Source organism: Romboutsia sedimentorum (assembly GCF_030131845.1).
Lineage (GTDB): Bacteria > Bacillota > Clostridia > Peptostreptococcales > Peptostreptococcaceae > Romboutsia_D > Romboutsia_D sedimentorum.
The window spans coordinates 460,047-921,419 of the sequence record NZ_JASKYM010000001.1; the positions used below are offsets into that span (position 1 = coordinate 460,047).

Sequence of the window (461,373 nt, forward strand, 5' to 3'; positions counted from 1 at the left end):
TTATTTTCAAAAAATATATATAAATTATTTACTTTTCTATTTATATCTACGTATATTCATAATAGATGAAACTGCAAACCCAGCTGAAACTCCTAATATTATTTTTCCAGTCATATATACATGATATTTATTCAATAAAATAAATGTAATTAATATAATACAAACTAACAATAATATAGAATACATTTTTTTCATATTAATAACAACCTTTCATATCTTAGTTTTCTATATATCCAATAATGCTTTTATAATATCATAAGTTTACGTTAATTTTACATAGTTGGACTAAGATGTATGAAAACTGGACTGAAATGTTATTATGCTTTAAATTTAATTTTGATCATTGTTAAAGGAATTTTAATTAGTAACACTCCTTTCCTATTATTGAAACTCTTCAAACGTATGTTTTGAGTATAGTAATTTGTTTACTTACATTTTTACTAAGGCTATAATTTAAGTACAGTTATATATTGTAAAATAACGAAAATGATTTTTATAATTTATATTAGGAGAGTAAAGATGAATAAAAAATCAGTGGTTTTATTGTTAATACTATCATTATTAACACTTTCAGGTTGTAGCAATAGTAACATAGATAATAGCGATAACAATATTGAAATTAAGGGATTAACTTTAAAAATTTCTTTGATTTCAGTTGCTTTTGATGTATACAGAGCTAATTTTAAAAATACTGCTGTATTTAATGAAGAACTTTATAAAAATAGTGGAGAATATGGATTACAATACTATGAATGGTTAAAAAATACTTATTCTACTATGGACTCTAATATGAAAAAGAGATTAATAAGAATATTTGATAATTATGGTGATTGGTCATATATTAACGAAACTATTTCTTTAGATGATAGTTGTAGTGTTGAACAAATAATTTCAAAACTTAATAGTCAATCAAATTTGGTATTAAGTGAAACTCTAAAAGAGGACATAAAAGTATTTTTTAATTATTTTTATAAAGAATACTTAAAAGATTTTATGCAAGAAAATAATCTTAAAATTGAACAATATATAAAAGAAATGAATTCATATTTAGCAAACAAAAACACAGATATCTTCAAGTTTATGGAAGCACACAGTGGAGTAAAGTTCAAACAAGATTACAAAGCTGTATTCTATTACGATTTACCACCTATAGGTGCTATGGGGTTTGAATATGATAATTACAAGATATCAACTATTCAGCCAGGTACAAATAAAGATAATTTATTAAGTTCACCATTTCACGAGTATTCGCATGAATTATTCGCCACATTTACAAGAAATAGTAAGTTTACTAAGCTAGCATATCAACTAAGAAAAAACAAAGATTTATCTGATGGCTATGAAAAAATAGGTAAGGATTCTTATGATTGGACTGGTTGGTGTGAGGAGAACTTGGTTGAAGGTTTTGCAAAATACTTAGAGCATAAGTACTATGATAACAAAAGAGATTATACGACTTATGTGTATGATTTGAAATTTTGTAATTATCTAATAGAAAATAATTTTAATCCAAAAGATACTAGCTTAAAAGACATAAGTATAGAGTTTTACAAACATATTTTGAATGAAAATTTATAAATAACTAATTATATATTGAGGATGCTTAACTTATTTAAAAATATTTTTATACACAACAAAAACACCTAATTTTACACTAGGTGTTTAATTTTTTATAATCTTTTATTATACATATAAATTTATCCCTATACTCTTTAGAATGTTCTATTTATGCATTAAATGTGTTTTTTTAGAATAGTCATATAAGTTACTATTAAAATTATAACGGGGGTATAAAATGCAAAATTACAAGAATTTATTAATGGGTATTGTAAGTGGACTCTCATTAATGATATTAAAAATATTAGGAACAGCAATAATATCTGATATTCAGTTTAGAATTTATCCTGAAGAAGTTACAAAGACTGGCTTAATTATATTTAAAACTTTATATGATACCATTACAGTTCTTTCTGTAATAGGTATAATAATTACTGCTATATTTTCTTTGATGTTACTAAAAACAGCTATTAAGTCAGTTTTGCAAAAATAGAATATTTTAGCGAACACAAAAAGCACTTAGATATTCTAAGTGCTTAGTATTTTCCTATATTTTTGCATTAACACAAAATAAATCAATTATTATTTATTTTAAATAAAGATATTATACCTATAAAAAATATCAATCCCATTTGTATCCAACTAACGCTATTCCATAGTTCTCCACCATATACAACAACAGGAGATGTATTAAAATTATCTGCATAAATTGCAACATTAATAAACAACTTAGCTGAAATCATTAAACAGATAAAACTTAATATAACTATTGTTATATATATTTTTTTGTTACTAATCTTAAATTTATTGTACATATTTGATTAATTCCTTTCATATTCTCTCATTTTATAATATTTTTACAATAATTACCATAAAAACAAACTTTCAATTTAATGCAAAGTTCGACAAATACTAATTAGAATTTAAAATAAATATCTATTAACTACGTCCTAAAAATACATTTAAAATTTTATCTATTACTATCCCAATCATTATACCTATACAGTAGCTTATTAAGTCCTCCCATAAAAAACCATGTCCAAGTACCAGACCTCCAAGAGTAGTATCACGTATAGTATTTATCCAATCAGATTGGTATAACTGACTTATCTCTATGATAAAAGTAAAAATAATTGCTATATTAAAACTTTTTAATAATTCTAACTTTGGAAATAAAAATCTAAAACCAAAGTAAACCATCATAGCCCAAAGCATATCTCCTACAAATGGAGCAATGCTATTTGGAAATATAAACATAAATTTTCTTGATAACAACCCCATAACTAAAACTACTGAGGTAATTATAAAATACCTAACTCTTATTCTCATAATGATTCAATCTCCATAATATCTTCCTCCTAAATTTAATCAATACTTTAATTATAAGCTCAGTATTAATTAAAGTAAATTAAACACGCTGCATTAAAAATACATTCAAAACATAAAACACCCTGTATGTTAATTATTTACAATAAAGTATACATAATGTTATACTAATTAGATATGAAAATATATTCAATCACATTAGGAGGCAGTTTAAATGACGTTTTTAATATTAATACTAGGATTTGTATTCCTTATAAAAGGTGCTGATTTGTTCGTCGAGGGAGCAGCATCTATAGCTAGAAAATTCAATGTCCCATCTATGATTATAGGTCTTACTATAGTAGCAATGGGTACTAGTGCCCCAGAAGCTGCGGTAAGTATTACCTCATCACTAGCAGGTCAAAACGATATGAGTGTTGCTAACATTGTCGGGTCTAATTTCTTTAATATACTTATAGTTCTTGGAGTTTCATCTATAATCGCAAAATTACCAGTTGAAAAAAATACTCTAAAAAAAGATTCTCCTTTTTTAATAATTGTAAGTGCAATGCTATTATTCTTTGCAATAGACTTTAATATAAGTAGAATAGAGGGAATTTTATTCTTAGTAGTATTTACTTATTTCTTAATATCTACTATAAAAAGTGCTAAAAAATCTACTAGCGAAGAACAAGTATCAGGTGGAGAAACAGCTGTAGCTATAGAAGCTACACCAGTTAAAGAAGTTCCTATGGCAACTACTATAATATTAAGTATAGTTGGAATCGTTGGTATAGTACTTGGTGGTGATATGGTTGTTAAATCAGCTACTACTATTGCTACTTCATTTGGTATGAGTCCTAACTTAGTTGGATTAACTATAGTTGCAGTAGGTACTTCACTACCTGAATTTGTAACATCAGTTATCGCTACTAAAAAAGGTGAAACTGAAATAGCAATTGGTAATGTTATAGGTTCAAATATATTTAATATACTTTTAATTTTAGGTCTAGCAAGTACTATAAGTCCTATAACTATAAGTGCATTCGCTATATTTGACATAATATTTATGTTAGCTATAACTATTCTTTTACATATATTTATGAGAAGAGATAGATCTCTTGTTAAAAGTGAAGGTATTATTTTAATAGTACTATATGTATTATATATGGCTTACACTATAATGAGATAAATTGTATAAATAAAAAGACCTAATTTATATTTTTAATTAGGTCTTTTTTTATTGCACAGGAAATTTTTTTTAATATAATATAAATCACTTTTTATTTATATTATATATTTTATATAGTTTATAAAATCATTGAAATCACTGCTTTTGATTAGTTTAGTTGTAGTTTGTATATCAACTATATTTCTATAAAGCTTTTCTAAGCTTAGCTTCCACTCTTTTTGTTCATGATTTGCCATACCTATTAATATTACAATTTGTACTTGTTTTTTATCCCACAAAATACTCTTTTTTAAAATCAAAACGCATATAAATGATTCTTTTATATCACTATGCATAGTATGAGGTATTGCAACTAAATCGCCGATTTCTGTACTCGATATTTCTTCTCTTTTGAAAAACTCTCTTTGAATTTCACTATTTATATATCCTCTATCCACAAGTTTATCAGTCATAAACTTTATAGCTTCTGATTTATTTGTTATGTTTGAATTCATAAAAAACAAATCTTCTTTAAATCTTTTATCAAGTGAAATTTCACTACTTTGTACATCATTAATTTTACTTTTTATATTTTGTATTTCTTCTTCGTCTAATAGATTTTTAACATAAACAATTCTATCCTTATTTATGCTGTCTAGCTTCATAGTACTTATAACAAAATCTAGTACACTTAATAATTTTTCATCAAATTCATACCAAGGAATAGTATCTACAATTATAAGTTGATTTCCAAATTGTTTTTGTAATTTTACTTTTAATAAAAGAGATGTTCCAGCTCCTGTTGAGCATATGATTATTACTTTTTTGACTTTCCTTTCTTTGTTTATTTCAAGCCTTCTCATAGATGCTTCAAGGTGTAGAGATAAAAATCCTACATCATCTTCGCATAATCTTATTCCTATATTTTTCTTTATAATATCATTTGCTAATATTCCCATTCCAAATGAAAATGGATAATTAGACTTTATATTGTTTAACATTTCATTTTCGACTTTTATATTGTATTTAGCTCTATTTATTGCACCTTTAATGTGAGATACTAAAAAATCCTTTAAGATATCATCACTATCTAAATTAACACCAAAATTTATATCTATAGCATTTATAATTTCTTCTACTAGCTTATAATTCATTAGGTCTTGTGTATTTAACATAGATAAAATTTCGTATTTGCTTTTAACAATCGTATTACTTGATAAAATATGTTTTGTAATAAAAACTATATCTGATTCTATCAATAAAATATCGAATCTATCTTTTATATCGCTACATATTTTTTCACTAATATATGAACTAGATTCGTTCTTTATTTTATCCATATATTCTCTTTGATATTGTATTTTTTTATTATATAATTTCCTTAATATACAGATTTGTATACAGTTCATTAGATTTTTATAAGAAACATCTGTTAATCTTAGTTTAAATTTTATAATATTTTCTCTTATTATTATAGATATATCATCTTTACTTATTGAGCTTACTTTGTTTTGGTATATACTATTAAATGTTTGCTTAAATAATTGAGATTTTTGTAATTGTTTATTTATATAATACCTGATATATTCTTCTTCTCCATCTAACATTATTCCTTTGTTAGAAACTTTAGCTATTGATAATTTGTATTTTTCAAGTTTTTCTTTTACGATTTTTAAATCATTTTTTAGAGATGATATGCTTATATACAAGCTATCTGCTAATTCTATTTGAGTTATATACTCTGTGTTTTCTAAATTATTTTTAAGAAGTATAAAAATTATAAAGTTGTATCTTTCCTCTTTAGTTAAATAGTCACTTTCAAGATTATTTACTTTCTTTTTTATAAGTTTATTAAAGAGTTCTATATCTTCTATGTTTAATCTGTATCCTTTTCCTTTTTGTGAAGATATATTTATTCCTTTATCTTTAAAGGTTTTATTAATTTCCTTAATATCATTTCTTACCGTCCGAGATGATACATTTATAGCAGAGCATAGTTTATCAGATGTAATAACATCTTTTTTGTTAAATAAAATCTCTAGTATCTCCTGTTGCCTATTATTGATGACCATAATTAATAACACCCACTTCTTCATTAGTTTATCTTTTTGAAATTTATTAATACACTTATTTTAAACTAATTTTAGGTATGTTAATACACTAATTCTTAACCAACTATTCTTTCTAAAAGTAGCTTTTCTGCTTCTTCATTAGTTTCTACTTTTAATAATTCTTCTTTAAAATCGTCGTCCATTAAAGAAATAGCTAACATTTTTAATATTTGTAAGTGGTCATTGTTTCCTCCATCTGGTACAGCTATTAAAAATATTAAGTTTGCAGGCTCATCATCTAAACTTTCCCAGTCTATTGGGTTAGACATTTTTGCAAATGCTACTGTTGGAACTCTTACTCCACTAGACTTTCCATGTGGAATAGCTACTCCTTCTCCTATACCTGTTGTAGACATTGCTTCTCTAGCCATTACTGCACTTATATATTCATCTTTATCATTTAAATTCTCTGTTATTAATGAAGCTAGATATTTTATTGTTTCCTCTTTTGTAGTTGTTTTTGCATCTAAATCTATAAATTTAGCATTAAATAATTGATTTGACATTTCTTTGCCTCCTGGTTTTTATATGTTAATTTTGAACTTTTTTCATTTTTCTAGCTTTTAAGAAGTTAACCATAAGTGCTGTTACTATTGACCCTGCTGCTATAGCAACCATAAACATTAACACACCATCTACAGCTCCCATTAATGCTACTATTGGTCCACAGTGAGGCACCATATTTGTAACTCCAGCAAACATTGCTATATTACCTGCTACTACTGCTCCTACCATTATTGAAGGTATAACTCTTAGTGGGTCAACTGATGCAAAAGGTATTGCACCTTCTCCTATCCCACAAAATCCCATAAGTAGTGCTGCTTTTCCTGCATCTATTTCATCTTGAGAATATAATTTTTTATTTATAAATGTTGCTAATGCCATCCCTAATGGAGGTATTACTCCTGAAGCTCCTATTGAACCCATTATCAAAGCATTACCTGATGTTAACATAGATACACCGAATAAAAATGCTACTTTATTTACAGGTCCACCCATATCAAATGCCATCATTGCACCTAATAAACTTGCTATTACTATTGTTTGAGACCCTGAAAGACTTGTTAATAAATCTGTTAATCCTGAGAATATTGAAGCTATAGGTTGTCCTAATACTAATATAAATGCTAATCCAACTATTAATGTTGATATTATTGGAATAACTATTATTGGCATTATTGGCTTAAACATTTGAGGTACTTTTAAGTTCTTTAACCATTTTGCTATATATCCTGCTAAAAATCCTGTTATAATTCCACCTAAGAAACCTGCATTAACTTCTGATCCATAAAAATGACCATTTGCTGCTATATATCCACCTATCATACCTGGTACTAATCCTGGTCTATCAGCTATTGAGTATGCGATATATCCTGATAGTATAGGTACCATAAACGTAAATCCTGCAGCTCCAATAGCTTCTATATGTTTCCAAAAGCTACCATCTGGTATTACTAATCCTGCATCAGTTGGCTTTCCACCAAGTGCTAGGGCTATTGCTATTAACAGACCTCCTACCACTACAAATGGTATCATAAACGATACTCCACCCATTAAGTGCTTGTAAAATCCTGGTTGTTTAGAATTCATTTTATTATCATTGCTTGATTTTATTGATTTGTTTACTGAAACCTTTTCATCTATAAACATTTGTATTAAATTTTCTGGTTCTTTTATTGCTTTACTTATTGGACATTCTAGAATTTTTTTACCTGCAAATCTGTCTAAGTTAACAGTTTTATCAGCTGCTATTATTATTCCATCAGCTTCTTGTATTTCTTTTTCTGTTAATTCATTTTCCACACCTGTTGACCCTTGTGTCTCTACTTTAATGTCTATACCCATTTTTTTTCCCATTTTCATAAGCTTCTCAGCTGCTATATAAGTATGGGCAATTCCAACAGGACAAGATGTTATTGCTAAAAGTTTCATAGTTTGCCTCCTGATTTAATGTAGTTTTTTTAAATGATTGCTTTGTTATATCTTTATTGTATAATTTTGCAAACGTTTTTCATAGTCAATCTTTTTCCTCTTTAAGGGGATTTATTAACCCCTTACATATGCCTTTAACGTTGCTATTTCTTTTCCTTTTGACTTTCCATAAGGTGTTATTGTATATTCATCTACACAAGCTGGTATTATAAAGGTTTCTGCATAATGTACTACAAACTCTTCAAACTTATTAGTTGGACTCTTAACTATTGCTTCTTCACCTTCTACTAAATTAAGCATGTTTACACTACCATGTGTTTTGTGTTTAACTTCTTTTGAGAACCAATGTCTTCTAGTTTCAATAAATTCTCTTTCGTGTAATCCTGTTTTTTCTTCTTTTAACCCTTCTATATCTTGTAATACAGTTATATCATTTACTAAGTTTTCCTCTACCCACTTTGTAGTTCTATCCCATTGAATGTTCTTTTCTCCATGGTTTAGATGTATTGGTCTAGGTAATCCGTCTAAACCTACTCTATCCCAGTCCCAAAGCTTAAAAGTAAATATATATGGTGTTGAACTTATCTCTAGTATCATAGTGTTTTTTCCTGAACAATGAACAGTTCCTGCTGGTATTAAGAAATGGTCGTGCTTTTTAGCTTTAAACTTGTTTATATATTTTTCATCAGGGAAAGTTATTTCACCACTTTCAGCTTTTCTTAAATCACAAATCATGTCTTCTTTTTCAATTCCCTCTTTTAACCCAAGATACACAACACCATCATCTAAACCATCTAATATATAGTAACTTTCATCTTGTGTATAGTGCATTCCAAATTTCTCTTGTATATATTCTGTAAGAGGATGTACTTGTAGAGATAAGTTTTGCCCTCCTATTGTATCTAAAAAGTCAAATCTAATAGGAAACTCTGCTCCAAATCTTGCATGTACTTTATCTCCTAAAAGGTTTCTTGGTTTAGTTAATACTAAGTCAATAGCTGGTATTTCAACGTTTATTCCTTCAAAATCAAGATATAAACTATTTTCCTCTGGCACTCCATCAAAGCTCCATGCAAAGTTTTCTTTTTCCTTATCTAACCCACATACTGACTTCATCCATTGTCCACCCCATACACCTGGGTCAAAGTATGGAACAACTCTAAATGGTTCTTTTGATATTTTTTCTAAAGCTCCTTTAAATGCATCCTTTGTTATCATCTTTGGGTCGTCTTTTTTGTTTGTATCTAATAAATAGTCCATTTTTTTAAACACACATTTTTTATGTCTATCCATAGCTCTCCACTCTAAGAAAAATCCTCTTTTATACTTTCTTAGTATGTCTTCACTACCGTTATTTGCTTTCCAATTTCCCATTCCCATTCTGTATCTGGTCTGAATTTCCCATCTTGCTAAATCTGCAAATAAAGTTATATCACCATCATAGATTAATGATGCTCCTACTCCATAAACTAAAACAATTCCAGAATTTATATTTTCTATTTCTAATTTTGCTTTTTCAATATTTTCTTCTTTGAAAAAGTCTGACAATACTTTAGTGTTCATTATTCCAAATACTCTATCATCTGTTAAAAAATCTTTTGCTATATTATCTATTTCTTCACTACTCATAGATATATCATCAGATTTTATTGTAAGAATTGGATTTAATTTAGAAAATGCATTATGTATCTCTTCTAAATCAACCCCCATATAGCAGTCAATTACTACTACCGACTTTTTATTATTCCTACATTTTAGCTTTACTTCTTCTAAAATATTTTCATATCCTTTGAATGATTGATCTTTATATCCTTTTATATGTTTAGTTGGGTACTTATCATAATTATTATATTTGTTAAACATAACTTAATCTCCCTCCATGTTATTTATTTGCTATCTTTTACAGCTTTATTATATATTTTTTTATGTATTTTATCATAGATAGACTTTCTCCTCTTTAACTGGAAATATTGTGTTTGCACAAAAAAAAGTAGAATCTAATGATCCTACTTTTTAAAATACAATTACAAAGTATTTTTACTTTCTAACAATATCTTAACTTTATCAAAATCTTCTATTTTAACTACCATCTTTCGGTCTGTAAATCCCTTGCCAAGAACTATAATCTTTTTATTTTTGTATAATAAAGATTCTTCGTATTTTATCTCCTCAATCTCATTAATTTTAAAAACTAAATTATCATAAAAGATAACTTTATCATCAGTTATTATATTATAGCTAAATAGTGATTGAGCTAATGGTAAAATAATAGAAATAAATAACATTATATAAGTAAAAATAAGCAACTTATCTAAATACTCAAATCCACTTATATAACTTATTATATCTGTAATACCTCTATGATTTTGCATTTCATATCTTCCAAACACAGATTTTACTCCTAGTGATGTAATAAAAGTTATAGCTACCATACTTATAATCTCTGATTTGCTATTTTCTTTCACTTTAATATAGGTCATATTTTTACTATTTATTTGTTTTATAAGCTTCTTTCTATAAATATAATCAGTAAGCTTTGTAAGAATAGTAAATATAAACATACCTGCTATTAATAAAGTCTGCATGCTTTGATTTTCTGTAAATGATCCGGTTACTCCTAATAGTATTATAATAATTAATAAAATAATATCCTTTTTTCTCATTGCTCCCCCTAATTTCTAAGTCAAGTAATTTTATTTAACGAAAAAAGATGTAGATTAGATTATCTACATCTTAATTTTTAGTATACTGAACCACTATTAACTATAGGCTGTGCATCTTTGTTTCCACAAAGTACAACTAACAAGTTACTAACCATAGCAGCTTTTCTCTCATCATCAAGAGTTACGATATTGTTTTCACTTAAATTAGTTAAAGCCATATCTACCATACTTACAGCACCTTCAACAATTTTCTTTCTTGCTGCTATTATAGCCTCTGCTTGTTGGCGTTGTAGCATAGCTGCTGCAATCTCTGGTGCATAAGATAGGTGAGTAATTCTAACTTCACTAACTTCAATCCCTGCAATATCAACTCTAGTTTGCAATTCTTCTTTTAACTTATCAGCTATTTCTTGACTACTTCCACGAAGAGATTTTTCTTCTCCATCTTCAGATGCATCATATGGATAAAGTCTTGAAATATTTCTAAGAGTTGAATCACATTGAATTGATAAAAATGTATTATAATTATCAACGTTAAATACAGCTTTAGTTGCATCTAATACTTTCCAAATTACAACTACTCCTATTATAATAGGATTTCCTAACTGGTCATTAACCTTTTGTTTTTCATTATTAAGAGTCATAGTTTTTAATGATACTTTTTTACCATTAGCATAAACTACTATCTCAGTTTTATCATTAGGCGAATGTTTTGAAACGTTTGAAGGAAGTGCTGTTGGATTTACTGCACTGCAAAATGGATTTACCCAATAAAATCCTTCTTTTTTTATAGTTCCATAATATTTACCAAATAAAACTAAAACTAATGCTTCCTTAGGATTAAGTACTTTAAGTCCAAATAAAGATATAAAGTTTCCAAGAATACCTAATATACCTAAAACTACTGCATATATATTCATCGGTCCAATTATAAGCCATACTGATACTATAAAAAGTAAAATGATTGATATTAAAGCCATAAAGCCATTAACTGACTTTGCGTCCTTTTCTTTATAAATGGTCTCTTCTTTAATCATATCTATCTACCCCCTAATTTATTATTGTTAAATTTATGTTTATATAATAGTACTGCTCTTTGGTAAATTTTACAAATGTATTTATTGTAACTATTTACTACATATAGGTTTTAGGCTAGCACCATACCCGTATATATCTTTATATTTTCTAATATATGCTATCGATATAGTCATAGTAATAAATTCTGCAACAGCTACTGATAACCATATACCATCTACCCCTAAAAACTTAGGCAATATAATTATTCCAAGTACTGTAAATACAAAAGTTCTTAAAAACGATATAGTAGCTGAAACTTTTCCATTTGAAAAAGCTGTAAACTTAGCTGATGCAAATATATTTATTCCCGTTACTAAAAAGCTTGTAGAAAATAACATAAATCCTTTGTAACCAATTTCAAAAACATTACTTCCTTTATCTGCAAATATCCCTACTATGCTACCTGCCCCTATTAAAGAAATAACAAATAAACTTATAGAACTAACTAATATAAAAATCAAACTGTACTTTATAATTTTTTTAAGTTCATCAATATTTTCATCTCCATAATTATAACTTATAATTGGAGCTACACCTGATGAGAATCCTATATACGCCGAAGTTATTAAAAACTGACCATATAATACTATAGTTATCGCAGCAACTCCATCTGAGCCTAAATACTCCATCATAGCAAGATTAAATAAAAGAGTAGTTACACCTGTTGATAAGTTTGTAACCATTTCAGACGAACCATTTGAGCAACTTTTAAGTATTACAGATAAATCAAACTTTGGCTTTACAAAATACAAGTTTCCTCTTTTTTTACAAAAATATATTATTCCTAATGTTGAGGGTATTAGCACACCTATTCCTGTTGCATAAGCTGCTCCACCTATTCCCATATTCATCAAAACTATAAATACATAATCAAGTATTATATTAGCAAATCCACCTACTAAAGTTAAAATTAAACCTACCTTTGGCTTACCTGCCGTAATTGTTAAAAATTGAAATATTAAGCTTACAATAAATGCTGGTATGAATATAAGAGATGCTAAAAAATAATCCATACAATATTGATATAAACTTTCATTCCCTCCCAATATACTTATTATATCTTTTGAGAAAATATAACCTAATAAAGCTATAGCTACTCCTAATAAAATTCCTACTAACACTACTAAAGTAAAGTTTTCTCTAGCTTCCTTGTCCCTACCTTCTCCAAGCTTTTTAGCGATAAGTGCACTACTCCCACTTCCTAACATTACACCGACTGCTATTACTATATTTATAAATGGGTAAACTATATTAACTGCTGATAGTGCATCCGTATTTACAAATCTCGATACAAAAACTCCATCAACTATTGTATATAAAGACATGAACACCATCATTATTATTGAGGGTATTGTAAACTTTATAAGTGATGAAAATGTAAAACTTTTAGATATTGAATTGTCCATTAATTTCCTCCTAATATAAACTGCTTCTTTTATAATAAACTATAGTATTGTACTAATGTCAATAAATAAAAATAAGACTACAACAAAGTCATAGTCTTATCTTTATAAAATTAAATATATTAAGCTATATCTTTTGAATAATCTAATGATTTATAGAAATTAGTTACAGTCATTTGCATATATGGAATAAACCATAATAATCCTATTACTGTAACTGTAGCTAATAATCCCCATCCAATAAAACTAAGTTGAAGTACAAAGAATTTCCATTTATTGCCCTTCATCATTTTTATACTAAGACCTATTGACTCAAATAATTTAAGTTCTTCCTTATCAACAAATATATATGGTGCTAAACCTACTGCCAAATTAAATACAACTAAGGCAACTGATATTAATGCTACTACGATAATAGCACCCCAAGTTAATCCACTTATACTTGCACTACTGAAAAGTGCAACTCCAATTGAACCAATTAATATAAAACTTATTATTCCTCCTGCTATAGCTCCTACTATAGAAACAATAACTGTAAATCCTAATGATTTTAAAATTGCACTCTTTGAAACCTTAAGGTCACTATATGTTGCTTCGCTAGATTTTTTTATAAATTCCAAATAAAATTTAGGTAATCCTACGCATGCCCATACTTCTAAACATAATATTACTGCTAAAGATATAAGCATAAAAAATGTTGAATCGCTTGGAATAAATTCAAACGGAAAAATTAAAGCACAATAAATTAAAGTTATTAGTACTGGTACTTTCCAATGACCTTTTAATTGTTGTTTTGATAAGTTTTTTAATCCTTTTCTATCCATAATATTGACCCCCTTTAAGCTATTTATTTATTGACCTTAATATAGTATATTCATGTAAAACGTATTTGTTCTATAATAATTTTAAAAGGAGCTATCTTAATTTAAAGATAACTCCTATTTATTACTTATCAGATGTTTTCTTTGCTGGTTTTTTTCTATTGTTAGATCCCCAGCTTTTATTATTGCTTCTAGAAGAACTACTTCTTTGATTGTTGCTATTTCCTCTATTGTTGCCCCTATTATTGCTTCTAGGATTTCTTTTTTCAACCACTTCAGCTACATCGTTAGAACTAGCTTCATAAGGGTGGTCTTTTATTACTGGTATTTTTTTGTTTATAAGCTTTTCTATTGACTTGTAATATCCTCTTTCTTCCATAGAACAAAACGACATAGCACAACCTGTATGTCCTGCTCTTCCTGTACGTCCAATTCTGTGAACATAAGTTTCTGCAACTTCTGGTAAGTCATAGTTTATTACATGAGATAACTCATCTACATCAATTCCTCTTGCAGCTATATCTGTTGCAACTAACACTCTTATTTTACCTTCTTTGAAGTTACTTAGTGCAAGTTGTCTAGCATTTTGAGATTTGTTTCCATGAATAGCACAAGCTTCTATTCCAACCTTTAAAAGGTCTGTAGTAATCTTGTTTGCTCCATGCTTAGTTCTTGAGAATACTAATACAGATTGTATAGATTTATCTTTTAAAAGATCTATAAGTAAAGCTCTCTTTTGCTTTTTACTAACAAAATACATACTTTGCTTTACAGTTTCAGTAGTAGATGATACCGGTGCAACTTCTACTTTTATAGGATCTTTAAATATAGAGTTTGCTAACTTTGATATTTCATTTGGCATAGTTGCTGAGAAGAATATGTTTTGACGAACTTGTGGAAGATGACTTATTATTCTTTTTACATCATGAATCATTCCCATATCTAACATACTATCCGCTTCATCAAGTACAAAGTATTTTACTTTGCTTAAGTTTATAAACTTTTGACTATATAAATCAAGCATTCTACCTGGAGTCGCTATTAAAATATCTACTCCTTCTCTTAATGCTCTTGTTTGAGAATTTTGAGATACTCCACCAAATATAACTAAACTTTTTATGTCCATATATTGTGAGTAAGCTGTAAAACTTTCTTCTATTTGTATAGCTAATTCTCTTGTAGGAGCTAGTACTACTGCTTTAATAGTTCTTGGCCCTCTTGAGTTTTTTTGTTCATTGTATACTCTTTGTAATATTGGAATAGCAAACGCTGCTGTTTTTCCAGTACCTGTTTGAGCACATCCAAGTAAGTCTTTTCCTTCTAATAAGTGAGGTATTGACTTTGCTTGTATTGGTGTAGGGTTTGAATAACCTTCATCTTGTAATGCCTTTTGTATAGGCTTTATTATATCTAAATTTTCAAATAACATGTTGTCTCCTTTTTATTGCTTCTAAATTCTAAAATTACTTTTTTCTATATATTAAGTGGTTCGTCCACACATAACCCAAATTACCTTTAAAAGTAATCTTATTAAAGCTCATTATTTAATTTCATAAAAAAAGAAACATGCTTCATGTCAAGTGACAAAACTTAACATAAAAAATGTCTCTTATCCACATTATACATCATTTTTTAGAAAATAGCATTATATTTTTTGCTTTAACATTAATAGTTCCAATGCCTTAGCCCTTATAGCTTTTAAATAACGTTATCATATCCTTCATTATTTTCCAAAACATCTAAAAATATCTAATCAAAATAATTTCAAATAATTTCCTAAAATTTATTTTTACCCCATTAATTATTATTTTATCAGAAAATTCAGCAAAATAAAAGACTGTTTTAATAAACGTTTTTCAACTATACTTAATTTATAAAATAAATACAAGCTTATTACTTCTATCCAAATGGATATATGGAGTTAATATAAAAAAATAATTGTAATAACTGGAGGAACTTGATATGAAAATGGCAATAGTTTCAAAGAAAACGATTATAACAGATGCGATTAAGGAAAAAATAGAAAGTACAATCCAACGATTAGAAAAATACATAAACGACGATACCGAGGTAAAAGTAAAAATAGATGTTAAAAAGAAAAACCAGAAAATAGAGGTTACGATATTTGCCAAAGATGGCGTAATAATAAGAGCTGAAGAATCAAGAGAAGATTTATATTCTGCAATTGATTTAGTATATGATAAATTATACAAACAACTAAGAAAATACAAAACACAACTAATAAAGAGAAATAAGAAAAATGAAAGTATTAGATTTGATAATATAGAAGAATATGTAGCTTGTGACAGCGATGAAAGTGTTATAAGGAAAAGAAAAGGATTTAAAATAGATCCACCTATGACTGAAGAAGAAGCAATAATGCAAATGGATTTACTTGGCCACAACTTCTTTATATTTAGGGATTTAAAAACTCAAGAAATAAACATTGTTTATAAAAGACATGACGGATATGGAATTATTGAACAAGTATAAATTTAACTTTTGATTATACTTAAATCATAAGAAAGGGTAGCGATGCTACCCTTTTTTTATATTATTTTATTTTTTTATGGAAATTATTGACAATTAATACATGTAGTCCTAAACTAAATTGTATACAATATAAATGTAAACAATTTAATTTTTACCAGTTAATTTAATATAAGGAGTCTTACCATTATGACAAATGATGAAAATTTAGGGTTAGAGAATCAACTTAGTTTTATAATGTATGCATGTTCAAAAGAAATGATAAAACACTATAAACCATATCTTAAAGAAATAGGATTAACTTATACTCAATATATTGCTATGCGTGTTTTATGGAGTGGTGATAATATTACTGTCAATGAATTAAGCAAAAGACTATATCTTGACTCAGGTACAACAACCCCACTACTAAAAAAACTTGAAATCAAAGGCTTATTAGAGCGTGTTCGTGATGTGAGTGATGAGCGAAATGTGTTTATAAAGTTAACTAAAAATGGACATGAGCTTAAAGATAATATGGAAAATACATCACAAAAAGTCTTAGATAACACAGGAGTTCCTATGTCTGAGGTAGATGATATACTAAAATCTTTAAAGTCTGTATTAGACAGAGTTAATAACAACTAGATAATTACTAAGGTCTATCTAAAAATAATCAAATAGATAGAATCTTAGAAATTAATATATTAAAAATAAGATGGGAGAGTTAAAAAATGTTTTTATTCGAATCAATACCTTGGTATTCTGCTTTAATGTGGTTTGCAGTTCTTGGTGGGTTAATGCTTGCTAATGAGCTCAGCCGTAGAAACAAATACATAGCTATTATATCTTTTATAGTATTACCAATAATATTGCCATTTACGATATGGCAAAAAACAACAGTTGCTGGTTCAAGTGTTGGAACTTGGTTTCACTGGGCTAAAGTATACTCTGCACTAGCAGGTTGTGTATGTTTTATGGCGCTACGTTACAGTAAAAAATTAAATCAAAATAAGTATGTCCTAGCGTTTCCTGCAATTATTTTAGCTATTAACATCATGGAAGCTGTTGTTCGTGATTTCCAATGTTATAAATTTAACGGTATAGTTGATGGAATGATGACTATAGGGGGATCATGGAATATAATGAATGGTATAGCAGGTATACTAAACATTATAACTATTTCAGGATTTGTAGGTATAATCATCAGTAAAGAAAAAAACAAAGATATGTTATGGCCAGACCAACTTTGGTTTTGGATTATAGCTTATGACCTTTGGAACTTTGCATATGTTTATAACTGTGTATCAGACCATGCATTCTACGCTGGAGCAGCTTTATTATTATCATGTACAATACCAGCATTCTTTATAAAAAAAGGAGCTTGGTTACAACATCGTGCACATACTCTAGCATTTTGGATGATGTTTGTAATGTCATTCCCAACATTTGTTGATACTTCTAAGTTTGCAGTTAAATCATCACACAATACAACTGCATTATTCATTGTTAGTGCATTAGCTTTAGCTTCTAACGTTTTAGTATTTGTATATCACTTCTACAAAATATTTAAACATAAACTCAACCCAATAACAGGTGAAGTTCATGCTGATTTGGATGCTTACAAAGAAATTGTTAATGAAGGTAGCGTAGCTAATACAAATAACTAAAAATCAATAATACAAACGAATTTATTATGTCACAATAAACATTGTCTATATTACAAATAAAATAGGGGGAGTTATAAAATGTTTTTATTTGAATCAATACCTTGGTATTGTGCTTTAATGTGGTTTGCAGTTCTTGGTGGCTTAATACTCTTTAATGAAGTAACCAGAAAAAACAAGTTCGTAGCTATTATATTCTTTGTAGTATTACCAATTATATTACCTTTTACATTATGGAGAAAAACAGCAGGTCCCAACTCATGTGTTGGAAGTTGGTTTCACTGGGCTAAGGTCTACTCTGCAGTAGCAGGTTGTTTATGTTTTATGGCTCTACGTTATAGTAAAAATTTAAGCAAAAACAAATATGTTCTAGCGTTTCCTGCAATTATTTTAGCTATTAATATCGTGGAAGCTGTTGTTCGTGATTTCCAATGTTATAATTTCAATGGTGTAGTTAACGGGGTAATGACTATAGGCGGTCCATGGAATATAATGAATGGTATAGCAGGTATACTAAACATCCTAACTATTTCAGGATTCGTTGGTATAGTTATTAGCAAAGACAAAGATAAAGATATGTTATGGCCAGACCAACTTTGGTTTTGGATTATAGCTTATGATATTTGGAACTTTGCATATGTCTACAACTGCGTATCAGACCACTCATTTTACGGTGGAACAGGTTTATTATTAGCATGTACAATATCAGCATTCTTCATAAAAAAAGGTGCTTGGTTACAACATCGTGCATATACGCTAGCTTTTTGGATGATGTTTGCAATGTCAGTTCCAACATTTGCTGACTCTTCTATATTTGCAGTCAAATCATCACATAATACAACTGCATTGTTTGTTGTTAGTGCATTGGCTTTAGCTGCTAATATTTTAGTATTTGTATATCACTTCTACAAAATATTTAAATATAAACGTAACCCAATAACAGGTGAAGTTCATTTTGACTTAGATGCTTATAAAGAAGTAGTTAAAGAAGATGAAGTAGTTGTCACAAATAACTAATATATTAAAAGGATGCAATAATTTATTGCATCCTTTTTTAGTTTCTGTATCAACTTATTTTAGTTTATATATTAACTTAAGTAAGTATCATTATTAATATAAAAAATATAACAATTAAAATATATTTAGCTATATTTAACTTTTTAGCTTTATACTTATAAATTTCATTTTCTTCAGATATAGCCAAATTTCCTAATCTTTTAACTTTGTTATTTAAAACATAAAAACACAACATTGCTATTAAATTTATAGTATTTCTAATATAGAAATTCTTATTTGATACACTTGAGTCTTCATACTCATATGTATTATACAATTTCTCATCTAAAAATAAATCATAAGTATAAGTAGTTTTCTTTTCACTATCGTATATTTCATAGAAATAGCCTGTAAATTTTAATTCTACATTATCTTTATACTCTATTTTTAAAGTTTTACTTTCTTGTGGTTTTAACTTATCTTCATTGATAATTATGTCTCCAATAGCATCATTTTTATATAATTGCTTGAAATTTAATCTAATATTTTTAAGTTCTTTATTTGATGAATTAAATATATCTACTTGTAGATATTGTTTATCATCTTTTTTTATAGTTCTAATATTTTTTATATCTACTTTATCTATATCATTAGTAATATCTAAGGCTTTATAATCCTTATATGAATCTACTGTTATTGTCTCTACACTATTATCTTCTTTTGATGAGGTAAACTTAGACTGCTTATCTACAGTAGTCGTACTACCTTCTTTATCAGTGTAGCTATAGCTTATTAGCTTTAGATTTTCTGATTTTTTAATATTGTTATGCTCACAAGTTAATATTGCACTTTCATTTGGCTTAATATTTTGTATACTATATGATGGCATAATTGCTTCTTCACTATTATTAGCTTCTTGAACTTCAAGATTTATATAAACATTATATAAATTTTGATTAGATATATTTTTTATTTTTATCTGTGAGTATAATGAGTCCTTATTTTCTCTTTCAAATTCATTTGTTTTTATATCTTTATATTCTACATATTTAGGCATTCCTATTTCTAGCTTATTTTCTGACTTTGTATTTGGTGTTATCTCCTTTGAATTGTATATATAAACGCTTACTACTGCTACACATATAAATAGAATTATTAAGCCAATCATTACTTTAATAAAATTCTTATTTGTGTTATTGTCCATACTATTCCCCCTTAACAATCCCCTCATTTGTTATTATATGCTGATTAAGTATTTAAATAAAAATGATATTTTTTTAACTATCAATTTATTAGTTTAGCTAAATATTATAATTTGAATTAAAAATATAAAAAGTAAAACGTATTTTATTATGTTTAATTTTTTAGCTTTATTTTTATAATCTTTGTTTTCTTTAGATATATCTAATTTTTTTAAGTTGCTAGCTTTTTTGTCTAATACAAAAAAACATACTCCCATTATTAAACTTATACAAATTGTAGTAAATATCCTCTTTGATACATCACCTTTATCTTCTTCTTCATAAATATGATATGTATTTTTATCTAAATCTAGAAAATAGTCTTTGGTAGTTTTATTTTTAATGTTAAATATTGAATAGCGATATCCTATAAGTTCTAGTTTTGTATCTTCTTTATAATCTACTTTTAAAGTTTTGCTTTCTTGAGGTTTTAATTTTCCCTTCTCAACATAAAGGTCTCCAATAGCATTATTTTTATATAACTCTTTAAAGTTTAGCCTAAAATTTTTAATCTCTAAATTAGAATTATTTTTTATATCCATTTCTAGATAATTCTTGTTATCTTTTTTTATAGTTTTAATATTTTTTATATCTATCTTATTTATATCCTTAGTAATGTCGAAGGATTTTAAATACCCATGTGAATCTACTGATATATTTTCACTAATATCTCTTTTTGGATATTTAAGCTTAGACTCCTTATTTATAATAGACATACGTCCATCTTTATAGTCAAATTCTAAATTTTCTAATTTAAGTTTTTCTGGTTTTTTTAGATTTTCATGCTGATACGTTAATATTGCAGTTTCATTTGGTTTGAGATTATCTAAAGTATAAACTGGTAGTATATCTTCATTATTTTGATCCTTTTGCATTTGAAGATGTATATAAACATAACTTAGTTTTTGATTAGATTTATTTTTTATTTTTATCTGTGAGTATAGTGAGTTATTGTTTTTTTTAATAAAATTATTTGATTTTATATCTTCAAAGTCTACATATTGAGGTGTACCTACTTGTATCTTATTTTCTTGTTTTATAGGTAACCTTTTATTTGAATTAGATTTATAAATACTTAGCATAAATATAAATAATGCGATTAAACCAATCATTATTTTTTTTAAAGTCTTATTTGTCATAATACTCCCCCTTGTATAATGCCGTCATTTGTTATTATATCCCAATTTAGTATTTAAATAAAATGATATTTTACTCATATTTAATAATAATCATTGATAAAACTATAATTTAAACAATAAAAAAACATATCTATAACCAATTGATTATAAATATGTTTTTTATTACTCTATATCTTTCCCATGACACCATTGTCCACAAAATTCAGCTTTTTTGCTACATATTACTCTTTGAGATCCACAATTAGGACAAGAATACTTATCTTGTTCATAATTGATATGATACATTGTTTCACAATCCATACATTTAAACTTACAATGATTTGTTGTGTAATGACCTCCACTTATATTTATTGCTTTTCCTTCTGTCAAAGCCATAGCAACTTTTTTTCTAGCTCCATCAATTATATTTTGAAAGGTTTGTCTTGATATTTTCATTCTCTTTGCACATTCTTCTTGATTTAATTCTTCTATATCTTTAAGCCTCATTGCTTCAAGTTCTTCTACCTTTAAAATTATCTCTTTAAGATCGCATTTAGACTTTCCTATTGGAACAAAATAATTATTTTCTGGAAAAAACTCTACTCTTCTGAATTTGGTTGGTCTTGACATATTCACTCTCCCTACATTTATTACAAATAATCTAATACTATGTATTTACTGTATATGTCTATTATACTATTACACTTATTTCATTTAAAGTGCTTATGTAGAGTGCTTAAACTACAAATATTTATTTTATCTGCCCTAATTCATTTAAAATATTTGTAACTATTGGACTAAATAGTTTGTCTAAATCTTCTCTTTGATTTTCATAGCTATTATTCGATAAATTACAAATTGAACTTACCATTGGTAATTCCCCAAGAAGTTTTAAATTGCTACTTCTTAAAAACTCATCTACACTTTCCCCATTAAATAAAGTTATTTTCTTGTCGCAATCTGGGCAAATTATATAACTCATATTTTCAACAATACCTAAGACTTTAATATTCATTCTATTTGCCATATTTATAGCCTTAGAAACAATCATTGAAACTAAATCTTGAGGTACAGATACCATTACAATCCCATTAATAGGAATAGATTGCATTACAGTTAATGCCACATCCCCTGTTCCTGGTGGCATATCTATTACTAAATAATCTAGTTCTTCCCAAAGCACATCAGTCCAAAATTGTTTAACAGCCCCCGAAACTACTGGTCCTCTCCATATTACAGGTTCATTCTCATCTTTTATTAAAAAGTTTAATGACATAACTTTTATTCCATCTTTTGTTACTACAGGGAATATACAATTCTCACTAGTTCTTGCTTTTTCATCTTTTAGTCCAAGTAATCTAGGAACACTAGGTCCTGTTATATCCGCATCTAAAATTCCAACTTTATAACCAGACTCTCTCAATTGTTTAGCAATCATTACTGATATACTAGATTTACCTACTCCACCTTTACCACTCATAACTCCTATAACATTTTTAATATTGTTCATTGGATTATTTTCTACCATACATTGTTGCTTATCTTTAGAGCATCCATCACTTGATGGACATGAATTACAGTTTGACATAATTTCCACCCCTTATATTATTGGCATTTGCTAATAATATAGTAGCACCACAAATAGTTATTGTCAAATGCCAATAATTATTTTATGCTAATTTTCGCTATTATTTATATATCTCATAACGTAAAACTCTCCCATACCTATACAAGTTTCTTGATGCTTAATTTCAATAATCTCAAATCCTTGCGCTTTATAACAATTTATTGCTCTATTATTCCAAGTCCTAACTTCTAATATAACAGGCTTATTAGGAAAATTTGTTTTACAATCAATCAATGCACACTGAGTAATAATTTTTCCTATACCTTGATTACAGTATTTAGGGTTTACCCCTATCCCAAAGAATACAGATTCACCTTCATCTAATAAATTTGTAAATCCTACCAATTCATTTTCTTCATTAGTATAAGCACTAAATCTTTTTCTTTTTAATTCATCACACAATGAATATCCTTCTTTAACCATAGTATCCCATTTAGGCAAATTATATATTTCGTATTCACCATCATATTTCCATTTAGATATTTCCTTAGCTTGTTTTTCTGTTAAACTTTCAGATTTTAAATTCATATATTTCCCCCATTTATTTAACTTATCTTAAAATATATTCTATTTTTTTAACCTAAATCCTGTTATTTAAAATCAATCTACTTCATATAAATATATTGGTTTAATATTATTTAAGTAGCAAATTTTGTAACGAGTAAAACAATATTTATGTGGAAATCTAATTCTGTGAAAGGATGTGTAAATATGAAAGATAATAGATTTTTAAAAATTCAATATGAAGACGCAGTAGAACTTGCAAAAGATTTATTAATGAATAATGTTGGTATGTCAGACATCGTAGCTAAAACTAATTTAAATGAAAAAGAAATCAGAGAAATAATAAGAAATAAAGATACTCAATTAAATGACAAACCAGCAAAATTATTTTAATTTTTATCTAAAAAGGAAACTACGCTCTATAAATAGATTGTAATTTCCTTTTTAAATATATATTTAGCTTTCCATTAAAACTTCAATTGTATTAGATTTTATATCTTTATCTTCTTCATTTTTTAACTTTAATAATTCATTAGTTTTATAAGCAAAATATGCTGTTAAAACAACAGTAAATAAATCCGATAATGCTTGAGTATATAACACTCCATTCATACCTAGTATCTTAGGAAGTATAAACACAAGTGGAATAAAGAAAATCCCTTGTCTAGCTGTCCCAACTATTAAAGCTTCTTTTGACATACCTAATGACTGATATAATGTAGCATACAATTGTGTAAATCCTAAGAATGGATACATTACAAGAGTTGCTCGTAGGGTCTTAGCTCCAACTTCTATAACACTGCTATCATTACTAAATAAATTTATAGCAGGCTCTGCAAATATCATAAGAACTATCGTTGCTAAACTTGCAAATATAGTAGTTCTCTTTATAGATATTTTTATAGATTTTCTTAATTTATCATAATTACCTGCACCATAATTATAACTAGCTATAGGCTGAAAACCTTGATTGTAACCCATAACTACAAAAATAACTAACGATGATAATTTTAGAGAAATCCCAAAAGAAGCTATTAGTGAATCTCCATATGGCTTAGATGCAATATTTAACAGACCCATAGAAATACTTATAAGGGCTTGAGTTAAAAAAGTAGCAGTTCCAACAGAAATTATTTCTCTATATATAGTCTTTGATAGTTTAAAATTTTTAATTTCTAATTTAAGATAACTTTTCTTTCTTAAAAAATATGATGCTAATAAACATACAGATATCACTTGGCTAATTACAGTTGCCCATGATGCTCCAACTACTCCCATATTAAGATTAAACATTAATATAGGGTCTAATACTATATTTATAACAGCTCCTAGTGCAACTGCAACTGCACTTAGTTTTGTATTACCTTCTGACCTTATAATATTTGCTAATGTAGGCATCATTATAGGTAAACTTGCTCCTATAGCGATAGGTTTTGCATAATCTATAGCGTAAGGCATTATAGTATCAGTTGCTCCTAATAACCTTAATATTGGTTCTAAAAATACTAATATTAACGTTGTAAATATAACTCCTAAAAATAAAGATGTAAATATAGCAGTAGTTGCTACAACATCAGCTTGCTCTTTATCTTTAGACCCAAGCAATCTAGCTATATAAGAAGATGCTCCAACACCTATCATCTGTCCTATAGCATTTATTAATATAAATAATGGAAATACAACTGATACGGCAGCCATAGCTAGTGTATTGTCTAGCATTCCAACGAAAGCTGTATCGACAATATTATAAACAGCACTTATAAGACTTGCTATTATACCTGGTATAGCAAATTTCCATATTACTCTTCCAATATTATCATCTTCCATTATTTTAACTTTATTTTCGCTTAAACTCACTTTTGATCACTCCCATTTTCTTTATATTATTATCTTATCAAAACTGGGAGTTTATCGTTAATATGTATATTTTATTACGCGTTATAAGTATTTTATATAACAGTTTTTTATTTTTTAATATGTTTTGATACTATTTCTAAAAACATTTTAGCTTCAGTTGATAGTTCTTCTCTTTTTCTTTTAATCCATCCAATACTAAAATCTATACTTTCATCAGCAAAAGGTATCGCCTTTATGCCATCTCTTTTATCTCCACTACTCCATCTTGAACCTAGCGAATACGCATCTGTCTTTGATATAAAGTTAGCTATAGTTTCTTTGTCATTTAGATATATAGCTCTATCTTTATTTAAGATATTAAGTGAATCTAGTTCTATACTATAAATAGATGATGTTACTTGATCCTCAACTAAATTTACACAAATAAAATCCTTTAAATCATCACTATATATTACATCTTTATCGTATAGTGGGTTATTTTTTCCTACATAAATATGCATCTTTTCTTTGGCTATTTCATTAAACTCTAACTTATTTATATCTAGTATATTTTTCCATAATTTTTCTTGAATGTTTGATAATATAAGTATACCTATCTCTGATTCCATATTAGATACATCTTTTATAACATTTTCTTTATGTGTTTCCTTTAGAGATATTTTGATATTTTTACAATCAACTTTATTATAAATTTCTACTAATACATTTGATAAATTAAATATTTTAGCACTAGATATTTGTAGTACAAATGCCTTTTCTTTAGATAAATCATTGTATATGTTTTCTACATTATTAACTTGATTTATAATAAATTTTGCATGTGCTAAAAAGTCTCTTCCATCTTTTGTAATTTCTACACCTCTATTTGTTCTATCAAACATTTTTATATTAAATTCTTCTTCTAAGCTCATTATAGCGTTACTTAAGTTTGGTTGTGATATGAATAAGTTTTGTGCTGCTTTATTCATAGATCCAGTTTCTGCTACTTCTATTAAGTATCTTAGCTGTTGAAGTTGCAAACAAATCACCTCCATTTAAACATTTATTCACATTTGCTCTTCCATTTATCAAGTTTTTTCTTGTATATAGCTTGTACTTCTTCTAAGTTTATATTATTGTCACAGCTTTGGCTTATCATTGAACTAGCTACTATTATTACATCAAGGCATTCTTCAATTACATCTTCTTTTGATTTATTTTTGTATCCACATCCACTAGAATTTGAATAGCTTAATACAGCTTCTGAAACTTCTCCTACTTCTTCTGATAATTTTAATGCTCTTTCTAATAATGATTTTTTATCTATCAAAGTTAATTTTTGTATTTCTTCAAAGTTAACTAATTTCGTATTTTTCATAATTTTACTCCTTTTGTATGATTCTATTTTTATTATACACTAATTGGATATTTACAACTAACCAATAATACACAACTTTTTCTACATAACATCATATATAATATAATTAAGATTATCTTGTTTAATAGGAGGATTAAATTTGAAAAAAATAATTTTTGCATTTTTAAGCTTTATAGTTATATTACTTACAAATTTATTTGCATCTAAAATTTTTAACCTACCATTTTTTGAGTTATCTTTTGTAACAGGTCTAATGTTTACTTTAATTATAGGCTTTTGTTCTAGTGAAGGAGGATTTACATCTGAAATATTAGATGTTAATATTAAACCTTTTTTGCAAAAAGAATGTCGCACAAATAGTCACTTTTTTAAATTTTATAACAGTATTCCATTTGTAGTTGCTTTAGTTTATACTGTTATTTCTGCTATTTTAAGTATTATAGTTTATTGGAAATACTTTTTTTAGATTAATATTTATAAGTTTATTGATATATTGTACAATTTTAACTAAACATAAAAATGAGTGTATAATTAAATACACTCATTTTTATGTTTAGTTGAAATATTTGCCATAAGGTCTGAAATTACGTGACTCTTCAATTAACTCATCTAATTGATTAGAAACTTTTTCAATAGGCTCATCAATACAACTCATTAAATAATCAAATAATTTTTGCCCATTACCTTCCATAACAAACCCAGATAAATTTATCTTATCTTTGCTTTCTAAAATTATAACTATTAATTTTCCTGTACTTATTTCATTCATATATAAAGAGCAATCCTCTTCTATATGATTGTTTTCATTTAAATGTTTCATAATAATTTCTATCTCTGATTTTTCATTTTCACTTAATAAACTTTGAATAATATTTTCATCTTCTATTTTATAAATAGCTGCAATATCTTCAATTTCACCTTCATAAATATCTTTGTTTCTTGCTAAGAATTCATCCCCTGCAACTTCTTTAGCACTAAGTTTTTCAATTAAATACTTTGAAATAGCTTCTATTTTAGAATTATTTTTAATATCCACTTATACCAACCACCTTTTTAGTGTTATATACTTAAAAATTATTTATTATTATCTATTATATACTATGTTGGCATAAGTTTGCATTCCTTCTTTTAAGCTTATAACAGAATACAAAATAGGCTGCCTCAGGCAACCTATTTCTAATTATTAGTTATGTACTATTTATATTATTTTTTATTAAATATTTCCTATTAATGACCAAGAATCATCGCTTCCTGGAGTTGTTTTTGTCCACCAGTTTGCTTTATATAATTTACTTTGGTAGCGAACTTTTTCTCCAGCTACATAAATAGATCCTTCTTCAAAATCAACACTTCCATCTTCATATGGGATAACTTCTTTTACCCATGCCTCAGATAAGTCAGGTGCCTCTCCTTGTACCCACCACTTTGCAGTATACTTATGTCCTTTGTATATAACTGTATCTCCATCGTTATATATTTTTTTAGAATCATAAGTATCCTCAAGTTCAGATACTTTTTTAACTGTTATATTACATTCTTTTACGTCTTTTAGACCTTCACTGTCTTGTACTGTATATGTTAATTTATATATTCCTTCTTTTGAAGTATCTACTTTTCCTTCTATAACTATTTTGTCAGTTATATCTCCGTCTTCCCTGTCAGTAGCAGTTATTCCTTTTTTAGCATCAAATACATCTCCAACAGCTATACTTTTATTCAAAACTCCATATATAGTAGGCTTTGAATTTGATGGTGGGTTAACTTCACCATTTTTACCAAATTCTTTAAATAAGTTAGTAAACTCATACTGATGCGATACGCCAGCGTTATCTTCTAGCATTGCATCTCTATTCATTGACCAGAAAGAAGTCATTCCTATACCTTTTTCTATAGCATGATCAACTACTAACTTAGATAATTCTTTAGTAAATGTTGGATGAGCAGAACTTTCAAATCCTATAGAAGATGTTGTTCCTACTTTTCTATAAGCTTCTTGATCAGATAACTCTATATTCAAATATTTCTTAAAGTAATCTTTAACTTGGTTTTTAGTAGAGTCAATAGCTCTTACAGAAGCAGTTCCATAGTTTTCGCCTGGATTTAATGTTGCACTTCCATAGCACATTGTCATAATATTTACTAATTCTATATCAACACCATTTGATAAATAAGCTTCTAAAACATCTAATTGCACCTGTGTTAATCCACTTGGCAATACTGGTAAAGTCAATACAATATCTACGCCAGTTTCATCTTGTACTTTTTTTATTGCTTTAGCGTTTGCTATATTATTAGCCTTACTTTGAGATGCTCCTCCTTCAATATCAAGGTCTAATCTTGTAATTCCATATCCTTTTATAATTTCTTCATATGTTTTAGTTAAAACATCAACATCTTGAGTTGCTTCCCAAAAAGTTACTCCATTTGCTCCCCCTAGTGAAAAAGTAACATCTCCACCTATTTCACGCAATTCTCTTATTGATTTCTTTATGCCCATATACTGATCATTATCTTTGTTTGCTTCGTTTAATACAGTGTATCCTCCCCATCCCCATTGAATTTTTCCATCTTTTATCTGATTTGATATAGATTGAATAAATCCAAGGTTAAAGAATTTAACTCCTGTATCCTGAGCTATTTTAACTAAATTGGTAGTACCATTATTAGTATAACCTGGTTTAGTTATCCAAGATAACATATCTACATACGGTGCATTCACTTGTTTTGGCCACTGTATCCCTTGTCCTACTCCAAAATCTGCTTCAGATACCTCTTGGTTTACTTCTTGGTTTTCGTTTGCAAAAGCTGTTATTCCTGGATATAAAGGTGTCAGTAATGTCCCAACCATCATTGAACTCATAACAGAAGCTACAATAACTTTCCTTAATTTTGGGTTTCCTCTCAATTTCATAGCGTTTAATCCTCCTATTAATAATTTTCAATAGGCAGCTAAAGTTCTCCCTAAGTCTTTTAAATCAAAAACTTAAAGATACACTTACAATTAATAAACATTAATTGGCAACTGGCTGGCATGGAATTTCTTCTTTAGCCCCTTTAGCTTTGCGACACTAGATTTCCCTAGCTTTGCCTAATAAATCTGAATATAAATACGCATGTATTTACTTATTTATTATTATGTCATATTTTGCATTATTTTCCAATATATATTATCTATTTCTGTAAATTTTTCACAAACTTAATTCCTAAAACACTTATTATATTATTTTAGGAATTAATCTAATGCTATTTTAAATTTTTAAATACTAATTTAAGTTTTTAATAAACTCATAGCAATCATCTATTCCATTTATATAGTTTTCATAAGTCTGTATTATCTTAACGTCTGGCTTAACTCCCCCAACATGACCGTCTTTACAAGTTACATCAGAATAAGGATATTTAATAATCAACTTAGAATTAGGCAAAGTTATAAACTCACCCTCAGTTCCAAACATATTTACATTTCCACCGCTTTCCTCACCAATTACAGTTGCATCTAATTTATTTTGCAATCTCCAAGATAAAATAGCACCTGCCGAAGCTGTTTCTTTTCCTTGTATAACTATTATGTCTTTGTCATTTAAATAAGTTCTATATTTAAGCTTACTTATAAGTGAATCCACAAGCGCAAACGCCCCACCACGATTATTTCTTAAATCTATGACAATCTTATCAAATTTATCGTTATTTATTTTATCTATAAGATTTCTTTCAAACTCATAATAATCTGGATAATTATGAGCATTTTCTTTATCAATATTTGGACCTTGCTTTGTAAGAATTCTATTGTATTTAAAATATAATATATTATCTTTTTCAAACTCTTTAAACCAATAAAAATCATTTTTCTGTTCTGATTTTTCACTAATCTCTGACTCTTTTTTTTCTAAATTCACATAGTTTACTTCCTTATTTTTTATAGCTTTCACTTTTATATTTGTTTTTTCTTTGTTTTCATTTTCAAATACATATTGAGTTTCATCACCATCAACTATTTGTAGGAATTTTAGAAATTCATATATAGACATACATTTTTTTGCTCTAAGCTTTGCAAATTGTTCATTATCATAACTATTAAGAGTTGAAACTTTTTTTATAACTTCATCTGTAGGTACATTATTTATAGATAATAATTTATAGCCTAATATATCTTTATATTGGCTATCACACTCTATAACCCTTAATCCATCTTTAAAGTATTCAAATTTAATTGGAAATTCAATTACTTCTTCAATTTCTATTTTTTCTTTTCCTATAGGTGTAAGTAAATTTAGTACATCTGTACTCGTGTGTGCGTCCTTTATCTGGGATATAATTTGGGCTATTCTTAAAGAAATGCTAACATCTGATAGCTTTACTACATCAGATTTGAGTTTTTTCAAGCTTATTTTCCATTCTTCTTCGGATATGTATCTAAATAAATCGGGGTGCTTTAACCTTATATTTTTATCTAAGTACTCTATATCTTGTATCCATTTTTTATTATCAAGTGACTTCTCACCATCAATAGTACTACTGCATCCTGATAAAACAATTGTTGAGAATATAAAAATCATAATAAATATTATTTTTTTCATAAATCTCCTCCATCTAAATTAATAAAACTATATACTAATGTGTATTAAATTTTTATTAAAGTAATGTATATAGTAAAAAAAAAAGAATAATAACATCAAGGTTATTATTCGCTTTATTTTTTTACTATAAAATTATCACTATAAATATTTTTAATTTATTTTTTTATATAATTAGCAATTTTACGCCATTCATCACCCGAAAAAATGCTCAATATTAAATCTGAAATAATTACACCTATATCTATTAATAATTCCATAAATATTCACAGCCTTTCTTTTAATTATAGCATTAACTTCTTAAACTAAAGTTATTACAAATCATATTAATAATCTAATTACATACTAGCAGTCCCACTACTATAACTGCAACTGGAAGCATAACTAAGGTGCTGCAAATAGTAACGAAGTTTTTAACTTTTATATTATCACTAAAAATCTTTTTAATCAGCATATAAATACCTATACCAATAATTCCACCTGTAGTATTAGTAATAATATCAGTTATATCACTAGCACCTATCCCAAATATATATTGACTAAATTCAAATATAAAACTTATCATAGCAATTATAAATATGCTCTTAGATATTTTTGTATCCTTAATTAATATATTTATATAAATTCCAAGTGGTACAAATAAAATTATATTTCCTACTATATCTAACTTATCAAAGTTCCCATTAAGTACCTCATTAAATGGAATTAGGTTAAGTGTTCGTGAAAATTCTCTATCACTACTAAATAGTTCTAGTGGAGATACATATTTAAATACAATAATCGATAAAATAAAAATTGTGTAAAAAACAAATCCCATAATAAATAAACTGTTAATTATTTTTTTCTTATTCATTTCAAAAATCCCCTCATTTTAAACATTTTAATTTTGTATTAATATACAAATTTTTCCAATTATATGATAGCATTAATAAAGTTCAAAGTAAAATGAGCGCTACTTCAAAATAATAGCTATAATGACCTAAAAAGTCACTATAGCTATTACAAGCATTATAATAAAATCCTATTTAGCATCAATAACTTCATGTGCCATTTTAACCAATTCATCCTTTGACAAATCAGAATCTGTTGCTAAAACATAATAGTATATTCCATTTTGTTCCCAACTTAAATATTGAACTTGAGATATTTCTACATTTCTACTTCCTACACTAAATTCATATTTGCCAGATGCTTCATCTTTTTTATCTTGTTCAGTCATTTTATAATCTGGTGGCACACATTTATTAGCATATGATGTATAATATAATTCTGTATCTTTATAATTATCAACTAAAATTTCTTTTTCTGATTTTCCACCTAACATTTTATTTTCCATTCCAAGCATTACTTTATCATTATCTTTTTCATAAGAAAAATTAAGTGATTTTGATTTACCTAAAGAATTCCCTTTTTCATCCAATGCTTCATTATTTGAAGTATATCCATTATCAAAAGTGTATCCGTTATTAAATTTTTCAACCAATTTAGGATTAAATCCAAAATCATCCTTCACTTGTTGTATTGTTGGTAGACTAGTATAGGTTGGTATATTACTAGAACTTCCCACTAATGAAAATACCTTTCCTGCTGCAAATGCAGTTGTTCCTAATACAAAAGTTGCTGCTAGTGTAACTATTACTCTCTTTTTAAATGACACCTTTTTAAATATTGTTTTATTTTCCATTTCACCATACTCCTTTTTATCAGGTAAGTTGTTTAATGTATCACTTACCTTATTTTTAAAACCTAGTGGTGTATCTGGAAAGTCATTTTTGAAATTATAATTATTCATAGGTTACCTCCATATGTTCTAATTTTATCTTTAATAATTTTCGTCCCTTTGCTAACCTACTTTTTACAGTCCCTGAAGGTATTTTTAAAATCTTTTTAACTTCTTCTACTGAATATCCCTCTACATAATAAAGAACAATTGTAATACGAATGCGTGGTGGTAGTTTATAAATAGCCAAATATAATTCACTATAATCTTTTTTATCATCAGCCTTAGTAAATGCAAAACATTCTTCATAAGGTACATTTGTAATTTTTTTGCGTTTTAAACTATAACATTCATTTATTAATATCCTGATTAACCAGGTTTTAAAGTATTGTTCTTCTTTTAGGGTTTCTAATTTATCATAAGCTTTTAAAATTGCCCCCTGAACTGCATCTTCGCAGTCTTGATCATGAAGTAAAATAGATTTAGCCACATGATATAAAGTTCTTTCAGCTTCAAGAACTTTTTCTATAAATATATTTTTGTTCAATTAACTGCCTACCTTTCCTAGCAAATTATAGCGCTACTTCTTTGCTTTACACTAATTAGATGTATGTATATGCTAAATGGTTCATTTTTTTGAATTAAATTAAAAAATGACCTATAAATGGTATGCACCCATAAATAAGTCATCTTGTATATAATACTACTTCATAATTATTAACTAATGCAAATTACTATCTAAAATACAAATAATTTAAAACTTATTTTCTTAAATATTAACAATTATAACAATTTCGTACTAAAATCAATCTATTATTTTATATGTATCTAACAACCAATTTCTCCAATTATTTTCAAATCCTCCTTTATCATCACTAATAAATCCTATTACATCATCACTTCCACAATTTCTAACAATATTAAGTACAACATCAAACCCATAAGTTTCATCTATGTACTTAACAATAGACCATCCCCAATCATAAGAAAGCATAATATCATTATTTATATCTTCAATTGTAGGTATTTTATTATCTAAAACGCCATCTATTACAGGTGTTTTAAATTCATCTTCATCTTCATTTTGCTTAGATAAATAAATAGCGATCCCCTCACTAAACCATCTTGCTATATTTTCCATATCTACGCTTAAATGTTCATGGAACATATGCACCATTTCATGTATTAAAAGTCTTTTATAATCATCAAAATTATACTTATATATTGAATCTGTACCATAGGCTGATGGGCATAAAAGAATTAAATCTGTTCTTTGAGGTTGTGCAATTCTCCCTTTATTAGTTGGCATTTTAATATTTATTTTCAAAATATTTAAGATAAGATACTCAAATTCATTTCTATTCGGTGCTAGATATATATTTATATTTTTTTTAAATATATCTTCTTTTACTACAAGTTTTTTACTTAATTCATATATGCACTCTTTAACTTCTTTCAAGGTATCTTTGGCATAGTTTTTATTTACATAGAAAACATTTATATTTTCATCTTGTATACTATTGTATTTTATATTATTTAAATTTTTAATGCTCCCCAGCCCCTTTTTTATTTAATTGTAGCAGAATACATAACTACTTTAAATCAATCTAAAGTCATGTTTAGCATAATTTTCTTCTTTAAACATACAAAATAAGATTAGATGCAACTCTAACCTTATTTTTGTATGTTTTCATATTATTCAAGGGCACACTTTTTAATAATCGTATTTCCATCTACTACCTGGATTATCTGAAAATTATACCCTAACCCAAGTTTTTTTAATTCTTGATTTGAAGTTCCAACACAATATAATGTATATATTTTATCTGCACTCATCTTAATATCTGTATTTAATATTTGCCCAATTCCCTCTGATGGAAGAACTCCTACTTGATAAGTTCCTGTAAGAATTTCCGTATATTTATTGCCACTGTTACTGTCTACTTTTCTAGCTAATTTATATCCCTCTGACGCCATAAGAAATATTAATGAATCTGGAGTTAAATTATAAAATCTAACAACTGATTTATTAGGTTTTGATTCTTGTTCAACATTATCTATTATCGGCACTAATTTCAAATTATTTAAATCTCCTGTAACTGCAAGGGTCATTAATTGACCTCCTATGATTTCTACATCATTAACCTCAAGAATGGGATTCTGTTTAGTGTTAGCTAGATAAACTTGAATACTATAGGTTCCTCCAGTTCCAGTTACATAAGAGCTAATTTGTACTGCTTTTAAATCTTTAGCTAATACAAAGTTCATTATTCATATATACGTCTAAAGCTCCTGGCTTAATTAAAGAATTAAATACTCTAATAAATGAATACTGAGAAGTTAAACAAGGAGGTAATGGAGCATCCACAAGTTCACGATGATTACGAAGCATAAAAACACATCCTTATTATTTAATATTAGTGTAGTAATAATAGTATTATATGAATATAACTAAAAATTGTTATGCTATACATTAATTAATGTTCCTTAATTTAAGGCTATTTCCAATAATTTAATGTAGATTTATCCCCCTAAATATACATTAAGGCCTAGTATGTGAATATACTAAAAACATATTTAAAATAAGAATAAATACCTTGATAATATTTATAGATTTATATGATTTTATGAGTGAAGTTAGCTTTATTGACATAATAAAAAAGGTATTATGGGTATTAATGTTGAATTTTTAATATCATTGGATAAATTTGTAAAATTATTTCTTATGAATACTTTCAATCTACAATACAAGGGAAGGAACATAAACGTTTATGGACAAAAAACTATTAGGGTGCATTATAGGGGTATGTACACTATTAATATCAGGATGCACATCTACAAAAACAACTGATATAAGTGTATTAGCAACTACAGATTTACATGGAGTAATACCATACGAGCTAAATAATTATGTAGCAAGCGAAAAAAAGAAAGATAAAAATCTAACTTTGGTAGATGCAGGAGATTTTTATGATAGAGAATTTGGGACATCGGAGGATATGCAAAAATTTTCAGAACAAATAAATCAGGATAGCAAAAATGAAGATGTTAAGCATAGAGAAATTCCTATTGCAAAGGAAATGAAAGAAGTTGGTTATGATACTATAACTCTTGGAAATCATGAGTTTATATGTAATGGTAAACTTAGTTTAGATAATATTATAGATGATTTTGAAAAACAAGGAATAAGTGTTTTATCAGCAAATACATACAAGAAAAATGGAGATAGTTATACAAAACCTTATGTTATAAAAGAAATTAAAACTTCAGAGGGAACTGTTAAGTTAGGTATATTGGGTCTTACTATTAAAGAAGTTGGAGAAAGTAAAGAATTTGTGGGTGATAAATTAGTCCCTACTAAATCATTAGAGCTAAAAGACCAAAAGCAGTACAATGGAGATTTATATATGAATGACTTAGTAGAAGATGCTAAAAAATGGGTTAAGGTTATGAATGAAAAAGAAGATGCTGATATTATAGTAGCAGTTGCACATACAGGAGAAAAACCTAAAAAGCCTAAAAATCCAGGAAATAGAATACAAGATTTGGCACAGCAAGTTGACGGTATTGATGCAATAGTTGCCGGGCATAATCATGTTCAAATCAAACAAAACAATTATAAAAATAAGTCTGGTGAAGATGTTATAGTTACAGAGCCTGGTAAACATGGAGAGTGTATTTCAAAAATTAATTTCAAGCTAGAAAAAACTAAAAAGGGCTGGGATATTGTTGATAAATCTAGTGATATAGCTCAGTTTGATGAAAGTAAAAAACACTTTAAAGAATTATTTGATAACGGGGTAAAACTTGATATGGGAATATTCGAGATGGGTGAAAAATTAGGCGAAGAAATAAGTCTATCAAAGGTAAGTTCTTTAAAATGGGATAAGGGATATGTATTTAAACCAGGAACTTCAAGAGAAAAAATATATGATACTGTAGGTTCTAAGTTCTATAGAATTACTGAAAGTGATGATGCTTATAGGGTTATACTTATGGATGGAGATAAAGTTGTTTATTTTTCAACTTGGAGTAATGATTTAATCCCATATAATTTTGAATTTGATAGTGCAGATTTTAAAGATGAAATTTTAACTTTAACTCCTGGGAAAAATGATTATTTTAAGGTTGAAAAAGGCAAGAAACATCCAATGACTAGTAGTCCTTCTATTAAACTAAATTATATTTCTAAATAGAATTTTAATAAAAAAGTTAATTTTAATTTGACAATGAAAAAGGCACATTATTTTATAATGTGCCAATTGTTATGCATTGCTAAATCACTATTTCTGATAGTTATTAAAAATTAGTTAATTACTTTGTTTTATATAATCTTCTTTAGTTAGAGCATATATTAAATGGAACACTCCTTTTCCGTTATGTTCTCTCATATAATCATCTATAACTTTCATACCTAATCTTTTAGCCACTTTGCTTGAACTAGTATTTTCAGGAATTACTTGTGCTATATACCTATCAGCACCAAGAGTATTAAATATATAATCTCCACATTCTTTAATTCCTTCTGTTGCATACCCCTTACCCCAAAATTTTTCTTTTAATATGTAAGCTACTTCAATATACTCAGTTGCTTTTATTGTTACTGGAAGTATGCCCATTATACCAACAACTTCATTTGTTGATTTTTCTACAGCTAAATAATAGCTATATCCAAAGACCTCATATTGTTCTATAATTTTATCTATCCATGCTTGAACTTCTTCATCTGAATAAGTTTTTCCCCATCCAACAGACATTAACTTTTTATCTTGTAAAATAATTTTCATCTCTTCGTAATCATCTTGGTTTATCTTTTTTAAGACTAGTCTTTCTGTTTTTATAATTTCCATGTATTTCTCCCATTTTTTTAATTCTGTTTAATATAATTTTGCCATACAAAACTCATCAACATATTTTCCATCAATAATCATAGAATTTTTCTTTATCCCCTCTACCATAAATCCATGTTTTTCATAAAGGTGCTTTGCTACTACATTAGAACATATTACACTCAACTCAAGCCTTTTAATGTTATTGTCTCTAGCCCATGAATCTAGCTTATCAAATAAGTTACTTCCAATACCTTTACCTCTAAAACTTTCACGAATTCCAACAACAATATATGCAGTATGTCTAATTCTTCTTTGAACACCTCTTTGCACAGAAATAAATCCTACTATACTATTTTCATGTGTTGCTACCAAAATCAAGTTGTCACCATTTATACCCCTATCTATTATACTCTTTGTTATATTAATATCTGTAGGACGTTCGTCAGGCTCAAACAGCATATATTTGGTTTCTTTATCCAAGTTTAAAAGCATATCTAGATAATTTTCAGCATCTTGCATTTGTATTTTACGAATCTCCATATTTTATCCCCTTAAAATTTTATATTTACAACAATTATAAACCATAAATTAAACACTATGCTAAGAAATTAATTGATTTACTTTGATTAACACTACTATTATAATTTAACTGTAGTTTATTAAGATTGAGAGGTGTTATAATGAAAATTGCAATACTTGGTTATAGCGGAAGTGGAAAATCAACACTCGCTAAAAATCTTGCACATTACTATGAGATACCAGTTTTATTTCTTGACACAGTAAATTTTTTACCTAATTGGGTTGAGCGAAGTAAGCAAGATGGGCGTTTAATCGTTTCTGATTTTATGCAAAACGATTCTTGGGTAATTGATGGTAACTATGGTGATTTTTTTCAAAGAGAAAGATTAGATCAATCTGATAAAATAATTTTCATGAATTTTCCTCGCAGAATTTGTATCTACAGAGCTTTCAAGCGATATCTTAAATATAAAAATACAACTCGTGAAGACATGGCTAATGGATGTATAGAGAAAATAGATTTAGAATTTATATGGTGGATTCTTCATGAAGGTCGTAATAAAGAAAGACGCAATAATTATAAACAAATAGAAAAAGACTTCAAAGATAAAATAGTAGTTTTGAAAAATCCCAAAGAGGTTGATTTATATTTACAAAATACAATAAATCCATAAAACACTAAAAATATATTTAAATTAAGAATGGATGACAACAGTCCTCCATTTTTATTATATTTAAGTTTTATTTAACCTTGAAGACCATTTGTTTGTCTTTGCATATTTTCTACAACGATATCATGAATTTCTCCCAAAGAAGCACAATACTCAAGCACTTTCCATGGAGTATTTGTGTGAAAATGTATTTTTATCAGTTCATCATCGCCAACTGCAAGTAAGCAATCACCTTCAATATTTTTTGTAATATACTCATTAATTTTCTCTTCTGAAAGTCCTTCTCCCTCAACTAATAACTGTGTATCAAACTTATATTCAAGCATAACTAATCTCCTTTTTATATATATATTTATTAAGCAAAAAATCTAACGTTGAAACCAAAGTGATTAAACAATATTTCCAAAAATACATTTGAAAACTTATAAAATTAATACGTCTAGTCTATATATAACCCCATAGTAACAGTATTATAATAAACACCATGCACGCATATATCTTTTTTCAACAATCCTTCTCTTTCAAACCCAAACTTCTCATATAATCTAATACCCCTATCGTTGTCTTCTCTAACTAAAAGACTTATCTTCTTTGTTATACCATTAGACTTACACCATTGTATTAGATAACTTATAACCTCATTACCAAGCCCCATCCCCCAGTATTTTTTTCTAAAACTTATTCCCAAAGTTGCATTATGCTTCATTCTTTCCTTTTGGATAGAATTTATAGATGCAATCCCTACTATTTCATCATTTATAATAGTAAGCACATTTTTACAATTCTTCATACTATTAGTTTTCTCTATATACTCTTGTTCTGCTTCTACACTTAATGTAAATTCATTCTCACCAAAAGTTATAAAGTCACTTTCTCCTCCTATTATATTTAAATAATCTATCATAGCTTTTGCATCTTCTTTTGTTGGTGTTCTTAAAATTGCAGTTTCTCCGTTTTTTAATTTAATTTCTTTCATCCTTTATCCTCCTTATATTTTAAGTTATATAATCGTATTTAACTTATTAAAATTCTTCATAAATTTTATTAATCCTCCTAAATGTCGTCCAATAGAAATATCCTATTAGAAGATACGTATAAAAATAATACTTAAAGACAATAATTAAAGATATATATTACAAGGGGGTGGAATTTTGAAAAAGTTATTTTTAATGTTACTACTAATCATTCTTCCAATATCATTTATGGGATGCAGCAGTGCTAATATGGAAGATAAAATAACAATAAACAAAGAAGATAGTCATTTAAGTATGGTTGGAATGGGTACAGACTACAACATTAGTCCCTTAGAAAGATCTAAATATGGTATTCAAATTTATGCTAAGGAATACAACTGTGGGGAACTCAAAGAAAAACATAATTTATTAAAAACTTCTATAAAGCTTGAAAATAATATTAATGATTTACATGTAGGTGTTTTCCAAAATGATAAAAATATAAGCGTTGGTTTAGATGGTTCTTATTTAGATTTCCCAGTAAATTTTTTCAATAAATCATACAATGGAACTGCTCTTTCAGTATTAGATGTTGAAAAAGAGATAAAACTAAACAAAGAAACACCTATTGCAATATATAGTATAGGAAAAGAAGATGATTCTACATATGCTATGAACATAGATGGAAATGATGATTTAGGTTTGGGTTTAAATGAAAATGATTTAATTATTTATCTTAAAATAAATAAAGTAGGGGATATGTAATATCTCCTACTTTATTTTTTATATTAACAAAGTATCCGTTATAGTGTTTTATGATTTTACTTTTATAATTTTTCGTCTCTTAAAAAATGACACTAATACTATTACTAAAGACATACTAATTATAGCAACTAAACTAATTATATACTTACTATAATCTGTATTACCTTTTTTAGACATCATATGTTCCCCTTGATTTTCGCGTTTTACATTTTGATCATTGGGTTTGAATTCACCATCTTGGTTAATATTTGGTTTTTCCATATCCATCCCTTGAGGTGGTTGTGGCATATTTTCCATACCTTGTGGTTTTTCCATATCTTGTGGCATTTGATCTTGCTCTTTATTATTTTGTGTTTCATTCTTATCTTTTGTGCTTGATACTACACCACTTAGTTGATCTTTTATTGTTTTACTCATAGTTTGCGACAAATCTAATATTCCTGGTAAATTTTTTCCCATTGGCATATTATCTTTAGCTTCTTTATTTTCCTTTTGATTATTATTTTCTTTATTTTGTAAATTATTTTGTTTATCTTGAATCTTTGTATTATTATCTTGAGTCTTTATGTTACTAGCTTGTTTATTACCCATACCTTCACTAGTATCAGCTATTTGAGATTTTATATTTGTTTCAAACTCTTTATAAGTATAAAATGCGGTTGGATCCTCTTTTACATATGTTGCTATTAAGCTATGCAATTGATTTGTCATAGTCGTTAAATAATCTGAGTCCAGATACTTTTCAACTATTTCATTTAAATACTTATGGTATTTTTCTTTATATTTTTCATTTGATAATAAATTTGATACAAGAGGCCTATCCTCTACGTTACCTGTAGTTGGCTCATCAATGTATATTAATTGACCTGAACCTTTGCCTCCATTAAATCCACCAAATGCCATATTTAAGTCCCATGGTATTACAGTAAACTTTCCGTTTTCCTCATATAAATAATAGTTATGTGCAAAGCTTCCTTGATAACTATCTAAATTTAAAAGAGCTGTATTTAATGCTATATATTTAAGTGCCGAGTCTACATCTAAATACTTTTCTATATCTTTACCACTCTCTAGTGCCTTTAACATATTTGTAAATTTAGTATAGTCAGCATTTTTCCTATCACTTTTTACTTCCATTGATGAATAATTTTTAAAATCATCTCCGTTATACTTTAAACTTCCGCCTTGTGCACCTGTTGATTTGTATAAATCTCCACTTATAGTTTCAAAATTATTTTCTATAAACGGTTCTAATATACTTTCAACTGCTAGATACAATCCATGATATTTACCATTTATAGATACTTTTGCATAAGCCATCTCTGGTGTTTTAAGTCCCATATCTTCACATATGCTATATGATATAAATTCTCTCATATATGAAGGGTCTGAATAGTTATTGTTAAGGTTTAACTGAGTTAATCCTTCCATAGTTTGTCCACTTACATATTCATCAAAATCTATTTTTAAACTAAATCTATCTTCACCCTTAGTTTGAGTGCTACTATTTTTACTCTCACTTGAGTTTTCTTTATTCTTTGTACTACTTGATGCTACTGATTTAAGACTTGAATTCCCTTTAGGTCTTACTGCAATGTTTTTATATGTATCGCCATCTATAGTGACACTTGCCATTTTAGATTCTTCACTTTGAGCATTTGCAAACATCTCTTCTAACTCTTTTTCATCTATTTCTATATTAACGTCCATTACTTTATCTCTATTAAGATATTTTTCAATATATTTATCACTATGTACATCCACACCTTTACTTCCTGATATGCTGTAGATATATATAACTCCTATTAAAAATGTAATCATAAGTAAAGTAAGTGCTATGAATTTTTTATTTTTCATAAGAGATTACTCCTCTCTATATTGCATAGTCCCCATTGTAGCTTACAAGTACTGAATTAGTAACTCCTTGTACTTCACTTAATTCATTTACAAACTTAGTTTCTCCATCTTTCATTCTAACTTCAAATACTAACTCGATTCCTCTATTTGGTATAACGCTCTTTGATTTAACTTGGTATTTTGAAAATGTTGATTTTATTTTTTCATTTACTCTTTGTTCACAGATTTCATCATTGCAATTTATCATTAATATATATGGAGTATCTGTAACAGTTTTATTAGCAAAGAATATTAATATTAATCCCATTAAAATTGATGCAAATATTGCCAGAGGAATAAGTCCTGCCCCTAAAACTATACCTGATGCTATTGACCAAAATAAAAACACTAAATCCATAGGATCTTTTATAGCTGTTCTAAAACGAACTATTGATAATGCCCCTACCATACCTAGTGATAACACTACATTTGACGTAACCGCTAATATAACAAATGTTGTAAGCATAGTTAACGCTACTAAAGACACATTAAATGGTCTAGAATACATAACTCCCATAAACGTCTTTTTATATATCATATATATAAATAAACCTACTAAAAATGCTGCACCTAACGCTAGTGCACTATCTATAACTGAAAACCCAGCCACCTTATCTACAAAACTTGATTTAAAAATATCATTAAATGTCATACTATATTTCCTACCTTTCTTATCTACATAACTTTATGTTTTGATTTCTATTTGCAATGTATTTACTATAAATAAACTCTACTACTTGCATATTTTGAAATTGCGGTTGAACTACATTTATTAATTTGAACTAAATCTAGTATAAAATCTGGTATAAACTCGTCATACTTAACTTCTAACACACTTGTATTATTTTCTATAATAGATATGCACTGAGCTTTTGTATCAAATATGTCGATAGTGTTTATTGGTGTTTTTATATCTCTATCTATTGTAACTCTTATATTTCCTACCCCATATGTATAAGCTTCTCTGTAATAATCAACTATTGATTTCGGTCTTAATCTATCGCACTTTAATTTAACGTAAAACTCTTGAAGCAATTTGTCATCAGATTCTTTTAAAAATTCTATATCATTTGCTATTATCTTTTTTACTTGTGTTTTAGTTAAAGTCGCACTTATTTTTGCAGTCATGTTATTGTGTTTTATTTTTTTCTCTAACCTTATAAAAGAAATATCATGATTATAAAGTCTTATTCTAAATTTCTCCCTTATAGAAAGCCCGTTTATTTTATCTAATAAAGCTTTATCTTCTGGAGTATCAAAATAAAGGCTTCTTATAAGATATTTCCCATCATTTGATGCATTCTTATCCAGCTTCATAATAGGAGAAATTCTAGACTTTATAGTTACTATATCCGCATTCATAATTTTGTGTTTCATTTCATGTCTATACTTTAATTTTTTCTTCATCTTTTCACCTCATTTCTCTGATTTATATTAATAGTATACAAGTTTTCTCTATCATAAATCTCCGTAAACCAGTGGCATATTTGTGGCACTTATGTGGCAATATTATTTTTTTATAACACAAAAGGGCTAGTCTAAATTTTAAGACAGCCCTTTTGTATTTTAATTATTATTTTATTTTTAGTTACTTTTTTCTTTACTAATACAAACAGTAAACTTAGCACCTAAATCAGTGTTTTGTGCATATACATTCCCATTATGTTTTTCTATAATAGACTTTACTATAGAAAGACCTATACCATTTTTGCCCTTATTACCCTTATAAAATCTATCAAATACATGGTTTAAATCTCCATCATTTATTCCTTCTCCATCATCTTCTATATATATAATTATATTTTCATCTAAGCTCTTGCATCCTATTATTATTTGACTATTAGCATATCTAAGAGCATTTTCTATAATATTTAAAAAAGCTCTGTGCATACTTTTCTCATCACAATTTAGCATTACTTCATCTTCATCAAAATCATATTTAAATTCAATACCCTTACTCATAGCCCTTGCTTTTTGTTTTAATGTGCAATTAGATAAAATTTCTCTCATATCACAATCTATTAGATTATAATCTTTAGTTATATTATCAATTTTTGATATGTATAATAACTCTTCAACCATATCACTTAACCTATTACTTTCTTCTAATATAATCTCACTTGCACTATCTTTATCTATTACATTGTATTTTATAGCCTCTGCGTACCCTTTTATAGACATAAGAGGAGTCCTAAGTTCGTGAGATGCATTTTGGAAAAATATCTTTTGTTCTTTATCATATTTATCTAGATACTGTACACTTTTGTTCATTATTTGACAAAGTTCATCAAGCTCTCTATCTGAAAAATCAAATTCAGACTTGCTAAAATCGCCTTTCCCAATATTTTTTGCAAAACCACAAAGTTGTTGTATCGGTTTTGCTATTTTATTTGAAAGTATTATAGCTGTTATAATTGCAAGTATACCTGCTATTGCCATAACTGCGATTAAGACTGTATTTATTTGATTTGCTAAGTTTAAAGTAGATGATATATCTATAAATAAGATTAAATAGTTTTCTTCTTTACTTTCTTTACTTTCTATACTTTCTATTTTTAATATAGATGCATAGTATTTTCCACTAGTTGTTGATATCTTAAAATTTTCATTACTATGTAAGTTGATTTTTTGATCTTTAATTTGATTTAATATATTTTCGTATTCATCAATATTTTTTAAAAAATCATCTTCTCTAGTTGGAAATTCTAAGTTATAGTTACTATCAATTACCATAGCTTCTGCATTTGAATTCATCTCTGCCATTCTTACTTTCTCTAAAACGCCTTTCATAAACTCCGGAAACTCATTTTTTTCATGTTCATAATTTTCAAATTCTTTTGGTATTGGTTTTTCTTTAAGAGGTTTTGCTGGGATTAGACTTTTATCAAAGTGTTCTACTAAACTTGTTGCCTTTCTTAATTCACTATTTGAGTTTTTTTCTATATATGTATTCACTAAATTATTAAAAGAAAATATTATCCCTAAAAATATAATTACTAATAACCCAAGTATACTTGCTAAAATCCTAGTCTTTATACTTACCTTCTTTTTAATTTTTTTCATTTATTAATTCTCCTTAAGCCTAAAACCAAATCCCCAAACAGTTTCTATTATTATATTAGTTTGAGATATTTTTTTACGAAGTCTTTTTACAGTATCATCAGCAGCTCTTGTTTCGATTTCACTATCATATCCCCATACTTTATTTAATAATTCTTCCCTTGATATTGCCCTATCCTTATTCTCAAATAAATATGTTAAAAGATTGTACTCATTAGGAGTTAAATCTATATTATTATTCAAATGACTTACTGTTTTTGTATCTGTGTTTATATTAATATCTCCAAATTTAAGAATAGGAGATTCATTTTTATTATTTTGTACTTTTTCAAAATCTATTCGTCTAAACATCGCCTTTACCCTCATAACAAGTGCCATAGGGCTAAATGGTTTTGTAAAGTAATCATCACTTCCTAATGTTATTCCTGTTATATAGTCTATATCGCTATCCCTTGCTGTTAACATTATAATTGGTACTGTACTTTTCTCTCTTATTTTAGTACATATTTCAAATCCATCAGAACCTGGCATCATAATATCTAAAATAACAAGGTCACATTCTTTATTATTAAATTCTTCTAATAGTAAATCCCCATTTTCAAAGTCTTTTACTATATGTCCATCATTTTCTAAAAATGTTTTTACCAATTTTCTTATGTTAGTTTCATCATCTGCAATATATATTAATTTTGACACAAAATACCTCCTTTTAAATATTTTACTGAACTGATGTATCTAAATTTGATTGTGTATTTTTATTAGTACTTTTTGATTTTTCATTTTGTGATGAGCTAGCTCCTTTTAGTGCATTATTTACTGCATTTATAATTCCAACACTACTATAAGTAGCTCCTGAGACTGTGTCTACTTTTGTACTTTGTAATTTGATTATTTCTGATGGTACTTGTTCAAATGCTTTTTCATAAAATCCTGGAGTTTCGTTGTGACTTGTTATTTGTATATCTGATATTTTTGAGTTAGAAACAACAACGTCTACCTTAATGTTGGGAGCATAACCAGATGCTTCTCCTTCATAAGTTCCATCACTATATTTCCCATTTAATACATCAACACTATTTTCAGCTTCTAACGAGCCTTGTCCTTCATTATGATGTCCTGGTCTTTTTCCACCTTTATCTATATCATTTTCACCATTTTTTATCATTTCTTCAAACTGTTCTTGAGTCATACCATCTGATATTTTTTCACCAGGTATTTCTTTATTTTCACTTGAGCTAGCAATGTTCATTTCTTGTTTAACTTGAAAATTTCCTACAAAACTAGTTCCTATTGAACCAATTATTATTCCACATATTGTTGCTGCTACTATTTTATTTTTACTATTTTTCATATTATGTTTTCTCCTTTTAATGTTAACTATTTTACCTCTAGACTTTCATCTAAATTTGTATTTTCTTCTAAGTCTTTAGAAGTAAAATATATTGTATTAGCTTTTGGGCATACTTTTTTATCTACACAATCTAAACATGAAATGCATCTTACGTCTCTAAGTGCTTGATTAGTTTGAATTTCAATTCCCATAGGACATTTTTTATTACATCTTTTGCAGTTTAAACATCTATCCTTGTCTCTAACAACTCTAAAAACTTTAAACTTATTAAATATTCCTAAAAATGCTCCATATGGACATAAATATTTACACCAAGGTCTTTGTATAAATAAAGAACCTAATATTATTAAGATTAAAATAAAAACTCCTATTAAACTTATAGAACTTCTATTAAATATCCCTAAAAACGCATGGTATGGATTAATTGCTTCTAATACCATAACACTAGAAGATGCAGTTAATATTACTGCTAAAACCAAACTTATATATCTTAAATACTCTAATTTATTATCTAATTTTTTACTTATAAAATTATTGTACTTACCTCTAAATATTTTTTTACCAACTCTAGCTACTAAATCTTGAATAACTCCAAATGGGCATATAAAACCACATATGACTGGTCCTAATATTATAGTTAAAATTATAGATAATCCTATAACTATCCCTAATATACTTTTGATTTTATCTACCCATAATGTAGATGATGTAATAAATTGATAAATACTAGTGACACCACATGTAGGGCATATATAGTGAAATATCGACTCTGATATCCAAGGTATTGGCTCATTTATACTAATTAAATAGTGGTTAAATGCTGATATAATAACTGTTATTAATACTGCTATTTGTATTAATAATCGTTTATTTACTTTTGTTATTTTTTTCAATTGTGCTTTCCTCCTGTTTACCTATTAATTTGTTTTTCTTATAAATAAATTATATATTTTAATACTATATAATTCTCCGTAAATTCTAGGCACATTTGTGGCAAACTTGGTGCAATAAAAAAGGGGCTTATATAAGCCCTGTTTTGTTATAATATTTTTATTTTTTACTTTAGTAGCGTCTGATCAAAAAACGGAATTTTATAAATCTCTAAAATATCATGCAATCCCTCTAATACTTCGTCTCTTGAGAAATTACATTGTTCTAATTTTTCATCATCTAGTTTATTGATTTCTTGATAAAAAGCCACAGCTAATTTTAAATACTCTACATTACTTGCCTCTAAATTTTTAAAAAGTATATTTTCACCTTCACAAATTTTATTTTGTTTAATAAGTAATTGAATCTCGTTATATAAAATATCAGTCTGTGAATAATTATCGTGATTTTTTATTTCATAAGCTATTGTATCTTTTTTAAATACTAATTTAGCTATATATCTTCCTATAGCTTCAATCTCTCTAATTAGGTAGTCTTGTGTATATCCCATTACTTTTCTCCATTCCTAATATACATCCGCATTTCGGACATATATTATATTCTATCACAATCTTGTCCCCCTAAAGTTATATTAAAATCTTAATTTATAGAAATTATAAACTTTAACTATATTATAACCTTAAAGTAATCTCTTTGACATACACATATTAGTTACTGTATATTCTAAATTTTCATATAAATTAATAGCTGTTTTGTTATGTCCAAAAACATGAAGTTCTATTTTCTTTAATCCTAAGTTCTTGGCTACTAATTCAATTTCTTTCATAGCATATTTACCATATCCCATACCTTGATATTTTTTTAAAATATTTATTTCACATATAAATCCTACTTCATCGTCCTCTTTGTTAAGCCAAATCATTCCAACAACTTCATTTTTATCAACTACAGAAAATAAATAATTATCTTGTGTTTTTACACCCTTAGGCAATAGTTCAGTATATTCTTTTCTTGATTTTAAAATTGCTTCTTCTTCACTCCAATTACCTGCCTTAACTCTTTCTTTTGCATAATTATCTATTGCCTTATCTATATATTGTTTAAACTCTGTATCATTCATAGCTCTCAAAGTACTCATATTATCTCCCCCCTAAATTCTTTTTAGTTATTATATATTCAAAAGCTTTTAGAAAAATCATCTTAAAACATAAATCTCTAACTATATCGTTTATTTTAAAAATTTATAAATTATAAAATAATACTTATTGATAATCTGTCTTATATATAATATAATGACTACAATAAAAATTTATAATATATAAAATAGTCAGGAGTTAAAATATGATACAATCAATCGCTTATATAGCTTTAGTTGTTAAAGACTATGACGAAGCTATAGAATTTTATACAAAAAAACTTAACTTTAAATTAGTTGAAGATACATATCAGCCAGAACAAAATAAACGATGGGTCGTTGTATCACCACCCGGGTCTAAAGGTACTTCAATTCTGCTTGCAAAAGCATCTAAGCCTGAGCAAGAACCCTTTATAGGTAACCAATCAGGTGGTAGAGTTTTTCTATTTTTAGGAACAAATGATTTTTGGAGAGACTACAACGAAATGATTTCAAAAGGTATAGAATTCGTAAGAGAACCTAAAGATCAATCATATGGTACAGTTGCAGTATTTAAAGATATATACGGTAATTTATGGGATTTAATACAGTTTGAAGAAAACCATCCTTTTGCAAAACAAGTAAAATAATATTTTTATTTAACAAAAAAGATATTAATAATCTCAAAGATTATTAATATCTTTTTTATAATAATTTTATTTACTAATTTTTTAGTTCCCATATAAGTCTTAAAAGATCTAAGAAAATATTTACAAAATCTAAATAAATATTAAGTACATGTATTGATAAATCTTCACGGTCCACTATATTCCCTTTGCTTATTTCCTCTTTTAGCAAACTTATATCATACAAAATAAATCCAGAGAAAATTATTATTCCTGCTATACTTAAAATTATATTAGTTAATTTAAAATCTATAAATATACTTATAATAGTAAATATCAACAACCCTATCAGACTGTATAATAATGTTTTTCCTAAATTTAAATAGTGCCCCGCTTCTTTTTTATTTGATACGATTGATAATATTGTTAGTATGATAACAGTTCCTATTAATGTATCCATTACAATCCCAGCACCTAAGTCTTTTATATACATTTGTAGTATAGGATACGTTAATATACCATCTATAAATGTAAATATATAAACGTAATTCATAGAAAATCGAGCTGGTAAAGCAGATTTTCTAGACATAATTGCTAATATTAGCAATCCAATTATTACAAATATTAATATAAAGTTAGCATAATACACTATACTTTCTGGTATAAATGCTTGCCCAAATGCAAATCCGATAAACATAAATAATATTGATAAAGCTAGATATTTAAAAACCGAAGCCATTGGGTTATCCATTGTTTTACTCATATTAAAATCTCCCCCCTTTAAATTGTTGTATTGTACAATTTTACCATATTTTAATATAAATTAAAATCTTTAGACATCTAGTGCTATAATTATATTGTTAATAATTAGATAAACTTATTGAAACTATATTTAATTATATTTTTTAAGATGGGGGATGCTTATGAACAGTTTTATTCTAATAGGAGTAATATTTATTCCATTTTTTATATTTTATAACTTGTGGTGTATAAATAATAAGAAAATATCAATATGGATAAATAGTAAATTCGAAGTTACTCAAGATGACTATTTTAAATTTCAATTTAAAAGCAGTATAATTACATGCTTACTTATGGCAATATTTATTATTATAGCTGTTAATTTAAACTTAGAGCAAAAATATATCTTTTTCATACTAGCTATATTCTATATCTCAATTTATGCAACAGAATCTATTGCAATAAAAAGAAACTATATAATAAAAATTCAGAATCTATAACACAATGGCAGTACTGTCACCTACTATGTGAATGACTTTTTTAATGTGAATTGATATAAAGGTGGTGAATATATAATGTCCGAAACTATATTTACACTCAGTTATATCAATTCCATATTATTTACCTTTTTGAATACCTTAATATAACAACACCGCTATCTGTTAAATATTCTTCTAAATGAAGGTTTATATGCGGGTTATTCCCTAAAAATAACGGTCTACCTTTTCCTAATATAGTAGGTATTATACCTATAATATACTCATCTATTACGTCAGCCTTGATGAAGCTATCAACAAGACCTCCACCTCCAAATAAGAATATATCTTTTCCTTCATTTTTTCTTTCTTCTTCTATGATTTTTACTATATTACCATTTATAAAATGTATATTACCATGATTTTGTATATCTTTTGAAGTTGCTACATATACTTTTTTATCTTTAAAGTCATTATGAAATTTTTGATCATAACAATTTTTACCCATTACTACAATATCTATTCCTTCTAAAAATTTACCATAGTCCCACTTATTTTTTGTGTCTAGCTTACTATCTCCATCTCCAACTATCCAATCAAACCCACCATCATCACATGCTATATATCCATCCAAACTAATCGCTAAATTTAATATTATTTTTCTGTTCATATTATTTTCCCTCGCTGATTTTTTTACTCCTTCTAATTCATTTTTACTATTCATAAAAAAACACCACTTTTATTTTTTTAAATTATATTTATATAATTTACCTTATTTTAATATTTAGTACAATTATTTAATTATGAACATTAAATAATTATCGTTTATTTTTTTATTACTATTATATCTAAATATTTAAAGCTAATATAATAAATAAACAACTTAAATATAGATTTATAAATGCATTTTTACAGTATAGTATTTAATTTACTTTAATTATCACGTGGTTTATAATATAATCAGTTGAGAATTTTGTAAATTTATATCTAGGAGGAGAAATGAAATATATTAATTTTAATACTTGGAAAAGAAAAGAACACTATGATTTTTTTAAGAGTGTAGATAATCCACAATTTAATATTTGCGTTAATATCGACGTAACAAATTTCAAAAAATTTGTAAAAAATAACAACCTATCTTTTTACTACAGCATGGTTTATGCTTGTACATATGTAATAAATCAAACAGAAGATTTCCGTTATAAAATTAGAAATAATGAACTCATTTTACATGATGAACTACATCCATCTTTTACAGATATAGGAGACAATAAAGATTTATTTAAGATTGTTACAGTACCTTTTAAAAATAACATTATAGAATTTTCAAACGCTGCAAAGGAAGCTTCTATTAATCAAAAAGAGTACTTCCCTAAAATTGATAAGAATCAAGATGAGTTAATATATTTTTCTTGTCTTCCCTGGGTTTCATTTACTAGTATTTCAAATGAAATGATAATGAATAAAGAAGATTCTATACCAAGAATATCCTTTGGAAAATATTTTAATGAAAACGATAAAATACTCCTTCCTTACTCGATACAAGTAAATCACATGCTTTTAGATGGAGTTCATGTAGGTAAATACATAGAAAACTTACAAAAATTACTTAATAAAATTAAATAAAAAAAATGCTGTAGTACTTGTTAGTCTACAGCATTTTAATTTATTTAATTTTTATGCCAAGTTAATACAGGCGTCTTTACTGCTCTTGCTTCATCCACTCTTTTTATAGTAGTGTTGTGTGGTGCAGTTTTTAAAATTTGTGGATTCTCTATAGCTTCTTTAGCTATTTTTTTCATTGCATCTATAAAATCATCTAATACTTCTAAACTTTCAGTCTCAGTCGGTTCTATCATAATTGCTTCACTTATTATAAGTGGGAAATAAATTGTAGGTGGATGATACCCATAGTCTAGCAATCTTTTAGCTATATCCATAGTCTTAACATCTATTCCTTGCTTTTTATCAATACCTAATACAAATTCATGTTTGCATACACGGTCTATAGGTAAATAATAATATTCTTTTAATTTTTCTTTTAAATAATTAGCATTTAAAACTGCCATAGAACTAGCTTCTTTTAATCCTTCTTTTCCCATAGATAATATATAAGCATAAGCTCTTACTATTACTGCAAAATTGCCATAGAAATTTTTAATTTTACCTATTGATTTAGGTTTATCATAGTTTAGCACATATTTATTATTTTCTTTTTCTATTATTGGTACTGGTAAAAATGGAATTAATTCTTTTTTTACGCCTACTGGACCACTTCCAGGTCCGCCTCCTCCATGTGGAGTTGAAAACGTCTTATGAAGATTTAAATGAACTACGTCAAACCCCATATCTCCAGGTCTTGTTATTCCCATAATTGCATTCATATTAGCCCCATCATAGTATAATAATCCACCAATATCATGAACAAGTTTTGCTATTTCTTCTATGTTCTCCTCAAATAATCCAAGTGTACTTGGATTTGTAAGCATAAGAGCAGCTACTTCATCATCTAACACGCTTTTTAGCTTCTCTAAGTCTACTCCTCCATCTTTATTGGATTGTATTTGAACTATCTTAAAACCAGCCATAGTTGCACTTGCTGGGTTAGTTCCATGTGCAGAATCTGGAACTATTACTTTATTTCTTTTAAAATCCCCTCTGCTTTCATGATATTTTTTTATCATCATAAGCCCTGTAAGCTCACCATGAGATCCCGCTGATGGTTGTAGGGTTACTTCATCCATTCCAGTTATTTCACCTAACATCTTTGATAAATCATACATTAATTTTAGTGAACCTTGAGCTGTACCTACAGGTTGATAAGGGTGCATTTCTGTAAAATCTGAAATAGCTGCCATATCCTCATTTATTTTAGGATTATACTTCATAGTACATGACCCTAATGGATAAAATCCTGTATCTACACCAAAATTTTTATTAGATAGTAATGTGTAGTGTCTAACTACATCTAACTCACTTACCTCTGGCAAATTTAGTTCTTCTTTTCTAAGCATATTCTCATCTATCATATCTTCTATCTTTATATCATCTATATCAAGTTTTGGAAGTGAATAGGCTTTTCTGCCTTTTTTAGATATTTCTATTAGCGTATTATTGTAATCTTTCATTATCTTCCCTCCATAATTTCAACTAACTTATCTATATCTTCTTTTCTTCTTTTTTCAGTTACGCAAAGTAATACACTGTTTTGTAGTTTTTCATAATCTTTTTCTAACTTATATCCTCCTAGGATACTATTTTGTAGAAGTCTTTTATTTACATCATCGATACTTTCTGTAGATAATATTGTAAATTCTTTAAAAAATGCTCCTTTAAATACTGGTTTATATTTACCACTTTGAATTAGCTTGTTGTAAGCATAATGAGCTTTTTTAATACACTGTCTAGAAACTTCCATAAAACCTTCTTTGCCCATTACAGACATGTATATAGATGCATTAAGAGCATTTAAAGCTTGATTTGAACATATATTAGATGTAGCTTTTTCTCTTCTTACATGCTGTTCTCTAGTTTGAAGTGTTAATACATATGCTCTATTTCCTTCGCTATCTATAGTTTCGCCTACTATTCTTCCTGGCATTTTTCTTGTATATTTAGACTTAGTTGCCATAAATCCTACATATGGGCCACCAAAGTTTAAACTATTCCCTAAACATTGAGCTTCTCCTACAACTATATCCGCTCCTATTTCTCCAGGAGTTTTTAATAATCCTAAAGATATTGGGTCTACACTCATAATAAGCATTGCTTTATTTTCATGAACTATTTTTTCTATTTCTTCCATCTCTTCAATTATTCCAAAGAAATTCGGGTTTTGTATAAGAACGCAAGCAGTATCTTTTCCTACGTTTTCTCTTAAACTATTTATATCTGTAATCCCGTATTCATTACAAAAATCTACTTCTACTATTTCACATTTATTAAATTTCATATAAGTTTCTAATATTTTTCTAGTTTCTGGATGAACAGTTTTAGACACTATTACTTTTTTCCTTTTAGTTTGACCTACTGCCATAATACAAGCTTCAACTGCTGCTGTTGCTCCATCATACATAGATGCATTTGCTATTTCCATTTTTGTTAATTCTGCTATCATTGATTGAAATTCAAATATTGATTGAAGAGTTCCTTGGCTTATTTCTGCTTGATATGGTGTGTATGCTGTGTAAAATTCGCTTCTTGAAGTTATGTGTTTAATAAGCGATGGTACATAATGGTCATATGCTCCTGCTCCTAGAAAACAAGTCAATTTTTCTAAATTTATATTTTGATTTGCTAAGTCTTTTATTTTTTTACTTACTTCTAATTCTGATTTATACGTATCTAAATTTAGTTCTCTATCTAGTCTTAAATTTTTCGGTATATCTGAAAACAAATCTTCTATATTATTTATTCCTATACGTTCAAACATTTTTTGTTTATCTTCATTTGTTGTTGGTATATAAGAAAATTCATTTATATTTTCTAATTTTATGTCTTTAGTATCGCTTTTTAAATCTTTTTTATATTGTTTTTTATAAAAAGGTCTTTTTATAATTTTAGCTTTTACTATTCTCTTTCTAATTGCTATATCTATTTCACCATCAATATTTGCATATTTAGAATCAACAATTGCTAATCCTATTATTTTATTTAATGTAGGTGAAGAACATCCAGTAGTTACAAATCCAATAACTTCATCATTTACCCCTATATCATATCCATGTCTAGCTATTCCCTTACTTATCATTTCAAATCCAACTAATTTTCTTTTTAATCCATCTTCTTTTTGTTTAACTAAAGCTTCTTTTCCTATAAAATTATCTTTATTAAGCTTTACAAAATAAGAAAGACCAGCTTCAAGTGGTGATATCTCTTCACTTATTTCATTTCCATAAAGAGGTAGGCAAGCCTCAAATCTCAAACTATCTCTAGCTCCTAAGCCTATTGGTTTTATATCTTCTTTTCCTGCTTTTAATATTTCATTCCATATGTCTTTTACATCTTCATTTTTACAATATATCTCAAATCCATCTTCACCTGTATATCCAGTTCTTGAAACTATACATGTTTTTTTACATACATTTAAATCTTTTTCAAAGTTAAAAAATTTAATTTCATTTAAATCTATATCTACAAGATTTTGAAGTATTTCTTGTGATTTAGGTCCCTGGATTGCTAGTTGTGACATTTCGCCTGATATGTTATTTATATTAACTTCGTAACCTTTGCTTTTTTCATTTATCCATGCTATATCTTTATCAGTATTCCCTGCATTTATTACTAGCAAGAAATCATCATTATTAAATTTATAAATTAATAAATCATCTACTACATTTCCATTTTCATAACACATAAGGGTATAAATAACTTCATTATTTTTTAAGATACTTATATCATTAGTAACTAAATTTTGTATAAATCTTTGAGAGTCTTCTCCCTGTATCAAAATTTCTCCCATATGAGACACATCAAACAATCCGGCGTTATTTCTAACACTTTCATGCTCTTTAATCATACCTTCATACTCTAGTGGCATTTCCCATCCGCCAAATTCAAAAATTTTAGCACCCATTTCCTTATGTATATCATTTAAAGTCGTTTTTCTTAATTCACTCACTTATACCCCTCCTCAATTCATATATATTTTTATACATTAAAAATAGGATATATGGGCAACTCGAATAAAAGTTGCCTATATATCCTCTGTTTGTATACCTGAAAGTTTCAATAATTTAAATTATTTTGCTTCTTCGGTGACTTATAAAAGCTATAAGTCTTTCCAGATTTCCATCAATTAACGATATTTTTGCCTGAAAGTTTCTTTAAAAATCGGCATTTTTAAATTGCGTCTTCGGCTCCTTTATAAAAAGGTATCTCTCGCTAATATCATTTGAATATTATTTTATTTTCAATGTAATAGTAGATAGTTTTTATTAATTTGTCAATATATATTTTTATATTTTCAATTTATGTTTTTTATGGTTAAATATCTATTGGCATAATGAATATTATTAATCATTTAAGCATAGAATTTTACTTTGATTTTATTTATAATAAGTATATAGTATTAGAGCTTTTTAGTTTAGGGGGTATTCAATTTGTTAGACTTAAAAAATTATATAAATATATTAGATAATATATTTATTATTAAAAGAATAGTTAATCCTCAGGATAAAACTATTATAGATTTTGATAGTGATTTACCTACAGCATCAAGCCATGCCTGTTTTGATTTTTGGGAGAGAGGCAATTCATGTCCTAACTGTATTTCCATGAGAGCGTTAAATGAAAATGCTTCTTTCTCAAAAGTAGAAAATATCGATGATAGACTTTATATGGTAATTGCTGCACCTATTAAACTAAATAATGATAAATATGTTGTTGAATTGCTAAGAGATATTACAGATGAAACATCAGCGTCTTTATACGTGGATAAAACATCTCAAGACCTACAAAATGAAATATATAAGTTAAACCAATTAGCTATAAAAGATCCTCTTACAAATACATTTAATAGAAGATATTTAAATGAACAACTTCCATGTAATCTTAAGAAATTTAATGATTGTAAATTTTCTTTAGCGATTATTATGGTAGACTTAGATAAATTTAAAGATATAAATGATTCATTAGGACATCTTTGTGGGGATTATATATTAAAAGAAGTTTCATTTATACTAAAATCCTATATTAAAAATTATAATGGATGGACTTGTCGATATGGAGGAGATGAATTTATTATATATGTAGAAAATATATCTAAAGAACAATCCTACATTATTGCTGAAAATTTAAGAGAAGGAATTAATAACTATAAATTTGTATATAATAATACTCCTGTACACACTACATGCAGTTTTGGCGTTTGCTTTTTAAACGAAAAAAATATTGATTTTAATGATGTCATAAATAATGCTGATATGAAATTATTAGAAGCAAAGAAAACTAGAAATACAGTTATTTAACAAAAAAGCTCTATTAAAAAAAATAGAGCTTTTTTGTTTCAATCTATTTTTCATCAAAGTCTACGTGTATTTTACCTTGTGCAGTATTAATATCTATATATGATAAATTAAAATTATCATCCATTACATCAATTTGGTATTCAAAGAAAACATCATCTTCTTTCTTTGACATAAATATATAACTTCCATTTTCTTTTTCTTCTATTTCATCACTAATCTCTTCATATATTTCTTGACCACTTACAGGTCCATTATAACCTGCAGCTACTATTTTTTCTTCTATAAATTTATATAATTCTTCCATAATTTTACCTTCTTTCATATCATTGATAAAATATAGTTTATTATTAATTCATCAATGTTGTCAACTATTTTTAATACTTAATTAATATAATTTTCAGTATAAAAAAAACTCTTAGATAAAATATCTAAGAGTTTAACTGGTGATCCATCCGCGACTCGAACGCGGGACACCCTGATTAAAAGTCAGGTGCTCTACCGACTGAGCTAATAGATCGCATTAAGTCATTTTGTTTTGCTGGTTTTTGTTTAGCATCTCTGCTACAAATATAATTATATTATATTTTATTTTTTTCGTCAATACTTTTTTTACTTTTTTTTACAATAAGCCTTATTTTTTTAGGATAAGGCTTTCATTCACTTTATTTTATATGTATTTTAGGATTAAATTTTTATCTCAATTTGACCTAAAGACTTTTCTCTACCATCATTTCCAACTCTAGTCATTATATATATTTCATAAAAATCCCCTTGTACTTTAATATTATTGTTTTTAATATAATCTATAACTTTTTTATAGTATTTATAAGCATTAATGTATTGATCATCAAAATACAAAGTTATATAATCTCCTTTTGGTAAAACAATGACTTTATTTTCTTCATAATCTATTTCTTCTTCTAAATGAATCATAACGTTATTATAAGTTACCTCATGAATATTATTTGCATTTTTATTAATATTATTTATATCATAATAAGATGTAGTAAAAACAATTTCAGCATTAGAATCTCCGTAAGTTCTCTCGATTTCTAACAACAACTCTCTTAAGTTTAATTCAAACTCATCAGTGTATCTAGATGTATATTGATATTTCAAAAATTTTCTTTCTTCATTATGTTTTATAAACACTTCATTAATTCCATTTTTCAAAGATAGCCTTATTTTATCTTCAAGAGAATTAATTTTATATTTTATACTTTCTAATTCTTTTATTTTATCATCTACAAGCCTTCTCTGATTGCTTAGTGTATCTAATATAGACTCTAATGACGTGTAGTTTTTAATTACTTCTTTAATCTCATCTAGTGCTAATCCCATAGACTTACATTGTTTTATTAAGTCCATTGTCAAAAAATCTCTTGTCGAATAATATCTATACCCAGTACTGCTATTAGTATAAGAAGGCTTTAGTAAATCCATTTTGTCATAATGTCTTAGTGTTTGTACCGAAATATTATGTAGTTTTGACATTTGCCCAATAGAAAAATGATTTTCCATACTCTTCACCTCTATTATAATTTTTAAAATTTAAAAGCTATGTTCAAGTTAACTTAAACATAGCTTTTACTTATTCTTATTATATTATATATTTACAACTTCTTGAAGAGTATCTTTTTCTTGTTCATCTACAGATTTATCTGTGTATGATTTTATATTAGCTATTAATGCCATAACAACAAATGTTATACTCTCTGATGTTAATACACTAAACCATATACCATTCATACCAAATAAGTTAGGTAATACCATTAAACATATTGGTAAAAATAACATTGATCTAAAGAAACAAATTAAATTTGAAAACTTAGGTATTTCTATAGCTTGGAAGTAAACTAAAGTGTTTAAGTTTATCCCCCCAACTATATAAGCTAAACAAGATATCTTTATACCTGTGTATCCTAATTCTACTATCTTAGGATCATTTGTAAATATTCCTACTACTTGTTTTCCAAATACAAAACAAATTAGAGCTGCTGAAATACTTACTATAAGTGATGCTTTGCAAGTTATATTATAAAACTTAAGCATTGTTTGTTTATCTTTTTTACCAAAGTTATAACTTATAAGTGGTTGTGCACCAAATGTTAATCCTAATAATACCATATAAATATTTGTAGTTATATAATTTATTATACTATATGTTGAAATTCCGATTTCTCCTACATACCTTACTAAAGCTATATTATGAAGTAATACTATAACTGAAAAACTTGCTTGTGCAAAGAATGACGGGAACCCTATTGATAAGAAGTTCTTTATAGTGCCCATATCTAAACTTACACTTCCAAAACTTAAATTTCCTTTTTTTCTTAGGAAATGAGGAAGTAATATACTTACTGTAACTATTTGACCAAGTCCAGTTGCAATAGCTGCACCTTTTATACCAAGTCCAAATATAAATATAAATACATAATCTAGTGCTATATTAGTTATAGCCCCTGCTATTGTTGATACCATTGCTAACTTAGGTTTATTATCATTTCTTACAAAACTATTTAATACTATTCCAACTAAATTAGGAATACAAAATATTGCATAATATCTAAGATAATCTACTGATAAAGGTTTAAGATTATCTGTTGCTCCTAACATTTTTACTATTGGCTCTGTAAATACTATACATACTATACTTGTAATAGCACTCACTATTAAAAGTAACTTAAATACTTGTCTAAAAATATTTACTGCCTTATCAGTATCCCCAGCTCCTACATTTTTAGAAACTAATGCTCCTCCTCCAACTGCAAGCATATTTGCTATACCAAATAATACTACAGTAAAAGGTAACACTATATTTATTGCGGCTAAGGCGCTATCTCCTACACCTTGTCCTACAAATATTCCATCTATAACTGTGTATAATGAAGATATAAACATTGCTAAAGCAGATGGAACAGCATATTTTAAAAATTGATTTACCATATTTTTCACCTCTTATTAAATTTTCCTACTGACCTATTATAAACTCTATAGTAAGTATAGAGTCAACATTTAATTATAAAATCTCAAATTTTCATAAAATTTAATTTTTTATTTCAACAAAAAAAATGAACCCCTTTAATAGAGTTCACTTTTAATGTGTAAATTTTTTAAATTTAAGCAAGTTCGATTACTATAGCATCATCTTTTAAATCCCAGTCTATAGTCTTATATTCATTATAAAGTAATCCTGTATCTAATTTTATAAACAGTCTTACCTTTAAATCTTTGTGCTTGTTGAAAAATTTAGCTCTGTATTCTTCACTATCTAAACAAACAAGTGCTTTATTGTTTTTCCATTGTACAAGATTTACTAATTCTTTTTTACTGTTTTTCTTTTCTTCACTTATGATTAACATGATTTCGTTATCTATAACCTTGTACCACTTAGAATACTTTTTAACTCCGACTATATTTTCTTTGCTTATACCTCTATTTAATACCTTCATAAAATTAACACACACCTTTGTTTTTTTTATCTCTATTTAACTCACTACTTTAATTTTAATATAAAACGGAGATAAAAACAAATAAAATCAAAATTTATTTATTTTATTTGCTTTTACTATATACTTTATGTCTTATTTGTGATTCGTTTTTGTATAAATATTTTGTATACTCACTAAAAAAGAGTAGTTAATTAATTACTCTTTTTTGATAAATATATTAAATTTTAGTTTTGGTTTAATTTAGCTAAAACTTCTTCTAAATTTAATCCATGTATTTCACAAGCTTGTTCTAATTTTTCCATTTGAGCTGATGGGCATCCTATACATCCCATTCCAAAACTCATAAGTATTTGAGGCGCATCCGGCTTCATTTTTATTATATCTGCTATTATAGTATCCTTAGTTATCATGTTATAAACACTCCTTTAAATTTGATATTTTAAGTACATCTGCTCTAAATATATCTATGCTTATTCTATCTATAAAATCACCAAGTTTTTCACCCATCTGACCATTTTCATTGTAATAATCTAATATTACTTTAACCAAATTATAAGCTTCATTTTCAGATAGACCTTTAGTTATTATATCTGCTGATCTTGGATAAAACCCTGCACTTCCTCCTGCACTTATAAAGAACTTTCCATCTACATCTACTAATACACCTACATCCTTACTGTAAATGCTTGTGCATGCATTTCTACATCCTGCTACACCTATTTTAGTTCTATTTGGTAGAAGCATTCCATGAAAATTTTTACTTATTTTCATACCTATCCCTATTGTTGGATGTTTTGAACGCTTACAAAAATTTGCTGGACATATTTCAACGTTCTTAACTGAGTTTTGATTTTTAACAGCCGGCTCCATATCTAACTCTTTCCATATAGATTTTAAATCTTCTTCTTTAAGGTTAGTTATAAGTATTCTCTGACCTGACGTTAATTTTAATACTCCATTATATTTTTTAGCTACTTGTGCTATTTTTATAAGAGTTTCTGGAAGTACAAATCCCCCTGGTATATGAGGGGTTATTCCAAAGGTCCTTTTTCCATCCATAATTTTTTGTAAGTTTGCATAATTGCTCATTTCAAACTATCCCCTTTTTATTGTATTGATAGTAATGTCTTTATTTTTTACCTTTTGATAAAAATATTTAATTGCTAGACTTTCTACAAATGTCTTTACCCATAAATCTCTAAGTTCATAAAGATATTGTAAATTGCCTTTTCCTAATTCATAATTAGCTTTGTGTATACATCCTTGTTGCTCATAAACTACACAATCATCGTTTCTTTGTGTTAAAGAGTTTGCTCTATCGCAAGGCATCCCTGATAATATATAGTTATTCAATGATATATAAACATTCTCTGGTGAATCTATTTTGTTACTCTCATTATTTGCACATTTTTTTGCTTGAGAAATATATGCATTCTCCGTTATACTTTTACTTTCCTCTTTGTATAGTTCATAGTATTTAGTTATTATATATGCACTTCTACTTTCTACTACTTTTATCTGTTCTTGTAACCAACCATGTATGTTTCCTACATCTATTAAATCTTCTAGTGGTTGATCTTTAATGTACTCTCCATATATATCAACTGCTTCTTTTTGTATTTTTAAAGCTTCTTCTTTATATTTTTCATGATGAAGTTTTACTATTTCTTTCTCTAAATCTTGAGCTAGCTTTATTTTTTCAAAAAGCCAAGTGTGTATTGGTGCTAAAAATGTACTCATAATTAAGGTCTCCTTTTACTTTCTACAAACTTAGTATTTCTTTTTTAAGTTTATTTATTAGTATTTATTATGAATTTATTATACACATTTTTACCAAATTATCCTGTAACATTCGTTACATATTTTATTATTTTGTTGAGGTGTATATGTCTGAAAATTCTATATCAATATTTTCTACGTATTTATTATATTTAGGAATTTTTCTAGAACATTCTTTTTCATCACATAAACTTATCGGTAACTTTATTATAAATTCACTTCCCCTACCTTTTTTACTATATACATTTATAGTTCCATCATGCAGATCAACTAAAGACTTTACTATTGATAATCCAATCCCACTACCTTCGCTCAATTTGGTCATTCTATTATTAATTTGCTTAAATAGTTTAAATACATCATCTAACTTATCTTTTGGTATTCCAACTCCATTGTCTTTCACTTTTATATACAAATATTCTTCTTCAAAATTTAAACTAACTTCTATTTGTCCTTTTTCTTTTGTATATTTAATAGCATTAGAAAGCATATTTAACATTATTCTCTCTACTTTTTCTAAATCAAAAGCCATAATTTTTTCTTCTACATTAGTATCAAATATTACTCTTATATTTTCTTCATTGGCATAATTTTGAACTGATTCACAAATATTTTCAATAAATTCGACTATATTATAGTTTTGTTTATTTAATTCTAAACAACCAGAGTTTAGTCTTGTGCTATCTATTAAATTATTTACCATTTTTAAAATTCTGTATCCATTTTGTTTAATTATATTAGTGTAAGTTATGTATTTACTAGAATCATATCCTCTATCTATCATAGACTCAATCAATTGTATAGAACTAAATATAAGGTTTAATGGTGTTTTAAATTCATGAGATAAATTAGCAAAAAATTCCATTCTAAGTCTTTCAAATTCAAGCTCTGCCTCTTTTCTATGAGATATATCTCTTGATATGCCTAATACCCCACCAACCATTTCATGTTCATCTAAAAAAGGAACTTTTACAGTTTCAAAATACTTAGTACTTCCATCCCTACATTTTTGCGAATGATTTGATATTATAGTTTGTTTTAATAATCTTATTTGTTCTTCTTCTTTTTTGTATTTTTTTATTTTGCTTTTAGATTTATTTATTTGTTCTTCTGATTTTCCTAATATATCTTCTTTTCTCAAATTCATACTTTGTGCAAAAACTTTATTGCAATGTCTAAATATACCACTATTATCTTTGAAGAATATACTATCTGGTATAGTATCGCTTATTAATTCTAGCATCTTAGTATCAGATATTTCTTCATTTATTAAATTTTTTCTTCTTAGGGTATCTATACACATACCTATTGTACCTACTATATCACCATCATTTTTAATAACATGGTTTAGTCCACAATAACAGTTTCCATTAAAAAATGTTAAAGACTCCATACTTTCTAATTCCCCTGCTAATAATTTTTCATCACCCTTTACAAAAACATTAGCTTCTTGTTCTGGAAACACCTCAAAATCAGTTTTTCCTACTATTTTATTTGGTGTAGCATTTGGGTATAGGTCTAAACTTTTATTTAAGTATACATAACGGCCATATTTATCTTTGCACCATATAGCAGTTCCTATTTTATTTAATAAAAGCTTTATATTTTCATCAAGTTCTATTTTCTTTGTAAACCATACTATATATTTATCATCATATATATGTCTTATGTCTATTTGATAAAAAGATCCTAGTATATCAACAAAATCAACTATACTAAGTTCTTTAATTTCATTTAATTTATCTGCCTTAGAAAATAAGTCACTGTATTTTCCGCTATTTATTTTGTATTTGTGTTTTTTTAAAATTTCTTTTTCAGCAATATTGTCTAATTCTTTATTGGTTCCTATGACTTCTATGTCACACGACTTTTCATTTTCATGTTTTATGAAGCTCGCCCACATACACGGTGTAGGGCTATCATAAATTACTTTTAGGTAATCCTCTCTATCTAACATAATCCCCCTCCTACTACATTTACTATATATTATGTCTATTATAATATATGTAAGTTTAAAATGGTATTTTTTATAGTATTATCAACTTACAATTTTTGGTATATGCTGCGAAAAAAAAGATATATTATAGTTATTTTTAACATTGCGTCAATAAACTATAATATATCTTTCTTATTTGTTAATTATTTAATAATCTGTACGCATTCATCTATAATTCTTTTATCCATTCCACCTACTTGAATAATCTTTGTAGCATTTTTAACTACAGATTTATCACTTCCAACATTAGCTAATACAACTGGATATTCCTTAGCTAAGGGTGATACTGTAAGTGCATCCACTAATACATCTCCTTTTGAAACATAAAATTCATTAGTATTTGGATAAAACTTCTCTACTACTAACTTGTTAGTAGCAAATCTATCTATTCCACCAAGTCTTATTGCATTAGTATTTTTAGCTATGTTATCATTCATTACATCACTTGATCCAATTACATAACTTTGCATATTTTTAGTAGAAAATTGTGTATCCCTACCATCGGTTAATATTATTGGAGACTTATCTCTACTTGCTACAGACGATACACTCATAGCGTCTGGTTCTCCCTTAATTCCATTTACTAAAAATACTTTATTTGTACTTGGATTTATTTTTTTTATTTCTTGTGCTACTTTATAACTAGTTTCAAATCTATCAGTTCCACCAAGTCTTACAACTTCTATTTTATTTGACTTTAATTCATTTTCTATTGAGTCAGAAACCACATCTGAACTCCCTATAATATAAACTTTAGTCACACCTTTAAGTCTATCTTTAGTCTCATCTGGAAGAGAATCTTTTTTAGCTAAAAGTATAGGTGAATTAGAAGCTCCTGACAATCCACTAGCACTAAGTCCATCTACTAAAGTTTTGTCTGCATTAACAAGTATAGCACTTGTATAACTTTGATTATCAGCTATCATAGCTGCTGTTTGATATCTATTTTCACCCACAATTTTATCTACAATCACTTTAGAACTTTGCTGATTTATAATTTTTATATTACCTTCATTTATATACCCTTTCATCCCCCAGTTATAACTTCCTGGTATCGGATTTGCTACATTTGAAGGAGTTATTCTGTCTGGATTTATCTCCACATTTGAGTTTCTATCATCTGAAATAACAACAGGTTGACCTTTAGATACATTGTATAAGCTATTTCCTTTTTTATCCTTTATATCTGATGTTTTATTAACTAAGCCTAATCTGTATCTATTATAATCACTGCCTCTTCCTTGAGAAGATAAATATACGTTCATTTCATCCATAAAGCTAGATGCTTTTTCTCCCCAGAAAGGATCTGATGCATATCTAACATTGCATCCTGAATCTTTGTTTCCTACATTGCCTCCAGAATATCTCCAGTCTTTTGGATTTAAATATCCATTACTCATCCATGTTTTAGCAAATTCGTCTATACAATCTTCTACGCTATTAAATTTCATAGCATCTTGTGGATTTGAATCATTTGCTTTTATCCCAAATAAATTATTTTTAGTTTTAGATAAAGTTGACATTCCTCTTCCTGATTCATTCATTGCAATTCCTATCATAAATGATGCGTTTACTCCATGCTTATCTTGAGCTTTTATGAAATATTTTCCACTTCCTCTTAATGCACTTCCTGATTGTGTTTTAGCTTCAAAATATTTATCAATATCATTGGCGTTATATACTGTTTTACTTCTTCCTGTTAAATATTGATAGTAATTATAATATGCATTGCCTGCATTTATAGAATTTTCATGATTATCAGCTTTTGCATCTGATACTAAAGTGTTTATGTCATTATAAAAATAATTCCCATCATAACTATAATATTTATTTCCGGATTTCATAAAAGAAGGTGCTCTACCTATAGTTCTTTTACTTCCATTATTTCCTTGTACATTAGAGCTTATATAGTGTACTAATTCTCCATTTACACTTTCATAATAACTTAAATTAGTAGCTTGATTGATAGGTAATAGCACTATATTAGTACCAGTTTTATCACTTTTTTCTATCCAGCCAGTAAAACCTGCCACTTCTATTTTTACCATAGTATCAGTTTCTTCTATAACTGGAACATCATCAATATATCCATGATTAATGTATGTATGAACTTTTGATTTATTAGAATCTTCATATAAATCTACTGTATAATTCATAGCACTTTCAGATATACCGTCTCCCACTTTAACAATACGACCTATAGAATTAGTTGTGTAAGCTATTACTCCCTTACTATCTATAACCGTTGGTATAATATTTCTTTGTTTGTACTCGTATTCTAATCCATCTGCTATACTTACTGCTTCTTCTATTGTTGAAGCTTCTTGTACAAATTTGTAATCTCCACTTTCATCAGCAAGTGCCACCTCATAATTTGAATCAGTTTTCATTTTAAAATATTTCATGTTTTCTAATTCAGATAGATCGTTTATAACTTCTTTTGGCATATCTTTTATTTGGCTAACTGCCCTTGGTGTTGATTTTGTGTAAGTTTCATATTCATCTGCTTCGTTTGCATAAGCTATTGGCACTATACTATTAATAGCCATAGCACTAATAACTACCCCCATGCATATACTTTTCTTTAGTTTCATAAAATCCCCCATTTATAATATATTTACCTTTATTATGTATAATTGTTAATTAATTTTTATAAGTTCATTTCATTTAATAAATCCTTAAGAGCCTTAAGGTCTTCATTTGTTAAAGTAATGCCCTTACCCATTTTTTCATGATTTGATGACCAATCTCTTAAATCAAATTTTGGAGCATTGTTGTTCCAACTAACTAAATTTAATTCTTTAGTCCATCCTTTACCAGAGTTTGATATAACACCTATTTCTTCTTGTATTTCAAATTTTATTTCTGCCATTTTGTCTCTCCTGATTTTTTTACTTTTTATTTTATTTTAACATATTTTTGCTACTTAATTGCTAGAATATACCATTTAAAAACAAAAAGGTATGACTTTTTTAAGTCATACCTTTTTATTTATATACTAAATCTATCTATTAAGTTCTTCACTATCTCTTCTAAGTCTCCAGATTCTTCAACTTCTGCTATTTTTGGAGATATTCCTTTTTCATAATTAACGATACTTATTACGTATTCTCCATCTTCTGAATCTATTAAAAGACCTATTAAGTTATCTAAATTAAGTTCTAAGTCACCTATATCTTTTATAAGATTTTTATCCATATACAAATCGTCTACGTAATGTTTCATACTGTATTTTGTACCATCTATAAATTCAAACTTTTCAGCACCTTCATGCGTTTTTCCTATTATAAATAATAATGCATATTCTTCATCTAATAAAACTTCTTTGTAATCATCTGCATCTTTTATATCTTCATAATCTTCATCAAAAGTTATTACATCCATATAATCTTTATCTATTAAATTTACCCTAGTAACTGAACTAGAATGTTCAAATAACATTTCTACTGCGTTATCTTCGTAGTAATTTATAAAATTATTTAATTTAAAATCTTCAATCTTAATTCTAACTGGTTCCATGATATGTTTCCTTTCATTACTTTTAAATTTATCCTTAAATATATAGTAACAAAATATAATATATCACAAAAGCCATTTATTTTAAATCTTTATTCTACATTTTTCTACATTTTTAGCCTTTATGCTAAATTATTACTTTAATTTTAGTTGTTGAGTATATTCTCTAATATTTTTGTCTTTATATAATTTATTAAATTTATTTATTTCTAATTTAAATGCATTTAAATCGTTCTCGTCTTTAATTGTCATACATCTATTTTCTTTAATTAGCTTTTGATTCCCACTACAATCAATATCTAAGCATGCTAGAACTTTTTTTTGATTTATAGCAAAATTAGCAGTATGCATAGTTCCACCTTTAATACTGCTCTCACATACTATAACTCCGCTACTTAATCCACTTTGAATTCTATCTCTTTCTATAAAATTATTTTTAAAAGCATGTGTTCCAATAGGGTATTCACTAACTAAGCATCCATTATTTTTTAATATATCATATGCTAGTTTTTCATTTATACTTGGATATGTATTATCTAGCCCACATGGTAATACAGCAACACTATTTCCATTTACATCTACACACCCTCTGTGAGCTTGTTCATCACACCCTATCGCTAAACCACTTACAACACTATAGTTTTGTCTTCCAAATATAGTCCCTAATTTATAAGCGCCTTTTAAGCCATCTAAATCAGCTTTCCTACTTCCTACAATTGCAATAGAACTATCATTTTTCAAACTATCGTAATTGCCTTTGTAAAAAAGCATTGTAGGTGGATTTTCTATACTTTTTAGTTTATTTGGAAAGTTATTATTTAATATATCTATATATTTTATATTTAATTTTTGAGAATCTCTAATTATTGTTTCGCTTTTATTTATTGATTCTTTTATCTGCTCTATCGTTGGAATTACTATACGTTTATTAACACTTTTCATTTCTATAAACATATCTAATAAATCACTTTCGTCTTTAGGGTTATCCATCATATTTTCTATAAAATATAATATAGTTTTTTTCCCGACTTTGGGTAAGCAAGATAAAGTTAATACTAGATTTTTCATATTAAAAACTCTCCTAATTCACATTGTAATTTTATACGACTTATCTTCCCCCTTAAATTTATGTATTATTACATAAACGCATATAATATACAATCAAATCAAAATGCTAAATATACTTTATATTTGTTTATATTTATTTTTTATTAAGGCAATTTTAACTTGTATAAACATAGTAAGTTGTAGTATATTAAAGGTTCATGGATTTATTAAAAACACCTAATATTATTTTTAATAAATCCATGTGTTTTTAATATTTTTGTGTAATTTAAAATGTTATAGACTATAATATTGTATATACACAATGAGGGTAAGGTGAAATTAATTGAACTTTAAAGAAATACAAGATTTAATAAAATCAAAAACGGAGCCAACTCGATGGATGAGAGGAATTAAATATTTCAATAAAAAGTTAGTCGATCATGTTACGTTTAATATAGATGAAGATAAAATTTGTTTTGAAGGAATTTGTGAATCGGAATATTACAATGAGGTTTATCCAAATTCTATAGCTGTAGATACTAAAGAATTAAAAATAGTTCATGCTAGATGCACTTGTGAGGACTTTAGATCAAGAACTAAAAATAACCGTCTCGTTATATGCAAGCACTTAGCTGCAACTTCTATATATGGACTACAGCTTGCAAAAAAAGATTATGCTAACGGCTTAGTTTCTCAAATTAAAGAAAAAAATCCTATTATAAAAGTCCCTATATTACCTAATAAACAACTACTATTTTACTTTGATGACACTAAAAGAGAATTAGTTAATCTAGAAGTGAACATATTAATTGAAAAGAATAAAATATATGCAGATTTTAAAATAGGTCAAGATAAAATGTATGTATTAAAGAACTTAAAAGATTTTGCATATGCAAAGTCTAAAAATATACCTTTAGAATATGGTAAAAACTTTAATTATAATCCAAACATTCATTATTTTTATCCAGATGATGAATATTTAATAGATATTATCGAAAATTACGGAAATAACTTAGCATCACATTTAAGTGTTTCTAGCCCTAAGCTGATGCGTATCGGAAGAAGCGAATTTAAATTATTTTTAGAAACTTTAAAAAATAAGCCTTTTACACTTAATTTTAACAATGAAATATACAGTCCTAAAATAATAAAGGATGTACTTCCGATTTCTTTTGATGTTAAAAATGACGATGGGAAAATACTTCTTACATCTAATGACGACTTACCTGTTCCAATAACTGATAAAGGTGATGTTTTATTATACAATGACAATTTATATTTACTTTATGGAGAACAAGTTCTAAATTACAATAGAATATATTCAATTATTAATGAAACTAAAGACATCGTTTTTGAAAAGGAAGATACTCAAGGAGTTTTAAGCAATTTAATTCCTAAAATATCTCAGTTTTCTAATAACGTAAAAATAGCTGATGATATAAAAGACAACATAATAAGTGATTTTAACACAGAGTTTTATTTTGATTTAAAGGGATCTAATATAATTTGCGATTTAAAGTTTGTTTATAATGATGAAAATGGTAAAAAGTTCATCTTAAAGGACTTAGAAAAAGAAAATAGTATGAAAAATAAACTTATTAATTTAAGTTTTATTTTAGATAATAAGACTTATGTATTTAAAGGTAATGACTTAGACCTATATGCTTTACTTAATGAAGAAATAATAAATCTTAAAAACTTTGGGGATGTTTTTTATTCAGATAAATTCAAAGCTAAAAAAATATATAATGCATCTTCTATTAAAGCATCTTTAAGAGATGGTGTTGAAGGTTATCTAGAGTTTTCTTTTGATATAGAAGATATCAATCAAGATGAGTATAAAGATATATTATTATCTTTTAAAAATAAAAGTAAGTTTTATAAACTTAAAAACGGAAACTTCTTAAACTTAGAAGAAAATCAAACTAAAGACTTTTTTGAACTTCTTGAAAATTTAGATTTAATTGGTGCTGATAATATATCTAAAATTCACAACAGCAAAATGTTATATCTAAATGATATGTTTGAACATAAAAGTTTAGATTTTATAACTGGAAGAGAATTAGTAAAAGATATTTCCAAGAAATTCGAAAATTTAAAGACATTAAAACTAGAAGTTCCAAAAGAACTTGATGCTACACTACGTGATTATCAAGTATCAGGTCTTAATTGGTTTAACACCCTAGACCACTATGAATTTGGCGGAATACTTGCTGATGAAATGGGTCTTGGTAAAACACTACAAGCTATTAGTTTTTTATTATCTAAAAAACCTAAAAATTGTAAGAGTTTAATAATTACTCCTACTTCACTTATATATAACTGGAAAAATGAATTTGAAACATTCTCTCCAACTATGAATGTTTTACTAATACATGGAAGCAAAAAAGAACGTGAAAAAGCATTTGAAGAAATGGAGAATTATGACGTAGTTATAACAACTTATGGCACTCTTAGAAATGACTTAGATAGCTACAAAAAAACAGTCTTTGACTACTGCATAATAGATGAGGCTCAAAACATAAAAAACCCAGTTGCACTAAGTACCGAGGCTGTAAAAAGTGTTAATGCTAAAGTTAGATTTGCATTAACTGGTACTCCTATTGAGAATAATTTAATGGAGCTTTGGTCAATCTTTGACTTTATAATGCCAGGATATTTATATAATAGAAGTAAATTCCAAAATTTATTTATATACAATGAAAACAATGGTTATAATTTAAAAAAATTAATAAAACCTTTTATATTAAGAAGAACTAAATGTGAAGTTATGAAAGAACTTCCTGATAAAATAGAAAGAAAGTTCTTCGTTGAGTTAAATAAGGACCAAAGAAAAATATATAGTGCTTATGTATCTGAACTTAGCGAAAAAATAAACAATAAAGACATAAAAAAAGACAGAATAGTAATTTTTTCTTATCTTATGAAGTTAAGACAACTTTGTTTAGACCCCAAGATACTTTTAGAGGATTATAACAAAAAAAGTTCAAAGATAGATACAGCAATAGAACTTTTAAATACATATATAGCTGACAATCACAAAATACTTTTATTCTCTCAATTTACATCAGTACTTAAAAGCTTAGGTGATGAACTTAATAAAAATAATATCTCTTATTCTTATATAGATGGTAAAACTCCTGCTAAAAAAAGACTAAGTTTAGTTAATGAATTTAATGAAGGAAATGAAAATAAAGTATTTTTAATTTCATTAAAAGCCGGTGGTACAGGGCTTAATTTAACTAGTGCAGATGTTGTTATACACTTTGACCCTTGGTGGAATCCATCAGTTGAAAATCAAGCAAGTGATAGAGCTCATAGATTTGGTCAAAAAAATTCTGTTGAAGTTATAAAACTTATTGCAAAAGGTACTATAGAAGAAAAAATAGTAAAACTCCAAGAAAGCAAAAATGAACTTATCAACGAATTTATCAATGGAGATCTTTCTAATCAAAACGTATTAAAAAGTCTTTCTGATAAAGATATAATCGAACTTTTTGCTTAAATAAACTCAAATTAAAAGGAAGTAGCTAGTTGCTACTTCCTTTTAAAATATAAAATATTTTATATTACTTTGCTTAAAAAGTCTTTAGTTCTTCCTTCTTTTGTATTATCAAATACTTCAGTAGGTGTTCCTTCTTCAACTATATATCCACCATCCATAAATACAACTTTAGTTGCAACTTCCTTTGCAAATCCGATTTCATGAGTTACTACTACCATTGTAGTTCCTTCTTTTGCAAGTTCTTTCATAACATCTAAAACTTCTTTTACCATTTCAGGGTCTAGTGCTGAAGTTGGTTCATCAAATAACATAACATCAGGTTGCATAGCAAGTGATCTTGCTATTGCTATTCTTTGCTTTTGTCCTCCAGATAATTGTGATGGATATGCATATTTTTTATCTATAAGTCCTACTCTTTGTAAAAGTTGTTCTCCGATTTTTATAGCATCTTCTTTATCCATTTTTTTGCCTTTAATTGGTGCGAAAGTTATATTATCGATAACAGACATATTCGGAAATAAATTAAAGTTTTGAAAAACCATTCCTATATTTTGTCTAGCTTTATTTATATCACAATTTTTATCTAATATATTTTTTCCTTCAAATATTACTTCTCCATCATTTGGAGTTTCTAATAAGTTCATACATCTTAAAAGAGTACTTTTCCCACTTCCGCTAGGTCCTAGTATTGCTACTATTTCTCCTTTTTTAACATTCATATCTATATTTTTTAAAACTTCTAATTTTCCAAATTTCTTTTTTAGATTTTTTATCTTTATCATATTTAAGCCTCCTCTATAACTTTTTTAGTGCTTACCTTACTATCAAATAAAACAAAGTTTTTAGACTCACTATTTCCTAACTTAGATTCAAATACTCCAACTAACTTTGATAAACTAAATGTAAGTACAAAGTATATTATAGATGCAACTATTAGTGGCTCAAATGCTAAGTATGTGCTTCCTTTAACTGTATCTGCGCTATACATTAAATCATGTATCCCAATTATTGATGCTATTGATGATTCCTTAACTAATACTATAAATTCATTTGCAAGTGCAGGTAATACATTTTTTAATGCCTGTGGTATTATTACATGTTTCATACTAGTTGAATAATCAAGACCTAAAGAACGACTAGCTTCCATTTGACCTTTATCTATTGATTGAATACCAGATCTTAAAATTTCAGCTATATATGCACTTGAGTTTATAGATAGTGCAATTACTGCTGCTATATAATCTGATGTTATTGGTCCTATGCTTGGAAATTGAATTCCAAGCGTAGGTAGACCAAAGTAAATTATATATAATTGAATAAGCAGTGGTGTTCCTCTTAAAAACTCTATATATGCACCAGATATAAATTTAATTATTTTAACTTTAGATAATCTTCCTAAACATACTATAGTACCTATCATAAATCCTAATATTAAAGTAGATAAAGATATCATTATAGTAATCTTTGTTCCATCTATGAAAAATTGCGAATATTCCTTTAAAAAACCGAAATCCATATTAACTTCCTCCTTGTATTATTGAGATAGCTTAGTTGCTTCATCAACAAATTTTTGTATTTTATTTTCTTTTTTTAATGAGCCTAAAATGTCATTAGTTTTTTTAATTAAAGAATAGTCCTCTGATTTTTTAGTTGCTATTGCTGAACCTTCTTCTTTATCTTGACCTAAATCTATATTTGCAAAAACTATTTCTGGATATTCTTTTAAGTAACCACCAACAGCATCTTTACTAACTACAACTGCATCAACATTTGAATTTTTAAGTTCTAATATTATATCAGGTATTTTTGAAAGAGACTTAATGTTTGTAGCTCCTATATTATCTTTTGCAAATCCTTCTTGTATCGAAGATTTTTGAACTCCTATTTTAATATTTTTTAAACTTTCTACAGTCTTATATTTTTCTAAATCATCTTTTTTAATTAATATAGCATTTTCTCCATTATAGTAAACATCTGTAAAGTTTACAGCTTTCTTTCTTTCCTCTGTTGGGCTCATTCCTGCAACTACCATGTCTATATTTTGAGATTGTAATGCTGGCAATAATCCGTCAAATTTCATATCTTTTATTTCTAATTCTACACCTATTTCCTTGGCAATTTCTTTTGCTATTTCCATCTCAAATCCTACCACAGTATCTTTTCCATCTATTTTTTTGTGAAACTCGTACGGTGGATAATCCGCACTTGTACCTATTACTAACTTTCCTTTTTCTTTTATTGATTCTAACTGACTACTTTCCTCTTTTTGAGAACATCCTACTAAACTAAAACTTAAAACACCTACTAAAATTCCTAACGCTGCCTTTTTCATAATATTACCTCCTATTTGTTATTGATTATTATTTGAGAATACAATTTTAATTGTATCCCGATTTTTAAGAATTCACTTTATTTGGGTATTAAAAAGTCCCTTAGCCTAAAAGGCTAAGAGACGAAATTATCCGTGGTACCACTCTTATTGATAAGTAACAATAATATAGATACGCGAATTAAACAAAAATAATATATTTCTGTATTAAAAAAGTCCCTTGGCTATAAAGCCAAGAGACGAAAATTTCCGCGTTACCACTCTTATTGATAAGTATACTTATCCTCTCAATCTCTTAAGGCGAGAACACCTATTGCCATACTATTATTTCAGGCAATCTCCTCCAAAGCTCTCTTCGTAATAAATTTCATTGTTAGGCTCACACCAATCCCCAACTCGCTGAAACTCCATTTAACACTACTCTCTTTTTCTAAGGATTTCTTTTTATTATTTTGTAATATAAATATAATTATAATCGATTTATAAAAAATGTCAACTACTTTTTAAAAACAAATTACATTCCATATATATCCGAAAATTCTATATTACACATTTCAATTTTATTGTTATCACATATATAATTATAATTTTTATTTATTTCATTTTCCTCACAATGTGTTGCTTTGTTTGGCAAAGAAAACTCAAAATTAGTTCCTACTCCTTTTGTACTATACACAGTTATTTTCCCACCATGCATCTCAACCAAAGACTTTACTAAGGATAGGCCTATTCCACTGCCCTCACATTTTTTTGTCAACTTCTTATCATCTTGTACAAATCTATTGAATATAATTGGAAGTTTATCCTTAGATATACCCTCTCCATCATCCCTTACAGATATAGTTATCTTTTCTTCATCAACCTGTAAATCAACATATATATTTCCATTTTTATTTGTATATTTAATAGAATTTGACAATAGATTAAGTAAAATTCTTTCTATTTTTTCTGGATCACAAGCTATAATTTTTTCTTCACAATTAGTATCAAATATAAGTTCTATCCCTTTTCCTTCAATATATTGAGCAACTGACAAAGTTATTTCTTCTACAATATTTACTATATCATGATTTGCAAGCTTAAGTTCATAATATCCATTATTGATTCTAGTCATATCTATAAGGTTGTTTACTAATCTCAAAAGCCTATATGAATTTTGTCTTATTAATTTCATATGCCTACTCAAGTTTGTATTTTCATTCCAGTATATATTTTCATCATTAATATTTCTATCTACTAATTGTACTGTTCCCAAAATTATATTAAGAGGTGTTTTGAATTCATGGGACATATTAGCAAAAAATTCATTCTTTATACTTTCTAAATGCACAGTTTCTTCTAGTTTTTTCCTTTGTTTCTCCTGCTCTTTTTCTTTAGTGATATCCCTAGTTGTAAATGCAAATACATTTTTTTCCTTTACTAATTTGAAATTCCACCTAAACCATTTATATTCATTATTTTTACATATTATTTTATTTTCAACAACAACTATATCTTCATTATCGCTATTTAATATTTTACATAATTTATCTTTGTGGCCCTCATGAACCAAGTGTAAAATATTAGATTCTAATATTTCTTGTTCACTCCACCCTAAATAACTTGTCCAATTTTGACCTACTGTTTTTAAATATCCATTATTATCCATCACACCTGCTATATCCGCTGATATTTGTAAGAGTAATTCAAAATCTTTTTTCATTAGTTCTATTTTATATATCTCACCAAGTATTTGTTCTATACATTGTTTTATATCTATATCTTTAAGTATTTCTTCAAGCGGCGTACCTTGTTCTACCTTTTTTAGTAAAGAAATTAAAGTTGATATTGATTTTTCACTTCCTTTAATTTCCTTTTTTATATTATCTTCCATTGTTTTATTTTTTAGGTTTTTTTTATAATCTATCATTTCAATATTATCACTTGAAACAAAAACTACATCTTTACTATAAAAGCATCCGTTTGTAATTTTACCTTTTAATTTGAATTCTCTATCTTCTATATATAATATTAAATCTAAGTTTAGTACTTCATCTTTTTTTATATCATTTATTTTGCAACTTATAGACTTATTATCTATTTTAGTATCACTACTTATTTGTACTTTGTCTATATCACTTTCACTACATTTCAGTTTATTTAAGAGTTTTTTATTGCAAAACATAATTTCAAGTTTTTTATTTAAAATAAATATATAGCTATCTATACTATCTAAAAATCGATTCATAATATACCTCCGTAAAGCATTCTCTTTCTATAATTCTACATTTTTAGATATATCCCTTGTTATTTTTTTATTTTATAAAAAAATACCTCTTAAATAAGATGTTTTATTTAAGAGGTATTGCTTTTTTGCTATATATTATCTCTCAATTCTTCAACTACACTTTGTTTATTTATTTTCTTATAACATACACAAGGAACAATTCCTGCCATTATTAATAGTATAAATATCGATACTATTATTGGCAATATTCTAAAGCTATAACTAAAGAAACTTATAGCGCCTGCCATTATATCCACTCCAAAATATGTTATTGGTGTTCCAACAATTAATATAACTCCTGCTGTAATTAAACAATAGTCTAGAGCTTCTAAAATAAGCATCTTTTTAATTTGTTTCTTAGTCATACCTATGCTATTTAACATAGCTAATTCTTTTTTTCGAGATAAAATACTTGTAGCTATAACATTTATAAAGTTAAGTACACCTATTATACCTACTATAAGACTAAGTCCGTATCCAACATTTTCATAGCTTTTAATCATATCATTAAATGCTCTCATATAAGTTGCTTTAGATCTGTAATCAAATGATGGATTGCTAGTGCTTAATCCTTTGAAGTAATCTTCTGTTTCTTTTACATTTTTATCATCTACATCAAACATAGCAGTCATTATAGTGTGCTCATCAGTTGTTTTTTTAAATTCTTCTGATGGTAAATACCCTGAAAATGCTGGAAATGAATCTCCTGAATATAAATACAGCGGTAAGTAATTTACTACAGCCATAACTTCATATTGTTTGGATTTCCCATTTTTGAACGGTATCTCTACTTTATCTCCTACATTTACAATATCTCCTAATTGATAACTAGTTAATGATATTATATACTTTCCAGTCTTAAACTTTTCATAATCAAATTTACCTTGAACTACAAACTTATCAAGAATTTTATATATACCTTCATCTACTCCATAATAATCTGCTAATATTTTTTTACTTTCTTTCATTCTATTAACTGAGTCCATATTATCTTTATCAATTGAATCAATGTTCTTATCTATATTTACTTCCATTGAATGAGTAAATGGTATTTTAAGTATATTTCCATCTATCTTATTTTCATCTACTCTATAATACATCTTATTTACAGTCTTAACACCTTTTTTGCTTTCTATTTCCTTACATAAATCTTCAGTAACTGCATCTAAATGTCCTTCAAAAGCTTTCGCTCTATAAAAACTTGTATCTCCTATTGTAAAATCAGTACCTATAAAATCTTTTAGATACTTATCACTGTCAAATCCAGATACTATTGTATATACAGTGTTTAAAACTATTATACTAAGTGATAAAGATGCTATAACTATTATTGCCTTACTTTTATTTCTAAATATATTAGAAATTGCCATTTTATAAATTTTTGCTCCGTTAGAAGATTTCTTAAATTTCTTTTTAGATACTGTGTTTACTCCACTATATCTTACAGCTTCTATTGGCAATGTTTTTGACGCTATTTTAGCTGGTTTGTAGGCACTTATAATAGCTGTTATCAATGAAAATATAGAAGAACCCACAAATATTATTGGACTTGCAGAAATTTTTATAAATTCTATTGTTGTATTGCCTATAACTAATGGAGCCAAAACCACCCCTACTATATATCCTAAAATCAAACCAATTGGTATACCTATAATAGATAATATTAATGCCTGTTTTATTACTATTTTTTTTATTTGTTTTTTGGTAGATCCTATCGTTCTTAGTAAACCATAAAATTTAGTATCTTTTACTACACTTATATAAAATATATTGTATATTATTAAATATCCTGCTAATCCTATAATTCCAAGTAGTGAAATAGCAGCTATTATAGGTTCTGTTTCCTTAGACATCTCAGTACTAGCATAAGCCCAGTTTATTCCTATATCTATATTTTTACTGTCGTATCCACTTTCTTTTATTATTTTTAATAATTTACCTTTTATATCAAATGAATTAGAAAAATTAACGTCTAAATTTATTAATCCCCATTGTTTCTTTTGTTTTTTAAGTTCATTTTCATTTATCCCTTTAAGACTATTATTTAAAAATCCTTTTGATATGTATACTCTACTTGCATTACTTACAGTATCACCTTTATATATCCCACTTACTATAAAGTCCTTATTATAAGTTTTTTCATTTATTTTGTAAGTTAAGTTTATTTTTTGATTTATTTCATGTGGTTTTTTCAACATATCAAGTACAAATGTATCAACCAATATTTCATTTTCTTTATCAGGCATATCTCCTTTTATTGGAGTTGAAAAACAAGCATCTACATGTTTTCTATCACCATAGTTAATTTCAATTGACCTTTTTGCAAATTCTTTATTTTCTGCAATTCCAAGAAATACACTTGATATATATTCTTTTACTAATTTGTGTTCTTTTATTTTTTCATATTCTGCCTTAGTTAAGTCCTTAAATGCACCATGATAAGTAGTTCCAACTGCTCTCATTTTGCTATATTCAGTTGACTTTAAATTACTCATACCTACAGTAAATAATGATGTGAAAAGTAATGTTGTAAGTGCTATTGAAATAATTGCAAATATATTTCTACTTTTATTTGATTTAAAAGATTTTTTAGATATTTTATTTATTATTTCTTTATTGGTATTTCCTATCATTACTTACTCACCGCCCCAGACACTATCTTTCCATCTTCAATTCTTATTATTCTATCACTCATCTGGGCGATTTCTTCATTGTGAGTAATAATAACTATGGTTTGGTCAAATCTTTCGCTCATAGTTTTTAAAAGTCCAACTACATCTTGACTTGTCTTACTGTCTAAGTTACCTGTTGGCTCATCAGCAAGTATTATACTTGGTTTAGTGGCTAAAGCTCTAGCTATTGCAACTCTTTGCTGTTGACCACCTGATAGATTGTTTGGTAAGTTATTTATTTTATCTTTTAACCCAAGTGTGTTTATAACAGTATCTACATATTCATTATCTATCTTATTTCCATCAAGTTCTATTGGAAGAACTATATTTTCATATACATTTAAGATTGGTATTAGATTAAATTGTTGAAACACAAACCCTATTTCTCTACGTCTAAAAATAGTAAGTTCATCATCATTTAGCTTGAATATATCATTCCCACTTATATTCACGCTTCCTTCACTAGCCATATCAAGCCCACCTATCATATGTAATAGTGTACTTTTACCACTTCCAGAAGTTCCAACAATCGAAACAAACTCGCCTTTTTGAACTTCAAAATCTATTCCGTCTAGCGCTTTTACAAGATTTTCATCTTTTCCATAATATTTTTTTAAGTTTTTAGCTTGTACCATTAACATCTTTTTTCCCCCTAAAGTTTCTGCATATCAAAAGTTTTATCAATTTTCTATGTTATAAATATATCAATAGATTCTAACAAACTACTGTCTCAAATATAACAGTTATGACATATTTATATTAGATTGATAAATACAATTAATATTTTCAACTAGGTAAATATATGGAGAAATTAGAACCTTGTCCAATTTGAGATTCTACCTTTATGTAACCACCTTGCTTAGAAATTATTGTCCTTGCAAGATATAGTCCCACTCCTACTCCTTCATGTTGTTTTGCATTTTTGCATCTATAAAACCGTTTAAAAATATTATTTATTTCGCTTTCTTCTATCCCAATCCCATTGTCTTTTATGTCTATTCTTTTAAACAATTCATAGCTTTTTGCACATATTTCAATTTTCGAGTTTTCCATACTGTACTTTATAGCATTTTCTAAAATATTTACAATAGCTTCTATAGTCCACTTGCTGTCATAGTTTGCACTTATATTTTTATCTGCATCTACTTTTATCTCTATATTTTTCTTATCTGCACTTAAATAAACTTCTTGTACGCTTTTATATATAGTTTTATATATTTTTGAATTACTTTTGCTTAGTTCAATTACTCCACTTTCTAACCTAGACATTTTTATTAAAGATTGAATTAAAAAATTAAGTCTTTCTGATTGTTTTTTTATGTCATAAGCCATCATCTTACTGTTTTCATCTATATTTTTATTTTCTAGTATAAGCTGACTGTACAAAAGTATATTTGATATAGGAGTTTTAGTTTGATGTGATATATCTCCCACTAAAGTTTTTATTTTATTTCTTTCTTTTTCTATGCTTTCTTTGCTTGCTTTATTTATTTTTACATACCTATGTATTTTATTTTCAAAAGATGACAATATATTATCAGCATATCCAGTAACCATGCTTTCTTCATTTATAGCACTGCTTACTATATTTTCTAGATTATTTATAACTTTAACTAATTGCTTTTTTATAGTATAAACAAACATAATTCCCATAATCATTACTAAAATAACAAAAATAAAACTTGCACTTATAGTTATACCTATCCCTCTCATTTGTGACAAAGTTATAAAAAACATAAAAATTATTGATATTAATGCTAACATACACAAAAAACTTAAATATATTTTATTAAAATAGCTATTATCAATCATTTTTTTCACCTCTAACAAAACTGTATCCTATTCCATACACAGTTTTTATGTACTTATGATTTAAGTTTTTATCTTCTATTTTTTGTCTCAATCTTTTTATACTAACTGTTAATGCATTCTCATCTACATACTCTCCGCAATCGCTCCATACACTATCTATTAACTGTTCCCTTGTTAGTACTTGACCCTTATTACTTACCAATATTTTAAGTAGTTTAACTTCTGTTTTGCTTAAAATTATTTGTTCGTTATCTTTAGTAAATTTCATTTTATCAAAATCAAATACCATGTTGTCTACAATGAATGCATTGCTGACAGTATTATCTAATCTCCTTAGTGCAACCATGACCCTAGCCCTTAAAATCATCAAGCTAAACGGCTTTGTTATATAGTCATCAGCTCCTAATTGCAGACCTGTCACTACATCTATTTCCATATCGCAAGCTGTTAAAAATATAATAGAAACATTAGAATTTTTCCTTATTTCTTTACACAAATCAAACCCCGATCCATCAGGTAAATTCACATCTAGTATTATCAAATCAATATTATTTTCATTAAATATTTTTCTTCCCTCGTTTATATCAAATGCTTGTTTTATGTCTATATCCTCTTGCTTAAGAGTAAGCATTATCCCTTTATTTAAGGTTATATCGTCTTCAATTATAAGTATTGTTTTTTTATTCATAAATATTTCCCCTCACGCCCCTTTTTATAACTTTTATTTTTTTATGGTATAAATTAACATAAATAAGTCATAAACATTTTAACATACAAAAAAAATAAAATATACAAATAAAGGTTTCTCTTAAAATAGGTTCTAAAATTTATCAAATAAAATCCTTTCCTTTTTCTACGCACTATTAATATTTTTGCATCAAAAAAGCTCTATCAATATACATTGATAGAGCTAATAAAATTAGCTATTCATTTATCTTCATTATAAACTTAACACTACCATCCATATCTTTGCTTATGCCTGAGAAGTTGTTATATTCTTTAGATAATCTTACAATTTCATCTTTTACATCTAGCAATCCTTCTATATCAGATAATTTTGTGTTTCCTTCTTTGTAAAGTTTATCTAAACCTTCACTTTTTAATTTATTAACTCCTTTATACAAGTCATTACTTCCTTTTGCTAAGTCATTAGTTCCTTTTAATAATTTACTTGAATTAGTATTTAATTGCTTAGTTCCACTTACTAACGTCTTTCCACCTTCAGTTAATTGATTTGCACCTTTATTTAATTCATCAGTTCCTGCTACTAGTTTTTGACTTCCATTTTCTAATGAACTAGTTGCTTGTGATAGTTTTTTAGAACTACTGCTAAGAGTTGAGCCTGCATCTACTAATGAATTAAAATTAGAATAGAAACTAGATGAACCTGAACTTAATTTTCCTAATCCAGCACTTAAACTGTTTGCTCCACTTACTGCACTACTCATTCCGCTTTTTAAGCTACTAAGACCATTTCTTTGCCCTTGTGATACTTGACTTAAAGATCCTGACATTGCTCTTAATTGTCCTGCAGCTTCAGGATTAGTTTCATCTAATGTACTTGCTACGTTGTTTAAGTTTCCTGCTACTTTATCTATACTTCCAGTAGATGCTATTAATGAATCAACTCCACCCGCTCCATTACTTAGCCCTGATTGAAGTGCATTTGCTCCTTCATTAGCACTTTCTATACCACTATGGATACCTGAATATGCTTGATAAAGTTTATTTGTACTACCTACAAAAGAGTCAACTCCATTTGAAAACTTACCTTGTGACTCATTTAATTGTCCAAGCCCACTACTAATGCTCTTTGCACCTTGGTTTAATGTTGGAGTAGCTTTGCTTAATTTACTTATCCCATTGTTTATGTCGTTTGAGCCTTTATCTAATGATTTAACCCCTTTATCAAATTTAGCAAAATTTGAGTTTAGCTCATTATTTCCATCTAATAATTTTTTAGAACCATTTAAAAGTTCATCTCCACCTTTTTTTAACTTATCTAGAGCTTGTGATAAATCGCTTAATGTTGAATTTTCATCAATTCCTTTAAGCTCTGGTAATTGTGGTGTAGCCATTATCATTATACTTGGCATTTCAAATTTTGTAGTTTTTCCTTCTATTACTAATTTATCTTCTAGTTTTAAATATTTTTCTACATCAGTACTTACATCTATTGATTCTTTTAATCCTGGGAAAGATGCAAAGGTCACACTACAATTTTTACCATCATCTTCTAATTCGCCACTATTAATTTTTATATTTTTAAAATTATCTCTTTGTAATAATACCTCTGTTGCTGTTAAAAAAGGAACATACATTTCTTTGTTTTTACCATCTATTTTGCACGTTCTTTTTTCTTTATTTTTTAAATCTACAGTTATTTTAAAGTTACCTGACTTTCCTTTCATATCTTTTGGTGTACTTTCTTTACCATTTAATTGATATTTTATATCTACGTCAATTGGAAGTTGTTTTTTACTGTCGCCCTTATAATATAAGTCTTCCTTGTTAACATTCCAATTTACATTGCTTCCATCTATTATAGGTTTTTCATCACCCTTTACATTAGTTATATTCTTTAAATTACTAACATCTTTAAATTTCCCTAGCTTTTCATCTGAGTTTATCCATGTTGAAACTATACGTTTTTCAACATCCCCATTATTCTTTAATACTACATATACACTTTCATCTTTTTTCATATCCGCAAATGCAAATCCTGTGTTTAAAAACAGCATTAGTGTAGTTAATGTAGCTATTGATTTTTTAGGTAAATTAATTCTTTTCATCTTATATTTCTCCCCCTGTTATATAAAATTAAACTTTACTTTCACAAACTTCAAATCCCTTACTTGTTTTTATAATAAATTTATGACAAACCAATAAAATTGCTGGTAACATAAATATTATTATAAACATACTTATTATAGCTCCCCTTGACATAAGACTGCACAACGCGCTTATCATTTCTAGTTTTGATATAAGCCCAACCCCTATAGTTGCTGAGAAAAATGACAATGCACTTGTTACTATTGATCTTGCACTACTTTGAATAGAAACTGTCATAGCTTCAAATTTATTACTATTTACAGCTAATTCTTCTTTATATCTAGATGTTAACAATATTGCATAGTCAACAGTTGCCCCAAGTTGTATAGTTCCTATTACTATTGATGCTATAAATGGTTCTACCGTACCTGTATAGTAAGGTATGCCCAAATTTATAAAAATAGCGGACTCTATTGCTAAAACCAATATTATTGGAAGTGATATTGATTTAAATACTACTGCTATAATTATAAATATAGCTAGTATTGATACTATATTTACCATTTTAAAGTCTTTATCTGCAATTTTTATTAAGTCATTTGTTAAAGGAGCTTCTCCTCCTATAAGTCCATTTTTATCATATTTATGAACTATTTTATTTAATGCTTCTATTTGTTCTCCACATTCATCAGTTGCCGCTCTATATTCTGAATTTACCATTAACTGCTCATATCCACCTGATTTTACTGCTTTTAATAATTCATCTGGTATTACATCTTGAACCACTCTCGGTCCAATTACTTTCTCAAGTGCCACCACTGAATTTATACCATCTAATTCTTCTATTTCTTTAACCATTTGTTCTACTTTATATGGTTGTAGTGTGTCCTTTACCAAAATAATATTTGTACTATTCATTTTATAATCATTTTTTAATTTATTTGTTGAAATAATAGATTGTAAATCATCAGGCAATGACTCATCTAAGTTATAATAAACCTTTGCATTACTGCTACCTATTATTGAAGGAATAAATAATATTAAAAATAATACTACTAATTTTTTATAATGCTTTACAACTATTTGAGATGTCTTATTAAATGTAGGTAAAATTGTTTTATGTTTGTATTTATGAATTGGTTTATCAAATATTAATATTAAAGATGGAAGTACTGTAACTGTACAAATAACACCCAATAAAACTCCTTTTGCCATTACAAGTCCCATATCCATACCAAGTGCTAAATCCATTACACAAAGTGCTAAAAATCCAGCTATTGTAGTTAATGAACTACCAAATACGGCTGTTACAGTATTGGCTATTGCATTTGCCATTGCTTCTACATGATTATCATACTTTTCTCTTTCCTCATCATACCTATGTAGCAAAAATATTGAGTAATCCATAGTAACGCCAAGCTGTAGGACTGCACTTAAAGCTTTTGTTATATACGAAATTTCACCAAACAGTATATTACTTCCAAAATTATAGATTATAGCAAATCCTATACTTGTTAAAAATATAAATGGTGTAACAAATGAGTCCATTGTAAAGCCTAAAACTATTAAAGTTAATATTACTGCAACTATTACATACAATGGAGTTTCTTTATCTGATATGTCTTTTGTGTCTTTTATTATACTTGCCATTCCACTTAGAAATGTTTGTTTTCCTGATATGTCTCTTATTTTTTCAACTGCATTTAATGTTTTAAGTGCTGCTGAGCCTTCTTCTAATTTTATAACCATCATAGTTGAATTTTTTGCATACAAAAGGTCTTTTATCTCCTTTGGTAACATTTCTTTTGGAACTGATAAATCTAAAAATTCATCCATCCATATAATCTCTTTTACGCCTTCAACATGTGTTAATTTTTCTTTTAACTTAGATACATCTTTGTCTTCCATGTTTTCAACTATAAGCATTGCTAATGAACCACAATCAAAATCTTCTTTTAAAATTTTTTCTGCTTGAGTTGTTGATAAGTTATCTGGCAAGTAACTCAAAATATCATAGTTTATATCGGTGTTTAAAAATCCTATTGCCGATGGTATTAATAATACTATTGCTATTGCTAATATTAATTTACTTTTTTCTGCTATTTTTTTGGATAGCCTCTTCATATAGTATCCCCCCTTAACTTATTAGGCACGCCCAAATAGTTTCATAAATAAATTGTAAATCTAGTACAAGCCTTATGTCAACTAAAACATTTATTTTTTAATATTTTTATTTAAACTACACATAATATATACAAAACAAAAGGTTGGTATATATTATGAAAGATAAAAAAATCAATATATTTAAAATACTACTTTATGCTATATATCTTTTTTCTGTAGTATTTTTTATGTTTAAAAGCGAGTATGGAAAAGTTGGACTAAGTTTACTTTGTTTAGTTATAGTATTCATATTAAGTAAGATTTATTCAAAAAATTTAGATATACTAGATAGAAGTTTATTTATAGCTAGTAATTTATTTATACTATTTTCATTTTTACTAGGTTCTTGTTATAACCTTTATGATAAAATTAAATATTATGACGATTTGCTTCACTTTATATCAGGCTTTATATCTGTTAAAATTGGATGGAATATGTTAAGTGTTGTAAAAAATACAGATATAAATAATAATAAACTATTAATTTTTATTATTATTTTATTCTTCAGTATGGGAATCTCTTCTATATGTGAATTATCTGAATATGCGTTAGATGTTTTATTTAAGATGGGTACACAGTCTGGTGGGTTAAAAGATACTATGCACGATATGATTGATGCTCTAGCTGGGAGTTGTATAATGATTTTATATTACACTAAAAGTAAATTCAAAAATAATATCAAATAAATAAAAGCTGTGATTTTAATGAAAAATCACAGCTTTTATTTATATTTCAACTATATGAACATTTTTTATTATTTTATCTATATCTATTATTTTTACTTCTGCTTTGCATTTAGATATTATTTTACTTACATCTTCATGGCTTATATTTAATAAAAGTAGTCTTGTTTTTATAGTACTTTCTATTATTTCCTCTAATTCTAATAATATATCTTTATTATAGAAACTTCGTAAAAGTTCATCTTCTCCCGCTGAACCTATTATTATGCTTAAATTTACATCTCTTTGATTAAAATTACAATTAAATGCTTTCAAATTTTCATTTAATATTGCTTTTATTGTTTTTATGTATTCTTTCCTAACTGTAGTAGTTTCTGATGCCTGTATATACATCCTAAACAAAGCTTTATTCGTTACTATTACTTTTATATAAACATATTGAATTATAGCATAACTTATCAGTGGGTCTATTGCTTCATTTTTGGTTTCCTTTATAAAGGAATGTATTTGTTGTATAAGGTTTTTATATAAATACAAGACAATGTCTTCTTTTTTCTTAAAATAATAATATAAATGTCCCCTACCTAAATCACATTCATCAGCTATTTGTCTGATAGTAGTCTTTGTATATCCTTGTTCTATAAAAAGTCTTGAAGATACTTTAATTATTTTATTTCTTATGTCTTCTTTATTATCTAGTTCCATTTTCTACCCCCATGTTTACTTTATTATAAAGCATTGAAAATATTAAGTTTTCAACACTATTTTTTCTACATAACTATGGTTAATATCTTTACCCAATAAACAATCATTGTGATAGTTGTAAGATACTCAACAAATTTTATATTAATTTCAAAATTAATCAAGTAATTTAATAACTTTGGTTTTATAAATTTTGCAAATACAGCAAATATTAATACCAATACCCCTATTATAACACCAAAACTATGCATACTTATTGGCTTGTTTATACTTTCTAATATACCAACTAAAATAATAAGTAAGAATATATTAATTATAGAATACAAAAAAAATCCATATGTTTCATATCTTAGTATATTCTTTTCAAAGAATTCTTTGTCTTGGAAGTTTAATATATCTGGTAACACTTTTTCTATTTTTATAAATTCAAATTCTTTATTATATACGCCAACCTCAACTAAATATAGCGTTAACTCTTCTTGTTTATGTAATAGTTTTTCATCATATATTTTTTTTATTTTGAATATATCTATATTTAAATTTTTACTTAATTCCTTTTTTATTATATTTTTAACATCATCTGACTTTTTTATTTTTATATAAAAACTACTTTCATATAGTAATATTTCATCCCATTGATTTTTAACGATGACACCTATATAGTCTTCCATAAAATCCCACCTATTGTTTTAATTTTATGTAAATTATATCAGATTAATATATGTTTGTAATTTATAATTTTAACAAAAAAATCTACATCATTTTATGATGTAGATTTTTTAAATTATATTTTATTTTTTTCTTTATTTTCTTTTATTTGTTCCTTATTTAATATTTTTTTTCTAGAAATTAGTGTTTTGCACTCCGTACAAAAATAACTAACAGAACCTCAGCTATTCATAACTTCTAATTTTGAACTACACTTTGGACAATAATAATCTTTAACCATGATGTCACCTCTAATTGTTTTTATTGACTGTGCTATTTCAAATATTTTTAATCACTTCAGCATATTATTTAGTAAATTTTATAACTATTTTAAATAAATCCCCATCAATACTTACATCAAACTCTCCACCTTGCAATTCAACAAAACTCTTAGCTATTGCAAGACCTAATCCACTTCCTTCTGTATTTCTTGACTTATCTCCTCTTACAAATCTTTCAACTAATTCATTTACATCAAAATTTATTTCATCTGCTGTCATATTTTTTAAAGATATTTCTACATAATCATCTTTATCAAATATATCAATATATACTCTAGAACCTTCCATAGCATACTTAGTTATATTCACTAAAAGATTTTCAAAAACTCTAAACATACGTTGACTATCTAATTTAAGTATAATTTTATCGCTTGGGAAGTTATTTCTTATATTTAATGATGAAGTTTTGATTTTATCATCTACTTCAAGTAAAGTTTGCTTCATAAGAGATACAATATCTACGTCTACAATATTTAAATTTACATTTCCACTATTAGCTTTGCTCACCTCAAATAAATCTTCTATTAGTTCTTGTAATCTTTGAGATTTTCTATCTAAAGTATCTAAATATTTTTCACGTTTTTCTTCACTTAAATTTTTATCTTTTAATAAGTCTACATAAGTTATTATTGATGTCAAAGGAGTTTTTAAATCGTGACTTACATTTGATATAAGTTCTGTCTTCATCTTTTGACTTTTAACTTCTTCATCTACTGCTTTTTTAAAACCTTTTTGTATGTTTCCTATTTCATCTTTTAATACATTAAAAGTACCTAAATCGTCATCTGTATTAACATCCAAGTTTCCATTACTTATTTCATTAGTTACCTTTAATAAATTTGTATAATCATTTGTAATTTTATTGTATTGTTTTTTTATTATTACAAACAATACTACACTGTAAGCCGTTGCAACTAATATACCAAAGAACCACATACTACACATTAAAGTTATAATCATAAAATTTATACATACTATAGTTATGATTTTTTTATTATCTTTTTTGTTGAGTTGTATATTGGTACACCATTTAAATATTATTTGTATTTTATTTAGTATATACGCAAAAGTTTTATAAACTAAACATTTTTCTTTTATATAAGTTTTAAGTCCACTTTTGTATATATATTTTAATATCATAATCCCTGCAAATACTACTGAAAATCCTACAAACCAATAAATAACATTTATTGAGTAAGTTAAAATATTTATAATATCTTTGCTAAATTGTAATTGTGCAAAGGTTAAGAGTTCTCCTTTTATAGATTTAATTATTAAAAGTTCTACACCTTGATATATGAAAGTAATACTTAAGGCTACCAATAATATTGCTATCTCTAAAGGTATATTCACTATTTTTCTAAATCCAACTAATTCTTTTATTTCTTTATACGGAATTAATACTCCTGCTAGTACTATAAATATCATTGCTATATTTGTATATACTCTAGATGCACTTGAATAAGCATAAATTTCTTCTTGATGCATGTAAGAAGTTATTCTATCAGATGTAGATATGTTTTTAGGCACTCCATATACAAACTTCATATTTGTTATAGGCTTAATATCAAATCCATCTTGTAGATATCCTCTATTTAAAGGATTTTCTCTTTGTATACTTTGTATCAAATTTAATACATATTCTTTATTTGCACCATATATTTTTTCTATATTTACATTACCTTTGTCATCATAGTCTAATACCATATAAAAACTATATTTTTCTTTTAGTCCACTCATCGTTTCACTAGAAATTTCTTTACTTGCTAAAGCATCTATTTTTCCTTTTGTTACTTGTTTTACTTCATTATTTTTTTTATTTACAGCATAATATTCTAAATTTTTAAAATTATAATTTAAATATTTATCAAAAGTATATATATCATCATCTAAATTTTCTAACTCATGCTTATAATCAGTAAATTGCTCATTAGTTTCTTTTGGAAGAGTCGATTCCAATATTACATCTGATGGTCTTAATTTTTTATCACCATCTTGTTCATACATTTTATAATATAAAGAATAATTTATTTTATTAATGTCACTTAAAAAATTATCTTCTTCTTCAAAGATATTATATCCAAATTTTTCGCTATTCTTTTGTATTTTAGGATATGATAAACACATTCCTATAGATGCTATTAATATTATCGCTAGTACTACTATATTTATTATGTAATTATTGCTTTTCAATTTTGTATCCAACACCCCACACCACCTTTAAATATTTAGGATTTTTAGGGTTCACTTCTATCTTTTCTCTTATATTTCTTACATGAACCATTATTGTATCCGTGTTTACTGCTCTTTCTTTCCAAACTCTTTCATATATTTCATCTGCACAAAATACTCTTCCTGGATTTTGCATAAGTAAATTTAATATTTTAAACTCTATTGGAGTAGTTTTTATTATAGTCCCATCTACACTTACTTCTTTAGTATTTATATCTAATTCTAATCCGCCTATAGTAAATGAATTTTTGTTTTCATCGCTTTTTTTAACCATATTTAAAAACTTACTATATCTTCTAAGTTGTGAATTTACTCTTGCTAAAAGCTCAAAAGGCTTAAATGGTTTACTTACATAATCGTCAGCCCCAATATTAAGCCCTGTTATTTTGTCTATTTCCTCTGACTTAGCTGACAGCATTATTATTGGAAAATCATAATTTTCTCTAACTTTCATAGTAAAAGTTATTCCATCCATCTTTGGCATCATTATATCTACTATTGCTAAATGTATATTTTCTTTTTCTAAAATTTCTAGCCCTTCAACACCGTTGTTACCAATAAAAACTTTATATCCTTGATTTAACAAGTATGCTTCTATTGCTATTGCTATATCCTGTTCATCTTCTACTACTAAAATATTATATTTGTTCATTTTCTCCCCCATTTTATTACATTTTTTCATAATTATATAATATCATAGGTTACTTTTTTATTATCAAGTTTCATACCTCCTTTATTTAGATTTTCTATATTTATATAATAAATTTAATTTTTAAAGATATATTGTATATAAATCTAAAGAGTTTCTAAAGAATTCAAAAAAAAAATATTACTAGAGTTTTTATTTCTAGTAATATTTTTATTCATATTATATTTTAACAAATCTATATGTTTTTTTATTAAGATTAGTTTTTAAATATGTTTACTAACTTATTAAATGCATCCTCACTAACATTTCCTCCAACTTGAGTTATCTTTTTAGTATTTTTAGATGATAGCGCACTTTCTTGTGTATTATCTAATTGATTTCCTACTATAACAATTGGAGAATCTTCTTTAGCTGCTAATACACCCACTGATAAAGCATCTATTAAATCGCTTTGATTTTTCATTCCATCTTTTGCAACAAATATATTATTTAATTCTTTATTTGTATAGAAAGTTTTTAAAATAACTAAATTTGTTTCACTTCTGTTTTCTCCACCTAATCTTTTTGCATTAGGTAACTTATTTTCGACTTCATTTGAAACAGCACCTTCTTTTCCTATAACATAAGAAGCTTTGATATTCTTACTTTTTATAAAAATGTCAGATACTTTTATTCCTTCATTCGGTGAAGATAATACTATTGGCATATTTTTATTAGCTGCAATTGGTGCTATTGAAACTGCATCAGGTAATCCAGTTACTCCATTTACTACTGCTATCTCAGATATATCTCCTAAATTTTTAGCTAGTTCTAATGAAGTTTCATATCTAGTTTCTCCACTTATTCTATCTACATTAATATTCATAGATTTTAATTGTGATACTATATTGTCTGATACCACACTACTTCCACCTATAACATAAACATTTTTAGCTTTTAATCTGCTTATTTCTTTTTTAGTTTCATCATTTAATTTATTTGACTCTGTTAAAAGTATTGGAGCATTTTTTGACTTTGCAAAAGGAGTTGCTGAAATAGCATCTGCCATAGCACTTGAATTTACAATCACTACATTATCAGAATTATTCCATCCTCTGTTGCTTATTTTTACTGCAGTTGAATATCTTGTATCCCCTATAAGCTTATTTTCAGTTAAAGGAGGGTTTAATTTTAACAATAATTGTGGTAAAAGAGTACAATATTTTTTTATTGTATTTTTACCATGATCTCCCCATTTATTTTCAATAAATGTCAAGTCATCTCTTTGTGGGTTATGCATTACTTCACCAGATTCAGTTTCATAAGCTCCAGAACTTCCATCCTCTGGGTGTTTTTGATCATCTAATACTTCCCAGTTTGCAGCTTCAAAGTATAAGTATGGTACAAAATTTTTAAAACTAGCATGATCACTCCAGTTTCCTGTTGAAGGTGATGGATAATCATAATTTAATTTTGTATCATTTAAGTGCATATCTAAATTTAAATCTTTTGCTATTTCCATAGCTTGTTGTACTGGCCATGTGTTTTCTACTTTATCAGTAACTTCATTATAATTTCCACTATACATATAGCTAAATGTTCCGGCTAAAATAGAATCCATATTCACCATATAAAGTGTATTATTTTTCTCTTCTTGTGTCATTTTTTCTACATAAGCCTTAGAACCATTAAGGCCTCCTTCTTCAGATCCAAAGAATACAAATTTAATTGTATAAGGAGTTTTTACATTAATCATTCTTATCGCTGTTTCTAAATTTACAACAGTACCAGAACCATTATCATCTACTCCTGCAGTTCCTACACTATCATAGTGAGCACCAACTACAACTTCTTTGTTAGAATCACCTGGCTTTGTTACAACAACATTTTGGCTGTTTCGTTTTTCCCCAGTTTTTGTAGTAAACTCAAATGGTTGAATACTAACTTCATATCCAGCCGCTTCAAGTTTTTCTTTTATGTAATTAGATGCTTCAAGTTCTACTTTACTTCCTGGTGTTCTCTGTCTAAGATTTTTATCAATATGCTTTAAAGTATCGTATGCATATTCACCATAATCCCCTAATTTTTCTTCTGCAAATACTGTCATTTTACTTGGAAATAAATTAAATGCTATTAGTAAAGCTACTAACATTGAAAATAATTTCTTTTTCATACTAATCCTCCTATTGTAATTTTTTATATTAATATATTTTTTTATTGAGATAAGTTAGTTGCTTCCTCAACTAGTTTTTGTATTTTGTTTCCTTTTTTTAATGAATCTAAAATTTCATTAGTTTTTTTAACTAAAGAATAATCATCTGATTTTTTAGTTGCTATTGCAGACTTATCATCTTTAGATTCGCCTAAATCTATATTTGAATAAACTATATCTGGATATTCTTTTAAATAACCAGTAACTGCATATTTACTAACTACAACTGCATCGATATTTGAATTTTTAAGTTCTAATACTACATCTGGTATTTTTGAAAGAGCCTTTATATTTGTAGCTTCTATAACATCCTTTGCAAATCCTTCTTGAGTTGAAGCTTTTTGAACTCCTATTCTAAGATTTTTTAAACTTTCTACAGTTTTATATTTTTCTAAATCATCTTTTTTAACTAAAACAACATTTTCTCCGTTATAATAAACATCTGTAAAGTTTACACTCTTTTTTCTTTCCTCTGTTGGGTTCATTCCTGCAACTATCATATCTATATTTTGAGATTTTAATGCTGGCAATAATCCATCAAATTTCATGTCTTTTATTTCTAAATCTACACCTATCTCCTTGGCAATCTCTTTTGCCATTTCCATTTCAAATCCTACAATGGTATCTTTTCCATCTATTTTTTTGTGGAATTCATATGGTGGGTAGTCTGCACTTGTACCTATTATTAGTTTACCTTTTTGTTTTATTTCTTCTAACTGACTACTTTCATCTTTTGAAGAACACCCTACTAAACTTAAACTTAAAACTCCTACTAAAATTCCTAATGCTGCTTTTTTCATAATATTACCTCCTATTTGTTATTGATTATTATTTGATAATACAATTTTAGTTGTATCCCACTTCCCAAGACCTAGCTTATTTAGATATAAAAAAAGCCCCTTAGCCTAAAGGCTAAGAGACGAATTTATCCGTGGTACCACTCTTATTGATAAGCAACAATAATTATAGCTACACGAATTAAACAAAAATAATATATTTCTGTATTAAAAAAGTCCCTTGGCTATAAAGCCAAGAGACGAAAATTTCCGCGTTACCACTCTTATTGATAAGTATACTTATCCTCTCAATCTCTTAAGGCGAGAACACCTATTGCCATACTATTATTTCAAGCAATCTCCTCCAAAGCTCTCTTCTCAATAAACTTCATTATTAGGCTCACACCAACCCCAACTCGCTGAAATTCCATTTAGTGTTACTCTCTTTTTCTTAGGATTTATTGTAATTATTTGTTAATTAATATAATTATAATTGATTTGCAAAAATTGTCAACTATTTTATATACAGTATATTAATTTTAATTTATTTTATATAATTATCCGTATACTCATACTAAAAACACCCTACAATATAAAGAGATATTTTTTAGTAGATTCTTTACATGGTGTGTTATAAATTAATATTTTTTATAATTTCATTTAATTTTTTTACATATTTTTTAGATATAAATATATTTTTTTTTACATAATCTATATTTTTAACATTCTCTTAACATAATTTATCAAATTTTCTGTTATTATGTTATTGTATGCAAAAAAACAAAATAAAATATACATAATAAAATCATTTTATTCTTAGGAGGCGTCAATATTGTCTATATTTATAAGCCTTATTGGAGGGCTTGGACTTTTTCTTTATGGTATGAACCTAATGGGAGAAGGACTTCAAAAATCAACAGGACCTAAACTCGAGAAAGCTATAGAACTTTTAACTAGCAATGTAGTTATGGGTGTTTTAGTAGGTGCTATTGTTACAGGTATTATACAAAGTAGTGGTGCTACAACTGTAATGGTTGTTGGATTTGTTAATGCTGGAATAATGACATTATTCCAAGCAATCGGAGTTATAATGGGTGCAAATATTGGTACTACTGTAACAGCTCAGTTAGTATCATTTGATGCTAGTATATTATCATCAATAGCACTTGGAGTAGGTATTGTTTTATACATGATTGGTTCAAAATCTAAACCAAACCTTAAAAATATATCGGAAATACTTATAGGATTCGCTATTTTATTTATAGGTATGGAATTTATGAAAGATGCTGTTGCCCCATTATCTGAATATGAAGGTTTTAGAAATATATTAACAGGACTTGCAGACCATCCATTACTGGCTTTACTTGCTGGATTTGCGATGACTACTTGTCTACAAAGTTCAAGCGCGTCTATGGGTATATTAATAGCTTTATCGTCTCAAGGTTTAATACCTTTAGCTGGAGCACTACCTATATTATATGGAGATAACATTGGTAGTTGTACTACATCACTTATCTCAAGTTTTGGTGCAAATAAAAATGCTAAAAGAGCAGCATTAATGCATTTATGCTTTAATGTAATTGGTACTATGTTATTTATGCTTATACTTAACAAGCCTATTACTATGATAGTTACACATTTAGATCCAACAGACACAGCTAGACAAATAGCAAACTCTCATTCATTATTTAACTTAGCAAATGTATGTATCTTATTACCATTTTCTAAATATATAGTTAAGTTAGCTCTATTCCTTATACCGGATAAAAATGATGAAGATGAATATGATAGCCGTATAACTAAATATCTAGATGAGAGAATGTTAGAAACTCCATCTATAGCTTTTGGTAATACAATAAGAGAAACTCTTAGAATGGGAAATAAAGCTAAAAAAAGTTTTACTTGTTCTATGAATGCTTTACTTGAAAAATCTGAAGAAGATGCAAATGAAACATTTGAAAAAGAAAAAATATTAGACCAGCAACAAAAAAAGGTATTAGATTATTTAATTAAATTATCTAATAAAACTTTAGATGATAAAATGAGATTTTCTCTAGATTTATTATTCCACACAGTAAATGATATAGAAAGAGTTGGAGATTTATCTGAAAACATAGCAGAATTAGCTCAATTATCTATTAAAACTAAAGCTGTCGTTTCAGATAATGCTACATCTGAAGTAGTTGATATGTATGAAAAAGTTTTAAAAGCATATACATTATCTCTTGATGCAATGAAACAAAATAATATTGCTCTTGCAAAAGATGTTTTAAAAATAGAAGATGAAGTAAATGCTTTAGACAAACTATACAGAAGCAATCACATGAACAGATTAAACAAACATTCATGTAGTATAGATTCAGGTATAATCTACTTAGATTTATTAACTAATCTTGAAAGAATATCTGACCACTCTGCTAGTATAGCTAAAAGAGTTTTAAAAGTTAATCAAGCACTTTAATATACAAAAAGAGCCTAGGAAACTAGGCTCTTTTAATTAATCTTCTTGCTTAGTCTTTGCTATAACTATTTCTCTTATACAAACATCTTGTGGTTGATTATATGCAAAGTCTATACAACTAGCTATTTGTTGTGGGTCTAATCCACTTTCAATACTTTTTTTCCACTCATTATAATTAGATTTTATGTTTTCATCACTTGTATGAGATAATAGTGGTGTTTCTACTACTCCAGGAGCTATAGTTATGACTCTAACATTGCTACTTGCTACTTCTTTTCTTATATTTTCAGTTATTGCATGAACTGCAAATTTTGTACCACAATATACTGCATGATTGTCAAAAGTTTTTCTTCCAGCTATAGAACTTATATTTATTATAGTTCCTTCATTTCTACTTACCATATCTTTTAAAACGATGTTAGTTCCTGTTAATATTCCTTTTATATTAACATCTATCATATCATTCCATTCATTAAAGCTTTGTTCTTTTGGGTCACCTAATAACATTATTCCTGCACAATTTATTAAACAATCAACCTTACCAAATTTAGATTCAGCTTCTTTTATAGCTTCTTGCATCTTTTCTAAATCTGTAACATCAACTGATTTACATAATGAATTTTGAAGTTCTAATTCTTCCATTTTATCTAATCTTCTAGATAATAATAATACAGGATGATTATTTTTAGAAAACTGTTTTGCTATTGTTTTTCCTATTCCTGAACTTGCTCCTGTTATAACTACTAATTTTTTCATAATTACCCTCCATTTATTAAAATGATTTTTATGGTATAATTATATCTAAACTAATGTTTTATTTTAAGTACGCACATAATAGTTACATAGTGAAATGAAAGTAACTATTGTATAATTTCAGTAGTTTTAATTTAGCTTTATGGAGGAATTTTATGAAAAAATGTAGTTTGACTTGTGAAATGGAAATTACTTTAAATGTTATAGGTGGCAAATGGAAGCCACTTATACTTTATTTTTTAATAGAAAATGGAACTAAAAGATTTGGAGAAATAAAATCTTTTATAAATCATACATCACACAAAACTTTAACTAATCAACTAAGAGAATTAGAACAAGATAATCTTATATCTAGAACTGTATATCCAACTGTACCCCCTAAAGTTGAATACAGTATGACACAAAAGGGTATGAGCTTATATCCTATATTAGAAGCTATGTGTGAGTGGGGAGAAAACAATCTTGATGATAAGTATGAACTTATAAACCCTCAATGCGTATAGTTAGTATTGTCTAAACACAAAAGGAAGTATTTCACAATGATTAATTTCATTTTAAAATACTTCCTTTTTTTAATTTTAATAAGCCTCTTGTTTTTGTGTAAACTCACTATAAACTAATTCTTTATGCACATACTTACTAGTGCAAGACGTTAATAATCCCCCGTACTCTACTAAAAACTCTACCTTATCCCCAACTTCATAGGACTGTTTACAATCACTTACATTAAGTATCATATGATCAGAACTTGCACCTAATATCTCAATATCACTATCTATTGGCACTATCCCTTCAATATCTATATCTTGTTTACCAATTGCTACTATTGCTCTTTTTAAAATACCTTTATCTTCATACTTAGGTACATTACCAAATGCATCCATTCCTATTTCACCAATTGGTAATGATGGTTTTTCTTTTATTTCTACAACTTCACAAATCATCTTGAATGTATCTTGATAAGTATTTTCTATAACTTTACCATAAGCGGTTTCACGACCGAGGATTACTGCCTCTCCTAATCTTAGATTAGTTATACCTTTTGGCATTTTGAGATTTTGCAATAAATCTATAGAACTAGAATTACCACCTGATACAAATTCTAAAGTTATATTGTATTTATTTTCAATTGCTTTAGCTAAACTTGCTAATCTACCTAAGTTTTTCTCTGAAGGTATTATAGCTCCATAGCAAGTTAGGTTAGTTGCTATTCCAAATAATTTTATATTTTCTAGTTTTAAAACTTCTTCTACTGCACTAAATAGTTCTTCTTCTTTAAAATAACCTTCTCTTAAATCACCTAAATCAAACATTAAAACTATTTTGTGAACCTTGTTTTGTTTTTTGCTTTCTTCATTTAATTTATATATAGTTTTAAGTTCTGAATTAAAACTAACATCTACATATTTTACTACATCAGCTATTTCACTAAGCATCGGTATTCTAAGTAAAACTTTAGGTATATTTATATTTTGTAAATTTTTTATATTTTCAACTCTAGAGTCAGCTAAATAATCTACTTTATCACCACTTATTTTCTCAACTACCTCTGGTATTGCACAATATGATTTAGTTACCATTATCATATCTATATTATGAGATTTACATATCTGACTAAGTGTATCTACATTGTGCTTTAATTTAGAAATATTTATTTCTAACCTTGGATACATTTAACATCCTCCTTGAGATTTAAACTTTTCAACATAAGTTTTAGAGATGCCTCTTCATATTTTTTAGATAAAACCCCTAAGGATGCCATTATATAATCATTATCTACTAATATTTCTGCTTTTGCTTTTGGAAATAGTACTTCATTATTTCTGTTGTACTCACAAATATACTTCATTATTTCAACTCGTTGAGGTAAACGTGTAAGTGCTCCACCCGTTCCAACTATATACTTTACTTCAGTTAAATCTTTTCCTTCTGCTATCTTACTTTTACCGCTTGCTCCATATACATTTCTTATTATTCCAGCATGCCTTTTTGTAGCTCGGATTACAGCTTCTTTAGTTAATCGCTCTACAAATTTCATCTGGTCTGAAGTTTTTGGAATAGGTAAATAGTTATTCATAATTTCTTCTATATCAATACCATCTAAATCTTTTTGTAATTCTTCTTTTCCTATTAGATTAACTATATTTTTCATATTTACATAAACACCTAAATCGCCTTCTACACTTCTTTTAGCAACTGGTTCTGGATTTACTAATATTCTACTAACACCTTCGCTACCTTCAGTTACAGAATGAAGGTCAGTTGTAGCGCCTCCTACATCTATAACAATCAAGTCTCCAATATGGCTTTTTAAAAGCTTTGCAGATTCCATTACAGCGCCTGGGGTTGGCGTTATATGCTCGTTAACTAATTCTTTAACATGTTCCATTCCTGGAGCGTTTGTTATATGTTCTTCAAATACATTTTGTATTACTTGTCTTGTTGGTTCTATATTTAATAAATCTATTTTAGGATATACATTATCAACTATATAAAGTTTATAATTTGTTTCTTCAAATATTAATTTAATTTCTTCTTTATTTTCAATATTTCCTGCATATATTACAGGAACTCCAAGATTAAGTCCTGCAATAAGTTCCGCATTATAAAGAGCAGTGTCTCGCTCTCCATAATCTACTCCCCCTGCTATTAATATAATGTTTGGTTTTATTTCTTTTATTTCTTTTATATCAGTTCTTCTTATTTTCCCTGCTGTTACCTTATGAATTACGGCTCCTGCTCCTAATGCTGCTTCTTTAGCTGCTTTGGCAGTCATATCATAAACTAAACCATGAACTGTCATTTTAAGCCCACCAGCTGCACTAGATGTAGCAAACATATCTTCATATTCTATACTTTCTACGCCTAAGCTTTTAGATAAGTCTTTTATTGCTCCGTTAAGCCCGTTTCTCACATCTCCGCCTTCAAATACAGTTGTTGGTGCTTGCCCTTGCCCAATAAACTCTGGATTATCTGTATGTATGCCTGAGAAGGCATTTACAACTGTTGTTGTAGAGCCTATCTCAGCAACTAATACATCTATTTTCATTATTTACTTTCTAACTCTCTTCTTTTTTCAACTAAGAAAGTGGCAACGTTTACCCCTCTGTCACTTCTACCAAATCCAGCATCCATTCCATTTTCAACTGCTATCTCAGGCGTAACTTGTGTTCCTCCAGCGGCTAATATAACTTTATCTCTTATTCCTTTTTCTATACAATATTCATGCATTTTTTTCATGTTTTTATAATGTATATCATCATGACTTATTATAGTTGAAGCAAGTATTGCATCTGCATTTAATTCTATTGCTGCATTTACTAATTTTTCAACTGGTACTGAAGTTCCAAGGTAATGACACTCTATGCCATATTTTTCTATACCACCATGTTTTATATCTATTACTTCTCTAAGCCCAACAGAGTGCTCATCTTCGCCTACTGTTGCACAAACTATTTTTAATGGTTTAGCTTCTATTTCAGCTCTTATTTCATCATCTGTCATAATCTTTTGTTCCTCTGGTATTACTAAATCATTTATATCTATACTAAATCCAACTTTTCCTTTTATCTCTATTCTAGTACCTTCAGCACTGTGCATTACTTCTCTACTTATTACTTCTGGATCTTCTAAGTTCATTTTTTTAGCAAATTCAAGCGCTGCAAACTCTGCAGTTCTTTTGTCTGTTGGCAACATCATAGTAAGCATAACTGTTCCATCAGCACACCATTCCATTTCAGGTTTTATCTTTGTAGAATTTCTAAATTCTTCATTTTCTTTAAGTCTTACATTTACGTTATCCATATCATCTAATTCATCTATATATATTATTTTATCTGGATTTTCAAATGTACATCCATCTATTAATTTAGAAGGATCCATTGCACAAGTTCCATCATATTGAGCTACATTGTTGTATCCAAAGTGAGCAGTTACTGGAGCTAAATAATCTTCATCTCTTTCATAAACACTTCCTGCTCCTACACCTTCTTTAATTTTTCTACTTATTCCATCACCATTTCTCTCTGGATAGTTTCCTGAGTCAACAAAGAACCCTTGTTCAACTGCTTCAAAATATCCACCAACTTCTAACATTTCCTCCATATATAATACTGCTCTTTCTTTTAATTCTCTACTTTGTTCTCTTAAAGCACCAGTTTGCTTAAGTTCTATCATATCCATTAAGCCGTCCATACCAACTAGCGCTTGTTTAGCAGTGTCACAAGCTTCTATGTTATACATATGCCAAGGAACGTTTCTTCCTTCATCTGGAGTTATTGTAGACTGTATATCAGCTCTTGTTAAAACGGATGTTAATAAGTTAAGAACATGAGTAACTGTTGCTTCTCTAGTTGATGAATCCATATACTTAGTATTCATTTGAGCTCTCATCTTGTAATCAGAGAATAATTCTCTTAGTGCTACTGCATAAGGTAAATCTAGAGTTAAACATGGAGCTGGTGGTGCAGTTGGAGGTACTGTTGATAAGCATATGTTATCACTTTTAATACCTACTTTTTCAGAAAATACTGAGTTTAAGGCATGTTGTACCATTAACTCTGGCATAACCTTCCAAGCTTCTCTTGCAGTTGCATTAGCATTATGAGCTCCATCTATTTGAGCCATATTAGCAAAAGCCATTATATTTTTAGCTTCACAAGCGTCAACAAATGATCTTATCATATTTATATTTCTATAAAGTACGTTATATTGTGGATCTTGATGAGCTCCATTTATTCCTTCTTCAGCAAACATTACAGCAACTTCAGGTCCTGCAACCCCACTTACATAAGAATGGTAATTTATTGGTCTCCCCACTTCTTCTTCTATAAAATCAAGAGCTTTTCTTTGTGCTCTTACTTGTTTTCTAGTTATTGGAACTCCACCTATACCTTGTGGTGTACCTTCTATAAGTCCATCAAAGTGAGATTGACCAGCTGTTCTTATAACCATTATATGATCTGCTCCATGATGAGCTGCCATTCTCATTCTTCTTATATCATCTTCAAATCTTCCAGAAGCTATTTCAGTAGTTATAACCGCTTTAGGTTGTGGGTCTATATTATTAAAATATTTTGCTGATGGAAGTGCTACACTCTCAGTTAAAGGAGCTGAACAATCTTTGTATTTAAAAGGTCCCATTACTAAATCTTTATCATTTTCTCTCCAAGTCCAGCCTTTTCTCTTTGGTCTGTAATTTTCTAAATCCTTAAGTATATATTCTATATCTAATTTTTTATTTTCTTTTAGCATGATGCACCCTCCTTAGCAAATAAATTAACTACTTCATCCCAACATTTTCCATTCACTAACATTAAACCAGCTTCACGCACATCTATATTTTTGCTTTTAGATAACTTATAAACAACATGGCCTGCACCTTTACTTATAAGATTGTTTTCCATAACTCCAGTTAATATTTCTTTAGCTTCAAGAGATGAAAATCCCATTCTTAAAAGAACTGATCTTTCTATTGATGGAGTAGTATTTTTCTTTCCTAATTCCAACATCGGGTCAATTAGTTCTCCCGCTAACGCCCAAAATCTTGCTTTTAATTCTTCGTCACTCAAATTTGCTAAATGAGCTCTTCTATCTTGAAAATCATCTAATCTCTTTTTCATGCTAATCCCCCTATTTATACTTTTTTATTTAGGTTTACTTATTATAAATATTTAACAAGACTTTATTGAAAGTATTTCCTCTGCTATATTTTTTACAAATTCTTCACTGCATTTGGCATCTTTAGCTAAGAATTTTATATCTTTTTCACTTAAAGAAGAAATATTGTTGTTTTCTATAGCATTTTTTATATAAGATTTTCTTATTTTTTCCATGTTTATATCATTAATTTTCATCAAATTTGGATGAGATGGTAATATTAAATTTACACCACAAATTTCATCTTGTGGATTTCCAAATTTAATTTCTACTCCATTCTCACGAGCAAATGTAAGTTGTGGATTTATATGTTTTCCAGCACCTGTATACTCTGTTTCTTGAACTAATACAACTTGGTCTTCATCTAACTCTTGTGCTAAACTAAATGCAGCCGTTAAAGAAGTATTTCCAGCTGGACCTCTCTCTAACCCTTCAAGTTGAGCAAGAAGTTCTGTCATATAAAAAACTTCACCTTGATTTACAGTTACATATCTATCCATATATCTAAGTGGTCTTGCTGCAGATCTTGGTACATCTGATCGGTCTGGCCAAGTAGTAAATGGTATTCCAAATCCGGTATGACCTGTAGTAAATGATTTCTTATTAAAATGATTGTCACTTGCCATATGTAGTCCTTTTAAATTTACACTCGCACTAACTATCTTAGTATCACTTGCACCAGCTTTTATAAGCCCCCTAGCTGTTCCTGTTAAGTTTCCACCACCTGCATTAGTGCAAACTACTATATCTGGGTCTTTTCCTAATCTTTCTCTGCACTGCATAGCTATTTCATAACCTAGAGTTTCAACTCCTGCTATTCCAAATGGAGAATATAGTGATGCATTAAAATATCCAGTTTCTTCTAGCATTAATAAAAATGTATAAAATAACTCTGGTCCTACTGTTAATTGAACAACTTCTGCACCATAAGCTTCACATTTTCTTGCTTTTTCTATTATCTCAGGTTGACCAATGCCTCTGCTATCATAACACTCTTGAACTATTATACATTTAAGACCTTGCATAGCAGCTTGTGATGCTACTGCTGCCCCGTAGTTTCCACTAGTTGCTGCTATTACTCCTTTATATCCCATTTTTTTAGCATGATATACAGCAGTTGCAGCACGTCTTGCTTTAAAACTACCAGATGCATTTGCTGCTTCATCCTTTATAAATATTCTTGCTCCTTTTCCTTTTGGTGCAACTTTTCTAGCTAATGCAGTTATATTTTTAAGTTCTATTATAGGTGTATTACCTACTGCAAAATTTGATTGAATCTTTTCTATTTCGTCTAAAGAGTATCCCGTTTCTCTCATCATTTTTTCATATTCAAAAGATACTCCATCATTTTCAAAAAGTGAATAATCTATTCCTATAGCGTTTTTCATTATTTCATTTTTTCTATTCATTACAGCTTGGTAGCTATTGTCCTTAATCATTTAATTCACCCCCAAATAGAATATCTCTTGCTTGAAGTCCTATTTGAAGTAACTCTGGTATACATTTACCATAATCATGAGTATAGTAAGGATTTACGTTTACTAAATTTCCTTCTACACATCTTCCTGTAATAGTTTTTACTTTAACTAAATCAGAAATATTTGCATCTCTATCTATAAATCCCTTAACCCATGTTTCTAGAGGATGTAACTTTGTATCCTCCGGAACCTGAGGTGCCCTTTGGCTTGAGTCAAGCACAGTATTATGGATTATCACCCAATCTCCACGTCTAGCATCCATTCTAATCAATCTCCTTTATATTAATTAAGCTAACTAAGACTTTAATTTTACCTATTTTTCATAAATTGCTTAATTAGCTTAAACTTTTGATTATATTTTTATTTTTTAAGCTTTTGCACTTTCTTTTAATAAAACTAACTCACGAACATCCCCCATCATAGCTCTAGGAACTGGTATATCAAGCATAGTCTTAAGCCCTGGAATTGCATTTATAACATGAGGTATAGAGTTTACACACATTGCTATAGTTCCTATTCCACCTGGTATTTCTGGAGTTATTTGTAAATCTATATTTGGTACTCCTTTTATACTTACATAATCTCCTGTTGATAAACCTTCTAATTGAGGTAGTATTTGTTGTGGATGTTCCATTTCTATTTTCATAACTCCATCAACATACCCATATCCACATTGCTTGCATCCTGCTACATTTCCAGCTTGGACCTCTGCATACTCACTTTTTCTATATACATTACTCATTATTGGTTCTCTAGTTTGGTCTATTTTTTCTAAATTCCATCCTATACCTTCAGTTATCATATTTATAGATTCTGGGAATCCTACATGACCTGCTATTGATCCATTTTCTACACCCTTTTTAAATGCTTCTTTAGTAGCACCAACACCTTGTTCTACCATAACTGCTGTTCCAAATGGTGATAGATCGTTAACTCTAGCTGCTTTTATGTAATCTACTTCTTCACAAGTTCCACTTAATGCAAGTATTAATAAATCAAGTACAAATCCTGGATTTATACCTGTCCCTAAAACTGACACCCCATTTGCTTTAGCTATTTCATCTAATTTTTTAGCTAATTTTGGTTCTTGAGCTTTTGGATATGCCATCTCTTCTGCTGTTGATATAACATTTATTTTCTTTTCTAATATAAGCTTTATTTTATCAAATGCACCTTTTGTAAAAGAGTCTGTAGCTAACAAAACAACATCTGCACATTCATCAGTAAATACTACATCTGCATCAGATTTTATTATAACTTCACGTCTTTCTTCTTTTTCACATCCTAATACATCATAAATACTTTTGTTTACTCTATCTGGATGCATATCACATACTCCAACTATTTCTATTCCTTTTTTCTTAAGAAGCATTTTAGCCATTCCACTTCCCATAGCTCCAAATCCCCAAATACCAACTCTAACATTTCTCATCTTTAAATTCCCCCTTATTATTTTTCCTATCTTTTATTAAAGCAATTCTTGTGCCATTATTTAGTAATTTTAATTTACAAAGTATTTTTAATTTTGATATTGTTTTATATTTAGTTTCAAACCTTATAAAATGAATCAATTATCAAATTTTTCTGACATTAATATTTTTTTCAATTTTATATAATTTAAAATAATTTCAAATCTTAGAATTTATTTAAATATAAAAAAAGAGCATTAAATTTTGCACATATGCAAGATTTTTTGCTCTTTTTTGTTATTTCCTCGTTATATTATATTTTTTCATTTTATATTGTAAGTTTTGTCTACAAAGTCCTAAGATGGCTGCAGCCTTAGTTACATTTTCATTGGCTTTATTTAATGCTTCATTAATATATCTTTCTTCAATATCTGCAACAACCCAGTCTAGAGGTCTAGCATCTATATCTACAACATACATATTCTCAGCCACATTAGTTTTGTATTCATTTATATTTATCATATCTTCAGTTAAAATTTCTTCATCATCCATCATGCTCATACTAGAATATATAGTATTTTCTAGTTCTCTAACATTACCTTGCCAATAATGATTTCTAAGTTTTTTAATCCCCATATCACATATAGATTTTATACTTTTACTTAGTTTCTTATTGTATTTTTCTATAAATTTGTTCGAAAGCAATATTATGTCATTCCCTCTTTCTCTAAGAGGTGGTATTTGTATATAAATTACATTCAATCTATAATACAAGTCTTTTCTAATTTTACCTTCGCTTAATATATCAATTGGATTTTCATTAGTTGTAGCTATAACTCTAACATCAACATATATATCTTTAGTTCCTCCAACACGCCTTACATATCCTTCTTGAAGCACTCTAAGTAACTTAGCTTGAAGTTGCAGTGGCATGGAGTTTATTTCATCTAATAATAAAGTTCCTTTATTAGCTTGTTCAAATAATCCTGGTCTATCAACTGCACCTGTAAATCCACCTTTTACCGTTCCAAATAATATTCCTTCTAATAAGCTTTCTGGAAGTGCTGCACAATTTTGTGCTATAAAGGGTTGGTCACACCTTTTACTGTCATAATGAATAGACTGACTTATTAGTTCTTTACCCGTTCCAGTTTCGCCATATATTAAAACTGTAGCATCACTCTTTGATGCTTTTTTCGATATTTTAATAGACTTTTGAATAGATTCACTTTCTCCAATTATATCATCAAAATTGTATCCTAATTTTTCAGGGTTATTTGATTTATTAAATTTAGATTCTTTAAGTTTTAAAATTTGTTCTGATAACATCTGAATTTGAGTCATATTCTTTGATACTTCTAAAGCGCCAATAAGTTTCTCTCCTACTACTATAGGTACTGTATTATTTATAGTAGTTATTTCCTTGCCATCTTTATTTAAATATTTTTGTACATTATCTTTTATATCTTTTTTATTTTTTAAAACTTTAAGTAAAGTGCTATTTTTTATTTCCATACTTTGCAATACGTCTACAAATGGTTTGTTTAATACATCCTTTTTATCCATTTGCTCTAATTTTGCCATAGAATTGTTATATATGATTGTATTGCCATCTTTGTCTATAAAGTGTATTCCCTCATCGATACTTTCGATTATTTTTTCAATCACTTCACTATATATTTCTTCTTTCAAAAATAATCCCTCCCTATGTTTAAAACAGCTTTATTTTTTATAACTGGGACCTAATAAAAAAGCATTATTATATTACTAATTTCACATAAAATATAATTATCCTTTTTATTAATATTTTTTTATTAAAATGAATTATATTTATATTTTTTTGCAAACTAGTATAAAGCAAATATAAAAAAATTTATATTTATAATCTTATTAATACAATAATTTGGTATAATTTAAGTTGTAAACTATATTCAACCAATAAGGATGTCTGACTATGAAAAAAAAACGTACACAATTTATTGCTTTAGTTATTTTTATTTTAATTTTTACTTATGTAATAGTTTCGATTAAAAATATGAACATTGTTATTCCCGCACTTTTTAATATATCTGGATTAGTATTAATTATTATTACAGTAGCTCTTCATCATAAGATGATATTAAAACATAAAGAAGAATTAAAAAAAGCTAAAAAAATCGTTGAAGACACAAACATTGCTAAAAATAATTTTATAGCTAATATAAGTCATGAACTTAGAACACCTGTAACAGTTATAAGTTCTGCTAATCAACTTTTAAACGTTTTATTATCTAAAGAAGATATTACTAATGAACAAAGCATTACTAATAACTTAAATATAATAGCTCAAAATTCTAATAGATTACTTAGATTAACAAATAACATTATAGATATTGCAAAAATTGATTCAGGCTGCGTTGACTTAAAGCTTAAAACTGTCAATATAATTAATTTAATAGAAGATACTGTTTTATCTGTTGTTCCATATGCAAATTCTAAGAACTTAAATGTAGTTTTTGATACAAATATAGAAGAATTATTTATGTGTGTTGACTGTGAAAAAATCGAAAGATTAACACTTAACTTACTTTCTAATGCTATCAAATTTTCTGAGGATAATAAAGATGTATTTGCAACTATTTTAGCTGATGAAGATAATCTAAACTTTATTGTTCAAGATAATGGCATAGGCATAGATGATTTAAATTTATCTAAAATATTCGATAAATTTATGCAAATAGATAAAGGATTTACTAGACAAAATGAAGGAAGTGGAATTGGATTATCAGTGGTTAAGTATTTTGTTAAGTTACACGACGGAAATATTACTGTAGATTCGAAGTTGGGTGAGGGTACTTCATTTATAGTACAATTGCCAATTAAGACTAATCTTTGTGAGAATAATAACAAGGATATTCCATCTACTACTCGTAAAACTAATATAGAATTGTCAGATATTTTCAAATAAAAAAGCTTAGGGAATTCTAAGCTTTTTTATTTTATATATTTTTTAATAATAACTTATTGGTTTTGATTATCTCTTTTTATTTTTACAGGTTTCTTTTTTATGTTTATCTCTTTGTATTTTTTTAATAATGCTTCTCCCTTATGATTTAATATATCTACATAAGAACATAAATCTTGGACTTCTATAACTCCTATATCTTTGCCTTCTATTCCATCTAAATTACTTATCGCTCCAACTATATCTAAATTTCTTATCTTTTTCCTTTTTCCACAGTTTAAGTATATCCTAGTAATTTCACTATGTACTTTTTTAGGAACACTTTTAACTCTTTTGTCTTTTAAAAGCTTTTTTTGCATTTCTTCAAATTTAATTTTTCCATCTTTAGCTTTTTCTTCTCTTATATCGCTTAGTTCTTTTATTTCATATCCAATATAATCTTGTATTTCATTTATATATTTTTCATCTTTATTATTTACCATAGTTATGGCTTTTCCAAACTTATCTTTTCTTCCTGTTCTACCTATCCTGTGTATATAGTTTTCTTTATCTCTTGGAACGTCATAGTTTATTACTAAAGAAATATCATCTATATGAATCCCTCTAGATGCCACATCACTACTAACTAATACATTAAACTTAAATTCTTTAAAATCTTTTATTGCATATATACGTTTTTCTTGCGACATATCTCCATGAATTTCTTTTACTAAAAATTTATCTTTTTTCATTTGATTGTAAAGCTTGTTAACTCTTTCTCTTGTATTTAAAAATATCATAAGTGATTTTGGACTCTCAGAGTATATTAACTTTTTTAACATCTCATACTTATCTTTTTCTTCAATTTTTACATAGCTTTCATCTATTTGCTTTTTATTTATTTCTTCATGATTTTCTATCTCTACCATGCTTGGATTGTTCATATATTTTTGACTTACATATTGTATATCTTTATCTATTGTAGCTGAAAAAAGCCCTATTGTTTTTTTACTTGGTGAGTTTTCAAATATTATATCTATTTGTTCTATAAATCCTTTGTTTAACATTTTATCTGCTTCATCTATTATCAAATAATTTATATTTTGTATATTAATAGTTTTCCTTTGTATATGGTCTATTATTCTACCTGGCGTTGCTACTACTACATGCACTCTTTGCTTTAAACTTGATATTTGTTCTTTTATTGGTTGTCTTCCAAATATAGCACTACATCTTATTTTTTTTAATCGTCCTATATTAGATATTTCATCTTTAACTTGAAGAGCTAGCTCTCTAGTCGGTACTACTATAAGTGCTTGTATATTTGTATTCTCTATATCTATATTTTCACATATTGGAATTGCAAAACTTGCAGTTTTACCACTTCCTGTTTTTGACTTAACTATTGTATCTTCTTTATTTATAAGCTTTGGTATTACTTTTTCTTGTACCTTTGAAGGATTTTTATATTCTAGGTTGTTTAATGCTTTTATTATATTTTTATTTAATTTAAAATCAGTAAATTTATTGTTCATCTTTTGCTCCTTATTTTTTCATATGTAACTATTCATTATAGCATAAAAATATATTTAATATTATTTTAACAAGTTTGCTAGATTATTTATCATATAATCACTACATTTCTTTTCATATTATTTTTATTATCTATTTCAAATCCATATTTTATATATAACTTTCTTAAGTTTTTTTCACTTATTACGTTTTTATTTGCTAGCATTTTGCCTTCTATTGTTTTAATTTCTTTTAAATTATAATTTCTAATTTTTTTATTTATCTCACTTATAATATAATCTAATTTTTTAAGCAAAAGACCTCCGTAACCCTTGTTAGGTTTTATCGATGTAAAATCATTTATGTACAATACTGAATTTTCTTTTCTTTCATAATATGTACAATACATATACGTATAGTTTGTATCTCCCGTTATTATATTTATTTTTATTGGTATTCCAACATTTATCTCTTGTATATCTATAGTTATGACTATATAGACTATCTTGTTTTCTTTATTTTCTACATCAAATATAGTTATTATATTTTCTTGGTTATTTATATATTTTTTAATTTTTTTTAATAACCTAACATAATAATTATATTCTTTAATCAAAATTTCATCTTTAAATTCTATTTTTTTTGTATTTTCATATTTTATTTTTTTTAATTTATTATTTCTTATAGCCTTTATATTTTTATCCATAAGATTGTTTTTTATCTCATTTATTTTTATATCTAGACTAATCATAATACCCCCATATAAGATTATAAAAAGTTTAATTTTGAAAATATCTACTTGAATACTTTTTTATAATTTTATATGGGGGGTTTTAGTTATTTATGATAATTATTTAATTTTAATTTATACTTTGAGCTTCATTATCTATCAATTGTAAATTATACTGTTGTATTAATTGTATTAGCTTTTTAGAATATATTTTTTCTCCATTATTATCCATTAATGTACTATATCCTGCTTCTTGCAATGCATTAGCTTGAACTTTATATGTGTTAGCCTCAAAAACACCATTTTCCTTATATCTCTTATTTTCATATAAAAACTTTGCATGGTCATAAATTGATTGATTTTTATCTTCATATTTTCTAAATTTATCATTTATTATTGTATTTGAGAATTCACTAGTTTCTAATGTTACATATTCTCCTGTCCAAGACTTATCTGCTTTTATTCCAAATAAGTTATTATATTTACCGGCTAAATCCGAATTTCCCCATCCTGTTTCAAGTATTGCTTGGGCTATTGTTATTGATGGTAAAATTTTATATTTTTTATAATTTTTTATAGCCCCTTCTTTTATACCATTTATAAATTTCATGTACTTAGTATCTGATTTTAACTTACTAGGTGTAATCCCATAATCTTTTAAATCTTCAACATAGTCATGTGCTCTTTTCTTTTCGCTCTTACTAAAATCTAATTCTTCAATTACATTGTCTAAAGAGTTTAATTTATAAGTTTTATTTTCTTTTTTTATAAACAAACTTGCTACTTCTTTTATTTGTGACTCACTTACATTTTTTAATTTATTCTTCTCAATTACACCAACTACAGATGCTACATATTTCCAATTCACTTGAGCCTTATTTGCACTTATTTGATCAGAATAGTTTATATAATCATCTACCTTCATTTCTACTTTATTTATCTCCTGTAATGAATTTAACTGCATTACATAATATCCACCTATTAAAGATATTGCGGCTACTATTATTAGTATTATTATAAGCTTTTTATTTTTCATATTTAAATTCTCCCTTTGATGTTTTCATCTATTCTATTATACAACAATAACATGTCAAATATTATTACAAAATAGATTTTTATGTCTTATTTTATATTTTTAACAATTATTTTTTTCTAATATACCTAAATTTTACTACTAATTTGTTACGTAAGTGTTACGTTTTTTATATTTAACCATTTTTAAAAGTAATAAAAGCATACTCTTATATTTTAGAGCATGCTTTCATTACTTTATGGTTTATACACTATTTTATTGCTTCCATCATATATTATAAGTGATTTTGCTTTTATTGTATCTTCTTTATATTTAAAATTATTATTTGAGAAATTAGCAACCACAGTTAATTTTTCCCCAAATGTACTACTTTGAACTAATCTATCTTGTGATAAAATTTTAAAGCTTGTCATTGGCTCTTTTATTGCTTTTTTGTTAAAATCTGACCATACCTTATTATGAGATATTATTTTGTCTTTATACTTATTCCACTGATTTTTATCAATATGGTACATAGGTGGTGTATTATATAAAATTTCACTCATCATTCTATTTTCAACTTCATCCTTTATTTTAAAAGTTCCCCATAGCCAGTGATATGAAGTTATAACTGAATCATTATATACTAATCTAAACAAAGGAATCGAATAAGTTTCATCTATAAATATTTTTTTATATAATTCTTTTACTGGAACTTCTTTAGAAAATACCTCTGGCACTCCACCAGTTGTTGAGTAGTATCTTCCTACATAATACTCACTGTCTTTATTTTTATTCATATCTTCATCTACCCAAGAGAATGCTGGCGTTTCTAATCCATGGGCAAATGCTATAGCTTTACTTGCAAAATCATTTCCTCCTTCTGAACCTATAACCATGTTTTCTTTTTCTCTAATGTAATCCATTCTTTCAAGTCTTGCATTTAAGTCTTGTTGTTGTGTTGTTATATGTTCTTTTGAATAATCATCATATATTTCTCCAGTGGCATCACAATCTATAAACCAAGAATTAAATTTATATCCATCTTTCATTATATTGCTTACTCTATTTTTAACACTTGGAAGAGATAATGTTGGATTTAATTTTCTGCCTGTGCCTTGGAATCCTTGTAGTTTTTCACCTTTTTCATTTTCTATTGTAGCATTTTCATATAAAGACTTATCTTCAAATTTAGCTGTACTCCACTTTTCTTTACCTGGCTTGTGTATAGAATGGTATGAGTCATATGGTCCTACTAAATATCCATCCTTCTGAGCATTATCAACAAGCGTTGGTGACACATATCCAGCTTCTATATCATCAAACCCTATCCATGCATTTTCTATACCTGATTTTTTTATATCATCTAATACATCTACAGTATTAGATTTCGCCCAATTTTCTGTTGGTATCGTCGAGTCTTTTAATTGTGACTTTAACAACATTTTATTTAATTCTATCAGTTCTACCTTATTTAAATTATCGATCCCTTTTTTTATTAATTTATCAATTTCTTTATCAGTATTTTTAAATACACTAGGATTGTAAAACTCTTTTAGTAGCATAACTTGGTTAAAAGATCTTACTATTTCTGACTTTTGAAATTTATCAACATAGTCTTGAGTCTTCATAGTATCAAATACTTTTGCAGCTTGTTTTCCATCTTCTATTTTTATATTTAACAATTCTTTTATCCAATTTTCTAAGTTACTTGGTATATTATTTTTCAATAAATTCCATTTAATATCATTCTCTGTAACTATTGATTTATCCCAAAAATATATATGAGGAGCACCATAAAGTTTTTCAATATTTTTATTTTCCTTAGCTTTTTCTTCTAAAGTTTTAAATTCATCTTTTTCAATAATATAATTTTTATAATTTTTAGCTACATCTACTACATTTTTAGGCGTTACATATACTCTAAATCCATATTCTTTATCTTTATTTATACTTGGATATTTATGTTTAAATTCAAAATTAATTTTATCTTTAGTATCAAATTTCATCTCATTATTAAATTTATTTTTTATAATATATGATATAGAAATATTGTCTTTATTTATAGCAAAGAATTGCATAGAAAATGATTCTATAACATTATATACTTGTTCATTTAAGTATTCTTTCCAATACTTATCATTACTTGGTATAAATTTACCTTCATTAATAGGAAGGTAATAACTTTCCCCACTTACATTAGGCCAAGTAAAGCTATTTTTTTCTTTATCATTTGATTTTATGTCTACATCCAAATAATCTTTTTCTTTCTTTATACTAATATCTATATTTTCTTTTGGATAACTCCATGAAACCTCTTTCTCAGATTTTTTTAAATTTGACACTTCTCTTTCTTGTATTTTATTAGACACAGTTTCTTTTTTACCGTTTACCATTACATTTACTTCAAAATTTTTAGGATTTACATCAAATGTAAAGTCTAAGTTGTTAACTTGATTTTCTTGTACTTCTTTATTTACTACAGTTTTGTTATTACACCCAGAAAGTACGCTTCCCATAATTATTAAACTCATAATTATCGATATTTTTTTTCTCATTTTCTTCACCTCTAAAACAACTTTAACTTATTAATGTTACATATGTGTTACATTAATAGGTTAAAATATATCTATACTTTTATAGTGACTATATGTTAAAATTAAATTATACGAAACATTATACAAACAAATCATTTTTTTAATGTATATTCTAAAGCACCATATCTAACTACAAAATTCAACATAAGGAGGTATTATTATTTGACTAGCTTAATGATTACATGTGCATTAGTTCTACTCATATGCATAACTTCAAGTAAAATTTTATACAAATTCGGAATTCCAATTCTTTTGATTTTTATAGTCTTAGGAATGTTATCTGGGTCTGATGGTATTATCGGAATATATTTTGACAACTACGAACTAACAAGTCAACTATGTTCTATTGGGTTAATTTTCATAATGTTTTATGGAGGATTCGGTACTAGCTGGGAAATGGCTAAACCCATTGCTATTCCATCTATACTTCTATCAACATTAGGTGTTGTGATCACCGCTGGCTTAACAGGTTTCTTTTGTTTTAAAGTATTTAACACAAGTTTATTAGAAGGGCTACTTATAGGGTCTATAGTTGCTTCTACAGATGCTGCATCAGTATTTGCTATACTACGTTCTCAAAAACTAAACTTAAAAGGCTCACTTGCTTCAATATTAGAAATTGAAAGTGGAAGTAACGACCCGTTCGCTTATATGCTAACTGTAATTATATTAGGACTAATGGGAAATAAGGGTTATGATACAATAATCCCTATGTTATTAAACCAAGTTATAGTAGGAATTATATGTGCAGTTTTACTAGCTAAGCTTACTATCTATCTATTAAGACGTGTTCATTTCGAAATAGATGGATTTTATCCTATATTTGTTATGGCAATAGCAGTATTGTCTTATGCATTAAGTGAGCATTTTGGTGGTAACGGATATCTATCTGTATATATGACAGGTCTTATAATAGGTAACAGTAAAATTCCTCATAAAAAGAGCATGTTTCAATTCTTTGATGGAATATCATGGATTATGCAAATCATGTTGTTCTTCATACTAGGATTATTATCATTCCCATCTAAATTACCATCTATAATATTAGAAGGTTTCGCTATATCCATGTTTATGATTTTTATAGCAAGGCCAATTGCAACTTTTAGTATATTAAGTTGGTTTAAAACTCCTTTAAAACAACAAATCTTTGTATCTTGGGTAGGTCTTAGAGGTGCAGCTTCAATAGTATTTGCAATATATGCAGTCACTTATGGCGTGCCTATTGAAAGCGATATCTTCCATATAGTTTTCTTTGTTGCTTTATTCTCTGTTGGAATCCAAGGTACACTGCTACCTCTTGTTGCTAAAAAACTCGATTTAATAGATGATGAATCTCAAGTCTTAAAAACATTTAATGACTATAGAGAAGATACAAGCACAAAGTTAACAGAAGTAACTATTAGTGATAATAGCAAGATTGCAAATAAGTCCATAATGGATTCTAATATACCACAAGATTTACTTATCGTAATGATAAAACGTAAAGGAGAGGTATTAATTCCAAATGGAGCTACTAATATTCTTCCTCAAGATGTATTAGTTATAACAGGAAATGATTTTGACGGATTAAATGATTTAAATAAATAATAAGTTTTAAAATATCAAAATTTATTTTTCCAATAAAAAAGATTTACTTTTTATTAGTAAATCTTTTTTATCTTCTTTAAATTTATAATTACTATGTTACATTTTATAAACTATCAAATACAATAAAGAATTCTATCTTTTTATCATAAACCTTAACACCATATAAAACATTATGTGCCTCTAATATTTCTTTTACTATGCTAAGGCCTAAGCCAGTTCCTGATAAATCTTTATTTCTTGATTTCTCTAATACATAAAACGGTTTCCAAATATTATCTATATCTTCTTTATTTATATCCTTACTTCCATTACTTACAGATAAAAATACTTCTTGGCTATCTTTTAATAAACATACATCAATCTTATTATCATTGTTATATTTAATTGCATTACTTATTAAATTATTTAAAACTATCTCTATATTACTTTCATCTGCATTAACCATAATTGCATTGTCGTCTATTTTAAGAGTGACATCTATATTGTTTTCTTTTATAAGCATATCATAATTTTTAATACATTGTAATAATTTTACTTTTAAGTCTACTTTACTTAATTTCATTTCCTTTTTCTCATACTTAGCCCAATACAATAATGTATTTACAATATTAGTTAAATTTTCAGATTGATGAATTATAGTATCAATATATGTACCATCATCCATTCCATCTTGAATCCCCATACTATAAACTTTAATAAGGGATATTGGAGTTTTCATTTCATGTGATGCATCACTTATAAAAGTTTTTAAATTTTGATTTCTTTTGTTAAGTTCATTATGTGCTTTTTCTAAACTTAAACTCATTTTATTTATACTATTTGCTAATTCTTCTATTTCATCATTAGTTTTTATCTCTTCACGCCTAAAGTTTAATCTAGATATATCTTTAGATAAAATTTTCAACTTTTCTATAGGTTTTATAATTTTATTTGATAGTATAAAAGTTAACAGTGTTATTGCTATTATAGAAAATAAACTCATAATAATATAAAATTTATTTATAATTGCTATTGTATCTTCTGAGTGTTCTATAGGTGTTGCAACTGCAAATACATAATTATCTTTTTCCATAAATTTAACTAATAAACTATATTTTGATTTTCCTTGGTTGTAAATTTTATTTATGCTACCTTGCTTTAGGGATTTAAGTATATCATTTGAAATCCAAAATTTTTTCAGACTAAGATCTTTTATAAAAAATTTATTTATAAAGTTTTCTGTTATCTCTTCTTCGTTATGTTCAATATTTATATCTATTGGTAAATATACAATGGTGATATTATACTTGTCTTCAATAACTTTAATATCTGAAATCAATTTTTTTGTATCCATATTTTTTACTTCTTCACCTATATTATTTATAATTTTCTTTTTTTCATATAAGTAATATTTATGTATAAACATTTTATTAATAGTTAAAGAAACTATTGATACCATTATAACTATTATGCATATGCTCATAGATAATTTTTTATTTAATTTAGTCATTAAATTCCTCCAAGCTATACCCTATACCTCTATGAGTTGTTATTATATCTTCTCCTATTTTAGACCTTAGTCTTCTTATATGAGTATCTACAGTTCTATCATCTCCATAGTAATCCATTCCCCATACTAAGTCTAATAACTTTTTTCTTGAAAGTATTGCACCTTTATTACTTATAAAACATTTTAAGAGTTGTAGTTCTTTATTAGTTAAATTAAGTTCGTCTTCACCTTTGTAAACTTTATTAGTTTTAAAATCTATTTTTAAATCATCTATTTTAAAAACTTCATTACTTCCAGCAAGTTTTTTCGCTCTTATTATTAAAACTCTAGGATCAAAAGGCTTTCTTATATATTCATCAGCTCCACAATTTAGCGCATCTATTTCATCTTCATTTTCACTTTTAGCTGTAAGCATTAGTACTTTGGTATTACTGATTTCTTTTATTTTTTTACACACTTTTATACCATCTATTTTAGGCATCATCCAGTCCAAAATTGCTAAATCTACTTTATTATTATAAAATACTTCCAATGCTTCTTGTCCATCTTTTGCAGTAATTACTTCACATTGTTCTTTTTCAAAGTATGCTTTTAATATTTTTAACATACTCACTTCATCATCAGCTATTAATACTTTCATTCCTACACCTACTTTATTTCAGTTTTTTAATGTTAATAGTATTATAATGTTTCATTGTAAACATTATAATACTATACTGTTACACTAATGTTACATATTAATGCATTATAGTAAAAAGGCTGTATTAACTTTAATTAGTCAACCAGCCTTTTTACTATTTTTCAATATATTCAAGTATAATTTTTTGATTTTCTTTTAATATTATTTCTTCTTTTTTAGAAGTTATTCCAGCTCTTGTTATTTTAACTTCAGCTACAAACGGCTGACTACCTTCTACCATTTCTAACAACTCATAAGCTTTTTTACGACCTATCTTTGATGCTAAATCTTTTATTAACCCCATTTTTTTTAGCATTTTTATTTCTCCCTTTTTATTAATTTTATTTATTTTTTAAATTTAATAACTAATATTTTTCTCTTTCACCTATATATTATAATTAAAAATACAAAAAAAGAACAGAGTGATTTTTTTTCATCTCTCTGTCCTAATAGAATTTAATTTTATATATTATTTAAAACTGCTGATAGTGATGTATCTGAGAAAAATGTATTAGCATTATATAAATAAAGCATGTCCGTTATTTTTTCTTTATCTATTAATTTTTCTATATCTTCATAAAAATATCTAGGGTCAACCATAACTATTTCACTAAAGTAAGGAGTTAAAAATTGAACAAAACTATTTGCATAAGAATCTTTTATTAAAAGCAATTTTTTCTCACTCTTTGATGTAGTATTTATCTTAAGTAGTGGATGATTCCCCCCTAAAAATACTTCGTATTTATCTTTACCTTGTAATTTTTTACTGTCATATATAGATGGTGATTTTTTCTTTTCTTCTACATAATTTACTACTACTTCATCTTCTTTATTCTTTGGAAGATAAGCATTTACTATATCTGAATCTTTAGATGCAAATCCACTTTTAGAATATAATGTTCCATGAAAATCATTAGTTACTGGCTCTATATTATAATTGTTAGCTTTAACATCTAATTTCATTGATTTAGCACTTTCTAAGAATCCATAATAAGCTCCTAATGTTGTCCAGTGGTGATCAGTTTTATAATATATATACTCACTCTTGTGATTATTAAGAGCCTTATATCCATCCACAAAGTTTATTTTATCATTTAATGATTTGTTTAAATCATCTAAGTATTTTTTTTGATTTATAATTGGCGCAAACTTTGGAAGCTTATCATCTAATATGCTAATTGCGTTAGGTGCTATAAGCATATACTGATTTATTTTCTCATGTTTTTTAGAAAAATCATTTATAGCTTTTATATTTTCATTTAAATATTTTTCATCTGGACGTTTAAAATCTTCCATAAGATATCCATCATCACATATATATACTCCATTATTCTCATTTTTACCAAGCATTTTATCTATATGCGACTTTACATTTATAAAAAAATCTCTTCCTATAAATTGGTCTACTTTATATTTTTCATATTTTGTACTAAATCTACCTTCTAATAATTTTTCAATGGTAAACTTAGGTTTTTTAGCTAGTATTCTATTTTCAGACTCTGAAAATTGCTTATCTTTAGTTATAGTATTTAAAATAACAATCCCAAATATGAATGCTAAAAATAACAATGCTAAAATTTTAAAATACTTATTTTTTATTATCTTTTTTTTATACATTTTATTTTTATAATTTTTCATAATAATCCTCCTAGAATCTAAAGTATAAGAAAGGATTATAGGTAGCATTTACTAAGTACGCAGTAGCTACAAATAAAATAATTACATTTATAGCTAACCCAAGTATTCTTCCCCATTTTTTCTTGTATACTATTTTTTTATATAATATATTAACCAAAGGAGTTGAACATAATATTATTGGAATTAAAATTATTATATTGGTATACAAGTAGTATATAAATGTAGTATCTATAAACTTGTTTCCATTTAATCCAAACATAGTTTTTATATATTCTAATGCATTTACCATACTATCATTAGCAAAGAATACCCAACCTATCATGACAAGTATCATAGTATATGCATGCCTTATAATAGATGGAATGTTTTCTAGCATATTTTTTAAGAATACTTTTTCTATAAAAAGTATTGCTCCATAATATAGACCCCATACTATAAAGTTCCAACTTGATCCATGCCATAATCCTGTTAAAAACCAAACTATAAATAAATTTCTAACTTGATTTGGCACAGAACATCTATTTCCACCCAAAGGTATATATACATATTCTCTAAACCAACTCCCAAGACTTATATGCCATCTTCTCCAAAACTCTGTAACACTCTTTGATACATAAGGGTAGTTAAAGTTTTCTATAAATTCAAAACCAAACATCTTTCCAAGCCCTATTGCCATATCGCTATATCCACTAAAGTCAAAGTATATCTGAAGAGTATAAGCTATTATACCTAACCATGAAGTTAAAATTGATATAGAGCTTATATCTAGTGCTTGAATACTTGTAAATAACATACCTATGTTATTAGCAAATAATACTTTTTTTCCTAAACCTTGTATAAATCTCTGTGCGCCTTCTCCAAATTTGTTTATACTTTCTTTTCTGTTATCTATTTGATAGTCAACATCAGAGTACCTAACTATAGGCCCTGCAACAAGTTGTGGGAACATCGATACATAAAGCGAAAATGACACAATGCTTCTTTGTAGTGCTACCTTATTTAGATATACATCTACTACATAAGATAAAGTTTGGAATGTATAAAAAGATATTCCTATAGGTAATGGTAATTGTGAATACGATATATTTAAAGAAAATAAAGTATTTATATTTTCAATCACAAACCCATAATATTTAAAAAATCCTAATATTCCCAAGTTGACTACTATAGTTAGTATAAATATGATTTTAGACATATTGTATCCTCTGTACTTATCTATAATTAATCCCATGAAAAAATCAAATAAAGTTGTAAACATCATTAAAAACACATACACAGGTTCTCCCCATGCATAAAATACTAAACTTATAACAAGTAACACTAAATTTCTAATACCTCTAGGAGCTATATAATATAGCATTAGTGTTATAGGCAAAAAAGTAAACATAAAAATTATACTACTAAAAACCACATCTTTACCTACTTTCCTTAAAGGCATCCTTCATTTCTTGTGCTTTTTCAGATACAGCAAAGAATACATATTTGCCTTTAACTTTTATTTCATAGTTATCTAAAAGTTCACATTGCTTAGGTCCATACCCACTAAAACTTTCTAATTGTTTGTTAATCCTAAAATCTATAACATCTTCTATGGATTGTATTTGACTCTCATCCTTAACTTTAACCATTAACATCTCATCTACATCCATAGTTGATTTTGAAGTATATAGTACAAAATCTTCTAATTCATTTGAATTTAATCCATAGTATCTCTTTAATGTTTTGCTAGTTCCTTTTTCCATCTTATCTAAACTAACTTTACTACTTATATATTTTTCTATATCTCCTAGATTTTTATCTTGGCTATTGCCACACCCACTCATAAATATCATAGAAATCATAACTATAGAGCTAATTAAACTTCTTTTTAGTTTCTTATTCAAAATAGTCACATCCCTTATAGATTTGCTTTTTTAGCCATTAAATTTAATAATATTGGATAAGCATCTGCTCTAAAATGTATTCCATCTGGCTCATAATACTTTGAATTTAAAGTTCCAACATTCATAAACTCAATTTGTAAATCACTGCACAAGCTCTCTAATGCTATATTAAAATCTTCTAATTTATTAAATTTTGGCTCTTCCTCCACAGCATTTTGTTGTACTGGTAATATTGAGGTTACGTATATTTTAGAATTTGGCAACTTACTTTTCACATCTTTTATTAATATTTCATAGCTTTTTATAAAATCATCAGAATTGCTATATAACTGCAGGTCATTCATTCCATAAGTCATAATTATTTTTGATGGTACTAAGTCAACAATTGTGCTGACATCGTCCTTAGCTTTTGCTGTAGTTCTTCCTTTATAAGCAACTACTGATGAGTTACTTAACATACCATACTCTGTAAGAGATTCAGTTCTTGAGTCTCCCATTATGACAGTATTTTCAAATAATGTTTCATAATCTATTTTTTTATTTCGTTCATTATTTGTATTAGATTTATCTTCTTGATTTTTATTTTGTATGCTATTTATTTGCGCTTGAATTTTTTCAATACTTTTAACTTCTAATTTTTTTATATCCGATACTCCATTTTTAATATTTTCATTAATATCGTGTTTATCATCTGATTCTTTATTATTTGTAGCTTCTTCACTACTGTTTCCATGTTTTTTTCCTTCAACTATAATAACAGTCAATAAAGTAAATACAACTACTAGTGGGATAAGAATTACTATTATCACTTTCTTTTTATTGAGTCTTTTTTTCATAGTAGCTTTTTCCTCTTCTTCGCTATTTTTTTTAAAAAAAATTGTATTTTATTTTTTCTAAAATTTATTTTTTTATATTTTTAGTCAATAAATACAATAGTATTTTTTGTCGATTTTTGTCTTATGTATTTCATATTTTTAATTATAAGATAGTTTTAATAATTAGTAAACTGACAAATAGAAAGCGAAATCTAAAATCAGCAAAAAAATGGTTTTATATATACAAATCAAATCAAATTATAATTATTTTTAATACACAAAAAACACTAGCTAAGCTAGTGTTTTTAAATAGTTTTTATAAAATTTAGTTAATGTAATTTTACAGTATAAATCATAGTTATCTTAAACCTTAATTTTTCCTAAGAATTAAAAATTTAAGGGTTAACTACTAAACAAACTGTTACTTCATCATCTATGCTATACTCTTGTCCATAAATTATAGCATTTACAGATTTATCGCTTAAGTTTGTTATCTTAACAAATTCTTTGTTAACTTCAATATTTAATATATGTTCTCTATAATTTATATTAAAGCTATACCCGTTCCAATTTTTAGGTAATTTGGGATTAAACGATAATTTTTGATTGAATGTTTTCATTCCAGCAAATCCTTGTACTATAGAAAGCCATGCCCCCGACATAGAAGTTATATGAAGACCATCTTCAGTGTCATGGTTATAATTATCTAAATCAAGTCTTGCAGTTCTTGAATACAATTCATAGGCTTTATCTAAATTATCTATTTCACATGCAATTATTGAGTATATACTAGGTGATAATGAAGATTCATGAACTGTATATTGTTCATAAAAATCAAAGTTTCTTTTCTTTTCCTCTGTTGTGAACTTATCACCAAAATAATACATTCCTTGTAATACATCTGCTTGTTTTATAAAACATGATCTAAGTATTTTATCCCAAGACCATTTTTGATTTAGTGGTAAATTTTCTTTTGGCAAGTCTTTAACTTTTATAAGTTCTTTGTCTAAGAAATCATCATGTTGTACTATTATATCCAACTCATTATCATATGGTAAATACATTTTAGATGCTATATTTATCCATTTCTCACATTCTTCTTTGCTTACATTATTTCTGTTTACAGCCTCTATGTCTTCATTTTCTAAGTAAGCTATATTTTCAGATGCATATTCTAGACACCACTTAGCAATATAATTTGTATACCAGTTATTATTTACATTATTATCATATTCATTTGGACCTGTAACTCCATGAATCATATATACATTTTTTCTAGCATTCAAATGAACTCTACTTGCCCAAAATCTTGCTACTTCAACTATTACATCTATTCCTTTTTCTTTTATATATTCAAAGTCTCCAGTATAATTTGTGTAGTTATATATTGCATAAATCATACTTCCATTTCTGTGTATCTCTTCAAAAGTTATTTCCCATTCATTATGGCATTCCTCACCGTTGAATGTTACCATTGGATAAAGAGCACCTTCAAGGCCTAATTTTTTAGCATTTGCCTTAGCATAATCTAATTGATTGTATCTGTATACTAAAAGATTTTTAGATACTTCTTTTTTAGTTACTCCAAGATATACCGGTAAGCAATAGGCTTCTGTATCCCAATAAGTTGCTCCGCCATATTTTTCTCCTGTAAATCCTTTTGGCCCTATATTAAGTCTTGAATCTTCTCCATAATAGGTTGAGAATAATTGGAATAAATTATATCTTATACCTTGTTGTGCAAGCTTATCTCCATCTATCTTTATATCTGCACTTTCCCATCTTTTATTCCAAGCTTCACAATGTTCTTTAAGTAAAAGCTCATATCCTTTGTCAAATTCATTAGATAATATTTGCTCTCCTTTACATAAAAGTTCATCTTTATTATAATCTCTAGTTGTAGTTATACTTACATATTTTTCAATACCTACAGTTTCACCTTGCTTAACATCAAATATCATAGTATTTTCGCTGTAATATTCCTTATTTGTGTTAGTACGTATCTTAGGCTCTTTGCTAGATTTAACTTTCATATTTGCCCCTACAGTAAACACTTCTGTTTCAAAAGAGTTGTCTTTAGTTCTTACAACTACACTACCAGTATTTTTACTAGATTCTGATGATATATTCACCCAAAAAGCTTCTTCATAATTAGAATCTTCATTTTTAACATTAGAATCTAAATAAGGTATAAATGTTACTTCTCCATCAAAATTTAATGACTTAACTTCATATTTTATAACACCTAATTCCTTTGTTGCTATACTCAGAAATCTTACTACATTTACTTCTATTTTATTTCCAGAAACATCAGCTATAAGTTTACGAGTTAATACTCCATTTTTCATATCTAACTCTCTATAAAATTGCTCTACATTAGCTTTTGCTAAATCAAGTGCTTCTCCATTTATACAAATATTGATACCTATATAATTTATGCTATTTGGAACTTTTCCAAAGTAATTAGGATATCCATTTTTCCACCAGCCTACACGAGTTTTATCTGGATACCATATTCCACCTATATATGAGCCTCTATGACTATCTTTAGAATAGCTTTCTTCATAGTTGCCCCTCATTCCCATATATCCATTACCTAAGCTCATTATTGATTCAGCTAATCTATTTTCTTCAAACTCTATGTTGTCTTGTATTATTTTCCATTCATTAATGTTTTCAAATAAACGTCTCATAAAATTCTCCACCTTTTAAATTAAACTTGTTTTATTAGTTTTTGACTTCAAATAATTTTATTAAAGCTTCAAATTTCAATTTTTCTGTACTATCTACTACGAATTTAGCTTTATTTAAAATTTCTCTATCTCCAACTCCTACTGAATACATCTTAGCATCATTTATTGCATCTATTCCTGCACTTGCATCTTCAATACCTATACAATTAATAGGATTTACATTAAGCCCCTTAGCTGCCATAAGAAATATATCTGGTGCTGGTTTACTGTTTTTGCATATAGCTGCGTCTGCTATAAAATTAAAGTATTTTGTAAGTTCTAAGTTATTTAAAACCTTTACTGCGTTTTTGCTAGCAGATGCTAATCCTATTTTTATATTATTTAATCTTATCTTTTCTAATAACTCTAATATTCCTGGCAATACATCCTTAAATGTTATATTTTCTATTAACGATACATAGTAACTGTTTTTATAATTTGCCATTTTTTCTTTTTCTTCGTTTGTAAAATCATTTTCTTTATTTCCTAGTATAAGTATTTTTTCTAACGATTGCAGTCTACTAATTCCCTTTAAAGTTTCATTAAATTCTTCATCTATTTTTATTCCTATTTCATTACCTAGCTTCTCCCACGCAAGGTAATGATAGTGTGCTGTATCTGTTATAACTCCGTCCAAATCAAATATAAATGCTTCGACCATAATTACCTCCTCTAAACGCAATCGATTGCGCACGTATAATTTACTTAAGTGTTGTTGTATGTTTTTTTTTACATGAAAGAATCTCTTTTTATGAATTCTGTCTTTACTATATAATGTCTATTAGTATTAGTTTTATCTTCTTCTTCTAATGTCTCTATTAATAATTTTGCAGCTTTATATCCAAGCTTATCTGCATTTATATCAACAGATGCCAAAGGTGGTTTTTGATATTGTGCTAATTGAGTATTATTAAATCCTACAGTAGCTATATTTTTTATTTTATTAGATCTTAATTCTTTTAAAACTCCAAATGCTAAAAGGTCATCTGTAGCTATTATAGCTGTTAAGTCTTCATTTTTTAGAAGCTCTCTGCATCCAAACTCCCCTTCACTTTCTTTAAACTCATCCTTATAAACTATAATACTTTGGTCTAATTTTATTTTATTAGCTTCAAGAGCTTTTTCATATCCTTTATATCTATCTTTTGACATATTAAGATTTTTAATTGCTCCAACAAAACCTATTCTTTTATGACCTTTTTGTATAAGTTTGTTTACAACTTCATACATTGCTTGGAAATTATTATTATCTACCCATAGTATTTCATCTGGATTTTCTGGTCTTCCAACTACTACAAATGGAAATTTACTATCTTTTAAGTATTCAATGCTCTCATCATTTTCTTTGACTCTTAGCATTATAATTCCATCTACTAGATGACTTTGAGTCATTTCTTTTATGTTTTCTAGTTCATTTTCTTTATTTTTGCTAAATGCGTATGTTATATAATAGTTTTTGCTTTGTGCATACATACTCATACCTTTCATAGCATTAACAAAGAAAGGATTAGATAATAAGTCATCCGCTTCATTTGGAAGTACTACTCCTAATATTCTTGTTTTGTTTTTTGCTAGACTTCTAGCTATGGGATTGGGCTTATAATTTAATCTTTTTATAGCTTCATTAACTCTTATTTTAGTCTCTTCGCTTATCCTTGGATTATCTGATAACACCCTTGACACTGTAGATGTAGCAACATTAGCTTCTCTTGCTACATCTTTTATAGTAACTTTCATAGTTTCCTCCTGTACAACAACACTTTGTATACTTAAATCCTGCTATTTATTCTTAACCTTATATACTATAGCTTCATAAGGTCTTAATGTTATAACATTATTTTTAATTATCTTATCTTCGTAGTTAGACATCATTATTTGTGACTCTTTAATATCTAAATATGCTGGTATTTCAAAGTTTATTTTATTATTATAGAAATTAAGTATAACTATAATTTCCTCATTTTTCAAGTTTCTTTTATATGCAAAAACATTTTCATCCTCGCCACAGATTAATTCTACATCTCCATATACAATAACATCATTTTCATGTCTTAAATTTATAAGATCTTTATAATAATAGAATATAGAATTTTTGCCTTTTAATGAATCTTCAACGTTTATCTCTTTATAGTTTGGATTTACATTTATCCAAGGTGTTGCTTTCGTAAACCCTGCATTTTCAGATTTATCCCACTGCATTGGTGTTCTTGCGTTATCTCTTGATGTAATTTTTATTCTCTTCATTAACTCTAGTTCTTCTTCATCTACAATCTTTTCATTATAATAATTTAAAGTTTCTACATCTTTATAATCTTTTATATTATCAAATTCAACATTAGTCATTCCTATTTCTTCACCTTGATATATATAAGGTGTTCCGCTAAATGTATGTATTAATGTAGCTAACATTTTTGCAGACTCTACTCTATATTCTTTATCATTACCAAATCTAGATACCATCCTTGGCTGATCATGGTTATTCATAAACAAAGAGTTCCAACCTACATTATGAAGTCCATTATACCACTTCATAAATATATTTTTTACATCAGTTAACTTATATGGCTTTTTATAAAACTTATCGCTTTGATTTGGTAAATCCATAAGCTCAAAATGAAATAGCATATTAAGTTCATCTCTATCTTCTCCAACATAATCTCTAGCATGTTTTGGACTAACCCCTGGAGTTTCGCCTACTGTCATTATATTGTATTTGCTAAACACTTCTTTGTTCATTTCTTTGAAATATTCATGTACCCTAGGACCATTCATATATAATCCTTCAGCTCCATTTTCATCAATATCTAACATATCCTTAGCTTTAGAATATAAATTGCAAACATCCATCCTAAATCCATCTACACCTTTATCTAGCCAAAACTTCATCATAGAGTAAATATCTTTTCTCATATCTTCACTTTCCCAGTTTAGGTCTGGTTGTTTTTTAGTAAATAAGTGAAGATAGTATTGATTTGACTTTTCATCATATTTCCAAGCACTTCCACCAAAGAATGAACCCCAGTTGTTTGGTTCTTTTCCATCTTTAGGATCTGCCCACATATAATAATCTCTATACTTATTATCTTTAGATTTTTTAGCTTCTATAAACCATTTATGTTCATCAGAGCTATGATTTACTACTAAGTCCATTAGTATCTTAATATTTCTTTTATGAGCTTCATTTAAAAGTTCATCAAAGTCTTTCATAGTTCCAAATTCATCCATTATATCTTCATAATCACTTATATCATATCCATTATCATCCTTAGGCGATTTATATACTGGACTTAGCCATATAACATCTATTCCCAATTCTTTAAGGTAATCTAGTTTTTGTATTACTCCTTTTATATCTCCTACACCATCATTGTTGCTATCCATAAAGCTACTTGGATATATCTGATATACTACTGCTTCTTTCCACCATGTCTTTTTCATATCGCTATCCCCTTAAAGAATTTATTTTATACTTCCTGAAGTAACACTCTTTATTATGTGTTTTTGTGCGAAGAAGTAAAATACTAATACTGGTATTATAGTAAGTACTAATCCTGCAAGTGCTAAATCCCATTGCTTTGTATATTGTCCAAAGAAGAAGAACATTGAAAGTGGTATAGTTCTTGTCCCTGGTGTATTTATTACTAATGAAGGTAATAAGAAGTCATTCCAAATCCAAACTGTATTAAGTATTGCAACAGTTATAGATATAGGTTTTAATAATGGGAATATTATGTATCTAAATGTTTGCCACTTAGTGCATCCATCTATTAATGCTGCTTCATCTAATTCTTTTGGTATACTTTTTACAAATCCATGATATAAGAATATAGCTGATGCACTACCAAATCCTATATACATAAATATAATTCCTGGTATATTAAGAAGTTTTAATTTACCCATTATATTTACAAGAGGTAACATTATTGATTGGAAAGTTACTAACATTGAAGCAACCATTATAAGTAATATTATGTTACAAACTTTAGAATTTGTTCTTTGTAACATCCAAGCTGCCATTGAAGCAAACAATATTATAAATAGAACACTTATAATAGTTATAAGTAAAGAGTTTCCAAGTACTTTTATAAAATCTAGTTTTTCCCAAGCATTTGTGTAGTTATCAACATTCATCCCTTTTGGTAATGCTAATGTACTTTCAAATAGCTCTCCTTTAGTTTTAAATGAGTTTACAATTATTATATAAAATGGAGACAAGCATATTAATCCTAATACTATCCCCAAAACATTCATTGACCAATGTCTTAAATTCGTCTTCACTATGCTTCCACCTCATCCTTCTTAGTTAAATAAACTTGAACCAATCCTATTACTGCAACTATCACAAAGAATATTACAGCTTTAGCCTGTGCTAAATTTATCTTATTAAGCGTAAACGCTGTTTGGTAAATATTTAATGCAAGCATTTGAGTTGCATTTCCTGGACCACCGTTTGTAAGTGCTAAGTTTTGATCAAACAATTTAAATGAGTTTGAAAGAGTTAAAAATAAACTTATTGTAAAGGCTGGTTTTACCATTGGTATAGTTATATTTCTTAATCTTTGCCACCAATTAGCTCCATCTATCTTTGCAGCTTCATTTAACTCAGGTGGTACATTTTGAAGTCCTGCTACATATACAACCATAACATATCCTGCCATTTGCCAAGATACTATTATTACCATTCCCCAAAATCCAGTAACTTCATTTGACAGCCATCCCATCATCCATTCTTGGCCTAATGCTTGACCTAAACCATTAAATACATTAACAAATATAAATTGCCATATAAATCCTAATATTAATCCACCTATTAAATTTGGCATAAAGAATACCGTTCTTAATAAATTACTTATTCTCGACTCTCTTGTAACTAAAAGTGCTAATCCAAATCCTATAATATTTATAGCAATTACTGCTGCTATAGTAAATTTAGTTGTAAAGAAGAATGAACTTCTAAAACCTTCATCAGAAAAAGCTTTTATATAGTTTTCAAATCCAACAAAATTTATTTGTGAGCTAATTCCATTCCAGTCAGTAAGTGAATAATATATTCCTAATATTAATGGAATAAATATCACTAATGTAAATGCAAATACACTAGGTCCTACAAAAGCCCAATATGATAAGTTGTTTTTTGATTTTCTCTTTATAGTTGGCTTTTTATTTTTAACTACTTCAGTTTTTTCTTTCATAATCTTATCCTCCTCATGGATTTTACTTCTTTCGATTTTAATTAAAAGTTATAATTTCAATTATAGGAAAGTACTAACGTACTTTCCTATTCATTAATAGCTTATTATTTTCTTTCTTCTGCCCAAGTTTTTTGTGCATTTTTAACTAAATTTTCCCAAGTCATACTTCCATCTATATATTTTTGTATATCAGAGCCAACTACAAGCTCTCCCCATCCACTTGGATATCCCATGAATACCCATGGCATAGTTTTTCCTTTATTAGCGTAATTTAATATATCTGCTGATAATGGATCTTTTGGTTTTAATTCATCACTTTCATAACCTTTAAATGCTGGTATAAATTTAAAATCATTTATTATCATTTTCTTACCTTCATCAGAAGTGTATAACCAATTTAAGAAATCTTTAGCTGCATCTTTTTCTGCAGAACTTTTATCTTTATTTATAGACCAGTACATTGGAACTCCAACTGGAACAGAGTCTTCTTTAACACCTTTAATTGGCATTGATAATATTCCCGAATTAGTTGCTATATCCTTATTAACACCTTCGATTCCACCATATGCCCAGTTCCCCATTTGAACCATAGCTACTTTTCCAGTTGAATATTTTTGTTCAATTTGCATAGCGTAATCAACACTGTTTATAGATGGAACTTTTCCATCTGGCTTATATGCATATGTAGTTTGTAAATCTAGTAACTCTTTTAATTCCTTATTGTATTTAAAGTCTAATTTTTTAGCTTCATAAGCTTGCTTTCCACTTTCAAATTCATTAGCTAATGCTGTATTTAATAAATGAAGTCCTGTAACCCATTTTTCTTTTCCTGGAACTGCAAATACAGCTTCAAGACCTAATTCATCTTTTTTAGAGTCTAGTGTTTTAACTGCTTTGTCTAAAGCATCATAGCTAGTTATAGTAGCTGGGTCTATGCCTGCTTTTTTAAATACTTCTTTATTATATATAAATCCATATCCTTCTTGGTTAAATGGCATACCAAACATACCTTTGTCATTTGTTACTGAACCTAAAGTTCCATCAAATGCATCTTTAACCCAAGGCTGATCTGATAAATCTTCAATTTTACCTTCCCAATCTTTAACATCTTGTGGACCACCTATATTAAATATAGTAGGTTCTTGGCCTGATTGGAATTTAGATCTTAGCGCTGCTCCGTAGTCGTTTCCTCCACCTACAGTTTCTATGTTTATGTCTACATTAGGATTCTTTTCTTCATAAACTCCTGCTGCTTTTTCAAGTGCATCTTTTGCTTCTACTTTAAATTGGAAGATATCTACTTTTACTTTGTCTCCTTTAGCAGCATCTCCTCCTTTTGAACCACATCCAACAACACTACTTGCTACTAACATTGTTACTGTTACTAAGCTTAAAATTCTCTTTATTCCCATAATATTGTCCTCCTAATATTTTGAGCAATCGTTTGCATTGCTTTTATAGTTGAATTGTACCACATTATGTTTTTTTGTGCAACCGTTTTTCCAAAGTTTGTTTTTATAAATCAAAGTGAATTTTTTATCAATTTCAAATCACTATATTACTAAAAAAAAGCAAAAAAAAAGAGGTCTCCCTCTCTTATAATACACTTATTAAAATTGCTCCCTTTGAAGTATATGTTCCCATTACAGAACCAACTTCACTTATTGTAATATCTTCAAAGCTATTATTTTCAATCATCATTTCTTTAACTTTAAGTGCCTTTTCTAAACAATTAGAATGTCCTATTGCTAATACCTTTTTCTCGCCCTTAGCTATTTTTGAACTAACACTTTCAACTACCTTTTTAAGGCAATTATTTTCACCCCTAGCTTTATCAACTGGCTTAACTAATCCATCTACAACCTGAATTATCACCTTAAAGTTTAGAGCATTTATTAATTTTCCAGCTATCGGATTTACTCTTCCACCTTTTATAGCATTTTCTAGTGTTTCAAGTGAACCAAAGAATACTAAGTTATGTTTTATACTTTCTATTATTTGTACTATCTCCCTTAATGATTTACCCTCTTTAGCCAACTGAGCTGCTTTTACAACCAAAAGACCATGACCAACAGAACCACTTTGACTATCTATAACTTCAATTTCTTTTTTTTCATTCTCTTCTAAATACATTTTTTTTGCAAGTATTGCAGTTGAATAAGTTGCTGATAATTTTGATGCTATTGTAAAAACTAAGATTTCTTTTTCTTCACATTCATAACTTTTAGTAAACTTATCTGGTGAAGGACAAGATGTTTTTGGAAGTTCTTTAGACTCTCCCATTCTTTTATAGAAAATATCGTTATCCATTTCTCCATCAATGTATGTTTCATCTCCAAATGATACATTTAACCCTATTACTCCAATGTTATATTTTTCTATTATATCTTTATTTAAATCGCACGAACTGTCTGTTATTATCTTTATTTTACTCATATTTTTTCCTCACTTTATACATATGAATTTTTTATCTATTTATATTAACTATTTTCATTTTTATCAATCAGTCAGTCGACCGACTTATACGTTTATTGTACCCTCAGTTATTTAAAAAGTCAACAATTAAAAAACTATTAACAGTAAGTGTAATAAACATTCTTTGATACAAAACTTAGCTTTATTGACAATAATTTTTTATAAGTTTATAATTAATTTATTAAAATGGGAATTGTATGCAGAAAGGTTGATTTTATGAAACCAATTGGTATGAAAGAAAATATTTTATTAACTGCTACAGAGTTAATAACAAAAAATGGTATTAAAAATACTAGTTTAGCAGATATTGCAAAAGCTGTAGATATAAGTAAAGGTACTCTTTATTATCACTATTCTTCAAAGGATGATTTAATATGTGATATTGCTAATATGCATTTAGAAATCATCACTAATACTGTTTTAGATTGTGTTCAAGGTGTTGAATCTAAAAATCCAAAAGATCAAATGATAAATCTTATCCTAAAAAATATATCTTCTATTGAAGATCGTGGCCGTGTACATATGTATATTCTTTGTGAAGCAATAACTGGAAATGATACTTTAAAGGAGCAAATAAAAATCAAATACGTTGAGTGGCGAGAAACTCTTAAAAATGAGATTTTGAAAAGTGGAACAAAGGATTCAGAATCACTTTCATTTTTATTAGTATCTATTGTCGATGGGTTAGTTGTCCAGGGTTTATTTAAAACTGAAAAAATACCATTTGAGAATATTGCTAATTTTTTAGTTAACCACTGGTGTTAATTTTAAATAGCCATCAAACTATTTTGTAAATTAGTCTGATGGCTATTTTTAAATTTATAATCTAATAAAAAATACATTAAGTCTTTAATTAGTCTTCAAATATAGTATTTTCAGTTTTCCATTGTAACAATTTTATATACAACCAAAATCCATATATACCAAGAGTTATGATAGTTAATATCCACCATTTAATATAATGTAGAAATAAACTAGAGCCACTACCAACAAAGTTTAACCTTCTACCTTCTATAACAGTATTTTCAGCTTCCCATTTATATTTTATACACATACCCCACGGTGCAGCTATCCCAAAAGTAACAAAAGTTATTGCCCAAGCTAATATATTAACTCCTATAAGACCTAATAAACTACCTTCAAATCTTGATTTCATATTGTTCTCCTCCTATTTATGTCAGTGCTTATATTAGATATTATATTGTATTTTCAAATCAAAGTATATAAACTGAGACTTAATTAAATCTTAAATAAACCTTAAATCTAATATTATAAAATTATTTCAATCACTGTACCTTTTCCAATTTCGCTACTTATATTTATCTCACCATAATGTGCACTTACAATTTCTTTTGCTATAGCCATTCCAAGCCCTGATCCTTTATGAGCTTCACCTGTATTAGTGCCCCTATAGTATCTTTCAAATATGTATTTTAATTCAGCTTCACTTATACCTTCTCCATTATCAGAAATTAGTATATGTACTTTTTCTTTTTGAAAAACGCTAACAGATATGCTTGTTTTTTCACTATTGTGAACCAATGCATTATATATAAGATTATTTATCACTCTTCTTATAAGAGTTTTATCTATATTGACCATTATAGATGGCTTACTTTCCTTAAATTCGATATCTCTTTCACTATATTTAGGATCATTAAATATATCTATAACGCAATCTTTCACTATATTTACAATATTCGCTTCTTCTTTATTGATTGATGATTTGTTATTTTTCAATTTCATTGTTAAGTTTAAATCATCTACTAATTCTTTTATATAATCAGCTTTTTTATTAATTATACTAGCATAATTTTTTATCTCTTCTGATGAGAAATCATAATCCTCTTCTAAAACTTCTGCATATCCTTTTATAGAAGATAGTGGTGTTTTTATATCATGAGAAATATTTGCAATCCAATCTTCTCTCATTTGTTCTACTTTTTTTCTTTCCATTTCATTATTTTTTAATCTATCAGATAAATTATTTAGTTTACCAAATACCTTAGCGTATATTCCATTTTCTTTATAATAAACATCATAATTACCACTAGATAAATCATCAACTCCGCTTATAATTTTTTTAACTGGTTTTGTAAGTCCCTTACTAAATATATATCCAAATATAATAGCTACAATAAAGTCCATAACAATTATAGTAATGATAGCATATTTTATAAGATTTTTCATAACATCCGTTTCTGTTATAAATATAAACTTTTGCAATGCTCTCATAGGAAATCCTATTAAATAGGTGTAATTATTATCATCTAAAGTTTTGTCTCCTACTAATATTTGAGAACCACCTCCAAAGCCACTAGCATATTTATAACCATTTATAAGTTCTATTGGAGTGTGCTTTTCTTTAATATCTTTTGGCTTATTATAACTATATACTTCTTTGGAATTTTCATCTAAAATCTGTATCCACAACTTATTTTTGTCTAAATATTCTTTTCCTTTATTCTGTATTTGTAAATCTTTATTTTCATCAATTTGTATATATTGCTTAAACTCTCTCACATAATATTCAGCAACATAATTTCCACCGAACTCGTTCTGTGCGCTAATACTATCATTAAACATCAAAGCAAATACTACTACTATATTTAATATAACTACTAAAGTCGCTACTATAGCTATACTTAAAACATATCTTAAGGTTAATTTCCACTTCATCTTCATAATTACTCATCCTTAAATATTAATTTATAACCTAATCCTTTTACATTTACAATATATTTAGGCTTAGACGGGTTTTCTTCTATTTTTTCTCTAAGTCTTCTTATATGAACCATTATAGTATTGTCAAAACCTATAAAATCCTCTCCCCAAACTTCATCGCAAAATTTTTCTTTACTTATTATTTGATTTTTATGTTTCATCATATATAAAAACATTTTGTATTCCTTTGGTTTTAAATCTATTATTATTCCATTTTTTCTTACTTCAATCTTTTGTTCATCTATTTCAAATGGTCCAAATTTTATTTTAGTTTCTTGATTTTCTTTATTAATATCATTTACCATCATATTTCTTCTAAGTTGAATTTTAACTCTTAAAGCAACTTCTCTTGGACTAAATGGCTTTGTTATATAATCATCCCCACCTATAGCAAGTCCCATTAATCTGTCTAACTCCTCCCCCTTTGCTGACAAAAATAATATTGGTATATTAGAAGTTTTTCTTATTGTCTTACATATGTCATAACCTTCCATATCAGGTAGCATTACATCAAGTATTGCCAACTCAGGATTTTCCTCTTTAAATATTTCTATTGCCATTTTTCCAGTTTCAGCAGTATATATATTTTCAAATCCTTCTTTTTTTAATACCATTTTTAATAAATCTAAAATCTCAACTTCATCATCTACTATAAGTATTTTACTTTTTTTTATGTTAACGTTCATAATAGCCTCCCATTTATTATCTTTATAACTTAGTATACCAAAAAAAGGCTATTTCAAAATATAATAATTTTATAATCAAGTTTAGAAAAGAACTTTTTTTAGTTCAATAACTAAATTAAATAAAAACTATATTTTAAAATGCCCTATTTATATTATCTTTCTTTTAAAAATGATTTTTTAGCTAAGTTATAAAATATTACTAACCCTAATGCTACAACAATACCAAATACTATCCATGTACTTATAGGAGCTTTATATCTTACAAGCTGCGCACTATACATTCCCCATAAAGGTGTATTTGTAAATATCTTAGTGTTTGAAACCCAGTTTGCTAATAGATATGGAGCTCCCATTAAAAGACCACCAAATATAAACGGTATCGCAGCTCCCTTACTTATAGATGATAAAAACAATCCTAAACCTGCAAATAAGAATGAACCCAATATTATAGTTAAGATAATTATTAATAACATTTGTAATACACTTATATCTACTCCACTATTTCCAAAATACCATAAACTCTTTAATTTTAAATTTAGTCCTTCAAATTTGAATTTCATCATAGCTTTTGCTACCATTAAAAATAAAATTGATAAATTTATTATACTAGCAGATATACCATTAGCTATAAACTTTCCTAAAACTAATTGTTTTTTCCCATTTTTACTAGCCTTTATAAGACCATCCATATTAGAATTATATTCTAATACAAAACTTCCTGCAAACATGCTAAACATAGCAAGTCCCATTATCGGTGCCAATCCATAATATTTAGAAAATATGTCTGCATAAACATCATTTAAACTAAACGTAGTGCGTATTGAACTATATGCTAAAAATAATCCTAATGCCCAAAGTATAAATACCCCTGGCTTAAAGCTTTTCTTAATTTCCCATTTTATAACTGAAAACATGATTATACCTCCCTCGCATCTTCTAAGTCAAAGTAAAACATATATACATCTTCAAATCTTTGTTTTGTTATCTCTATATTTTCATAATTTGGTTTATTTTCACTTATAAATCTTATACTTGTGTCTTCTATCCCTCTATTTATGTTTACTACTTTATAATTTTTTTGAATTTCATTTACAATACTTTCATCAGTTGTAGTTACTGTATATACCTTACCAGCCATATCTTCAAGTATTTGTTTATGTGTCCCTTGAAGTAAAACTTTACCGTCCTTTATCATTATAGTTTCTTTTGCAACAGATTCTATATCAGATATTATATGTGTTGAAAGTATAACTATAGTGTCCTTACCTATTTGAGATAGAAGGTTTCTAAATCTAGTTCTTTCCTGTGGATCAAGTCCTGCTGTTGGCTCATCTAATATAAGAACTTTTGGATTATTTAAAAGAGCTTGGGCAATACCTACTCTTCTTTTCATTCCTCCTGAGAATTTTGAAACTAGTTTATTTGAAACTTCAGATAACCCAACTAACTTTAAAAGTTCATCAACTCTTTTTTTACTTGTATTTTTGTCCATTCCCTTAAGAGCTGCCATATACATTAAGAAATCCTTAGCTTTAAAATTTTTGTATGCGTCAAAGTCTTGTGGAAGATATCCAACTAACTCTCTATAATTTTCATCTAAGCTTTGTATATCTTTATTGTTATATAATATTTTTCCACTTGAAGGCTTTGTTATAGTTGCCATTTGTTTCATTAAAGTTGACTTACCTGCACCATTTGGACCTAAAAGCCCATATACGCCACTTTCTAATTTCAAGTCTATATTTTCATTAGCATTTTTATGCTTATATGTTTTAGTTACATTTTTTAATTCTAATACATTCATTTTTATTTCCTCCTAATAGTCCTTTATATAAATTTTTATTTTATTTAGTTAAAACTTTTTTAATACAATAAACATTTCCGAGTATTGAAACTAATATTATTGCTACATAGCCGATTATACATAAACTAGATATGTCAAATGACTTTGATAAAATATTTATAGTCCCATTGTAAAATCCACTAATTTTACTCATTCCTATCATTACATCTACATAATTTCCTAAACTTACTAACGTTAACACTGTAGATGGTAAAAACTTAAACATTGGTAATATTTTTCCAATAGCTATAAATCCAACAGACATCCCTATAGATTTAACTGAGTTATTACTTACGAATGAACATAATAGAGATACTATTGATATTCCAGTTAACATTAATGTAGATGTTATCATTTTGCTTATAACGTATTGGTTTATTGTCATATTTTTAATTAATATTGCTATATCAGATATTCTATAAGCTTGCAAGTTTCCATTTAAGGGCTGACCATATTGAATATAGGTTATTAAAGATGTACCTCCAATATATATACCATATAGTACTATAGGTAGAAATATTGCTATTGCTAACTTTGAATATAGTACTTTTTCTTTGCTTTTAGACGATAATATAATACTTGAAACATTAGATAATTGCTCTTCTATATATAAATTTGAAGATATCATAACAATTATTATTGTCATTATAACAATCGATAGTCCAAAATCCATTCTATGAGATAAGACCTTATAAAAATTAACATCCTGGTATTTAACCCCATTATCTAATTTAAGTTTTTCCTTTGACATTTCACTTACTTCTTTATCAAGTGATATAGATTTAGACAAACTACTTATCTCATCTATCTTACTTTTTAATTTTTCATTTGCAATTACTTCTTTACTTCTTTGATCTACGAAATATTCATTTTTACTTTCGTTAAAATATTCATTTTGTGTCTCTAGCATTGGCTTCATAAAACTTATTTGTAAAAATAGTATTATCATTAAAACTAGTGCTATTATATTACTTTTTTCTTTTATAATTTTTTTAAGTTCCCATTTAATCATTTTTTATGCTCCTTTCTCTTTATCATGATATTAGTATATAACTCCAAGTTTAACTTATTATAAACTTAACCTTAAATAAACCTTAAATAAAAAAAATCATAAAAAATCTGTAGATAACTTGATCTAAAGTTTTTTATATTTCTATTGTACTTTCATCTATATATCTAAAATCTTTTCTTTTTTCTTTTAAATCATTAACCAGTTTTATTAATGTTAAATCTTTTTGTTTTGCTTCTATCATAACATCAAAATCTTTATCTACATTTTGTTTAACGAAATCTAAAAATTCTATAAATGCATCTACATCTATATAGTCTGAATGTTTTCTATCATTTTCAAATTCTCTAGGACTAGAAAAATGTATTTTAGGAGGTAAGCTTTCGTTTTTCCATGTATCAAAAATTCTTCCTAATAAATCTTTTAAATCCTCACCTTCATTATTACAATTATAATGATGAACATCTAAAACCATCGGCAAATTAGTTGCCTCACATATTTCTAACACTTCTTTAGCTGTAAAGCTTTTATCATCATTTTCAAGTATTAATCTATTTTTAATACGACTTGGAAATTTTTCTAGATTATCTATAAATCTTTTTATAGATTGTTCTTTTCCACCTCTCGCACCACCAATATGAATTACCATCTTTCCATCTTCATAATTCATATCTTCAAATATATCAACTTGAATATTTAAATTTCTTATAGTGTTTTTTACTACATTTTCCTTATCACTATTTATTACATTAAACTGATCAGGATGGGCATCTATCCTAATATTGTTTTCTTTTATTATTTTACCAATATATTTAAAATCATCTTTAAAATATTTTCTAAAATCCCACATTACATCTGGATGTGTAGCTAACGGTATTAAATTTGATGTTAATCTATAAAAGTGTAAATTATTTTCAATATTATAGTTTAATATCTGCTCTAATGCTTTTATATTTGAATATGTTACTATTTCTAATTTTTTTAATCTTTCTTCTTCACTATTTATATTTATGTATCTTTTAAAAGTTACTGTACTTGATGAAGTTACTTTTTCTAAATTTAGTGCTATTGCTACATATCCTAGTCTTACTTTCATTTTATTTTCTCCTTAATGTTTTATAATCATATTTTTACTTTTATTAAGCTTTGCTATTCTTTAATTATCTAAATACGCTTAAATATAATTTTATACTTAATATTCTTATTTGTATAATATTTAATATTAACATTTCATATATATGAACATGCTTGTTTTTAAGTATTTACTTTAACTTACGGGAGATGAATTTATGCAAAAAACTATAAAACGAAAAAAATTAATAATAAATGCATTGATTTTAACTTTAACTACTGTAACTCTTGGATTTATAAACACATCTTTTAGAGTTTATTTATCTAATAAAATTGGGGCTGAAGGTATAGGCCTATATCAATTAATAATGAGTATACATATAATGACTTCTACGTTTGCAATCTCTGGTATTAGAGTAACTACTACACGCTTGATTGCAGAGGAACTTGGACGGGGAAACTCTCAAAGAATAAAAAGTATTATGAAAAAGGCATTTATATACAGCTTGTTTTTCTCTGTATTAACTGCCCTAGCTCTATATGAAGGTGCTGAATTTATAAGTATGAACTGGTTAGAAGACAGTCGAGCTATTATACCGCTTAAAATACTATCTTGTAGCTTACCTTTTGTTGGTATGGGAGCATGTTTTCATGGTTATTTTTATGGTATGAGAAAAGTTGTAAAAAGTATTACCTCAGATATTATTGAGGTTTCTACTTTAATGATAATTATAGCAGCGTTTATAAGTATATATTTACCTAAAGGTCTTGATTATACTTGTGCTTTGATAGCAGTTGCTATATCACTTGCTATAATCGCTTCAACAGTATTTTGCTATATACTTTACAAGTTTGAAAAGAAAAATATTAATAAAAATGCTTGTTGTAAAAGTTCATCTTATTCTTTAACTACTGTTTCTAAAATAGCATTTCCTATAGCTTGCAGTGCTTATATTCAAACAGGACTTAAAACAGTTGAAGATATCCTTATACCGGGTGCTCTTAGACAATTTGGTGCATCATCATCATCTTCTTTAGCTACATTTGGTATGATTAAAGGTATGGTACTTCCTATATTATATTTTCCATCAATATTTTTAGCTTCATTTTCAACACTTATAATTCCCGAAATATCAGAAGCTAAGGCACTTAACCAAACTAAAAGAGTAAATAATATTATAGGGAAGGTTTTTAAATTCACTTTATTAATTGCTATATTTGCATCTGGGTTGTTTATGATATTTTCTAATGAATTAGGCTTAGCTATATATCATGATAGCGAGGTAGGATTTATGATAAAAATACTAGCTCCTCTTATACCATTTATGTATTTAGATAGAGTTGTTGATGGAAGTTTAAATGCACTTGATCAGCAAATGAGTACCTTAAGATACAACTTAATTGACATGGGTGTTAGAATATTTTTAATATTATTTTTGATACCTAAAAATGGTGTAACAGGATTTATTATAGTATTATTTGTTGGTACTTTACTAAATTCACTTCTTAGTATAAATAGGTTATTAAAAGTTACTAAATTAGAATTTTTATTATTTGACTGGCTATTAAAGCCTATGCTTTGTGTAGCTTTATCTGGCTATTTTATAAAGTTAAGTTTTGATTATCTTCAAATTACTACTATGATTGTATCTCAAGTTCTTTTAGTCGTTTTATTTTATTTTGTCCTACTTATTATTGTAGGCTGTATTAAAAGAAATGATATTATGTGGTTTTTAGATGCGTTTAAAAATGATATTAAATCTGATAAACTAAGTGATTTAGGATTATTTAAACGTTTTTAATTAAATTTTTAATATAAATATAAAAAAGAGCTAATCTCATTTTTGAGATAGCTCCTTTTTACATTTTTAATTTATATTTTCTAAGAATTTAACTATATTTTTATATGTTATATTCATTTGTTTTTCACTAGTTATTATAGCTTCATTGTCCCCTCTTTGAAGTCCATAGTCTCCAAATTGAGAATGATTCGCCCCTTCTACTTCTACATACGTTGTGCTTTCAGGTAATTTTTCTCTTGATTTAATAAGATCTTTAAAGTTAACTACTCCATCTTTACTTCCCCATATAGATAACACTTCTTTGCCCATTTTTTTTAAATCGTCATTCATAGGATAAGATGCTAAAAGAACTACTCCATCTACCATATTGTTTTTAGATGCAAAATCTGATGCTGCAACACCTCCTAAAGAGTGTCCACCTACTACCCAATGTGTTATATCACGGTAGTCATTCATAACCTTTTCAGCATCATTTTTGCCAAGTAACGGTATATTAAGAGGTGATTCAATTATTACAACTTCATAGCCTTTTTCAGCTATTTTTTCACAAAATGGTGCATATACCTCTGGTTCTACTTTAGCACCTGGATATAATATAAATCCTTTTGTAGCTTCTACATTTTTTGGTGTAAACGATATGTAATCATTTATTTTAACGTCTACATTTTTATTACTTACCAATGCAGCCTTTGCAGTTTCTTTTGGTGAATACGTTTGAGTTAACCATATGAAAGTTCCTAATACAGCTATTACAGCACTTATACCTATTCCTAATAATAACTTTCTCTTTATATTCGATTTCTTCTCATTTTTGTCATTAATTTCTTCTAATTTATCAACAAATAACGGTCTTTGAAGTTCCATTGTTATACTAAAAGTATCCTGCTCTGCATTTTCCTTTACATCTATATCTTCACCCATATATTACCTCCGTCACTTTAAAATACTATTATAGTTTATCATATTTGAGGTAATTTTTCACTAAAGTAAATGTTTTAAATTTTTTATTTTATGCAAGTATTTTTTCATTTTTTTATTTAAAACATTTAAACTATATAGGTTATTTGTTAAATGTTTTTGTTTTTTTATGAAATGTTCTTGATTATGATCTTTGTAGATTTGATTTATTTGTAGTAATTTTTCTTCGATTAATACTGGAATCAGTAATAAATTTTTTATTTTATAAGAATTGTTTTTTCTTTTTGAATACATATTGACTTCTGTAATGATTTCTTTATTAACTTTATGATACATATCTAATAAGTATTTATGTCTTTTTTGTATATTGTAATGAAGTATAAACTTATTTATTAATATAATAATGCTATAAATCTGTTTATAAATCCTAGTATTAATATAAACATAATCTTCTTTGATAATATTAATTTTTTCATATGTATCCTCCTTTTGAAGTTTCTAATATACTAATATTATCATATTTAAATTTTTGTTCAAATTTACCATAATTCGTATATATACCAATATTATTCTCACCTTTCAAATTATATAAATATATACCAATAGTATTTGATTTATTTATTTATTTTTCATTTTATTTAATATGCAAACAAACTTTTTTTAATTTAACAAGTTTTTAATTTATTAAATTTTAACATAAAAATAAATTACTAAAGTTTTATCAACACTTAGTAATCTATTTTTATTTACTCTATTTAATTATTTACTCTTAATTTGATAATTTAAAATCCATTATTTCTTTGTAAAAAACTTAATTCCCTCTTTTATAGATCTATCCATTTCTATAGAGAAGTCTGCACTTGTCTTTCTATTATATATTAATTCACCAAAACTATTTACGTTAAACGGATTTGTCTTAGGCATATTTTCTTCTTTGTTTTTAAACATTTCTTTTAACTCATCTTCATCTAATTTCTTATATTTTTCATCAAATACAACATGTTCTTTGTCAAACCTATCTCTATATACTCTTTTCATATTTTCTGGGTAGTATCCAAGAGTTATCATAGCAGCTGGAAAAGTATAATCAGGTAAATTCAAAAGCGTTTTATGTTCTTCATAATTTTCCATTATATCCCCTATGTAACAACTTCCTATATCTAGGCTTTCTGCTGCTAACACTGCATTTTGACAAGCTATTAAAGAATCATTTATTGATAACATAAAATCATTCATTCCTAAAGGCTTTATATTTTCAATATTACATACTTTAAAGTAATCACACCATTTTTGCATATCTGCTAAAAATATAAGAATAACCGAAGCTTTTTTTATAAATGGCTGATTATCACAAGTTATACTTAGCTTTTCTTTTGTTTTTTCATCACTTATTTTTATGATAGAATACATCATCATATTTCCTGCAGTAGGTGCTTTTATAGCACTTTCTAAAATTATATCTAGATGCTCTTTACTTATTTCTTTTTCTTGATATTTTCTTAGTGATACTCTGTTGTTTATAGCTTTTATAATATCATTCATCCTAATCCCCCTTTTACCTATAATAGTATAGAATATTTTATGTATATGTCTATCTATTTTTATATGTAAAGCAATGAAGGAATTTGAAATAAAATATAGAAAATATATAAGTTATAGTAAAAACAAACTTAAGAGTTTAAAATTATTATTTAATAAAAGGAGCATACTTATGAAAACTAATTACAAAGTTGCATATGATAAGGAATGGGAAAAATTAAAAGAAAAAAATCCCAAAGATATTGTAGATAAATTAGATGTATTATATTGTAGCGATAAAAAGCAATTTACAGTTACATTTTTAAATGAAGAATATATTCTAGACTATAATTATGAAACTATATACAAAAAGGATAGTAAAGTTCCTTTAAATATAGGTGCATCTATAATGATACTTAACTACCTAACATTTTCAAACACATATATCAATACATCTAATAAGTGGGTAAGTCTAAAAGAAATACCAAATGGTGGTGCATTATTTTATCCAGCTTTTTACAAAAGTTCAATACTAGAGCTTATTAATAAATTTGGTTCTAATTGTGAGAGTTTTTCACAATGTTCAAATAAAATAGGAGGTATACCTGCAGGTTTTGCAGATAAATCCTTTGTTTTTAAAGTACTTCCTAAAATTTCAATTTGCATAGCTGTTTGGGAAGGCGATGATGAAATATCACCTAATTGCACTATATTATTTGATCATTCTATACAGTATCTAGTTCATATTGAAACAGTAATAGCACTTGGAGGATATTTAGCAGATACATTAATCAATATGAATTTATAGAAAAGTTTTATATAAATCATTACATATTAAAAGAGTATCTTAAAATCATTTTAAGATACTCTTTGCTTTAAATTATTTTTGGAAATCTACTACTACCTCTTTTTCTAAAGTAACAGTAGTTTTACTTAATGTTGTATGTGATATAACATTACCTTTTCTTATTGAGTAGTAAACTGGAACTTGCCTTCTTAGCGCATCATATCCGCTCTGTGCTGGCAATATTATTAAGTTTCCTGGCTTTAATCTCTAGACCATTAGGGAATGATATTATTCCATCTTCTATTATTTTATTTTTTTAGTAATTCTTCTATATCACTTTTTATTTTTAACGGTGATACTGTAGGTGCATATCTTTTTATCACATTTCCATTGTCATCTATTAAAAATTTAGTAAAATTCCATTTTATTTCTTTTCCTAATATTGATTTAGACTGCTCTTTTAAGTATTTATATAATGGATGAGCATTTTCTCCATTTACATCTATTTTTTCAAACATATTAAAAGTAACTCCATAATTTAATTGACAAAATTGATGTATCTCATCATTACTCCCTGAATCCTGTTTTGCAAATTGATTACAAGGAAAACCTAATATTTCAAATCCTCTATCTTTATATTCTTGGTAAAGTATTTCTAAATCTTTAAATTGAGGAGTTAGTCCACATTTACTAGCAGTATTTACTACTAAAACTACTTTACCGCTATACTCTTTCATGCTTACTTCTTGTGTATTCATTTTTTTTGCTGAAAATTGATAAAAATTCATATATATTATCCTCTCATGGTTACTGTTATTTTTTATATACTCTTATATATACCTCTATTATATAGTTTCTAATCTTATTTTTTATTTATTTCTAAAAAAGTATTACCAATGTATAGGCAATACTTTTTATACTTTAATACTTAAGTGCTTCAAGTATCTCTTTATTTATGTTTTCAGATAAATTTTTAGATAAGTTTCTTTTTAATAAGTGCTTGTATTTTATACCATTTGTTTGAAAGTATTTCTTTATCAATGGAAGTCTGTCTTTAGGATCATTCATAACCTTATATGCAACTAACCAGTCTTCAAGTGAAGTTAAGTTGACTTTTATTTGATCTATTATTACAGTATCTACAATAGCATCTTCATCTAAAATAAAATTATATATATTTTCATTGCATAATGCTATTTTAAACCCACCCATAAACTCTACTTCTGTATCATCTACTATGTATCCAAAAAATTCCTCCGTTCTGAATGGTTCTTTAGATGGTGAATTTCTACTTGTACCTATTTTATTCATAATATCTTTTATTTTACTTGCGTCTTTGGGGTCTATTAATATATCTATATCGTTTGGCTTTTCTACTAAGCCATTAAAATATAATAATACTGAGCTACCAACTGCCCAAGTACAATTATATTCATTTAATAACTTTGCTACTTTTTTTAATACATCTAAATTCATATTGTTTTATCCTTTCATAATGTTTCTATATATTTAAATCAATATTTTATAATGACTATCTTAATATTATAACATTTTGATTACTATTTTTATTCACGCAAAAAAAGCCCCTAACAAAAAGGCTATTTTTAAACTTCACAAATACTATATTTTATAAAATATAATATTTGTCTTATTCTTTATATTTAAAATTTAGAAGCCTTAAATATATCTCACACCATCCTTTTTATATTTCATATAGTATATAATAATACCATATTATGTAATTTACATATTATATTTTGACTGAAAGGTATGAATTTATGACTGAAATAACATATATCACTAAAGTTATCTTTTATTTAGCCCTAGACCAAATTAAATTTTAATATTTATATAAAAGGAGGATAAGTATGAAATTATGGAATAAAAATTTTTTTCTACTATGGCAAGGTCAATTAGTATCTGTTTTTGGAGATGCTCTATATTCGATGGCTTTAGGATTTTGGGTACTTCAAGAAACTGGTTCAACAGCAATCATGGGGAGTATAATGGCTTTAGTTACAATCCCTAGGATAATATTAGGTCCTTTTGCTGGAGTTATAGTAGATAAATCTGATAGGAAAAAATTAATTGTTTTAGGAGATATCGTAAGGGGTGTTAGCATGTTACTTCTTGCTTTTGCAGCAATAGGTGGTTTTCTAAAAGTTTGGATGGTAATGTTGATGGGAATTATACTTGGAATATGTTCCTCCTTTTTTAATCCTTCAATACAATCTGTACTTCCAGAATTAGTGCCTAAAGAAAAATTAATTAAGGCTAATTCATCTTATCAAATGGCTACTACTGGTGCAGATATAATCGGCCAGTCTATTGGTGGTTTTGTATATACCATACTTGGTGCCCCTTTGATGTTTTTAATTAATGGAATATCCTATTTATTTTCAGCTTTTACTGAAGGGTTTATTCAAATTCCTAAAATTGAAAGAAAAAATATAAACGTTACTTTTAAAGAGGATTTTATGGACGGTCTTAGGTTTATTCTAAAGTTTAAAGGGTTGGTAAGAAGTCTAATAATGGCTTTCTTTATAAACTTTCTATTTGGAATGATACGAGTATTAATCATACCTTGGTTTTTATCTGATCCGTCTCTAGGAATGACTAAATATGGTTTATTAAGTGGATTTCAAAGTTTCGGATTTTTAATAGGAACGCTTATCTTATCTTTTATTAATATTAATCCAAATCATAAATATAAAATATATCTTTCTTCAATATTCATATTTATGTCCTTTATAGGACTAGGTGCATTTATGAATAACTTTATAGTTATAATTTTATGTTTTACTGTTGCATTTGCCTTTATGTTTATATTTAATACCATGGCAAATTCAACTATAATGCTAGTAACACCTTCAGATAAAAGAGGAAAGGTTTTTGCTACTATTGGTACTTTGGCTATGGCGATTTCTCCTATAGGGAATTTTGTTGGCGGCGTATTAGGTGAATTTATGAATCCTAGGACTCTAATAATATCAAGCACTCTATTAGGAATTATTATTATATGTAGCATTGTTGTAAATAAAGATGTAAAAAAGTTTTTAAATTATATTCCTGAAGAAACAAATAATAATTGCTAAATTTATGTAGATAAAACAAATTAAAATATATTTTTATATTCCCGCAAACGTGACATTTTATGAATCTAAATATAACTATTAACTTCACGTTTGCGGGACATTTAAATTAAATATCCTAATGATCTGTAAGCATTATCATTAATGATGATCTTTTCCAGTATAATTAGTAGCTATAATTTTATTGATTTAGTTGCAATATATGTATCTATATGTTTATCTAATAGATCTCCATCAGAATTATCTTCATAAAAACCACCTATCACAAATCCAGCATCAATTTGCCCCCCCCATTTGACTTTGCAATGAGTGCCCAAATTCTAAGGTATCCTTATTTTCAATTCTTTCTTCTAATTGATTTTTAGGAAGTTGTTCTATATCAGAATATGGAATACTATTTTTTAAAATTAATTTATTATTTTTTTCCCATTCATATAAGTCAAAAATGTATATAAGAGGATTAGAAAACCCAGATACTAATACCCCTCCTGTTTTTAATACCCTATAACATTCCTTCCATACTTTTTCTACATTATCTATAAAACAGTTAGAAACTGGGTGAAAAATAAAATCAAAAGTTTCATTATCAAATCTTGATAAATCTCTCATATCACCTTGTTCTAAATTAATAGTCAAATTATCTCTCTCAGATACCATTTTATCTTTATCTAACTGACCTTTGCTGTTGTCAAATACTGTAACATCACAACCTAATGCAGAAAATATAGGTCCTTGCTGACCTCCCCCAGATGCAAGACAAAGCACTTTTTTTCCTTTTATATTTCCAATCCATTCTTTAGGTATAGGTTTTGTTGGAGTTAATAATAATGTATAGTCTCCTTTTTTAGCCATTTCTACTTCTTCTGAGCTTATAGGTAATGTCCATTTATTTCCTATCTTAACTTCGTTATTCCAAGCAATTTCATTTTGTTTTCTTATATCCATTTTATAAAATCCCTTTCATAAAGACTTATTTATACTTAATTGTAGTCTTGTATGTAACTAAAATCTATAAACAAGTCCTTTAGCTTAAATACATTTTTTATTCTTAAAATTTAGGAGCTTTAAACATAAGTTTATATAACCCTCGCTTCAAGTATTGTTTTTTTACATGAATTAATTGTAATAAGATAAAAAATCAAATAAATTGTTCCAAATATAGCAATTGTGTAAATTAACGGAAGTTTTAGAATCTGTAAGTTTCCAATTAAGGTATCAACCAACATATATCTATAACAAATCAATGCAAAGAATCCATTTAATATTCCTAAAATCAGTGGAATAATATACATTAAGGCTATTTCTCTTCTTATTATTTTTTTTATCATTTTGAAACTATATCCCATTTTGCTTAATATAAAATATTCATCTTTTACGTTCAATGTTTCTACTAAATTTGTAAAATATAGCATATTACCTGTTGTTATAAATAAAAGTACAGTAATAAATAATAATAGTAGATCTGTTGAAACATTTGCTTCTTTAATACTTGAATTTCTTGCATAACTACTTGCAAATCCTTTATCTGTGCCTTTTATAACTTTATGTATTTCATTATAAAATTCTTTATTATCTCTTAGACCCTTGCCATTTAATGAGAATACAGTTTTTCTTTGTATGGAGTCATCTAAGTTCATATTATTATAGTCAATATCTGGTACTACAAGAGTAGCTATACTATTTTGAAAACTAATAGAGTTACTAACTGTATTTTCTACTACTTTTATAGTCTTAAATTTATTTTTATTTCCTAATTTCAATTTATACTCTTGATTTAAGCTTTCATCATTTGGATAATAATTTATAAATATTCCTTCTCCTGATTTCAATTTTTTAAAATTGTATGTATTTCCTTGATTTTTTAAAAGATCTTTAAAGTCTGAATATGAAATTACATCAAATGAATGATTTTGTTTCTTTGTATATTCATAAGGAATTTTATCCTTGGAATCTGCCTTTAACTGTAAAATTTCAGTTTCACTTGAATTAAAATTGTATGTAGAACTTAATTTATTTACATTGCTATTTATATCTTTATTATTTAGGGTATATTCAATTGCAGATGGATTGATTCTTTCATTTGCTTTTAGCGTATAATGATTTGTTAACAGTTGACAGGAAAGCATAGTTACTGTTCCTGATACTAATAATGTTACAACTATTAATATTTTGGATTTGCTATTCATCCTGTAGATAAATCTAGGTATTACAATATTACTTATTTTTGCATATAGTATATTTTTATTTTCTCTTATTTTAGATAGTACTAAAGATACAGAGTATCTTATCACTATAATAGTACCTAATACAGTAGAGCATAAAACGAATAATGCAACTGGTTGATATCCTATTTTTACCCAAATAGATTCTTGTAAGTTTATAATATTTATTGATAGTGAATATCCTATTATCAATAATAAAAACCCTACTACCCCAACAAACGGTCTATTTTTTATTACTTTTTCTTTATTTTTGCTATAATTAACTAAATTAATTAGGGTAAGTTTTTTTAATTCGTATATATTTGAAATGACTATGGTCAATGTCATAATGAGAATTAATATAAATGAGTTGAATACTGCTGTTTTATTTATAATTTGATTTAAGCTTGCATCGTTAATTTCTAATATTGTAAACAAAGCTTTATTTATAAATATATATAATATACTTCCTGCAAAAATACTAAATAAAAATGAACTAATAGTTATTATAATACTTTCATATATTAATAGTAAACTTATCTTTTTTTTAGAAAATCCAAGTAAAGAATATATTCCTAATTCTTTGCTTGTTTTTTTAATAAAAAAGTTATTAAAGTATAACATGAAAAATATAACAAACCCTATAAAAAATATATTTATAGTATTTGAAATGGTTTCCACTCTACCATCTTGGCTTATTTTACTTAACATTATTGTATCATGTGCAAATGATTGAAATGTGACATACATTGATATTATAATAGTTAGAGATACTATATATAGTTTATAAAACGAAAAATTTTTTCTTATATTTGAACTTGCAATTTTAATTAACATCTACGTTATCCCCCTATTTTTCAAGCTCTAGTTATTCTAAATCTTGTATCTTCATCTTAATCATTTGATTTTTTTTCTTTATGTTTCTTTGACATATATACAGAATTATTAATGCAATTACTGTTGTGGTATTGCACATAATAAAACCAGACAACATGTTCTTTGCATTAGGTGTTTGTATTATTCCTACTATAGAAAATAAAAAATTAAGTATAGGTATAATAAGACCCGGATATTTACTATCATTCTTTGACAACAGTGTCTGTACTAATATAAATCCTATTGGCAATATAACTATCGTTAAAAAATTTACCTTTTGAATCATAGTTTTATTTCTCCTTTTCAATTTTCTTATATTCTGATATCAAAAGTTTTGCAGTGTCAAAATCTAATTTATCTTGTAGTGCTAACTGCTTAACTAATGATACATATGGGTCGGCACTATTACTTTCATTAATCTGAATTTTTTTTATTAATTTATCTAATCTTAGTCTTACAGTTGGATAAGTTACATTGTATAAATTTGCAACTTCCTTAAGTGATCCTGATGCTAATATAAACTTTTTTATAAAATTTAAATCCTCATCATTTAAACCTTCTATCCATTTAGGAATCATTCTGTTACCTCTCATTTCTTTAATTTTATTTATTTTTTTTTAATAAAGTTAAACCTTATTAAAGTTTATATTTATTTTTATTAAAAGTCAATTATTTACCATTTAATCAGTTTATCTTTTACTTGATGTATTCTAATCAAAGCTTATCAAAAGTTGATTGATACATAAATGATTCTATAGATTTTTATGCTAATAGATATATTAGATTTTTATATACTGTTTACTTCAAGTATTGTTTTTTTACATGAATTGATTGTAATAAGATAAAAAATCAAATAAATTATTACAAATATAACACTTGTGTAAATTAACGGAAGTTTTAGAATGCTGAAGTTTCCAATTAAAGTATCAATCAACATATATCTGAAACAAATCAATGCAAAGAATCCATTTAATATTCCTAAAATTAGTGGAATACTATACATTAAGGCTATTTCTCTTCTTATTATTTTTTTTATCATTTTAAAGCTATATCCCATTTTACTCAATATAAAATATTCATCTTTTACGTTCAATGTTTCTACTACATTTGTAAAATATAGCATATTACCTGTTGTTATAAAGAAAAGAACTGCAATAAATGATAATAGTACAAATGTTGAGCTACTTCCTTCTTTAATCAGTGCGTTTCTTGCATAGCTACTTGTAAATCCTTTATCTGTATCTTTTATAATTTTATGTATTTTATTATAAAACTCTTTATCATGTCTTAGCCCCTTACCATTTAATGAAAATATAGTTTTTCTTTGTATAGAGTCATCTAATTTCATATTATCATAGTCATTATCTGGTACTACAAGAGTAGCTAGGCTATTTTGAAAACTAATAGGATTACTAATTGTATTCTCTACTACTTTTATAGTCTTAAATTTATTTTTATTGCCTAATTTCAATTTATACTCTTGATTTAAGCTTTCATCATTTGGATAATAATTTATAAATATGCCTTCTCCGGATTTTAATTCTTTAAAATTGTATTTATTTCCTTGCTTTTCTAAAAGCTCTTTAAAGTTTGAGTATGAAATTACATCGAATGAATGATTTTGTTTCTTTGTATATTCATAAGGAACATTAATCTGTAAATCTACTTTTAACTGTAAAATTTCAGTTTTACTTGAATTAAAATCGTAGGTATCACTTAATTTTTTTATATTACTAGTAACCTCTTTATTATTTAGAGTATGTTCAATTACAGATGGATTGATTCTTTCATTTGCTTTTAACGGAAAATAGAGAGATAGTAATAAGCATGAAAGCATAGTTATTGTTCCTGATACTAATAATGTCACAACTATTAATATTTTTGATTTGCTATTCATTCTGTAGATAAATCTAGGTACTACAATATTACTTACTTTTGTATATAACATATTTTTATTGTGTCTTATTTTAGATAGTATTAAAGATACAGAGTATCTTACCACTATAATAGTACCTAATACAGTACAACATAAAACAAATAATGCAACCGGCATATGTCCTATTTTTTTCCAAATAGATTCTTCTAAGTTTATAATATTTATTGATAGTGAATATCCTATTATCAATAATATTAGTCCTACCACTCCAACAAATGGTCTATTTTTTATTGTTTTTTCTTTCTTTTTACTATAATTAACTAGATTAATTAAAGTAAACTTCTTTAATTCGTATAAATTTGAAATGATTATTGTGAATGTCATAATGATAATTAATATAAATGAATTGAGTACTGCTGTTTTATTTATAATTTGATTTAAACTTGCATCGTTAATTTCTAATGCTATAAATAAAGCTTTATTTATAAATATATATAATATACTTCCTGCAAAAATACTAAATAAAAATGAACTAATAATTATTATAGTACTTTCATATATTAATAATAAACTTACCTTTTTTTTAGAAAACCCAAGCAAAGAATATACTCCTAATTCTTTGCTTCTTTTTTTAATAAAAAAATTATTAAAGTATAACATGAAAAATATAACAAATACTATAAAAAATACATTTATAGTATTTGACATTGTTTCCACTCTACCATCTTGGCTTATTTTACTTAACATTATTGTATCATGTGCAAATGACTGAAATGTGACATACATTGATATTATAATAGTTAGAGATACTATATATAGTTTATAAAACGAAAAATTTTTCCTTATATTTGAACTTGCAATTTTAATTAACATCTACGTTATCCCCCCTTACTTACTCATACTTAACATTATTTTATATATTTGATTTTGAAAAGTATCTCTGTCATCTAAATCATCTTTTACTATTCCATTTACAATTTTTCCATCCTTGAAAAATATCACACGACTAGCGTAACTTGCTGCATAAATATCATGTGTTACCATCATAATCGTAGAATTCATTTCTTTGTTTACAAGATGAAGATGATTCATAACACTTTCAGTAGAGTTTGAATCTAGAGCTCCTGTAGGTTCATCTGCAAAAATTATAGCTGGTTCTTTTATTATTGCTCTAATAACTGCTACACGCTGTTTTTGACCTCCCGATAATTGATGTGGGTACTTTTCCAATTGATTTAACATATCAAACTTTGAAGCTAAACATTCAATTTTTTCGTCAATTTTATCTTTTGACTTTGAAAGTAAAGATAGTGGAATAGATAGGTTTTCTCTTACAGTTAAACTATCTAATAAAAAATACTCTTGAAATATAAACCCAAGTTCATCTTTTCTAAAGTCTGCAGCTTTAGAGTCAGACATGTTTGTAATGTTTCTACCTTTTATATAAATTTCTCCACAATCAGTTTTATCAATAGTTGAAGCAATATTTAATAGTGTAGTTTTACCTGAACCAGAAGCCCCCATTATCGCAACAAATTCCCCCTGAGTTATGCTAAAGCTAACATTATCTAGTGCATTATATTCTGCCATTTCATACTTTTTAACTACGTTTTTAATACTTAACAACTCTTTCATTATACATATTCCCCTTATTTTTATATTTTAGCTAACTATATAAATTTATAAATATCAAAAATCAACTCATAAATTTAAATCCTCATAATTTAAACCTTATATCCATTTAGGAATCCTTAGTTTATACAATTTTTATTTAACTTTATTTGTATTTCTTTAATAAAGTTAAACTTTATTAAAGTTTATATTTATTTTTATTAAAAGTCAATTGTTTTTTATTAAAGTAGGATACTTGATAATACTATATATTAAAATATAGAATTTAAAATCAATATAAACATAAAAAAAGCCTTCTTTTTAAAAAGAAAGCTTTTTTAAAATATAGAATATAAAAATTTAAATCAACTCTTACACTATTTAATATTTATTTTATTAATTATAGTCCTAATCTTCTACTACAACTGCAGTTCCATAAGCAAGCATTTCAGCTGCTCCTTGCATAACTGCTGCTGAAGTTAATCTAAATCCTACTATAGCATTAGCACCTTGTGACTTCGCATCTTCAACCATTCTTTGTATTGCTATTTCTCTAGCTTCTCTAAGCATTTCGTCATATGATTTAAGCTCTCCGCCTAAAAGATTTTTTAAACCTGCTCCAATATCTTTTCCTATATGTTTAGCTCTTATAGTGCTTCCTTTTACTAATCCTACAACCTTAGTCACTTTTTTTCCTGGAACATCGTCAATAGTTAATATTATCAATTTAAAATCCTCCTAATGTATTAGTTAATTAAAAATCAAGCTTATGTACATCTTTTTATTATCTACACTAATTATTTTTATTATTCAAATAGTATAGCTAAATCACTTAGTTTTAATTTTATATTACTATATTTTTCAAAATAATAAAAGTACTTAGTAATAATACACTATTTATGTATTTAAAATCACAAAAATGTCCTGTTAGCAGGACATTTTAAGAAAGTAAATACAGTAATTAAATTCGCATTTATTATAATTATTTAGTTTGTTTTTGAGCATCTAAAACAGTTGTATAAATATAATTATATAAACTTGCATGTCTTAGTTCGTCTGTTAATATATTAAATATATTGTCTCTAAAATAAAGATTTGGCATTCCATTCATTATTTGTCTATATCTCTTAACTGCATTTAGCTCACCATTTAGAGCTTTAATTATTCCTTCTATAAAATTTTCTGGCGGTATAAATTCTTCTTCTACTGGAGCTGCATCTATTCCAGTTAACTGGCTATACATTTGCTTAAACATCTTATTATGAGATATTTCATCTTCTCTTATTGATTCTATTGTATCTTTTATTGATTTTGACTGCTTTTTAGTAAGTATATCTGTTGGTATGTTATTTATTAGCCATTCATAAAAAAGCGCATCAGATTTTTCACCTTCTACAGATTGTTGCATTAGATTTACTGAATTTATAAATGACTTTGATGTTGGGTAATTATAATTAAACATAAAAATTCCTCCCTATTATAATATATATCTATATATATTATTCAGGTTGTGACAATTTTGTTCTTTATTTTCATTTTATATTTTAATTTATGCCAACATTACATTTAAAACCCTATTTTAAATATTAAAGTGATATAAAACAAAAAGTACTCCCTTAAATATTTTCAAGAGAATACTTTTTTATATAATCTTATCTTCTATCTAGCTTTTTATAACTAAACATAGTTACTACCACTTGTATCACAAGTACTAATGAAAATGCTATTATAAAATAGTGATATGCTAACTTACTAGCAAAATATCCACTACTCACAACTATAAAAAGCATTATACTCAATATAGTAGTTATTACTAATTGAACTTTAAAAAACTTAGATACTCTTTTCTTCATAAAATAAGCTAATAATACTAAAAATATTATAATTAATATTATTGAAATTATCTTTTGAACTTGCAAGTTTTCTGGTGAAAAAATGCCATTTTCAAATTGGTATTTTTTATAATAAACATGGTGCATAACACCAGCCTTTTTATTCGTTAGATATTGTATTATAAATGTAGCTACAATTATAACACTTTGTATAGAAGCTACTAATCTATATATAATACTGCTTAAATTTAATTTTTTCATACTTTATTTAGGTTCTCCAGTTTCTGTAGGATTTGAAGAATCAGTACTCCATCCTATCCATCCATCACTATATAAAGATGTTTTATCATATCCCATAACATTAGCATATGTTAAAACTTCTGCTGCTCTCCAACCACTTCCACACATAAATGCTAATTGGTTATTTGTATCTATACCACATTTTTTCCATAGATCTTTTATTTCATTTGCATTTCTCATAGTTTTATCTATGTTTCTATAGTAATTAAGAGATGTAGATCCTTCTGTTCCTGCATATCCATAAACTGCTCCCGGTATACGTCCTTTTTTCTTATGGTAGCTATATCCTGATATTTTCCCTATATATTCATCCCACATACGATTATCAACTAAAGTGAATTTATCATCTTTTAATTTTTCTTTTAATTCAGGTATAGTATCTATTAAATCAGGGTTAGCAGGTATTGTTGCTTTAAAGTCAGCTCCTTGTGTTTTAGGATTACTTTTAGTTTCTAGTTCATATCCTGCGCTAACCCAAGAATCACTTCCTCCGTTTAATACTCTAACATCATTCACACCGATGTATCTTAGTACAGTTGCTACACGATAAGATGCCATCGGCTCAGCTCCTGTTACTATTATAGTATCATCTTTTGTGAAACCATAATCCTTAGCAAATTTAGCTAAATCTTTATCACTTGCTAACATCCAAGTTGGTGGTGGTTCTACTGTATCTGTATTTATATGAACACTAGTTGGTATATGACCTTTTTTATAGCTTTCAGTCTCTTCTCCCCAACTCGCTTCAACTATCTTTACATTTTTTGCTTTTTCAAATGTTTCTGGTTTTTTTCCATCAACAACTTCTTTAACTACCTTTGCAGGTACTATCATTTTATAATTTTCATATTTTTCTAATGGCAAATTTTTATCCTCAGCCCATTGGTCTATGTCATATGTATATAAATTTTTATATCCATTTTCATTTAAATAACTTGCAACTTCATTACTAGATTTACCGTCAGTATCATATAAAACTATATTTTTATCTTTTTCTATCCCTTTATTTTTTAAAGCTTCTTTTAATATTTTATCTTTGTTTTTGTCTTCAACCTTTAGCCAGTTATAAGAAAAATCTACGGCTTGTGGTATATGTCCACCTCTTTTTTCTCCATTTAAAGTCCATCCATTGTACGAATCATTTAATCTAGTATCTACAACTATCCAATCATCTTTATCTACATTAGTTTTTAGCTCTTCTGTTGAAATAACCTTAGTTTTAACTTCGCTTGCCTCTGGTTTTTCATTTTCTTTGTTACTACATGCAGATAGTGTTAGCATACTTGTTATTAAAGTACTTATTAGTGCTATGTTTTTAAAAGTTCGCTTCAAGTTCATTTACCTACCTTTTTATCATTTTTATATATATATTGTTTCATATTATCAAATTAATTTTTGTTAGTATAGCAATATAGGTAATTTCTATATTATCGTACACAATTATAGAAATTACCTATATTAATTTTAAATATTTCAACCGATTTTAATCTATATTAATCTCCAACTCCAAAATCAGTATTGTTATAAAGTACCTCAATTTTTGGATTTTCATCTAAGAATTTATATTTTTCCCTAAACCATTTTACTATTTCTTCATCTCTTTTTATTTGTGATGTATTATTTATAAATACATTAATAGTAGCATGATCAAAATTATTTAATACTATTTCCATATCTTTATCTATCATCTCTTTTGTTTGACCTTTTATTCCTACCATCATACAAGGGGAATCAAAATATTTTTTAATATCTTCATAAGTTTTAAACTTTGCATTTTTATTTAAAAATGTATTTCTAAATTCATAGTCAAAGCTTTCTACTCCTATTTTAAAAGTTATTGGTATTTCAAAAAAGTCTCTCATTTCTTGTATTTTATTTTTATAACACCAATGACTTTCTAAAAACAACTTTTCTATATTTTTTTCTTTTATTACTTCTTTTATTTTATTAAGTGTAGCCTTTGGTAATTCAAAGCAACTTCCTGAATTTATTACCTCAAGTACTTTGTATTTACCAGACACATTTTCTAAAACTTCAAAGTTTAATTTATTCATTTCATTTTCCAAGGTTGAATTGTCTGATATATAATCACAAAAACTACATTTTCCCCATATACATGGGTATCCTTTAAGAAGTACTATCTCTCTAATATTTTTATTTGTTACTTCACTATATCTATCCATAATATCTCCTTTATCTATTTGCTTGTCATAGATAGCTTAATACTTTTAGGAAGCGCATTAACTCCTAATCCTACCAACGCTACTGCTACAAATTTATCTGCATAGTCTGTAAATATTTGTACTATAAACACACTTACTACATCAGGCATTCCTACAACTCTAAGTATCTGAACTATATATGAAGAACCTGATGATGTAACTCCTCCAAATAAATAAGCAGCTATCATAGCACTTATTATAGACGTTGGAATTGTAAATATAACCACTCCTAAAGGTGTTTTTCTACCTTTTAAAAATCCTTTTTCATACATAAGTCCTGCAAAGAATCCAGTTGATATTTGAACAGGTGCAAAGTAAAGTGAATATATGTCAAATGTCATACCACTAACTAAGCTTCCACATACTCCAGTTATTACTGCATATTTAGGACCTAATAAAGCAGCTATCATTATAGTTCCTATAGAATCTAGGTATATTGGCAGTTTTAAATTAAGAGCTATAAAAGCACCTATAATATTTAAAGCTACTCCTAATCCAACTAAGGTAATAGTTCTAACATTAGTTTTTTTATTCATGTTATATCACTCCTTCTACTGAGTCTATAACATCTTCATATCCTTTAAACAATCGTTTTAAGAACATATACATAAATTTCTTTTCATCAGTATCAGTTAATACAACTGCATTATTTTCTTTTTTGTAAAAATCAAAACTATCAACTACAGATTGCCCCATAGCTATACCATCTTCTACAACTTCAACAAAAGATTCAAAGCCTTCACATATGCTTCTATCTATAAAATATGCTACTGCTAATGGGTCATTTATAACGCACCCTATTACTTTTTCTTGTTCCCAATGAAAATCAATATAAAATCTTGTAATCTCTGTTATATACTTAGCCATATCTTTATCAAGTCTGTTAATAAACTCTATTATATTTGGTGTAAGTACGATTTTTCTAGTTACATCTAATCCTACCATGTGAATTTTTCTAGGTAAGTTCTTGTAAACATAATCAGCTCCATGAGGATCTACCCAGTAATTAAATTCTGCTACTGGTGAACAATTTCCATGAATTCTAAAAGCTCCCCCCATAGATACAAACTCATCTAAATTGTTGAAAGCTTCTTTATCTTTCATAAGTGCTTTTGCTATATTAGTAAGAGGTCCTAGAGCTATTATAGATATTTTTTCATTATTTTTTAAAGTATCTATTATAAAATCAATTCCTCCATCTTTAATTTGAGCATCACTTATTTCTTCATAAAAATTCTCTCCCACTCCATCTTCTCCGTGGGTATCTTGTGCTGTTACAAGTTCTCTTTTTAATGGATGTTCTTCTCCTACATATACAGGTACATGTAATGAAGAACACATTTGAAGTGCTTTTAGAGCATTTTTCGCTCCAAGTCTTGCAGGTACATTTCCACTGCAAGTAGTTATACCTACTACTTCTAGTTCTGGTGAGTTTAGTGCTAGAAGAATTGCCAGAGAATCATCTATCCCTGGGTCACAATCAATTATTACTTTTCTTTTTTGCATAATAATGCCTCCTTAAAAATTATTAATAAGGAGAACCTTACAACTTAAAAGTCATAGCTAAGGATACGTATTATATACTGCCACTATATAAACACCTTAGTTTTTTATACTTGGAGGTTCTCGAACAAGTCCTAAATAAAAGTTATTAATACTTTTATTTAGATTTTCAATTTATATATTAATATAATATTTACTATTTGATTATATCATACTAAAAATGCATTTAAAACAAAAACTGTATATGCCAATAATCTATACTTGTACTAATTTTTTATTTTTCATTAACACTAATTTCATAAATATCATAAAGTAATACGATAGAAAACTTTTAAATACAAGGGGGATTAATATGGCTAATAATACTGAAAAAGTCATTCTAGATGATGCATCAGGGAATATAATAGATGAGCATTCAAAAGACAACGTAATACTTGTCGGTGTTCATCCTTCAACAGATAGTGAGTATGCAGATAATATTAAACTCATACTAAATCCTAAAAGTAACTCGCCCATATCTATAGATTTTAATTATGGTGGATATAATATGCAGCTTTTCATAGGTGATTTTACAGGGGATAATAAGTCAGAAATCATGGTAAGAGGTGGATTTGGTGGATCTGGTGGATTTGAAATCGGAGTTATTTACAAATATGAAGACAATAAATTAATAGAAATATTTAATCAAAATAAGTTTAATGAAGAAAATAGCTGTTCTGCTAAATATGTAAATAATTATAAAGTTCATGTAAATTGTGGAACTAAAAAATATTCTATAGACTTATCTTCAAGACCAAAACAATACTTAAATGAAATATATTCATCTGATGGTAGTGTTAAACCTTATTATGAACCATATGTAGATGCACCAAGTGCAATTTATCCTATAAAACAAGTTTATAATAATTATTATGATCTTCTTATTCAACAAAGAATTGTAGGTATAGTAAATGCAGATACATTAGGCATAATCCAAACTTTAGGAAATTTAGAAAATAGTAAATTTCAAATCTTATCTAAGGGATTACTATTTTTATCATATCTAGATGCTGAAAACAGAAAAAATTCTAAAAAATCTAAAAAATAATAAGCAAGGATACTTAAAGATTATAGAAAAAGTTCATCCAAAATCAATGAACTTTATCTATAATCAAATATAATATATTACTTTTTCTCACTTCCAAGTATATAAGTACCAACACCCATAAACAATGCTCCACCTATAATATTTCCTAAAGTTACTGCTAATAAATTGTATGCCGCTGAAGCTATTGTAACCGTTTGTATTGTTGGTGATAATAAAGCTACTCCAAATACAGTCATATTAGCTATACTATGCTCAAATCCACTTGTTATAAATGCAAATAAACACATAAATATTATTATCAATTTAGCACTATCGCTATTAGTTCTAGCTGAGCATAAAACTGCTACACATACTAATATATTACATAAAATACCTCTAAATACTAATGCCATAAATGGTGCTGATGCTTTTGCTGCTGCCGTAGTCGCAAAAAACTCCATTACTGGACCTTTATTAACTAGTCCACTTCCTACAAATAAACCTGCTACTACTAATGAACCTATTAAGTTACCTACATAACTATAAATCCATACTTTTCCAGTGTCACGAAGCGTTACGCCTTTATTTAAAGCACCTGCTGTCATTACTAAATTATTACCTGTGAATAATTCTGTTCCTGTCATTATTACTAAGCTAAGAGCTATTGCAAATGATACCCCCATCATTATCTTTGTCATAGGAGAATCTGACGCTGATAAAAGTCCCCCTATTGTAAATATTAAAATTATTCCTATTCCTATATAAAGCCCTGCAAAAGCTGCAGATGTTAAGTATTTCAACTTACTTTTATTTAACAAGTTGATTTTACTCTTTGCTGCATTAGTTAGTTTTTCTAATGTTTCATTATGCATAATATAGCCTCCATGTACTCTATTAAATACTAATATTTTATACCACTCCAAGAAACATTTTGATTCACTATAGTTATGTCATCAAAATTCACATCTTCTAAAGCCCATTTTTTAAATTCCATAAATCCAGTTCTATCTACTATATATCCAATATGTTCTTTTTGAAGACTTCTATCTATATAATGTTCTACGTATCTATATGTATTTAATATTATTTTTATAATATTTTCTTCATCAGCCCATATTAAAAAATCTTCTGCTAATCTTGGGTTCTTTTTACCACTTCTACCCATTATAGCTAATCGATAGTATTTTTTAGAATCTCTAGTCCATGCATTTGTTGGGCAATTAAGAACGCATTCTCCACATCCTATACATTTGCTATGATCTCTTATTACTCTATAATTTTCAGTATGAAGTGCTCCTGTTGATACACTTTTACACTTTTTAACACATGCTCTACATGATACACATCTATCTTTTTCATAAATAGGTAAAGCCATACCAATTATTCCGAAATCATGACTTCTTGCTTTTATACAATCATTTGGACAGCCTGTTAAAGCAACTTTAACGTGTAAATCATTAGGGAATACTGCATCTTCTATTTTCTTTGCAAATTCAGTTGTATTGTACTGTGCTTTTGGACAAACTTTATTACCTATGCAAGCAGCTATATTTCTAGTTCCTGCTGATGGATATCCGCTACCTTTTTTAGTTTGGTTTATATCCATTTTATCTATGATTGGTTGTATAAGTTTATTTACCTCTTGCATATCTTTCATATCTATTCCAAGTATCTCAAAACCTTGTCTTGTTGTTATATGTATTTGACCATTTCCATACTCACTTGCAATCTTTGAAACTGTCATCAAACTTTCAGGGTCTACACATCCACCTGGTATTCTAACTCTAAGTGCTGTTTCATATTTATTTTTAGTTATCCTAAAAGCATTTTTCATTGTTTTTTTAGTATTTAAATCTCTTATCATAATATTTTTCTCCTAATCTATAAGATTTTTAGCATAAGAATAATCAAACACAGGCCCATCTATGCATATATAAGTGTCATCCATTTTACAATGTCCACATTTGCCTATTCCACAACACATTTTTCTTTCATATGAAACCCATATATTAGTTTCTGCTAAACCTTTTTTTAGAAATTCTCCTACACTAAAATGCATCATCATAGGAGGTCCTACTACTATTGCTGATGTATTATTTATATCTTTTATATTTAATTTTTCAATATACTTTGTAACTAACCCAACATTTCCTTCATAATCATCTTGTGCCTTATCCACAGTGACTATTATGTCTAGTTTTTTACTCCATCTTTTTAAATCATCTCTAAATAACAAATCTTTTAAAGATCTAAATCCAACTATTAATTTAAAACTTTCACACTTATCAATGTTTTCGTAAAAATGTTCTACTATTCCTCTTACAGGCGCAAGCCCACTTCCACCTGCCACTACTACAACTTCTCTTCCCTCATATTTATTTACATCAAAACCATTTCCGTATGGTCCTCTCATAAAGAAGTTATCTCCAACCTTATAGTTGAATAACTTATTAGTTACTTTACCAACACTTCTTATTGTAAAATCTATATAATCTTTTCCATACCCACTTACAGATATTGGACTTTCTCCAAACTTTGGTATAGATATTTCATAATATTTTCCTGGAAGAACTCCTTCAGTACTGCACTTAACTCTAAAAGTCCATTCTATATCAGTATGTTTGACTATATCTATAATTTTTGCACTTATCGGTATATATGAATTCATATTATTTGTCCTCCTTGTTTACTAAATCTGCTACATTTTCTATACATTTTGAGAATGATATATATTGAGGACATGCATCGTCACATCTTCCGCATCCTACACACATGTTATATCCAAAACGCTTTTTAAAGTCATATACTTTATGCATTGTTTTAAATCTCATTCGCTCACCTTTAGTTTTTCTAAATTCGTGACCTCCTGCCATTTGTGTAAATCCGTCTACCTGACAACCTGCCCAAACTCTTCTTCTTTCTCCAACATTTTCATTTTCTTTATAAAAAATATCTTGCATAGTATAACAAGAACAAATCGGACATACAAAGTTACATCTTCCACATGAAATACATCTTGAATTATATTCTTCCCATATATCACTAGTTGCTACTTCTTTAAGATTTAGCTTATCTTCGTCTGGAATATTTACATTAAATAAATTTTCTTTTACAAAATCCATTTCAAAGTCAACGTTTTCACCGTCAAATACATTTAATTCTTCATCTTTTATTTCTAGTTGAAGTCCATCTTCACATATATTCATTCCCATAGCGTAATTATCCGCTTTGTTAGAATCCATGCTAACACAGAAACAATTTCTAAAGCTTTCTCTACATCCTACAAGAACAAATTTAACTTTTTCTCTAACTGTTTTATAATAATAATCTTCATCCATTCCATTAGCTAAATATATTTGGTCTAATCTTTTTATACCATTTATATCACAAGCTCTTAAAAAGATTATTACTTTTTTATCATCTATGTCTTTTTCTTTAAATTCCTCTTCTGTAAAATAAAATAGTATTTGAGTTATAGGAAATATTACTTCCTTTGGTGAAAAGTCTGATTTTTTACTAAATTCCATTTCTTCTACAGTACTTACCTGTGCATATCTTACAATACTAGTATCTGAACAAGTTCCTTTGTTTTCTAAGGACACTGGTGCAAGTATTTTGTAGTCTTTACTTAATGCTTTTAATCCTGCATTAAATTTTTGTGCATCTAATTTTATTTTCATAAAAACCACCTCTTCTTATATCTTATTAATCTAATGTTAACATTTTATCAATCAAATTTCCGTGATTAATATCACAGATTCGTGGCAAATGAAGTTGTAAATAAAAAAACACAAATTTTAATTACTTTTAAAATACTTAGCTAATTCTTTTTGTTTTGTATAAATCTTTTTTCCTTCTATTTTTACTAATCCTTCATCTTGAAGAGTTTTCATAGCCCTTGATAAAGTTTCTCTTTTGCATCCTAGCATATCAGCAATATATGTTATACTTACATTTACATTTATAAAAGTCCATTGCCCTTTTGATATTCCAAATTCTTTTCCTATCCTATAAAGCTTTGCAGCTAACTTTTTATCCATTTTTATTGATATAGAATTTTTTAATTGTCTATATAATCTTCTAGTCCTTTTTTCCATATAACTTAATATATTTTTAGTTAATATAAAATCATTTTCTATTATATTTATAAAGTCATTTGTGTTGTATTCTAATATAAGAGAATTTTCAAAAGCTTCACATGCAACAGTCGAAGTATTATTTTCATTTATCAATATTTCATTTATCATTTCACCTTGATTTAGTATAAATATTATTTTTCGCTCTCCATTTTCGCTCATTTTGAAAATCGAAACTTTACCTTCTATTAAAATATATACTTTGTTTATTTTATCTTTGTCTCGAAATAAAATTGATTTTTTATTTAATCTTTTTAGCTTTCCAGTTTGTATAAGTTTTATTTTACTTTGTGGTTTTATATTTTTAAATATTTCTACTTTCTCTATGTCATATTCCATAATTTTTTTCATTTTTTCACCTTTATTTTATAATTTCTAATTATTTATAATACGCAATATAAACAATTATACTACATTGATACAGTATATAAATAATCAAAAAAATCCATAAAAATATGACACCTGTAGAATACAGGTGCCATATAACTGCTTATTTTATTTTATTTTTGTGATAATTATAAATGTAAAATGGTATACCTGAAAGCATCATTATAAATCCCCACATTACTATTTCTGAACCAGAACCATATATCGTCCATATTGAATATACAAATGCTAAAAGTGGAAGTGCTGATTTTCTTATAAATATACCAAAACCAAACTGTTTTTCACCTTTAAACATTAACATCATTTCTGCTGCTGTAGATAATAAATATACTGGTAAGAATGATAATGTAGCCAATATAGTTATAAATGTAAATGCTGAAACCATACTTTTTTGGAAGTTCATTATTATTAATATATTTACTAGTACAGATCCTACTATTAATGCATTTACTGGTGTACCATATTTAGGATTCAATTCTCCAAAGAATTTTGGGAATACGCCGTCTTCACCTGCTGCATATGCAACTCTTGCTGTAGATAATATCCAACCGATAGTTGTACCTAATATACAAATTACAACTGATAATGCTAATATTTTTCCAACTGAACTACCTAACGCAATTGCTAATATATCTGTTAGTGGTGCTGAGCTTGCTGCTAGTTGTGAATTTGACATAACTCCCATGCTTCCAATGCTTATTAAAATATAAATGATAGATGCTATTATCATTCCATATATTGTACTCTTTTTAACGTTTTTTTCAGGATTTTTTATTTCTCCTGCTGTAACTGTTGCACTTTCCATACCTACAAATGCCCATAAAGTTGATGTTGCTGCTAAAGGTATTGTATTCATTCCTTTTCCTTGTGGCACTAATGGTATCAAATTCATTTTATCGAAATTTAAAAACGCTACTACTATGAATATTGCAAAAAATCCTATTTTAAATATCGTTGCAACTGTCTGCATCTTACCTGCTTGTTTAACTCCTACTATATTTAGTATAGTAACTATCCATAAAATAACACTAGTAAATATTATTGAATATATAGGTGTTTGTAACGCTGGTATAACTGCTGAACAATAACTAGCTAATGCAACTATTATTGCTGCATTCCCAATCCATGATCCATTCCAATATAACCATGCACTTAAAAAACCTGAAAACTCTCCAAAGGCTTCTTTAGTATAATGATATGCTCCACCTGTAGCCGTATATTTAGACCCTAAGTTAGCAAATGATATTGCTATTAATATAGACCCTATTGTTGTCAAAACCCACGCTATTATTGTTGGTAATGGACCTGAAATTTGTGCTAATGTAGCTGGTAACATAAATACTCCTGAACCAATCATATTCCCACAAACAAGCATAGTTGCCATAAATAAACTAATTTCTTTTTTTAAGCTTTTATTTTCCATTTTTTCCTCCTAGATTTGAACTAAAATTACACTGCTAATAGGAATATTTTTAAGAAATGTTTCCTTAAATATGCAATTAATTGAAGCCACTTTCCTTGTTAAATGTAAATAACGTTTTCTATTAAGTAGCTTTTATCCCACATAAAGTCGATAATTTAAATAATAAAGATATCCAATTAAAATCAAATTATATAAATTTATTTAGCCATTAATAAGCTTAGCTAAACTTATATATCATTAAATGTGTATATTAATAATATATCAATATGATGCGAATGCTTATTTTCTTTACTATTAATAATATTTTTAGATTTTATCTATGATGTAATTATTATAACCTCTATTGTTTTTTTAATAAATAAAATATTAATACGCCTTAGAATATCACTTTTATATAGCCACCTATATCCTTTATGAGTTTTCCTTTTACCTTTACAACAATTTACTATTGCTGAATTATGGAAACCTATTTTATCTAATTCTCTAGCTATGTGTTTTCCACAACCTACTTTGATGAAGTTTAAATAATGTATCTTCTGTAATCTCTTTATCTTCTTGATTTTTTTCACCCCAAAATTGCATATTAGTAATATCTTCTACGAAATTTTGAAAGTTTCACACCTCTCATCATCATATTTTTACGTTTATATTTACATCAAATTTAAAACTTATAACTTAGCTAAAATGTTAAATCTTTGTAAAGTAAGGTATGCTAAATTTAAAACTTCCCTTAGCTTAAATTCGAAAATTAACAATTATATTATATCTATCAAACTAAGTTAAATCAATAATACAACCCTATTTTTAAATGCTTAATTTTGACAATAAATTCATCACATCCACATCAATTCCTCTTAACCGTCACAAAATTTCAATTTAAAAATTCATTGAGTTTTATTATATAATATGGTTTAATATTTAATTATAAACATTTCAGAAAATTTGTTAAAATGATATTAGTAATAGGGAGGTTTTCATATTGAAAAAAAAATGTTTTATATTTAGTCTTATATTCTTTATGGCATGTACTTTATTTTTGGGCATAAATTCTCAAAAAATACATGCAGAGAATAAGGTATATAAAGTTGGTACAGATTTGACCTTTGCTCCTTTTGAATTTCAAAATGATAGTGGAGAATATATAGGTATTGATATTGATTTGTTAAACACAATCGCTAAAAAACAAAATTTTACTGTTGATTTAAAACCATTAGGATTTAATAGTTCGGTTCAAGCGGTTCAATCTGGTCAAGTTAACGCTATGATTGCTGGAATGAGTGTTACAGAAGAACGTAAAAAGAGCTTCGACTTCTCTAATCCTTATTTTATTGGTGGCATATCTATGGCAGTTCATGGAGATAACACTGAAATCAAATCTTATGATGATTTAAAAGGCAAGGTTGTTGCCGTAAAAACAGGAACAGTCAGCGCTAATTATGTAGATAAAATCAAAGATAAATATGGATTTACAGTTAAATCTTATGATTCAGCAGATGCGCTTTATGATGTTATAAATGTCGGAGGTGCTGATGCGATATTCGATGACTATCCTATTATTGATTATTCAATTACAAAAGGTAAGTCTTTAAAAAGAGTTGGTGATATACAAGAACGTTGTGACTATGCCTTTGCTGTAAAAAAAGGTACTAATCAAGAGCTTGTTAAGATGTTTAATGAAGGATTAAAAGAATTAAAGCAAACTAAAGAATATGATGGTATTATTGCTAAATACACTTCAAATTCATCGCAGTCTAATGATGCTAGTTCAATTGATGAATCTACTTTTATTGGATTAATTAAAAATAACTATAAAAGTCTATTAAGTGGTCTTGAAAAAACTCTTATATTAACTCTTGTATCATTTATTTTTGCTATGGTTATAGGAATAATGTTTGGATTATTTAGTGTTGCACCTGTAAAACCTTTAAGAATGTTATCTGCATTTTATGTTGATGTGGTTAGGGGGATACCTCTACTAGTATTGGCTTTCTTCATTTTCTTTGGAATACCAAATATAACTGGAAAGCCTATGAATGAATACATAGCTGGTATTATAACATTAACACTAAATGCTAGTGCTTATATTGCAGAAATTGTCCGTGGTGGTATAGGTGCTGTACCGGTTGACCAAATGGAAGCTGCAAGAAGCCTTGGTTTTTCTTACACAAAGACAATGAGAAAAATAGTGCTTCCTCAAGCAATAAAAATTATGATTCCTTCTTTTGTAAATCAATTTGTAATCTCACTAAAAGATACAACTATACTATCTGCTATAGGACTTATTGAGTTACTACAAGTAAGTAAAATTATAGTTGCTCGTACTTTGCAAAGTTCTGAGGTCTACTTGATTACAGCTATTATATACTTAGTAATAATCACACTACTTACAAGACTTGCAAAAATATTAGAAAGGAGATTTAGATAGATGGAGACAAAAATATTAGTTAATAAATTAGTAAAAAAATATGGTGACCATTTAGTATTGGATAAAATTGATGTAGCTATTAAAGAAAAAGATGTCGTGTGTGTTATAGGCCCTTCTGGTTCTGGAAAAAGTACGTTTCTACGCTGTATAAATAAACTAGAAGAACCTACTAGTGGGCAAGTGATCGTTGATAAATTTGATTTAACAGATAAAAATACTAATATAAATGAAGTAAGACAACATATCGGAATGGTATTTCAGCAGTTTAACTTATTCCCTCATTTATCAGTGCTAGATAATATTACACTAGCACCTATAGATATAAAAAAGATGGATAAAAATGAAGCTGAAAAAAGAGCTATCGAGCTATTAGAAGCTGTAGGTCTTGCTAATAAAAAAGATGCTTACCCAGACTCTTTATCTGGAGGACAAAAGCAAAGGGTAGCTATAGCTCGTGCCCTTGCTATGGATCCTGATATAATGTTATTTGATGAGCCCACATCTGCTCTTGACCCTGAGATGGTTGGAGAGGTACTTCAAGTAATGAAAAATCTTGCAAAGCAAGGTATGACTATGGTAATTGTTACTCACGAGATGGGATTTGCTAAAGAAGTGGCAAATCGTGTAGTATTTATGGATGGTGGACATATTTTAGATGATGGTTCTCCTGATCAAGTGTTTAATAATCCTAAAAGCGAGAGAACTGCAAACTTCTTAAATAGGGTTTTAAATGTATAAATATTTTTACATAAATCAATTATAACTATTTTAAAAATATTGTATTTACATATAAAGTAAATATTCATAAAAAAGTCACGATAGCGTGAAAAAATATATACACTATCTTTTCACGCTATCGTGACACATTTAATTTATAAAGTTTGCTTTTTACCAAAATGAACAGTCATATAAAGTACTATCGGTATACTAATTAACGCTATTGTTATAAGTAACTTTGAATACAATACTGGATTTCCAAATATGTTATAAGTATCAGTATTTCTAAACATAGGTTTTACTCCCATAAGTTCAGATATATTTAGCTGTCTAAATATTTTATATAATGCTTCAGTTGGCATAAAGTCACATATAAAAGTAGGAGCCTGATATACAACTAAAGTTATTATAGTTGCTATCATATTATTTTTAACAAATAAAGATACAAGCATAGCTAACAAAGTAAATAAAATAAGCCCCATAAAGTTTATTGCTAATGCTCTTATATAAAACTGTAATATAGTAATATTAAAAGGTGTTGCTTCTAAATATCTCAATAAATGTAGTGGCTCATTATAACTATTAAAGTTTTCTATAGCAGTATAAATTAAAAACGATAAGTTAGAAATTATAAATATAATAGTGCTAAATATAGCCGCCGATATTATTTTTGCTTTTATCAATTTATTTTTACCATTCTTTGAGCTTAAAACTATTGATGCAACCTTACTTTGATAATCATTACTGAATATAGTTGCTATTCCTAGAGCAACTAATGTTGATAAAAACGTTGATATCTGTTCGAAATCAGTACTATAACTCCATGACATTTTTTGATGATATGTAGGAATTCCTCTTTCTTTAACTAAATTATGTATATACTCAAGATTTTTATATTCAAATGTATCAGTTTTTCCTTCTTTTTTTAGTTTATCTAATTGTGCTCTCATTTCTGCTTCTTTGTATTCTTGATTATCAACAATATAAGCTGGATCAATATCTACAGTATAGTCAAAACTCATTTCCTCTGATTTTAAAAATTCTTCTTTTGAAGGTTTTTCTTTTTTTCTAATTATTCTGTGATAATCATCTAACTTTTTAATGCTTTCTTTAGTTATAACTTCTCCCTCATAAGGCGCTAGTATTTTTTGTTTTTCTTTAACCCCATCTATACCATAAAATTTTAACATTGTGTGCTGACTTGTCACCAAAGATATTCCAGCCCACAAGACCGCTAAAATTAATATCCATACTGATTTTTTAGAAAATATCTTTCCTAGTTCAAATTTTATCAATTCTATCAATTTGAAATACCCCCTTCAAGTTTAGCTTCATCATTAAAATAATATAAAAATACATCTTCTAAATTAGGCTCTTCGTCTCTACAAACTGTACCTAATATATTAGGTCTTTCATCTCCAACTATCCTAACTGCAAGTTTTCCGTTTTCCCTAGCTATATTTGATACCTTAAACTCTCTTTGAATATTATGTAGCATTTCTTCATTGATATTTATACTACATACCTTTCCTCTAACAGTCTCTATCATTTGATTTGGAGTTAGCTGTTCTACTAATACTCCATCTTTCATAACCAAAACCTCATTTGCGATAAACTCAATATCTGAAATTATATGAGTTGATAATATTACAATTTTATCTTTAGATATATCAGCTATTAGATTCTTAAATCTTATCCTCTCATTAGGATCAAGACCTGCTGTTGGTTCATCTAATATAAGTATTTTAGGGTCATTTAAAAGTGCTTGGGCAATTCCTAGCCTTTGTTTCATTCCTCCACTAAATTTACCTATTTTTCTTTTTCTATCTTTTTCTAAATTTACAAATTTTAATAATTCATCAATTTTAATTTTACCTTCTTCTTTGCTTATCCCCTTTAGAGCACATACATAATATAGAAATTTTTCTGCACTAAAATTTTTATAAAAACCTACATCTTGAGGTAAATACCCAATCAGCTCTCTATATTTTTCACCTAAATCTTTTTTGTTTTTTCCATCTACTAAAATACATCCACTGCTTTCATTTGAAACATCTGCAAGTATCCTCAAAAGAGTAGTTTTCCCTGCCCCATTAAGACCTAAAAGTCCATATATTCCTGTGTTTAAAGTTGCATTAAAATCATTTACTGCAATCTTATCTTTAAATTTTTTATTAATTCCCTTTATAGTTAATATCATTTTTACCCCTCCTAAAAATCACAATTCTTATAATCTATATAATTTATAGTTCTTTTATAAAATAATTTTAAACACATTGTCATAACCACTATTAATATACATAAAATAAATAAAAATACAGCTTCCTTTGTTGCTATTAAGTTTTCTATATCTTTACTGCTTATTGAATTTGCTTGTATTAGCCATATACCTACACATAATCCTATACTATTAATATTTCTATATATAGAAACTATAAATAGAGATACTGATGCTGTAATAAACATTGGAATCAGCCATATACTAATCATTTTCATCATATTAATTTCACAATAATTTCCAACTAAAATAAAGCTCATTAATATACTTATAACTATTGAAAATACCCCTATTATAACTAATTTAGCTAAAACTAATTCTTTTAGTGAATATTTATAACTAAGTTCTAGTTCCCATACATTTTCGTCTTTTCCTTTTGTTAATTCAATTAATCCTAGTAATATAGGTATAGGTGATACCATAAGTATACTTTCATATATATTTTCATTTGATTTGATAGTAATAGCCACCCCCCCAAGTATTAATAATAAAGAAAATATCCAATATGATTTACTAACCAAACTTAAATTAAATCTAATTAATTCTAATCGCGATTTTATAATATTTGATATTTTCTTGATAGAATTTTCACTAGCCTCTTTTGGCATATATGATCTTAGTACATCAATAGTTTCATCTACACTACTCTCATCTGCTTTTTCAACTACATAACTTTGTAAAAAATCTTCTATATCTAACAAATCTTCTTCTAATAAATTTTCAAATTCTTCATCGCATTCATTTTCACATCTTAGTGTATGAATCTTCTTTTGCATCTTTTTCACATATATCACCTCCTAGTAATTTTTTAAGTCCTTTTATACCATTGAATAGCCGAGATTTTATTGTATTTTCATTATCTCCTGTAACATTGCTTATTTCTTTTATTTTTAAATCGTTGTAGTATTTTAAAATTATTGCTTGTTTTTGAAGATTAGGTAATTTATTTATAGCTTTTTTTATTTTTAAAGCTTCTTCTTTTTTAGATAATATATCTACTACGTTTTTATCATCTTTTATTTCATGATTATCTATATCTTTAATCTCATTTCTTTGTTTATATGTAGTACTTTTAAAATAGTCCTTACTTGTATTAACTGCTATTTTTAGCATCCACGTTTTAATGCTTCCTTTTTCAAAGCTGAATTTATCTATGTTTTTAATAACCTTTATAAACACTTCTTGAGTTAAATCGTAAGCTATATTGTAATCACTAACACTTCTATAAATAAAACTATGTATTAAATCATAATATCTTTTAACTAAAATCTCCATTGCAGATTCATTTCCAACCAATATCTGTTTTACTAACTTTTCATCACTTTGTGCCAACTTTATCCCCCCTTCCACTTATATAACGAGTTGTTTTTATAAAAAGTTTTATTATTTGTAAAATTTTTCCTATTTTATATTAACATTTTTTCACAAAAAAATAAGGATAGTGTGTTTACTATCCTTATTTTTTATTTATTTTTTATATAACATATCTATATGAGGTATATCATCTTCTAGGTATACTTGTGAAACTTCTACAAATCCAATACTTTTATAGAAGTCTATCAAATATGCTTGAGCTGAAATCTTAATCTCTTTTTCGTTTAAATCATTTTCAATAAATTCTATAGCTTTTAACATCATTTCTTTTGCAATACCAAGTCCACGATGCTCTTTGCTAACTACAACTCTTCCAATTGATATTTGGTCATAAGAAACACCTTTTTTTAATATTCTTAAGCCTGCTATTATCTTTTTATTATCTTCTAATAATAAATGGTATGCGTCTTGGTCTTTGTTATCAACGTCATTATAAGCACAATTTTGTTCTACAACAAACACTTCACACCTTAGTTCTAAAATTTGATACAATTCACTGTTTTCTAATTCACTAAATTTTTTAATCTTATAATTCATACTTTTGCTCCTTTATTTTAGTTCCACAACATTCACAGTAATTACAGTCTAAATCTATTTCAGATTCACAGATATTGCAAATATTGTATTCCTTTATGTCTTCTTCTATCTCTACTTTATTTCCACAAGATGCACAGAACTTATCATTTTTATTAATTATATTTCCACATTCACAAATATTTTCTCTTTGAAGTTCTTCTAATTCTTTTACTTTTTTATTACTTTCATATATCATTTTATCTAGTTCTATTATTTTTAAAGATAACTCATCAAAATCATTATCTTGGATTTCTTCTTTTCTTATTTTTTCATATAATAACATGCCCATGTCTAATAACACATTACTCTTTTGTACTTGAAACTCACCTATTTGTTTGTTAATCTTTGCTTTTTCTTTAATTTCTTCAACTTTTCCTCTACCTTTATCTATACCATCTTGAACTTTTGAAAATCTATTTTCCATTTTTTCTTGTATATTTTTCATAGTTTCACTCCATCCTACGCTTATTCAAATACGTATAACTTATACCCTATCCCTGCTACTATATAGCTATATAAAAATGATCTTATTATAGTTGATATTAAGGGCAGTCCTAATGATATAGCTCCCTGATAATTACTAATTTGTATTGAAGATATATTTCCACCTATTAATATACTACTAAATAAAGCTACAATCCCCATAAATAAAGCATAGTATAAGCTAAAAATCAGCACTACATTTTTTTTATCATCTTTATACTTACGTTTTAAATTACACCCTACTACTAAAATAATAAGTGACGATAACACAACCATAGCTATAAATATAAGCTTTGTATTTAAAAATAAATCAGACCCTAATAAATTAAATATTGAGATTGTATAGCTAGATATTGTTAAAGGTATAAAATTTGCAAATCCCCACATATAAGATGCTAACTGTGTTAATACTAGACTTGTACTTATGTCTTTTGTATAACCATACATTCCAAATTCATATAAATAACTTTTATCAGATAACGTTATTGCGGTTAATATTAAAAATACAACTACATATCCTAAAAATACTGTACTTATTGCTTTTTTCATAATTCCTAAGTGTATATTATCTTTTTCATAACTTTTCTTAAATCCGATTAGGTAAGTACATAAAAATGCTATTATAAATCCATTAAAAAACATATTCAACGATCTATAACTAACCTCAAAACTCATTTGATACTGCATCATATCAAATGGGCTGGTTTTTATTTTAGTGAATATGCTTAAAACAAACAACATCAATCCATATGTAAGCCCTACTCCTATTGAGTTTAATAATGTACTTTTAGCATCTGTATTTTCTTTTTTCATAAACAATAAATTAGAAATTGTAAGAGCTAAAATAGGTGCTATAAGAAATACTAAAATACCTAAATGAGCACTGATTCCGCCTGAACCTAACATACCAGATGAACTTATATCTATATGACCTAAATTAAGTCCCATAACTATGTGTATTGGGTTTATTAGCATGCCTATTTCTCTAATTTGTAACCCCATCAGTAATTTAAATATTAGAGCTACTATAAATAAAATTAAAATTGAACAAAGTGAAGTAATTGATGCTTTTTTGAAGTTTATATTTTTTAATATATGTTTTAAACTTTTTGAATCTTTAATTTCATTTTTTATTAAATTATTTTCTTCTACCTCACTCAAATTATTTCCACAATGTTTACAATAACTACTTTGTTTATTATTTTCTTTATTGCAAATTACACAAGTTGAGTTTTCTAATTTTTTTAGTGTATATTTATTATTTTCGATCTTTTGTACACTTCTACCATCCTCTTTAAAGTAATTTTTATACTTATATTTGTTGTTATCCATGTTTCTCCTTCCTTGTTTGTTGTCTTTTCTATGAGAAAATACAATACAAACTCTAGCAATTAGCTAGAGTTTGTAGTTTATTATTCCTTTTTCTAAGTTATATAGATTAGTAAATCCCTCCATAGAAAGTAAATTACAAGCCGTTATGCTTCTATGGCCACTTCTACAATATACTACTATCTTTTTATTTTTATATTCTTCTATCTCATCTATATTATATAATAAATCATTTAGTTGAATATTAATTGAATTTGGTATGTTTTTTTCTTCATATTCCTCTTTAGTTCTTATATCTAATAATAAGATATCATCTTTGATTAATTCTTTTAAATTTTCATTATTTATATTTATATAATTCATTTATTTCACCTCTATATGTTTTTAGAATTTATACCCTAAACAACATATATAAAATCATATTTAGAAATTTTTCGATTTATTATTGTTTCATTTCTTTTGATTTTTTTATCATTTTAAATTGTCTTCTTATGAAGAATACTTCCATAGTTATCGCAGCACAACTGATTAACCTTGTAAACATATCAGTAGTAGTTACTGCATAATTAAAGAAATACATAATTAAAATTAAGTCTATTACTATCATGATTATCTCTATATTTTTTGTCATACTTCCTCCTATTACTTTATAATGTCTAATTATAACATAAATTATGTTTTATTTTGTTTGTAAAATTATAATCAATCTAATAAAAAAAGTGAAAGCTTTAGGAATTAGTCTCCCAAACTTTCACTTTTTTATAATAGTAATTATCTATAAATTATTCTACTGTTATTGCATCCACTGGACAGCCTTCACATGCTTCAACTGCTAATTCTTCTAGTTCTTTGCTTATTTGAGAATCTATAGCTATTGCTAGTCCATCTTCATCTATTTCAAATATTTTTGGGCATATTCCTGTGCATGCTCCACAACCTATACAAACGTCTTTATCCACAAATGCTTTCATTTTTAAATCCTCCTGATTTTTCTATTTATTAAACTACTTTTGTAGTATATTCTATATTTATCCAGAAAGAGTACATATGAAACATTTTTTTAATAATTATTATTATTTATTTTTTTATAAATCTCCCGACTTAATTTCTCTAGGCCAAGATAATAATGATTTTTTAGAAATTTGTAGTTCTTTTACATGAGGGAAATATAAATCACAGAAATAATTATGATAATTAGCACTCCAAACATATTTATCCCATACTCTTATATCCTCTTTATAAAGAAATAACAATTCTTCTATTTTATTTTTATGCCTAAATAAAAGTTCATGTTGAATTCTTTCAAATTCACATTGATTATTACATTGTATGTAATATTTAAATATTGTATTTAAATAATTTAAAAACCATTGTCCATCACTATCAATTAATACTTTTGTAGTTTGTGGTGCTACATCATAGTATTTTATATGTTTTTGAAGAGTAGTTATTGTATTTTGATCCATTATAATTCTAGGATAACAAGCTATCTCACTTTCAATGTGATGAGCTTCAAGTAAAGCAGATCCAAACACTATATCTTCGTTTATGTAAAAATCACCTATACTGATTCCACCTCTTACAAATAATCCTTCTAGTGCTAAGTTAAATTGATATTCTGATACATTCTCTAGAATTTCCTCTAGTTCTTGTTCTGCATCTCCTTTTATAGGGTATGCAACTACCATATTGTCTGTAAATATTTTTATTTTCCCATGACTATACTTATTTGGCATTATACATTTTTTATTTTTATTTATCAGATAGTTAATCTCCCTTAGTAGTCTATTGCCATCTCCAATTTTACATGACTGTGATATCATTTGTGAAAATCCTAATATGTCTATAGCGCACACTATTGAGTTAACTAACATTGGTTTTTCAGAGTCATATTTTTGTACATTCATATAAACACATCCTTAATTATGTTTTTAGTTTATCCTTATTTAATAGTATACTACAAGTTATAATTATGTAAAATTATAACTTGTAAAAAAATAATCATCTACCTTATTATATTAAAATACTATATTCTATCTAAAAAAAATACAGCAAGAATTTTCTCACTGTATTTTTCATATATTTAAATTTTCTTAGAATTCTGCGTTCTTTGGAGTTCTTGGGAATGGTATTACGTCTCTAATGTTTGACATTCCTGTCATATACATTATGATTCTTTCAAATCCTAAACCAAATCCTGAGTGAGTAGCTGTTCCGAACTTTCTAAGTTCTAAGTACCACCAGTAATCTTCTTTGTTTAATCCCATTTCTGATATTCTCTCTAGTAATTTATCTTCTCTTTCTTCTCTTTGAGAACCTCCAACGATTTCTCCAACTCCTGGAACTAATAAGTCCATAGCTCTAACAGTTTTTCCATCTTCGTTCATTCTCATATAGAATGCCTTTATATCTTTTGGATAATCAGTAACAAATACTGGAGCTTTAAATATTTCTTCTGTTAAATACCTTTCATGCTCTGTTTGAAGATCGTCTCCCCATTTAACTGGATATTCAAACTTGTGTCCACTTTCTATTAACATTTCAACTGCTTTAGTATATGGAAGTCTTGTAAATTCAGAACTTACTACATTGTTTAATCTTTCTAATAATCCTTTGTCTACGAAACTATTAAAGAATTCCATTTCCTCTGGAGCATTTTCCATTACGTAGTTTATAACGTATTTTATCATATCTTCAGCTAATTCCATGTTGTCTTCTAAGTCAGCAAAACATATTTCTGGCTCTATCATCCAAAACTCTGATGCATGTCTTTGTGTGAATGAATTTTCAGCTCTGAAAGTTGGTCCAAATGTATAAACATTTCTAAATGCAAGAGCCATTATTTCTGCATTTAATTGTCCACTAACTGTTAAGTTAGCTTCTTTTCCAAAGAAGTCTTTAGAGTAATCTATTTTTCCTTCTTCAGTTTTAGGAATATCTGCTAAATCCATAGTAGTTATTCTAAACATTTCTCCAGCACCTTCACAGTCACTTCCTGTTATGATTGGAGAATGAGCATATACAAAGTTTCTTTCTTGGAAGAACTTGTGTACAGCAAATGCTGCTAAACTTCTTACTCTAAATACTGCTGAGAAAGTATTACTTCTTGGTCTTAAGTGAGCTATTGTTCTTAAGTATTCTAGAGTATGTCTTTTCTTTTGTAGTGGATATGAACTATCTGATTCACCTTCCACTACTATGTTAGTTGCATGTATTTCAACAGGTTGCTTAGCACCTTCTGTAGAAACTAATTCACCTTCTACTATTATTGATGAACTTATTGGAAGCTTTGTTATTTCCTTGAAGTTTTCTAAGTTTTCTTCACTTAATACTATTTGCATATTTTTAAAGAAACTTCCATCATTTAATTCTACGAACCCAAAGTTTTTAGATGCTCTAGATGTTCTTATCCATCCAGCAACTGCTACCTTTTTTCCTATGTATTCTTCTTTACTTTTGTATAATTCTTTTACTGTTATAAATTGTTTTTGCATTTTTATTCCTCCCTATTTATTTTATATATTATTTATTTCAATTAAAAAAAGCCCTTCATCCCTGTGAAAAGGGACGAAAGACTATTGCTATCGCGGTACCACCCTAATTGTCAAAATTGACCTCTTAGTTAAGCTTATTGCTTATAGTCTGTAACGGGACTTTCCGTCTAAGCCTACACTCTTAATAGATTTCGGTTAGAGACTCCAAGATGTTATTCAATATAAATTTCGTATTGAGCTTTCACCGTCCTCAATTCGCTAAGACTACCTTTTATATCTACTATTCTCTTCACTGTCTTTATTTTTATATTGTTTCGATTATTTAACAAAATTATACCAACTTATAAAATTTAAGTCAATAATTATTTATTTTTCCTTATACATTATAGGTGTAAATAGCTTATTTTGTTACTGATTTTTATTAATATTGTTTAATATTTTGAAATTTATTAATAATCCTAATTAGGAGGTGTTTTATTTTGAAGTTTTTAATAGTGTTACTTATAGTATTATCATTTATAGCTCCGTCTGTACAAGATGATAAATCAGTCTCTGAAGTTTTTAAAGATGGATTTTATAATTATATAACTTGTTTAGATGATTCTAAAAATTACTTAGTCAAAAATGTTCCAGCTTTTTCTAAGTTGTCAGAATTAACTTATGAAAAGTCTTATAACAAAGTAATGAAAAATAGATATTTTGTAAAGCATTTAGTATCATCAGGTGAAACCATAGATGATATTATAAAAAGCTATAATGCCAACATTGATGATATAGAAAGCTTTAGAAAAGTTATTTATAAAGAAAATCCACAAGTTATATCTGATGAGTATCAAGTACAATCAGGAGAATATCTAACGGTTCCTAGTGAATAGAATTTTTAATTTTAATTAAAAATTCACACAAAATAGACATTAAAAATATTTTTAATGTCTATTTTGCATGAATATAAACTACTTAATCTATATTTGTAGGAAGTGTAATTATAAATTTACTGCCTTTTCCTTCTTCACTTTCTAAGTAAATTCTACCATTATGTTTTTGTATAATGTGTTTAGTTATAGTTAATCCTAGCCCACTTCCACCTTTTAACGCTTCTTTTTTCATATCTAAAACTTGATTAAATCTATCAAATATATTGTCTTGATATTCCTTATCTATTCCTATACCATTATCACTAACACTAATTTCAACTTTGTCATTTAAATCCTTTATATCTACTTTAATATAGCCACCATTAGGCGTAAATTTTCTAGCATTATCAACAAGATTCAATATACATCGTTCTATTTCAGTTTCATCGCAACTTATAATTTTTTCTTCCACATCTGTGTCAATGATAAGTTCGATATCCTTACTTTCAATATATTCTTTAAGACTCAGTGCCGCTTCTTCTACTGTAAAGACTATATCTTTTTCTTCTAATGTAATTATGTAACTATTATTTTCAAGCTTTGTACTATCTATTATATTATTTATAGTGCCTAAAAGTTTCTTACAGTTTTTATTAATAATTCCAATATGATAACTCAAACTTTCTTTACTTATTCCATCTTGCATTTTATTTATTTTATTTACTAACTGAACTGTAGCATTTATTAAAGTAATAGGTGTTCTAAGTTCATATGATAAATTCACAAAACATTTATTTTTATTTTGTTCTAAATCTATAATATTTTTTAATAAAGCTTCACTTACTTCTCTTTCATTTTGTAATTCTTCTTTTCTTTTTTCAACTAAAACATTTAGTTTTTTAACTTTTTTAACATTGATATAAATTATAGCTGCTATTATTAACATGTATATAATTTTTGCTATATTACTTTTCCAAAGTGGTGGACTTATTCTAAATTTAACACTATTTTCATTATTTTCTACTCCATTATAACCATTAGACATAACTTTAAAAGTATAATTGCCTGGTTCTAAATTACTATAAGAAACCTTGGTGTCGTTGGTTATACACCATTTTTCCTTATTGTCTTCATCTTCTAATTTATATTTATAAACACTCATTCCTTTATTTTTATAGGAAGGTAAATAAAAATTTATATCTATATTATTTTGATTATATTTTAAATTTATATTTTCTATGTTTTTGTATTCTTTTCCATTAACCTTGAAATAATCAAAAATTATTTCTTTTTTTGAAGGCATAATATTTAATTCATTTGCATTAAAAATATTTAACCCATTTTCTCCACCTATTAAAAATTCACCTTCTTTATTTATATATTGTGCATGTTTACTAAACTCATTGCTTTCTAATAAATCAAAATAATTTACATTATTAAAAATCCCTTTTTTTATATTTAAAATCGATATTCCATTATTGCTTTTAACCCACGGTTGGTTATTTTTATCTATCAATACTCCATCTATATTATTATTAATTAGTCCTTGTTTGGAATTATATTTAATAAATTTTTCACTAAATTTCTCTAGCTTATTTAGTCCATTTTTAGTTCCTATCCATAAGGATCCATTTCTATCTTCATCTATACTACTTATTGAAGAAGAGCTAATACTATCTTTATTTTTACTATCATGCTTATAAATTTTAACTTTATTTTTATTAGGATTTATTTTTACTAATCCTCCATAATCAGAGTATCCTATATAATAATTACCTTTACTATCTTCAAACATTGATGCTACCTTTTTATCTTTGAGTATATTTTTATCTATGAAGTCTCCTAAGTTAATTATAGTTTTGTCTTTGTTATTTAACAGATTTATTCCCTTTTCACTTGCAATCCATAAATAACCTTCCCTGTCTAAAAATAAATTAGTGCTATTATTACTCAAAAGCCCACTTTTTTTTGTGTATGTTTTTGCTTTATTAGTTTTGAGATTAACTTCAATCAGTCCATGTGCAGTCCCAATATATACTAATGACCCTTTACCTGTAATATAATTAACACTTCTATCTGTCAATGTTAAATCTCTAAATTTATTTATATGATGTATATAGTTATTTTTTTTATCTATTATATCTATGTATTTTTTATTAGTAGCTACCCATATAAATCCATATTCATCTTCATAAACACTTTTTATTTTGTTACTACTTATTGAATTATTATCTAAAACATCATGACTATAATTATAAAACTTATCCTCAGTATGAAACAAACTAATTCCTAAATATGTACCAACCCATATTGATTTACTATAGCCTTTTACAATAGTTAATATGTCATCATCTAATAAACTGTTTTTATCATGAGGTTTACTCTTGTACACTTTAAATTTATCACTTTTTTCATTGTATTTAACTAACCCATTATTTGTACCTATCCATAAAACACCATAATCATCTCTTAGTATCGAAGTTATAAAATTACTCGGTAAAGATTTTTTACTATTATCTGATTTATATTTTTTTACATTGTTATCTTTATCAATTTTCACTAATCCAGAATTATAAGTAGCACACCATATATAACCAGCTTTATCATAATAGATTTGATGAGCTACATCTTTAATATCTAAATCTGTATAATCAAAAAAATAGTCTATTTTTTTATTATTTTTAGCTATTTTATTTATACCACTTTGTGTAGATACCCAAATATTACCTTCATCATCTTCTTCTAATGAATATATGTATTCTTCTATATTCTTTTGCTCGCCATATGATAAACTTTTTATATTTTTTTGTTTTTTATCATAAATTTTAATTCCTTTAGAAGTAGCTAATAAAACAGATCCATTTTCTGTAATTAAGATATCATTAATATCAATTTTATTTAGATTATCTACCATATCAAAATCTTCATAAGTTGTTATAATTTCAGTTTCTATATTCATCTTACTTATTCCATAATTTGTTAGTATCCATAAATTAGAATCATTATCTTCTTTAACCTTCTTTATTGAATTGCTCGGCAAACTATTTTTATTTTTTTCATCATGTTTATATATTTTAAAATCATATCCATTATATCTATTTAAACCATCATTGGTTCCAATCCATACATTATTTTTATTATCTTTTACTATAGAAGTTACAGTTCCTTGAGACAGTCCATCTTCAACAGTTAATCTATCAAAATTAATTTTTTCATTAGCTAATACAAAGTCACACTTAATTATTAAAGCCATAATTATAATAAATATAGTACTTATTGATATTTTCATCCCCTTCATTTATATATACTCCTCAGCTTAATATAGTTAATAAAAGCTATCAATCTAACTTGATAGCCTTTGTTTTTAATTTATAGGTAGTCTTATTATAAATTTGCTTCCTTTTCCTAATTCACTCTCAACATGTATAGTTCCATTATGCTTATCTATAATTTGCTTAGTAATCGTAAGCCCTAATCCACTTCCACCTTTTATAGCTTCTTTTTTCATATCTAAAACTTGATTAAATTTATTAAATATAATTTCTAGATATTTCTCATCAATTCCTATTCCACTATCACTAATACTAATTTCAACTTTATCACCCAAGTCTTTTATATCCACCCTGATACAGCCTCCAGCAGGTGTGAATTTTCTAGCATTTCCAATAAGATTTATTATACATCTTTCAATTTCACGCCTATCACATTTTATAAATTTTTCTTCTATGTCTGTGTCTATTATAAATAATATATCTTTACTTTCTACATAATCTTTTAAACTAAATGATACTTCTTCAACTATTGAAACTATCTCATTAATTTCAAAATTTATTGCATAGGTGTCGTGGTCTAACTTATTGCTGTCAATTATATTATCAATTAAAGATAGTAATTGTTTACAATTTTTATTAATCACATTCATATGATACTCTACTTTATCCATGCCTAATTCTACATTTCGCTTGCTACTATCATCAGCTAATTGAATAGTTGCATTTATAACATTAAGAGGTGTTCTTAGCTCATGAGATAAGTTTACAAAATAATTACTTTTATTTTGTTCTAATTCAATAGTTTTATTTAAAAGCTCAGTGTTAGCATCTATTTCTTTTTTAAGGGTGTTAGTTTTTTTTGTAACCAATTTATCCAAAGCTTTAACTTTGTTTTTATGTCTATATATTAATATCAAAATTACTAATATATAAATAACTATAGCTATATTACTTTTATAAAAAGGTGGTTTTATAGAAAATTCAGCTTTTATCTCATTACTAGTTGCCCCATCATAATCTTTGGCTTTTAACTTAAATGTATAATTTCCTGGTTCTAAATTACTATATATAAGTTTTGTTTCATTCATACTATTCCATTGTTTATTATAATTTGGACCTTGTAATTTATAATAATATTTTACTTGGTTAATGTTTTTATAACTCGGCAAATAGAAATTTATATCTATATCATTTTGTGTATACTTAAAGTTCATTTTATCTATAGTCTTATATTTTTTATCATCTACAGTAAATGACTCTATTATTAAATTTGATTTTAGTTTATTATATTTTATTTCATTAGGGTTAAATACATTTAATCCATTTGTACCTCCAAAGAAAAATTCACCTTTACCATTTTTATAATATGCATTTTGATTAAACTCATTACCTTGAAGTCCATCTAATACACTAAGATTTTTCAACTTATTATTTTTATTATCTAAATTTGAAATTCCATTATTGCTACTAATCCATAAATTATTTTTATTATCTATTAATATTCCATGTATAGTCTCGTTAGGCAATCCTGAACTAGAATTATATTTAACAAATTTTTCACTGTCTTTACTAAACTTATTTAAGCCCATGCTAGTGCCAATCCACAAATTTTTATCCTTATCTTCATTTATACTAAATATTGAATTGCAACTTATACTATTTTTATTATCCTTATCATGCATATAATATTTATATGTATTTTCACTAACATCTAACTTAACTAGTCCACCATTCCCTATATACCCTATATAAAAATCACCTTCACTATCTTCAAACATAGATCCTATAATTTTATCATCTACCCTATTTGGTATATATTCCTTTTTTATATCAAGTATTTTGTTGTTTTTAGTATTTAATATATTTATTCCATCGATTGTAGCGATCCACAAATAACCATTACTGTCTAAAAGTAAAGTAGTAATAAAATCATTATATAATCCATCATCTTTTGTATATATCTTTAATGATTGCAATTTTTTATCAATTATTAAAAGCCCTCTTTGTGTTGCTAAATAGATGGTATTAGAACTTCCTGTTATATAATTCACATTATTATCTTTAAAAAAAGATACTTCCTTTGAAGTAATATGCTTTACTGTATCTTTATTTCTATTTATAATATCTACTCCTTTTTTATCTGTAGATATCCACAATAGACCATCACTATCTTCATAAATACTTTGTATAGAATTCGCACTTATTGTATTGTCATCTAATACATCATGGCTATATGTTTTTATATTATTGTTATAATTAAAAATACTAATCCCAGAATCTGTACCAATCCATATACGCCCACTTTTATCTTCTAATATGCTTAATGTATTGTCATTTGCCAAACTATAATTATCGTAAGTTTTATTTTTATAAGTTTTAAAATTGTCACTTTGTTCATCGTATCTTGCTATACCATCATCCGTGCATAGCCACATATGACCATTTTTATCTTTTAAAATATCATTTATATAATTGCATTGTAATGCCTTTTTATCATTATTATTTTTTGTAAAGTTTTTTACATTATTATTTTTAATATCAAGTTTAAAAAGTCCACAACCAACAGTTCCACCCCATATATATCCTTTTTTATCATAATAAATTTTACAAATTATAGTGTTTATATTTAATTGTTCTTCATTGCTAAATTCTTTAATTAGTTTAAAATTTTCAGACATTTTAGTTAATCCATGTGATGTAGATATCCATATATTCTCTTCATCATCTTGTGTCATAGAGTATACATATTTGTTTTTAATATTGTTATTTTCTAGTTTTTCAAACTTATCCTTTTTTTCATTATAAACATTAATACCTTGAGTTGTTGAAACAACTATTTTTTTATCTTTTGTAATTAAAATATCAGTAGTGCTAGATTTATTCATATGGGATGTATCTACTACATTCGTATAATTTTTTATAGTATAATCTTTAGCATTAATTTTACTAACTCCGCCATCCGTAGATAACCATATATTTCCATATGAATCTTTTTCTATATCTGTTATGTAGTTACTTACTATAGTATTTGTATTTTCTTCCTCATGCTTATAAATTTCCATTCCGTATCCGTTGTATTTATTTAAACCATCTGTAGTTCCTATCCACACAATATTTTCACTGTCTTGCATCATGCATGTTACAGTTCCCTGAGATAGACCATCTTTAATTGAAATTTTATCGAAATTTATTTTTTCATTTCCATAAACAATATTGTTTTTTGAAATTAAAATAACAGTCAAAACCGATATTATTTTAATAATGTTGTATCTCATCATCTATAATTTTTACCTCTCTAGTTACATTTTAGATTCATACTAATAATAGCATTATTTAACAGTTTTTTCTACAATATCCCCTTGATATATGCTTCAATTTCACATAAATATATAAAAACTATATATTTATACCAATACTGTATTTTTAAATTTATAAATGAGTAGCAAAAAAAAAATTTATAAATATTATATTAATATAATAAAAATTATTTAATAATTTAAAGTAATATTTTTTAAAACATATAAAAAAAATTATATTTATACATAATCTTAAAATGAATATAATTTTGCATGCACTATAAAATTTTTATAAATATGGGAGAGATTAATATTGAAAAAATTTAACGACAAGTATTCATTAATTAGGTTTTTACATGCGGTTCCTAGAGGTGTTCCTGTAGATGTTTATTTAAATGGTAGCTTATTCTTTAACAGAATATTATTTACACATTTTAGCCCATACATCTATGTACCTGAGGGAACTTATGATGTAAGTGTTTTTCCTACTATGACTAGAGAAAATCCACTTCTTCGTCAAAGTATACAGGTCAAAGATGGTGAACTTTGCACACTTGCTATGACTGGTTATTATAATGACCTTGAACTATTGCTTATACCAGAGGATAAAGAAGTAGGATCTAAAAATGATTCAAAACTTAGGGTTGCTCATTTATCTCCAAACGTTTTAGATTTAAATATTCTTGCCAATAATAAACTTTTGTTTTCAGATGTTAGCTTTAGAGAAGTTACAGATTATATAGAAATGCCATCACAATTTTACCAAATAGATGTAGAGCTTTCTGTAAATAATAGACTCCTTAGAAGTAACAGACTTGCTGTAAATAGAGATAGAGTTTATACACTTTACATTTTAGGAAATTTTGCTAGTTTTCAAGTGTTTCAATCTCTAGATGGTGCAGCATTTATAACTCCAGTTGTTATGCGAAAATAGATAAAATAAAAATATGCCTTATAATAATTTTAAAATTATTATAAGGCATATTTTTATTTATAACTTGCTTCCATCATCAACCCATTCTTTGGCTTCCTCAACACTACTTAATGAAGGTATTGATACTTTACTATGTGCTTTTAGTTTATCAATATCAGCCCAAGCAGCATTTTGTGCATTGTTTGTTGGCTTGTGTTTTGTTAATCTTTTGTTATTAGCTCCACTTAAAGCCTTTGCTTTTTTACTTTGCAAATTTATCACCTCTTCTTTAGTTTTAACTATTTATTTTATAAAATACTATTTATTCTAGATTATTTGCAATTTGAATTATTGTTTGCTGTAAATTTAACCTACCATATCCTTGAGATATATTTGGATAATTATATATCTCACTTCTTGTAGCACCTAGCATTAAATATGTTTTTAAGGGCTGAGTAAATAATGAGGTTCTACTAAAATCTGTTTGTACATATATATAATCCATAATTAGAGCCATTACTCCACTTGTAAGGGAACTACTTACACCTGTTCCAGTTGCTGTGTTATAAGAATTATCTTTATAAGTGCCTATAATATCAACCCCAGGAGCTACTATATCAACTGCAGGAGCTACTACATTCATGCTTGCCCTTGTTCTTACATTTCCCTTAGATGATCCTATCCAAATACTGTCAGTTTTATCATTATACCCACCTACTGTTATTATATTATCAACTGTTGCAAGCAATGTTATTGTAGCTGTTGAAACTGGGTCTATAAATCGAGTTTCTTCAGAGATAAGGGCTTTGTTAGGAAGATAAATATCATAAATTCCGCTTATAATAAATTCTGGATAAAGTCTTAATGTCCAAATCCCTGGTTTTATGTTTCTAAGGTTTATTATTAATTCTTGTGTTCCAGATTGCAACCAAGGATATATAACTCTCATCTCATACAGGGTATTTTCTAAATTAAACTTACCTTTATATAAATAATAATCTGGGGCATATTTAATAGTGTAACTCACCTCTCCTGATGGAGATATTAGCCCTGCACCTATTTTTCCTGGACCACTTAAACATAAATCTATCTCAAGATTTTTTTGATCTCCCACTTGAATTAGTATATCTTGAGTTTCATTTATATCAGTTATTCTGCCTTCATAATGAATGTCAGTATTTCCTTCATTCCCTGCTCCACCTACTATAGTGATTCCCCAGTCACTAAGTCTACCAAAAGAATCTAGCATTGTTGCTACTATTGTAGCCCTTGGATTTGCACCTACAGTTAAATTTATTACCATAAAGCTTTCTGCTACTTCATAAATATCTACAACATATTTAATAGCTGCTAAAAAATCTGACATTTCATAATTTATTTTACCAGTTTTATAAGTATCTTTATATTCCCTTAATTTTATTATTAAAAGTTCACTATCTATTGCTACACCCTCATAAGCTGAATTTAAGTTTCCATTACCACATGCTATGCCTGCTGCCATTGTACCTGTTCCAGTCCTATCTTCACATAAACTTGGGTCATTTTCTTTAATTGCCTTGTTGATATCATCTCTAGTAAACTCACTACCAAATACACACCCTTTTGGAGGAGTTCCTTTATTACTTTCTTGATTCCATATAGACACAATTTTACTAGTACCATCTTTGTTAATAAAATCAGGATGTAAATAGTCTATTCCTGAATCTATAATTACAATTATTACTTTTTTACCTGATGCACTAATATTAGGATTTTTGTATATATAATCTGTCCCTGCTGCCGTTCTAACAGTTTCTCCTTCGTTTAAATTATCTGTTATTTTTATTAGTGAACTCATTGGAGACGATCTTTCCCACCATGATATCTCTTTTATATCATTTAATCTACTTTCTTGAAAACCTAAAGGAGGATATATACTAGCTAGTTGATCATTTAAAATAATAAATTCTTCTATACCATTGTTTCTTAAGCTATCTTCTAAATCACTAATATCGCCTTGATATATTATAATATAAGATTGTTCCATATTTTAATTTTAACCTCCTTGGTACTTACTTTAGTTGATCAAACATTCCTCTTATATCTAATTCTCCATATCCATAACTTTGATTTGGATACACAATTTGTGACTCTCTTTTTGCTCCAGCACTTAAATAAGTTCTTATCTTTTGAACAAATGCCTTATCTGGATAATTACCATCAACTAAAATGTATTGAAGAAAAAGTGCTACAGCTCCAGATACATGTGCTCCTGCTGCTGCTGTTCCTGTTATTTTTGCATACTTATTTCCTGGATATGGAGCTATTATATTAACTCCAGGAGCAACTAAATCGGGTTTACTTAAGCTGCTTATACTCGGTCCTCTTGATGAAGTTGGCCATATACTACTGTTTATAGTATCATATGCACCTACCGCAACTACATCCTCATATACAGCTGTAAAATTCACAGTGTATGAGGGGTCAGTTTGTGTAAATTTAGTTCCTGGTTTTAAAAATACTCGATTTTGTAAATATGCATTATATCTTCCATTAGTTATATATTTTCCAGTTAATTGTATTTTCCATATTCCTTTTTTAACATTTGTTAGCCTTATAATTGTTAGTTGCTGCCCAGAATCTACATTTGGATACATGTAGCTTATTGAATATCGAGTTCCCTCTAGATCAAATAAGCCATCTGCTACACCAAAATTTGATACATCAATTTCTTTGCTTGGTTCTCCTGTAGGAGTTATAACGGCAACATTTATTTTGTCAGGCTTATCAACCCAAAACTCTATTTGTATCTCTTTTTCATCCTCTGCTAACTCTAATTCTATAATTTTTGTCTCGCCCTTAAAACTAATATTTCCTATTGCATGTGTTTGTGTATTACCTTCATTCCCAACGCCCGTTACTGTACATACACCCCTTTTAAAGAAATATTTTTCTGCAAGAACCCTAGCACTTAATCCTACCATTGAGTTACTCCCTATTGATAAGTTGACTACACCTGCTATGTTAGACCTATATGTTTTCTCTTCTATATAATTTACTGCTGCAAACAATGGTCCATTATTATAAAATCCATTTAATTTTTTCAATTTAATTACTATTAGTTCAGCTTCTTCTGCTACACCTGCATATTCTTTATTTACATTCCCAAGTCCAGCACATATCCCACTTATCATTGTTCCAGTTCCTTCTTCATCTTTTGATAAGCTATCATCTTTATCTGCGATAGCTTTATTTATATCCTCACGAGTATATTCAGTTCCTATAGAATACCCCTTTGGTGGATTACCATCTTTTGTTTGGTCCCATAAGTACACTATCTTAGACGTTCCATCTGGATATATAAAATCTTCGTGTAAATAATCTATTCCGGAGTCTGCTATCCCAATTATAACTCCTCTTCCAGTTATAGATATATTTGGGTTATTCTTAAAAAAATTTGCTCCTATTTCTTCATTTGCTACTACTCCTCCTGATATTCCCTGACTGACTTCTCCTAGTGGTGCTAGCACTACATTTCTTTGTGATCTTATTACCGAACTTAGATTTAAAACACTATCTAAGTCCTTTATATTTTGATCTTTTGTATATATAACACCAAAATCATCAGCAATTTTATAATATTTATATGGGGTATTTAATTGTTCAAATTGTTCTTCAAAATTAGGTCTATGAACTACATTAAGTGTAGGTACTAAACCTTCAAAATCTATTTCTCTATATATTTTTTTTTTCTTTTTTCTAAAAAGCATATCTTGTGGAATTTCTTGAAATACTGTGTTTAAATTTATATTTGATAAATCTAAAAAACCATATCCTCTCGAGTTATTTGGGTATGTGTAATTAGGGCTTCTCCTTGCGTATTGTATAAGTAATGCTTTCATTTTTTGAGAATATAAATATAAATCATTTCTTTTAACTATTCCCCATTCCATTAAAAGTGCTACCGAACCCGTTACATGAGGAGTTGCCATGCTTGTTCCTGTTAATGCTCCTGTATTTCCTCCTGGCAATACCGATACTATATCCTCTCCTGGTGCTAATATATCTGGCTTATATATACCATTTTCTATATCACCTGATCCAGAAAATATTGATACATTATCTGTCCTTGAATTGTAGCTTCCAACAGTTATAGGCTTTGTAGCAGTTCCTGGTACAGTAACAGTTCCTACTCTGTCTGGTATTAAAAATCTAGTATCTCTACTAAGGCCCTCTGATGTTGGTAAATATATATCAATATTTCCTGTTATCACATTTTTAGGTATAAATACAATTTTCCATATTCCAGGCGTAATGCTTGTGTTTGAGCTCATCTGAATGGTTACCCGTCTTATTAAAGAGTAAGGCGTTATTGGATAAAAATATCCCTTGATTTTTGTACTACCTACAATATTTTTAACTTCTCCAGATTCTCTTGATATTGCCTGAGTCTGTAAATTGGATGGATTTACTAAATGCACGCTAAAATCATCTGTAAAATCTGGCCATATATTTATATTTAATAATTTTTCACTTGGTCCTACAACGAATTCAACTTCTACCTCTTTATTATCACTTTTAATGTTTATATTTTTGTGTCCACCTTTATCTCCATTATTTCCTGCTGCTATTACTATATTATTTTTCCAAAAATTACACATCTCATCTATATATTGTTCAAATAATGATAGTCCCGTATGAGAACCTTCATTACTTCCATAACTTATATTTATAGCTACTGGCATTTTTAATTCTAATGATCTATCTAATATAAATTTTATACCTCTCATAAATTCTGTGCTCTTTGAAAATGAATCAGTAACTCTACTACCAACCCTCACAAATATTATACTTGCATCACTTGCTATTTCTGCACAAATTCCGCTTACATGAGTTCCATGGCTACTAGTTATTGGTATTGGTATTTTAATTTCTCCACTTATCGCTTTATTTATATCTTTATTTGTATATAAAGATCCTTCTTTAAAACCATCTGGAGGATTACCTGGTATAGATTGATCCCAGTAATAAAGTATCTTGGAATTTCCATCTTTATCTTTAAATACCGGCAAATTATAATCTATACCCGAGTCTATAATTCCAAGTATTGCTCCTTTTCCGCTTAAGTTATTGTTTTGTCTAAATTTTATTATTCCTGTACTTGAAAAGCTTTGAGTGTCTTGCGTCTCTAGTATAAATGGTTGTTCTATATACTCTATTTCTGAATAATCTAAAAGGCTCTTTATTTGCTGTGGTGAATCTGCTGTTATTATTGCATAGTTGTATCCTAAGATTTCTACAGATACACCTAATAAACTTTCAAGTTTTAATATATCTCCATTGTATTTAACTACGACTTCATAATTTATTTAAATCACCCCTTTTTAACTAAGTATTGTGCCATGAGTATATTTATTTCAAATATCAATACATGCTAGAGCCTACTTTAGTTGATCAAACATTCCTCTTATATCTAACTCTCCATATCCATAACTTTGATTTGGATATAAAATTTGTGAATCTCTTTTTGCTCCAGCACTTATATACGTTCTTATCATTTGAACAAATGCCTTATCTGGATAATTATTATCAACTAAAATATATTGAAGAAAAAGTGCAACAGCTCCAGATACATATGCTCCTGCTGCTGCTGTTCCTGTTATTTTTGCATATTTATTTCCTGGATACGGAGCTATTATATTAACTCCAGGAGCGACTAAATCAGGTTTGCTTAAACTGCTTATACTTGGTCCTCTTGATGAAGTAGACCATATACTACTGTTTATAGTGTCATATGCACCTACCGAAATTACATCTTCATATACCCCTGTATAATTTACAGTATATGATGGGTCAGTTTGTGTGAATTTTGTTCCTGGTTTTAAGAATACTCTATTTTGTAAATATGCATTGTACCTTCCTGTAGTTATATATTTTCCAATTAATTGTATCTTCCATATTCCTTTTTTAACATTTGTTAATCTTATAATTGTTAGTTGTTGCCCTGAGTCTGAGGTTGGATACATATATTGTATTGAGTATCTAGTTCTTTCTAAATCAAATAAACCCTCTACTAAACCAAGATTTGATACATCAAGTTCTTTACTTACATCTCCTGTAGGTGGTATAAGTGCAACATTTATTTTATCAGGTCTATCAACCCATAATTCTATGTATATCTCTTTTTCATCTTCTGCTAACTCTATTTCTATAAATTGTCTCTCATTCTTAAAGTTAACATTACCTAATACGTGTGTTTGTGTATTACCTTCATTCCCAACACCTGATACTGTACATATTCCTCTTTTGAAAAAATATTTTTCCGAAAGAACCCTAGAGCTTACTCCTAACATCGAGTTACTTCCTACTGATAAATTAACTACACCGGCTATATTAGACCTATATGTTTTATCTTGTATATAACTTGTTGCTGCATATAATAATCCATTATTATAAAAACCATTTAATTTTTTTAATTTAACTATTATTAATTCTGCTTCTTCTGCTACACCCGCATATTCTTTATTTATATTTCCAAGCCCAGCACATATCCCACTTATCATAGTTCCCCTACCTTCTTCATCTTTTGATAAGCTATCATCTTTAGCTGCTATAGCTTTATTTATATCCTCACGAGTATATTCAGTTCCTATAGAATACCCCTTTGGTGGATTGCCATCTTTTGTTTGGTCCCATAAGTACACTATCTTAGACGTTCCATCCGGGTATATAAAATCTTCGTGTAAATAATCTATTCCAGAGTCTGCGATACCAATTACAACCCCTTTTCCAGTTATAGAAACATTTGGATTATTTTTAAAAAAATTTGCTCCTATTTCTTCACTTGCTACTACTCCTTCCGATGTTCCCTGGCTGACTTCTCCTAATGGTGCTACCCACACATTTCTTTGACCTCTTATTACTGATCTTAAATTTAAAACGCTCTCTAAGACTTTTATATTTTGATCTTTTGTATATATAATACTAAAATTATCAGCTACTTTATAATGTTTGTATGGGGTATTTAGGTTTTTAAATTCTTCTTCAAAATTAGGTCCATGAAGTATATTAAGTGTTGGTACTAAACCTTCTAAATCATTTTCTACTCTGTGTGTATTTTTTTTAATTTTTCTCACAAAAATATCTGCTGGAATTTCTTCAAATACCGTATTTAAATTTATATTTGATAAATCTAAAAAACCATAGCCTCTCAAATTACTTGGATATGTATAATTAGGATTTCTTCTTGCGTATTGTATAAGTAATGCTTTCATTTTTTGAGAATATAAATATAAATCATTTCTTTTAACTATTCCCCATTCCATTAAAAGTGCTACCGATCCTGTCACATGAGGTGTTGCCATACTAGTTCCTGTTAGTGCGCCTATATTTCCTCCTGGCAATACTGATACTATGTCCTCTCCTGGTGCTAATAGTTCTGGCTTATATATACCATTTTCTATATCACCTGTTCCAGAAAATATAGACACATTATCTGTCCTTGAATTGTAGCTTCCAACAGTTATAGGCTTTGTAGCAGTTCCTGGGACAGTAACAGTTGCCACTCTATCTGGTATTAAAAATCTAGTATCCCTACTAATACGTTCTGATGTTGGTAAATATATATCAACATTTCCTGTTATCACATTTTTAGGTGTAAATACCATTTTCCATATTCCAGGGGCAATACTTGTATCTGAGCTTATTTGAATAGTTACCTGTCTTGTTAAAGAATAAGGTGTTATTGGGTAAAAATATCCTTTAATTTTCGTATCGCCTATAATATTTCTAACTTCTGGAAATTCTCTTGATATCGGCTGAGTTTGTAAATTAGATGGGCTCATTAAATTTACGCTAAAATCATCTATGAAATCTGGCCATATATTTAGGTTTAACAACTTTTCACCTGCCCCCACAACAAATTCAACGTCTACCTCTTTATTATTATTTCTTTTAATATTTATATTTTTATGTCCACCTTTATCTCCATTGTTTCCTGCTGCTATTACTATGTTGTTTTTCCAAAAATTACACATCTCATCTATATATTGTTCAAATAATGATAGTCCAGTATGAGAGCCTTCATTACTTCCATAGCTTATATTTATAGATACTGGCATTTTTAATTCTAAGGCTCTATCTAATACAAATTTTATAGCTCTCATAAACTCTGTACTCTTTGAAAATGAATCAGTAACTCTACTACCAACCCTCACAAATATTATACTCGCATCATTTGCTATTTCTGCACAAATACCACTTACATGAGTTCCATGACTACTAGTTATCGGTATTGGTATTTTAAGTTCTCCATTTATAGCCCTATTTATATCTTTATTTGTATATAAAGACCCGTCTTTAAACCCGTCTGGAGGATTTCCTGGTATTGATTGATCCCAATAATAAAGTATCTTAGAATTTCCATCTTCATCTTTAAATACTGGCAAATTATAATCTATGCCCGAGTCTATAATTCCAAGTATTGCTCCTTTTCCAGTTAAGTTGTTATTTTGTTTGAATTTTGTTATACCTGAGCTTGAAAAACTTTGAGTGTCTTGAGTTTGTAGTATAAATGGTTTTTCTATATACTCTATTTCTGGATAATCTAAAAGACTCTTTATTTGCTGTGGTGAATCTGCTGTTATTATTGCATAGTTATATCCTAGAACTTCTACAGATACACCTAATAAACTTTCAAGTTTTAATATATCTCCATTGTATTTAACTACTACTTCATAATCTATTTAAATCACCCCTTTTTAGCTAAGTATTATCATATTAAATATTTTCACTATATATATATGTATTAACAATGCTTTTATTGTATAATACATATATTGATTTAATTTAATTTTGAAAAGGATGTGTTATATTGAAAGATAAAAAATTTCATCTAAGTATAGTGATTACGATAGTATTATCTTATATTTGTATTAAATTTATAGACAGCTATCAATACTTCTTTGATGTGCTTAGATTATTATTATCGCTACTTACGCCTTTTGTAATTGCATTTGTGTTAGCTTATATTTTTAGCCCTCTTGTTAATTTCTTAGAGGTTAATCTAAAATTTAAAAGAATCTTTGCACTTCTTATTACATATGGGCTTTTAATACTTCTGTTAGCTTCTTTTGTATTATTTACAGCTCCTATAATAATAAGTAATTTGGCTGATATGGTAAATCAATTTCCATTATATGCTCAAAAAACACAAGCTTTTGTTTTTGACATTGCTGATAGTTTGAAAAATATCGATCCAAATACATTAAAAGAATTCGCTGACAAAGCTATGTCTGCAATGCCTGAAATTAGTAATTTACTTATTGGGTATTTAGGACAAATTTTTAGCACTACTTTTTCTATCTCTAAATTTATAGTACAGTTTATTTTAGCGTTCATAATTTGTTTTTATATTTTACTTGAAAAAGAAAGTTTCTTTTCTTTTTATAAAAAATCATTAAATATTATTTTAGGTAAAAAATATGCAAAATTAACATTAGATGTTGGGTGTACTTTAAATACAAATATAGGAAAGTATTTTACAAGTAAAATACTAGATTCATTTATAGTTGGACTATTGTCTGCAATTGGACTTTATTTTATAGGTTCAAAATATTCATTATTATTTGGTACTTTAATTGGTATTATGAATTTAATTCCATATTTCGGACCTGTAATAGGTATGGCTCCTGTTGTTTTAATAAACTTATATTATGATCCTCGTATAGCTTTATTTTCACTACTTTATTTAATATTAGTTCAACAAATTGAAGTAGCTGTCATTGAGCCTAAAATAGTCGGTGGTCAATTAGGACTTAGTCCGTTTTTAACTATACTTGCAGTTACTGTAGGTGGAGGATTCTTCGGTATTCCTGGTATGATTTTATCAGTTCCTATAATGGGAGTTATAAAAATATATTTAAGTGAATTTATTGAATACAAACATAAAAACATTATTTAATATTAAACTTTTTAAAATAAAGAGAATATAAGTATATACTTATATTCTCTTTATCTTTTTTATTCTAAACAATGTTTTTTTATGCATAAATTTAAATTTTTATAAATAACAAGTCCTAATACTTATAAATATTTAAGTTTTTGCTAATAATTATATTAAAATAATATTTTAATATAATTACGAAAGATGGTGCATTATGAAAAAAGGAATTATCGTTTTATGTGTTTTATGTTGTAGCTTCCTTTTAGTACAACCCCTAAATCAATTAAGCTTTGCTCAAACTAATCCAAAAGGCGTTTCAATTAAGCATAAACAACTGACACAAAAACAAGCAAAACAACTTCTCTTAAAATATAACAACAAAGTAGACTATATCTATCAAGGAGATTCTAGTCAATTTGAGGCACTAAAAAATAAAAAACTTCAAGGATATGTTTTTTTACCAGATGTTGAAACTGACATTGGTTATTTCGTTGACAAAACTAATTGTAATATTTACTTCTTCCATCCAAGTGGATACCTTGAATTAATCACTAATTCTTAATATGCAATAAAATTTTATACATATTACAAAAGAGTTGCCTTTAATTAAAGACAACTCTTTTTATTTAAAATTATTTAATACTATTTTCTATCATACTTTTTATATCAACAGCGGGCTTATCCTCTACCTTTACAACTTCACCTTCCCAAGTTCTTATCATTATATAATCCGTTCCTTTTGATATTAGATATTGTGGTAATAAAGGTGTCTTTCCTTTTCCCTTTGGTGCATTTATTATATATGTTGGTATTGCCATTCCAGAAGTATATCCTCTTAAATACTCCATAATTTCTAGCCCTGCATCTACTGATGTATTAAAATGAGCAGTTCCTCTTACATGCTTACTATGGAATATATAATATGGCTTTACCCTTATTTTAAGCAGTTGCTGATTTAAACATCTCATTACATATTTATCATTATTAACACCATTTAAAAGCACTGCTTGATTTCCTAATGGAACTCCACTATTAGCAAGTTTTGTACAAGCTTCTTTAGTTTCTTTAGTTATTTCCATCGGATGGTTAAAATGTGTATTTATATATATTGGATGGTATTTCTTTATCATATTACAAAATTCATCTGTGATTCTTTGTGGCATTGTAACTAATGTCCTACTACCTAGTCTTATATAATCAACATGTTCTATACTCCTGATTTCACTTATTATCCACTCTAACATTTCATCATTTAATGCTAACGGATCTCCACCGGTTATAAGCACATCTCTTATTTCTTCATTATCTCTAATATAATCTATGGACTCTTTTATAGCATTTTTACTTCTATGGCAATCTTCTTGTCCTATATTTCTTCTTCTTTGACAATGTCTACAATACATTGCACATTCATTTGTTACATTTATTATTAATCTATCTGGATATCTTCTTGTTATGCTGCCTGCTGGATTTGTAAATTCCTCACCCATTGGATCTAAGTCTTCTTGTGAATGCTCTAATTCTATATATGATGGTATTGACATTAGTTTTATAGGGTCATATATATCATCAGGATCTATTAAACTTAAATAATACGGTGATATAGCCCATCTGAATTGGCTTTGTACTTGTTTTATTTGACTTATTTCTTTATTTGTTAATTTTAATAACTTAGCTAATGTATCTACATCGCTTATTCGATTAGATAATTGCCATTTATAATCATTCCAATTTTCTTGTGTTGCGCCTAATGTATTTAATATATGCTCTTTTCTTTTATTTATTTCATTTTCATTCTCAATTCCCTTTGGAATAGAATCTTTTATATCTATATAATCTTTTATTCTTGACTTAAGCTCTTTTGCTCTTTCTAGCGAAATTTTAGTTTGTTCATTCATAAGTTGTATACTAAGGCTTTTTTACCTTAATATTACCTCCTTTACTTATGTGATTAGTTTTTTAATAGTCTGTAAATTTCCAATTTAGAAATTTATTTTGCTTATTTGCATCTTAACTTGCAAATTAATTTATTTTAACTTTAATTTTATCATATATATTTATCACTTTCAAGTTATGTCAATTTAAAATTTAATAACTTCATGTATTAAAAAAAGATTATCTCTTTGTCGAGATAATCTTTTTAATGCTAAGCATTTTCTTCAATTTTTTTGCTAAGTCTTCCTACCATGTTTTTAGAAAAATTTGATATATCCTCAGGGATACATGTATAAGTTGCTAACATACTGTAAATCTCTATAGCTCTTTTATAGTCTTTTTTTCCTGTATAAGCCTTAAATGCCTCTGAAGCTAATGCTTTGGACGATTCATTTATTTGTTCATATCTTCTTTTCAAAGTAATCTCTCCCCTAAAGTACAGTATATCTACTTATATGTGTTTTTAGGATTGTTTATTACTAAGTTTCCGGATTATTTTCTTCGGTTACTTTTTCTCTTTTTATTTTTATTATATTACTATCTTTAGAATATTTATCTCCTTGTTTTGCTTTTATGTATACATCTAGGTCTACATCTGTATCTTCAAGGTTGATTGTATATTCATTTGCAGAAACTGAACTTTCAATTAACGTAAATCCACTATCTTGTGCTAAATTATTTTTTACATAAATACTATATTGAATATCTTTCATAGGTATAGCATTCCAATTAAGCTTAGCAGTATTACTTTCTTCATTTATATAAGCCTGTAAGTTTTCAACTGCTATATCATCTATATCTTCTTTAGGCGGACCTATATTTACAATATTACTTGGATCAGTATTCAATCCTGATTGAGTTTTTCCTAATACATACATACTCAAGCTTGGAATTTTTCCATCAATCAAATCTACTTCTATTGTAGTTTTTACTTTTTTAGAAGATTTAACATCTTTCTCTTTTATATTTACAGATTTAACTACTTTAAATTTAGATTCTTGTAATGAATTATTTCTTAAATAAACATCATAGTCAAATATACCCTCTATATAATCCCATGTAAGTGATACTTTAAGCTTATTATCAATAACATTATAATCTACATTTAAATTTTCTATTTTATTATTAGTTAAAGATTTTTCTACCACTTCAACTGTGATTATTTTGCTTTTATTGTCACATATAACTCTTACTTTTTCGGTTCCATTTCTAATACCTACTATAGTTCCATCAGGGTCTAATCTTATTGCCCTTTGTATTGATAGTTTGTTTTCAACTAATTCATATTTAACTTTAGGATGTTTTAATCCTTTAGGACTTGTAGTTATCTTAGGATCTAATTTCTTACTTTCATCAACTTCTATTTTTACGTTAGTTGCTATGTCTATTTTAGCAACCTTAGCTTTTATATTATTATATTCTAAAACTTCTTCTTTATTTTTTGCCTTTATGTAAACTTTGGCACTTCCTACGCCTATAGCCTCTACTTTATTATCTACAATTTTTATAACACTTTCATCGCTACTTTTATATGTAACTTTTTCTTTTTTCTCAAATTTATCATAATCTACTTTAAGTGTTGTATTTATATTCGCAACATCTCCAACGTATTTCAAGTCATTATCAGACTTTACAATTATGTCTTTAACCTTTGGGTCCACAACCTTTACATTAGCTTTTCTCAGCACCCTAGAGTTCTTCATAATAGCAACTGCTGATGTACCTTCTTTCGTTGCTACTAATTCATTTTTATTTTCTATTTTTAAGACTCCACTATTATCTAAAACATTAAACCAAATATTTGGATCCTTAGCATATGATGGTATAGTTATGTACTCTCCACTTGATAAAGTTGCTTTATCATTTAATTTCATTACAAATTGATCTATATCTAATATATAGTCACCTTCTGCTATCTTAATTTCTACTCCTTTTACCATTGGTCTTAAAATCCCAACTTTAAAAAAGTAATATTGGGCAATGATTAGTATAGGTATCGATATTAATATTAGAAATTTCCTATATTTTTTATCTTTTATAATTCTCATTTCACCACTTCCTAAATAAAACTATTCATTTTGTATTATCTATTTAATAAATTAAATATAATTTAGACTTATTAATTATTATGATTTTTAATTTTTATAAATTCTCTTTTTAATTATAATCAATTGTTCTAAAATTTAATCATTATATTTATTATAACAGAGTTTATACTTATGAAAAAAGATGTTCTAAAAAATCTTAGAACATCCTTTATTACATTTACTCATTTTTTATATTTACGTTATATTTTTCTGATAAATTATCTAATAAATTACTTTGCTTACTGTAAGATAATTTAGTTTTTAATTCTTCTTTTACTGTATCAAAATCATCTTGTTTCTCATCTGTTTTTTTAATTATATGATATCCAAATTCACTTTCTACTATATCTTTACTTATTTCTCCTGATTTAAGAGCAAATGCAACTTTCTCAAATGGCTCTACCATCTGTCCTCTTGCAAAGAAATTCAAATCTCCACCGTTTGAAGCACTACCATCTTGAGAATATTCTTGTGCTAAACTTGCGAAATCTCCTCCTGATTGAGCTTTCTTTAATATTTCTTGTGCTTTTTCTTTATTTTTTTTCTTTTGTTCTTCACTTACAGCTTTTCCGTTATCATCTTTATTTGAAATTAATATATGAGATGCTCTTACTTTTAAGAACTCATCTTTATTTTTATCATAGTAATTTTTAACTTCTTTATCACTTACTTGTGTAGATTGTTCCATATATTTTGATGCTATCAATTCTTTTTTCAAGTCTTTTTGTATATCTTCTTTAGACAGCTTAAATTCTTTTAAGTATTCTTCCTCTGTGATTGTGAAATTTTGAGACATGCTCTCCATTAAATTCTTATACTCAGCTTCTATTTCTTCTTTAGTTGCATCAAGCTTATCTTTTTTAGCTTCAAGATATAACACTTCTGTAGTAGTTATATAATTTGTCATACTTTCTTCATACGTCTTTATTTCTTCATCCGTTAATTGTTTTTTTCCATTTATATAAAATAAAGGTTCCATTTTTTTCTCAAGGTCTTTTTCCGTTATTTTAGTATCCCCTACTGTTGCTATTACCTTACTGCTATAGTTTTTAGATGTTGCAGGTAACTTTCTTCCTGCATCTTTTCCTACGCTAAACCCAATACCTAAACATAATACCCCAGCAACTGCTGTTATAGCTATCATCTTTATATTAAATTTTGATTTTTTATTTAGTTTTATACCCTCATCTTCATTTTGCTGTGTTTCTTGTTTCACTTCATTTTCTTCATTCATAAACTGATTTACTAAGTCATCTTCATTTGTTTGATTTGATTTTTTTTCTTCAGACATTTATGTCCTCCCTAATATTTACTTTATAATTCTATTTTATATTATATTTACTTTGAATGTGTGAATGTAAAATGAAAGTATAATGAATTTAATATGAATTTAAATATTTCTTAAACTATATCTTATTTCATTTCTTCCAACTTTAGTATCATTATGCTTTAGCATATATACTACTTCATTTTTTTCTTTATTAATAAATGTTGCACATTCATCTAATGATTTAAATATCTCTATAACTTCCCCCTTTTTATCTACTAGTTCTATCTTTTTCTTCCCACCCCTTTTAATTATAGACTTATATTTTTTAAAATAATCATCGTATTCTTCATCTATACATTCAAATGTATAGTGCATTTTTATTGGTTCGATTTTTTCACTACATAAAATTTCGTCTCTTTTAGACTCCGACATCTTAGTTGTAAATATTTTATTGTTTAATAAACTTAAAATTTGAGACGGTGTTTTAGTATTTTCTAAATAGTTTATGTCTTCTTCTCCTGATAACTTTAGTTCTTTACTTAAATAATTTATAGCTTCTCCTAAATAATCTGTATATCCATATTTTAGGTTTTCTTGTATATATTGTACAGGAATTTTAAGTTTTTTACTACATTCTTTATGTGTTTTAAAAATTTGTGGCTCTTTAGTGTATACGTCTATAGCCTTTATACTTTGTCCTCTTTTAATCTTTATCTCTTTTATGTATTCTTTGTCTTCTTCTGTCAAAGGTTCTTGTATTTTTTCTTCTATAGATTTTACTTCCTCTTGATTACATTTTTTAATATATTCAACTTTTTCTTTGATTGTTTTTTCTTCACATACATCTGGTACAGTAGTTTGCTTTATAATTTCTTTATTTTGTTCTACTAAATTTTTCACACGATTAATAAAATTTTTTATCAATTATTTTTTCCTCCCTAAATCTAGTCAATATTAAAGTTTTTTATGTATTATTCCTTATATTATATTACTAAAATTTAGAGTATTAGTAAACTAATTGAAATTTTTATTTATTTATTTTCAAATTTCATATTATTATAAAAATATTATTTGGCATGTGGTAATAATAGTTACATATATATTTAATTTTTTGCTATAATATAAAAAAGTTGTTTTTTTTTGTAAAAAATAGTCGTAAAGGTGGTAAGGTTATGGTTACTAATTTAATTGAAGCTAATAAATGTATTATTTGTAAAAATGCTAGGTGTCAAAAAAATTGCCCTATAGATACTCCAATCCCGCAAATAATAAGTTTATATAAAGAAGGAAAATTCGAAGAAGCTGGTAAAATACTATTTGATAATAATCCTCTATCATCTATATGTGCAGTAGTTTGCCCTCATGAGGATCAATGTAGTGGAAATTGTATAAAAGGAATTAAAGGTGAACCTGTGCATTTCCATGATATAGAATATGAGATTTCTACTAAGTATTTAGAAAATATAAAACTACAAAAAACTAAGAAAAATGGAGTTAAGGTTGCCGTAGTAGGTTCTGGACCAGCTGGTATAACTGTAGCTTTAAACTTAGCTAGTCGTGGATATGATGTTACTATATTTGAAAAAAATGAAAAAATAGGTGGTATACTAACTTATGGTATTCCGGCTTTCAGATTACCACGATTTAATATTTCACTATTAGAAAAAAGATTAAAAGAATTAGGAGTTAAGATTAAAATTAATGCTTTAATAGGACCGGTTGTAACTTTAAGTAAGTTATTTGAAGATGGATATAAATCTATATTTATAGGTACTGGAGTTTGGAATCCTAAAAGATTAAATATAAAAGGTGAAACTTTTGGACACGTTCATTATGCAATAGACTATCTAAGAAATCCTAACAGTTTTGATTTAGGTAATAAGGTTGTTGTTATAGGTGCTGGAAATGTAGCTATGGATGCTGCTAGAAGTGCTAAGTACTACAATTGTAGTGATGTTTCTGTATGTTATAGACGTGATTTTGAAGATATGTCTGCTACTAAGCATGAGATTTGTGAAGCAAAAGAAGAGGGAGTTTTATTTAAAACATTTAAATCTCCAGTTGAAATAGTTGATGAGGGTATAATATTTGAAGATACTAAAAAAATTGTTAATGAAGATGGCTCTACATCTTTAGTTACAATACCTAATAGTAAAAAATTATACGAATGTGATAGTATTTTGATTGCTATAAGCCAAGTTCCTAAAAATACTATAGTTATAAATAATAAAGGGCTTGATGTAAAAAAAGGCGGCCTTATATTAACTGATGAGGCAGGTCTTACTACTAGAGAAGGTGTGTATGCTTGTGGTGATGTTACTAATGGCGCTAGAACTGTAATTCAAGCCGTTGTTGATGCTAAGAGAGTATGTGATTCTATGGATGCATATTTGCAACAATTTATAACATCTAATTAGATACAAAAACACTACTCAATTTGAAATTTAATTGAGTAGTGTTTTTTAATTATTATTTTTTATTTTTAATTATAAATGGTATCATTATTACCGTTCCTACTAAAGCATCTATCATATCTATAATAGTATCCTTTAATCCGCCGACTTGCATATTCATACCAAAATAAGTATCTAGGAAAAACTCAGCTATCTCCCATAGACTTGCTACTCCCATACTAAACATAAATAAAAATATTATTAAAAACACTTTATTTAAATCTTTTAGCTGATTTTCATTATAGAAAAACGTTATTAATGAAAAAGCTACAGTACAACTTATTAAACCTGACCATACGTGTAAAAAATCATCATAATGACTTATATCATAAAAGTTATAGCAAGACCCTAATAAAGATGAAATCATTATAAATAACGCACTCACTATATATAAATTATCACTTAATAATTTTTTATTTTTCTTATTTATAATAACTAATGCAATCGTTGCGGCTACACAAAATACTATTATAATAATATTTATAACTTCTTTTTCTTTTATAACTATTACTGCTGAAAAAGCATACATAATGTACAATAACAAAGTTATGTACTTTGTAAGTTTGTTTTTATCCATAGTGCTACCCCGTTTCCATTTTTATTACTACATTTCTATTTCACTAATTGTATCTATTTTTAGGATATAGGTCAATATTATAATACGCAAATTATTACTAATAAATTAATAATTTTAAACAAAAAAATAAACCCTATTAGTTAGGGTTTACTTCTTATTTCTATAAATTATTTAATCCTTCATTTAAATCGTTTATTATATCTTTGGCATCTTCTAGCCCAACAGAAATTCTTATTAATCCTTCAGTTATTCCAGCTTCAGCTCTTTCTTCTGGAGTATATGGTGAATGAGTCATTGATGCAGGATGTTGTATTAATGTTTCACAATCTCCTAAACTAACTGCAAGAGTACATAAATTTAATGAATTTAATAACTTTTTACCAGCTTCAAGTCCACCTTTAACTTCAAACGCTATCATACCTCCTGGCATATCCATTTGTCTCTTAGCTAACTCATATTGAGGGAAGCTTTCAAGTCCTGGATAACTAACCATTGTAACATTTTTATGTCCTTCTAAGAATTTAGCTACTTCCATAGCATTTTTCGTATGTCTTTCCATTCTTATTTGTAAAGTTTTCATACCTCTTAGTATTAAATATGAATCAAATGGACTTAATACAGCCCCTGTCATATCTTTTACTCCAAATAATCTTACTTGATTTATAAAATCTAATTTACCAACAGCAAATCCTGCTATAACATCTCCATGTCCATTTAAGTATTTAGTAGCTGAGTGAAGTACTACGTCAGCACCAAATTCTAGCGGTCTTTGTATAAATGGTGTACAGAAAGTATTATCAACAAATACTAAACAATTTTCATTTTGATGAGCTACATCACATATAGCTTTTATATCTATTAATTTTAAGTCTGGATTTGCAGGTGTTTCTAAGTAAACTACTCTAGTAGTTTTTTTCATAGCTGCTTTTACTTCTTCTATGTTTGATGCATCAACAAAATCTACTTCTATACCAAATCTTGTTAATCCATGATTTAATAATGCAAAAGTACATCCGTATAAAGTCTTACTAGCTACTACATGGTCCCCTGCTTTTAAAGCTGTCCATAAAGCTGAACTTATTGCTCCTATTCCTGAGGCTGTAGACATACAAGCTTCTGCTCCTTCTAACATAGCTACTTTTTCTTCTAATTGACTGTTAGTAGGATTTCCTAATCTTGAATATATATATCCACCTTCTTCTAAAGCAAATCTTCTTCCACCTTGTTCTGCACTATCAAATACAAATGTTGATGTTTGGAATATAGGTGTTGTTAATGCACCTGATACTGGGTCCTTATGATGTCCACCGTGTATTGCTTTAGTTGCGAAGCTCATAGTTTCTAAATTTTTCATTTTAGTTCCCCCCTAGATATTATATCTTTATTAAACATTCAAAAACCTTTTCCTCTCACTTGAAAATAGAGTAGCACTCCATTTTCACTTTGTAAACAAATTTTCATAAAGTTTAATTTTTCATAATTTTCAACAACTTACAAGTATTCTAAATTATATTTTATCTAAACAAAAAAGATAAATTCTAAAATCTCTCTTCTAACCTAAGTAATTTTTCTTTTATATCTATTTTATTTCCTGCATAACCTACCATTTTTCCACTTTTTCCAATTACTCTATGACAAGGTATTATTATTATTATGTTATTGACTCTATTTGCTTGTCCTACAGCCCTTACAGCTTTTTCATTTTGGATAGCTTTTGCTATATCAGTATAACTTCTTGTTTGACCATAAGGTATTTTTATAACTTCATTGTATACACTTTTTCTAAATTCAGTAGTATCTATATTAATTTTCAAATCAAAGTCTTTTCTACTTTGATTAAAATATTCACTTAATTGTCTTATAGTTTCTCTACATATATCCTTGTCTTCCTTTATATCATTTTTTTGTATATAATTATCAAATTCATCTTTGTCTAAAAGTACTCGCTCTACTCCTTTATCACTAACTACTACATATAGTTTTCCTATAATAGAATCATATATGTCATAACCTATTTTAACCATAATTGCTACCCCCAGTAATTTATCTAAACTAATTTTATATCAATATGATTTTTTTCTTTTCCATATTTATTTAAAGGCTTAATTGCAGGTCCTTCCAATATATTACCTTCATAGTCAAATCTTGAAGCATGACATGGACAGTCCCAAGTTTTTTCAGCTGAGTTAAAGTTAAGCTCACATCCAAGGTGTGTGCAACTAATATCTACAATATATAGTTTATCATTATAATGTCTATATGCACCATATCTCCTACCTTCAATATTTACTTTTTTTCCTTCACCTTTATTTATTGGGAATTCATCACTTCCTATTTTAAGTTTACCAGAAATATAATTTATGCCAACATTTATATTTTCTTTTATAAAGTCACCAGACAAATAGCTTCCTTTTCTAGACGGATTAAAAAGTTCTTTATACTTTGAATTATTTTTAATTAATAAATCACTTATTAACATTGCTGATGCTGTACCATTACTCATTCCCCACTTAGAAAATCCTGTTGCAACATATATATTTTCTATATTTTTATTTATATGTCCTATATAAGGTACATTATCAAAGCTCATATAATCCTGTGCTGACCATTGATATTTAAAATTTGTCACTCCAAATTTTTGTGTTGCATATTTTTTTAATTTTTCATATATTTCTCCTTCATTTTTACATTGACCTACTTTATGGTCTCCACCACCTATAATTAATAATTTACTTCCTTCATCATCATGTACTCTAAACGTTACTCCAGATTCTTCAACCCCTAAAAACATACCTGGCAATATATCTTTATCTAGTACTGCACCTAATAAATAAGATCTATCTGATTTTTGTTTTGCAAAATAAAAATTAAGTCCATCGTACCAAGGTACATGAGATGCTATTACTACATTAGTAGCTTGTATTTTTTTATTATCTTTAGTTGTTAGCTTGCATATTTTCCCCTTTTCAAAATCAACTATTGGAGTGTTCTCATATACTTTAACCCCTGATTTTGCACAGATTTTAACTAAACTGTCTAAATACTTTTTAGGGTTAAACTGTGCTTGGTTTTTAAAGCTAATAGCTCCCTTTATATCTAATGGTAAATCTAAATTTTCATGGTAATCGCAGTCTATTCCTATTTTTTCACATACTTCATACTCATCTTTTAAGTCTTCTAAATAATTTTCATTTTCTGTAAAAATGTATGATGACGTTCTTTCAAAGTTACAATTTATATTATTATTTATTATTATCTCTTCTATTAAATCTAAAGCTTTATCATTTGCTTCATAGTATAATTTTGCATTTTCTATTCCATATTTTTTATCTATTTTACTATAAATAATTTCATGTTGTGAAGTTATTTTACCTGTATTTCTTCCAGAGCCTCCATGACCTATTTTATCTGCATCAACTAAAGTTACTTCGACTCCTCCTTTAGCTAATAAATAAGCACACGTTAATCCTACAATTCCTCCTCCTACTACTACGGTATTAGTTTCTATATTCATTTTTAAATTTTTAAAATTATTATGTTTTGAACTTGAAATCCAATATGACTCATTCATATTCTTATTTCTCCTTATTGTAAAATTTCTTTATATATAGTATACTTCCCACCAAAATAAGTAATTATTATAATATAACTACATATTGGAGGAAAAGTAATGAAAACTATACTTAATCCTGATTTATATCATGGAAGTAAGAAAGAAAAGAATTTTTTTGAAGGATGGTATTTCAAGATTGTTGATAAAAACAATTTAAATAAATTTGCATTTATCCCTGGAATTTCCCTAGGACAATCTGTTAACGAACACCATAGTTTTATACAAGTATTAAATGGATTAAATATTAAATACAATTATTTGAAATTTAATAAAAGTGATTTTGATTTTAATAATAGCAATGATTTTAAGATAAACATAAAATCTAATACTTTTTCATTGAATAATATTAACTTAAATTTAAAGTACGATAATAACACTATAATTGGGAGTCTAAAGTTCAAAAACATCGTTAAATGGAAAGATTCATTTATTAATCCTGGGAGTATGGGGTTTTATAATTATTTAAATTTTATGGAATGCTATAGTCAAGTATGCGCTGTAAATGGTGACATTGTAGGAAAGTTAAATATTAATGGAAAGTTAATAGACTTTACTGGTGGAAAGGTATATATCGAAAAAAATTGGGGCAAAAGTTTCCCTAAATCTTGGGTATGGATTCAAAGTAATAGCTTTAAAGAGCACAATGTGAGTGTTACTTGTTCTTTAGCTACTATTCCATTTCCTATTAAAGATTTCAAAGGCTTTTTAATAGGTTTTACATTAAAAAATAAATTTATTAGCTTTACTACTATAAACAATAGTAAGTTAAATTTAAAAAGTATTGGTAATGATATTGAATTGACAGTATCAAAAGATAATTTAAAATTAACACTTAAAACTAAAACTAAAAAAAGTGATTTTGTTTTATGTATGGGTCCTAAAAATGGTAAAATGATTCCACTAGTTAATGAAACACTCAATGGTATTGTTGAAATAACTTTAGAAAATACTAAAACAAAAAAATTAATATACAAAGGAATAGGCAATAGCACAGGTGTTGAGTATGGAGGTGAGTTGATAAATATAATAAATTAAAACAGGAGTATTTTTTAATACACCTGTTTTAATTTTTTATTTTCTATGAAGTTTACTATATACCCCGCCTTTTTTAATAAGTTCTTCGTGAGTACCTCTTTCTTCTATTCCTTTATCAGTTAAAACTATTATTTCATCTGCATTTTTAATTGTAGATAATCTATGTGCTACAACTAAACTTGTTCTATCGTTACTTAATTCTTCTAGCGATTTTTGTATTTCATATTCTGTAACATTATCAAGTGCTGATGTAGCTTCATCTAATATCATTATTGGAGGATTTTTTAAAAATATCCTTGCTATTGATACTCTTTGCTTTTGTCCTCCTGATAATTTAACTCCTCTTTCACCAATATATGTATCATATTTTTCTGGTAGAGTCATTATAAAATCATGAATTCTAGCTTTTTTACAAGCATCTATTATTTCTTCATCACTTGCATCTGATTTTCCTATAACTATATTATCTTTTACAGTTCCTGTAAATAAGAAAACGTCTTGTGCTACTACACCTATATTTTTTCTAAGTGAATCTAAACTTACATCCTTTATACTTATGCCATCTATCTTTATATCTCCTTCGTTAAAATCAAAGAACCTAGGTATAAGATTACATAATGTAGTTTTTCCACCACCAGATGGTCCAACTAATGCTACACTCTTACCTGCTTCTACTGATAAACTTAAGTTGTTTAAAATTTGGTTATTGTCTTCGTAAGTAAACGATATATTTTCTATTTCTATATTACCTTTTATATTTTTAATTTCTATTGGATCTTCTTTTTCTTTTTCGATTTCCTCATTTATTATTTCACTAAATCTTTCAAACCCAGTCATACCATTTTGATATTGTTCTGTAAAGTTTATCAATTTTCTAATTGGTTGTATAAACATTTTTACATAAAGAAGATACGCTGCAAAATCTCCTAAAGTTATAGTGTTCATATAAGTAAAGTATCCTGCTATTATTAATACTATTAATTCTAGTATATCTATTAATAAAAACATTCCAGAAAAATAATGTGCCATAACTTTGTAAGCACTTTCTCTTGCATGTTTAAATATATTATTAGATTTATTAAATTTTCCTAATTCTTCATTTTGTGTTCCAAACGATTTTGTAACTTTCATACCTGCTATACTGTTTTCTAAAGTTGCATTTACGTCCCCAGTTTTTACTCTAGTTTCTTTAAATGCTCTACTCATTCTTTTTCTTTGGCTTATTGCGTAAAAAAGTATAATTGGTAGTATTGCAAATACTATCAAAGTAAGTTCTACATTTATTCCAAGTAATATAAAGAAAGAACCAACTAACATTACTAAAGATACGAATAAATCCTCTGGACCATGATGTGCTAATTCTGAAATTTCCATAAGATCATTTATTATCCTAGACATTATAACTCCAGATTTATTATCATTAAAATATGAATTAGGAAGTCTTTGTAAATGAGTGAATACATCACTTCTCATGTCTGCTTGCATCCTTACACCAACTACATGACCCCAGTACTGCATAAAATAGTTTAAAGCAGCCTTTACAATAAATATTACTAATAATGTTATCGCAAATACTACTAACATTCTTGAATCTTTACTAGGTACAACATCATCCATTATACTTCTAGTTATCATTGGATATACTAAATCACACAGCGCGACTGTAAATGCAGCTAGCAAATCAAGTATAAATAGTTTTTTATACGGTTTATAATACTTTATAAATTCTTTTAACATATCCTACCTCCATTCATTATTTATATATATACACTTTTATCACTCTCACTAAACTATAATATATAAATTTATCGTCACGCAAACGTGACATAAGCATATATATTAATTTCACGTTTGCGTGAATTATATGGTATAAATTGCTATCTTAATTTTATCTTCTAAAGTAAGTATATGCAAATTTTATTTAAGTATAATTTAAATGCATATATTATTTTATCGTCATAAAAAAATAAATTTGTATGATAATTATTAATAATTATCATACAAATTTTAAAATTTATTATTATTTATTATCTATTGCATCATTTATTTCGTCTATCATAGTATTTGTAGACATAAACCCACCATCACTTAAATACCAAGATTGAGTATCTAAGTAAATTATTTTATCTTCTTTGGCTGCTTTAGTATTATTTATTAATTCATTGTTTAATATCTCTTTTGCAGGTTTTTGCTCTTTATCACTTGATATAACTGATTTATCAATTACAAATACATAATCAGAATCTTGACTTGCTACATATTCAAATGAAACATCTTGTCCGTGGTCTGCTGATTTAACATCTTCATCAGTATTTTTAAATCCTAAGTTTTTGTATATTAATCCAAATCTAGAATCTTGCCCAAATACACTTAAACTTCCATCACTAACCATTAAAGTAGTTGCTTTATATCCTTTATCAGTTACTTCTTTGTTTAATTTTTCTATCTTATCATTTATATTAGCCAATTCTTTATCTACTTTTTCTTCTTTATCAAATATATCTCCTAAAACTTCCATATTATGAGTAAAGCTTTCCATATACTTTCCATCTTCTTTAGATAATGATATTGTTGGCGCTATTTTATTTAATTTATCATAAAAACTATGCTGCCTTCCATTTATTATTATTAAATCTGGGTCAAGTTCATTTATTTTTTCTAAATCCGGCTCCTTTAATCCACCTACGTTTGCATATTCATCGCCTTCATATTTATTTAAATATTTAGGTATAGTAGATCCTTTTGCTACACCTACAACCCCATCTATATCTAGAACTTCCATTGCATCTAATGCTGCATAATCAAATACTACTATTTTTTTTGGATTTTCAGTAACTTCTGTACTTCCTAATGAATGTTCTACCTTTATTACTTCTTTTGTATTATCTTTCGCTTGTTCTTTTCCTTTGTTTGAAAATACTAACATACCTCCAATTATACCTACTATTGCTAATCCTGATATTAATGCTACTTTTTTATTCATTTTATTCATCCTCTCTTATTTTTATTATATTTTATCGATTTTATATTACATTTTTATAACGATTATCATTATCAATGATTTTATAAAATTTTTTAGAAGTAAACACAGATTTTTTCTCCGTTTATTTCTCTTATATCAAATTCCATTTCATAAATAGATTCTAGAGTTTTTTTATTGATTATCTCATCACGAGTTCCATGACTAGCTATTTTACCATCTTTAAGCGCAACTATGTAATCTGAATAGCAAGATGTATAGTTTATATCATGCATAACTAAAACAACTGTTTTACCTAATTCATCACATAGATTTCTAAGTACTTTCATCATTTCTACTGAGTGCTTCATATCTAAATTATTAAGTGGTTCATCTAAAAATACATATTCTGTATTTTGTGCTATAACCATTGCAATATAAGCTCTTTGTCTTTGGCCTCCACTTAGTTCATCTAAATATTTATCTTCTATTTCTTTAAGTTTCATATACTCAATAGATTCATCTATATACTTATTATCTTCATCTGTAAGTCTTCCTTGACTATATGGAAATCTACCAAAGCTAACTAATTCTCTTATTGTAAGTTTTAAATTCACATTGTTAGATTGCTTAAGTATAGCTATTTTTTTAGATAAATCTTTATTATCCCACTCATCTAAATTTTTTCCATCTATTATTACGCTTCCACCATCCTTTCTCATAAGTCTAGTTATTATTGATAAAGCAGTACTTTTTCCAGCTCCATTTGGACCTATGAAAGATGTTATTTTACCTTTTTCTATATTAACTGAAAATTTATCTACAACAGTTTTGTTAGAATATTTTTTTATTATATCTTTTACTACTATCATTATGCCTTACTCTCCTTTAATAATAAGTATATAAAGTATATGCCACCTATAAAGTTTATAATTACACTTAAAGTTGTGTTCAAACTAAATACTCTTTCCACTAAAAATTGACCACTTACTAGTGTTAATACACTTACTAATACAGATACAGTTAATAAATAAGTATGCTTATAAGTATTTAATATCTGTTTTGTAACATTTACTACTATCAATCCTAAGAAAGTTATAGGACCTACTAAAGCTGTAGAAACTGAAACTAAAATAGATACTACTATTATCATTTTCTTTACAATCTTGTCATAATCTACACCTAAGTTTATAGCATGGTCTTTACCTAAACTTATAACATCTAGATACTTTAAATCATCATAGACAAATGGAATCATAGCTATTATAATTACAGATCCTATTAATAGAATTTCTGTATTCACGTTTCCAAAGCTTGCATATAAACTATTTTGAAGTGCTGCATATTCATTTGGATCTATTATAACTTGCATAAATGTTGACATACTTTTAAATAATGTTCCAAATATCATACCTATTAGTAATAAAAAGAATATATTATTATTACTTTTTTCAAATAATTTTTTATAAAGAATAAAACTAGCTACAACCATTACTGTTACTGATAATAGAAAGTTACTACTCTTATTGGTTACAAAATTACTTTCTACTCCTACGAAAAATACTATTATAGTTTGAACTAACACATATAATGAATCTAAACCTAATACACTTGGTGTTAATATATTGTTATTAGTTATAGTTTGGAAAATCATAGATGAAAAAGCTATACATCCTCCAGTTAAAATTATTGCTATTAATTTTGGTATTCTTTGACTCATTGCATAGTCAAAGTAGCTATGATTTACATCTGACGTTAAAAACAATACTGAAAATACTAATATCAGTACACCTAATATATAAAGTATTCTTTTTTGCTTATTCTCTTTATTTATATATAAGTTGTTTTTACTATGTAATTTATTTGTAGAACTAATTTGCATGTAAATTCCTCCTTAATATCATGTATAAGAACACTCCACTTCCGATAACCCCTACTGTAAGACCTATTGGTATTTCGTATGGATATATTATAATTCTTGAGAATATATCACAACTTAAAACAAATATTGCTCCAAATAGTCCGGTGTGCCAGATGCTATCTTTTATGTTATCCCCTTTATACATAGATACTATATTAGGAACTATTAAACCTATAAACGGTATACTTCCAACAGTTATAACTACACTCGATGTTACTACTGCTACTATAGTTAAACCAATATTAACTATTTTATTGTAGTTAAGTCCTAGGTTTGTTGCAAAATCTTCTCCCATACCTGCTATAGTAAATTTATTAGCGTATAAATATGCTATTACTATAAGTGGTATTGTTATGTATAGCATTTCATAATTTCCTTTAAGTATCATAGCAAAATTTCCTTGCATCCATGATGATATGTCTTGCATTAAGTTATTTTTATAAGCTATAAACGTAGTCATTGAACCAATTATATTACCAAGCATTATTCCAACTAATGGTACAAAAACTGCATTTTTAAACTGTAATCTCTTTAAGATATTCATAAATAAGAATGTCCCTATAAGAGAAAATATAAATGAAACTATCATCTTTCCACCCATTCCAGCTTTAGGAAGTAAAAGCATTGAAAACACTAACCCTAATTGAGCTGCATCTATTGTTGCTCCTGTTGTTGGTGATACAAATTTATTTTTACTTATCTGTTGCATTATAAGACCACATATACTCATTCCCATACCTGCAACTAATATACTTATTAACCTTGGTACTCGACTTATAAGCAATATATTTAACTTCTCATTATTTAGTTTCAATATATCTACTATTTTAATATCATGTACTCCTATGAAAATGGATATTAATGATAATACTATCAATAAAATTATTAAGTGCCTCTTCTTCATAATGCCTCCTACTTTTTTAGTTATATGATAATTAATACCCATTGATATTTATTCTCAAACACTTTAACCTTATTCTATTGATAAAAATTATCATTGTCAATTGTTTTTTTAAAATTGATTATTTAAAATATTCCTTATCTGTGTATTTTCCAACACTTGGACTATGATTATTTTTTAAATAATATTTTATAAAAAACTTAATATATACATAAAAGTACCTCATTTTAATTAAAGTGAGGTACTAAAAAAAATTATTGAATATTATTTTTATATTTACAACTTTTACAATCTTTATTACAAGAGTCTATTTTATCTAAACATTCTATAAAAGCTTGTTTGATACTATTTTTAACTTTTCATAACCTTCTACTTTTCCATTTAAATTAGATTCTTTTAATTTTGAGTATACTACTTTTAGCGTTATAAATAACACTACTGTTCCAATTACTAAATTCATAATATTTATCATATTAAATCCTACTGTAAATAAACTTCCAACTTGATAGACATAAAATGCACCTGCCCAAGCTAATACAAATTGATATACAAATGAAGCTATAGCCATTTTAGTTCCATACTCTTTTTGCATTGTTGCAAGGGCTGCTATACATGGAGTATACAATGCACTAAATACTAAGAATCCATATGCACTTAAACCTGTAAATAATGTTGGTAAAACTGCATTTAAATCACCATATAATACTTCCATTGTTGCTACTACTATCTCTTTCGCTGAAAGTCCTGTTATAATAGATACTCCTGCTCTCCAATCTCCAAATCCAAGTGGTGCAAATAATGGTGCTACAATATTGCCCGCATAAGCTAAGAAACTTTCGTTTATTTCACTTGTAAATCCGCCAAGATTAAATGATGATAATGACCATATTACAACAGACATAGCAAACATTATTGTACAAACTCTTATTAAGAAACCTTTTGATTTTTGCCATGTATTTTTTAATAATGAAGATATTGTTGGCAATGAATACTTAGGTAATTCCATTATAAATGGATCATGTTCTTTATTTTTTTGAGTATTATTTAAAAATAATGCTACAAATATTGCGACTACTATACCTAATAAGTATAAAGACATTATAACTAGAGGTTCATTATTAGGGAAAAATATAGATACAAACATCGCATATATAGGTAGTTTAGCTCCGCAAGTCATAAGAGGTGCAATTAGCGCTGTTATTTTTCTATCTTGCTCATTTTCTAATGTTCTTGTAGCCATTATTGCAGGAGATGAACAACCAGCGCCCATTATCATAGGAATGAAAGCTTTTCCAGACAATCCTACTTTACTCATTATTTTATCCATTAAAAATGCTATTCTAGCCATATATCCACTGTCTTCAAATAAAGTTATCCCTAAAAATAAAGTAAATATTAATGGGAAAAATGGTAAAGTTCCACCTATACCTCCAATTACTCCATCTACAATTAATGAATGGAACCATTCACTTGAATTTGCTAACATATCACTCACTGGACTTTGAATATAAGTTTCTATCCATCCTCCACTAAGTTCTTGTAATGGTCCACCTACCCAGTCAAACGTAAACTTAAATAAAGTATATAAAAGTCCTATAAATATTGGATACGCTAGTATTGGGTTTAAACATACATTATCTATTTTTTCACTTATTGTTTTCTTCCTATCTTTAATTATAGTTGTACTTCTTTTTAAAATATCATCTATTTGAGCGTAAGTTTCTAATTCTGTTTCAGAATATAATTTATATGTAGTGGGCTTTTTATAAGATATCTTTATAGCCTGTTTTATGATGTCTAAATCTACTCCTTTTTTAGCTACCATAGGAATTACTATACAGCCTAATTCATTTTGTATCTTGTCTATATTTATTTTTATTCCTTTAGCTTGTGCACTATCAATCATATTTAATAATACAACTATCGGCTTTTTATACTTCATTAGCTGAGTTGTCAAATATAAATTTCTTGATATGTTAGATGCATCAACAACATTTACAATTACATCTACTGATTCCTCTTCTAGAAAGTTTTTAGATATTTTTTCTTCGTTTGAAAAAGTATCCATTGCATATATTCCCGGTAAGTCAGTTATTTTTATATCATTTCCAAAATTTCCTTCTCTTTTTTCTATAGTTACTCCTGGCCAATTACCAACATATTGATTTAAACCAGTAATTGCGTTAAATATTGTAGTTTTTCCTACGTTTGGATTTCCTAGTAATGCTACGTTTATCATTTTTCTCCCCCTTAACTTAATGTTTTTACTTGTATTTTTTTTGCCGTATTTTTTCTTATTGCCATATCAAATCCTCTAAACGCTACTACTATCGGGTCGCTTAACGGTGCTATTTTTTTAACTTCTATTTCTGTCCCCTCTACGCACCCTAATGCTAATAATCTTTTTTTAATTTTTTCATCAGAATTAATTATTTTTATAATAGCTTTCTGACCAATTTTTAAATCATGTACAGTCATCTAATTTCCTCCATTTTTATTAACAATCATTATTATTTGATATTAATTATCACTTCATATACATGCTAACACTAAAGATAATCATTTTCAACTACTTTTTTATTTTTATTGATATTAGTTATCACTAATTATTTAATACATATAAATATACAATTAATTTCGTTTAGTTTATTTTCAAAATATAAGCCAATATTTGCAACTTGATTTTAATTTATCCATTGGTAACAGTTATTTATCTAAAATTTTTGGAAAATACGGAGGATTAGTTTCAGGAATAATTATAGTTATATTAGGTTTATATAAATGTTTCTTTTAACTTTTATTTACCATATAAGCATATTTAAATAACCCATTAGTATTCACACTTTATAGTGATGTTTTTAAAAAACAGTTTCCATCGTCGTCCATACTGATGAATTGTTGTATTTTATAAAAAATATATTATTTTCAATAAAAATATATTGAAAAACAATAAAATACTTGTTATACTCTTAATATAAATTCGATAACTAGTTAAGAATTAAATCTAAAAGTAAATTATTATAAAAAAGGATGATAAAAATTATGAAAAAATATTTATTTACAATTATTCCATTTATTTTAGGAGTATCATGTTTTGTTGCATTTAATATTATTGGATCTGGGGTGGCTCCTGACGGTACACTAAGTGAGCCATTTTATCTTATACCAACTGGTTTTTTATTAATATCAATATCTCTTATTACTTCACTTATTATGAGTACTTTGGCTTTATTTCACAACCCAACAAAGATAGATAAAATAGCATTTGGAGTGTCACTAGCGCTTATATTACTATCAGTTTCATATTTATTTTTATCAGTTTCGTATCTTCACTCTTTAGATATGAAAGAAATATCTATGACAAATGCAAGTATAACTTATGAATAAAATTATAGTTTTATACAGGACAGCTATTTAGGGGGTGCTAGAGATTGTTCATAATAATTAGTTTTGTATTTTTAGGGTGCTTATTAGGGCTAATACTAGGAATATTAATTAGAAATAAATTTATTATTAAAATATCATCAATCTTAATTTCCTTATTTATAATATTCTTTATTTTGATATTTTTAATTTCATTTATTAATGAAAATAAATCCCTTCGATTTTACTTTACAAAATCAATAAATTTAAGTGAAGAAAATATGGGAGAAATGTATTTAGGTGATTCAATTGATCAATATAAAATAAAAAATAAGTATGGGAAAGTACTTTCTCCTAGTAAAGATATTGTTGAATATAATTATTATAATTTAACAGATGGCATTGAGATAGCAACAAATAAGAATGATAATAAAATAATTAGATTTATTATAGATAATGAAAACATAAAAACATCTAGAGGAATACATATTGGAGATGATAAAAACCAAATAATCAAATTTTATGGAGAAAATTATTATACAAGGATTGAGCAAGGTATGAATATTATAGGTTATATAGATAAGAAAAAAGAATGGTGCTTAGAGTTTTGGTTAGGCGAAAATGATATTATATATATGATCAGACTTGATTATAAATATATGGAATAAAAACCATTATAGCTATATAAAAAAGTGTAGATAGATTTATTTTTAAACAAATCTATCTACACTTTTTGTAATTTATTATTAGTTTTTATTTATGAACTTGCTGCCTTCCATTGCTAAACTAGCAACTATAGCTAACACGAAACAAGTTCCTAAGTTTTGTAAGTTAAAGTTTTCTGGTATTGCAAATATTTCTCTCATAAATGGAACTAATGTTATACCAAACATAGCTAAACATATAACAACTGCACCTAAAACATATTTATTACTAGCAAAACCTAATTTAAATATTGTTTCAGTATTAGATCTTGATGCAAATGTTTGTATTATTCTAGATAATGTAAGTGTAGCAAATGCCATTGCAGTTCCTAATTCTGGTGAATATTGTGTTCCTATATATTGAGCTATTATAGTAACAACCCCTATTATAGTTCCTCTAACAGCTACAGCTCTTAAAGTTCCTCCTGCAAGTATTCCTTCATTAGGATTTCTTGGAGGATTATTCATTACAGTTTTTTCAGGCTTTTCAAGACCTAGTGCTATTGCTGGAAGCGAATCTGTTACTAAGTTTATAAATAGTAATTGTATCGTTGTAAATGGATTAGCCCAATCTGCAAATACTGCAAATAATATAGCTATTATTCCACCTAAGTTTCCTGCAAATAAATAAGTTATAGATTTTTTAATATTATCGTAAACTGTTCTACCTACTTCAACAGCTTTAACTATTGTTGCAAAATTATCATCAAGTAATACCATAGAAGATGCATCCTTAGCAACTTCAGTACCACTTCCCATACCTATTCCTATATCTGCTTGTTTTAAAGCTGGTGCATCATTTACACCATCCCCTGTCATAGCACATACCTTACCTTTACTTTGCCAAGCCTTTACTATTCTTATTTTATTTTCTGGTGAAACTCTTGCATAAACTGATATTTTTTCTAGATTTTCATCTAATTGTGTATCACTTAATTCATCTAGTTCTTGACCTGTAAGTGCTAAGTCACCATCAACCATTATTCCTATATCTTTTGCTATAGCTTTCGCAGTTGTTTTATGGTCTCCTGTTATCATTACTGTTTTTATTCCAGATTTTTTAGCATCTCTAACAGCTTCATATACTTCTTCTCTTGGAGGATCTATCATAGCCATTATACCAACAAGTGTTAAGTCTTTTTCATCTTCTATATTTATATCAGAGTTTTTACTTTCTATACTCTTAGTTGCAAATGCTAAAACTCTTAGTGCTTTATTTGAAAATTCTTCATTAATTTTTTTGTATTCATTTATTATTTCTTCATTGATAGAAACTAATTCTCCATCTTCTAATGCATATTTACATCTGTTAAATACTATATCTGGTGCACCTTTTGTAAGCATTATAGATTTATCGTTTATCTTATTTACAGTTGACATAAGTTTTCTATCACTATCAAATGGTAATTCGCTTATTCTATTATGTTTTTCTCTTATTTCTTTATAATTTAAGCTATTTTTATCTGCGTAATTTATAAGTGCTACTTCTGTAGGGTCTCCTATTTCAACACCTTCATTAGTTATATCAGAGTCATTACAAAGTACAGATGCTAATGTCAAATATTCTTCTTGAACAGAACCATACTTAGTTAAAGCCGCTTCGCATCCACCACTATTGTTATCTAAGTTTACTTCTTTAACACCATACATATAAGTGTCTACTACAGTCATTTTATTTTGAGTTAATGTACCAGTTTTATCTGTGCATATTACACTTGTAGAACCTAGTGTTTCAACTGCTGGTAATTTTCTTATTATAGCTTGTTTTTTAGCCATTGTATTTGTTCCAACTGCTAAAACTATAGTAACTATTGAAGATAGAGCCTCAGGTATTGCTGCAACTGCTATCGCTATTGCAAACATAAATGAATCAACTACATTATCGCCTCTAAAAACTTGAACTGCAAATATTATAGCTGATAATGCTACTATACCTACTCCTAATTTTTTACCAAAATCATCTAATTTTTTCTGAAGAGGTGTTTCTTTATTTTCTGCATTATCTAGTAAATCTGCTATTTTACCTACTTCTGTATTCATACCACATCCTGTAACTACGTAAGTTGCTCTACCATAAACAACCATAGAACCACTAAATACCATATTCTTTTGGTCACCTAATGCACATTCATCAAGTATTGTTTCTTGATGTTTTAGTACAGGTTCTGATTCTCCTGTTAACATTCCTTCTACAACCTTAAGAGTTTGAGCTTCTATTATTCTACCATCTGCTGGTACATAATCCCCTGCTTCTAAGATTACAATATCACCTTGAACTAGCTCCCTTGATGGTACAGTAACTTTAATATTATCTCTTATTACTTTTGCATTTGGTACTGACATTTTCTTCAAACTTGATAATGAACCTTCTGCCTTTTTAGTTTGAACTACTCCAAGTATTGAATTTAATATTAATACTGCAAATATTATACTAGATTCTACTACTTCCCCTAAAAATACTTGAACAAGAGCTGCTATTAAAAGAATTATGACTAATGGATCTTTAAAACTATCAACGAATAGTTTCCACGTCGGTGTCTTTTCTTTTTCTTGTAATTCATTGTATCCATATTTTTCTAGTCTTTCTTGTACTTCTTCCTTAGCTATACCATTTAAACTAGTATTTAGCTTTTTGGTTACGTCTTCTACACTTTTTTTATAAAACATACTTACCTCCACTTTTAATTATTTAAATCTCTTCCTTAAAGTTAAACCTACTATCAATTCATGTTTTTAGAATTTTTTGATGTCTGTCTTTGTTATGTAATTGCCTAAAATTCTCTATGCTTTGATGATGATTTAATTTTTATAAAATAAAAAAGACCTTCAAAGTAAACTCTAATTAGAGTTTACTTTGAAGGTCTTGCTAACAAGTTAATATACTCGCTAATCAACCGGGATATATAATCCGAACTGACGACTGATTATCACTTTCGTGAAAGCTACTCCCCTTCAAGGGATTCTTATTTATTTATAATTCAATTATACGCATGTGATTTATATTTTGCAACTATATTTGATTTATTTTACATATTCTTAACATTTCATTGCTATTTTTTTAAATTTATTATACTGTAAAAAAATACGTTATAAACTATAGTATTTATATAATGCCGATTATTTTATAATCAATTAATTTAAATATAAAATCAATTTTATAATATACTACATTCAATTTTATTTAGACACAACATAGAAGGATTTATGAAGAGTTTTTCAAAAATTAAAAGTTTATCAAAGAAGCAGTTTAAAAGCAATTTGAAGTTACCAGTTATATTTACTGTTATCTCATTAATTCTTAGTAGTATTGATAATGCAACTGAAAATGGTAGTTTAATAGCAGGATTATTATTAATTGTGGTTTCTATATATAGTGCTAATTTGTACTTAAATATAGTTAAATACAATGAAGTTAAGGATATAAATATACCAGGTAATAAATTTTTAAGAGCTATAGGATTTTCTTTCTTGAATACTATATTAATATTTGGAGTGACTACTGTATTATTATTTGTAAGTGCAATTATATCCAACGATAATATTATTACATTTTTATTTTTGTAACAAAGCTACAAATTCTATAATAGATTAAAATAGATTACTTTATTAATGTGATATATGCATATTAAAATAGATTCTCTAAAAATTTATAAATGAGGTGTTAACATGAGCAAAAAAGTATTTATAGATCCAGGACATGGTGGTAAGGATAGCGGTGCTATTGGAGTTAATAACTTACTTGAAAAAACAATAAATTTACAAGTTGCCAAAAAAGTAGATTCTTTATTAAAAAAACAAGGTCTTGATGTTAAATTAAGTAGAGATAGTGATATATTTTTATCTCTTAATGATAGAACCACTATTGCAAACAATTGGAAAGCTGATTGTTTTGTTTCTATACACTGTAATGCGTTTGATGGTATCGCTAAGGGAATAGAAACTTTTGCTTACAAATCAAATACGTCTGATTTAGCTACTAAAGTTCATCATCAAGTTTTAAATACTGGAGCTTATACTTTAAATAGAGGTGTTAAAACTGCTAGCTTTTATGTCTTAAGAAATACTGCTATGAGGGCTTGCTTGATTGAACTTGCTTTTATTGATAATGTTGAAGATTCTAAGATACTTACTCAAAGGCAAGATGATTTAGCACTTGGAATAGCTAAAGGTGTATGCGAATATTTAGGAATTGAGTATAAACCTAATCATGAACTTCCTGATATTAAACCACCAGTTGTTGATAGTGATACTTTTTATAGGGTAGTTTGTGGTTCTTTTAATAATAAAGTTTATGCTGAGGAAAGATTGGAAGAACTTAAAAAACTGGGTTTTGATGATGCTTTTATAACTGTTTTTAAAAAGGAAGGTAATTAATAAGTTATCCAAATAACAATCTAATATCAACTCATCAAACGCAATTAAGATCGTTGAAAATAAAAATTAATATATGTATTTAATTTTTAACTGTATCTTAGTGTATATTATAAAAACTAAGATACAGTTTTTATATGATTTATTCTAATTTTATAATTCTAATTTTAGTTTTATTTTATCACTCTTAGGTAAATCTATATATTTAGAAATGCACTTATATAATTTATTTTTTTAAAGTTTATTTAAATCATCAGAATTTTTTTAGTTATCCCAGTTCGAGTAAAAATAAAATCCTATTACATGACCTACTATTGTAGCTATAGCTATTAATATAATCCAAGGTCTAATGAACTCAAACATATTAGGAGAAAACAGCCAAACAGCACTAAGTCCTCCAACCAAATTGATTGACAAAGAAATAAAAATTTTACTAATGGTAATTAATTCTTATTTATATCTTATTTAAGTATGGTACTTACAATCTACTATTATCTATCTTTCTATACAGTATCCGCTACTATCTTACTACTGTTTAACATAGGTATATAGTTATTTACTATTTATACTATCATCACTAAGTAACACTTCTAATCGTGCATTTGATGCTGATGAAAATTCTTCAATTTCCTTTATGTTAATAATAGTTTTATTATTTATTTTTACAAAATATTTCTCTTCTACATTTTCCAATTCCTTTAAACGTTTGTTTATTAAGTAAAGTTCCCCAGATTTCATTTTACACAACACATATGACCTTCTGATTAAAAAGCTAAAATAGAATGCACATTTACTTGTATTTTTCTATCATTATTTGAGTTAATAACAGTTATTTTAACTCATTTTATAAGTAATTTTTTAGATTTTTTGTAACTTCACTATTTATAGGATTTGTTTGAATTATTAAATCATCTTTATTTATACGTTTGTCTAGTAAAATATTAAGTTTCATACCTCCTCCTCTTTTCATATTTTTAATATGCTATTTCAAGTTTTAATAATCTAGTGTTTATTGTTTTGTTGCATTCTTTGATAACTATCTTACATTTTTAAAGTTAATTTAAGATTTGTATATTGCTTATAACAAAGAAATACAATATAAAAAAGTCCTGGCTATAAATAGTAGGACTTTTCCATATGAATTCATAAGTTATGTATTAGTATTAGAAAAATAATATATGATTTATCTTTTATTATTTTTAAACTTAACGATGATACTGACTAATAAAGATATAAAGCCTAAAATTCCAGAAATTAAAGCTAAAAATTCTATTTCATATATATTATAATTTTTTGTATAAGGTTGGTAATGAACTATATTTCCGTCCTTATCTAAAATATCTGTTGAAAGTATGCCAGTACAATTTTTTAACAAGTTGATTCCCTTTTTACTCTTAGGATTCACTGTTTCATATAACAATTTAAATTAATTTTTATTAAGTATACTCTCCAATTCTTTTTTATACTTACTTCAGTCATATCATATTTTAGTGATAGAGCCTTCATCTCAATATTCATTTGTTCACTTAATTTGTTATAAGTACTCTTACCTATATTTATATAAAAGATTGAACATAAAAGAACAATAAAACTTATTATAGGCAAATAATTAAGTAATTTACTAATTTTATTTATTATTTTTGAATTGAGTGAAATTTTTTTTATCATATCAGAATCTTCTCTTAGCAATTTATCAAGAGAAGTATTATATAAATCACTAAGTGAAACTAGACTTTCTAAATCAGGGTAGCTCCTATCAACCTACCAACTAGATATAGTTGATCTAGAAACATTTAATATAATCCCCTTGTAATTAAAAAAGTAGTAATTTTAAAATTACTACTCACTTAGCTTCATATAATAAAACTACCTTTATAAAATTTTTCTATTAAACTAAAATTTATTAATTTTAGTTCTTTTTCCTATTTCCTATATACGCAAAGCATGTAACAGCATTAAGTATAATTGTCACTACAAGAAGCAATGCTGATGCAAATGCTACGACATTCAAAGTGTCCATAATTTGTACTGCACCCCAATTATTGGACTCAAAATCTAACGATTGGGGTGTTTTTATATGGCTAAATATGATTTTAATTTTAAGATAAAAGTTGTCAACTCCTATTTAAATGGAGAAGGAGGATTTCTTTCAATATCAAAACGATATGGAATTCCTAGCAAGAATCAAGTTCGAATATGGGTTAATGCATATAATACATTAGGAGAAGATGGACTAAAAAGAAAAAATAAAAACACTTGCTATACTATACAGTTCAAATTAGATGTTATAAACTATATGGTAAGAACTAAATATAGTGTGCAAGAGGTCGCTAACCATTTTGGAATGAACAATAGTTCTCTTATATTAGCATGGAAACAAAAACTTTTAAATGGTGGTGTCGATGCCTTGTCTAAAATGAAAGGGAGACCATCTATGAATAAAAATAGTAAAGAAGAAAAAAAATTAACAAGAGAACAAGAATTAGAATATGAAAATAAACTTTTAAAAGCGGAGCTTGCATTTCTAAAAAAGCTGCGTGCTTCAAGGATGAATGTTCCCGAAAGGTTAAAAACCAATACGAATCAAAAGTAATTTATGATCTTCGTAAGGAATTTAAACTATCAATTCTCCTTGAAGCTACTAAATTTCCTAAATCAACATATATGTATTGGCAGAAGAGGTTTGATATTGAAAATCCAGATAAAGATATTGAAGAAAAAATTAAATCAGTTTTTGAAGAACATAATGGTAGGTATGGCTATCGCCGAGTTACAGCTACGCTAAGAGATATCGGTATAGTTATTAATCAGAAGAAAGTTAGACGTATTATGAAAAAGTTAGAACTTAAATGCATAGCCTTTTCTCATAAATCACGTAAATATAACTCATATAAAGGTACAATTGGAAAAATAGAAAATAATAAAATAAATAGAAGATTTAAAACATCGATTCCTCATCAGAAAATAACAACTGATACATCTGAGTTTAAAATATATACAACTGATAAAAATGGAAGATTAATTATAAAAAAAGCGTATCTTGATCCATTTTTAGATATGTTTAATGGTGAAGTTTTATCATTCAGTGTATCGAAAAAACCTAATTTTAAATCTATAAGTGATGCTTTAAACAAAGCTATAGATATTACAAAGGATTGCCCTTATAGAAGAACCTTCCACTCAGACCAAGGTTGGGCATATCAAATGAAGAGATATAGTAAAACACTTAAGAATAATAAAATATTTCAGAGTATGTCTCGAAAAGGTACCTGCCTTGATAATTCTCCTATGGAAAATTTTTTTGGAATAATGAAACAAGAAATGTACTATGGAAAAATATATAAAAGTTTCGATGAATTAGAGATAGCTATAACAGAATATATTTACTATTATAATAATAAAAGAATTAAAGAAAAATTAAATTGGCGTAGTCCTGTTAAATATAGAATTGAATATGAATCTAAAGTTGCATAAAGTAAAAAATACAGGAATGAAAATTCATTCCTGTATAAAGTCCAACTTTTGGGTCTCAGTACAATTGCTGTCCAATCTTTTATATTCATAAGATGATTAACATAAAAAATTTGCATACACAGTGAAAGAGTACAGGAACCAATGCTAATTAAAGAAAAAACAACCCAATTTTTGTTATTAGGTGTATTGTATCGTATAAGATTAATAATAGGAAGTATAAATGCAATTAACCCAAGCACAAGACTTCCTATATTCGACCAACCATAATCCATAATAATCTTTTCCTTTCAAGTTTATATATTACTTTAACAAAACTAACTTATATTTTAAAATAAAGCTTAATTTAATTATATCAAATTAAAGCAAATTTTATAATAAAAAAAGCTGTCTCAATTTATATTGAGACAGCTTCATCTTATGCTTCTTTTTCTAAAGGTTTCTTTAATACTGCTAAAAGTAGCATTCCTACTACAGAACCTATTATTATTGCAGCTAAGTATCCTAGTGGATTTGAAACTACTGGTACTACGAAGATTCCTCCATGAGGAGCTCTAAGTGCTGCCCCAAATACCATACTTAACGCTCCTGCAGTTGCAGAACCTACCACACATGCTGGTATTACTTTAAGTGGGTCTGCTGCTGCAAATGGTATTGCACCTTCTGTAATAAATGATAATCCCATTACATAGTTAACTTTACCTGATTCTCTTTGTTCTTTTGTAAATCTATTTTTAAAGAATGTTGTAGCTAAAGCTATTGCAAGTGGTGGAACCATACCTCCAGCCATTACTGCTGCCATTATTTCAAACTGACCTGCATCAAGTGAAGCTACTCCAAATACATATGCAGCTTTATTTATAGGTCCACCCATATCTATTGCCATCATAGCACCTAACACTAATCCAAGTACTACTTTTGAACTACCACCAAGACCATTTAAAAATGCTACCATTGCATTATTTATAGCTGTTACAGGCGGTATAACTACAAATGTCATAACTATTCCTATTAAAAGTGTTCCAAACAACGGGAATAGAAGTACTGGCTTTATACCATCAAGTGACTGTGGTAACTTACTAAATAATTTCTTCAATCCTACTACTATATATCCTGCTATAAAACCTGCTATTAAAGCCCCTAAAAATCCAGAACCACTTTCTTTTGCAATTATCCCACCTACAAAACCTACTACCATAGCAGGTCTATCAGCTATAGAATATGCAATGTATCCAGCAAGTACTGGCAACATAAATCCAAATGCATAATCTCCTATTCCTTTAAGAAATGCTGGGAGGGGTAAATTCGAACCAAAGTTTTTAGGATTTATTGAATAATCATCAAACAAGAATGCTAGTGCTATAAGTATACCTCCACTTACAACAAACGGTAGCATATTTGATACACCATTCATTAAATGCTTATATATTTTTCTAAAAGCAGTTTCATCTTCACTACTTTCTTCACTAGAACTACTTCCTCCAGAGTGATTATAAACTGGTGCATCTCCTTTTGAAGCTTTATCTATTAATTCTTCTGCTTTGTGTATTCCATTTGCAACCTTAGTTATAATAACCTTTTTACCATTAAATCGGCTCATTTCAACCTTTTTATCAGCAGCCACTATTATACAATCTGCATTTTCTATTTCATCTTTAGTTAATATATTTTTAGCTCCTGATGAACCATTTGTTTCTACTTTTATAGAAATTCCTTTTTTCTCACCCATTTTATTTAAACTCTCAGCCGCCATAAATGTATGAGCTATTCCAGTTGGACAAGCTGTTACTGCAAGTACTTTTGGATAGTTTGAAGATGATGTACTTATAGAAGAGATTTGTGTTGTAGTTTCTTCTTGTGGGAATTTTTCATTTTCTTTTTTGTCTATTAATTTAATAAATTCATCTATTGATTTTGAATTCATTAAATTTTTTCTAAAATCTTCATCCATAAGTATTGTAGATAATCTAGATAATACCTCAAGATGAGTGTCATTGGCTCCATCTGGTGCTGCTATCATGAAAAATAAGTTTGCTAAGCTTCCATCAAAAGATTCATAATCTATACCGTCCTTACAAACTGCAGCAGCCAAACATGCACTATTAACCGACTTAGTCTTTGCATGAGGTATTGCTACTCCCTCACCTATCCCTGTTGTACTCATATTTTCACGAGCTATTATAGCTCTTTTATATTCTTCTTTATTGTTTAAGTTTCCACTATTATTTACTAATTCTACTAAGTTATCTATTGCTTCTAACTTATTTTGTTTTTGTAAATTTAAATTTACAGATTTTTTATTTATCAAGTCTGTTATTCTCATTTTATTGTCCTCTCTAGAAATATTTTTAGTTTAATGTTTCTATTTTAATTTCACTTTTTATTATCTTTATAAAATCATTAGTAGCTAAATCATAAGAAAATGCCGTTGCACTACCGCTTGCTGCACCTAAGCTTAAAGCCTCTTCGTATTTATGATTTTTTAAATATCCTCCAATAAATCCAGCAACCATAGAATCACCTGCACCAACTGAATTTTTGACAATGCCTCTACCTACGTTACTTCTTAATATTTGATTATCTTTTGTAATTAATAGTGCTCCATCTTTACCCATAGACACTAATACATTTTGTGCTCCCATTTCTTTTAATTTATTGCCATAAAATACAACATCATCTATGCTTTCTAGCTTTACATTAAACATTTCTTCCAATTCATTATTATTTGGTTTTATTAAAAATGGCTTATATTTTAATACATTTAAAAGTAATTTTTTGGTAGCATCTACTATTACCTTTATATTTTTATTTTGTATCCTAGCCATTATATTTTCATAAAGTCTTTCATCAAGTGTAGATGGTATACTTCCAGCTAGTACTAATATATCGTCACTATTTAACTTATCTATTTTTTCATATAGCATGTTTAGCTTTTCTTCACAAATATGAGGACCTTGTCCGTTTATCTCAGTTTCTTCTTTTGACTTTACTTTTACATTTATTCTTGTAAATCCATTTTCAAGATTTATAAAATCAGATTTTAAGTTTTTTTCACTTAATATACTTTGTATGTACACTCCTGTAAATCCACTTACAAATCCAAGTGCACAGCTTTCATATCCTAATTCTTTTAATATTAAAGATACGTTTATTCCCTTTCCACCTGGATATACATATTCTTCAACAGTTCTATTTATATCACCCTTTTTTAAATCATCCAATTTAACTACGTAATCTATCGAAGGGTTTAATGTTACTGTATATATCATAATTTCCACCTCTATTTTTTATAGTTTTCTTTTTATAATTTACTTGTTTTTATTTTTAAACTTGGTAAGTTTTATTTATGTACTTATATTACCTCGAAATCATTTTCCCTGAAAGCCAAAAAATTTCTCTTAGTTAAAAGAGAAATTTATCGTTATTCTATTTAATTGTATAGTGACCTTAGTTATTTAAACATATTCACAAACTTATCAAAGCTTTTATTTTCACATATACTTATTACTTTTGCTATTGAATCAACTCTTTTGTATATATTTAAAAACAGTTCTTCATAATCTAATATTTTATCTTTGTCTACAGATAGCATTATTACTAATCTTACGTTTCCTATTTCCCAATGTATAGGATTTTTTAAAATACCTATTGCTATCTTACTTTCATTTATTATTCCATTAGCCCCATGAGGAATCGCAACCATATTTCCAATTTCTGTAGTTGCGATTTTTTCTCTTTCTAAATAAGATTGCTTCATCTCACTATCTATATAATTATTTTCTATAAGTTTGTCAGCCATAAAATTTATAACTTCTTCTTTAGTGTTCATTTTAAGGTCTATGAAAAACAAATCTGGTTGCAGTAAGTTTTTAACTTCTATATCCATATATACTTTTTCAGTTTCTATGTATTTTTCTATAAGCTTTATTTCTTTTTCATTAAGCATTGGTGATACATTTATTACAGGTATATTATCTAAATTAAGAGGTATTGTTGATATTACAAAATCTACATCTATAGCATTTATGTAATCTACCAAATATGAAGGTATTATTTTAAGTATCTCTAGCTTTTCTTTAAATATACTTTCTAATTTTGATTTTATAAGCATAGATGTTCCTATACCCGATGTACAGACTATTATTGTTTTTAATATTTTTTTTTCATTATTTTTAGATGCTCTTTCTAGTGCTCCTCCAACATGAAGAGCAATATTTGAAACCTCATCTTCACATATTTCCATTTTTAAATTTCGTTGTATAGTTTTTTTTGCTATTTTAGCTAACTCAAATGCAAATGGATATTTTATTTTTATATCATTACTATTTATAGTTTGTTGATTTATATCTAATTTATATCTTTTATATAAGTTGTTTATATGATTATACAAACATTCTTCAAATACTTTATCATTACTAATGTCTATAGATGTTGCTACTTTTAAATTTTGAGTAAACTCTTTTATAGAATCTATTATTATGTTTTTATTTTCATCATTATTTAATATAGCATTTCTTTTTTCTTTGTAATTTGATAAATATTGTTTTATGTATTGATTTTCATAATTCAAGTTATCTTTATATTTATTTCTACTTAAATTTATTAATATCTTATTTAAAATATTTTTAAATTCTATATCTGTCAAAATTATCTTTTCTATCTTAAGCATATCTAGCAAGCTCTTTTTAATGCTAAATACATTATCTTTTACCTTTGCACTTAAAAAATCATTTATAATTAGTTCATTGTCTTTTTTATTACACAAATCAATTATACATTTTATAATATCTTCTTCTTGAGCAACTATAAATATCCCTTGTTTATGCTTTGTACCTATATTGAGATTATGCTTTTGTAATATTTTTTTAACTTCTTTTAAGTCATTTTTTACAGTAGATACACTTATATACATTGAATCTGCTAAGTCTTCTAACTTAACTGCATTATCATTTTCTTTGCTTAAATTAAGCATTTCTTTCACAATATAGTGAACTCTATCTATATCATAGTAACTATTATCACTTAAATCTAATTCATCTAAATATCCTTCTATTTTATATCCAACACCTCTTATAGAAATTATTCTACTATTTTTAAGTTCTTTGTTTATATCTTTAACTTCACTTTGAATAGTTTTTGTAGAACATCCTATTTCTTGACTTAAAGCTATACTACTTAGTGCATCAGTACTACTTAATAGTGTTTTTATTATATTTAATTGTCTTGAAGTTATACTTGTTTTCACTAAAATCACCCTTATTTAGAATAATTATTTTTTAAGTTTTGCTAGTGCTGCTGCAAATGGATTATTAAATACTTCTTCATCTTTATTTTGATTTTTTAAATATTTGTTTATATCTTTTTTAGATCCTTTATTTTTTTCTTCTGCTTTTCTTTTATTAAAAGTACTTAATTTTTCTCTATGTCCGCAACTACATACAAATGTTTTTCCTTCACCTTCACCACGAAGTTCTAGCTTTTTATGACATATAGGACATCTTGAATTTGTTACTTGTGAAACAGTTTTTCTTGTATTACATTCTCTGTCTTCACAAACTAGCATTTTACCTTTTTTCCCATTTACTTCAAGCATGAATTTTCCACACTCTGGACATCTATTTTTAGTTAAATTATCATGTTTGAATTTAGAATCACTATTTTTAATTTCTTTAACTACATCTTGTGAATAATTTTTCATATCATTTATAAAGTTATTTTTATTTAATTTTCCTTTTGATATATCTAATAATTTAGATTCCCAAGACGATGTTAATTCTGGTGTTTTTAATTCACTTGGAACTAATTCTAATAATTGTTTTCCTTTTGAAGTTATATAAATATCTTTTCCTTTTTTTTCTAATAAGAATGAATTAAATAACTTTTCTATTATATCTGCTCTTGTAGCAACTGTTCCTAATCCATTTTTCTCCATAGCTGTAAGCAATGTTCCTTCATTTAAGTATCCTGGAGGGTTAGTTTTTCCAGTAGTTTTATTTAACTTAACTACGTTTAATATTTCACCTTCTTTAACTGAAGGTATGCTATCATAACTTTCACCATCTTCACTATCTTTGTAAGTTTCTCTCCATCCTAAGCTTATTACTTTATTTCCTTTTGCACTAAAGTTCTCTCCATTTATTTCACCAGTTATTGAAGTTTGCTCATATTCAAATGGTGGACAAAGAACTGCTAAGAATCTTTTTACAACAAGGTCGTAAATCTTTCTTTCTTTATCACTTAGTTCTCCTAAAAATACTTTTTCTTCAGTTGGTATAATAGCATGGTGATCACTTACTTTTGAATCATCTACGAATGATTTATTCCCATTTATTTTTGATTTTAGTAGCTTATTACAAACTCTAGAATAATCGCTTACATTAACTGCTTTTACTCTATCTGGTAAAGTTTCTACTATATCGCTAGTTAAATATCTAGAATCTGTTCTTGGATAAGTAAGTACTTTATGATATTCATATAGTTTTTGCATTATCGAAAGTGTTTCTTTTGCTGAGTATCCAAATATTTTATTTGCATCTCTTTGTAATTCGGTTAAGTCATATAATGCTGGTGAATATTTTTTCTTATGTGATTTATTAACTTTATTTATTTTTATATCATTATTTTTCACTTTATTTATTGTATTATCTATTTTTTCTTCATTAAAACTATTACTTGAATTAAATTTATCTTGCCATATAAATTTAAGTTGCTCATTTCCCTTACTAGCTACTAAATTTATTCCATAGTAGTTCTTAGGTTTAAATTCCATTATTTCTTTTTCTCTTTTAAGTATCATAGCTATAGTTGGTGTTTGAACTCTACCACAAGAAAGTTGTGCATTATGTTTTGTTGTAAGTGCACGTGTTGCATTTATTCCAACTATCCAGTCAGCTTCTGCTCTTGCTATTGCTGAATGATATAAATTTTCGTACTCTTTTCCATCTTTAAGTTTAGAAAATCCTTCTTTTATAGCTTTATCTGTACTCGATGATATCCATAAACGTTTTAGAGGCTTTTTAACTTGTGCTTTTTCAATTATCCATCTTGCTACAAGCTCCCCTTCACGCCCTGCATCTGTTGCTATTACTATTTCAGATACATCTTCCCTATTCATTTGTGATTTTACTGCATTAAACTGTTTACTGCTTTTTTTAATTACTACTGTTTTTAAATACTTTGGCAATATTGGTAAATCATCTATATTCCAAGATTTATATTTTTCTCCATAACTCTCTGGGTCCGCTAGTGTCACTAAGTGCCCTAGTGCCCATGTTACTATATATTTTGGTCCTTCTATGTATCCATTTTTTACGTTATTACATCCTAATACTTTGGCTATATCTCTTCCTACTGAAGGTTTTTCTGCTAATACTAATATCTTCTTCATATTATTTCCTTTCTCTTAATCCATCTATTTTAATTCTTAATATTATATTTTTTAATACAATAAATACTATAAGTATATTTTAAACTAAATCTAGCCATTTTAAAATTTTATTACATACTATTAAGTACATTAATCTTATATTTATTATAAATTCAATAAATATTATAAGTTAATATTACCATATATTTTAAAAGTAACTAGGGGGTAATGTTTAAAATATATTTTTATTTATATATTTTTATAATATTTAGTTGACAACTTTTCAAAATATATATAATATTATGTAAATAACGCTAATACAAATCAATACCCGATTGAAGCTTTATAGAAGAGCTGTCAAATTATGACACACCGAAGGAGTCGCACTCTCAGGTACTTTTTTATAAGTAGGACTGTAAAGTTTAGGGAACTCTGGAGAGACCTATTATAGGCGCCGAAGGGGCAAGGCAATTTCGCTCAATCTCTCAGGCAAAAGGACAGGGATTATATACTATTTAGTGCTTTTTTGAGTACTTATTTATAGTGTGTCGTTTATCCAGAGCTAAATCTAAATTAGATTTAGCTTTTATTATTTTATATTTTAAATTTGGATAAACTTTCAAAATCTACATTCATTCCTGCCAATTAATTCATTTTACTCCATGGATTTATTTAGCTCTAAAATTTAATCGTTAATAAATACGATAATTAAGGGGTGTTTTATGAATTTAATTGATATCTTAAATCAAGCTAACTCATTTATATGGGGACCACCATTACTAGCATTGCTAGTTGGTACTGGTATTTTATTTTCTTTTAAACTTGGATTCTTGCAAATTACCAAGCTTCCTCTAGCAGCAAAATTAATATTTAAATCTGATAATAATTGTAATGGAGATATTTCTAGTTTTTCAGCTTTATGTACAGCTTTAGCTGCTACTGTTGGTACCGGAAATATTGTTGGTGTTGCTACTGCTATAAAAGTAGGAGGTCCTGGAGCACTATTTTGGATGTGGATTGCTGCATTTTTCGGCATGGCTACAAAATATGCAGAAGGTGTACTTGCTATAAAATATAGAACTAAAGATGAGAATGGACAAGTTTCAGGTGGACCTATGTACTATATATTAAACGGTTTGGGTAAAAAATATAAACCTTTAGCAATGTTCTTTGCTGTAAGTGGTATATTAGTAGCTTTACTTGGAATTGGTACATTTACTCAGGTCAACGCTATAACTGATTCTATTAATGGTAGTTTTGGTATTGATCCTAGATTAACTGGAATAGCTTTAACTTTATTGGTTGCCTTAGTTATCTTCGGAGGTATTAAAAATATTTCAAAAGTTGCTACAACTATTGTGCCTTTTATGTCTTTTACTTATATATCAATATGCTTATTAATTCTTGTAAGTTTTGCAGATAAAATACCTGCCACTTTTTTATTAATATTTAGTGGTGCTTTTAATCCAACTTCTGCCATGGGTGGTTTTTTAGGTGCTAGTGTTTCTATGGCTATTAGAAATGGTATTGCTCGTGGTGTATTTTCAAATGAATCAGGACTTGGTAGTGCACCTATTGCTGCAGCTGCAGCTAAGACTAATTGGCCTGCTCAGCAAGGTCTTGTTTCTATGACAGGTACTTTTATAGATAGTTTAATAATTTGTTCTCTTACTGGTTTTTCACTTATATTGTCTGGAGTATGGCAAGGAGATACAAATGGTGCTCTTATGGCTCAATCTGCTTTTGCAAGTGTGCTTCCTGTAGTTGGACCTCTGTTTTTAACTCTTATTTTAAGCTTATTTGCTTTTACTACTATACTTGGTTGGAGTTACTACGGTGAAAGATGTTTTGAATTCTTATTTGGAACTAAAGGAATAAATGGATATAGGGTGGTCTTTGTATCAATGGTACTTCTTGGTTCCTTCTTAAAGTTAGAGATGATCTGGATAATTGCAGATATTGTAAATGCTCTTATGGCTATACCTAATCTAATAGCTTTAATACTTCTTATGCCAGTGGTTGTTAGTGAAACTAATATTTATATGGACTATTTAAAATCTAATAAGGGTTCTAGTGTTTCTAAAGAGGTTATTTAGTAAACTATGTTTTTTAATAACAAAAAGGATTTATCTTATAATTTCTGATAAATCCTTTTTGTTCTTATCTGCTATTCAACAAATTTTATATATTTTCTTTTGAAAGCAATAGTATTACTTGTGTCATAGTTATTACCAGAGATGTTCTTTTTCTATATGCCATATATCTTCCGTCCCAAGATTCACAGTACTTTTCTTTAAATTTCTTTAATCCTTTAAATGAATAGAAATTTTGCCCATGTAAATATACTTGGAATGCTATTTTTTCTCTTAAGAATGAATATTTTGATCTACCTACATTAGATAAAGGTGCAAGACCCATATTAAATCTAGAGTACCCATTTTCCCTACCCCATTCAAATAAACTTACAAACATAAAGTCCATTATTCCATTACAAGCACTATGTGAAAACCTCATTAAATCAATTGATAATGTTTTATTATCATCATACATCGGCATGATATTTGTAAATCCTTTTATCTCACCATCACTGTTTTTAACTACCGCAATAGGCTCACGGCTTAAGTAATCTATATCAAAGAATCCTATTGAGAATCCTTTTTCTTTTCTACCACCTAGCCATTCATCTGATACACTTTTTATGTCTCTAATAAATTTATCACTAAATGGAGGTTTAACAATTTCAAAGATGTATTCTTCTTTTTCTACCCTTGAAAGTGCATTTCTTACACTTTTCATTTTTCTTCCTTGAAGTGTAAATTCTTTTAAGTTAACCGCTGCTTCTTCACCCAATTTCATGAATTCATATCCAGTTTCATGAAGATATGGAATTAGCGTTTTATCTATTGAACAAAATACTGGAGTATATCCATATTTATCTCCTAAATCATATAATTCTTGTATTGAATCAAATATCTTTTCTTTATTTCCTACTGGATTTCCTAATATAACAATCTTATTAGCATAAATTTGATACTGCATAAAAACATCTTTGTCCTTATTAAAATAAACAAATTTATCATCTAAATAAACAAAATGTATAACAGAATTCCCTTCAAATTTATTTAAAACTAAATTTACATCTTCCTCACAATCACTTAATTTAACTCTAGGAAAATCATTTTTTCTATTCTTATAATATAAAATACCTAAAAATAGTAATGATACTATAAATCCTACTGCACTAATTAACAACATACTATTTCCATAATTTTTAATGTGCTGTATTTTATAGTTAGTTAATGGTATTTTTCCTATTATCCCATGTAAATTAACATATACTGTGTATAAATATAATATTTGAAAAGAAAACAGTATTAAAATATCTTGGAAAAATATTCCCCATCTCATTACAAAATTTTCTCTATAATATTGTTTTTTACTAATCCAAAGTAAAGTACCTACACCTATTAGATATATGGTTCTACTATAGTCTACATCACCTATAAAAGTAACTAAGATTGCCAATGTAACTAAACCTAGTGTTAATTTATATATTTTTTTAGATTTATAAATTAACAATCTAGATATAGCAATTAATAAAAACCCTACTATTATTCCGACTTTGTCCACTGGGTGCATTATGGATAAATAATATGCTTTTTTGACAATTTCTATTTTATCTACTACATCCGGAATTGCTTCATTTATTAATAAAATAACGCCTGATAAAAATACTAAAATTATTATTCCTATATGCGCTGCTTTTGATAAAGCAGTTGTTATTATGTCAGCAATATCTTCATCTATTTTCAGCCACATTTCATGTGCATACAATAAAAGGCCTATTATAAGTGGTATTAAGTAATATGATGCTCTATATAAAAATATAGCTAGCAATACTTTTTCTGAAGGTACATCAAAAGCTCTAAGACCTATTATCAAACTTAAATCAAATGAACCAATCCCACCTGGAGACATACTTACAATAGCTACAAGAATAGCTATAATAAATATAGGTATAAATTCAAAAATTTCTATTTTTACATCTAATATAATTAATATCCCGTAAACTAAGACTAAAGTACTTATCCACTCTGCAGTTGATATAAGTATTATTTTAACAGCATCTTTAACAGCTACTTTTTCTACATCTACACCTTTTATATATTTATAAATTAAATATACTGTTAAAACAGGTATGTATAAACTTATTAAAATTGTTACTACATTTATAAGGCTATTAAATTTCAAATCACTAAGATTAGTTAATACATAGCCCAAACAAACTATTGAAAAACCTGTAAAGTTTAAAGCTACAATTTTAGATATTTCTTTAATTAAAACTTTATTATCTTTTACATGTTCTTTATAAAAATTATTTTTTAATCCAATAGCAGTACTTCCTCCAAAACCAGCTACACTTGCTATTGAACTAGCTATCCATGAAAACTTATATAATTTTTTATTGTCTAAATCTATTCCTGCCCTCTTTTTTAATACAAAGTCATACAGACTAAGTGGCAAATATGATATAATTCCTAAGCCTATTATTATGCAAATATTTATTATAGTTAATTTATCTGCATAAGTTTTAAATGTCTTAAGATCAAAAGAGGTAATTACCCCTATAGACTCTTTTATTACTATAAAAAATATAAATAATGCAAATAAAATTTTACATGTCTTTGTAATTTTATCTTTATTTAATTTCATAATATTATTCTCCCTATTTTGTGTCATTATTTTTTGCTTTTTTTAGCAACATATCCTTATTTTATCATATATTATTTATTTAGTTTCTTACATTTTCTTAATATTTCTATGCAAAACGTTTTTTATAAGCTTTTTAATGTTCTTTTATATAGTATAAATAATTTTATATTTTTTCTTTAAAAATAATTTTTCTTTAATAGTTATGTGTAATATCAATACTTAATATGTAACTATTTATATCAATAATTAAATACAACACAAACACAATCATAAGGAGTTAGTCATAATAAGTTATATATATTTTAATGTAGAAAAAAGATAAGGTATATTAGAATTCTTTAATATTAAAAATAATATTTTATACTAAAAAAAGATGTAGCTAAATTTATATAAAATAATTTATCTACATCTTTTTTAAATTTAATTATGTCCTAATTTAGCAACTTTTATAAATTTTTCCATAGGTATTAATGCCATAAGAATTGCAGTTAATACAGATTCTACACCTGCACTTGAGAAGTTATATACAATTGAGTATAGTAAAGGGTTCATGCCTGGTGGTGCATACATTCCAAAGAATACATATCCAGATATAGTACTTACAATAGTTCCCATTATTCCTGCAAATAAACAACCTAAAATAATTTTACTTTTTTTATCATTTCCAAAACTTCCCGCTAAACCTAAAGCCATCTGAGCCAATATATAATCAAGTATAAATTGTATCGGGTGCATTATAACACCACCATTTAAAAGCTTTAGTACTCCAAATATTAATCCAGCGGTAAGACCTGGACCTCTTCCGTATATTAATGCTACCATCATAATTGGCAATGTAGAGAATAATGTAATTCCTCCTCCTTGAGGGTAACTTATGAACTTAATCATGTATAGTACATAAGCTATTGCAACCATTACAGATATTGTAATCATAACTTTAGTCGTAAGCTTAGTCTTTTTCATTTCTAAAGCATAAAGCCCTAACAATATAACACTTATTATTGATATTGATATAATCATATTTTTACTCCTACTTATATAGTTTTGTAAGCCATATGCCAAAATTCCATTTCATATAAACTTGCTTTTACAAATATTTCTGTTAATTTATTTTTTTCTTTTTCAGTTATATTTTTACATGCTATATCAACATACTCTATCCATTCTTTTGTAAATTTATAAAACTCTTCATCACAATACATTTCAATCCACTCTTTATAATAATTATTTTCCAACCTATCATTATATTGTTCTTTTAAGTGTTTACCTATATAGTAATAACTCCACGTACATGGAAGGGTACACATTGCTATCTCATTTAAACTTCCGGTTAAAGATATTGCCTGCATGTAGCTTGTGTAGCTATTTGTTACAAGATGATAATCAAGATTTTCTGCATCCTTTACCAAAATTCCTAATTTTTCCATATATTGTAGATGTATCGCTGTTTCATTTTCCATAGTTCCTTTTATAGAATTATAGAAAAATTTCATTTCATCCATAGTTTCTGCTTTTACAACTCCCATAGAAAATACCTTTGCAAATTCCTTTAAGTATAAATAATCTTGCACTAAATAATCTTTAAATTTATCCTTAGGTAAAGTTCCTTCCCCTATTTCAACTATAAATGGATGCTTTAAATAGCCTTGCCATATATCTTTACTTGCCTCAAATAAATAATCTGTAAATTTCATATTCCAAATCTCCTCATTAAATAAAATTTTAATATTTTAGTAGTAAAATTATTTAAGTAAAACTTAAATAATTTATACGATTGATAATTCCTTTATCATTTCTAATTTTGCATATTTATTTAACTTGTTCTCATCTAAGCTATATACCTCATCCATTAAATTAACTTTAAACGTTCCGATTTTAGGATTATTAACATTTGCTAATTCACCACTCAAAGACATTGTAAGCATCCCCATAGTTGCACCTTCTATCGTTTTTTCACTACAAGCTATATAACTCCCTATTAAACTAGCGCTCATACAACCTGTTCCCGTTATACTTTTTAGTTTTGAAGTCCCATTATTTATTTTATAAACTATATCTCCATCAGTTACTATGTCAGTTTTTCCAGTAGCTACTACTACACATTCTAGCTTCTTAGCAACTTTTTTTATTATTTCACTTGCATCGTCATCGTCATCAAAAGAATCTACACCTTTTCCTTTTACATCAAATCCACCAATAAACTTAATCTCAGCTATATTTCCTTTTACTACATCAAATTTAACTTCATTTAAAAGTTTATTTGTAAGTTCTGTTCTTGCTTTAGTTGCAAATACTCCTACTGGATCTAGTATTACAGGTTTCTTATATTTATTTGCAGATTTACCTGCTATTAAATATAAATTTAATAGTTCTGAATTCATAGTCCCTATATTTATGACAACAGAACTTGCAATACTAACAATATCTTCAACTTCCTCGTATGAAAAACTCATTAAAGGACTTGCACCTACAGCTAATGTAATGTTTGCACAGTCATTTATCGTTACATTATTTGTATAATGAAGTACAAGTGGATTTAATTCTTTTACCTTTTTTATTAATTTAAACATCTCTATTCCCCCTAATAATCTTTTATTTATATAAAAAAAGCTATACCTAATTAGGTATAGCTTTCTATTTACATAGCTAAAATTCAAATATTGTTATATTCATATTCTAAGTTTATATAAAAGCTTTCCTACGCTGGCATTATCCAGATCAAGTATAAGGGTCAGTCTATCCTCTCAGCCAATTGGCTCCCCTAGCTTATTTTTATTTTATTTTATTTTATACTTTCATTATAATACTTTAATCTCTATTGTCAACTAAAAAACGCCAAAATAAAAGACAATAAATTTAATAGTTATAACTATCAAATCTAATGTCTTTTACCAAAGCATCTTAAACAATTAGCTTTTACCTCTTATTCGATTTATTAAATAACATTTACTACCTAGCATTTAGTTACCTATTGGCAATTAACCTTATAAGCTAGCAGACATAAATTAAAATGAGGTTATCTTAATTTAGATAAGTTATCTAATACGATATCAATAGATATCTAATCACCTAAACACCCAATAGATACTAGTAAAAGGTTAGGTTATAGCCTAGCTTTTATCTAGTGCATTTAGATACAAAATTAATCTTAATTAACTTTGTAATAATATATTAACCATTTTTATTGTTTTAATTCATAATTTATATAATTTTTTATATTAATTTAATTTACAATTTTTAATACTGATAAAATCCAAAATCTGCATCTACTGAAAACTTATCTCTACTTAATAAGCCTCCATATGATATTACTAAACTATAAAGTTGATCTGCTAAATTTCTGCTTATTACTACTTTGTATCCATCAACTTCATATATTTCATCATTTTCTGTTATTTCATCTAATTCAATATCAAGTTTTGCATCATCATGCATAGTTATACATCTTGTACGTACTCTTATGTTTTTATGTTCACTATTTTGCATTAACTTTTCAAGTTCTGGTTTTGCGCTTTGTGTTATAAGTATATCCATAATTTTCTCCTATGTAATTATTTAACTTTTATATTTTTACTAGGTATAATACCCAATTGTCCCAAATATAACACATATTTATATAGGTGTAAAGTATCTTAAAATGCTTTTATTTCTATATTAGAATACTTATTTTCTTTTCTTTTTGTATATTATATATCCCAAAACCAATACTATTATTGATGATATTGTCGATATGAAAACTTTATATTTTGGAAATATATTATTCAAAGTTTCACCCTTTTTAATTATTTCAACTTTGTTTGAATGTATATCCATATCTCCGCCATGTTCTTTACAAGCCCTATTAAACTGCCCCGTTACTTTTATACTATCGCCCTTCTTGTTATAGCCTCCATAAGCTTCAACTTTTTTTGCATCTTCACTATTCATATAAATTCCCATTGCACTAGTTTTATCATTTATGTTTATCCAAGTATAATTATTTCTACTTAATGGTTCTCCAATAGCTTCACCTTTTACAACTATTTGTTTTTTATCAAAGTTTTTTCCATTTTCAATTAAATTATTCAAACTAGATTCTTGTGCATTAATTTTTATAGGTACTATTAAAAATGCAAAAATAGTTACTCTTAATAAATTCCTTCTTATTTTCTCATACATACTTTTTTTATACCCCCAATAGTAAATCCTACTAAAGCAAATACTGATATAAATTCTAATCTACCTAAATACATTGCTATTATATAAAATACCTTTAGTACTTGTGGCATTGTAACAGATGTTATTCCTATTGATAATCCAACATTTCCAGTTACAGATGCTGATTCAAATGCTGAATCCAAAATTGGATAATCATAGTAACAACCTATCATTGTGCCTATCACAAACAATATAATATATAAAAGTATTATTAATGCACTAGATTTTACTATATCACTATCTAGCACATGATCTTTTAGATTATGAAATTTAAACACCTTTACTCTTCGCTCAGATATCAATGATTTTTTAATTTCTGCTATAAATCCTTTAAATACAATACCTATTCTAAGAGCTTTAAATCCACCTGCTGTTGAACAAGCACAACCTCCAAGCAACATTGCTATTATCATTATTAAATTAGCAAAATTCCCCCATTCTAATGAAAATTGTCTTGCATAGAGATTCATAAATCCAGTTGTAGTATGAGCAGATATCAATCCGTAAACACCTTTTCTAAAAATTGATAACGCATCTGGATATACACTAAGTTTTGTTAATCCTTTTATTATAAAAAATGATGTAATCATTATTGTTATAAAAAAGCTTTGTATTTCTATATTTTTATAAATTTCTTTTTTATTTCCTTTCCATACAGAATAATGGAATCCAAAGTTTAATGCTCCTAATATACAAAATATTATTGTAACTATTTCATATGAAAAACTATGATAGTAAAGCATATTTTGACTCATTGGAGAAAATCCACCCGTACTCCATGCTGATGCAAATACACAAACCGCGTGATATAGGGAACTTAGTGGCTTTAATCCTATATACATTCCGTTTAACCAAAATATAAAGGTTCCTAATAAAAAATATAACAAACTTATTTGCCAAATTAATCTTGTTGTGTGTTTTACATTCGGAACGAGTTCAACATCTTTTCCTTCTCCAACGTACATCTTATATGCACCTTGAGTTTTTGCTGATAAAAACGTTAATGCTAGTACAACCATGCCTTGTCCACCGACAAATGTTAAGATATGTCTCCATATATTTAAACTTCTACTTACATGATCTAAATCTTGTAATAAAAATACACCTGTAGTTGTAAATCCACTCATTACATCAAAGCAAGCATCTACAAATGACATCATATGGCTACTTAAATAATATGGTATCGCACATAAAATCATAAGTAAAATCCATGATAACGATGCTATTATTAATCCATGTTTCCACTCCATATACAATTTATCTTTATTTACATTACCTAGTATCATTAATGTAAATCCTATTATTAAAGATATATTCATACTTATGAGAAAATCTAATAGCGGTTCATATTCTTTTGTAAACAAAGCTATTACTATAGGTATTAACATAAGTAGCGCAGTCCCTATAACAATGTATCCAGTATAATAGCTTATTACTTTTAAATCATCTATATTTCTTTTAGCTGTTTTCATAATTTACCCCACCTACATAACATTTGTCATAAATAACAAAATTACTACTAATATGCTCATATATGATATTTCTTTAAATATACCATTAACTATGTTTTTAAATTTTAACATCGGATCCCCCTAATTTTAAAGTCAACTAAATTTTAATTGCTGACTATATTAAAACAACTCTATATCAAATTTATTAATTTTTAAATAAATATTTTTCTAGTACTGAGTATGCTTTCTTATTCTCATTTACCATATTTTTACTATCTGTTACTAACACTACTTTGTCATGTTCTTGTATTATTGTATCTCCCTTTGGATATATTACATGACCTTCTCTAAATATAGAAACTATAACGCTATCAATTGGCATTTTAAGATTTTTTATAGCTTTATTACACCATACAATCTTTTTATCTATTTCAACCTCTACAAGCACCATTTCTCCTCTTTCAAAAGTCTGTATTATCTTTATCTTGTCACTTTCACATTCCCATTCTATTAAGTTGGTTATTACTTGTGTACTACATACTGTGCTATCTACACCTAATAGTTTAAAAAGTTTTTGATTTTTAGGATTATTTACTCTCGCTATTGTATGTTGTATATCAAAATTCTTTTTGCTAACCTGACATATTATTAAATTTTCTTCATCTTTACCCGTAACCGCAGCTACTACATCCGCTACATCTATATCTGCATCTTTTAATACCTCTATATCCGTACCATCCCCATTTATTATTTCTATATCAATTTCATCTGATATCTTTTCACATAATTTTTTATCTTTTTCTATCAATGTTATATCGTGTTTTTTATTTTTTAATGTTTTTATAAGATAAAAACCTACTTTTCCTCCACCAATTACTATAACTTTCATAACTTACTCCTCTTTAACATCATAATTTTTTTAAATTCTAGACTTTAAATCTTCTATACTTAATTTAATCGGATTTATATAGTCCAAATTTAGTGATATATATATTCTTTCTTTATTTGCATCAACTACTTTTGCTATAACTTTTTTAACGTTAAATACATTTTTAGCTACCTGACATGAGGTTATATTTACACTATCATTTTGAGTTAATGCTAAAAACATATCTGCGTGTTCTATACCCGCTTCTTTTAATATGTCTATATCATATTCAATGCCTAATATCCTTGTCGCGTTTAACCCACTTCCAAGAGAATCTAGTTTACCTTTATCCCTGTCTACTATTACCAAGTCATTCCCCTCATCTATAAGTTCTTGTGCTAGAGTTGAACCAATTCTTCCACATCCAGCTATTATGATATACATATTTTTCACTCCCTAAATTTATATTTACTTTGAATTGTATTACTTTTTGATGCTACTTGTGTGTAAAATTTATGTTAAAAATATTATAAGAATATTTTTAATTTTTAAAAATAGTCAAATATTGAAATGATTGATTACTAAACTTGCATAGATAGTTTAATTTATATCTTAACAAAGTAAAAACACACTAAAAAAACGTAAATTAATACGCTTTTTAGTGTGTTTTCTCTTTATATAAATTTGATTTTATAATGTCTATTATTATAGTTGTATATTCTCTTAAAAGATAATTGAACCTAATTTTAAAAGGAGTATATGATGATAATCCTTCATTTTTAACATTTAAAATATTCGCTATGAGCATCGACCTATAAAGGTAAAATTCATTGATTTATACATTACCTAAGCTTTAGATGTGATTTCATCTCTGCCTTGACCACCTGATACTATAATATCTACGCTTTTATTTAATTCATAGTATTTAAGCGCTTCGTCTAATCTAGATTTTAAAGTTTTACCTACTTTATCTCCTTAACTCTTCCGACAATTCCACTTTCAAGCATTACTTTTATGCCGTGATGGTGATTAGGTGAATTTGTAAGTATTCTTGATACTATGCCTTCAGTTAATTTACCACTAGGTTGGTCTTGTTTTTGAACTACTAAAACCCTAGATCCTACTTTAATATCATTTCTTTTAGTTCCATCCATGCTTTTATTACCTCTATTTTCTATATTTTAAAATTTATCTTTAGTTTAACATGTTTTCTTATATATGTTAATTAAAGTTCTTTATATATATAATTTTATAATTTATTAAAGTATATTTATTTTCATTTTATTTATAATAATTAACAATCATGTCCTTTATCACAACATTCATCACAATCTGAAGTAATCGGTATTAGTATAGGGCAATTATTGCTGCCACACCCTTTTAAACATTTTACTGTATCTTTAAATGAATCTTCTAAATACTCTATGATACCCTCTATATAGTCTTGTTGTTTTATAGCATCATCTATGGCTTCTATAGCCTTAGTTTGATGTGGTATCGCTTCATTTAATTTTTCTATTGCATCTGCTAAGTCACTTTGAGCCGCTAGTAAATCATTAGCTAATTTTGCTAATTGAGTACCTATATCTGCTAAATCATTTCCTACATCATCTATATTTGTATTAGCTAGTGCTTGATTAGTTTGTGCTTTTTCTAAAGCATCCTCTAACTTTTCATTCTTATTTTCAAGCACTTCTATAAGGTCGTAAGTTTTTTCTATATAACAATCACATTTTTTATAACCCTCTTTAGAGTTTTTGCATTCATAGTAAGCTACTTCACATTCTGGTTTGCAGTTTTTACTTTTGCATCTATTATCACATTTACCATCATATTTATTGTCATATTTTCTGTATATCATCAATCATTACCATCCTTATTAATTAATATTTTAGAGGTTAGCCTCTATACTCCAAAATATGCAAATTATCATTATATGTTTACATTCTTTTACTTTTTATTTCAACAAAAATAGCCAACCTAATTTTTATAATTTAGGCTGGCTATTTCAAAATATTTCATTTTAAAATTATTTCTAGACAATTATGAAACTCATCTACTAAGTTATTAACATGAGGCTTTAACTCTTCCTCTACATAATTAAATGTATATGAATTTTTATACTTTTCAAACATACTTAAATCATTCCATGAATCACCTATAACAAATACATCTTCTTCTTTGACGCCATAAGTATTCAGTACCTTTGAAATTCCATCTGCCTTAGATGCATCTTTTGGAACGATATCTATAAAATATTTATTTCTATATACACTTACTACATCTGAAAATTTATTTTCTATTTCATCAATTTTTATTTTTGTTTTTTCTATGCTTTGGTCTTTTATATCTACCCCTATAATATTAGCGCTATATTTATTTTTATAAAAGTCTTCTTCTTCTATCCTTATTATGCTCATTTTTTCATCAATATTAGCAGCACTAAGCATAGGGTGATTATTATATCCATCTATTATATATAAATTTTCACTGTCTGCAAAATAAAAATTATATTGTTCATTATCTTTTGAGCATTCAAAAACTTGCTTTATAACTTCATCATTTATTAACCTATTATATATTACATTAAGATCTTTATCTAATACTACTGCACCATTGCAAAGTATATAACCGTCTACTTCTATATCGTACTCCTCAAATAAATGCTTTATTCCTCCAAAGTTTCGCCCGGTGCACAATAAGAAAGCATGACCATTTTTTCTAAAAGTTTTTATATATTCTATGCTTTTTTCATGTATGCTATCGTTTATATAAAGAGTTCCATCTATATCTGATGCCAGTAATTTTTTCATGTTTAGCTCCTTTATAATTATTGTAATTTTATTTTTTATAAGTTATATATATCCGAAAATTCTACATTACATTTTTCTATTTGAGTATGCTTTGATTCTCTATGTGCAACAATATTTTCGTTATTTTGTATTCTTAAAATAGGAAGTTTAAATATAAACTCTGACCCTTTTCCAACTTCACTTTTTACATCTATACTACCACCGTGCATCTCTATAAGTGACTTTACTAAAGACAAACCAATTCCGCTACCCTCACATTTTTTAGTTAATGTGCTATTAACTTGTCCAAATCTATCAAAGATTATATCAAGCTTATTGTTAGGCATTCCGGCTCCATTATCTTTTACAGATACTATTATATTTTTGTTATCTGATTTTAAATCAACACTTATTTTTCCATATTCATCTGTGTATTTTATAGCATTTGATAAAAGATTTAACATGATTCTTTCTATTTTATCTGGATCACAAGCTATAAATTCTTCTTCTATTTCAGTATCAAAAATAATACTTATATTTTTATTTTCTACATAGTTTACTACTGAAAGAGTTATATCCTCAATTATACTAACTATATTATTATTTGAAAGTTGTAGTTCATAATATCCAGTATCAATTCTGCTCATATCAATTACGTTATTTACAAGTCTTAACAATCTATATGAATTTTGTTTTATGGTACCTGAGCATCTTTTAAGTTTCTCTATTGTTATATTATCATTTTGTATATTCTGATTTAATAATTGCATGGACCCAAGTATAATATTTAAAGGTGTTTTAAATTCATGAGAAATATTTGCAAAAAATTCATTTTTTATGCTTTCTAGATGAATAGCTTTTTCTAATTTATTTTTTTGCTCTTCTATATTTTTTTCTTCTGTAATATCCTTACCTGTAATAATAAAATGATTATGCTGTTTTATATATTTACTAGTCCAATCTATCCATATATAGCTATTATTTTTACATAAACATCTCATTTTTATATTTTGTTTATATTTTGAAATTTCATCCTTAAAAATAGTATTTAAAACAATTAACATATCATCTTTATGTATTATTTTACTGCAATGCATAGATAATAACTCTGCTTCACTCCATCCTAAAACTTCAGTCCATTTTGGAGTTACTTTTTTTAAATATCCATCCAAATTTACTATACCCATAATATCAGCTGCTGTACTTAAAAATAATTCTAGTGTATTTTCTGTATTACTTCTTTTTTTATTTTCTATCTTCAATTGCTCACAAAGCCTATGATTTTTTATTAAGACAGCAATTTGGCTACAAGATGACTTTATAAATTCATCTTGATTAAATTTGGGTTTATTTCCATTTTTATATGATATACATAGTAAACCTAAAAACTCGTCTTTAAACTTTATATTATATGTTCCTAAATATTTTATATCTTTATCTACTGTACCTGTATAATTTTTCATTTGCTCTACTTCATTTATGGCTCTTATTCCTTCACTTTCCTTTTCAAAAAGTTCTTTTTCTTCTTCATTGTTTATTTTCACACGATACAAATCTTTAAAGCTGTCTTGAGAGCAACCAATTTCTAAATATCGCTTAAGTTCTTTTTTTATTGGATTGTAACTTATAATACATAAACTGTCTGCATTTAAGTGTTTCAAGAAATCATCACATATACTATTTAGTAATTCTTGTATATTTTTATAATCATTTTTGGTGCTTATTATATCATTTACGTTATTTAATTTATCATAATTATTCTGTAGTTCTTTTTCAATTTTATTTTTTAATGTAATATCTCTGTTTATTCCTATAATATACTTAACCTCTTGTTTTTCATCTAGTATTGGAGCTTTATATGTTTCAAATAATCTTTTATCACCATTCTTGCTATTTTTATCTTTAAATAGCCTACCTTCTTTGCTTTGTATTATATCTTTATCTGTTTTTACATAAATTTTATACTCATCTTCTATCCAAAGATCCTTATCATAAGTTCCTATTATATTTACTTTATCTTTTTGAGCTAAATTAGCAAGACTTTTATTAACGTATAAATACTTTCCATTTATATCCTTAATCCATGCATTCATTTGAATACTATCTAGTAATATTTCTAAATCATCAATATTATATAGACTTTTGTTTATATCTTCGCCTATTATAAATAATACTTTTTCTCCCTTATACTCGCTCATTGCTACTTCACATTTTAAAGGTATTATATTTTTAGACTTTGAATTTATATTTACTATAATATCAATATCTTCTTTAATATTTAATATTTGTTTTATAATTTCATCTTGATTATATATAACTTTATTTATATTTGAATTATATAATTCAAACTGGCTATACCCTAACTTTGATATTAGTTTATCATTACATAATTTTATATTCCCTTGCTTATCTACAATTAAAATATATTTATTAAATTTATTAAATATTTTTTCCATAATAATGCCCCCCAACATATAATAACAACGTTTACCCTTTAATTATACATAGTTTTTAGGTAAATTTAAATAATATTTTATTGTCTGATTCTATTCATCACCTTAATTTTTTTTATGAATAATATAAAAACTACTTAATACTATGTTTTAATTTATAGCGTTAAGTAGTTTTTTATGTTTAGTAGTTATTTAAAATATATGACTTTTTATAACTTCAACTACTCCATTTTCGTCATTACTCTTAGCTGTAAATCGTGCCACTTTTTTCAAATCCTCATGAGCATTTTCCATAGCATAACTGTGATATGCTACTTCCATCATTTCTAAATCATTTAAATAGTCTCCAAATACCATAGTCTCATCAAAATTTATACCAAGTTTTTCTTGCAATGCTTTAATTGCTACACCTTTGTTAGCACCTTTTGCTGTAATATCTAGCCAAATCTCACCAGACACAGTAACTTGCAACTTTTCTCTATAGTCATTGTAATAAGAATTGCTATTATTTTGCGAACCAGAAAAATCGCATATAGTAACTTTTAGTATATCATCTTCTACTTCGTTAATATCTTTAACTATTTCATATCTTTCATAATATTTTTGTACTTCTTTTACAAAATCCACACTATCATTTTCTATATATGCAGCTTTTTTGCCACATAAGATAACATTAGCATTATCTATCTTTCTTCCAATTTCAATAAGTTCAATTGCTACGTTTTTATCTAGTGCATTTACAAATAACTCTTTTCCTTTATAAACCACGAATGTTCCATTTTCTGCTATAAACATCATCCTATCTTTTATAGCTTCAAACCTCTTAGCAAGGTTAAAATATTGTCTTCCACTAGCTGCCGCAAATGTTATATTTTTATTTTCTAGCTTTTCAAATATTTCAAAAAATTCATCGTGTATTTCATTGTTTTTATTTAAAAGAGTTCCATCCATATCTGTTGCTATAAATTTTATCATTTAAGTCTCCCCCATAGTTGTATTTTTCACTATATAGTATTTATGTCTAAAGATAATTCTATTTTTTTAACCTGCGGATTTAGCTGAGTTAATTTAACACCAGCTGCACTGAACATTCTCTTAGATGCTTTAACTGCATCTGTCTGTGAATATTTATCCGATAAAAAAATAACTTCTCTTATTCCAGATTGAATAATAGCTTTACAGCATTCATTGCATGGGAATAAAGCTACGTATAACTTAGACCCGTGTAGGGATTTGCCTCTAGCATTTAAAATTGCATTTAACTCTGCATGAACTACAAATGGATACTTAGTTTCTAATAAGTCTCCTTTATTATCCCATGGAAATTCATCATCAGAACAACCAACAGGAAGTCCATTGTAACCAACACTTAAAATAGTATTACTGTTTGATCCATCTGTGCAATTTGCACTTACTATACAAGCTCCAACTTGCGTACTTGGATCTTTACTTCTTTTGCCTGCTAATAACGCAATACCCATAAAGTAATCATCCCAACTTATATAATCTTCTCTTTTGCTCATATTCAGTTTTCCTCCTATAGCTGTTATTTTATATTCTCTTATTTAACTTATTTAAAATTTTTATATATTTTCAATTATCATTAATGCTATTATAACACCTGTTAATCCTACTATCAAAAAAAATTACCGATAAGATATATCTTATCGGTAATTAATAAATTAAGTTTCTTTTTATTTTATTATGTTTTTAAATTCTAAAGTTACCTTAAATAAATCTCCATCAATCTCAACGTCAAATGTACCACCTTGGATTTTAACTAAGTCCTTAGCAATAGCAAGACCTAATCCACTACCTTCTGTGTTTCTAGATTCATCAGACCTTTTAAACCTTTCTGTTATTTCGTCTACATCAAAATTAAGTTCATAAGATGATATATTTTTCATAGTAATTTTTATATTTTCATTATTTTCAACTAAATCTATATATACTCTAGTGTTATTTAGAGAATATTTTGCTATATTGGATAAAAGATTTTCAAATACTCTATACATTCTTCTTCCATCAGCATATACATACACTTTATCGTCTAGCATATTTAACTTTAAGTCTAAATTTGCCTTGCCTAATTTTTCTTCCATTTCGCCTATACTTTGTCTCAATAGTTGCTTTATATCTAATTTTTCCATATTTAATTCAATATTACCACTACTTGCCTTGCTTGCTTCAAACAAATCCTCTATTAAAGCTTTTAGTCTCTTACCTTTAGCTTCTAATACATTTACATATTCGTTTATATATTGTGGTTGGATATTTTCTTCTTTTTTAATAAGTTCTACATAATTTATTATGGAAGTTAAAGGTGTTTTTAAATCATGGCTTACATTAGTTATAAGTTCTGACTTCATTCTTTCACTTCTTAATTGGCTATCTATTGATTTTTCTAGTCCATCTCCAATATTGTTTATATTTTCTGCAAGAACTGTAAAATTATCATAACCATTTGTCTCTATCTTATAATTTAATTCCCCATTTTTTATTTTTTCTGTTCCATCCATTATTTTAGATAAGTAAGTTAATTGTTTAACTATATACCATGTAAATATTCCCATAGCTATAAATGGAGTTATTACAAAAATAATTCCTCCAGCGTATAAAATAGAATCTATAAATAATCCTAAAATTATACTGCAAACAATAAACAATACAGATAATCCTATTACCCTTTTTATTAATGGTATTTTCTTAGATGAAATTAACACAGTTTCCATATTCTTTTTAATTATCTTATATATTTTATTTAATAATTTGTATATTTTATATATTATAGTATTTTTTAGCAAATCTAATTTACTATCAAAGCCAAATAATACTTTTATAAATAAATGTATAATAAATATGAATATTAAATTGACAATAAAAGCAAGTGACATCATACCTATATAAGTATATATATCGTCGTATCCACTATAATACCCCGAGAATGAAATAACTATATAATAAACTCCTCCAACAAATATACCCATCAACCATAATTCTAGTGGTATCTTTTTTGAGATTTTAAGTATTCTACCCTCTTTATTCGGAGTGTTCCTTTTACAAAGTTTATAAGAAAATATTGATATTAAAAATACTGCTAAACTTGTAATAACTATCGCTATAAGACTTTCTACAACTTTTGTTGCTTGTGTGTAAGAATTATAAAAATTATATATATTATCATTGTATTTAAATTCTTTAGGATTAGGTAATGATATATATATTTCCATATTTTCTATATCTATCGCATTTAATAACTTATATTCTATATCAGATTTATTTTTTACTACTTTTCCATTTATATCTTTACTATAGGATTTATCCATTGGTGTTTTATGTATTTCTATATCAAGATATTCATCTATATTTTTCTTATATTCTTCTACTGTTTTATATTTTGTATTGCTATAATAGCTATTGTCTTCAACATTGATTGCTAAAAATTTCATATTTTTATAAGAATTATTTATTTCATTCTTTGATTGTTTTTTAATATCTTCAATTTCTTTTTTAGATTCACCTCTATTACTTACACTATCAGATAATAAATAAGATATCGGCCTAAGCATACTAAATTCAAATTTATTACTTTTATAAAAATCTTTTTCTAATATTTTTTTATCTTCGTGCATATAACTTGTCCATAGACCTTGGTGTTCTCCATATAGTGTTAATGTAGCAGGAATTACTACTAACAAAACAGCTAATGAAGCCATAGACAATGTTAAAAGTATATTTTTTATTTTATTACTGTTCATACAACTCCCTCTTCTCTTTATAAATCACTTATAATATCAGTAATTTTCTCATTATTTTATACATGACAAAATTTATTATGAATATGCTTATTAATGTCAACAATAAATTATGAGCAAAAAACTTAAAACATAATAAAACTGCAGCAACTTGAGATACCATAAATATAGCTAAAATTAACACCATATTAAAAATCAGACTTTTTTCCTTTATAAGCTTTCCACTATAATTTTTCAACTTTGTAGCCAACTCCCCACACCACCTTTAAATATTTTGGTTCTTTTGGATTTATTTCAATTTTTTCTCTTATTCTTCTGATATGTACTGCTACTGTATTCTCAGCATTGTAACTATCTTCTTTCCATACCTTTTCATATATATCATCTATTGAAAAAACTACTCCTTTGTTAAATAAAAGAAGCTTTAATATTTTAGATTCAATAGGAGTTAATTTAACTAAATCTCCATCTACATGTACTTCTGTAGTAGATAAATTCATTGTAAGTTGTCCACTTTTTAAAACTTCGCTGCTTGTATTATTATAATTCCCTAAACTAACATACCTTCTTAAATTTGATTTAACCCTAGCTATAAGTTCTAGTAAATTAAAAGGTTTAGTAATATAATCATCTGCTCCAATATTAAGACCAATTATTTTATCAGTATCTTCACTTTTAGCTGAAACTAATATTATTGGTATATTTTTATCTTCTCTAATTTTTATGGTAGTTTTTATTCCATCTAAATTTGGCATCATTATATCCATAAGTATAAGATGTATTTCTTTGTTTTGTATAACATCTAAAGCCTGTATTCCATCATATGCTTTATATATTTTATATCCTTCATTTTTTAAATATATATTTATAGATTCAACTATATCCTTATCATCATCCACCACTAATATATTGTACATTTATCAAATACCTTTCTATTTTATAGTTCACATTATTATTATACAATAAAGTCACATCCTTTTTCCTACTATGTTAATTATGTAAATTTTCTTAAGATTTAGCTATACTTACATAATAATATAAAAATCTTAAGAAATTCTTAACTTAATTCTTAAGATTTTCTTACGAATACGTATTTAATACTATATATTGCATTTAGTTATATCTTAACTAAAAAAATTTCTAGGCGCGCATAAAAAAAACGAGTGAATGTATTTCACTCGTTTGTTGTCTATATATTTATTAATCTATTTAGATATAGATTGATTTTTGTTAGTTCTTTTCGCTATAAACGGTAATATTAAACCTATTCCCATTAATACAATAGGAGTCATAACGTTTAATCCAACTCTAAATATCCACTCTGAACTAAATGCAGGAACATCTGTTGGGAACATCCCCATTATACATGCAAATGCTGTGAATCCAAAACACCAAAGTCCTACTAAGAATCCAATTTTAGGATTTTTTATGAATTTATATTCAGTATCAAATTTACCTATAGCTTTCTTAAGTCCCATATAAGCTAAGAACACCCATAAGTATCTCATAGGCATTACAACTGAGTTTAACTTCAATAACCAGTTAAATAATTCATTCGTATTACCAATTCCTAATGCAGGAACTATTATTAAAATTGAAACTAGTACTGCTGTCATTATATACCCATTGACTAAAACACCATTTTTATTAGTCTTAGATAACCCTTTTGGTATAAAGTTGTCATCTGCTTCTCCTAATAATACTCTAAGTGGAGCATCTATTGAGAATACTAGTGCTGATAATTGTGCCGCTGTATTAGCTAAAGCATAAATTATAACAAATAAGCTTCCTACACCGTAATGATCTCCAAGTAATTGGAATGCATAATACTGGCCATTCATCATTAAGTCTTTTGGTATATCATTAGCATTAAATATCATACCCATTGCTATAGATCCTAAAAGAGCACACACTGCTACCATCCCTGCTAATACTAACATACCTTTAGGGAAGTTTTTAGATGGATTTTTAGTATTATTTACATACGGTGCAATTTTTTCACATCCACCAACTGCAAATACTAGCATTGATAAAGTTGTTAAATATGTAAAGTCAAACTTAGGTACAAATGAATGTAGCGTTATATTAGGTGTTTCTACGTGTCCTGTTATAGCAGGTGCTGCTAATCCTAAAGCTATAAATAATAAAGACATAACAAACATTGACGTACCAGCTACATTTCCTATAACTTTTAGTACTTTAACCCCTTTTGTTGATATGTATAAAAACACTAAAAATATTAATAATACCATTCCTTGAAGTATCATAGGATTTAATTCCTTTAAAACTGTAGCTAATTCTCCTGATGGACTTATTGCCCAAGACAATGCTATTAATAACGTTTGTGGCTTTTGAGCTAAATAAGGTACATGTACAACCCAATATGTCCATCCTGCCATAAAAGCAAGCATTGGTGTTGTTGTTGATCTTATCCACGCTGATACTCCACCTTGTGAGTCTTTAAATGCAGAACCTAATTCCCCTACCATTAAAGTATATGGAACAAAATATAGTGCTATCATGAATATCCATGAAAATACTACAGTAAGTCCTTGGTTGGCAAAGTTATTAACTACGTTCCCAAATCCCCATACCATGACAAATCCCATTAAGGCTATGTTTTGCCATTTTAAATTTCTGTTTTGATCTGGCATTAAATTTTTCCTCCAATTATTTTTAATAAAAATGATTACTTTGTCTCTTATTATATTATATATTTTTTGAAATCGTTGTCAATACTTGTTATTCGCTATATTTTTTTGAAATTTTCAGTCAATTGAATGAAGTTTAATTTTTTAAAATTTTCCTTATATTTCCTTTTAATAACATTAAGTAAATTTAAATTTTGAATTTAATAGTCTCTAAATTTTCATAAAATAAATCTCTAATTAACAATTTATTATCTTATTTTTTTTTAAAATTTTATATATAATTTTGTGAAATCAAAGTTAAAGAATATTTTTTGTATGGCTTTATATCTAAGTGTAAAAACTTTATTTTCCATAAAAAAGAAACTTTAATGTAAAGTTCCTTTTTATAATATTTTTTTATATTTATATGTTGTTAACATTATAATCACTCAATAGCTTATCCTTATATGTACCTACTAATTTAGATAATGCTTCCTTTATTTCATATTCACTTGGTAATATAACCGTCCTTCTAGCATCTAATATAAATTTAGTTTCTTTTGTTACAATATTGCTACTCGATACTTTCTTATTTATGCTCCCTTTCATATCAAGAAGTAGCTTTGTAACTTCTCCCTTGGTTATATTTTTTAATATTATACAGGCTTCCTTTTCTGTCAATAAGTTATCGTAACTTGATTTTTCTAATTCTTCATTAAACATTTCCATAATCAAATGAGTATTATTTTTAACATATTTATCAATTATAGATCTGCTTCCTTTCATAACTATTAAACCAAAGACTATCATAGATATTCCATTGAACAAAATTGAAGTTATATTGTTATTTATAATTTCACCATAGTTAGTACAAACTTGCATTACTATAAACCCTAAAAAAGCCCCTAATATGCCTAGCGGTAAATCAATAATTTTAATGATTTTCTTTTTAACATCTAATCCATCAACACTTATTTCATTATCTATATGATAATTTCTAACCTTGTACAAATTTATATCTACCATTGTATCTATACTATGTAAATTTTTAGCAAATCTATTATATGAAGTTGAATCTACTGTATTATCTAAATCTAAACCTCTTATAAATGATTCTCCATATACAGTTATTGCTCTTACTACTGATTTTAATAATGCTTCATTTCTTGATTCACCATTCCATAATGATAGTGCATATTCTACACTACCTGAAACCCCTAATAAATGATCACATTCAACACTACTATCAATTTCAAAAAAATCTAACCCTTTTATTTTTCCTTCATTGGCTAATTTTTTAGCTTGAGTATATGTTAAACTCCCTCTTTTAAATATTTCCTTTGGATCTATAGAACTTTGAGTTATACCTTCTCTTACTCTATCTTCAAAATCACGGGTTGCCTCCTCGTATTTATCAGAAGGTATTTCTATATTCATTGGGCACCCATTTTCGCCTACATATCTTAGCTCGCCATAGTTTAGGCAAGCATCCACACACCGTTCTCCTGTGCTGTTGTATTTACTCCTTAATACTTTTGCCATACACCATTATCCCTCACTTGCTATATAAGTATTTATTATTATTTTACCTACTAAATTATTTCTAAATTACTACTTAGTTTATTATGTACTTTTTTCTCATATATGTATATTAGCATATTATTGACTTATATTTGAAAACAAACTATTTCTTATCAGCATCTATAATTCTATTTTACCAATATTTTACTTATTAATAAATACCTACTCAGATTTATTTATGTCCAAATATTTATTTAATAAATACTTGCACACAATAAAATAAGATTTATGTATGCTTTTAAAAGCATACATAAATCTTATTTATTGTAATATTAGTTATTCCTATTATTTTCTAAGTTTAATTATCGATTATAAAAATGAATTATAATTTAGATAAGGCTGATACAATAATTTCTTCTTTAAATGGTTTTACAATAAATCCCTTTGCTCCATAAATAATTGCTTCTTTCATTCTAGCTTCTTGTCCTAATGCCGATACCATAACAACTGATGCCGATGGATCAAGCTTTTTAATAACTCTTAATGCTTGTAAACCATCCATCTCTGGCATAGTAATATCTAATGTTACAATATCTGGTTGTAGCTCTTTATATTTTTCAATTGCCATTAAACCATTTTCTGCCTCGCCAACTATTTCAAATTCATAGTTTGAAAGCATATTTTTAATAGACATACGCATAAATGCTGCATCATCAACTATTAATACTCTTTTCATAATCTCTCCTCCATTTTCATCAAATACAATCTTTTGTTACCCAAAATTATTTTTTAAATTATAAATTAGTTTCTTTATTTAAACAATTTTTATCTTCTAAAATTTTCATTAATGAATCACAATCTAATATTAATTGAATTTCATTGTTTATCTCGCTTATACCATTTATGAAATTTTTATTAAATTCATCTTTTTGAGAATTTATATTCATGTTTTGATTAGGTGATATATGGATTACCTCATTTACAGCATCAACTATCAACCCAATTTTATCCATATTATTTTCAATTATAATAATACATGTTCTCTCATTGTAATCCATAGGCTCCATATCAAATCTCATTCTAGCATCCATAACAGGAATAATTATACTTCTTAAGTTTATGATTCCCTTTATATAATTAGGAAGGAATGGAACTTTAGTTATAGGTAACATTTCAATAATCTCTATAATATATTTTGATGATAATGCATATTTTTGATTATTTATAACAAACATCATATACAAATCATCTATTTTATTTTCTATTATCTCATCATCTATATTCATAAATAATACACTCTCCTTTTAAATAACATTTTTCATTAGCTTTTTTGTGGATCGACAATACCTAATGATTCTAATAATTTTTCACACGATTCTACTTTGGGAATAAAATAATATTTTCCTTCAACTTTTAAATCTGTAGTGAAAAAATCTGTTTCAATACATAAAATTGAGTCAGATACTGGTCCATATAATGAAATAGGTAAATTCATAATTGCCATAACCATATCTACACTAAAATAAGGAACAGATGGGTCTATAGTTAAGTTTGTCATATCAGATATTGCAGTTAAATATGTTCCACAAAGTATATTGCAAATTTCTCCCATTGAGCTTAGTTCTTCACAAACTGAATTATAGTCATTTCTATCACATGTTACTTCTTTTTTAAAAAGTTTTTCTAATAAGTTAAGCGCTGAGTCAACTTTCATAATAACCATAATAAAGCCTTCCATATCTCCTGAGAGTTGTAAAACAGTTCCTACAACTAATTCTTCTGGAGAATTATAACTATTAGTTATTTCTGCAAATTTAATCATATCACTTTTAGGAAGTCCTATATCTACTATCTCATTTAGCATTGTAGCTAATGAATTTGATGCATTACCTGAACCTATATTACTAATTTCACGAAGTACATTTAATCTATCACACTCGAATTTCATATCTGCCTACTTTCTATCTAATCTCTAGATTTTGCTATTAATTCTCTTCTCTTTAATTGATTTAATATTACATTTGGAATCATCTCTAGTGAAGTTTCTTTTAAAACTGCCCCAAGGTTCATCGCTGCCATTGGCATTCCATATACAACACAAGAATTTCTATTTTGGCCAATAGTATATCCTCGTGCTTTCTTTATATCAAGTAGCCCTTTAGCTCCATCTGAGCCCATACCAGTTAAAATAACACCTATAGCATTTTCTTTAGCCTCTTTTGCAACAGATTCAAATAAATAATCTACAGAAGGACAATGGCCACTAATTTTTTCTCCTTCTTTAACCGTTAATACATATTTATTATTTTTCCTTACAATACCCATTTGTAAAGCTCCAGGGGCTATATATGCGTATCCACTTAATATTTCGTCTCCATCTTTACCTTCCACTACGTTTATCAAACATTCTTTATTTAAGCGTTCTGCATATTTTTCAGTAAAAACTGGTGGCATATGTTGTGTAATTACAATTCCAGGTAATCCTAGAGGTAATTGCCTTAATAGTTTACTAACGGCCTCTACACCACCCATAGATGCTCCTATCGCAATTATATCTTTATAATTTTTTCCTATTATATCATCATTTATAATTGTATTTCTTTTTTGTACATCTTTATTAACTTGTGAAGAATTGCCTTTTGAATACTTTGTTTTATCTAATTTAGCAACCGAAGCTTCTCTAATTTTAGATGCTAAATCAATGGAAAATTCGCTCATTGTACTTGCAGTTGGTTTTTCAACAAATCCAACCGCTCCTGCACTTATAGCTTCAAAGCATCTACCATCAGCTCCACTAATTACAATTGTAGGAATAGGGCATTGATCCATTAGAATTTTTAAAAATTCAATTCCATTCATACCTGGCATCTCAATATCTAATGTTAATACGTCAGGCCTAAATTGTATTATCTTGTCTCTAGCATCATATGTATCTTTAGCTGTACCCACAACTTCCAAATCTGTATACTCTTGAAGGTACTTTGCTATAATACGCCTAAACATGCTAGAATCATCAATTACCAATACTTTTATCTTTTTATCATCTGCCATAGACTCTCTCTCCTTTTGAATATATCTACTGTCTTACTACACGCTTCTAGCCTAATTTTTTCAGCAATTGGGACAACTTGTCTATAGTAATTATGTCTATGCTATTATGTTAACATCATTTATTTATAATGGAATTTACATCAAATATTAAACTAATAGACCCGTCTTCTAAAATAGAACACCCTGACATACAATTTTGAACTTTTTCAAACTGTGTTAATAGTGTAGGTATTGGTTTAATTACAACTTGCTGTTGACCAATAATTCCATCCACTATAATACACGCATTTCCCATTTCAGACTCAACTAAAATCATGATGCCATCATCAGACTTAACGTTGTTTATTCCTAGGATATTTGATAACCTACGGATTTCATAACAGTTACCTCTAATAATGCTATGCTCTTCTCCATTTGGATTTTCAACAATATCGTATACTCCTTGTCTAAATACCTCTTTTATGTTAAGTGATGGAATAATATATATTTCATTTCCTATTTGTACTTTCATCCCATCTACAATTGCTAATGTTAATGGAATCCTAAGTACAATCATAGTACCTTTTCCTTTTTCACTATCTATACTAATAGAACCTCTTAGCTTACGGATGTTTGTATGAACAACATCCATACCTACACCTCGTCCTGAATACTCAGTTACAGCAGTATTTGTAGAAAATCCAGGTGCTAATATAAAGTTATATGCCTCTTTATCACTGATTTCTTCAATAGTTTTAGTTGTTATACCTTTTTCAATTGCTTTTTTAACAATAACCTCTTTGTCTAATCCCTTACCATCATCTTTAATTATAATAACAACATCTCCACCAGTATTTTTCGCCTCTAGTGTCACAGTTGCTTTTTCTGGCTTTGAGCTAGCTCTACGAACATCTGGCATCTCTATACCATGGTCCATACTGTTTCTTATCATATGCATCAAAGGATCTGAAATATTTTCTAAAATATTTTTATCTACTTCAGTTTGTTCACCAATTAAAACTAAATCTACTATCTTTCCAGTTTTCTTACTCATATCTCTTACAACTCTTTGCATCTTAGTAAAAGTTGAAGAAATTGGAACCATACGAATTGACATAACTACATCTTGTAGTTCATTTGTTAATTGATGTAGTCTTCTTGCTTGTTTCTCAAAGTTATCTGAATCAAAATTTTCTAGCTGTGATTGTTTTTCTACCATAGATTCAGTAGTAACAATTTCTCCAACTAAATTCATTAAAGTATCAACTTTATCAATATTAACAGTCAAATAATTATTTTTATTATGTGCATGTGGTTGATTAGCTTGTTGATTAGATCCTTTTTTATCTGGTTCATTGTGAATTTCTTTTTTTAGCGCTTCATTAATCTTTTGTATTTCATCTTTTTCTATTTCATTTTTTATATTTTCATCAATAGTATCTATAATGTCTTGAATATCATTTTCGTCTTCTTTTTCATCAACTGAAGTAACAATTCCAAAAATACTTTCTAACTGTTCTTCATCTGTAACATCAATAATTTCATAGCTCTTTAAAAGCATAATTTCTTCGATGCATTTCTCAAGTTCAGATTGTTCTTTCATTGTCTTTGCATACATTATAAAGCCATCTTGGATTATTTCATCATCACATTCTACATTTAAATCTTCAGGTTTAGTTTGCATAATTGAACATAAACCATCTATCATAGTAAGTACACCAAGTGCCCGAATACCTTCCATTCCACATCCACTTTCAAATATAACTTTTATGCAAAGATATCTTTCTCCAGATTTTTGTATATTTTTAATTTTCTCACAATCGTTTGGTAACTTTATTTCTAATAATTTATCATCTTCATTATTCTCATTAACATTTTCATCATCATGTAATAAATTCAAAACTCGCTCATGTAACTCATCTATGCTAGCCTCTGGAAGTAATCCATCTTGTACATTTAAAACTTCTTCTTTAAGAAAATCAACAGTAGCTAGTGCAATGTCTACAACTTCTTCCCACTTACTTAGAGAAAGTTCTAGCCCATTACGTATTTCATCAAAAACATCTTCTACACTATGAGTCAGCTTTGTTAAACTGTCATATCCCATCATAGCTGAAGATCCTTTTATGGTATGCATTACACGAAATATTTCTTCAATTGCTTCGCTTCCTAGCTTACCATCACCTGATTGACCTACAAGTAAAATTTCTTCTAATTGTTCTAGTAATTGCATATTTTCTTGCACATAAAATTCTTTTAAAGAATCTATTTCGCTCATATTTTTTCTCCTTTATTAATTAAATATATTATTCAAATTCATTCATTTCAAAATATTTAGATTCATCGTTATTAAAATTCACAAATTTATTAGAACCCTGTGTATTTTTTAAATTAAAGCTCTCAATAAATGATTTTAATATCTGCGCTTGTCCAGTTAATTCTTCACTGGCTTCAGCACTCTCTTGTGATGTTGCAGAATTTGTTTGTACTACATCTGATATTTGATCTACTCCTAATGTAACTTGAGTTATCGCACTAGATTGTTCCTCAGATGCTTTAGCTATTTTATCAACTAATACTATAGTTTGATTAGTTGTATAAATTATTTTTTGAAGTGACTCAGCCGTATTATCTACAATTTCACTTTCGTTGCTAACTGCTTTTATTGAATTTTCAATAAGTGTAGCTGTATTTTTTGCAGCTTCTACTGAGGCATTTAATGCTAATATATTTGTTTGGAATGCAATAGTATATATGTAGACCTTATTATGTTGTAATTTAGGCATATTTTATAACGTATAATTAAATTGCTATTTTCAGAGATTTAAGTTTGTTTAATAACGCAGACTCTTTAATGATGCACTTTCTAGCTAACTATTTTTTATAATTTTAAATAGTTTGTCTTATTTTTTATACGGATAAATAAATATATACTTTAGATTTTATATAAAGTATTTTCTTTAATACGTATTACCACTATTTCTCTTTATTTAATATTTTATTTCAATAAAAAAATGGGAGCATAAAAGCTTCCATTTTTCATTAATATATTATTAACTTATTCAAATTCATTAGTAACTAAATAGCTTTCTTGCTCATTATTAAAATTTATAGATTTTATAGAACTATTTCTATTTTTTAATTTAAAGTTCTCAATAAGTGATTTTAACATTTGTGCTTGCCCACTTAATTCCTCGCTAGCCGCTGCACTTTCCTCAGATGTTGCAGAGTTTGTTTGTACTACATCTGATATTTGATCTACACCTAATGTAACCTGATATATTGCACTAGATTCTTCTTCAGATGCTTTAGCAATTTCATCTACTAATAAGATAGTTTGATTAGTTGTTTCAATTATTTTTTTAAGTGATTGAGCCGTGTGATCTACAATCTTAGTTCCATTATCAACTGCTTTTATTGAATTTTCAATGAGAGTAGCTGTATTTTTTGCAGCTTCTGCTGATTTAGCAGCAAGATTTCTTACTTCATCTGCAACTACTGCAAATCCCTTGCCAGCTGAACCTGCTCTGGCAGCTTCAACAGCAGCATTCAATGCCAATATATTTGTTTGGAATGCTATATCATCTATTGTCTTTATAATTCTACCGATTTCATTAGAAGTAAATGAAATTTCATCCATAGCTTTAACCATTTGTTTCATCTGCTCATTACCATCTTTAACTTCTCGTCCTGCGATTAATGTTAAAGTATTAGCCTCTTTAGCATTTTTTGCAGTACCTTTAATCTTATCAGAAATTTCTATAATAGTTGCGGATAACTCTTCAATTGCACTTGCTTGTTCAGTAGCACCTTGGGCCAACATTTGTGATCCGCTTGATACTTGATTTGATGCTGCTCCAACTTCTTCTGAAGCTAAATTTATTTGCGACATTGTTTCACTTAGATCATTAGTAATCCTAGTCACTGAATTTTCAACATCTTCAAATACCCCTATATATTCTGCTTGCGGTTCTACATCAAAATTACCTGATGCAACTTCACCTAAAATACGAACTGTGTCATTTACAACTTCCTTAGTTTTGTTGCTAACTTTGCGAATACTATCTGATAAAATACCTAATTCATCCTTTGACTGATAACCAATATTAATATCAAATTCTCCATCAGCCATTTTATTTGCAGCTACTTCTATCTCTTTGATCGGGTCATTTAATTTTTTTGTAATATACAACGCTATAACTAACCCTGCTATTCCAACAAATGCACTTAAACTTATAGAAATAAACCAAGTTCTTGATGCTGTAGTGTGTACTTTTTTATTAAATTCAATCCCGTTAGCTTCTGCCGCCTCACTAAAAGGCATTATAATTTTTTCAATCTTAGTAAGCGCTCCACTCCATGCACTAGTATCTATATCTGTTATCTTGCCACTAAAATTTTCCTGTTGTGTAATTTTATATATTTTTTCATATTCGTCTCTTAAAATAGTCGCCAAACTTCCCATTTCAGCGAGAATTTTTTCATCCTCTGGAGAAGCCTCTCTAAGTCTCTCAATTTTTTTATCCATGCTATCAAAATCACTTAGAATTGTTAGTCTATATTTTTCTTGATTATTTTCAAGAAATGTATTGTTAATATTTCTAGCAATATTTGCTAAATCTCTACGAATTGCCCAAGTTTGGCTTGTTACTACATAAGGCCCTGTAAATAAATCTTCACTTAGTTTTTCTGCTTTTTTTAAATTAGATAGCGCATAAAAATTTGCAACCCCTGCAAGTACTAATACAACAATAAAAGATATAAATAGCTTTTTTCCTATTTTTAAATTTTTCATATCTTTACCCCCTACAATTTAATTTAACTCCCCTTAAGAATATTGATGTAACTTCTAATAATTATGTTTTATCACTTTAATAGCTTCTCTTACTTTTTTATACGGATAAATATATATATACTTTAGATTTTATATTATATATATCGTTCAATAAAAAAATGAAAGTACAAAACTCCCATTTTTTTATTGATATACTATAGCGTATTTAATTGTATTATTTAAATTCATTCATAGCAAAATAGTTAACTTCATCCTTATTAAATTTTATTTTTTTGTTGGAATTATTCTTATCTTTTAATTTGAAGTTCTCAATAAGTGATTTTAACATATCTGCTTGTCCGCTCAATTCTTCACTAGCAGCAGCACTTTCTTCTGATGTTGCAGAATTAGTTTGAACTACCTCTGCAATTTGCTCTACCCCTAATGTAACTTGAGCTATTGCACTAAACTCTTCTTCAGATGCTTTGGCTATTTCATCAACTAAAGCAATGGTTTGATTTGTTGTATCAATTATTTTTTGAAGCGACTGTGCTGTATTGTCTACAATCTTAGTTCCATTATCAACTGCTTTTATTGAATTTTCAATAAGTGAAGCTGTATTTTTTGCAGCTTCTGCTGATTTTGCAGCAAGATTTCTTACCTCATCTGCAACAACAGCGAACCCCTTACCAGCAGATCCTGCCCTTGCAGCTTCTACCGCAGCATTTAATGCCAATATATTTGTTTGGAATGCTATATCATCTATTGTTTTTATAATTCTAGCGATTTCATTAGATGTAAATGAAATTTCATCCATAGCCTTAACCATTTGCTTCATTTGCTCATTGCCATCTTTAACTTCACGCCCTGCACTCATTGATAAAATATTAGCTTCTTTAGCATTGTTTGCAGTATCTTTGACTTTATCAGATATATCTAAAATAGTTGCAGATAACTCTTCAATTGCGCTCGCTTGCTCAGTCGCACCTTGTGCTAACATTTGTGATCCACTTGAAACTTGGTCTGATGCTGCTCCAACTTCTTGTGAAGCTATATCTATTTGCAGCATCGTTTCACTCAAATCATTGGTTATTCTAACTACTGATTTTTCAATATGTTCAAATACTCCCATATACTCGGCTTGAGGCTCTACATCAAAATTACCGGATGCAACTTCTCCTAAAACACAAACTGTATCATTTATAATTTTATTAATTTTATCACTCATTTGACGCATACTGTTTGATAGGTTACCTAGTTCATCATTTGATTCATAGTCAATATCAATATCAAAATCTCCATCAGCCATTTTATTTGCAGCAGTTTCTATTTGTTCAATTGGTTTCTTTAAACTCTTTGTTACATAAAGACATATAAGTACTCCTGATATTATACTAAGAATATTTATTGTTAAAGAAATAACCCACGTTGTCGATACAGTATCCTCTACACCCTCATCAAACTTAACGCCAATAATTTCTGCATTTTCATAAAGTGTTGTTGAACTTTTTATACACTTATCATATGTTTTGTAGTATTCAAGATCCTCTTTTAACACCATATCTTTTGCACTTTTATAGTCACCTTTTTCTATAAATTGATAAGCTTCTTCATATTGTTTTTTTAATTCTAATGTAGAACTTTCAATATCATCAATTAACTTACCATCTTTAGAGGTATCCTCACGAAGTATTTTAATTCTTTCATTTATACTATCAAAATTTTTCGCAATCGTAGTTTTATAACTTAATTCTGTAGGATCTTGTGCAAGAAGTGCATAAGCAAGATTTTGATCAATTGAAGTTAAATCTCTACGAACTCCCATAGCTTGGCTTGTTAATTCATAAGGGCCCTCAAATAGGTCATGACTTAATTTTCCTGTTTTCTTCAAATTATATAATGTATTTCCATTTGCAAATATTGTAATTGTCAACAAAACAATAAAAGATAACGCTAGCTTTTTACCCATTTTTAAATTTTTCATATATATTCCTCCCCCAAATCTTATTTTCCATTACACAATACAATATTATCTATATTTAATAATAAATTTAAATAATCAATGCTAGCTTTTACTCTTGTAAATAAAATCTAAGTAATTCTACATTTAAGTAGTTTATATAGATATACATGAGCTTACTGTTATAAATTTTCATTGTAGTTTTACTATTTTCATATAAATTATAAATCTATTTATGTATAGCCTTTTATTATTTATACGGATAAATAGTAAAAGACTTTAGATTTTATATTCAAATCAAAAATGGAAGCCTAAAAGCTTCCATTTTTTGTAATAAGTTATAATGTGTTTTTATTTATCCTTTAAATTCATTCATAGCAAAATGATTAACTTCATCATTGTTAACATCTATATTTTCAATAGAATTATTTTTACCTTTTAATTTGAATTTTTCAATAAGTGATCTTAACATCTGAGCTTGCCCACTTAGTTCTTCACTAGCTGCAGCACTTTCCTCTGATGTTGCTGAATTGGTTTGTACTACATCTGCAATTTGTTCTACTCCTAATGTAACTTGAGCTATTGCACTAGATTCTTCTTCTGATGCTTTAGCTATTTCATCAACTAAAGCTATAGTTTGATTAGTTGTATCAATTATCTTTTTAAGTGATTGTGCTGTATTATCTACAATCTTAGTTCCATTATCAACTGCTTTTATTGAATTCTCAATAAGTATCGCTGTATTTTTTGAAGCTTCAGCTGATTTAGCAGCAAGATTTCTTACTTCATCAGCTACAACAGCAAATCCTTTACCAGCAGATCCTGCTCTAGCAGCTTCCACAGCAGCATTTAAAGCTAGTATGTTTGTTTGGAATGCAATATCATCTATTGTTTTTATAATTCTACCAATCTCATTAGAAGTAAATGAAATTTCATCCATAGCTTTAACCATTTCTTTCATTTGTTCATTTCCATCTTCAACTTCACGACCTGCACTCAATGTTAAAACATTAGCTTCTTTAGCGTTGTTTGCAGTGCCTTTAATTTTATCAGATATCTCTATAATCGTTGCAGATAGTTCTTCAATTGCACTTGCCTGTTCTGTTGCTCCTTGTGCTAGCATTTGTGCTCCACTTGAAACTTGATCTGACGCTGCCCCAACTTCATCTGATGCCATATTGATTTGTGACATTGTTTCACTTAAATCATTTGTTATTCTAACTACTGATTTTTCAATATTTTCAAATACACCTATATATTCTACTTCAGGTTCAATGTCAAAGTTTCCAGATGAGACTTCCCCTAAAACATGTACTGTATCATTTATAATTTCATTAATTCTACTACTCATTTCACGCATACTATTTGATAAAGCGCCTAATTCATCATTTGATTCATAATTAATATTAATATCAAAGTCTCCATCAGCCATTTTATTTGCAGCTATTTCTACTTCTTCAATTGGTTTCTTTAAACTCTTTGTTACATATAAGCATATAACTACTCCCATTAACATCGTGAATGAGCTCACTGCTATAGAAATAACTTGAGATTTCGATACTGTATTTTGTGCATCTTTATCAAACTGACTCGCTCTAGATTGAGCATCTTCATAAAGTAGTACTGAATTTTGTGCACATTTATCATATACTTCCCAGTACTCACTAGTTTTTGTTGTTAATTCTGCTGCATTCTTCGAATCACCTTTTTCTATAAATCCATAAATTTTCATATATTGTTGTCTTAAATTTTCTAAAGATGTTTCAAAATTGTCAATTAAATTTTTATCGGTCATAGAAGAACCTCGAAGTATTTTAATTCTGCCCTCTATACTTTCAAAATCTTTCAAAACTTTATCTATATATTCTTTATTATCAGCTCTAAATACTGCATTTTCAAGGTTTCTTCCAATAGAAACTAAATCCCTACGAATCCAAATAGATTCACTTGTTAACTTATAAGGTCCCTCAAATAAATTATGGCTTAACTTTCCTGATTTTTGTAAATTAGATATTGTATAAATATTTCCAAATGCTGCTATAATTAATAAAGCGAAAAAAGATATACCTAACTTTTTACCAATTTTAAAATTTCTCATATCTATTCCTCCATATACCCTAGGTTTAATATTATTTATGTCATTTCTTATAATTACACAATTTAAAAAAGGAAGATATATACACATCTCCCTTTTTCTTTCGAATTATTGCTATCACAATTTAAATCTAAATCTTTTTTTGAAATAAATTATAATTTAGATAAGGCCGATACAATAATTTCTTCTTTAAAAGGTTTTACAATGAATCCTTTTGCTCCATAAATAATTGCTTCTTTCATCCTAGCCTCTTGTCCTAATGCAGATACCATAACAACGGATGCCGATGGATCAAGTTTCTTAATCACTCTTAATGCTTGTAATCCATCCATCTCTGGCATAGTAATATCCAATGTTACAATATCTGGTTGTAGCTCTTTGTATTTTTCAATTGCCATTAAACCATTTTCTGCTTCGCCAACTATCTCAAATTCATAGTTTGAAAGCATATTTTTAATAGACATACGCATAAATGCTGCATCATCAACTATCAATACTCTTTTCATAACATCTCCTCCATTTTGTTAATTATATTTTTTTCCTATACACAGATGGTTTTACACGTTCAAAATCTGTGGTTAAATTAGATAAACTTTCAGACATTCCGATTATTAAATATCCTCCTGGCTTAAGTGACTCATATAGTCTCTTAGCTAATTTCTGATTTGTAGGATTATCAAAATAAATCATAACATTTCTACAAAAAATAACATGATATTTAGATTTCTCCCAACCTATATTATTATTTAAATTAAAATATTTAAATTCAACTAAGTTTTTAATATTTTCATTAATTACATAATTTCTATCATTTACTTGTTGGAAAAAATTTTTTGCCCACAATTGCGGCAACTTAGATATTTTATCTTGTGAATAAATTCCTGCCTTTGCTTGCTTTAAAACACTATTAGAAATATCAGATGCTGTTATAGACACTTTTGATTTTGAGTTTTTTCCAAATATTGATGATGCTAGCATAGCAATACAATACGGTTCTTCTCCTGTAGATGACGCTGCAGACCAAATTTTTAACCCTCCAATTGGTGATTTTTTTAAACTCGGTACTAGTACCTCATCTTTTAGAAATTCGTAATGCATATCTTCACGCATAAAATACGTAAAATTTGTCGTTAGCTTTTCTACTAAAACAGACACTTGCTCTCCACTCTTATCTTGCATTAAACTATCTATATAAGTTTTAAAATCAGAAAATCCTAATCGTTTTACCATAAGTACTAGTCTTGTTTCAATAAGCGTTCTTTTGTTTTCAAGATTTATTCCATAATTGTTATACATAAAATTCTTTAATCTTATAAAGTCTTTAGTCGTTAGTTCCATTATTTATATCCTCTACAATTTCTATTAATGAGTCACAGTCTAATATTAGCTGAATTTCATTATTTATTTCACTTATACCATTTATAAAGTTTTGCTTAAATTCATCTTTATTTGAACTTATTTTCATATTTTGACTAGATGAAATATGGATAACTTCATTCACCGCATCAACTATCAATCCAATTTTATCCATATTATTTTCAATTATAATAATACATGTTCTCTCATTATAATCAATTGGGTCCATATCAAATCTCATCCTACCATCCATTACAGGAATAATGGTACTTCTTAAATTGATAACCCCTTTCATATACTTAGGAAGGAATGGAACTTTAGTTATGGGTAACATTTCAATAATTTCTATAATATACTTTGATGATAATGCATATTTTTGATTATTTATAACAAACACCATATACAAATCGTCTATTTTATTTTCGATTATTTCGTCATCTGTATTCACAAACAATACACCTTCCTTTTAAATAATTTTTTCACCTTTTCCAGTACTTTTAATACGCATTTTATTTGTAAGAGTATCAAAGATAATAGTTCTTCCACAAGACCCTAATACATCTTCACATACAATAGAAATATTTAATTTAGCTAAGGTTTGCTTACATGCCTTTACATTTTTTTCTCCAATAGTAAATATACTATTACCGGTATTTTTAAAGTTAAACATATGTGCACCACCCGCTAATTTCGCTCTCATAAACCTAGGGTTTGCACCAACTTTTTTCATTTCTTCATATAATAAAATAATACCCGTATCTGCGTACTTTGCTTTATTTGTTATATTTTTTTCATTAATTGAATCCGAAAGTAAAATATGAACTAACCCAGCTATTTTATTTACTTCATCGTAAAGTACCACTCCACAGCAAGATCCCAATCCAATCGTCATAATTTGATTAGGTGCCTTTACAATGTTAAAATCTGCTATACCTACTGTTACATTTTCCATTAGTTAGTCTCCGAATCAACTATTCCTAAAGATGCTAATAATTTTTTACATGACTCTACTTTTGGAATGAAATAATATTTTCCTTCAACTTCTAAATCTGTTGTGAAAAAATCTGTTTCAATACATAAAATCGAATCAGATACTGGACCGTATAATGAAATAGGTAAATTCATAATTGCCATAACCATGTCCACACTAAAATATGGAATAGATGGATCTATAGTTAAGTTTGTCATATCAGATATGGCAGTCAAATATGTTCCACAAAGTATATTACAAATTTCTCCTATTGAACTTAATTCTTCACAAACTGAATCATAGTCATCTCTATCACATGTTATTTCTTTCTTTGTAAGTTTTGATAATAAATTAAGTGCTGAATCAACTTTCATAATAACCATAATAAAACCTTCCATATCTCCTGAGAGTTGTAAAACAGTCCCTACAACTAATTCTTCTGGAGATTTATAGCTATTAGTTATATCTGAAAATTTAATCATATCACTTTTAGGAAGACCTATATCAACTATTTCATTTAGCATCATAGCTAGTGAATTTGATGCATTACCTGAACCTATATTACTAATTTCACGAAGCACATTCAATTTATCACATTCAAATTTCATATTTACCAACTTTCTATCTAATCTTTAGATTTTAATATTAATTTATAAAACTTCTACATTTTATTTATTTATAATGGAATTCACATCAAATATTAAACTAATAGACCCGTCCTCTAAAATAGAACATCCTGACATACAATTTTGAACTTTTTCAAACTGTGTTAATAATGCAGGTATCGGCTTAATTACAACTTGTTGTTGACCAATAATTCCATCCACTATAATGCACGCATTTCCCATTTCAGACTCAACTAAAATCATGATTCCATCATCAGACTTAGCATTATTTATTCCTAATATATTTGATAATCTACGAATTTCATAACAATTACCTCTAATAATGCTATGTTCTTCTCCATTTGGATTTTCAACAATATCATATACTCCCTGTCTAAATACTTCTTTTATGTTAAGTGATGGAATAATATATATTTCATTTCCTATTTGCACTTTCATACCATCTACAATTGCTAATGTTAATGGAATCCTAAGTACAATCATAGTACCTTTTCCTTTTTCACTATCTATACTAATAGAACCTCTTAGCTTACGTATGTTTGTATGAACAACATCCATACCTACACCTCTACCCGAATACTCAGTTACAGCAGTATTTGTAGAAAACCCAGGTGCTAATATAAAGTTATACGCCTCTTTATCACTTATTTCTTCAATACTTTTACTTGTTATGCCTTTTTCAATTGCTTTTTTGACAATAACTTCTTTATCTAATCCCTTACCATCATCTTTAATTATGATGACAACATCTCCACCAGTGTTTTTTGCCTCTAATGTTACAGTTGCTTTTTCGGGCTTTGAATTTTCCCTACGAACATCTGGCATCTCTATACCATGGTCCATACTATTTCTTATCATATGCATTAAAGGATCTGAAATATTTTCTAAAATGTTCTTATCTACTTCAGTTTGCTCACCAATTAATACTAAATCTACTATTTTACCAGTTTTTTTACTCATATCTCTTACAACTCTTTGCATTTTAGTAAAAGTTGAAGAAATTGGAACCATACGAATTGACATAACTACATCTTGCAGTTCATTTGTTAGTTGATGTAGCCTTCTTGCTTGTTTTTCAAAGTTATCTGAATCAAAATTTTCTAGTTGTGATTGTTTTTCTACCATAGACTCAGTAGTAACAATTTCTCCAACTAAATTCATTAAAGTATCAACTTTATCAATGTTAACAGTTAAATAATTATTTTTGTTATGTGTATGTGGTTGATTGGCTTGCTTATTAGATCCTTTTTTATCTGGTTCATTGTGTATTTCTTTTTTTAGCGCTTCATTAATCTTTTGTATTTCATCTTTTTCTATTTCATTATTTTTAGTTTCTTCTTTTTCAGTTTCTTCTCTCTCTATTTCATTTTTTATATTTTCATAGCTAATATTTATAATGTCTTGAATATCATTTTCGTCTTCTTTTTCATCAACTGAAGCAACAATTCCAAAAATACTTTCTAATTGTGCTTCATCTATAACATCAATAATTTCATAGCTCTTTAAAAGCATAGTTTCTTCAATGCATTTCTCAAGTTCAGATTGTTCTTTCATTGTCTTTGCATACATTATAAAACCATCTTTGATTATTTCATCATCACATTCTACATTTAAGTCCTCAGGTTTAGTTTGCATAATTGAACATAAGCCATCTATCATAGTAAGTACACCAAGTGCTCGAATACCTTCCATTCCACATCCACTTTCAAATATAACTTTTATACAAAGATATCTTTCTCCAGATTTTTGTGTACTTTTAATTTTCTCACAATCATTTGGTAACTTTATTTCTAATAATTTATCATCTTCATTATTCTCATTAACATTTTCATCATCATGTAATAAATTTAAAACTCGATCATGTAACTCATCTATGCTAGCCTCTGGAAGTAATCCATCTTGTACATTTAAAACTTCTTCTTTAAGAAAATCAACAGTAGCTAGTGCAATGTCTACAACTTCTTCCCACTTACTTAGAGAAAGTTCTAGCCCATTACGTATTTCATCAAAAACATCTTCTACACTATGAGTCAGCTTTGTTAAACTGTCATATCCCATCATAGCTGAAGATCCTTTTATGGTATGCATTACACGAAATATTTCTTCAATTGCTTCGCTTCCTAGCTTACCATCACCTGATTGACCTACAAGTAAAATTTCTTCTAATTGTTCTAGTAATTGCATATTTTCTTGCACATAAAATTCTTTTAAAGAATCTATTTCGCTCATATTTTTTCTCCTTTATTAATTAAATACAATTGTTTTAATCTATTTCATGTTTATATCTAATCTTTAAAAATGGAAGCATAGAAGCTTCCATTTTTTTAACCATAAACTCTAATATCTTTCTATTCTATTACTCAAATTCATTCATAGCGAAATAGTTATCCTCATCACTACTAAAATTCATACTTTTATTAGAATTTTGTGAATCTTTTAATTTAAACTTTTCAATAAGTGATTTTAACATCTGTGCTTGTCCGCTTAACTCTTCACTAGCTGCAGCACTCTCTTCTGATGTTGCAGAATTTGTTTGTACTACATCTGAAATTTGCTCTACCCCTAATGTAACTTGGGCAATTGCACTAGCTTCTTCTTCAGATGCCTTAGCTATGTCCTCTACTAGTACGATAGTTTTATACATTGTATCAATTATTTTTTGAAGTGATTCAGCCGTATTATCTACAATTTTAGTTCCATTTCCAACCGCTTTTATTGAATTTTCAATAAGTGTAGCAGTGTTTTTTGCAGCTTCTGCTGATTTAGCAGCAAGATTTCTTACTTCATCTGCAACTACTGCAAATCCTTTACCAGCAGAACCCGCTCTAGCAGCCTCCACAGCAGCGTTTAATGCTAATATATTTGTTTGGAATGCTATATCATCTATTGTCTTTATAATTCTACCAATTTCATTAGAAGTAAATGAAATTTCATCCATAGCTTTAACCATTTCTTTCATTTGATCATTGCCAACTTCAACTTCACGACCTGCGCTCAATGTTAAAACGTTAGCTTCTTTAGCGTTATCTGCAGTTCCTTTAATTTTATCAGATATATCTATAATAGTTGCAGATAGCTCCTCAATTGCACTTGCTTGTTCAGTAGCACCTTGTGCTAGCATTTGTGATCCACTTGATACTTGATCTGATGCAGCCCCAACTTCTTCTGATGCTACGTTTATTTGTGACATTGTTTCACTTAAATCATTAGTAATTCTAGTCATTGATTTCTCTATATGTTCAAATACACCTATGTATTCTACCTCAGGCTGCGCATTAAAATTACCTGATGCAACTTCTCCTAAAACACAAACTGTATCATTTATAATTTCATTAATTCTATCACTCATTTGGCGCATACTGTTTGATAAAACACCTAATTCATCCTTTGATTCATAATTAATATTAATATCAAAATCACCTTCAGCCATTTTATTTGCAGCTATCTCTATTTCCTCAATTGGTTTCTTTAAGTTTCTTGTAATATAAATACATATAGCTACTCCTGATGCTATACTAAATATATTAAGTCCTAAACAAATAATCCATGCTTTTGATACAGTTTCTTTTACAGTCTTTGCAAATGTAACTCCACTAGTTTCTGCATCTGCATAAATAGCGTCTGCATCTGCTACACACTCATTATACGCATTAAAATATGGAGTATTTCTTTCTGTGATTTGTATTGCATAATCATATTTACCTTGTTCTATAAATCCAAAAACTTTTTCACATTCTTGCTTTAGCTTATCTATCGATATTTTAAGATCATCAATTTTTTTTGTGTCTCCACTAAAAGCCTTTTGAATTTCTTCGATTCTTTTATAAATACTGTCAAATTCATTCATAGTCATAGGTTTGTATTCCGTAATATTTTTTTCCATAATTGCATTACCAAGATATCTTCCTACAGCAACTAAATCTCTACGAATCCCCATAGTTTGAGTTGTAGACTGATAAGGTCCCTTAAATAAATTATCATTTAATTCTCCTGATTGTTTCAAATTGTATAGTGCCTTCCCATTTGCAAATGTTGTAAACATAAGCAAAACAACAAAACATATACTTAGCTTTTTACCTATTGTTAGATTTTTCATGTACTTGCCTCCCTATAATTTTTGCTACATCCTCTAATATTATTTCTTTCTATCTAAACTAGCTTTAATGTTTTCCGACAATTTACCTATACTTAAATGTTTATAAATTATGAGTGAATTAATACTATTAGCGTCATTTCGAATAATTTGTCTTATTTTGTTTATACGGATAAATTGATGCATACTTTAGATTTTATATAAAATATTTTATTGCGTTCTAAATTACTTTATAATCATTTAATTTTATGTAAAATACAAAAGGAAGATGCATATACATCTCCCTTTTGTCTTACTGAATACTTGTGTTATTTTTTAATATAATTATCTATTTTTAAAATTATAATTTAGACAAAGCAGATACAATAATCTCCTCTTTAAATGGCTTTACAATAAATCCTTTTGCTCCATAAATAATTGCTTCTTTCATTCTTGCTTCTTGTCCTAATGCTGATACCATCACAACTGATGCTGATGGATCAAGTTTTTTAATTACTCTTAACGCTTGTAATCCATCCATTTCCGGCATAGTAATATCTAGCGTTACAATATCTGGTTGCAATTCTTTATATTTCTCAATTGCCATTAATCCATTTTCTGCCTCTCCAACTATTTCAAATTCATAATTTGAAAGCATATTTTTAATAGACATACGCATAAATGCTGCATCATCAACTATTAATACTCTTTTCATAACATCTCCTCCATTTTTATCAACTATAATATTTTACTATACACGCATTGCTTTAAAATTTCAAAACAATTTTTAAATTTATAAAATATATTCTTGATTTCAATCATTCTATAATATATCTTGGTAGTTTCATATTTTTGATTAAATTTTGAAAAATGAAAACATAAAAGCTCCCATTTTTCAAATTATAAACTTAAATAAATTACTGTTATATTATTCAACTTCATTCATAGCAAAATAATTAACTTCACTACTATTAAAATTCATATGCTTATTAGAATTATTCGAGTTTTTTAATTTAAAATTCTCAATAAGAGACTTTAACATTTGTGCTTGTCCACTTAGCTCTTCACTAGCTGCAGCACTTTCCTCGGATGTTGCTGAATTAGTTTGCACTACATCTGATATTTGATCTACTCCTAATGTAACTTGGGCAATTGCACTAGATTGTTCCTCAGATGCTTTAGCTATTTCATAAACTAATACTATAGTTTTATTAGTTGTATCAATTATTTTCTGAAGTGACTCAGCCGTATTATCTACAATTTTACTTCCATTGCCAACTGCTTTTATTGAATTTTCAATAAGTATAGCAGTATTTTTTGCAGCTTCCGCTGACTTAGCAGCAAGATTTCTTACTTCGTCAGCTACAACAGCAAATCCTTTACCAGCAGAACCCGCTCTAGCAGCTTCTACAGCAGCATTTAATGCTAATATATTTGTTTGGAATGCAATATCATCTATTGTTTTTATAATTCTACCGATCTCACTAGAAGTAAATGAAATTTCATCCATAGCTTTAACCATTTGCTCCATTTGCTCATTACCAGCTTTAACTTCACGACCTGCACTTAATGTTAAAGTATTGGCCTCTTGAGCATTATTTGCAGTATCTTTAATTTTTTGAGATATATCTATAATTGTTGCCGATAGCTCTTGAATTGCACTTGCTTGTTCAGTAGCACCTTGTGCTAACATTTGTGATCCGCTTGAAACTTGATTTGATGCAGCCCCAACTTCTTCTGAAGCTAAATTTATTTGTGACATCGTCTCACTTAAATCATTAGTAATTCTAACCACAGACTTCTCGATATCTTCAAATACCCCTATATATTCCACTTTAGGCTCCACATCAAAATTACCCAATGCAACTTCTCCTAAAACATGAACTGTATCGCTTATAACTTCCTTAGTTTTATTGCTAACTTGGCGTATACTATCTGATAAAACACCTAATTCATCTTTTGATTTATAATCAATATCAATATCAAAGTCACCAACAGCCATTTTATTTGCAGCTACTTCTATTTCTTTAATTGGTTTTGTTAATTTTTTTGTAATATAAAGACATATAACTATTCCAGCTACTATAGTAAACATACTTACCACTGTAGAAACCACCCTTGCTTTTAATACTGTATCTTCCACTTTTTTATTAAATTCAATACCACTAGCTTCTGCATATTTATAAAGAGCTGTTGCATTTTCTTCAGCCTTCATATACGCTTTGTAATATTGACTATCTGGACTTGTTCCTACTTCTTGTGCTTTCTTATAATCCCCTTTCTCTATAAATGCATAAATTTTTTCGTATTCTTGCCTTAACTCAACTATCGAATTTTCAAGATTATTAATTTTCACTTCATCTGTTAAAGGATCCTCTCGAAGTATTTTAATCCTTTCATTAATAATACTGTCAAAGTTTTTCATAGCTAACCCTTTAAAATCTTTAGTACTATTAGGTGTAAAAATTGCATTCATAAGATTTTGATCAGAATAAACTACATCTCTACGAATTCCCATAGACTCACTTGTTCCTTGATAAGGACCCTCAAATAAATTTTTACTTAAATCTCCTGTTTTTTTTAAATTAGATAAAGCATAAAAACTTCCAAATACCGCAAGGGCAATTAAAATAATAAAAGATACTCCTAACTTTTTACCTATTTTCAAATTGTTCATATATATTTCTCCTCCACATTTTAATTTGTTATGATATGTGATATACCATACAATAAATTTTTTTCACTTAAATAATAAATTTAAATAACCAATCTTGTTTTTACTAATGCGAGCTATATTACTTTAATAGATATATTTAAATCATATATCTATTTTTTTCGACATTTTTTATCATATCTTTTTATTAATTAATTAGTATATTTAAAACTTTAAGTTTTCACTGCCATATGCTCTTTACAAGAAAATACTATTACTGAGTCCCTTTAATCTCATTTTAATGTTATTAGTTTAATTTATAATAATTGTTTTTTATAAATTATTTTTATTATCTAAATAATTTGTCTCTTTTTGCTTATACGGCTAGATAACTATATACTTTAGATTTTATATAAAGTATATAGTTGTGTTTTATCTATATAAATAAATAAAAATACCCTATATATGAATTTTTTAATAGTTCATTATATAGGGTATTTTTATGTATTTATATATAATTAAATTTAATTTAATTATATATTATTTACATTGTATTCATTAGATAATTTATCTTGGTATGCTTCTACTAACCTATTTAGCGATTCTTTTATTTCATACTCACTTGGAAGTATAACTATTCTTCTCGCATCTAATATAAATTTAGTTTCTTTTGTTACAATATTACTGCTGGATACTTTTTTATTTACGCTACCTTTCATATCAAGAAGTAGTCTTGAAACCTCACCCTTAGTTATATTTTTTAATATTATACAAGCTTCTTTTTCCGTTAATAAATTATCATAACTCGCTTTTTCTAATTCTTCATTAAACATTTCCATAATTATTTGGGTATTATTTTTTACATATTTATCAGTTAAATATCTACTACTTTTTATAACTATCAATCCAAAAGCTATCATAACTATGCTGTTTAATAAAACAGATATTATACGATTATTTATAATTTCACCATAATTAGTGCAAATTTGTACTATTATAAAACCTAAAAATGCCCCTGCTATACCTAAAGGTAGATCAATATTTTTAATAGATTTTTCTTTTAAGTCTAATCCATCAATATGAATTTCATTATCTATATGATAGTTTTTGACCTTATACAAATTTATATCTACAATAGATCCTGTAGTATATAAATTCTTAGCAAACCTAGTGTATGAAGTTAAATCTACTGTATTGTCCAAATCTAATCCATTTATAAACTCTTCTCCATAAACTTTTATAGCTCTAACCAATGCTTTTACTAGTGATTCATTTTTTGATTCTCCATTCCATACAGATAGTGCATATTCTACACTTCCTGAAATCCCCAGTATATGATCACATTCTACACTTCCATCAATTTCAAAAAAATCTAGACCTTTTATTCTGCCTTCATTAGCTAAGTTTTTAGCTTGAGCATAAGTTAAACTTCCCCTTTTTAATATCTCCTTTGGCTCTATAGCGCTTTGAGTTATTCCTTCCCTTATTCGATCTTCAAAATCACTCGCTGCTTCCTCATATTTATCACAAGGTATTTCTATACTTATAGGAGATCCATCTTCATTTACATATCTTAGCTCACCGTAATTCAAGCAAGCATCTACACATCGTTCTCCTGTGCTATTATATTTACTCCTTAATATTTTCGCCATACATCAATTTACCTCACTTGCTATATAGATGTTTTTAAGATAGTGTTTTTACCAACTCGTCTTCACCTAATATATTTGTTATTCTTACTCCAAAGTTTTGATCTACTATAACAACTTGTCCATATGCTATTTTTTGTCCATTTACAAATAGCTCTACTTCTTGATCTTCAAAAGTATCTAATTCTATCAAAGATCCTTTTGCCAATTCAAAAATTTCTTTTAATGGCATCTTTGCTCGTCCAAGGATTGCACTAACTTTTAATTCTATCTCTAATACTCTATCAATGTTTTCTCTCATCTGCCTACACTTCCTTTTTTATACAATCTGTTATAACAACACCCTTTTTATTCTTTATAAGTCCAAGTTTACACTTAAATGATTTTGAACCTCCTATATGTAAGTCTATATCTCCATTTATTTTAGTATCTAGAGTTAAAACATCTCCTAACTGTAGTTTTAGAAGCTCCTCTACGCTTATTTCTGTTCTTCCTAATCTTGCAACTATCTCAGTATTTGCGCCACAAACATTATTATATATTGCATTTGTAAATTCAAAATCATATTCATTATTTTTGCTTTTAAAAAGTTTTTTAGTTTCTAAGTGCTCTAAGATTGGTTCCATACAACTATAAGGTTCACAAAAACGCATTTTTCCAATTTCTTCATCTCCATTCATCATTTTCATATGCGCAATAAGAACAGATTCACTAACGGGATATTTTTTACTAGCACCTATATTTGTATGTACCCTAGAAACTTCTCTATACTCACAACTCTCAACTATATGTAATTTTGTCAAAAACTGGTCACAACTATGCATAGTTAATTCTCTATCAATTTCAGTAAGTTCTCTTTTATAATTTTCAATTGCACCATCTCCACCTAGCATTAAATCTATAAGAGTAAGTACAACACTTTTATCAAGTTGATATATAAGATCTTTAACTAATGGCTGTATTGCATGCTCAACAATTACTGAATCACTATGAATCATCTCCATAAACTCTTCATAGTTTGTTTGTTCTATTTTTTCTAATTTACAGACAATATCTTGTTTTTTTAACTCATAAGCTACAAACAAATTGATGCCCTTACAAAAATCTTCTGCTATTACAGATAAGAATCTCATGTTATCCATAGAATATCTTTGTGGCTTTTTAAAGTTATACTCTTTTACTTCTTGATTCATAAATTACTGTTACCTTTCTAAATATTATCTCGCTTGAAGATTATTTATCATTGACCACATTTCATCTACGGCTTTAATACCTTTACTATTAAATTGAAATGCCCTTTGTGTCATTATTAAATCCGTCATTTCACTTTCCATACTTATATTAGACATTTCAACATATCCTTGCATTATCTTTGAATCTTTTACAACTTTAACTCCAACTCCATCTCTTGGAGCAAACAAACTATCCCCTATCGATATAAAATCATTATCTCCAGTTGCCTCATACAGCTCTATTTTACCAACATTCTGCTTATCAATAAATACCTGTCCAGATTTATTTATACTTAATTCTCCATTTGATAAATCTGTGTTATTATAGCTTCTACCATTGTTAAATTGAATATCTAATATATTTCCATTATCATCTACTAGCTTTCCACTACTATCTAGATTGAACTCTCCTTTACGTGTATAATTATGACTTCCATCTGGCTTTAATACACGGAAAAAACCATCTCCATCTATAGCCATATTAGTCTTTATACCCGTATTTTTTAAAGAACCTTGCTCAAAATTTCTAGTTGATTGTGATATTTTCACACCCGTACCTGTTATAGCACTATCTGAATTATTAGGATACGAAGGTCTATCTAGTGTCTCTGTATATAAATCCAAAAAACTTGCATCTAACTTTTTATATCCTGTGGTTTGAGCATTGGTCATATTATTAGATATTATATCTATCTTACCTTGACTCGCAGCCATTCCACTTTTACTATTGTGCATTATATTATACATTCTTATTTCCCCTTATCTTACTGTTCCTATTTCATTAGCAATTTTGCTAAGAGTTGAATCAATAGTTTGTATAACCTTTTGATTTGCCTCAAATTCTTTGACAGTTTCCATTAATAAAGCTGTTGTATTTATATAGTCAACATTAGATCCTTCAACATATCCTTGTTTAACATAAAAATTATTAGCTTTAATTGGGTTTTGTCCAGAGTATAAGTTATCACCCACCTTTGTTAAACTATTGTAATCATTAAAGTCAACAATATTAAAACTATACTTACTTACTCCATTTACAACTATATTATTATTTGCTGTAACTGAAATTTTATCATTTCCTATGTTTATGGGTTCATTAGCTCCAGTAGCTTTGTTTATTCCAATTACCTTATGACCCGCATTATTTACAAGATATCCCTGGCTATTAACCTTAAAAGATCCATCTCTTGTAAAAAAATTATTTCCACTTGCATCTTGTACCTGGAAAAACCCCTTTCCATCTAGGGCGAAATCTGAATTGTTTCCAGTAGAAATATGAGTAGCTTGATTGTAGCTCGTTACCGTATCATCAATACTTACTCCAAAGCTTAAAGATCCTAATGTATGGTTTCTGGCTATACCATTTGAATAATCGTCCTTGTTAGATAAGACCACCTCATCAAAACTCTTAGATACTAATGTTTCTTCTTTATATCCATGTGTGTTTATATTAGCTAAATTGTTAGTTATTACACTTTGCCTAGCTTGTAAATTTAACATTGATGATACTGATGAATACATTCCTCTTAGCATAATCTACCTCCTTTAATCTATGTATTTTAGTTTTTTCATACTATTTTTCAAATTAACTATTGCTCTACTATTAAGCTGTGAAACTCGAGATTCAGAAACTCCAAGTATTATTCCTATTTCCTTTAGTGTAAGTTCTTCATAATAATATAATGATAAAACTAATCTATCTTTTTCATTTAACATGTCAAGTGCTTTTGCCATTACATCTATTAATTCTTGTTTTTCTACTATATCACTTGGAGAAATTATATCTTTATCTTTTATTGTATCTATAAGCTTAACTTCACTTTCTTCTTCAAATATTATATTATCAAGAGATGATGTACTTAAATTAAATACCTTCATTTTTATATCATTTACTTCTATTTTTGAAATCCCCATATATTTCGATATCTCATCTATGCTAGGTTCTCTTAAAAATTCATTTTGCAAAATTTCAACACATTTATTATATTCTTTTATTTTATTTACAGATAATCTAGATATAGGTGATTGCTTTCTTATTTCATCAATTATGTAAGATGATATTCTTATAGATGCATATGTTGAGAATTTAACGCCTCTATTAACATCAAATTTATTAGCCGCATCTATCAACCCCATAACTCCATAGCTTACCAAGTCTTCATATTCCATTCCCATCTTACTTGTATAGTATTTGGATGCCATATACTTAACAAGGGGCATATGGCTAATTATAAATTCTTCTTGTTCATATACAGTCAACATTTTCACTCTCCCCTTACTATATATTAACTACACCCTGTGCCTTTATTTGAATATCACTTGGTATTTCATTAAGTGATAATATCGTCACATTTGGGAATACCATCTCAACTAATTTTCTAAATGGAGCTCTTATTTTTGGTGATACTAATAATATCGCCCTATTATTATAGAAATTAATATCTTCAGTTATGCTTTTTATACTATTAAATATTTTATTAGTACTATCTGGATCTACTGCTGGATAGGTTCCATTTATAGATCTTTGTAGGTTATTTCCTATCATATTTTCTAGTTCCATAGATAAAGTTGCTACCGTTATTGAATTCTTTTCATCTACTAATTCAGAACATATACCTCTACTCATTGCCATCCTTACATATTCAGTAAGTAACTCTATATCTTTAGTATTTTTCGAGTGATCTGCTAATGTTTCAAGAATTGTAACTCTATCCTTTATAGCAATTTTTTCCCTTAATAAATTTTGGAACACTTTTTGAACTTCACCTAATGTCATTAAGTCAGGTATTAATTCCTCTACCACTGCACTATATCTTTCTTTGGTTGCATCGATTATAGCCTTAACTTCTTGTCTTCCAACAAGTTCATGTGATTTTGATTTTATTATTTCAAGTAAATGAGTTACTAAAATTGTAGTAGGGTCTACTACTGTAAATCCATGTAATTCAGCTTCTTCTACCTTATCTTTATTTATCCAAAGTGCGTCAAGTCCAAAAGTAGGTTCTTTTGTTTTTATTCCCTCTATATCTGCACTCATTCCCATAGGATTCATGCAAAGCAGCATAGTTGGCATAAGATCATAAGTTACTACTGTTGTACCTTTTATCTTTATACTATATTGATTAGGATTTAATTGTAAATTATCTCTTATTCTTATTGGTTGAACAATAATCCCCATATCTATTGCACACTGTCTTCTAACAGAAACTATTCTTTGTAATAAATCACCTCCGCTACTTTCATCAGCTAAAGGAATAAGTCCATATCCTATTTCAACTTCTATTGGCTCTACATTTATAAGACTTGAAACATCTTCAGCCGTTTCTATATTAGCTGATGATTCCTCTTCTTGTCTTTGATTTATTTCTTCCAATTGTTCCTTAGCATCTTTTTCTCCTTTATTTAGCATATAAGCTATAATAATAGCTGCTACTCCAAGAGTGAAAAATGATAATTTAGGTAACCCTGGTATAAATCCTAATACTATTAAAACTGTACCAGTCATAGCTATAGCCTTTGGAATAGATACTAATTGCTTCCCTAATAAATTACCAAAACTTTCATCACCACCTGCTTTTGTTACTAATATACCTGCTGAAGTAGATATTAATAGTGCTGGTATTTGACTTACTAAACCATCTCCTATTGTAAGACTTATATAAGTTTGCACTGACTCTTGAAAACTCATATCAAGCATTACTATACCTATTATAATTCCTCCAAGTACATTTATAGTTGTTACGATTATTCCTGCTATTGCATCACCCTTAACAAATTTAGAGGCTCCATCCATTGCTCCATAAAAATCTGTTTCTTGTTGAAGATCTCTTCTTCTCTTTCTAGCAGTTTTCTCATCTATCACACCTGCATTTAAATCTGCATCTATACTCATTTGTTTACCTGGCATTGCGTCCAATGTAAACCTTGCTGATACTTCAGATACCCTACTAGAACCATTTGTTATAACAACAAATTGAACTATAATTATAATTAAAAATATAATTACACCTACTACATAATTCCCTCCAACAACAAAGTTACCAAAGGACTGTATTATCTCTCCTGCATATCCTTGACCTAATATAAGTCTGGTTGATGATATATTCAAACCTAATCTAAATAAAGTAGTTACAAGTAGTATGGTTGGAAATATAGTTAATTCTAATATGTTAGTAGATAAAAGAGTTAGTAATAATATGAGTACTGAAAAAGCTATATTAATAGCTAACATTATATCTAATAAAAATGGAGGTAGTGGAATTATTATCATTAATACAATTCCAATAATTCCAAATCCAACTAATACGTCAAACTTTTTCTTCAAATTAATTTCTCCTTCTAAAAGCTCTTTTTACAACTTTTTATATCTATTATTTATTTTATAAACAGCTACTAACACTTCAGCCACTGCTTGATACATTTCTTGCGGGATTTCTTGGTCTATTTCTACTTCTTTGTACATAAGTCTTGCTAATGGCTTATTTTCTATAATTGGTATATCATGTTCTTTTGCTATTTCCCTTATTTTGAAAGCTAATACATCTGCACCCTTTGCAACTATTTTAGGGGTAGTATCCTTTCCTTTTTCATATTTTATAGCAATAGATATATGAGTTGGATTGGTTACAATAACTGTAGATGAAGGTACTGCTTGCATCATCCTTTGAGATGACATTTCCCTTTGCTTTTGTTTTATTTTTCCTTTTATGTGAGGGTCACCCTCCATTTGTTTATATTCTTCTTTAACTTCTTGTTTTGTCATCTTTAAGCCTTTATTGTGTGTATACTTTTGATATACAAAGTCAATAACAGCAATAACAACTACTGCTATGCATATCTTTCCTAATAAGCTTTTTATAAGATCTATTACGGTATATATCAGGTAGGGAAAATAAATATCTCCTATCTTAATTATACCTTCGAAGTTTTTTTTGATAAATGAATATCCTATTATGGAAAGTACACTTATTATTGCTAAACTTTTCAGTAGATTTCCTAAAGCTTTTAAAGAAAACATATTTTTAAATCCACTTATTGGATTCATCTTTGACATCTGTGGTTTTAAACCATCACCTGTAAGTAATACACCTGATTGCATAATATTACCGATAATTCCAAATAGTATTATTACGCCTCCTATAGGCAAAAATATCTTCATAAAAGATATCATCAATTTCATAATTAACATCTGCAACGTATTAATATCTATACTTGACTTAAAATCGCTACTCAAAAAATCTATTATAGAATTCTTAATTTCTAAAATTATATAATCTGACATTGTATAAAGTATTAATAAAATTCCAAGTAATGTTAATGCAGTAGTTACCTCTTTACTTTTTGCTATATTACCTTTTTTCCTAGCATCTCTTTTTTTCTTTCCTGTAGGTTGTTCTGTTTTATCGCCTGTAGACAACATCATACCTAATGGACCTAACATACTACTACTCATACTCAAGGTTCCATCTAATATATCAGGTATATTATTAATCAAGTTATGTACTTCATTTAATACGAATGGAAGTGCTATTATAAAAAATACTACTCCTACTAACACTTTCAGTGGCATTCCAATAATCATTACATTTAATTGAGGAACACTTCTTGATATAAGACCTATTACTAAATCAGTTATGATAAGTGCCAATACTATAGGCACAGCTATTTTAAACCCTATAACGAAGCACTCTACGAAAACATTTATTATATATGTAAAATTATTACTAATAATTGATTCTCCAATTGGAATCAATTTGAAACTTTGTTGTATTCCTTCAATTAATTTGTGATGACCGTTCATACTAAAAAATATTATTATACCCATCCAGTAAATTAGATTTTGTATAAGAGTATTTTGTTCCTTAGTAGTCGGGTCGTATATATTTATCATAGACAAACCTAGTTGCTGGTCAATAAGAGCCCCTGCTATTTTTAGACTATTAAAACATAAACTAGTTATATATCCTAAAACTAGGCCTGTCGTAGTTTCCATTATTGTATAATTAATTAAATCTAATGTGGTGACTATATTTACATCTATATTTATAGTAAAAGTTATTATTGCAGACATAAATAATGAAAAAGCAACTTTAAACATCTTAGGTGTACCCGTTGGAAATATAACATTTATACATCCAAAAAATGTTATTAATCTTATAAAGACAAATATCATACTTATCCTTTTATAACAGCTATCATATTCATAATCTTAGTTGTAAACTTAACTATCTCATTTAACATCCAGCTTCCACCTACGATTAAAGTTATTGCTATTATTATCAACTTTGGTACAAAAGTTAATGTTTGTTCTTGTATCTGTGTTGTTGCTTGAAATATACTTACTAACAATCCCACCACCAAAGATAAAATAAGTATAGGTCCTCCTACTAACATACCTGTAAATAATGCTTCTTTTACTACGCTCATCACCATATTTTCAGTCATAATATGTTCTCCTCATTATTTAAAACTTAAAAGTAAAGATTTAATTAATAAATTCCATCCATCTACCATTATAAAAAGTAAAAGCTTAAAAGGTAGAGAAATCATAACCGGAGAAAGCATGAACATCCCCATAGACATAAGGGTACTTGCTACCACTAAGTCTATCAATAAAAATGGTAAGTATATTAAAAATCCTATTTGAAAAGCTGTCTTCAACTCACTAATAGCAAAAGCTGGAACTAAAATATATAAAGGCATATTTTCTTTTGTTAGCTCTTTTTTATCTATATTTGAGTTTTCTACAAATAGGTTTATATCTTCTTCTCTAGTTTGCTTTAATAAAAATTTCTTTATTGGTATTTCTCCTTCTTTTATTGCTTCTTCAAATTTAATCTCTTTATCTACATAAGGTTTTATTGCATGTTCATTTATATCATTTATGGTTGGCGCCATTATAAACAAAGTTAATGCCATTGCCACCCCAATCAATATCTGATTTGGTATAGATTGTTGTGCTCCTAATGCTGATTTTATAAATGAGAATGTAATAATTATTCTTACAAAACTTGTCATCATAAAGATGGCAGTAGGTAAAAGCATTAAAAAAGTTAACATTATAAAAGTTTTTATTAAAGGAGTAAGTTCTTTATTATTCGATATGAAATTAGTTACTGTCTCCATGTTCATTCTCCCTAAATATAATTTTTTTTAATTGCAACTTATTTAATTCTACCTTTTTTAATTGTAATTTTTTTAATTCTAATTTTTTCAATTGTAGTTCGCTTAATTCTAATTTTTTTAATCCTAATTCATTTTTGCTAAATTTTGATAATTTTCTTTTTCGATTTTCTTTTTTATTATTTTCTATTTCTAATATTTCATATTTATTTAACTCTTTTATCTTTTCTATTTTAGAAGGTGATGAAACTAAAACACAACCTTCATCACCTATTTTTAAAACAAATACTTCTGTATCCTTGTTTAAATTTGTTCTTTCTATTATTTGAGTATATTTATTCATAGTCATATTTGATAAATTTATTTTGCTAAATTTTATAGATACAACTATTAAAACTATAATAAAAGGTACAAATACTATTAAATTGATTATATACTGCAATATGTTATCCATTATATTTCTTATTTTTTCTCCTTTTGTTCTACCATTAAGATATCTACTCTTCTATTGGTAGCTCTATTTTCAGGTGTTGAGTTATCTACTAATGGTTTATATTCACCATAGCCCTTAACTGCAAATCTAGTTGGTTTAAGGCTTTGATTTCCAACAAAATATCTTACAACACTTACTGCCCTTGCTGTTGATAGTTCCCAGTTAGATTGAAATACCTCATTATTCATTGGTATATTATCGGTATTTCCTTCAACTAAGACATCATTATCGGTATCGTTTACTATAGTAGTTATAGTCTCTAAAACTTCTCTACTATTTTCCTTTAATTCTGCCTTTCCAGGATCAAATAATATACTCTCATCTAATTGAAGTACTATTCCTCTATCTTCTTCTCTAATTTTTATTACATCTGTTAGTCCATTACTTTTTATTGTATTATCTAATTTTTTTGATAAATCTTCATAATCAGAATTTCCTGTTTTAAATTTCAAGTCTGTAACATCTTCAACTTCTGCAATATCTGTGTTTCCTGTTAATGAATGTTTAAGAGATTCTGATAATTCTTTTAGCTTTTGACTATCTACAGCTGACATTGAATAAAGCAAAATAAAAAATGTAAGAAGCAAAGTTATAGTATCTGAATACGTTGCAAGCCAACTATCAGGATTTATATCATCTTCTGCTTTTTTTCTTTTTTTTCTACGCTGCATCTCTATCCCCGTCCTTATCCTCAACTACTCTATCATAATACTTAAGCTTTTCTTCTGTATTTAAAAATGTAATTAATTTTTCTTCTATTATTCTTGTGCTATCTCCATTTTGTATGCTTGTAATTCCACATAACATCATTTCTCTATAATCAATTTCTTTTTGGCCCTTGTTTTGTATATTAAATCCTATTGGATTTAATATAATATTAGATAATAATGCTCCATAGAAAGTAGTTATAAGTGCTTTTGACATACCAGATGCTATAACATCTGGTGTCCCCATATCAGCTAGCATTTGTATAAGCCCTATTAAAGTTCCTATCATACCAAATGCAGGGGCATAAGTCCCCCACACTTTAAAAATTCTCGATCCTTTATCATAACTATTTTCCACTTCTAACATTTCTAATTCTAATATTTCATTTATAGTTTCTACATCCATACCATCTATGACTAATTCTAAGCCTCTTCTTAAAAAATCATCTTCTATCTCAGAAACTTCATCTTCTATTGTTAACACGCCATCTTTTCTGACTTTTCTTGATAACTCTTTAAATTGATCTACTAAGTCCATTTTGTATATATTGCTTGATGTAAAACTAAGCTTAATTATTTTAAATAGTTTTTTTAAATCTTCACTTGAAAAAGTTATAAGTACTGCCGCAAAAGAGCCTCCTATTGTTATAGCTATCGATGCTGGGTCAAAGAATATAGAAAGACTTGTATCTCCTTGCATTGATCCGAATAAAATCAACCCTACTGCTAAGATTAATCCTATTGGTGTTAGGATATCTTGTTTTTTCATATTTTCACCCTCTTACTATCTCTTAAGATTTATTATCTCTTGTAACAATTCATCACTAGTTGTTATTACCTTACTTGATGCTTGGAATGCTCTAGTTGTAACTATCATCTCTGTAAATTCTTCTGATAAATCAACGTTTGACATTTCTATAGCACCTTGGTTTATTTGACCAAATACACCATTTGTACTCGCTGCTCCTGAGTTAGCTGATAATCCATAAACATTTCCACCTAACAATTCTAATCCTTCTGGATTTTGGAATGTTGCTATTCCTAAAATTTGTTGCTTAGTTGGGTCTACTGGAGTTCCATCTGCTTTAAGTTCAGGCATTTTTGTTCCATCTTCTAAAAGATATGAAATTTTTCCTTCTTTAGATATATTAAATGAAAGCACCTTCTGTTTAACTCCAGCTGCATTATCCATTTCTTTAGGTATTTCAATAGCTTTACCATCTTTTCCTAAAACCTTATATCCATCAGCTGTTACTAAATTCCCATTCATATCTAAACTAAATGAACCATCTCTTGTATATCCTTTTTGACCTGGGGATACTTCAATAGTGAAAAAACCATCTCCATCTATTGCCAAATCTGTAGGTCTTCCTGTAGGCTGTATAGCGCCTTGTAGCATATTTTTAAATATTCCACTAACTTTAGTACCTATACCTACTTGACCTGGGTTAACTCCACCTATTCCACCACCTGGAGCACTTGCATATATAGTATTTTGATATAGTGCATCTGAAAATCTTGCATTTGTTTTTTTATAAGCTGTAGTTCCAACATTAGCAACATTATTGCCTACAACGTCCATCTTAACTTGATTTGCTTTCATACCACTTATTCCTGCATACATCGATCTTAACATAAATTTTATCTCCCCTATTTTTCTGTATTTGTATTATTATCACTTACCTTTATAAGTGCTGCATATTCAATTGACTTTAGCTCTTTAGTTTCATCTATTCTAACATCCATATATACAATTCCATCTTTCATATGTACCCCTTCAACCACACCTGTTAAAGTTTTTTTATCTGAATCCTCGCTACTGTCACCTTCACTAGATTCTCCATCTGGTTCTTCAATCGGAGCATATGCCTCCACTTTTTTGCCTATTAAAGATGTTGCTGTACTCATGGCTGAATTTACAAGTAATCCATTTGTCATTCCCATTAAGTATTCCATTCCATCATTAAGGTTCATCATCTGCTCTAAACTATTAAATTGAGCTAACTGAGTTACATATTGTGTGGGATCCTGCGGATTAAATGGATCTTGATTACTCATTTGAGCAACTAACATTTTTAAAAATAAATCTTTATCAGTTTCCTTACCTGGCATAATTATCGGAGTTCCATTTTCAGTTTTATCACTTGTTCTAGTACTTTGAGTGTTCGCTTCATTACTAACAGTCTTCAAATTATTCATTTTTGCCCCTCTAAATCAATATATTTATATTTTCATCTAGCCTATCTTTTTCTTTTATTTCTTCTATGTTTTCAATTCCTATATTTCCATACTTGCTTCTTTTCTTTTTATTTTCTTTGTTTTTTTTATCAAATTCTTGATTTAAATTATCAGAAAAAAGCTTTTGATTGTCTGTCTTTACCTCAACTGATACTTCTTTGATTTTTATATTCATGTCACCTAGGTGCTTAGTTATATCTCCTATATTTTTATTTACCATATCAAATGAATCTTCTTTACTTAGTGTTATTAATACTTTAGTTTCTTCATGATTTTTTATAAGTTTTATAGTCATATCACCTAGTTCTCTTGGGCTTATCTTTATTTTTATTTCTTCAATCCCATTTGACTTTATGTATTTTATAGTCTTTACAACATCCTCACCTATAAATTCTTGCCTTATATTACTTATAGGAACTTCTTTTGAAGCACTTTGTTGTGAAATTTGTGAAGTACCTACATTTAAGTTATTATTTGAAAACATAAATTTATTTTCATCATTCCCATCTAAAATACTTTCTAATGTACTTAAATCCTTATCTTTTTTATCTAAGTTTGATGAATTATTTTCTACTATATTAGCTTTATTAGATAAGCTACTAACTTCTAACTGCTTATATCCAAATAATTTATTTACTTCATTATTGATTTTAGACTCTAAGTTTTCAATTTTAGATTCTCCATCTTTTATCATAGAGTTAGAATCATCTTTTACCTCTAAATCAGAAGGATTTTTTATCATATTTTTCTGATTTAATATTTCTTTTAGTTTTATAAGTTCTGACATATCTATATCTTTTGTTTGTATACCTTCTTTTATAAAATCATAAAGTTGATTATTCTCTAAGTTAACATTGCCATTTATAGCTTGATTCGGTTCAGTATCTTCTGCTTTAAGGTTGTTATCATTTAAAATTTGTTTATAATTTTCATTTTCTTTTAATGCTTCTCCTATTTGACTTAATAAATCTAATTCAGTCTCTACATTTTCACTTTGTAAATCTAAAGATTTATTTTCATCCTCAGGTTGTCTAAAGTCTATAATGCTGATATTATTTAATATATTTTGAAGCAACTCAAAATTATTATCTTCTTCTGCAACTCCTATGTTCTCAAAAACGTCATCAAATTCACTTTTATTTGACATACTATCTTTAATATTGTTATTTCCTAGGAAATTATTGATAGATTGTGTTGAAATATTTAAGTTCATATTTACTCACCCTTTTACGATAAACTTGCCCTATTTCTCATATATGCATATAGTGCAAATTCATCATTCGTTATTTGTTCTAACCTTTGTTCTTCTTTTCTTAATTTTTCTAACATATTTTCTTTAAGTGTCTCTAATGATTTCCTTTTAATTTGCTTTTCTACTAAATCAATTTTAGCCTTATCTAATTTAACTTCTTGTATTACAAGTTCTTCGCTTATAGCCTTTATAGAATGATTAAGTGATGACAAATAATTAATTGTTATCTTTTGTGTAACTGTATCTAAAACTTTGCTTATATCTGAGTATTTTTCATAACTCTGCTCTAAACTTTTCAAATTTTCTTCGACTATATTTTTATTATTTTGGGCTTGAGTATATTTCAGCTTACTTTCATCTTCATCTTTTATTTTTATATCTAATAGTTTTTGAAGCTTAAATTTATGCATTCACGTCAATCTCCTTTAGTCAAATATGTCACTTAGCATCTGCTTACTACTTTCAAAAGGTATATTTTCATTTACCCTTTGCTTTAAAAATTCATTAACTTTATCTATATATTTAATAGACATATCTATATTTTTATTTGAACCATCTTCATACGCACCAATATTAATTAAGTCCTCAGCATCCTTATAAGTAGCTAGTATATCTCTTGCAAAAGATGCATTATTTTTATGCTCCTCATCACAAATTTCATTCATAAGTCTACTTACACTATTTAATATATCTATCGCTGGATAGTGATTTTTATGAGCTAAGTGCCTAGATAAAACTATATGACCATCTAGTATACCTCTTACTGTATCTGCTATAGGTTCATTAAAGTCATCTCCGTCAACTAATACAGTATAAAAAGCTGTTATAGATCCTTTGTCTGATAATCCACTTCTTTCCATAAGTTTTGGAAGCATTGCAAAAACTGATGGAGTATATCCCTTTTGAGCTGGTGGTTCTCCTATAGCTAGTCCAACTTCTCTTTGTGCCATAGCAAATCTAGTTACTGAATCCATCATTAAAATAACTTTTTTTCCTTGGTCTCTGAAGTACTCAGCAATTGAAGTAGCAGTCAATGCTCCTTTTAGTCTAACTAATGGTGATTTGTCAGAAGTAGCACAAACTACTACTGACTTTTTCATTCCTTCTTCTCCTAAATCTCTTTCTATAAAATCTAGAACTTCTCTTCCTCTCTCACCAATAAGAGCAATTACATTAACATCAGCTTGTGCTGTTCTTGCTATCATACCTAAAGTAGTACTTTTTCCAACTCCACTACCTGCAAAAATCCCAATTCTTTGACCTTCTCCGCAAGTTAAAAAACCATCAATTGCCCTTATTCCGGTTGGCATAATCTCAGTAATTCGCTTTCTTTTCATAGGGTCTGGTGGTTGATTAGATAAACTATACCTCTCACCTGATAGTATTTTGCTTTCATCTATAGGGTTTCCTATTCCATCTAGTACCTTTCCTAAAAGCTCATCACTGCACCTAACACTCAAAGGAATTCCTCTTGCTATAACTTTACATCCAGCTCCTATACCTGTTAATTCCCCAAGTGGCATCAATATTACATCACCATCTTTAAAACCGACAACTTCACAATCAATAGGACTATTTGATTGATTATATATAGTGCACAACTCTCCAACAAAACACTTTACTCCTTCTACTTCAACGGTAAGACCAATTATTTTTTTAACCTTACCTTCACAAATAGCAGATGGGATATCGTTAACTCGATTTATTAATTTTTCAAAATCTATATTAATCATAATAACTCCTCTTTTAGCTTATCTAGGACACAATCAATTCCAACTATTAATCTACCTTTTAAAGTATCAATTACTGCATTTCCCTGTTCTACAGATTCATCTGCTAAAACAAATACATCACCATTTACTTTGTAGTTTTCTTTAAGCGCCATTATTTGTTTATCTAGACTTTCTTTATATAGAGGATTTACTTTAATAACAAAATTTTCTTTAAGCTCATATTCTTTGATTATATCGTTCACTATGTTGTCCATAGAAGATACATCATTGAACTTTTCTCTTAATACTTGTTCTGCTATGCTTATGCTTAATTTTAAGATTTGTGCTTTATTTTCTTTTATATAAGATACCACATGTTCTTTAGCATCAAATAAAGTATCATTAGCCATTTGAATAATTTCACTACATTCTATATTTGCTTTTTCGATATTATCTTCATAAGCTTCTTTATATCCATCTTCATATCCGTTTTGAACACCTTGGCTATGACCTTGTTCATAAGCTTTCTTTTCTATATCTAAAGCATTGTTTTTACTAGTTTCAGTTATTTTCAAGCCCTCTTCTTCAGCAGATTTAATAATTTCATCATATTTTTCTTCTGCCTCTTTTACCTTTAGTACTATTGCTTCTTCTTTTTTCATAAGCTCTTCTTCTATATTCATAGGTATTTCAATTTCTTCATTTGAATTAACCATATTAATTTTTATAGTTTTTTTACCTTTAAAAATCACATCTTCAGCCTTAATAATTTTAGTATTACTATATAATAAACTCATCATCTGATCCTCTAGTTAATGTTATTTCACCTATATCTTCAAGCCTTCTAATTATATTTACTATAGTCTGTTGAGATTCTTCTACTTGAGATATTTTTATTTTTCCTAATAACTCAATTTCTTCTCTAAGGGCTTGAGATGCTCTTTGTGATTGATTTTTAAAGATAGCATTTGCAACTTCTTTAGAAGATCCTTTAAGTGCAAAAGCAATATCCTTGACATTAACTTCTTTAAGAATTCTTTGAATAGCCATATTATCAAGTCTAACAATATCATCAAATATAAACATATTCGCTTTAATTTCTTCTGCTAGTTCATTATTTCTTTCTTCTATATAACCAATGATACTTTTTTCTGTTTTTCTATCTACACTACTTAATATATCTACTAAGCTATCAACTCCACCTGAACTTTCCATTTCTCTTTGCCCCAGCTTAGATAATTTATGCTCGACAGCTTTATCTATAGCTTTTATGACATTTGGAGATACCGATGAAGTGCTTCCTATTTTTAAAGATACTTCGTGCTTAACTTTAGTAGGTAATTCAGCTAAAATAAGCGCAGCCTTATCTGGTTGAATATGAGAAAGAATTATGGCTATAGTTTGAGAACTTTCGCCCTGTATGCATGATAATATTTGTTCTGGCTCTGCTTTTCTCGCAGTTATAAAAAGCTTTGTATATGCATCATACTTAATTCCTTCTAAAAGCTTATTAGCTCTTTGATTTCCAAGTGCTCCATTAAGTAAAGATTTTGCATAGTCTATACCACCCTCTAATACAAACTCTTTACCTTTATTTAATTCTATAAACTCTTGAAGAATTTCTCTTCTTTCTCTTGCATTTATAGTACTTATATTAGCTATTTCAACACCTATTTTTTGTATTTTTTTATCTGATAAATTTTTTATTATACCGGCTGATACGTCAGTTCCTAGAGTCATTAAAAGCACAGCTGCTTTTCTTGAACCAGTTACTTTTCTTACCTTTGGTATATCACCTAAGTCAAATGCATTTCCTGCTTTAGTAATTTCCTTTTGCAAAATAAACAACCACCTTCTATTCGTTTAACCAACTATTAATTAGTTCTGTAACTTGATCTGGATTTTCAGAAGCGTAAATTTTAACTTCTTCTTCTAAAGTTATATTTTCTTCATCTTCTTCTATATTGTTTAATCTATTATTTTCCATTTCTTCTAACTTTTGATTTATCATGTCTATTTCAGAATTTTCATCAAATTCATCATCTTTATTTTTATTTCTTTTCTTGATAATAAACATAATCATAATCGCTATTGCTATAAGCAATAAAAGCCCTCCTACTACATAAGCTGTTGTTTTCAACATTTTTTCCATTTTTTGACTTTCTGTAAGGCCAGTAGGTTTATCGTTCATACCGAAATTCATACCAACTACAGCAACATCATCGCCTCTATCTTTTTGCATACCTATGGTATTTGATACCATATCTTTTACATCTTTTATAGTTCCTGAATCTAAATCTCCATCAATTGCAACAGATGCTGTAATTTTATTTAGTTCACCTTGAGCTTTTACAGTTTTTGTTTCAACTTTTCCTACTTCATACTCTATCTTTTCCTCTTTAGTTTCATTTGTTCCCTTTTGCCCATTTCCTACGTTGTTCATATTGTTATCTACAGCACCACCAGTTTTACCTTCTTCTGTAGACTTATTATCAGATCTTGATTCATTTTTAATAACTTTGTTCGGATCGACTATTAACTCGGTTTTTTCACTACTATCAAAATTCAAGTCTGCATTTACAGTAGCCTTTACTTTGCCTTTTCCAAATATAGGTTCTAAAAGGCTTACTATAGATTTTTCTAGATCTTTACTAAGTCCTTTTTCTGCATTTCTAGCTATATCAACTGCACTTGAGTTTGTTGAATTAACCTTACCTTTTTCATCAAATAATCCTTCTGATAATAAATTCATATTTTGATCAATTACCTCAATATTTTGCTTTGGTATATTAGGCGTACTTGCCGAAATTAAAGACATTACAGATCTTATTTGGCTAGGCTCTAAATTTGATCCAGGTTTTAAATTGATATAAACAGCTGCTTTTCCTGGTACACTTTCTTTAGCAAATACTGATTCCTCGCCTTGTGTAATATGTACTCTTGCATCTTCTACCTGTGGGAAAGTTTTTATAGTTTTTTCGATTTCACCTTGTACCATTCTTTGTTTTTTTATTTCAAATTCTTCATCAGTCATTCCGAAAGATGATCCTTCATCCATAATTTCAAAGCCCTTTGATCCATTTGATATACTACTAGACAATTCTAGTCTTAGTTTATCAACTTGTTCTTTAGGTACGTATATACTATTTCCTTCTACCTTACTCTCTATTTTTCTACTTTCAAGTTCTGTAGTTATAGCTTTCGCATCATTAGAATCTAATCCTGAAAAAAGTACCTTGTACTTATCATTTTGTACATATATAATCCCAAACACCATAGCCAGTATTATTGCTATTACACCAATTATAATTGCTATTTTTTTCTCTTTTTTAAGTTCCTTAAATTGTTGCTTTTTATCACCTATAAAATCTTTTGCTTTTTGCATAATTTCTTTTACATTCATTTATATACTCCTTGTTAATAAGTTACAGTTGTACCCTATTTACCTCTTGGTAAGCATCAAATAACTTGTTTCTAACCTCTAACATTAATTGCATCGATATTTGCGACTCTTGCATAGATAACATAACATCATGCATCGTTACGTTTTCTCCTTTTATCAGAGATTCTATATTTTCATTGGCATTCACTTGTTTTTCATTAACTTTATTAATAGCATCCTTTATAATATCTGAGAATTCAACCTTCTCTGCTTCATTACCACTTTCACTTACTATTTTTTTGTCTAATGGTATATTTCCTATGCCCTGTGTAAATATATTAGATTTTGATACTATATTTGTTACCGGTTCCATGTATTCACCCCTTTATATTATCTTCCTATTTCTAGCGCTTTAGATATCATACTTTTTTGTGCATTTAAAGTATCAACATTTGATTCATAAGACCTAGATGCAGCTATTAAATCTGACATTTCAACTAACATGTCTACATTTGGATATTCAACATACCCCTGTTTATCTGCATCTGGATGATCTGGTTCATATAATTTTCTCATTGGAGACTTGTCTTTTTCTATTGATATAGTCTTTACTCCCAACATTCCTAACTTTTCATCGTAATTTTCACCAAATGTTGCAACCTTACGTACATATGCTCCACCATCTTGAGTTCTTGTAGTTTTAGCATTTGCTACATTTGATGATATAGTATCCATTCTCATTCTTTCTGCCGAAAGGCCACTTGCACTAATTCTCATACCATTAAAAACACTCATTTACTTACCTCCCTGATATCACACTCTTTGTCATAGCTAACTTTATATTCGTCAAGCTTACTAAAGCATTGTACTCCAGTGTTGTAGCTGCTTGATTAACTTTTTCATTTTCTAGTTCAACATTATTTCCATCTTCTCTCATTTCTGAGCCTAAATCAGTTTTAATTTCTATTTTAGGTTTATTTTCCTTATTATTTAAGGTTTCTTCAAAAGTAACATACTTTCTCTTGTAACCTGGAGTGTTTATATTTGCAACATTATTTGCTATAGCTTTACCTCTTAAATCAGTTGCATCTAATCCCATTTTCATTAAATTATATATTTCCATAATTTCCCCCAATCTTTATTTTCAATAAAAAAACTACCCTAAAAGAGTAGTTCAAATTACTTTCATAATGTTATAAATCATTGCTAATTATTTCTATGCAATCTCAAAACAAAATCATAAGGTATATTGCCCTACAGAATCATATATAAAATTACTTAAACGTTTTATAATTTCTTTTTTGTAAATTTAAAATTCTTTTTAGTTTACTATATACATTATTATACACGTTTTATAACATTATTCTATATTTTTTCCCATTTTCTGACAACATTCGTTCGACTAATTGCGACATTTTCTGACACACCTATGAAATATTTATTTTTATGCATAAAAAAATACCCTTGAAAGAGTAATATTTAATATCAGTAATGATAACAAAAAGTTTATTAACCCTTCGGCAGCTGGCTGGCATAGTCGTTTGACTTTAGCCCCTATAGTTTTGCGTCACTAGGTTTCCCAAGTTTTGCCTATTAAGTTTTTATTATTTTTTCTTATTAATATTATAGCATATCTTCTTATTCAAATGTTGTTGAATTTTATTTTTATTTCATATATTTTCGCTACAAATGTAGAAAAACCTCAAAAATGATTTTAATACCAAGTATAGATAAATTTTTCTTATACTTAGATAGTATTTATGAAGTTATAAAACAAATTCATATTGAAATCTAAAAAAAATTATTTATTTGAATAACCTAGATATAAAATATACTTATTTTATATCTAGGTTATTACTAAAACTCCTATTTTAAAGAAAGTTAATTTATAAAATATAATTTAAATACATCTATTATATATTCGATACTTTCATTTGTTATACCTGGCCAAACCCCAATCCAAAATGTACTATTCATTACTATGTCAGTATTTTTTAATTCCCCTACTACTCTATACTCATAATCATTTGAAATAAATACCGGTTGTTTAATTATATTTCCTGCAAACAATAATCTAGTTCCTATTTTATGTAATTCTAAGAAATTTACTAACTCATCTCTATTATATTTATCACTTTCTTTAACTGTAATAGTAAATCCAAACCAACTTGGATCACTTTTTTCTGTACTCTTTGGCAATATAATATAATTTTCTAAATCACTAAGTCCATTGTATAATTTTCTAAAGTTATCTTTTCTTTTTTCAATAAATATGGGTAATTTTTTAAGTTGAGATACTCCTACAGCAGCTTGCATATCAGAAATTTTCAAATTATACCCTAAGTGCGAGTAAACATATTTATGGTCATATCCTGTAGGTAGCTCTCCATGTTTCTGATTAAATCTATTGCTACATATATTATCTTTTCCTGGAGGACATACACAATCTCTCCCCCAATCTCTTATGGATTTTATAATCCTAAATAGGTTGGCATCATTAGTCATAACAGCGCCTCCTTCACCCATAGTAATATGATGTGCTGGATAAAAACTATATGTGGATATGTGACCAAATGTTCCTGTAAATTCACCATTATACTTTGAACCTAGTGCATCGCAGTTGTCTTCAATAACCCATAAATTATATTTATTTGCTAGTTTCATAACCTTATCAATATTAAAAGGATTACCTAAGGTATGTGCCATAAAGATAGCTTTAGTTTTCTTTGTTATAGCTTTTTCTATGATATCTTCATTGAAATCATAAGTTTCTAGGTCTATGTCAATAAATACTGGCACTAAACCATTTTGTATTATTGGAGAAACCGTAGTTGGAAACCCTGCAGCTACCGTTATTACTTCATCCCCTTTTACAAGCTTCTTATCACCTAGTTTATGTGAAGTTAAGGCTGTAATTGCTACTAAATTCGCTGATGAACCAGAGTTAACTAATGCACAATATTTTATGCCTAAAAAATTTGAAAATTCATATTCAAACTTATCTGCATATCTACCTGCTGTAAGCCACATATCAAGAGATGCATCAATTAAGTTATTTAAGTCTTCTTCATCTAGTACCTTACCTGATACAGGTATGTATGTTTCACCTTTGATAAATTTTTTATCAACATTATTTTCTATATGAAATTGTTTTACTTTTTCTAGTATATCATTTCTATTACTCATCATATTCACTCCGTATTTATTTTAAAATAATCCAGTATCCCGATTCTATAGCTTTGGAATCTATATTTTTTATTTCTTTTTTTAAATCTATGTTATAAGTTTGTGCAGCAATAATGCCATCTTCAACAATATGATTCTTTAGTCTCAATATTATTTGTATTAGATTTGTATATATTTTTAGTCTACTTTATATACAGAGATAGCAACTTAGTAAATTTGATTGCTCCATTATAGTTCAAATGTTCTAAGTCTGAATAATTTTCTCTTATATTTGATATTTCTTGATTATTTTTAAAGTCTAAAATTTCAAATTCATATTTCTTGCTTGTTTGATTTAGTATATTATAAAATCTATATTTCCATTTTAACTCCACTTGCTCCATTTTATCTTCTTTGAGTTTATATCTAGGAATTAACACTAGATATATTTTAATATTTAAGTCTATGTCCAATATTTCTTTTAGAATATTTTCGAATATTTCAATATTTTCTCTTTCAGTCTTAGTATATATGTTCTTTTGAATACTACTATATCCTAATGAATTAATACTATATCGTTTGATTTCTTCTTCATCTAGAACATTATTAATTTCTTCTTTATTAAAATAATATCTTATATCTTTTCTTACTATATACTCTTTTTTAAATATACTATCAAATGTAATTTCTTCTTGTTTAGTTAATTTAGAGGTTATTTTTTCAATTAATTCATTAGAATAGTTTATATTTTTCTTTAAGTTATGAGGATATTTTTCAAATCCATTGTAATATATAAAATCAAATGCATTTTTACTTAACGAAACATCATAATTAAAATATGTATATGTATACATATCTAATATTACATATTTCAAATCAGAAATTTTATGTTTGTATTTATTTTTTATATATTTTAATTGAATCAAGCTATAATATAAATCTTGTGAACCCCTCGAAAAATTATAACAACTTAAATCTAGATATTTTGGTACTATTCCCATACATCCATAAGATAAACCTAACACCATTCCTTCTAACTTTGATTTTTCATTTGCCAATGCTGTATCAATAAGGTTATCATTATTTTTTAGCTTATAAATATATTTTAGAAATTTATATAGAGATATTATTTTATCATTATTAATTCCTAATTTTCTTAAATTTTGTTCTACTTCAACACAATCTACAACTTTATTTATTGCAATTATAATTTTATCAAACTCTAAGTTTAATAATTCATTAGGTTTGTAAAATTTTTTCCCATTATATGATTCTAGATTAGAAAAGCTATCACTATATCCCACTATAGTTACACTATCTTTTAAATATAATTCTACTTGTTGTCTGCATGTACTTAATCCATAGATAATACACTTCATTGTACTCTCTCACTATACAAAATATCTTTTATCAATCTATTCTTAGACATATTATATTTCCTCTATATTTGTATTTATTTTTGGATAACTTAATTCTCTTTTAATTTCATCTTCATAATAATTAAGTTATTTAAATCTTCTTCATTTAATAGCTCACCTGATACTGGTATATATGCTTCACCTTTGATAAATTTTTTATCAACATTATTTTCTTTATGAAATTCTTTTACTTTTTCTAGTATATTATATCCACTCCGTATTTATTTGAAAATAATCCAGTATCCCGATTCTATAGATTTAGAATCTATATTTTTTATTTCATTTTTAAAATCTATATTATAAGTTTTTATAGCAATAATACCATTTTCAACAAGGCACTTCTTTAATTTCAATATAATTTCTATTGGATTTGCATATGTTTCTAATTTACTTTCAAAAACAATATAATTAAATTTTTTGTTACCAAAAACATTTTCTACTATTGAGAAATCATCAGTATATTCTACTACATCAGATGATCCTTTTAAATCTTCAATATAACATTTTTCATCAGTTATATTATAAATTTCTACATCTAAATTATGTACATTTTCTTTAATACTTTCTTTTATTTTTAATGGATTACTACCCATACCACAATTTATACCTAAGACATCTACATGCCCATCATCATTACATAGTAGATGTGTAAATAAATTAAAATCAAAACCAAAACCTGTACCCCATGGATCTATTTTAAAAAATTCAGAAAATTCTTTTCTTCCTTCAGTGTAAAATGTTTCAGAACCTACATTTCCTTCTTTATCCTTATAATTATTAACTTCATCTTTTAATGTAATACTGCCAAAATGATAACAATGTGCATCTTTTGCTAACATCATTTTATATCCTTTTCTTCTTAAAATCATAGATACTTTATCATCGGGGAATGACATAATATTGCTAGTATGGAAATATCCTCCCCACCCAATTCCATTTGATGAAAACCAAATTTTCGAACTCTTTAAATCAATTGGATTACACAGTCTAACGCGTTGTTCCCATCTGTATTTATCACTTTTATTATTTATTCTTGAAAATTCATGCATCTCATCAATGGTATTATAATTTGCAGGTATAGTTTGATTATTGCTTACATTTGGTGTTGTAGGTACTACCCAAGCAGTCTTATCATCTGATTCTATACATTTAATCATATTTACTATAGCATTCTCAGTAACTACAACATCATTACTAACTGTTAAGCAGTATTTCCCTTCAATAGTTCTAATAGCTGCTGTAGGAGACCCTCCATTTTTCAAAATATCAACCTGCTTAGTAGGTGCAATAGATTCAAAATATTTTTTAGTATCGTCTATTGAGCCATGATTTAATAATATCAATTCATAATTAATATTATCTGGTACATATTTCAATATACTCTCTATACATAATTTAGTATATTCTAGATTATTATAACCAACCACTATTACCGAAAGATCATATTTATATTTTCCGTTTATTTCTGATTGGTCTATATATTTATTAGAGCATAAAGGAATCAACTCATTTTGATAATAATTGTGTATCTTTTCTTTATCTGGATAAATACTTCCCCAAAAATATAATTGTAAATACATGTCTTCTAATATCGGTATTAACTCAAACTCAATTTTATCTAAAATATTTCTGGATCTTGACTTTGAAAGATTAGCTATTCGATTTAATGAATAATTAGCATTTTCACAAGCTAAATCTACATTAATAGTTATATTTTCAGCTTTTTTTAGATTAACAATATTACTATGTATACTATTTATTGCATTATTCATATCATTTACTATTTCCATAAAATTGCTATAATCTTTCTTTATAGCAATTTCATATAAATGCTGCGACGCTTCTAGCATTGTATTTATAATTTCTAGCATCTGCTTAACTAATATTTGATTTTTTATCATACTCAGCCTCTTCTATTTATTTGCTTGCAATTATTCTAATTACAACTGGATCTTGATTTTTATATACTGCAAATCCCTTATCTTCAACACATAATTCAATTTTATATCCTATTTCTTTCATATATTTTTCTGTTTCATTAATCTCAATAAATCTTCTGTAATGCTTTTCATATATATATTCGTTTTTCCCAATTTTTTCACCTAAACCATAAAAGTCATCTTTTATACTTCTCGCCTCAATAAATATTTTGCCATCGTTTTTTAATGATTTATATGCTTTATTTAATAATTTTTTTTCATCTTCAAGACTTATTGAATGCATACTAAATCTACTGTAAATATAATCATAATTGTTTTCATTAAATAGATTTGTATTTACGAAATCATCAAGTAAAAATGTAATATCAGTATGTTCTTCATTAAGTTTTCTGATTGAACTTTCAGCTTGATCAATACCTGTTACTAATATACCTTTGTTGGCAAAAAATATACTATCTCTACCATTACCACAACCTAATTCAAGTAATTTTTTTTGTGGTTGCAATATATTAATTATATTCATTGCAAATAGAGATGGTTGTTTTGGTGCTTTATTTTTTTTATAGTAATCAATCCAATAATTTTTATCCACTTGTTATCCTCCACATATTACAATTCTTTTCATTTATTCAATTTTAATAGAATATTATTTAGCACATCATTTGGTGAAATCTCACCATTATTGTAAATTAATATATCAGGCATTTTAGGTTCTTCAAAGTCAATATCTATACCCATTACATTTGTTATTTCTTTTTTTAATGCTCTACTATATAGTCCTTTTTGATCTCTTTTTATTAATTCATCTATAGAAACTTTCAAATAAATTTCTTTATAATTTAATATGTTATCTCTATTCCACTTTCTACATTCATCAAACATAGCAATCGTACAACATATTACATCTATTCCTTGTCCCGATATCATTTTACATAATCTAGAATATTTGCTAGCTAATTTTTTTCTTCCATCATAAGAGTAATCATCTGATTCATATAATGCTCTTAATTTATCTCCATCTAATAATATTACATTGTCTTTATTAGATTTAATTGATTCATATAATAATTTACCTATGGTAGTTTTCCCAGCACCTGCTAGTCCAGTAACCCAGTATACCGTTCCTTTCATGACAAATTCCTTTCATACTTATAAGATAGTATCTATTAATAATATTCTATCATCCCTCTATTTAATAAGAAGATTCTATTTTAAATATTTCTCTAGCATATTTAAATCTCTCTTCATTGAAATTAGGTAGTTTATTATTTATTTTTTTCTTTATTTCTTCTATTCTTTGTTTATATTTAATATCATTTATAAAATTTTGATCTTCATTCGGTAAAATATAAAATTCTTCTGTTCCATCATAATGCATAATATATTTTTCTGTTTTAGTGCTAAAACATTTAAACGCTCTTCCTAAGTGTAGCTTTTTCATTCCACTTAATTTTTTTATATGAAACTTCGAATAAGTAAAATCTCTATTTATTTCAACAAATTCTCTTTTTTCAATAGCTTGAAACGGTTTATTTTGTTGAATAAGATTACATATAATTTTTGATGTATCTAGATGACTAACTAGTCGTTCTTCTTTTTTCGGTGAAATGCTATCATCTAAAATAATATATGGTATATTTATTAAATCCTCAATATAAAAATTATCATTTTTATTATTCAGATCATATTCTAAAATATTTCCATGGTCTGATGTAATGATTAAAGATGTCTTTTTGTCTATAAAATCAAAATAATATTTTAGCTGTTCATCTACATATTCTAACACTTCACCACGTTGTTGTTTTTTTATTAAAATTTCATTTTTTGTAAGATTTCTACTAGCATATGGTTCAAAATCTACAGGTCTATCTTTGTGATTTCCCGCTATATACGGAGAGTGCGCTTCCATTATATGTATAATAGAAATATTTTGACTATTCTCATAAGTATCACATACATAGTCCCATAATAATTGTGCAATATTATTGTTGTTACTTTGATTACAAAATTCTTTTGTGAAAAATTGAACTTGATTTCCATAATATTTAAACCTATAATCTAATTCATTTATTTTAGCTAATATACCTTGATTTTGTATAGGAAATTGTTCATTTATTAAATTATCATCTAATAATTTTTTCTCAGTAATCATAGATAATATACTCATTGATGTGTACGGAACATGAGTATATGCTTTATTACAATTAATACCTTTTTTACTTATGTCTTTTATAAATTTCATATTATCAATTTTATAAATATCTTTCCACCTTAATGCATCTATTAATAATATTAATCCATTTTTTTTTTGTTGCTTTTCGATGCTAATTTTTATGTCACTAATCAATCTATTTAATTTTTCACACAAAAGTTTAAATAATTCACTCTGAACATATTCTTTTTCTACATATTCTTCTATATATTTATATGAATTCAAAAAATCTTTAGCATTTAAATATCTATATATTAAATTTGATAAATATTTTTCACTTTTACTTTTTTTATAAATATTTTTTATCTCATAAATAGAAGTATATACTTCTGAATCTCTATTATAGTAAAATGGTTTATTCGTATCATACCCTAGCTTTTGTAATGTTTCATAAATATCAATTACATTTATATTTGAAAATGTCTCATTTACTTCCTGTTTTATTTCTTCAGCATATCCTAGTGTAGATATAAATACTACATCTAAATTATAGTCTTTCATTTTTTCTTTATTTATTAATGGATATCCTAAAAATTTTCCTTCAGGTTTTAAATTATCTACAATACAAACAATATTTTTATCATTTCTATTCACTATTTCAAATAGTTTCATAGTATGATTTCCAGCACCATATATTGCAACTCTAGATTTCTTGTCTATTTTATTCCATATATAATTTATTTCTTCAGCTATATTTACATTTATCTTTCTATCTCTTAAATCTTTTATAATTTCATTTTCATAAAAATTAATTTTAGAATGTGAAATTATATGATTTAATTTATCATTCAAAATACTCATTATATTTACCTTATCCTATTTTTATTATAACCGCATGGCCATTTAAATTTTCAACTACAATTTTATCTTTATCATTTTTGAGTTCATTAATTAATGTAGTTATTCCTGTGCATGTTTTAAATCCATAATCATCAAACACAATAATTCCACCATTTATCATATTTCCCCAAATAAATCTAACGACATCTTTAGCTGATTTATAAACATCAACATCTATATGGCAAAATCTAATCTTTTCATCTATTTCAAACCCAGTTTCATCTGGAAATATTCCTTTTAGAATTTTTATATTTTTTAGTTCTAATTTGTCTACTAATTTCTTTACATATTCTTGTGATGTATCTGAATGTTCTCCTCCTACATATATTTGATCTTTATCCGTAGCTTTTACTACACCTGTAAAAGTATCACATAAATATACATTTTCTTTCAATCCTTCTAACTGAGCTTTTTTTGCTATTAAAGTTCCTGTTCCACCTCTCCAAACACCAATTTCTAAAAATATTCCTTCTTTTAATTTACTTGCCTGCTCAACTAATGTCCAAAGTTCATAACATCTATATATATCCACAAGAGTATTTTTTCTAATTTTATTAAAACAATTTAAAAATTTCATATCTGATAACCATGGTGCATATGTTGAAATTATATCATAATCTTCATATGGGTTATCTTTATTGCTAATTAATTCGCTTCTTAAAATCTTACTGCTTATAAAATCTTCATTTTCTTTATATTCTAAATTTACCAATTCATTTTTTATTTCTTCATATATATCTATAAGATCCGTACAAATAATAATTTTATATTTTTGCTTATCTAAGTTTAATAATTTTTCACCCTTATATATGTGTATATCATCTATATTATTAAGAGCAATACTATTATCTATAAAAAAAGCAATTTCTCCTAATTTATCTTTTTTTATAATATTTGCAACCTCTTTACCTCTTCTACCTGCTCCAAATAAAACTATTTGTTTTGAATCTAAAAACTTTTCAAACATCCTATTAATAATAGCTTCTTTATTCATTAATTAACCCCTCTTACAAATTATTTTCAATATATTACTATGTAAACTTTACTTCTAGTATATTTTTTAATATAACAACGAATACATGTCAATTCTTTCACTATTTTCATTATAATAATCTATTAATTCTTTAATGCTATCTTCTATATTTGTAAACTCAAACGAGCCTATTTCATTTAGCATTCTTTGATTGCTAGATGTATATTCTTTAGCTAACCCATCTTTACAGACATATATTGGTAGCTTATCTACACTATACCCATTAATCATTTCAGCTATAGTTAATAAATCAATGCTTTTACCTGTTGTGACATTATAAACATTGAATTTAGGTTTATTATTTATAAACCATTCAACTATTTTACACAAATCCTCTATTGCCAAATAATCAAAATATACATTCTGTCTTATTGATATAGGTATTCCTTTTATAACTTTACAACATGCATTGGATATAAACTTACTTTTCCAATGCTCATATTTTCCAAATACTCCGAATAATCTTAAATTATATATATTATCACTATTTTCTATTTGCTTAGCTATAATATATTTTGCAAATCCATATTCGTCCTTTGGTATACTATTTCCAAACTCTTCTTCTGAAACATTTTTAATATCATTTTCTTTGTTATACTCTGCACCCGAACCAAAATAGATCATTTTTCCAAATAATTTTTTATTTTTTTCAAAAGAGTAAAATATATTCAAACTATTATACAAAACTTTAGAATTATCTTTATATAGTTTAGTGCATGAATTATCTACCGCTGAATGAATTACTACATCGTAATATTCCTTACTCAAAAAATCTCTTACTTTTTTTTCATCTGTTGCATCTAATTCACTGCTTGTGGGCGATTTAATTATATAATTAAGAGATTCTAGATATTCCTTAATATTTCTACCGATATAACCTGTTCCCCCAATTAATAATATTTTTTTCATAATACTACCTTCCTTTTAAAAACATACTTCATTTATATATGTAGCTATGTTTGTTTGGGTTACCTCTAAATCTACAAAAGATTTTTGTATTCTTTGTTCTATAAACTCAGTGCTTTTCATAGCCTTCATAAACAATTCAGTACTATTTCCATAACCAAAATAGTATGATATATGTCTGTATTTATTATATTCGTCTATAAAACTCAATATTTTATTACAGTCTTCTTCTACATTCACGATATTTTTAATTGCACCTCTAGGAAACCTTTTATTTTGTCTTGTTCCTACATTAATACTTGGTATTCCATATACACAAGCTTCTCTTATCCCAGCGCTAGAATTACCTATTATAAAGTCGCTATTTTTTAATAAAACTAAAAATTCCTCAAAAGGAAACGATTTGAAAATTTTAATATTTTTATTTTTTTCTAATTTTTCTAATTTTTCTAATATAACATTTGAGCCATGATCATTGTTTGGATATATACAAATATATTTTTTTTCTGATTTTGTAATTGCAGTAAACACTTGATTTACATTTGCTTTTGTTTTATCTAATTCTGTAGTTACAGGATGATACATTACTATAGAATAATTTTCATATTCTATATTATATCGTTGTTTTATATCATCAATGTTTGGAAGACTATTAGATAGCATTATATCGATATCTGGAGACCCAATTACTTTTATACTTTCTTTTTTTTCTCCAAGTTGCTCTAATCTAATTCTTGATTCTTGGTTAGACACTAAATGCAGATGTGACATCTTAGTTATTGCATGTCTTAATGAGTCATCTACTGTTCCTGTCAACTCTCCACCTTCAATGTGAATAACTCTAATATTATTTAGTATTCCTACAATAGATGCTGCCAACGCATCTATTCTATCTCCATGAATAACAATAAAATCAGGTTTAACGTCATTTACATATTTAGAAAATTTTATAATTGTATTACCTAAATTAATATCCATTTTTTGAGTTAATTCTATTTCTTTTTCTATAAATATATTTTTAAATTTATCTTTTTCAATTTCATGATATGTAGATCCATACTCTTTAAGTAAGTGCATTCCTGTGACATAAATAAACATTTCAAACTCTTTAGACCTTTCAATAGACTGCATTATTGATTTCATTTTACCGTAGTCTGCTCTAGTTCCAGTTAAAAAAATAATTTTCCTCATAACTTAACCTACCTTATCATATCTTTATTTAGATGAACTCCATCATAAATATCAGAATTGGCAATTTTACCTAACACATCTTCATAAAATTCCGCTCTAATTTCTCCTGTGCCTGGTCTTTTTACCCATATGTTTTCTCTAGTAAATTTTTCTCCTGCCTTTATATCTTTTATAGTTACTACTGTCGAAAAAGCAAAATCTATTGTTACTTGCTCTTCATTCAATGGTAGCTTGTTTCCACCTTTCATCTGTGCTATTTCATCTGCCGCTAGCAATAATTCAGTTAATTTTTTTTCATCCATAGAACAAACTATATCATTTCCCTCTCGACTCATCGTATCAGTAAAATGCCTTTCAACAATACAAGCACCTAATCCCATAGCTGCTATGCAAGCATTATTATTTATCGTATGATCTGACAATCCTATAGGTATGCCTTTAAATGTATTCATCATTTCAACCATAGCACCTAATCTTACTAAATTAGGAGGCGTAGGGTATAAATTAGTTGTATGTAATAAAGCAAATTTAACTTGCCTTTTATCTAATATTTCTACAGCTTTTTTTATAGATTCAATAGAGTTCATACCCGTAGATACAATCATAGGTTTTCCAAAACTTGCAATATGGTCTATTAGTGGATAATTGTTCATTTCACCTGATCCAATTTTATAAGCTGATACTTCAAATTTTTCTAATCTGTTTGCCGCAGCTCTAGAAAATGGTGTACTTATAAACGACATTCCTTTGCTTTCTACATATCTCTTTAATTCTTTTTCTTGACATTCATTTAATGAACACTCTTTCATTACTTCATAAATTGATTTCACAGAATTACCTGGTATAACATTTCTAGCTTGTGGTGACATTTCATCATCTATTATATGTGTTTGGTGTTTTATTAACTTTGCTCCAGCTCTATGCGCAGAATCTACCATTTTCATTGCTACGTCTAAACTTCCACCATGATTTATCCCAATTTCAGGTATAACTAAAGGAACTTCATTAATTCCTACTTTTATATTTTCTATTTTAAAACTATTCATTTTAGTTTCCTTTCTTAAAAAGACATTGAATATATTCATCATTGTTTAAAAACGGCGATAAGTCATCTATAGGAGGTGAGTATATTGTTCCATTTTCTTTTTCTTTACTTTTTACTCTAGGTTCTATAGTTTGATGTTCATCTTGAATTATTTCGCAAATAGCAAATCCTTCAATATTAATTAGGTCATCTAGTCCCTTTTCTACACTTTCATTATTTTCAATCAAAATATATGGTAGTCCATATGCATTCGCTAATTTTGAAAAATCAGGCATACTTATTCCCGAATCATTTGTGCATCCTGATAATCGACCTTCGAAAAAATTATTTTGTGTATTTACTATAGCTTGATACCCACTATTATTAAAAACAATTATTTTTATAGGGAGCTTATTATGTATTATCGTTTGCAATTCTTGTATATTCATTTGTATACTTCCATCTCCAGTAACACAAAAAACTTCTTTTTTCGAGGCTATACATGCCCCTATTGAAGCTGGCAAATCATACCCCATAGTACCACAGTTTACATTTCCAAATAGCCTTTGATTTTCTTTTTCTACTCCCATTTGTAACGTGCAAACACTCGCAGTGCTATTTCCAACTACTACAATACTATCATCTTTTATTTTTTTATTAAATTCATTTATAAAGTAATAAGGATTAACCTGTAAGCTATTTTTAAATTTTGGCTGATATATACTAAATTTTTTCTTTAAATTAGAACAGTAATTTAACCAGTCTTTGTTATTAAAAGCTTCAACATTTGAATCATTAAGTTCTTCAATAATTTCTGAAATATCAGCACATATAGGAACGTCTATCTTCATCGTATTTTTTAATAACTCTTCTTTATCTATGTCTATAACTATTTTTTTAGCATTACTTGCAAATTCTTTAAAATTAAACCCAGTCTGTTTAAAAGACATCCTGCATCCAAACCCAATAACTAAATCTGCATTTTGAATAATAAAGTTCCCACTTCGACCTCCAAAAACTCCAAAATTTCCAAAGTATAGTTCATTTTCATTATTAATTACATCTGCTATGCTAGTTGCCGCTACTACAGGAATATTAAGTTTTTTTATTAGATTTAAAAATTTATTCCTTGACCCTGATGTCCTTATAGAAGACCCTGCTAGAATCACTGGTCTTTCAGCCTTTTTTAGTTCTTCAATAATCAATTCTATCTCTTTGCAATGATTAAATTCTTCATTTTCAACTTTATAACTTTGTAAGTTATCAGTTTCAATAATAGCACTTTGTATATCCAACGGAATATCTAGCCATACTGGACCCTTACGACCTGAATTTGCTATATGTAGAGCTTTTTCCAATTGATATTTTATTTCATTAGCATTTTTAACCATATGCGCATATTTTGTCATAGGTTTTACCGAGTCTACTATTGTATATTCTTGTTCTCCAAATTGTCTTAACTTTAAGCCTGTACTCTCAACTGTAGTATTGTATCTTACTTGACCAGATATTACTACCATTGGAATATTATCTTGGTAAGCGCACAACACTCCCGTCATAGCATTAGTCCCTCCAGGACCTGTCGTCACACAAGTTAGCGCCATTTTATTATTTATACGTGCATAACCCTCTGCAGCCATTGCTGCTGCTTGTTCATGATGATGGTATGTGCAATTTATTTTTTTACTGCTTCCAAAAGCATCATTTAAATACATCGCTCCCCCACCAACTACAGTAAATACATCCTTTATTCCTTTGTTTACTAAAAAATCAACTATATAGTCTGCTACTCTTTGCTTCATAACTAATTCCTTCCTTAAAAGATTTCTCTTGTTTATTTTTTTATTAAGCAAAATAATTTATTATTTGTAAGTTTGAAATTTCATTTATATCATCATTTGAGTAATACGATTTATTCCAATTTATAGTTAAATTAATCGCTTCCTCTATGCCTATTTTAGGTTTCCATCCAAAAGTATTTTTTATTTTTGAACAGTCTAATTTTAAAAAATTACTTTCATGATATCTATTTTGCTCATCTTTGTTTATCCAGTTAGCATTATTCCATGACTTACAAAATAAGTTAACTAATTTTTTTGTTGTAATACATCCGTCATCATTAGGTCCAACATTATAGCTACCTTCAAGTGATTTATCCCCATATTGTTTTTGAGCAATAATCAAATATGCTGATAATGCCTCAAATACATGTTGATATGGTCTAATAGACTCAGGATTTCTAACTATAATCTTCTTTTTATCTATAGTTGATCTAACACAATCAGGTATAATTCTATCCTTTGCAAAATCTCCCCCACCTATGACGTTTCCAGCCCTTACTGTTGATATAGATATATTTTCATCAAAAAAAGATTTTTTATATGAGCTAGTTATTATTTCTGAACAAGATTTTGAGTTTGAATACGGATCAAACCCATTCAGCTCATCACTTTCACGATAAGCCCATTCCCATTCTTTATTGTTATAGACTTTGTCTGTAGTCACGTTTATAACAGATTTTACACTATTGCAAAACCTTATACTTTCTAATAAGTTGACGGTGCCCATTATATTAGTTTCATATGTATAAACTGGGTCATTGTATGATTCTCCTACTAATGGTTGCGCTGCTAAATGAAATACTATCTCCGGTTTATTCTCCATAAATACACTTTTTAATTCATCTAATTTTCTTATATCTAAAATCACAGAATTAATATTATTTTTAATATTTAAAATGTTAAATAAAGATGGATCACTATCTGGTTCTAAAGAAACTCCAACTACTTCAGCACCTGCCATAGATAGTATTTTACAAAGCCAACTTCCTTTAAATCCAGTATGTCCCGTAACCAAAACTCGTTTATTTTTATAAAACTCTAACATAATCACCACACCTTCCATTTCGCATTATCACTTCTCCATAATTGCTCCAATAAAGATTTATCTCTTTGTGTATCCATGCATTGCCAAAAACCTTTATGTTTATATGCATTTAGCATATTTTGCTTTGCTAACATTTCTAATGGTTCTTTTTCTAATATTATTTCATCACCCTTTATATAATCAAATATTTTTGGCTCTAAAACCATATACCCACCATTTATCCAACCGCCATCTTCTCTATGTTTTTCTTTAAAAGAGTTTATTGATTTATTATCATTATCTATATCTAGTATTCCAAATCTACCTTCTGGTTGTATAGCTGTTATTGTCGCAATTTTATTATTTTGATTATGAAATTCTAATAATTCATTTATATTAACATCGCATACACCATCACCATATGTTAGCATAAACGTTTCATTTCCTATATATTTTTGAATTTTTTTTAATCTTCCACCTGTCATAGTATCAAGTCCAGTGTCAACAAGTGTTACTTTCCATGGTTCTGCAATATTCGAATGAACAATCATATCATTATTTTTAGTGAAATCAAAAGTTATATCTGATCTATGTAGATAATAATTTGCAAAGTATTCTTTAATTGCATATCCTTTGTAACCGCAACATATAATAAAATCATTAAATCCATAATAAGAATACGTCTTCATAATATGCCATAATATAGGATTATTTCCAATTTCAATCATAGGCTTAGGTCTTAAGTGTGATTCTTCTGATATTCTCGTTCCATAACCACCTGCAAGTATTACAATTTTCATATTATTTTCTCCTCTTCCTAATTTAATGATTTTTTCAGAGATTTATGTCTATATATACCTACTCTAAAAATATAAGTACTAATTTTCACCACACTATCTTTTGTAATTACACTCTAATCTAGCTATACATTTATAACATTATTTTACTATTTTGTCTAATATTTCTTCTACCTCTTCTTTTAAATTACAATTCAACTTTACAGCCTCTAGGTAAAACTTCTTTGCATTATCAAAATCGTTTAATTTTTCTTTTACATATGCTATATTAAAAATCACATTATCATCATATCTATTGTTTATATATGCCATCTTGAAATCTTTATCAGCTTCCATAAACTTTGATAAACAAGTGTTTATAATTCCGTTCAAATTAAAGGTTTCATTATTATCAAATATTTCTTTATATTCTTTTATCATTTGTATACTTTCATTTATATTTCCTAAGTTAATATTTTCTTCTATAATAGCTTTATATTTACTGTTAAGTATTTTTACTTCTTCACTTTCATTAAGTTCTTTTTTGAATTTTTCTATTAATATTTCTATTCCTTTTTTATGATGATGATTGTCTATAAGCAATATTTTCATTTCTTTTATGTATTTTAATTTATTGAATTCCTTATTTTTTTGTATCATTGTAATTTTAATAATGAATACATCTTCTTCATTTTTAGCAAATATCATTAATTGTTCATCCGTTAAATCCTTATTGCTTGCTTGCCTTAAATAATCATAATTATATGTTATATACATTAAAAATAAATTTTCATATTTTTCATATTTTAAATTTCCATATAACAATAACGATTTTGACAAAGAACTATATATACTTAATTTATTTAAATCTAAAGTATTTGAAGCCTCTAATAAATAATTATATAAATCTAATATACAATCTCTCCTATGGTTAATCAAATAATCGAAATGATTTTGGATATTTACATTGCTCATCCCATTTAATAGATCTGTTAAACTATGATCTTGATTAAGCCCAAAATAAATCAAGTCTGAATAATAAGATTCTTTTTCATTTTTTAAAATTTGATTTAATTCTTCAATTGATAATTTTTCACCGTTTCTTACATTATTTAATACAGCATAATTTCCATCTATCATAGAAAACATTTCATAAATTTTACTTCTATCATCTTCTTTTATAATAGTTATCATTGTTTCTAAATTTAACTTAAAGGTATTTTTTTCAACTATCGAATCTGATATTTTCTTATATATATCTAATATTTTTTCAATATTTCCCAATTTGTATAAACTCATAAATATTTGTAAATATATTTTTTTTATTTGTTCAATCTCCATATTGTCTATTTTTTTTATAATTTCGTTATACATTTTTAATTCATAACACATATTAACAATGTCTATCTCGGCATTTTCTTTAAGTGACAAAGTATCTCCATCACATTCAATATTGTTAGCTTGTGTAGAAACATCATAATTTTCTATCAAAAATATGTATCTTTGATAAGTTTTTATACTATGTTTGTATTTTCCTAAAGTTTTTTGAGTTAATCCTAAATAATAGCATATATCTATATTTTTATTATCTTTCTTCATATAATTAGTACATAATTTTTCACATTTTTCAAATTCAGATAAACAAATGTATAATCTTGCTAAATTTGAGATAATATATATTGGTACATATCCTGATTTACTATAAACAACATATGCTTTATTGATATATTCAAGCGCCTCTTGGTGCTTATCCGATGCAAGATGATTTTTCCCTAATTGAAAATTTACATATGGGTCATTCGGATTTTTTTTTAGTTCTTGAAATAATATTTGTTCATTTCTTTTTAACTTCGTTTGTCTTAACTCTTCATTTACATACATATATCCATAATGTTTAAATAAAGCTATATTATTATATATAGGTTCTCTATAAGTAGGCTGCTCATGTATAGCTCCTTCATATTTAAAGCCTTTATCATTTTTAAATAATCTTAAAATAGATCCCTTGCTATATGCTTTTTCATCTTCCGAATGTATATTTCTTAGTTCTATAGATGCACAATTATATTTTTTATATAAATTTGAATTGAAAAATTCAATCAAATTATTGCAATCTAATAATTCTTCATCTGCATCTAATACTAGTATCCATTCTCCTTTAGCATAACTAATTGATTGATTTCTCATTTGTGCAAAATTGTTGTTCCACTTAGTACAATATATTTTATCGGTATATTTCTTAGCTATGTCTATACTTTTATCACTTGAACCCGTATCCAAGATAATAAGTTCACTATTTATATTCTTCATTAAAGGTTGTAATGAACTTAAAGTTTTATCTAAGTATTTTTCTTCATTTCTAACCATCATTGTAATGCTTAATAACATAAATATACCTTCCTTATAATTAAATTTAAAAATAAAGAGTAAAGCATATGCTTTACCCTTTAGTCTTAAATTCAATAATTATCTTAATAATTGAGTTACAGATTCTGGTTGTTGTTTAGCTTGTCCAACCATAGCTTGAGCTGCTTGATTTAATATGTTTAATTTTGATAAGTTAACCATCTCTTTAGCAACGTCTACGTCTCTTATTCTTGATTCTGCTGCACTTAAGTTTTCACTTGAAGTTGTTAAGTTAGAAGAAGTATATTCTAATCTATTTTGCATAGCTCCTAAATTAGATCTTCCAGTATTTATTGATTCTAAAGCTGTATCTAATGCTGTTACTAATGCTGCAGCTTCAGTTTTACTTCCTACCTTAACAGAAGTACTTAATGCTGTATTTATACTAGCTAAGTTTACAGTTTGTACATCTCTAGTTTCAGCATTAGCTCCTGCTTGTATAGTTATAGTAGATCCTGTGTTTAATATATTTTGCCCATTAAATTTAGTTTCTTGAGCTATTTTGCCCATTTCACTATTTAAAGCACTTAACTCAGTACTTATTTTAGCTCTATCAGTAGTTGTTAGAGTTTCACTACCACCTTGAATTGCTAACTCTCTCATTCTTTGAGCTATGTTTCCAGCTTCTTCTAAAGCACCCTCTTGAGTTTGTACCATAGATATACCATCTTGTACGTTTCTATCAGCTTGTTCCATACCTCTTATTTGAGATCTCATTTTTTCAGATATAGCAAGACCTGCTGCATCATCTCCAGCTTTGTTTATTCTTAATCCTGAAGATAATTTTTGCATAGAATTTCCTGATAAAGCAGTATTCTTTGCCATTTGGTTAGTTGCTATCATAGCGTTCATATTAGTGTTTATTCTCATTTTTTTACTCTCCTTAGTTTTTTAACGACATCCTTGTCTTTTTTATATACAAATACTCGGCCAAGTATTGCTTACAATATATATATCGGCATAGTTTTTAAAACCTTTACACTTTTTCATTGAAAATATTTAATTTTTCTTTATTAAAATTTATATATGAGTTATTAGCACGTTCAGACCTCTTATGCTCTCTAATTTCACACTTAACTCTATCTATATTTTCACTTAATAATTTGTGAATATTCTTGTCTATATCTAATATTCCATCATTCATTAAAATTTTTTTAAACTCACTTGAGTTATCTTCTTTCTCTAATAATATTTGTCTTTCGTCTAAAAGACGCTCTATATTATCTAATTTCCCTTTATTAAGGTCATCAATTATTTTTATAGATATATCTTTATATAGTTTACATTTTTGTATCATAGTTTTCACCTAACCTTACATTTGTGAAAAATAACTCATCTGAGAATTAAGTTTGTTCATACTTGATTCTAAATTTGCAAATTGCTTGTATAATTGTGACTCTCTTTCACTCATTTTTCTTTGAAGCTTCTTTATACCTTCTTCTTGTCTTTTTAATTGTTCTGAGTAAAAGTTATTTACTGCTGAAGCAGTTTTTTCTAATCCAGCTTTTCTAGCAAAAATAGAAGATGAACCGCCTGTATAATCCTTTATAGTACTCTTCATACGTTCTAATACACTTGAATCGTCTTTAGCAAATATTTGATATACTTTATCAGAATTATTCTCTAAAGCCTTTATAAACTTTTTCTCATCTAGAGCTATTTGACCTTTTTTATTATAATCATCATGACTTGTCAATCCCATGTCATTTAGAATTGACATTTTATCTCCAAATATAGATTTTTGCATATCATCCATAAATTTTCTCATTTCAGAATCATTTCTAAGTATGCCTTCTTTTGCTTTCTTTTCCCATCTTTCTATTTCTTCTTCACTCATATCTTCTTTTTGAGCTTCTGTTAGAGGTGGATAATCCACTTTTTTCTTTTCTGTTAAAAGATCATATACCTTGTCCATTATCTTATTATAATCTTCAACAAAAGCTTTCATATTATCTACTACTGGTTGAACTTCTTGCTTTGATGTTAATTTAGTCTCTCCTAATCCTTTTACATTTATATTTATTCCATCTATAGTAAATATATTTTTTTCTTCATTTATAGTTTTTAAAACACTTCCATCTTTATCCTTAATTTCAATTTGTGAATTTTCACCTATAGAACTATTATTATTTACCCCAAACACAAAATCTAAGGCATTAGAAGGCTGATCATAAACAACTGTAGTATTTCCATCAACATCTACGCTAGGTGTTCCTTTTTTTATTTCTATTTTACTTTTTTCACCAGTTTCTTTACATTCTATAGTAAATTTACCTGTAATTTCACTATATGAGGCTTTTACTTCTCCAGAAGTACTGTCATTAATTTTATTAATTAAAGTACCTATTGTATCTGCTGGCTCTTTAATTATTTTATTCCCATTATCATCAAGCTTATCATTTCCTGAATCATCCTTTTCATAGACCGGTTCAGTTCTTATATTAATTTCTTTAGATAAACCTTTCCCATCTTTCCCAAAGCTAATAGCAAACGTTTCATCTAAATTTAAACCCAATTCTTTTAATGTAGACTCATTTGTTAATGTTTTATTACTACTCAATTTAGGTTCTTGTGCCATCTTAATAACATTAAAATCATAGTTCATACTGTTTGCACCAGCATTTCCTGTTGCGGTTATTACATTAGGGTTTGAACTTGTAACAGTTAATGTACTCCATGCGCTACTACTTAATAAGGAATTTTTTGATGACAACGAAAAATATTTCTCTTCAAATCCTTTAGTATCTTTTATAATCTCTCTATAAATCTCTTGTTGCCATTTTGTAGTCTGTTCTTTTTGCTTAGCCTTATCTACTTTACTTTGTTCTCCTTTAAGCATTTCTTTTATCATTGTATCTGTATCCATACCAGTAGCAAGCCCTGGTATTCTTACGCTACTTACGCTAGGCATAATCGTCCCCCCTTATTTACCAGTTTTTATCTTTCTATCAGCTTCATGCCACATGTCCCTGACATCTTCTATTAAAGGAAGTACTTTATCTATTATTTTTACATCCTTTTTTATATTCGCTTTTATAAGTTCATTTTTTATAAATTCATACACTTCATATAAATCTTGCATATAGCTACCTGCATCTTTATCCATAGTTATCATAAGTTCTAAAAATATATCTTGAACTCTAACTAATTCTTTATGCGCTCTTGGCATATTTTTCTCTAATATAGCCAACCTCGCTATCTTTGTATATTTAACAGCTCCATCTACTAACATTAATAATAATTGTTCTTGTGATGCCATGTTTACTGAATTTTGCTTATATGTATTATACGGATTTGATGTATACATTTTTTCTCCCTCGCTCGTTTACTTAAATAACTTTAAAATATCATCTTTATTTGTTATAGCTTTTGAATTTTCATCTTTAACGTTATCATATACTTCTTTTCTAAGTATAATCTTGTCCTTAGGTGCGTCTATTGCTATCTTTATGCTTCCATCTTCGATTTTCGTTATTTTTATTTCTATGTCATCCCCTATTAATAGAGATTCACCTTTTTTCCTAGTAATTACTAACATGTTCGTCACTCCCTGTTAAAGGTTCTTTTATGTTGTATTTATCATCTTGTAATATTAATTGCTTCCCTTTATTATTTTTTATGTTTATTATTATAGGAGCTTTTAAGTTAACTGTACTTTTTTCTAATGTTTTTCCTAATGTTATCAAGTTTAAAATTAATACATCTTTAGGGTTTTCTATCTTTAATTCATTTATTGTTTCGTCTTTTAAATTCACTTCATAGTTTTTATCAACTTCAAAAGGAGATATAGCTATAAATCCTATATTTATATTTTCTTTACAATTTACCATTTTATATTTCGAATTTTCTTCTACATCACTTATTGTAAATATTTTATACTCTTCAAACCCAGGTATTCCTTTGTCAAATACGATTTCCATATTATCCTCCTAATTATCTTAGGTAATCAAGTATTGTTGGTTGTATTAACTTAGTTCCAACCTGAATAGATGCCTGATAAACCATTTCTGCTGATTTTAATTCTATAAATTTATTAACATGATCTACGTCTTGATCTAATGATAATACACCCTTCATATTCAATATATTTTCATCATTAAGTTCTTTCAACTTTTCAGCTGTACTTACCCTTACTCCAAGTGTTGTTCTTGTCTCAACAGAATGATTAAATAATCCATCCATATCCTCTTTTACAGACCCTAGTAATTCTTTTTTACTGTTTTCAACATCTGTCCCATTAGCTATATTATTCATAAGTTTTGATAAATTATTTATTTCACTAATGTAATCTTTACCATCATGTTCAAATATTTCTTTAGCTGAAACATTATAGTCTATGCTTATACCATCTGATATGTCGGCCTTCAAATCCTTTGAATTAGCATTTGCATTTAATTCTAATTTTACTGTTCCGTCTGCATTTTCTATTATCTTAACTGGTGGTTCATCAACACTATCTCCACCAAACATATATCTACCACCATGACTAGCATTTAGTATTTCTCCTAGTTCTTTGATTTTTTCATTCATTTCTGCGTTTATAGCTTTCATTTCATTTTCTGAATATGTACCGTTTCCGACCTTAAGTATAGATTCTTTAATATCACTAAGTGCTCTACCCACTTCTTCTAATGATGAATCTGTATTGTTCATCCACCCTACTGTTTCATCTATATTATAATTATATTTTTCAGTATATTTTATTTCATTATTTAAATTCATTATTTTAATAGCTTTATGCGGATCATCAGATATTCTATTTATTACTTTACCTGTATCAAGCTGCTTATTCATATTATCCATTCTTTGTAAATTTTGTTGTGTATCATACATATGATTTCTTATCATTGAAGAATTTGTTATTCTCATAATTACCTCCTTGGTTATCTTACTAGTCCATTTATTACTACATCTAATAGAGAGTCTATAGTTGATACAACCTTAGCACTTGCATTATATGCATGTTGAAATTGTATTAAGTTAACCATTTCCTCATCTAGTGACACTCCAGACACATTTGATCTTGCGTTGTCTATTTCTTTTAATATTTTACTTTGATTTTTTTCATTTCTTCTTACTTCTTGTGTTTCATTTCCTAGTTTTTGAATTATATTATTATAAAATTTATCTATTGTTGTATCTTCTCCGCCAATAGTAACTTTTTTATCTTTTAGCTTGTACATTTCTTGAGCTACATCTGTTGTTATTTTCAAGTCTGTAGTACCATCTAATATGTCATCCTTTAATTTTAATATTGGATCTCCACTAGCATCATACTCAAACAAATCAATTCCTAATGTGTCATTTACTGACTTTGATATGCCTTCAGCTAATTCCTTTACATCTCCTACATATTCTTTTATTTTATCTATCATATCTAAAGAACCTTTTACTTCTCCAGATATATTTGGTATAGCTTTTAATTCATCTACTGTAACATCTCCACCATTTTCTATTTTATCTTTTAGTAGCGTTTTTACATCCTCATTTTGTATATTCATTTTAAAACTAAGTTCATCTAATATTTTATCCTTTTCATCTAATAAATCATTAGGGCTCTTTCCACTACCTTCAACTATTTTAATATGTTTTTCAAGGTCTCTTAATTGATTAATCATAGAATTAATATCACTGACGTCTTCGCCTATTTTTTTTTCTGCTTGCTCACCTAAGCTTTGTAACTTTTTAGTTATTTGGCTTATACTGTTAGCTAAATATTTACTATTTTGAATTACTATATCTTTTGACCCATTGTCATTTGGATTTTTTGATAATTCATGCCAACTTGTAAAGAAGTTATTTATAGATGCAGATATTCCAGTCTCTGATGGTTCGTTAAATATTGTTTCCATATTTGTATAGTGTTCATATTTAATACCAGTTTCTCCATAGTTATGAGATTCATTTCTATATTGAAAATCAGAAAATGTATTTCTTATTCTTATTATATCAGTTGCCTCTACACCTGTTCCTAATTGTCCAGCCCCCATACTACTGTTATATCCAGGGTAACTATATGCACTTTTTGCACTTTGTTCTACCCTTTGTCTTGAGTACCCAGGTGTATTCATGTTATTTATATTGTGTGAAGTTGTTTGTATTGATAATTGACTTACAGTCATTCCTGATTTTGCTGAGTGTAAACTTCCTAATAATCCCGCCATATATTTCCTCCCTATATTTATTTTCCTACTTGCCCATATGCATTGTATGTTCCTATACCTTTACCAGGCTTTATACAATTTATCATTTTTTTTGTAAAAAACAATCTCTGCTTTATAAGTAGATCATTTGATTCTTTTTGTATTTCTATCATTTTTAAATGATTTTTTATTTCTATATATGCTTGTTTTATATTTTCATCATTGCAATTTTCTATAGTTTCTTTTATGCTACTTTCACTCCCCATTATGCTTCTTCTTTTTATTTCTGTAGTTGCAAGTTCCTTCGCTGTACTATCTAATTCCTGTGCTATTTTATCTATTTTCATAATATCTTTATTTATAATTAGTTCGTGCTGTTCATCTAATAATTCAAGTAATTTTTTCAATATAGTTTTTTCTTGGTATATTACTACCTTTAGTTCTGGGCTCAATTATTTATCTCCCCTCATACTTTCTATTATTTTTTTTGCTAAAGATTTTGAATCAACTTTATATGTTCCATTTTCTATTTTAGTTTTTATTTCATTTATTTTATCTATACTAACATCTTCTTTATTGGTATTTAATTTATTTAATTGCTTTCCTAATTCTGATATTTCAACGCTATCCACTATTTTATTGTTTACAGGTTTTGCTTGTACTTTATTATTTTTATACATATTTTCAATTCCTCTAAAGTTAACTGAAGTTATATTCATTGACATACCTCCTTAATATTAAGCTTAGTGTTTTGTATTATAAATTAGATTTTAGTTCTCTCCATCTATATTTTTTATTTTTGACAATCTTATCGCTAACTTATTATCTAATATTATACTTTCTCCACTTGCTATTATAGTTCCATTTATATTTATATCTAAAGCTTCTTCTAAACTTTTATCTAGCGTTATTACATCACCAATTTTTAAGTTCACTATTTTATCTATAGTTGCTTTTGTTTCCCCCATAGATACGGTTATATCCATTTGTGAATTCATTATATCTGACATAGCATCTACATTTTCTTTTTCGCCTTCCACTAGCTGTTCCAATTGTATTTCATATATTTCATCTACACTTTGTGCCAAGTTCATTTTTATTCCTCCCTACATGTATATATCTATTAAAAGTCCATTTATTTCATCTATCTTAGCTGCAATATCGATATTTTCTTTTTGATCATATATTAATTCTTTTGTTACTTGTTCTAATTTTTCATTAACTGTTTTTACTGTAGTAAAATAGTTTCTATCCCAAAAGCTATCCTTTTTGTTTAATGTATAAACATAATCTACTATTGATTTTAAGTATCCTTTTATAACCTGTTTATACTTTATAACATCAGTATAGTTTTGAGTTGCTACTAATTTTTTTCCTGTTTCTCTTATTTCATTTACATATATATCTAACTCTTCTTTTGTTTTTGATTTGTTAGTTTGATTAAAACTATCACTAAAATCTAATTTATTTTTTGTGTTTTTAGTTTCTATATTTAACCCTGTGCTTAATCCTATGTTTTGTACTTTCATATTTAACCTCTATAATATTATCTTTTTTCTATTTCACTCTTTTATTAATACTACGGCTATATTTTACACTACTTGAGTTATAATTTATGTATTATCATTTTTTATTATTGTTGATAAATTTTCTAAATTCATAGGCTTATAACAGTAATAACCTTGAACTAAATCACAACCCATATTTTTTAGTATTACATATTCAGATTTCTGTTCTACACCTTCGGCTACAACCGATGTATCTGTTGTATGAATCATACTAATTAGACTTTGTATAAACATGGGATTATTACTGAGGTATTCTACTAATGATTTGTCTATTTTTATTTCATCTACATTGTAGTTCTTTATATAGTCAATGGAATTGAACCCTTTCCCAAAATCATCTATAGATACCTTTATACCTGTATCTTTTATTTCTTTTAATATGTCCTGTATTCTATCTATATCTTCCATATTTTCATTTTCTGTTATTTCAAGGTTTAATAGGCTATATTCAAACCCCACTTGTTTCAATATGTTCTCTAGTTTTTCCAAGAATCTTTCATCTTCGAGCTGATAAGGTGATATATTTACAGATAAATCTATTTTTGTATTTAATACTTTATTTATTTGCTTTATATCTTCACAAGCTTTTTTTATAATCCAGGCACCTAGCTTATTTATATATCCACATTTTTCTGTAAATCCAATTAATTTTTCAGGTGTTATATATCCATGTTCTTTATTAAACCATCGTATTAAGGCTTCTACACCTCTTATTTCACCAGTTTTAGCATCAACTTTAGGTTGATAATATAAAGTCATTTCACCATTTTCAATTGCTTTTTCAATAGCAGCTATATTTATATAAGTTTCATACTTCTCATTATATATCACATACCTATTTATACCTTTTCTAATTGCGTCTGACATAGATATTTCTAATTTATTCATACAATCTTCCAAATTAAAATCATCTTCTTTATATATAATTGAGGCAATATTACATGATATACTTATATTTTCTTCGTGCTGTTTTATACTTGAAGATATTAAAAGTACATCCTTTATCATTTGATGTATATAATTAATATCAGTATTTTCTGTATATATAGCAAAATTCATTGGTGATAATCTACCTACAATTAAGTCACTACGCATATTTTCAAATTTTTTAGCCATATACTTTATTACTTCATCACCTTGTTTTACACCATATTGCAAATTCACAAAATTAATTCCCATAATTTTAATTTTTATTAAAGTCCCATTATTCTTTGTACGTAAAGAATAAAAAAAGTAATTTCTATTGTATAAGCCTGTAAATTTATCTCTTTTATTTATTTTAATCTTTAAATTTGATATTAGGAATCTATATTTTTCATTTTTATTTAATAATTTTTCATTGAAATGCATATATATATGTCTCCCCACGTTTTTTTCTATTCCTTATTTCTTAATTTTATTTTATCGTTCTAGTCAATTATTTTGTACGTACACTTATAAGTTTTCTTTAATTTAAATCATTTTATTTTTTGATGAATATATTTTTAATTATATATATATACTTTTATATATAGCGGTGTTTATTAAAGGACTCTTTAAATTATTGGAGAATTATATATTTTAGGTATAATTTTCAATTTTTAAAATTTTAATGATATTTGCTATGATTCGATTTTTTTTAAGGAGATGCTATGCTTAATTTAACTATATGTTGTGATACACCTAATCAAGTAAATACTTTGGATGGTTATTTGATGAAATTTTCTTCCTCTCATGACTTTAACTATAAGCTTTCTAAGTTTAAATCTTTTAATGATTTAACTAATAAGCCCCCTCTAAATATAGACATTTTATTACTCAGTATTAATTTAAATAGTAAACAGGATACCTTTAACATTTATAAAAAGCTTAAATCTTTATACGATGATATTCAAATAATCTTCATACCCGAATTAGTAGATTTTGTTCTTAATGGATTTTATCTGAAAGATTTTAGATGTATTCTAAAGCCTTTAAAATATTCAGCTTTTGAAGATGAACTTTTGGATTGTCTTGATTATTTAATGACTACAGATAACCATATTGAAAAAACACAATTTAATAACAATACACTTCATGTGTTAAACGGATTATCTTCAGCATCAATTTTATTTATAGAGTCTATAGGTAAAAACTGTATTGCTTATACTAGCAATATTTTTGTTGAAATTCCTAATAGCATTGATATATTAGAAAAAAGCCTGTGTTCCTCTACATTTTTCAGATGTCATCATAATTATTTAATTAATATAAAAAAAATAAGTAAGTTAAATACAGATTCCGTTATTATAAATTCTAAAGCAATTCCAGTAGATAAAAAAAAGTTTAATTTATTAAAAACTAAATTATTAGTTATGCTTAAAATAATATAAAAAAGTATTCATTTGAATACTTTTTTATATTATTTTATTAACTGTTTTATGCTTTATAATATTTCATTACTTTCGGAACATAATTTTGTGTTTCTCTTGGCATTTTATATATATGTTCCATAGATTTAACCCCTCTTTTTGCCATTCTAGTTGGGCCACCATTATAAGCCATAAGTGCCATTTCTACATCTCCATTATATTTATCTAGATATTCTTTTATATGTCTTGTTCCACCATCTATGTTTTGCTCTATATTAAGTGGATCTTTAACATTTAAATCCCTACAGTTTTCAGGCATAAGTTGCATTAATCCTTTTGCACCTGCTGATGATACACAATTCGGATTGAAATTTGATTCAACCTTTATTATAGATTTTATTAAATTTTCATCTACTCCATATTTTTTAGAGGCTATGCTAACAGCTTCGTCTATCCTTTTATTGGTGTCAGGATTTTTTGACGTTGACTGTATTTTATTTGAATTTTGAATACTATTTTGCGTCTTTAAACTTAATTCTTCATTATCTTTTTTATTTTCTTGATTTGTAATGTTTATATTTACAGTATTATTTCCATTGTTCTGTGCAATTGCTTTTAATAAGCTTATCATTATCATATCAAAAACACCGCTATCAGATTTACACTCACAATTACTTGTGCTTCCTGCTGATAGTTTAGATGTCATTTCTAATAATTGCATTCTATCAATCATTTTTTCTCACCTCGAATAGTTTATTACTCTAATTATACGGATGGCTATTTTATAACTTTATAAATATAATAATTTCTAAATTAATTTATTTATGCAAATAAAAAATGAACTCTAATTATTAGAGTTCATTTTTTATATTATATCAATTATATTATAAAGCTAATTCAAGATATCCGCTTGGATGGAAGTAGTAGATATTTGCAGTATTTTTATCAACGAAAAATCCTAAGTCTGTATCATAGTCTGGTAAAAATACATATCCACTTAATCCTCTTTGAGCTAATACGTTAAATGTATTTTCATCACCTTGGTATGCATAATTTGCATCTTTTTTGTACATTTGTAATAACTCTTTAGCTTGCTGTTGGCTTAATACATCTATAACTTTAACAGTATTTTGTTCTACTGTTTCTTCTTTTTTATTATTTTCAACAACTGGTGTTTCTTCTTTCTTTATTACTTCATTTTTTATTGTTTCTTCTTTTATTTGTGGTTTTGTAACTTCATCTTTTACTTTTTGTTTTACTACTTCGTTTTTTGTTTCTAATTTTGTTGTCTCATTTTTCACTTCAACTTTTGGTATATTTGGTTTTACTACTTCTTCTTTATTTACTCTATCAACTTTTAACTCATTATTTGGCATTGTTTGTTTATTAGTAGTTTTATCTATATTTTCAACTAATGCTGATTCTGGTTTATCATTTGTACCTTGTGCAAATATTGTGCTTGTAATAGGACTTATAAATAATAATCCTCCACATAATACTGATAATGTTTTTATTGCTCTTTTCATGTTCATCCCATCCTCTACTAGTAATATTTATGTATAATTTCATTTACTTACTTTTATATACTATGTTGCTTAGTTTTGTTTTATCTCTTCTATGATTTAATATTATCATATAGGGGTTATATATAACAGTTACACCAATGTTACTTTAGATTACAAATTCGTAAACTAAGTTACAGCGATGTTACTCTTTTGCTTTAATGTTAAAGTCTTAAATCAATAAATGATTTTTATTTTTTTTAAATTTCATTTCTTTTATTAAGCACTAATCATGTACAAGCATCATTTTATTAACACTTTCATTTAAAATGCAATATTAAGTTAGTATTTTTTGCAAGGTCAGTATATTTGTTTTATACGTTAAAATGCAAGTTTATTTTTCACTCTTGCATTTTGTATTATTTCCATGTTATTATTTAAATATTAAATAACAACATTTTAATTCGAGGTGGGTATATGAAAAAAAAATTAGGACTAACTAGTAAAATCTTTATAGGTATACTTCTAGGGGCGATTTTAGGAATAACATTAAAATGCCTTCCTGACAGTACCTTTAAAAATGCAATCTTATTAGATGGAGCATTAAAAATCATGGGAAGTGGCTTTATAAATGCTATAAAAATGTTAGTAGTACCATTAGTATTCGTTTCATTGGTATGTGGTTCTTCTTCTATGGGCGACGTTAAAAAACTTAGTAGAATAGGAGTTAAAACTTTAGGTTTTTACCTAATAACTACTGCTGTTGCAATAACTTTAGCTCTTATAGTTGGTAAATTAGTAAATCCAGGTGTCGGACTTGATATGTCTAGTTTAATGACCCAAGCACCAACTATAGGTGAAAGTAAGTCATTTGTAGAAATAATCCTTGCAATGATACCATCAAACCCTATTCAATCATTAGCAAGCGGTGATATGCTTCAAATAATTATATTCTCTCTATTGCTTGGTGTATCTATTAGTGTTGTTGGTGAAAAAGCACAACCAATAAAGAATTTATTTGAATCAGCTAATGAAATATGTATGAAGATGGTTAGTATAATAATGCTATTAGCTCCTTATGGTGTCTTTGCTTTAATAACAAATACTTTTGCTACGACTGGCTTTGATGCTATATTCTCATTACTTAAGTACATGTTTTGTGTGTCTTTTGCTTTAGTTTTACAAGCATTCATAGTTTATTCAGGTATGGTTAGATTTTCTACAGGCCTTAAATTAAAACCTTTCTTTAAGAAATTTGCAAGTGTAGCTGCTGTAACATTCTCTACCGCTTCAAGTAACGCTGCTCTTCCTTTAACGATTGAGACTATGGAAGAATTAGGAGTTGATAACTCTGTTGCTTCATTTACACTTCCATTAGGTGCTACTGTTAATATGGATGGTACTGCTATAATGCAAGGCGTTGCTTGTATATTTATATCTCAAGTGTACGGTATTGATTTAAGTATAAATGAATTACTTACAATTATTTTAACAGCTACTTTAGCATCTGTTGGTACTGCTGGTGTTCCAGGGGTTGGTATGATAACTTTATCTATGGTCTTAACTTCTGTTGGACTTCCTATAGAGGGAATTGGTTTAATAATGGGTGTTGATAGACTACTAGATATGGCTAGAACTACTGTTAATGTTATGGGGGATTGTGCTTGTACATTAGTTGTTAGTAACATGGAAGGCGAATTAGATAAATCTATGTATTATGGAGAAACTGCTAAAATAGCTTCTTAGACTTTAATTATATATATAAAAATAAAACATCCAATTGGATGTTTTATTTATTAACTATTCTTTTATAATTTTTATAGGTCATTACAAAATAAACTGTATAAACTAATAATATAGTACCTATTACAAATATATTATTTCCTACCGTATCATAATCTCCAAATATTGCTACAACATTGTTTGCCACTTTTATCCCAAAAATACTATGAACTAAAGCTAAAGATATAGGAAGAATAAAATATAGTAAAACTTGTATAAATATAGATTTATTTATCATAGTAGTACTTACTCCAAGTTTTTTTAATACCTTATATCTACCCAAACTTTCATTAGCTCCTGATAATTGGCTAAGGGCAAGTACTGCTGCACTTGATATTAAAAATACTACCCCTATATAAATTCCTACGTATAAAAATACGCTTGATATTCCCATATTATTTTCAAAAGCCATAGTTCTACTATATGGACTTATCCCTAATTCATCATATTGTTTTGAATCTTTTTCTAAATGTTCAAACTCATTTACTATCTTGTTCTCTATATCTTCTTTATTTCCATTATAGTTCAAACTTACATAATTCCTTATTTCATTAAAATTTTCAACATACTTATCATCAATTACAAATACTACAAAGTTCATACCCATAACTCCTGTTTCTATTGGCATACATTCATAGTTTTTGCAGATTTTAAAATCTTCTTTATCTATTCTTATATTGTCATTTTCTTTTATATATTCTTCAATTGCAGGTTTTAGTTGATTCATATCCGTTAACAAAACAACTTCTTTTTCTTTTATTTGTACTTTTTCTTTTCCCTGCATTTCTCTTAATTTATTATAAGAAGATAATTTCATTATAGGATTATTAAACTTTTCCAAAATTTTCATTTGTTGTTTTAAAAAATTATCATTTGTATCTTTAAACATACTTGAAAATTCAACTTTCGAATCATATAAATTATAGTTTACAAATTCATCACTGTACTTATTTATATCCATACCTAGACCTTTTAAGCTGTCATTCAAATCTTTATCATTTACATCTTTCTCATCATTTACATCCTTTGTAATTGTCATATCATATGGTGTTTGAATTTTTGATGTCTTTTCAATAGCATTTTTTATACTAATTGCTGATGAGGACATACCTATTGCTACAAATAACATTATGCATATAATACTCAAAGATATATAATGAGTATTTATTTTGCTGTTTAACTGTCTAAGTGTAAATGCATTAAGATTTTTCAAATAATAATTTTTACTACTCTGAGTAGCTTTTATCAAAAACCCTGCTAAAGCTCTAAAAAATAGAAAAGTTCCAACGATACCTAAAGCTATAGAAATTTTGAATTTGTTATTTGATATGTTAATTAATTGATTTTCTAATATCAATTTATAAGCAATACTTAGACATATTATTGATATTACAAACAAAAATACAGATAAGATCAAATTATTTGTTTTTAGTTTTTCATTGTTCTTTCCACTGTTTATTAAATCTATCAAATTATATTTAGATAGAACTTTAAAATTTAAAAGCATTACTAGGATAAACGTTATTCCAAAGTAAAGTATACTTTTGAAAGCAGACTCTTTTGAAAATACAAATTTATATTTAGTCATGTTCACTTCAAACATACTAGCTGTTACGCTTGCGAGCCCTTGGGATAAAAATGTACCTATAAATATCCCAACTGCTAAAGATAAAATTCCTATTATTAATGTTTCATAAAATAGCATAAATGATATTTTATTTTTACTAATCCCCAAAGTCATATAAATCCCAAATTCTTTATTTCTCCTTTTTATAATAAAGTTATTTGCATATATAATTAAAAATCCCAAAACAAAAGATACAAAAACAGATACAGCAGATATAGTTTTTGATATTAACTCTACATATGATTTTTTATTTTGTGACAAATCCATCATTATTGTTTGAGATTCTAATGAGTTAAATATATAAAATATACAAACCCCTAACGCCAAAGTTAAAAAATATATACTATAGTCTTTCATACTTCTTTTTACATTTCTATATGATAACTTAAATAACATTCTCAGAGTCACCTCCAAGAAGCGTAACTACTTCTATTATTCTTTTAAAGAATTCTTTTCTATCGTCCTTACCTCTTATAAGTTCATTGAAAATCTTTCCATCTTTTATAAATAATATCCTTTTACAATAACTTGCTGTAAAAGCATCATGCGTTACCATCATTATAGTAGAGTTCATACTTTCATTTAAGCTAACTAAGCTTTCAAGCAACACTCTTGCTGATTTAGAATCAAGAGATCCAGTTGGTTCATCTGCAAGTATTAAAGATGGCTTAGTTATTATTGCTCTTGCTGATGCTACTCTTTGCTTTTGACCACCTGATATTTCATAAGGAAATTTATTTAATATATCTGATATACCTAAGTTATTTGCTACTACTTTTGCTCTTTGGTCTATTTCATTTCCCTTTACTCCTATTACAGATAGTGCTAATGATATATTTTCATATACTGTTAATGTATCTAATAAATTAAAGTCTTGAAATATAAATCCTAAATGTTCTCTTCTGAATTTTTCTATATTTTTTCTAGATAAAGTTGTTATATCTTTGTCTTCTATTTTAATAGACCCGGTTGTTACTTTATCTATTGTTGATATGCAGTTTAAGATAGTTGTCTTTCCACTTCCACTAGGCCCCATTATTCCAACAAACTCACCTTTTTCAACTTCAAAGGATATATTATTTATTGCCTTTGTTAGATTTTTTTTATTCCCATAATATTTTTCTATATTCTTTACTTTAAGAACTGTATTCATACTCTACCTCCACATTTGTTTTATACTTATATCTTATAGGTTTTAGAGGTTTTAATTAATAACTAAACCTTACACTAAACTTACGATAATGTAAGTTTTAGTTATATGTTTGTCATATTATTTTTTGGAAATTTAATTTTAACTATTGTTTTTTCATTTATTGTAGATTCTATGCTCAATCCTAGATACATTTTATCACTTAATTTTTTAGAAATATAAAGACCCATCCCAGTAGATTTTTTTAATTTCCTACCATTTATACCTGTAAATCCTTTTTGAAAAACCTTTTTTAAATCCTTCTCATCTATCCCAATCCCATTGTCCTCTATAAATAGCTCTATGTCATTTTCATTTTGGTTAGTGTATATCTTAATTTTACTTCTTTTACTTTCTAATTTTTCATTTGTATTTGTTATATACTTTATAGAATTTGATATTATTTGGTTTAATATAAACTCTAACCATTTACTATCACAGTAAATTTTATTTTCAAAATCTACTATTTCTATTGCTATGTTTTTTTCTCTTATTAATTTTTTATTTCTTTTTATTGAGTTGTTTACACATTTTCTTAGATTAATTTCTTTTACAATATAGTCTTTTTCTAATTCATTTCCCTTTGAATAGTATAAAACTTGTTCTATAAAATCCTCGATTTTCTCTATCTCTTCTAACAAACTTAAGGTTTGTTCATTTTTATTGTTTTCTATTATTAGTTTGCTTGATGATATGGGTGTTTTTATTTCATGAACCCACATATCTATATATTCTTGATACTCTTGTTGAGAATGTATATATGTATTTACTTCTTCATTCATACTTTTATCTGTAATGCTTAATACTTCATAAAATATTTTGCCTTCTAAAAAGTCAGGGTTATCTATTAAAACTGATAATAAATATTTTTTATCTATTCCTTTTAAGATATTAACAACTTTATTATAATAACTAGCTTTTTTTATATATTCATGTGCCATTTCTATAGTAGTTAGCACTATCCATAATATTAATATAAAGTTTATAGTTATATTTTCCACTTGGAGTAAACTTAATATATAAATTATAAATACTAAAAATACCAATCTTAAAATTATAGATATCTGTTTATCTTTTATATAATTTTTCAAATTCATAGTTATGGCATTATATAGCCTATCCCCCTTCTTGTTTGTATATAGTCTTTACAATTCACTAGTTCTAATTTTTTTCTAAGTCTATTTATGTTAACAGTTAAGGTATTATCGTCTACAAACAAATCTAAATCCCATAAATAGTCCATTAAGTCTCCCCTTGATACTATTTTGCCTTGATGTTTCATTAAACAATTAAGTATTCTAAATTCATTTTTTGTTAAGTCTAATTCCTTATTATCAAAGCAAATACTATTTTTTGTTAAATCTAGTTCTAATTTTTTATATTTAAGGATTTCTATGGATGATTTGTTATACATTCTTTTTAATATAGAATTTATATGAGCAAGTAATATTTGAGTGTTATATGGCTTTGTTATAAAATCATCAGCACCTAGATTCATGCTCATAAGTTCGTCCATTTCCGTATCTCTACTTGTTACTACTATTATTGGTATATCTGATTTTTTTCTAATTTCTCTACATATATAGTATCCATCATATATAGGTAAATTTATATCTAATAGTAATAAATGCCCTTGTTGACTTAATGTATCTTCTATTATAGTTTCAAAGTCTGACAATACTATTACTTCATAATTATAATTAACTAAAAAATTCCTTAGTTCTTTTCTTATTTTTTCATCGTCTTCAATTATTATAATTTTTTTCAAATTTACTCCCCCTATTATATATCTCTCTTTATTTTACCACAAAAAAGGCATAGGCAATTTTGCCTATACCTTTATATCAAACTATTAAATGCTCATTATAATTTTAATGAAGCACCTTCCCAGTCTTTTATGAAATTTTCTATTCCTTTATCTGTTAAAGGATGCTTAATCATTTGGTTTATAACTTTAAGTGGTACTGTAGCTATGTCTGCACCTATTCTAGCAGCTTGTGCTACATGTATTGGGTTTCTTACACTTGCAACTATTATTTGAGTTTCTATACCATTTACATTAAATATATCTGATATTTCTTCTATTAATTCTAATCCATTTTGTCCTATATCATCAAGTCTTCCTACAAATGGACTTACATAAGTTGCTCCAGCTCTTGCAGCTAAAAGTGCTTGTCCTGAAGAGAATATTAAAGTTACATTAGTTTTTACACCTTTTGCTGATAATATTTTAGTAGCTTTTAATCCTTCAGCTGTCATAGGTAGTTTTATAACTATGTTTTTATGTATTTGTGCTAATTTAGCAGCTTCAGCTACCATACCTTCATGATTTAAACTTATTACTTCTGCACTTATTGGTCCATCTACTATTTCAGTTATTTCTTTAACTACTTCTATAAAATCTCTTCCTTCTTTAGCTATTAAAGATGGATTTGTAGTTACTCCACATATAACACCTAAATCATTTGCTTCTTTTATTTCTTCTATATTTGCTGTGTCTATAAAAAATCTCATTTTATAAATCTCCTCTAGTTTAATTATTTTATGTAATTATAAATTATTTTATTGTCTAACACTGGTTAGTGTTTGCTTATGCTTATTAAATTATTAATAATAAAGTTATATAACTTAGATTATTACTATACCATATTACATAATTATTTTCATGTTAGTTTATTATTTAACTTTTTTATTTGTGTATTTATAACTTTATTCTACATAAAATACAATATTCCTCTATCTCAATGCTATTTATACATAAAAATACATGTATCTTTATACTTTAAAGATACATGTATTTTACTATATGAATTTTATAGTTCCATTTTCTATTGAATCTAGTATTGCTAATGATTCTAGTTTAACGCCTTTATTTTCTAGAAGCGCTCTTCCATCTTGGAATCCTTTTTCTATTACGATTCCAACTCCAACTAAATTTGCATTAGCTTGGTCTACTAAATCTTTAAGTCCAAGTGCAGCTCTTCCGTTAGCTAGAAAATCATCTAAAACTAATATATTTTCACCTTCATTTAAATATTTTTTAGATACCTTAACGCTATATTCTTTAGCTTTAGTAAAAGAATATACCTTAGTTTCATAAACATCTTTATCTAAATTTTTAGACTCTGCTTTTTTGGCAAAAACTACTGGAACATTTCCAAAATGTTGTGATGCAATAGATGCTATAGCTATTCCAGATGCCTCTATTGTAAGTATTTTATCTATTTTTTTATTTTCAAATCTATTTTTAAATTCCTTACCTATTTCATTTAAGAATGCTACATCTAATTGATGATTTAAAAAATTATCTACTTTCAATATATCATTTCCTAAAACACAACCTTCTTTTAATATTTTATCTTGTAATGATTTCATTTATAATACCCTCCATTTTTCATATAAAAAACTCCTGTCTATTTCTAGACAGGAGTTTGTAAGTCAAATTCAAAGTATATATTTAAATAGTGTTACTGTATTCAAACGATACCTTATAAACTCCTGTAGTCAAGCAATTTACGGCAGCTTGGTAGAAACGTTTGATCCATATTATCAAAAATATACAGGTAATTATATTAATTATTTCCTATAAGTATATATTACCCTTATATTTTATTCAACAAATATTTTTTCTATTTAGCAGTATATCCAGCTTTTAATAATATGTCTACTGCAATCTTGCCTTTAGCATCATTTACTAAAACTATAGGTCCCGTGCATCCCATTCCACTTTCTGCATATACTCCATTTTTCCATAATTCTTTAACTGCATCTTCTAAGTCCATTATATCTACTCCAGATATTTGAGTTGTAACAACTTGTTTATCTGGCATTTTAATATCTTCACTAACTTTTGCTTCTTTTTTAGTAACACTTTCAATTATAGTGTCAAACTTAGATTTTTTAGCATTTATAAATTCCTCTTTAGCAATTTCACTAACATTTCCTTTTGCTACATCATACGCATATTTCAAAGCATTTGAAACTACAGGGCTTCCGGAAGCTCTTGATAATATAAGTATTTTTCTATTATAATCCTCACCTACTCCAGGTCCATATCCATATCCAATAGATTCATAGTCTCCTCCACTTGTAAATGAAGAAAATACCTTCATAAATATATTCCCACTTAAAGTATCACAAACCATAACATCTGGTGCTCCTACTAATAAGTCATTACCTCTCATTACACATCCACCATCTGCTCTTACAGACTCTGCAAACTCTAAATCGTACCCATTATCTTTTAACTCATTTAAGCATTTTTCAACTTGTCTAGCTCCGTCAACATTCAAAATCCCAACCTTAGGAGTCTTTATTCCTATACTTTTAGCTGTTGCAATTCCATAGATAGCATTTCTAACCATAGCCTCTATTCTATTAGTTGCACTAGTTCCTGTTGTTGTTGCTAGTATCATTTCTTTTCCTCTACCTGGTGTTATTACTCTACCAACTGTAGATACGCCTATAGGAAAATTATAGTGCATAGTTACACAAGAATCTATATAACCACTCTCCAATAATTCTTCCATTTTTGTGTGCATTTCTTTTTCATCATTAACTTCAATAACCTCAAGGTCAGTTTCTACTTTAGGTCCTATTAAAACTATATCAAATAAGTTAGATTTAGCAAAATGTGCTCCATTCACTAAGTTATCTACTCCATGTTCACTTCCAAGTGTAGTTAAACCTATTTTTATTTTTTTTGTAAATTGCCCACTTTCTATTGCATTAGCAATTTCTAGGAGAGTTTCACCTATTATCTTTTTAGCCATAATATTTTCCTCCTATTCCTCTATCATATCTAGTGCTAATTTTTTAAGAGACTGTGCTATTATTTTCTTTATTTCTTCCTTAGATACTGTGCTAGTCTCTTCACTTGCTCCGTTGTTTCTTTCTATTACAAATGATACCCCATCAAACAAGTTAGTCATTCTTCCTAAGAATAAACTTCCTTTTCCAACTATCATAGCTCTATTTTTATCCCCAGTACTTAAATCATTTATTGCAAACCCTATATATGGAACACCTGATGGTATATGTCCTTGAGTTGGTGCCCATCCTGGCAAGCCTTTATTAGCTACAAATTCTTTTAAATCTTTCTTTTCCATATCTCCACGCTTAACAGCAAGTGCCCCTATCATTTTATAATTAGCTTCTGGTACATCTCCTGCTCCTGCTGGTTTTGTTATATCTGGATTTTGCATTTCAACAGAGAATACATCCACATCTGTTATTTTTAAGTTTGCTCTATCAAGACCTGATGTTATAAGTGCTGTCATAACTGCCTGAGGAGAAGATCCGGTTCCAACATTATGTTTTCCTACTAAATCAGTTCTAATTATTGGATTAACTCCATCATTTTCTGATACAAGTATAGCAAATCCGCCTACTACATCTTCTAAAACTGGAAGGCCCTTTTTAATATGATCCTTTGCATTCATTCCAAGTTTTGCACTAGCACCACCTGCAACTACCACTACATTTTTATATATACCTGATTTTACAAGTGCTGCTGCTTGAATTAATGCATGAGTTGGAGCTGCACAAAATCCTCTAGTATCTGAACCTGTAGCATTATTAAAACCGGCTATCTCTGCTATAGATTTCGCAAAGTTTCCTCCACCTCTTTGATTTATATCTCCACAAGCTTCTTCTGAACACTCTATAACATAGTCTATATCCAGTGCGTTTATTTTACTACTTCTTAATAAATGTACACATGATAACACTCCAGATGCCTTAACTACTAAATTTTCCAGCATAGTGTGTGCATTTAAATTTAAGTCTACATCATGTGCTCTTTTTATATACCCAACAAGTTTCCCTTCATGGTATAACGCTTCTGCTATATGAGTATTTATTAACTCTAAACCGTCTTCTATATTATCACCCTTTAACTTTCCTACAAATGCAGATAATTCAGGGTAGTTATTTTCAATTTTAGTTTTTACTATGCTTACAAACGCTTCACTTAATTTTACTAAGTCAAAAGCATCGCACATTTGCATTAAAGCGAAAAATTCATCTTGAGGCATTATTTCGCCTAGCTTTCCTAATCTAGTTCCTCCTGTTTTTTCATTACACCAAGGCATAGTTAGGTTTTTTAATTCTTCTGGTCTATTACTTCCTATGTATACTTGATTTGGCATGTAATTAACTACATCGTTATAACTTCTTATATGATTACTTATTTCTTTTAAAAAATCCGAATCTGGATTTGTAGCTCTTTCAACATTACAAGTACTCCCATTTTGTACTATCATATCTGGAGTATGTACAAGTATGTAACTTGCACCTTTTAATACTGGATAACTCATAAACGCACCCCCAATAATTTTTTAGATATATCCAACACCATAATCTTAAAGAGGTGCTGGTTCATATACTCATTTTCACAAATAGATGGACCAAAAGCCCATCTATTTGTTTTTTATGTATTTAATTGATGTTGTATAACTTAAGCCATAGATTTAGGCTTTAGTATACTAGTATCTACTTTTTCAAATACTGTTTGATCCTCTACTTCTGTAAGTAAAGCTACTAACGCCTTTTCTACTAACCCCCTTCTTAATGCTTTTTCCTCAGCAGGATCAAGCGCAGGATTTCCAAGTGGATGAGGTATTGCTATAGTTGGAACTATTCTATTTGCACCAACTGTTAATGATATTGGAACTACTGTGCACATGTGAACCACAGGTACTTCAGTAACTCTTTCTATCTCTTTTACCATCGTTGCACCGCAACGAGTACAAGTGCCTCATGTAGAAGTTAATATAATAGCATCTACATTTGCTTCTTTTAATTTATTACCTATTTCATTTGCATATTTCTTTGCATTTGCAACTGACGTTCCATTTCCTGTAGTTGTATAGAATGTTTCGTGTAATTCTCTTATTACACCTTCTCTTACCAAATCTCTTAATACATCAACTGGTAAAACTCTATCTGCATCTAAGTTAGCGTATACTGGATCATATCCACCATGAGCAGTTTCATGCGAATCTTCAGTTAAATCATCAAATCCTACTAATGAGTATTCTCCATACTTAGAAGCTGAAGAAGATTCTATTCTATCAGGATTTCCTTTAGGAACTATTCCTCCTGAAGTAACTACTGCTATTTTTGCATTAGATAAATTTTTAAGTGCAGCGCTTGGTTCTACTCTATCAAACACAGGCATTGGATATTCAGTTACAAATTCCTCACCTTTGATTTTCTTAACCAGCATATCAACCGCTCTTTTAGATCCTTTTTCTTCATGGAAGAAGTTTACTCTAATACCTCTTTCTATGTATCCTTCTTCTTTAGGTGAACCTATTTTTTCACCACTAGCTAATTTTTTTGCAAATTTAACCATCTTAGGAAGTGCTTTTCTCATACCTGCTGCAGAATCTGATGTTTCTACTATATAGACATCCTTTTTAAACATATCTGCACCTGGATTTTCTATGTACATTCCAGTAAGTACAGGTATATTTAAGCTTTCTTGAACTACCTTAGTTATAGCACCTGCTGCAACCCCATATCTACCAGCATTAAAAGATGGACCCGCTATGAAAAATTGAGGATTAAATGATTTTATCATTCCTAGTACTTCAGCACTTGCACTATCTAAATTCTCATTAAAGTAAGTATCCCCACATACTACTGTTCCAACTACTTCCATGTCTTCCCCTAATAATTTATTAAGTTGGACACTTATTGGAGGTAAATTTTCTGCCACATGTGGCTTAGTATCAGCTTTTTCTTCTCCACCTATCCCAGCGAAGAACTGATTTATATAATGAACTACTCTTAGTTTTCCCATATATTTTTCACCCCTTTTTTGTTTAATTAAGCATTAAACTTACAGAATTGTTCTCTAACACTAGTCATTTCTTCTACTATTTCATCAACTTCAAGTACCATTTCCATCATACTTATTTGCTCTTCATAAACAGATGAATCAAATTCAGCTTTCATTTCTTCTTCTACAACATGATATACTCTAAGTCCTAATTCAACTCCAGCAAGTGGTCCGGCGAAAGTTGGATCACCAGCAGTTACTGTCTCAGCTGCAAGTCCAGCAGCTTCGGCTTCAGATGCACCTAATAAAACCACAAGATTGTCTGCTCCGTGTTTTTCACAAGCTTCTTTAACTCTCTTTTGGTTTTCTAAGTCCATAGCCCCTGCAGCCGTTCAGACAAAACATTCTGTTGAAGAAAATATTACTTCTGCTCCCTCTATACCTTTTATACACTCTTCTATCGCAGGTCCTGGTATACCGTCACGGTCACCTATTATAAGGACCTTTTTATTAGCAAGTATGCTCATAGTTATCCCCCTTAATTTATATACACTACTTAACTTATATTATTAATAAGTTACTGTAGATAATTTTCCAAATCCTGTTTCATTAGTAGCCCCAGTTATAACTTGTATTTCAGCTTCTATGCTTCCATCTTCTCTTAAACTTCCAGCAAATCCACCAGCTATAAAATCTACCACTTCTATATGGCCTAATATTTTATCCATCTTAGGAAGTACTATTAATTCATTAGCATTTCCACCTGTTACAACTGCATTAGCTAATACATCTGCATCTGCAAGTGATTGAGAACCTCCATCACGTCCTGCATATTCGTCAGTTACTATAACAGTTTTAACATTTTCACCTTCTATTTTTTTACAGTTCATTATTAAATCTGTATCTGGATTTCCAAATCCTTCTTGAGATACTATAACTGCATCTAATCCTAAATACTTACATAACTTAGCTGTCCAGTTAGAAGATCTTTCTTTATCTGCAAGGTATACGTTTTCATTAGTTATAATTACACCCACAAAATTTATTTCTTTTCCATGTTGTGCATATAAATCCTCTACTACAGAGTTGTTTATATGAACATAAGATGGATTTTTATCACATGCAGAAACACAGTTACCACTTACAATTGCCCCATCCATAAGTTCTGTTGGGTAAAGCATAGTTGGAACTATTTGCTTTGCATCTACTCCATACACATATGTATCGTGAAGTAATCCTTGAGTTTGAAGCATATATACATATCCTACTTTTGGAAGGTTTGGATATTCTGCTATGGACTCTAAAAGTGGCTTAGTTTCATAAGTTTTAACTTCATCAGGAGTTAAATCTCTAGCAGCTTCGCCTAAGTATGCTGCAGCTTTAAATCCTATCATTCTAACAGCTTTTTCATGATTATGTTGCTTTAAACCATCAACTGGTTCAGCTATGACTACTATATTGTTTAGTGTAGAAAATGGACAATAATCAGCACCAGGGCCTGTCATATCAATTATACCTTCTTGGAATCCTACTATTTTACCTGTAGTTACAACTGCACATCCAGAAAGTACATGCGTTTTACCTTCTCCTACTGTATCAACTTTGGAGATTATTCCCGGGAATATTCCACCCCTACCTTCAACCTTAACTCTTGGTTCTATAACGTCTTTTACTGGTGTTATTCTTACGCTTTCACCTGGGCGAACTAAATCTATATCTATAGATTTTATGTGCTCATCTCCACCAATTTCTTCAAGCATTTCTTCTTTATTAATGAATAATACTCCATCTTTTACCTCAGTAACATCAGCAAATTGAATATCTTTTATAAAGATTTTTCCTAACTCAAGACGCATACTGGCACCCCCAATTTTTTAATTATTAAATTTTTAACAATTTCTAACTAGCTTAATCCTCTAACTTTTACTACTTATTAGTATCATTTTATAAATTAAGCTAGTCATGTAAACTATATATAGATTTGAGATTTACCCAAATTTATAACAATATTAAATATACTTTTTAATCATCTGTTCTATGTTAGTTTTTGTAGCATCATCTTTTGTAACTTCATCTATTTTAGCACCATCTTTATATATAGCTATAGTTGGAAGACCTAGCACTTTTTCTTTTATAGCTAATCTTCTAGCTTTCGTAGTATCTAATTTACAAAACTTAAAATTATCATTGTACTCATTAGCTAATTCTTCAACTTCTGGAAGTAATGCTTTGCAAGGTTCGCATCCTTCACTCCAAAAATCTACTACTACTATACCTTCATGCTTTAAAACTTCTTCTTCAAAAGTGTTCTTATCTAAAACTACCATATTATAAATCCCCCTTTAGATTTTAATTAAACTCCCTTTTTGAAAATAATTTTTATGCGTTTGCTTCTGATAAATGACCTAGCTTATTTTCAATATATTTTTCAGCAGTTATTGTAGCTATAGCACCATCATTTGTAGCAGTTACTACTTGTCTTAATGCTTTAACTCTACAATCTCCAGCTGCAAATACGCCTTCTATATTAGTTCTCATTTCCTCATCTGTTATTATGTATCCTCTATTGTCCATATTTATTTTATCTTTAAATAAGCTTGTTTGCGGATCAAGGCCAATAAATACAAATACTCCCATTGTTCCATCTTCTTCATCGGCTTCATATTCTCTTAATTCACCAGTTACATTGTTTTTAAATACAACCTTTTCTAGTATTCCATCACCATGTAACTCTTTTATAGATGTATTGTACATAATTTCTATATCTTTATGGTCTATAGCTTTTTGAGCTATTGATTTAGCACATGTTAATTCTTCACTTATATTAACAATAGTTACTTTTCTAGCAAACTTAGTTAAAAACATACCTTCTTCAACTGCACTATTTCCTCCACCAACTGCAAATACTTCTAAATCCGTGAAAAAATCTCCATCACATGTTGCACAATAAGATACGCCTTTTCCTGTAAGTTCTTTTTCTCCTGGTACCCCTAGCTTTTTCGATGTTGCTCCTGTTGCTATTACAACAGCCTTACATCTATATTCTGATTTTTCTCCCCTTAATACTTTTATTTCTCCATCTATATTTACTTCTACAATATTATCTTTAATCATCTCTGCTCCAAAACTTTTGCATTGTTCAACCATTCTAGCTATTAATTTTGGCCCACTTGCATCTTCTACAGATCCTGGATAATTTGCTACATCATGTGTAGTAACTATCTGTCCACCAGTTTTTCCTTTTTCTAATATAAGAGTCTTAAGCTTTGCCCTAGCTCCATAAAGTCCTGCTGAAAGTCCTGCTGGTCCTGATCCTACTATGATTAAATCATATAAATTTTCCATTATTTTCCCCCTTTATTAAACTTGTCTATATATTAAACTTTATTTGCTAACACTTTAATTTATTCATAGATTTAATATATTAAAATTAATTTTTATACTAAACTATATATTCAATTCTTTGTAGGGTATTATTTAGAATATCAAAATCTATAACTCTAAAGTCATCTATAACTTGATCTGTCCAGTTTGGAGTCTTTTTATTGTTTTGGAATTTAGTTGCAGTTGCTATTGCTTCTTCTATTAATATTAATGAATTGTGGTCTAGATTATGTCCTTTTTTCATGATTACACTTCTATATGGTGTTTCATTAGGCTTTACACTTCCATAAAGAGGATGAGACAAAAGTTCATATCCCTTATGTATAAGGTCTCTGCATTCTTTTAAGATTTCTATGTATGTAATGTCTTTTTGTAGAATTTCTTTGTTAGTAAGTTGTTTTTTAACAATTGGATTATTCGTGATTATTATCATTTATCCCCCTCACTTTCAAAACTTTATATTTTTAGAACTAAAAAACAGAGAAAACAAATTCCTAATTTGTTCTCTCTGTTAATATTATTTTCAGAGGTCCGTCTAGACATAGTATTTTTACCTGAGAATTTCACTTAATTTAATTTAGGTAATTAATTAAATTTGTCCCTTCGGTCGCTTTTATATCAAAAGCTGTCTCCCATGCCCTTCACTCGGATATTTAATTTTGTTATACTTTTTTTCTATGTTATTTAAGTTAAGTATATAATCTTTCTATAGCACTTTCAACAAGTTTTTTTAAGTTTTTTTCATCATTTTTCGAGTTAATATTTCAGCTTTCAAGTTTTTAATAAATTAATCTACTATTTTGTCTTTTTTTAACAATAAATGTATAATTATACAAGTAACTAGGAAGATAAATATTAAGAATACTATCACAAGTAAGTTAGAATATAATACTGAAATTCCAAAAATATTATATGTATCTGTTCATGTTCGTATAGTCATATAGACATAAATAATCTAACTAGTTATATATAGTTAAATTAGAAAGGAGGCATCTAAAATATTTACATATAAAATAAATGCTTAACACTTTTTCAAGTGTTAAGCATTTATTTTATATGTTATTTCTTATTTGAATTGTTTGTTTTAAAATTAATTTTATACGTAAAATCCACTGGATTTTTATCATCTATAGGAGCTGCATAGGATGTAATCATATAATTCTTTCCATCGTGGAATAACTGTCTTAATGTTAATACATCTTGTTGAGTTACATTAAATGGGTCAACATTAATAACTTTATAATTTGTTTTTTTTCCTTTATTTTTTCCAACTTCTTTTTCATTAATAAATGTCACTGTGTAATTTACATATTCACCTGCTAGTTCTTTAAAGGATTTAAAATTATCTATAGAACTCCCGTCATTGGTATATCCAACCTCAGGAATTTCAATATTATCTACATACCAGCCGTCTTGATTGTTACCCCAGTCTGTTAAATAACGGAAAGATACCAGTATTTTTTGACCAGCATATTTGCTCAAATCAAAACTTTCTTTCTTCCATCCTTCATAAGTCCCCGTAAATCCAGGAAGATTTTCTTTTATCTTTGGATATCCGTTATCTACAACGTCACTACTTGTATTTTCATTACTTAAACTTTTCCAAGTCTTTCCGTTATCTGTTGAAATTTGAACAACACCAAAATCCCATTGTTCTTCTATATCAATAAAATTATCAAATTTCAAAGTTGCTGTATTTTTATTAGTAAGGTCAGCTTCAAAAATTAAAGGATTATCTGCTTCGTCACCTTCATTACTCCATAATACTTTATTGTTTTCATCTTTAGGATCAGTTACTGATTTCCATGGAGTTGAAAGAAAATCTACACCATTAAAGGAAATACTTCTAATTTTATCTTTAAAATCTAATATTTTAAAATCTCCACCCCAAGCTGGAATACCTTCTTTATCAAACTGTAAAGCTTTCTCATAGTTTACTGTCATACCACGTTTTGTACCCTTATTATCTATATCAATATCTCTAAGATTGATACTATCAAAGTTGTAAACTTTATTTCCTACTCTATCAGTATCTAAAGCTAATGCAGTAATAAAGTTTTGATAAAGTTTAGTAAAAGTAAGGTTAGATCCATGAGCCTTTAATACCTCATTAATACTCTTTATTCCTTGATTTTTATTTAATGCTAAGTCTTTAATAAAATCTTTTCCCAATTTATCATTCATATATAAAGTAAATAAGTATACCTGACCATAATCAGCAATAGTTTCAGGTCCAGTTGATGTTACTTTGTGTTCATCCCAATTAACAAGTGAATTCTCTGGGTGATCTAAATAGAAATTAACAGAACCTTCATTGTGTCCATATCCACCAAGGTATTCAGAGAAAGTAGACATACCTTCGTTAATCCAGGATTCTTCTAAACTATCATTGTCTGCATGAATCAAATGTTGAAGTTCATGCATAGTTGTTCCAAAAAATGTAGACTCTAAATTTTTTTCCCAATTACTTGTATCTATTGTTATAATATTTCTATCAATATAATTTTCAAGTGTTTTCCAAAAGAAACCTGCTACAAAGAAAGGATAATCTGGGTCTTTGTAATTATCATCTATAATGTTATCTACTAACATTATAATTTTATCACTTCCCTCATAATAACCTTTGGGAACAACTCCCGATTCAACTAAGCTAGACTTTGATCCATTATGAACATCTGGTGTTCCAAAAAATTCAGTATCCTTTGGATAAATATTTTTATCAAATTCATCACGAAGTTTATCTACCTGTTCTTGTGTAACTACATGAGCTGGGCGAGGATCACCTTGTTGAAAAGATAAATCATTTGCTACCCAAATTTCAATATTTTCTCCAGCACTTCTCATAGTAAATTCCTTGAATTTTAATTCTTTATTTAAAAATTTCTTTGTTCCTCCATTATAGGTAAATGAACTATTTTTTGTTAAATCTTTTGATGATTGAGTTTCATTAAAATTAATTTTTTCTGCCTGTTCCTTAATGTCCTTTTCAGCATTCTTCAAAAATGATGGATTTTTAGATAATTGATTTAATTGACTGTCAACATCAATACGATCACCATACTTCTCCACATTCCATTTTGGCATAGTTTCAGCTTTTACTTCTAGTGGCATAGTACACAAAGTCAGTGCATAAAGTGATAGTGCGCCTACTGTTATAGTAGATAACAGTTTTTTATTTTTCATAAAATCCCCCCTGTTTCATTTTTTTAAATCCCTCTAATTTCCAATAAATTGTAGCATAATTAAGTTTTAAAATAAATACTTTTCTATTTGCAAATTCATACTAAATATATTGCGTTTCTTCTTGTTTAAAATCATTTTTTAAATATATTTTTATTTTTAAGTAATTATCTAATTTATAATTTTGTATCATCAACTTCTTCTAACCATGTTTTTATAACACCTATAACACTTTCTACACATCCATCTTCAAACGGTGATTTTAAATCGCCTATTCTTACAATCTCTAAAAATGATTTAGTTCCACCAACCTTGCATATATCTAGATAATTTTTCCAAACCTCTTCTTTATTCTCTCTCATTCTTTTCCAAAATTGTAGTGCACATATTTGAGCTAGAGTATAATCTATATAATAAAATGGATTTTTAAATATATGGCCTTGTTTAAACCACCATCCACCATTTTCTAAAAACTCACATCCTTCATAATCTTTATGAGGTAAATATTTTTTTTCTAATTCTCTCCATGTTTTTTTTCTTTCATCTTTGCTCATATTAGGATTTTCATATATATTGTGTTGAAATTCATCTACAACTATCCCATATGGAATAAATTTAATAGCTGAAGATAAATGTGTGAACTTATATTTATCTGCATCTTCTTTAAAGAATAAATTCATCCACGGCCAAGTTATAAATTCCATACTCATAGAATGAATTTCACAGCTTTCGTAAGTTGGGAAGTTTATTTCTGGCATATTAATCCATGTGGACATATATAATTGAAAAGCATGTCCTGCTTCATGAGTTAATACATCTATATCGTCAGCTGTTTGGTTAAAGTTTGAAAATATAAATGGTGATTGATAATCAGGTATGTAAGTGCAATATCCACCAGCACCTTTTCCTTTTTTAGTTACTAAATCCATAAGTTCATTATCTAGCATAAACTCAAAAAATTCTTTAGTTTCTTTTGATAGTTCTTCATACATTTTTTTGCCATTTTCAATTATGTATTGTGAGTCTCCCTTAGGTGTTGCATTTCCGCTTATAAATTCAAAATTTTCATCCACATAAGTCAACTTATCTACATCTAGCCTTTTAGCTTGCCTTTTGTAAAGATCACTTGCAACTGGTACTATGTGTTCTAACACTTGTTTTCTAAAGTTTTTAACCATCTCTGAGTTATAATCAGTTCTCATCATTCTTATATAACCAAGTTCTACAAAATTTTCAAAGCCAAGTTTTTTAGCTATTTTATCTCTTAGTTTTACAAGTTTTTCAAATATATCATCAAAATTATCTTCATTTTTTTTAAAATAAGTGTAATACGCTTTATTTGCTTTTATTCTCATCTCTCTATCTTTAGATAACATAAATTTGCCTAGGCCAGATAAATTTCTTTCCTTACCCTCAAAATCTATTTTTGCAGAAGCTAATAACTTAGTATATTCTGAGCATAATTTATTTTCCTCTTGAAGCTCTTTTATTATATCTTTGGAAAAAGCTTTTAAAGAATACTGAGCTATTTTTATAAATTGCATTCCAAAGTCTTTTTGTATTTCTTGTTTGAACTTAGAATCTACTACCACTTTATAAAAATCCGAGTTTATTTCTTCATACAATGGTGAACATTCATCCCAATAAGCTTTTTCTTTTTCATAAAATTCATCTTGTGTGTTTATGCTATTTCTTATTGAACATAATGTAGACATTGTTTCTATATTATTTCGTATTTCATTAAGTCTATCTACGTGTTTTTTTTGTTCTTCATAAGTACATGATGTTTTTATATTTTCAACGATAATAGAAATTTGTTTTTTATTTGCTTCATAGTTTGGTCTTTCATATTTAAATTCTGAAAATTTCATTTTATTCTCCTTAATTATTTCATTTTTATTGTATTATTATATATACCAATTATAGTTCTTCTTATACAATATCTCTAATACTTTAGTTTTACCCATATTATACCACATATTTTTTTGACATTCTTTATCGTTAAAATGGTCACTTTACACTTAGTAAATCTCATTGTTTAATTGACATTCTCATTTAACTACCATAAATATATTTTTTGTTTACAAATTTCCTAGCTATTTGTTTATTTATTTTAGTTTATTAATTTAAGATATATTGATATAATTGTATCAGTCTTAAATTTTAATATTATCGGGAGGTTTTATGTATAAATTAATAGCTTTAGATATCGATGGTACTTTATTAAATAGTGAAAAAAAAATAACAGAGCCTGTTTTTAACTCTATTCAAGAAGCAAAAAGAAATGGTGCAAAAGTGGTTTTATCAACAGGTAGACCTTTGCCAGGAGTTACTCCTCTTTTAGAAGAGTTAAATCTTGTTGATGATGGTGATTATGTTATATGTTTTAACGGGGCAGTTGTCCAAGAAGTAAAAAGCCAAAAGGTAATTTCTAATATCGAAATGAGTTGTGATGATTTTAAAACTATATATAGTATTGTAAAAGAACTTAATACTAAAGTTCATATAAATACGCCAACAAATGTGATAACTCCACATATTGAGCCTAGTAAATATACTCTATATGAAGCAGAGATAAATAAAATCCCTGTAGTTTATAAAAATGAAAATGAAATAGATGATAGCGTAACATTTTGCAAGATAATGATTATAGATGAGCCAGAAAAATTACAAGAAGTCTTGGATTTCCTTCCTAAAGAAATATATGATAATTACACAGTAGTTAGATCAGCTCCTTTCTTCTTAGAATTTTTAAATAAAGCAGCAAACAAAGGAACTGCGCTACAAGCTTTGTGTAATAATATAAACATGCCTATAGAAAGTACTATTGCTGTAGGTGACGAAGAAAATGATCAACACATGATAAAATTAGCAGGGCTTGGAGTTGCTATGGGAAATGCTAGAGATAGTATAAAAGATATTTCTAATTATATAACTAAAACTAATAATGAGCATGGAGTTGCTCATGTTATAAATAAATTCATATTAAATAAATAATCTACTTAACAACTTCTAAAATAAAAACATCCCTTAATGTAAATTACTTTTTACTCAAGGGATGTTTTGTTTATCTTGTTATCTTTCTAGCCAGAGTAGCTGTCCAAATTCCAACCATAGTTACACCAAGTAACATCTCTATTCCAGATAGCAATATACTATAATCGATTGGGGTTATATCCCCATATCCAACAGTAGTAAATGTAACTATACTAAAATATAGTGACTGCATAAAGTATGTATTTAAATTTTTAAATAAAATTCCCTGCGATAAAATAACTTTATAATTTATTATATCCCCCCCCACACTCAATCCCGTTATCATATATATTATTGCAAATAGCATAACAATTTCCAAAGAAGTTATAAGTGCAAAAGTAGGTCTTTCTCCATACCCACAAAGTAACCAGAATATAGCTGATTTAACTTTATTGAATCCTCTTAAAGACTTGTATTCCATACATTTTGATATATAATAATATTCGCCAGCATTATTTAATAAGTTATTAGCTTCAAATTTTGAAGCGATACCTTTATAAACCTTAGATGCTACTGCGTAACTTTGTTTATATTTTTTATCAACTATAATTTTATCTATAAAAGTATATTCATCAAATTTAGTTAAATAATTGTCTTCAAATAAAAATTTTCCCACCTCTAAATCTATAGCTTTAAAAGATCTACAATCACAATCTGTAATACAAATATTTTTAATATATATTTTTTTTAATATAGCATCTTTCAAATTTGTATGTTCAAACTTTACATTATAAAAATCTACATTTTCAAATATACTTTTTTGCATATTACAATTTTTAAACTCACAATCAATCAACACAGTGTCGTCATTTAATATAAATATACATTCTTTTTCATTATAAAAATTGCAATTAATAAATTTCACATTTTTGAAAATGCATTTAGAAAATATATTTCCATAAAATACACAATTATAAAATTCTATATTATTGAATTTACAATTGCTAAATGTGTTATATTCAAGTTCTATTTTTTTTAACTTTTCTATTTTTAGATTATACTTATCAAATGCACCAATGCTCTTATTATCTATTTTTTTTACTTTTATTTTACTTTCATTTTCTATTTTATAAATATCATTAAAAGCTATGTTAGAACTTCCACTTATCACTTGTGGATTTATATAAAAATTATTTTGTAATATATCAATTTTATTAATATAGTCCTTTTCATTTTCTATTTTTCTACATCTTAAATTTAATTTAACTTCTTCTTTTATCTTTAAAAATTCATAAGGTTGCATGATCTCATCCTAACTATTTTTTATTAATATCCTATATTTATAGAATACTTGTACACCCTTTTTAATATATATTATAAATAATCAATATTTAGAATATAAGATTTTGGGAGGATATTTATGGATATTAAAATTGAGCAACTAAAAGAAAATTTACCTAAAGAATGCTGTTCTTTTTGCAAACATCTTACTTTAGAGGGTCCTAATGAGAATTATGAGTACAATATAAAGTGTATAATGTCAAATTCACTACCAATATTCAAAGATTCTTGTACTTATTTCGAAACAGAACATTCAAATCTAAAAAGTAGCGATTTAGATGATTTATATAACAATTTTTTAGAGTCTTGCATTAAGATAAATTATAAAGAATATTTAAATTCTACTCATTGGCAATTATTTAAAGACTCTGTTATAAAACAAAGTGAAAATGAATGTTGCATTTGTGGATGTAATACGGATTTGAATGTAGTACACCTTAATAAAAATTTAGGAAGAGAAACTTTAGAAGATGTAACTTTAATTTGTAATAGTTGTATTTCAAAATCATAAGTAGTTATATTCTAAAATACATAAAATTATACATTTGTCACATACTAAGATAGAAAACAGTCTTAGGAGGTATTTATATGTCAAATGGTAATTTAAGTTGTTCTGCAACTAATTGTGTTCATAATAATGCTAGTTCTTGTTACGCTGGTGCTATAAGTGTAGCTGGCACTCAAGCTACAACTACTGGTTCAACTACTTGTGCATCTTTTGAAGATAGATCATCAAGCAGTATGAGCAATTGCGGTTCTGAAGGATGTACTTGTACAAAAACTGGTAGTATAGCTTGTCAAGCAACTAAGTGTTCATACAATAACTCCGGATCTTGTAAAGCATCAAGTGTCCAAATAAATGCACAAAATGCAAGTTGTGAAACTTTTATATGTAAATAATTAAAAATGGAGCATATAGGTTGATTATTAAATCAACCTATATGCTCCATTTTTCTGCTATGCTTTTGCTAAGCTTGCTTCTTGATATTCTCTTGCCTCTTCTTCTTTATTTAATACTCTTAAAGTTCCTAATGATAATGATTCTAATTCATTTTCACCTGGCAAAATCTCTATCTTAGATATAAATTCTACTCTCTTTTTAATATTAGCTGTCATCATTTTAGAGTATGCTATCCCACCAGTTATAATTATTGCATCAACTCTACCCTCTACAACTGTAGCTAATTCTCCTATTGATTTAGCTACTTGATAAGCCATTGCTTCATGCACAAGTTTCGCTTCTTTATTTCCTTCACTTATCATTTTTTCAACAGCTCTAACATCTACAGTGTTTAAGTATGAAACTATTCCACCTTTTCCTCTTATCATTTTAAGCATTTCTTTATGAGTATAGTTTCCTGAGAAACATCTATCTATTAATTTTTTACAAGGTACTCTTCCTGCTCTCTCTGGTGAGAATGATCCTTCATCATCAGAAACTATGTCTACCATTTTTCCTTTTTCATGAACACTTACAGTTATTCCGCCACCCAAGTGAGCTACTATTAGATTTAAATCGCTGTAATTAGTATTATTTTCTTTTGCATATTTTATAGCCATAGCTCTAGAGTTAAGTGCATGACTTAGGCTTTCTCTATCCATTCCACTTATTCCTGATAATCTAGCAACATCTTTAAATTCATCTACTGCTACTGAATCGTATATGTATGCATTTATTCCTAATGGTCTAGCTATTTCATAAGATATTATTGCTCCTAGATTAGAAGCATGTTCTATAACCGGTCTGTTTTTTAATCTATCTATCATTTGATCATTTACTAAGTATGCTCCTGATTTAACTGGTGGAAGTAACCCTCCCCTTCCAACAACTGCACTTAAAGTATTTATTTCTATATTATTTTCTTGAAGAACTTTTAAAACTTCACTTTTTCTCATATCAAATTGATCTTGCACTCTGTCGTATTTTTCTAAATCTGCTGTGTTATGATCTATCCCTTTTACTAATATTTGTTTGTCATTATCATATACAGCAATTTTAGTAGATGTAGATCCTGGATTTATAGCTAATATTCTATAGTTCATAGTTATGCCCCTTTTCAACTTTAATTTAATCTCAATGTTATCAATTTAAAAACCATATGTATTTAAATTAAGCTATTATGAACTTAACTAAGTTCATAATAGCTTTTTAAAAATTAATTAGTAGCTAAAGCTTCTTTAGATACTAATTCCATACCATGTTTTAAAGCTTTTATGTTTATATCTACAAATTTTTCTTTTACATTATCTTTTATTATTTTTTCCCAGTTTATATCTTCTAATTTCATAGATTTTACTAAAGCTCCTAGTAATATTATATTCATAACTTTAGCATTACCAAGTTTTACAGCCTCATCTGCTGCATTTAACATTGTTGCATCTAATCTTTTTAGTTCTTCTTCTATTTCTTTTTCTTTGTATTCAGCTTTTCCAGTAAGTACTGGCATAGAATCCATTCTGTAATTATTTGATATTATTTTACCTTCTGGTTTTAGATAGTTTAACCATCTTAATGCTTCCATTTTTTCAAAAGAAACTAATATATCAGCTCCACCCACTTCTATAACTGGTGAATATACTTCATTTCCATATCTAACTTGTGAAGATACTGAACCACCCCTTTGGCTCATACCATGTATCTCACTCATTTTAACATCATATCCCGCTTCCATAAGTCCTGTAGTTAATAATTTACTAGCAAGTATAGTTCCTTGACCACCTACACCTACTAAAAGAATACTCTTAGTCATATTAATTTACCCCCTTACTTGTAGCACTATTAGTTATTGCTTCTTTAGGACATACTTGAGAACAAACACCACATCCTACACATTGATTTTTATCTATATTTACTACTTTTTCTTCTTTATCAAATGATATTGCTGGACATCCTGTTTTCATACATATTTTACATCCTACACAACTTTCATGCTCTACTTCACACTTAGATGTAAATGGATTATTAAACTCTGTTATATCTTGTTTTGAGAATTTTTTAAGTACACATGGCCATCTAGTTATTATTACTGAAGGCTCATCTAAACCAAATGCCCAGTCTAGAGTTTCTTTTACTTCTTTTAAATTATTTGGATCTATATTTCTTATATTTTTAACTCCACAAGCTTTTACTAAGTTTTCAATATCTACTTCGTTAGTTACATCACCTTGTAATGTATATCCTGTTCCTGGATTTTGTTGATGTCCTGTCATACCAGTTATTCTATTATCTAATATTACTGATATTGAATTTCCATTGTTATATACAACATCTAATAATGAATTTATTCCTGTATGGAAGAACGTTGAATCTCCAAGCACTCCTACAACTCTCATTTCATTATCTTCTTTCATATTAAACACTTTTTGTGCTCCATGCCCTGTACTTAAACTTGCACCCATACAAACTACTGTATCCATTGCATTATAAGGAGGCGCAAATCCAAGAGTATAACATCCTATATCTCCTGTTACCATTATATTCTTTCTTTTTCCTAACTCATAGAAGAATCCTCTATGTGGACATCCTGCACATAAACCTGGAGGTCTTGGTACTACTAAATCTTTATTGTACTCTATAGTATCATTTGTTTTTCCAAATATAGCTTCTCTTATTACATCTGGAGTCATTTCTCCACTTATAGGTAATACATCTTTTCCTATACAGTTTATTCCTGCACATTTCATTTGATCTTCTATAAATGGATCATTTTCTTCTATAACATAAATTTTGTCTACTTTAGAAGCAAACTCTTTTATTTTTTCCATTGGCATTGGATTTGTAAATCCTAGCTTCATATAAGATGCATTTTCCCCGAATACTTCTTTTGCATATGTATGACACATTCCTGAAGCTACTATACCTATTTTTTTATCATTTATTTCATAAGTATTTAAATCTGTATTATTAGAGTAATCCGCAAGTTTTTGTAATCTCTCTTCTACTGAATTTCTTAATATTCTAGCATGTGCTGGAACTGTAAGATTTTTTTGAGGATTTTTTACATAATCTTTTATACCAACTTCTACTCTATCAGTACAATCTACAATTCCTTTTGAATGACATAGTCTTGTTGTTACTCTATATAAAACTGGAGTATCATATTTTTCACTTATTTCAAATGCTTCTTTTAACATATCTTTAGCTTCTTGGCTTGTTGCTGGCTCAAATAATGCTATTTTAGCAAATTTAGCATAGTTTCTGTTATCTTGTTCATTTTGTGAAGAGTGCATTCCTGGTTCATCAGCACTTATTAGTACCATTCCACCATTTACACCTGTGTAAGCAAATGTAAATAATGGATCTGCTGCTACATTTATACCAACATGCTTCATAGATGCCATAGTTCTAGCCCCCGCTATAGAACCACCTATTACTGCTTCTAGTGCAACTTTTTCATTTGTTGCCCATTCAGCTACTATGTCGCCTTTATACATAGCTACATTTTCTAATATTTCGGTACTTGGAGTTCCTGGGTAAGCAGATGCAAACTTAACACCTGCTTCATACGCTCCTCGAGCAATAGCCTCATTACCTGTCATTAATTTTTTCATAATTTAATTCCCCCATGATAATATTAGTTTAAATCTATTCTATGGTAATCTTAAAATTTAGTATTAAATTTTAATTTTTCTCAACTACTTTTTGATTTTTAATATATTGTAGCGCATTTTTTATAATACTTGGAGATACCTTACACTTATTCTCATTAACTGCACATACTGCAAATCTAAGACCTGCTTTTAATGGTACAAGATATAAATTATCCTTTGTTAATTCTTCACACACTTCTCTTGGATTATCACATGGTATACTTACAAAGAATCCATCTCTATATGGTAATATATCAAGACCTACTTTTTCTGCCTCTTCAACAAATACCTTAGCTCTTCTTTTTAGCATTTCTTTATAAAGTGTTTTTTCTTGTGTATACTTTTCAAACTTTTCCTCATCTTGAACTATATTTGATAGTAGCTTCATTGCCCCTCTATTACAGTTTGACCAGTTTGCTCTACATGAATGAACACATCCATAGTAGAATTCTTCAGCAACGTTTTCACTCGCTGTTATACATATTGCAGCTCCCATTCTCATTCCATATGCTGTAAAACCTTTTGACATACTAAATCCAACTATTACAAGTATGTTTTCAGGGAGATTAGAGAATTTTTTAAAGAATTTTCTACTTGCATTATCATCACTTGCAAAGTCAATATATGCGATATCTACAAATAATATTATTTTCTTATCTTGATTTGTTGCTACTTCTTTTGATAAACCTATTATTTTATCCCACTCATCGTCTGATACACTATAACCTGTAGGATTATGTGCTGGTGTATTTAAAATTGTAAAGATTCTTTCCTGCTTAGATGCTATATTTAAAAATTCTTTTTTAAATGAATTAAAATTGAAATTATTATTTTCATCAAATAACTGATATGTACTTACTTTTCTTCCTGTTTCTTCCGTTATACTTACATATGGACTCCAAAACCAATCTGATGTTAATATTTGGTCTCCTTCTTCTGTATAATTCCAAGTTGCTAACTTTATTGCTCCACTTCCACCTGGAGATGCTACTGCTTTTATATACCCATCTGGCATATATTCTTTGAAACATACTTTCTTGACAGCTTCAAGATAGTCTGGCTGACCTTCTAAAGAAGCATATGCTGATATATCTTTATTATCTAATGATTTGTACTCATTATAAACAGTATCCATTGTTATTAATGTTCCATAATCATCCATAAGAGCACCTATAGTAGCGTTAATAACATTATCTTTTCCTATAGACTTTTCCGCTCTTTGAGCTCTTTCTGATAAGTTAAATATTATATCCTTTTGTCTTGGCCACATAGAATGCTTTGCCACCATACTTTGACTCATATCATCACCCCTAATAGTAATTTTACTTATTATTTAAAGCAAGAGTTATGCCACTATTCTATATTTTTAAAAACTTTATTAATTTAATAAAATTATCGGTATAACTAAAAAAAGATAGGCTAGCTTTAAACATAACCTATCTTTTATATTTTTTATTGAATACGTTTTTTTATTTTATAATTTATTTTATATCAGTGTTCATTTTTATTAACAAGCGTTAATATTTATTAACATTTTATTTTTTCTTATTATACTTATTCCATAGAGCTGTTCTACTTATTCCAAGAATATTTGCTACTTCAGTTTTTGAAAGTCCTTGGTTAAATAGCATATCTATAATCTTAATTTCTACAAAGCTATTAATCTCTTTCATATCAATATTAAAATCATTATAGTCAGCACTATCTACTTTATCTTTAGTTTCTTTATCTAAGCATAAATATTTTATTTCTTCATTTTCAATTGATGATGTCTTTATCTTGCCTGTTATAACATATTTTTGTGCAACATTTTTTAATTCTCTAACATTTCCAGGCCAATCATAACTTTCTAATTTCATTAATTCATCTTTATTTAACATAAAGTGTTCATCTATAGAGTTTAAATTGCCTAAAAGGTTTTCATTTAATATAGTTTTTACAAAATGTTCAAACAAAAATGCTATATCATTTTTTCTATTCCTTAAAGGAGGTATATTTATTTCTAAACTACTTAGTCTATAAAATAAATCAGCTCTAAAAGTTTTATCTTTTATTTTAGATATTAAATGTTCATTTGTTGCAGCTATTATTCTAATATCTAAAGGAATCATACAGTCTGATCCTATTCTCATTATTTGCCTTTCTTCTATAACTCTCAAAAGTTTATTTTGAACATGAAGAGGCAAACTGTTTATTTCATCTAAAAATATAGTTCCACCATGTGCTAGTTCAAATAGACCTTGTTTCCCGCCTTTTCTAGCACCCGTAAAAGACCCTTCTTCGTATCCAAATAATTCACTTTCTAATAAACTCTCTGAAATAGTAGCACAGTTTATAGCAACAAAAGGCTTGTCTTTTCTTTTACTTATATTGTGAATACTTTGAGCTAATATTTCTTTTCCCGAACCACTTTCTCCATACAGTAGAGTTGTATAATCAGTTTTACCAATTTTTTTAGCTTCTTCTATAAACTCCTTAGTTTCAGGGTCTTTATGTATAAAATCAGAAAAGGTATACTTTGCATATAAGCCTCTTTCATTTAAATCTATTCTTATGTTTCTTTCCAATTTTTGCAATTTTGTAATATCTTGAAGAATCCATAGTACTCCATGAATTTCTGAATCCACTTTTATGGGTACTGACCTTGTATTTACTACTAAATCTCCTATATTCCTTATTTGACGTTTATTATCTATGCTATTATCTAATCCTCCTAATAGCCACTCCATATTTCTAAATATAGTTGTTATTAGCTTATTTGATACGTCCTTTTTCTCACATTTCAATATTTTTTTTGCACTTGCATTACATAGTATAATGCGCCCTCTTTTATCAATCGCAATTATTCCATCTTTTACACCATCTAATACATTTCTCAATACTTCATTATTAAATTTTTCATCTTCTAATGATTCTAATAGTTTTTTAGAATACTCAATTACTTCTTTTATAGAATCATCACTTGCATTAATAAATACATTGTTCATTTTGTATTGTCTCGCAAAAGAGCATGCTATTCCACTACCAACGATAACTACATCATCTTTTTGATCTAGGTATTTTATAACTCTGTTTCTTATTTCGTATTTTGATTTAAACCATTCTTCAGTAACATCTACACTCATTATGTTTTTCCAACTAGAATAATCAAAATCAATTTCATCATATCCTAAGACGAGTACTATTTTCTTTGAATAAGTGCTTGCTATCTTTATTGCTTTTAATAAATCTATTACTTTCATATTTAAAGGTATTACCGGTACATTTACAGTATCTAATATTAATTTATATCCTCCACCTCTACCGATAATAACTTGTGCACCCTTATCTTCTAGTATTTTCCCCTGCTCTTCCAACAAATCTACTTTTATAATATCTATTATAATATTTCCATTCTTTATATCCTTTGAATAAAGATTTTCTATTTTTTCTTTTAACTCATAATCAGACGCTATAATCCCTATAACTTTTTTCAATATTCAATCTCTCCCTTAAACATATTACTTATTTTATTTATATAAAATAACTTAATATTATTAATCTGTATTATATCATAGATACTGTTTTTCCCAAATAAAAGTATTTAAATATTACTTTCTATTCTTATGTTACCTTATTTTCATAATTTTATATTTAATTGAATATCATTATTATAAGTTGATATTTTTTTAAGGAGGTTTTTAATATGCAATACAGAAATTCTAAGATGTATGTTCCAACAGACAAAGGCTCTTTATCTGTACATGGAACAAGTTATGTAGAAGTAAATTCTGATAGAGCTCGATTAAATGTACGAGTATCTAGCGAAAATAAAAGTTTAGAGGAAGCTCAAGATAAAAACAGTGAAATTTCTAAAAGGATTCTATCTAGTTTGTCAGACTATGGAATTGATAAAGAAAATATTCATAGTGAAGATTTATCAGTTATAAGAAATTATGATTATAACACTAATACATTAACTTCCTATAAAGTAACTCAGCTAATAACTATATTGATTGATGATTTTAGTAAGATAGATGATGTATATTCATTAGTTATAGAAAATGGTGCCAATGATGATATTAGTATAGATTTTATTCTTTCTAATCCTAACCATTACTACAATAAAACTTTAAAAAGAGCTACACAAGATGCTTTAAACAAAGCTAATATATTAGCTAAAAATTTCGGAGTCAAATACAACCCTATACCTTATAAAATAGTTGAAACTAGTTCCCCACTATATTCTATTACATATTATTCTAGTTCAATCACTTATGCTCAAGGAATATCACCAGGTTTAGTTAAAATAACTGCAGAGATTGAGGCTACATTTTCTACATATCCATACTAAGTAAAACTCAAATAATTTTATACATATATATAGCCTATTGATATAAAAATCAATAGGCTATATTTTCTATACTATGCAATTCTCTATTTGTATTATATAGTCTTGACAGTTTTCACAAACTATTATACTAACTATATAACTATCATCAACCTTATTTAATCTTGATAATTTATTAAAAGATAATCCTTCATATTCTTTACATATATCACTTATTACATATTCTCCTTTTTTAGTAAATATATAGAAGTGATACTCTAAAAATCCAAAGAATTTTTGCTTTTCTTTTACTCCTGCTAAACACTTAGGGCATGCCTCTTGATAATATTGTATATCAAAATCTACACCATTTGTAGAATTTAGTATTTCTAATATATGTTTTTCTTTTATTCCTTTTACTGGTTTTTCTTCATCATTTATTATGTCACTACAATTTTCTGTAGTTAATAAATATTCTTTCTCTTGATAATTAAATTTGTATAAACTCATGCTACACCTCACTGTTATTCTATTTCAGACTTAAATGGTACATCTTGTATTAATGCATCACTGTATTCTTTTTCATTTATATAACCTAATTCTTTCATCTTATAAAGTATAGTCTCTTGTCTTTTCTTAGCTTCTGTATGTTTGCTATATCTCGCTGGGCTATTAGTTATACCTGCTAACATAGCACACTCTGCTAAGTTTAAGTCACTTACATTTTTTCCAAAATACGCCCTAGATCCTTTAGAAACTCCATATGATGATTTTCCTAAATATATATTATTTAAATATACTGCAAGTATATCTTGTTTGCTCATATTTTTATTCATTGACGTAGCGTTGTAAATATCTTTCATTTTCCTTTTTATAGTCTTGTCATTGTTAGTCAGTAAATTTTTAGAAATTTGCATTTCTATAGTACTTCCACCTTGGGTAGTCTTTGTAAATAAGTTATGAACTAATGATCTTGCTAAAGATATTTCATCTACTCCATTGTGTTTATAAAATCGTTCATCTTCTATTGAGACAACTGCATCTTTCAAATATTTAGGTATTCGGTCCTCAGCAGCAACTTCACTGCTTATATAATTTTGCTTTAGCAATTCACTTGTTACATTTGGTGAATCTTTCAATACTGTAAACACAATCACTGATCCTACTACTGATAATACAACTAAGAAAAGTAATGCTATTACTAAAACTTTTTTAGCTATATTTGATAATTTTTTCTTTCGTTTTAAACGTTTCTTATTTTGTCTAGAAATATTTTGTTTTGCATCTAGTTTCTTATTTATATTTTTATTAGGTTTATTTACACTTTGTCTTTCTCTTTTTATATTGTTGATTTCTTTTTTTTTATCATTACTTTTAATATTTTTTAAAGGCTCTTTATTTGAATTACTAGAACTTACTTTTTTTCGCCTTATTTTGTTTTGATCATCATTATAATAGCTCATGTACTCCTCCTCATTATATAAGGTAATTATACATTGTTATACAAAATAAATCAAAGAACAAATTTGTAAGTTTAAATTTATAGTATTTTGTGTATTTTTATCTAAAAAATTAATTATGATTATTATTTTTTTTATTATAGTGTTATAAAACATATAGCTTTGGGTATTATATAATGTAGATAATAATTTAAGGAGGTATGTAAAATGGCTTATTTTATACACGATGCTTGTATTAGCTGTGGTGCTTGTGAACCTGAATGTCCAGTTAGCTGTATTTCTGCTGGAGATGAAAAATATGTTATAGATGCTTCTATATGTATTGAATGTGGAGCATGTAATTCTGTTTGCCCTGTTGACGCTCCACAACCAGAATAATACATAAAAAAAGAAAAGCAATTGCTTTTCTTTTTTATTTTACCTTTATACTTTTTATTACCGTTTCATTTGCCACATCTTCTATATTAGACATTTCTAGTTTTATATTTTCATTTGTATTATGTAACGCTACTCCGATTTTAATATTTTTGCTATCTCCAGTCTTTATATTACCTATAAACCCGCTTATATTATCTTTTGATGTACTCACAAAATATTTGGTTGGCTTACCTCCTTGGTATGGATAAATATCTATATTCGATAACTCTATGTCACACCTACCATTATTCGCTACATTCATAGTTATTATAGCCGACGCATTATAAGTATTATCTATATTAATTTTTTCTTCTATTATATTTACATCAGTTACCCTAATTTTTAAATCATTGTCACTTATATTATTTATCCATACGTCTTTTCCATACTCATCGTCTTTATCTATACAAAGTGAGGTCTTGCACATAAGTACTATAAATAAAATAGTAAACATACTTATTAATTTAATTCTTTTCATAGTTTCCTCCTAAGCGTTTTTTCTTAGTTTATGCATAGGAAAATTTTTCATTCATATAATCTAATATTTTTTATAACATTTATTTAATTTTTATTTAATTTTGTTTTAATAAAAACTTTTTTATTTTTTCCATTGATTTTTTTGTCGAATTTTGTTATTATTAATTTAAGGTTATTCCCCTAATAACCGACTATTTACTCCCCAAATAAAATATATTCCCTAATAAACCCCTTTTTATAATATATTTTACCCCTTTTAATAGCCTTACTTGATCGGTTAAAGTAAGGCTATTTTTTTTCGTAATTTTTTATTATTTCTCTTATTTCTCTATAACCCTTTGCTTTACTTTCTATAAAAGGAATTATTTTATCATCATTTATAATATTCCATGTTTCATTTTCTTTGTATAATGCTATTTGTATACTTTTAAAATTATTTTCTAATGTCCAAGTAAAATAATTTTTATCTCTTTTAGTATAATTCCAATCTAAGTTTTCACTTATATTAGATATATCATTCATTATCTCTAAAACACTTTCATATCTATCTTGAGGATTTATCATTAAACATCTCTCTATTACACTTATCATTGATTTAGGTATATGAGGTAGATATTTTTTTCTAATTGGGAATTTACCTTTTGCGCATGCTAACTTTAAACAATTTAAATCCTTATATTTTCGAGCTTGCTTATTGTATTCTTCATTTCCATTACACATTCTATATAATGTAGTTCCTATTTGGTATATATCTATTTTTTTGCTTATAATAGAGTTTGTGCATTGTTCTGGAGCTATATGCTTATAATATACATTTTTTAACCTAGCATTACCTAGATAATTCAAATATAGTGCAGATCCAAAGTCTGTTAATACAGCTTCCCTAGAATCACTTATTAATATGTTATTTGGTTTTATATCACAATGTATTAAACCATTACTATGAATATATTGAATAGCTGATAAAAAATCTAGCGAATACTTTATTGTTTCTCTTATTGTAAGATTTGTATTTTCTAACAAATGATACAGTGATCCATTTTTAAAATATGGCATTGTAATATATATATACTCATCATCATAAGATGCCGTATTTATAGTTATAATATTAGGATGTTTAGAGTTATATACCTTCTTAGATTCTTCAAAATATTTGTCTACTTCTTTAAAATTTTTTTTATCAATTTGCTTTAAAATAAATCTAGAAGATAGCTGTGCATCCTCCACAAGATATAGTGCTGAATTTACCCCTTCTGAATTTATTTTCTCTATTACTTTAAGATTAAATTTTGGACTTATTTGCATATACTCACCCCCCTATTAGAAAATACTTCTTCAACTATTCCTTCAATTTTAACAATATCAACTATATCTACACCTATAGAATCTTCTATATTTATATATGCTTTTTTAATATTATATTGGTTTATAAGCATTTTCATGAATTTTCTCAAATAATTCAATTTATTTCCTATGTCAAAAGACTTAGGAATTATTATTTCATCCCTTATTATCTCTTTTCTGTTATTACTTGTTAACTCAAATATATTAAATTCTAATTTATCTATAAAAATATTAATATCTATAAAAATCATAATATCAACCCCCCAAAAGGATTTTTACGTCTTTTATATATTATGAAATTATATTAATTTTAAATACTAAATATAAGTAATTTTTTATTCTATATTACCCCTATTTAAAATAAAATAAGTGTAAAATTTACACTTATTTTATTTATCATCTTTTATTTTTAAGAATAATTTAGCTGTTGCTAATGTATCACTATCAGCTCTATGGGCATTTTTATTTTCTATATTATAGTATTCACATGCCGTTTCTAATTTTTTATTCTTGCCTTTGTATGTTTTACTGCTTTTTAATAATTCTAGAGTACATATATGATTATCTATTGGTTCTAAATTTAATTCTTCAAGATAGTAATTTAAAAATTTTAAATCAAATTTTGCATTATGAGCTATTATTGTTCTATCACCTATGTAATTCCTAAATCTAGGCAATACAGTTTCAATACTTTCTTCATTTTCAACCATTTCATTAGTTATATTAGTTATATTAGTTATAAAGTATGGTATAATTCCTTTTGGTTTTATAAATCTAGAATAGTTTTTCATTATTTTATTATCTATTATTTCAGTTATACCTATTTCTATTATCTCACAGCCTTTATATGGATCAAGGCCTGTTGTTTCTAAATCTACAACTACATATTCCTTCATCAAAGTTCTCCTTAAATTTTCAATAATTTATTATTTGTTTAATACAAAACTAAGTACCTGCTATATAAAGTATTATATAGCAGGTACTTAGTTTTTTGAATATAATTTTATATTATATGTATGGAACTGGATTCGTATGCTTTCCATTTATTCTTATCTCAAAATGCAAATGAGGTCCAGTTGATCTTCCTGTTGTACCAATCTTTGACACTACTTGTCCTTTTTGTACTCTTTGCCCTACCGATACCAATAGTTGGCTATTATGAGCATATAATGATACTTTTCCATCATCATGTTGTATCATAACTGTATTACCATAAGTACCTTGAACTGCTGAATATGTTACAGTTCCACTGTCTATAGCTACTGCAGGTGTTCCTGTTGAAGCTGGTATATCTATTCCTGTATGCATTTTTTGTATATTTAAAACTGGATGTAATCTATATCCATATGGAGAACTTATTGTACTATGTCCAGGCACAGGCCAAGATCCACTAGATATTATTGCTCCATTTAAACTGTCATCAGTATTATTTGCTGCATTTAGTTGTGCTTGCTTAGCCGCACTTTCTGCCGCCAATTTCTCTACTTCATTTTCTAAGCTATCTTCCTCAGTTTCTAGTTCTCTTTTTAGAGCCTCTAATTCACTTTTATCAGCTTTAACTTTTTCCTTATTTTGCTCTAAAGTCACTTTAAACTTTTCCTGTGTATCCTTTTTATCATTAAAATCTTTTTCTTTTTTTTGAACTTCAGCTTTATTTTTATCTAGTTCTTTTAATATTTTTTTATCTTGTTCTACAACTTGCTTTACTATGTAAATATTATTAAAAAAATCTGACAAAGAATCGCTACTTAATATTACGTTAATATATTCCATAGAATAAGTATTATTAATAGCTTTTAATCTTTTTCCTAAAGCTTCTTCATTTTTTTTAATGTTATTTTCTAGCGTTTCGATTTCCGACTTAGTTTTATCTATTTCTAAACCTAGTTTTTCTATCTCACCGTTACTAGCATCTATATTTTTCTCTATATCAGATACATTAGAATCTAAAGCTTTAATTTTTTCTTCTAATGTAGTTTGTTCACTTCTATTTTCAATTAGTTTTTTATCTAAATTTTCTTGTTTTTCATCTGCATATATAAAATTTGTACTAATTAATACTGCACATGTAGTAATTATTGATATTGTTTTTTTCACTATATTTCCCCCTGTTTTTATACTTTTAAATGTCTCTTTACTGATACAACACTACCTAAAATACCAACACTTATGCCTGTTACTAATAAAGTAGCTATAAGGTATATGTACACACTAGTTAAAGGAAGTACAATATTTCCCATTACAGAACTTATAATAGTTGTTATTTTTTCTAATATATATCCATACATTCCTATACAACTACCTATCGCTAACACTGACCCTATAATACCTATAATAAATCCCTCTACTATAAATGGTGCTATTACAAAGCCGTTGCTTGCTCCTACATATTTTATTATTTGTATTTCCTCTTTTTTGCTGTATACCCTACTTTTTATTGTATTAGAGATTATAACTAAACATATTAATAATAACAATACTATAAATACTGTTCCAAATTTAGTAATAGTATCTGAAATACTCAAAAAGTTTTTCATTACATCTTGAGCATACTTTACGTCATTTGCTCCGTCTAGCTTTAGTATTTTATTAGATATATTTTTTATATTGTTGGGGCTATCTATTGTTACAACATAATAATCATCTAATGGGTTATTAACACCTTCTAAAAGATATGCATCTTCTCCCCAGCTCTTTTTTAGGTCTTTAAAAGATGTTTCTTTAGTTCTATACTCTACATTTTTTACACCGTTCAGTTTGCTTATATTACTTTTTAGCTCAATTCTAGCGTCATCCTCTATATTAGATTCTACAGACACCCTTACTTCATTTATTTCATCTTTTGTAACTTTAATAAACTGATTTATATTTAAAACTATAGTAAGTACTATTCCAAGTATTATTAATGATGCTGTAACTGAGATTATTGATATAAAACTCATTGTTTTATTATGAAAAACCCCTTTAATCCCTTGCTTTAAACTATATAAAAATTTAGACATTAATTTCATATAAATCCCTCTTCGTATCTTTCACTATTTTTCCTTTTTGAATTTCTATAACTCTTTTTGGAAATAATTTTAAAATCTCAATATCATGAGTTGCCATTATCACAGTTACACCTTCTGCATTTATATCATTTAATATATTCAATATGCCTATAGAATTATATATATCTAAGTTTCCTGTGCACTCATCAGCTATAATGATTGCCGGCTTGTTTACTATAGCCCTAGCTATACAAACTCTCTGACATTCTCCACCTGATAATTCTGACGGATATTTATTGTGTTTATCTGCAATTCCTACTTTATGTAGAATTTCTAGAACTCTAGGCCTTATGTCTTTAGGATTTGCTCCTACTACTCTCATAGCGATTTCAACATTTTCAAATACAGTTTTTTCTTTTAACAACTTGAAATCTTGAAATACAATTCCTAAGTGCCTTCTATATTTATGTATTTTATTAGGTTTTATTTTTGTTATTTCTTGCCCTACTACTGATAACCTACCTGCTGAGATTTTTTCTTCTCTAGTTAACAATTTAAACAAAGTAGATTTACCTGCACCTGATGGACCTACTAAAAATACAAATTCACCTTGTTTTATACCTAAATTTATATTATCTAATGATTTGTTGCCATCATTATAAATTTTATCTACATTAGTAAATTTAATCAATTTTATCACTCCACTTTTCTTTTTCTTTGAGTTATATCTAAGCATTTTGCTTTCTTTTTAATTATACACAATTTTGTCTTTTTTTGTAACCTTTTTGTAACTCAAATAATTATTTTTACAAATAAAATTAAAAATCTCTTGCATACCTAAACTATGTAGTTTAGATACACAAGAGATTTTTCAATATTTTAATTTTCCTTTAATTTTTGTTTGTGACAAATAAACCAATCCATTACCTTGTACTGCACGTGAATACTGTAGTAATTTAGTATGTTTAATTAATTGAGCATATAATTCCGTTTCATTCAAATTTCTTTTAAATTCTTCTTTTGACCAATTTTTTAATAATGCTAAACTCCCACTTACATGAGGTGTAGCCATACTAGTTCCGCTTAATACTGCAAATTGATTTCCTGGGTACGTTGAAAGTATATCTACTCCCGGTGCCACTACATCTATATTTAAATTTGAATTACTAAAATTTGCTGGAACCCCTTTTTTATCTACAGCTCCAACAGATATTACTTCTGGATATGCAGCTGGATATGAATATTCAAAGTCATTAACATTTCCATCTCCATCATTACCTGCTGCACAAACTAATAGTATGTTTTTATTTACAGCTTCTTTTACAGCTTTTTCTAACTTTTCTGTACTTTTAGGCATCCCTAAAGACATAGATATTATATCTACATTTTGCTCAATAGCATAATATATAGCATTTACTACCCAGCTTACTTTTCCTGAGCCAGTTCTGTCTATAGCTTTTAATACATATATATCCGCTTTAGGTGCAACTCCCATTATAGTGTTATTTTTACCATTAGCTGCAATAGTTCCTATTACATGAGTTCCATGCCCTACTCTATCTACAACTATATTGTGGCTTTTTCCATCTTCATCAGTAAAATTTCTAACTGCAACAATATTATCTTTTAAACTCTCATGATTTATATCACATCCTGAATCTATTACTGCAATCTTAATACCATTGCCTTGATTAGAGTCATCCCAAATAGTTTTTGCTTTTATCATTTCGATTCCATATGGAGTTTTTGATTCCTTACTCCTAAATTGCCTATTTAATGTAAAAGGTAATAATTTTACATTAACATCACTTTGTTTATTTTTCATAAATATCACTCCAAAATTTGCTTTCTATTTAATTATATAAATTCAAAATGATTTTGGTGATTACTTTTCTTTTTTAAATAGCGAGTAATGTCTTTCAATATACAATTTTCTTTATCTCCACTTATGTCTAAATCATATATATTTTTTTCATCTTTATCATCTATTCTATATATACCTTGTACTATTTTTTCATTTTCTATAATTACATCTAATGTTGCACTAGAGATCAAATAATATGTTCCTATCCTTCCTTTTTTATCTTCTTTCCACTCCCCAATATATTTATATAATTCACATGTATATGTTCCTATACCATCTTTTTGCCCTTTTTTGAAATCACCTTCATAAATATTCTTATTATAATATATATACCTTCCTACACCTTCAAATACATCGTCTTTAAACTCACCTTCATATATCTCTTTATTTCTATACTTAATTATACCGCTTCCCCGTCTACATCCATATTTATATTCGCCATCATATATATTTCCTTCTACGTCTGTATAGCATCCATGCCCATGAAATGTGTTGTCTTTAAACTCTCCTATATACTTGCTTCCATCTTTAAACTTATACTCACCTTTGCCATTAATCTTTCCACCTCTAAATTCGCCTTCATAAATATCTCCATTAGATTTTATTAATTTTCCATCCCCACTTTGTAAGTTATCTTCCCATATTCCGCTATATTTACTTCCGTCTTTATAGTATAAAACTCCTTTACCATTTTTTTTATTATTTATAAAATACCCTTTATACATATCTTTATTTTTATATGTATAAAGACCTAAGCCTTCTATTGTACCGTTTTTAAAATCTCCACTATAAGTTGATCCATCACTATATATATATTTTCCTATGCTATGCATCTTGTCATCTTTCCAAAGTCCCTCATATCGTTCCTTATTTGCAAATATGCATACACCAAATCCATGTTTCTTTCCATTTATGGTTTCACCTTTATACATGTCGCCATTATCATACTTGAGCACTTTTTCTCCATTTAAATTAGAAGTCTGTTGGTTTACTTTCTTTTTATTATTAATTTCGCGGTTATTTATATCTACCTTGTCACATGTGCTTCTTGAATACTTATTTTTTTTAAATTTACTTTTTCTTGAACTAATAATAAACTTTACTATTAACAGTAAAATTAATATTGATGATAGGCATATAAAGACTGTTAATATTGTCATAATATACTTCATTATTTGCTCCATAGTAATCTCTCCCCACTTACATAGTACTTATGTTAATTTATATTTATATCCCATCATATTTATTCGTAAATGTATAAGTATTACTCTAAATTTATTAAATATATTTTTTAGTTTTTTTATAAGGTATTATTTTTCGCAAAAAAAAGCTATCAATATATTAAAATATCAACAGCTTTTTTCTAAAAAACAACTACGATCTATATTCTCATAACTTAAATCTTCATCAAATAATGTAACTATATTTTTAAGTTCTTCTTTATATTCTTCTTTATTTAATTTATAAAGCATCAAGTCCTCTAGTAAATCTTTTATATCAAAATATAAATTTTCTATTAAGTAAAAATAGCCACATTCTAAATTTTTAATTTTATCTATTGTATCAAGTTTTCTATTTATATCTCTCAAAACATCTATATTATATATATCTATATCTTGTATAGATTGTAAATATTGTCGTAGTGTTTTTATCACTTCTATAGACATGTCTTCTTCATTGTATTTATTTTTATTTGCATAAAAATTATTTATATACTTCTTAAAGTTTGCTTCTAAGTTTTCATTAATTGTGCTAAATGGAGCTCTTACAAAATCTTTAATTATCAACAGATTTCTAATATCTTCACTTTCTTGCAAAACATCATCTAAAATATATAAATTATAAGCATCATATAATGGATCATGTGCATCGCCTTTAAATTCTAGATTCGCACATTCTAATAAATTTTTTAAAGATATATAATTCATACACTTTATTCCATAATCTAAATACTTATCTTTTATATCTACAAATAAACTTTTAATGTTGTTTATAAATCTTGGATGATTATATTTTTTAGCACTTTTTTTATCTGTATTATTAAAACAAGTTAAATCTAAATTTCCAAAAGTATAAATTCCTTCTATTTGAGAAAATATTCCTAGCCATTTTTTAAATTTTCTCATCACTTCTTCATAAGTAGGTGCTTTTTCTAAATCCTCTTGATTTATTTGGGTAAGTGCTTGTATATGTGGATAAATATATTGACTACTTACTGGCTTTATTAAAGATTTAAATTCTTCTATTTCCCCTGTGTCTGTATCATACTGTATTGCACCTATAGCTATTATATCTGCATTTAACATATCCCTTTTATTTCTAGCACTTGGCATATTCATTTCAAAGTCTATATATATTTTTTTCAATATAAACCATCCCCTTCTAAATAACTCTACTTATAGTCTATCATTTTATTATAGATTTTTTCATAAATATTTTAATAAAATTTCAAATATTTTTATGTAATTACCACTTTTGATAATTTTTATATATAAAAACCGATGATAAATTTTATCATCGGTTTTTGTATATTTTTTATAATTTATTCATGTCTTTCCATAAAAGAGTGTTTTTCTCCATCTATTTGCCACCCTAAGACGGAATCTACATTTACATTTTCAGATGCTTTGAAAATAGACTTTTCTACATCCTTAAAATTAGTTCCTAGATTTTTTATTAAATCTTTTATTTCATATCTTTTATTACCAGTTTTTTTAGCTGCAACCATACAAGCACAGTTTAATGGCCATATTCCACTAGTTTGTATAAATTTAATTATATGTTCTTCTCTTATATAATAAAGAGGTCTTATTATTTTTATTCCATCAAAGTTTGTAGAATCTAACTTCGGCAACATTGTTTTAAAGTTACCTGCACATAATAAATTAAGCATTGTAGTTTCTATTACATCATCATAGTGATGTCCTAGAGCTAATTTATTACAGCCTAATTCTTGAGCTTTAGAATATAATGCTCCCCTTCTCATTCTCGCACACATATAACAAGGATAATCTTTTGCTATTTCATCTGCTATCTCAAATATTTTTGAATCAAATAAGTGTATAGGTATATCTAAATAATCACAATTGTCTATAAGCAATTTTCTTATATCTTCATGATAACCTGGGTCCATAGCTATAAATTCTATTTCAAATTTAACTTGACCATGTCTTTTTAATTCCTGAAACATTTTAGCCATAAGTAAGCTATCTTTTCCTCCAGATATAGCAATAGCGATTTTATCCCCATCTTCTACTAAATTATAAGCTTTTATTGCTTTTATGAATTTTGACCATAAATTTTTTCTAAATTTTTTTATTATACTTTTTTCTATATCTCTTAATGGCTGTCTTTCATCAAATGGTACTATAATTTCACAGCCTTTTCCTGCTAAATCGCTCATTCTTTCACCTCATTTTTATACAAACATGCAAATTATTTTATCATAAATAACGTTAATAATTCAAGTAATACATAAATTTATTATTTTTTTAATAGTACAACTTTTTATTATTTTAAGGAACGCTTTTTACTTGTACGAATATCATGTTATTAGATAGACATTATCTAGTTTTAGACAAGGAGGGCTAATAAATGCAAAATAACAACAAAGGGGTTACAAAAGATTCTGGAAATTCTTTCGCTAGACCATATGTAAACAATCAAACTTTCACTAAAATGTATAACACAGCTAGTGCTTTAAAACATGGTACTATCTTTCCAGAATTATTTTTGCTTGATTCTTTAATGTACAACAAAGATTTATATTCTACGCCTAAAAAAAGAAATGGAGGTAGAAGATAATGAGAAAAGAATCTAGACAAGAACTTTTAAGAAGTGTTCAAGAACTTAGTTTTGCATGCTTGGATATGAATTTATATTTAGATAATCATCCAGATGATAAAAAAGCAATTAATACTTACAATTCTTTAAGTACGCAGTTTATGCAAGCTAGGTACGCTTATGAAAATAAATATGGACCATTAACAAACTTTGGTTATTCACCAAGTAAATATCCTTGGCAATGGGTTTCAAATCCTTGGCCTTGGGACAAAGAATTTAATGATTAGATAATTATTGGGGAGGGTTAGAATTTTATGTGGATTTATCAAAAAACATTACAACACCCTATTAATCTTAAAAATGGGGATTTACAGATGGCTAAATACCTAATAACTCAATTTGGAGGTCCAAATGGAGAATTAGGTGCCGCTATAAGATATTTAAGCCAAAGATATACTATGCCTACAGGGAAATCTCGTGCACTTTTAACTGATATAGGCACCGAGGAACTTGCTCATGTGGAAATGATCGGCACTATGGTTTATCAATTAACTTGTGATGCTACACCTGAACAACTACGTGCTGCGGGGCTTGGATCTAGTTATGCACAAAACGGATTTGGAATCTATCCATCTGATTCTAATGGGGTACCTTTTAGTGCTGCACCGATAGCTGTTATGGGTAATGCCGTTACTGATTTACATGAGGATATGGCTGCTGAACAAAAAGCTTTGGCAACTTATTATCATCTTATTAATTTAACAGATGATGCTGATATAATAGAAGTATTGAGATTTTTAGGAGAAAGAGAAATCGTTCATTATCAACGATTTGGAGAGGCCTTAATGGATGTTTATGATTTTGAAGAGGGTCAAAGCATTTTTTAGTAAAATATTAATAATTTATTTTCAAACCACCTTTTTTATTTTAAATTTAGGTGGTTTTTTATTTTTTATAAATATATAATAAAAATAAAAAACTCTTACTACAATAGTTTAGTAAGAGTTTTTCATCTTTTTATTTTTGTATTAAACACATTTCTTCTCCTTCGCAATATAACAATAGTTGGTTTATCATTTCCATATTTTAGATGAATACATTCTTTTTACTTATTCATTTACTCTGTATCATAATCTGGTGTGTAATCATATTCTATTTCATTTTGATAATCAAGGTATAATAAATCTAAATTGTTTTCCATATATAGTTCCTCCTAATTTTTTGTTATATTAAATATGATTTTTTTATTTTCTAACTTTCATATTTAATTTAATATATGCAAGTTGTTTATATAAATTACCAATTATTACAAAATTGTTTTTTTTATTTTTAAACTTTCAAAAAAAGAAAATTTTCCTACAACGCAGGCAGACCCTATTAAACGTTAGATAAAACCCTTATTTTTATCTCCTCATTTAAACAACTAAATCTTGATATGTTTTCTATATCATTGACTAAAAATGCTTGCAAGCATTCATTTAGTATTTTTAGAGAGCTATATTCAGTCTTTTCATTAAAATAACAGTCTAAACTTCTTATATATTTTAGGTAGCATTTATTAATTCTAACCTCTACATATAATGAATCTGTTCTTATCCTAGATAATTGAAATAATTCTTTTAATCTCATATATGCACACTGAGAATCTTTACTAATATGCATATTGCTTAATCTTTCATCTAAGGCTTCTTCAATACTTATTAGTGCAAATCTGTTAACAAATAAATCTATATAATAATCACTTCTAGTATACTTAAATTGATAAAAATCAGTTATTACGCTCATGACAGCACTCCTTATATTTCATATCTGATTTTTGTTTCTATATATATTATTTTCAATAGTAGGTGTTATTTATACATAAATTTATATTTAAATTTTATTATGTAGCTAGCATAAGTTTAACATCGCTTGTCTACTACTTTAGAAGGAATATATACATATAATATAGAATATAGATTCATACCAAATATATAATTTAAAAGTAAAGTTATTATAATTTTACTAACCAATTTAATATTTTAGGAGGAAAACATGAATTTATTGCCTATACCTTGGATGAAACAAAAACTAGAAGTTATTTATGAGAAAAACTTATATGGTAATTTATACTTGATGTATAATGACCTTAATTTTAAAAATTTTACCGATACTTCAACTACAATTTTACTTGATTTATTAGATAACTATAATATTAATCCATGCCAAAATAATACTTTGTACTTATATCTTCCTATCGAAATGGATCCTTTTATTAAAAATCTAATACTTTCTTTTAAATCATTGTTTAAGGAAAATATATATATTATATTAGGAGGATACCTAAAAAATAATACTAGCCCTAATGAGTTAGATCATATAGCTGATTTATACATACAATTTCCTGAACTTAATGGATTGATTGATTTTGCATATATAATAGATGACTCTAAGTGCTATGAAATTTTCACATCTTTATGTGATACTCAAAGAATTTGTATAAATCCAGCTACATCTTGTACTATATCTGGGCCTACATTAAATTATCATATAAAAAGCCCTAACCCTAATGATATAGATCACATTTCATTTATAAATTTAATGGATGATATTACAGCAAACAACTATTTTGATACATATTTAAAGGGTTTGACTAATAATAACAATAACTTTAACTATAATTTATAGACTTCCTTGCAGTCTATTCTTTTTTTGTGATAATATATTTAAGGTTACAACTAAATATTTAAGCACTTTGAAAGGGGGGCTCTTTATGAAACTTATATTAGCCGAAAAGCCATCAGTTGCTAAAACTATAGCATCATTTTTAGGTGCTAAAACTAGAGGCGATGGATATTTTGAAGGCAATGGATATATAATCACCTATGCAGTCGGTCATTTAGTTGGTTTATACGATATGAAAGACTACGATAAGGATAGATATTCAGGTTCTTGGAGAATGGACAATTTTCCTTTTATACCTACTGATAAATTTAAATTTAAAGTAGATAGCTCTAAGAAAAAACAATTTGATATAGTTAAAAATCTTTTACATAGAGATGACATTGAATATATTATAAATGCTACTGATAATGATAGAGAAGGAGAATTAATTTCCTTCCTTATATTTTTATTAGCTAAAAATAAAAAACCAGTAAAGAGAATTTTAGTTAATGAGTGGACTCCAGAGGATATTACAAGAGGTATTAATAATTTAAAAGATGACTCTGAAATGAGAAACTTACAGGCTGCAGGATATACAAGGCTTATAACTGACTGGCTTATTGGAATAAATTTCACTTCTGCCGCCACACTAAAATATGGCAATGGTAAACTACTTAACATAGGTCGTGTAATTTTACCCACTGTAAAATTAGTTTATGATAGAGATATGGAAATTTTAAATTTTGTACCTAAAACTTATTACGAAATCGAAGGTAATTTTAAATGTGCTAACGGAGTATATAAAGGAAAGTATACAAAAGGAAAAGAAAGTAAATTTGATACTATAGAAGAAGTTGAGAAAGTAATAAATACTATAACTTCTAATACAGGTAAAGTATTAGACAAAAAAGTTAGTATGTCAAAAGAATACGCACCAAAGCTTTTTAGTTTAACTTCATTACAAGGATATATAACTTCTAAATACTCAAATTTCACTTCAGATAAGGTTTTAAACGTGTGTCAATCCCTTTATGAAGGAAAAGGTAGAGGTGGTTGTATAACATATCCTAGAACAGATTCTATTTATTTAGAAGAAAGTTTAACTTCAAAAGTATCTCAAACTTTAGATAAATTAAAATTAGGACTACCTTATGAAAATATGATTAAATTCGCTAAAACTAAAAGAGTATTTGATTCATCTAAAGTAGATAGCCATAGTGCTATTATCCCAACTTATATTATTCCTAATAATTTAAGTAGCGATGAGCTTATAGTTTACAATGCTATAAAGGATAGATTTATAGCTAACTTTATGCCACCTGCAGAATATGAAAATACAGAAATTAAAACAGATGTTGATGGTCATATTTTCTTGACTAAAGGTAAAGTACTTAAATCTAGGGGTTATCTTGAAGTCTATAAAAAAGAAGAAAAAGACGATTTATTGCCTATGGTTAATAACAATGATATTGTAGATGTTTTAGATATAAAGCCTTTAACAAAACAAACTACGCCTCCAAAACCATATACAGAGGATACGTTGCTTAAGGCTATGAAAAATTGTGGTAAAAATGTTTCAGATGATGATATTGCTGTTTTATCAGGGTACTCTATAGGTACTTCTGCTACTCGTGCTGATGTATTAAAAAAAATAATGCAAGTTGGTTATGTTGGTAAAAAAGGTAAATCATACTTTATATCTGATTTAGGAAAAAATCTAGTTGAAGTTTTTCCTGTAAAAGACTTATTTGACGTTGACTACACAGGTAAACTAGAAAAAAGTTTAAGTGATATTCAAAAAGGTACTTTTACTAGAAAGGAATACTTAACTAATATAATGAATTTTATTTATGAAAATGTTCATTTAATAAAAAGAGATTTACCTAAAAATATTAGCACAGAAAATTACATATATAATCCTAAAACTAAAAAATATACTAAAGAAGGTTGTAAAGGTAACAATAAGTCATCTTCATCTAAATCTACTTCAAATAATAATAATGAATCTAATTCTAAAAATGAAGTCCTTGGTAAATGCCCTGTCTGTCAAGGTGATGTTGTTGAAATAGAAAAAGGATATATTTGTAATAATTATAAAGAGTGTAAATTTGGAATTTGGAAAAACGATAAATTTTTAGAATATTATAAGAAAAAACCTAATAAAACTATGGTTAAAGGCATACTAAAAAATGGACAAAGTAAAGTTAAGTCCTTAACTTCAAAACAAGGAAATAAATTTGATGCCATCTTAAAATATCATAAAAAAGAAAATGGTTATTTCGGATGGGATATCGAGATAGAAAAATAATTTCAAATGTATATAAATTAAAAGGTTGCTTAAATTAGCAACCTTTATTCTTTTTCATTTAATGTTTCATCTATTTTACATCTTGCCATTTTTATAAAATCTGAAAAATTATAATTTTTAAGTTTACATCCGCACTTAGGACAATATTCCAACTTCTTAGATATTAGTGCCCTACAGCTAGGTTCTGGACATCTTGTTTTTTGGTTTACTTCAGATACTTTAAGCCCACATCTTGGACATATAGTTCCTGGTCTTGACGATACATCTTTTCCACATCTCGGACATTTTGTCATATTGCTCACCCCACCTTAGTTTTAAAATATCAATATATGTTATGATAAAGCTTCTATAGATGTGATTGTAAAAATCATAAAAACCCCCTTAATAACTTTTTAGCTACTTAAGGAGGTTTCTATTTTATACTAACTTTATATTATCTAGGATTTTTTATAAACGCTTGTGCTGCTGCAAGTCTTGCTATTGGAACTCTAAATGGTGAACATGAAACATAATTAAGTCCTAAATTGTAGAAAAATTCTATTGAAGATGGTTCTCCACCATGCTCTCCACATATTCCTAATTTTATATTAGGCTTACTAGATCTTCCTAATTGAACACCCATTTTCACTAATTTACCTACACCCTTTTGGTCTAGTACTTCAAATGGATCTTTTTCTAGTAACTCTTTATTCACATACTCTCCTAAGAACTTCCCTGCATCATCTCTTGAATAACCAAAAGTCATCTGAGTTAAGTCATTAGTACCAAAGCTAAAGAAATCAGCTTCTTGTGCTATCTCATCAGCGCTTAGACATGCTCTAGGTATTTCTATCATAGTTCCTATTGTATAAGGTATATTAACACCCTCAGCAGCTATTATATTATCTACTGTTTCTTTTATCATATCTTTTATAACTTTTAATTCTTTTACTTCTCCAACTAATGGTATCATTATTTCAGGAGTAACTTTAATTCCCTCTTTGCTCGCTTCTATAGCACCTTGTATTATAGCCTTAGCTTGCATTTCATATATTTCAGGGAAAGTTATTGCAAGTCTACATCCTCTATGTCCTAACATAGGATTAAATTCGTCTAAATCAATTATTCTTCTTTTTATTTCACTTACTTGTAATCCCATAACTTTTGCAAGATGATTTATAGATTCATCATCATGAGGTAAGAATTCATGTAGAGGTGGATCTAATAATCTTATATTTACCGGTTTTCCATCCATAACTTTAAACATCGCTACAAAGTCTTCTCTTTGCATTGGTAATAGCTTTTCTAATGCTACTAATCTTTGTTCTAAAGTGTTAGATAATATCATCTCTCTTACTGCTGGTATTCTATCTTCGTCAAAGAACATATGCTCAGTTCTACATAATCCTATTCCTTGTGCTCCAAATTTTATTGCCATAGCTGCATCTCTTGGGTTATCAGCATTAGATCTTACTATTATATCTTTGTACTTATCTACCCAGTTCATTAGTTTTTCAAAGCTACCAGTAAGTGCTACATCAGTCTTTTTGACACTACCTATATAAACACATCCACTAGAACCGTCTAATGATATATACTCGCCTTCTTTTATAACAAAGTCATCACTTCTAATTTCTTTATTGTATTCATCTACTTTTATTTGTGAGCATCCTGCAACACAGCATTTCCCCATACCACGAGCTACAACAGCTGCATGAGATGTCATACCACCTCTAGCTGTAAGTATTCCTTGTGCACAAACCATACCTTCTATGTCCTCTGGAGATGTTTCAAGTCTTACAAGTATTGCTTCTTCTCCTCTACCTTTAGCTTCTACAACATCTTGTGCATTAAAGTATACTTTACCACTTCCAGCACCTGGCGAAGCTGGTAATCCCTTAGCTATAACTGTAGCATTTTTTAATGCCTTACTTTCAAAGCTTGGATGTAATAATTGGTCTAATTGTTTAGGCTCAATTCTCATTATAGCTTCTTTTTCATCTATTATATTATCATTTACTAAATCTACCGCTATATTTATAGCAGCTGTAGTTGTTCTTTTTCCATTTCTAGTTTGTAATATATATAATTGTTCTCTTTCTATAGTAAACTCTATATCTTGCATATCTTTGTAATGATTTTCAAGAATAGAAGTAATTTTCACAAATTCATCGTATGCTTTTGGCATAACATTTTTAAGTGAAGATATATCTTGTGGAGTTCTTATTCCTGCAACTACATCTTCTCCTTGAGCATTAATTAAAAATTCACCAAATAGTTTGTTTTCACCTGTAGATGGATTTCTAGTAAATGCTACTCCTGTACCACTACTTTCTCCCATATTTCCAAATACCATTGACTGAATATTTACTGCTGTTCCTAAATTGTGAGGTATATCATTTAATTTACGGTATACAGCTGCACGAGGGTTATTCCATGACTTAAATACTGCTTCTATCGCAAGCATTAATTGGTCTTTTGGTTCTTGTGGGAAATCTTGTTTTATTTCTTTTTTATATATAGCTTTATACTTTGTTACTATTTCTTTTAAATCTTCACTGTTTAAATCTGTATCAATTTTGTATCCTTTGCTCTCTTTTGCATCATCTAATACATTTTCAAATTTATATTTAGGTATTCCCATAGCTACATCAGAAAACATTTGTATAAATCTTCTATAACTATCATATGCAAACCTCTCATTTTGAGTAGCATTTGCTAAAGCTAGCACACTGCTATCATTAAGTCCTAAGTTAAGTATAGTATCCATCATACCTGGCATTGAAAATACTGCACCTGAACGAACTGATAGTAAAAGTGGGTTTTTACTACATCCTAATTTTTTATTTAAATTTTCTTCTAAGCTTTTTAAGTAATTTTCTATTTCTTTTATTATTTCATCTCTTATTAATTCACTATTATCATAATAGTCATTACATGCACTTGTACTAATTGTAAATCCAGGAGGGACAGGTAATCCTATTTTTGTCATTTCTGCTAAATTGGCACCCTTACCTCCAAGTAAAGATTTCATATCTTTATTACCTTCATTAAAACCATAAACATATTTAGCTTCCATCATTTAAAACCCCCATTAATTTATTTTAGCGAATTTTATTTATCGCCATCTTTGTATACTTTTAACCCATTTTCTTTCATAATGTCAAGAATTATACCTGCAGTTTCTTCTATTGCCTTGCTAGATACGTCTATTACTGGACATCCAACCTTTTTCATGATAGTTTCTGAGTAATCTAATTCTTGAAGTATTCTTTCTAAATTAGCGTAACTTGCATTGCTCGATAACCCCAGTGCTTTAAGTCTTTCTTGTCTTATTTTATTAAGCTTCTCTGGAGTATTGGTAAGACCCATAATTTTTTTAGGATTTATTTCAAATACCTCTTTAGGTATAGGTATTTCTGGTACTAATGGTACATTAGCTACTTTAATATTTTTATTTGCTAAGTACATACTTAAAGGAGTTTTAGAAGTTCTTGATATCCCTAATAAAACTATATCCGATTTTAATATACCTCTTGGATCTTTTCCATCATCGTATTTTACAGCAAATTCTATTGCTTCAACTCTTTTAAAGTAACTTTCATCTAACTTTCTTATTATTCCAGGCTCTCTTCTCGGCTTTATATTTGTCTTCTTTGCGATTTCTCTTAAAAGTGGTGTCATTAAATCTATGTGACTTAGCCCTTCCTCTTCACAGAATTTTTTAGTTGTATTCAATAATATTTTATCAACTAAAGTGTAAACTATTATTGCACCTTCGCTTTTTCCACTGTGTAGTATGTCTAGTAAAAATTTTGATTCTACAACATACGGAAATCTTCTTATTTCATAATTATCACTCATGCTAAATTGAGATATAGCCGCTTTTGTGACTTGTTGAGCTGTTTCACCTACTGAATCTGATATTACATATATAATTAAATTTTCCATATATTCCTCCTTAATTGCCAGCTAACTCTAAAAATAACTTAGTTATATTAGTTTTAGACATCCTACCCATAACTTTTATTTGATTTTTATCATGTTCATCGTATTCAATTACAGGTATAGAATCAACTTCATGGTCTATTATTTTCTTAGCTGCCAATATAATATCATCATCTTTGTTAATAGTTACTATATTTGGCATTCTAGTCATTATCATTCCTATAGGCATTTTGTTTATATCACTTCCGCCTACAGTAGCTTTTAATAAGTCTTTTCTAGAAACAATTCCACATAAATTTTCTTTATCGTCTATAATAAATATACTTCCTACATCAGATAAAAACATAGTAACTATAACTTCATATATACTCAGATCTTTTTTTACGAGTATAGGCATGCTCATTATATCCTTGACTTTTTTATCTTTTATTTTATTGCTAATTAAGTTAATTTCACTAACTCCAGAGTAAAAATATCCAACTTTAGGTCTTGCATCTAATATGCCTGTCATCGTTAATATGGCTAAATCAGATCTTAATGTAGCACGAGTTACATTTAAATTAAAAGCAATATTTTCACTTGTTATAGGTTCATTAGCTTTTACTATTTCAATTATTTTTAATTGTCTTTGATTAAGTTGAATAATACTCACCTTCCTTCATTTATGCCATACTTTTTAAACTTTTATCTTATATAGTATATTATACATACATATATATGTGTTTGTAAACACTTTTGTTATATATGTGCTACACTTTTTATTTCAATTGTATACTATATATATATTTAATATACATTAATGGGGGTTATATATTAAATAATGTAGCTAAATTGTTTATACTAAACTCTATTATAATATAATATTGCCTTACATAACTATTTTTAAATTAATTTTCACATAAAATTCAAAAAAGAATAATGGGGCTAAAGGTTAACACCCTTTTAGCCCCATACATACTACTTATAAACTATCTTAGATAAGTCACATATACTTAACATTGTATCGTATATTTGCTTAAGTAATCCTAATCTATTGTTCTTTATAGCTTCATCCTTGTCCATTACCATAACACTATCAAACATAGCGTCTATAGAAGGTCTAAGTGATGCAAAGCAATCTAGCGATTCACTATATTTCTTTTGATTTAATAATTCTTTTACTTTATCTTTTGTATCATTAAATTCATTATATAGCTTTATTTCTGCTTCTTCTTTTAATAAATCTTTATCTACAGTGCTAGATATTGACTTTTGAGCTAATGTAGAAACTCTATTGAATGCTGTTAGCATCTCTACTAACTCATCTTTTTGTAACCAATTATTAAGTTCTATTGCTCTTGCATACATATCTGATATATCATCTATTTTTGAACTTAACACAGCATCTATTACATCATATCTTATTCCTAACTCTCTAAATAAATTCTTTATTCTCTCTTTGAAGAATTCCATCATATGAGACAAAACTTCTTCTTTATTAAATTCTATATTAGTATAATTTTCTAATGCTAATAAAGCTAATTCTTTTAATTCTACATCTAGCTTGCTATCCATAAGTATGTTTATTATACCTAAAGCTTGACGTCTTAGAGCATAAGGGTCTTGAGAACCTGTTGGTTGTATTCCTATAGCAAAGAACCCTGCTATAGAGTCTAGCTTATCTGCTATAGATAAAGCTACACCTGCATTAGTCTTAGGAAGTATGTCTCCTGCAAATCGTGGTAAGTAATGTTCAAATATAGCTTCACTTACTACTTCATTTTCTCCACCAATTTTTGCATATTCTCTACCCATTATTCCTTGAAGTTCAGTAAATTCAAATACCATTCCTGTAACTAAGTCAGCTTTACATAACTTAGCAGCTCTTTTTGTATCTTCACTTTCACAATCAAGTCCTAATAATTTTAATATTTTGTCACTTAGTTCTTCTATTCTTATGCTTTTATCATAAATTGTTCCCAATTTAGCTTGGAATACAACACTTTTTAATTTTTCTGTGTAACTTTCTAAATCTCTTTTAGTATCTTCTTTATAGAAGAATAATGCATCTGCAAGTCTTGCTTCTAATACTTTTTCATTACCTTTTTTTACATTGTCTATTCTATAATCATTTCCATTCCTAACAGCTATAAAGTTTGGTAATAATTTTCCATCCTTTAATACTGGGAAATATCTTTGATGTTGTTGCATAGGAGTTGTTACAACTTCTTTTGGAAGTTTTGCATAAGATTCATCAAATTCTCCATAGAATGCTGTTGGATATTCTACTAAATGAGTTACTTCTTCTAGTAAATCTTCATCAAATTCTATTTCTCCACCTAATGATTTTGCAACTTCTATACATTGATTTTTTATAAGTTCTTTTCTTTTTTCTTGGTCTAATATTACATAGTTTTCTTCTAATTTTGCAAAATAATCTTGTAATGAATTAACTTCAAATTCGCTTTCACCTAAGAATCTATGACCTTTAGTTATATTAGAAGATTTTATACCTTCTAAATCTATTTCTACTATATTGTCATTTAATAATGTTACCATCCATCTTATTGGTCTAGCAAATCTCATGTTCTTTCCACCCCAACGCATAGCCTTTGGGAATACAACCATTTTTACAGCTTGTGGTAATACTTCTTTTAAAACGTCACTAGTTTCTTTTCCAGCTTGTCTTATTGTTCCAAATATATATTCATCTTTTCCAACAACTTTAAATACTACATCTTCTTCTTTAAGACCTTTACTTTTCATAAATCCTAGCGCTGGCTTAGTAAAGTTTCCATCAGCATCAAGTGCTATTTTTTTAGCAGGACCTTTTACTTCTTCTTCTAAGTCACTTTGCTTTTCACTTATACCATCTACTACAAAAGTTAATCTTCTTGGAGTTCCAAGTATTTGTATGTTATCAAAACTTATTCTTTTTTCATTAAATAGCTTAGTTAAATTATTTTTGATTTGGTCTAGTGTAGATGATACGAACCTTGCTGGTAGTTCTTCAACACCAATCTCAAATAAAAGGTAATTACTCATTATTTGTCACCTTCCTTTAAAAGTGGGAATCCCATTTCTTCCCTTTGTTTTACAAATGCTAATGCAACATTTCTAGCCATGTTCCTAACTCTACTTATAAATGATGCTCTTTGACTAACACCTATAGCACCTCTTGCATCTAGTGTATTAAATGCATGAGAACACTTTAGTACATAATCATAAGATGGAACTACTAGTCCCTTTTCCATAAGCTTTAATGCTTCTTTTTCGTATACATCAAATAAGTTAAATAACATATCTGCATCACACTCTTCAAAAGCATATACTGAATTTTCGTATTCAGCCTTTTGGAATACATCTCCATAAGTTATTTCATCATTCCATTTTAAATCGTAAACACTATCTACTTCTTGAATATACATAGCTAGTCTTTCTAATCCGTATGTAATTTCTCCTGTTTCAAGTTCACACTCTATTCCTCCAACTTGTTGGAAGTATGTAAATTGAGTTATTTCCATACCATCTAACCAAACTTCCCATCCAAGTCCCCAAGCACCAACTGCTGTTGCTTCCCAGTTATCTTCAACAAATCTTATGTCATGTTCATTTGGATCTATACCTATTTGTTTTAAACTCTCTAGATATAGTTCTTGTATATTATCTGGTGATGGCTTTAATATAACTTGGAATTGATGATGTTGGTATAATCTATTTGGGTTTTCACCATATCTACCATCTGCTGGTCTTCTAGATGGTTCTACATAACAAACCTTCCAAGGCTCTGGCCCTAAAGATCTTAAAAATGTATTAGGATTCATTGTCCCCGCACCTTTTTCTACATCATAAGGTTGCATCATAATACATCCTTGTTTAGCCCAGTAGTTTTGCAATGTAAGTATCATATTCTGAAAATTCATACGAATACCTCCTATAAGTTTACGACTTCGTCATCGTTTATTGTTTGAAACTATAGTTTCCTTTAATCTAACAAAGCCTTTCGTTTATACGAAAGGCCTTTTAATAGTTCATTTCTAGTTTTTAGAATATCAAATTCTACAATTTTTGTCAATCTCAATACTGAATACTATGATTTTCTTACTATTTTTTATCTAAGTCTATTTTTTCATCTTCTTCAATAAGTTCGTCAGTTATATCTTTAGTATCTGCATTGTCTTTTTTATGATCTACTACAACGTCTTTTACTTCTTTTGCTGTGCTAGTTAACATTTGCTTTAACATGCTTAGCTTTTCTTCGTTTAGTTCTCCTAAATCAACAATAGATCCATCATCTTCATTTTGTATCTTTATTTGATACTTACCTATAACTGCTGCTGATAGTCCTACCAACGTAACTAATGGCCCTAAAGCTAACCCTACTACTCCTACTGTTAAAGGTATATTCATTACTGTTTTTTCATTTTTTTCAACTATAACTCTTATTACACTGCTTTTTTTAAGAAGTTCTTTCACTTGAAGTTTTAATTCTTTAATATCTTCATTATCTTTAGAAAGAACACCTTCCATTGTTTTCTTAGCTTGCTTTGTTTTACTACCAAAACCTTTTACAGATTCTAATAATATAACAGCTTCTATAACGTCTCCATCACAATCTAAAAGAGCTTTTTTTGCTTCTGCATAAGTTGCACTATTAACTCTTTCTATTACAGCATCTAACTTTTCAATAGTTATATTGTTATTCACCCTTATCAACTCCCTTATTTTTTTGTATATCTTGTAATAAGTTTAATGATTTTAAATTAACATTGTCAACATGAACATGTAAATATTTTTTTAGAATTTTATCTAGTTCATAAGTTATATACTTTGATACCTTCGCTTTGCTACACTGCAATATATCATTACTTAATATATATTCCATAAGCTTCAAAGTTGTTATATCAAAGCTTAAATTATTTTCTGTTTTTTCACTACACAAATCACATACTACGCCACCCTCATATACATTAAACTTAGAATTTTTTAAATTTCCACTTCCACAATTGCAACATCTGTTGATAGTGGGTTTAAATCCTATGTAGTCTAAAAATTTAAGTTCAAAAGCACGAGTCACAAATTCTTTGTCTACGTCTTTTTGTGTATACAAATATAATGTCTGAGCCAATAATATAAATAGTCTATTATTAGTTTGATTTTCAAAGGTAGAACCGTCTACTAATTTTATAATATACGTTGCATATGAAAAAGATTCTATATCGTAAGATATATCATAAAAGCTTTTTATTATGTCACTTTGATTTACTTTATACATACTGCCTTGCTTTTTTAAGGTGTAATTTGAGTAGGAAAAAAGCTGTGAAGATGAAAGCAAAGGGCTTTTATTTCTTTTTGCTCCCTTTGCTAGTGCAGCTACTTTTCCAAGCTTTCTTGTAAACAAAGTTAATATCACATCATTTTCTTCGTACCTTACTGCTCTAAGTACTATCCCCTGGGTGTTCAAGATTATCATAGTCGGTATCTATCTCCCTTACATCTTGGTTTTCTGCACTTATATTTTTACCATGTTGTATATACAGATAGGCTTCTATACTACCCGTCTTTTTAAAAACTTCCCAACATAAATTGTTCATTTTTTAAAAACCCCCTTCTTACGGTTCTAGTTATATTTTTACTAAGAAGAGGGTAAATAATACATTAAGTTATTAAACAATTTTTGACAATAATATACTTGTTATTACAAGATAAATAGCTATCCCAGTTATATCAAGCGCTGTAGCTATAACAGGCGCAGAAATTATAGATGGATCTACATCTAATTTTTTAAATAAAACTGGCATAAATGCACCTATCATAGCACCTACAATCATATTTATAAATAAAGATATCGATACTACTAGCACAATGTTAATATCTTTTATAAAAATAAATGTTAATACTGCGATTATTAAACTGCAAACTATTCCTGTAATAAAGCCTACCATACCCTCTCTTATTACATTACTAAACTCTAAATCTTTATTAGATAATGCCATAACTGTTAATGCTGATGATTGTGTACCTATATTTCCACCCATACCCATTACAACAGGTATGAAAAATACTAATACTCTATACGTAGGGTTCATTATAAAGTCTAAATTAGAAAGTATTAATGTCGATAGTAACCCACCAATTAAGGTTATTAAAAGCCAAGGAATTCTAGCTTTAACCGACGATACAATTTGTTCTCTTGATGTTGGGTTTACTTTTTCTACAAAGTCTCTTTCTTGTTCTGAAGTACCTGCAAATTTGTACATATCTTCAGTAGCTTCTTCTTCCATAACATCAATTATATCGTCTACAGTTATTATTCCTTTTAGTTTCTGCCCTCTATCTATTACTGGTATTGCTATTAAATTATATTTAGAAACTAATCTTACAGCTTCTTCTCTATCTTCGTCTACATATACAGATATTATATTTTCACTCATCAAATCTTCTACTATATTAGCATCCCTAGATGTTATAAGCTCTCTTAAAGACAATACTCCAACTAAGCGTTCTTCATTATCAACTACATATATATAATATATAGTTTCTGCATCTTGAGCATTTTCTCTCATATGCTTAATCGCTTCTTTAGCTGTCATATCTTTATTTATTTCTATATATCCAGTGGTCATTATTCCACCAGTAGACTCTTCTTCATAAATTAATAATTCTTTTACGTCTTGTGCATCCTCTTGACTTAAAAGTTCCATTACTTTGTCTCGTTCATCTTCTTCTAGCTGGCTTAATATATCTGCCATATCATCAAGAGACATTAACTCTAATATATTTTTTCTATGGTCTATGTCTATTTTTGATAATATTTTACTAAAAAATTCAGCATCACTTTCTTCTAGTATAGACGCTGCCATATCTAGAGGAAGTACTTCAAATAATTTAATCTTCATACTTTCATTTAAATGTTCCATTATATCAAAAATATCTATTATATGATATTCTTCAAGTAACTCTCTTAGTTCTAATATTTTACTATTTTCAATTAATATCTTGACTTCACTTAATAAATCCTGGGAAGCGTCTTGTTTCCTATCCATATAATCCATCCTTATTTTTCAGTATATCCAAAGTTACTTACAGAACTTTGAAGATTTCTCCAGTTCTCCTTAACTTTAACCCATAATTGAAGATTTATTTGAGAACCTAAAAGTAATTCCATATCTTCTCTTGCTGATTTTCCTATTCCTTTTAGTTTTCTACCATTTTTACCTATTATTATACCTTTATGTGAATCTCTTTCACAGTATATAACAGCAGATACGTCAACTATTGCTTTATCTTTTCTAGATTTCATCTTTTCTATCTCAACAGCTACTCCATGAGGTATCTCATCATGAATATAGTGAAGTACTTTTTCTCTTATTAATTCTGATGCTAACACTCTTTCTGGTTGATCAGTTATCATATAGTCTGGGAAGTACTTAGGCCCTTCTTGTAAATGATTTTGTATTACTTTTAATAATTCTTTAACATTTCTTCCTTTTAATGCTGATATTGGTACTATTTGCTTAAATAAACCTTCAGCATGGTACATTTTCATCATATCAAATAAATCTTGTTCTTCTATTTGGTCCATTTTATTCATAACTAAAACTACTGGAGTTTTGATTTTTCTTAAATCTTCTATTATCATTCTATCTCCAGGCCCTATTTTTTTAGAGTCATCTACTACAAATAGAACTACATCTACATTTTTGAATGCATCTGTAGCTGATTTCACCATAAATTCACCTAATTTATTTTTAGGTTTATGTATCCCTGGTGTATCTAAAAATACTATTTGACCTTCTTCATCTGTATATACTGCTTGTATTGTGTTTCTTGTAGTTTGAGGCTTATCACTCATTATTGCTATTTTTTCTCCAACTACATTATTCATAAGAGTAGATTTACCTACATTTGGTCTTCCTACTATACTAACGAATCCTGATTTAAACATATTGTCATTTCTCCTATCGATCTCTTTTGTTTTATTTTGTTTCTCTAAAGTCACTTCCAGTAAAATAGTTAGGTATTAAATCTTTTATTCTACATTCCTGTATTTCACCTTCTGAATATCCTGTTATTATTCTTATATCAGTTCCAAATTCTATTATTACTTGTCTGCATATTCCACATGGATATGTAGGCTCATTTTTTTCTGAATTATCACTTGCTATTGCTATTGCTTCTATATCACTTGTACCGTCTGATATAGCTTTAAATATAGCTGTTCTTTCAGCACAATTAGTTCCTCCTAAAGATGCACACTCAATATTACATCCTGTATAGACTTTATTATCTTTACTTAAAAGAGCTGCCCCTACTTTAAAATTTGAGTATGGAGAGTGAGAATATTTTCTTGCATCTTCTGCTATTTTCAATAATTCTTTATTGTTCATAATATGTGCCTCCTAGGTTTTATTTTATTGTGCCTTATTAATTACTTTATTTCTATAAATTTATATTAGAACAAAATATTATTTTAAGAGATAATAATATTTTTGTTTTAATACTATCTTCAAGAATATTTGCCTAAAAGTTGATAATTTTTAATTTCTTAGTATTATAAATAATATATGATAAATGTTCTTATTTCAATATCTTTTATTATTTAAAAATTTGTTTAGTACGTTATATTATAACATAAAAAAGAAGTCTTGCAGACTTCTTTTTTTATAAGGTCTGCTAATAAAACCCACATCCCTTTGTATTATTTTATCATCAATAAAAATTTCCAATTTGATAAATTAATAATCCTATTAACACCCCTAATAAAGCACCTGCTACTGTTTCCCAAAATGTATGTATTTTCCCTTCAATCCTACTTTGTGCAACCAATAAAGCCATAAGATAGGCTAATGTTGATGGTACAAGTCCAGCTGTAATAAGCGTTATAGCTGTAGCCATTGCAAATGACAACGCTGCATGACCACTAGGCATGCCTCCTTTTAGAGGAGTTCCTGTTGAAGTTAGTGCTTTTACTACAACAACCGCTATAAGGACCAAAACTATACAAATTAACGTTACATGAAGCTTTGACTGTCTAATCGTATATATTAGTGAATCAGATACATCTGTTAATTTATCATAAAAAATTATATACCCAACTACAACTGAATTTAAAGTTGCAATTAAAACGCCTCCCGCTGCAACATCTTTAGCTATTTTTGCAAGAGGATGATAAGTTTCAGTTACCATATCTATAGTTTTTTCTATAGCAGTATTAAACATCTCTGATATTACAACTAAACTTATAGCAAATATAAGTACTATCATCTCAAGTTTAGTTAAGCCGAAAAACAAACTTGCTACAAGCACTATTGCAGCTACAAAATAATGTATCTTCATATTCCGCTCTGATTTAAAAGTATATAATATACCTTCTATAGCAGCATTAAATGCTTGGATTATGCCCTGACGTTTTTTCTTTTCCTTCATAAAGCTTACTCCCTTGTTATGTTTAACTTATTTAATATGTATTCTTCTTTTTGTCTCATTTCTTTTGTATTTTCGTCAGTATCATGATCATATCCTAAGAGATGGAATGTACTATGACAAACTAAAAAGCATACTTCTCTTTCAAAGCTATGGTTATATTCTATACTTTGTTCAAATGCTCTTTCTAAAGATATCACTATGTCTCCTAACGTTTCTTCTTCTAATTCAATGTCAAACTCATCACTTAACATAGGGAATGATAATACATCTGTAGCTCTATCTACACCTCTATATTCTCTATTTAGTTCATGTATTTCTTTATTGTCTACAAAAGATAAACTCACTTCATAATCATCGTCGTATCCTTCAGAATCTAAACATTCTAATATTATATCTTTTATCTTCTCTATTAAGTCTTCAGTTACATCCATTTTATCTTGTCTATTATCTATTATAAGTTCCATATTATTCACTTCTTCCTTTGTATTTATATATATTATTGTCTTTTTATTTTTTTTTATCAGTATCATTTTTATTATTTTCAAATTCGTTCCTGATATCATTTATCGGTCTTTTGCTAGGATTTTGCGGAATTGCCTCTTCTCCTTCTTTAGGAGTGTTTTGCTCATTTATCAGCTGCTGTGCTTCAGCTTTACTAAGATGGTCTACCTGAGCTATATTTTCAGATGTTTGCACTGTTACTATATATTCTAACATATTTTTATTAACTTTATAATCATGTTCCACATTAACAACTCTAGCTGATACCGGCATTATGTATTCTAACTTTTTTAATGATTTTTCTGATAATTCACGTTTAAGTTTTTCTTTATCTTTTTTTATTTTCACATCCTTGACTTCATTAAATGTACTTATATTTATTCTTAAAGGGAACGTATAGTTTCCTAGAGATAGCTTATATTCTTTATTGTCTATAGTATAGTCTTTATATTTTATGTTTCTTCTTAATGTGTGCTTATTACCGTAAAAACTCATTGTATATACTCTTTTTTTCTCTCCAGTTTTTCTTTTTATAATATCTTCGTAATTTGCACTTTTAGATACTTCATAAAAAGTACTTGCCCATACCTCTGGTACTGATTTTGTATTTGCTCCACTTACTAGTACTTCACCTTTTTGAACGATTTTTCCAACATTTACAATTTGATTTCCACTTCTTGGCATTACTCTTTCTATTATACCATTTTTTTCTGCAATTATATTACAATAATTTGATTGTTCTGTTGACTTTAATGTTTCTGCTTTTTTAGTTACTGTTGCAAATATATTAGTACCCTTTACATTTATAGATACATATGCAGCTTCATCAAATTTCAACATTATATGATCTCTAATTTCTTTTCTATCTATGTTTTTCTTATATACTCCTGGCTTAAGGCCTGCATTATATAACTCTTTTCTAATTGCTTCTTTTTTTATACCTTCTGGTACTTGAATATATATATCTGTAATAAATTGAGATGTTAACATTAATAATGTCAAAGATACTAATGCACAAATCCACATACCTTTTAATTTGTATATTCGCTTTAAAATAAAAGGTATACCAGTTTTTTGCTTAACTTTAACATCAAAATTACTGCCTCTATAGGCTCGTTTAAAGTCCCTCATATCCCTTTTTTCTATATTAAGTTCTATCTTACTATTGCTTACTCTTTTAACATTATAAACTCTTATGTTGTTTTTTATAAGATGATTTAAAAATCTTTCAATTCCTATGCCTTCTACCGTTATTATATAGTATCCCCTTATATAACTTATCACTCGTATTTCCTCCTAATCTACGTATTCTACAGTGTATATAATTCCTTTTATACCTATCTCCCCATCAGTAATATATTTTAGTGAAAGTTTGTCCCCAGATATTTTAATTGATTTCACCTTTGTTTTAATTTTTATTAAATCAGTTTCATAAGTTATTATATTTAAATAATTTTCTATACTTATGAATGTATTTCCTATAATAGTTACTGTAGGTTGATTTACTAACAGGTCAGTTGATATATCCATCATACGTATACCCCCTTAATATATTTTATGTTAATAATGTACTTAAATTACATTTTTATATTGTTCGTTTTTAAATAATTAATATATTTTATAATACTCTTTTATTTATATATGTGTGTAAACTTATAATCATATTTAGAATAAAATATCTACATACAACTATATTTTTTAAGAAAGGAGATTATATGAAAAATACCTTTATAAATTTAGTTCAAAAATGTATATGTTTAGATTTACTAATTAATGCATTAATTAGTTCTAATCCCTATCAAGATTTAAGTTTTTTATCTTCTATCAAAACTGAAAACTTAAGAAATATTAAGTTCATTTGCTATCTTTATAACTATACATTTAAAGAAGATTTATTGCTTGAAGATGTTGATTCTATTGAAATTGATAAAAAATACGAAAACAATTTTAATTATTTACTTCAGCTTAATTTAAATATTTTGTCTGATTTAGAGAATCTAAAAAAATACAAATTTGATGTTTATTATTTAAAACTTTTACAAGCATTAATTTATAGTTATTTTAACTTTGTATCTTCCATTCAATACTTTTATGCTATAGTTCCAGATAAAAAAACAAATTACAATAAAACTCGTTTTTTCAACTTACCTGACAGCAATATTTCAAAAAGTCTTTCTACAGAAGCGTCGATAGAGTATATACGTAAAATTTCTATAAACGCAATTGACTTTTTTTTCAATTATTCTTTAGTTGATAATAAAATTATAGATGAGTATTATGAAGTTTTTTTTGAAAATAATTTTGAAAATAAATTTTATCAATATTTTTTCAAAACGAATGATAAAATTTTTAAAATAAGAGTTTTATATAAAAGTGGAGAAATATTTTATTTATACCAAAGCCATACAGATGATATAAAAATTAGTCCGCCTTTAAGTAAAGAAGAATCAAAAACATTTATCGATAGTTATTTACAAGAAAAGTTTATTGATGAATTTGAAAATCTATTATATGATAAAAACTATTTAAACACTTACACTTATGATAATTCAATTGAAGGCTATAAATTTAAATATAATTATAAAGAAAACTCAGGAAAAACAAATTTTAATAAAGCATTTTATATAACTATCAATCCCACAACTTTATTTATTGAAGAAATTTCTTTATTTTAAAACAATAATTTTATTCAATGTAAAAATACTGAGAAATAGGCCTCAGTATTTTTATATTGAATATTTAAATTTAATAATATTATCTATTTATCATCCATATGAAATAGTTTAGTGCCAACGCATATAAAAGCCATATTATGTATGGTATGTTCAAATAAGCTGCTTTTTTATCTAATTTAGCAAATTTTATAACCATTATTATTACTACTATTAATAATATTGCTAATGTAACTAAAGCTGTGAATCTTAAATCCAAACCAAAAAACAAAATACTCCATATGAAATTTATACCCAACTGTAACCAATAGTAGAACATAGCATCTTTGACTTTTGGAGATTCATACCCTTTTTTCATAATTATGTATGCTGATATTCCCATTAATACATAAAGTATTGTCCAAACTATAGGGAATATAAAGCTTGGCGGTGCAAATGAAGGCTTTATCAATTGTGAATAGTATTCAGACATGCTTCCCCCTGCAAGTAGTGAAGCTATAAAGCTACTAGCATATCCTACAACTAATGGTATCAGTATACTTATAAAGAATTTTTTAATTTCTTTTAACGATATAATCAAGTTTTTCCCCCTCTTTCTCCTTTTGTATTCTTTAATTAATAAATATGTACAAGATTATTTTATTATGACAAGTTTTTGAACGCAAAAAACCTAGAGATTTCTCTCTAGGTTTTTAATCTATTGTAAGTTATTTTTTACTAACTCATTTATAAGTTTTCCATCAGCTCTGCCTTTTACTTTAGGCTTTATAGCTGACATAATTTTTCCCATATCTTTCATAGAAGTTGCTCCTATTTCTGATATAGTAGATTTTACAATTTCGTTTAGTTCTTCTTCGCTTAACTGTTGAGGTAGGTACTCTTTTAAAACTTCGATTTCAGCTTCTGTTTCACTCACTAAGTCTTCTCTATTAGCTTTAGCAAATTCACTTAACGCATCTCTACGTTGTTTCATTTGCTTAGATATTATATCAATAATACCATCTTCTTCAAGTTCAACTCTATTGTCAACCTCGTATTGCTTTATAGATGCTCTTATCAAAGTTACTACAGACTTTCTAACTGTATCTTTGTTCTTCATTGAAGATTTCAAATCTTCTTGTAACTTTTGTTTAAGGGACATTTCCCTTCACCTCTTTACTCTTTTTTACTATTTCTTAGCGTTTTTTCTTCTTGCTGCTTCTGCCTTTTTCTTACGTCTAACGCTTGGCTTATCATAGTGCTCTCTTTTTCTAACTTCAGACATGATGCCAGACATTGCACATGAACGCTTAAATCTTCTTAAAGCGCTGTCTAATGTTTCATTTTCTCTTACTCTTACTTCTGACATTTCTTTTTCCCTCCCTCCGATAGCGCGAATTATGCTGGGACTGTAACTACGATTATATCTGCATAAATGCATTACAACCTCACACTTTGTTTATTATAAACTAATCTTAAACTTTTTTCAAGTATTTTGTTAAATAAGAAAGTTATTTTTTGAATTAAAACTATTTTCCATCATTTTCATAAACAGGTAATTTCTTTCCGCCTAAAACGTGATAATGAATGTGTTTAACCTCTTGACCACCATCTTCGCCGCAGTTATTTACGATTCTAAAGCCCGTTTTATCAAAACCTTTCTCACTAGATATTTTATTAATTACAGTGTGAATATGTGCAACAATTCCCATATCTTTTTCATCTATATCTATTATACTATCATAATGTTTTTTAGGTATAACTAATATATGGTATGGTGCTATTGGATTTATATCATTAAACGCTAATACTTTATCATCTTCATAAACTTTGGTACATGGAATTTCTCCATCTATTATTTTACAAAATAAACAACTCATATTTAACACCCCCTATCCTATACAAAAGTTTATTTCTAGATACTATACTAAAACACCTTCTACATATTCATTTTTTACATCAGTTATTTTAACTTTTAGTATCTCACCTTGAATATCTTTGTCGCTACTTACTACAACTCTTATATAATTAGGCGTTAAACCTTCGTATTTATTGTCTACTATCTTTTGTTCAAATAAAACATCTAGCTCTTCGCCTATAAATTTGGTTGCAAATTTATTAAAGTTTTCTTTACTTAAATTTAAAAGTTTATCACTTCTTAATTGTTTCATTTGAGGATCTATTTGATTTTCCATAGTAGCTGCTGGAGTACCTTTTCTTGGTGAATACTTAAATATATGCATTTGAGAAAGCTCAATATTTTTTAGGAATTCATATGTTTTACTGAATTCATCATTAGTTTCCCCTGGGAACCCTACTATTACATCAGTAGTTATTGCTACATTAGGTATATTTTCTCTTAAACAATCTACTATTTCCTTATATTCTTTTGTAGTATATCTTCTATTCATTCTGCTTAGAGTCTCATCGCATCCACTTTGTAGAGATAGATGGTAATGTGGAGATACTTTTTCCATTTTACAAACTTCACTTACAAATTCATCAGTAAATAAAATAGGCTCAACAGAACTTAATCTAATTCTTTTAACGCCTTCTATTTTATTTATTTCTTTTATTACATTTAGTAAAGTAATTTGCTCATCTTTTAAGTCTTTTCCATAAGATGCAACGTGTATTCCTGTTAATACAAATTCCTTATATCCATTAGAAACTAATTTATTAACTTCTTCTAGTATAGAGTCCATACTTCTACTTCTTACCTTGCCACCTCTTGCGAAAGGTATTATGCAGTAAGAACAGAATCTATCACATCCATCTTGTATTTTCATAAACGCTCTTGTTCTTCCATTAGCTTGGCTAATTTCTATTTCTTCAAAAGCTCTTACTTTCATTATGTCATCGACTGTACTAACTTTATTGCTTGAATCTATTTTTTTTATTTCTTCTACTATAGTTCTTCTTTCATTTGTTCCCATTACTAAATTTACTTCTTCTATTTCAAGTATTTCTTCCGGAGATACTTGAGAATAACATCCAACAACAGCTATTATAGCATCCGGATTTTTCTTTTTCATTCTTCTTATATATTGACGAGATTTTCTATCACTCATATGTGTTACAGTACACGTATTTATAACATAAACATCTGCAAATTCTTCACTATCAACTTGAGTGTATCCTTCTTTTTCAAACATCTCAATCATAGCTTCTGTTTCATATTGATTTACTTTACATCCTAATGTGTAAAAAGCTACCTTTTTCATATTATTCTTGTCCTCCTAAGTCGCTTAATTCGTATAAAACTATAGATGAAGCGACAACTGATGCTGTCTCTGTTCTTAATATTCTAGGTCCTAAAGATACTGATTGCCCACCTATTTCTTCTATTACTTGTATTTCACTTTCATCAAATCCACCTTCAGGTCCAACAAAAATACCTACATTATTTACATTTATACCTTTTATAGCTTGTTTAATCGATTTTGTTCTTTCATTTTCATATGGAGCTATGTTAAAGTCATTAAGTTTCATATCATCTAAAGCTTCTTTGAAACTTAAAACTCCTCTTAACTTAGGGATTTGACCTCTTTTACTTTGTTTTGCAGCCTCATATATTATTCTTTCCCAACGCTCAATTTTTTTATCTTCTTTTTTATCTTCAACCTTAGCTACACTTCTTTTACTTTGAACTAATATTATTTCATCTACACCAACTTCAGTAAGTTTTTGAAGTATCATTTCCATCTTTGGCCCTTTTGGAAGACCTTGATATAATTTGATTTTTAAATCGGATTCTCTTTTCACATCCACTTTTTGTAATATATCTAAACTTACTATGCTTTTGTCTATATCAGTTATCTCACATATATATTCATTGTTGTTATTATCACATATTTCTAATTCTTCACCGATTTTGCATCTCAATACCTTAGATATGTGTTTAACATCTTCACCTTCTATAATACAGGTGTTGTTTTCTATATTAATATTTTTCTTTTCTACAAAAAATCTATCCATTTTTTCACCTACTTAAGTTTAGATACTATAGCGTTCCATTCGCCTAGACTTTCAACTTTTACTATTTCAAATCCATTTTCTATTAAACTAGCTTTAACTTCTTCTACTTTGGCATGTATTATACCTGAAGATATAAATACTGCGTCATCTTTCATAAAGTTATGAACGTCTTTTGCTAATATTTTTATTATATCAGCTATTATATTTGCAACTACTATGTCTGCTTTATCACTAACAACATCCATTAAATTTCCATGTTTAGCTACTACATTTGATTCTACGTTGTTTAATTCTATGTTTTCTTTAGATACTCTTACAGCTACTTCATCTAAATCAACAGCTAATACTTCCTTTGCTCCAAGTTTTGCAGCAGCTATTGCAAGTATTCCACTTCCACAACCTATGTCAAACACTTTAGAATCTTGTTTAACGTAGTTTTCAAGTTCTCTTATACACATAGTAGTAGTCTCATGAGTTCCTGTTCCAAAAGCCATTCCTGGGTCTAATTCTATGATTAAATCTCCATCTTTAGCTTCATATTCTTCCCATGTTGGCTTTACTACTACTTTTTGACCTAATTTAGCTGGCTTATAGTAATTTTTCCATTCATTAGCCCAATCTTGCTCATCTACTTGAGATAATTCAACTATAGCTTCTCCTATATCTATACCAAATTCTTTTAATCCTTGTATTTTTTCTTTTATTGTATTTATATCTTCTGTTACATCTCTTTCTTCTGTTATGTAAGTTTTGATTATAACTCCGTCATATCCACTATTGAAAATTTCTTCTTCAACAAAATCCCAATCATAATCATTTTTCTTTTGGAATTTGAAGTCTTTAGGATCTTCTATACTTACTCCACCTACATTTTGTTCATACAATATATTAGTTATAGCTTCAACTGCTTCTGTTGAAGTTTTTATAGTTATTTCAGACCATTTCATATGTTAAGCACCGTCCTTATGTTTATTTTTCTTATTTTTCATAAGATTTATTATATCATAATTATTCTCATTAATACCATTGTTTAATCTATTTTACAATAGTTTATACGCTACAATTTCATTACTACAGAAACATAAAAAGTATATCAATTTATTTTTTCATAACAATTCGTTTATATATTGTAAATATTGGGTATAATTGATATTGATTATGCATTATGTATAAAAATATATTTTAATTAAAAGGAGATATAAAATGGCTGGAGATAAAATAATTTGTCACTGTAAACAAGTAAGTTACTTAGATATAAGAAAAGCAATGGTAGCTGGGGCTCGTAGCTTAGATGAAATAAAAGAACAAACTGGTGCTGGTACTGGATGCGGTAGATGTGTTGGTGAAATAGAAAAAATATTAGCTTCTGTTTGCGGATGTAAGAATGTTTCACTTGAAGATGTTGTTAACGCTGTTAAAAGTGGTGCTGATACAACTGATAAAGTTGCAAAAGTTACAGGTGCTGGATCTGGTTGTGGTAGATGTAAAGCTCTTGTTCAAAATGTAATAGACTTAAAAAAATAATTTTGAAATCTACATATATAAAAGAGTGTTGGTATATTAAAATTAATTCTATATATCAACACTTTTTTAATTAGCTTTATTTTTTAACACAAGTTTATAAGCTGATACATAAAATGTATCAGCTTATAAAAATTCATTTACTCAGTGGATTAATGTGGATTAACCTTACATAATTATTCAACACGAGTTAGCAATACTCCTACAAACTTTAATTTTTTTTTGAATTTTCTTTATCCTTCTAAATATGCTCTATTTTTAAATATAAAAAAAGGAATATTATTTTTTATAAACTGGCAATACACTTTATTCTTTTACAAATTTCATTCATTCCCCGGGAAATTCGCCTAGCGCTAATATAATTTTATAAAATTTTACAATATTTTATTTACCAGCTTTCTTATCTTAAAAATGCTGCACCTATTATACCTGCATGAGCGCCTAAAGTAGCACAAACTATATTTGCAAACTCTTCTTTTTTATATAAAATATAATCCCTTGTTAAGTCTTCTAGCCCATCAAGTATTATATCACTAGCCCTAGATACTCCACCACCTATTGATATTACATCTGGATCTAAAATATTTATCATATTCGCCATAGCCTTTGCTAGATAAGATTTAAATCTATTTATAGTTAATACTGCAACCTCATCATTTTTTCTAAAAGCATCAAATATCATTTTAGCATTTATTTGTTCTACATTCCCATTTACCATATCTAGTATGATGCTTTCATTTCCTTCATTTATTAGCTTTTGTGCATGCTTTATAATCGCAGTTGCCGAACAAAACGATTCTAAGCAACCATTATTTCCACAGTTACAATTAAAATAATTTTCTCCTATGATAGTATGACCCATTTCAGACCCCATTCCATGAGCTCCTGTAATAGATTTTCCATTTATTATTATTCCTCCACCTACTCCAGTTCCTAGAGTATACATAACAGCAATATCCTTGTTTTTCATACTTCCAAATTTAGCTTCTGCAACTGCTGCAACTGTTGCATCATTTTCTGCATAGACTTTACTTTCTTTAAATCGATTGTTCAAAGCTCTCATAAAATCAACTTCATACCATCCTAAATTTACACATGTTACTAAACCTTTTTTATTTATAAAACTTGGAACACCAAATCCTATAGATTCTATATTTTCAATCTCCAAATTATTTTCTTTTAATAAATCTCTAACTAAATTATTTATATCGTCCATCACACGCTCAAATCCACTATCTACATTTGTAAAACATTCTTTTCTAAATAGTATTTTTCCATCTTTATTCACAACACCAGCTTGAACACCAGTCCCACCAATATCTACTCCTACAGAATACATAATTAATCTCCTTTAAATTATTTGTAATTATCTTAATTTTAATTTCTTTTTATAAGTATTTGTTTAACTTATATATTATCTCATGGCTTTTAATAGTAAAAGTATAAATATCTAAGTTTATAATAAAATTTTTTATATATAAGGAAAACATTATCTTTATTATATTAAATTAATGCTTTATACTAAAGTTATTACATTAAAATAAATAAACATAATAAACTAAGGGGGGATTTGTTATGAACAATCTTGAACCATTAAAACTGTTCCAAGATTTACAATTAGTTTCAACAAAATACACTACTTTGAAGCTTAAAGACACTGAGAAGGAACTACAAGACAATAAAAAATTAAACTCATTATTAGAATTTTATAAATCTAGTATAGATCAGATAAAAGAAAAATCTAACTTTGTTTCAAAACAAACTAGAGACGAACTTAGAAATGCAAGTTCTAAAGATATTTATAAAGCTCTTACTGACCTTAATAACTTAGCTTATGATAAATATTTATTTGTTAAAAACAGCGCTATAGACATAGAATCTACTACTATAAAAGCCGTTATGCTTTCTACAGTTGATGAATTAATTCTTATAAATAAATCTATAAAAAATAAAGAATACTTAGAAGATAAAAATACATACTTATATATTTATGAAAAGATATTAGTAAATTCTTTTATGACTTTCTTAGCTTTAAAAGATATGGATATAGAAAATAAAAAAAGAAACAATTTGTCTCAAGCTATTCTTAGCCAAATAAAAACATTGTCTATAATATCAATGTAAACAAATCAATATACTAAAAAATACCCTAGATAAGTAAAATCTTTATCTTAGGGTATTTTTGTTAGATATATTGCAAAATAGTAAAGTCTATTCCTATTTACTTATAAATTGACTTTTTATAAGTCATTTTTTAAGCAATCACTTCTGATAATGCTCTCTGAGTGCACTTATTTATTTTAAACGATTTATCTACAATTAAAATAATTAGTAATTCTGAAACTGCCATACTAATCCATATTCCATTTACTCCAAATACTTTATATAATACTATCAATACTATAGGTAAAATCAATATAGATCTCATTGCACATATTATATTTGAATATTTTGGTATTTCTATAGCTTGATAATACATTGTTGTTGTTAAATTTTTTCCTATAAATAAATAGGCAAGATTATTTATATTTACTGCAACATAAGATATTTCTATAAGGGTTTTGTCATTTGTAAATACAGATATTATCTCCTTACCAAATATTAAGCATATTATAGCAAAAAATATTCCTATAATAAGTGCTGTTTTATTAGATAGCTTATAAAACGTTAGCATATTTTCACTATTTTTTGCTCCATAGTTATAACTTATTAGTGGTTGAGCCCCTAACGTAACCCCTAGAAGAATCATATATATGTTACTAGTTATATAATTTATTATTGCATAAGTAGATATTCCAGTTTCACCTACTGTATTTACTAAAACTAAATTATGAACAAATATTATAACCGAAAATGCTGATTCTGCGAAAAATGATGGTACACCGATTTTTAAAACTTCTTTTACACTGTCTAGTTCTAACTTTTGCTTTCCAAAACTTAACTTTCCTTTTTTCATCATAAAATGAGGTAGAGCTATTAAAAGCGTTACTATTTGACCTAAACCTGTTGCTATTGCTGCACTCTTTATTCCTAATCCTAATTGGAATATAAATATATAATTTAAAACTATATTACTCATCGTTCCACATATTGTAGCTATCATAGCAAGCTTTGGTTTATTATCATTTCTAAGAAAACTATTGAATGCAATTCCTAGTAAATTTGGTAAACAAAATATTGCATAATATGTTAAATACTCGGTTGCTAATGCTTGTAATCCTTGTGTTGCTCCCATTATTTTAACTATTGGATCTGCAAATATAACACAAAATACACTTAAACTAAGACTCATAATAATCAAGATATAAGTGACCTGCCTAAATACACTTACACTTTTTTCATCTTCATTGGCTCCAAAATATTTTGATATTAGTGCTCCTCCACCTACTGCTATCATAGTTGAAAGCCCAAAAAATACTATTGTAATTGGCATAACAATATTTACAGCACCTAATGCTTGATCACCTATTCCATTTCCTAAAAATATCCCATCTATTATCGTATTTAGCGATGCTATACACATAGCTAGAGCTGACGGTATAGCATAACTTAAAAATTGTTTAACCATTTGTTACTCCTCCTTATATATTATGTTATAATATTAAACCCTCCAGCAAGTGGAGGGTCAATGTTTTTTTATTCATTTTTAAGTATTTCTATTTTAACCAAACTTTTTTCTTGTGACTTATCATCCACCTTAACCATTATCCAAGTTTCATGAAAATCCCCTATTACATTAATGCTATTTTTTTGTATATACTCTAATATTTTTTTATAATATTTAATGCTATTCTTTGAATTATCTTCAAACATTATTGTTACATATTCACCTTTTGGCAAAATATTAATATTAATTTTATCTTCACAGAAAACTTTAAATTCCTTATATATTATTTTGTTATCCTCTATAAGCATTTCATAGGAAACAGTTACTCCTAGGTCGGAATAAATTTCATTTGGATTTTTCTCTATTTCTAATATTATAGGTCTTAAATTTATATCTAATTCCTCTACATTTTTCGATATTGTTTCATATTTCATATATTGTCTTTCATTATTATATTTTATAAATACTTCATCAATTCCCTCTTCAATATTTTGAGATATATTTTTTTCTAGATTATCTAAATATTTTTTTACTGCACTTAATTCATCTATCTTTTCTTCTAGCTTCTTGGATTGATTTTTGATATTTTCTAATATGAATTGTATTGAAGTTTTTGAACTTAAAATATCTTTTATAACATCTAAAGACATACCTGTAATTTTAAAATATTTTATTAAGTCTATTTTTATAAACTGCTCTACAGAATAATATCTGTAATTATTATCTTTATTTATATACGCAGGCTTTAATAATCCTATCTCATCATAGTATCTAAGTGTTTTTATAGAAATATTAAAAAATTTTGATATTTCACCAATTGTAAAATATGTATTCATAATTATTCTCCTTTATAATTTTATAATGGCCTATAATCATATCATATTAATAAATAGCTACCAATTTTTTAATTTATATTTATTTTAAGTAAAAAAACCCTAGGAAAAAATCCTAGAGTCTTTTTTTACTTTTTTTTTAACATATTTTCTATCTTTTGGCCAAAAGTTCTCTTCTTTTCATGAACTTCTTCTCCACATTCTTGGGCAAATTGTTTTAATAAATCCTTTTGCTTTTCATTTAATTTCTTAGGAGTATCAACTACAACTTTAATATACTGATCTCCTCTAGTATTACCTCTAAGTCTTGGTATACCCTTTTCTCTTAATCTAAATACAGTTCCTGTTTGAGTTCCTTCTGGTACACTGTACTTAACTTTTCCATCTAAAGTTGGAACCTCTATTTCGTCTCCTAATGTTGCCTGAACAAATGTTATTGGCATATCAAAGTATATATCATTTCCTTCTCTTGTGAATAATGGATGAGATTTAACATTAACTACTATATATAAGTCTCCTCTTGGTCCACCTTTACTTCCTACTTCACCTTGATTAGATAATTTTATCATTTGACCATCATCTATACCAGCTGGTATATCAACCTCAATAGTCTTAACTTTTCTAGTACTTCCTTGACCATGGCATTTGCTACATGGTGATTCTACAACTTCACCTTCTCCATTACACGCACTACAAGGTCTTGAACTTGCTATGTTTCCAAACGGAGTTCTTTGAACAGTTCTAACTTCACCTGCACCATTACATGTTGGACAAGTTTTTTTACTTGTTCCTGGCTTTGCACCAGATCCATTACATTCACTACATTCTTCACTTCTAGTCAATTTTATAGACGCTTTTTTACCAAATGCAGCTTCTTCAAAAGTTATATCTATATCTTGTCTTATATCTGCTCCGCGCTCGGGAGCTCTTCTTCTATTTCTTTGGCCACCAAATCCGCCTCCGAATATATCTCCAAACATATCTCCAAATATATCTTCAAATCCACCGAATCCGCCTTGACCACCAAATCCACCTTGACCTCCGAATCCGCCTTGACCATTCATTCCTGCATGACCAAATTGATCGTAAGTTTGTCTTTTAGTGTCATCTGATAAGACTTCGTATGCTTCACTTAATTCTTTAAATTTTTCTTCTGCTTCTTTATTGTCAGGATTTCTATCTGGATGATATTGCATTGCTAATTTTCTATAAGCTTTTTTTAGTGCTTGAGCATCTGCATTTTTGTCAACACCCAGCACATCATAATAGTCTCTTTTAGTACTCAAATTGTGCCACCGCCTTTATATTACAAAACAATAGCTTGTAGAATATCATACTACAAGCTATTATCATTATTTTAAGCATATGATCTTCATTTTTATAATGGTTTTATGCTTATGAAAAGATATTCTTTTCTTTTACTCTATATTAATTATATACAAATATGTTTATTTGTGTAACTTATTTTTCTTCGTTTACTTCTGTAAAGTCAGCATCAACTACATTATCATCTGTTGGAGCTTCTTGTTCTGCACCACCATTAGCTTGTGCATCAGCTTGAGCTTGTTGATACATTTGTTCAGATACTTTATGGAATTTGTTCATTACTTCATCCATAGCAGCTTTTATTTCTTCAGCAGTTGCTTCTTCTTTTTCTTTAACAGCCTTTAACTCAACTATTGCAGCTTCTATAGCACTTTTATCTTCAGCATTTACTTTATCTCCAAGATCAGCTAAAGTTTTTTCTGTTTGGTATATAGTAGAATCAGCTTGGTTTAAAGCTTCTATTTTATCTTTCTTTTGCTTATCAGCTTCAGCATTCATTTCAGCTTCTTTTACTTTCTTTTCTATTTCATCTTCACTTAAATTAGTTCCTGAAGTTATAGTTACCTTTTGCTCTTTTCCTGTTCCTAAATCTTTAGCAGTAACATGAACTATACCATTAGCATCTATATCAAAAGTAACTTCTACTTGAGGTATTCCTCTTGGTGCTGGTGGTATATCTGTTAATTGGAATCTACCTAAAGTAGAGTTGTCATAAGACATACTTCTCTCACCTTGTAATACATGTATATCAACAGCAGTTTGGTTGTCAGCAGCAGTTGAGAATACTTGTGATTTCTTAGTTGGTATTGTTGTATTTCTTTCTATTATTTTAGTCATTACGTTACCCATAGTTTCTATTCCTAATGATAATGGAGTAACATCTAAAAGTAATAAGTCATTAACTTCTCCAGTTAATACACCAGCTTGTATAGCAGCTCCTGCAGCAACACATTCATCTGGGTTTATTCCTTTATGAGCTTCTTTTCCTATGAATTTCTTAACTGCTTCTTGAACAGCTGGTATTCTAGTTGACCCTCCAACTAATAATACATCATCTATGTCAGAAGTAGAAAGTCCTGCATCTTGTAATGCTCTTCTTGTTGGTTCCATAGTTTTTTCTACTAAGTTAGCTGTTAATTCATCAAACTTAGCTCTAGTTAAATCTATATTTAAATGTTTTGGTCCCTCCATAGTAGCTGTTATGAATGGTAAGTTTATGTTTGTAGACATTGTAGAAGACAATTCCTTCTTAGCCTTTTCTCCAGCTTCTTTTAATCTTTGAAGAGCCATATTATCATTTCTTAAATCTACACCTTCAGCTTTTTTGAATTCCTCAGCTAAATAATCTATTACTATTTGATCAAAGTCATCTCCACCTAATCTGTTGTTACCAGCAGTAGCTAAAACTTCAAATGTTCCATCTCCTATTTCAAGTACAGAAACGTCAAATGTTCCTCCACCTAAGTCAAATACTAATATTTTCTTTTCTTGATCTAATTTATCCATACCGTAAGCAAGAGCTGCTGCAGTTGGCTCGTTTATTATTCTCTTAACATCTAATCCTGCTATTCTACCTGCATCTTTAGTTGCTTGTCTTTGAGCATCTGTAAAGTATGCTGGAACTGTTATTACAGCTTCAGTTACACTTTGACCTAAGTAGCTTTCTGCATCTGCTTTTAATTTTTGTAAAGTTATAGCAGATATCTCTTGAGGAGTATATCCTTTACCATCTATATCAACTTTATAATCTGTTCCCATATGAGTTTTTATAGATGTTATTGTTTTATCAGCATTAGTAACTGCTTGTCTTTTTGCTGGCTCTCCTACTATTCTTTCTCCATCTTTAGTAAATGCTACTACTGATGGAGTAGTTCTCATACCTTCTGCATTTGTTATTATTTGTGCTTCTCCACCTTCTAAAACTGCTACACATGAGTTAGTTGTTCCTAAATCTATTCCTATTATTTTTCCCATGACTAATTCCTCCTAAATTGATTTATTATATTAATCTTTTATTTTAATTTTTAATATTAACTTGTTTAACAAGAAACCTTAACCATACTAGGTCTTAGTACTTTAGTTCCTAATGTATAACCCTTTTGAAGTATCATAACTACCTTATTAGCATCTACACCTTCTACAGGTTCTTGCATTACAGCTAAATGTAGGTTTGGATCAAAATCATTATCTAAAGCTTCTATTTCTTCTACTCCAAATTTGTTTAAAGTACTTTGAAGTTGCTTGTATACCATGTCTATTCCTTGGTATACACTATCTTCTTTGTTTTCAAAAACTTGTAGAGCTCTTTCCATGTTATCTATAACTGGTATTAACTCACTTAATATTTTTTCATTTGCAAATACTCCCATAGTTTCTTTCTCTTGTTGAGTTCTTCTTCTATAGTTTGAATATTCAGCTTGAAGTCTTTGATATTGATCATTAAGTGTATCAATTTCTTCTTGTAATTTTTTTTCTTGTAATTTATCATTTATGTCAGAAACATTATCTTCTGTAGTTTCTTCATCTATATCTTCAGATAATATTTCTCTATCCTCTAATGTATCTACTTCTTCTATTATCTCTTCTTGGTCTATGTTTTTTTCTTGCAAGACATTACACCCCTCAATTTATTTTTTATTAAATAGTAAGCTCATATAATTAACTATTGCATAAATCCTAGAATAATCCATCCTAGTTGGACCTATAAAACTTATACGACCTACTAAATCTTTGTCAATATTGTATGTGGCTGTAACTATACCACAGTCCTTGGCCAGCTCATAATCATTGTCACTACCAATAATTATATTTATATTATCTTTTTGAATACCTTTTGATTTCATCATACTAGCTATAACTTCTTTTTTTTCTAACATGTTTAAGAAAGATTTAGCTTTTATTACATCATTGAACTCCGGATAACTAAATATGTTAGTGGCTCCATTTAAAGAAACTGAAAAGTCTTCTTCTGACATATCAAAATTCAACGCACTTACAAGTTCATCTATAAGCGCTGAGTATTCACTTATTTCATATTTTATAAAAGCTATTAATCTTTCATCTAAGTCTGTGATACTTTTTCCTGCAAGCTTTTTAGTAAGATTATCAGAAATCAAATTCAACTTAGACTGATCTAAATAAACATTAGTTGTGAGATTAGCCTTTTTTATATCACCTTTATGTGTTACAACAATTAGTAATATTTGATTATCATTCATCTCTACTAATTGTATATGTTTGATTACACTTTGATTTACTAAATTCTTAGTTTCAGCTACTGTAGTATAATTCGTAAGCTTAGATAATAACTTAGAAGTTTCATTCATTAAATCTTTTATGTGGCTAACATTATTTTGCACACATTGCTGTATTAATATTTTTTCTTCTTCTCTTAATTCGCCTTGGCTCATTAATGAATCTACATAAAGCTTATAACCTTTTTCAGATGGAACTCTACCAGCGGAAGTATGTGGCTGAATAAGATAACCAAGTTCTTCAAGGTCAGCCATTTCATTTCTTATCGTAGCAGCACTAACACCTAAGTCATGCTTTTTAGAGATTGTTCTTGACCCTACAGCCTCTGCTGTTTCTATATAGTCTTTAACTATAGCATTTAAGATACTTAGTTTTCTTTCGTTCAATTCCATACTTTCACTCCTTACTGTTAGCACTCACTATATTCGAGTGCTAAAAAGATCATATATATTATATATCATTATATTTTATATTTGTCAACACTTTCAAGCTAATTTATAAATTTTATAAAAATACTATTCGATATTTCTCTTCCTCTTTGAGTAAGGCTAAACCCAGCTATAGTTTGATTTATAAGCTTACCATCTTCTAATTCTTTTATTATTTCACAATATTTTTCTTTAAAATCTAGATTAAATTGTTTTTTGAAATCTTCAAATTTTATTCCTTCATTCATTCTAAGTCCCATAAATATTTTTTCCTGAATTTTATCTTCTACACTTAAATTTTCTATATTTTCTATTGGCTTTTCATTTTTATTTATTTTTTCATGATAATCTTGTAAATCCTCTACATTATTATATCTATAGTCTTTTAAATATCCAGAAGCCCCTGCTCCTATACCAATATAATGATCACACTTCCAATATAGTATGTTATGTTGACACTCTAATCCAGATTTAGCATAATTTGATATTTCATATTGACTATACCCATTTTCTTTTAAATAATTTATCGTATAGTTATACATCTGCATATCTGTATTTTCATCTATCATTTTAAATTCATTATTTTCATACATCTCATATAGCTTTGTTCCTTCTTCTAATATAAGTGAGTATGCTGATATGTGTGATGGATTTAGGGCTACAATTTTTTGCAAACTTTCCTTCCATTCTTTAAACTTTTGATTAGGAAGTGCATACATTAAGTCCACATTAATATTTTCAAATCCTAATTCCATAGCCTCTTTATAGTTTTTTTCAAATTCATTATAAGTATGTATTCTTCCTATAGAACTCAAATGATAATCTTGTACAGCTTGTAAGCCTATACTTATTCTATTTATTCCAGATTCCTTCATAGCTATAAGTTTCTCTTTATTTAACGTACCAGGATTACACTCTATGCTTATTTCTGCATTTTCTTTTATTTTAAAGTTATCTTTTATTTGTTTGAATATAAATTTTATTTCTTCACCAGTAAGTATGCTTGGCGTTCCTCCACCTAAAAATATACTCGTTATTTCTTCTTTTTGAATATCTTGTTTATACAAATTTATTTCTTTTTTTAAATCATTTAAGTATCTCTCTTTACTATTTTTATCTATTTTATATGAATTAAAGTCGCAGTAGTTACATTTACTCACACAAAATGGAATATGTATATATAATCCTAACATTCAATTTCCTCTTTTCGCACTTTGTTTTTATTTTATATATTAGATTATACTAAATCATATTAATAAATCATAATTTTTCTATATCTCCATTTTATTTATATAAATACAATTTCATATACGCTGTAAAAAATCTCTATTCTTCTTGAACAGAGATTTTTAAATTATACATAAAAATTAATAACTATTTTTTGCTCATGTACGAATATACTGGTATGCCTATTAAAGTTATTAATATTCCTGCAAGAGCTATCATAGTCGCTGTTATTAGTTGGAACACCACCTTTGTTTAATTTAGAAAACACTTGGCTTCCTATGGAGCATTCCTTGTTTTGCCAAAGCATATGGAACTCTTGGACCTGTAAGTAAGTATCTATTCAAAGCTCCAAACACCGATATAAGTATACCTACAGTTATTATTTCACCTCCTATAGATCCAAATATTTTTGTAGCTACAAGTGCCGCTGGAGCTGTTGCATTTGCTAATTTTTAAGCAGGTGCAACCAATAAGTATGCTAGGTTTATCGCAATGTATACTGCCATAGCTACAGATAATCCTCCAACTATAGTTCCTACATTTATTCAACCATCATATTGTCAGAGTTGTAACCTAACAACTCAGCTAGTGCAGCAGCTGTCCCTGGAAAAAATAGCACTGTTTGCATCCATCCAGTTAAAAAAACAAGCTTATTTCCATATATTTCTTCGATATAAACCATCATTCCACCAGTTCTTGGTATAGCTGCTGAAATTTCTGTTGCTGGGAACCCTAGTGTTTTTTTAGTTGTTCACCCATGTCTTTCCTCCTTATTATTGCATGAGTACATAAAAAAATATATATACGTACTTTTATAAATTTAGTATTCCCAAGTTTAAATCAATTATTAAATTTTAGTATTATATATAGTTAAGTCCATTTTTAGAATATTTAACTACATAGTTGACTTTAAATTAAAACAATAGTCATAAAGTATTTGCACATAAAAAAGTCAAAGGCCTAAACCTTTGACTTTTTTATTTATTATTTAAAGTTGATTATTCATCTAATTTTAATACTGACATGAATGCTTTTTGAGGAACTTCAACAGATCCTACTTGTCTCATACGTTTTTTACCTTCTTTTTGCTTTTCAAGAAGTTTCTTCTTACGAGATATATCTCCTCCGTAACACTTAGCAAGAACATCTTTTCTAAGTGCACTTATAGTTTCTCTTGCTACTACTTTGTTTCCAACCGCTGCTTGTATTGGTACAGGGAATTGGTGTCTTGGTATTTCATTTTTTAATTTTTCACACATAGATTTACCTCTAGTGTAAGCTCTAGTTTCATGAACTATAAAACTAAGCGCATCTACTTGTTCTTTATTTATTAGTATATCTAATTTAACAAGAGTTGACGCAACATATCCTTTAACTTCATAATCTAGTGAACCATATCCTCTAGTTCTTGATTTTAATGCATCAAAGAAGTCATAAACAACTTCATTTAATGGTAAATCATAATGAAGCATAACTCTTTTTTCATCTATGTACTCCATGTTTATCATGTTTCCACGTCTTTCTTGACAAAGTTCCATAACAATACCTACATAATCTTTAGGAACTATTATATCCCCTTTAACTATGGGTTCTTCTACCATCCTAATTTCAGATACCTCTGGTAAGTTAGCAGGGTTTTGTATCATCACAAGCTCTCCATCAGTTTTTGTAACTTTATATATAACAGATGGCGCAGTTGTTATGATATCAAGATTAAATTCTCTTTCTAATCGTTCTTGAATTATTTCCATGTGTAAAAGTCCTAAGAATCCACATCTAAATCCAAATCCTAGTGCTGCTGATGTTTCAGCTTCAAATTCTAAAGATGCATCATTTACTTGTAATTTTTCAAGAGCATCTCTTACATTTTCATACTTTTCTCCTTCTCCAGGATATATACCACAATAAACCATCGGAGTAGCTTTTTTGTATCCAGGCATAGGTTCATCAGTAGGGTGTTGTGCATTAGTTATTGTATCTCCAACTTGACAACTTCTTATATCTTTTATACTAGCAGCAATATATCCAACATCTCCAGCACAAAGTTCATTAAGTTCTGTTTGACCAGGAGCCATAACACCAACTTCAGTTACTTCAAACTTCTTGTTGCTATTCATCATCTTTATTTCCATACCTTTTTTAACGCTTCCTTCAAATACTCTAACATAAGCTACAACACCTTTATACGCATCATAGTATGAGTCAAATATTAAAGCCTTTAAAGGTGCTTCTTTATCTCCACCTGGAGCTGGTACTTTCTCTACTATCGCTTCTAGTACGTCTTCTATATTTAATCCGCTTTTAGCTGATACTAGTGGTGCTTCACTTGCATCAATTCCTATTATATCTTCTATTTCTGTTTTTATTTCTTCTGGTCTAGCACTTGGAAGGTCTATTTTATTTATAACCGGTACTATTTCTAGGTCTTGATCTAGTGCTAAATAAACATTAGCTAAAGTTTGGGCTTCAACACCTTGAGCTGCATCTACTACTAGTAGGGCACCCTCACATGCTGCTAAGCTTCTTGAAACCTCATATGTAAAGTCTACATGACCCGGTGTATCTATAAGGTTTAAATAATATTCATTTCCATCCTTAGCTTTATATACTAATCTTATATTTTGAAGCTTTATAGTGATTCCTCTTTCTCTTTCAAGATCCATGTTGTCTAATAACTGAGCTTTCATGTCTCTATCACTAACAAGTCCTGTCTTTTGTATTAATCTATCAGCTAAGGTAGACTTACCATGATCTATATGCGCTATTATACTAAAATTTCTCGTTCTACTTTGTTTATTGTCCACCTTTGTTCCTCCTTTTTATTCTTATCATAACTTTCATTTTATAATATATCCTCTTTGATGTAAATACAGTGAATAAAAAATAAGACTTATCTTTTTAATAAGTCTTATTTTTTATTCTTATTTATTAAATTTTCCCAGCATTTCTTTAGTAGTCGAACTTATATATACAACCTTTTCATTTATAAAAGTTTGTATTTCTTTTATAGCAGGTTCTACTTTATATGCTTGTTCGCCTAGCATCATTTTTGCACTATTATCTACTATAAATATACATACCATCAAATTCACAATCATAAACAAAATAAATAGTACTTTACTTACAAATCTTCTTTTCCTACCTTTTGATTTTTTCTGTATAGTTTTTTCTAATCTACTCATTTGTTTCTCCTGCTAATTTGTCTAGTTCTTACTTTTAAAATACTCATCTAATATTTGTGCAACATATTTACCGCTAGCTTTAGCTTCATCAGCAGTTGTCCCATTACTACCTACCTCTATAAGCATATGGTTTTTAACTACAGATTGATTATATCTTCCTTTAGGCTTTACTATAATAGGTTTAACTAATTCTGGATATTTTGCCTGAGCAAATTTAGTTATATCCTGAGCTAACGCTTTTATTTCGTTAACATTAGAATTCCTAGCTCCAACTACAAAGAAAAACTTAGCAACCTTTTCTCCATTAATTGTTGTAGTCATTCTTTCATGTTCTGATTTTTTCTCAGCTTCAGTTTTAAGGTCTCTTGCATCTCTATGTAAGTCTACAGCTATATCTACACTTTTATACTTTGGTAATAATTCTTGTAATGTCTTATAACTACTACCATATGATTCCGTAAAGTCTGGATAGTCATGATATTTAGTACTATGAACTACTCCCCATCCTTTTTTATTTAATTCTTCTGTTACAATTTTTCCAACTGCTAATACTGATTCGTCTGCATTTTGTGAGTGATAGTTTCCTGCTGGTGCATTAGAATATGTTTCTCCTGCATGCGAATGATATAAAAGTATTTTTGGACTCTCTTTAGTAACTCTTATATTATTTTCGTAATTATAATTACTCACATTTATACTTTCTTCATTGCTTTTTTTAGTGTCTGTATTTGCTTCATTATTTATAGTAGGTATATTTTCTTCTCCTATATGAAATTTAATATACTCTTTATCCTTTTTATCGTTATTTGTATTTACTTCTTTCTTCTTTTCACTTTTTTGTGTATCTTCAACCTTAGATTCCGGATATGATGAATTCACTAAAAACTTTAGAAACTCATCCTTATCCATGGCATAAGACATTACAGGTAAAATACAAACTAACACACAGGACATGACTAATGCCTTAATGCGTTTTTTTAACATGTTTATTCCTCCTTATTTGGTGACCCTACCCGGATGAAGAGACCTATTTAATCCTTCACTTATTATTATTGCTAAATTTTCAATTGTTTCATCAATGTCTTTAGGTGTTACTATTAAATTTTTATCATATGGGTCTAATGATTCCTTTATTAAATGATACTTTTCTTCCTCTTTTAATTTTTTTAACATATCATAAAATTTATCCCCATTTTCAGATTGACTCATTAAGTTATCAATAGCCAAATCTAGCACATCGCTAGTAAGTGTTGCTGCATCTACTACCGTTGGTACTCCTATAGCAATTACATCTACTCCTAAATATTCTTTGTTTAGTGCTTTTCTTTTGTTTCCTACCCCTCCTCCAGGTGCTATCCCTGCAGTGGATATTTGTATAGTTGAATTTACCCTCTCCATCTTTCTTGAAGCTAAGGCATCTATTGCTATTACTCTATCTGGCTTTATCTTATCTACTATTGATTTTACAATTTCACTAGTCTCAATTCCTGTAAGTCCCATAACTCCAGGACTCAAACCTGCTACTTCTGTAAAATCATCATCATAGTCTTTGTTGTAATTTTTGAATATATGCCTAGTCACCAAGCTTTTAGATATTGTTTTAGGTCCTAATGCATCAGATGTTATATTCCAGTTTCCAAGTCCAATAAGTAAAGTCTTTTTAGTTTTATCAGTTCCTAAAACTTCAACTAATTCATCCTTTAAGTAACTTATTACTTCTTCTCTAGACTCATCATCATCAAACTTCATAAGGTTACTTTCTAATGTTATATACTTGCCTATTCCCTTATTCATTATTTGTGAACCTTGTTCATCTATAATTTCAACTTTTGTTACTATACAATTTTCTAATTCTTTTTTTTCAAGTTTTACACCCGGTATTTCTTTAGAAGATTGACCATCTTCACACATTTCTCTAGCTTCTAGGGCTAAGTCTGTTCTTATACTAATCATAGTAAACCTCCAAGTACAATTTAAATGCTATTTATAAGTGTTAACAGTTTTTAGTATTTTATAACAATTTTTTTTAAAAACTTAAATTTTTATTTTGTTTAAATATATTAAATTTTTATTTTTAAAATCTTTGAATAATTAATTTCGATGTTGTAAATTATTTTTATATGAGTTATAATCTAAAAAGTCAAAACAAAAAGATATTATATGAAAAATTATAAATAATTATCCTTGATTTTTAGATTTATTTCTGTTAAAATCTAATATGTTGACGATGAATATAATAAAACACACACGAGGGGGTGAACACGGTGGCAAACATAAAATCAGCTAAGAAAAGAATAAAAGTTATCGAGAAAAAGACTGCTTTAAACAAAGCTAGAAAATCTCAACTTAAAACTGCAATAAGAAGATTCGAAGAAGCTGTTACTGCAGGTAATAGAGAAGAAGCTGTTGTAAAATTCCAATACGCTCAAAAGAGAATATGCCAAGTAGCTTCTAAAGGAACTATACACAAGAACGCTGCAGCTAGAAAAGTAGCTAAATTAGCTCAAAAGTTAAACGGAATGAACGCTTAATTAACCGTTTAAGCTTAATAGATATTACCCTTGGTTGTTAATCAAGGGTTTTTTATTATCCATTTAAGTATAAAAGCGCTTAATGCTATAAAAGCCTTAGATAAAGGACGATCTTTATCTAAGGCTTTTATATTTTAGCTTATTTTTCTTTGACAATACTTACTTACGAGTATTTCTAAAGCTAAAGTATCTCTAACTAATCCATTTTTTATCTTATAATCACTTTCTAATATATAATTTAATATTTCCACTATTATATTATCTGAAAAATTATTAGATTGTTTTAGTGCTTTTCCTGCTACAAATGGATGTATTTTTAATTTTTCTGCTATAGTCTTTGAAGTATGACCTTGTACTTGTAGTTGTCTAACTTGCATAACCACCTTAAATTGCCTAGCTATCATAGCAAATATTCCAAGAACAGATTCTCCTTCATGCATCATATCATTTAATATTCTCATAGCATTAGAAGCATTTTGTTCTCCTATATAATCTATTAATTTAAATATATCATTTTCTACCTTTTTTTGAGAAAGCTTATCTATAATTTCATTGGTTACTTTGTTTTGTTTTCCTACAAATGAGCTTATTTTATTTATTTCATTTTCTAAATCTGACAGTGTTTTTTCGCTGCTTTTATCTCTATACCCCTCTTGGTCTATAAAGTACATTATTTGAGTATTTTCTATAATTGCATCATTAGTTTCAAACTTCTTTTTTGTCCACTTAAACAAGTCCATATCTGATAATTTATCACAGTTAAATACTATGCCTTTTTTATCTATTTTTTTCACTAAGGACTTTCTTTTATCAACGTCTCCATAAACTATAAAAACTAAAATTGTACTTTCTGGTATATTGTCTAAATGCTCTATTAAACTTTTTTCATCGCTATCACTAAAGTTCTTTTTTTTACCTTTTAATAGTTCAAAATCTTTCACTACCACTATTTTTCTATCATCCATAAAAGGAAGTGTCTCTATAGAGCTTATAAGCTGATCTAGTGCCGTTTCTTTTCCATCTATAATGTCTAGGTTAAAATCAATCATACCTTCATTTAAACTATCTTTAAATACCTTTATCGTATTTTCTATTAAGTAATATTCTCTTCCATAAAAGAGATACACATTTTCAAATTTTTTATTTTTAAGATTAGTTATAATATCCTTGTAGTTCATTTTTTTGCTCCTTCATAACCTTTAGTTCTTTATAAATCATATATAAAAATATTGCTGTATAATAAATTATTACATAAATCATGTTTGGATTATCTATTTCTATGTATGCAAAATCTAAGTTACTCATTTTTTCTAATAAAAAATATATATTATTTATTATTATCATATTAAAATACGCTATAAATTTTGCAATCCCTATATTTATTTTAAATATAGATATACTTATAATACTCATATACATTATAATACCTATAAAAGGCACTATTACCATATTACTAATAACAGAAATTATTGGTATCCCTTTAAAATTATAATATATTATCGGTAAAGTTAATATATTTGAAGCTAAAGTTAACGATATTAAACTTAGCTTTATAACATTATTTATATAACCATAGAAATATATTATAGACAATGTAGCGAGAAAAGACAATTGAAAACTTATATTATATAGAATATAAGGGTTATTTATCACTAAAAATGTGCCAATTAATGATAATGTGCTTATTCCATCTATTTTCCTATCAAAGAAAATAGCTAAATATAAAATCATTGTAAATGCTATTGCTCTTACTATAGATGGACTTGTCCCAATCATTATACAATATAGAGACATAGTTATAAATAAAATCAGTAATTTAGAAATTTTATTTATACCGCCAATAGTAAATGTAACCAAGGCACACAATACTCCAGTGTGTAGACCCGATATAGCTATAATATGGCTAGTTCCGGTTCTAGAAAACATTTCATTGTCTTCTTGTTTAAGCTGTTCTTTTTCTCCTAAAATCAAAGAATTTATAAAATCTGAATTTTCCTTATATAAATATCTGTTTGTGCTTCTTATGTATGCCTTAATTTTACCTAGATTTTCATATAAAATGCTTTTGCTTATAATTTTATAATTATTTATATATATAAGCCCTTTGTAACCACAACTTTTCAAATATACTCCATAATTAAAATCTTCATAATTCATATCATCAAGACTTTTAAATTTTCCAGATAATTTTATTTTCATCCCAACTGTTAAATCTTTTTTTCTAGAATAATCTCTTATCAAAAATTTATCTACTTTGTATTCATCGTATTTTTGCTTCTCTTTTTTATATTTTACAATGCCCGTTATTTCTACGTTATCATTATTATAAGACTTATCTAAATTTTTATTTTTTGTATATACAAACGATACACACATTATAAATATAAATATTATAAAAAGTGGCCTTCTCATAATCCCTCCAAATAATCTTTTTACTTTTAATTATTTTCAAACTCTATATTTTTAAACATTTATAAGTAAATATAAAAAAGAGACGCATAATTTGCGTCCCTTATATATATTCATTTATATAATTATTTTTCTTATTAAAGATTATCTTAAATAGCTCTAATGCATCTTTACTTATAGTTGTGTCATTTAATAATAATGCCTCATTTATATCTATGTATGAAAAAGCTAGTTGAGTTATCGTATTTATATTAAATTGTACATCATGTTTTTCTTCACATTTTTGTACTTTTAATTTATTGTTTTTCAAAGATATCTTAAATACACCGTTATTTTCATTTATAAATTCATCTTGTACTAATACATTTGTATATAATTCTGATTTACTATCAATTTCTAGCGTTTCTAAATATCCTTTTAAATTAACTATCCTTCCCATCATAAATGGTTTTATCTTAATATCACAAGTTTTAGGGTTATCTAGTATAAATCTTATTTTATCATTTATAGGTGCTGAAATAGTTACTTTATTACACTGAGTGTTATGATTATATATAAATTTCAGCATAGATTTTAAAGAATCTATATTTTTATAGTAAATCTCTCTAACAAACATATTTTCTCCATTTAAAAAATATATTATATATCCTTGATATCCGTTATTTTCATGTATGTATATGTGTCCATCTTCACTTTTTATTTCTTTTATTAGGTTTAAATAATACTTTTCATCTCTTTCTACATTACCATTTGTATCTTCTAAAAATTTTTTGCTTATCTCTACTAGATTTTCTATATTAAACTCATTTGCTTTATACATTCTTCCATCTATTTTAAACCTTCTTAAATCTTCTATATCTATGATGTATTCTAATTGATCGTAGCAATTTTCATATCCATATTTTCTGTAAAGTCTATAGTCTATCGGCATAAGAATTGATACCAATTGATTTTTTTTATACAATTCTTTAAGTGTAAATTTCATTATACTTTTCATGTATCCTCTTCCTCTTACTTGAGGAAAAGTCGAAACTCCTACTACATATGATGTATCATATATTTTATTATTCAATCTTAATTTATATTGATTTAGTTGAAGAGAAGAAACTATCTCTTCTCCTTCATCAACTACTACTGTATTTTGTTTTCTATATTTATTTTTGAAATAATATTCAACGAATTTCTCACCATCATCAAAACAATAATTCCAAATTTCTTTTATATCTTTAATTTCACATTCTTTAGCATATCTAATTTTCATTTTTAGCCTCCCTAACAGTGTATTTTTCAACAAATCTGCATGGATGGTATGAAAGTTTAGCTTTTCTAAGACCTTCTATACCTAAATCTTCTTCTCTATTTACAAAATCAACATTTTCAAATTCATTCACTATGAATTGTTGATTTATATAAGGATATAAACCTCTTATGTTAGGATTTGCTTTTTCTATATGAACTAAAGCCATATTTTCATTTAAAAGTTCACCTATCGTAAATGCTTCTAGTTTATTATCTACATATATTCCAGCTACTTTTACTTTATTTTTTAATATATCATAATCATTAAATATTTTTTTTATTCCTGAAAGTTCATCATCCATACCTTCATCAAATTCATCATTTTCTTCTTTGTTACTAGTCCATTCTTTCATTAAATCTAAGCATTCTTTAAAATCATCATTTTCTAATAATTTATATTCATATCTTCCATCATACTCTTTTAAAAAATAATTTATATGATTTCTTTTCTTTTGATTTTTTTTACCTTGTAAGCTTCTTAGACTTTCTCCATCATATATATAATCAAACAAATCTCTTTCTTGTGTATATTCAAATCTATTAAGATAATTATTCTTTAAAAATTCTACTACTTCTTCTGTTATACCTCTAAAGTAAATTTTCTTATTTTCTTTTTCAAAATACTTTAATACAAATTCAATCACCTTAGGCAATTTGTCTTTAGTAGCTAGGGGAAGTATTGAAAAACTATCACCTTCATATTCACCTACTATTACTGCAAAATCTTCACCTATATAATATCCTGTCTTATAAACATGTTGCCACATATACAGTGTACTAAAACAATATTCACAAGCTTCATAATCTATCATATCAAAATACGGATCTAACTCCTCTTTTGAATTTATATTAATTTCTTTAAAAATCATAAATCCTCCTGTTGTTTCTTTTATTATGCGTTAATTTTTAGTATATTTCAATTTATTAAATATCTTTTTTCAATTTATTTTATGTTATTAATTTATTTATTTTTATTTTTTGAATTACATTTTGTTACTTTGTATAAAATCTAAGATATAACAATAACCACTAATTTATTTTACCCATATTATATTTATATAAACATATAACGAACGGAGTGATTACTTAATTGAAAAAATCAATTATTTGTTTAATAATTATTATAATATCATTTTTAAGTGGATGTAGCAAAAATTCCCATTTAAAAATCCATATAATTGACGTAGACCAAGGAGACAGTATATTAATACAAACACCTAATTCAAAAAATATTTTAGTTGATGGAGGAACAGATGATAGTGAACATATAATCAAAAGTTATTTAAAAAAACATAAAGTGAAATCTATAGATTACATAATCGCTACACATCCTGATTCAGACCATATTGGAGGACTTGACAGCATCATTAAAAAATTTCAAGTTAATTCAGTATATATGCCTGAACAAAGTATAGATTCTTCAGCTTATAAAAATTTAATCCGTGCTTGTAGCAACAAAGATATAAATATAAATTACTTATACAAAGGTGATACGATAAAAATTGAGGATTATATTGACTTATTAGTTTTGAGCCCTTCTTTCATTCAAGAAAAAAATAATTTAAATTCAATAGTATTCAAACTAGATTTTAAAAACAAATCTTTTTTATTCACAGGAGATGCCGAACTTGAAAATGAAAATGATATAATAAATTCTTTCGATTTAGAAGATGTGGACTTTTTAAAAGTAGGTCATCATGGAAGTAGTTCATCTACTAGTATAGATTTTTTAAATGAAATAACGCCTGATGTAGCTGTTATATCCTGCGGCTATAAAAACCAATATGGCCACCCTCATAAAAGTACTTTAGATAATTTATCAAATAATGAAATTATTACTTATAGAACTGATTTATCTGGAGACTTAGTATTTTTAAGCGATGGAGATATAATATATACAAATAATGAATAAGAAATGATTTAAATCATTTCTTATTCATTATTTAAAGTTTATCTATTTATTTATTAAGCAAGTCATTTATTACTATAGAGGCTATTGTTAAACCTCCCACAGAAGGCACAAACGATGTACTTCCTGGTGTGATTTTTTTGCCATTTAAAATTTTCTTTTTTAATTCGATTGGTTGTTCTGTTGAGTAAACAACTTTTAATTTTTTTATCCTTCTATTTTTAAGTTCTTTTCTCATTACTTTAGCTAGTGGACACATACTAGTTTTATGTATGTCTGTAACTACTATTTTAGTTGGGTCTAACTTATTCCCCATACCCATAGAACTTATTATTTCCAACCCTTTGACTTTGCAAGTTTCTATTAGATGTATTTTAGATGTAACCATATCTATAGCGTCTACTACGTAATCATAATCCTCACATAATATCTGTTCGCTTGTATCTTTATTATACACATCTCTAACAGCTTTAATGTTTATATTAGGATTAATATCAAGTATTCTTTCTTTCATAACTTCGACTTTATATTTTCCTACAGTAGAATGCAGTGCAGGGAGTTGTCTATTTATATTAGTTATATCAATATCATCAAAATCTACAATTGTAAGATTACCTACACCAGCTCTTGCAATTGCCTCAGCTGCGAAGCTACCTACCCCTCCTACACCAAATATAATTACATTTGAGTCTTTAAGTTTTTCTATACCATCGTCTCCTACTATTAGGCTCGTTCTTGTCGCGAAGTTTTTTTCCATTTAGTTTTGTCTCCTTTAATTTTTAATATAGTTAGTATATCCTAATTTAAACTATATTTTCAAGGCACAATCCTATTTAAACCTAAAATATTTATCATAATACATAAAAAACACCAAATAAGATTTATTCTAAATCTTATTTGGTGTTTCTATAGTTTTTTTAGATATTTATTTTATTTCTTCTTTATTGAAAGCTTTCTTTAACATTGTTACAGAAGTATAAGCTATAACTACTATAACTACCCACTTTAATATATCCATTGGCATACTCTTAACTATATAAGCAGCTATGAATACACCTATGATTCCACCTATAGTTATAAATAAAGATGTTTTCTTTGCATAAGCATCTTCTTTTATAAACTTAGTTGATGCTATTGGCATTAACATAGCACAAGATCCCATCATTATTGGGAATGCAATGTCAGGAGACATTCCTAAGAAGTATATCATAGCCATACATGGAGAATATAATCCAACTCCAGCTGTCATTAATGCACCTAATATAAAGTTACCAACAACACCTATAGCTAATTTTACTCCGCTTAGTCCTATTGCATCTCCTCCACCTGGCATTAAACCTAATTGAGCTAATAACATTAATACTGCAGTGATTGCTAATGCAAATCCCATTATTAATTGTATTTTTTTCTCATCCATCTTAGATATAACTCCTGCACCTACATAAGACCCTACAACTGCAGCACCAATTAAACTTATTAGTGTAATTGGTTCAACTTTTATAACTGTAGTAAATATAAGAGCCTCAACTACTACTGGTATTGTATGACATACATTTAATGTACCTGGTATTAACCTATCTGAAACATTCATTTTTAAAATATTCATCATTGCTACTGTTGGTGCAAAAGAACCTATTCCTAATGTATCAAAGAAATCCGTTGCAAAACCTGTTGCAAAAGCTTTCTTTGCTGAAACCTCTTCAAAGCTGTTTTCTCTTTTTGCTTTTGCAATATCTCTAAAGAAACTAAATCCAAAGATTGAAGTGAATGCAACTAACAAGACCCTTACTATGTTTATCATTTATTATTCCTCCCAATATATTACTAGCAGATTTAAATATAATAATATTAAAATCCACTAGTATTCATGTTATGTTTTATTTAAGTATAAATCCGTGTTTTACTGGGTCGTGCTCATCTATAACAAATTGATTAAATCCTGTTATATAAGCAGCACCTGTTATTTCAGGTATTATTGATTCATAGTCTCCTACTTTATCAACACCTACTATTCTTCCTTTGAATAAAGTTCCTAATATACTTTCGTATACAAATAATTCATTTTCTTTTAGTTCACCTTTAGAATATAAAGTAGCAAGTTTAGCACTTGTTCCTGTTCCACATGGAGATCTATCTACTTGACCTTGACCAAATATAACTACATTTTTGTAAGTAGCTTCTGGATGAGTTGGCTCATCATATATTTCAATTAAGTCAACAGTGTTTATATGAGCTAATTCTGGATGTTGTATTTCTATAGTTTTGTTTATTATATCTCTCATTTCTAAAGCTATTTCAGTTAATTTTTGAGTATTTTTAGTTTCAACTTTTAATCCTAATTGTTTAGCATTAACTATAGCAAAGAAACTTCCTCCGAAAGATATATCAAAAGTTACAGTTCCTATTTCTGGCATTTCTATTTTAACGTCTCTTTTATATAAAAATGCAGGTACATTTACTATAGAAACTTCTTCAACTCTGTCATTTTCAACTTTAGCTTGTGCTCTAACTATTCCAGCAGGAGTATCCATAACTACTTTAGTTATAGGCTCTTGTTTCTCTACCATTCCTGTTTCAATAGCTACAGTTACTGCACCTATTGAACCATGACCACACATATTTAAATATCCGCCACCGTCCATGAATATTATTCCAAAGTCAGCTTCATCATTAACTGGCTGAGTTAATATAGAACCAAACATATCATTATGACCTCTTGGCTCTAACATTATAGCAGTTCTTAAGTAATCTAAGTTTTTTTCTAAGTATTCTTTTTTTTGTGCCATAGTGTTTCCTTTTATGTTAGGAATTCCACCTGTTACTATTCTTGTTGGTTCCCCCATTGTATGAGAATCTATCGCATTTATACTTCTTGAAAATTTCATTATGTACCCTCCTCATATTATTTATTAATATTACTTATTTTTCTTCATTTTTAGTTTAAGTAATGCCAGTGCTTTTTTAGCATCTAGTTGGTTTACGGTATTTTCACCGACCACTTCAGTTTCTATTCCTTTAGCTGACTTATTAAAGTCTACTATAGTGTCCATATATTTATTTGTAACAACAAACTTGGCTTGTGTTCCATTAAATGCAAGACCTACCACAGGAATATTTCTTTTACCAATCTCTTCAATAGTATTAGCATAATCCACATGAGAATTACCCCAACCATCACATGAAATTATAACACCATCAGCCCTCATAGCTTCTATCCATGCGGCACTTCTTTGACCAACAAATTCTTTTTCATTGTTATCTTGAGGTGTTCCTACTACTATAATCCCTAAAAGATCGATATCCTTATCATCACTAACAATATCTAATAATGGATCCCTAAAATGATGAAGGGATGTTTCTTTAGTAGATGGTCCTATTCCCATAATATCACCTCTTCTAAGTCATAGCTCTAAGGGCACCATCTCTGTATTCATTAGGAGATATAATCATAGGTACATTTGCTATATCTATTATAGACTTTCCTCCATCTAAACCACTAGGTTCATTTGGAAATAATTGATTGTCATACATTGCACCTTGCCCTGCTATTTGTTTTAATATAACTACTTTTTGGGTTGCATTAGGCTTTATTTTGTCAAAATATTCACTAATTTGTGTAGCATTTCTGCCATCTTCTTCTTTTAAAACATTTCTAATTTCTTGTATAAAATCATCACATGCTTTAAATGCTGCTAATGGAAGGTTTCTTTCGTATGGAAGCCCTCCCTTAACAGTAACGTCTATATGTATAATATAATCTGTTATTGAAGGTGTTCCATATTTTCCAAATTTAATTTGGTTTTTAAGATCACCTTCTGAAGATCCAAACTCATGCATCTGTCTACCATCTTCATCTACACCCGTCAACATAACATATACACCAGTCAAAGTATGAGTTATTCCTTCTCCCAACTTGCCTAACACTTTAGTAGATATTGGAATGATGTCCATAATAGTATTTATATCTCTATCATAGTCTCCAGGTTTAATTATGTCTAATTTTATATCTGATATTAAATCACTTTGATCCTTTATTAATTGGATTTTTGATGCGTCTAAGCAAAGTGAATTTTTATTTATTATTGTTTTAGATTCTATTTTAACTTCATTAATATAAAACGGCTTTATAACAAGCCTTCTTAATATCTTCTCTTCCATAATTACCACCTTTTTATAAACCCTTCTCCTTAAATAAGAAGAAGGGTTTTAGTAAAAGCTATATTTTAAACATGAGCTTTATATTCATATGGTAATGATACTATTTTACCAGCAGATGGTATTGCTATTAACTGCTTTAAAGTATCTCTTAATATATTAGTTTGCATTTCTATGTTATTTGGTTCCCCAGCGTTAGCACCCATTGGAACTAAAGGAGCAACTGCTCTTGGACTTCCGTTTTGTCTAACTACTGGTGGTAAAGCTGCGATTACTATTGTAGGTATTCCAGCAGCTTCTATTGCTCTCTGCACGATCACGGCAGTTCTATGGCAAGTACCTCAGCCAGCTGTTAAGACTACGCCGTCTACGCCTTCTTCTTTTAATTTTTGAGCTATAGCAGGTCCACTTTCTTCAGTGAAAGCTGTTTGGTCTCCACCACCACCCATAAATCCGTAATGAACAGGTGCAACACCTTTTATAAATCCTTGTGCAGCTAATTCATGTAATCTATCTATTGGGAACATGCAGTTTATGTCTTTATTAACATCTCCATTATCATATCCACCGTGTGAAACCATCATTTCGTCAACTGTAGCAGTATTTGGTATTTCTCTAAATGTAGTGTCTCCTGCTAAATTAAATTTCTTATCAGATTTTAAGTGAACACCAGCTGCTGTAGCTAAAGCAATTGTCATATCTTTTAATTCTTTAGTTACAGGAGTCCATACTGGAGGAGGTGTTATTGGTACAAATATTTCAGATTGAAGTCCTTTTATTGTTGTAAGGCTCATGTGTTTCCTCTCCCTTCTATTTTTCAGAGTTTTCTTTTATTTTTTGTATCTTTTCTTCAGTTCTTCTTATATTTTCTACATAATTTGCATTAGGTATTGGACTTAACACCTCTGGATAGCTTAGTAAAAATCCAACTTCTAGACCTAATTCCAGTTCGTAGTCAGTTATAAGCATTCTTTTTGGTATCTTAAATTGTCCAAGTCTTCCTTTTAGGTCTATAGTAACTCCACCATCTGTAAGCTCAACTATAACACCTTCATACATTCTTTCTGTAGAGATATATTTTAATCTATCCATTATTATTTACCTCTTTCAACTTGGCATTTTTTTATTTTTCGTATATTTCTGTTCTCTTTTTACTCTTTGGTAAACTTTGCTCATTTTCTTCTAATACTATTTTTTGTCCTATTTCTTTTTCTATAGCTTCTATGTTGTTTAACTTAACATTAGCATTCCATTTTCTTTCTGGAGCTTTTACTTCTTCTCCACCTATTACAGACTTAAGCATTGCTAAAGCTCTTACAGCATCTTCTGGAGATAATGTATTGTTTGATAATATTTCATTTTCTATACCTTGTTTAGACTTATTGTTGTCTATCATGTACTTCATGTATTTGTTACCAACTACTAAAGCACCTTGAACAGCTGAGAATGACATACCAACTACTGGAATACCTCTCATACCTATTTGCTCTATGTGAGATGCGAAATCTATATGGTTATTTCCAAAACCTTCAGTTGTTACTATAGCTCCATCAACACCCATAGCTTCTATCATCATACCTAATCTCTTAGATACATAGAATTTTTCAGCATTTACTTGTGGAGAACCAACAAATACAACACCTACTAAATCTACTTCTTCATCTTGCATAGCCTTTATTACTAATGGCTCTCTGAAGTAATGTCTTGACATTTCTTTAGATGCAGGTCCTATACAAGTTAATGCATGTATACCACCATCTAATACTTCAAGTGGAGATAATACAACTGGAACATTTCCTAAGTCAACATTTGGTTGAGCTCCTAATGTACCAACTGGCTCAACTGGTAATATTAAGTTGTCATGCATTGCACCTTGACCCATTATCTCTTTGATAACTACAACTCTTTTTTTACCTGTTCTTCTATATTGAGTTAATTCTTCAGTATCTACTACTAAAGCTTCATCAGCTTTCTTCAATGCTTCTCTTATTTCTTGAGTTATATAATCACTAGCACAGTGCGCAGCTAAAGGTCCTGGTCTTTCCATATTAGTACCAGCTTTTATTGTCACTTGTGTCTTTATGAATATATCACCTTTGTCAGGAGCACCAGGTCTTCCCCACATTATGTTAGTTTCTAATACACCTTCAGAAGATCCAAATTCACCGATTTGAACTCCATCTTCATCTGTACCAGTAACCATCATTATTATACCATCTAAAACTCTAGTTACACCACTACCTAATTCGCCTTCTTCTTTAGCTGCGATTGGTTGTACATCCATTACAGTTTCACTGTAAGTGTTGTATTTATCTGGAGTTATTATTTCTAACTTAAGATCTACTACTAAATCTTGGCTGTCTATAGCTTCTTTAGTTAAATCATCAGGAGTTCTTATATATAGAGTTGTTCCTTCTATTTTAGTTTCTGGTCCAAACTCAACGTTTTCTATTTTGAAATGTTTCTTAGTTAATTGTCTTAATGGTTTAGCTTCTACTTCAACTTCAGCATTAGCTTGTGTAGCTTCTATTGCTACTGAATTTTGCTCTTGTACTTGTACTGGAGCTACACCCATTTGAGATGCCACTGATAAAGGTATTTCTAAGTTTATATCTCTACCTTCACCTATATGTATCTTTATTGTTTGTCCAGTTGTTGCACTAATAGGTGCTACTTGCGCTACTGGAGCTACAGGTGCTACTTCTTTAGTTTCTTCCTTAACTTCCTCTTTAATTTCTTGTGCTACTATTCCCTCTAAACAATCTGCTGTTAAAGGTGATAGTGCATCTACAGTTTTAGTTAATTTAGCTCCTAAAACTTGCTCTATCTTTAAACAATTCTCTGGTATTGTTAATAATCCAGAATCCTCTAAATCAGCAAATATTGCTGGATCTTCTAAGTTTGATGGTTCTATTATAGTTCCTGCTTCAAATCTACAACAACATATTGCTGGATCGTTAGCATGAGCTTTAGCTGTTTCTACAGTTATTGACATTACAAATACCTCCTTGCATTATTTTTTTCTTCTATATATTTTATGTCCCGAAGCTCTTAAAACATGATCAGTACTATGGTATACAGGCATTCCTAACCTAGGCGCCACTTGCATCACTGTGTTAGTTCAGTCCTCGCAATTTCCAATTAATACTGCTTGTGCTCCTTGACTTTTTAACTTCAATACTTTTTCTGCTTGTCCTGGGCATATTCCTGGTAAATCACATCTGAATCTGCCATTTACTTCAACCATTCTCTTACATTTTTCTTCTGCTACAACTTCAGCTCCCATTAAAGATGCGATTTCCTTTAATCTATCTTCTTGGGCTCCACATTCACAAGCAATTATACCTAATTTTTTAGTTTCATTAGGTAATGGCATTGATACTAATATTCCTCCTAAAGTTTTGGTTACAGGACTTTCCTCTTCACCGTGTCTACCAGTAAAAGGTCCACCTAAAACAATTTCTCCATAAGGTTTTACATATCCACCACATTGTTCAATAAAGTTAATAATTGGCATTCCTATTGGAACATCCATAAATACTCTACCATTATTTTCTGCTCCTTTTACTCTTCCTCCAACAGTTATATCTTTAGTTATAAAAGGTTTTCTGTTATCGATTGCCTCAACTACCCTTTTGATAGTTTCTACATTACAAACAACAGCTTTAGCCTCTATTGGAAGTTGACCTGGCACAAGAGTTACTCCTAATAATTCTCTTATTATAACTCTTTCATCTCCAGCTGGGTACATATCTGGTAAATATTTAAGTTTTATTTTGTCTTCATTTTTACAAGCCTTTGCTAATGCTATCATAGCTTTTTTATATTTTGGCTTTATAGCTATATAAGCTTTATCAGCTTTAGTTATATCAAGGATATATTTTAATCCTTTAACTAAAATTTCAGGGTTACTTTCCATAAGCTCTACATTGTGACCTAAAACAGGTTCACATTCTGCTGCATTAGCTATAACGTATCCTCCGCTAAGATCCACATTGAATTTAACGTGTGCTGGGAAACCTGCTCCACCTGCTCCAACTATACCAGCCTCTTTTATAGTTTCTAAGTGATTTTCTGTGTCTTTTAACTTCACATACTCATCTGGTTGGTTTTCATCAGATTCTATTAATATAGATGTTTCTGTTATATCACTAACTTTACCATATACACTTGCATGTATATTTGCTCCTAATCCCTGAGGTTGCGCTATAAGTTGTCCTTTTTTAACGTTTTCTCCAACCTCAACAATAGGGTTACAAGGTACACCTACGTGCTGTTTTAATTCTATTTTTATTTTCATAATTTTTCACCCCGTGACTATTTTCTTTCACACTATTTATATAAGCATATTTTATGCCAACTTTTCAAAATCGATTCTTTTTTATGATTTTTTTTAGAATTATTTTATAAAACAGTGTTTTTTAGACAAATTACATGTAAATATCTTATATATTTTTTTAAAATAACATAGTTTTTTTCTATACTAAACATATAGGAAATTGTTTTTTTCTATAAAAACGTCAGTAAATTGACGTTTTTTTGTTTATCAATAGCTTTTTATTGTTGATTATAGATAGTACACGTTAGTTTAAGGATATTTAATAGTTTTAATACAAAATGTCGAATTTTCGACCATTGTCTATTTTTCGACATTTTGTATCTTATATTGCTCCATTTTGTAATATAATGTAGTTCTAGGTATGTTAAGAATTTTAGAGGCTTTAGCTTTATTTCCATTAGTTATAGACAATGCTTTTTTTATCGCATTTACCTCAACCTTCACAATAGCTTTGTTTAAGTCCATAGTATAATCTTCACCTAGATCTATTTTTTTGCTTGATTCTAATATATATTCTGGTATATCATCTATTTCAATAGTATCTCCTCTAGACAATATAACTAAATTTTCCATAGTATTTTTTAATTCCCTTATATTACCTTTCCAAGAATACATTTGCAATACCTTCATAGTTTCTTTACTTATATCAAGTGTTTCTTTTCCATTTTGTTTACATATTTCTTGTATAAACTTATGAACTAATATAGGTATATCTTCTTTTCTTTCTCTAAGAGGAGGCAAATCAATTTGAACTACATTTAACCTATAATATAGATCTTCTCTAAATTTATCTTGTTTAATCAATTCTAATAAATTTTTATTAGTAGCAGATATAATTCTAGAATTCACATTTATAATTTTTTCTCCGCCAATTCTTCTTATTTCTTTTTCCTCAAGAACTCTAAGTAATTTAGCTTGCATACTTAAAGGTAAATCTGCAATTTCATCTAGAAATATAGTTCCTTTTTCTGATAACTCAAAAATACCTTTTTTACCATTTTTATTAGCACCTGTAAATGACCCCGACTCATATCCAAAGAACTCACTTTCAAATAATTCTGATGGTATCGCACTACAGTTAACAGGTATAAATTTGCCTTGTCTATTACTATAATCATGTATAGCTCTTGCAAATCCTTCTTTACCTGTACCACTCTCTCCAAAAATAAATATACTACTTGTTGTATTAGCAACTTTTTTAACTTTTTCTTTTGCTTTTTCTAATTTATAGCTTTTTCCTATTATATTCTTAAATGTTGTATTAGATAAGTTTTTAACTTCATCTTCAAGATATCTTAATTTACTTTCTGTATTTCTCAGTTTCTGTGATAACTTTTTAACTTCCGTAACATCAACTTCTGTACAAACAACTCCAACAAATTCAGAATTAATAAACATCGGATTTGCATCTACAACAGCATACACTTCCTTACCTTTAACCTGATATACACCACTTTCTCTTTGTTTGGTAGCTAATACTCCATATGAAATTGTATCTTTAAGATGGTTATCTATTTTATCACCTAATATTTTTTCTGCACTTATATCATATCGCTCTTCCATAAATTTGTTCCAAAGGACAACAGTTCCATCTTTATTCAGCGCACATATTCCTTCTTTGATTTGACCTATTATACACTCAATTTTCACGCCATAGTTTTCAACTTCCATATACAAGAAATCTCTTATGTGCTTTTGGTTTATTACACCTATGATCTTTCCATTTTCTAAAACTGGTAAAATACCAATATTATTTTTTATCATTATATCTCTACATTCATCTAATCTAACTTCTTTATTTGCATATATTATATCCTTTGCCATAACTTCACAGAGCATCATTTCTTTATAGTTCTTATTATTTTTTGACGCATGTGAAATATCAGTTAAAGACACTATACCTTCAATTTTTCCATCGTCACCTTCAATTATTACTTCTCTTTCATTACTTTTCATAAGTAAATCTATAGTAGTACCTACTTTGTTATCTTTCTTTAAAATAATAAATTTATTATTCATTACTTCTTTTGCTTTTTTTATATTGGGTATAGAAAACATTAAATCCCTCCTAAATACTACTTAATATAGCATTCTAATTCTATAAACAAACATCAATTAAACATACAAAAAAAAGAACTCATTGGAGTTCTTTTTATATTGGCGGGAATGCGTGGGAGTCGAACCCACCTAAGAAGCTCTTAACTCCTCATACTAGTTTTGAAGACTAGAGGGCACACCAGCACCCATCCACTCCCATATATGTCGTTCTTTTTCTATAATATCATCTTTACATTATAATTTCAATATGATTTGTCAATAAATTTAATTTTTATTTTATATTTAAATTGATTAACAATTTTAATTTTTAAACTTAAAATAAAAAAAGTAGCTTTAAGCTACTTTTTTATTTTTATCCAACTATATATATATCTATTGTTTTTCTTCCCCAGCTATAAACTGAACTTTCATCATTCATATATACATCTATTTTGTTTCCCTTTATAGCACTACCACAATCTTCTGCTATAAAAGTTCTACCAAATTGAGGTATATATACTTTTGTTCCATAAGGTATAACACTTGGATCTACAGCTATTGTCCCCCATTTTGGAGTTGTTCCTGTAGAAGTTATACTGTGTCCTGTATATGCAGTCGCTACAACTTGCATTCTTTTTCCATCACTATTTGAATTATTGTTTGAGTTATTATTTGACGCAGTACTTCTTGATTCTGATTTATTATCATTTGAACGCAAATTAGTTCTTATATTCTCTCCTCTAGATGATGCTACTTTAACTTCCTCTTTAACTTCTACCTTAGTACCTTTTCTAACAACTTTATCTATAGGCTTAGCTAATGCTACTTCTTCAATAAATTTTTTTTCTATTTTTTTGTCATTATGATAAGTTACTTTATAAACTAATTCATTTTTTCCAGTTTTACCTTCTGTAGATATTTCACTTTCACCTTTAGCTAAGTCTTTATCTTCAACTATGTTTACTTCAAAAGGAACTTCTTTGTTTTCCTTTATAGTTTCTTCCTTAACATCTATGACTTCTATTTTAGATTTATCTGTTAGTTTACTGTCTAACGATAAATTTATTATGTCATTTCCATCATATTTAATATTTTGTTCGTCTAATAGTTCTTTAACGTTAGGCTTAAATGTAGATACTACACGTTCTTCACCCTTTACTACCAATGTTACTTCTTTATTTAATATAAAGTAACCTCCACCTAAAATCCCAAGAGATAATATAGCTGTAAATATAGATAATTTCAATTTCTTATTATTTTTTAAATTCATAATTGCCTCCTCCATCGATTTTTTAAAATTTATTTTAAGATTAGTTCTTATTTACTGTTTATGTATAAATTGTAACCTTTTTGATACCACATGTCAACTTGACAAAAAAAATGAAATATGCTCAACATGTATTTTCAACACTTACAGCATATTTCATACTAGTTACATTTCTGTAATATTTTATGATTCTAAATCATACGTATACGTTTTCATTCCATTTGCTAAATTATATAGTTTATCAAAGCCATTTAACGCTAAAACTTTACAGGCACTTTTACTTTGACTACCAATTCCACAATATAAAATAACGTGCTTATCTTTGTATTCACTTAAAAATTCTAATTTATCAGTTATCTCATTTATAGGTATATTTATAGCCCCTGGAATATGACCTTTTAAATAATTATCTACTGTTCTTAAATCTATAATTAAGTCGAATTCGCAATTATCTATCATTTTTTTCACTTGTTTAGCTTGTAATGTAGTAATTTTCATAATTATCCTCCTTTTCTTTTAATATATCCTATTAAAAGGTTGTACAAAGAGTTACAAACTGTTTGTTATTTTAGTATTTCCTATCTATTAATGTCACTTTAATAAAGAATTAAAATAGGCACAGCAAAATGCTGTACCTATTTTAATTCTTTATTTTACTATATATTCGGTATTTGCCAATCTATTTTATCTTTTTGTAAGCCCACAAGTATTTCATTAATCCTAGAAAAATGTCCACATCCAAAGAATCCTCTTCTAGCAGACAATGGACTTGGGTGAGGTGCTTCTAATATATAGTGTTGTTTTGATGTTATAAATTCTTTTTTCTTTCTTGCATTAGCTCCCCATAACACAAATATTAAAGGTTCACTTCTTTTATTTAATATTTTAATTATTTCATCCGTAAAAATTTCCCATCCTTGTCCTTTATGAGAATTTGCTTCATGAGCTCTAACTGTTAACGCAGTATTTAACAATAATACGCCTTGATTTGCCCATGGAATTAAATTCCCATTATTAGGTATAAAACATCCTAATTCTAAATTTAATTCTTTGTATATATTTAACAAAGATGGTGGAGTTCTAACACCAGGCTGTACTGAGAATGCTAATCCATTAGCTTGATTTTCTCCATGATAAGGATCTTGCCCAAGTATTAATACCTTTGTATCTTTATATGATGTTTTCTTTAATGCATCATACATATTATTTATACTAGGATATATTGTCTTTTCACTATACTCATGTTTTAGAAATTCCATTAAATTTAAGTAATAAGTCTTCTCAAATTCATCTTTTAGTAATTCATCCCAATCATTATTAAGTTTAATCATAAATCCACCTACTTTTATTTATAAATATTTTTTCTTAACTAATAACTTTAATACATATATTATTAAATATAAAATTTAATAATATATATCCGAAAACTCCATTTTTATCTTTTCATCAATATTATAAATTCTTTTATCTTCTTTATAGTCTCCATTACTTATATTTTCTATCGGAATTATTATTATAAATTCAGCTCCACTTCCTTCTTTACTCTTAACTGATACACTTCCTTGATGTAATTCCACTAAATTTTTAACTATAGAAAGACCTATTCCGCTTCCTTCTGTTTTTCTAGAAAGCGTCTTATCCACTTGAGCAAATTCTTCAAAAATTATATTTATTTTATTTTCAGGTATTCCAACGCCGTTATCTTTTACACATATCATTAAGCTATCTTTTTTATCATATATGTTTACACATATACAGCCACCTCTATCTGTAAATTTAATGCAATTAGACAATAAATTCAACATAATTCTTTCTATCTCAATTTTATCTATACTTAAGTTTATTTCTTCATTATCAGTATCAAATATAATACTTATATCTTTTTTTCTTGCATATTCATCAACCTTCATAAATAGATCTTCTACAACACTTATAATATTATGTTTAGATAATTTTAATTTATAAAGTCCAGATTCCATCTTTGTTAAATCTATTATATTACTAATCAGTCTTTGTAACCTATAAGAACTTTGTCTAACCAGTTCTATATGTGATTTCATGTTATCATTATAATCTTCAATTTTACCGTTTTTATGTAAAGCATCTATCAACTGATTTGAACTTGATATAACATTTAATGGTGTCTTTAATTCATGAGACATATTAGCAAAAAATTCAGTTTTTATTTTATCTGTTTTAAGTCTATCTAATATTTCTTTCTCAGCCATCTGAGATGTTTTCTTATACGTTAAATCTTTTATTATAAGCATTATATGTTTATTTTCATCCACAAAAAAAGGCAGCGCATTAACTTCTACTTGTATTTTATTTTTATCATATTTTATTAACTCATGCTCAAGCAATAGCATGTACTTATTTTCATGCATTACTTTCTTCATTTTACTATCAAATAAAAATTCATCTTCTATGCTTAAACTTATTATTTTATTTATATTTAGACCTTTTATAGTTTTCATACTTTCTATTTGTAGCATATTTAATAAAGATTGATTACCATAACTTATTTTTAAATTTTTATCTACTAAACAAATTCCATCAGGTAATATATCTATAAATTTTGCATATGATTTTTGATTTTCCTTTAGCTTTAATTGTGCTTTTTTTCTATTTGTTATTTCTCTTATAACTATTATTATTTTGTCTTCATTATTTTTTGTATATTTCGAAAAATTCATTTCTACATATACCATTTTGCCATCAATTTCGTAACATTCTTCTAAATTGTCATTTTCAGAATATATATCAAACTTAATTTCATTTAATTTGTCTTTAAATATTTTTTTACAAGCTTTATTAACATAAATTTTCTTGTCATTTTGAATAACTACAATTCCATCTCCAATACTTTCTAAGAATCTTTCATATCTTGTGTTAGCTTCTTTTATCTTTTTTTCAAATTCTTTTTTCTTAGTTTTATCTATCAATATACATAAAGTACCTTGAGTTTCATTTTTTATCACCAGCGGTGTAAATATAGATTGAAATACTTTATTGTCTTCTGTAAAAATCATATCTTCTATATTTTTATTAAATTTAAATGAATCATCTATATTTTTGATAAAATCACAATAATTTTTAATTATAGGCTTAATATCTCTTTCTATCTTATAATTTTCATCTAGATTATCCTTTTTAAAGGTTTGCACAAAAGTTTTATTTGCATAAGCTATTTCTTGTTTATCATTAAAAACTATTATACAATTTTCAGTTGAGTCTAAAGTCGACTGTAACTTTAATTCTTTATATATAAGCATATTTCTTAATTTTTCTATATTGCACGTTTCTTTTATTAAATTTTGATTTTTATGTCTTAAAATATTAGATTTTTGAATTAATTGAGTGTTTATTTGATTTAATTTAAGATATGGCTTTTTTATATTTGTATGTACTATATATTTGTATAAATAATATATAGCAAAATTATTCATTACTTGCTTTAACATATCTTCTACATAAAAATTTCGTATGAAAATATGTGCTGTTGCAGGAATTCTTGATAAAACAATTATAGTTATTATTTTTTTTAAAAATTTTTTTTCATAATCATCAAGTTCTGTTCCTATTTGATTTATATTTTTGTTTATAAGAATTGCAATAAATAATATAAATAAACTTATTATGCCTTCTATATAAAACAGTATCATATCCATTGCCATATTATTCATAAGCTTAAAAACTTTTATAGACAATATTAGTAAACTTATAATTGTTACATTCATTAAAAATGTTAATATTGTATTTTTTGAAATCTCTTTATTTTGTCTTATATATTTAATACTCATATATATCCCTATTATTGGGAATAAATCTGTAGCAATAGCTAATAACATCATAAAATCAAAAGAATAATATATATTATCAGAACTGTTTAAGCAAATAAATACATATATAATTTCTAAAATCCCAGTTAGCGCAACTATACTACCTAAAAATATAGAAAACCTGTTCACATTAAATTTAATTGTGTTGAACACAATTATCCCCATAGCTATTAAAAATGTTGCATATATTCCATGTACAAAAATTCTGTATTTTTTTACATCTTTTATTAAAAATAAAACTACTATCGATATAAAAAATATTAATAAAACACTTAATTTTTCTTTATTACTTTCCCTTTTTATACTAAGTGTTGTAACCTCCACTCCTTATCTCTCCCTTTTATTCCAAATTACTCAACACCTTTATTTAGTGTTAAACTATAAAATACCAAGTTATGTATATTATTAATTATTTATACTTAACCTGGTATTTTACCTCTACATTATATCACTTTTATTTATTTTTTTACATTTTTTTCTAAAATAATATTCTTTTATTGTCATTTCTTTTTGTTATCTTATTTCTATCAAAATTCTCTAATATAATCATACAGTTTTTCCTACTTGAATTAACCAAATCTCTATACTCACCTAATGTTATTTCATTATTTACTTTTAGATATTCAATTAAATCTTCTTTTACTTTTAGATATATTTGTTTGTCCATTATATATGTATCATCTAATTTTTCAATATCATAACCTATCATTGACTCTATAACTTCTTGATAATAATGATCGCCTTTGCATATCTCCTCTATGGTTAAAAGTGAGTCCATAGCATTTTTTTTAAGAATATTACTTATTTTATTTTTTATTTCTTTTTGTCTATCATTTAAAACAACTTTAAATTCATATAATGAAACTAAATTTGCTTCTAGCTTTATTTTCTTTTCATTATTTAATTTATCTATTAATATATCTATTTCTTTTGTTTTAAATTTACTTTCTATTTTAGATCTAAATTCTTCTTTTAATATACCTTTTTTAAGTCTATGTTTTTTGTGATAATCAGTTAAAAGTTTTATAGAGTTTTCCTCTAATAATCTATATTGGTTAATATGCATATATATATTATTAATTAGTATAATTTTTTCCTCTTTAATTAATTTTTCTAATGCATTATTTATATTTTCTTCACTATCTCCACTATAAGCCATTATTTCTTTTTTTGTCGGATAGAAATTAATACCTCTTTTTAGGTACTCTTCCAATATGTCTTTTAGCTCGCCCTTTTCTTTCACTTTAAGGGCTTTTATTACGTTTTCATCAAATCTCTTATGTTTTTTAGGTGCTGTATCAATAACAATACCCCCACCAATAGTCTCCATAGGTGAATAACATCTAACTACAAATGCATCTCCTTTTTTAACTACTATTTTTTCTTCTAATCTTAACTGAACATATCCACTTTCTCCAGTTTCTATTATTTCTTTATCTAGAGGAACTGCTCTACAAAGTATTTCTTTTGTTCCATGGTACAATCTAAGTCTATCCCAATGCTTTAAAGTTTTATCAGAATGATTTACTAAAGATATTTTTACATCTATCATCATTACATCTTCTAGTGAATTTTTAGATGCTAGCACATCTCCTCTTTGTATTTCATCAACTTTAACATTAGAAATATTAATCGCTGTTCTTTGGCCTGCATAAGCTGTATTAACAGTTTCTCCATGTACTTGTATGCTTCTAATTTTAGTTTTTAATTCTTTAGGATATATCTCAAGTTCATCTTCTATGCTAATTTTTCCTTCTATTAGCGTACCTGTTATTACTGTTCCAAATCCTTTTACTGAAAATACTCTATCTATATTAAGCCTAGCTGGAGAATTTTCATTACTTTCTTCTATTTCATTGCTAATATAATCAATTTTATTAATAAGCTTCTCTATACCTCTTTTAGATACAGAATCAACTTCTATAATATCTACATCTTCAAGAAAAGTTCCTTTCACTTTTTCCTTTATATCTTCTTTTACTAATTCTATAAATTCATCATCTACTGTATCACATTTTGTTAAAACTATTATTCCATTTTTTATATTTAAAAAACTTAAAATATCTAAATGCTCAACTGTTTGAGGCATTACACCTTCATCTGCCGATACAACAAACAACACCATATCTAATCCCGATGCACCTGCTAGCATATTTTTTATAAACTTCTCATGTCCTGGAACATCTACAATACCAGCTCTTTTATTGCTAGGTAAATCAAAATAAGTAAATCCTAGATTTATTGATATACCTCTCTTTTTTTCTTCTGCTAAAGTATCTGTCTCTCTTCCTGTAAGTGCTTTTATAAGAGTTGTCTTACCATGGTCTATATGTCCTGCTGTTCCTATTACTATGTTTTTCATGTTTAACCCCCTATCAAAGCTTTTTATTTAAAAGCTTTCTCTAGTTCATTTACAATATCATCGTATTCATCTTCAAATATGGTTCTTACATCAAGTACATATTTATTATCATATACCCTAGCTACTATGTGCGATTCACTTAGTCGTAGCTTTTGCTCTAGTTTAGATACATTCATATTGTTAGGAGTTATTGCTATCACCTTTGTTTTTATTGTTTCTAAAGGCATAGAACCTCCGCCAACTTGAGAAAATCCATCTTCTATATTAATATTTGCACTTAGATTCAATATTTTTATTTTATTTAGTAAATTATTCGCTTTTTCTTCTAGCTCTTCAATTTTATATGTAAGCATTCTCAATGTAGGTATTTCTTTTATAGCTTTCTCTTCATCTAGATACATTCTAAGAGTTGCCTCTAGAGCACAGATAGTAAGCTTGTCTACTCTTAAGGCTCTTGTAAGCTGATTTTTTTTCATTTTTTGTATGTATTCTTTTTTACCTACGATTATACCTGCTTGAGGACCCCCAAGCATTTTATCACCACTAAAAGTAACTATATCTGCACCTTGATTTATAGAATCCAGTACTGTTGGTTCATATGATAGACCATATTTTGATAAATCTACGAAAATGCCACTACCTAAATCTTCTATAACCGGTATATTATATTTTTTACCAAGTACTGATAGTTCTTTTATCTCTATATTTTCTGTAAATCCCAATATCCTGTAATTACTCGTATGTACCTTCATTAATACTTTTGTTTCTTCACTTATAGCGTTTTCATAGTCCTTTAAATGAGTTTTGTTAGTTGCTCCAACTTCTACTAGCTTAGCTCCACTAAGTTCCATTATACTCGGTATTCTAAATGAACCTCCGACTTCTACTAGTTCACCTCTAGATACTATGGCTTCTTTTTCTTTAGCTAATGTATTTAAAACAAGAAGAACCGCTGCTGCATTATTATTAACTACCAATACATCTTCTGCTTTTGTAAGTCTTTTTATAGTTTCTGTTAAATGAGTATATCTAGAACCTCTTTCACCTTCTTCTAAATTGTACTCTAAGTTAGAATATCTAGATGCAGAACTCCATAATTCATCTTTTATACTTTCGCTAAGTAATGACCTTCCTAAATTTGTATGTACAACTGTTCCTGTGGCATTTATTACTTTCTTTAGCGATAAAGAATAACTTATTTTAGATTTATTTATACAATCCTCTACTATAGTATCAAATGACATGTCTACTTTTTCATTATCATTGCTTAAATTTGAAATTTCGCTTCTCTTTAACCCTATTACTTGTCTTATCGATTCTAAAACTAAACTTCTAGGAAATTTGCTTAATATATCTATTATCCTCTTATCCCCTATTACTTCATCTACTGATGGTAACATAGCAAATAGTTCTCTTTTATTCAAGTTAATCACTCTTTCTTATTTTAATTTTAAATAACAGTAATGTATTTATCTCCCCTTGATTTTACTTCACCTATTATTTTAGCTTCTATTGACCCATTTTTTTTCATATCTTCAACAAGCATATCTGCTAAGTCAGGATTAACTGATACTAATAGTCCTCCTGATGTCTGAGGGTCATATAATATATCTTCTACTAACGTCTCTATATCCTTCATTTGTACATCTTTACCAACATATTCTTTATTTCTATACATTCCCGCAGGTATAATTCCCATTTGCGCCATATCAACAGCACCCTCTAATATTGGAACTTCTTTTGAATCTATCTCTATGCTTACATTGGATGCTTTTGCAACTTCTAGAGCATGCCCTAAAAGCCCAAAACCCGTTACATCTGTAGCACAGTTAACCTCTATATTGTTAAAACTCATAGCTGCATATTTATTTAAATGAATCATAACTTCTATAACCTTGTCTGATAAACACTTTTCTATTAGTCCCTCTTTCATGGCTGTGTTTAATATACCAACACCAATCGGCTTAGTTATAACTAGTTTATCTCCAACCTTTGCTGTTGCATTAGATAAAACTTTTTTAGGATGAACTAATCCAGAAACAGATAACCCATACTTAGGTTCTTTATCATCTACAGTGTGTCCTCCTACTAAAAGAGCTCCACTTTCTTTTACTTTATCAAATCCACCTTTTAATATCTTTGCTAACACATCCATATCATGACATGCTGGAAAACAAGCTATATTCATTGCCACTATTGGAGTTCCTCCCATAGCATAAACATCTGACAATGCATTTGATGCTGCTATTTGCCCAAATATATATGGGTCATCTATCATAGGTGTAAAAAAATCTAATGTTTGAATTAATGCAGTTTCTTCATTTAATTCATATACTGCTGCATCATCTGAAGTTTCTAATCCTACTAATAATTTATCATTATTTTCATTTTTAGGTAATTGAGATAACACTGAAGCCAGAACCTCTGGCCCTATTTTTGCCGCTCATCCACCTGAAGTTGTCATATCTGTAAGTTTTTTTAAATTTTCCATTTTTATTTCTCCTTGACCTTTGTTTTACATAAACCTATAATATCATATTTTACTATATTTCTTTCATTTATTTACTTTTGATTTACATGTATTTTAGTTTATATTAATCATTTCCTTTATATCTTCATATTTTTTATCCCCTATTCCATTTACATTCTTTATTTCTTCAATATTATTAAATTTACCCTTTTCATCTCTATAACTTATTATTTTATTTGCTGTTGCTTCCCCTACCCCTGGCAATTCATCTAATTCTTGTATATTTGCTGTATTTATATTTATTTTAGAATCTTCACTTTTACTTTCTACTGATTTTGATTCATCTATGTCTTTTGGTGTATTTTCAACATCTTCACCTATTTTAGGTATAATATAGTGTTTCTCATCTTCAATTTTCATAGCTAAATTAATTTTATTTAAGTTAGCTTCACTTGTAAACCCACCTAACTTATCTATGGCATCAGACAGTCTTTTATTGCCCTCTATTGTTACAACACCTGGTTCTTTAACTTCACCACTTATAAATATTGTTATCATTTCGTTACTTGTACTTTCCTTTTCTTTTTTTTTCGGTTTAACTTGTTGTTCATTTGTTTTTAAATTTTGATTTTGAGGTGTATCTTTTCTTTCTTCTTCACTTTTGCTAACCACATGCACATTTTCTTTAACACCTATATTTTGTTTCAATAAAATTGTAGCTAAACTTACTATAATTATTGCTAAAAACACCGTAATCTTATTAACTTTATTCAAAACTAAATCACTCCTTCATTTCAATTATTGACGAAAATATGTTATACTAAAATATAAATTTTAAATTTGGAGGTATCAAATGAAAAAAATTCTATCACTTTTAGTAGCTTTTCTGATAGCATTTACCTCTTTTTTAGGTACTACGGATAAGTCATTTGCTGATGATGCAAAACTTGATTTAACTGCTAAATATGCAGTTTTAATGGACTATGAAACTGGAAAAGTTTTATATAGCAAAAACGGTAATGCCAAACTTTATCCAGCTTCAACTACTAAAGCTTGGACAGCTTATTTAGTTATAAAACATGTCCCGGATTTAAATCAAGTAGTTAAAATAAAAGACTTGCCACCTATAGATGGCTCTAGTATGTACTTAAAAAATGGTGAATCTTTCACTGTTAAGCAATTATTAGAAGGTTTATTAGTACATTCCTCTAACGATGTAGCTGTTGTTTTAGCTAATTATGTTAGTGGGTCTGTGAATGAGTTTTGTAAGTTAATGAATAAAGAGGCTAAAGCTATCGGAGCTAAAAACACTAATTTTGATAATCCCAACGGACTACCAGATGCAAAACATTATACTACTGCATACGATATGGCTCTTATGTCAAGGGAATCAATGAATAGTGAAGTTTTTAGAAATATTGTTAAAACTAAATCTATAACTTTTAAGCCTAGTGAAGCATATACTTATGAAAGGTATTTTGTAAACACTAATAAGTTTTTAACTTCAAATGAAAAGATTAACTATAACGGTCAGCAAATAGACATCAATTACGATATAATTGATGGTATAAAAACTGGCTATACTGATGATGCAGGTAGGTGTCTTTTATCTAGTGGAGTTAAAAATAACATGAGATTAATTTCATCAGTATTTAAGTCTAGCGGGAATGATTTATATCTAGATTCTAGAACTTTATTAGATTACGGATTTGATAATTTTCATTCTACTACTATAGTTAACAAAGAAGATTACATAAAGAATAAAAAAGTTTTATTTAGTAAGCAAAAGGAATTAATTTATGAACCTGAATATAGTTATAAATTGGTATTACCCAAAGGAACTAAAGAAAATGAATATACTACAAAAATAAAATTAGATAACATTAATTTACCTATTCGAAAGGGAGATAAAGTAGGTACTTTAGAAGTGTATAAGGGAAATAAAGCTACTCATACCATAAATTTAATCGCTAAAGATAATGTTAACAGTATATTTGCTTCTGTTACTGAAAACAAATCAATAATGGCAGCTATTAAAATAGGTATTGCAGCTTTATCATTCATAATAATATTTATTATATTTATTATTGTTAGAAAAAAAACTAAACGAAGAAGAAAAAATACTAAGAATATTTATTCTAATAAAAACCGTCGTTTTAAAAATAGAAAAAAATAAAATATAAAATCCCCCTTAAAGTAGATACTTTTACATTCTACTCTAAGGGGGATTTTATATTTTAGGTTTCTCCTCAATCATACATCTTTATTCCTTTTCCATGAACCATTATTAAGTTCTTAGGCCTAATCATATTTATAGTTTTAATTAAGTCTTCATAGTGTGCATGAGACGATAAGCTAATATCTATTAAATTTATATCAACAGAGTCATAAGGTTTTAATTTTCGTTCTAATGTATATTTATCTATTGGCCCACATTTTAAAATAGTCACCATATTTTTATCTTTTAGTGCCATTTCATAATATTTTTCTGCTAAACTTATATCTTTTATTAGTCCAGCACTAACTATTATTATGTCATTTTCATAATATTTTTTTTCAATTGTCTTATGTTTATTGTACTTCAATTCATTATTAGCTATTATGTTTTTTTCAATTTTATTATAATATTCATTAATTTTTATAGCACTTCCATCCATTAATACATTTCCTTTTATCGTACTTTTGGTTATTAGGTCATAACACTCTTGAGCCTTACCAATCGAGAACGATGGAATAATTACTTTTTTATCATTTTTCAATGATAAATTTATAAAATAATTAAATAGTTTTTTATTATAAATATAAGGTAATTCAATATTTTTATAACCACATGTAGTTTCCATTATAAGATAATCTGCATTTTGAAATTCATAAAAATCATTTTCATTTATGTATTGAGTTGTAGATTGTCTGTTAAAAGAAAAATCTCCTGTATACACTATTTTTTTTCCAAAAGCTTCTATAAAAACTCCAATAGATCCTTTTATATGATTAGTTTGAAAAAATTTAATTTTTAAATCTCCAATATAAAACTCATCATTATCCTTTTTTAATCTTAACTTATCATTGTCTATTTCAATGTTTTTTCCTACAATATTTATGATACGATGTGTATCTTTAGTCATATAAATTTCACTAACATATTTTTGCATTATATCCAAACTTCCATAATGATCTAAATGTGCATGGCTTATTATAATTGCCTTTATTTTATCTATTGCTATGTCATTTTCCAATAAAAAATTTTCTATGTCTATCTTTTGAACCTTCATATTTGATATTTGTGCACCGCAATCGATTATCAAATATTCATCTTTAAGCTTTATAAAATGCATACTAACTAAATTTTTAGATTTATAACTTATTATCTTTATATTCTCATCTTCAAAGTCATATTTGCTTATTTTAGACGGTATATAGTTTTTCTGTTTTTTAGTTAAGTCTATTTCATCTAATAAAATTTTGCTTATATATTTTTCTATATTATCACAAGGAAGCATGTTGTAGATATCTTTGTCATTACAGCTGTTTTCTAATTTTAATTTACACAAATCTGATAGTTGATGTAAATCTAAATCTCTTAACATACTAAGTATATCCGACATTTTTTCTTTATACATATTTAGATCTTCATAGTTCACATTATTATAATCTATTTCTTTTAAAATAGTTTTTTTTCTATCTCTTATTAAGTTCATTAAAATATATATATATTTTTTTCTTTTATCTAGTAATTCTTCGATTTTACTGCTTACGTTATCTATTAAAGTTATATCAATACTAAAATATATAAGTATATTTATAACGTCATTTGCATTGCATTTATCTGCGTTTATTATATCTATTATTGTTTCTTTGTTCTTAATGAAAATAAAATATGCTTGTTCATATAAATTTAAGTTTAATAGAGACAATATAGAGTATATTATCCCCGTACTATTTTTGTTAAAATTAAAACTTTCAAAACCGTATTGAAAAGACAGTAGATATTCTCCTAGTTTATATTTTGTATATGACAATAATTCTAATAATTCTTTTTTACCTTGTTGTATATACGAAACATTTTCTATAAAATAATCTATTTCTTTTATATTTTCTATTTGTTCAATATCAAAATTTTCTATTGTATAGATTATATCATTTTCTATTTTTTCAACATTAGATTCTGTTACTATAATATCTTTGTATTTATACATCGCTACTTAGGAGGATCTACTTTTAATCTCTTAAGCATTGATATAGACTTAAATTTAATTTTTGCACTACAAGCATCATTTTCAATTATAAAAAATAGTATATCTATAAACTCATCTTTATTTTTATCATTAAGTAGTCTTTCAACTAAGTTTATTAATGCTATGTACACGTTATCAGAAAATTTCTTACTTACAACACCATTTATCCCCATAGCATCCTTTATTAACTGCAATGTAATATCTTTAAAATTAAATTTAGGTTTATCACAAAGTTCATAAGCTCCATTTATAGCTTTAATAATTTGTTCTTCATTGTTGCTATTTAAATATTCATCATAAACTGTTTTTATAGCGTATCTTAAGAGTTGACTACTTTTATATGCACAGTCTCTTATTATTGAAAATATCTGACGATTATCATAATATCTTTCTTCTAAAAATTCTTTTACTAACTCTATTGAGTCATTTTGAGATCCTAGGCTACACATAGCAGCATTGCAATATACTTTTTTAGTTGTATCATGCTTATTTTCATTTATTAGGTTTAGAAATTGTTCACTAGACCCTTTTCTAGAGCCCCACTGCGCTAATGTTACTAATGCAGTTCCAATTTCTATAGAATTACATTGATATCTTTGTAAAATATTTACTATCATTTCTTCAACTAAAGGTGAATTAGAATATCTTATAGCTAAAAAAGCATTTTTTCTAGTTATATTATTATTCATCCATATTAAAAAGCTATTTTCAAAATCCTCTTCTTCTTCCCAATTTTTAGCTTTTTTTATCATCGTATCTAGCGTTACATTTTCATTTTTTTTACAACTTGGTATTACCCTACTTATTATTTTTCGTGCTTGCTTATTTATACTTGGAATATCTAAGTAACTTTCAGCTTTTTTTATAGCATCCTTTCCAAAGCTTTTTACATAATTATGTATAAAGTACTTTGCCATTTGAACTTCAGTATTATCAGATTCTTGATTTAAACTTATTAATTTCAATGTATAATCTACACACATATCGCTTTTTCCACTCATAAATGCCTTAAGTGCCTGTAGCTTTGTATCCCCCTTTGTATGTTTATCATATATTATATTTAAAAAGTCCATATCATTTATTTTCCCACATGCATTTATCAAAATCATAATTTGAATGTCCCATGACCACTCTTGTAAAATAAATTTAATAGTTTCTTTATATTCAGATGAATTTCTACTATAACTATCTGCAATAACTTTACCTATAGTTTCTATTACTAAATTATTTTTTATTAATATGTTATTTATAACTTTTGAAGCATATAGTATAGCTTCTATAGGACATGTATTTTCATTCATCATCTCTTGTGACACAAATTTCAAATTTAATTCCAATTCATGAAGTTTTCCACCATTTATTCCTTCTGAACTAAATTTTTCATATATCCCTACCAACTCTTCTATATAATACGGATCAAAATTCCAATAAAATAATTTATTATTACAATCGTTAGTATTTTCTCCTCCACCCTCGCTAACTTCATTTATATCCTTTAAGCTAATGAAAGATTTTGGGATACTTATACTATTTTTATAATTTTCTAGGTCTTCTAAGCTTTTTAATATCACAAAAATCCCCCCTTATATTGTTTCTTTTTCTTTTAGATCTACTTCTTGCTTAAGCTCTATCTTCTCCCCACCTACATCAACAGATAGTCTTAAGTACTTGTCTTTATCAATAGAAAAATCTATGTCTATTATTGTTCCTGGTTTTTTAGGAGTTTTAAAATAAGCTTTATACTTTCTCTGTATTCTCATTTTAGAATCATATTGATCTATCCCTGCATAAAGATTAATTTCTACTCCCGATGGACTAGTTGTCCTAAGAGCTCCTTTTAATTTGCCTTCATAAGGAACTTCTTGATTTGAATCTATTATAACTACAGGTAATCCTTCTTTTACATCTATCATTATTGCTTCTGCTAAAACTCTTGTTAATTCAAATTTTTTATCTTCTGTAACACTTACTTCATCCTCATAGTGTATTTCTTTTGCTAAAACTTGGTCTCTGTTTATTATAGTCTCATAATAATCATATATAGCAGCCCCTTTAGCTACTGAACTTAGAGGATCAGTAGAGTTTATTATTTGATTTTCTTTAAGATCTAAAATTCCTCTTATCTTATCTCTTACTAACTTATATTTAGTCATTCCCCCTGTTAAGAATAAATAATCTATACTGTCTTTTTTTATATTATAATCTCTAAATGTATTTAATATTGGATCAACAATATTCTTTTGCATTTCTTCATCTGAACGTTTATTGCTTAAGTTTGATTTTATAAAGAAATCTTTTATCGCCTCATCATACTCTTCTTTATTTATACAAAATTGAACTGGATCCTCTCCATAAAAATTCATAATATAATGATCAAAACTTTCACCAAAATAACAATTCATTTCTACGTCTGAAGATATTCTCTCTTTGGCTTTTTCTGCAAATATTCTCAAATGCCTAACCATATGTTCTCTATCTTCTTTATCTATAGAACTATAATCCAAATTGTATTTTTCTAAAAATTCATTTAATTTTACTAACGCTACTTTGTTATCAAAGTCAATTCCACCCAGTTCATCATACCTACCAATTGCAACTTCTGTAAATTCAACTTTTCTTCCGTTTTGAATTACATCAACTATAGCTATATCACAAGTACCTCCTCCTAAATCGAAAACTAATATCCTAGTCGATTCACTAAGGTTTACCTGTCTTTGACTTTCTATTAAATTAGATTGCTCATTTATAAAATCGATAAGAGCTGAAGTAGGCTCAGGTATAAGGTTTACATTTTTAAATCCTATTTCTAAAGCAGCATCTTTTGTATCCTTTATTTGATCTGTATTAAAAGATGCTGGAACTGTTATAGTTACGCTTTCTACATCTTTGCCTTGATTATATCTTTTCATAGAATCTCTACACGTCTTTAAAATATGTTTTGCTACATCCTTAGACGTATACTCGACTTTACCCAACTTCCAAACTTTATTACTCCCCATATATCGCTTAGTGTTATATAATACTTTTTTAGAAGCCTTCGACTTTATATTTTTTGCTATTTTACCTACATACTCTTTTCCATTTTCATCAGCATACAGTACTGACGGTAATATAAATTCAGTTGTAGAGCATTTATTTTCATCGACTTGCATTACTTGGATTATCTGTGATTGAATTAATCCATTAAATAATAAGTTGCCTTTAGATACAACTGTATTAGTAGTCCCTAAATCAACTCCAAAATAGGTCTCATTTACTGTTTCCATACTCATTAAATTATTCCCCCTTTATATTTACATACGGCTTTAATATTTCCACCCCATTATAAAACCATGCTGGATATAAAACATCCCCTTTTGATAATTTAATATCTGATATATCTTTATTTAATCTATAATTATAAAAAGAATATTCTCCTATATCTACATTAGTTCCTATCTTTTTTGTTTCTCTAGGAGATATTCCCATTTGTCTAAACACATTAAATAAATTAGTTGCTACAAACATTAAATTTTTTTCCTGTTCGCCTTTTGAGTAGCAATATAATCTATCTAATATATTTCCATTAGTATCATCATTCATATTTTTCACTAAATCTACTAGGGCTTTAGAATATTGTTCTTTCCCATAACTTATCAGTTCTATATTATATTTTTGTAATTTAGTTATTTCATTTTGTAAAACTATTTCTTTATCTATATATTCATTAATAATATGCTTATTTATTTCTACCTCTTCCCTTAATTTATCTATAGATTTTTTTAGTTGTATATTTTTCAATTCTAAATCACTTTGAACATCATTTTTAGTTTCTTCAAATTGAGATTTATTTGATATAGTTTTATTTAAATTTAATTTTATGTTTTTTCTTTTTTCTATTGCATGTATTGTTTTATCTAAAGAACTTTTTATTTCTATTTTTTTATTATTTAAATTAGTTTTACACATTAAAGTTAACTTTTTATCTCTAAATAAATATTCTAAGTCATTTAATACTATATCTTTTTCATATATATTTAACCCACTGTGCTTAAACTCATTATGTATAAATTTAATCATTTCATTTTTTGACACTTCATCATTATTGATAACAATATACATAGCGTATAATTCCACTAGCATAGATACGACAAATTTTTCACTTTTTATCATTTCAAATCCTTCATCTTTTACTATTTTGTATGGAAGTTTCCTACATTTTATATATTTAGATATAATGCTGAAGTTATCATTTATATCTATATTCCATTTCCCCATATTTTCATCAAATTTTGATTTTATAATATCATAATATTCCCCTTGAGATTCATCAAATGCTGATATATTCAAGAATAAGTTTAAATCATTTGTGAATTCTACTTTGTTTTTGGTTATGCCCAATTCTTTTATCAAATCTTTCATTCCTATATTTGCATTATTCAAAATGTCCCCTCCATTTTTAATTTGTTGATTTAACTTATACACCATCTAATACAATTCGATATTTTTCTAATATCCCCTTCTATTTTTTATATTTAACTGAATATATTTATATATAAAAAAAACTGGCTTGCATTCGCATAGCCAGTTTTTATATATATAAATATTATCCAAATATCTTTGTAGTTAATGAACATCCTGTACAAGTAGAAGCTATTCCACCTAATGCAGTTTCTCTTAACTCCATTGGAAGTGATTTACCAACTTTATACATTGCTGCTACTGTTTCATCAAATGGTATTATGTTTAATATTCCAGCTAAGCATAATTCAGCTGATATTAAAGCATTTGCAACACCTATTGCATTTCTTCCTTGGCAAGGAGCCTCAACAAGACCTGCTATTGGGTCACATACAAGTCCCATAACATTTTGTAAACAATGAGATGCAGCATGTATAGCTTGCTCTACAGATCCACCCATCATTTCTACTACACCAGCAGAAGCCATCGCTGCTGCTGCTCCAGTTTCAGCTTGGCATCCACCTTCTGCACCAGATACTGTAGCATTTCTTGTTATTATAACACCTATTGCAGAAGCTGCAAATAAAGCATCTATCATTTCTTCATCATTAAATCCATACTCTTTACCTATAGTAACAACTGCTCCTGGAAGTATACCACACGAGCCTGCTGTTGGAGCTGCAACTATTAATCCCATAGAAGCATTAACTTCCATAGTTCCCATAGCAGCAACCATAGCTTTATTCATTAATTCTCCACATACACTTCTTGATAATCCTCTGTATTTAGTTAATTTCTTAGCTTCTCCACCTATAAGTCCACCCATAGATTTTATATCTTCTTCAACAGCCTTTTCAGTAGCTGCTTTCATTATGTTTAAACTTACTCTCATCTTTTCTCTTACTTCTTCTTTAGATAATCCTGAAAGTTCAGCTTCTCTCTCTAAACATATTTCATGCATTGACATGTTAAATTCGTTACATTTTTCTAATAATTCTGCTCCGCTTGTGAAGTTATATTTCATTTTTTTATTTCTCCTTACTAATTAGAATTTGTCTAAAACTATAATCTTAGCTATTACTTCAAATTTTCTTAATTGATCTATAAGATCTGCTTCTAATTTATCAGTTGTTTCTATTGTAACAAATGTATATTCAGATCTAGCTGGCTTGTTTGTTGACATCATTGCTATATCTTTATTATTATGAGCAAGCAATCCTGTCACGAATGATACTGCACCAGGTATATCTTTTATTTCTAATACTACGGCTGATCTTGATCCATTGAAGTCTAATGCTAATCCATCCATTTCTGTAAGCTTTATGTTCCCTCCACCTATAGAAGCACCCATTATAGTTGATTTTGATCCATCTTCTAAAACCATTTCTATTTTTACTGTATTAGGATGCACGCTATCACCTAAATCAGTTTTTATAAATTCAAATTTAACACCCGCTTCTTCTGCTAATTGAAAAGAATTCTTTATTCTAGCATCGTCCGGTTGGAATCCTAATATCCCACCAACTATCGCTTTATCAGTACCATGACCTTTATAAGTTTCTGCGAAGGAGCCATGAAGTAAGAATTTTACTTCCTTTACAGGTTTTCCTGCTATTTTAGAAGCAGTTTTTCCAAGTCTAGCCGCTCCTGCCGTATGGGAACTAGATGGACCTATCATATTAGGACCTACGATATCAAATACACTATAATCTTTAGCCATTATATTACCTCTTTCTTTTATTAAATGTCTTGTTTAAATTAACATATAAATTATTACAAATGAAATTTTTTCCAATTTTTTCGTTAAACGGCAAAATGACCAGCTATATGCCTGGTCATTTTACAATAACGTTCAAAAATTATATTACAGCAATTACTTCTATTTCAACTTTAACGTCTCTTGGTAATCTTGCAACTTCTACACAAGCTCTAGCAGGTTTATTTTCTCCAAAATATTCTGCATAAACTTCGTTTATAGCTCCAAATTCATTCATATCTTTTATGAATACTGTAGATTTAACTACGTGTGAAAAATCTAATCCAGCTTGTGCTAATATAGCTTTAACATTCTTTAAAGATTGAGCAGTTTGAGCTTTAACATCTCCTTCAACTACTTCCATAGTTTCTGGTACAAATGGAACTTGTCCAGATACGAATAACATATTTCCAGCTTTAACAGCTTGAGAATATGGTCCTATAGCTTTAGGTGCATTGTCTGTATTTATTATTTGATGTTTCATTTTATAACTCCTCCTTGTAATTCCTTTTATATGTTATCTTTTTCAAGTACTATTATACTATTATCTAAGTTATTATGCACATGTTTTTTTAAAATACAGGCTAAAAATATATTTTTTTTTATATTTTACCTTTAACCTGTATTTAATTTTCAATTTCTTTATAAAATATTATATTTCTACTATTTCAAATCCTGCATTTTTAACAGCTTCTGTTATTTCAGATATATGCTCTCTTGTGAATGTTTCTAATACAATCTCAGCTGATTGTTTACCTAATGCTCCACCTATTGATAATCTAGCTAAGTTAGCACTTAATATATTTCCATTATGCTCACTTATTATTTTAGTTAATTCAGCAAGTCCGCCTGGCTTATCTTGTATTACTGTATTAAATGCATATCTTCTTCCTTCTTTAGCTAAAGCGGTTCCTATTACTCTGTATAATGTATTAACATCAACGTTTCCACCAGATATTATACAAACTACGTTTTCCCCTTCTTGAGGTACATATTTTTTATTTAATAAAGCTGCTGTAGTTACTGCCCCTGAACCTTCAGCTACAACTTTTTGGTTTTCCATTAAGAATAACATCCCTTGTGCTATTTCAGCTTCTTCTACAACTACAACTTCATCAACTAATTCTTTTATTATTTCAAAAGTCATGTCCCCTGGAGTTTTAACAGCTATACCATCTGCTATTGTGGTATCTTTAAATGCAGTAGTAACTTTTCCATTTTTAAATGATTCTTGCATTGAAGGTATATTTGCAGTTTGAACTCCAATTATTTTTACGTTAGGATTTAAAGCTTTAGCAGCTACAGCTACACCAGCGATTATTCCCCCACCACCGATTGGACATAATATAGTGTCTACTTTATCATTTAATTGTTCAAATATCTCAAGTGCCATAGTTCCTTGTCCTGCTATAACTTCTTTATCGTTGAATGGGTGTAAGAAAGTAGCTCCACTTTCTTTTTGTAATTCAACAGCTTTTGCATAAGCATCATCATATACTAATCCGTTTAATACTACTTCTGCTCCGTATCCCTTAGTTGCAGTAACCTTTGCAAGTGGTGCAGTAGCTGGCATTACT

General features: G+C 27.5%; 423 protein-coding genes, 2 tRNA genes, 2 pseudogenes, 9 riboswitches and 3 other annotated features (1 of these 439 cut by a window edge). Of the genes and pseudogenes, 59 read left to right on the forward strand and 368 right to left on the reverse strand.

The features are described from left to right. Nucleotides 1-36: 36 nt before the first annotated feature. The gene (locus tag QOZ84_RS02520; protein ID WP_284131388.1) at nucleotides 37-195 is read right to left on the reverse strand and encodes a hypothetical protein; all 159 of its coding nucleotides are present in this window, start codon (nucleotides 193-195) and stop codon (nucleotides 37-39) included. A gap of 324 nt (nucleotides 196-519) precedes the next feature. Between QOZ84_RS02520 and QOZ84_RS02525 the strand changes: the two genes are divergently transcribed. Both QOZ84_RS02525 and QOZ84_RS02530 read left to right on the forward strand, forming a co-directional pair. Next, nucleotides 520-1,578, forward strand: a complete 1,059-nt coding sequence (locus tag QOZ84_RS02525; protein ID WP_284131389.1) for a hypothetical protein — start codon at nucleotides 520-522, stop codon at nucleotides 1,576-1,578. A 217-nt stretch (nucleotides 1,579-1,795) separates the two neighbouring features. After that, a complete protein-coding gene (locus QOZ84_RS02530; protein WP_284131390.1) occupies nucleotides 1,796-2,050 on the forward strand; it encodes a hypothetical protein in 255 nt (84 codons plus the stop codon). A gap of 82 nt (nucleotides 2,051-2,132) precedes the next feature. Here QOZ84_RS02530 and QOZ84_RS02535 read toward each other — a convergent pair whose 3' ends face one another. After that, the gene (locus QOZ84_RS02535) at nucleotides 2,133-2,372 is read right to left on the reverse strand and encodes a hypothetical protein (RefSeq protein WP_284131391.1); all 240 of its coding nucleotides are present in this window, start codon (nucleotides 2,370-2,372) and stop codon (nucleotides 2,133-2,135) included. Between the two features lie 124 nt (nucleotides 2,373-2,496). Further along, nucleotides 2,497-2,886, reverse strand: coding sequence for a ribosomal maturation YjgA family protein (locus tag QOZ84_RS02540; RefSeq protein WP_284131392.1), 390 nt, complete (start codon nucleotides 2,884-2,886; stop codon nucleotides 2,497-2,499). 211 nt (nucleotides 2,887-3,097) lie between these two features. Between QOZ84_RS02540 and QOZ84_RS02545 the strand changes: the two genes are divergently transcribed. Further along, complete coding sequence (locus QOZ84_RS02545) at nucleotides 3,098-4,054, forward strand: calcium/sodium antiporter (protein ID WP_284131393.1); 957 nt, start codon at nucleotides 3,098-3,100, stop codon at nucleotides 4,052-4,054. Between the two features lie 95 nt (nucleotides 4,055-4,149). Here the strand turns inward: QOZ84_RS02545 and QOZ84_RS02550 are convergent, their stop codons facing one another. The 9 genes from QOZ84_RS02550 to QOZ84_RS02590 all read right to left on the reverse strand — a co-directional run bounded on the left by QOZ84_RS02550 (nucleotide 4,150) and on the right by QOZ84_RS02590 (nucleotide 15,469). Then, a complete protein-coding gene (locus QOZ84_RS02550) occupies nucleotides 4,150-6,105 on the reverse strand; it encodes a BglG family transcription antiterminator (protein ID WP_284131394.1) in 1,956 nt (651 codons plus the stop codon). Between the two features lie 95 nt (nucleotides 6,106-6,200). After that, nucleotides 6,201-6,650 carry a PTS sugar transporter subunit IIA gene (locus QOZ84_RS02555; protein WP_284131395.1) on the reverse strand — a complete coding sequence of 150 codons (450 nt, stop codon included), beginning with the start codon at nucleotides 6,648-6,650 and terminating at the stop codon, nucleotides 6,201-6,203. 25 nt (nucleotides 6,651-6,675) lie between these two features. After that, nucleotides 6,676-8,076 (reverse strand): PTS fructose transporter subunit IIC, encoded by a 1,401-nt coding sequence (locus tag QOZ84_RS02560; RefSeq protein ID WP_284131396.1) that lies wholly within the window; start codon nucleotides 8,074-8,076, stop codon nucleotides 6,676-6,678. Between the two features lie 114 nt (nucleotides 8,077-8,190). Beyond that, entirely contained in the window at nucleotides 8,191-9,939 is a 1,749-nt protein-coding gene (locus tag QOZ84_RS02565) for a class I mannose-6-phosphate isomerase (protein ID WP_284131397.1), read from the reverse strand. A 161-nt stretch (nucleotides 9,940-10,100) separates the two neighbouring features. Next, entirely contained in the window at nucleotides 10,101-10,739 is a 639-nt protein-coding gene (locus tag QOZ84_RS02570) for a hypothetical protein (RefSeq protein WP_284131398.1), read from the reverse strand. A gap of 77 nt (nucleotides 10,740-10,816) precedes the next feature. Next, nucleotides 10,817-11,776: an SPFH domain-containing protein gene (locus tag QOZ84_RS02575; RefSeq protein ID WP_284131399.1), complete on the reverse strand. Its 960-nt coding sequence runs from the start codon at nucleotides 11,774-11,776 to the stop codon at nucleotides 10,817-10,819. 90 nt (nucleotides 11,777-11,866) lie between these two features. After that, nucleotides 11,867-13,222 (reverse strand): MATE family efflux transporter, encoded by a 1,356-nt coding sequence (locus tag QOZ84_RS02580; RefSeq protein ID WP_284131400.1) that lies wholly within the window; start codon nucleotides 13,220-13,222, stop codon nucleotides 11,867-11,869. A 119-nt stretch (nucleotides 13,223-13,341) separates the two neighbouring features. Then, a complete protein-coding gene (locus tag QOZ84_RS02585) occupies nucleotides 13,342-14,043 on the reverse strand; it encodes a DUF975 family protein (protein WP_284131401.1) in 702 nt (233 codons plus the stop codon). 121 nt (nucleotides 14,044-14,164) lie between these two features. Beyond that, entirely contained in the window at nucleotides 14,165-15,469 is a 1,305-nt protein-coding gene (locus QOZ84_RS02590; protein ID WP_284131402.1) for a DEAD/DEAH box helicase, read from the reverse strand. Nucleotides 15,470-16,002: 533 nt separating this feature from the next. Between QOZ84_RS02590 and hpf the strand changes: the two genes are divergently transcribed. From hpf to QOZ84_RS02610, 4 genes are all read left to right on the forward strand, one after another. Continuing rightward, nucleotides 16,003-16,533, forward strand: a complete 531-nt coding sequence (hpf, locus tag QOZ84_RS02595; protein WP_284131403.1) for a ribosome hibernation-promoting factor, HPF/YfiA family — start codon at nucleotides 16,003-16,005, stop codon at nucleotides 16,531-16,533. A gap of 186 nt (nucleotides 16,534-16,719) precedes the next feature. Continuing rightward, a complete protein-coding gene (locus QOZ84_RS02600) occupies nucleotides 16,720-17,157 on the forward strand; it encodes a MarR family winged helix-turn-helix transcriptional regulator (protein ID WP_284131404.1) in 438 nt (145 codons plus the stop codon). An 86-nt stretch (nucleotides 17,158-17,243) separates the two neighbouring features. Further along, entirely contained in the window at nucleotides 17,244-18,179 is a 936-nt protein-coding gene (locus QOZ84_RS02605; RefSeq protein WP_284131405.1) for a DUF5692 family protein, read from the forward strand. 78 nt (nucleotides 18,180-18,257) lie between these two features. Further along, the gene (locus QOZ84_RS02610; protein ID WP_284131406.1) at nucleotides 18,258-19,193 is read left to right on the forward strand and encodes a DUF5692 family protein; all 936 of its coding nucleotides are present in this window, start codon (nucleotides 18,258-18,260) and stop codon (nucleotides 19,191-19,193) included. 76 nt (nucleotides 19,194-19,269) lie between these two features. Here the strand turns inward: QOZ84_RS02610 and QOZ84_RS02615 are convergent, their stop codons facing one another. The 5 genes from QOZ84_RS02615 to QOZ84_RS02635 all read right to left on the reverse strand — a co-directional run bounded on the left by QOZ84_RS02615 (nucleotide 19,270) and on the right by QOZ84_RS02635 (nucleotide 23,686). Continuing rightward, nucleotides 19,270-20,376: a hypothetical protein gene (locus QOZ84_RS02615; protein ID WP_284131407.1), complete on the reverse strand. Its 1,107-nt coding sequence runs from the start codon at nucleotides 20,374-20,376 to the stop codon at nucleotides 19,270-19,272. Nucleotides 20,377-20,469: 93 nt separating this feature from the next. Further along, on the reverse strand, nucleotides 20,470-21,552 hold the full coding sequence (locus tag QOZ84_RS02620) for a hypothetical protein (protein WP_284131408.1): 1,083 nt from the start codon (nucleotides 21,550-21,552) through the stop codon (nucleotides 20,470-20,472). Between the two features lie 162 nt (nucleotides 21,553-21,714). Further along, on the reverse strand, nucleotides 21,715-22,161 hold the full coding sequence (locus tag QOZ84_RS02625) for a DUF134 domain-containing protein (protein WP_284131409.1): 447 nt from the start codon (nucleotides 22,159-22,161) through the stop codon (nucleotides 21,715-21,717). Between the two features lie 121 nt (nucleotides 22,162-22,282). Next, complete coding sequence (locus QOZ84_RS02630; protein ID WP_284131410.1) at nucleotides 22,283-23,119, reverse strand: Mrp/NBP35 family ATP-binding protein; 837 nt, start codon at nucleotides 23,117-23,119, stop codon at nucleotides 22,283-22,285. 87 nt (nucleotides 23,120-23,206) lie between these two features. After that, nucleotides 23,207-23,686, reverse strand: coding sequence for a GNAT family N-acetyltransferase (locus QOZ84_RS02635; protein ID WP_284131411.1), 480 nt, complete (start codon nucleotides 23,684-23,686; stop codon nucleotides 23,207-23,209). Nucleotides 23,687-23,869: 183 nt separating this feature from the next. Here QOZ84_RS02635 and QOZ84_RS02640 point away from each other — a divergent pair, with 183 nt between their 5' ends. Next, nucleotides 23,870-24,055 (forward strand): hypothetical protein, encoded by a 186-nt coding sequence (locus QOZ84_RS02640; RefSeq protein WP_284131412.1) that lies wholly within the window; start codon nucleotides 23,870-23,872, stop codon nucleotides 24,053-24,055. A gap of 63 nt (nucleotides 24,056-24,118) precedes the next feature. Here the strand turns inward: QOZ84_RS02640 and QOZ84_RS02645 are convergent, their stop codons facing one another. From QOZ84_RS02645 to QOZ84_RS02655, 3 genes are all read right to left on the reverse strand, one after another. Beyond that, the gene (locus QOZ84_RS02645; protein ID WP_284131413.1) at nucleotides 24,119-25,519 is read right to left on the reverse strand and encodes an MATE family efflux transporter; all 1,401 of its coding nucleotides are present in this window, start codon (nucleotides 25,517-25,519) and stop codon (nucleotides 24,119-24,121) included. A 107-nt stretch (nucleotides 25,520-25,626) separates the two neighbouring features. After that, the gene (locus QOZ84_RS02650; protein ID WP_284131414.1) at nucleotides 25,627-26,538 is read right to left on the reverse strand and encodes a LysR family transcriptional regulator; all 912 of its coding nucleotides are present in this window, start codon (nucleotides 26,536-26,538) and stop codon (nucleotides 25,627-25,629) included. Between the two features lie 23 nt (nucleotides 26,539-26,561). After that, nucleotides 26,562-26,876 (reverse strand): MazG-like family protein, encoded by a 315-nt coding sequence (locus QOZ84_RS02655; protein ID WP_284131415.1) that lies wholly within the window; start codon nucleotides 26,874-26,876, stop codon nucleotides 26,562-26,564. Nucleotides 26,877-27,015: 139 nt separating this feature from the next. Between QOZ84_RS02655 and QOZ84_RS02660 the strand changes: the two genes are divergently transcribed. Then, nucleotides 27,016-27,342, forward strand: a complete 327-nt coding sequence (locus QOZ84_RS02660) for a hypothetical protein (RefSeq protein WP_284131416.1) — start codon at nucleotides 27,016-27,018, stop codon at nucleotides 27,340-27,342. Nucleotides 27,343-27,429: 87 nt separating this feature from the next. Here QOZ84_RS02660 and QOZ84_RS02665 read toward each other — a convergent pair whose 3' ends face one another. The 9 genes from QOZ84_RS02665 to QOZ84_RS02705 all read right to left on the reverse strand — a co-directional run bounded on the left by QOZ84_RS02665 (nucleotide 27,430) and on the right by QOZ84_RS02705 (nucleotide 35,562). Then, nucleotides 27,430-27,912 (reverse strand): hypothetical protein, encoded by a 483-nt coding sequence (locus QOZ84_RS02665; RefSeq protein ID WP_284131417.1) that lies wholly within the window; start codon nucleotides 27,910-27,912, stop codon nucleotides 27,430-27,432. Nucleotides 27,913-28,089: 177 nt separating this feature from the next. Beyond that, entirely contained in the window at nucleotides 28,090-29,787 is a 1,698-nt protein-coding gene (locus QOZ84_RS02670) for an immunoglobulin-like domain-containing protein (protein WP_284131418.1), read from the reverse strand. Nucleotides 29,788-29,890: 103 nt separating this feature from the next. Beyond that, nucleotides 29,891-29,975: riboswitch (cyclic di-GMP riboswitch) on the reverse strand. A gap of 164 nt (nucleotides 29,976-30,139) precedes the next feature. After that, nucleotides 30,140-31,453, reverse strand: coding sequence for a S41 family peptidase (locus QOZ84_RS02675; RefSeq protein WP_284131419.1), 1,314 nt, complete (start codon nucleotides 31,451-31,453; stop codon nucleotides 30,140-30,142). A gap of 331 nt (nucleotides 31,454-31,784) precedes the next feature. Further along, nucleotides 31,785-32,303, reverse strand: coding sequence for a VanZ family protein (locus QOZ84_RS02680; RefSeq protein ID WP_284131420.1), 519 nt, complete (start codon nucleotides 32,301-32,303; stop codon nucleotides 31,785-31,787). Nucleotides 32,304-32,471: 168 nt separating this feature from the next. Further along, complete coding sequence (locus QOZ84_RS02685) at nucleotides 32,472-33,242, reverse strand: hypothetical protein (RefSeq protein ID WP_284131421.1); 771 nt, start codon at nucleotides 33,240-33,242, stop codon at nucleotides 32,472-32,474. Next, entirely contained in the window at nucleotides 33,235-33,717 is a 483-nt protein-coding gene (locus QOZ84_RS02690) for an RNA polymerase sigma factor (RefSeq protein ID WP_284131422.1), read from the reverse strand. Before QOZ84_RS02690 ends, QOZ84_RS02685 begins: the two co-directional genes overlap by 8 nt. A 258-nt stretch (nucleotides 33,718-33,975) precedes the next feature. Then, nucleotides 33,976-34,629 (reverse strand): hypothetical protein, encoded by a 654-nt coding sequence (locus tag QOZ84_RS02695; RefSeq protein ID WP_284131423.1) that lies wholly within the window; start codon nucleotides 34,627-34,629, stop codon nucleotides 33,976-33,978. Between the two features lie 236 nt (nucleotides 34,630-34,865). Further along, nucleotides 34,866-35,438: a DUF4397 domain-containing protein gene (locus tag QOZ84_RS02700; protein ID WP_284131424.1), complete on the reverse strand. Its 573-nt coding sequence runs from the start codon at nucleotides 35,436-35,438 to the stop codon at nucleotides 34,866-34,868. Next, nucleotides 35,419-35,562, reverse strand: a complete 144-nt coding sequence (locus tag QOZ84_RS02705; RefSeq protein WP_284131425.1) for a hypothetical protein — start codon at nucleotides 35,560-35,562, stop codon at nucleotides 35,419-35,421. The genes QOZ84_RS02700 and QOZ84_RS02705 overlap by 20 nt, the downstream gene beginning before the upstream one ends. A 379-nt stretch (nucleotides 35,563-35,941) precedes the next feature. Between QOZ84_RS02705 and QOZ84_RS02710 the strand changes: the two genes are divergently transcribed. Continuing rightward, nucleotides 35,942-37,366: a metallophosphoesterase gene (locus tag QOZ84_RS02710; RefSeq protein ID WP_284131426.1), complete on the forward strand. Its 1,425-nt coding sequence runs from the start codon at nucleotides 35,942-35,944 to the stop codon at nucleotides 37,364-37,366. Between the two features lie 114 nt (nucleotides 37,367-37,480). Here the strand turns inward: QOZ84_RS02710 and QOZ84_RS02715 are convergent, their stop codons facing one another. Continuing rightward, on the reverse strand, nucleotides 37,481-38,020 hold the full coding sequence (locus tag QOZ84_RS02715; RefSeq protein ID WP_284131427.1) for a GNAT family N-acetyltransferase: 540 nt from the start codon (nucleotides 38,018-38,020) through the stop codon (nucleotides 37,481-37,483). A 27-nt stretch (nucleotides 38,021-38,047) separates the two neighbouring features. Further along, on the reverse strand, nucleotides 38,048-38,542 hold the full coding sequence (locus QOZ84_RS02720; protein ID WP_284131428.1) for a GNAT family N-acetyltransferase: 495 nt from the start codon (nucleotides 38,540-38,542) through the stop codon (nucleotides 38,048-38,050). A gap of 140 nt (nucleotides 38,543-38,682) precedes the next feature. Between QOZ84_RS02720 and QOZ84_RS02725 the strand changes: the two genes are divergently transcribed. Further along, nucleotides 38,683-39,195 carry a DNA topology modulation protein gene (locus tag QOZ84_RS02725; protein WP_284131429.1) on the forward strand — a complete coding sequence of 171 codons (513 nt, stop codon included), beginning with the start codon at nucleotides 38,683-38,685 and terminating at the stop codon, nucleotides 39,193-39,195. A 71-nt stretch (nucleotides 39,196-39,266) separates the two neighbouring features. Here the strand turns inward: QOZ84_RS02725 and QOZ84_RS02730 are convergent, their stop codons facing one another. Beyond that, nucleotides 39,267-39,518, reverse strand: coding sequence for a kinase to dihydroxyacetone kinase (locus tag QOZ84_RS02730; protein WP_284131430.1), 252 nt, complete (start codon nucleotides 39,516-39,518; stop codon nucleotides 39,267-39,269). A 113-nt stretch (nucleotides 39,519-39,631) separates the two neighbouring features. Then, the gene (locus tag QOZ84_RS02735) at nucleotides 39,632-40,168 is read right to left on the reverse strand and encodes a GNAT family N-acetyltransferase (protein WP_284131431.1); all 537 of its coding nucleotides are present in this window, start codon (nucleotides 40,166-40,168) and stop codon (nucleotides 39,632-39,634) included. Nucleotides 40,169-40,343: 175 nt separating this feature from the next. Between QOZ84_RS02735 and QOZ84_RS02740 the strand changes: the two genes are divergently transcribed. Next, nucleotides 40,344-40,910 carry a hypothetical protein gene (locus tag QOZ84_RS02740; protein ID WP_284131432.1) on the forward strand — a complete coding sequence of 189 codons (567 nt, stop codon included), beginning with the start codon at nucleotides 40,344-40,346 and terminating at the stop codon, nucleotides 40,908-40,910. Nucleotides 40,911-40,958: 48 nt separating this feature from the next. On the opposite strand, the gene QOZ84_RS02745 is transcribed toward QOZ84_RS02740, so the two are convergent. The 9 genes from QOZ84_RS02745 to QOZ84_RS02785 form a co-directional block, all read right to left on the reverse strand. Then, complete coding sequence (locus QOZ84_RS02745; protein WP_284131433.1) at nucleotides 40,959-42,767, reverse strand: CotH kinase family protein; 1,809 nt, start codon at nucleotides 42,765-42,767, stop codon at nucleotides 40,959-40,961. 16 nt (nucleotides 42,768-42,783) lie between these two features. Continuing rightward, the gene (locus tag QOZ84_RS02750; protein WP_284131434.1) at nucleotides 42,784-43,458 is read right to left on the reverse strand and encodes a DUF4956 domain-containing protein; all 675 of its coding nucleotides are present in this window, start codon (nucleotides 43,456-43,458) and stop codon (nucleotides 42,784-42,786) included. 65 nt (nucleotides 43,459-43,523) lie between these two features. Further along, a complete protein-coding gene (locus tag QOZ84_RS02755; protein WP_284131435.1) occupies nucleotides 43,524-44,213 on the reverse strand; it encodes a polyphosphate polymerase domain-containing protein in 690 nt (229 codons plus the stop codon). Nucleotides 44,214-44,390: 177 nt separating this feature from the next. Beyond that, nucleotides 44,391-45,869 (reverse strand): sensor histidine kinase, encoded by a 1,479-nt coding sequence (locus tag QOZ84_RS02760; protein WP_284131436.1) that lies wholly within the window; start codon nucleotides 45,867-45,869, stop codon nucleotides 44,391-44,393. A gap of 3 nt (nucleotides 45,870-45,872) precedes the next feature. Beyond that, nucleotides 45,873-46,562 carry a response regulator transcription factor gene (locus tag QOZ84_RS02765; RefSeq protein WP_284131437.1) on the reverse strand — a complete coding sequence of 230 codons (690 nt, stop codon included), beginning with the start codon at nucleotides 46,560-46,562 and terminating at the stop codon, nucleotides 45,873-45,875. Between the two features lie 22 nt (nucleotides 46,563-46,584). Further along, complete coding sequence (locus tag QOZ84_RS02770; protein WP_284131438.1) at nucleotides 46,585-47,217, reverse strand: FMN-binding protein; 633 nt, start codon at nucleotides 47,215-47,217, stop codon at nucleotides 46,585-46,587. Nucleotides 47,218-47,243: 26 nt separating this feature from the next. Beyond that, nucleotides 47,244-48,110, reverse strand: coding sequence for a 4Fe-4S binding protein (locus QOZ84_RS02775; RefSeq protein ID WP_284131439.1), 867 nt, complete (start codon nucleotides 48,108-48,110; stop codon nucleotides 47,244-47,246). A 164-nt stretch (nucleotides 48,111-48,274) separates the two neighbouring features. Then, complete coding sequence (locus QOZ84_RS02780; protein ID WP_284131440.1) at nucleotides 48,275-48,658, reverse strand: DUF6483 family protein; 384 nt, start codon at nucleotides 48,656-48,658, stop codon at nucleotides 48,275-48,277. Nucleotides 48,659-48,787: 129 nt separating this feature from the next. Next, on the reverse strand, nucleotides 48,788-49,246 hold the full coding sequence (locus QOZ84_RS02785; protein WP_284131441.1) for a GNAT family N-acetyltransferase: 459 nt from the start codon (nucleotides 49,244-49,246) through the stop codon (nucleotides 48,788-48,790). A gap of 203 nt (nucleotides 49,247-49,449) precedes the next feature. On the opposite strand from QOZ84_RS02785, the gene QOZ84_RS02790 reads away from it, so the two are divergent. Beyond that, nucleotides 49,450-49,872 (forward strand): VOC family protein, encoded by a 423-nt coding sequence (locus QOZ84_RS02790; RefSeq protein ID WP_284131442.1) that lies wholly within the window; start codon nucleotides 49,450-49,452, stop codon nucleotides 49,870-49,872. Nucleotides 49,873-49,945: 73 nt separating this feature from the next. Here the strand turns inward: QOZ84_RS02790 and QOZ84_RS02795 are convergent, their stop codons facing one another. Continuing rightward, nucleotides 49,946-50,611: a Bax inhibitor-1 family protein gene (locus QOZ84_RS02795; RefSeq protein WP_284131443.1), complete on the reverse strand. Its 666-nt coding sequence runs from the start codon at nucleotides 50,609-50,611 to the stop codon at nucleotides 49,946-49,948. A gap of 160 nt (nucleotides 50,612-50,771) precedes the next feature. Between QOZ84_RS02795 and QOZ84_RS02800 the strand changes: the two genes are divergently transcribed. Further along, nucleotides 50,772-51,089, forward strand: a complete 318-nt coding sequence (locus tag QOZ84_RS02800; RefSeq protein ID WP_284131444.1) for a hypothetical protein — start codon at nucleotides 50,772-50,774, stop codon at nucleotides 51,087-51,089. 121 nt (nucleotides 51,090-51,210) lie between these two features. On the opposite strand, the gene QOZ84_RS02805 is transcribed toward QOZ84_RS02800, so the two are convergent. Further along, complete coding sequence (locus QOZ84_RS02805) at nucleotides 51,211-51,789, reverse strand: dihydrofolate reductase family protein (protein ID WP_331496501.1); 579 nt, start codon at nucleotides 51,787-51,789, stop codon at nucleotides 51,211-51,213. 275 nt (nucleotides 51,790-52,064) lie between these two features. On the opposite strand from QOZ84_RS02805, the gene QOZ84_RS02810 reads away from it, so the two are divergent. Continuing rightward, nucleotides 52,065-52,691 carry a chloramphenicol acetyltransferase gene (locus QOZ84_RS02810; RefSeq protein WP_284131445.1) on the forward strand — a complete coding sequence of 209 codons (627 nt, stop codon included), beginning with the start codon at nucleotides 52,065-52,067 and terminating at the stop codon, nucleotides 52,689-52,691. 44 nt (nucleotides 52,692-52,735) lie between these two features. On the opposite strand, the gene gcvPB is transcribed toward QOZ84_RS02810, so the two are convergent. Next, nucleotides 52,736-54,193 carry an aminomethyl-transferring glycine dehydrogenase subunit GcvPB gene (gene gcvPB / locus QOZ84_RS02815; protein WP_284131446.1) on the reverse strand — a complete coding sequence of 486 codons (1,458 nt, stop codon included), beginning with the start codon at nucleotides 54,191-54,193 and terminating at the stop codon, nucleotides 52,736-52,738. After that, entirely contained in the window at nucleotides 54,193-56,685 is a 2,493-nt protein-coding gene (gcvPA, locus tag QOZ84_RS16580; protein WP_331496502.1) for an aminomethyl-transferring glycine dehydrogenase subunit GcvPA, read from the reverse strand. Before gcvPA ends, gcvPB begins: the two co-directional genes overlap by 1 nt. A gap of 85 nt (nucleotides 56,686-56,770) precedes the next feature. Then, a riboswitch (glycine riboswitch) is annotated at nucleotides 56,771-56,852 on the reverse strand. 4 nt (nucleotides 56,853-56,856) lie between these two features. Next, nucleotides 56,857-56,958: riboswitch (glycine riboswitch) on the reverse strand. 208 nt (nucleotides 56,959-57,166) lie between these two features. Between gcvPA and QOZ84_RS02830 the strand changes: the two genes are divergently transcribed. Further along, nucleotides 57,167-58,033 carry a GGDEF domain-containing protein gene (locus QOZ84_RS02830; RefSeq protein WP_284131447.1) on the forward strand — a complete coding sequence of 289 codons (867 nt, stop codon included), beginning with the start codon at nucleotides 57,167-57,169 and terminating at the stop codon, nucleotides 58,031-58,033. 43 nt (nucleotides 58,034-58,076) lie between these two features. Here QOZ84_RS02830 and QOZ84_RS02835 read toward each other — a convergent pair whose 3' ends face one another. The 13 genes from QOZ84_RS02835 to QOZ84_RS02895 form a co-directional block, all read right to left on the reverse strand. After that, complete coding sequence (locus QOZ84_RS02835; RefSeq protein ID WP_284131448.1) at nucleotides 58,077-58,337, reverse strand: hypothetical protein; 261 nt, start codon at nucleotides 58,335-58,337, stop codon at nucleotides 58,077-58,079. A 137-nt stretch (nucleotides 58,338-58,474) separates the two neighbouring features. Next, nucleotides 58,475-58,550: transfer RNA gene (locus QOZ84_RS02840), tRNA-Lys, on the reverse strand. Nucleotides 58,551-58,717: 167 nt separating this feature from the next. Next, entirely contained in the window at nucleotides 58,718-59,554 is an 837-nt protein-coding gene (locus tag QOZ84_RS02845; protein ID WP_284131449.1) for a MerR family transcriptional regulator, read from the reverse strand. An 84-nt stretch (nucleotides 59,555-59,638) separates the two neighbouring features. Continuing rightward, a complete protein-coding gene (locus tag QOZ84_RS02850; protein ID WP_284131450.1) occupies nucleotides 59,639-60,979 on the reverse strand; it encodes an MATE family efflux transporter in 1,341 nt (446 codons plus the stop codon). 173 nt (nucleotides 60,980-61,152) lie between these two features. Further along, complete coding sequence (locus QOZ84_RS02855; RefSeq protein WP_051590301.1) at nucleotides 61,153-61,485, reverse strand: hypothetical protein; 333 nt, start codon at nucleotides 61,483-61,485, stop codon at nucleotides 61,153-61,155. A 224-nt stretch (nucleotides 61,486-61,709) separates the two neighbouring features. Continuing rightward, the gene (locus tag QOZ84_RS02860; RefSeq protein WP_026901602.1) at nucleotides 61,710-61,895 is read right to left on the reverse strand and encodes a DUF1858 domain-containing protein; all 186 of its coding nucleotides are present in this window, start codon (nucleotides 61,893-61,895) and stop codon (nucleotides 61,710-61,712) included. A gap of 1 nt (nucleotide 61,896) precedes the next feature. Then, on the reverse strand, nucleotides 61,897-62,574 hold the full coding sequence (locus QOZ84_RS02865) for a nitrite/sulfite reductase domain-containing protein (protein WP_284131451.1): 678 nt from the start codon (nucleotides 62,572-62,574) through the stop codon (nucleotides 61,897-61,899). Nucleotides 62,575-62,580: 6 nt separating this feature from the next. Then, the gene (locus QOZ84_RS02870) at nucleotides 62,581-63,225 is read right to left on the reverse strand and encodes a hypothetical protein (protein ID WP_284131452.1); all 645 of its coding nucleotides are present in this window, start codon (nucleotides 63,223-63,225) and stop codon (nucleotides 62,581-62,583) included. Nucleotides 63,226-63,352: 127 nt separating this feature from the next. Continuing rightward, on the reverse strand, nucleotides 63,353-65,221 hold the full coding sequence (locus tag QOZ84_RS02875) for a PAS domain-containing sensor histidine kinase (RefSeq protein ID WP_284131453.1): 1,869 nt from the start codon (nucleotides 65,219-65,221) through the stop codon (nucleotides 63,353-63,355). A gap of 182 nt (nucleotides 65,222-65,403) precedes the next feature. Then, nucleotides 65,404-67,854 (reverse strand): cell wall-binding repeat-containing protein, encoded by a 2,451-nt coding sequence (locus tag QOZ84_RS02880; protein ID WP_284131454.1) that lies wholly within the window; start codon nucleotides 67,852-67,854, stop codon nucleotides 65,404-65,406. A gap of 56 nt (nucleotides 67,855-67,910) precedes the next feature. Continuing rightward, a complete protein-coding gene (locus QOZ84_RS02885; RefSeq protein ID WP_284131455.1) occupies nucleotides 67,911-68,132 on the reverse strand; it encodes a YdbC family protein in 222 nt (73 codons plus the stop codon). A 119-nt stretch (nucleotides 68,133-68,251) separates the two neighbouring features. Then, the gene (locus QOZ84_RS02890; protein WP_284131456.1) at nucleotides 68,252-68,779 is read right to left on the reverse strand and encodes a hypothetical protein; all 528 of its coding nucleotides are present in this window, start codon (nucleotides 68,777-68,779) and stop codon (nucleotides 68,252-68,254) included. A 132-nt stretch (nucleotides 68,780-68,911) separates the two neighbouring features. Further along, nucleotides 68,912-69,844 (reverse strand): DNA-processing protein DprA, encoded by a 933-nt coding sequence (locus tag QOZ84_RS02895; RefSeq protein ID WP_284131457.1) that lies wholly within the window; start codon nucleotides 69,842-69,844, stop codon nucleotides 68,912-68,914. Between the two features lie 322 nt (nucleotides 69,845-70,166). Between QOZ84_RS02895 and QOZ84_RS02900 the strand changes: the two genes are divergently transcribed. Next, on the forward strand, nucleotides 70,167-73,328 hold the full coding sequence (locus QOZ84_RS02900; RefSeq protein ID WP_284131458.1) for a DEAD/DEAH box helicase: 3,162 nt from the start codon (nucleotides 70,167-70,169) through the stop codon (nucleotides 73,326-73,328). A 59-nt stretch (nucleotides 73,329-73,387) separates the two neighbouring features. Here the strand turns inward: QOZ84_RS02900 and QOZ84_RS02905 are convergent, their stop codons facing one another. From QOZ84_RS02905 to QOZ84_RS02950, 10 genes are all read right to left on the reverse strand, one after another. Further along, nucleotides 73,388-74,110 carry an amino acid ABC transporter ATP-binding protein gene (locus QOZ84_RS02905; RefSeq protein ID WP_284131459.1) on the reverse strand — a complete coding sequence of 241 codons (723 nt, stop codon included), beginning with the start codon at nucleotides 74,108-74,110 and terminating at the stop codon, nucleotides 73,388-73,390. Between the two features lie 2 nt (nucleotides 74,111-74,112). After that, complete coding sequence (locus QOZ84_RS02910) at nucleotides 74,113-74,844, reverse strand: amino acid ABC transporter permease (RefSeq protein WP_284131460.1); 732 nt, start codon at nucleotides 74,842-74,844, stop codon at nucleotides 74,113-74,115. An 18-nt stretch (nucleotides 74,845-74,862) separates the two neighbouring features. Then, nucleotides 74,863-75,660, reverse strand: a complete 798-nt coding sequence (locus tag QOZ84_RS02915; protein ID WP_284131461.1) for a transporter substrate-binding domain-containing protein — start codon at nucleotides 75,658-75,660, stop codon at nucleotides 74,863-74,865. A 229-nt stretch (nucleotides 75,661-75,889) separates the two neighbouring features. Beyond that, nucleotides 75,890-76,099: a binding site (T-box leader), on the reverse strand. A gap of 72 nt (nucleotides 76,100-76,171) precedes the next feature. Then, nucleotides 76,172-77,884 (reverse strand): PAS domain-containing sensor histidine kinase, encoded by a 1,713-nt coding sequence (locus tag QOZ84_RS02920; RefSeq protein WP_284131462.1) that lies wholly within the window; start codon nucleotides 77,882-77,884, stop codon nucleotides 76,172-76,174. 128 nt (nucleotides 77,885-78,012) lie between these two features. Beyond that, nucleotides 78,013-80,556: an ABC transporter permease gene (locus tag QOZ84_RS02925; protein ID WP_284131463.1), complete on the reverse strand. Its 2,544-nt coding sequence runs from the start codon at nucleotides 80,554-80,556 to the stop codon at nucleotides 78,013-78,015. Beyond that, entirely contained in the window at nucleotides 80,556-81,236 is a 681-nt protein-coding gene (locus QOZ84_RS02930; protein ID WP_284131464.1) for an ABC transporter ATP-binding protein, read from the reverse strand. The genes QOZ84_RS02925 and QOZ84_RS02930 overlap by 1 nt, the downstream gene beginning before the upstream one ends. Before the next feature lie 145 nt (nucleotides 81,237-81,381). Then, nucleotides 81,382-82,407: a sensor histidine kinase gene (locus QOZ84_RS02935; protein ID WP_284131465.1), complete on the reverse strand. Its 1,026-nt coding sequence runs from the start codon at nucleotides 82,405-82,407 to the stop codon at nucleotides 81,382-81,384. Then, nucleotides 82,400-83,095, reverse strand: coding sequence for a response regulator transcription factor (locus QOZ84_RS02940; protein ID WP_284131466.1), 696 nt, complete (start codon nucleotides 83,093-83,095; stop codon nucleotides 82,400-82,402). The genes QOZ84_RS02935 and QOZ84_RS02940 overlap by 8 nt, the downstream gene beginning before the upstream one ends. Before the next feature lie 235 nt (nucleotides 83,096-83,330). Beyond that, nucleotides 83,331-85,199, reverse strand: a complete 1,869-nt coding sequence (locus QOZ84_RS02945) for a hypothetical protein (RefSeq protein ID WP_284131467.1) — start codon at nucleotides 85,197-85,199, stop codon at nucleotides 83,331-83,333. 28 nt (nucleotides 85,200-85,227) lie between these two features. Then, nucleotides 85,228-87,303, reverse strand: a complete 2,076-nt coding sequence (locus QOZ84_RS02950; RefSeq protein WP_284131468.1) for an efflux RND transporter permease subunit — start codon at nucleotides 87,301-87,303, stop codon at nucleotides 85,228-85,230. A 155-nt stretch (nucleotides 87,304-87,458) separates the two neighbouring features. On the opposite strand from QOZ84_RS02950, the gene QOZ84_RS02955 reads away from it, so the two are divergent. After that, nucleotides 87,459-88,028: a DUF2238 domain-containing protein gene (locus QOZ84_RS02955; protein WP_284131469.1), complete on the forward strand. Its 570-nt coding sequence runs from the start codon at nucleotides 87,459-87,461 to the stop codon at nucleotides 88,026-88,028. A gap of 39 nt (nucleotides 88,029-88,067) precedes the next feature. Here the strand turns inward: QOZ84_RS02955 and QOZ84_RS02960 are convergent, their stop codons facing one another. The 6 genes from QOZ84_RS02960 to QOZ84_RS02985 all read right to left on the reverse strand — a co-directional run bounded on the left by QOZ84_RS02960 (nucleotide 88,068) and on the right by QOZ84_RS02985 (nucleotide 95,588). Then, nucleotides 88,068-88,730: a TetR/AcrR family transcriptional regulator gene (locus QOZ84_RS02960; RefSeq protein ID WP_284131470.1), complete on the reverse strand. Its 663-nt coding sequence runs from the start codon at nucleotides 88,728-88,730 to the stop codon at nucleotides 88,068-88,070. Between the two features lie 65 nt (nucleotides 88,731-88,795). Continuing rightward, nucleotides 88,796-89,398, reverse strand: a complete 603-nt coding sequence (locus QOZ84_RS02965; protein ID WP_284131471.1) for a hypothetical protein — start codon at nucleotides 89,396-89,398, stop codon at nucleotides 88,796-88,798. 342 nt (nucleotides 89,399-89,740) lie between these two features. Then, nucleotides 89,741-91,921, reverse strand: a complete 2,181-nt coding sequence (locus tag QOZ84_RS02970; RefSeq protein WP_284131472.1) for a sensor histidine kinase — start codon at nucleotides 91,919-91,921, stop codon at nucleotides 89,741-89,743. Next, entirely contained in the window at nucleotides 91,896-92,600 is a 705-nt protein-coding gene (locus QOZ84_RS02975; protein WP_284131473.1) for a response regulator transcription factor, read from the reverse strand. Before QOZ84_RS02975 ends, QOZ84_RS02970 begins: the two co-directional genes overlap by 26 nt. A gap of 253 nt (nucleotides 92,601-92,853) precedes the next feature. Beyond that, the gene (locus QOZ84_RS02980) at nucleotides 92,854-94,749 is read right to left on the reverse strand and encodes a M20/M25/M40 family metallo-hydrolase (protein ID WP_284131474.1); all 1,896 of its coding nucleotides are present in this window, start codon (nucleotides 94,747-94,749) and stop codon (nucleotides 92,854-92,856) included. Nucleotides 94,750-94,790: 41 nt separating this feature from the next. Beyond that, nucleotides 94,791-95,588 carry a transporter substrate-binding domain-containing protein gene (locus QOZ84_RS02985; protein ID WP_284131475.1) on the reverse strand — a complete coding sequence of 266 codons (798 nt, stop codon included), beginning with the start codon at nucleotides 95,586-95,588 and terminating at the stop codon, nucleotides 94,791-94,793. A 229-nt stretch (nucleotides 95,589-95,817) separates the two neighbouring features. Beyond that, nucleotides 95,818-96,026 (reverse strand) — a binding site (T-box leader). A 370-nt stretch (nucleotides 96,027-96,396) separates the two neighbouring features. Between QOZ84_RS02985 and QOZ84_RS02990 the strand changes: the two genes are divergently transcribed. Beyond that, complete coding sequence (locus tag QOZ84_RS02990) at nucleotides 96,397-98,025, forward strand: Na/Pi cotransporter family protein (RefSeq protein ID WP_284131476.1); 1,629 nt, start codon at nucleotides 96,397-96,399, stop codon at nucleotides 98,023-98,025. A gap of 36 nt (nucleotides 98,026-98,061) precedes the next feature. Here QOZ84_RS02990 and QOZ84_RS02995 read toward each other — a convergent pair whose 3' ends face one another. After that, a complete protein-coding gene (locus tag QOZ84_RS02995; RefSeq protein ID WP_284131477.1) occupies nucleotides 98,062-98,781 on the reverse strand; it encodes an SDR family oxidoreductase in 720 nt (239 codons plus the stop codon). A 152-nt stretch (nucleotides 98,782-98,933) separates the two neighbouring features. On the opposite strand from QOZ84_RS02995, the gene QOZ84_RS03000 reads away from it, so the two are divergent. Continuing rightward, nucleotides 98,934-99,281, forward strand: coding sequence for a winged helix-turn-helix transcriptional regulator (locus tag QOZ84_RS03000; RefSeq protein WP_284131478.1), 348 nt, complete (start codon nucleotides 98,934-98,936; stop codon nucleotides 99,279-99,281). A 75-nt stretch (nucleotides 99,282-99,356) separates the two neighbouring features. On the opposite strand, the gene orr is transcribed toward QOZ84_RS03000, so the two are convergent. The 8 genes from orr to QOZ84_RS03040 form a co-directional block, all read right to left on the reverse strand. Then, a complete protein-coding gene (orr, locus tag QOZ84_RS03005) occupies nucleotides 99,357-100,451 on the reverse strand; it encodes an ornithine racemase Orr (protein WP_284131479.1) in 1,095 nt (364 codons plus the stop codon). Further along, entirely contained in the window at nucleotides 100,436-101,827 is a 1,392-nt protein-coding gene (locus tag QOZ84_RS03010) for a GlmL-related ornithine degradation protein (protein ID WP_284131480.1), read from the reverse strand. The genes orr and QOZ84_RS03010 overlap by 16 nt, the downstream gene beginning before the upstream one ends. Further along, complete coding sequence (gene oraE, locus QOZ84_RS03015) at nucleotides 101,827-104,031, reverse strand: D-ornithine 4,5-aminomutase subunit OraE (protein WP_284131481.1); 2,205 nt, start codon at nucleotides 104,029-104,031, stop codon at nucleotides 101,827-101,829. The genes QOZ84_RS03010 and oraE overlap by 1 nt, the downstream gene beginning before the upstream one ends. Then, complete coding sequence (locus QOZ84_RS03020) at nucleotides 104,025-104,399, reverse strand: ornithine aminomutase subunit alpha (RefSeq protein WP_284131482.1); 375 nt, start codon at nucleotides 104,397-104,399, stop codon at nucleotides 104,025-104,027. Before QOZ84_RS03020 ends, oraE begins: the two co-directional genes overlap by 7 nt. Before the next feature lie 51 nt (nucleotides 104,400-104,450). Further along, nucleotides 104,451-105,875 carry a 2-amino-4-oxopentanoate thiolase subunit OrtB gene (gene ortB / locus QOZ84_RS03025; RefSeq protein WP_284131483.1) on the reverse strand — a complete coding sequence of 475 codons (1,425 nt, stop codon included), beginning with the start codon at nucleotides 105,873-105,875 and terminating at the stop codon, nucleotides 104,451-104,453. After that, the gene (gene ortA / locus QOZ84_RS03030; protein WP_284131484.1) at nucleotides 105,868-106,176 is read right to left on the reverse strand and encodes a 2-amino-4-oxopentanoate thiolase subunit OrtA; all 309 of its coding nucleotides are present in this window, start codon (nucleotides 106,174-106,176) and stop codon (nucleotides 105,868-105,870) included. Before ortA ends, ortB begins: the two co-directional genes overlap by 8 nt. Before the next feature lie 105 nt (nucleotides 106,177-106,281). Further along, complete coding sequence (gene ord / locus QOZ84_RS03035) at nucleotides 106,282-107,346, reverse strand: 2,4-diaminopentanoate dehydrogenase (RefSeq protein WP_284131485.1); 1,065 nt, start codon at nucleotides 107,344-107,346, stop codon at nucleotides 106,282-106,284. A gap of 274 nt (nucleotides 107,347-107,620) precedes the next feature. Beyond that, nucleotides 107,621-109,015 carry a sigma-54 interaction domain-containing protein gene (locus tag QOZ84_RS03040; protein ID WP_284131486.1) on the reverse strand — a complete coding sequence of 465 codons (1,395 nt, stop codon included), beginning with the start codon at nucleotides 109,013-109,015 and terminating at the stop codon, nucleotides 107,621-107,623. A 262-nt stretch (nucleotides 109,016-109,277) separates the two neighbouring features. Between QOZ84_RS03040 and QOZ84_RS03045 the strand changes: the two genes are divergently transcribed. Then, the gene (locus tag QOZ84_RS03045) at nucleotides 109,278-110,270 is read left to right on the forward strand and encodes a sensor histidine kinase (protein WP_284131487.1); all 993 of its coding nucleotides are present in this window, start codon (nucleotides 109,278-109,280) and stop codon (nucleotides 110,268-110,270) included. Nucleotides 110,271-110,323: 53 nt separating this feature from the next. Here the strand turns inward: QOZ84_RS03045 and QOZ84_RS03050 are convergent, their stop codons facing one another. The 4 genes from QOZ84_RS03050 to QOZ84_RS03065 all read right to left on the reverse strand — a co-directional run bounded on the left by QOZ84_RS03050 (nucleotide 110,324) and on the right by QOZ84_RS03065 (nucleotide 116,058). Beyond that, nucleotides 110,324-111,781 carry a DEAD/DEAH box helicase gene (locus QOZ84_RS03050; RefSeq protein ID WP_284131488.1) on the reverse strand — a complete coding sequence of 486 codons (1,458 nt, stop codon included), beginning with the start codon at nucleotides 111,779-111,781 and terminating at the stop codon, nucleotides 110,324-110,326. Nucleotides 111,782-111,870: 89 nt separating this feature from the next. Further along, the gene (locus QOZ84_RS03055; RefSeq protein WP_284131489.1) at nucleotides 111,871-112,509 is read right to left on the reverse strand and encodes a hypothetical protein; all 639 of its coding nucleotides are present in this window, start codon (nucleotides 112,507-112,509) and stop codon (nucleotides 111,871-111,873) included. Nucleotides 112,510-112,618: 109 nt separating this feature from the next. Further along, complete coding sequence (locus QOZ84_RS03060; protein ID WP_284131490.1) at nucleotides 112,619-113,524, reverse strand: glycoside hydrolase family 73 protein; 906 nt, start codon at nucleotides 113,522-113,524, stop codon at nucleotides 112,619-112,621. Nucleotides 113,525-113,757: 233 nt separating this feature from the next. Further along, the gene (locus tag QOZ84_RS03065; protein ID WP_284131491.1) at nucleotides 113,758-116,058 is read right to left on the reverse strand and encodes a glycoside hydrolase; all 2,301 of its coding nucleotides are present in this window, start codon (nucleotides 116,056-116,058) and stop codon (nucleotides 113,758-113,760) included. A gap of 201 nt (nucleotides 116,059-116,259) precedes the next feature. Between QOZ84_RS03065 and QOZ84_RS03070 the strand changes: the two genes are divergently transcribed. After that, nucleotides 116,260-117,684, forward strand: coding sequence for a potassium/proton antiporter (locus QOZ84_RS03070; protein WP_284131492.1), 1,425 nt, complete (start codon nucleotides 116,260-116,262; stop codon nucleotides 117,682-117,684). Between the two features lie 103 nt (nucleotides 117,685-117,787). On the opposite strand, the gene QOZ84_RS03075 is transcribed toward QOZ84_RS03070, so the two are convergent. From QOZ84_RS03075 to QOZ84_RS03145, 15 genes are all read right to left on the reverse strand, one after another. Next, nucleotides 117,788-119,173 (reverse strand): sensor histidine kinase, encoded by a 1,386-nt coding sequence (locus QOZ84_RS03075; RefSeq protein WP_284131493.1) that lies wholly within the window; start codon nucleotides 119,171-119,173, stop codon nucleotides 117,788-117,790. Next, nucleotides 119,166-119,813, reverse strand: a complete 648-nt coding sequence (locus QOZ84_RS03080; protein WP_284131494.1) for a response regulator transcription factor — start codon at nucleotides 119,811-119,813, stop codon at nucleotides 119,166-119,168. Before QOZ84_RS03080 ends, QOZ84_RS03075 begins: the two co-directional genes overlap by 8 nt. Nucleotides 119,814-119,967: 154 nt before the next feature. Continuing rightward, nucleotides 119,968-120,168 carry a hypothetical protein gene (locus tag QOZ84_RS03085; protein ID WP_284131495.1) on the reverse strand — a complete coding sequence of 67 codons (201 nt, stop codon included), beginning with the start codon at nucleotides 120,166-120,168 and terminating at the stop codon, nucleotides 119,968-119,970. 146 nt (nucleotides 120,169-120,314) lie between these two features. Further along, the gene (locus QOZ84_RS03090; RefSeq protein WP_284131496.1) at nucleotides 120,315-121,490 is read right to left on the reverse strand and encodes a DHHW family protein; all 1,176 of its coding nucleotides are present in this window, start codon (nucleotides 121,488-121,490) and stop codon (nucleotides 120,315-120,317) included. Nucleotides 121,491-121,500: 10 nt separating this feature from the next. Next, on the reverse strand, nucleotides 121,501-122,877 hold the full coding sequence (locus QOZ84_RS03095) for an MBOAT family O-acyltransferase (protein WP_331496503.1): 1,377 nt from the start codon (nucleotides 122,875-122,877) through the stop codon (nucleotides 121,501-121,503). A gap of 28 nt (nucleotides 122,878-122,905) precedes the next feature. Then, nucleotides 122,906-123,373, reverse strand: a complete 468-nt coding sequence (locus tag QOZ84_RS03100; protein ID WP_284131498.1) for a DUF4358 domain-containing protein — start codon at nucleotides 123,371-123,373, stop codon at nucleotides 122,906-122,908. A 14-nt stretch (nucleotides 123,374-123,387) separates the two neighbouring features. Further along, complete coding sequence (locus tag QOZ84_RS03105) at nucleotides 123,388-124,209, reverse strand: GDSL-type esterase/lipase family protein (RefSeq protein WP_284131499.1); 822 nt, start codon at nucleotides 124,207-124,209, stop codon at nucleotides 123,388-123,390. Nucleotides 124,210-124,583: 374 nt separating this feature from the next. Then, nucleotides 124,584-126,881 (reverse strand): glycoside hydrolase family 65 protein, encoded by a 2,298-nt coding sequence (locus QOZ84_RS03110; RefSeq protein ID WP_284131500.1) that lies wholly within the window; start codon nucleotides 126,879-126,881, stop codon nucleotides 124,584-124,586. A gap of 34 nt (nucleotides 126,882-126,915) precedes the next feature. After that, entirely contained in the window at nucleotides 126,916-127,581 is a 666-nt protein-coding gene (gene pgmB / locus QOZ84_RS03115) for a beta-phosphoglucomutase (protein WP_284131501.1), read from the reverse strand. A gap of 68 nt (nucleotides 127,582-127,649) precedes the next feature. Next, the gene (locus QOZ84_RS03120) at nucleotides 127,650-128,657 is read right to left on the reverse strand and encodes a LacI family DNA-binding transcriptional regulator (RefSeq protein ID WP_284131502.1); all 1,008 of its coding nucleotides are present in this window, start codon (nucleotides 128,655-128,657) and stop codon (nucleotides 127,650-127,652) included. 42 nt (nucleotides 128,658-128,699) lie between these two features. Continuing rightward, a complete protein-coding gene (locus QOZ84_RS03125) occupies nucleotides 128,700-130,358 on the reverse strand; it encodes a glycoside hydrolase family 13 protein (protein ID WP_284131503.1) in 1,659 nt (552 codons plus the stop codon). Between the two features lie 21 nt (nucleotides 130,359-130,379). Next, nucleotides 130,380-131,198 (reverse strand): carbohydrate ABC transporter permease, encoded by an 819-nt coding sequence (locus QOZ84_RS03130; RefSeq protein ID WP_331496504.1) that lies wholly within the window; start codon nucleotides 131,196-131,198, stop codon nucleotides 130,380-130,382. Continuing rightward, nucleotides 131,198-132,112, reverse strand: coding sequence for a carbohydrate ABC transporter permease (locus QOZ84_RS03135; protein ID WP_284131504.1), 915 nt, complete (start codon nucleotides 132,110-132,112; stop codon nucleotides 131,198-131,200). The genes QOZ84_RS03130 and QOZ84_RS03135 overlap by 1 nt, the downstream gene beginning before the upstream one ends. A 104-nt stretch (nucleotides 132,113-132,216) precedes the next feature. Next, the gene (locus QOZ84_RS03140; protein ID WP_284131505.1) at nucleotides 132,217-133,524 is read right to left on the reverse strand and encodes an ABC transporter substrate-binding protein; all 1,308 of its coding nucleotides are present in this window, start codon (nucleotides 133,522-133,524) and stop codon (nucleotides 132,217-132,219) included. Between the two features lie 184 nt (nucleotides 133,525-133,708). Continuing rightward, nucleotides 133,709-134,548 carry a DegV family protein gene (locus tag QOZ84_RS03145; protein WP_284131506.1) on the reverse strand — a complete coding sequence of 280 codons (840 nt, stop codon included), beginning with the start codon at nucleotides 134,546-134,548 and terminating at the stop codon, nucleotides 133,709-133,711. Between the two features lie 255 nt (nucleotides 134,549-134,803). On the opposite strand from QOZ84_RS03145, the gene QOZ84_RS03150 reads away from it, so the two are divergent. After that, entirely contained in the window at nucleotides 134,804-135,352 is a 549-nt protein-coding gene (locus tag QOZ84_RS03150; protein WP_284131507.1) for a TetR/AcrR family transcriptional regulator, read from the forward strand. Between the two features lie 88 nt (nucleotides 135,353-135,440). Here the strand turns inward: QOZ84_RS03150 and QOZ84_RS03155 are convergent, their stop codons facing one another. The 7 genes from QOZ84_RS03155 to uvsE form a co-directional block, all read right to left on the reverse strand. Next, nucleotides 135,441-135,743, reverse strand: a complete 303-nt coding sequence (locus tag QOZ84_RS03155; protein ID WP_284131508.1) for a YjgN family protein — start codon at nucleotides 135,741-135,743, stop codon at nucleotides 135,441-135,443. 113 nt (nucleotides 135,744-135,856) lie between these two features. Beyond that, nucleotides 135,857-137,272, reverse strand: coding sequence for a sensor histidine kinase (locus tag QOZ84_RS03160; RefSeq protein ID WP_284131509.1), 1,416 nt, complete (start codon nucleotides 137,270-137,272; stop codon nucleotides 135,857-135,859). Between the two features lie 2 nt (nucleotides 137,273-137,274). Then, complete coding sequence (locus QOZ84_RS03165) at nucleotides 137,275-137,997, reverse strand: response regulator transcription factor (RefSeq protein WP_331496505.1); 723 nt, start codon at nucleotides 137,995-137,997, stop codon at nucleotides 137,275-137,277. 152 nt (nucleotides 137,998-138,149) lie between these two features. Next, a complete protein-coding gene (locus tag QOZ84_RS03170; protein ID WP_284131510.1) occupies nucleotides 138,150-138,911 on the reverse strand; it encodes a hypothetical protein in 762 nt (253 codons plus the stop codon). Nucleotides 138,912-138,913: 2 nt separating this feature from the next. Continuing rightward, entirely contained in the window at nucleotides 138,914-139,801 is an 888-nt protein-coding gene (locus tag QOZ84_RS03175; protein ID WP_284131511.1) for an ABC transporter ATP-binding protein, read from the reverse strand. A gap of 40 nt (nucleotides 139,802-139,841) precedes the next feature. Further along, on the reverse strand, nucleotides 139,842-140,852 hold the full coding sequence (locus tag QOZ84_RS03180) for a hypothetical protein (RefSeq protein ID WP_284131512.1): 1,011 nt from the start codon (nucleotides 140,850-140,852) through the stop codon (nucleotides 139,842-139,844). Between the two features lie 133 nt (nucleotides 140,853-140,985). Further along, nucleotides 140,986-141,945: a UV DNA damage repair endonuclease UvsE gene (gene uvsE, locus QOZ84_RS03185; protein ID WP_284131513.1), complete on the reverse strand. Its 960-nt coding sequence runs from the start codon at nucleotides 141,943-141,945 to the stop codon at nucleotides 140,986-140,988. A 193-nt stretch (nucleotides 141,946-142,138) separates the two neighbouring features. On the opposite strand from uvsE, the gene QOZ84_RS03190 reads away from it, so the two are divergent. Beyond that, nucleotides 142,139-143,722, forward strand: a complete 1,584-nt coding sequence (locus QOZ84_RS03190; RefSeq protein WP_284131514.1) for an oligosaccharide flippase family protein — start codon at nucleotides 142,139-142,141, stop codon at nucleotides 143,720-143,722. A 66-nt stretch (nucleotides 143,723-143,788) separates the two neighbouring features. On the opposite strand, the gene QOZ84_RS03195 is transcribed toward QOZ84_RS03190, so the two are convergent. After that, nucleotides 143,789-144,643: an alpha/beta hydrolase gene (locus tag QOZ84_RS03195; protein ID WP_284131515.1), complete on the reverse strand. Its 855-nt coding sequence runs from the start codon at nucleotides 144,641-144,643 to the stop codon at nucleotides 143,789-143,791. Nucleotides 144,644-145,432: 789 nt separating this feature from the next. Beyond that, nucleotides 145,433-146,182, reverse strand: a complete 750-nt coding sequence (locus QOZ84_RS03200) for a nitroreductase family protein (RefSeq protein ID WP_284131516.1) — start codon at nucleotides 146,180-146,182, stop codon at nucleotides 145,433-145,435. Between the two features lie 169 nt (nucleotides 146,183-146,351). Between QOZ84_RS03200 and QOZ84_RS03205 the strand changes: the two genes are divergently transcribed. Continuing rightward, complete coding sequence (locus QOZ84_RS03205; RefSeq protein ID WP_284131517.1) at nucleotides 146,352-146,966, forward strand: DUF3786 domain-containing protein; 615 nt, start codon at nucleotides 146,352-146,354, stop codon at nucleotides 146,964-146,966. A gap of 72 nt (nucleotides 146,967-147,038) precedes the next feature. On the opposite strand, the gene QOZ84_RS03210 is transcribed toward QOZ84_RS03205, so the two are convergent. The 3 genes from QOZ84_RS03210 to QOZ84_RS03220 all read right to left on the reverse strand — a co-directional run bounded on the left by QOZ84_RS03210 (nucleotide 147,039) and on the right by QOZ84_RS03220 (nucleotide 148,421). Next, nucleotides 147,039-147,185 carry a hypothetical protein gene (locus tag QOZ84_RS03210; protein WP_284131518.1) on the reverse strand — a complete coding sequence of 49 codons (147 nt, stop codon included), beginning with the start codon at nucleotides 147,183-147,185 and terminating at the stop codon, nucleotides 147,039-147,041. 68 nt (nucleotides 147,186-147,253) lie between these two features. Beyond that, a complete protein-coding gene (locus tag QOZ84_RS03215) occupies nucleotides 147,254-147,733 on the reverse strand; it encodes a glutathione peroxidase (RefSeq protein ID WP_284131519.1) in 480 nt (159 codons plus the stop codon). A 133-nt stretch (nucleotides 147,734-147,866) separates the two neighbouring features. Further along, nucleotides 147,867-148,421 (reverse strand): nucleotidyltransferase family protein, encoded by a 555-nt coding sequence (locus tag QOZ84_RS03220; RefSeq protein ID WP_284131520.1) that lies wholly within the window; start codon nucleotides 148,419-148,421, stop codon nucleotides 147,867-147,869. Nucleotides 148,422-148,813: 392 nt separating this feature from the next. On the opposite strand from QOZ84_RS03220, the gene QOZ84_RS03225 reads away from it, so the two are divergent. Beyond that, on the forward strand, nucleotides 148,814-150,040 hold the full coding sequence (locus QOZ84_RS03225; RefSeq protein WP_284131521.1) for an MFS transporter: 1,227 nt from the start codon (nucleotides 148,814-148,816) through the stop codon (nucleotides 150,038-150,040). A 273-nt stretch (nucleotides 150,041-150,313) separates the two neighbouring features. Here QOZ84_RS03225 and QOZ84_RS03230 read toward each other — a convergent pair whose 3' ends face one another. The 13 genes from QOZ84_RS03230 to QOZ84_RS03290 all read right to left on the reverse strand — a co-directional run bounded on the left by QOZ84_RS03230 (nucleotide 150,314) and on the right by QOZ84_RS03290 (nucleotide 162,461). Beyond that, on the reverse strand, nucleotides 150,314-150,982 hold the full coding sequence (locus tag QOZ84_RS03230; RefSeq protein ID WP_284131522.1) for a class I SAM-dependent methyltransferase: 669 nt from the start codon (nucleotides 150,980-150,982) through the stop codon (nucleotides 150,314-150,316). A gap of 131 nt (nucleotides 150,983-151,113) precedes the next feature. After that, on the reverse strand, nucleotides 151,114-153,075 hold the full coding sequence (locus QOZ84_RS03235; RefSeq protein WP_284131523.1) for an FtsX-like permease family protein: 1,962 nt from the start codon (nucleotides 153,073-153,075) through the stop codon (nucleotides 151,114-151,116). 31 nt (nucleotides 153,076-153,106) lie between these two features. Further along, entirely contained in the window at nucleotides 153,107-153,400 is a 294-nt protein-coding gene (locus QOZ84_RS03240; protein ID WP_284131524.1) for a hypothetical protein, read from the reverse strand. Between the two features lie 4 nt (nucleotides 153,401-153,404). Next, a complete protein-coding gene (locus tag QOZ84_RS03245; protein WP_026901690.1) occupies nucleotides 153,405-153,692 on the reverse strand; it encodes a DUF2089 family protein in 288 nt (95 codons plus the stop codon). Nucleotides 153,693-153,901: 209 nt separating this feature from the next. Beyond that, the gene (locus QOZ84_RS03250) at nucleotides 153,902-155,863 is read right to left on the reverse strand and encodes an FtsX-like permease family protein (protein ID WP_284131525.1); all 1,962 of its coding nucleotides are present in this window, start codon (nucleotides 155,861-155,863) and stop codon (nucleotides 153,902-153,904) included. 15 nt (nucleotides 155,864-155,878) lie between these two features. Beyond that, nucleotides 155,879-156,625, reverse strand: coding sequence for an ABC transporter ATP-binding protein (locus QOZ84_RS03255; RefSeq protein WP_284131526.1), 747 nt, complete (start codon nucleotides 156,623-156,625; stop codon nucleotides 155,879-155,881). Nucleotides 156,626-157,009: 384 nt separating this feature from the next. Continuing rightward, on the reverse strand, nucleotides 157,010-157,327 hold the full coding sequence (locus QOZ84_RS03260) for a YbjQ family protein (RefSeq protein ID WP_284131527.1): 318 nt from the start codon (nucleotides 157,325-157,327) through the stop codon (nucleotides 157,010-157,012). A 256-nt stretch (nucleotides 157,328-157,583) separates the two neighbouring features. Beyond that, entirely contained in the window at nucleotides 157,584-158,063 is a 480-nt protein-coding gene (locus QOZ84_RS03265) for a ferritin-like domain-containing protein (RefSeq protein WP_284131528.1), read from the reverse strand. A 190-nt stretch (nucleotides 158,064-158,253) separates the two neighbouring features. Next, nucleotides 158,254-158,694 carry a hypothetical protein gene (locus QOZ84_RS03270; RefSeq protein WP_284131529.1) on the reverse strand — a complete coding sequence of 147 codons (441 nt, stop codon included), beginning with the start codon at nucleotides 158,692-158,694 and terminating at the stop codon, nucleotides 158,254-158,256. Between the two features lie 3 nt (nucleotides 158,695-158,697). Beyond that, nucleotides 158,698-160,071 (reverse strand): rhodanese-like domain-containing protein, encoded by a 1,374-nt coding sequence (locus QOZ84_RS03275; RefSeq protein ID WP_284131530.1) that lies wholly within the window; start codon nucleotides 160,069-160,071, stop codon nucleotides 158,698-158,700. Between the two features lie 155 nt (nucleotides 160,072-160,226). After that, the gene (locus QOZ84_RS03280; protein WP_284131531.1) at nucleotides 160,227-160,916 is read right to left on the reverse strand and encodes a radical SAM protein; all 690 of its coding nucleotides are present in this window, start codon (nucleotides 160,914-160,916) and stop codon (nucleotides 160,227-160,229) included. A gap of 14 nt (nucleotides 160,917-160,930) precedes the next feature. Beyond that, nucleotides 160,931-161,491 carry an ECF transporter S component gene (locus QOZ84_RS03285; RefSeq protein WP_284131532.1) on the reverse strand — a complete coding sequence of 187 codons (561 nt, stop codon included), beginning with the start codon at nucleotides 161,489-161,491 and terminating at the stop codon, nucleotides 160,931-160,933. A 1-nt stretch (nucleotide 161,492) separates the two neighbouring features. Then, on the reverse strand, nucleotides 161,493-162,461 hold the full coding sequence (locus tag QOZ84_RS03290) for a nucleoside hydrolase (protein WP_284131533.1): 969 nt from the start codon (nucleotides 162,459-162,461) through the stop codon (nucleotides 161,493-161,495). A gap of 90 nt (nucleotides 162,462-162,551) precedes the next feature. Beyond that, nucleotides 162,552-162,596: riboswitch (PreQ1 riboswitch) on the reverse strand. 214 nt (nucleotides 162,597-162,810) lie between these two features. Between QOZ84_RS03290 and QOZ84_RS03295 the strand changes: the two genes are divergently transcribed. Then, complete coding sequence (locus QOZ84_RS03295) at nucleotides 162,811-163,545, forward strand: hypothetical protein (RefSeq protein ID WP_284131534.1); 735 nt, start codon at nucleotides 162,811-162,813, stop codon at nucleotides 163,543-163,545. 77 nt (nucleotides 163,546-163,622) lie between these two features. Here the strand turns inward: QOZ84_RS03295 and QOZ84_RS03300 are convergent, their stop codons facing one another. The 6 genes from QOZ84_RS03300 to QOZ84_RS03325 form a co-directional block, all read right to left on the reverse strand. After that, nucleotides 163,623-164,396 carry a formate/nitrite transporter family protein gene (locus QOZ84_RS03300; protein WP_284131535.1) on the reverse strand — a complete coding sequence of 258 codons (774 nt, stop codon included), beginning with the start codon at nucleotides 164,394-164,396 and terminating at the stop codon, nucleotides 163,623-163,625. 29 nt (nucleotides 164,397-164,425) lie between these two features. Continuing rightward, the gene (asrC, locus tag QOZ84_RS03305; RefSeq protein WP_284131536.1) at nucleotides 164,426-165,388 is read right to left on the reverse strand and encodes a sulfite reductase subunit C; all 963 of its coding nucleotides are present in this window, start codon (nucleotides 165,386-165,388) and stop codon (nucleotides 164,426-164,428) included. A 12-nt stretch (nucleotides 165,389-165,400) separates the two neighbouring features. Further along, nucleotides 165,401-166,192, reverse strand: a complete 792-nt coding sequence (gene asrB / locus QOZ84_RS03310) for an anaerobic sulfite reductase subunit AsrB (protein ID WP_284131537.1) — start codon at nucleotides 166,190-166,192, stop codon at nucleotides 165,401-165,403. A gap of 1 nt (nucleotide 166,193) precedes the next feature. After that, nucleotides 166,194-167,204: an anaerobic sulfite reductase subunit AsrA gene (gene asrA, locus QOZ84_RS03315; protein WP_284131538.1), complete on the reverse strand. Its 1,011-nt coding sequence runs from the start codon at nucleotides 167,202-167,204 to the stop codon at nucleotides 166,194-166,196. 117 nt (nucleotides 167,205-167,321) lie between these two features. Then, a complete protein-coding gene (locus tag QOZ84_RS03320) occupies nucleotides 167,322-168,011 on the reverse strand; it encodes a Crp/Fnr family transcriptional regulator (RefSeq protein WP_284131539.1) in 690 nt (229 codons plus the stop codon). A 139-nt stretch (nucleotides 168,012-168,150) separates the two neighbouring features. Next, nucleotides 168,151-169,470, reverse strand: coding sequence for an APC family permease (locus QOZ84_RS03325; protein ID WP_284131540.1), 1,320 nt, complete (start codon nucleotides 169,468-169,470; stop codon nucleotides 168,151-168,153). Nucleotides 169,471-170,449: 979 nt separating this feature from the next. Here QOZ84_RS03325 and QOZ84_RS03330 point away from each other — a divergent pair. Both QOZ84_RS03330 and QOZ84_RS03335 read left to right on the forward strand, forming a co-directional pair. After that, complete coding sequence (locus tag QOZ84_RS03330) at nucleotides 170,450-171,895, forward strand: amino acid ABC transporter substrate-binding protein/permease (RefSeq protein WP_284131541.1); 1,446 nt, start codon at nucleotides 170,450-170,452, stop codon at nucleotides 171,893-171,895. Then, the gene (locus tag QOZ84_RS03335; RefSeq protein WP_284131542.1) at nucleotides 171,896-172,633 is read left to right on the forward strand and encodes an amino acid ABC transporter ATP-binding protein; all 738 of its coding nucleotides are present in this window, start codon (nucleotides 171,896-171,898) and stop codon (nucleotides 172,631-172,633) included. A gap of 134 nt (nucleotides 172,634-172,767) precedes the next feature. Here QOZ84_RS03335 and QOZ84_RS03340 read toward each other — a convergent pair whose 3' ends face one another. The 12 genes from QOZ84_RS03340 to asnS all read right to left on the reverse strand — a co-directional run bounded on the left by QOZ84_RS03340 (nucleotide 172,768) and on the right by asnS (nucleotide 182,146). Next, nucleotides 172,768-173,916, reverse strand: a complete 1,149-nt coding sequence (locus QOZ84_RS03340; protein ID WP_284131543.1) for a hypothetical protein — start codon at nucleotides 173,914-173,916, stop codon at nucleotides 172,768-172,770. Further along, nucleotides 173,913-174,812 carry an ABC transporter ATP-binding protein gene (locus tag QOZ84_RS03345; RefSeq protein ID WP_284131544.1) on the reverse strand — a complete coding sequence of 300 codons (900 nt, stop codon included), beginning with the start codon at nucleotides 174,810-174,812 and terminating at the stop codon, nucleotides 173,913-173,915. The genes QOZ84_RS03340 and QOZ84_RS03345 overlap by 4 nt, the downstream gene beginning before the upstream one ends. An 11-nt stretch (nucleotides 174,813-174,823) precedes the next feature. Beyond that, nucleotides 174,824-175,666: a hypothetical protein gene (locus QOZ84_RS03350; protein WP_284131886.1), complete on the reverse strand. Its 843-nt coding sequence runs from the start codon at nucleotides 175,664-175,666 to the stop codon at nucleotides 174,824-174,826. After that, a complete protein-coding gene (locus QOZ84_RS03355) occupies nucleotides 175,635-176,222 on the reverse strand; it encodes an RNA polymerase sigma factor (RefSeq protein WP_284131545.1) in 588 nt (195 codons plus the stop codon). The genes QOZ84_RS03350 and QOZ84_RS03355 overlap by 32 nt, the downstream gene beginning before the upstream one ends. A 135-nt stretch (nucleotides 176,223-176,357) precedes the next feature. Continuing rightward, on the reverse strand, nucleotides 176,358-176,801 hold the full coding sequence (locus QOZ84_RS03360; RefSeq protein ID WP_284131546.1) for a GNAT family N-acetyltransferase: 444 nt from the start codon (nucleotides 176,799-176,801) through the stop codon (nucleotides 176,358-176,360). Continuing rightward, the gene (locus QOZ84_RS03365; RefSeq protein WP_284131547.1) at nucleotides 176,791-177,285 is read right to left on the reverse strand and encodes a zinc ribbon domain-containing protein; all 495 of its coding nucleotides are present in this window, start codon (nucleotides 177,283-177,285) and stop codon (nucleotides 176,791-176,793) included. Before QOZ84_RS03365 ends, QOZ84_RS03360 begins: the two co-directional genes overlap by 11 nt. Before the next feature lie 20 nt (nucleotides 177,286-177,305). Next, nucleotides 177,306-178,655 carry a hypothetical protein gene (locus QOZ84_RS03370; protein WP_284131548.1) on the reverse strand — a complete coding sequence of 450 codons (1,350 nt, stop codon included), beginning with the start codon at nucleotides 178,653-178,655 and terminating at the stop codon, nucleotides 177,306-177,308. Nucleotides 178,656-178,718: 63 nt separating this feature from the next. After that, nucleotides 178,719-179,015, reverse strand: a complete 297-nt coding sequence (locus tag QOZ84_RS03375; RefSeq protein ID WP_026901712.1) for a rhodanese-like domain-containing protein — start codon at nucleotides 179,013-179,015, stop codon at nucleotides 178,719-178,721. A 79-nt stretch (nucleotides 179,016-179,094) separates the two neighbouring features. Beyond that, nucleotides 179,095-179,283, reverse strand: a complete 189-nt coding sequence (locus QOZ84_RS03380; RefSeq protein WP_284131549.1) for a hypothetical protein — start codon at nucleotides 179,281-179,283, stop codon at nucleotides 179,095-179,097. Between the two features lie 151 nt (nucleotides 179,284-179,434). Then, a complete protein-coding gene (locus tag QOZ84_RS03385) occupies nucleotides 179,435-179,623 on the reverse strand; it encodes a ferredoxin (protein WP_284131550.1) in 189 nt (62 codons plus the stop codon). A gap of 114 nt (nucleotides 179,624-179,737) precedes the next feature. Further along, nucleotides 179,738-180,559 carry a hypothetical protein gene (locus tag QOZ84_RS03390; RefSeq protein WP_284131551.1) on the reverse strand — a complete coding sequence of 274 codons (822 nt, stop codon included), beginning with the start codon at nucleotides 180,557-180,559 and terminating at the stop codon, nucleotides 179,738-179,740. Between the two features lie 186 nt (nucleotides 180,560-180,745). Then, nucleotides 180,746-182,146, reverse strand: a complete 1,401-nt coding sequence (gene asnS / locus QOZ84_RS03395) for an asparagine--tRNA ligase (protein ID WP_284131552.1) — start codon at nucleotides 182,144-182,146, stop codon at nucleotides 180,746-180,748. Between the two features lie 66 nt (nucleotides 182,147-182,212). Next, nucleotides 182,213-182,448 (reverse strand) — a binding site (T-box leader). A gap of 177 nt (nucleotides 182,449-182,625) precedes the next feature. Between asnS and QOZ84_RS03400 the strand changes: the two genes are divergently transcribed. Further along, nucleotides 182,626-183,021, forward strand: coding sequence for a hypothetical protein (locus QOZ84_RS03400; protein ID WP_284131553.1), 396 nt, complete (start codon nucleotides 182,626-182,628; stop codon nucleotides 183,019-183,021). An 82-nt stretch (nucleotides 183,022-183,103) separates the two neighbouring features. On the opposite strand, the gene QOZ84_RS03405 is transcribed toward QOZ84_RS03400, so the two are convergent. Together QOZ84_RS03405 and QOZ84_RS03410 are read right to left on the reverse strand one after the other, a co-directional pair. After that, the gene (locus tag QOZ84_RS03405) at nucleotides 183,104-186,298 is read right to left on the reverse strand and encodes a ligand-binding sensor domain-containing protein (RefSeq protein WP_284131554.1); all 3,195 of its coding nucleotides are present in this window, start codon (nucleotides 186,296-186,298) and stop codon (nucleotides 183,104-183,106) included. A gap of 66 nt (nucleotides 186,299-186,364) precedes the next feature. Next, nucleotides 186,365-189,550 (reverse strand): ligand-binding sensor domain-containing protein, encoded by a 3,186-nt coding sequence (locus tag QOZ84_RS03410; protein WP_284131555.1) that lies wholly within the window; start codon nucleotides 189,548-189,550, stop codon nucleotides 186,365-186,367. A gap of 331 nt (nucleotides 189,551-189,881) precedes the next feature. Here QOZ84_RS03410 and QOZ84_RS03415 point away from each other — a divergent pair, with 331 nt between their 5' ends. Continuing rightward, the gene (locus QOZ84_RS03415; RefSeq protein WP_284131556.1) at nucleotides 189,882-190,502 is read left to right on the forward strand and encodes a DUF4397 domain-containing protein; all 621 of its coding nucleotides are present in this window, start codon (nucleotides 189,882-189,884) and stop codon (nucleotides 190,500-190,502) included. A gap of 57 nt (nucleotides 190,503-190,559) precedes the next feature. Here QOZ84_RS03415 and QOZ84_RS03420 read toward each other — a convergent pair whose 3' ends face one another. From QOZ84_RS03420 to cspBA (QOZ84_RS03435), 4 genes are all read right to left on the reverse strand, one after another. Then, nucleotides 190,560-190,754, reverse strand: a complete 195-nt coding sequence (locus tag QOZ84_RS03420) for a DUF3787 domain-containing protein (protein WP_284131557.1) — start codon at nucleotides 190,752-190,754, stop codon at nucleotides 190,560-190,562. Nucleotides 190,755-190,803: 49 nt separating this feature from the next. Next, a complete protein-coding gene (cspC, locus tag QOZ84_RS03425; protein WP_284131558.1) occupies nucleotides 190,804-192,507 on the reverse strand; it encodes a bile acid germinant receptor pseudoprotease CspC in 1,704 nt (567 codons plus the stop codon). Nucleotides 192,508-192,532: 25 nt separating this feature from the next. Continuing rightward, nucleotides 192,533-195,829 (reverse strand): bifunctional germination protease/germinant receptor pseudoprotease CspBA, encoded by a 3,297-nt coding sequence (gene cspBA / locus QOZ84_RS03430; RefSeq protein ID WP_284131887.1) that lies wholly within the window; start codon nucleotides 195,827-195,829, stop codon nucleotides 192,533-192,535. Between the two features lie 72 nt (nucleotides 195,830-195,901). Further along, on the reverse strand, nucleotides 195,902-199,204 hold the full coding sequence (gene cspBA / locus QOZ84_RS03435) for a bifunctional germination protease/germinant receptor pseudoprotease CspBA (RefSeq protein ID WP_284131888.1): 3,303 nt from the start codon (nucleotides 199,202-199,204) through the stop codon (nucleotides 195,902-195,904). A gap of 128 nt (nucleotides 199,205-199,332) precedes the next feature. Here cspBA (QOZ84_RS03435) and QOZ84_RS03440 point away from each other — a divergent pair, with 128 nt between their 5' ends. After that, nucleotides 199,333-200,421 carry an AI-2E family transporter gene (locus QOZ84_RS03440; protein ID WP_284131559.1) on the forward strand — a complete coding sequence of 363 codons (1,089 nt, stop codon included), beginning with the start codon at nucleotides 199,333-199,335 and terminating at the stop codon, nucleotides 200,419-200,421. 196 nt (nucleotides 200,422-200,617) lie between these two features. Continuing rightward, on the forward strand, nucleotides 200,618-200,965 hold the full coding sequence (locus QOZ84_RS03445; protein ID WP_284131560.1) for a hypothetical protein: 348 nt from the start codon (nucleotides 200,618-200,620) through the stop codon (nucleotides 200,963-200,965). 70 nt (nucleotides 200,966-201,035) lie between these two features. Here QOZ84_RS03445 and eam read toward each other — a convergent pair whose 3' ends face one another. From eam to QOZ84_RS03470, 5 genes are all read right to left on the reverse strand, one after another. Next, complete coding sequence (eam, locus tag QOZ84_RS03450) at nucleotides 201,036-202,301, reverse strand: glutamate 2,3-aminomutase (protein ID WP_284131561.1); 1,266 nt, start codon at nucleotides 202,299-202,301, stop codon at nucleotides 201,036-201,038. Between the two features lie 248 nt (nucleotides 202,302-202,549). Beyond that, nucleotides 202,550-202,756 carry a hypothetical protein gene (locus QOZ84_RS03455; RefSeq protein ID WP_026901724.1) on the reverse strand — a complete coding sequence of 69 codons (207 nt, stop codon included), beginning with the start codon at nucleotides 202,754-202,756 and terminating at the stop codon, nucleotides 202,550-202,552. A gap of 61 nt (nucleotides 202,757-202,817) precedes the next feature. After that, nucleotides 202,818-204,386, reverse strand: coding sequence for a hypothetical protein (locus QOZ84_RS03460; RefSeq protein WP_284131562.1), 1,569 nt, complete (start codon nucleotides 204,384-204,386; stop codon nucleotides 202,818-202,820). 217 nt (nucleotides 204,387-204,603) lie between these two features. Next, nucleotides 204,604-205,716, reverse strand: coding sequence for a peptidylprolyl isomerase (locus QOZ84_RS03465; RefSeq protein ID WP_284131563.1), 1,113 nt, complete (start codon nucleotides 205,714-205,716; stop codon nucleotides 204,604-204,606). 99 nt (nucleotides 205,717-205,815) lie between these two features. Then, nucleotides 205,816-206,619 carry a hypothetical protein gene (locus QOZ84_RS03470; protein WP_284131564.1) on the reverse strand — a complete coding sequence of 268 codons (804 nt, stop codon included), beginning with the start codon at nucleotides 206,617-206,619 and terminating at the stop codon, nucleotides 205,816-205,818. Nucleotides 206,620-206,867: 248 nt separating this feature from the next. Between QOZ84_RS03470 and QOZ84_RS03475 the strand changes: the two genes are divergently transcribed. Then, nucleotides 206,868-208,112, forward strand: a complete 1,245-nt coding sequence (locus tag QOZ84_RS03475; protein ID WP_284131565.1) for an NAD(P)-dependent oxidoreductase — start codon at nucleotides 206,868-206,870, stop codon at nucleotides 208,110-208,112. Between the two features lie 52 nt (nucleotides 208,113-208,164). On the opposite strand, the gene QOZ84_RS03480 is transcribed toward QOZ84_RS03475, so the two are convergent. The 4 genes from QOZ84_RS03480 to QOZ84_RS03495 all read right to left on the reverse strand — a co-directional run bounded on the left by QOZ84_RS03480 (nucleotide 208,165) and on the right by QOZ84_RS03495 (nucleotide 212,296). Next, nucleotides 208,165-208,725, reverse strand: coding sequence for a DUF2238 domain-containing protein (locus QOZ84_RS03480; RefSeq protein WP_284131566.1), 561 nt, complete (start codon nucleotides 208,723-208,725; stop codon nucleotides 208,165-208,167). Nucleotides 208,726-208,885: 160 nt separating this feature from the next. Next, a complete protein-coding gene (gene megL / locus QOZ84_RS03485) occupies nucleotides 208,886-210,079 on the reverse strand; it encodes a methionine gamma-lyase (RefSeq protein ID WP_284131567.1) in 1,194 nt (397 codons plus the stop codon). 184 nt (nucleotides 210,080-210,263) lie between these two features. Next, nucleotides 210,264-210,749 (reverse strand): methylated-DNA--[protein]-cysteine S-methyltransferase, encoded by a 486-nt coding sequence (locus tag QOZ84_RS03490; RefSeq protein ID WP_284131568.1) that lies wholly within the window; start codon nucleotides 210,747-210,749, stop codon nucleotides 210,264-210,266. A 23-nt stretch (nucleotides 210,750-210,772) separates the two neighbouring features. Continuing rightward, nucleotides 210,773-212,296, reverse strand: coding sequence for an FAD-dependent oxidoreductase (locus QOZ84_RS03495; RefSeq protein WP_284131569.1), 1,524 nt, complete (start codon nucleotides 212,294-212,296; stop codon nucleotides 210,773-210,775). A gap of 99 nt (nucleotides 212,297-212,395) precedes the next feature. On the opposite strand from QOZ84_RS03495, the gene QOZ84_RS03500 reads away from it, so the two are divergent. Then, a complete protein-coding gene (locus QOZ84_RS03500; RefSeq protein WP_284131570.1) occupies nucleotides 212,396-213,373 on the forward strand; it encodes a tocopherol cyclase family protein in 978 nt (325 codons plus the stop codon). 36 nt (nucleotides 213,374-213,409) lie between these two features. On the opposite strand, the gene QOZ84_RS03505 is transcribed toward QOZ84_RS03500, so the two are convergent. From QOZ84_RS03505 to QOZ84_RS03535, 7 genes are all read right to left on the reverse strand, one after another. Beyond that, nucleotides 213,410-215,110: an ABC transporter ATP-binding protein gene (locus tag QOZ84_RS03505; protein ID WP_284131571.1), complete on the reverse strand. Its 1,701-nt coding sequence runs from the start codon at nucleotides 215,108-215,110 to the stop codon at nucleotides 213,410-213,412. A 283-nt stretch (nucleotides 215,111-215,393) separates the two neighbouring features. After that, the gene (locus QOZ84_RS03510) at nucleotides 215,394-216,356 is read right to left on the reverse strand and encodes a siderophore ABC transporter substrate-binding protein (RefSeq protein ID WP_284131572.1); all 963 of its coding nucleotides are present in this window, start codon (nucleotides 216,354-216,356) and stop codon (nucleotides 215,394-215,396) included. A 92-nt stretch (nucleotides 216,357-216,448) separates the two neighbouring features. Continuing rightward, complete coding sequence (locus QOZ84_RS03515; protein ID WP_284131573.1) at nucleotides 216,449-217,204, reverse strand: iron ABC transporter ATP-binding protein; 756 nt, start codon at nucleotides 217,202-217,204, stop codon at nucleotides 216,449-216,451. Next, nucleotides 217,204-218,214, reverse strand: a complete 1,011-nt coding sequence (locus tag QOZ84_RS03520) for an iron chelate uptake ABC transporter family permease subunit (RefSeq protein WP_284131574.1) — start codon at nucleotides 218,212-218,214, stop codon at nucleotides 217,204-217,206. The genes QOZ84_RS03515 and QOZ84_RS03520 overlap by 1 nt, the downstream gene beginning before the upstream one ends. Further along, on the reverse strand, nucleotides 218,204-219,157 hold the full coding sequence (locus QOZ84_RS03525) for an ABC transporter permease (RefSeq protein WP_284131575.1): 954 nt from the start codon (nucleotides 219,155-219,157) through the stop codon (nucleotides 218,204-218,206). The genes QOZ84_RS03520 and QOZ84_RS03525 overlap by 11 nt, the downstream gene beginning before the upstream one ends. Before the next feature lie 322 nt (nucleotides 219,158-219,479). Beyond that, nucleotides 219,480-221,393, reverse strand: a complete 1,914-nt coding sequence (gene feoB / locus QOZ84_RS03530) for a ferrous iron transport protein B (RefSeq protein WP_284131576.1) — start codon at nucleotides 221,391-221,393, stop codon at nucleotides 219,480-219,482. Nucleotides 221,394-221,404: 11 nt separating this feature from the next. Beyond that, complete coding sequence (locus QOZ84_RS03535) at nucleotides 221,405-221,632, reverse strand: FeoA family protein (protein WP_284131577.1); 228 nt, start codon at nucleotides 221,630-221,632, stop codon at nucleotides 221,405-221,407. Between the two features lie 564 nt (nucleotides 221,633-222,196). Between QOZ84_RS03535 and QOZ84_RS03540 the strand changes: the two genes are divergently transcribed. Further along, nucleotides 222,197-222,541, forward strand: coding sequence for a DUF3955 domain-containing protein (locus QOZ84_RS03540; RefSeq protein WP_284131578.1), 345 nt, complete (start codon nucleotides 222,197-222,199; stop codon nucleotides 222,539-222,541). A 257-nt stretch (nucleotides 222,542-222,798) separates the two neighbouring features. Then, nucleotides 222,799-223,185, forward strand: coding sequence for a hypothetical protein (locus QOZ84_RS03545; protein ID WP_284131579.1), 387 nt, complete (start codon nucleotides 222,799-222,801; stop codon nucleotides 223,183-223,185). 78 nt (nucleotides 223,186-223,263) lie between these two features. On the opposite strand, the gene QOZ84_RS03550 is transcribed toward QOZ84_RS03545, so the two are convergent. Then, complete coding sequence (locus tag QOZ84_RS03550; RefSeq protein WP_284131580.1) at nucleotides 223,264-225,888, reverse strand: cation-translocating P-type ATPase; 2,625 nt, start codon at nucleotides 225,886-225,888, stop codon at nucleotides 223,264-223,266. Between the two features lie 537 nt (nucleotides 225,889-226,425). Between QOZ84_RS03550 and QOZ84_RS03555 the strand changes: the two genes are divergently transcribed. Both QOZ84_RS03555 and QOZ84_RS03560 read left to right on the forward strand, forming a co-directional pair. After that, complete coding sequence (locus QOZ84_RS03555) at nucleotides 226,426-226,785, forward strand: hypothetical protein (RefSeq protein WP_284131581.1); 360 nt, start codon at nucleotides 226,426-226,428, stop codon at nucleotides 226,783-226,785. A 102-nt stretch (nucleotides 226,786-226,887) separates the two neighbouring features. Next, a complete protein-coding gene (locus QOZ84_RS03560; protein WP_284131582.1) occupies nucleotides 226,888-227,595 on the forward strand; it encodes an N-acetylmuramoyl-L-alanine amidase in 708 nt (235 codons plus the stop codon). A 549-nt stretch (nucleotides 227,596-228,144) separates the two neighbouring features. Here QOZ84_RS03560 and QOZ84_RS03565 read toward each other — a convergent pair. Both QOZ84_RS03565 and QOZ84_RS03570 read right to left on the reverse strand, forming a co-directional pair. Beyond that, on the reverse strand, nucleotides 228,145-228,342 hold the full coding sequence (locus QOZ84_RS03565; protein WP_284131583.1) for a LytTR family transcriptional regulator DNA-binding domain-containing protein: 198 nt from the start codon (nucleotides 228,340-228,342) through the stop codon (nucleotides 228,145-228,147). Nucleotides 228,343-228,775: 433 nt separating this feature from the next. Continuing rightward, nucleotides 228,776-228,967, reverse strand: coding sequence for a hypothetical protein (locus QOZ84_RS03570; protein WP_284131584.1), 192 nt, complete (start codon nucleotides 228,965-228,967; stop codon nucleotides 228,776-228,778). 702 nt (nucleotides 228,968-229,669) lie between these two features. Here QOZ84_RS03570 and QOZ84_RS03575 point away from each other — a divergent pair. After that, nucleotides 229,670-231,066 (forward strand): annotated as a pseudogene (locus QOZ84_RS03575) (IS3 family transposase). A gap of 415 nt (nucleotides 231,067-231,481) precedes the next feature. Here the strand turns inward: QOZ84_RS03575 and QOZ84_RS03580 are convergent. From QOZ84_RS03580 to QOZ84_RS03595, 4 genes are all read right to left on the reverse strand, one after another. Beyond that, nucleotides 231,482-233,386 carry a PTS fructose transporter subunit IIABC gene (locus QOZ84_RS03580; protein WP_284131585.1) on the reverse strand — a complete coding sequence of 635 codons (1,905 nt, stop codon included), beginning with the start codon at nucleotides 233,384-233,386 and terminating at the stop codon, nucleotides 231,482-231,484. Nucleotides 233,387-233,411: 25 nt separating this feature from the next. Then, nucleotides 233,412-234,332: a 1-phosphofructokinase gene (gene pfkB, locus QOZ84_RS03585; RefSeq protein WP_284131586.1), complete on the reverse strand. Its 921-nt coding sequence runs from the start codon at nucleotides 234,330-234,332 to the stop codon at nucleotides 233,412-233,414. Nucleotides 234,333-234,514: 182 nt separating this feature from the next. After that, nucleotides 234,515-236,308, reverse strand: coding sequence for a BglG family transcription antiterminator (locus tag QOZ84_RS03590; RefSeq protein WP_284131587.1), 1,794 nt, complete (start codon nucleotides 236,306-236,308; stop codon nucleotides 234,515-234,517). A gap of 24 nt (nucleotides 236,309-236,332) precedes the next feature. Continuing rightward, the gene (locus tag QOZ84_RS03595; protein ID WP_284131588.1) at nucleotides 236,333-238,450 is read right to left on the reverse strand and encodes a DNA topoisomerase III; all 2,118 of its coding nucleotides are present in this window, start codon (nucleotides 238,448-238,450) and stop codon (nucleotides 236,333-236,335) included. A gap of 401 nt (nucleotides 238,451-238,851) precedes the next feature. Further along, nucleotides 238,852-238,940: riboswitch (glycine riboswitch) on the forward strand. Between the two features lie 211 nt (nucleotides 238,941-239,151). Here QOZ84_RS03595 and QOZ84_RS03600 point away from each other — a divergent pair. Then, nucleotides 239,152-240,525: an alanine/glycine:cation symporter family protein gene (locus tag QOZ84_RS03600; RefSeq protein ID WP_284131589.1), complete on the forward strand. Its 1,374-nt coding sequence runs from the start codon at nucleotides 239,152-239,154 to the stop codon at nucleotides 240,523-240,525. An 85-nt stretch (nucleotides 240,526-240,610) separates the two neighbouring features. Here the strand turns inward: QOZ84_RS03600 and mprF are convergent, their stop codons facing one another. The 88 genes from mprF to QOZ84_RS04040 all read right to left on the reverse strand — a co-directional run bounded on the left by mprF (nucleotide 240,611) and on the right by QOZ84_RS04040 (nucleotide 332,969). Beyond that, a complete protein-coding gene (gene mprF, locus QOZ84_RS03605) occupies nucleotides 240,611-243,142 on the reverse strand; it encodes a bifunctional lysylphosphatidylglycerol flippase/synthetase MprF (protein ID WP_284131590.1) in 2,532 nt (843 codons plus the stop codon). Between the two features lie 420 nt (nucleotides 243,143-243,562). Beyond that, a complete protein-coding gene (gene thiT / locus QOZ84_RS03610; RefSeq protein WP_284131591.1) occupies nucleotides 243,563-244,162 on the reverse strand; it encodes an energy-coupled thiamine transporter ThiT in 600 nt (199 codons plus the stop codon). A 14-nt stretch (nucleotides 244,163-244,176) separates the two neighbouring features. Next, a complete protein-coding gene (gene tenA / locus QOZ84_RS03615) occupies nucleotides 244,177-244,836 on the reverse strand; it encodes a thiaminase II (protein WP_284131592.1) in 660 nt (219 codons plus the stop codon). Nucleotides 244,837-244,908: 72 nt separating this feature from the next. After that, complete coding sequence (gene thiM, locus QOZ84_RS03620; protein ID WP_284131593.1) at nucleotides 244,909-245,712, reverse strand: hydroxyethylthiazole kinase; 804 nt, start codon at nucleotides 245,710-245,712, stop codon at nucleotides 244,909-244,911. 108 nt (nucleotides 245,713-245,820) lie between these two features. Then, nucleotides 245,821-245,915, reverse strand: a riboswitch (TPP riboswitch). A gap of 464 nt (nucleotides 245,916-246,379) precedes the next feature. Next, entirely contained in the window at nucleotides 246,380-246,676 is a 297-nt protein-coding gene (locus QOZ84_RS03625; protein ID WP_284131594.1) for a hypothetical protein, read from the reverse strand. A 129-nt stretch (nucleotides 246,677-246,805) separates the two neighbouring features. Then, the gene (locus tag QOZ84_RS03630) at nucleotides 246,806-247,300 is read right to left on the reverse strand and encodes a hypothetical protein (RefSeq protein WP_284131595.1); all 495 of its coding nucleotides are present in this window, start codon (nucleotides 247,298-247,300) and stop codon (nucleotides 246,806-246,808) included. Further along, nucleotides 247,285-248,811 carry a TrkH family potassium uptake protein gene (locus tag QOZ84_RS03635; RefSeq protein ID WP_284131596.1) on the reverse strand — a complete coding sequence of 509 codons (1,527 nt, stop codon included), beginning with the start codon at nucleotides 248,809-248,811 and terminating at the stop codon, nucleotides 247,285-247,287. Before QOZ84_RS03635 ends, QOZ84_RS03630 begins: the two co-directional genes overlap by 16 nt. Before the next feature lie 184 nt (nucleotides 248,812-248,995). Next, nucleotides 248,996-249,679, reverse strand: a complete 684-nt coding sequence (locus QOZ84_RS03640; RefSeq protein ID WP_284131597.1) for a potassium channel family protein — start codon at nucleotides 249,677-249,679, stop codon at nucleotides 248,996-248,998. A gap of 30 nt (nucleotides 249,680-249,709) precedes the next feature. Then, entirely contained in the window at nucleotides 249,710-250,102 is a 393-nt protein-coding gene (locus tag QOZ84_RS03645) for a potassium channel family protein (RefSeq protein WP_284131598.1), read from the reverse strand. Nucleotides 250,103-250,620: 518 nt separating this feature from the next. Continuing rightward, a complete protein-coding gene (locus QOZ84_RS03650) occupies nucleotides 250,621-250,812 on the reverse strand; it encodes a YwbE family protein (RefSeq protein WP_284131599.1) in 192 nt (63 codons plus the stop codon). 140 nt (nucleotides 250,813-250,952) lie between these two features. Beyond that, complete coding sequence (locus tag QOZ84_RS03655) at nucleotides 250,953-251,522, reverse strand: coiled-coil domain-containing protein (protein ID WP_284131600.1); 570 nt, start codon at nucleotides 251,520-251,522, stop codon at nucleotides 250,953-250,955. Nucleotides 251,523-251,676: 154 nt separating this feature from the next. Further along, the gene (locus QOZ84_RS03660) at nucleotides 251,677-252,471 is read right to left on the reverse strand and encodes a Cof-type HAD-IIB family hydrolase (RefSeq protein ID WP_284131601.1); all 795 of its coding nucleotides are present in this window, start codon (nucleotides 252,469-252,471) and stop codon (nucleotides 251,677-251,679) included. Nucleotides 252,472-252,506: 35 nt separating this feature from the next. Next, the gene (locus tag QOZ84_RS03665) at nucleotides 252,507-254,906 is read right to left on the reverse strand and encodes an ATP-binding protein (RefSeq protein WP_284131602.1); all 2,400 of its coding nucleotides are present in this window, start codon (nucleotides 254,904-254,906) and stop codon (nucleotides 252,507-252,509) included. A 189-nt stretch (nucleotides 254,907-255,095) separates the two neighbouring features. Next, on the reverse strand, nucleotides 255,096-255,878 hold the full coding sequence (locus QOZ84_RS03670) for a Cof-type HAD-IIB family hydrolase (protein ID WP_284131603.1): 783 nt from the start codon (nucleotides 255,876-255,878) through the stop codon (nucleotides 255,096-255,098). Between the two features lie 29 nt (nucleotides 255,879-255,907). Then, nucleotides 255,908-256,426 carry a deoxycytidylate deaminase gene (locus tag QOZ84_RS03675; protein ID WP_284131604.1) on the reverse strand — a complete coding sequence of 173 codons (519 nt, stop codon included), beginning with the start codon at nucleotides 256,424-256,426 and terminating at the stop codon, nucleotides 255,908-255,910. A 171-nt stretch (nucleotides 256,427-256,597) separates the two neighbouring features. Further along, nucleotides 256,598-258,661: a HAMP domain-containing sensor histidine kinase gene (locus tag QOZ84_RS03680; protein WP_284131605.1), complete on the reverse strand. Its 2,064-nt coding sequence runs from the start codon at nucleotides 258,659-258,661 to the stop codon at nucleotides 256,598-256,600. Nucleotides 258,662-258,882: 221 nt separating this feature from the next. After that, a complete protein-coding gene (locus QOZ84_RS03685) occupies nucleotides 258,883-259,575 on the reverse strand; it encodes a response regulator transcription factor (protein ID WP_284131606.1) in 693 nt (230 codons plus the stop codon). A 288-nt stretch (nucleotides 259,576-259,863) separates the two neighbouring features. Beyond that, nucleotides 259,864-261,312, reverse strand: a complete 1,449-nt coding sequence (locus QOZ84_RS03690; RefSeq protein ID WP_284131607.1) for an APC family permease — start codon at nucleotides 261,310-261,312, stop codon at nucleotides 259,864-259,866. Nucleotides 261,313-261,711: 399 nt separating this feature from the next. Then, complete coding sequence (locus QOZ84_RS03695) at nucleotides 261,712-262,830, reverse strand: hypothetical protein (protein WP_284131608.1); 1,119 nt, start codon at nucleotides 262,828-262,830, stop codon at nucleotides 261,712-261,714. Between the two features lie 361 nt (nucleotides 262,831-263,191). Next, nucleotides 263,192-263,545, reverse strand: coding sequence for a response regulator (locus tag QOZ84_RS03700; RefSeq protein WP_284131609.1), 354 nt, complete (start codon nucleotides 263,543-263,545; stop codon nucleotides 263,192-263,194). Nucleotides 263,546-263,603: 58 nt separating this feature from the next. Next, nucleotides 263,604-264,095, reverse strand: coding sequence for a chemotaxis protein CheW (locus QOZ84_RS03705; protein WP_284131610.1), 492 nt, complete (start codon nucleotides 264,093-264,095; stop codon nucleotides 263,604-263,606). A 35-nt stretch (nucleotides 264,096-264,130) separates the two neighbouring features. Next, nucleotides 264,131-264,757, reverse strand: coding sequence for a chemotaxis protein CheC (locus QOZ84_RS03710; protein ID WP_284131611.1), 627 nt, complete (start codon nucleotides 264,755-264,757; stop codon nucleotides 264,131-264,133). 17 nt (nucleotides 264,758-264,774) lie between these two features. Then, nucleotides 264,775-265,860 (reverse strand): protein-glutamate methylesterase/protein-glutamine glutaminase, encoded by a 1,086-nt coding sequence (locus QOZ84_RS03715; RefSeq protein WP_284131612.1) that lies wholly within the window; start codon nucleotides 265,858-265,860, stop codon nucleotides 264,775-264,777. 115 nt (nucleotides 265,861-265,975) lie between these two features. After that, complete coding sequence (locus tag QOZ84_RS03720) at nucleotides 265,976-268,117, reverse strand: chemotaxis protein CheA (protein WP_284131613.1); 2,142 nt, start codon at nucleotides 268,115-268,117, stop codon at nucleotides 265,976-265,978. A gap of 28 nt (nucleotides 268,118-268,145) precedes the next feature. After that, nucleotides 268,146-268,625 (reverse strand): hypothetical protein, encoded by a 480-nt coding sequence (locus QOZ84_RS03725; RefSeq protein WP_284131614.1) that lies wholly within the window; start codon nucleotides 268,623-268,625, stop codon nucleotides 268,146-268,148. A 272-nt stretch (nucleotides 268,626-268,897) separates the two neighbouring features. Next, the gene (locus tag QOZ84_RS03730; protein ID WP_284131615.1) at nucleotides 268,898-270,634 is read right to left on the reverse strand and encodes a methyl-accepting chemotaxis protein; all 1,737 of its coding nucleotides are present in this window, start codon (nucleotides 270,632-270,634) and stop codon (nucleotides 268,898-268,900) included. A gap of 214 nt (nucleotides 270,635-270,848) precedes the next feature. Then, nucleotides 270,849-272,597: a methyl-accepting chemotaxis protein gene (locus QOZ84_RS03735; RefSeq protein ID WP_284131616.1), complete on the reverse strand. Its 1,749-nt coding sequence runs from the start codon at nucleotides 272,595-272,597 to the stop codon at nucleotides 270,849-270,851. 331 nt (nucleotides 272,598-272,928) lie between these two features. After that, nucleotides 272,929-274,671 carry a methyl-accepting chemotaxis protein gene (locus QOZ84_RS03740; RefSeq protein WP_284131617.1) on the reverse strand — a complete coding sequence of 581 codons (1,743 nt, stop codon included), beginning with the start codon at nucleotides 274,669-274,671 and terminating at the stop codon, nucleotides 272,929-272,931. A gap of 149 nt (nucleotides 274,672-274,820) precedes the next feature. Beyond that, entirely contained in the window at nucleotides 274,821-275,174 is a 354-nt protein-coding gene (locus QOZ84_RS03745; RefSeq protein WP_284131609.1) for a response regulator, read from the reverse strand. 22 nt (nucleotides 275,175-275,196) lie between these two features. Continuing rightward, complete coding sequence (locus QOZ84_RS03750; RefSeq protein ID WP_284131618.1) at nucleotides 275,197-276,006, reverse strand: CheR family methyltransferase; 810 nt, start codon at nucleotides 276,004-276,006, stop codon at nucleotides 275,197-275,199. Further along, a complete protein-coding gene (locus QOZ84_RS03755; protein WP_284131619.1) occupies nucleotides 275,990-276,472 on the reverse strand; it encodes a chemotaxis protein CheW in 483 nt (160 codons plus the stop codon). Before QOZ84_RS03755 ends, QOZ84_RS03750 begins: the two co-directional genes overlap by 17 nt. Before the next feature lie 18 nt (nucleotides 276,473-276,490). Next, a complete protein-coding gene (locus QOZ84_RS03760) occupies nucleotides 276,491-276,976 on the reverse strand; it encodes a chemotaxis protein CheD (protein WP_284131620.1) in 486 nt (161 codons plus the stop codon). Beyond that, nucleotides 276,976-277,602, reverse strand: coding sequence for a chemotaxis protein CheC (locus QOZ84_RS03765; protein ID WP_284131621.1), 627 nt, complete (start codon nucleotides 277,600-277,602; stop codon nucleotides 276,976-276,978). The genes QOZ84_RS03760 and QOZ84_RS03765 overlap by 1 nt, the downstream gene beginning before the upstream one ends. Before the next feature lie 60 nt (nucleotides 277,603-277,662). Then, the gene (locus QOZ84_RS03770; protein ID WP_284131622.1) at nucleotides 277,663-279,849 is read right to left on the reverse strand and encodes a chemotaxis protein CheA; all 2,187 of its coding nucleotides are present in this window, start codon (nucleotides 279,847-279,849) and stop codon (nucleotides 277,663-277,665) included. Nucleotides 279,850-279,976: 127 nt separating this feature from the next. Further along, a complete protein-coding gene (locus tag QOZ84_RS03775; protein ID WP_284131623.1) occupies nucleotides 279,977-281,716 on the reverse strand; it encodes a methyl-accepting chemotaxis protein in 1,740 nt (579 codons plus the stop codon). A 337-nt stretch (nucleotides 281,717-282,053) separates the two neighbouring features. Continuing rightward, nucleotides 282,054-282,407, reverse strand: coding sequence for a response regulator (locus tag QOZ84_RS03780; RefSeq protein ID WP_284131609.1), 354 nt, complete (start codon nucleotides 282,405-282,407; stop codon nucleotides 282,054-282,056). A 213-nt stretch (nucleotides 282,408-282,620) separates the two neighbouring features. After that, entirely contained in the window at nucleotides 282,621-284,369 is a 1,749-nt protein-coding gene (locus tag QOZ84_RS03785) for a methyl-accepting chemotaxis protein (protein ID WP_284131624.1), read from the reverse strand. Nucleotides 284,370-284,878: 509 nt separating this feature from the next. After that, entirely contained in the window at nucleotides 284,879-285,997 is a 1,119-nt protein-coding gene (locus tag QOZ84_RS03790; protein ID WP_284131625.1) for a hypothetical protein, read from the reverse strand. 34 nt (nucleotides 285,998-286,031) lie between these two features. Further along, the gene (locus tag QOZ84_RS03795; RefSeq protein ID WP_284131626.1) at nucleotides 286,032-286,295 is read right to left on the reverse strand and encodes a FliM/FliN family flagellar motor switch protein; all 264 of its coding nucleotides are present in this window, start codon (nucleotides 286,293-286,295) and stop codon (nucleotides 286,032-286,034) included. Nucleotides 286,296-286,299: 4 nt separating this feature from the next. Continuing rightward, nucleotides 286,300-287,187 carry a flagellar motor switch protein FliM gene (locus QOZ84_RS03800; protein ID WP_284131627.1) on the reverse strand — a complete coding sequence of 296 codons (888 nt, stop codon included), beginning with the start codon at nucleotides 287,185-287,187 and terminating at the stop codon, nucleotides 286,300-286,302. 24 nt (nucleotides 287,188-287,211) lie between these two features. Continuing rightward, nucleotides 287,212-287,973 (reverse strand): flagellar hook-basal body complex protein, encoded by a 762-nt coding sequence (locus tag QOZ84_RS03805; protein ID WP_284131628.1) that lies wholly within the window; start codon nucleotides 287,971-287,973, stop codon nucleotides 287,212-287,214. Between the two features lie 12 nt (nucleotides 287,974-287,985). After that, on the reverse strand, nucleotides 287,986-288,759 hold the full coding sequence (locus QOZ84_RS03810) for a flagellar hook-basal body complex protein (protein WP_284131629.1): 774 nt from the start codon (nucleotides 288,757-288,759) through the stop codon (nucleotides 287,986-287,988). 12 nt (nucleotides 288,760-288,771) lie between these two features. Continuing rightward, nucleotides 288,772-289,488 (reverse strand): sigma-70 family RNA polymerase sigma factor, encoded by a 717-nt coding sequence (locus QOZ84_RS03815; protein WP_284131630.1) that lies wholly within the window; start codon nucleotides 289,486-289,488, stop codon nucleotides 288,772-288,774. A gap of 16 nt (nucleotides 289,489-289,504) precedes the next feature. Further along, nucleotides 289,505-291,496 carry a flagellar biosynthesis protein FlhA gene (gene flhA / locus QOZ84_RS03820; RefSeq protein ID WP_465231565.1) on the reverse strand — a complete coding sequence of 664 codons (1,992 nt, stop codon included), beginning with the start codon at nucleotides 291,494-291,496 and terminating at the stop codon, nucleotides 289,505-289,507. An 81-nt stretch (nucleotides 291,497-291,577) separates the two neighbouring features. Then, nucleotides 291,578-293,398: a fused FliR family export protein/FlhB family type III secretion system protein gene (locus QOZ84_RS03825; protein WP_284131631.1), complete on the reverse strand. Its 1,821-nt coding sequence runs from the start codon at nucleotides 293,396-293,398 to the stop codon at nucleotides 291,578-291,580. A 2-nt stretch (nucleotides 293,399-293,400) separates the two neighbouring features. Continuing rightward, the gene (gene fliQ, locus QOZ84_RS03830) at nucleotides 293,401-293,670 is read right to left on the reverse strand and encodes a flagellar biosynthesis protein FliQ (protein WP_284131632.1); all 270 of its coding nucleotides are present in this window, start codon (nucleotides 293,668-293,670) and stop codon (nucleotides 293,401-293,403) included. Between the two features lie 15 nt (nucleotides 293,671-293,685). Further along, the gene (gene fliP, locus QOZ84_RS03835) at nucleotides 293,686-294,351 is read right to left on the reverse strand and encodes a flagellar type III secretion system pore protein FliP (RefSeq protein ID WP_284131633.1); all 666 of its coding nucleotides are present in this window, start codon (nucleotides 294,349-294,351) and stop codon (nucleotides 293,686-293,688) included. Further along, nucleotides 294,335-294,802 (reverse strand): flagellar biosynthetic protein FliO, encoded by a 468-nt coding sequence (locus QOZ84_RS03840; protein ID WP_284131634.1) that lies wholly within the window; start codon nucleotides 294,800-294,802, stop codon nucleotides 294,335-294,337. Before QOZ84_RS03840 ends, fliP begins: the two co-directional genes overlap by 17 nt. Nucleotides 294,803-294,810: 8 nt before the next feature. Next, nucleotides 294,811-295,512 (reverse strand): OmpA family protein, encoded by a 702-nt coding sequence (locus QOZ84_RS03845; protein WP_284131635.1) that lies wholly within the window; start codon nucleotides 295,510-295,512, stop codon nucleotides 294,811-294,813. Then, complete coding sequence (locus QOZ84_RS03850) at nucleotides 295,502-296,317, reverse strand: motility protein A (protein ID WP_284131636.1); 816 nt, start codon at nucleotides 296,315-296,317, stop codon at nucleotides 295,502-295,504. Before QOZ84_RS03850 ends, QOZ84_RS03845 begins: the two co-directional genes overlap by 11 nt. A 15-nt stretch (nucleotides 296,318-296,332) precedes the next feature. Continuing rightward, nucleotides 296,333-297,184 (reverse strand): flagellar hook-basal body protein, encoded by an 852-nt coding sequence (locus tag QOZ84_RS03855; RefSeq protein ID WP_284131637.1) that lies wholly within the window; start codon nucleotides 297,182-297,184, stop codon nucleotides 296,333-296,335. A 14-nt stretch (nucleotides 297,185-297,198) separates the two neighbouring features. After that, the gene (locus tag QOZ84_RS03860; protein WP_284131638.1) at nucleotides 297,199-297,747 is read right to left on the reverse strand and encodes a flagellar hook assembly protein FlgD; all 549 of its coding nucleotides are present in this window, start codon (nucleotides 297,745-297,747) and stop codon (nucleotides 297,199-297,201) included. A gap of 10 nt (nucleotides 297,748-297,757) precedes the next feature. Further along, a complete protein-coding gene (locus tag QOZ84_RS03865; protein ID WP_284131639.1) occupies nucleotides 297,758-298,999 on the reverse strand; it encodes a flagellar hook-length control protein FliK in 1,242 nt (413 codons plus the stop codon). 14 nt (nucleotides 299,000-299,013) lie between these two features. Further along, nucleotides 299,014-299,448 (reverse strand): flagellar export protein FliJ, encoded by a 435-nt coding sequence (gene fliJ / locus QOZ84_RS03870; RefSeq protein ID WP_284131640.1) that lies wholly within the window; start codon nucleotides 299,446-299,448, stop codon nucleotides 299,014-299,016. A 15-nt stretch (nucleotides 299,449-299,463) separates the two neighbouring features. Beyond that, nucleotides 299,464-300,771, reverse strand: coding sequence for a flagellar protein export ATPase FliI (gene fliI, locus QOZ84_RS03875; protein ID WP_284131641.1), 1,308 nt, complete (start codon nucleotides 300,769-300,771; stop codon nucleotides 299,464-299,466). Continuing rightward, entirely contained in the window at nucleotides 300,768-301,550 is a 783-nt protein-coding gene (locus QOZ84_RS03880; RefSeq protein WP_284131642.1) for a FliH/SctL family protein, read from the reverse strand. The genes fliI and QOZ84_RS03880 overlap by 4 nt, the downstream gene beginning before the upstream one ends. Then, nucleotides 301,531-302,589 (reverse strand): flagellar motor switch protein FliG, encoded by a 1,059-nt coding sequence (fliG, locus tag QOZ84_RS03885; protein WP_284131643.1) that lies wholly within the window; start codon nucleotides 302,587-302,589, stop codon nucleotides 301,531-301,533. Before fliG ends, QOZ84_RS03880 begins: the two co-directional genes overlap by 20 nt. 16 nt (nucleotides 302,590-302,605) lie before the next feature. Continuing rightward, a complete protein-coding gene (fliF, locus tag QOZ84_RS03890) occupies nucleotides 302,606-304,153 on the reverse strand; it encodes a flagellar basal-body MS-ring/collar protein FliF (RefSeq protein ID WP_284131644.1) in 1,548 nt (515 codons plus the stop codon). A gap of 22 nt (nucleotides 304,154-304,175) precedes the next feature. Further along, nucleotides 304,176-304,505, reverse strand: coding sequence for a flagellar hook-basal body complex protein FliE (fliE, locus tag QOZ84_RS03895; protein ID WP_284131645.1), 330 nt, complete (start codon nucleotides 304,503-304,505; stop codon nucleotides 304,176-304,178). 17 nt (nucleotides 304,506-304,522) lie between these two features. Next, nucleotides 304,523-304,927, reverse strand: coding sequence for a flagellar basal body rod protein FlgC (flgC, locus tag QOZ84_RS03900; protein WP_284131646.1), 405 nt, complete (start codon nucleotides 304,925-304,927; stop codon nucleotides 304,523-304,525). A 4-nt stretch (nucleotides 304,928-304,931) separates the two neighbouring features. After that, nucleotides 304,932-305,255 carry a flagellar basal body protein gene (locus QOZ84_RS03905; protein WP_284131647.1) on the reverse strand — a complete coding sequence of 108 codons (324 nt, stop codon included), beginning with the start codon at nucleotides 305,253-305,255 and terminating at the stop codon, nucleotides 304,932-304,934. Between the two features lie 393 nt (nucleotides 305,256-305,648). Beyond that, nucleotides 305,649-305,733, reverse strand: a riboswitch (cyclic di-GMP riboswitch). Nucleotides 305,734-306,013: 280 nt separating this feature from the next. After that, nucleotides 306,014-307,318 (reverse strand): lipopolysaccharide biosynthesis protein RfbH, encoded by a 1,305-nt coding sequence (gene rfbH / locus QOZ84_RS03910; protein ID WP_331496508.1) that lies wholly within the window; start codon nucleotides 307,316-307,318, stop codon nucleotides 306,014-306,016. Nucleotides 307,319-307,500: 182 nt separating this feature from the next. Continuing rightward, on the reverse strand, nucleotides 307,501-308,676 hold the full coding sequence (locus tag QOZ84_RS03915; RefSeq protein ID WP_284131649.1) for a hypothetical protein: 1,176 nt from the start codon (nucleotides 308,674-308,676) through the stop codon (nucleotides 307,501-307,503). A gap of 260 nt (nucleotides 308,677-308,936) precedes the next feature. Continuing rightward, nucleotides 308,937-310,616 carry a glycosyltransferase gene (locus QOZ84_RS03920; RefSeq protein ID WP_284131650.1) on the reverse strand — a complete coding sequence of 560 codons (1,680 nt, stop codon included), beginning with the start codon at nucleotides 310,614-310,616 and terminating at the stop codon, nucleotides 308,937-308,939. A gap of 16 nt (nucleotides 310,617-310,632) precedes the next feature. Beyond that, entirely contained in the window at nucleotides 310,633-311,247 is a 615-nt protein-coding gene (locus QOZ84_RS03925; RefSeq protein WP_284131651.1) for a class I SAM-dependent methyltransferase, read from the reverse strand. Between the two features lie 29 nt (nucleotides 311,248-311,276). After that, nucleotides 311,277-311,786: an adenylyl-sulfate kinase gene (locus QOZ84_RS03930; RefSeq protein WP_284131652.1), complete on the reverse strand. Its 510-nt coding sequence runs from the start codon at nucleotides 311,784-311,786 to the stop codon at nucleotides 311,277-311,279. A 61-nt stretch (nucleotides 311,787-311,847) separates the two neighbouring features. After that, nucleotides 311,848-313,668 carry a sulfatase-like hydrolase/transferase gene (locus QOZ84_RS03935; protein WP_284131653.1) on the reverse strand — a complete coding sequence of 607 codons (1,821 nt, stop codon included), beginning with the start codon at nucleotides 313,666-313,668 and terminating at the stop codon, nucleotides 311,848-311,850. Between the two features lie 10 nt (nucleotides 313,669-313,678). Further along, on the reverse strand, nucleotides 313,679-314,701 hold the full coding sequence (locus tag QOZ84_RS03940) for a TylF/MycF/NovP-related O-methyltransferase (RefSeq protein ID WP_284131654.1): 1,023 nt from the start codon (nucleotides 314,699-314,701) through the stop codon (nucleotides 313,679-313,681). A gap of 66 nt (nucleotides 314,702-314,767) precedes the next feature. Beyond that, nucleotides 314,768-315,649: an NAD-dependent epimerase/dehydratase family protein gene (locus QOZ84_RS03945; RefSeq protein ID WP_284131655.1), complete on the reverse strand. Its 882-nt coding sequence runs from the start codon at nucleotides 315,647-315,649 to the stop codon at nucleotides 314,768-314,770. Between the two features lie 15 nt (nucleotides 315,650-315,664). Then, on the reverse strand, nucleotides 315,665-316,837 hold the full coding sequence (gene neuC, locus QOZ84_RS03950) for a UDP-N-acetylglucosamine 2-epimerase (RefSeq protein WP_284131656.1): 1,173 nt from the start codon (nucleotides 316,835-316,837) through the stop codon (nucleotides 315,665-315,667). Between the two features lie 8 nt (nucleotides 316,838-316,845). Beyond that, a complete protein-coding gene (locus QOZ84_RS03955; protein ID WP_284131657.1) occupies nucleotides 316,846-317,883 on the reverse strand; it encodes an N-acetylneuraminate synthase family protein in 1,038 nt (345 codons plus the stop codon). 1 nt (nucleotide 317,884) lies between these two features. Continuing rightward, entirely contained in the window at nucleotides 317,885-319,663 is a 1,779-nt protein-coding gene (locus tag QOZ84_RS03960) for a thiamine pyrophosphate-binding protein (RefSeq protein WP_284131658.1), read from the reverse strand. 43 nt (nucleotides 319,664-319,706) lie between these two features. Then, nucleotides 319,707-320,747, reverse strand: a complete 1,041-nt coding sequence (gene rfbG / locus QOZ84_RS03965) for a CDP-glucose 4,6-dehydratase (protein ID WP_284131659.1) — start codon at nucleotides 320,745-320,747, stop codon at nucleotides 319,707-319,709. Between the two features lie 2 nt (nucleotides 320,748-320,749). Beyond that, the gene (rfbF, locus tag QOZ84_RS03970; protein WP_284131660.1) at nucleotides 320,750-321,526 is read right to left on the reverse strand and encodes a glucose-1-phosphate cytidylyltransferase; all 777 of its coding nucleotides are present in this window, start codon (nucleotides 321,524-321,526) and stop codon (nucleotides 320,750-320,752) included. A gap of 138 nt (nucleotides 321,527-321,664) precedes the next feature. After that, a complete protein-coding gene (locus QOZ84_RS03975; RefSeq protein ID WP_284131661.1) occupies nucleotides 321,665-323,890 on the reverse strand; it encodes a glycosyltransferase in 2,226 nt (741 codons plus the stop codon). Nucleotides 323,891-323,968: 78 nt separating this feature from the next. Continuing rightward, on the reverse strand, nucleotides 323,969-324,778 hold the full coding sequence (locus QOZ84_RS03980; protein ID WP_284131662.1) for a flagellin N-terminal helical domain-containing protein: 810 nt from the start codon (nucleotides 324,776-324,778) through the stop codon (nucleotides 323,969-323,971). A gap of 106 nt (nucleotides 324,779-324,884) precedes the next feature. After that, a complete protein-coding gene (fliT, locus tag QOZ84_RS03985) occupies nucleotides 324,885-325,205 on the reverse strand; it encodes a flagellar protein FliT (protein ID WP_284131663.1) in 321 nt (106 codons plus the stop codon). 15 nt (nucleotides 325,206-325,220) lie between these two features. After that, nucleotides 325,221-326,819: a flagellar filament capping protein FliD gene (gene fliD / locus QOZ84_RS03990; protein WP_284131664.1), complete on the reverse strand. Its 1,599-nt coding sequence runs from the start codon at nucleotides 326,817-326,819 to the stop codon at nucleotides 325,221-325,223. A gap of 12 nt (nucleotides 326,820-326,831) precedes the next feature. Then, entirely contained in the window at nucleotides 326,832-327,215 is a 384-nt protein-coding gene (fliS, locus tag QOZ84_RS03995) for a flagellar export chaperone FliS (protein WP_284131665.1), read from the reverse strand. Between the two features lie 18 nt (nucleotides 327,216-327,233). After that, the gene (gene csrA / locus QOZ84_RS04000; RefSeq protein WP_284131666.1) at nucleotides 327,234-327,446 is read right to left on the reverse strand and encodes a carbon storage regulator CsrA; all 213 of its coding nucleotides are present in this window, start codon (nucleotides 327,444-327,446) and stop codon (nucleotides 327,234-327,236) included. Then, a complete protein-coding gene (fliW, locus tag QOZ84_RS04005; RefSeq protein WP_284131667.1) occupies nucleotides 327,430-327,828 on the reverse strand; it encodes a flagellar assembly protein FliW in 399 nt (132 codons plus the stop codon). The genes csrA and fliW overlap by 17 nt, the downstream gene beginning before the upstream one ends. Before the next feature lie 13 nt (nucleotides 327,829-327,841). Further along, nucleotides 327,842-328,777 (reverse strand): flagellar hook-associated protein FlgL, encoded by a 936-nt coding sequence (flgL, locus tag QOZ84_RS04010; protein ID WP_284131668.1) that lies wholly within the window; start codon nucleotides 328,775-328,777, stop codon nucleotides 327,842-327,844. Between the two features lie 14 nt (nucleotides 328,778-328,791). Then, entirely contained in the window at nucleotides 328,792-330,072 is a 1,281-nt protein-coding gene (flgK, locus tag QOZ84_RS04015) for a flagellar hook-associated protein FlgK (RefSeq protein ID WP_284131669.1), read from the reverse strand. Nucleotides 330,073-330,089: 17 nt separating this feature from the next. Beyond that, the gene (flgN, locus tag QOZ84_RS04020; protein WP_284131670.1) at nucleotides 330,090-330,503 is read right to left on the reverse strand and encodes a flagellar export chaperone FlgN; all 414 of its coding nucleotides are present in this window, start codon (nucleotides 330,501-330,503) and stop codon (nucleotides 330,090-330,092) included. Beyond that, nucleotides 330,504-330,770 (reverse strand): flagellar biosynthesis anti-sigma factor FlgM, encoded by a 267-nt coding sequence (gene flgM / locus QOZ84_RS04025; RefSeq protein WP_284131671.1) that lies wholly within the window; start codon nucleotides 330,768-330,770, stop codon nucleotides 330,504-330,506. A 51-nt stretch (nucleotides 330,771-330,821) separates the two neighbouring features. After that, entirely contained in the window at nucleotides 330,822-331,145 is a 324-nt protein-coding gene (locus tag QOZ84_RS04030) for a FliM/FliN family flagellar motor switch protein (protein ID WP_284131672.1), read from the reverse strand. 12 nt (nucleotides 331,146-331,157) lie between these two features. Further along, nucleotides 331,158-331,580 (reverse strand): YaaR family protein, encoded by a 423-nt coding sequence (locus tag QOZ84_RS04035; RefSeq protein WP_284131673.1) that lies wholly within the window; start codon nucleotides 331,578-331,580, stop codon nucleotides 331,158-331,160. A gap of 84 nt (nucleotides 331,581-331,664) precedes the next feature. Beyond that, nucleotides 331,665-332,969, reverse strand: a complete 1,305-nt coding sequence (locus QOZ84_RS04040) for a GGDEF domain-containing phosphodiesterase (RefSeq protein ID WP_284131674.1) — start codon at nucleotides 332,967-332,969, stop codon at nucleotides 331,665-331,667. Between the two features lie 281 nt (nucleotides 332,970-333,250). Here QOZ84_RS04040 and QOZ84_RS04045 point away from each other — a divergent pair, with 281 nt between their 5' ends. Further along, nucleotides 333,251-333,970, forward strand: coding sequence for a LytR/AlgR family response regulator transcription factor (locus QOZ84_RS04045; protein ID WP_284131675.1), 720 nt, complete (start codon nucleotides 333,251-333,253; stop codon nucleotides 333,968-333,970). A 46-nt stretch (nucleotides 333,971-334,016) separates the two neighbouring features. On the opposite strand, the gene QOZ84_RS04050 is transcribed toward QOZ84_RS04045, so the two are convergent. Then, on the reverse strand, nucleotides 334,017-334,682 hold the full coding sequence (locus QOZ84_RS04050) for a lytic transglycosylase domain-containing protein (protein WP_284131676.1): 666 nt from the start codon (nucleotides 334,680-334,682) through the stop codon (nucleotides 334,017-334,019). Between the two features lie 151 nt (nucleotides 334,683-334,833). Then, complete coding sequence (locus QOZ84_RS04055) at nucleotides 334,834-335,475, reverse strand: hypothetical protein (RefSeq protein WP_284131677.1); 642 nt, start codon at nucleotides 335,473-335,475, stop codon at nucleotides 334,834-334,836. 453 nt (nucleotides 335,476-335,928) lie between these two features. On the opposite strand from QOZ84_RS04055, the gene QOZ84_RS04060 reads away from it, so the two are divergent. Beyond that, a complete protein-coding gene (locus tag QOZ84_RS04060) occupies nucleotides 335,929-337,197 on the forward strand; it encodes a dicarboxylate/amino acid:cation symporter (RefSeq protein WP_284131678.1) in 1,269 nt (422 codons plus the stop codon). Between the two features lie 43 nt (nucleotides 337,198-337,240). Here the strand turns inward: QOZ84_RS04060 and QOZ84_RS04065 are convergent, their stop codons facing one another. From QOZ84_RS04065 to QOZ84_RS04140, 16 genes are all read right to left on the reverse strand, one after another. After that, the gene (locus QOZ84_RS04065; protein WP_284131679.1) at nucleotides 337,241-339,256 is read right to left on the reverse strand and encodes an ABC transporter permease; all 2,016 of its coding nucleotides are present in this window, start codon (nucleotides 339,254-339,256) and stop codon (nucleotides 337,241-337,243) included. Further along, nucleotides 339,246-340,013 carry an ABC transporter ATP-binding protein gene (locus tag QOZ84_RS04070; protein WP_284131680.1) on the reverse strand — a complete coding sequence of 256 codons (768 nt, stop codon included), beginning with the start codon at nucleotides 340,011-340,013 and terminating at the stop codon, nucleotides 339,246-339,248. Before QOZ84_RS04070 ends, QOZ84_RS04065 begins: the two co-directional genes overlap by 11 nt. Nucleotides 340,014-340,114: 101 nt before the next feature. After that, nucleotides 340,115-341,050 (reverse strand): sensor histidine kinase, encoded by a 936-nt coding sequence (locus QOZ84_RS04075; protein ID WP_284131681.1) that lies wholly within the window; start codon nucleotides 341,048-341,050, stop codon nucleotides 340,115-340,117. 98 nt (nucleotides 341,051-341,148) lie between these two features. After that, nucleotides 341,149-341,817 carry a response regulator transcription factor gene (locus QOZ84_RS04080; protein WP_284131682.1) on the reverse strand — a complete coding sequence of 223 codons (669 nt, stop codon included), beginning with the start codon at nucleotides 341,815-341,817 and terminating at the stop codon, nucleotides 341,149-341,151. Nucleotides 341,818-341,912: 95 nt separating this feature from the next. Continuing rightward, nucleotides 341,913-342,563: a fructose-6-phosphate aldolase gene (fsa, locus tag QOZ84_RS04085; RefSeq protein ID WP_284131683.1), complete on the reverse strand. Its 651-nt coding sequence runs from the start codon at nucleotides 342,561-342,563 to the stop codon at nucleotides 341,913-341,915. A 288-nt stretch (nucleotides 342,564-342,851) separates the two neighbouring features. Then, nucleotides 342,852-343,424 carry a xanthine phosphoribosyltransferase gene (locus tag QOZ84_RS04090; RefSeq protein ID WP_284131684.1) on the reverse strand — a complete coding sequence of 191 codons (573 nt, stop codon included), beginning with the start codon at nucleotides 343,422-343,424 and terminating at the stop codon, nucleotides 342,852-342,854. Nucleotides 343,425-343,530: 106 nt separating this feature from the next. Further along, nucleotides 343,531-343,632: riboswitch (purine riboswitch) on the reverse strand. 46 nt (nucleotides 343,633-343,678) lie between these two features. After that, nucleotides 343,679-344,821: a glycine/sarcosine/betaine reductase complex component C subunit alpha gene (grdD, locus tag QOZ84_RS04095; RefSeq protein ID WP_284131685.1), complete on the reverse strand. Its 1,143-nt coding sequence runs from the start codon at nucleotides 344,819-344,821 to the stop codon at nucleotides 343,679-343,681. 12 nt (nucleotides 344,822-344,833) lie between these two features. After that, nucleotides 344,834-346,366 carry a glycine/sarcosine/betaine reductase complex component C subunit beta gene (grdC, locus tag QOZ84_RS04100; RefSeq protein ID WP_284131686.1) on the reverse strand — a complete coding sequence of 511 codons (1,533 nt, stop codon included), beginning with the start codon at nucleotides 346,364-346,366 and terminating at the stop codon, nucleotides 344,834-344,836. 140 nt (nucleotides 346,367-346,506) lie between these two features. Next, nucleotides 346,507-347,856 (reverse strand): glycine reductase complex selenoprotein B, encoded by a 1,350-nt coding sequence (gene grdB, locus QOZ84_RS04105; protein ID WP_284131687.1) that lies wholly within the window; start codon nucleotides 347,854-347,856, stop codon nucleotides 346,507-346,509. A gap of 26 nt (nucleotides 347,857-347,882) precedes the next feature. Next, nucleotides 347,883-348,362 carry a glycine/sarcosine/betaine reductase complex selenoprotein A gene (gene grdA, locus QOZ84_RS04110; RefSeq protein ID WP_082209645.1) on the reverse strand — a complete coding sequence of 160 codons (480 nt, stop codon included), beginning with the start codon at nucleotides 348,360-348,362 and terminating at the stop codon, nucleotides 347,883-347,885. Between the two features lie 42 nt (nucleotides 348,363-348,404). Further along, entirely contained in the window at nucleotides 348,405-349,691 is a 1,287-nt protein-coding gene (locus QOZ84_RS04115; RefSeq protein WP_284131688.1) for a glycine/sarcosine/betaine reductase component B subunit, read from the reverse strand. Nucleotides 349,692-349,844: 153 nt separating this feature from the next. Continuing rightward, nucleotides 349,845-350,162 (reverse strand): thioredoxin TrxA, encoded by a 318-nt coding sequence (trxA, locus tag QOZ84_RS04120; RefSeq protein ID WP_026901830.1) that lies wholly within the window; start codon nucleotides 350,160-350,162, stop codon nucleotides 349,845-349,847. 52 nt (nucleotides 350,163-350,214) lie between these two features. Further along, nucleotides 350,215-351,180, reverse strand: coding sequence for a thioredoxin-disulfide reductase (trxB, locus tag QOZ84_RS04125; RefSeq protein ID WP_284131689.1), 966 nt, complete (start codon nucleotides 351,178-351,180; stop codon nucleotides 350,215-350,217). A 97-nt stretch (nucleotides 351,181-351,277) separates the two neighbouring features. After that, a complete protein-coding gene (locus QOZ84_RS04130; RefSeq protein WP_284131690.1) occupies nucleotides 351,278-351,652 on the reverse strand; it encodes a GrdX family protein in 375 nt (124 codons plus the stop codon). A gap of 99 nt (nucleotides 351,653-351,751) precedes the next feature. Beyond that, nucleotides 351,752-351,864, reverse strand: a riboswitch (glycine riboswitch). A 414-nt stretch (nucleotides 351,865-352,278) separates the two neighbouring features. Continuing rightward, complete coding sequence (locus QOZ84_RS04135) at nucleotides 352,279-354,402, reverse strand: M6 family metallopeptidase (protein WP_284131691.1); 2,124 nt, start codon at nucleotides 354,400-354,402, stop codon at nucleotides 352,279-352,281. 173 nt (nucleotides 354,403-354,575) lie between these two features. Continuing rightward, nucleotides 354,576-356,270 carry a M3 family oligoendopeptidase gene (locus QOZ84_RS04140; protein ID WP_284131692.1) on the reverse strand — a complete coding sequence of 565 codons (1,695 nt, stop codon included), beginning with the start codon at nucleotides 356,268-356,270 and terminating at the stop codon, nucleotides 354,576-354,578. Nucleotides 356,271-356,583: 313 nt separating this feature from the next. Here QOZ84_RS04140 and yidA point away from each other — a divergent pair, with 313 nt between their 5' ends. Then, entirely contained in the window at nucleotides 356,584-357,396 is an 813-nt protein-coding gene (gene yidA / locus QOZ84_RS04145) for a sugar-phosphatase (protein ID WP_284131693.1), read from the forward strand. A gap of 70 nt (nucleotides 357,397-357,466) precedes the next feature. On the opposite strand, the gene QOZ84_RS04150 is transcribed toward yidA, so the two are convergent. After that, complete coding sequence (locus tag QOZ84_RS04150; protein ID WP_284131694.1) at nucleotides 357,467-358,678, reverse strand: ion channel; 1,212 nt, start codon at nucleotides 358,676-358,678, stop codon at nucleotides 357,467-357,469. A 117-nt stretch (nucleotides 358,679-358,795) separates the two neighbouring features. Between QOZ84_RS04150 and QOZ84_RS04155 the strand changes: the two genes are divergently transcribed. Next, nucleotides 358,796-359,227 (forward strand): hypothetical protein, encoded by a 432-nt coding sequence (locus QOZ84_RS04155; RefSeq protein WP_284131695.1) that lies wholly within the window; start codon nucleotides 358,796-358,798, stop codon nucleotides 359,225-359,227. A gap of 77 nt (nucleotides 359,228-359,304) precedes the next feature. Then, the gene (locus QOZ84_RS04160; protein WP_284131696.1) at nucleotides 359,305-359,616 is read left to right on the forward strand and encodes a DUF1540 domain-containing protein; all 312 of its coding nucleotides are present in this window, start codon (nucleotides 359,305-359,307) and stop codon (nucleotides 359,614-359,616) included. Nucleotides 359,617-359,673: 57 nt separating this feature from the next. On the opposite strand, the gene buk is transcribed toward QOZ84_RS04160, so the two are convergent. From buk to QOZ84_RS04185, 5 genes are all read right to left on the reverse strand, one after another. Beyond that, nucleotides 359,674-360,759, reverse strand: a complete 1,086-nt coding sequence (gene buk / locus QOZ84_RS04165; protein WP_284131697.1) for a butyrate kinase — start codon at nucleotides 360,757-360,759, stop codon at nucleotides 359,674-359,676. Nucleotides 360,760-360,872: 113 nt separating this feature from the next. Next, nucleotides 360,873-361,466, reverse strand: coding sequence for an indolepyruvate oxidoreductase subunit beta (locus QOZ84_RS04170; protein ID WP_284131698.1), 594 nt, complete (start codon nucleotides 361,464-361,466; stop codon nucleotides 360,873-360,875). Nucleotide 361,467: 1 nt separating this feature from the next. Continuing rightward, entirely contained in the window at nucleotides 361,468-363,267 is a 1,800-nt protein-coding gene (gene iorA / locus QOZ84_RS04175; RefSeq protein WP_284131699.1) for an indolepyruvate ferredoxin oxidoreductase subunit alpha, read from the reverse strand. A 70-nt stretch (nucleotides 363,268-363,337) separates the two neighbouring features. Beyond that, the gene (locus tag QOZ84_RS04180; RefSeq protein ID WP_284131700.1) at nucleotides 363,338-364,606 is read right to left on the reverse strand and encodes a pyridoxal phosphate-dependent aminotransferase; all 1,269 of its coding nucleotides are present in this window, start codon (nucleotides 364,604-364,606) and stop codon (nucleotides 363,338-363,340) included. A gap of 235 nt (nucleotides 364,607-364,841) precedes the next feature. Further along, the gene (locus QOZ84_RS04185) at nucleotides 364,842-366,782 is read right to left on the reverse strand and encodes a sigma 54-interacting transcriptional regulator (RefSeq protein ID WP_284131701.1); all 1,941 of its coding nucleotides are present in this window, start codon (nucleotides 366,780-366,782) and stop codon (nucleotides 364,842-364,844) included. A 209-nt stretch (nucleotides 366,783-366,991) separates the two neighbouring features. Between QOZ84_RS04185 and QOZ84_RS04190 the strand changes: the two genes are divergently transcribed. Beyond that, a complete protein-coding gene (locus QOZ84_RS04190) occupies nucleotides 366,992-367,639 on the forward strand; it encodes an SIMPL domain-containing protein (protein WP_284131702.1) in 648 nt (215 codons plus the stop codon). 66 nt (nucleotides 367,640-367,705) lie between these two features. Here QOZ84_RS04190 and QOZ84_RS04195 read toward each other — a convergent pair whose 3' ends face one another. After that, entirely contained in the window at nucleotides 367,706-368,125 is a 420-nt protein-coding gene (locus tag QOZ84_RS04195; RefSeq protein WP_284131703.1) for a DUF3785 family protein, read from the reverse strand. Between the two features lie 14 nt (nucleotides 368,126-368,139). Continuing rightward, the gene (locus tag QOZ84_RS04200) at nucleotides 368,140-369,078 is read right to left on the reverse strand and encodes a biosynthetic peptidoglycan transglycosylase (RefSeq protein WP_284131704.1); all 939 of its coding nucleotides are present in this window, start codon (nucleotides 369,076-369,078) and stop codon (nucleotides 368,140-368,142) included. Between the two features lie 204 nt (nucleotides 369,079-369,282). Between QOZ84_RS04200 and QOZ84_RS04205 the strand changes: the two genes are divergently transcribed. Continuing rightward, nucleotides 369,283-369,453, forward strand: coding sequence for a 4Fe-4S binding protein (locus tag QOZ84_RS04205; protein ID WP_284131705.1), 171 nt, complete (start codon nucleotides 369,283-369,285; stop codon nucleotides 369,451-369,453). Nucleotides 369,454-369,487: 34 nt separating this feature from the next. On the opposite strand, the gene QOZ84_RS04210 is transcribed toward QOZ84_RS04205, so the two are convergent. From QOZ84_RS04210 to QOZ84_RS04260, 11 genes are all read right to left on the reverse strand, one after another. Beyond that, nucleotides 369,488-369,970: a hypothetical protein gene (locus QOZ84_RS04210; RefSeq protein WP_284131706.1), complete on the reverse strand. Its 483-nt coding sequence runs from the start codon at nucleotides 369,968-369,970 to the stop codon at nucleotides 369,488-369,490. A 287-nt stretch (nucleotides 369,971-370,257) separates the two neighbouring features. Beyond that, entirely contained in the window at nucleotides 370,258-371,274 is a 1,017-nt protein-coding gene (locus QOZ84_RS04215; RefSeq protein WP_284131707.1) for a serine/threonine-protein kinase, read from the reverse strand. Continuing rightward, nucleotides 371,265-371,564 (reverse strand): hypothetical protein, encoded by a 300-nt coding sequence (locus tag QOZ84_RS04220; RefSeq protein WP_284131708.1) that lies wholly within the window; start codon nucleotides 371,562-371,564, stop codon nucleotides 371,265-371,267. The genes QOZ84_RS04215 and QOZ84_RS04220 overlap by 10 nt, the downstream gene beginning before the upstream one ends. 138 nt (nucleotides 371,565-371,702) lie before the next feature. Next, on the reverse strand, nucleotides 371,703-372,209 hold the full coding sequence (locus QOZ84_RS04225) for a 3'-5' exonuclease (RefSeq protein ID WP_284131709.1): 507 nt from the start codon (nucleotides 372,207-372,209) through the stop codon (nucleotides 371,703-371,705). Between the two features lie 112 nt (nucleotides 372,210-372,321). Next, nucleotides 372,322-373,410: a murein hydrolase activator EnvC family protein gene (locus tag QOZ84_RS04230; RefSeq protein WP_284131710.1), complete on the reverse strand. Its 1,089-nt coding sequence runs from the start codon at nucleotides 373,408-373,410 to the stop codon at nucleotides 372,322-372,324. Between the two features lie 17 nt (nucleotides 373,411-373,427). Continuing rightward, nucleotides 373,428-374,324 carry a permease-like cell division protein FtsX gene (gene ftsX, locus QOZ84_RS04235; RefSeq protein ID WP_284131711.1) on the reverse strand — a complete coding sequence of 299 codons (897 nt, stop codon included), beginning with the start codon at nucleotides 374,322-374,324 and terminating at the stop codon, nucleotides 373,428-373,430. Continuing rightward, on the reverse strand, nucleotides 374,308-374,994 hold the full coding sequence (ftsE, locus tag QOZ84_RS04240; RefSeq protein ID WP_284131712.1) for a cell division ATP-binding protein FtsE: 687 nt from the start codon (nucleotides 374,992-374,994) through the stop codon (nucleotides 374,308-374,310). The genes ftsX and ftsE overlap by 17 nt, the downstream gene beginning before the upstream one ends. Before the next feature lie 180 nt (nucleotides 374,995-375,174). Beyond that, the gene (locus tag QOZ84_RS04245) at nucleotides 375,175-376,128 is read right to left on the reverse strand and encodes a S8 family peptidase (RefSeq protein WP_284131713.1); all 954 of its coding nucleotides are present in this window, start codon (nucleotides 376,126-376,128) and stop codon (nucleotides 375,175-375,177) included. Between the two features lie 32 nt (nucleotides 376,129-376,160). Then, entirely contained in the window at nucleotides 376,161-377,351 is a 1,191-nt protein-coding gene (locus QOZ84_RS04250) for an MORN repeat-containing protein (RefSeq protein ID WP_284131714.1), read from the reverse strand. A 165-nt stretch (nucleotides 377,352-377,516) separates the two neighbouring features. Continuing rightward, entirely contained in the window at nucleotides 377,517-378,533 is a 1,017-nt protein-coding gene (locus QOZ84_RS04255; RefSeq protein ID WP_284131715.1) for a 3'-5' exonuclease, read from the reverse strand. A 176-nt stretch (nucleotides 378,534-378,709) separates the two neighbouring features. Beyond that, entirely contained in the window at nucleotides 378,710-379,570 is an 861-nt protein-coding gene (locus QOZ84_RS04260; RefSeq protein WP_284131716.1) for a tRNA 2-thiocytidine biosynthesis TtcA family protein, read from the reverse strand. A gap of 191 nt (nucleotides 379,571-379,761) precedes the next feature. Between QOZ84_RS04260 and QOZ84_RS04265 the strand changes: the two genes are divergently transcribed. Genes QOZ84_RS04265 through QOZ84_RS04275 form a run of 3 tightly spaced genes read left to right on the forward strand, consistent with a single transcriptional unit; the run spans nucleotide 379,762 to nucleotide 380,837 of the window. Then, nucleotides 379,762-379,971 (forward strand): spore coat associated protein CotJA, encoded by a 210-nt coding sequence (locus QOZ84_RS04265; RefSeq protein ID WP_284131717.1) that lies wholly within the window; start codon nucleotides 379,762-379,764, stop codon nucleotides 379,969-379,971. Continuing rightward, the gene (locus QOZ84_RS04270; protein ID WP_284131718.1) at nucleotides 379,971-380,237 is read left to right on the forward strand and encodes a spore coat protein CotJB; all 267 of its coding nucleotides are present in this window, start codon (nucleotides 379,971-379,973) and stop codon (nucleotides 380,235-380,237) included. The genes QOZ84_RS04265 and QOZ84_RS04270 overlap by 1 nt, the downstream gene beginning before the upstream one ends. A gap of 27 nt (nucleotides 380,238-380,264) precedes the next feature. Further along, complete coding sequence (locus QOZ84_RS04275) at nucleotides 380,265-380,837, forward strand: manganese catalase family protein (protein WP_284131719.1); 573 nt, start codon at nucleotides 380,265-380,267, stop codon at nucleotides 380,835-380,837. Between the two features lie 490 nt (nucleotides 380,838-381,327). On the opposite strand, the gene QOZ84_RS04280 is transcribed toward QOZ84_RS04275, so the two are convergent. Beyond that, nucleotides 381,328-381,735, reverse strand: coding sequence for a hypothetical protein (locus QOZ84_RS04280; protein ID WP_284131720.1), 408 nt, complete (start codon nucleotides 381,733-381,735; stop codon nucleotides 381,328-381,330). A 249-nt stretch (nucleotides 381,736-381,984) separates the two neighbouring features. On the opposite strand from QOZ84_RS04280, the gene QOZ84_RS04285 reads away from it, so the two are divergent. Next, nucleotides 381,985-382,617, forward strand: a complete 633-nt coding sequence (locus QOZ84_RS04285) for a hypothetical protein (RefSeq protein ID WP_284131721.1) — start codon at nucleotides 381,985-381,987, stop codon at nucleotides 382,615-382,617. Between the two features lie 85 nt (nucleotides 382,618-382,702). Further along, complete coding sequence (locus QOZ84_RS04290) at nucleotides 382,703-384,901, forward strand: type IA DNA topoisomerase (RefSeq protein WP_284131722.1); 2,199 nt, start codon at nucleotides 382,703-382,705, stop codon at nucleotides 384,899-384,901. A gap of 44 nt (nucleotides 384,902-384,945) precedes the next feature. Here QOZ84_RS04290 and QOZ84_RS04295 read toward each other — a convergent pair whose 3' ends face one another. The 16 genes from QOZ84_RS04295 to QOZ84_RS04370 form a co-directional block, all read right to left on the reverse strand. Then, nucleotides 384,946-385,194 (reverse strand): zinc ribbon domain-containing protein, encoded by a 249-nt coding sequence (locus tag QOZ84_RS04295; RefSeq protein WP_284131723.1) that lies wholly within the window; start codon nucleotides 385,192-385,194, stop codon nucleotides 384,946-384,948. A gap of 140 nt (nucleotides 385,195-385,334) precedes the next feature. Then, nucleotides 385,335-387,959 (reverse strand): pyruvate, phosphate dikinase, encoded by a 2,625-nt coding sequence (ppdK, locus tag QOZ84_RS04300; protein ID WP_284134874.1) that lies wholly within the window; start codon nucleotides 387,957-387,959, stop codon nucleotides 385,335-385,337. A 35-nt stretch (nucleotides 387,960-387,994) separates the two neighbouring features. Then, nucleotides 387,995-388,831: a pyruvate, water dikinase regulatory protein gene (locus tag QOZ84_RS04305; protein WP_284131725.1), complete on the reverse strand. Its 837-nt coding sequence runs from the start codon at nucleotides 388,829-388,831 to the stop codon at nucleotides 387,995-387,997. A 10-nt stretch (nucleotides 388,832-388,841) separates the two neighbouring features. Further along, nucleotides 388,842-389,480, reverse strand: a complete 639-nt coding sequence (locus QOZ84_RS04310) for a helix-turn-helix transcriptional regulator (protein ID WP_284131726.1) — start codon at nucleotides 389,478-389,480, stop codon at nucleotides 388,842-388,844. Between the two features lie 305 nt (nucleotides 389,481-389,785). Continuing rightward, nucleotides 389,786-391,852, reverse strand: coding sequence for a glycine--tRNA ligase subunit beta (gene glyS, locus QOZ84_RS04315; RefSeq protein ID WP_284131727.1), 2,067 nt, complete (start codon nucleotides 391,850-391,852; stop codon nucleotides 389,786-389,788). Beyond that, nucleotides 391,852-392,730, reverse strand: coding sequence for a glycine--tRNA ligase subunit alpha (glyQ, locus tag QOZ84_RS04320; protein WP_284131728.1), 879 nt, complete (start codon nucleotides 392,728-392,730; stop codon nucleotides 391,852-391,854). The genes glyS and glyQ overlap by 1 nt, the downstream gene beginning before the upstream one ends. A gap of 181 nt (nucleotides 392,731-392,911) precedes the next feature. Further along, the gene (locus QOZ84_RS04325) at nucleotides 392,912-393,514 is read right to left on the reverse strand and encodes a DUF4342 domain-containing protein (protein ID WP_284131729.1); all 603 of its coding nucleotides are present in this window, start codon (nucleotides 393,512-393,514) and stop codon (nucleotides 392,912-392,914) included. Then, a complete protein-coding gene (recO, locus tag QOZ84_RS04330; protein ID WP_284131730.1) occupies nucleotides 393,507-394,280 on the reverse strand; it encodes a DNA repair protein RecO in 774 nt (257 codons plus the stop codon). The genes QOZ84_RS04325 and recO overlap by 8 nt, the downstream gene beginning before the upstream one ends. Next, the gene (locus tag QOZ84_RS04335) at nucleotides 394,246-394,401 is read right to left on the reverse strand and encodes a YqzL family protein (RefSeq protein WP_284131731.1); all 156 of its coding nucleotides are present in this window, start codon (nucleotides 394,399-394,401) and stop codon (nucleotides 394,246-394,248) included. The genes recO and QOZ84_RS04335 overlap by 35 nt, the downstream gene beginning before the upstream one ends. Before the next feature lie 72 nt (nucleotides 394,402-394,473). After that, nucleotides 394,474-395,853 (reverse strand): magnesium transporter, encoded by a 1,380-nt coding sequence (mgtE, locus tag QOZ84_RS04340; protein ID WP_284131732.1) that lies wholly within the window; start codon nucleotides 395,851-395,853, stop codon nucleotides 394,474-394,476. 11 nt (nucleotides 395,854-395,864) lie between these two features. After that, complete coding sequence (gene era, locus QOZ84_RS04345; protein WP_284131733.1) at nucleotides 395,865-396,755, reverse strand: GTPase Era; 891 nt, start codon at nucleotides 396,753-396,755, stop codon at nucleotides 395,865-395,867. 31 nt (nucleotides 396,756-396,786) lie between these two features. Continuing rightward, a complete protein-coding gene (locus QOZ84_RS04350) occupies nucleotides 396,787-397,197 on the reverse strand; it encodes a cytidine deaminase (RefSeq protein WP_284131734.1) in 411 nt (136 codons plus the stop codon). Between the two features lie 322 nt (nucleotides 397,198-397,519). Then, a complete protein-coding gene (locus tag QOZ84_RS04355; RefSeq protein WP_284131735.1) occupies nucleotides 397,520-398,236 on the reverse strand; it encodes a diacylglycerol kinase in 717 nt (238 codons plus the stop codon). A gap of 5 nt (nucleotides 398,237-398,241) precedes the next feature. Continuing rightward, nucleotides 398,242-398,700 (reverse strand): rRNA maturation RNase YbeY, encoded by a 459-nt coding sequence (gene ybeY / locus QOZ84_RS04360; protein WP_284131736.1) that lies wholly within the window; start codon nucleotides 398,698-398,700, stop codon nucleotides 398,242-398,244. Nucleotides 398,701-398,743: 43 nt separating this feature from the next. Further along, complete coding sequence (locus QOZ84_RS04365) at nucleotides 398,744-400,021, reverse strand: sporulation protein YqfD (protein WP_284131737.1); 1,278 nt, start codon at nucleotides 400,019-400,021, stop codon at nucleotides 398,744-398,746. Nucleotides 400,022-400,033: 12 nt separating this feature from the next. Continuing rightward, the gene (locus QOZ84_RS04370) at nucleotides 400,034-400,270 is read right to left on the reverse strand and encodes a YabP/YqfC family sporulation protein (RefSeq protein WP_284131738.1); all 237 of its coding nucleotides are present in this window, start codon (nucleotides 400,268-400,270) and stop codon (nucleotides 400,034-400,036) included. 182 nt (nucleotides 400,271-400,452) lie between these two features. Here QOZ84_RS04370 and QOZ84_RS04375 point away from each other — a divergent pair, with 182 nt between their 5' ends. Beyond that, a complete protein-coding gene (locus QOZ84_RS04375; RefSeq protein ID WP_284131739.1) occupies nucleotides 400,453-401,412 on the forward strand; it encodes a hypothetical protein in 960 nt (319 codons plus the stop codon). A gap of 79 nt (nucleotides 401,413-401,491) precedes the next feature. On the opposite strand, the gene QOZ84_RS04380 is transcribed toward QOZ84_RS04375, so the two are convergent. The 7 genes from QOZ84_RS04380 to prmA form a co-directional block, all read right to left on the reverse strand. After that, nucleotides 401,492-401,989, reverse strand: coding sequence for a TspO/MBR family protein (locus QOZ84_RS04380; protein ID WP_284131740.1), 498 nt, complete (start codon nucleotides 401,987-401,989; stop codon nucleotides 401,492-401,494). 117 nt (nucleotides 401,990-402,106) lie between these two features. Next, nucleotides 402,107-402,550 (reverse strand): GatB/YqeY domain-containing protein, encoded by a 444-nt coding sequence (locus QOZ84_RS04385; RefSeq protein ID WP_026901877.1) that lies wholly within the window; start codon nucleotides 402,548-402,550, stop codon nucleotides 402,107-402,109. 27 nt (nucleotides 402,551-402,577) lie between these two features. Then, complete coding sequence (gene rpsU / locus QOZ84_RS04390; RefSeq protein WP_021125460.1) at nucleotides 402,578-402,757, reverse strand: 30S ribosomal protein S21; 180 nt, start codon at nucleotides 402,755-402,757, stop codon at nucleotides 402,578-402,580. A gap of 160 nt (nucleotides 402,758-402,917) precedes the next feature. Continuing rightward, nucleotides 402,918-403,268 carry a histidine triad nucleotide-binding protein gene (locus QOZ84_RS04395; protein WP_284131741.1) on the reverse strand — a complete coding sequence of 117 codons (351 nt, stop codon included), beginning with the start codon at nucleotides 403,266-403,268 and terminating at the stop codon, nucleotides 402,918-402,920. Nucleotides 403,269-403,310: 42 nt separating this feature from the next. Next, complete coding sequence (mtaB, locus tag QOZ84_RS04400) at nucleotides 403,311-404,612, reverse strand: tRNA (N(6)-L-threonylcarbamoyladenosine(37)-C(2))-methylthiotransferase MtaB (RefSeq protein ID WP_284131742.1); 1,302 nt, start codon at nucleotides 404,610-404,612, stop codon at nucleotides 403,311-403,313. Between the two features lies 1 nt (nucleotide 404,613). Further along, nucleotides 404,614-405,366, reverse strand: a complete 753-nt coding sequence (locus QOZ84_RS04405) for a 16S rRNA (uracil(1498)-N(3))-methyltransferase (RefSeq protein ID WP_284131743.1) — start codon at nucleotides 405,364-405,366, stop codon at nucleotides 404,614-404,616. Nucleotides 405,367-405,374: 8 nt separating this feature from the next. Next, nucleotides 405,375-406,313, reverse strand: coding sequence for a 50S ribosomal protein L11 methyltransferase (prmA, locus tag QOZ84_RS04410; RefSeq protein WP_284131744.1), 939 nt, complete (start codon nucleotides 406,311-406,313; stop codon nucleotides 405,375-405,377). Nucleotides 406,314-406,569: 256 nt separating this feature from the next. Between prmA and QOZ84_RS04415 the strand changes: the two genes are divergently transcribed. Then, nucleotides 406,570-406,890 (forward strand): (2Fe-2S)-binding protein, encoded by a 321-nt coding sequence (locus tag QOZ84_RS04415; protein WP_284131745.1) that lies wholly within the window; start codon nucleotides 406,570-406,572, stop codon nucleotides 406,888-406,890. A 397-nt stretch (nucleotides 406,891-407,287) separates the two neighbouring features. Here QOZ84_RS04415 and QOZ84_RS04420 read toward each other — a convergent pair whose 3' ends face one another. Continuing rightward, nucleotides 407,288-408,226, reverse strand: a complete 939-nt coding sequence (locus QOZ84_RS04420) for an ROK family protein (RefSeq protein ID WP_284131746.1) — start codon at nucleotides 408,224-408,226, stop codon at nucleotides 407,288-407,290. 236 nt (nucleotides 408,227-408,462) lie between these two features. On the opposite strand from QOZ84_RS04420, the gene QOZ84_RS04425 reads away from it, so the two are divergent. Continuing rightward, nucleotides 408,463-409,011 carry a hypothetical protein gene (locus QOZ84_RS04425; RefSeq protein WP_284131747.1) on the forward strand — a complete coding sequence of 183 codons (549 nt, stop codon included), beginning with the start codon at nucleotides 408,463-408,465 and terminating at the stop codon, nucleotides 409,009-409,011. Nucleotides 409,012-409,141: 130 nt separating this feature from the next. On the opposite strand, the gene QOZ84_RS04430 is transcribed toward QOZ84_RS04425, so the two are convergent. The 12 genes and pseudogenes from QOZ84_RS04430 to gpr form a co-directional block, all read right to left on the reverse strand. Further along, nucleotides 409,142-410,455, reverse strand: coding sequence for an MATE family efflux transporter (locus tag QOZ84_RS04430; RefSeq protein ID WP_284131748.1), 1,314 nt, complete (start codon nucleotides 410,453-410,455; stop codon nucleotides 409,142-409,144). A 68-nt stretch (nucleotides 410,456-410,523) separates the two neighbouring features. Further along, nucleotides 410,524-411,330 carry a MerR family transcriptional regulator gene (locus QOZ84_RS04435; RefSeq protein ID WP_284131749.1) on the reverse strand — a complete coding sequence of 269 codons (807 nt, stop codon included), beginning with the start codon at nucleotides 411,328-411,330 and terminating at the stop codon, nucleotides 410,524-410,526. 125 nt (nucleotides 411,331-411,455) lie between these two features. Then, nucleotides 411,456-412,613, reverse strand: coding sequence for a molecular chaperone DnaJ (gene dnaJ / locus QOZ84_RS04440; RefSeq protein WP_284131750.1), 1,158 nt, complete (start codon nucleotides 412,611-412,613; stop codon nucleotides 411,456-411,458). A 175-nt stretch (nucleotides 412,614-412,788) separates the two neighbouring features. After that, nucleotides 412,789-414,627, reverse strand: coding sequence for a molecular chaperone DnaK (gene dnaK, locus QOZ84_RS04445; RefSeq protein WP_284131751.1), 1,839 nt, complete (start codon nucleotides 414,625-414,627; stop codon nucleotides 412,789-412,791). Nucleotides 414,628-414,692: 65 nt separating this feature from the next. After that, nucleotides 414,693-415,262, reverse strand: a complete 570-nt coding sequence (grpE, locus tag QOZ84_RS04450; protein WP_284131752.1) for a nucleotide exchange factor GrpE — start codon at nucleotides 415,260-415,262, stop codon at nucleotides 414,693-414,695. Between the two features lie 18 nt (nucleotides 415,263-415,280). Next, on the reverse strand, nucleotides 415,281-416,300 hold the full coding sequence (gene hrcA / locus QOZ84_RS04455; protein ID WP_284131753.1) for a heat-inducible transcriptional repressor HrcA: 1,020 nt from the start codon (nucleotides 416,298-416,300) through the stop codon (nucleotides 415,281-415,283). 98 nt (nucleotides 416,301-416,398) lie between these two features. Further along, entirely contained in the window at nucleotides 416,399-417,529 is a 1,131-nt protein-coding gene (gene hemW, locus QOZ84_RS04460) for a radical SAM family heme chaperone HemW (protein WP_284131754.1), read from the reverse strand. A gap of 263 nt (nucleotides 417,530-417,792) precedes the next feature. Further along, nucleotides 417,793-418,302 (reverse strand): annotated as a pseudogene (locus QOZ84_RS16655) (amino acid permease); the annotation flags it as partial. Between the two features lie 259 nt (nucleotides 418,303-418,561). After that, entirely contained in the window at nucleotides 418,562-420,367 is a 1,806-nt protein-coding gene (lepA, locus tag QOZ84_RS04470; RefSeq protein ID WP_284131755.1) for a translation elongation factor 4, read from the reverse strand. Between the two features lie 117 nt (nucleotides 420,368-420,484). Continuing rightward, a complete protein-coding gene (locus QOZ84_RS04475; protein ID WP_284131756.1) occupies nucleotides 420,485-420,745 on the reverse strand; it encodes a hypothetical protein in 261 nt (86 codons plus the stop codon). Between the two features lie 21 nt (nucleotides 420,746-420,766). Continuing rightward, on the reverse strand, nucleotides 420,767-421,729 hold the full coding sequence (gene spoIIP, locus QOZ84_RS04480) for a stage II sporulation protein P (RefSeq protein WP_284131757.1): 963 nt from the start codon (nucleotides 421,727-421,729) through the stop codon (nucleotides 420,767-420,769). Between the two features lie 12 nt (nucleotides 421,730-421,741). Next, nucleotides 421,742-422,698 carry a GPR endopeptidase gene (gene gpr, locus QOZ84_RS04485; RefSeq protein WP_284131758.1) on the reverse strand — a complete coding sequence of 319 codons (957 nt, stop codon included), beginning with the start codon at nucleotides 422,696-422,698 and terminating at the stop codon, nucleotides 421,742-421,744. A gap of 311 nt (nucleotides 422,699-423,009) precedes the next feature. Here gpr and rpsT point away from each other — a divergent pair, with 311 nt between their 5' ends. Then, nucleotides 423,010-423,276, forward strand: a complete 267-nt coding sequence (rpsT, locus tag QOZ84_RS04490) for a 30S ribosomal protein S20 (protein WP_026901897.1) — start codon at nucleotides 423,010-423,012, stop codon at nucleotides 423,274-423,276. 134 nt (nucleotides 423,277-423,410) lie between these two features. Here rpsT and holA read toward each other — a convergent pair whose 3' ends face one another. The 4 genes from holA to QOZ84_RS04510 form a co-directional block, all read right to left on the reverse strand. Then, complete coding sequence (gene holA, locus QOZ84_RS04495) at nucleotides 423,411-424,454, reverse strand: DNA polymerase III subunit delta (protein ID WP_284131759.1); 1,044 nt, start codon at nucleotides 424,452-424,454, stop codon at nucleotides 423,411-423,413. After that, nucleotides 424,429-425,688: a ComEC/Rec2 family competence protein gene (locus QOZ84_RS04500; RefSeq protein ID WP_284131760.1), complete on the reverse strand. Its 1,260-nt coding sequence runs from the start codon at nucleotides 425,686-425,688 to the stop codon at nucleotides 424,429-424,431. The genes holA and QOZ84_RS04500 overlap by 26 nt, the downstream gene beginning before the upstream one ends. A 100-nt stretch (nucleotides 425,689-425,788) precedes the next feature. Then, nucleotides 425,789-426,946, reverse strand: a complete 1,158-nt coding sequence (locus QOZ84_RS04505) for a GNAT family N-acetyltransferase (protein ID WP_284131761.1) — start codon at nucleotides 426,944-426,946, stop codon at nucleotides 425,789-425,791. Next, nucleotides 426,936-427,853, reverse strand: coding sequence for a DUF2156 domain-containing protein (locus tag QOZ84_RS04510; protein ID WP_284131762.1), 918 nt, complete (start codon nucleotides 427,851-427,853; stop codon nucleotides 426,936-426,938). Before QOZ84_RS04510 ends, QOZ84_RS04505 begins: the two co-directional genes overlap by 11 nt. A 221-nt stretch (nucleotides 427,854-428,074) precedes the next feature. On the opposite strand from QOZ84_RS04510, the gene QOZ84_RS04515 reads away from it, so the two are divergent. After that, entirely contained in the window at nucleotides 428,075-428,896 is an 822-nt protein-coding gene (locus QOZ84_RS04515) for a ComEC/Rec2 family competence protein (protein WP_284131763.1), read from the forward strand. Nucleotides 428,897-428,942: 46 nt separating this feature from the next. Here QOZ84_RS04515 and QOZ84_RS04520 read toward each other — a convergent pair whose 3' ends face one another. From QOZ84_RS04520 to QOZ84_RS04610, 19 genes are all read right to left on the reverse strand, one after another. Next, a complete protein-coding gene (locus QOZ84_RS04520) occupies nucleotides 428,943-429,650 on the reverse strand; it encodes a tRNA threonylcarbamoyladenosine dehydratase (protein WP_284131764.1) in 708 nt (235 codons plus the stop codon). 168 nt (nucleotides 429,651-429,818) lie between these two features. Then, on the reverse strand, nucleotides 429,819-430,694 hold the full coding sequence (locus QOZ84_RS04525) for a sulfite exporter TauE/SafE family protein (protein WP_284131765.1): 876 nt from the start codon (nucleotides 430,692-430,694) through the stop codon (nucleotides 429,819-429,821). A 76-nt stretch (nucleotides 430,695-430,770) separates the two neighbouring features. Beyond that, nucleotides 430,771-431,778: a proline racemase gene (locus QOZ84_RS04530; protein WP_284131766.1), complete on the reverse strand. Its 1,008-nt coding sequence runs from the start codon at nucleotides 431,776-431,778 to the stop codon at nucleotides 430,771-430,773. Between the two features lie 30 nt (nucleotides 431,779-431,808). Continuing rightward, nucleotides 431,809-432,276, reverse strand: coding sequence for a glycine/sarcosine/betaine reductase component B subunit (locus QOZ84_RS04535; RefSeq protein ID WP_284131767.1), 468 nt, complete (start codon nucleotides 432,274-432,276; stop codon nucleotides 431,809-431,811). A 13-nt stretch (nucleotides 432,277-432,289) separates the two neighbouring features. After that, complete coding sequence (gene prdD / locus QOZ84_RS04540; RefSeq protein ID WP_284131768.1) at nucleotides 432,290-433,051, reverse strand: proline reductase cluster protein PrdD; 762 nt, start codon at nucleotides 433,049-433,051, stop codon at nucleotides 432,290-432,292. A 65-nt stretch (nucleotides 433,052-433,116) separates the two neighbouring features. After that, complete coding sequence (gene prdB, locus QOZ84_RS04545) at nucleotides 433,117-433,842, reverse strand: D-proline reductase (dithiol) protein PrdB (RefSeq protein WP_284131769.1); 726 nt, start codon at nucleotides 433,840-433,842, stop codon at nucleotides 433,117-433,119. A 16-nt stretch (nucleotides 433,843-433,858) separates the two neighbouring features. Continuing rightward, nucleotides 433,859-434,140, reverse strand: coding sequence for a CBO2463/CBO2479 domain-containing protein (locus tag QOZ84_RS04550; RefSeq protein ID WP_284131770.1), 282 nt, complete (start codon nucleotides 434,138-434,140; stop codon nucleotides 433,859-433,861). Nucleotides 434,141-434,171: 31 nt separating this feature from the next. Then, nucleotides 434,172-436,043: a D-proline reductase (dithiol) proprotein PrdA gene (prdA, locus tag QOZ84_RS04555; protein WP_284131771.1), complete on the reverse strand. Its 1,872-nt coding sequence runs from the start codon at nucleotides 436,041-436,043 to the stop codon at nucleotides 434,172-434,174. Nucleotides 436,044-436,061: 18 nt separating this feature from the next. After that, entirely contained in the window at nucleotides 436,062-437,348 is a 1,287-nt protein-coding gene (prdC, locus tag QOZ84_RS04560) for a proline reductase-associated electron transfer protein PrdC (RefSeq protein WP_284131772.1), read from the reverse strand. Between the two features lie 339 nt (nucleotides 437,349-437,687). After that, the gene (gene prdR, locus QOZ84_RS04565) at nucleotides 437,688-439,445 is read right to left on the reverse strand and encodes a sigma-54 dependent transcriptional regulator PrdR (protein WP_284131773.1); all 1,758 of its coding nucleotides are present in this window, start codon (nucleotides 439,443-439,445) and stop codon (nucleotides 437,688-437,690) included. 100 nt (nucleotides 439,446-439,545) lie between these two features. Continuing rightward, nucleotides 439,546-439,642: transfer RNA gene (locus QOZ84_RS04570), tRNA-Sec, on the reverse strand. 155 nt (nucleotides 439,643-439,797) lie between these two features. Then, complete coding sequence (locus QOZ84_RS04575; RefSeq protein ID WP_284131774.1) at nucleotides 439,798-440,694, reverse strand: 3D domain-containing protein; 897 nt, start codon at nucleotides 440,692-440,694, stop codon at nucleotides 439,798-439,800. A 180-nt stretch (nucleotides 440,695-440,874) separates the two neighbouring features. Beyond that, nucleotides 440,875-441,189, reverse strand: coding sequence for a rhodanese-like domain-containing protein (locus tag QOZ84_RS04580; RefSeq protein WP_284131775.1), 315 nt, complete (start codon nucleotides 441,187-441,189; stop codon nucleotides 440,875-440,877). Nucleotides 441,190-441,347: 158 nt separating this feature from the next. Next, nucleotides 441,348-442,022 carry a uracil-DNA glycosylase gene (locus QOZ84_RS04585; RefSeq protein ID WP_284131776.1) on the reverse strand — a complete coding sequence of 225 codons (675 nt, stop codon included), beginning with the start codon at nucleotides 442,020-442,022 and terminating at the stop codon, nucleotides 441,348-441,350. Nucleotides 442,023-442,097: 75 nt separating this feature from the next. Beyond that, complete coding sequence (locus tag QOZ84_RS04590; RefSeq protein ID WP_284131777.1) at nucleotides 442,098-444,857, reverse strand: ATP-binding protein; 2,760 nt, start codon at nucleotides 444,855-444,857, stop codon at nucleotides 442,098-442,100. Nucleotides 444,858-445,011: 154 nt separating this feature from the next. Continuing rightward, on the reverse strand, nucleotides 445,012-446,895 hold the full coding sequence (gene selB / locus QOZ84_RS04595) for a selenocysteine-specific translation elongation factor (protein ID WP_284131778.1): 1,884 nt from the start codon (nucleotides 446,893-446,895) through the stop codon (nucleotides 445,012-445,014). A gap of 23 nt (nucleotides 446,896-446,918) precedes the next feature. After that, on the reverse strand, nucleotides 446,919-448,295 hold the full coding sequence (gene selA, locus QOZ84_RS04600; protein WP_284131890.1) for an L-seryl-tRNA(Sec) selenium transferase: 1,377 nt from the start codon (nucleotides 448,293-448,295) through the stop codon (nucleotides 446,919-446,921). Between the two features lie 50 nt (nucleotides 448,296-448,345). Further along, nucleotides 448,346-449,386, reverse strand: a complete 1,041-nt coding sequence (selD, locus tag QOZ84_RS04605; RefSeq protein ID WP_284131779.1) for a selenide, water dikinase SelD — start codon at nucleotides 449,384-449,386, stop codon at nucleotides 448,346-448,348. A 93-nt stretch (nucleotides 449,387-449,479) separates the two neighbouring features. Continuing rightward, nucleotides 449,480-450,139 carry a helix-hairpin-helix domain-containing protein gene (locus QOZ84_RS04610; protein ID WP_284131780.1) on the reverse strand — a complete coding sequence of 220 codons (660 nt, stop codon included), beginning with the start codon at nucleotides 450,137-450,139 and terminating at the stop codon, nucleotides 449,480-449,482. Between the two features lie 79 nt (nucleotides 450,140-450,218). Here QOZ84_RS04610 and QOZ84_RS04615 point away from each other — a divergent pair, with 79 nt between their 5' ends. After that, nucleotides 450,219-451,541, forward strand: coding sequence for a D-alanyl-D-alanine carboxypeptidase family protein (locus tag QOZ84_RS04615; protein WP_284131781.1), 1,323 nt, complete (start codon nucleotides 450,219-450,221; stop codon nucleotides 451,539-451,541). Between the two features lie 73 nt (nucleotides 451,542-451,614). Here the strand turns inward: QOZ84_RS04615 and QOZ84_RS04620 are convergent, their stop codons facing one another. The 8 genes from QOZ84_RS04620 to ilvA form a co-directional block, all read right to left on the reverse strand. Continuing rightward, complete coding sequence (locus QOZ84_RS04620) at nucleotides 451,615-453,561, reverse strand: MBL fold metallo-hydrolase (protein ID WP_284131782.1); 1,947 nt, start codon at nucleotides 453,559-453,561, stop codon at nucleotides 451,615-451,617. Nucleotides 453,562-453,563: 2 nt separating this feature from the next. Continuing rightward, nucleotides 453,564-455,171: a hypothetical protein gene (locus QOZ84_RS04625; RefSeq protein ID WP_284131783.1), complete on the reverse strand. Its 1,608-nt coding sequence runs from the start codon at nucleotides 455,169-455,171 to the stop codon at nucleotides 453,564-453,566. A gap of 12 nt (nucleotides 455,172-455,183) precedes the next feature. Further along, the gene (locus tag QOZ84_RS04630) at nucleotides 455,184-456,872 is read right to left on the reverse strand and encodes an Hsp70 family protein (protein ID WP_284131784.1); all 1,689 of its coding nucleotides are present in this window, start codon (nucleotides 456,870-456,872) and stop codon (nucleotides 455,184-455,186) included. A gap of 4 nt (nucleotides 456,873-456,876) precedes the next feature. Further along, nucleotides 456,877-458,022: a hypothetical protein gene (locus tag QOZ84_RS04635; RefSeq protein ID WP_284131785.1), complete on the reverse strand. Its 1,146-nt coding sequence runs from the start codon at nucleotides 458,020-458,022 to the stop codon at nucleotides 456,877-456,879. Nucleotides 458,023-458,185: 163 nt separating this feature from the next. Next, on the reverse strand, nucleotides 458,186-459,064 hold the full coding sequence (gene sdaAA / locus QOZ84_RS04640) for an L-serine ammonia-lyase, iron-sulfur-dependent, subunit alpha (RefSeq protein ID WP_284131786.1): 879 nt from the start codon (nucleotides 459,062-459,064) through the stop codon (nucleotides 458,186-458,188). A 21-nt stretch (nucleotides 459,065-459,085) separates the two neighbouring features. Further along, the gene (gene sdaAB / locus QOZ84_RS04645; protein WP_284131787.1) at nucleotides 459,086-459,760 is read right to left on the reverse strand and encodes an L-serine ammonia-lyase, iron-sulfur-dependent subunit beta; all 675 of its coding nucleotides are present in this window, start codon (nucleotides 459,758-459,760) and stop codon (nucleotides 459,086-459,088) included. A 139-nt stretch (nucleotides 459,761-459,899) separates the two neighbouring features. Then, complete coding sequence (locus QOZ84_RS04650) at nucleotides 459,900-460,280, reverse strand: RidA family protein (RefSeq protein WP_284131788.1); 381 nt, start codon at nucleotides 460,278-460,280, stop codon at nucleotides 459,900-459,902. A 168-nt stretch (nucleotides 460,281-460,448) separates the two neighbouring features. Further along, a protein-coding gene (ilvA, locus tag QOZ84_RS04655) for a threonine ammonia-lyase (protein WP_284131789.1) crosses the window boundary here: on the reverse strand, nucleotides 460,449-461,373 show its 3' portion. Its footprint extends 293 nt past the window's final position; the window shows 925 of its 1,218 coding nt (coding positions 294-1,218); the start codon falls outside the window, past its right edge; the stop codon is at nucleotides 460,449-460,451.

Excerpts from the sequence above, each read along its gene's own strand:
- QOZ84_RS02520 (WP_284131388.1), bottom strand. The coding sequence starts at position 195 with ATGAAAAAAATGTATTCTATATTATTGTTAGTTTGTATTATATTAATT.
- QOZ84_RS02525 (WP_284131389.1), top strand. The coding sequence starts at position 520 with ATGAATAAAAAATCAGTGGTTTTATTGTTAATACTATCATTATTAACA.
- QOZ84_RS02530 (WP_284131390.1), top strand. The coding sequence starts at position 1,796 with ATGCAAAATTACAAGAATTTATTAATGGGTATTGTAAGTGGACTCTCA.
- QOZ84_RS02535 (WP_284131391.1), bottom strand. The coding sequence starts at position 2,372 with ATGTACAATAAATTTAAGATTAGTAACAAAAAAATATATATAACAATA.
- QOZ84_RS02540 (WP_284131392.1), bottom strand. The coding sequence starts at position 2,886 with ATGAGAATAAGAGTTAGGTATTTTATAATTACCTCAGTAGTTTTAGTT.
- QOZ84_RS02545 (WP_284131393.1), top strand. The coding sequence starts at position 3,098 with ATGACGTTTTTAATATTAATACTAGGATTTGTATTCCTTATAAAAGGT.
- QOZ84_RS02550 (WP_284131394.1), bottom strand. The coding sequence starts at position 6,105 with ATGGTCATCAATAATAGGCAACAGGAGATACTAGAGATTTTATTTAAC.
- QOZ84_RS02555 (WP_284131395.1), bottom strand. The coding sequence starts at position 6,650 with ATGTCAAATCAATTATTTAATGCTAAATTTATAGATTTAGATGCAAAA.
- QOZ84_RS02560 (WP_284131396.1), bottom strand. The coding sequence starts at position 8,076 with ATGAAACTTTTAGCAATAACATCTTGTCCTGTTGGAATTGCCCATACT.
- QOZ84_RS02565 (WP_284131397.1), bottom strand. The coding sequence starts at position 9,939 with ATGTTTAACAAATATAATAATTATGATAAGTACCCAACTAAACATATA.
- QOZ84_RS02570 (WP_284131398.1), bottom strand. The coding sequence starts at position 10,739 with ATGAGAAAAAAGGATATTATTTTATTAATTATTATAATACTATTAGGA.
- QOZ84_RS02575 (WP_284131399.1), bottom strand. The coding sequence starts at position 11,776 with ATGATTAAAGAAGAGACCATTTATAAAGAAAAGGACGCAAAGTCAGTT.
- QOZ84_RS02580 (WP_284131400.1), bottom strand. The coding sequence starts at position 13,222 with ATGGACAATTCAATATCTAAAAGTTTTACATTTTCATCACTTATAAAG.
- QOZ84_RS02585 (WP_284131401.1), bottom strand. The coding sequence starts at position 14,043 with ATGGATAGAAAAGGATTAAAAAACTTATCAAAACAACAATTAAAAGGT.
- QOZ84_RS02590 (WP_284131402.1), bottom strand. The coding sequence starts at position 15,469 with ATGTTATTTGAAAATTTAGATATAATAAAGCCTATACAAAAGGCATTA.
- hpf (WP_284131403.1), top strand. The coding sequence starts at position 16,003 with ATGAAAATGGCAATAGTTTCAAAGAAAACGATTATAACAGATGCGATT.
- QOZ84_RS02600 (WP_284131404.1), top strand. The coding sequence starts at position 16,720 with ATGACAAATGATGAAAATTTAGGGTTAGAGAATCAACTTAGTTTTATA.
- QOZ84_RS02605 (WP_284131405.1), top strand. The coding sequence starts at position 17,244 with ATGTTTTTATTCGAATCAATACCTTGGTATTCTGCTTTAATGTGGTTT.
- QOZ84_RS02610 (WP_284131406.1), top strand. The coding sequence starts at position 18,258 with ATGTTTTTATTTGAATCAATACCTTGGTATTGTGCTTTAATGTGGTTT.
- QOZ84_RS02615 (WP_284131407.1), bottom strand. The coding sequence starts at position 20,376 with ATGGACAATAACACAAATAAGAATTTTATTAAAGTAATGATTGGCTTA.
- QOZ84_RS02620 (WP_284131408.1), bottom strand. The coding sequence starts at position 21,552 with ATGACAAATAAGACTTTAAAAAAAATAATGATTGGTTTAATCGCATTA.
- QOZ84_RS02625 (WP_284131409.1), bottom strand. The coding sequence starts at position 22,161 with ATGTCAAGACCAACCAAATTCAGAAGAGTAGAGTTTTTTCCAGAAAAT.
- QOZ84_RS02630 (WP_284131410.1), bottom strand. The coding sequence starts at position 23,119 with ATGTCAAACTGTAATTCATGTCCATCAAGTGATGGATGCTCTAAAGAT.
- QOZ84_RS02635 (WP_284131411.1), bottom strand. The coding sequence starts at position 23,686 with ATGAATTTAAAATCTGAAAGTTTAACAGAAAAACAAGCTAAGGAAATA.
- QOZ84_RS02640 (WP_284131412.1), top strand. The coding sequence starts at position 23,870 with ATGAAAGATAATAGATTTTTAAAAATTCAATATGAAGACGCAGTAGAA.
- QOZ84_RS02655 (WP_284131415.1), bottom strand. The coding sequence starts at position 26,876 with ATGAAAAATACGAAATTAGTTAACTTTGAAGAAATACAAAAATTAACT.
- QOZ84_RS02670 (WP_284131418.1), bottom strand. The coding sequence starts at position 29,787 with ATGAAATTGAGAGGAAACCCAAAATTAAGGAAAGTTATTGTAGCTTCT.
- QOZ84_RS02675 (WP_284131419.1), bottom strand. The coding sequence starts at position 31,453 with ATGAAAAAAATAATATTTATTATGATTTTTATATTCTCAACAATTGTT.
- QOZ84_RS02680 (WP_284131420.1), bottom strand. The coding sequence starts at position 32,303 with ATGAATAAGAAAAAAATAATTAACAGTTTATTTATTATGGGATTTGTT.
- QOZ84_RS02685 (WP_284131421.1), bottom strand. The coding sequence starts at position 33,242 with ATGAATAATTATAATTTCAAAAATGACTTTCCAGATACACCACTAGGT.
- QOZ84_RS02700 (WP_284131424.1), bottom strand. The coding sequence starts at position 35,438 with ATGAACTTTGTATTAGCTAAAGATTTAAAAGCAGTACAAATTAGCTCT.
- QOZ84_RS02705 (WP_284131425.1), bottom strand. The coding sequence starts at position 35,562 with ATGCTTCGTAATCATCGTGAACTTGTGGATGCTCCATTACCTCCTTGT.
- QOZ84_RS02710 (WP_284131426.1), top strand. The coding sequence starts at position 35,942 with ATGGACAAAAAACTATTAGGGTGCATTATAGGGGTATGTACACTATTA.
- QOZ84_RS02715 (WP_284131427.1), bottom strand. The coding sequence starts at position 38,020 with ATGGAAATTATAAAAACAGAAAGACTAGTCTTAAAAAAGATAAACCAA.
- QOZ84_RS02720 (WP_284131428.1), bottom strand. The coding sequence starts at position 38,542 with ATGGAGATTCGTAAAATACAAATGCAAGATGCTGAAAATTATCTAGAT.
- QOZ84_RS02725 (WP_284131429.1), top strand. The coding sequence starts at position 38,683 with ATGAAAATTGCAATACTTGGTTATAGCGGAAGTGGAAAATCAACACTC.
- QOZ84_RS02730 (WP_284131430.1), bottom strand. The coding sequence starts at position 39,518 with ATGCTTGAATATAAGTTTGATACACAGTTATTAGTTGAGGGAGAAGGA.
- QOZ84_RS02735 (WP_284131431.1), bottom strand. The coding sequence starts at position 40,168 with ATGAAAGAAATTAAATTAAAAAACGGAGAAACTGCAATTTTAAGAACA.
- QOZ84_RS02745 (WP_284131433.1), bottom strand. The coding sequence starts at position 42,767 with ATGAAAAATAAAAAATTCATAGCACTTACTTTACTTATGATTACATTT.
- QOZ84_RS02750 (WP_284131434.1), bottom strand. The coding sequence starts at position 43,458 with ATGACATTTAATGATATTTTTAAATCAAGTTTTGTAGATAAGGTGGCT.
- QOZ84_RS02755 (WP_284131435.1), bottom strand. The coding sequence starts at position 44,213 with ATGAAGAAAAAATTAAAGTATAGACATGAAATGAAACACAAAATTATG.
- QOZ84_RS02760 (WP_284131436.1), bottom strand. The coding sequence starts at position 45,869 with ATGAAAAAAATTAAAAAGAAGGTAAGTATAAAGACTAGGATTTTAGCA.
- QOZ84_RS02770 (WP_284131438.1), bottom strand. The coding sequence starts at position 47,217 with ATGAAAAATAGTAAAAATAAAATAGTAGCAGCAACAATATGTGGAATA.
- QOZ84_RS02780 (WP_284131440.1), bottom strand. The coding sequence starts at position 48,658 with ATGGGATATACACAAGACTACCTAATTAGAGAGATTGAAGCTATAGGA.
- QOZ84_RS02785 (WP_284131441.1), bottom strand. The coding sequence starts at position 49,246 with ATGAGTACTTTGAGAGCTATGAATGATACAGAGTTTAAACAATATATA.
- QOZ84_RS02790 (WP_284131442.1), top strand. The coding sequence starts at position 49,450 with ATGATACAATCAATCGCTTATATAGCTTTAGTTGTTAAAGACTATGAC.
- QOZ84_RS02795 (WP_284131443.1), bottom strand. The coding sequence starts at position 50,611 with ATGAGTAAAACAATGGATAACCCAATGGCTTCGGTTTTTAAATATCTA.
- QOZ84_RS02800 (WP_284131444.1), top strand. The coding sequence starts at position 50,772 with ATGAACAGTTTTATTCTAATAGGAGTAATATTTATTCCATTTTTTATA.
- QOZ84_RS02805 (WP_331496501.1), bottom strand. The coding sequence starts at position 51,789 with ATGAATAGTAAAAATGAATTAGAAGGAGTAAAAAAATCAGCGAGGGAA.
- QOZ84_RS02810 (WP_284131445.1), top strand. The coding sequence starts at position 52,065 with ATGAAATATATTAATTTTAATACTTGGAAAAGAAAAGAACACTATGAT.
- gcvPB (WP_284131446.1), bottom strand. The coding sequence starts at position 54,193 with ATGAAAGATTACAATAATACGCTAATAGAAATATCTAAAAAAGGCAGA.
- QOZ84_RS02835 (WP_284131448.1), bottom strand. The coding sequence starts at position 58,337 with ATGGAAGAATTATATAAATTTATAGAAGAAAAAATAGTAGCTGCAGGT.
- QOZ84_RS02845 (WP_284131449.1), bottom strand. The coding sequence starts at position 59,554 with ATGGAAAATCATTTTTCTATTGGGCAAATGTCAAAACTACATAATATT.
- QOZ84_RS02850 (WP_284131450.1), bottom strand. The coding sequence starts at position 60,979 with ATGGTAAATCAATTTTTAAAATATGCTGTTCCATCTGCTTTAGCAATG.
- QOZ84_RS02855 (WP_051590301.1), bottom strand. The coding sequence starts at position 61,485 with ATGAAGGTATTAAATAGAGGTATAAGCAAAGAAAATATAGTCGGAGTT.
- QOZ84_RS02860 (WP_026901602.1), bottom strand. The coding sequence starts at position 61,895 with ATGATAACTAAGGATACTATAATAGCAGATATAATAAAAATGAAGCCG.
- QOZ84_RS02865 (WP_284131451.1), bottom strand. The coding sequence starts at position 62,574 with ATGAGCAATTATGCAAACTTACAAAAAATTATGGATGGAAAAAGGACC.
- QOZ84_RS02870 (WP_284131452.1), bottom strand. The coding sequence starts at position 63,225 with ATGAGTACATTTTTAGCACCAATACACACTTGGCTTTTTGAAAAAATA.
- QOZ84_RS02875 (WP_284131453.1), bottom strand. The coding sequence starts at position 65,221 with ATGTTAGATAGAGAGGATTACCTAAAAGTAATTTATGATAGCCCTACA.
- QOZ84_RS02880 (WP_284131454.1), bottom strand. The coding sequence starts at position 67,854 with ATGAAACTAAAGAAAAGTATATGCATGGGGGTAGTTATTAGTGCTATG.
- QOZ84_RS02885 (WP_284131455.1), bottom strand. The coding sequence starts at position 68,132 with ATGGCAGAAATAAAATTTGAAATACAAGAAGAAATAGGTGTTATATCA.
- QOZ84_RS02890 (WP_284131456.1), bottom strand. The coding sequence starts at position 68,779 with ATGGAACCAGTTAGAATTAAGATTGAAGATTTTAAATTAAATAATTTT.
- QOZ84_RS02895 (WP_284131457.1), bottom strand. The coding sequence starts at position 69,844 with ATGAAAAATCTAGTATTAACTTTATCTTGCTTACCCAAAGTCGGGAAA.
- QOZ84_RS02905 (WP_284131459.1), bottom strand. The coding sequence starts at position 74,110 with ATGATAAAGATAAAAAATCTAAAAAAGAAATTTGGAAAATTAGAAGTT.
- QOZ84_RS02910 (WP_284131460.1), bottom strand. The coding sequence starts at position 74,844 with ATGGATTTCGGTTTTTTAAAGGAATATTCGCAATTTTTCATAGATGGA.
- QOZ84_RS02915 (WP_284131461.1), bottom strand. The coding sequence starts at position 75,660 with ATGAAAAAGGCAGCGTTAGGAATTTTAGTAGGTGTTTTAAGTTTTAGT.
- QOZ84_RS02920 (WP_284131462.1), bottom strand. The coding sequence starts at position 77,884 with ATGAATCGATTTTTAGATAGTATAGATAGCTATATATTTATTTTAAAT.
- QOZ84_RS02925 (WP_284131463.1), bottom strand. The coding sequence starts at position 80,556 with ATGATAGGAAATACCAATAAAGAAATAATAAATAAAATATCTAAAAAA.
- QOZ84_RS02930 (WP_284131464.1), bottom strand. The coding sequence starts at position 81,236 with ATGTTAATGGTACAAGCTAAAAACTTAAAAAAATATTATGGAAAAGAT.
- QOZ84_RS02935 (WP_284131465.1), bottom strand. The coding sequence starts at position 82,407 with ATGATTGATAATAGCTATTTTAATAAAATATATTTAAGTTTTTTGTGT.
- QOZ84_RS02940 (WP_284131466.1), bottom strand. The coding sequence starts at position 83,095 with ATGAATAAAAAAACAATACTTATAATTGAAGACGATATAACCTTAAAT.
- QOZ84_RS02945 (WP_284131467.1), bottom strand. The coding sequence starts at position 85,199 with ATGAAAAGAATTAATTTACCTAAAAAATCAATAGCTACATTAACTACA.
- QOZ84_RS02950 (WP_284131468.1), bottom strand. The coding sequence starts at position 87,303 with ATGAAGAGGCTATCCAAAAAAATAGCAGAAAAAAGTAAATTAATATTA.
- QOZ84_RS02955 (WP_284131469.1), top strand. The coding sequence starts at position 87,459 with ATGAAAGATAAAAAAATCAATATATTTAAAATACTACTTTATGCTATA.
- QOZ84_RS02960 (WP_284131470.1), bottom strand. The coding sequence starts at position 88,730 with ATGGAACTAGATAATAAAGAAGACATAAGAAATAAAATAATTAAAGTA.
- QOZ84_RS02965 (WP_284131471.1), bottom strand. The coding sequence starts at position 89,398 with ATGGAAGACTATATAGGTGTCATCGTTAAAAATCAATGGGATGAAATA.
- QOZ84_RS02975 (WP_284131473.1), bottom strand. The coding sequence starts at position 92,600 with ATGAACAAATATAATATTTTAGTAGTAGAAGATGAACAGGATATAGCA.
- QOZ84_RS02980 (WP_284131474.1), bottom strand. The coding sequence starts at position 94,749 with ATGAAAAAGAAATTATTTTCAATGTTAGTAGCTTTACTAATAGCATTT.
- QOZ84_RS02985 (WP_284131475.1), bottom strand. The coding sequence starts at position 95,588 with ATGAAAAAAGCAGCATTAGGAATTTTAGTAGGAGTTTTAAGTTTAAGT.
- QOZ84_RS02995 (WP_284131477.1), bottom strand. The coding sequence starts at position 98,781 with ATGAAAAAATTAGTAGTTATAACAGGAGCAAGTTCAGGAATAGGAAAA.
- QOZ84_RS03000 (WP_284131478.1), top strand. The coding sequence starts at position 98,934 with ATGAAAAAATGTAGTTTGACTTGTGAAATGGAAATTACTTTAAATGTT.
- orr (WP_284131479.1), bottom strand. The coding sequence starts at position 100,451 with ATGTATCCAAGGTTAGAAATAAATATTTCTAAATTAAAGCACAATGTA.
- QOZ84_RS03010 (WP_284131480.1), bottom strand. The coding sequence starts at position 101,827 with ATGAAAATAGATGTATTAGTTGCTGAGATAGGCTCTACAACAACAGTT.
- oraE (WP_284131481.1), bottom strand. The coding sequence starts at position 104,031 with ATGCTAAAAGAAAATAAAAAATTAGATATAGAATATATACTTAAGGAT.
- QOZ84_RS03020 (WP_284131482.1), bottom strand. The coding sequence starts at position 104,399 with ATGAAAAAGAGATTAGATGATTTTCAAGATAGAAGAGCTCATTTAGCA.
- ortB (WP_284131483.1), bottom strand. The coding sequence starts at position 105,875 with ATGATTAAGGACAATAGCTACCAAGCTGTAATGAATAGAAAAAATGAA.
- ortA (WP_284131484.1), bottom strand. The coding sequence starts at position 106,176 with ATGGATGCTAGACGTGGAGATTGGGTGATAATCCATAATACTGTGCTT.
- ord (WP_284131485.1), bottom strand. The coding sequence starts at position 107,346 with ATGAGAAATGTTAGAGTTGGTATTTGGGGATTTGGAGCTATGGGAAGT.
- QOZ84_RS03045 (WP_284131487.1), top strand. The coding sequence starts at position 109,278 with ATGAAAAAAAAACGTACACAATTTATTGCTTTAGTTATTTTTATTTTA.
- QOZ84_RS03050 (WP_284131488.1), bottom strand. The coding sequence starts at position 111,781 with ATGAACAATAAATTTACTGATTTTAAATTAAATAAAAATATAATAAAA.
- QOZ84_RS03055 (WP_284131489.1), bottom strand. The coding sequence starts at position 112,509 with ATGATTAGTCTAGATATAAAAATAAATGAGATAAAAAACAATCTTATG.
- QOZ84_RS03060 (WP_284131490.1), bottom strand. The coding sequence starts at position 113,524 with ATGAAAAATAAAAAGCTTATAATAATACTAATAATAGTAGCCGCAATA.
- QOZ84_RS03065 (WP_284131491.1), bottom strand. The coding sequence starts at position 116,058 with ATGAGAAAAAAAATATCGATAATTATGAGTTTAATAATTATGGGAAGC.
- QOZ84_RS03075 (WP_284131493.1), bottom strand. The coding sequence starts at position 119,173 with ATGACTAAATTAAATAAAAAATTATCTATGAGCATATGCATAATAGTT.
- QOZ84_RS03080 (WP_284131494.1), bottom strand. The coding sequence starts at position 119,813 with ATGAAAGTATTAATAGCTGATGATGAAGTGAGTATGTTAAAAATATTA.
- QOZ84_RS03085 (WP_284131495.1), bottom strand. The coding sequence starts at position 120,168 with ATGCTAAAAAAAATGGGGTTAATAAAAGATTTAGCATCAAAGATAGGT.
- QOZ84_RS03090 (WP_284131496.1), bottom strand. The coding sequence starts at position 121,490 with ATGAAAAATTATAAAAATAAAATGTATAAAAAAAAGATAATAAAAAAT.
- QOZ84_RS03095 (WP_331496503.1), bottom strand. The coding sequence starts at position 122,877 with ATGTTTACTTTTTTGCCTATAACACTAATGCTATATTATATAGCTCCT.
- QOZ84_RS03105 (WP_284131499.1), bottom strand. The coding sequence starts at position 124,209 with ATGAAAAAAAGACTCAATAAAAAGAAAGTGATAATAGTAATTCTTATC.
- QOZ84_RS03110 (WP_284131500.1), bottom strand. The coding sequence starts at position 126,881 with ATGAGACGTTTATTTGAAAACATTAATGAATGGAAAATAATACAAGAC.
- pgmB (WP_284131501.1), bottom strand. The coding sequence starts at position 127,581 with ATGGTCGAAGCATTTATATTTGATTTGGACGGAGTTATAACAGATACA.
- QOZ84_RS03120 (WP_284131502.1), bottom strand. The coding sequence starts at position 128,657 with ATGAAAGTTACTATAAAAGATGTAGCAAGAGAAGCTAATGTTGCTACA.
- QOZ84_RS03125 (WP_284131503.1), bottom strand. The coding sequence starts at position 130,358 with ATGAAAAAGACATGGTGGAAAGAAGCAGTAGTATATCAGATATATCCA.
- QOZ84_RS03135 (WP_284131504.1), bottom strand. The coding sequence starts at position 132,112 with ATGAAAGAAAAAACTGAAGTAGTTAAAAATAAAAAGCCAACTATAAAG.
- QOZ84_RS03140 (WP_284131505.1), bottom strand. The coding sequence starts at position 133,524 with ATGGGAATAAAGAGAATTTTAAGCTTAGTAACAGTAACAATGTTAGTA.
- QOZ84_RS03145 (WP_284131506.1), bottom strand. The coding sequence starts at position 134,548 with ATGAGTAAAATAAAGATAATAACAGACAGTTCGTGCGATTTAAATAAA.
- QOZ84_RS03150 (WP_284131507.1), top strand. The coding sequence starts at position 134,804 with ATGAAACCAATTGGTATGAAAGAAAATATTTTATTAACTGCTACAGAG.
- QOZ84_RS03155 (WP_284131508.1), bottom strand. The coding sequence starts at position 135,743 with ATGAAATCAAGATTTGAAGGTAGTTTATTAGGTCTTATAGGAGTTAAT.
- QOZ84_RS03160 (WP_284131509.1), bottom strand. The coding sequence starts at position 137,272 with ATGAAGATGAAGTGGAAATTAACCTTAAGATATGTTTTAAGTATAGCT.
- QOZ84_RS03165 (WP_331496505.1), bottom strand. The coding sequence starts at position 137,997 with ATGAACGTTAACATAAAAAAAAGTAAAATACTTATAGTAGATGATGAA.
- QOZ84_RS03170 (WP_284131510.1), bottom strand. The coding sequence starts at position 138,911 with ATGTTTTCAGTTATAAAATGGGAAATTAAGAAAAGCTTTAAGCCAGGG.
- QOZ84_RS03175 (WP_284131511.1), bottom strand. The coding sequence starts at position 139,801 with ATGAATGTATTAGAATTAAAAAATGTAACTAAAACATATAAGCATAAA.
- QOZ84_RS03180 (WP_284131512.1), bottom strand. The coding sequence starts at position 140,852 with ATGATTAAATGGGAACTTAAAAAAATTATAAAAGAAAAAAGTAATATA.
- uvsE (WP_284131513.1), bottom strand. The coding sequence starts at position 141,945 with ATGAAAGTAAGACTAGGATATGTAGCAATAGCACTAAATTTAGAAAAA.
- QOZ84_RS03190 (WP_284131514.1), top strand. The coding sequence starts at position 142,139 with ATGCAAAAAACTATAAAACGAAAAAAATTAATAATAAATGCATTGATT.
- QOZ84_RS03195 (WP_284131515.1), bottom strand. The coding sequence starts at position 144,643 with ATGGGTGAAGATATAGATGTAAAGGAAAATGCAGAGCAGGATACTTTT.
- QOZ84_RS03200 (WP_284131516.1), bottom strand. The coding sequence starts at position 146,182 with ATGAATGATATTATAAAAGCTATAAACAACAGAGTATCACTAAGAAAA.
- QOZ84_RS03205 (WP_284131517.1), top strand. The coding sequence starts at position 146,352 with ATGAAAACTAATTACAAAGTTGCATATGATAAGGAATGGGAAAAATTA.
- QOZ84_RS03215 (WP_284131519.1), bottom strand. The coding sequence starts at position 147,733 with ATGAATTTTTATCAATTTTCAGCAAAAAAAATGAATACACAAGAAGTA.
- QOZ84_RS03220 (WP_284131520.1), bottom strand. The coding sequence starts at position 148,421 with ATGAATTTAGATGTATTAAAAAAAGTAGCAAAGTTATTAAATGAATAT.
- QOZ84_RS03225 (WP_284131521.1), top strand. The coding sequence starts at position 148,814 with ATGAAATTATGGAATAAAAATTTTTTTCTACTATGGCAAGGTCAATTA.
- QOZ84_RS03230 (WP_284131522.1), bottom strand. The coding sequence starts at position 150,982 with ATGGATATAAGAAAACAAAATGAAATTGCTTGGAATAACGAAGTTAAG.
- QOZ84_RS03235 (WP_284131523.1), bottom strand. The coding sequence starts at position 153,075 with ATGTTAATTAAAATTGCAAGTTCAAATATAAGAAAAAATTTTTCGTTT.
- QOZ84_RS03240 (WP_284131524.1), bottom strand. The coding sequence starts at position 153,400 with ATGATTCAAAAGGTAAATTTTTTAACGATAGTTATATTGCCAATAGGA.
- QOZ84_RS03245 (WP_026901690.1), bottom strand. The coding sequence starts at position 153,692 with ATGATTCCTAAATGGATAGAAGGTTTAAATGATGAGGATTTAAATTTT.
- QOZ84_RS03250 (WP_284131525.1), bottom strand. The coding sequence starts at position 155,863 with ATGTTAATTAAAATTGCAAGTTCAAATATAAGGAAAAATTTTTCGTTT.
- QOZ84_RS03255 (WP_284131526.1), bottom strand. The coding sequence starts at position 156,625 with ATGAAAGAGTTGTTAAGTATTAAAAACGTAGTTAAAAAGTATGAAATG.
- QOZ84_RS03265 (WP_284131528.1), bottom strand. The coding sequence starts at position 158,063 with ATGTTTAATTATAATTACCCAACATCAAAGTCATTTATAAATTCAGTA.
- QOZ84_RS03270 (WP_284131529.1), bottom strand. The coding sequence starts at position 158,694 with ATGAAAAAATTAAATTTAAGCAGTATTATATATAGATTAGTAGCTTCT.
- QOZ84_RS03275 (WP_284131530.1), bottom strand. The coding sequence starts at position 160,071 with ATGAACTTGAAGCGAACTTTTAAAAACATAGCACTAATAAGTACTTTA.
- QOZ84_RS03280 (WP_284131531.1), bottom strand. The coding sequence starts at position 160,916 with ATGGATAGATATAGTGAAGTAACAAATAAAAATATTAGAGAGATAGTA.
- QOZ84_RS03285 (WP_284131532.1), bottom strand. The coding sequence starts at position 161,491 with ATGAATAAAAAAACTAATGTTAGAACTATTACCTTAGTTGGATTAGGA.
- QOZ84_RS03290 (WP_284131533.1), bottom strand. The coding sequence starts at position 162,461 with ATGCAAAAAAGAAAAGTAATAATTGATTGTGACCCAGGGATAGATGAT.
- QOZ84_RS03295 (WP_284131534.1), top strand. The coding sequence starts at position 162,811 with ATGGCTAATAATACTGAAAAAGTCATTCTAGATGATGCATCAGGGAAT.
- QOZ84_RS03300 (WP_284131535.1), bottom strand. The coding sequence starts at position 164,396 with ATGCATAATGAAACATTAGAAAAACTAACTAATGCAGCAAAGAGTAAA.
- asrC (WP_284131536.1), bottom strand. The coding sequence starts at position 165,388 with ATGATAAGAGATTTAAATACTAAAAAAACAATGAAAAATGCTTTTAGG.
- asrB (WP_284131537.1), bottom strand. The coding sequence starts at position 166,192 with ATGAATTCATATATACCGATAAGTGCAAAAATTATAGATATAGTCAAA.
- asrA (WP_284131538.1), bottom strand. The coding sequence starts at position 167,204 with ATGAAAATAAAATTAGATGCACAAAAATTTAATGCAGGATTAAAAGCA.
- QOZ84_RS03320 (WP_284131539.1), bottom strand. The coding sequence starts at position 168,011 with ATGAAAAAAATTATGGAATATGACATAGAGAAAGTAGAAATATTTAAA.
- QOZ84_RS03325 (WP_284131540.1), bottom strand. The coding sequence starts at position 169,470 with ATGGAAAATAAAAGCTTAAAAAAAGAAATTAGTTTATTTATGGCAACT.
- QOZ84_RS03335 (WP_284131542.1), top strand. The coding sequence starts at position 171,896 with ATGGAGACAAAAATATTAGTTAATAAATTAGTAAAAAAATATGGTGAC.
- QOZ84_RS03345 (WP_284131544.1), bottom strand. The coding sequence starts at position 174,812 with ATGATATTAACTATAAAGGGAATTAATAAAAAATTTAAAGATAAGATT.
- QOZ84_RS03350 (WP_284131886.1), bottom strand. The coding sequence starts at position 175,666 with ATGCAAAAGAAGATTCATACACTAAGATGTGAAAATGAATGCGATGAA.
- QOZ84_RS03360 (WP_284131546.1), bottom strand. The coding sequence starts at position 176,801 with ATGAATTATAAGATTAAAAAATTTAGTGAATTAGAAAACAGTGAATTG.
- QOZ84_RS03365 (WP_284131547.1), bottom strand. The coding sequence starts at position 177,285 with ATGAAAAATATACAAGAAAAAATGGAAAATAGATTTTCAAAAGTTCAA.
- QOZ84_RS03370 (WP_284131548.1), bottom strand. The coding sequence starts at position 178,655 with ATGGATAACAACAAATATAAGTATAAAAATTACTTTAAAGAGGATGGT.
- QOZ84_RS03375 (WP_026901712.1), bottom strand. The coding sequence starts at position 179,015 with ATGAATTATATAAATATAAATAATGAAAATTTAAAAGAATTAATCAAA.
- QOZ84_RS03380 (WP_284131549.1), bottom strand. The coding sequence starts at position 179,283 with ATGACAAAAAATATAGAGATAATCATGATAGTAATAGACTTAATTTTA.
- QOZ84_RS03385 (WP_284131550.1), bottom strand. The coding sequence starts at position 179,623 with ATGAAAGCATTTGTGGATAAAGACGTTTGTATAGGTTGTGGAGCATGC.
- QOZ84_RS03390 (WP_284131551.1), bottom strand. The coding sequence starts at position 180,559 with ATGAATGTACAAAAATATGACTCTGAAAAACCAATGTTAGTTAACTCA.
- asnS (WP_284131552.1), bottom strand. The coding sequence starts at position 182,146 with ATGCAAAAACAATTTATAACAGTAAAAGAATTATACAAAAGTAAAGAA.
- QOZ84_RS03405 (WP_284131554.1), bottom strand. The coding sequence starts at position 186,298 with ATGAAGGGGATGAAAATATCAATAAGTACTATATTTATTATAATTATG.
- QOZ84_RS03410 (WP_284131555.1), bottom strand. The coding sequence starts at position 189,550 with ATGATGAGATACAACATTATTAAAATAATATCGGTTTTGACTGTTATT.
- cspC (WP_284131558.1), bottom strand. The coding sequence starts at position 192,507 with ATGGAACAATCTTATATTATAATATATCAAGGCGATATTAGTGATTTA.
- QOZ84_RS03445 (WP_284131560.1), top strand. The coding sequence starts at position 200,618 with ATGAAAAAAGGAATTATCGTTTTATGTGTTTTATGTTGTAGCTTCCTT.
- eam (WP_284131561.1), bottom strand. The coding sequence starts at position 202,301 with ATGAATGAACAAACTAAAATTTCGCTAGAAAGAGCAAAAGAGCTTAAG.
- QOZ84_RS03460 (WP_284131562.1), bottom strand. The coding sequence starts at position 204,386 with ATGAGAATTATAAAAGATAAAAAATATAGGAAATTTCTAATATTAATA.
- QOZ84_RS03465 (WP_284131563.1), bottom strand. The coding sequence starts at position 205,716 with ATGTCTGAAGAAAAAAAATCAAATCAAACAAATGAAGATGACTTAGTA.
- QOZ84_RS03475 (WP_284131565.1), top strand. The coding sequence starts at position 206,868 with ATGGTTACTAATTTAATTGAAGCTAATAAATGTATTATTTGTAAAAAT.
- QOZ84_RS03480 (WP_284131566.1), bottom strand. The coding sequence starts at position 208,725 with ATGGATAAAAACAAACTTACAAAGTACATAACTTTGTTATTGTACATT.
- megL (WP_284131567.1), bottom strand. The coding sequence starts at position 210,079 with ATGAAAAATTTAGAAACTATGAGCTTCGCAACTAAAGCAATACACGGT.
- QOZ84_RS03490 (WP_284131568.1), bottom strand. The coding sequence starts at position 210,749 with ATGGTTAAAATAGGTTATGACATATATGATTCTATTATAGGAAAACTA.
- QOZ84_RS03495 (WP_284131569.1), bottom strand. The coding sequence starts at position 212,296 with ATGAATGAGTCATATTGGATTTCAAGTTCAAAACATAATAATTTTAAA.
- QOZ84_RS03500 (WP_284131570.1), top strand. The coding sequence starts at position 212,396 with ATGAAAACTATACTTAATCCTGATTTATATCATGGAAGTAAGAAAGAA.
- QOZ84_RS03505 (WP_284131571.1), bottom strand. The coding sequence starts at position 215,110 with ATGTTAAAAGAATTTATAAAGTATTATAAACCGTATAAAAAACTATTT.
- QOZ84_RS03510 (WP_284131572.1), bottom strand. The coding sequence starts at position 216,356 with ATGAATAAAAAAGTAGCATTAATATCAGGATTAGCAATAGTAGGTATA.
- QOZ84_RS03515 (WP_284131573.1), bottom strand. The coding sequence starts at position 217,204 with ATGATAGTAGTAAAAGATATAATAAAAAAATATTCTAACAAAACTGTT.
- QOZ84_RS03520 (WP_284131574.1), bottom strand. The coding sequence starts at position 218,214 with ATGCAAATTAGTTCTACAAATAAATTACATAGTAAAAACAACTTATAT.
- QOZ84_RS03525 (WP_284131575.1), bottom strand. The coding sequence starts at position 219,157 with ATGAAGAAGAGGCACTTAATAATTTTATTGATAGTATTATCATTAATA.
- feoB (WP_284131576.1), bottom strand. The coding sequence starts at position 221,393 with ATGATAAACGTAGCATTACTAGGAAATCCAAACGTAGGAAAAACTACA.
- QOZ84_RS03535 (WP_284131577.1), bottom strand. The coding sequence starts at position 221,632 with ATGACTGTACATGATTTAAAAATTGGTCAGAAAGCTATTATAAAAATA.
- QOZ84_RS03540 (WP_284131578.1), top strand. The coding sequence starts at position 222,197 with ATGAAAAAATATTTATTTACAATTATTCCATTTATTTTAGGAGTATCA.
- QOZ84_RS03545 (WP_284131579.1), top strand. The coding sequence starts at position 222,799 with ATGGGAGAAATGTATTTAGGTGATTCAATTGATCAATATAAAATAAAA.
- QOZ84_RS03550 (WP_284131580.1), bottom strand. The coding sequence starts at position 225,888 with ATGTTTTATAAAAAAAGTGTAGAAGACGTAACCAAAAAGCTAAATACT.
- QOZ84_RS03555 (WP_284131581.1), top strand. The coding sequence starts at position 226,426 with ATGAAGAGTTTTTCAAAAATTAAAAGTTTATCAAAGAAGCAGTTTAAA.
- QOZ84_RS03560 (WP_284131582.1), top strand. The coding sequence starts at position 226,888 with ATGAGCAAAAAAGTATTTATAGATCCAGGACATGGTGGTAAGGATAGC.
- QOZ84_RS03580 (WP_284131585.1), bottom strand. The coding sequence starts at position 233,386 with ATGAGAATAACAGACTTGATAAATAAAAAATCTGTAAATTTAAATTTA.
- pfkB (WP_284131586.1), bottom strand. The coding sequence starts at position 234,332 with ATGATATATACAGTAACATTAAACCCTTCGATAGATTACGTAGTTAAA.
- QOZ84_RS03595 (WP_284131588.1), bottom strand. The coding sequence starts at position 238,450 with ATGAAGAAGATATTAGTATTAGCAGAAAAACCTTCAGTAGGAAGAGAT.
- QOZ84_RS03600 (WP_284131589.1), top strand. The coding sequence starts at position 239,152 with ATGAATTTAATTGATATCTTAAATCAAGCTAACTCATTTATATGGGGA.
- mprF (WP_284131590.1), bottom strand. The coding sequence starts at position 243,142 with ATGAAATTAAATAAAGATAAAATTACAAAGACATGTAAAATTTTATTT.
- thiT (WP_284131591.1), bottom strand. The coding sequence starts at position 244,162 with ATGATTATATCAATATCAATAATAAGTGTTATATTGTTAGGGCTTTAT.
- tenA (WP_284131592.1), bottom strand. The coding sequence starts at position 244,836 with ATGAAATTTACAGATTATTTATTTGAGGCAAGTAAAGATATATGGCAA.
- thiM (WP_284131593.1), bottom strand. The coding sequence starts at position 245,712 with ATGTTTAAATTAATAAAAAAGGTAAAAGAATTAAATCCACTTGTACTT.
- QOZ84_RS03625 (WP_284131594.1), bottom strand. The coding sequence starts at position 246,676 with ATGGATATACTTATAACACAAAGCGCAAAACCAGAACTTGAAAAGTTA.
- QOZ84_RS03630 (WP_284131595.1), bottom strand. The coding sequence starts at position 247,300 with ATGTATGAGAAAATAAGAAGGAATTTATTAAGAGTAACTATTTTTGCA.
- QOZ84_RS03635 (WP_284131596.1), bottom strand. The coding sequence starts at position 248,811 with ATGAAAACAGCTAAAAGAAATATAGATGATTTAAAAGTAATAAGCTAT.
- QOZ84_RS03640 (WP_284131597.1), bottom strand. The coding sequence starts at position 249,679 with ATGAAAGTTATAGTAATTGGTGGAGGAAAAGTAGGTTTTTATCTTATA.
- QOZ84_RS03645 (WP_284131598.1), bottom strand. The coding sequence starts at position 250,102 with ATGTATATCATAATAGCTGGATGTGGAAGAATTGGTTCAACTCTAGCA.
- QOZ84_RS03650 (WP_284131599.1), bottom strand. The coding sequence starts at position 250,812 with ATGGATGGAACTAAAAGAAATGATATTAAAGTAGGATCTAGGGTTTTA.
- QOZ84_RS03660 (WP_284131601.1), bottom strand. The coding sequence starts at position 252,471 with ATGAAAAAATTACTGGCATCAGATATAGATGGAACTCTTTATATAAAC.
- QOZ84_RS03665 (WP_284131602.1), bottom strand. The coding sequence starts at position 254,906 with ATGGAAAAAATATTTAATAAATTTAATAAATATATTTTAATTGTAGAT.
- QOZ84_RS03670 (WP_284131603.1), bottom strand. The coding sequence starts at position 255,878 with ATGATAAAATTTATAGCAACAGATATGGATGGAACTCTTTTAAATAAA.
- QOZ84_RS03675 (WP_284131604.1), bottom strand. The coding sequence starts at position 256,426 with ATGAGCAAAAGAGAAGATTATATAAGTTGGGATGATTACTTTATGGGT.
- QOZ84_RS03680 (WP_284131605.1), bottom strand. The coding sequence starts at position 258,661 with ATGAACAGTAATAAAATAAAAAATATACTTTTAACATTGTCTATGGCT.
- QOZ84_RS03685 (WP_284131606.1), bottom strand. The coding sequence starts at position 259,575 with ATGTACAATATATTAGTGGTGGATGATGATAAGGATATAGTTGAATCT.
- QOZ84_RS03690 (WP_284131607.1), bottom strand. The coding sequence starts at position 261,312 with ATGCCAGATCAAAACAGAAATTTAAAATGGCAAAACATAGCCTTAATG.
- QOZ84_RS03695 (WP_284131608.1), bottom strand. The coding sequence starts at position 262,830 with ATGGCAAAAGTATTAAGGAGTAAATACAACAGCACAGGAGAACGGTGT.
- QOZ84_RS03700 (WP_284131609.1), bottom strand. The coding sequence starts at position 263,545 with ATGAAAAGAGTATTAATAGTTGATGATGCAGCATTTATGCGTATGTCT.
- QOZ84_RS03705 (WP_284131610.1), bottom strand. The coding sequence starts at position 264,095 with ATGAATATAGATGATGAGATAATAGAAAATAAAATAGATGATTTGTAT.
- QOZ84_RS03710 (WP_284131611.1), bottom strand. The coding sequence starts at position 264,757 with ATGAAATTCGAGTGTGATAGATTAAATGTACTTCGTGAAATTAGTAAT.
- QOZ84_RS03715 (WP_284131612.1), bottom strand. The coding sequence starts at position 265,860 with ATGGCAGATGATAAAAAGATAAAAGTATTGGTAATTGATGATTCTAGC.
- QOZ84_RS03720 (WP_284131613.1), bottom strand. The coding sequence starts at position 268,117 with ATGAGCGAAATAGATTCTTTAAAAGAATTTTATGTGCAAGAAAATATG.
- QOZ84_RS03725 (WP_284131614.1), bottom strand. The coding sequence starts at position 268,625 with ATGCCTAAATTACAACATAATAAGGTCTACATATATACTATTGCATTC.
- QOZ84_RS03730 (WP_284131615.1), bottom strand. The coding sequence starts at position 270,634 with ATGAAAAATTTAAAAATAGGAAAAAAGCTATTTATATCTTTTATTGTT.
- QOZ84_RS03735 (WP_284131616.1), bottom strand. The coding sequence starts at position 272,597 with ATGAAAAATTTAAAAATGGGTAAAAAGCTAGCGTTATCTTTTATTGTT.
- QOZ84_RS03740 (WP_284131617.1), bottom strand. The coding sequence starts at position 274,671 with ATGAGAAATTTTAAAATTGGTAAAAAGTTAGGTATATCTTTTTTCGCT.
- QOZ84_RS03745 (WP_284131609.1), bottom strand. The coding sequence starts at position 275,174 with ATGAAAAGAGTATTGATAGTTGATGATGCAGCATTTATGCGTATGTCT.
- QOZ84_RS03750 (WP_284131618.1), bottom strand. The coding sequence starts at position 276,006 with ATGGAACTAACGACTAAAGACTTTATAAGATTAAAGAATTTTATGTAT.
- QOZ84_RS03760 (WP_284131620.1), bottom strand. The coding sequence starts at position 276,976 with ATGGAAAATGTAACAGTAGGTATAGCAGATTTTAACATTGTAAAGGCA.
- QOZ84_RS03765 (WP_284131621.1), bottom strand. The coding sequence starts at position 277,602 with ATGAAATTTGAATGTGATAAATTGAATGTGCTTCGTGAAATTAGTAAT.
- QOZ84_RS03770 (WP_284131622.1), bottom strand. The coding sequence starts at position 279,849 with ATGAGCGAAATAGATTCTTTAAAAGAATTTTATGTGCAAGAAAATATG.
- QOZ84_RS03775 (WP_284131623.1), bottom strand. The coding sequence starts at position 281,716 with ATGAAAAATCTAACAATAGGTAAAAAGCTAAGTATATGTTTTGTTGTT.
- QOZ84_RS03780 (WP_284131609.1), bottom strand. The coding sequence starts at position 282,407 with ATGAAAAGAGTATTAATAGTTGATGATGCAGCATTTATGCGTATGTCT.
- QOZ84_RS03785 (WP_284131624.1), bottom strand. The coding sequence starts at position 284,369 with ATGAACAATTTGAAAATAGGTAAAAAGTTAGGAGTATCTTTTATTATT.
- QOZ84_RS03790 (WP_284131625.1), bottom strand. The coding sequence starts at position 285,997 with ATGGCGAAAATATTAAGGAGTAAATATAATAGCACAGGAGAACGATGT.
- QOZ84_RS03795 (WP_284131626.1), bottom strand. The coding sequence starts at position 286,295 with ATGAGAGAAAACATTGATAGAGTATTAGAGATAGAATTAAAAGTTAGT.
- QOZ84_RS03800 (WP_284131627.1), bottom strand. The coding sequence starts at position 287,187 with ATGAATCAAGAAGTAAAAGAGTATAACTTTAAAAAGCCACAAAGATAT.
- QOZ84_RS03805 (WP_284131628.1), bottom strand. The coding sequence starts at position 287,973 with ATGTATAATATAATGCACAATAGTAAAAGTGGAATGGCTGCGAGTCAA.
- QOZ84_RS03810 (WP_284131629.1), bottom strand. The coding sequence starts at position 288,759 with ATGCTAAGAGGAATGTATTCATCAGTATCATCAATGTTAAATTTACAA.
- QOZ84_RS03815 (WP_284131630.1), bottom strand. The coding sequence starts at position 289,488 with ATGTTGACTGTATATGAACAAGAAGAATTTATAATTAGCCATATGCCC.
- flhA (WP_465231565.1), bottom strand. The coding sequence starts at position 291,496 with ATGATAATAATTCCACTACCTCCATTTTTATTAGATATAATGTTAGCT.
- QOZ84_RS03825 (WP_284131631.1), bottom strand. The coding sequence starts at position 293,398 with ATGATATTTGTCTTTATAAGATTAATAACATTTTTTGGATGTATAAAT.
- fliQ (WP_284131632.1), bottom strand. The coding sequence starts at position 293,670 with ATGACTGAAAATATGGTGATGAGCGTAGTAAAAGAAGCATTATTTACA.
- fliP (WP_284131633.1), bottom strand. The coding sequence starts at position 294,351 with ATGGAGACAGTAACTAATTTCATATCGAATAATAAAGAACTTACTCCT.
- QOZ84_RS03840 (WP_284131634.1), bottom strand. The coding sequence starts at position 294,802 with ATGGATAACATATTGCAGTATATAATCAATTTAATAGTATTTGTACCT.
- QOZ84_RS03845 (WP_284131635.1), bottom strand. The coding sequence starts at position 295,512 with ATGCAGCGTAGAAAAAAAAGAAAAAAAGCAGAAGATGATATAAATCCT.
- QOZ84_RS03850 (WP_284131636.1), bottom strand. The coding sequence starts at position 296,317 with ATGAAAAAACAAGATATCCTAACACCAATAGGATTAATCTTAGCAGTA.
- QOZ84_RS03855 (WP_284131637.1), bottom strand. The coding sequence starts at position 297,184 with ATGTTAAGATCGATGTATGCAGGAATAAGTGGTATGAAAGCAAATCAA.
- QOZ84_RS03860 (WP_284131638.1), bottom strand. The coding sequence starts at position 297,747 with ATGAATAATTTGAAGACTGTTAGTAATGAAGCGAACACTCAAAGTACT.
- QOZ84_RS03865 (WP_284131639.1), bottom strand. The coding sequence starts at position 298,999 with ATGAACTTAAATATTTCAACACAATCTATCAATAATTTCCTAGGAAAT.
- fliJ (WP_284131640.1), bottom strand. The coding sequence starts at position 299,448 with ATGCATAAATTTAAGCTTCAAAAACTATTAGATATAAAAATAAAAGAT.
- fliI (WP_284131641.1), bottom strand. The coding sequence starts at position 300,771 with ATGATTAATATAGATTTTGAAAAATTAATAAATCGAGTTAACGATATC.
- QOZ84_RS03880 (WP_284131642.1), bottom strand. The coding sequence starts at position 301,550 with ATGATGAGTTTATTATATAGTAATACTAAAATTATTAAGGCTGAAGAT.
- fliF (WP_284131644.1), bottom strand. The coding sequence starts at position 304,153 with ATGAATGTAAAAGAAATTATGCAAAAAGCAAAAGATTTTATAGGTGAT.
- fliE (WP_284131645.1), bottom strand. The coding sequence starts at position 304,505 with ATGGAACCGGTAACAAATATAGTATCAAAATCTAATATATTTACACAG.
- flgC (WP_284131646.1), bottom strand. The coding sequence starts at position 304,927 with ATGAGTGTTTTTAATGGTATGAGAATTAGTGCAAGTGGCCTTTCGGCA.
- QOZ84_RS03905 (WP_284131647.1), bottom strand. The coding sequence starts at position 305,255 with ATGGAAATATATAATTTAATGAAAATGGGATTAGATGCAACTGATTTA.
- rfbH (WP_331496508.1), bottom strand. The coding sequence starts at position 307,318 with ATGAGTAATAGAAATGATATACTAGAAAAAGTAAAACAATTTCATATA.
- QOZ84_RS03915 (WP_284131649.1), bottom strand. The coding sequence starts at position 308,676 with ATGAAGTGTATTATCTATGGATTAAGTACATGCAGACAACAAGTAGAA.
- QOZ84_RS03920 (WP_284131650.1), bottom strand. The coding sequence starts at position 310,616 with ATGATAAAAAATCAAATATTAGTTAAGCAGATGCTAGAAATTATAAAT.
- QOZ84_RS03930 (WP_284131652.1), bottom strand. The coding sequence starts at position 311,786 with ATGAAAGGAACGGTATACTGGGTTACTGGACTAGCAGGTGCTGGGAAA.
- QOZ84_RS03935 (WP_284131653.1), bottom strand. The coding sequence starts at position 313,668 with ATGAGTATTTTGAATGATAAATTAAATCATATAATTTCACATTCTAAA.
- QOZ84_RS03940 (WP_284131654.1), bottom strand. The coding sequence starts at position 314,701 with ATGAATAAAGAAGCTATTATTAATAGGATGTTTGAAAAGTTTTTAGAT.
- QOZ84_RS03945 (WP_284131655.1), bottom strand. The coding sequence starts at position 315,649 with ATGAAAAAAATATTATTAATTGGGGGAACAGGTTATATCGGTAGAAAT.
- neuC (WP_284131656.1), bottom strand. The coding sequence starts at position 316,837 with ATGAGGAAAATTATTTTTTTAACTGGAACTAGAGCAGACTACGGTAAA.
- QOZ84_RS03955 (WP_284131657.1), bottom strand. The coding sequence starts at position 317,883 with ATGAATAGTTTTAAAATAGAAAATATAAAAGTAGGAATTAATGAAGTT.
- QOZ84_RS03960 (WP_284131658.1), bottom strand. The coding sequence starts at position 319,663 with ATGAAGCAAAGAGTAGCAGACTATATAGTTGATTTTTTAGTAAACAAA.
- rfbG (WP_284131659.1), bottom strand. The coding sequence starts at position 320,747 with ATGTTAGAGTTTTATAAAAATAAACGAGTTTTGGTTACGGGACATACT.
- rfbF (WP_284131660.1), bottom strand. The coding sequence starts at position 321,526 with ATGAAAATTGTAATACTTGCAGGTGGTTATGGAACGAGAATATCAGAA.
- QOZ84_RS03975 (WP_284131661.1), bottom strand. The coding sequence starts at position 323,890 with ATGTTATTAAGCATTACAATGATGGTTAGAAATGAAGAAAAATACTTA.
- QOZ84_RS03980 (WP_284131662.1), bottom strand. The coding sequence starts at position 324,778 with ATGAGAATAAACACTAATATGAACGCTATGATAGCAACTAACCAAATG.
- fliT (WP_284131663.1), bottom strand. The coding sequence starts at position 325,205 with ATGATACAAAAATGTAAACTATATAAAGATATATCTATAAAAATAATT.
- fliD (WP_284131664.1), bottom strand. The coding sequence starts at position 326,819 with ATGCCTAGCGTAAGTAGCGTAAGAATACCAGGGCTTGCTACTGGTATG.
- fliS (WP_284131665.1), bottom strand. The coding sequence starts at position 327,215 with ATGTATACATCAAATCCGTATAATACATATAAGCAAAATTCAGTAAAC.
- csrA (WP_284131666.1), bottom strand. The coding sequence starts at position 327,446 with ATGTTAGTAATTACTAGGAAAAAAGGTGAATCTCTATTAATAGGGGAT.
- fliW (WP_284131667.1), bottom strand. The coding sequence starts at position 327,828 with ATGGAAATCGTATTTGACAAAGGAATACCTGGGTTTGAAGAGTATAAA.
- flgL (WP_284131668.1), bottom strand. The coding sequence starts at position 328,777 with ATGAGAATAACAAATTCTTCAATGATAAGAAATCATATGTATGATACA.
- flgK (WP_284131669.1), bottom strand. The coding sequence starts at position 330,072 with ATGGCGGGATTATTAGGAAGTTTACACTCAGCAAAATCAGGAATGACT.
- flgM (WP_284131671.1), bottom strand. The coding sequence starts at position 330,770 with ATGAATATAACTTCAGTTAACTTTAGAGGAATTGAAAATATGTATAAA.
- QOZ84_RS04030 (WP_284131672.1), bottom strand. The coding sequence starts at position 331,145 with ATGAACTTGGCACAAAGTGTAGATGAAATATATGAAATACAATTGGAA.
- QOZ84_RS04035 (WP_284131673.1), bottom strand. The coding sequence starts at position 331,580 with ATGAAAGTACAAAACATAGGATTAAGCACAGGGTTAAATATAGAAACT.
- QOZ84_RS04040 (WP_284131674.1), bottom strand. The coding sequence starts at position 332,969 with ATGCATTTCAATGAAAAATTATTAAATAAAAATGAAAAATATAGATTC.
- QOZ84_RS04045 (WP_284131675.1), top strand. The coding sequence starts at position 333,251 with ATGCTTAATTTAACTATATGTTGTGATACACCTAATCAAGTAAATACT.
- QOZ84_RS04050 (WP_284131676.1), bottom strand. The coding sequence starts at position 334,682 with ATGATTGATAGAATGCAATTATTAGAAATGACATCTAAACTATCAGCA.
- QOZ84_RS04055 (WP_284131677.1), bottom strand. The coding sequence starts at position 335,475 with ATGAAAAGAGCAATAAAAACATTATCAGTATTATGTGGAGGATTATTA.
- QOZ84_RS04060 (WP_284131678.1), top strand. The coding sequence starts at position 335,929 with ATGAAAAAAAAATTAGGACTAACTAGTAAAATCTTTATAGGTATACTT.
- QOZ84_RS04065 (WP_284131679.1), bottom strand. The coding sequence starts at position 339,256 with ATGTTATTTAAGTTATCATATAGAAATGTAAAAAGAAGTATGAAAGAC.
- QOZ84_RS04070 (WP_284131680.1), bottom strand. The coding sequence starts at position 340,013 with ATGAATACAGTTCTTAAAGTAAAGAATATAGAAAAATATTATGGGAAT.
- fsa (WP_284131683.1), bottom strand. The coding sequence starts at position 342,563 with ATGAGATTTTTTATAGACACAGCAAATATAGAAGAAATAAAAGAAGCA.
- QOZ84_RS04090 (WP_284131684.1), bottom strand. The coding sequence starts at position 343,424 with ATGAAATCATTACAAGATAAAATATTAAAAGAAGGTTGTGTTTTAGGA.
- grdD (WP_284131685.1), bottom strand. The coding sequence starts at position 344,821 with ATGGCTAAAAAGATAATAGGTGAAACTCTCCTAGAAATTGCTAATGCA.
- grdC (WP_284131686.1), bottom strand. The coding sequence starts at position 346,366 with ATGAGTTATCCAGTATTAAAAGGTGCAAGTTACATACTTGTACATACT.
- QOZ84_RS04115 (WP_284131688.1), bottom strand. The coding sequence starts at position 349,691 with ATGCGTCTTGAGTTAGGAAAAATCTTTATAAAAGATATTCAATTTGCT.
- trxA (WP_026901830.1), bottom strand. The coding sequence starts at position 350,162 with ATGGTAGTTTTAGATAAGAACACTTTTGAAGAAGAAGTTTTAAAGCAT.
- trxB (WP_284131689.1), bottom strand. The coding sequence starts at position 351,180 with ATGGAAAATTTATATGATTTAATCATAGTAGGATCAGGACCAGCAGGA.
- QOZ84_RS04130 (WP_284131690.1), bottom strand. The coding sequence starts at position 351,652 with ATGATAATAATCACGAATAATCCAATTGTTAAAAAACAACTTACTAAC.
- QOZ84_RS04135 (WP_284131691.1), bottom strand. The coding sequence starts at position 354,402 with ATGAAAAATAAAAAACTGTTATCTACTATAACAGTAGGCGCACTATCA.
- QOZ84_RS04140 (WP_284131692.1), bottom strand. The coding sequence starts at position 356,270 with ATGAAATTTTCAGAATTTAAATATGAAAGACCAAACTATGAAGCAAAT.
- yidA (WP_284131693.1), top strand. The coding sequence starts at position 356,584 with ATGTATAAATTAATAGCTTTAGATATCGATGGTACTTTATTAAATAGT.
- QOZ84_RS04150 (WP_284131694.1), bottom strand. The coding sequence starts at position 358,678 with ATGCAACCTTATGAATTTTTAAAGATAAAAGAAGAAGTTAAATTAAAT.
- QOZ84_RS04155 (WP_284131695.1), top strand. The coding sequence starts at position 358,796 with ATGGATATTAAAATTGAGCAACTAAAAGAAAATTTACCTAAAGAATGC.
- QOZ84_RS04160 (WP_284131696.1), top strand. The coding sequence starts at position 359,305 with ATGTCAAATGGTAATTTAAGTTGTTCTGCAACTAATTGTGTTCATAAT.
- buk (WP_284131697.1), bottom strand. The coding sequence starts at position 360,759 with ATGAACTATAGAATATTAGCTATAAATCCAGGATCTACATCTACTAAA.
- QOZ84_RS04170 (WP_284131698.1), bottom strand. The coding sequence starts at position 361,466 with ATGACTAAGAGTATTCTTTTAGTAGGTGTAGGTGGTCAAGGAACTATA.
- iorA (WP_284131699.1), bottom strand. The coding sequence starts at position 363,267 with ATGAAAAAATTAATGACAGGTAATGAGGCTATTGCTCGAGGAGCGTAT.
- QOZ84_RS04180 (WP_284131700.1), bottom strand. The coding sequence starts at position 364,606 with ATGAGTCAAAGTATGGTGGCAAAGCATTCTATGTGGCCAAGACAAAAG.
- QOZ84_RS04190 (WP_284131702.1), top strand. The coding sequence starts at position 366,992 with ATGCAATACAGAAATTCTAAGATGTATGTTCCAACAGACAAAGGCTCT.
- QOZ84_RS04195 (WP_284131703.1), bottom strand. The coding sequence starts at position 368,125 with ATGAGTTTATACAAATTTAATTATCAAGAGAAAGAATATTTATTAACT.
- QOZ84_RS04200 (WP_284131704.1), bottom strand. The coding sequence starts at position 369,078 with ATGAGCTATTATAATGATGATCAAAACAAAATAAGGCGAAAAAAAGTA.
- QOZ84_RS04205 (WP_284131705.1), top strand. The coding sequence starts at position 369,283 with ATGGCTTATTTTATACACGATGCTTGTATTAGCTGTGGTGCTTGTGAA.
- QOZ84_RS04210 (WP_284131706.1), bottom strand. The coding sequence starts at position 369,970 with ATGAAAAGAATTAAATTAATAAGTATGTTTACTATTTTATTTATAGTA.
- QOZ84_RS04215 (WP_284131707.1), bottom strand. The coding sequence starts at position 371,274 with ATGCAAATAAGTCCAAAATTTAATCTTAAAGTAATAGAGAAAATAAAT.
- QOZ84_RS04220 (WP_284131708.1), bottom strand. The coding sequence starts at position 371,564 with ATGATTTTTATAGATATTAATATTTTTATAGATAAATTAGAATTTAAT.
- QOZ84_RS04225 (WP_284131709.1), bottom strand. The coding sequence starts at position 372,209 with ATGAAGGAATATGTAGTTGTAGATTTAGAAACAACAGGCCTTGATCCA.
- ftsX (WP_284131711.1), bottom strand. The coding sequence starts at position 374,324 with ATGAAATTAATGTCTAAATTTTTATATAGTTTAAAGCAAGGGATTAAA.
- QOZ84_RS04245 (WP_284131713.1), bottom strand. The coding sequence starts at position 376,128 with ATGAAAAATAAACAAAGTGATGTTAATGTAAAATTATTACCTTTTACA.
- QOZ84_RS04250 (WP_284131714.1), bottom strand. The coding sequence starts at position 377,351 with ATGGAGCAAATAATGAAGTATATTATGACAATATTAACAGTCTTTATA.
- QOZ84_RS04260 (WP_284131716.1), bottom strand. The coding sequence starts at position 379,570 with ATGAGCGATTTAGCAGGAAAAGGCTGTGAAATTATAGTACCATTTGAT.
- QOZ84_RS04265 (WP_284131717.1), top strand. The coding sequence starts at position 379,762 with ATGCAAAATAACAACAAAGGGGTTACAAAAGATTCTGGAAATTCTTTC.
- QOZ84_RS04270 (WP_284131718.1), top strand. The coding sequence starts at position 379,971 with ATGAGAAAAGAATCTAGACAAGAACTTTTAAGAAGTGTTCAAGAACTT.
- QOZ84_RS04275 (WP_284131719.1), top strand. The coding sequence starts at position 380,265 with ATGTGGATTTATCAAAAAACATTACAACACCCTATTAATCTTAAAAAT.
- QOZ84_RS04280 (WP_284131720.1), bottom strand. The coding sequence starts at position 381,735 with ATGAGCGTAATAACTGATTTTTATCAATTTAAGTATACTAGAAGTGAT.
- QOZ84_RS04285 (WP_284131721.1), top strand. The coding sequence starts at position 381,985 with ATGAATTTATTGCCTATACCTTGGATGAAACAAAAACTAGAAGTTATT.
- QOZ84_RS04290 (WP_284131722.1), top strand. The coding sequence starts at position 382,703 with ATGAAACTTATATTAGCCGAAAAGCCATCAGTTGCTAAAACTATAGCA.
- QOZ84_RS04295 (WP_284131723.1), bottom strand. The coding sequence starts at position 385,194 with ATGACAAAATGTCCGAGATGTGGAAAAGATGTATCGTCAAGACCAGGA.
- ppdK (WP_284134874.1), bottom strand. The coding sequence starts at position 387,959 with ATGGAAGCTAAATATGTTTATGGTTTTAATGAAGGTAATAAAGATATG.
- QOZ84_RS04305 (WP_284131725.1), bottom strand. The coding sequence starts at position 388,831 with ATGGAAAATTTAATTATATATGTAATATCAGATTCAGTAGGTGAAACA.
- glyS (WP_284131727.1), bottom strand. The coding sequence starts at position 391,852 with ATGAGTAATTACCTTTTATTTGAGATTGGTGTTGAAGAACTACCAGCA.
- glyQ (WP_284131728.1), bottom strand. The coding sequence starts at position 392,730 with ATGAATTTTCAGAATATGATACTTACATTGCAAAACTACTGGGCTAAA.
- recO (WP_284131730.1), bottom strand. The coding sequence starts at position 394,280 with ATGATAATCTTGAACACCCAGGGGATAGTACTTAGAGCAGTAAGGTAC.
- QOZ84_RS04335 (WP_284131731.1), bottom strand. The coding sequence starts at position 394,401 with ATGAACAATTTATGTTGGGAAGTTTTTAAAAAGACGGGTAGTATAGAA.
- mgtE (WP_284131732.1), bottom strand. The coding sequence starts at position 395,853 with ATGGATAGGAAACAAGACGCTTCCCAGGATTTATTAAGTGAAGTCAAG.
- era (WP_284131733.1), bottom strand. The coding sequence starts at position 396,755 with ATGTTTAAATCAGGATTCGTTAGTATAGTAGGAAGACCAAATGTAGGT.
- QOZ84_RS04350 (WP_284131734.1), bottom strand. The coding sequence starts at position 397,197 with ATGAACAATAAAGAATTATTGAAAATAGCAGAAGATGCAAGAAAATAT.
- QOZ84_RS04355 (WP_284131735.1), bottom strand. The coding sequence starts at position 398,236 with ATGAAGGAAAAGAAAAAACGTCAGGGCATAATCCAAGCATTTAATGCT.
- ybeY (WP_284131736.1), bottom strand. The coding sequence starts at position 398,700 with ATGGAACTTATAATAGATAATAGACAAGATAAAATGGATGTAACTGAA.
- QOZ84_RS04370 (WP_284131738.1), bottom strand. The coding sequence starts at position 400,270 with ATGATGGATATATCAACTGACCTGTTAGTAAATCAACCTACAGTAACT.
- QOZ84_RS04375 (WP_284131739.1), top strand. The coding sequence starts at position 400,453 with ATGAAAAATACCTTTATAAATTTAGTTCAAAAATGTATATGTTTAGAT.
- QOZ84_RS04385 (WP_026901877.1), bottom strand. The coding sequence starts at position 402,550 with ATGTCCCTTAAACAAAAGTTACAAGAAGATTTGAAATCTTCAATGAAG.
- rpsU (WP_021125460.1), bottom strand. The coding sequence starts at position 402,757 with ATGTCAGAAGTAAGAGTAAGAGAAAATGAAACATTAGACAGCGCTTTA.
- QOZ84_RS04395 (WP_284131741.1), bottom strand. The coding sequence starts at position 403,268 with ATGAGTTGTTTATTTTGTAAAATAATAGATGGAGAAATTCCATGTACC.
- mtaB (WP_284131742.1), bottom strand. The coding sequence starts at position 404,612 with ATGAAAAAGGTAGCTTTTTACACATTAGGATGTAAAGTAAATCAATAT.
- QOZ84_RS04405 (WP_284131743.1), bottom strand. The coding sequence starts at position 405,366 with ATGGATAGATTTTTTGTAGAAAAGAAAAATATTAATATAGAAAACAAC.
- prmA (WP_284131744.1), bottom strand. The coding sequence starts at position 406,313 with ATGAAATGGTCTGAAATAACTATAAAAACTTCAACAGAAGCAGTTGAA.
- QOZ84_RS04415 (WP_284131745.1), top strand. The coding sequence starts at position 406,570 with ATGGCTGGAGATAAAATAATTTGTCACTGTAAACAAGTAAGTTACTTA.
- QOZ84_RS04420 (WP_284131746.1), bottom strand. The coding sequence starts at position 408,226 with ATGTATTCTGTAGGAGTAGATATTGGTGGGACTGGTGTTCAAGCTGGT.
- QOZ84_RS04425 (WP_284131747.1), top strand. The coding sequence starts at position 408,463 with ATGAACAATCTTGAACCATTAAAACTGTTCCAAGATTTACAATTAGTT.
- QOZ84_RS04430 (WP_284131748.1), bottom strand. The coding sequence starts at position 410,455 with ATGGTTAAACAATTTTTAAGTTATGCTATACCGTCAGCTCTAGCTATG.
- QOZ84_RS04435 (WP_284131749.1), bottom strand. The coding sequence starts at position 411,330 with ATGAATACATATTTTACAATTGGTGAAATATCAAAATTTTTTAATATT.
- dnaK (WP_284131751.1), bottom strand. The coding sequence starts at position 414,627 with ATGGGAAAAATAATAGGAATAGATTTAGGAACAACTAACTCATGTGTA.
- hrcA (WP_284131753.1), bottom strand. The coding sequence starts at position 416,300 with ATGGAATTGAACGAAAGAAAACTAAGTATCTTAAATGCTATAGTTAAA.
- hemW (WP_284131754.1), bottom strand. The coding sequence starts at position 417,529 with ATGTTAGGATTATATATACATATTCCATTTTGTGTGAGTAAATGTAAC.
- QOZ84_RS04475 (WP_284131756.1), bottom strand. The coding sequence starts at position 420,745 with ATGAGTAGATTAGAAAAAACTATACAGAAAAAATCAAAAGGTAGGAAA.
- spoIIP (WP_284131757.1), bottom strand. The coding sequence starts at position 421,729 with ATGTTAAAAAAACGCATTAAGGCATTAGTCATGTCCTGTGTGTTAGTT.
- gpr (WP_284131758.1), bottom strand. The coding sequence starts at position 422,698 with ATGATTAGTATAAGAACAGACTTAGCCCTAGAAGCTAGAGAAATGTGT.
- holA (WP_284131759.1), bottom strand. The coding sequence starts at position 424,454 with ATGAACTACAAGGATATTATAACTAATCTTAAAAATAAAAAATTTGAA.
- QOZ84_RS04500 (WP_284131760.1), bottom strand. The coding sequence starts at position 425,688 with ATGAGAAGGCCACTTTTTATAATATTTATATTTATAATGTGTGTATCG.
- QOZ84_RS04505 (WP_284131761.1), bottom strand. The coding sequence starts at position 426,946 with ATGAAAATTAGATATGCTAAAGAATGTGAAATTAAAGATATAAAAGAA.
- QOZ84_RS04510 (WP_284131762.1), bottom strand. The coding sequence starts at position 427,853 with ATGATTTTTAAAGAAATTAATATAAATTCAAAAGAGGAGTTAGATCCG.
- QOZ84_RS04520 (WP_284131764.1), bottom strand. The coding sequence starts at position 429,650 with ATGGAAAAAAACTTCGCGACAAGAACGAGCCTAATAGTAGGAGACGAT.
- QOZ84_RS04525 (WP_284131765.1), bottom strand. The coding sequence starts at position 430,694 with ATGATAAACATAGTAAGGGTCTTGTTAGTTGCATTCACTTCAATCTTT.
- QOZ84_RS04530 (WP_284131766.1), bottom strand. The coding sequence starts at position 431,778 with ATGAAATTTTCAAGAAGTATAAATGCGATAGATTCTCATACAATGGGG.
- QOZ84_RS04535 (WP_284131767.1), bottom strand. The coding sequence starts at position 432,276 with ATGGGAATAGGACCATCTACTAAAGAAACATCCCTTCATCATTTTAGG.
- prdD (WP_284131768.1), bottom strand. The coding sequence starts at position 433,051 with ATGGAAGAGAAGATATTAAGAAGGCTTGTTATAAAGCCGTTTTATATT.
- QOZ84_RS04550 (WP_284131770.1), bottom strand. The coding sequence starts at position 434,140 with ATGGATAGATTAAAATATATCTCTACAGAAAGAATGTATGAAGGTGTT.
- prdA (WP_284131771.1), bottom strand. The coding sequence starts at position 436,043 with ATGTCAATAACTGTAGAAACAGCTAAAGCTCATGCTAACGATCCAGCA.
- prdR (WP_284131773.1), bottom strand. The coding sequence starts at position 439,445 with ATGTTTTCTATACCCAATATAAAAAAAGCAAAAGAAGTAATGAATAAT.
- QOZ84_RS04575 (WP_284131774.1), bottom strand. The coding sequence starts at position 440,694 with ATGAATTTAAAAAATAATAAGAAATTGAAATTATCTATATTTACAGCT.
- QOZ84_RS04580 (WP_284131775.1), bottom strand. The coding sequence starts at position 441,189 with ATGAAAATTACTACATTACAAGCTAAACAAGTGAAAAAAATGATAGAT.
- QOZ84_RS04585 (WP_284131776.1), bottom strand. The coding sequence starts at position 442,022 with ATGATTAAACTTAATAATGATTGGGATGAATTACTAAAAGATGAATTT.
- selB (WP_284131778.1), bottom strand. The coding sequence starts at position 446,895 with ATGAAAAACATAGTAATAGGAACAGCAGGACATATAGACCATGGTAAG.
- selA (WP_284131890.1), bottom strand. The coding sequence starts at position 448,295 with ATGTTACCATCAGTAGATGAAGTAATAGGGGATAAGAGGATAATAGAT.
- QOZ84_RS04615 (WP_284131781.1), top strand. The coding sequence starts at position 450,219 with ATGAAAAAAATTCTATCACTTTTAGTAGCTTTTCTGATAGCATTTACC.
- QOZ84_RS04620 (WP_284131782.1), bottom strand. The coding sequence starts at position 453,561 with ATGTATAAATACAAAGATATTATAGTAACAGAATCTAATGTTGAAAAA.
- QOZ84_RS04630 (WP_284131784.1), bottom strand. The coding sequence starts at position 456,872 with ATGAGTATGGAAACAGTAAATGAGACCTATTTTGGAGTTGATTTAGGG.
- sdaAA (WP_284131786.1), bottom strand. The coding sequence starts at position 459,064 with ATGAAATATAACTTCACAAGCGGAGCAGAATTATTAGAAAAATGTAAC.
- sdaAB (WP_284131787.1), bottom strand. The coding sequence starts at position 459,760 with ATGGCTAAAGATTATAGTGTATTTGATATCGTAGGTCCTAATATGATA.
- QOZ84_RS04650 (WP_284131788.1), bottom strand. The coding sequence starts at position 460,280 with ATGAAACATCAAATAATAAATACAGACAATGCACCTAAAGCTATAGGA.